The following is a 346799-nucleotide window of genomic DNA, read 5'->3' as shown; positions in this document are numbered from 1 at the left end:
CGCCAGTTCCACACGCTGGGTATCGGTTGCAGGCATGGCCGCCGCAGTCATGACAGGCATACTACAATCTACCGTATTATTTCGCAGACAGACCACTAGTACGACTTCGGCAGGCCCAGCGAGTGCTGGGCCACGAAGTTGAGGATCATCTCCCGGCTGACCGGCGCCACGCGTGCGATGCGCGCGGCGCCGAGCATCGCCGCGAGGCCGTACTCCCGAGTGAGGCCGGCACCGCCGTGGGTCTGGATCGCCTGGTCCAGCGAGGCGATCGCAGCCTCACCCGCGGCGTACTTGGCCATGTTCGCGGCCTCGGCGGCCCCGAAGTCGTCGCCGCTGTCGTAGAGGACGGCGGCCTTCTGCATCATGAGCTTGGCGAGTTCGAGCTCGATCCGGCGCTGCGCCAGCGGGTGCGCGATGCCCTGGTGCGCACCGATGGGCTGCTTCCAGACGGTCCGCTCGTTGGCGTAGCGCACCGCGGCGTCGAGGGCGTACCGGCCCATACCCACTGCCATCGCCGCGCCCATGATCCGTTCGGGGTTCAGTCCGGCGAACAGCTGCATGAGCGCGGCCTCCGGCTCACCGACGAGTGCGTCGGCGGGAAGTCGGACGTCGTCGAAGAACAGGGAGAACTGGTAGTCCGGCTCGAGGATGTCCATCTCCATGGGCGTCTTCGTGAAGCCCGGGGCATCGGTCGGCACGATGAACAGGGCCGGACGGAGCTTGCCGGTCTTCGCGTCCTCGGTGCGGGAGACGACGAGCACGGCGTCGGCCTGGTCGACACCGGAGATGTAGACCTTGCTGCCGGAGAGGATCCAGTCGTCACCGTCGCGGCGCGCGATCGTGGTGATGTTGTGCGAGTTGGATCCGGCGTCGGCCTCGGTGATGCCGAAGGCCATGATGCAAGAGCCGTCGGCGAGGCCGGGCAGCCATTCCTGCTTCTGAGCGTCGGTGCCGTACTTGGAGATGATGGTGCCGCAGATCGCCGGTGAAACCACGACGAGCAGCAGCCCGGCGCCCTTCGCGGAGAGCTCCTCCTGCACCAGCGCGAGTTCGTAGATGCCGGCGCCGCCGCCTCCGTACTGCTCCGGAAGGTTCACGCCGAGGAAGCCGAGCTTGGCCGCCTCCGTCCACAATTCGGTGAGCGGCTCGTGCGCGCGCGACTTGGGAAGTACGTAGTCGACGTAGTTGTAGCGCTCGGCCAGAGCCGCCACCGCAGCGCGTAGTTCCTTCTGTTCTTCGGTCTCGATGATGCTCACGGGGATGCCTTCCGGGTCGGGTGAGAGGACGCGCGGCCGTGGACGGTCGCATGAGGGAACAGGTGGGTCAGGCGCCGTAACCCAGCCGCTTGGCGGCGAGTTCGGTGAGGATCTCTGTGGTGCCACCACCGATGCCGAGGATGCGCATGTCGCGGTACTGCCGTTCGACCTCCGATTCGGCCATGTACCCGAGGCCGCCGAACAACTGAACCGCCTGGTCGGCGACCCATTCGCCGGCCTCGACCGCGGTGTTCTTCGCGAAACACACCTCGGCGATCAGGTCGGTCTCTCCCGCCACGGCGCGCTCGGTGACGTGCCGCGTGTAGACGCGCGCGACGTCGACGCGACGCGCCATCTCGGACAGGGTGCGCTGCACGGCCTGGCGGGTGATCAGCGGCCGGCCGAAGGTCTCGCGGTCGCGGCACCACGCGACGGTCAGGTCCAGGCACCGCTGCGCACCCGAATAGGCCTGGGCGGCGAGGGCGATCCGCTCGGAGACGAAACCCTGTGCGATCTGCCAGAATCCGGTGTTCTCCGCGCCGACGAGGTTGGTGACCGGTACGCGGACGTCGGCGAAGGACAACTCGGCGGTGTCCGACGCGCGCCATCCCATCTTGTCGAGCTTGCGGGAGACGGTGAAACCCGTTGTGCCCTTCTCGATCACGAGCAACGAGACTCCCCCGGCGCCGGGACCTCCGGTGCGGACGGCGGTGACCACGAAGTCGGCGCGGCATCCCGAGGTGATGTAGGTCTTCGCGCCGTTGACGACGTAGTGGTCGCCGTCGCGCACCGCGGTGGTGGTCAGATGACCGACGTCCGATCCGCCGCCCGGTTCGGTGATCGCGAGGGACCCGACGAGTTCGCCTGCGAGAGTGGGCCGTACCCACTTGTCGATCTGATCGGGATCGCCGGCCGCGATGAGGTGCGGCAGGGCGATGCCGCACGTGAACAGTGATGCGAACGCGCCGCCCGAGGCCCCCGCCTCGTGGAACGCCTCGCACACGGTGAGCGTGTCGGCGCCGTCGCCGCCGGAACCACCGACCTCCTCGGGGAATCCCGCGCCGAGCAGGCCGATCTTCGCGGCCTCGCCGTGCAGTTCGCGGGGCAGTTCGCCGGCGCGCTCCCAGTCGTCGAGGTGGGGCAGAATCTCACGCTTCACGAAACCGGTGACGGTCTCGCGGAGGGCGTGATGCTCGGGGGTGGTCCACATGCTCACGATGTCTCCGATGGTGTTTCGGCCGGAGGTCTCTCGACCGTGGGGCGGGTGGTCTCAGGTCGCGGGCGAGCCGGGCTCGCGCCCGGCGCCGGGGGCACCGGCGAAGGCCTGCGCGAGACCGAGCCATTCCTCCGCGTCCGCGCCGTCGGTGACGAGGGCGGTGTCGCCGCGGTGGATGCGCTGGGTGACGAGCAGGCAGAAGTCCAGGGCCGGGCCGGTGACCGACTGCGCGGCGTCCTCCGGACCCCATTCCCAGCTGTCCCCGTCGGGGGCGGTAAGCACGACGCGGAACGGCTCGGCCGGGGGCTTCCGGTCGCGGATGACGTACGCGAAGTCGCGCGTCCGCACCCCCAGGTGCGCGACGTTCTTCAGGCGCGCGGTGGGCGTGCGGGTGACACCGAGGGCGTCGGCGACGTCACCCCCGTGCGCCCAGGTCTCCATGAGCCGCGCGGTCGCCATCGACGCCGGCGACATCGGCGGTCCGAACCACAGGATCTTCGTACCCCGCGGGAGTTCGGCGAGCGCGTCGGCGAGTTCGCGGCGGGTGTCGCGCCAGTCGGCGAGCAACTCCGCGGGCGGCCGCCCCGCCTGTTCCTCGGCACCGACGTCGACGAATCCCAGCGGGTCGCCGAATGCCGCTTCGACCATCTTCACGAAGGCGTCCGGGTCGCGCACGGCGGTGAGCGCCGCCCGGTCGGTCCACAACAGGTGACCGATCTGGTGAGCGATGGTCCAGCCCTCCGCCGGGGTGGGCAGTGCCCAACTCTCGTCGGGCAGGGTCGCGACGAGAGCGTCGAGATCGTCGCCCTCCGCGCGGAGATCGTCGAGCACGATGTACAGATCGGACATGCGGCAAGCGTCACACGCCACAGCCCCAAAATCAAGCACGTGTGATTGTTTTTTGCGGCAGGCGTCGTTCGTGCTCGTCGGACAGACTGACGAGATGGCCGACGATTCCCGCACGCACATCGTCGGCCCTGTCGTCGCGGTCCTCACCGCGGTGCTGTCGATGCAGTTCGGGGCGGCCTTCGCCGCGACCCTGTTCGACCGGGCTGGTGCTCTCGGCACGGTGACCCTGCGCCTGCTGTTCGCCGCCGTGATCCTCTGCGCGTTCACCCGGCCCCGGCCGTGGACGTGGACACCGGAACAGTGGCGGGCGGTGGTGACACTGGGCGCGAGTCTCGCGCTGATGAACACGGCGTTCTACGGAGCGTTGACGCGACTGCCGCTCGCCGCGACCGTCACCATCGAGTTCCTCGGCCCTCTCGGGCTGGCCGCGATCCTGTCCCGACGTATGCGCGACGCCCTGTGGGTGGTGCTCGCGCTGGGCGGGGTGGTCCTGCTCGGCGTCGGCGACGGTGCCGGGCTGTCCACCGGTCCCGATCCGCTCGGAGTCGCCTTCGCGCTGGCCGCCGCATCGGGGTGGGCCTGGTACATCGTGGCGGGCTCACGTGTGGCGACGACCCTGCCCGGATCGGCGGGGCTGGCCGGGGCGACGACGATCGCGGCCGTCGTCGTCCTGCCGTTCGGCGCGGCGACGGCCGGCACCGAGCTCCTCCGGCCCGGCCTCGTGCTCGCAGGACTCGCCGTGGCGCTGCTGTCGTCGGCGATCCCGTACACCCTCGAGATCCGTGCCCTGCCCGACCTGCCGAAGAAGGTGTTCGCGATCCTCATCGCGCTCGAGCCCGCCGCCGCAGCGCTCGCCGGCGCCCTGGTGCTGGGGCAGGTCGTCGAACCTCTCGCCCTCGCGGGTATCGCACTCGTGGTGGTCGCCGGGGCCGGCGCGTTGCAGCGCTCGCGCACGTGACCCGACCGGTCAGCGGGTGCGCGTGATCAGGCGGACCAGCTCCCCTGCCGGACCAGGTAGGGAGCGCGGCGGCCTCCAGACCGCGCGGAGCACACGTTGCAGGTCGAGTCCGTCCACCGCGACCGCGACGAGCCGGCCGGAGTCCAGATACTCCTCCACCGCCAGGGTGCTCAGCACCGCCGGGCCCGTGCCCCCGAGCACACTCGTGCGGACCGCGGCTCCGCTCCCGAGTTCGAGCAGCGGTGCGGCCCGGTCGTACTCCTGCAACGCGAGGTCGAGGGTGCGGCGGGTACCGGACCCCTCCTCGCGGACGACCAGTGGTGTCGCCGCGAATTCGGCCACGGTGAGCGGGCGCCGCCGCCGTGCCCACGGATGCTGCGGCGGGACGACCACGACCAGGCGGTCGCGTGCCACCGCGACACTGTGCAGTCCCTCCGGAACCGTCGGCCCCTCGACGAACCCGACGTCGCATCCGCCCTCGGCGACGACGTCACACACCCGCATCGAGTTGTGGACCTGCAACTGGATCTGGACGTCGTCGCGGAGCGTGCGGAAGGCGCCGAGCCACCGCGGGATGAGGTGTTCGGCGACCGTCATCGACGCCGCGACCACCAGTTCGGGTTGCTGTTCGACGCGCAGTGCTGCAGCGGCGTCGAGGAGGCGTTCCGCGTCGGCCAGGACCTCCCGCGCCCAGTGCGCGACCACCGTGCCCTCCGGGGTGAGCACCGAACCCGTGCGGCCCCGCCGCACGAGGACCGCGCCGAGTTGCCGTTCGAGTCGGCGCAGCATGCGGGTCGCGTTGGGTTGGGCGAGACCGGCCGCGCGGGCCGCGGCGCCGAGCCCGCCCCGGTCGTCGACCCCGACGAGCAGTTCCAGAGCGACGAGATCCGGCCAGCTGGTCATGCACGAACGATATGCCGCACTCGCCACTCATATCCATTCGATATGAGCTCATGTCCGATCGACGGCTGGTGCGGACACCGCTGCGGCGGAAGAGTCGAGGCATGCTCACCGTCCACGCGCCCGTGTCCCGGCCCACCGTCGTCCCGGGTCTCCTCGTAGCCGCGGCGGGCGCGGTCGTCGCACTGGGAGCGGCGCACCTGATCCCCGGGACGAGCCCGTTGCTCGTCGCGATCGTCCTGGGTGTGGTCGTGGCGAATATCGGTCTGCCCGCACCGGTGGTCGGCCTTCTGGAGCCGGGCCTGGGTACGGCGTCGAAGCGTCTCCTCCGAGTGGGCGTCGCTCTTCTCGGCGTGCAGCTCGCGGTCTCCGATCTCGTCGACCTCGGGTGGGGCACAGCGGTCGTCGCGGCGACCGTCGTCGTCGCGGGTATCGGCGGGTCGCTCGCCTTCGGCCGGTGGCTCGGGGTGGGCTGGACCCAGCGCCTGCTCATCGCGTGCGGTTTCTCGATCTGCGGAGCCGCGGCCGCGGCGGCGGTCGACGGTGTGATCGATTCGCGCAAACGCGAACTCGTCACCACCGTCGCATTGGTGGTCGTCTTCGGCACCGCGATGATCCCGCTCGTTCCGCTCGCCGCCGGGATGCTCGGGCTGACTCCCGGGACCGCCGGTCTGTGGGCGGGTGCGGCGATCCACGAGGTCGCCCAGGTGGTCGCGACCGGCACCGCCCTCGAGGCCACCGCCGGTGGGGTGCTCGCCGCGGCGGTGACGGTCAAGCTCGCGCGGGTGGCACTGCTGGCCCCGGTCGTGGCGGTCGTCGGGGTCGTCGCTCGGCGGCGCGGTGAGGACCGCCGCGACGAGCGCACTCCCCCGATCGTGCCGGTCTTCCTGCTGGGTTTCCTCGCGTGCGTCGCACTGCGCTCGACCGGACTGCTCGATCCGATCGTGGTGGAGGCTGCGGGGACGGTGCAGCGCACGCTGCTGACCGTCGCGATGTTCGCCCTGGGCGCGGGGGTGCGCCGGGAAGTGCTCCGCGGCGTCGGATGGCGTCCGATCGCGCTCGCGGCAGCGGCGACCGTCTGGGTCGCGGCGATAGCCCTGATCGGCGTGTTGTCACTCAGCGGGCGGTGACGATCAGGACGGCCGACGAGATCGCGAGCACCACGACCGTGGCGGAGACCGCGATGTTGCGCCACCAGAAATAGGGCGCGCGACCCGCGACCAGACCGCGCACTCGCGCGCGGTGACCGATCCGGGAGGCGAGCAGCACCGCCAGCACGGGCACGAGGCAGATCAGGCCGATCGACGCGACCACGGCACCCGGACCCGGCACGAACCGCATGAATCCGAGCACCACCGCACCGAGCACCGAGGCGGTGCGCAGCCACGCCAGACTCGTCCGTTCGGGCTGCAGACCGACGTCGCCGTGCCGCAGATCGTCCCGGCTCACGGTGCGGCTCGTCTCACCGGGCGATCGCGACGGCGAGCACGACCCCCGAGACCCCGAGGGCCACGGCGAGCAGATAGGCCACCCACGGCACCGGGAGTGCCCGTCCGGTGCGCATCGCGTGCTCGACGCGGTGCCAGCGGATCAGCGCGAACACCATGAGCACGGCGGCGAATCCGAGCAACGCGCACGCCAGCACCGTGCGGAGCCCCTCCGACACGATGCCGCCCGCGAAGGTCTCCAGCGCGACCGCCGCGGCGATGACGCCGAGCGCGGTCCGCACCCACGCGAGGAAGGTGCGCTCGTTGGCCAGCGTGAAACGAGGGTCCGGGTCCGTACCGTCACGCAGCGCCTTCGGGCGCCAACCGTGCAGCGCCTTCGGGCGCCGGCCTCCGCTGGTCTCCACGGAGCGGACTCTATCCCCGGACCGATCAGCCCACGACGAGATCGGACCCGCGGGCCGCCACGGGACGGGTCTTCAGCGGCCGCTTCGCCGGTCCTTCGACCGGCGCGCCGTCGAGGTCGTACCGGCTGCCGTGGCACGGGCAGATGATGCGATCGTCCTCGACACCGCTGAGATTGCAGCCCTGATGGGTGCAGATCGCGATGAACGCGCGGAAGTCGCCCTCTGCGGGCTGGGTGACGACGAGCCTCTTCGATTCGAGCATGACGCCCCCGCCGACCGGCACGTCCGCGACGGCGGCGACGACCTCCGCATCGGGTCCGGGAGGCGCCGTCGTGGTCGGTGCGGGCACCGCCGATCGCGCCTCGCCGGTGTCGCCGGACGATCCGCAGGCTGTAAGGGCCGCGCCGGCCGCCACCACACCGGCGCCGCCGATGAGGGTGCGGCGCGTGAGCGCCGTGCGGTCGAGGTTGTCGCTGCTCATGCAGATGTCCGTTCGGGTCGGGATTCGGTTCTCCCGAGCCTATCGACGAACGTCCGGGCGGGCCGCGACCTGCGTCACCCGCGGCTGTGTCAACGACGCAGCGAGGCGAGCAGCGGAAGACGGCGTCGGCGACGACCGAGTTCGACGAGGCTCTCGCGATCGGTGATCTTGACGCGCGGCCGACCCTGGGCTCGTCCGGCCTGCCGCTCGGCGGCGTCGATGGTCTTCCAGCCGTCCAGGTCCACCCGATCGGGCCTGCGCTGTGCGAGCAACCGGTTCAGCGCACGACGGTCGCCGCGGGGAGCGGCGAGTGCACCGGAGTCGAAGTCGGCCAGCAGCGCGGCGACGGTCTCCTTCGCGCATCCCTTGTTGGTGCCGATGACGCCGCTCGGGCCGCGCTTGGCCCACCCGGTGACGTAGACGCCGGCGTCCACACGACCGCCGGTGTTGGGAACGACCCCGCGGACGTCGTCGAAGGGCACACCCGGTAGCGGAACGCCGCGATAGCCGATCGACCGGAGTACGAGCGTAGCGGGCAGGTCCTCGAAACGGCCGGTGGGTCGGGCGGAGAGACGACCACTGTCGTCGACGAGTTCGGTGCGTTCGATCCGCACGCCGGTCACGTGGTCGTCGCCGAGCAGTTCGCTCGGCGCGGCGAGGTACCGGAAGACGATGCGGCGGTGCCCGGGACGGACGGGCCGGCCGGCGTACTCGCTGGCGAGACGGACGCGCAGCGCGGTCGCCGCGTCCTCCTCCACGGCCCGGGCGCTCACCGGATCGAGTTCGAGGTCGGCGTCGTCGACAACGACGTCGACTCCGGTGAGGTCGCCGAGGGCGAGGAACTCCGGATTGCTGTACGCGGCCTGGGCCGGGCCGCGCCGGCCGAGCAGGACGACCTCGCGGATGTTGCTCTTCCGCAACGCCGTCAGGGCGTGGTCGGCGATGTCGGTGCGCGCGAGTTCGTCGACGTCCATGGTGAGTATCCGCGCGACGTCGAGGGCGACGTTGCCGTTGCCGACGATGACGGCGCGTTCCCCGGACAGATCGAAAGTGCGGTCGGCGTAGTCGGGGTGGCCGTTGTACCAGGCGACGAACTCGGTGGCGGCGTGGCTGCCGGGCAGGTCCTCACCGGCGACCCCGAGGCGGCGGTCGGACGACGCACCGGTCGCGTAGATCACGGCGTGGTGGTGCTCGAGCAGTTCGGCGTGGGTGATGTCGCGACCGACCTCGGTGGCAAGGTGCAGGGCGAACTCCTCGCGCCGGAACGACCATTCGAACGATTCCGTGACCGCCTTGGTCCCCGGATGATCGGGGGCGACACCGGCGCGCACGAGGCCGAAGGGAGTCGGGAGCCGGTCGAACATCTCGACCTCGACTTCGGAACGTTCGAGCAGTTCCTGGGCGGCGTAGCAGGCCGCGGGGCCGGCGCCGACGATCGCGACCCGCAGCGTTCCACGATCGCGCGGAGGCGCCGGGGTGGGCACGAGGGGCTTCCACCCCTCCGGCGCCGGGTGGTCCTCGTACCAGGCCGCGTTGATCTCGGCGAACCGCATCTGGGAGGGATCGAGCTTGTCGTCGGGCAGGATCGCCTCGACCGGGCACGCGTCGGCGCAGGCGCCGCAGTCGATGCAGGTCTTCGGATCGATGTGCAGCATCTCGGCGGTGGCGAACTCGGGCTCGTCCGGCGAGGGGTGGATGCAGTTCACGGGGCAGACTGCGACGCAGCTCGCGTCGTTGCAGCAGGTCTGGGTGATCACATAGGACATGGGAAGGGTCCTCGGCAGCCGGGCGGAGCGTCCGCGAATTTCATGTAACGATCCGTAACAGTTAATTCGACTGTAGCGGCTGTCGCCGTGGGTTCGCAAGAGAACCTGCGACCGCCCACCGAAACTGCGAGAATCGCACGATCGGACATCCGACCCGGGGGGACACATGGCCACGTCGACGCCGAGCACCGATCTGCCTCGGACGCGACCGCTCACGGAACTGCCCGAGCAGGCGAACCCCTTCTCCACCGAGCGCACCGTCCGCACCGGCGACGTCGACACCGGTAAGCGACTGCGGCTCGACGGCATCGCCCGCTATCTCCAGGACATCGGCACCGACAACCTCGCCGCCGTCGGCGCGTCCGAGACCGACCCGCTCTGGATCGTCCGGCGCACGATCGTCGACGTGCACCGCCCCGCCGAGTACGGCCGCACGCTCCGGCTGCGACGTTGGTGCGACGCCCTGTCGACGCGGTGGGCGAACGTGCGGGTCCGCTTCGACGACCCCGGCGACGCCCCGGACGGCCCGCTGATCGAGACCGCGGCGTTCTGGATCGACATCGGTCCCACCACCGGCGCCCCCACCCGGATCAGCGACGGCCTGTTCGAGCACATGGCCCGCTACGCGCACGACACACGCCTGAAGTGGACGGCGTGGCTGCCCGCTCGCGCACCCGACGAGGTCGACGACGAACGCGTCTTCCCCCTACGCGCCACCGACCTCGACCCGTTCGGGCACGTCAACAACGCCGTCTACTGGCACGGCCTCGAGGAGCTCCTGCCCCTCCGGCCGGACATCCCGGACGCGCCGTACCGGGCGGTGATCGAACACCTGCGCCCCGTCGCCGCCGGCGAGACCCTCACACTGCGGACGACCCTGCGAGAGGACGGACTGACGGTCTGGTTCACGGTCGAGGATCACACTCGCGCGGTCGCGTGGATCGGCCGGAAACCGGACGCTCTACGGTGGACCCCATGACCCGTACCCTGATCTTGCTGCGCCACGGCAAGTCCGCGTACCCGGACGACGTGGACGATCACGAGCGTCCCCTCTCCCCCCGCGGACGCCGCGAGGCCGGACTCGCCGGTCGCTGGATCCGGGCGAACCTGCCCGAAGTGGACGCCGTTCTGTGCTCCACCGCGACCCGGACGCGCAAGACACTCGCCGAAGCAGCCGTGGAGGCTCCCGTCGAGTACCGCGACAGCCTGTACCACGCCGATCCGGAATCCCTGGTCGCCGAGATCCGGAGAACGGCCGACGACGTGCACACCCTGCTCGTCATCGGGCACGAGCCGACCCTCTCCGCGACCGTCCTCGGGCTCATCACGGATCACAGCACCGACGCTGCCCATCAGGTGGCCGAGAAGTTCCCCACCTCCGCGATCGCGGTCCTCACGGTGAGCGGATCCTGGTCCGAACTGTCGCGAGGCACCGCCGAACTCGTGGACTTCCACATCCCGCGCTGACCCGCGTCCCGAGCGACCCACCCCGAGCGGAACTGCCACGGGACGCTCGCACGCACGCCGTGACGGCATCACCGTCGAGAACAAATGACGAAGGTCCCGCCCCCGAAGAGAAGAGGGCGGGACCTTCGTCGTCTACTACGGCAGCGAACTACCGGTAGTCGTTGGAGTAACCGTAGTCATCCAGCGGCACTGCAGCGCCGGTGTTCTGGCCGAAGCCGTCCGGCGAGTAGTACTGGTCGTCGTACGCCGGGATGGCGTACGCGGCCGCACGGGCCTCCTCGGTCGGCTGGACCTCGATGTTCCGGTACTTGTTGATACCGGTACCGGCGGGGATCAGCTTACCGATGATCACGTTCTCCTTGAGACCGATCAGCTTGTCCGAGCGGCAGTTGATCGCCGCGTCGGTGAGCACGCGAGTGGTCTCCTGGAAGGACGCCGCCGACAGCCACGAGTCGGTGGCCAGCGACGCCTTCGTGATGCCCATGAGGACCGGACGGCCGGCAGCCGGCTCGCCACCCTCCTGAACCACACGACGGTTCGCAGCCTCGAACTCGCTGCGCTCGACGAGCGAACCGGGCAGGAACTCCGTCGAGCCCGAGTCGATGATCGTCACGCGACGCAGCATCTGGCGCACGATGACCTCGATGTGCTTGTCGTGGATCGACACGCCCTGGCTCCGGTAGACCTCCTGGACCTCGTGGACCAGGTGGACCTGAACCTGACGCGGGCCCATCACGCGCAGCACCTCGTGCGGATCGGCAGAGCCCTCGAGGAGCTGCTGACCGACCTCCACGTGATCGCCGTCCGCGAGCACGCCCTCGGTGCCGTCGGCCTTGCGGATGACGTGCAGACGCTGACGCTTGGACAGCTTGTCGTACACGACCTCCTCGCCACCGTCGTCGGGGATGATCGTGATCTTGTAGAAACGATCGTCGTCCTCGAGACGGATGCGACCGGAGACGTCGGCGATCGGGGCCTTGCCCTTGGGGACGCGAGCCTCGAACAGCTCCTGGACGCGGGGCAGACCACCGGTGATGTCCTCACCGACGCCACCCTGGTGGAAGGTACGCATCGTCAGCTGCGTACCGGGCTCACCGATCGACTGGGCGGCGACGATACCGACGGCCTCGCCGATGTCGACGAGCTTGCCCGTCGCCATCGAACGGCCGTAGCAGGTCGCGCACACGCCGGTGCCGGTGTCGCAGGTCAGGACCGAGCGGACCTTGACCTTCTGGATACCGGCCTCGAGCAGCGCCTCGATCGCCGGGTCGCCGAGGTCGGAACCACGCTCGACGACGACGTTGCCGTTCGCGTCGACCGCGTCCGTCGCCAGCGTGCGAGCGTAGGTGCTGGTCTCGATGTGAGCGTCGCGCACGAGCTCGCCGGTCGGCTGACCGGTCGCGTCGCGTGCGAGCTCGGCGATGGTCATCTCGATGCCGCGCGGCGTGCCGCAGTCGACCTCGCGGACGATGACGTCCTGCGAGACGTCGACCAGACGACGGGTCAGGTAACCCGAGTCGGCGGTACGGAGAGCGGTGTCGGCCAGACCCTTACGCGCGCCGTGCGTGTTGATGAAGTACTCGGCGACGGTCAGGCCCTCACGGAAGGAGGACTTGATCGGGCGCGGGATGAACTCGCCCTTCGGGTTCGTCACCAGACCCTTCATGCCCGCCAGCGAACGGATCTGGGTCATGTTGCCCGCAGCACCGGACTTGACGATCGTGGGGATCGGGTTGTCGTCCGGGTAGTGCGCCTCCATGACCTGACCGACCTCTTCGGTCGCTTCCTGCCACAGCTTGACGAGCGAGTCGCGACGCTCGTCCTCCGAGAGCTTGCCTCGGTCGTACTGCCGCTGGATGGCGTCGGCCTGGGTCTCGTACCGCTCGAGGATGTCCTTCTTCTCCGGCGGAACGAGCACGTCCGCCATCGAGATGGTGACACCCGAACGCGTGGCCCAGTAGAAGCCGGCGTCCTTGAGCTTGTCGACGGTCTGCGCGACAACGATCATCGGGTACCGCTCGGCCAGGTCGTTGATGATCGCGGCCTGGCGCTTCTTCGGCATGATGTCGTTGACGAACGCGTAGTTCGTCGGCAGCAGCTCGTTGAACAGCACGCGACCGAGGGTGGTCTGCGTGGTCCACGGCTCACCGAACTTCCAACCCTCCGGGAACAGCTCGTTCTCGACGTCGCGCGGAGGACGCAGCTGGGTCAGGCGCACCTTGATCGGAGCCTGGACCGACAGCACGCCACGGTCGACGGCCATCTGGGCCTCGGCCGGCGACGAGTAGACGCCCTGCTCGGGCTCGTCGGCGGTCGCGGCCGTGTAGGCGCCGGGGGCGTCCTCGACCAGACGGGTCAGGTGGAACAGACCCGTCACCATGTCCAGACGCGGCATGGCGAGCGGGCGGCCCGATGCCGGCGACAGGATGTTGTTCGACGACAGCATCAGGATGCGGGCCTCGGCCTGCGCCTCCGCGGACAGTGGGAGGTGCACGGCCATCTGGTCGCCGTCGAAGTCGGCGTTGAAGGCCTCACACACGAGGGGGTGCAGCTGAATGGCCTTGCCCTCGACGAGCTGCGGCTCGAACGCCTGGATACCGAGGCGGTGCAGCGTGGGAGCACGGTTCAGCAGAACCGGGTGCTCGTTGATGACCTCTTCGAGGACGTCCCACACCTGCGGGCGCTGACGCTCGACCATGCGCTTGGCGGACTTGATGTTCTGCGCGTGGTTGAGGTCGACGAGACGCTTCATCACGAACGGCTTGAACAGCTCGAGCGCCATCAGCTTCGGCAGACCGCACTGGTGCAGCTTGAGCTGCGGACCGACGACGATGACCGAACGGCCCGAGTAGTCGACGCGCTTACCGAGCAGGTTCTGACGGAAGCGGCCCTGCTTGCCCTTGAGCAGATCGGACAGCGACTTGAGCGGCCGGTTACCGGGACCGGTGACCGGCCGGCCACGACGGCCGTTGTCGAACAGGGCGTCGACCGACTCCTGCAGCATCCGCTTCTCGTTGTTGACGATGATCTCGGGGGCACCGAGGTCGATCAGTCGCTTGAGGCGGTTGTTGCGGTTGATGACGCGGCGGTACAGGTCGTTGAGGTCGGAGGTCGCGAAGCGGCCACCGTCGAGCTGCACCATCGGACGCAGTTCCGGCGGGATCACCGGCACGGCGTCGAGCACCATGCCCATGGGCGAGTTGCCGGACTGCTGGAACGCCGCCACGACCTTCAGGCGCTTGAGAGCACGGAGCTTCTTCTGGCCCTTGCCGCTGCGGATGGTCTCGCGCAGCGACTCGGCCTCGGCATCGATGTCGAAGTTCTCGATGAGCTTCTGGATCGCCTCGGCACCCATGGCACCGGTGAAGTACTCGCCGTAGCGGTCCTGGAGCTCGCGGTAGATCATCTCGTCGACGATCAGGTCCTTCGGCTTCAGCTTCGTGAAGGTCGTCCAGATCTCGTCGAGGCGGTCGAGCTCGCGCTGCGCACGGTCGCGGAGCTGACGCATCTCGCGCTCGCCGCCGTCCTTGACCTTGCGGCGGACGTCGGACTTGGCGCCCTCGGCCTCGAGTTCGGCGAGGTCGGCTTCGAGCTTCTGTGCACGGGCCTCGAGGTCGGCGTCGCGCTGGTCGGCGACCGACTTCTTCTCGACCTCCATCTCGGCTTCGAGAGTGGAGAGCTCGTTGTGGCGCAGCTCGTCGTCGACCGACGTGATGACGTACGCGGCGAAGTAGATGATCTTCTCGAGATCCTTCGGCGCGAGGTCGAGCAGGTAGCCGAGGCGGCTCGGCACACCCTTGAAGTACCAGATGTGCGTCACCGGAGCGGCGAGCTCGATGTGGCCCATACGCTCACGGCGGACCTTGGCGCGGGTCACCTCGACGCCGCAGCGCTCGCAGATGATGCCCTTGAAGCGGACACGCTTGTACTTGCCGCAGTAGCACTCCCAGTCCCGGGTGGGACCGAAGATCTTCTCGCAGAACAAGCCGTCCTTCTCGGGCTTGAGCGTGCGGTAGTTGATGGTCTCGGGCTTCTTGACCTCGCCGTACGACCAGTTACGGATGTCCTCGGCGGTGGCCAGGCCGATCCGGAGTTCATCGAAGAAGTTGACGTCGAGCACGTAACTTCCTTTCCCCTGTGCGGGTTGTATTGCTGCTAGTTGTCGCTATCGCTGCCGGGGCCCGACGCGGTACGCGCCCAGTGGTGTCGGGGTGCGTACCGCGTCGGCTCGGCTCCTAGTTCGCGAGGTCGTCGACCGTGGCCGACTCGTTGCGGGAAAGGTTGATGCCCAGGTTGGCGGCCGCCCGCTCGAGGTCCTCGTCGTCGCCGTCGGCCATCGCGATGGCCGCGCCGTCGCTGGAGAGGACCTCCACGTTCAGGCACAGCGACTGGAGTTCCTTGAGGAGCACCTTGAACGACTCGGGGATACCCGGCTCGGGGATGTTCTCGCCCTTGACGATCGCCTCGTAGACCTTGACGCGACCGACCACGTCGTCGGACTTGATCGTGAGCAGCTCCTGGAGGGTGTAGGCGGCGCCGTAGGCCTGCATGGCCCAGCACTCCATCTCACCGAAGCGCTGACCACCGAACTGTGCCTTACCACCGAGCGGCTGCTGCGTGATCATCGAGTACGGACCGGTCGAACGCGCGTGAATCTTGTCGTCGACCAGGTGGTGCAGCTTGATGATGTACATGTAGCCGACCGACACCGGGTACGGGAACGGCTCGCCGGAGCGACCGTCGAACAGCGTCGCCTTGCCGTCGGGGCCGACCATGACCTCGCCGTCGCGGTTCGGCAGCGTCGAGGACAGCAGACCCGTCAGCTCCTCCTCGCGGGCACCGTCGAACACCGGCGTGGCGATGTTGGTGTCGGGCTCGGCGGCGAGCATCTCATCGGAGAGGTTCTGCGCCCACTCGGGACGGCTGCCGTCGTCGGCCACCTGGATCTGCCAGCCGGCTTTGCCGATCCAGCCCAGGTGCGTCTCGAGGACCTGGCCGATGTTCATACGACGCGGAACACCGTGGGTGTTCAGGATGATGTCGACCGGGGTGCCGTCGGGCAGGAACGGCATGTCCTCCTGCGGGAGGATCTTGCCGATGACGCCCTTGTTGCCGTGGCGGCCGGCGAGCTTGTCGCCGTCCTGGATCTTGCGCTTCTGCGCCACATACACGCGGACGAGCTCGTTGACACCCGGAGGCAGATCGTCGTCGTCCTCGCGCGAGAACACGCGAACACCGATGACCTTGCCGTTCTCGCCGTGGGGCACCTTCAGCGAGGTGTCGCGGACCTCGCGCGCCTTCTCACCGAAGATCGCGCGGAGCAGGCGCTCCTCGGGGGTCAGCTCGGTCTCGCCCTTCGGCGTGACCTTGCCGACGAGGATGTCGCCGTCGCGGACCTCGGCGCCGATGCGGACGATGCCACGCTCGTCGAGGTCGGCGAGGACCTCGTCGGAGACGTTCGGGATGTCGCGGGTGATCTCCTCGGCACCGAGCTTGGTGTCGCGAGCGTCGATCTCGTGCTCCTCGATGTGGATCGAGGTGAGCACGTCCTCCTCCACGAGGCGCTGCGACAGGATGATCGCGTCCTCGTAGTTGTGGCCTTCCCACGGCATGATCGCCACGAGCAGGTTCTTGCCGAGCGCCATCTCACCGTTCTCGGTGCAGGGGCCGTCGGCGAGGACCTGGCCGGACTCGACGCGCTGTCCTTCGTCCACGATCGGACGCTGGTTCGAGCAGGTGCCCTGGTTCGAACGGTCGAACTTGCGCAGACGGTAGGTCTTGCGGGTTCCATCGTCGGCCATGACGGTGATGAAGTCGGCGGAGACCTCTTCGATCACGCCGCTCTTCTCGGTGACGATGACGTCGCCGGCGTCGACGGCGGCACGCAGCTCCATGCCGGTACCGACGATCGGCGACTCGCTGCGCACCAGCGGCACGGCCTGACGCTGCATGTTCGCGCCCATGAGGGCACGGTTGGCGTCGTCGTGCTCGAGGAACGGGATCATGGCGGTCGCGACCGACACCATCTGGCGCGGCGAGACGTCCATGTACTCGACCTGGTCGGCGGAGACGTACTCGATCTCCGCGCCCTTCTTACGGACGAGCACACGCTCGTCCGAGAAGCGGTTGTCGGAACCGATCGGCGAGTTGGCCTGCGCGATGAGGTAGCGGTCCTCCTCGTCGGCGGTGAGGTACTCGACCTCATCGGTGACGACACCGTCGACGACCTTGCGGTAGGGCGTCTCGATGAAGCCGAACGGGTTGACCCGCGCGTACACCGACAGCGAGCCGATCAGGCCGATGTTCGGACCTTCCGGGGTCTCGATCGGGCACATGCGGCCGTAGTGGGACGGGTGGACATCGCGGACCTCGAGGCCGGCGCGCTCACGCGACAGACCGCCGGGGCCCAGCGCCGACAGGCGACGCTTGTGGGTCAGGCCCGAGAGCGGGTTGTTCTGGTCCATGAACTGCGACAGCTGGGAGGTTCCGAAGAACTCCTTGATCGCGGCCACGACCGGACGGATATTGATCAGGGTCTGCGGCGTGATCGCCTCGACGTCCTGGGTGGTCATGCGCTCACGGACCACGCGCTCCATGCGGGACAGGCCCACGCGGATCTGGTTCTGGATGAGCTCGCCGACCGTGCGCAGACGACGGTTGCCGAAGTGGTCGATGTCGTCGACCTCGACGGGAACCTCGACGCCGCCGGGGACGGTCATCTTGTTCTCGCCCGCGTGCAGGCGCACGAGGTACTCGATCGTGGCGACGATGTCTTCCTCGGTGAGGGTGGACGCCTCGATCGGCTGGCCCGTGTTCAGGCCGAGCTTCTTGTTGATCTTGTAACGGCCCACGCGCGCCAGGTCGTAGCGCTTGTCCTTGAAGAAGAGGTTCTCCAGCAGGGTCTGCGCGCTCTCCTTGGTCGGCGGCTCGCCCGGACGGAGCTTGCGGTAGATGTCGAGGAGCGCCTCGTCGGTGCCCGCCGTGTTGTCCTTCTCGAGCGTCGACATCATGATCTCGGAGAACCCGAAACGCTCGACGATCTGCTCGGTGGACCAGCCCAGCGCCTTGAGCAGCACGGTGACCGGCTGACGACGCTTGCGGTCGATACGCACGCCGACGGTGTCGCGCTTGTCGACGTCGAACTCGAGCCAGGCACCGCGGCCCGGGATGACCTTGACGCTGTGCAGGTCCTTCTCGGTGCTCTTGTCGACGTTCTTGTCGAAGTACACACCGGGCGAACGCACGAGCTGCGACACCACGACACGCTCGGTGCCGTTGATGATGAAGGTGCCCTTGTCGGTCATCATCGGGAAATCACCCATGAAGACCGTCTGGCTCTTGATCTCACCGGTGTTGTTGTTGATGAACTCGGCGGTGACGAACAGCGGAGCCGCGTACGTCATGTCCTTGTCCTTGCACTCCTCGACGGAGGCCTTGACCTCGTCGAAGCGCGGATCGGAGAAGGACAGGGACATCGAACCCGAGAAGTCCTCGATGGGCGAGAGCTCGTCGAGGATTTCTTCCAGGCCACCGACGACGTGACCGTCGCCGCGCTCGGCAGCCTTCGCGCGCCAGCGCTCCGAGCCGATCAACCATTCGAACGAATCGGTCTGTAGATCGAGGAGCCCGGGAACTTCGAGGGGTTCGCGAATCTTCGCGAACGACACCCTCGTCGGGGCTCCGGGGATTCCGGCTACTGCCTTGGTCTGGCTAGAGACTGCCAAGATGCGTCCTTCCAGCACCTCACGCGGGCCGCTCCAACCGGTGCGACCGCCGCTGTACCTGCTTCTTCATGTGGGGCGTTTTCGCTGGTCGCAACCCGAACGAGACCCCACCGACGCACCGAAACGGTCTCGCTCGAAAGAGCGAATTCCGACTCGACAATCAGAAGGTGAACAGGAGGCAGCCAGCGCAAAGAACTAACCTACACCTGAGTAGGCGAAATGTCCACAGGGGTGCCTCAAAGAAACCTGGCAAACGACCTCGAGCGGCTCACGAGGAAGCCTTCAGTCGAACAGGCGTACCGATAGAGTGACCGCTCGCGTCGCCTGCGTCAAGACTGCGCGTCCGGAACGATCCGCGCGTCGCGGCCGCGGACGCCCCCGGTGAGGGGGCGATCCGCAGCCGTCGTCACCGGTCGCGGATCTCCGAGACCAGCCATCGTCCGTCCGACTTCTCCATCCTCACCAGCAGCGGTGCGGCCGCACTTCCCTGGGCGATCCCGTCGCCGGTGGCGCTGACGTTGATGTAGGCGGCGACCTCGGCGCGGGTGTCGTCGATCATCGTCACGCCGATGTGCTCGACCATCACCTCGGTGACCGTGCGGGTGTCGATCGCGGCCTTCTTGGTGACGTCCGCGGTCGAGTCGAACTCCTCGAGCCGCTCCGGGGTCAGCAACTCCCGGATCCGGCCGAAGTCCTCGTCGATGGTGCGGTAGTCGTAGCCGTGCATGGTCTCGATCGCGACCTTCGCGGCCTCGGTGACCTCGCGTGTCTCCGCGGTGTCGACCCACGCGACGTTCGAGATCTCGGCGCCGGGGCGGAAGGCTGCGACCGCGGCGATCACCGCGAGCACCACCGCCACCGCACCGACGACGATCACCGGACGCCACCCACCGGAGGCACGCGACCTGCCGGCGTCACCGGCGGGAGGCTCGGGCGGATCAACCGGCTCGGCCGGAGACTCCGTCGGGTGCTCTGCGGGAGTTCCGTCGCCGGCCGCCGGGGCCGACTTCTCCTGCTCCTCGTCCTGCTTGTCGAGCGTCACCTCGGAGGGTCGTGACTGCTCGGCAGAAGTTTCCTCGGCAGAGTTTTGCTCTGCCCGGGTCGGGCGTTCGTCCTCTGCCCGGGTCGGGCGTTCGTCCTCTGCCCGGGTCGGGCGTTCGTCCTCTGCCCGGGTCGGGCGTTCGTCCTCTGCAGGGGTCGCCCGAGGCGGTCGGGACGTGCCGGCGACCTTCGGCCGACGGCGCGGGGGCCCACTGGGGCCGGTCTTCCGTCGCTGCGGGGGCACTACACGTTCTCCTTCGTCGACTTGCCGAACATCACGGGCCCGCCTCACCCTCGGGCGCGGGCGCCCCGTCCGGTGCGGGCTGCGCGCCGGGATCGGGAGCCGGAGCACCGGGGACCGGTCCCGACTCCATCTCGACGGAGGCGAGCGGTTCGATGGTCTCGGCCTTCCACACGTCACCGTCCTTGCGCAGCGACACGAGCACCGGGACCTTGTTGGTCACGAAGTACTCGGGAGTCTGGGTGCGCACGGCCAGGACGACGAGCGCCTTGCCCAGGTCGTCGTCGGTGTTGAGTTCGGTGAGCGTTCCGAACAGCACCTCGGCCGACATGCTGGTGCCGGTCTCCGCGACCCGGGCCCGGATGTCCTCTTCGGTCGCCGCGAGATCGTTGCGCAGGGCGTCGCCGGTGATCGACGACCGCATGTTCTCGATCGACAGGTCGACGTCGTTCGCGTCGACGCTGTTCAGGTTGACGGCCGCCTGCATGGCTCCCGAGAGCGCGGCGTCGCGCGCCTCGGCAGCCGAACGGTCCACCAGGAGCGCGCGCCCCCAGCCGTAGCCGAACCACACCGCCGCCGCGAGGGCGACGACGGCGAGCACCGAGACGACGGCGAGGGCCGCCCTGCGTGCCCCGTCCGGCCCCCGCCCGTCCGCGGACGAGTTGCCGTCGGCGGAGGGGGGCGGGGTGGGCGGAGCGTCGGAGGAAATTGGTGCACTCACTCCACAAACCTACTAACTGCTCACTTCGGGGTGACTCCGAGCAACGGCGCGAGCTGCGTCGCGATCGGATTCAGGTTGAGCTTGTCGGGGTCCTTCTTCGGCTTGAAATCCCAGGGCTGGATCGTGTTCGGATCGGCGAAGACGATGCGGTTCGCGCTGCGCACGCCGGTGACACTGCCCTGCGGCACCTCGCACGAGGCGTTCGTGTTGAACGGGAAGTCCTGCTGGGTCTCGTCGAAGTTCGGATCCTGCGCGCGCATCTGCGCGAGGATCTCCTGCGTCCCCTCGTACCCGATGGTGCACGAAGGCGGATTGTTGGTCTCGAGCACGATGCCCTGACGCACCGCGCCGTCGCCCGGAGCGACCGTACTCGCACTGCCCGCGACGGCGGGAAGGAAGGCCAGCAGCGGCTGCAGAGCGATCGACTGCGGGGCTGCCGCTTCCGCCACCGCCGCGAGGTTGGCGAGGTCGGTGGTCAGGCCCGGGCCGGAGCCCTCGATCAGCTGGGAGAGCTGGTCGCTCGCGTCGGTGCCGGTGTCGATCAGGCGCCGCAGGTCGGGGTCGCTGTCGCGGAGCTGCGCGGTCACCAGATCCAGATCCGAGCTGAACTGCTGGATCGCCGACGACTGGGCGGACTGCGTGTCGAGCACCGTGAGGCTGTCGCGGATGAGCGTAACGGTCTGCGGCAGGTATTCGGTGCCCTTCTCGCTGAGACCGGCGAGCGCGTCGACGAGCACCTGCAGGTCGTCGCCGCGGCCGTCGAAGGCCGCGCCGAGCTCGGTGACGACGGTGCGCAGCGGCTCGAGCGGAACCGAGTACACGAGGTCGTTCGTGCTCAACAGCAGGTCTTCGACCGGCGTGGGCAGATCGTCCTCGGTGCCCTCGATGACGGAGCCCTGTTCGAGATAGGGGCCCTCGTCGTTCGGCGGCTGCAGATCGACGTACTGCTCACCGATCGCCGACCGGTTCGCCACGACGGGACGCGCCGACGCCGGGATCTGCGGTCCGCCGTTGTCGAGGCGCAGTTCGACGTTGATTCCGTCGTCCGTGAGGCTGAGCGCCCCGACTCGACCGACGGGCACCCCACGGTAGGTGACCTCGGCGTTCGGGAAGATGCCACCGCCGGTGGGGAACCGCGCGTCGACGGTGTACTGGCCGAAGCCCATGAGGTTGTCGAGCCGCACGTACCGGGCACCGACGAACACGGTGCCGAGCAGGGCGATGACCACGAACAGCGCGAGCTGCACTTTCACCAGGCGCGATCTCACTGCCCACCCCCGAGTCCGAGCTGATTCAGCAAACCTTCCAGCGGCCCCGGCGGCGGGGCCTCGTCACCGTCGGTGCCGGTGCCGGTGCCGGTATCGGTGTCCGTACCGGCCTCGGTGACCCCCGGGATCTCGATGCCGTCGGGCAGCGACACCCCTTCGGGCAGGGTCACACCGGGCAGACGCGGAGTAGGAAGCACCGGCAGCAACGACACGGTGGGCCAGCCCGGGGCAGGTCCGTTCCCGTCGTAGTACGGGTTGGACGGGTCGACGAGCGGCTTCGGATTGCCGAACTTCGGCTGGCGGTAGACCGGGTCGCCCTGGCCCACACCGAGCGCGGCCAGCGCATCGCCGATCTGCAGGTCGACGAGGAGGAAGAGGTTCACCGAGTTGCCCAGCGCGACCTTCTCGACACCGTCCGGGAACGGCACCGTGGGCACGAAGGAGAGCGCCTCGACGAGATCGTCGCCCGACGCCGCGAGTGCCTGGAGGGTCGGGCGCAGCGCCAGGAGATCGGCGATCAGATCCTCCTTGGACTGATCGAGGACGTCGACACCTGCGGTGCCGAGCCGGTCGAGCTGGCCGAGCAACTGGGTCAGCTGCGGCCGCTGTTGCTCGAGCACCTCGGTCGCGACCGGCAGTTCGTCGAGCACGGCGGCGATCTTGTCGTTCTGCTCCGCGACCCGCACCGTGAGCTCGTCGAGTCCGTCGAGCGCCCGGGTGATGTCGTCGCGTTGCTGTTCGAGACCGGTGATCAGGGTCTCGGCCTGCTCGATGAGGCTGCGCGTGGTTCCCTCGCGGCCGTCGAAGGCCGTCGACAAGTCGTTGACGATCGGCGCGAGCTGGCCGACACCGCCACCGTTGAGCAGCAGCGACAGCGCGCCGAGCACCGGTTCGAGTTCGGTGGCGTGCCGGGTGCGGTCGAGCGGGATCACGTCGCCGTCGGCGAGCCGGCCCGTCGGGGGCTCGTCCTCCGGAGGCGTGAGCTGCACGAACTTCTCACCGAGCAGACTCGACTGTTCGACGCTCGCGAGCGCGTTCGCCGGCAGGTCGACGCTCGAGTCGAGCACGATGCCGACGTCGGCGGTCCACCCGAAATCGGATGCGACCGAGATCGATTCGACGCGCCCGACCGGCACACCGTCGACCTTCACGCTCGACTGCGGAACCAGGTCGAGCACGTCGTCGAACTGGATGGACAGACGGATCGGATCGCTACCCACGTCGGCGCCGCCGGGCAACGGGACGTCGGACAGACCTCCGCACCCCGTGACCGTCACCGCGACCACACACGCGGCCGCTCCGAAGACACCTGTGCGGCCCATCCTCTTCGCGCCGCTCACCGATCTCCTCCCCGGAGGTCGAGCCGAGGCGAGACCACGCCGGGCACCGTGCCCGGGGTGACCTGCCGCTGGATGTTCTCACCGCTCAGGACACCGAACGGCAGGATCAGATCCGGGGACCGCTGGTCCTCGGTGATCTGCGTGGCGACGTCGCGGCACCGGTCGATCAGCGGCTGCATCTGCCGGCCGAGCTGCTCGAAACGCTCGTCGCCGGGCACGAGATTGCCGAGATCGATGAGCTTGCACACCGCTCCCGCAGGGTCCTGCAGGTCGGGCAGCACGAGCCGCGATGCGAGCACACCTGCTTCGGCGTCGTACGAGTTGACGAGGTTGCTCACCGCGAGCGGGAGCAGCGTCAGCGAATTCACGAGTTCCTGCCGGCGGTTAGCCAGGGTCTCCGTGATCGGCACGAGTGCGTCGACGTTGTCCTTCACGGCCGCCTGGTTGTCGCGCACGAACGTCGCGACGTCGCCGAGCGTGACCGACAGCGTGTTCAGCGCCTCACCGAGGTTCTGCCGCTCCCCCGCCAGGAATCCCGACAGGTCCGAGAGCTGCGCATTGAACTGGCGCACCTGCTCGTCGTTGGCCGCGAGAGCACTGACGAACACCTGCAGGTTCTCGATCGTGCCGTAGAGGTCGTCGCGCGACTGGTCGAGCGTGCGCGCGGCGGCCGACAGGTTCTCGATGCTCTGCCCGAGGGCCTCACCGTTGCCGGCGAGGTTCTCCGCACCGACTTCGACGAAGTCGGTCAGCGCGCCCTCGCGGTTCGCGCCGTCGGGACCGAGCGCGCGGGAGAGCTCGTCGATGCTCGCGTAGAGCTCGTCGACCTCCACAGGGGTGGCGGTGCGCTCGCGGTCGATCACCGCACCGCTGCTCATCGTGTCGCCACCGGTGTAGGCAGGGGTGAGCTGTACGTAACGGTCGGCGACGACCGACGGGGTGATCTGCACGGCGCGGGCGTCGGCCGGGATGTCGACGCCGCGGTTCACCCGCAGACCGACCTTCACGAGGTCGCCCTGCGGTTCGACGGAGGTCACCTTCCCCACCTCGACGCCGAGCACCCGCACGTCGGAGCCCTCGTAGATGCCGACGGCATTGTCGAAGTAAGCGGTGATCTCGGTGGTGCCCAGTCGGGCGAACAGCCACCAGCCCGCTCCGGCCAGGGCCACTGCGACCGCCACGACGGCCGCGATCAGCGCGATGCGCCCGCGATTGCTGCGGGACTCGCCGTTCTCGGCGTGTGCCATCAGTTGACCCCTTCCAGGCGGCGACCGGGCTCGCGGTAACCGGGGATCTCCGGCAGGCCCGGCGGGGTCAGGTTCACGACGACCTGGTCGAACCACCGGCCGTTGCCGACGACGTTGGTGTAGACACGCACGAACGGCTCGTACAGCTCCATGGCCCGATCGAGGTTGTCGTTGTTTTCCTGGAGGACGTCGACGACGCCGCGCAACTGCTGCAGGGCGGGACCGATGGTCTCGCGGTTCTCCTCGACGAGCCCGGAGAGCTCGGCCGACAACCGCTTGGTGCCATCGAGCAACTGGGAGATCGCCTCCTGCCGATTGTTCAGTTCCGCGACGAGCAGCGCACCGTCGGAGAGCAACCGGTTGAACTCGGCGTTGCGGTCGGCGAGCACCTTCGAGACATTGCCGGTCGCGTCGAGGAGCTTCTTCAGCTCCTGGTCACGACTCGCGACGGTCTCGGACAGGCGGCTGATGCCGTCGAGCGAGGCCCGGATGTCGTCGGGTGTCTCCGAGAACGCCTCCGACAGGGTCTGGAAGCCGGTCGCGAGCTGCTCGGAATCGATCTCGCCGAGGGTCGTGGCCGCCGACGAGAACGCTTCGATCACGTCGTACGGCGCGACCGTCCGGTCGAGCGGGATCCGGTCGTCCGGGTCGAGCACCTCCGTACCCCGGGGCTCGAGTGCCAGATACTTCTGTCCGAGGATCGTCTTGATCTGGATGGAGGCCGCCGTGTCGTTCCCGACCCATGCGTCCTGGACCTTGAACGAGACGATCACGCGGTCGCCCTCGAGGTCGACTCCGGTGACCTTGCCGACCTTCACGCCGGCGATACGCACCTCGTTGGTGGGTTTGAGACCCGCGGCCTCGCTGAACTCGGCCTCGTAGGTCGCGCCCGCCCCGATAATGGGCAGTTCGTCGAGGAAGAAGGCGGACAGTGTCCCCAGCAGCACCACGACGATGCCCAGGGCACCGGCGGCGGCCGGACTGCGACGTTTGCTCATCGTCCCTGCAACTCCTGCATCCCCTCTTGCGAGCAACGCTTCGCCGCATTCGTGTAGATGGGTTGGTTCACGGTGGGCAGCCCCGTCGGCAGATTCAGATACGGGACCGAACCGGGACCTGCGATGATGTCGATACCGCACAGGTAGAACTGGAACCACGAACCGGAGCTGGCCACGCGCCCGAGCTTGTCGAGCTTGACCGGCAACGTCTCGAGGACGCGGTCGACCTCGTCGCGGTTCGCGTTGAGATTCGAAGTGACCTGTTCGAGCGCCGTGATCGACTGTGCGATCGACGGGCGGGTGGGCTCGAGGACGTCGGAGACCGCGTCGGTCAGCCCCGCCATCGACGCCACGGCCGAACCGACGGTCGCCCGGTCGGCCGACAACCCGCTGACGAGTGCCTGCGTGTTGACCAGCAGCGAATCGAGCTGCTCGTCGCGCTGGTCGATCGTGGCCAGGACGGTGTTGAGGTTGTCGATCACCGCACCGATCACGCGGTCCTTGTCGGCGATGGTGTTGGTCAGCGACGCGGTGCTGCGCACCAGATCGTCGATCGTTCCGGCCTCACCCTGGAAGACCTGGATGATCTGGAACGAGAGCTTGTTGACGTCGTCGGCGCTCAGCGTCTGGAACAACGGCCGGAAGCCGTCGAAGAGCGTCGTGAGGTTCACCGCCGGCTTCGTACGCTCGATCGGGATCGTATCGCCGCCCGTGATCTTCTCGCCCTGCGCGCCCTCACCCTGACCGAGCGCGATGTAACGCTGGCCGACGAGATTGCGGAACCGGATGGTCGCGGTGGCACCGGCCGGGAGCCAGTCGCGCTCCTCGAGCGAGAAGGTGACCCGCGCCTGCCGTTCGTCGAAGACCGAGATCTCCTCGACCTGCCCCACGCGGACACCCGCGATGCGGATGTCGTCGCCCTTGTTGAGTGAGGTGACGTCGGAAAAGATCGCGTGGAACTTCGTTCCTCCCCCACCGCCGACATTGGCGATGGTCGCGGCGAGGACACCGGTCGCGAGGACGGTGACCACGGCGAACACGATGAGTTTGATCAGGGGTGCTGCGAGACCTCTCACTGGAAGCTCACCTCCGTACCGCGGATCGCCGGAGCGCCGAGCCGGGTGGTCCAGGACGGGACCTCCTCGGGGTCGACACCGGTGGCCTGTCCGTAGATGACGTCGAGCGTGTCCTGTTCCAGACGCGAGCCGGCGTACGAGACGGGAGTCGCGCCGCCGTCCGAGGTGCCGATGATCTCACCGACGTCGTCGGGGACGCCGGATCCTGCCGGGGCAGGGAAGAAATCGATGGTCTCGGGGCCGGGATTACGCGACGGCACCTGGTACGAACCGTCGTTGATCGAACCGCCCGGATACTGCGGGAAGTTGCGGCCGGGCGCGGTCACGTCGTCGTAGCAGGCCGGTCCGCGATCGTCGAGCAGACGGGGTTCGTCCTGGTTCGGCAGGTAGCGGCCCTTCGGGTTCGTGAACTGGATGTTCGCGCGCACACCCGGGAACGGATCGTCGGCCGCGAGCAGATCGACGGCGGCCGGCTTCGCGTCGGCGAATCCCTCGAAGGTGCACGGGAAGGACGGCGAGTAACGGGCGAGCAGCTGCAGCGCCTCCTTCGAATCGGCGGACAGCGTGATGATCGAGTTCGAGTTCTGCTCGATGAAATCGGCCGTCTGCGACGACGCTCCCGTCGCGCTCGCAAGCAGCGTGCGGATCTGGTTCTGCTGTTCGACGACCGTGCCACCCGTCGTGCGCAGGTTGTTCAGCGCCTCGACGAGATCCGGTGCGGCCTCGGAGTAGGTCTGCGAGAAATCGGCGAGTCCGCGCAGATCCTCCTGCAGTGTGGGCAGTTCGCCGTTCACCTCGCGGAAGATCTGTTCGAGGTCGTCGACCGTCTGTCCCAGCTTCTCGCCGCGTCCGCTCAGTCCCTGGGCCAGGGCGCCGAGCGTGTTGGCGAGGTCCTGCGGCGGGACGGCCTCGAGGAGCGGGAGCAGCCCGTCGAGCACGTCGCCGAGTTCGACGGTGCGCTCGCTCGTGTCCTGCACCAGCACATCGCCGTTCGTGACGGGACGCCCCGGATCGTCGGGGATGATCAGCGAGACGTAGCGCTCACCGAAGAGGGTCTTCGGCAGCAGCTGTGCGGTGGCGTTGACCGGGATCAGTTCGGCCTTGTCGGGGTCGAGCGCAAGATGCGCGGTGACGTCGCCGCCTTCCGCGCTCGTTCCGCGGACCTCGCCGACGAGCACACCGCGTGCCTTGACGTCGGCGTTGAGCGGCAGGGCGTTGCCGATGCTGTCGGTGCGGAGGTCGACCTTCACGACCTTCGTGAACGTCTTGTTGTACATCGCGATCGTGACGTACAGGAACAGCGCCAGCACCACGAAGAAGATCAATCCCAGGGTGCGGCGACGCAAGGGCGAAGTGGTCGTGTCGCTCATCCGGCCACCCTCACCGTGGTCGTCGTGCCCCAGATCGCGAGGCTGAGGAAGAAGTCGAGGATCGCGATCGTCACGATCGCGGTACGTACCGCGCGGCCCACGGCCACCCCGACGCCGGCGGGACCGCCGCTGGCGTGGAAACCGTAGTAGCAGTGGATGAGGATGACCACGAACGCGAAGACCAGCACTTTCGCGAACGAATACAACACATCCTCCGGTGGGAGGAACAGATAGAAGTAGTGGTCGTACGAGCCGCTCGACTGGCCGTTGAACAGCGTGCTGATCGTGCGGGTCGCGAGATAGGCCGCGAGGAGACCGATGATGTACAGCGGGATCACGGCGACGAAGCCGGCGATCATCCGGGAGGTCACCAGGAACGGCAGCGACGGCACGGCCATCACCTCGAGGGCGTCGATCTCCTCGCTGATCCTCATGGCACCGAGCTGTGCCGTGAAGCCGCAGCCCACGGTCGCCGACAACGCGAGCGCCGCGACGATCGGGGCCAGTTCACGGGTGTTGACGTAGGCCGAGAGGAAGCCGGTGAGCACCGACGAGCCGAGCTGCTCGAGCGCGGCGTAACCCTGCAGACCCACGACGACGCCGGTGAAGCCGGACATCATCGCGATGACGCCGATGGTGCCACCGATCACGGCGAGTGCACCGCTGCCGAAGGTGACCTCGGCGAGCAACCGCAGGACTTCCTTGCGGTAGTGGGTGAGGGTTCGCGGGGTCCACGCGACGGCGCGCGCGTAGAAGGACATCTGGTCCCCCGCGCGGTCGAGCACGTTCAGCGGTGCGCGCACCGCTCGGCGACCCCGGAGAAGAACGAGATCTCCGCGGCCTCTGGAGACTGTCATCTGGTCAGGATCCCTTCGCAGGAACGATCTGCAGGTACACCATCGTCAGGATCAGGTTCGCGAAGAAGAGCAGCAGGAACGTGATGACGACAGTCTGGTTCACGGCCTCCCCCACGCCCTTCGGGCCTGCACCGGGGTGCAGCCCCTTGTAGGACGCGACGACGCCGGCGATCAACCCGAAGATCGCAGCCTTGAGTTCGGCGACGTAGAGGTCGGGTAGCTGCGCCAGGGCGGAGAAGGAGGCGAGGTAGGCGCCGGGGGTACCGCCCTGCAGCACCACGTTGAAGAAGTAGCCGCCGGCGATGCCGATCACGGAGACGAGACCGTTGAGCAGGAGCGCGACGAGCACCATCGCCAGTACTCGCGGGACGACGAGGCGCTGGATGGGATTGATGCCCAGCACCTCCATCGCGTCGATCTCCTCGCGGATCGTCCGCGATCCGAGGTCGGCGGTGACCGCGGAGCCGGCGGCACCGGCGATCAGCAGAGCCGTCACGATCGGACTGCCCTGCTGGATGACCGCCAGGACGCTCGCGGCACCGGTGAACGATTCGGCGCCGAGCTGCTTGATCAGCGAGCCGGTCTGCAGCGACACGACGGCGCCGAACGGGATCGCGACGAGCGCCGTCGGAAGAATCGTGACACTGGCGATGAACCACGCCTGTTCGATGAATTCCCGGAACTGGAACGGTCGGCGGAAGGTGTTCCGCACGACGTCGACGAACAGTTCGACGATGTTGCCGGCCTGGGTGAGTGCGCCGTGAACCGGCCGCACGAGCGAGCTGCCCGCCCCCATCTACTCTCCTACTTCTCCAGCCTGCGGCTGTACCACTGCTGACGCTGTACCACTGCTGCGGCTGGTGCTACTGCTGGGCCTGCTGCTCGTATCTCTCTCCGGTATAGGCGGGAATGATCTGGGTGTCGTCGTCGGCATAGCCCCGGGCTGTGTGGGGCGCGCCGTTGTGATCGAGCGACTCGAGGATGGCGCTCTGGGCGGCCGGGGGCAGGTTGTGCAGGATCGACCGCACCCGCTCCTGCCGACGCGCCACCGCCTGCCGCTCCGGCATCCCCGGAGTCGCCTGCATCTGCGGCACGATCCCCTCGACGTCGTCCACACCACCGGCATGATGACCCGCCTCGACGAGCGCCTGCTCGTGCGCCATCGTCGCCTCGTCCTTCTCCTCCGACATCCCGATCGGACCGATCATCGTGCCGTTGAGGAACTGCTTGACCACCGGCTCATCCGACGTCAGCAACACCTCACGCGGACCGAACATCACCAACTGCCGGCGGAACAACATCCCGATGTTGTCCGGCACCGTGCGCGCCAGATTGATGTTGTGCGACACGATCAGGATCGTCGCATCGATCTCCGCATTGATATCGATCAACGTCTGCGAAATATAGGTCGTGCGCACCGGATCGAGACCCGAATCCGGCTCGTCCACCAGAATGATCTCCGGATCCAACACCAACGCCCGCGCCAGACCGGCGCGCTTCCGCATCCCCCCGGAGATCTCCCCGGGCAACTTGTCCTCGGCGCCGAGCAGACCGACGAGCTCGAGCTTGCTCATCACGATCTGCCGGATCTCCGACTCGGACTTGCGGGTGTGCTCACGCAACGGGAAGGCGACATTGTCGTAGAGGTTCATCGACCCGAACAACGCACCGTCCTGGAACAGCACCCCGAACAACTTGCGGATCTCGTAGAGCTCCTTCGAGGAGCACTGCAGGATGTCGGTGCCGTCGATGACGATCGCGCCCTCCTCCGGGCGCAGCAGACCGATCAACGACTTGAGGAACACCGACTTACCGGTACCCGACGGCCCGAGCAACGCGGACACCTCACCGGCCGGCAACGTCAACGTCACGTCCTGCCAGATACGTTGCGAGCCGAAGGACTTGGTCAGTCCCTCGACGGAAACCTCGACTCCCACGATCACCTCCGCTGTCCGATACCGTCGCCCCCGTGTGGGTTGGGCCACTCTATCGCATGGATAGTGGTACCTGTGACACGCGATCCTACTCATGAGTAAGGACGTTGTACAAGGGGGTACGCGTGTCTCGACTTACGCCGTGACCTGCATGAACACGGCGTAGATGTCGATTTCTGCCGATAACGGACATATCACTCGGCATTCATGCCCGAAATGCAGAAGGGCCGTTTCCGCGAAATGAATTCGCGGAAACGGCCCTGTGCGGAACCGTTCCGGAGAGCGTCGGAACGCTCGACGGAAAGTTCGGAAACCGTCTTACTTGACCGTGACCTTGGCGCCGGCCTCTTCGAGCTTGGCCTTGGCAGCGTCGGCAGCATCCTTGGCGACCTTCTCGAGGATCGGCTTCGGAGCACCCTCGACGAGGTCCTTGGCTTCCTTCAGGCCCAGGCCGGAGACGATCTCGCGAACGACCTTGATGACCTGGATCTTCTTGTCGCCGGCACCCTCGAGGATGACGTCGAACTCGTCCTGCTCGGACTCGGCCTCGGCAGCAGCGGCCGGAGCACCGGCGGCAGCGACGGCAACCGGAGCAGCAGCGGTGACCTCGAAGGTCTCCTCGAATGCCTTGACGAACTCCGAGAGCTCGAGCAGGGTCAGTTCCTTGAACGCGTCGAGCAGCTCTTCGGTGGTGAGCTTCGCCATGGTGGCGGTCCTTCCTGATAAGTCCCATGTCGCTGATCCGCGACCGGATGGGATGGTGCGTGCCGGAGCACGCGTGGATGTATCTTTCGCGGTGATGCAGATTCGCAGTGATGCGGATCAGCGTCAGGCGGCTTCTTCGCCCGCCTTCTTCTCCTGCAGAGCGGCCGCGAGGCGGGCCACCTGCGAAGCGGGGGCGTTGAACAGGCCTGCGGCCTTTGCCAAGTTGCCCTTCATCGCGCCGGCGAGCTTGGCCAACAGCACCTCGCGGGACTCGAGGTCCGCGATCTGGTTGACCTGCTCCACGGACAGCGCAGCGCCGTCCATGTAGCCGCCCTTGATGACGAGAGCCTTGTTGTCCTTCGCGAAGTTCTTCAGAGCCTTCGCAGCATCCACCGCTTCGCCCTTGACGAACGCGATGGCGGTCGGACCGACGAACAGATCGTCGAGACCCTCGACGCCCGCCTCAGCGGCGGCACGCTTGACCAGGGTGTTCTTGGCGACGGAGTAGGTGGCACCCTCTCCGAGAGCGCGACGCAGCTCGGTCAGACTTCCCACCGACAGACCACGATATTCCGTGATCACGGCAGCGGTGGAGGTCTTGAACTGCTCGGTGATCTCCGCAACTGCGGAAACCTTCTCGGGCTTTGCCATACTTCGCCTCCTCTCAGTAACAGTCGTTTTCCCGGTGTCCCGAGTGGGACGCCCCACCGGACGACCGCCGGGACCGGAAAACGACGAACGCCCCGGCGCAGGGCACACGGGGCATACAAGGAGGAGGAACTCGAATGCACCCGGAAGGCACATCGCGGTTCGTATCTCCCCTAACCTCGTCCTCCTGCGTGGGCCGCCGGACAACTCCGGACCTTCAACCGATCCGCACGCGGATTCGGTGACCAACGGTCTTGGGTAGAACATGATCGGGGTGAAGATCGGCGCACGCCGAACTACCCCACCACTGTAGCGGACGATGTGCACGAGATGCAAAACGGCCGGCACAGCGATGCTGTACCGGCCGCTTCAGGACGCACATCCACTGCGTGCAGTGCGAATTACTCCGCGGTCTCGAGGAGGTTGCGGGTGCGCTGCGGATCCACCGGGATGCCCGGGCCGGTGGTCGTAGCGATCGTGACCTTCTTGATGTAGCGGCCCTTCGCGCTGGACGGCTTGGCGCGGAGCACCTCGTCCAGAGCAGCAGCGTAGTTCTCGACCAGCTTGGTCTCGTCGAACGAGGCCTTGCCGATCACGAAGTGCAGGTTGGCGTTCTTGTCGACGCGGAAGCTGATCTTGCCACCCTTGATGTCGGTGACGGCCTTCGCGACGTCCGGGGTGACCGTGCCCGTCTTCGGGTTCGGCATCAGACCACGGGGACCGAGGACGCGGGCGATACGACCGACCTTCGCCATCTGGTCGGGGGTCGCGATCGCGGCGTCGAAGTCCAGCCAGCCGCCCTGGATGCGCTCGATCAGATCCTCGGCGCCCACGACGTCGGCACCTGCGGCCTCGGCCTCGGCAGCCTTCTCGCCCACCGCGAAGACGATGACGCGAGCGGTCTTACCCGTGCCGTGCGGCAGGTTGACCGTGCCGCGCACCATCTGGTCCGCCTTGCGGGGATCCACACCGAGTCGCATGGCGACCTCGACGGTGGCGTCGTAGTTCTTCGAGCTGGTCTCCTTCGCGAGCTTCGCAGCTGCGAGGGGGCTGTACAGGTTGTCCGAGTCGATCTTCTCGGCCGCGGCGAGGTATGCCTTGCTGCGCTTTGCCATGTTCTTTCCTAACTTCTCACCGGCAGGTGAATGGTTCGGGCGTGGTAGCGGGCCTGGCCGGCCCTCCCACGAGTGCTATGCAAGCCCGGGGACGGAGCCCCGGAACAGCGAGGGGCTCAGCCCTCGACCGTGATGCCCATCGACCGAGCGGTGCCGGCGATGATCTTCGCGGCAGCCTCGATGTCGTTGGCGTTCAGGTCTTCCTGCTTGGTCTTGGCGATCTCGCGCACCTGATCCATGGTCACCTTGGCGACCTTGGTCTTGTGCGGCTCGCCGGAGCCCTTCTGCACGCCTGCGGCCTTGAGCAGGAGCTTCGCGGCCGGCGGAGTCTTCAGCTTGAAGTCGAACGAACGGTCCTCGTAGACCGTGATCTCGACCGGCACGACGTTGCCACGCTGCGACTCGGTCGCCGCGTTGTACGCCTTGCAGAACTCCATGATGTTGACGCCGTGCTGACCCAGCGCGGGGCCGACCGGCGGAGCCGGGTTGGCCTGGCCGGCCTGGATCTGGAGCTTGATGAGCCCGGCGATCTTCTTCTTCTTGGGGGGCATCTCTATTCCTAGTTTCGTGCTCGGTGTGGTTCTTGCGTACTGCTACTGCAAGCTTGTGCGCGCCGGATGCCGGCGCCGTCGGATCCTGGGGATCGTCAGATCTTCGACACCTGGTTGAACGACAACTCCACGGGAGTCTCACGGCCGAAGATCGACACCAGGACCTTGAGCTTCTGCTGCTCGGCGTTGACCTCACTGATGGAGGCGGGCAGCGTCGCGAACGGGCCGTCCATCACGGTGACCGACTCGCCGACCTCGAAGTCCACCTCGATGGCGGGCTTCGCAGCGGCGGCGGGAGCCTGCTCGCCTGCGGTCGAAGCACCGGCCGCCGGCTTCTTCTTCGCCTGCTGCGGGAGGAGGAACTTCACGACCTCCTTGATCGTCAGCGGCGACGGACGCGACGTGGCTCCGACGAAGCCGGTCACGCCGGGGGTGTTCCGGACGGCGCCCCACGACTCGTCGTTGAGTTCCATCCGGACGAGGATGTAGCCGGGCAGGACCTTGCGGTTGACCTGCTTGCGCTGACCGTTCTTGATCTCGGTGACCTCTTCGGTCGGCACCTCGACCTGGAAGATGTACTCGGTGAGGTCGAGGTTCTGGACGCGGGTTTCGAGGTTGGTCTTGACCTTGTTCTCGTAGCCGGCGTAGGAGTGCACGACGTACCAGTCGCCGGGCTCGCGCCGCAGTTGCTTCTCGAGGGCCTCGGCCGGGTCGACCTCGTCCTCTTCGGCGGCGGCGTCGTCGGTGCCCTCCGCTGCGTCGGAGACCTCGACATCGGTCTCGGCATCGGTGCCGGACTCGACAGCAGCGTCGGACTCGGAGACCTCGGTGTCCGCATCCGCCGACTCGGCCGTCACGTCGTCAACCAAGGCCTCGTCCGAAACGTGCTCCTCGGCCGAAGCCTCGTACGAGTCGTTCTCGGGGGTGCTCACCGGGCACTTTCCTCTCGTCGATCACATTTTTCGTCTCGCGCGGACAGGCGCTAACCGAACAACCAGCTGACGCCCTGTACGAACGCCAGATCCAATCCGAAGATGAACGCCGTCATGACGGTCACGAACGCAAGGACCACGAGCGTGTAGGTGGTCAACTGCTTGCGGTTGGGCCAGATCACCTTGCGGAGCTCGGCGATGACCTCACGGAAGAAGCGCACGAGTCGCTTGAAGATGTTCTCGGACTTCGCGGCGGGACGATCGCTCACGGCCGTGGCCGAACGCGACGTCTTCTTCATGGACACCGCACTCGTCGTGGATGCCGAGGGATCGGCTGCACCACGACGGGTGGCCCGCTTGCCGGTCGGCCGAGCAGCCGCGGAAGAACCGTCGGGGGTCGCGCCGGTAGCCGTTCCAGCGTCGCCGGGAATATTCCCTGCGGTGCCGCTGTGGCGCTGACCGCGCTCCTCGCTCACATCGTTCCTCTCGGTCGCTGGCAGTCCGGGGGCAGGGGCGACAGGACTTGAACCTGCAACCTGCGGTTTTGGAGACCGCTGCTCTGCCAATTGAGCTACGCCCCTCTGGTCGGACATCCACACTCGTACGAAGCGAGTGTCCGGAACCGACCCATCTGCGACCACATGACACGCGCGCTACCCCCGTCGGGCCGTTACGGCCTTCGTAGAGCAGCGCGCTGCTATGCGATCCCAGAAGCCTAAGTGTACTGCATTGCCCCGGGACAAACCCAATCCGCTCGGCCGTCAGGCCAAACGGACCGTTGCCGTGGCGCGACCGAAGATCTTACGACCGTCGGACTTCGCCACGATAGCGACCACTGCTGTCTTGCTCTCCGCGTCCACCGACTTGATCTTGCCGGTGAACTCGATCTCGGCGGCCTTGACGGCCTCCACATATATCGGACTGGTGAACCGAACATTGTATTCGGTCACCGCGCCGGGGTCTCCCAACCACTCCGTGACGAAGCCGGCCGCGATGCCCATCGAGAGCATGCCGTGCCCGACGACGTCGCGCAAGCCGGCCAGTTCGGCCACCTTGTCGCTCCAGTGGATCGGGTTGGGATCACCCGACACACCTGCATAGTTGACCAGATTTCCGCGCGTGAGCGTGACGACCTTCGACGGAAGCTCGTCCCCTACCGCGACATCCGCGAAGCTACGGAGTGTCACTGTGCATCACCACATCCTTGACCGCGTGCGCGATGTTGTCGTCGACCTCGCCACCGGAACGCGCGACGAGCGTCGTCCAGGAGGTGAGCACGAGATTGTCGTACTGATCCGTGATCACGTTCTTGGTGGTGATGATGTCGCTGCCGGCAGCTTGCCGGAAATCGTCGAGGTAGACGTCGCAGAACAGCCTGTCGCCGGCCTGGATCGGGCGGTGGTAGACCATCCGCTGGTCGGTCTGCATGATCTGGCTCAGGTCGTAGCCGGTGACGACCTCTTCGAACAGCTTGCGCTGCGCGATCATGCCGACGATCGAGACGAAGGTCAGCGGCGCGATCACTCCGTCATATCCCAGCCCCCGGGCTGCGTCGTCGTCGTGATGGGCCGGATGCGAATCGCGCACGGCACGGGCGTACTCGCGGATCTTCTCGCGACCGACCTCGTAGTAGTCGCCCACCCGGTAGTGGTGACCGACCATGGACTTGGCGTGCGCGGCGGCATCGAACGGGATCCCGGCCTGTTCGGTCGCGTCCACCGATTCCTGGTTCTCGAGTATGTTCGTCATACGCAAAACCTCCGCAATTCCGACGACGCCAACTGGCACGGTCGGTATTGCGGAGACCTTATGCGTCGACGTCGTTGCGACCGGCTACTTGGACTCGCGGTGCGACTGGTGCGTACCGCAGTTCGGGCAGAACTTCTTCAGCTCGAGCCGGTCGGGGTCGTTGCGACGGTTCTTCTTCGTGATGTAGTTGCGGTGCTTGCACACCTCGCAGGCCAAGGTGATCTTCGGCCGAACGTCAGTAGAGGAGGCCACGGGATGCCTTCTTTCGCGTCAATCCGATCAGTATCGATCAGGGTGGATCAATGAACTTTTGGTAGCGGTGACCGGACTTGAACCGGCGACGCAACGATTATGAGTCGTTTGCTCTACCAACTGAGCTACACCGCCTCGGTGCCGAGTGTCGCTACGAAGGCGGCACCTCAATCCAGCGAGCCCCCTGACGGAATCGAACCGTCGACCTTTTCCTTACCATGGAAACGCTCTGCCGACTGAGCTAAGGGGGCGTGGCCTCCGGAGCATCTCTGCTCGCTGCGGCCTCCAAAAGATTACACACACTCGGTCCTGGTGCAAAATCCGCTGGTAGAGGCGCATAAACGCCGCTCCTCTCCGACCTCTGCCCACCCGCACCCACCCGTGCCCACACATACGCGCGCGGCGGGCCGGCGGGAGGCATCGGGCGCGAGGCGGAACGGCACCGCGTGCCGAGCCACCCGGAACCTCGGGGAGAGCAGGACCCACACCCCGGAGCCCGCACCGAAGGGCCCCGGAATGCAGAACAGCCCCGGTTCCGAAGAACCGGGGCCGTTCCGGTGGCAGGTGTAGGATTCGAACCTACGTAGGCGTAAGCCGACGGATTTACAGTCCGCTCCCATTGGCCGCTCGGGCAACCTGCCGGGGTGCGATCGGGACCGCGTCCTCGATGCGTTTGGAAGAATACAACGCATACCCCCCCGAAACGCAAACCGAGTGGTCACAGCTCCGCGCGACCCGATAGCGTCGGGTGGACAGAACCCTTACAGACCGACCCCGAAGTGGAGTGAGACGTGGCTGATTCGTCGTTCGATGTGGTGAGCAAGGTCGACCGCCAGGAAGTGGACAACGCGCTGAACCAGGCGGCGAAGGAGATCGCCAACCGCTTCGATTTCCGGAACACCGGGGCGCACATCGAGTGGTCGGGCGACGAGGCCATCACGATCTCGGCCGAGACCGAGGACCGCGCGCTCGCCGCGCTCGAGGTCTTCAAGGAGAAGCTGATCCGCCGCGACCTGTCCCTCAAGTCCTTCGACGCCGGCGAGCCGACGCAGTCCGGCAAGGTCTACAAGATCACCGGCACGCTGGTGCAGGGCATCAGCCAGGAGAATGCCAAGAAGATCTCCAAGCTCATCCGTGACGAGGGCCCGAAGGGCGTCAAGGCGCAGATCCAGGGCGAGGAGCTGCGCGTGAGCAGCAAGAAGCGCGACGACCTGCAGGCCGTCATCTCGCTGCTCAAGAACGCCGACCTCGACATCGCCCTGCAGTTCGTCAACTACCGCTAGTACGTCGACCACTGCCGACGACGCCCTCTCCTACGACTCCGCCCGCGACCGTCGTCGCGGGCGGAGTCGTCTGGGATGTCGTCTGTGGGGTGCCGTCCGGTCAGCGGATCCCGGCCATGCGCTCGAGCCGTTCGATGCGGTCGGCCATCGGCGGGTGCGTCGAGAACAGCCGGCTCATCTTGTCGCCCGCCCGGAACGGGTTGGCGATCATCAGGTGCGACTGGGCCGCGAGTTTCGGTTCGGGTGGCAGCGGCGCGGCCTGCGTGCCGAGAGCGAGCTTGCGCAGCGCCGACGCGAGGGCCAGCGGGTCGCCGGTGAGCTCGGCACCGGACTGGTCGGCCTGGTACTCGCGCGACCTCGACACAGCGAGTTTGACGACCGACGCCGCGATGGGGCCGAGCAGGGAAACCAGCAGCAGCGCCAGTGGGTTCGCGCCACCCTCCCGGTTGCCGAAGGCCGAGGCGAAGAACGCGAAGTTCGCCAGGCCCGAGATGACGGCAGCCATCGCGCCGGCGACCGACGAGATGAGGATGTCGCGGTTGTAGACGTGGGCGAGTTCGTGGCCGAGCACCGCGCGCAGTTCCCGTTCGTTCAGGATCTCCAGGATGCCCGTCGTGCAGCACACGGCGGCGTTTCGCGGGTTACGACCCGTGGCGAACGCGTTGGGGGCGTTGGTGGGGCTGATGTAGAGCCGCGGCATGGGCTGGTGCGCCGCGGTCGCGAGTTCACGCACGATCCGGTACATCGCCGGTGCCTGCACCTCGGTGACCGGCTGGGCGTGCATCGCCCGCAGGGCGAGCTTGTCGCTGTTGAAGTACGCGTAGCCGTTCATGCCGACGGCGAGCACGATCGATATCAGCAGGATCGTCGAATTGCCGAACAACGCTCCGACGAACACGATCAGCGCGGACATTCCGATCAACAGACCGGCCGTCTTGAGACGGTTCGAGTATCCGTGCACGTCGCACCCCTTCCGCACCACGATTTCCCACTCATTCGTCCAACGAACGAGCGAACGGCGCGGTTCCCGCCCCGACCGGGGCGGGACGACACGACGGTCCGTCAGCCGACGCGGGCGACGGTGAAGTCCACGAGGCGACGCAGCGCCTCGTTCGCCGACCCCTGCGGCAGGGCATCGAGTTCGGCGTGAGCGCGGGCGGCGTAGGTCGCGAGAGTCGCCTTCGCCGCATCCATCCCCGGCGAGCGGACGAGCAGTTCGAGCGCCTCCGCGACGTGCGCTTCGTCCTCGATGGGACCGACGAGCAGTTCACGCAGACGATCCGCCTCCGGTCCGGTCTCCCGCAGCGCGTAGAGCACCGGCAGGGTGTACACACCCTCGCGGAGATCGGTTCCGGGGGTCTTGCCCGACTCCGTGGTGTCGGACGCGATGTCGATGATGTCGTCGACGATCTGGAAAGCGGTGCCGACGGCGTCGCCGAGCCGTTCGAGACGCTCTACATGTTCCGGATCAGCGCCCGAGAACGTACCGCCGAAGCGACCGCTGGCGGCGATCAGCGAACCGGTCTTCTCCCAGATCACCCGCAGGTAGTGCTCGACCGGGTCGTCGTTGGTACGCACACCGATGGTTTCGCGCATCTGACCGGTGACCAGCTCGGCGAACGTCTCCGCGATGATCTGCACGGCCGACGGACCCAGCGTCGACACCAACCGCGAGGCGTGCGCGAACAGATAGTCGCCGGCGAGGATCGCGACGCTGTTGCCCCAGCGCACGTTGGCGCTCGGGGCGCCGCGACGCATCGTCGCCTCGTCCATCACGTCGTCGTGATAGAGCGTCGCGAGGTGCACGAGCTCGACGACGGTCGCCGCCGTCACCACGGCGGGATCGGTGGGCTTCGGCCCGAGCTGCGCGGTGAGGATAGTGAACAGCGGCCGGAACCGCTTGCCACCCGCCTTAGCAAGGTGCAGTGCGGCCTCCGTCAGGAAGTCCTCACCGTCGGACAGTTCCTCGACCAGGAGTTTCTCGACGCTCGCGAGGCCGTCCCCGACTGTCGCGGCGAGGACCGGATCGCCGAGTTCCACACCGGCCACGACGGTGCTCGGCGCCGCATCGGCCGAACCAGCGGTCCGAGCCGCCCCCTCAGTGCTCACGATGACGTACCCATCCTGTTCTGTCGCCTCGACTTCACCGTAGTGAACCTAGCCGTTCGTTCCCCGATCCACCTCGTCGAGGCGGCCGATCGCGGCCTGAGAAGATGGAGCGGTGGTGGCCGAACACTCCGCGCGAGATCCGCGGCAATCCCAGTCCTGCGTTCCCGACAGTACCGATGTTCTCGTCGTCGGTGCCGGTCCAGCCGGTTCCGCCGCCGCCGCGTGGGCTGCCCGCGCCGGTCGCGAGGTGTTGCTCGTCGATGCCGCGACCTTCCCTCGCGACAAGACCTGCGGTGACGGACTGACCCCGCGTGCCGTCGCCGAACTCGACGAACTCGGCCTCGGCGACTGGCTGCGCACCCGCACCGTCAACCGCGGTCTGCGTCTCGAGGGCTTCGGTGGCCGCTTCGAACTCCCCTGGCCCGACTCGTCGTTCCCGGTCGTGGGCAGCGCCGTGCCGCGCACCGAACTCGACGCCCGGATCCGGCAGGCCGCGCTCGACTCGGGTGCCCGCGCCGTGGACGGAACGAAGGCCGTCGACGTCGAACGCGACGGCGACCGGGTCTCGGCCGTGATCTTCCGCACCGCCGACGGACCGCGGACCGTCCGCTGCCGCACGGTGATCGTCGCCGACGGGGTGCGTTCTCCCCTCGGCAAGGTGCTCGGTCGTCGCTGGCACCGCGACACCACCTACGGCGTGGCCGCGCGGGCCTACGCCACCTCCCCGCGCAGCGACGATCCGTGGATCACCTCGCACCTCGAACTGCGCGACGACGCGGGGGCCGTCCAGCCGGGCTACGGCTGGGTGTTCCCGCTCGGCACCGGCGAGGTGAACCTGGGAGTGGGGACCCTCGCGACCGCCTCGCGACCGGCGAGTGGATCGCTGCGGCATCTCATCGACCTCTACGCGCGGCAGCGCCGCACGGAATGGGAACTCGGCGAGGTGACGCGTGTGGCGTCGGCGCTGCTGCCCATGGGCGGAGCCGTGTCGGGGGTCGCGGGCAGGAACTGGGCGCTGATCGGCGACGCCGCGGCGTGCGTCAATCCGCTCAACGGCGAGGGCATCGACTACGGACTCGAAGGCGGTCGGTTGCTCGCCGGGCTGCTCGACTCCGACGACCTCACCGACCTGTGGCCGGCGACGCTGCGCTCCCACTACGGCCGGGCGTTCTCCACCGCGCGTCGCCTCGCGAGCCTGCTCACGATCCCGAAGTTCCTGCCGGCGACCGGCCCGATCGCGATGCGGTCGCGGACGATGATGTCGGTCGCGGTGCGGGTGATGGGCAATCTCGTCACCGACGAGGACGCCGACTTCGTGGCCCGGGTGTGGCGGACGAGCGGTCATCTCTCGATGCGCTGGGATCGGCAGCCGCTCTTCGCCTGAGCGCCGATGCAGCGCCGCGCGGCAATTTGCGTACCGCGCGGTGCCGATGCGCCCGGCTACTTGCGTACCGCGCGGTGCAGGGCGGTGATGCCCCCCGTGAGATTGCGCCACTTCACGTCGCTCCAGCCCGCGGCCTCGATGCGCCGGGCGAGCTGCTCTTGATCGGGCCAGGCCCGGATCGATTCGGCGAGGTAGACGTAGGCGTCGGGATTGCTGCTGACCGCCCGCGCGACCCGCGGCAGCGTCCGCATCAGGTACTCCATGTAGACGGTGCGTAGCGGTTCCCGCACGGGTGTGGAGAACTCGCACACCACGAGGCGTCCACCCGGCTTGACCACCCGGGCGATCTCGCGCAGTCCCTCGTCCGGGTCGGCGACGTTGCGCAGGCCGAAGGAGATGGTCGCGGCGTCGAAGACCGCGTCGGCGAACGGCAGTTTCATCGCGTCGCCTGCGACCATCGGGACGTTGCGGAACTCACCGGCGTGCAGCATGCCCTTGGAGAAGTCGGTGGCGACGACCCACGCGCCGGACCGTCCGAGTTCGACGGTGGAGACCCCGGTGCCGGCGGCCAGGTCGAGCACCCGCTCGCCGGGCTTCAGGTCGAGAGCCGCACGGGTCGCGCGACGCCACCCGCGGTCCTGCCCGAACGACAGGACGGTGTTGGTCAGGTCGTAGCGTGCAGCGACCCCGTCGAACATGGACGCGACCTCACGCGGGTCCTTGTCGAGCGACGCGCGTGATCCGTGAGTTGTTGCCACGGCCGAAACGTTACCCGCTCCCGTAGTGGACGCCGGCGCTCACGCGGCGCGGCGGAGCGCGTGCGCAGGAAGGCCCTGCACCCGCCGGTAATGGGCGAACAACTCGTCGCACAGCACGGGCCAGGTGCGGCCGAGCACTCCACTGCGTGCCGCACCACCGAACTCGTCCCGGACCCCAGGAGCGAGCAGCGCATCGACGGCTCGGGGCAGCAATTCGACGAAGCGGTCCACCGGCAAGCGGTAACCGTTGCGGCAGTGGGCGACGAGGTCGCGTGGTCCGCCCGCGTCCGGCACGATCGCCGGGACCCCGCTCGCCAGGGCTTCCTGCACGGCCTGGCAGAAGGTCTCGTGTTCGCCGGGATGGACGAAGACGTCGAGGCTCGCGTGGGCGCGGGCCAGTTCCTCGCCCCCCAGCTGCCCGGTGAACACGGCCGACGGCAGCTGGCGTTCGAGCCGCGACCGTTCGGGACCGTCGCCGACGACGACGAGCTGCAGCCGCGGGTCGTGGGCGAGGATCGCGAGCCGCTCGACGTGCTTCTCGGGCGCGAGGCGTCCCACGAAACCGACGATCGGACGGCCGTCCGGCGACCAGCAGGAGCGCAGGTCCTCGTCCCGCCGGGCCGGCGCGAAGCGGTCGGTGTCGACGCCCCGCGACCAGCGCCGCACGCGCGGGATGCCGTGGGCCACGAGGTCGTCCACGGCGGAGGTCGAGGGAGCGAGGGTGAGATCGCAGCCGCGGTGCAGGCGCCGAGTCCACCGCCAGGACGCACGCGCGGCGAGGCCGAGCCCGTAGCTGGAGGCGAATCCGGCCACGTCCGTCTGATAGATCGCGACCGTCGGAATGTCGAGACGTCCCGCGGCGGCGAGACCGCCGGCACCGAGCACGAACGGGGACGCGAGGTGCACCACGTCCGGCGCGAAAGTGCGCAGCACCGGAAGGAGTTCCGGGCCGGGCACGCCCACCGGGAGGGAGCTGATCCTCGGTACGCGCACCGCCGGTACGCGGTGGACGGGTGTCCCGTGATGGTCGGACGGAGCGGGTGGCCTGCCTGCGACCGTGTCGGGTGCGACGACCAACGCGTCGTGTCCGGTGCGGTCGAGGTGCTCGAGGACGCGGAGCACCGAGTTGGTGACGCCGTTGACGTTCGGGAGGAAGGATTCCGCGACGATGGCTACTCGCACGCCGACAGCGTGGCGAGCCTGCGAGTCGAGCAGGTGCGAGCTCGGTGACCGATGGACGAAGTCGCGACGAACGTTTCGTTCGTCACACCTGCAGCTGTCGATCCTTCACGTCGGGAGCGACAGCGGGTGCGGCGGTCGCCCTCCGCCGCAGCCAGATCAGCACCGGCGTGGCGATCAACCATGTGACGACGATCACCGATCCGGTCGGGATCAGGGCGACGCGGGCGTCGCGACCGGTCACACGAACGAGATCGGGATCACTCCGGGCGTAGTCGACGGCGATCCGCTGCCCGGTGGTCAGCCCCGTCGGGTACAGAACGCCGAGCTCCGGATTGTGCGTCACACCGTCAGGAGTGACGAAACTCACGGCGGACCGCACGGAGCCGGCCGAGAGCACCTCCGCGACGGCCGTGCCCGTGTCGGAGCGGATGGTGAGGTCGTTGCGGAGGGCGCCGAGGAACAGGATCACCGCGAGGGCGGAAATCGCCGCCGCGACCATCAGAACCGCGCGCCGCGCGCGCTCGGGTCCGCTCACAGCTGCGCCCGCACCGCCGCGTGCAATTCGCGCAGCCCGGCCCGATCGGTGGTGACCTCGACCACACGGATGCCCGCGGGCGGCGCCGTGTCGTTCGAGAGGGCGAGCGCGAGTCCCTGCAGATCCACCAGCTCGTGCGGGACGCGGTAGGCCGCACACAGTGCCGCGAGGTCCATACCGTGCGGGGTGCCGAAGACACGCTCGAAAACACCCGCGTACTGCGGGTCGCCCTGTTCGAGCAATTCGAAGATTCCGCCGCCGTCGTCGTTCGCGACGACGATGGTGAGGTTCTGCGGCCGCGGCTCCGACGGCCCGATGAGCAGGCCCGACGCGTCGTGCAGGAAGGTCAGGTCGCCGAGCAGCGCGACGGTCCGTCCCTGTTCGTAGGCGAGTGCGGCACCGACGGCGGTGGAGACCGTACCGTCGATCCCGGCGACACCCCGGTTGGACAGCACCTTCACGTCGGGTTTCGGGTAGCTCACGAGCGCCGCGTCGCGCACCGGGTTCGATGCCCCGAGCAGCAGCTGGTCGCAGGGCTTCAGCGAGTCCGTCACGACCGCCGCGACGTGCAGTCCGGTGGCCTTCGGATGCCCGTCGAGCTGGGCGCGCACGGCCTTGTCGGTGTGCGCCGACAGCTGGCGGCATCGTTCGAGCCACGCCTCGTCGGGTGTTCCCGACACCACGGCGCGGGTGCCTGTCGCGATGACGTTGCCCGACACGTCGGGCCAGCGCGGGCCGGTGGTCAGCGCGTACACGGTGACGGCGGGGTCGGCGAGCAGGTTCGACACCGGCCGGTGCAGCGTGGGCCGTCCGGTGATGATCGCCTGGCGCGGCTTCAGGTGCGGCAGCGCCATCGGATGCACCGGGATGCCGTGCAACGGTGCGGTGGGTTCGGCGACGGTCGGCAGCCCGGACAATTCGGGGCGGTGGGCGGAACCGTGACCGGAGACGACGATCGTGTCGGGGGTCAGGTCGATCTCGAGCGGGACGTCGAGGGTGGCGTTCACCGTGGTGGTCCAGGCATCGCCGTCGGGGCGGCCCTCGGGCACCGGGCCCTTCGCGTCGAGCTCGGGCACGAGCGGTTCGCGCAGCGGGATGTCGAAGTGGACCGGGCCGGCGTTGCCCGATCGGGTTCCGCGGGCGGCAGCGAGAACCCGGGAGACAGCCGAACGCCACTGGCTGTTCTGCTCGATGCCTTCGGCGAGGCCGAGACTGATGGTGGCGCGCACCTGGCTGCCGAACAACCCGAGCTGTTCGACGGTCTGGTTCGCACCGGATCCGAGCAGTTCGTAGGGGCGATTGGCGCTGAGCACGACCAGCGGGACGCGGGCGTAGTTCGCCTCGAGCACGGCGGGCGCGAGGTTGGCCACGGCGGTACCGGAGGTCATGACGACCGGGACGGGACGCCCCGATGCGAGGGCCAGGCCGATCGCGAGGAATCCGGCGGTGCGCTCGTCGATACGCATGTGCAGGCGCAGACGTCCTGCGCTGTCGGCGGCCTGGAGCGCGAAGGCGAGCGGCGCGTTGCGCGAGCCCGGGCACAGCACGACGTCCCGAACACCGCCCCGGGCGAGTTCGTCGACGACAGCAGTGGCCTGGGCAGTGGACGGATTCACGGAGTCCAGGGTAATTGCGCCGGAAGTGTGGCCGGGTACAGGTGCGGTCAGAATGGAGGCCGTGCGCACAGTCTTCGATCCCGCCGAGTCGAGTCCCGGCCGCTTCTACCGCCTTCTCACCGCGACAATCGTGCCGAGACCGATCGCGTGGGTGTCCACCGAGGCCGAGGACGGTGTGTTCAATCTCGCTCCCTACAGCTTCTTCACGGTGGCGAGTACGGCCCCGCCGGTCGTGCAGTTCACCTCCGTGGGCCGGAAGGACAGTCTGCGGAACATCGAGCAGACGGGCGAGTTCGTGATCAACATCGCGACCGTGCCGTTGATGGAGAAGGTCAACGCCTCGTCGGCGGCGTTCCCGCACCACATCGACGAGTTCACCGAGGTGGGGTTGCACGCCGAGCCGAGCGAGCGGGTGCGGCCCCCGCGGGTCGCGGAGGCACCCGCCTCGATCGAGTGCCGGTTGCACCGTGTGATCGAGATCGGCGACTCGTTCGTCGTGATGGGCGACGTCCTCGCCGTGACGGTCGATCCGGAGGTGCTGGCGGAGGACGGTGCCCCCGACTTCGCCGCGCTCGGCGCGGTGAGCCGGTTGGGGCGGACCGAATGGGGACTGACGCCCGCGGTGCGGAGACTGCAGCGGCCCGGCACTCCCGGGTGACGACACAGGTTAGGCTCCGCTGAACGATCGTCGGGATGCTGCACGTCGTCAGTGGTGGCATCCGAGCAACCTCGGAGGGCCGTATGGCGAAGAGCACCGGAACCGCACGGCGCAATTCCTATCTCAAGCCCGAGTCGCGGCGGATGGTGCGCGCGCAGGTACTCGCCGCCCAACGCATCAGCCCGACCTTCGTGCGAATCACCGTGGGCGGCGACGACGTCGACTCGATCGCACCGATGGGCTTCGACCACTGGTTCCGCATGTTCTTTCCCACCCCGGATCAGCAGGAACTGACCCTTCCCGGCGCGACCGACGACCGTTGGTGGCCCGAATACCAGGAACTGCCCGAGGAGCGGCGTCCGGTGTTGCGGAACTACACGTTCCGCCGTGTGCGACCTGCGGGCACCGGGCTGTTCGGTCCGACCTCAGAGATCGAGATCGATTTCGCGTCGCACGGCGATCTGGGTCCGGCTTCGGCGTGGGCGGAGCGGGCACAGCCCGGCGACGAGATCGGCATCCTCGACGAGGGCATCAGCAACCTGCCCCTCGACGAAGCACGGTCGTGGCTGCTCGTCGGCGACGAGAGCGCGGTGCCCGCCGTGGTCGGCATCCTCGACTCGATTCTTGCCCTCGACCCGCTCGCGGCCGTGGAGGTCTTCGTCGAGGTTCCGCACCCGGACGATCTCAGCGCCCAGAATCTGCCGACGGGCGAGAACGTGCGGGTGCATCCGGTGATCAGGACGGATGGCGAGGCGGTTCCGGGCAGTCTCGTCGTCGACGCGGTGCGGGAGTCGACGCCCTCGTCGGATTCGGCCCACGCGTTCGTCGCGGGCGAGTCGTCGCTCGCGACCGGCGTGCGCCGCCATCTCGTGCGCGAGTGCGGCTGGGACCGTGCGGCGGTGACCTTCATCGGCTACTGGAAGTACGGGGAGCCCGTCTACTGACGGACCCCTCGAACGACCCCCTCGAACGACGAACGTCGCGGTACCGACCGGCGAACCGGTTCGGGACCGCGACGTCCGGATGTCGCTGGTGTCGGCTCAGCCGGCGTGCTTCTGGATGAGATCACCCAGGCGCGGCAGGGCCTCGACGACGTGCTTCTTGGCCGAGGGGCGCAGCGAGTCGTAGACCTTCTTGACGCCGGACTTCGACGTGCCGGCGATGCGCTCGTCGGTCACGCCGAGGAGAGCGTCGGCGACGACCTCGCCGCGGGCGACCAGGAAGTCCGCGAACGAACCGTTGCCTGCGTACTCCACCCAGAACGGCTGGAGTTTCTCGACGAATTCGGGCAGCAGACCTTCGACGGCACCCGGCACGATGCCCGGGCCGACCTTCTTCACTGCTGCGTAGCCACCCTTGAGGGCGAGACCGGACGCACCCTTCTTGTCCGACACCTCAGCATCGATCAGGGCTTCGACGTCTGCCTTGACCGCCGGGAACTTGTCGGCGCCGAGGAGGGCATCGCCCAGAGCTGCAACCACTTTCACTGCCTCCGTAGATGTGACACTTGTGACCGTTGGGACGCGGGGAACGATATACGACGATTCCGTGCCGTCACAGTCCGCGTCCGGCGAGGTCGTCACAGTCCGCGTCCGGCGAGCACCGTACGGCACCGACGCACCCGCTCGCACCACCACTCGACTCGATCGGGATCGGCCCGCAGCGCGTCGAGCCGCTCGGGTTCGGGCTCGACCGCGACGACATCGAGCGCTCCGTCGGACATGTGCAGAGCCGGCGCGACGTCGGCTTCGAAGAAGCCACCCGTGCCCAGCCCGCAGGCGTACGGGAGGTCGGGCAGGGCGGCTGCCGCCGCGAGACCGGTGGCGATCCCCACCGCGGAGTCGAGGGCGCTCGAGACGACCACCTCGACGCCGTGCCCGGCGAGTTCGTCGGCGAGCGCGACGAGGCGTCGGACCCCACCGAGCGGCGAGACCTTCACGACGGCGACGTCCGCTCCCCCGGCCCGCACGACCCGCAGGGGATCCTCGGCGCGGCGGATGCTCTCGTCCGCCGCGATGCGCACCCCGGGCAGTCGCCGGCGCACCTCGACGAGTTCGGGGACGGTCGCGCACGGCTGCTCGGCGTATTCGAGCGGACCGTCGGCGGTGAACGCCGTGAGGGCGCGGACGGCCTCGTCCACGCTCCAGCCGCCGTTCGCGTCGATCCGGACGTGGGGCACGTGTTCGCGCACGGCCCGGACGCGAGCGACATCCTGCGCGAGATCCTGGCCCGTTTCGGCGACCTTCACCTTCGCGGTGCGCGCGCCGGGGAACCGGGTGAGCACCTCGGGGACGCGCTCCGGGCCGATGGCGGGCACGGTCGCGTTGACCGCGATCCGGGAGCGGCGCGGAGCCGGATGGCCCTGCCAGGCGGCTTCGATCGCCGACTGCAACCAGTGCGCCGCCTCGTCGTCGCCGTATTCGGGGAACGGTCCGAACTCACCCCACCCGGCGGGTCCGCGCAGCAGCAGCACCTCGCGTTCGGTGATGCCGCGGAACCGGACGCGCATGGGCAGCGAGACGACGACTGCCCCGTCGAGCAACTCGTCCGCGGACGGGAGGGGCAGCGCGGACGGGAGGGGCAGGGAGGTCACGGCTGGCCCGGCAGCAACTGGACCATCAGCGCCTCGCAGTCGGCGAGGAGGTTGCCGTCGACATCGCGCAGTTCGGCCTTGCAGAAGGCCTTGCGACCGTCCACGCGGTCCACCCAGCCGTCGACGACGAGTTCGGTCTCGATCGGAGTGATCCTGCGGTAGTCGACGTGGAGATAGGCGGTGCGGGCGATCGGGCGGCCGTTGGCGTGGATGACCATGCCGAACAGGTCGTCGAACAGCAGTGGCAGCGTGCCGCCGTGCGCGGCCCCGTTGCCTCCGAGGTGGTAGCGGCGGAAGACGCCGCGCTCACGGACACCGTCCGGTCCGTACTTCTCGATCGTCCACGGCAGCAGCAGCGCGCTGCCGCGTCCGGGCAGGTCGACGTTGAATCCGGCGGGCGAGCGGCCCTCGGGCACGGCGTGCTCGGCGAGCAGGCCGACGAGTGCCTCGGTCTGCTCGATCGCGCGGTCGACGACCTCGTCCGGCGGGTTCGTGGAGACCATCAGATCCTGCAGACGCCGGAAGGTCTCGACGAGGCGACCGTAGTTCGGCCCCGCCTTCACCGGTTCGTAGACCGGGAATCCGCCGTGGTGTTCGTAGTCGTCGCGGGGATCGGTCTGCTCGGTCATGGTTGTGCACGTTATCGGGCGGCAGCGCACGTCGCCGAGATGTCCGGCCCTTTATGGTGACGAGGTGACCTTCGATCCAGAATTGTGGCGCCCGGTACCCGGGTTCGAGAACCTCACCGACATCACCTATCACCGACACGTCACGCAGGGCACGGTCCGCGTCGCGTTCGATCGCCCCGAGGTGCGCAACGCCTTCCGTCCGCACACCGTCGACGAGCTCTACCGCGTGCTCGATCATGCGCGGACCACCTCCGACGTGGGCGTCGTGCTGCTCACGGGCAACGGCCCGAGCCCGAAGGACGGCGGGTGGGCGTTCTGTTCCGGCGGCGACCAGCGGATCCGTGGCCGCAGCGGCTACCAGTACGCGAGCGGCGAGACCGCCGACACCGTCGACAAGGCCCGCGCGGGCCGGTTGCACATCCTCGAGGTCCAGCGGCTGATCCGGTTCATGCCGAAGGTCGTCATCGCTCTGGTCAACGGCTGGGCCGCCGGTGGCGGCCACAGCCTGCACGTCACGTGCGACCTGACGCTCGCCTCCCGTGAGCACGCCCGCTTCAAGCAGACCGATGCCGACGTGGGCAGCTTCGACGGGGGCTACGGCAGCGCCTACCTCGCCAAGATGGTCGGCCAGAAGTTCGCGCGGGAGATCTTCTTCCTCGGCGACACCTATACGGCCGAGGAGATGCACCACATGGGTGCGGTGAACAAGGTCGTCGACCACGACGAGCTCGAGAACGTCGCGCTGGAGTGGGCGCAGAAGATCAACGGCAAGTCGCCACAGGCGCAGCGCATGCTCAAGTACGCCTTCAACCTGCAGGACGACGGCCTCGTCGGTCAGCAGTTGTTCGCGGGCGAGGCCACGCGTCTGGCCTACATGACCGACGAAGCGATCGAGGGTCGCGACGCTTTTCTCGAGAAGCGCGAGCCCGACTGGTCGCCCTACCCGCACTACTACTGATCCTGACGCGGCGAACCGGGCTTCGCCCCTGCTACAGCAGGTGCAAAGCCCGGTTCGCCGCGCAGGGAGGGGTCGTCCGACGGAAGGTCAGACGCAGTCGCGGCAGTAGGCCTGCTCGCCGGCGCCCGTCGCGCGACGGCTGTGGTGCTGGACGAGGAAGCAGCCCATGCAGGTGAACTCGTCCGACTGCTTCGGCAGGACCTGCACCGAGAGCTCCTCCGCCGACAGTGCCGAGAGGTCGGCGCCGGGCAGGTCGAGGGTCTCGAGGATCTCGCCCTCGTCGGTGTCGGCGGCCGCGGTGGGCTTGATGTCCAGCTCGTCCAGGGCAGTGCCACCGCCGCCCAGGATGTCGGTGGTGCGGGGAGCGTCGTAGTCGGTCGCCATGGCAGTTCTCCTCACTCGTTGTCGGCGGTGCCGCGCAGCCGCGGTAACGGCTGTGTCGGATCCGCTGTGGCAGGCCGGCGCTGTCATGGGCACCGTTGCCGTCAGTAATGTCCCATCGAAAGCTTCGTCAAACACATATGTTCAGTTACGTTCGAACCGTGTGCTCTCGGGCACACTGTGGGACATGACCGATCGCCAGAGTCCGCGAACCGCCCACACCCGCCCGGAAAGCGTCTCCGACGCCACTGTGAAAGCGACCGGCAAACTGTCCGAGGCCCTCGAGACCGTCGAGCAGGCGCGAGGCCATCTCTATGCCTTCCACCAGCTGATGGGCCGCGCCGATCTGCTCACCGGCGACGCCGAGGAGTTGTTCCGCGAGGCCGGGCACGACGAGATCGCCGAGCGGCTCGGCACCGAGATCATCGGACGCAACATCGCCGAGGGTCGCTGGACCTTCCAGCTCGTCGAGGAGTTCGACGACGGCTACTGGTCGGACTTCCGCACGTTCGAGAAGCAGGTGCGCGACGAACTCGTGGAGGGCCGGCGCCATCTGTTCGAGGCCGAGATGAAGGAATCGCGGCGCACGCACGGCCGCCGCCATCACGAGGCCTGCCCGGCCGAGGAGCAGTGACCGTGGAGATCCTCAGCAGCCGCACCATCCTCCGTCCGCGCGACCCCGAGGCCGCCCTCGAGTTCTACGGTTCGACGCTGGGACTGGCGATCGCCCGCGAGTATCCCGGCGGAACCGTCTTCTTCGCGGGGCAGTCGCTCATCGAGATCGCCGCGCACGGCCGATCCGACGACAGCGACGAAATGTTCCACGGCGCCCTGTGGCTCCAGGTGCGCGACGTCTACGACGCCGAGGCCGAACTGGCGCTGAAGGGCGTGCGCATCGTCCGGGGTGCGAAGCAGGAGCCGTGGGGACTGCGCGAGCTGTGGATCGCGGATCCCGAGGGGATCCCGATCGTCCTGGTGCAGATCCCCGAGGACCATCCCTTGCGGCGCGACCTCCGTTGACGAACGGAGGTACCCGGGCACGGCCGGAGGCAGTCGCGCGACGCCGGTGATCTTGCACACAAGCCGTGCGGTCTGCTCTGCACTCCGCTCATGGTCGGAGTCCGAAAGAACCGGTCGGGTGTGACGGCGAGACGCAGAATTCACATCCCCGTCGCTGTATATCCACCTGCCCGCTACCCCACAATCGACAGACGTGACCGCAGAGTTCGTCGTGCTCCTGGTGGTGGTCGTCACTGCCCTCGCTTTCGATTTCACCAACGGCTTCCACGACACCGGCAATGCCATGGCGACATCCATCGCCACCGGCGCCCTCAAACCCAAGACTGCGGTCACTTTGTCCGCGACTCTCAACCTCGTCGGCGCCTTCCTGTCCGTGGAAGTCGCCGCGACCGTCGCGAAGGGTGTCGTCGACCTCGACACCGTCGGCGGTACCGATCTGTTGCTCATCGTCTTCGCCGGTCTGGTCGGAGCGATCCTCTGGAACATCTCGACCTGGCTGTTCGGCCTGCCGTCCAGCTCGTCGCACGCTCTGTTCGGCGGTCTCGTCGGCGCTGCACTGGCGTCGATCGGTGTCCAGGGCGTCGTGTGGGACGGAGTCCTGGGCAAGGTCCTGATCCCCGCCGTGCTTGCGCCCGTCATCGCGGCGCTCGTGTCCACGGTGGGCATCTGGTCGATTCACCGCCTGACCCGATCCGTCTCCACCGAGCACCGCGACCGCGGCTTCCGGCTGGGACAGATCGGCACGGCGTCCCTGATGTCCCTCGCGCACGGCACCAACGACGCGCAGAAGACGATGGGCGTGATCTTCCTGGCCCTCGTCGCCCACGGCACCATCACCGCCGACACCGAGATGCCGTTCTGGGTGAAGGTCGCCTGTGCCGTCGCGATCGCACTCGGCACCTATCTCGGTGGCTGGCGCATCATCCGCACGCTGGGCAAGGGCCTCGTCGAGATCGCCCCGCCGCAGGGCCTGGCCGCCGAGTCGTCGTCGGCCGCCATCATCCTCACCTCGAGCCATTTCGGTCTGCCGCTGTCGACCACGCACGTCGCCACGGGGTCGATCCTCGGAACGGGTCTGGGCACCAAGGGCGCCGAGGTGCGCTGGTCGGTGGCGCGACGGATGGTCGTCGCGTGGGTCATCACCCTGCCGTGCGCCGCGGTCGTCGGAGCGATCTGCTGGGCGCTCGCCCACCTCATCGGCGGCATGTCCGGCGTGCTCGTCGTGTTCGCAATCCTGTGCGCCCTGGCCCTGTTCATGTGGCTGCGCTCGCGCCGGCAGCCCGTCGACGCCTCCAACGTCACCGCCGACTGGGACGACAAGCTCGCCCCGGCGCCGGGTGCCTCCGAAACGGTCAGCGGGGAAGGACGCTTGTGAACCTGTTGACGCACACCCTCGATTCCCTCTGGCAGGTCGTTCTCGTGGGCCTGCTGCTCGGCGCCGGCCTGCCCTCCCTGTTCGCCCTGGGGGTCCGCGCGCTCGACACCGGTCGGGGCAGCGACGGCATACCGAACCCCGTGGCGCGGACCGCCGCGGTGTTGTGCTTCGCCGTGGTCGCCTGCGCGATCCTGGCGGGAACCCTCCTGCTGGCGTCCGATTTCCTCGCCGGAACGTTCGGCATCGACATCTTCTGATCGGAGTGACGGGTGGCTCTCCCGCCGTTTCTCGCTTCCATCGTCGAGTGGCTCCGCGCCGGTTACCCCGAAGGGGTACCGGAACAGGACTACGTACCCCTGTTCGCACTGCTCGCGCGGCGCCTGTCCGACGAGGAGGTCGCCCAGGTCGCCGACACCTTGGTCGAGGACGGTGACCTGTCGATCAACCGCATCGACATCGCGGTCCTGATCAGCAAGATCACCAACAACATGCCGTCGCCCGACGATGTGGACCGGGTCCGCCGCCAGCTCGAGGCAGGCGGATGGGACACGACACAATACGATCTGTGACCACACTCGAGCTCCTGCCCGTCCCTGCCGGGTCCGCCGTCCGCTCCGTGCTGCCCACCCTGCAGCGCATGCTCGACGGTGACGGACCGGCGCTGCTCCCCGCCCCCGCCGGGGACGAGCGGGAGACGCTCCGACTCACCGCAGCACTGAGCCCCGGTGAACCCGTCGCGGACGGTGTGGGACTGGTGGTCGCGACCTCCGGCACGACCGGGACCCCGAAGGGTGCCATGTTGTCCGCGCAGGCGCTGCGCGCGAGCGGCGACGCCACCCACGCCCGACTGGGCGGGACGGGCTCGTGGCTCCTGGCCCTGCCCGCCCATCACATCGCGGGCATGCAGGTGCTGCTGCGCAGCCTGCTCTCCGGAACCGAACCCGTCGTCGTCGACGTGTCCGCCGGTTTCGATCCTGCGGATCTGCCGGCGGCGGTGGACGCCGTGCCGGGCCCCCGCCGGTACAGCTCGATGGTTCCCACGCAGCTGATCAAGGCCCTCGACCATCCCGACGCCACCGCGGCGCTTGCCCGCCTCGACGCGATCCTGCTCGGTGGGGCCGCGACTCCCGTGCCAATCCTCGACCGCGCCCGCGCGGCCGGCATCACCGTCGTGCGCACTTACGGCATGAGCGAGACGTGCGGCGGCTGCGTCTACGACGGCGTGCCGCTCGACGGCGTGTACGTGCGCGTCGACGGGGACTCGCGGGTGTGGCTCGGCGGCGCCACGCTCGCCTCGGGCTACCGGAACCTGCCCGACCATCCTGCCTTCGCCGAACCCGGCTGGTTCCGCACCGACGACGCGGGCATGCTCGACGACGGGGTCCTGCGCATCCTGGGACGGCTCGACGAGGCCATCTCGACCGGTGGGCTCACCGTGGTCCCCCAGGTGGTCGAGGCCGTGCTCGTCGAGCACCCGGCCGTCCGGGAGGTCGCGGTGGTGGGTCTGCCCGACGCCCGGCTCGGTCAGCGCGTCGCGGCGGTCGTCGTGCCCGTCCCCGGCGCAACGCCGACGCTCGCCGAACTCCGCGACCACGTCGAGGCCACGCTCGATCCCACTGCTGCGCCGCGTGAGCTGCAGGTCGTCGACACGCTGCCGCTGCGTGGACCGGGCAAGGTCGATCGCCGCGCCCTCGTCTCGCGCTTCTCCTGACGGGGTGCGCACGACGCGGCAGGCAGGCCCGGGTGCGAAGATCGATCCATGGCAACGGCTGGTCAATGGCTCGAAGGCGCTCGTCCGCGCACCCTCCCCAACGCGATCGCACCCGTCCTGGCGGGCACGGGCGCTGCGGCGTGGCTCGGTGAGGCCGTGTGGTGGAAGGCGCTGCTGGCACTGGTCGTCGCGCTCGGACTGATCATCGGCGTGAACTTCGCCAACGACTACTCCGACGGCATCCGCGGCACCGACGACGAGCGGGTCGGCCCGATGCGGCTCGTGGGTTCGGGGGCGGCGAGCCCCGGCGCTGTCAAGCGCGCGGCGTTCGTGTGCTTCGGCATCGCGGCCGTCGCGGGACTCGCTCTCGCCGTCACGACCGCCTGGTGGCTCGTGCTCGTCGGCGCGGTCTGCATCGCCGGGGCCTGGTACTACACCGGCGGAAAGAACCCGTACGGCTACAGCGGCTTCGGTGAGATCGGCGTCTTCGTGTTCTTCGGGCTGGTCGCGGTGCTCGGCACCCAGTTCGTTCAGGCCGGTCGCGTCGACTGGGTGGGTCTGGCCTGCGCGGTCGCCGTCGGCTCGATCTCGACGGCCGTCCTGGTGACGAACAATCTCCGCGACATCGCCACCGACGCGGAGACCGGCAAGCGGACCCTGGCGGTCAAGCTGGGCGACCCGAGGACCCGCACGCTCCACCTGGTGCTGGTCGTCGTGCCGTTCGTGATGTCGCTCGTGCTGGTCGCGGCGACGCCGTGGGCGCTCGCCGGCTTCCTCGCCGCACCGTTCGCGGTCCGCGCGCACAAACCGGTGCGGGCCGGTGCCCTCGGTCTCGCGCTGATCCCGGCGCTCAGCGATTCGGGTGTCGCGATGCTCGTGTGGGCGGTAGCCACCGCGCCCGCGCTGGCCTTCGGCTGACCATGACGCGGGCGCGGCGGACCGGGTCGCGGGCGGACGGGATCAGTCGCGGTCCGGGACGACCAGGCCGAGGACGAAGTTGACGATCGCGATGATCACGCCGCCCCACAGCGCCGCCCAGAAACCGTCGATCGTGAGGCCGTATTCGGTGAATCCGCTCAGCCACGCGGTGAGCATGAGCATCAGCGCGTTGACGACGAGCAGGAAGAGCCCGAGGGTGAGGATCACCAGCGGCAGCGACAGCAGCTTCACCAGCGGCTTCACGAGTGCGTTGACGACGGTGAAAATGGCGGCCAGCACGACGAGGGAGATGACCTTGCGGGTCGTGTCGGAGGTGCCTGCGGGATCGGTGAAGTCGATCCCGTCGACCAGCTCGACCGCGAGCCACAGACCGACCGCGTTGATGATCAACCGCAGTATCAGAGAAATCATGGTGCCACTGTGGCACACCGAACTCGGTCTCGTAACGGGCAAATCGGGCCCATCCGGGATCGCCCCTCCCCCTCAGTGGCCTCTCAGCGACGGACGGTAGCGTCGGCCGGCGTGCGTTCACGTCTTCTCCCCCTGCTTCTCGCTGTAGCCGGTCTGCTCCTCGTGGGCACGGGTTCGGTCTTCGCCTGGCTCGACCGCCCCCAGACGACGGTCGCGACCGTCGCGGAAGAGCCGAGTCCCTCTGCGGACGGCGTCGACGAGGCGCGGAGCAATCTGCAGCGGGCCGGACTGCCGCTGTCGGTGCTCGACGGCGGGGTCGGTCAGCTGACGGAGGGCAGCACCCAGCTCGACGACGGTGCCCACCAGCTCTCCGACGGTCTCCGGCAGGCCCGTGACGGCGGGGAGCAGCTCGCCGACGGTCTCGGACAACTCGACGGCGGTGTCGACATGCTCGGCGACGGTGCCCGCCAGGTGAGCGGTGGCGTCGACGAGGTGGTCGACCGGCTCTCCGGTTTCGGGGAGATGCAGGGCGACGTCACCGCGCAACTCGCAGCTGTCGCCGACACGCTCGGTGCGTCTGCAGATCCGGTCTCGCAGGGCGCGGCCGGCCGACTGCGCGGGCTCGTCGAGACCCTCGACACGCAGGGCCTCGGACCGGACACCGTCGCCCAGCTCGGGCAGTTGCGCGACGGCGCACGGCAGCTCGCCTACGAACTCACCGATCCGAACGCGCAGTTCGTCGCGGGCATGGCGCAGGCCGCCGACGGCTCGCGACAGCTCCGCGACGGCCTCGTTCTCCTCGACGACGGTGGCCGAGCCCTGACGGACGGCACCGGACAGCTGGTCGACGGTGTGGGGCCGGTGGCCGACGTCGTCGGTGGCATCGCCGACAACGTCCGGTCGGCCACCGAAGCGCTGCCGCGCACCGCGCCGGCCGCTACGGACACGCAGGCTGCGGAGGTCACGGCGACATCGGATCGTCAGTGGTGGCCGTTCGCGACGATCGCGGTCGGCACGCTGCTGCTCGTCGCGGCGACGGTCGTCCCGCTCGTCGCCGGGCGTCCGCTCGCCGTCGCCCCCGCGCAGCCGACCCGGTAACCACCCGAAGGCTCGACGACGTCAGGCAGCGGCGTCGAGGTGGCCGCTCAGGCGCTGACGGAGCTGCGCGCGCGGCACGTGCGCTTCCACGAGGGCGCCGGTCGCCGGATCGTCGCTGCGCAGCAGTCCGAGCAGGATGTGCTCGGGACGGATGACCCGTTCGCGGCGTGCGATGGCCTCCCGCAGCGCGAGTTCGAGCGACTTCTTCGCCGCCCGGTCGAACGGGATGTGACCGAGCCGGTTCGCGACGCCCCGCCGATCGGCGTTCTTCCCGTCGAGCACCCCCTTGCCGAAGGCCGCTTCGAGACGGCTCCGGACCTCGTCGAGATCGATCCCGATCGCTTCGAGCGCCGCGGCGTCCTCGTCACCGAGCGGGGCGTCGGCGGTGCGGGCGGCCCGGTCGGAGCGGAGCCCGTCGACCGTGAGACCTTCCTCCGCGAGCAGGACCCGCAGCGGTTCGTCCGCAGCGACAGCGGCCCCGATGAGCAGGTGCGACGCCTCGATCCGGGGATCGCACACCCGGATCGCCTCCTGTTGCGCTGCGACAACGGCGGATCTGGCACCGTCGGCGAATCGTTCGAACATGTCGATCACCTGCGCTTCCGATTGTGCTTCTGATGGACCGCCTGGCGGCTGACAGCGAGCTCGTCGGCGATGGCCTGCCAGGACCAACCTCGCTCACGGGCATTCGTGACCTGGACCTCCTCGAGCCGTTCCAGCAGCCGGCGCAGGGCACGCACGGCGCGCAGGCCCACTGCGGGATCGGAGCTCGCGGCGGCAGCGGCGAGGGTGGTGGCTTCACTCATGTTGTCAATGTAAGTTGACACCGAGGGCACGTCAACGACGATTGACAGAAATGGAATCTGCGCAGGTGGTGAAGGCTCTACCGGCACCAGCCGCCGGTGGTCGCGAACTTCTCCAGCACCGCGAGCGGCCCTGCGAGGTCCATCCCCTCGGCAGCGACCCACTCGTCGGAGAAATAAGTGTCGGCGTAGCGCTCGCCGCCATCGCACAGCAACGTCACGACGCTGCCCTCACGGCCCTCCGCGAGCATCTCGGCGATCAGGCCGAAGGCTCCCCAGAGGTTCGTGCCGGTCGAGCCGCCCACCCGACGTCCGAGCACGGTGCTCGCGTGCCGCATGGCGGCGATGGACGCCGCGTCGGGCACCCGCACCATTCGGTCGACGACCTCGGGCACGAAGGACGGCTCGACGCGCGGACGTCCGATCCCCTCGATACGCGAGGGCATGCCGGTCGTGTAGTCGGCCGATCCCGTCTCGAACCCGCCGAAGAACGCCGAGTTCTCCGGGTCGACGACCGCCAGCCGTGTCCGGTGACGGCGATAGCGGATGTAGCGGCCGAGGGTCGCGCTCGTGCCGCCGGTTCCGGCGCCGACGACGATCCACTCCGGCACGGGATGACGCTCGAGACGCATCTGCGAGTAGATGCTCTCGGCGATGTTGTTGTTGCCCCGCCAGTCGGTGACCCGCTCGGCGTTCGTGAACTGGTCCATGAAGCAGCCCCCGAGCTCGTCGGCGAGCCGCTGAGCCTCGGTGTAGATCTCGGGCGGGCGGTCGATGTAGTGGCACCGGCCGCCCTGCGCCTCGATGAGCGCGACCTTCGCCGGTGAGGTGCGGCGCGGTACGACGGCGACGAAGTCGAGGCCGAGGAGTCGCGCGAAGTACGCCTCACTGACCGCGGTGGACCCGGACGACGCCTCGATGATCGGGGTCCCTTCACGGATCCAGCCGTTGCACAGGGCGTAGAGGAACAACGAGCGCGCGAGACGGTGCTTGAGGCTGCCCGTGATGTGCGTCGACTCGTCCTTCAAGTACAGGTCGATGCCCCAGTCCGCGGGGAGGGGGTAGCGGAGCAGGTGGGTGTCGGCGCTGCGCTGGGCGTCGGCCTCGATGAGCCGGACCGCGTTGTCGACCCAGTCCCGGGGTGCGCTGCGGTCGACGACCGCACCGGTCGCCGTCACCGCCCGTTCTCGCCGCGCATGCGCTTCTCGAGGTCCGCGCGTTCGGTGCGCCGACGCTCATCGACCGCGGCGATGCCCACGTTGACGCGACGCCGAAGCGACGCGAAGAGCACGAGCGAGACGGGCAGGGCGATGAGCACGGCGAACAGGGCCGCGACGAGGAGGGGGATTTCCACCCCGAATGCCCGAGGAACGTAGAGAATGAGCAGAGTGAGCACGACCACGAGGGCGAGTCGGGCCACCGAGTACAACGCGACGTCCCGGATCAGAGACCCGGCCCCCGCCTGACCGTCGGCGGCCGTGGCGCCCTCACCGTGAGGGTGTGGAGTGCGCTGGGAGGGGGTATCCGAGGGTTCGTTCCGGCGTTCGTCGTTCACCACTCCAGGTTAACCGGCCGCCCGGACGACGAGCTCCGCGTCGATTTCCGTAAGTCGGACATCCGTCCGTTTTGTCTATTACTTCCGCTTTACCAACCGTAGACCGTTCGAGCAACCAGGGGTATCGGTGCCACCATGGGCTTGGACATCCCGATCGAACAACTCGATCGCGTCGAACAACACGATCACGACAACCGGGAGGACATTCGCAATGAGCGCACCCACTTTCAACGGCGCGAAGGAATCCCTGCTGACCCCGGGCCAGGTGGCGGCACTGTTCCATGTGGATCCCAAGACCGTCACCCGGTGGGCCCACGCCGGCCGATTGGGCTCGCTGCGGACCCCCGGTGGCCATCGCCGCTTCCGTGAGTCCGAGGTCCTGGCGCTTCTCCGCTCCCTCACGACCGAAGCGACACGCTGATCCGAGACAGCAGAATCCGCACCTCCGGCGTACACCTGCCGGATCCCGGCCGACCACCCGCGGAACCCACGTGCCGGACCGGGTTCCTCCCACCTAGAATGTGGACGAACCGGTCTGCGGTCGCCGCGGCCCGGAGGTGCACGGCGAGGGCACGTCCTCGTCCGGCACCACCACGGTCAGGAGGTGCAACGTGCTCTATCTGTTGGCACTCATCGGTGCGGTGACACTCGCCGTCCTGCTGTGGAAGGCGTACGGTCCCACATCTCGTCCGCCGTCCCGCGTGATGGGGCCTGACGACGATCCCGACTTCCTGTGGAAGGTCGATCGCGAGGTGCACCGCCGCCGGAGTGGCGACGGCACCGGCGAGTCCGATCAGGAGCGGGGCGACTGACCGTTCGCGTTACGCCGAGCGGTCTGTCACCGCGCGGCGAAACCGTCGGTGATATCCGCGGCGAGTCCGAGCAGGGCGCGCCGCGTACCCGACTGCAACCGGTCCAGGTCGATCTCCGCCCCTTCTTCGAGGTGGGGATCGAAGGGCAGGACGTGGACCGCGCGGCACCGCTGTTCGAAGTGTCGCACCACGAGGTCGAGGTCGACCTTGCCCGACCTCGGCCGCACCGCGTTGACGACGGCCACCGACCGCTCGACGAGTTCGCGATAGCCGTGCGCGTCGAGCCAGTCGAGCGTGGCCGACGCGCTGCGGGCGCCGTCCACCGAACCGGAACTGATGACGACCAGCGTGTCGGCGTTCTCGAGGATCGCGGTCATAGCGGAGTGCATGAGCCCGGTCCCGCAATCCGTGAGCACGATGCTGTAGAACCGCTCGAGAAGACCCAACGTCCGTTCGTAGTCGTCGGCGCTGAAGGCCTCCGAGACCGCCGGATCGGTGTCCGAGGCGAGCACCTCGAGACGATGCGTGTTCTGCGAGGTGTAGGCGCGCACGTCCGCATATGTCTCGAGCAGCGACTGATCGCGCAGCAGCGTGCGCACCGTGGCCGGCGTCTGTTCGGCCACCTTCTGACTCAACGTCCCGCGGTCCGGATTCGCATCGACCGCGACGATCCGATCGCCACGCAGCTCCGCGAAGGTCGAGCCGAGCGTGACCGTGGTGGTCGTCTTGCCCACCCCGCCCTTGAGACTCAGCAGGGCGATCCGATGGCAGCCGTGCAGCGGTGCACGCACCCGCTCGGCCGATTCCTCCTTGCGTTGCTGCCGGGAACTCTCCCCCACGTGCACGCGACCACCGGTCGCCCGGTAGACGACCCGCCGCCAGCCCTTCCGCGGCGGCGCGGCGACCGGACGTACAAGTAGCGACGAGTCCAGCGCCGTCGCGTCCAATGCGTGTCCGTCGAGCCCCGACGACCCGTTACCGGCCCCATTCACCGCGTTCTCCCCCCGTCGACTGTCACGGACGACGGCGCGACGATAGCAGCCTCAGTTGAGCCCGGCGTACGAGTGCAGGCCCGACACGACCATGTTGATGATGAACAGGTTGAACAGCACCGTGACGAAGCCGACGATGTTGATCCACGCTGCGCGGGTGTTCCGCCAGCCGGAGGTCGCACGCGCGTGCAGATAGGCGGCGTAGATGACCCACGAGATGAACGAGACCGTCTCCTTCGGGTCCCAGCCCCAGAAGCGTCCCCACGCCGCCTCGGCCCAGATTGCCCCGAGGATGATGCCGGCGCCGAACAGCGGGAAGCCGATGATCGTGGTGCGGTAGGCGAGCCGGTCGAGGGTCTGCGCGTCGGGCAGCCGCTCGGCGATCGCCGCGAACACACCGCTGCGCTCCTCGCCCTTCGGGAAGCGGATGCGCAGCAGGAACAGCACGCTCGCGACACCCGAGACGAGGAAGATGCCGCTGCCGACGCTGATGATCGTCACGTGGATCGGCAGCCAGAACGATCGGAGGGCCGGCACCACGGGAGCGGCGTCGGCATACAACACCGTCGCCGCGAGGAACATGAGGATCAGTACGGGGACCACCAGGTACACCCACATGATCCGGTAGGCCGGCTTGCGGAGGACGATCAGCCCGAAGATCACCGCGGCGGTGCACGCCATCGAGACGAACTCGTACATGTTGCCGAGCGGGAACCGCTCGGTGGCCAGCCCACGCAGGACGATCGAGGCGAGCTGCAGGCCCGCGACCACGACGACGAGCGCGCGTCCCATGTTGCCGAGACGCTGCGACACGGTGCGCTTCGGCGTCTGGTCGATCCGTCCCGGCCCGGTCGCGCGCTCGGCGGGGGCCTGCTGCCTTCCGGCGGCCACGAGTTCGCGTTCCCGCTCCGCCACGACGTCGGCCCGGTGGGTCGCGTACTCGGCGATGAGCAGCAGCAGAGCCAGCACGAGCACCGCGAACGCCGATTCGAAGGCCCAGTCGCTGTACTGCGCGAGGGTGTCGTTCTCTGTCATCAGTTCTTCTTCTCCTGTGCCGCCGGGGCGGAGGGTGCATCGTCGCCGAGAAGGCGCTCGACCAGCCGGTCGAACTCGTCTCCCCATCCGGCCTGATCGGTTCGTGCGAGACCGCCGAGCTCTACTACGGTCCGTCGTTCGCCGTCGCTCACTGTACCGTCCGGGTACGCGCGTGCCCACACTCTGCGTCGTTTGACCAGCAGCGACACGAGCAGTCCGCCCATCATGAAGATCGCCGCGACCAGCACCCACTGCTGCGCCGGGTCGTGCGAGACCTGCAGGTTGACGAAGTCGGTGGCCTTGTCGAATCGCACCTCGGTGCCGTCGGCGAGCGTCACGCTCTCCCCCGGACGCAGGTTTACACGATCCTGCTTCACGAGGCGTCCCTGATTGATCAGTTCCTTGTTGAGCGAGAACAGCGACTGCGGGTTGCCGGTGTCGAGACCGGAGTCGCCCTTGTAGATGTCGATGGCGACAGCCGGGTCCGTCAGGGCGGGGAAGATCGATGTGAGCAGCGTGCCGTGGAAGGACGCCGTCGGCGCGAACAGTCCCTCGATCGCGATCTGGTTCTTCCGGCGCTCGTCGGCGTCGGGGTACATGCCACCGGGCGGGTCGAAGCGCATGGCGCCGCTGCTGAGGAAGGTCGTCGCGTCGTCGGGCGCCCACTGCATCGTTTCGGTGCGGGTCTCGCCGTTCGGCCAGGTGACCGTGAAGGTCGGGGCGTAACCGTGACCCTGTAGGTACACGCGGTCGCTGCCGACCCGCAGCGGATGGTTGACCTTCAATTGCGCGTCGCGCCAGGTGTTCGTGACGAGGTCGTCGCCGTACTGGTACTCGATGTCGGAGGTGAACATCTCGGCCTGGCCGTTGTCGAGATAGTCGGCGACGAAGGTGTTCACCCGCACGCACATGGGGTTCAGACCGGTGCCGTCGAGCGTGCTGCCGGCGCGGAACGAGTCGAAGGAGGCGGGCGAGGTGGTGCAGAACTCCTCACCGTTCGCGACGAGGATGCGCTGCCCCTCGTAACCGAAGAGCTTGCCGGCGGCGACGGCGACGAGCAGCCCGACGAGGGAGATGTGGAAGACCAGGTTGCCGGCCTCGCGCAGATAACCCTTCTCGGCGGACAGGGTCACCTCGCCGTCAGGCCCGCGGGCACCGCCCTCGCGGCGCACGACCTTCCAACCGCGCAGCTCTTTCTGGATCCGGTCGAGGGCGTCGGCGGGGGCCTCGGCCACCATCGTCTGTGTGTGGTGCGGCAGGCGCTGCAGGTTGCGCGGCGCGGCGACCGGCGGGGTGCGCAGGGCGTGGAAGTGCTCGACGCAGCGCGGCAGGATGCAGCCGACCAGCGAGACGAACAGCAGCACGTAGACGGCGGTGAACCAGAAGCTCCCGAAGACGTCGAACAGCTCGAAGCGGTCCATGATCGGTCCGAGCGTCGGCCGGGCCGCGATGTACTCGTCGACCTTCTGGGTGTTGAGGCTGCGCTGCGGCAGGAGTGCGCCCGGGATCGCGGCGAGCGCGAGCAGGAACAGCAGGACCAGCGCGGTCCGCATCGACGTCAGGCCGCGCCAGGTGTTCCGCACGAAGGCCGTGGCACGTCCGAACGCGGCCTGTCGCGGCGGAGGCGACGGCTGCGGTGCGGGGGTCGGGGTGTGTGTCGCGGTCATACGGGCAGAGTCACTTCCGAGATGAACGAGTCACGGACCCAGGACACGAACAGGTCCCACGCACCGGTGACGAGAGCGATGCCGACGGCCATGAGCATCAGGCCACCGACGATTTGCACGGTCCGCGCGTGGGTGCGCAGCCAGCCCACCCCGCGCAGCGCCCGCGCCGAACCGAGCGCGAGCACGACGAACGGCAACCCGAGGCCGAGGCAGTAGGCGACGATCAGCGTCACCCCGCGTGCCGCGGTGGTGCCCTCGGTGCCCGCCGCGAGCGAGATGACGCCGGCGAGGGTGGGACCGAGGCACGGGGTCCACCCGAGCGCGAACACCGCGCCGAGCAGCGGGGCTCCCGCAAGGTTCGAGATGCGCCGGGGCGCCGGACGCGTGTCGCGCTGCAAGACTGGGATGAGACCGATGAAGACCAGACCCATCACGATGGTGACGACACCACCGATCCGCATGAGCAGTTCGCGGTTGACGGCGAGCGCGGAGATCGCCCCGAACACCGAGGCCGTCGCGAGGACGAACACCACGGTGAATCCGAGGACGAACAGCCCGGCGGCACCGGCCACCCGGAGGCGGCCGTCGCTGCGGACGGTCGTGGTGCGGGCACCGGCCTGCTCGGCGGTGACGGCGGGGGCCTCGGCTCCCACCACTCCGGCGAGGTAGGACAGATAGCCGGGAACGAGCGGCACGACGCACGGCGATGCGAAGGAGACGAGACCGGCGAGCAGGCACGCGCCCATCGCCAGCAGCAGCGGACCCGACAGGGCCGCGTTCTGGAAGGTCTCCCCGACACCCGACGCAAGGATCACTGTTACTGCTCCGAATCCGGTTCAGCCGCGACCCGTTCGACGACCGGTTGCAGGTCCTCGGCGAGCAGTTCGGTCAGGTAGACCGCAGCCACGCGGTGCTCACGGTCGAGGACGACCGTCGTCGGCACGACCGAGGTCGGGTAGTTGCGGCCGAGGGCGAGCAGCGACCGCATCGGCGGGTCGTAGATCGACGGGTAGCCGATCCGCTGGTCGGTGACGAAGTCCTGGGCCTTGTCGCGCTGATTGTCGCGGACGTTGATGCCGAGGAACTGCACCCCGAGATCTTTGGTGGCCTCGTAGACCTCCTCGAGATCGTCGGCTTCGCTGCGGCACGGCGCGCACCACTGGCCCCACACGTTGAGCACGACGACCTGGCCCTCGTAGTCGTCGAGGGAGATGGTCTCGCCCTCGTTCATGAGGTCCTCGCCGGTGAGCTCACCGAGGGTGCCCCGGTCGGCCGGGGGGTCGTAGAAGATGCGGGTCTGCCCGCCGGGCGAGACGAAGTCGAACGTTCCCCCGGTGGCGACGGCGTCGTCCCCGGTGGCGCAGGAGGTGAGAAGGACGGCACCGCAGATCGCGGCGACCGTCGCCCGGAACACCTTTCTCATGCGCCGTGGACGTTCGGGTCGGAGGCGCCGGCCGGCTCGGAGTAGACCAGGTCGACGAGGGTGTCACCCTCGTAGACCAGGGAGGTCAGCGAGGCGAGGCTGCACTGGCGGCGACGCGGGTCGTGCCACAGTCGCTCGCCCTCGAGGAAGCGGCGCAGCGTCCACACCGGGAGTTGGTGGCTCACGCACACCGCTTCCCGCCCCACCGCGGCCACGCGGGCCGCGTGGACGGCGGCGAGCATGCGGTGGGCGATCTGCAGGTAGGGCTCGCCCCAGGAAGGGGTGAACGGATCGCGCAGCTTCCACCAGTGGCGCGGGCGGCTGAGCGCACCGTCGCCGACCGAGACCTTCAAGCCCTCGAAGTCGTTGGCCGCCTCGATGAGGTTCTCGTCGGTGCGGATCTGCAGTCCGTGTTTCTCCGCGATCGGGGCGGCGGTCTGCTGGGCCCGTTCGAGCGGGGACGCGACCACGTGTGCGATGTCGTGGTCGGCGAGCGACGCCGCGACCGCACGTGCCTGGGCCTCACCGGTCACCGACAGCTTGAAGCCGGACAGGCGGCCGTAGAGGATTCCGGAGGGGTTGTGGACCTCTCCGTGGCGGAGCACGTGCACGATCGTGCGGGTCTCGGACGGGGCGGCGTCGGTCACGTCGATGTTCCTCGAGGGGTGTGGGAGGGGCGGATCGGGCTGGGCAGGCAGGAGAGCGGTGCTACGGCGCGGTCGCCGCGGCGGCCGCGCGCGCGGCGTGCGGCAGCGCGTCGGCGACCCGCGAGAACGCGTCGTCGTCGAGCGCGGACGAGACGAACCACGTCTCGAAGGCACTCGGGGGTGCATAGACGCCGCGCTCGAGCAGCGCGTGGAAGAAGGCCGGGAAGCGCCAGGTCTGCGCGGCCTTGGCCTGCTCGTAGTTCGTCACCGGCTCATCGGTGAAGAAGACGCTCAGCAGCGTGCCGGCATTCTGGACGCGGTGCGGCACCCCTTCGGCGGCGAGTGCCTCCCCCAGCAGACGCCCGAGGGTCTCGGAGTTGCGGTCCAGGTTGGCGTAGACCTCGGCGTCGGCGGCACGCAGGCTCGCGAGGCCGGCGGCCACGGCGACGGGATTACCGGACAGGGTGCCGGCCTGGTAGACCGGTCCGCTCGGGGCGAGATGGGCCATGACGTCGGCGCGGCCACCGAAGGCCGCGGCGGGCAGACCTCCGCTCATGACCTTGCCGAAGGTCATCAGGTCGCCGGAGACACCGTCGATGCCGTGCCAGCCGGTCGGGCTCGCGCGGAAGCCGGTCATCACCTCGTCCATGATCAGCAGCGCGCCGTGCTCACGGGTGAGCTCGCGCAGGCCCTCGTTGAAGCCGGACACCGGCGGGACGGTGCCCATGTTGCCGGCGGCGGCCTCGGTGATGACCGCGGCGATCTCACCGGGGTTCGCCTCGAAGGCGGCGCGCGCGGCGGCGAGGTCGTTGTAGGGGACGACGATGGTGTCGCCCGCCTGGGCGCCCGTGACGCCGGGCGAGGTGGGCAGACCGAAGGTGGCGAGGCCGGAACCGGCGTCGGCGAGCAGCGCGTCGACGTGACCGTGATAACAACCCGCGAACTTCACGATCTTCGACCGTCCGGTGAATCCGCGCGCGAGACGGACGGCGCTCATCGTCGCCTCGGTGCCGGAGTTGACGAGCCGGACCTGCTCGACGGGTGCGATGCGGGCGACGATCTCCTCGGCGAGTTCGACCTCACCCTCGGTGGGGGCACCGAACGACAGACCCGCCGGCGCGGTGGATCGGACGGCCTCGACGACCGCCGGATGCGCGTGCCCGAGAATCATCGGGCCCCAAGAACACACCAGGTCGACGTAGGTTTTTCCGTCGACGTCGGTGAGCAGCGGACCCGATCCCGATGCGAAGAAAGGAGGATTGCCGCCGACCGATCCGAACGCGCGGACCGGAGAGTTGACGCCCCCCGGTGTCACCTTCGATGCCCGGTGGAAGAGTGCGGCGGATCGAGTGTCGTGGGTGGACGAAGCATCGGGGGTCGCAGTCACGACTTCCAGTGTCCGTAGTTTCGCGGGATTTGCCAAAAACAGTGGTCCTCAAACCTCATGTGTTTTTTCTCCCTTACCAGGAAAAAGGGACACCGTGAGTGACTTGTCGCACCTATCGTCCGAGGCATGCCGACGACAGCCGAACACCTGCGCATCGCACTCGACGGTGCGTGGCACGAAGCACGCGAACGCGCACGCAAGGATCTCGCGCACGAGAAGTTCGCACCGCACTACACCCCCGAGACCGACAAGGCGCGCGCCATCACGCTCGAGCAGATGCGCATCCTCGCCGAACACGGCTATGCCGCGGCGGGCTTCTCCGTCGAGTCCGGCGGCACGGGCGACGCGGGCGGCGCGGTCGCATCCATCGAGATGCTCGCGATGTCCGACCTGTCGCTGATGGTCAAGGCGGGCGTGCAGTGGGGCCTGTTCGGCGGTGCCATCGAGAACCTCGGCACCGAGCGGCACCACGAGAAGTACGTCAAGCAGCTCATCGACCTCGACGTGCTCGGCTGCTTCGCGATGACCGAGACGGGCCACGGCAGCGACGTGCAGTCGCTCGAGACCACGGCGACCTATGATCCGGACACCCAGGAGTTCGTGATCCACTCCCCCACCCCGTCGTCCCGCAAGGACTACATCGGTGGCGCGGCGCAACACGCGCGGTTCGCGGCCGTCTTCGCGCAGCTCGTCACGCAGGGTGAGACGCACGGTGTGCACTGTTTCGTCGTCCCGATCCGCGACGAGGACGGCAACGACCTGCCGGGTGTGACGACCTCCGACTGCGGTTACAAGGGCGGCCTGCCGGGTGTCGACAACGGCCGCATCGTCTTCGACCAGGTGCGCATCCCCCGGGAGAACCTGCTCGACAAGTACGCGGACGTCGAACCGGACGGCACCTACGCCTCGGACATCGACAACCCGAGCCGACGGTTCTTCACGATGCTCGGCACGCTGGTCCGCGGGCGCATCACCGTCGGCGGCTCGGCGGGTGCGGCGGCGCGGGTCGCGCTGAGCATCGCCACCCGCTACGCCGAGAAGCGTCGCCAGTTCGACGCCCCCGGGCGCGACGGCGAGGTGCCGATCATGGACTATCTCGTCCACCAGCGGCGCCTGCTCCCGCTGATCGCCCGCTCGTACGCGCTCGGCTTCGCCCAGAACGAGCTGCTCACGACGATGCACCGGCTGCAGTCGACGTCGTTGCAGGAACTCGACGCGCAGGAACAGCGCGAACTCGAGGGTCGCGCGGCCGGCCTCAAGGCCGCCAACACCTGGCACGCGTCGCGGGCGATACAGGAGTGCCGCGAGGCGTGCGGTGGTGCCGGCTACATGGCCGAGAACCGGCTGACGGCGCTGCGCGCGGACGTGGACGTGTTCACGACCTTCGAGGGCGACAACCACGTCCTGACCCAGCTGGTCGCGAAGGAACTGCTCACGGCCTACGCCGACGAGGTGCAGGGCATGAGCCCGGTGGAGTGGATGCGCTTCGCCGCGACCACCATCTCCGACATCGTCAAGAAGCGCACCGCGGCGCAGCAGATCATCCAGACGATCGTCGACACCCGCCAGGACAACGAGGAGGACGGCAGCCTCTTCGACCGCGGCACCCAGGTGACGATGTTCGAGGACCGTGAGCAGTACCTGCTGTCCACTGCGGCCCGGCGCCTGCAGGCCGCGATGAAGCGTGAGGACAACCCGTTCGACGCCTTCAACTTCGTGCAGGACCACGTTCTGCACGCCGCCCGCGCGCACATCGACCGGGTCGTGCTCGAGGCGTTCGTCGCCGCGATCGAGGACTGCAAGGACGAGACCGCCCGCGACCTGCTGTCGGAGCTGTGCGATCTCTACGCGCTGACGATCATCGACGAGGACAAGGCGTGGTTCATGGAGCACCGCCTGCTGTCGGTCGAACGCGCCAAGGCCGTCACACGCGGGATCAACGAGCGGTGCCGCGGCCTGCGTCCGCACGCGTTGACGCTCGTGGACGGGTTGGGTGTGCCCGACTACCTGCTCGGCTCGGCCATGCTCGACCGTGAGGGAGCGGTCGTCCCACCTCAGGACGTCGCAGTCTGACCGGGTTCGCCGACGAGCTGCGAGCCGTGCTCGCAGCTCGTCGGCGTCCTTCGCCCACGCCCGCACGAACGTTCCTCCGATGAGCCGCAGTCCGACAGGCTTGCGGCCGCGCGGCACATCCGCCAGTTCGCCGAGGCTCCGGGCGGTCTCCCAGCGTTCCGGATCGCGCCGGTCGTCCGGTGGCGGCGGCAGCACCGCCTCGATCTCGGCGACCGGCAGTTCCTCGGTGCCCTGCCGCAGGACCGTGGAGGTGAGCTCGACGCTGACGTGCCGACGAGCAGCCACGACCATCACGTAGGAAAAGCCGGCGAGCACGATCGCGATGATCGGCAGCGCGACCCAGTGCACGACGGGGCCGGTGAACAGTTCGACGACGAGGGCCACGACGCAGACCAGCGGGCCGATGGCGACCGTGCGCCAGCGCGCTCCGGGTTCGTGGAACAGCGGCCCGGCCGGGTCGGTGCCCATCGGATCAGGGGTTGCCGGATCAGGGGTTGCCGGATCTGGGGCCGTCGGGTCGGTCAAGCGGCGAACGCGCCGGGGATCACCAGCAGCACGGTGGTCACCAGTCCGAGGAGGGCGATGAGAGCGATCAACACCATTTCGCGACGGCGCCCATAGGGCCGCGGTTCCACCTGCATGACGTCCTTTTCGCTCGACGGAAAGGGCCGTGCGGCCCACATGGTGAGCCCACCGTACTCTTCGGTCGCGCCGGACGAAACCGAGTGGTACGTCTATTCTTCCGGCAGTCGCAGGAAGAAGCGGTTGGCATCCCGCCGGTGCATCAGCACGATCGCTCCGACGGTCGCGACGGCTTGCAGAATGCCCACCACACCGAGTATCCAGCCCGCGCCGCCCTCCCCGACGCCCACACCGAAGACGGTGGGCAGGGTCGACAGCGACATGAACACCCCGAGCAGGGTCAGCAGCATCCGGGCCCAGTTCTTGGCCTTCAACAGCTGCCTGACTACCAGATAGAGCAGTCCGACGATCACCAGGCCGATGCCGGCGGTCAGCGCGACCAGCAGCGGGACCGCCGACTCGAGCTGCTCCGTGGTGACGCCCTCGATGGCCTGCTCGGCGGCCATCGTGGTCATGAGGTCGAGCAGTTCCTCGCGTCGACTCAGCAGATCGGCCAGACTTGCCGCCAAACTCACGACGGCGAGAGCGAGTACCCCGCACCACAATTGGTGGGCCGTCGTGACGTCTCCGGGAACGGGACGATTCGCCGCGGGGCCGGGCCCGACAGGAGGTGCGGGGAAGCTCATGACAGGCGACCCGCGACCTCGGCGGCCCAGTAGGTGAGGACGACGTCCGCACCGGCCCGCCGGATGCCGACCAGCGATTCGAGGATCGCCGCATCGCGATCGATCCAGCCCTTCTGCGCGGCCGCGGTGATCATCGAGTACTCCCCCGAGATCTGGTAGGCGGCCACCGGGACGGGCGAGCGGTCGGCGACCTCGCGCAGCACGTCGAGGTACGACATCGCCGGCTTGACCATCACCATGTCGGCGCCCTCGGCGAGGTCGAGGTCCACCTCGTGCAGCGACTCGCGACGGTTCGCCGGATCCTGCTGGTAGGTGCGGCGATCTCCCTCGAGGCACGAGCCGACGGCGTCGCGGAAGGGACCGTAGAACGCCGAGGCGTATTTCGCGGAGTAGGCGAGCTGACCGACCTCGGTGTGCCCGGCCTCGTCCAGCGCGGACCGGATGAAACCGATCTGGCCGTCCATCATGCCGCTCGGGCCGAGCAGGTGCGCCCCGGCCTCGGCCTGCGCGACGGCCATCTCGGCGTAACGCTCGAGGGTCGCGTCGTTGTCGACGACGCCGGTGTCGGTGAGCACACCGCAGTGGCCGTGATCGGTGAACTCGTCGAGGCAGGTGTCGGCCATGATCACCGTGGAGTCGCCGAGTTCGCTGCGCAGCGACCGCAGCGCGCGGTTGAGCACACCGCCGGGATCGCTCGCCGCGGAACCACGGGCGTCCTTGTCCTCGGGGCTGGGCACACCGAAGAGCATCAGGCCGCCGACACCGGCGGACACGGCCGCGGCCGCGGCCTTGCGCAGCGAATCGGCGGTGTGCTGGTACACCCCGGGCATCGACGCGATCTCGCGCGGCTCGTCGAGGCCGTCGGCCACGAACATCGGGAGCACGAGGTGGCGGGGTTCGAGGGAGGTTTCTGCCACGAGCCGTCGGATGGCGGGTGTGCTGCGCAGCCGGCGGGGACGGATGTCGGGAAACATGGGGAGAACACCTTCCATACGGGTCGTGCGCGGCCCCGGTAGTGGCGACTACCGGGACCGCGCACGGATCATCGGATCACCAGAGATCAGCGGCGGGCGCGGGACTTCTTCCGCGGCGGAGGCAGTGCGCCTTCCGCGCGGAGCCGGGCCGCGTGCTCGGCGAGCGCGTCGACCAGGGGCCCGATCTGCGCGGTCTCGGGCTGCACGTCCACCCGCAGGCCGAACTCGATCGCCGTCTCGGCCGTCTTCGGGCCGATACACGCGACGATCGTGCGGGCGTGCGGCTTGCCGGCGATACCCACGAGATTGCGGACCGTCGACGACGAGGTGAAGCACACCGCGTCGAAACCACCGGTCTTGATCATCTCGCGGGTCGCGGCCGGCGGCGGAGCGGCACGCACGGTGCGGTAGGCGGTGACGTCGTCGATCTCCCAGCCGCGCTCGCGCAGACCCTCGGCGAGGGTCTCGGTGGCGATGTCGGCGCGCGGCAGCAGCACCCGGTTGACCGGATCGAAGACGTCGTCGTACGGGGCGAACTCGGCGAGCAGGCCGAGGCTGGACTGTTCGCCGCTGGGCACGAGCTCGGGGATGATGCCGACCGAGCGCACCTTCGCAGCGGTGGCCTCACCGACGCACGCGATCTTGACGCCGGAGAACGCGCGCGCGTCGAGACCGAACGCCTCGAACTTCTCCCACACCGCACGCACCGCGTTGGTGGAAGTGAACACCACCCACTGGTAGCGACCGTCGACCAGGCCCTTGACCGCGCGTTCCATCTGCGCGGGACTGCGCGGCGGCTCGACCGCGATGGTCGGCACCTCCATCGGGATCGCGCCGTGCGTGACGAGCCGCTCGCTCATCTCGCCGGCCTGATCCTTGGTGCGGGGCACGAGCACGGTCCAGCCGTACAGGGCGCGCGACTCCCACCACGACATCTTGTTGCGGTGCGAGACGACCTTGCCGACGGTGACGACGAGCGGTCCGACGAGCTCGGAACCCGCGTCGTTCAGGGTCGCGAGGGTGGCCTCGACGGTGCGCTGCTGACGGGTGGTGCCGCGCACGGTGATCGCGGCGGGGGTCTGCGGCGCCAGGCCGTGTTCGACCAGCGCGCTGGCGGTCTCGGCGAGGTGGCCGGAGGTCGCATGGAGGACGAGGGGGCCGGGGGCGGCGGCGAGCGCGGCCCAGTCGACCTCTCCGCGCACGTCGACCTCGGTGTGGCACGAGCCGAGCGCCATACCGGCGTAGCTCGGCACGGACGATCCGGCGGGCAGGCCCGGCAGGACTTCGAAGACCACCTGGGTGCGGGCGACCGCGTTGACCTCGGCGATCACCGAGTCGGTGGTGAGCGGGTCGCCCGCGACGAGGCGCACCACGTCGCGACCGGCCTTCGCCTCGGCGACGAGCGTCTTGGCGACCTCGGCGGGCTCGCCGAGCGCGGGACGGACCTCGGCGACGGGCTCACCGGTCTCCGGGTCGGTGCCGTGGTCGACACCGACGAGGGCCACGACACCCTTGTCTACATCGGGGTCGGTGAAGGCGATCGTGGCGCCCGCCAGCACGTCACGCGCGCGCACGGTGAGCAGCGCAGGATCGCCCGGGCCCGATCCCACGAACAGGATGCGCCCGGGGTTGTGCTTACGGACTCGGCTCATCGGTCATTCTCCAGTGCGGTCAAATCAGCGGTATGGGCAAATCGGGTGACGGTGCCGGCTGTGTCAATCATCGGCAGGTCTCGTCTCGGGGAGGACCCCGTGCTCGACCATGAGCTCGCGCGCACCGAGGTCGAGCAGTTCGCGGGCGACACGGCGACCGAGTTCCTCGGCCTTCTCCGGCGCCCCCACCGCGCTCGCTCGCAGCACATCCGATCCGTCCATGGCGGCGGCGCATCCGCGCACCGACAGTTCCTCGATCACCCGGCCGTCGTCGTCGAGCGATTCGACGACCTCGGCGATCGCCCCCACCGGTGCGGTGCATCCGGCTTCGAGTTCGGCGAGCAGCGAGCGCTCCGCGACGACTGCGGCGCGGCTCGGCGCATGGTCGAGTCCGGCGAGCAGCTCGATCATCTCGGGATCGTCCGACCGGCACTCCACGGCGAGCGCACCCTGCGACGGCGCGGGCAGCATCTGTACCGGTTCGAGGGACTCGGTGACCCGGTCCAGGCGTCCGATCCGCGACAGTCCGGCACGCGCGATGACGATCGCGTCGAGTTCGCCGGAGTCGACCTTGCCGATGCGGGTGTCGATGTTGCCGCGCAGCGGTTCGATCTGCAGTCCCAGGCCGAGCGCAGCGAGTTGTGCCCGCCGGCGCGGCGCCGAGGTACCGACCTTGGAGCCGGGCGGCAGCTCGCCGAGGACGAGTCCGTCGCGGGCGACGAGCGCGTCGCGCGGGTCCTCCCGCTCGGGGACGGCCGCGACGACGAGGCGCGGATCCTGGAAGGTCGGCAGGTCCTTGTAGGAGTGCACGGCGACGTCGACCTCACCTGCGAGCAGCGCCTCGCGCAGCTCGGCGGTGAACACGCCGACGCCGATGCGCTGCACCGGGCCGGGCGTCACATCGCCCTTGGTGGTGATGATGACGAGCTCTGCCGGGCGACCGGCGGCAATCAGTGCGTCGCGCACGGTACCGGCCTGGGTCGTGGCGAGCACGCTGCCGCGGGTACCGATCCGCAGGGGACGATCCTGCCGAGCAACATCGTCGCGGGAAACCGATGCGGCTTCGGTGCTCATGCGGTGCCGTCCTTTCGTGAGGCCTGGAGTTCGGTGGTGACAGCGGGGTCGAGTGCGGCGGACAGATCCCCCGAGAGGGTGGGATCGGTCAGCGAGTTCAGATCCTTGGTGGGTGTCGCGACCGCCTCGACCGAGCCCGGGCGCAGCTCGAACAGCTCGCGCAGGGCCTCGGCGTACTGGTCGCCTCCCGGCGTCGACGCGAGCTGCTTGACGCGCACCGTCGGTGCGTGGAGGAGCTTGTCGACGACCCGGCGCACGGTGCGGGCGACCTCGCCGCGCTGGCCGTCGTCGAGATCGGGCAGTCGCGATTCGAGGCGCATCAGTTCGCCCTCGACCACTTCGGCGGCGCGCTGACGCAGTGCCGTCACGGTGGGGGTGACCTCGGCGAGTCGCTGCGCGGTGAGGTACTGCGACAGCTCGGCGGCGACGATCGTGCGGGCGGCCTCCGCGTCGGTCGCGGCGGCGCCGGCCGACGGGTCGCGCTGCAGCGACTCCATGTCGAAGACCTGCACACCGGGAAGACCGGCCACGGCGGTGTCGACGTCGCGCGGCAGACCGAGATCGCAGATCGCGAGGAGGCGTTCGCCGCGGCCGGGCTGCGCGAGTGCGCGGTGCGCGTCGGCGAGCGTGACGACGGCGCCCACGGCTCCGGTGCAGGTGACGGCGACGTCGGCGCGGCTCAGTGCGGTCGCGAGATCGTCGAATCCGACGACCTCGGCGTCGACACCGGCGGCCTGTGCGGTCTCGGCGAGTCGCTCGGCACGGTCGCGGGTGCGGTTGGCGACGACGATCGAGCCGACCTCGGCCCGGACGAGATGCGCGACGGCGAGACCACCCATGGCGCCGGCACCGATCACCGCGGCGGTGCGGCCCTCCAGGGCGCCTCCGAGGAAGTTCGAGGCCTTGTCGAGCGCGACCGACACGACGGATGCACCGGCGGCGTCGATGCCGGTCTCCGAGTGCACCCGCTTGCCGACGCGCAGCGCCTGCTGGGCGAGTTCGTGCAGGGTGCGGCCGACGGCCTGCTGAGCGTCGGCGGCGGCGTAGGCGGTGCGGATCTGGCCGAGGATCTGCTGCTCCCCCACGACCATCGAGTCGAGCCCGCTGGCGACGGAGAACAGGTGTTCGGCAGCGGCCTCGCTGTAGCGGACGTAGGCGTGCTTGTGCAGTTCGGTGACGGGCAGACCCGAGTGCTCGGCGAGCAGTTCGCTGACCGCGGCGAGCGCGCCGTGGAAGGCGTCGACCACCGCGTAGATCTCCACCCGGTTGCAGGTGGAGACGATCATCGCTTCGGAGATCTTGTCCGACGCCAGCATCTTGTCGGTGAGCTTGGGGCGGTCGGTGTCCGTGACCGCCACCTTCTCGAGCACCGGGACCGGTGCGCTCCTATGCGATATCCCGACGAGGAGAACACTCACGGTGCGATCACCGATCCGTTTCTGGTCGCGGCCGAGCCCATCGGACCCGCCTTTCCTGTTGTGGTACGCCGAGCAGAGCTTCGGGTGGACACCCGCGGTATGCCGGCGGGGCGTACGTCGCCGGCAGCAGGACGAACGTCAGCGGTCGCGGCCCGGGGGGTCTCCCCGTTGCGGGTGCTGTTGAAGGACAGGACCTGCATCTCGACGGACAGATCGACGCGTCGGATCTCGACGTGGTCGGGGACATCGAGTTCGACGGGAGCGAAGCTCAGGATGCTGCGCACGCCTGCGAGCACGAGCCGATCGCACACCTGCTGTGCTGCCTCGTCGGGGGTGGCGACGACACCGATGGTCGCGCCGAGTTCATGGGCTCCGTTCTCGAGATCGTCGACGTGACGCACGACGAGATCGCCCACACGTGTGCCCACCACGTCGGGATCGGAATCGAAGAGTCCGGCCATCGTGAAACCGCGGCGGTCGAAGCCCGGATACCGGGCGAGGGCGCGGCCGAGGCTGCCAACTCCGACGAGCACGACGCGATGGCCCCGGTCGAGTCCGAGAGCTGCTTCGATGCGGGACTGGAGGCGCAGGACGTCGTAGCCGACGCCCCGCACTCCGTTGGGTCCGAGGAAGGACAGATCCTTGCGCAGTTTGGCCGAACCGACCCCGGCGGCGGCCGCGAGTTCCTCACTGGAGACGATGAGAGTGCCCGCTTCGGCGAACGCACCGAGGACCCGGAGGTAGGTCGCGAGACGCGTCACAGTAGCCTGTGGGATATCGCGGACCGGAGGAGTGGGAGTGGCACCCTCGCCGGACTCGGCGGTGCCGCGAGCGTCCTCGCCCTGCGGTGGGTGCAACTGCGTCACGGTACGTGGCTCCTCGTCCGGCCGGTGGATACACACCTGGCCTCACGGTGATCCGGGAATTCGTTCACACCACGGTAACCGCTTGTGAAGCCATGCACAAAGTTGCTCGAAGCACCCCGAATGTGCTTCCCACCTGCTGTACGACGAGGATCTGCCGACTCACCGAGCGAGATTTGCGCGCAGTCGCGGCTCGTCGACCTCCCAGTAGCTGTGCTCGCGTCCGTCGAGCAGAACGACGGGCAGACGGTCCCCGAATTCGGCCCTCAGATCGGGATCGGTTGCGGCAGCGACATCCACGTCGATGCAGGTGACCTCGACGCCGAGCTCCTCCGCGAGCGCCTCGAGCTGCTCGCGCGCAGGACCGCACGCACCGCACCCGGCGCGCACGAGAAGTGTCAGGTGATGACGGCTCGCGGAGCCGCTCGTTGCCGATGACGATTGCTCACTCATGCCTCCACTGTGCGGCACGACCTGTCGAGATGAACGTCACACCCCGTCACGGGGGCGACGGCCTCCCGGTGAGGGGCGGTGTCGCGGGCTAGGCTTGGCGCGGGTCGCCCGTGCATGCGGTCGCCATATGTGCGGCGCCCGGAAGTGCAGGGGTCACACGGGGCCCGCCCGTTTCGACAGCCCCGCCCGTTACGACACCGGAGGTGCGAGTGCCAGGACGTTCGTTTCCCTACGGATGGGGCATGGGTGAGACGTGGGCGAGCATCATCCGTCCCGGACGTCGGCTTTTCTCTCGCAAATTCGGACCCAGCGAGGAAGAGGTCCGCGCCAATCTCGCAGGTGAGGCGAGCGCCGATGCCGCCCTCGCGTTGCAGGAATCCCGCGTCGAACCCGAGCCCTCCCCCGATACCGCTCCCGTCCCGCGCGATCTGACCGCGGCGGCGTTCTTCGACGTCGACAACACGATGGTGCAGGGCGCGTCGATCATCCACTTCGCCCGCGGCCTCGTCGCCCGGAACTACTTCGACAAGTCCGACCTGTTCGAGTTCGCCTGGCAGCAGGTCAAGTTCCGCCTGACGGGCAAGGAGAACATGAACGACGTCGCGTCCGGTCGCGACAAGGCGCTGTCGTTCGTGCAGGGCCGCTCCACGGAGGAACTGCGCCGGCTCGGCGAGGAGATCTACGACGACATCATCGCCGACAAGATCTGGCCGGGCACCCGCGCGCTCGCGCAGATGCACCTGGACGCGGGCCAGCAGGTGTGGCTCGTGACCGCGACGCCGGTCGAACTGGCCGACGTCATCGCCGAACGCCTCGGCCTGACCGGTGCGCTCGGCACCGTCGCCGAGTCGAAGGACGGCGTCTTCACGGGCCGTCTCGTCGGCGACATCCTGCACGGTCTCGGCAAGGCGCACGCGGTGCGGGCCCTCGCGATCCGTGAGGGTCTGAATCTCAAGCGCTGCACGGCTTATTCGGACAGTCACAACGACGTGCCGATGCTCTCGGTGGTCGGCACGGCCGTCGCGATCAATCCCGATCCGGATCTACGGCAGGTCGCTCGCACACGCGGGTGGGAGGTCCGCGACTTCCGGACGGCGCGCAAGGCCGCGAAGGTCGGGGTGCCGACGGCGCTCGGTCTCGGTGCCGCGGGTGGTGCTGTCGCGGTCCTCGTGGGTCGCCGCCGCGATCGAGCGGCCTGACAGTACAGCCGCGACCGAGCGGCTTGATTTTCGAGGTGCTCAGCCGAGGAAGACGTTCCGCCGGCGCGTGAGCAGTTTGTAGAGGGTCTGCTGGATCGTCTCGCGCACGTGGTCGGTGACCTCGAACAACACCATCGGATCCTCCGCCGAGGCCTCGTCGTACACGTCGGTGACGATGGGTGTGCCGAACTCGATGTACCACTTCGACGGCAGCGGCACGATCCCGAGCGGGCCGAGCGCCGGGAACAGCGGGGTGATCGGGAAGTAGGGCAGGCCGAGCAGGCGTGCGAGCGAGGTGAGGTCGGCGATGTTCGGGTAGATCTCCTCGGAGCCGACGATCGAGCACGGCACGATGGGCGCCTGGGTGCGCAGGGCCGCCGACACGAAACCGCCGCGGCCGAACCGCTGCAGTTTGTAACGCTCCTTGAACGGCTTGCCGAGTCCCTTGTACCCCTCGGGGAAGACCGCGACCACCTGGTCCTGCCGGAGGAGTCGTTCGGCGTCGGGATGGCACGCGAGGGTGTGGCCGGCCTTGCGCGTCACCGTCCCCACCACGGGCATACCGAAGGCGAGATCGGCGGCGAGCATCCGCAGGTGACGATCCGCGTGGTCGTGCACGGCGACGGAGGTCATCAGTGCGTCGACGGGGAGCGTGCCGGCGTGGTTGGCGACGACGAGTGCGCTGCCCTCGGCGGGGATGTTCTCGACGCCGCGGACCTCGACGCGGAACCACTTGTCGAACAGGGGTCGCAGCACCGGCAGGACGACGTTCTCGGTGAAGTGCGGGTCGAAGCCGAAGTCGTCGACTTCGTAGTCGCCGGTCATCCGGCGGCGCACGAACTCGGCGGTGGCGGTGACCTGTTGTGCGAGCGTGCCGCGCAGGTCGTCGAGGAATCGATCGGTGCGGTTCACCTGCTCGGGGGTGGGGGGTGGCCCCATCGACGGATGGGGTGTGCGTGTGACCCGTTCGCCGGGACGGCGGTTGCCGGCGTGCAACGGGATGACCTTCGCGACCTCCGTCATCGCGTCTCCCTCGTCTCTCCGAGCACGGAGAGCGCCATCGACTCGGCCTTGTCCACCCATTCGGTCTTCACGATGCGGGTGAGGGCGAGGCCCCGGGCGAAATCGTCGAGCGCTTCTCTCGTGGTCCAGCGTGGTTCGAATCCGAACTCGTTGCGCATGCGCGTGGTGTCGAGTCCGCATCCGAAATGGAAATAGTCGAGTTCTTCTTTGGTGAAGGAGTTCATCACGGAACCCATGAGTGCGTGCCCGACCGTGCGGAACAGCGCGTAGGGCATCGGCACGGTGACGCCACCGGCCCGGCGCACGGCCTGGGTCATCGTGACGATCCCCTCACCGGCGATGTTGTACGTCCCTGACGGTCCGGCGACGACCGCGTGTTCGAGCGCACCGAGTGCGTCCTCCTCGTGCAGCAATTGCAGTCGCGCGTCGCGGCCGAGCACGTTGGGGACGAGCGGGGAAGTGAGATAGCTCGACACCGAGCCGGGCAGCCGGTTCCCGACGGTGGGTGCGAACCGGAGGATGGTGGTCGCGATGTCGCTGCGCCGCCGGGCGACGCCGCGCAGATATCCCTCGACCTCTATCATGTCGCGGGCGAAGGCGCCCGTGGGCCGGCGGCGGGCGCTCATCTCCTCGGTGAACTTCGCGGGGTCCTTGGCACTCGATCCGTAGAGGACGGACGACGAGCGCAGCACGATCCTGCGCACCGAGGGTGCCTTCTGGCACACCGCGAACAGCTGCATCGCGCCGAGGACGTTCATGTCCTTCATCGCCGTGCGGCTCCCGGACTTCGGGGCCTTCGTGACGGCGGACGCGTGGACGACGGTGTCGACGTCCATGTTGCGGATGATCTTGCCGATGAGTGGGTTGCGGATGTCGGCGAGCACGAACTCGGCCCGCCCCATGCGCCGGAGCATGTCCTTCGACGGCGACTGGGTGTCGACGCCGATCACCCGCTCGATGTCGGGATTCTGGGCGAGCCTGGTGACGAGGAAACCACCCAGGAACCGACTTGCTCCGGTGACCAGCACGACTCGTGGACGTGCCACTTCGTGCCCCTGCGAAACCACTCGTGAAACCCCCTGCTGCACCACACGCGTCATCGGTCACATTCGCCCCGACGCGGTACGCCGTCCCACAATACGGCCACTTCGCCGCCATCGCACGACTCGTGGGTGAACTATTCGTGTACCGGGATGCACAGACGAACGATGCCCGCCACCATGGAAGGTGACGGGCATCGGATAGGCGCAGGGCTTACTTGCCGAGTTTACGACGCTGCACTCGGGTGCGGCGGAGCAGCTTGCGGTGCTTCTTCTTCGACATGCGCTTACGGCGCTTCTTGATCACAGATCCCATGTGGGCATCCCTCACGTTCCTTGTAGCGTTCCTGCGCACGCCGGTGACGTACGCCTGATGTATGTCGACGCTGGGCCTCGTGGCGACGAGTAACAGCGCCTCACGACACCGGCTGGCCGGTACGACGACAAGCAATCCTACCGGGGCGGCCCACCCGGCGTGAAACCGAGGTCCGTCCCGGAACGCGACTTCCCTCGCGCACCGGATCCGTTCGCCGTACCGTCGTCTCCGACGATGCGCCGATCGTCCCTGTCCGACCTCTATCCGACGTCGAAGTACGACGTCTCGAGGTAGTCGTGGACGGCCTTCGCATGCACGCGGAACGAGCGTCCCACACGCACTGCGGGTAGTTCGCCACTGTGCACCAGCCTGTACACGGTCATCTTCGACACCCGCATGAGAGCTGCCACTTCGGCAACCGTCAGGAACTGGGTACCGGCGAGAACCGACTGTCCGTCTTGAGGTTGACCCTTCGACGGCGTGTTTCCTGAAACCATTACACACCTCCGGCACGCCCGCGCCGCCGGCTTCCCCTCCGGCGGAACAGACACGCACGTGCTGATTCGAGCTTAGCGTGACGAATGGTTCCTGTGCGACGATGCAGCTGGGGAATTTCCGGCGGGCGGCTGTTCGTCGCCACGCTACGCCCTACGGTGACGTCTGTCAGAGTTCCGCAGTGACACCTGTCAGTGCCTCGGGTGGATGTCCTGTCAGGCCGTCCCGGAGAGCCCCTCGCGGGCCGCAGGCGACGGCTGATCCGATGCCGCCCCGAGTTGCGCGGAACGGCGCTTCGCAGCGTCGAGCGCCTCGTAGAAGGCCGTACGCAGGCCTCCACGCTCGAGTTCGCGGATCGCGGCCGCCGTGGTGCCACCCGGCGAGGTGACCGCGGCGCGCAGGTCGGCAGCGTTGTCCCCCGAGCGCGTGAGCATCGCGGCCGAGCCGGTCATCGTCTGCACCACCAGATCGGTGGCCACCGCCCGCGTCAGGCCGAGCGAGACACCGGCGTCGATCATCGCCTCCGCGACGAGAAAGAAATATGCGGGCCCGGATCCGGAAACCGCGGTGACCGCGTCGATCTGCGCCTCCGGGACCACCGAGACCGTTCCCACGCTCGCGAGGATCTCGCGGACCGTGTCGAGATGCTGCTGCTTGACGTACCGACCGGCGGACAGCACGCTCGCGCCCTCCCCGACGAGCATCGGGGTGTTCGGCATCACGCGCACGACGGGGAAACCGGCCGGGAGCTTGGTCTCGTAGCGGACCGTCGGGATGCCCGCGGCAAGCGACACCAGGATCTGCTCGTCGTCGTTCCCGGCGTCGACCGCCGCGAGGGCGGTGACGACGACGTCCACGTCGTTGGGCTTGACGGCCACGACCACCACGTCGGCGCCTTCCGCGGCGTCGGAGGTGCTGTCGGTGACCCGGATCGAGTAGGCCCGGGACAGTTCCTCACGCCGTTCCTCGAACTTCTCGGCGACCACGAGATCCTTGGTCGCGAAGCCGTTCTTCAGCAGACCCGAGATCAGCGCCTCGCCGATCCTGCCGCCACCGATCACTGCGATTCTCGTCATGGGGACAGACTGCCACGACCGTCCGTGCGGCCTACACCACGGTCACCGCCTGTCGGGACCTACCACGTTCGGGCCTATCAGCGCGGCATCATGGCCAGCTGACGCGATTGCACGACCACCTGGCCGGTCGAGTCGACGACGGTGTGGTCCTCCTCGAACCAGGTGCTGCCGAGCACGCTGCTCTCGGCGATGACCCGCAGCCATCCCGGAGCCGGGACCCGCCGCAGATAGGCGGTGAGTTGCACTGTCGGCGCCCAGCCGAAACGGCCGAGGTTCATCGCGACGGGAGCCGACACGTCGCCGCACATGAGCGCGAACAGCACCGAGGTGTCGACGTCGGCCTCGTCGCCCGGCGACGGCCGCGTCCACATCGACACGAGCGGTTCACCCTGCTGCCCGTCGAGGAAACGCGCGGTGGCGGAGTCGATCCGGAGGTGGGAGGTGGCGGCGAACTTCACGATCTGCCCCATGGGGTGCTCGGGGGTGACGAGCACCGACTCGGCCGGCGGGTCGGCGGGCATGGTGGTCGCGCGGTGCGGCACCGTGTGGAAGGGCTCCTCGGTATCCGGCGTGCCGAGGGTGACACTCGCCCGCACCGCCACACGCCCGGCCTGGGACAGTTCGACGTCCACAAGGGCGATCTGCTTGCCCTGCTTGCGTAGGACGGTGGTGAGTTCGACGTCGCCGGGGTCGGGCGCGGCGACGAACGAGGCACTCACGGCGAGGGGCTGGGTGAGCGGGTCGACGCCGGCGTCGAGCACCGACCTGCGCGCCGCGGACGCGCAGACCGCGAGCATGCATCCGCCGTGCACCTTGGGCCCGATGGTCCACACCGGATCGATGTGCGCCTGCCAGGCCGCCGTGCCATCCGGGTGCTCTGCCGGCACCCGGGTGACCGAGGTCAGGTCGAGGAAGGGCTGGTCGGTGAGGGTCACTGCTGCTCCTGGTCGTCGTTCGGGGCCGGATCGGCGCCGGTCGTGGGGGGTCCACCGGACCCGAACATGCGGGCGGCGAGATGCTGGTGGGCCAACCGGCGCATGGCCGTGAGGACCGGTTCGTACAGGGCGGTCCCGAGCACGGCCGCTTCCACGGTGGCTTCCCGGGAGTGCGTCGGCAGCAGTTCGAGGTCGAGTTCGGCGATGGCGCGGACGTGACGGCCGTAGGCGTCGATCCGGCGGTCGTCCATCCGCAGGCCGGCGGCTTCGAGTGCCGCGAGCGCGTGTTCGAGTTGCGCCACGGCCGCGAACCGTGGGTCGTAGATCTGGCCGAGGTGTTCGAGCAGGTGGCGGGCGCGGGGATAGCCGGGACCGGCCGAGTCCTCGACGTAGGGTGGCAGCGCGGCGATGGCGTGGCCGAGTTCGACGAAGAGGTCGTCGCGGGGATTGTCGACGAGATCCACGACGGTCTTGATCTTCGCGAGGGGCAGACCCTGCGCGGCGAGTGACCGGACCAGACCCATGCGCCTCACGTGCCGGTCGTCGTAGGTCGCCGAGGTGACGCTCGTCGCCACGCCCGGCATGAGCAGCCCCTCGCGCAGGTAGTACTTCACCGTCGGCAGCGGTATGCCGCAACGCTCGGCGAGTTCCGAGATACGCACCGATCACCTCCGCTCCTCGACACCGGATACTACAACTATCCAGTATTGGATAGTTGTAGTATCCAGTCGCGGAGTACCGGCCGAGGAGGCCCTCATGCATCCGCTCGTGACCATCGTTCTCGGGAGCACCGTGCTCACCGTCGCAGGCATCGCCTTCGGAGGCACCTTCCTGCTCCGCGTCGCCGCGGGCGGCGTACCCACCAACGACCTGCAGAAGACGTTCTTCCGTGCCGGTCACGCCCACGCTGGAGTACTCGTCACACTCGGGCTGCTCATCGCCGTTCTCACGCACGTCGTGGGCGCATCACCCGGTTGGTCGGCGGCCGGCGCCATCGCCGTGCTCGTCGCCGCGATCCTGATCCCGGCAGGCTTCTTCCTGTCGGTGCTCGGGCCCGATCCGACGCGGCCCGGCCGGATGTTCGAGGCGGTCCGGCTCGGCGCCGTCTCCCTCACCGCGGGCGTGCTGATCTCAGGCGTCGCCGTGCTCGCCACCGGAATCGCTGCCCTCTGAGGCGGGGACGCGCGCGATGTCCGTGTGCCTGGGACTCTCGGGGCCGGCGGTGATCGCGCGCGTCGCCGAGCGATCCAGGTGCGTGCGCGCGAAGGCCAGCGAACGCGCCAGCATCCCGGCGCGCTCCGCACGCGTCCGTGCGCTCTGGGTGCTGATCTCGAGCACCACGTGCCCGCCGAAGTCGCTCGCGGCGAGCCGGCGGCACACGTCCGCACACGGCTGCGTGCCCGTTCCCGGGACGAGGTGTTCGTCGAGCGAGGAGCCCCGGCCGTCGGCGAGATGGAGGTGGGCGAGCCCCTCCCCCATCCGATCCGCGAGCGCGAGGGCGTCGGCCCCCGCGGTCGCGGTGTGCGACAGGTCGAGCGTGTAGTGCGCGAAACCGGTGTCGGTGGGGTCGAGCGACGGGCTGTAGGCCGAGACCGCGCGGCCGGGACCGCGCCGACGCAGACGTTCGGCGCCGCGATCACGACCGCCGAAGACGACGTCGGCCCTCATCGGGTACATGTTCTCGACCGCGAGCACCACGTGGCTGTCGGCCTCGAGCGCCGCGACCTGGTCGGAGAATCCCTCCGCATAGCGACGCTGCCACCGGAAGGGCGGGTGGACCACGACGGTCTCCGCACCGAGGATCTCGGCGACACGCACCGAACGGTCGAGCTTGGCGGCGGGATCGGATCCCCACACGCGCTGCGAGATCAGCAGACACGGCACGTGCACGGCGAGCACCGGCACGCCGTACTCGCGGACCAGACGCTCCACCGAGGTGGGGTCCTGGCTCACCGGTTCGGCCCACACCATCAGCTCGACCCCGTCGAAACCGAGATCGGCCGCGAAGCGGAACGCCGCTTCGGTGTTCTCCGGATAGACCGAAGCGGTGGACAGCCCTACCCGGATTCCCTGCGCGGTCGGCATCGGCTCACCCGGGCAGCAGGAACAACAGCGGCCCGAAGGCCACGAATGCTCCCACCGCGAGCGCGATGAGCTGACTCGTGATGTCGTCGGTGCGCCGCAGGACACGCACCAGCGCGACCAGGCCCACGATCACCAGCAGCGCGAGCGCGAAGGCGACCCACGGCATGAGGTCCCACAACCGCTCGAAGCCCTTGAAGAGCAATCCGCCCGCGACGATCGCGGCGACGCTCTCGCCGATCAGCAACGCCCATTGCTTGAGGCCACTGCCCTGCTCCGCGTCGGTGGACTCGTCGTCCGCACTCTTCCGTGCCGAGTCGTCGGCGGCGTCGGACGTCGACTTCCCACCCTTGCCGCGGGACTTCCGCGACCGCGACGATGCCACTCCCTCCGAAGCGTCGGGCGCGGCACCCGCAGCACCGATGGTGTCGGTCGAGTCGTCGGCGTCGGCACCGGTGCCCTGCAGGTCGCTGGCGGGGCCGGACAGTAGTCGCGGTTCGGCGACGTCGGCCTTGCGCACCGACACCGCCGGGGCGCTCGCCTTCTCGGACTGCTTGTCCGCCTTCTTGTCGGCGACCGCTGCTCCTTCACCGGACTGCGAGCCGGGCGCGGCCGCTCCGAGATGCGCCCGCGCGCGACGGGGGAGCGCCTCGGGACGGATGACCTCGGTCGGCGACTCGATCTTGGGCGGCGCCGCCTTGGACGCTGCCTTCGTCGATGCGGCCGTCTTCGAGACTGCATCCGTCTTCGACACCGTGTCCGTCTTCGACACTGCATCCGCGGCTGCAGGCACCTTCGCCGCCGGGCCGGACGGCGCCTTCGCAGTGGGTGGTGTTTTCGCGGCAGGCGGCGTCTTCGTGACGGCAGGCGTGCTCGTTCCGGTCTTCACCGGCGGCGTCTTCGTCTCGACGGCAACCCGCGGGGTCACGGTGGTCTTTTCGATGTCGGACAGCGCGAAGGTCGCCGCCTTCGGCGTCTCTAGCTTCGGGGTCTCGACCTTGCGTGGCGCCGGGACGGCCTTCGGCGGGGTCTCCGCCTCGACAGCAGCCGTCGAGGACGACGAATCCGCCTGCCCGGCAGCGCTTTCCACATCGGTCGGGGTGCGCCGCTCGACCTTGCTGTCTGCGCGGGTGATCGGGATCTCGCCCGTCAGTTCGGCGACGGAGATGCCGCCGCTCGCACCTCGTCGGCGTCGTCCCCCGGCCCGTGTTCCCACCTTCTGGCCGTTACGCGCCAACAGCTCGGCCACGGAGATCTGCCCCGTGTCGTTGCTGCGATTCTCGCTCATCCGGTTGCCACCACCAGTTCGCCACCCATATCCGTATCGAGCTTCCGAAGAATCAGGCCTTCGCGCAACGCCCACGGGCAGATCTGCAGCGTCTCCACTCCGAGGGCACGCATGCTCGCCTCCGCGACGAGGGCGCCGGCGACGAGTTGCTCGGACCGGTCCGAGCTGACGCCTTCGAGTTCTGCGCGGTCGGCCGTGGTCATCCGGGAGATGAAGGCGATGAGCTGGCGCAGTCCGCTGGCCGTCAGGGTCCGTTGTACCCGCAGGCCGGCGGACGAGGGGGCCGCGCCGGTCAGGCGGGCGAGGGTCCGGAAGGTCTTGGAGGTGCCCACACACAGGTCGGGGTCGCCCGCGTTGCGTATGGCCTTCGCCGGCTCGGCGAGTTCGGCGTCGAGCCAGTCGCGCAGCGCCGAGATCCGGCGCTTGCCGGGCGGGTCCTCACGGAACCAGTCGCGGGTGAGCCGTCCCGCACCGAGCTGGAGCGAGTAGGCGATCTCGGGGTCCTCGTCGCCACCGAAGGTGAGCTCGAGCGAACCACCGCCGATGTCGAGGTCGAGGATGTTTCCGGCGCTCCAGCCGTACCAGCGGCGCACCGCGAGGAAGGTCAGCCGCGCCTCGTCCTCGCCGGAGAGCACGTCCAGCGACACCCCGGCCTCCCGGCGCACCCGCTCGAGGACGGCCTCGGAGTTGCCGGCGTCGCGCACCGCAGACGTCGCGAACGCCATGAGCTCGCCGCATCCCGAGGTGCGGGCGATGCTGGCGAATTCGGCGGCGGTCTCGACGAGCTGATCGGCGCCGTTGGAGGTGATGTCGCCGTTGTCGTCCATGTTCTCGGACAGCCGCAGCGTGGCCTTCGTCGAACTCATCGGCGTGGGGTGCCCACCACGATGGGCGTCCACCACCAACAGGTGAACGGTGTTGCTTCCGACGTCGAGTACCCCTAAGCGCACATCAATACGGTACTGGGTCTACCGTCGGGACCTGTGACAGCAGGTATGTCCCATGCCCCACACAAACTCGACCCGGCCCCGGAAGTCCCTCTCGACTTTCCTCGGGAATGGGTGGAGTTCACCGACCCCGACAACGACGAACACGTCATCGCCGCAGACATGACATGGCTGCTCTCGCGGTGGACCTGCGTGTTCGGCACTCCGGCGTGCCAGGGCATCATCGCCGAGCGACCCGACGACGGGTGCTGCTCGCACGGTGCGTTCCTGTCCGACGACGACGATCGCCAGAAGCTGGCGAAGGCAGTGAAACACCTCACGCCGGCCGATTGGCAGTTCATGGACAAGGGCCTGGGCAAGAAGGGCTACCTCGAAGAGGACGAGATCGACGACGAGCCCGCCCTGCGCACCCGCCGCTACAAGGGTGCGTGCATCTTCCTGAACCGTCCCGGATTCGAGGGCGGCCAGGGCTGTGCCCTCCACACCATGGCGTTGCGACGCGGCATCGAACCGCTCGAGATGAAGCCTGACGTGTGCTGGCAGCTCCCGATCCGCCGCACCCAGGACTGGGTCGAGCGTCCCGACGGCACCGAGATCCTGCGCACGGTCATCACCGAGTACGACCGACGCGGCTGGGGTGAGGGTGGACACGACCTCGACTGGTACTGCTCGGGCTCTCCCGACGCGCACGTCGGCGAGCGTCCGGTCTGGCAGTCGTACGCCCCCGAGCTCACCGAACTCCTCGGTGCGGCGGCCTACGACGAGCTTGCGCGCCTGTGCCGGCGACGCCAGGGACTGGGTCTGATCGCGATCCATCCCGCGACGTCGGCAGCACAGGCGGGCTCCGATGCCGGCTCCGATCAGGCCTCGAGCTTGTAACCCAGACCGCGCACCGTCACGAGGTGACGCGGCTTGGCCGGATCCTCCTCGATCTTCGAGCGCAGACGCTTGACGTGGACGTCGAGGGTCTTGGTGTCGCCGACGTAGTCGGCGCCCCACACCCGGTCGATGAGCTGTCCGCGGGTGAGCACCCGCCCGGAGTTCCGCAGGAGATATTCGAGCAGGTCGAATTCCTTGAGCGGCATGGCAACCGGCTCACCGTTGACGTACACGACGTGACGGTCGACGTCCATCCGCACGGGTCCGGCCTCGAGCAGTCCGTCGTCCGCCGCTACCTCGCTCTCGGTGTCGGCCCCGCGCCGCAGGACCGCACGGATCCGGGCGATGAGTTCACGCGCCGAGTACGGTTTGGTGACGTAGTCGTCGGCGCCGAGTTCGAGCCCGACGACCTTGTCGATCTCGCTGTCGCGAGCGGTGACCATGATGACCGGCACACCCGAGCGGGTCCGCAACTGCTTGCACACGTCGGTGCCGCTCATCCCGGGGAGCATCAGGTCGAGCAGGACGATGTCGGCGCCCTCCCGGTCGAACTCGGCGAGGGCCGAGGGGCCGTCGCCGGCGATGGTCGTCTCGAACCCCTCCTTCCGCAGCAGGAAGGCGAGCGGATCCGCCAACGATTCCTCGTCCTCGACGATCAGCACACGCGTCACGAGCTGGTCCTCCGTCTGTTTCTCGATATCCGTCCGCCCGGGAACCCGGGTGGGGTCTGCGTCACGATCCGACCACCTTCTCGGTGCGGTCGGCGGTGTGGTTCTCGTCGTCCTCGGCGGCCTCGACGTGGGCCGGGACGAGGAGGGTGAAGGTGGAGCCGGTACCGGGCTTGCTCCACAGGGTGATCTCGCCGTGATGGTTCGCAGCGACGTGCTTGACGATGGCCAGCCCGAGGCCGGTGCCTCCGGTGGCCCGCGACCGGGCCTTGTCGACGCGGAAGAAGCGCTCGAAGACCCGCTCCTGGTCCTCCTTGGCGATACCGATCCCCCGGTCGGTGACGGCCATAGCGACCTTCCCGTCGCGCAGCGACCTGCTGATGGTCACCGGTGAGCCGGCCGGGGAGTAGGCGATCGCGTTCTCGATGAGGTTGGTGAGGGCGCTGACGAGCAGCGTTCGGTCGCCGAGGATCTCGAGACCGCTCGGCCGGTCGGTGCTGATGGTGATCGAGGCGTTCTCGGCGGTCAGGCGCGTGCGGTCGAGAGCCTCGTCGACGACGTCGTCGACGTCCACGACCTCGAGATCGGGCAGTTTCTCGGCACCCTGGAGCTTCGAGAGGGCGATCAGTTCGGTCACCATGTTGCCGAGGCGCGTCGCCTCGCGTTGGACCCGTTCGCCGAAGTGGCGGACGGTCTCGGGATCGTCGACGGATTCGAGCAGCGCCTCCGCGAGCAACGCCATCGCGCCGACGGGGGTCTTCAGTTCGTGGCTGATGTTGGCCACGAAATCGCGCCGGGTGGCCTCCATGCGGACGTGCTCGGAGTCGTCGAAGGCGTAGAGCACGACGAAGCGCGGATCCTGGTCGAGCAGCAGCCGGACGGTGCAGCGCACCGCGACGGGCTCGCGGCCGAGCAATGCCTTCGCGCCCAGGTCGAGTTCGATCGGCTTCCTCTTCTCGAGCACCTGGCAGGCGGCCGCCCAGGCCCGGTCGTCGATCTGCCGGTTGCGGACGAGGCCGAGTTCCTCGGCGCGCGGGTTCGACAGGACGACGTCGTGGAACTTGTCGACCACCGCGATACCGGTCGACGCCCCGTGCACGACCCGGTCGAGCACGTCGAACATCGTGAGGTCGGGTTGGTTGCTACCGTGGGCCCGGCGCTGCACCAGCCTCCCGGCGGCGACGGTGACGATCCCGCCGAGGACCGCTGCGACCACGGCCAGCAACACGGCCTGCGTAACACTCACACTTCGAATCGTAATGACACCGGTACCCCACCGGACAGCGGGTCGACGGCATTTCCCGCACGTCACACCTCATTTTTCGGATGTTGGAGTGTTGTTCACCCTTTGTTCGCCCAGAACGGACCACTCTGCGACGGACCTGCACGAACGAACCGACCCCGTCACCGAACGGCAACGGGGTCGGATCTCGCTTCCGTGAGGCTGCTACTTGGCGCCCTGGTTCGCGACCGCCGCCGCACCGGCAGCTGCGGCCTCGGGGTCGAGATAGGTGCCACCCGGGTTCAGCGGGCGCAGGTTCTCGTCGAGGTCGTAGCGCAGCGGGATGCCCGTCGGAATGTTCAGGCCCGCGATGTCGTCGTCGGAGATCCCGTCGAGGTGCTTGACGAGCGCGCGCAACGAGTTGCCGTGCGCGGTGACGAGCACGGTCTTGCCCGCGAGCAGGTCCTGGGAGATCGTCGACTCCCAGTACGGGATCAAACGGGCGACGACGTCCTTCAGGCACTCCGTGAGGGGAACCTCGTCGACGTCGGCGTAGCGCGGGTCGGCGTCCTGGCTGTACTTCGAACCCGGCTCGATCGGCGGCGGCGGGGTGTCGTAGCTGCGACGCCACAGCATGAACTGCTCCTCGCCGAACTCCTCCTTGATCTCGGACTTGTTCTTGCCCTGGAGCGCGCCGTAGTGGCGTTCGTTGAGACGCCAGTCGCGGATGACGGGGATCCAGTGCCGGTCGGCGGCGTCGAGCGCGAAGTTGGCGGTGCTGATCGCGCGGCGCAGCAGGGAGGTGTAGGAGACGTCGGGAAGCACATTGTGCTCGGCGAGGAGGGCACCGGCCCGCTTGCCCTCGGCGATCCCCTTGTCGGTCAGATGCACGTCCACCCAGCCGGTGAACAGGTTCATCGCATTCCATTCGCTCTCGCCGTGGCGGAGCAGAACAAGTGTTCCGATAGTCATGACCCAATCCTGACATGCACGGATGGGGATTTCGCCACGGGCGCCCCCGATCGTGGGCCATATCTGACAATGTACGTTGCCAGGAACGCGGGAGTCGGCGCCGCGCACCACAGTTCGTCATCACCGACACACACGGGATTCGATGTCACACCGGGGTCCGCAGCCCGACGGACGCATGTCCCGCCGCACCGTCCTCACCGCCCTCGGCGCGCTCGGGGCCGCAGCCCTGCCGGTCACGGCGGGCGCACAGCCGAGCCGCCGCGCACGAGTTGATCGAACGCGGCTTCGAGGTCACCGTCTTCGAGCCGACCGCGCTCGGCGGCAAGGCGCGCAGCATCCCCTCCCCCGGCACCGCGGCAGGCGGCCGCCTCGATCTGCCCGGTGAACACGGCTTCCGCTTCTTCCCTGGCTTCAACCAGCACATCCCCGACACGATGCGACGGATCCCGTTCCCCGGAAACCCGAACGGCGTGTTCGACAAACCCGTTGCGGGACACGGCTCCCGGATGGCGATCCCGGCACGCCCCACTTCACCGCCCCGGCCTCCATCGCACCGCTGCGCTTCGACATCTACGACCCGCTGAGTCTGCAGGAGAGCCTGACAGCGGCCTTCTCCCTCGGCGGCTCGATCCCGCCGCACGAACTCGCGGTCTTCATACGCAAACTCGTCATGTTCCTCACCAATAGCCTCGAACGTCGCAACGGCCAGGGGAACACGAGACGTGGGCGCAGACCCTCGAGGCCGACGGCAAGTCGAAGGGGTACCTCGAGATCCTCGTCTCCGCACTGACGCGACAGCTCGTCTCCGCACTGACGCGACAGCTCGTCTCCGCACTGACGCGACAGCTCGTCGCGGCGATGCCGGCCGAACGCGCCGTCTCGCTGTGGCGCGGCGACTTCGCCCAACGGTACGGCGACGGTTCGGCGCACGACTGCCTGTCGGTGGACATCTCCGACTGGGACACCCCCGGCATCCTCTACGGCAGAACTGCCAGGCAGTGCACGCCGGAGGAGATCGCCCGCGAGGTGTGGGCGCAGATGTCGGCCTGCCTCGAGGACGGGACGGGCGCGATCGACGAGAACGACATCGCCTCGTGGTTCCTCGATCCCGGCGTGAAGTGGGGAGCCGGTGGCGTCACCAACGACACCCGCTGCTCATCAACACCGCGGGGGTCGCTCGCGAACCGGCCCGAGGCACACACCGCGATCCCGAACCTGTTCCTCGCGGGCGACTACGTCCGCAACGACATCGACCTCGCGACGATGGAGAGCGCGAACGAATCGGCGCGGGCGGCGGTGGGTGCGTTGCTCCAGACTGCGGGCTCCCCCGCCGCACCGCCGGCACTGTACAAGTTGCACGAACCGCCCGAACTGGAACCCTTGCGGCGCATCAACGCCGACCGGTACCGAGCGGGAGAACCACACATGCTCGCCTGATCGGGCAGGGTCCTCCACGGCCCGAGAGGTCGAGGCCCGGCGGTTCCGTAGCAGGGGCCGGACAGCGGCATCCCCGGGAGACACACGATCTCCCGGGGATCCACACGTCGCCGGTGCGCCCGTCAGGCGTTCAGGGCGCGCAGATCCTTCCGAAGAATCTTGCCCGCAGAGGATTTCGGCACCGTGTCGATGAACTCGACCTGGCGGACCTTCTTGTGCGGCGCGACCCGCGCGGCCACGAAGTCGATGACCTCGTCCTCGTCGATCGTCGAATCCGGCTGCCGGACGACGAAGGCCTTCGGGACCTCCTCGCCCTCGTCGTCGTGGACGCCGATCACCGCGGCGTCGGCGATCTGCGGGTGCGTGAGCAGCAGAGCCTCGAGCTCGGCCGGCGGCACCTGGTAGCCCTTGTACTTGATGAGTTCCTTGAGCCTGTCGACGATCCGGACGGCACCTTTCCCGTCGACCGTGGCGATGTCGCCGGTGTGGAGGAAGCCGTCATCGTCGAGGGTGTCGGCCGTGGCCTCGGGATTGCCGAGATAACCGAGCATGACGTTCGGCCCCTTGCACCACAGTTCGCCGGGCGCCGAAACGCCGTCGCCGGTGGGATATTCGACTTCCTCGCCGGTCGCGGGATCGACGATCTTACATTCCATGTTCGCGATCGTCGGACCCACCGAATCGAGATCGGTCTCGTTGTCCTCGAAGGGAATTGCGTGCGACACGGGCGACATCTCCGACATGCCGTATCCCTGCCGGACGTTGCAGCCCAGGCGCTTCACGACGGATCCGGCGAGTTCCTTGTCGAGCGGTGCGGCACCGGAGAAGACCGTGTGCACGCTCGACAGGTCGTACTGGTCGACGAGGGGGTGCTTGGCGAGCGCGACCGCGACCGGCGGCGCGATGAACACGTACGTGCACTTGTGTTCCGAGATGTAGGTGAGGAAGTCGACGAGGTCGAACTTCGGCATCGTCACCAGCGACGCGCGGTTGTACAGCGCGGCGTTCAGCAGCACCGTCATGCCGTAGATGTGGAAGAACGGCAGCAGTGCGAGCACGCGGTCGTCGGCGGCGATACCCATCCGCGGGGTGATCTGGCAGACGTTCGCGACGAGATTACGGTGCGTGAGCATCACGCCCTTGGGCCGGCCGGTCGTGCCCGAGGAATACGGCAGTACCGCGAGGTGGGTGGCCGGATCGAACTCGACCGCGGGAGCCGGTGACCCCTCGGTGAGCACGTCGCGCAGGGACGGATGGCCCTCGGCCCCGTCGAGCACGAAGAGCAGCTCATCGGGGATCCCGGCGGCCGCGGCGGCCTCCTTCGCCTGCGGCAGGAACGGGGACACCGTGAACAGTGCCACGGCCCCCGAGTCGTCGAGCTGCTTCGAGATCTCCCCGGCCGTGTAGAGAGCGTTGATCGTGGTCGCGGTGGCGCCGGACCTCAGGATGCCGTGGAAGACCGAGGCGAAGGCCGGCACGTTGGGTGCGAGCAGCCCGACGACCTTCCCCACACCGATGCCCCGGGCGGCCAGCGCTCCGGCGACGGCGTCGATGTGGGTCACGAGCGTGCGGTAGTCCGTCACCGTGCCGGACGCGCCGTCGATCAGCGCGGGTCGATCGAGCTCGGACTCGTCGAGCGAACCGAACAGGAAGTCGTAGACACTCGATGCCGGGATGTCCACGTCGGGAAAGGGACTGCGGAAACTCATTACTCATCCTCCGAGTATTCTGCTGGCACGCCGTGCCGACTTTCGGTCGAGTTCACACTACCGCAGCGGCTATGAAGCCCGTCACACACGCTGTGTGGGGATTGCGAGGATACCGTCCCGGCGCGATTCCCCTGCCGGAAAGCACGAACCCCGCGTGCGACGGATCGCACGCGGGGTTCGTGAAGCTGCTGGAGCTGCACTCACGATGGCGTGTGAGCTGCGCTCGCCACCCCGGAGGGCGCTGCGGTCAGAGGTACTGACCGCAGACCGGCCATGCACCGACGCCCTGTCCGGCGAGGACGTTCTCGGCGACGCGGATCTGTTCCTCGCGCGACGCGTTGTTCGCGGTTCCCGAGCCACCGTAGGCCTCCCAGGTGCTCTGCGAGAACTGCAGACCGCCGTAGTAGCCGTTACCGGTGTTGATCGCCCAGTTACCACCGCTCTCGCACTGTGCGACGGCATCCCAGTTACCGGATGCAGCATTGGCGGTACCGGCACCCAGAGCGAACGGGGTCGCAACGAGTGCAGTGGAGGCAGCGAGGGTGCCCAGGGCGCGCTTGATCGTGAACTTTGCCATGTGGATGAATCCTTTCCGGCTGCTTGCGAGGCCCCCGACGCAATGGGTCCGCCACATGTGGGCTTGACGGTCGGTGCCGGCAACACGGTGCGGTGCTGGCGCACGCCCGGTCGCTCTCTCGCTCCACCCCTCGGCAGATTGTGGATCCGACAATCCCGCGGGGGTGGAACGAGCGGCTGCGGGGCCGGTGTGTAAAGCCCGTCGGTATCGGGCCTACATCGACGGTAAGGGTTCATCACGGCGAGGTCACGGTTCGATTTTCCGGTACGGCTGTGCGAGAAACCGGACCGGCGATCGACAAAACCCCAGGTCGCTTCGTGGGAACGCGCCGTTTCCCGGACGTTTTCAGCGGATTTCGATTGTGGGAATGGTCACACCATACGGCCGTGCAGACCTCTCCAACCGGACATGTTCACGGTGAGATAACGGTGTCCGGCAGCGCCGTCACCCGTTCGCTTCGCGCCGATCCCCGGGTTCGTCGTCGTCCACATCGGGCTCGAACGGCGTGCCGGTCTCCTCCTCGATGAGGTGACGGAACGGCTCGAGATTGCGCAACGGTTCGCCCCGCGAGACCCGCCACTCCCATTCGCGCTTGATGGACGTGATGAACCCGATACCGAGGATGATGTTGAAGTCGTGGTCCGCCGCCTCGAGGACCTGGCCGAGGACCGCGTCGATCTCCTCGGGGGTCAACGCGTGCGCGGCGATGCGTCCCACCAGATAGATGTCGCCGACCTTGTCGAGCGTGTACGCCACGCCGTACAGGCGACGGTTGCGACGCAGCAGGTAGCGGTACACCGATTCGAAGTTCTCGTCCGGCTTGCGGCACACGAACGCCTCGACCCGCACACCGTGCTGTCCGACGCTGAGCAGCGTGGTCGTCGCGAGCTTCTTCTCGCCCGGAAGCTCGACGACGAAGTGCCCGCCCTCCTTGACGGAGAACTCGAGCTCGCGATCGCGCAGCGTCGATTCGATCAGTTCGATGAGCCGGTCGCTCATGCCGTGACTCCCCTCGTCCGGCGCAACTTCCACACTCCACGCTGCCGTCGCAGCGAGTGCTCGCCGGTACCGAAGGCGCGGTTGCGACGCATCCCGGCCCGTCGGTAACTGTCGAGCAGTCCTTCCGCGGTGTGTTCCCACGAGAAGGACTCCGCATGCACGGGCGCGGTCGCCGCGAATCGGGCGAGACGATCCGGATCGCCGACGAGCGAACGCAACGCCGTCGCCCAGTCGTCGATGCGGTGCCCGTCGACGAGCATGCCGGTCTCCCCGTCGCGCACGGCGACGCCGAGACCCCCGACGTTCGCGGCCAGCACGGGCGTGCCGCAAGCCTGCGCCTCGATTGCGACGAGACCGAAGGACTCCGAATAGCTCGGCACCGCAACGAGATCCGAAGCCCGGTAGACCTGGACGAGACGGTCCGGCGGCTGCGGCGGGAGGAAGGTGACCCGCGACGCGATACCCAGCGCGGACGCGAGTTCGATGAGCGCGTCGGGGCGCTCGAGACCCGTTCCCGAGGGACCTCCCACCACGAGCACCCGCAGTGGCATGCCGGGATCGTCGGCGAGTGCCCGCGCAGCGGCCTCGAGCAGCACGTCGGGGGCCTTGAGCGGCTGGATGCGGCCTACGAATGCCACGACGGTCTCGCGCGGGTCGAGTCCGAGCTCGGCGCGGGCGGCCGCGCGGTCGCCGGGCCGGTAGCGGTTCAGGTCGGCGCCCGGTGCGACGACGTCGATCTTCGCGGGATCGGCCCCGTAGATGCGTTCGAGCTGCCCCGCTTCGTCGGCGGTGTTGGCCACCAGGCGGTCGGACTCCGCGACGACCTGCTGTTCCCCGATCTGCCGGGCTGCGGGTTCGGGGGTGTCGCCCTCGGCGAGCGAGGCGTTCTTCACCGCGGCGAGCGTGTGGGCCGTGTGCACGAGCGGCACACCCCAGCGGTCGCGGGCGAGCCAGCCGACCTGCCCCGACAACCAGTAGTGCGAGTGCACCAGGTCGTAGTAGCCCTGCGGGTGCCGTGCCTCCTCGCGCAGCACGCCGGCAGCGAAAGCGCACAGCTGCGTCGGCAGGTCGTGTTTGTCGAGGCCTTCGAAGGGGCCGGCCTCGATGTTGCGGACGAGCACCCCGGGCGCGGCCTGCTGGAGGGCCGGATCGGCCGACGAGGTCGCACGGGTGAAGATCTCGACTTCGACGCCGCGACGCGCGAGCTCGACGGCGGTCTGCAGGACGTACACGTTCATACCGCCTGCGTCCCCGGTTCCGGGCTGCGCCAGCGGCGAGGTGTGGACCGAGATCACGGCCACGCGGTGCGGGCGGCTGGGCTGGGACGTCACCCCTCCATACTGCCCTGCTGCCGATCTTCGCGTGTCGCCGCCTCTGCCGTCGCGGTGCGAGCGAACTCTCCGACCTCCGACACGAACCGGTGGGGATCCTCGACGAACGGACCGTGGTCGACGCCCTCCCAGATCGAGGTCGTGGCGCGTCGCAGCAGCGACGCCGCGTGGTGCGCCGCGGAGACGTCGACGACCGAGTCGGCGTCGCCGTGCAGGAGGAGAACCGGCACGTCCAGGCCGGCGAGCAGGTCGTCGTTGCCCACCGCTCGGTCGAACAGCGCCGCACGGACCCGGGGCGGGGTGGACAGGCTCGCGCCGAACAGTGCCTGCGACACCGCACCCTTGCCCTCGAGGAGAGCGCTGTCCTCGACGGGACCGGTGAGCGCGTTGCCGAAGGAACCGAGCGCGCGCACCGCTTCCTTCGGGTCCTCGGACATCGCGGCGGGGATCGCGGCACGCATCGAGGCACCGACGCGTCCGCCCTTCTCGCCGCGCCCGATGCTCGTGATGGCACCCACGAGGACGAGGCCGGCGACGGCTTCCGCGCCGTGTTCGGCGAGATAGTCGCAGATCACCAGACCGCCGTAGGACCATCCGAGCAGCACCGCCGGGTTCGTCCCGGAGACGTTCTCGGCGGCGAGCACCGCGGCGAGGTCGCCGGCCCAGAGCTTGCGATCGGCGTATCCGGTCTCGGGAGCCTGCGAATAACCGTGTCCGCGCAGGTCGACGGCGACCACACGGAAGTCGCGGGCGAGTGCGTCGAGAACCCCGTCGCCCCAGCACCGCGACGACTGCGCCCATCCGTGGAGCAGCACCAGGACCGGTGCCGTTTCGGAGCCGAATGCGCGATACACGAGGGAGGTGCCGTCGATACCGGCCACTTCACGAACTGCCATGCGCGTCACTCTAACCGTGCCCGCACATGGATCCCGCCGGCGCAGGTGACGGCGAGGATGCCCGCGGCGACCGCCACGAGATATCCGGTGCCGGCATCGGTCCGGTCGATGACCTGCCCCACCAGCGCAGACCCCGCGGCGACACCGACCCCGAGACCCGCGACGGTCCACGTGATGCTCTCGGTGAGCCGGTCGGGCGGCACGATCTGCTGCGTCAGCGACGTCGCCACGATCATGATGGGCGAGATCGCGCATCCGGCAACGAAGTACAGCACCGTGAGCATCGGCACGGAGCCGGCGAGCAGCAACGGGCACAGCAGCACGGCGAGAGTGCCGGTGGCGACGAACAACTGGCGGGTCGGAGCACTCGATCCCACCCGGCTACCGAAGATCAGGCCGCTCATCGCCGAACCCGTCGCGAACAGTGCGAGCGCGAAGGTGGCCGAGCCCGGAGAGTTCTGTTCGGCCGTGAACGCGACGGCTGCGACATCGATCACGCCGAAGACCACACCCATCGCGACCATCACCACGACGACCGACAGGAGGACGGGCATGCGCAGGATGTTCGTCCGCGCACGGTCGTCGGTGTGCGGTTGCACGGGAGGCTCCGTGCTGCGCAGCGCAGCAAGGGCAAGGGTGCCGACGAGCAGCAGGACCGCGCCGAGCAGCGGGCCGGCCTCGGGGAAGACCGCCACGCTCAGGCCCACCGACAGGACGGGGCCGACGATGAAGCACACCTCGTCGACCACCGCTTCGAGCGCGAAGGCGGTGCGCAGTCGCGGGGTGCCGCCGTAGAGCTGTGTCCACCGCGCCCGCACCATCGCGCCGATCGTGGGCATGAGTCCCGCCGGGATCCCGCAGACGAACAGCCACACCGTGGGCACCTCGAACCGGACGCCCGAGAGCATCGCGAGGGTGGCGACCGCACTGACGGCCGCCGCCGTGGGCAGGACCCGTCGCTGGCCGTACCGGTCGACCGCGCGGGAGACGAGCGGGGTGAGCACGGCGTACGACAGCGCGAACACCGCGGACAGTGCGCCGCCGACCGCGTAGTTACCCTCGAGCTGGGAGAACATCGTGACGATGCCGATCCCGACCATCGCGATCGGCAGTCGCGCCACGAATCCCGCCAGGCAGAACGCGGCTGCACCCGGCGCTGCGAACAACTCGCGGTACGAGCCGCCCTTCTCTCCTGTCACGTACTTCTCGCGTTCTCTTCGGTCCGATCCGGTCCGGTCAACGTTATGGCCGACCGACCACGCGAGGTGAAGGTACCTCCCCCGCGTCCGCACATCGCTGCCCGATTCCGCGCGTTCCGTGACGGGAACGGCCATGCTGGGTACATCCGGAAACGGACAGGACGGATCCACGGAACGGAGCGGGCATGGCGGTGCACGAACGACACGGACGGCTCTCACCGAAGGATCTCTCTCCGAGGAGTCTGTGGACCCGCTACCGCGCGTCGGGAGCGGATCTGCCCTTCGGGAATCCGCTCGCCGCGCACGGCGTCGCGATGGAGGGTTACTTCTGGCGCTCCACCCAGCCCGGAACCGGCCGCGTCGTCATCGCTCTGTGCGGGGTAAACCGTGCAGACGACTCGGGAGGGCCCGGCTCGCACTGGGCGACGCTCGGTCTGGCCGCCCATCCCGGGGGTTTCCTGCGCACCGCCGCGCATCCGGTGGCCGCTTCCGATCCCGATCGGCTCGGCGCATCGGCCGGCGACGTCTTCTGCGGCGACAGCGAACGCGTGTGGATGGATCTCGGCGACGACGCCCGTCTCGACATCCGGTTGTCGGATCTGTGGCTCTGGCCGCGACGCCGCTTCGGCGCGTCGAGCGTGTTCCATTCCGTCCCCGGTCTCAACCAGTACTGGCATTCCTGGCTGCTCGGCGGCCGGGTGGAAGGGCACGCGATCCTCGGCGACGAGAAGTGGGATCTGACCGGCGCGCAGGTCTACGGCGAGAAGAACTGGGGCAAGGGCGGTTTCCCCGAGTCGTGGTGGTGGGGTCAGGCGCAGGGATTCGCCGACCCGCAGGCGTGTGTGGCGTTCGCAGGCGGGCAGGTGCATTCGGGTCCGCTGCACACGGAGGTCACGGCGGTCGTCGTCGCACTAGCCGACGGGCGCATCGTGCGACTGGGCAATCCCGTCACGTCCCCCGTCCGGGCGACGGTCACCGACGAGAGCTGGCACCTGCGCGGCCGCAACGCCCGCTGGAGCGTGGAGATCTCCGGAAGTTCACCCATCGGAGCGGCGCACGTCCTACCGGTCCCGCTGCCCGCGGAACGACGGAACGTCGCCGGTTCGATCGAACATCTCGGCGGTCGCATGACCGTGACGGTCCACGAACGCGGGAAACTGGTGTGGGCCGACGAATCGCACTCGGCCGCACTCGAACACGGCGGGCTCGACCGGGCCCGGGCGGAACTCGACCGGCGGGGCGCCGCTGCGGACGCGACGGACGCACCACCGAGCGTGTGAATCCGACGGGATCGCTCAGAGTTCGGTGCGCTTCATCGCCGCGATCGGATCCGAGAACAACGAGCTGAGCGAGACGACACCCGCGGCGTGGGCCTGCACCCGGTTTCCGAAGCCGGTGATGCGGATGTCCTTGCGCGGCAGGGTGGTCGACGCGGCGAACGCGCGGGCGACGTGCGGAACCGCGGCCGGGTACTCGGTGAAGGCCTGTCCGCCGAGAATCACACGGTCGGGATTGAACAGGTCGCGCAGCATTCCGACGGTGCGGCCGAGCACCGTGGCCCGCTCGACGAGCAGACCGTGGGCGGCCTCGGATCCGTTCCGCGCGAGGCGGTAGAGCGACTGGATGGTGTCGTCGCCGTCGGCGAGGATGCCCTCGGCCACCGCACGCTGCACGATCGCCCGGTCGCTCACCGTCGCTTCGAGGCAGCCCGTGCCGCCGCACGAGCACCGCGCCGACGAACCGGTGGGGAAATGCGTCACCGAGCCCGGACCACCGGCAGGAGTGTGCACCTTGCCGTCGAAAGTGATTGCCACACCGGCCGTCTCACGAACGTAGAAGTACAGGCCGGTGCCCTTGACCTCGGGGGCGTCGCGATCGGGGGTGAGGAGCAGCTCGGAGGCGGCCATCGCCTCGACGTGCGCGGCCACCGAGACCGGAAGCCCCATACCGCCACCGACGATCGCGCCGACCCGGGCGTCGACCCAACCGAGTCGCGGGTGCGTGACGACGGCGGTGTTCGAGTCCACCCGCCCGCCGAGTGCGACGCCGACCCACAACGGGGCGCGGCGGTGCCACCGCCCGACGAAGGCCTTGGCGCTCGCGGTGATCGACGCGAGCGCGGCGTCCTGGTCGCCGGTCGGCGTGGGGACCTCGACGGCGCCGATGATGCGACCACGCAGGTCGCTGGCGACGATGCCGGTGGTGACGGCACCGATGTGAATGCCGACCGTCAGGTACCGCTCGTGGTCGACCTCGACGGGAACACGCGGCCGGCCGACCGCGCCGGGTTCGGTCAGGTCGGCGCGCTCACGCAGCAGACCTGCCGAGAGCAGGGCCGACACCTGACGATTGACGGTGGCGATGCTCGCACCGGTGACCTTGGCGATCACGTCGCGCGAGACGGGGCCGCGGTTGGCGGCGACACGGAAGACCGACGCCCCGGTGCCGTCGGCGATACGCAGGTCCGGCGGAACGATCCTGACGGGGCTCGACACACGGGAGGTGCGGGGACGGACGACCGTCGCACGCGTGGATCCACGGACGGCGGAACCGGCGGCGCGACGGGGCGCGGACGACCGCGAGGGAAGGGAAACGGACGGCGAGAGAGTGGGAACCGACACGGCGCTGATCCTTGGCTGCTGATCCGGACGTGATGACCGGAGAACGGGCGGGAGACGATCGACGCACCGAGACCCCGACGTGGAGAACATGATCGGAGACGGACCCGCACAACGAGGGCGGGATCGGTGCGGAGTTACTTTCCGCAGCAGCGACAACAGAGTTCACGCGCCAGAGGCAGCCGTGATCCCAGCGCGGCGGTCACATAGGTGACCCGCGGTGCGGAGGCGCGGCCGACTGACATGTCGCTCAAACTATCGCCCGAACCGCGTCGTGTCCAATCCTCACCGATCCGGTGGGAAATCTTCCTGCACGTCCCCGCGTGCGTGCGCGGTCTCCGCCGACACCGGGGCGAGCAGCAACGCCTCCCACGCGTCGACGAGTGCGGCGAGTTCTGCCGTGGTGGGTGATTCGCCTGCACGGTGACACCGCGCCAGCGCACCGACGGTGCCGGAGTAGACCAGCCGCAGACGCTGCCCGGCGATATCGTCGGGCAACGGCCCGAGCAGGGTCCGTAGCGCGGTGTCGGACCGGCGGCCGCTCTCGGTTCCCGTCGGTCCGGTGACGCGGAAGCACTCGGCGAACCGGTCGTGGTTCGACAGCCGGTCGAGGAAGGCGACGTAGTGGTTGTTGCGGCCGAGCGTGCCGGCCAGGGGGCGGATGATCACCCACAGCAGGTCGCGGACCGAGAGGGTCTCCCGCGTCCGCAGCATCTCGGCGAGGAGCGCTTCCCGCTGGGAGTGCAGGGCGAGCAACCGGTGGGAGAAGACCGCCTCGAGCAACCCCTCCTTGGTGCCGAAGTAGTAACCGACCACCGACGAGTTGTGCTGTCCGGCGGCCTTGCGGATGTCGGCGAGGGTGACCCCGTCGTATCCACTGCGGGCGAAGAGTCGCTCGGCGGCTTCGACGAGCCGGATCCGGGTCTGTTCGCCCGAACTGTATCGACCGCGGGTGGTGGTCATACGCCGCAGGGTAGCCGCACGGAAAGGACTTCGCAGGCCGGGACGTGCGGCGGCATCCGGTGCCCGACACTACGATTGCCCCCATGAGCATCTCTCCCGATTCCCGCGTCGCCGTCGTCACCGGAGCTTCCTCCGGAATCGGCGAGGCGACCGCCCGCACGCTCGCCGCACAGGGCTTCCACGTCGTGGTGGGCGCACGCCGCCTCGACCGCCTGCAGAAGCTCGCCGACGAGATCGGCGGTACCGCGCTCGAGCTCGACGTCACCGACGAGGATTCGGTCGACGCTTTCACCACGGTGTTGCCGCGGGTCGACGTGCTGGTCAACAACGCCGGTGGCGCCAAGGGACTCGCACCGGTGGCCGAGGCCGTCGAGGACGACTGGCGCTGGATGTGGGAGACCAACGTCATCGGCACCATGCGCATCACCAAGGCGCTGATCCCCAAGCTCATCGCCTCGGGCGACGGCCTGATCGTCACCATCACCTCGGTCGCGGCCTTCGAGGCCTACGACAACGGCGCCGGCTACACCTCGGCGAAGCACGCGCAGGCCGTGCTGCACCGCACGCTACGCGGCGAACTGCTCGGACAGCCCGTCCGCCTCACCGAAGTCGCGCCGGGCGCGGTCGAGACCGAGTTCTCGCTGGTGCGCTTCGAGGGCGACAAGGATCGGGCCGACAAGGTGTACGAGGGCATCACCCCGCTCGTCGCCCAGGACATCGCCGACATCATCGGCTTCGTCGCGTCGCGGCCGTCGCATGTCAACCTCGACCAGATCATCGTCAAGCCGCGCGACCAGGCCAATGCCGGCCGGTTCCACCGCGTCACCGACTGACCCACCGCGGTGGTGGGCGCGGCGAGGCGGTCGCGCCCACCCCCGTCGGTACTGTCACGGTCACCGGGGGTGGGCGGGAGCTGGTCTTCGATCCCGCCACCGCCTTCGGGGTGTTCGACCGGGGACGACGGGCGGGCCGTCCGTCAGATCACGCAGTTCACGGTGACGGGTTCGGGATGCAGACGGACCCCGAAGGCGTCCTCGACGCCGTCGCGCACCGTCCGCGCCAGCGCCACGAGGTCCGCGGCCGATGCCGCTCCCCTGTTGGTGAGCGCCAGCGTGTGCTTCGTCGACAACCGCGCCGGTGCGTCGGCGCCGGGGAAACCCTTCACGAAACCGGCCCGCTCGATGAGCCATCCGGCCGACAGTTTGGTGCCGCCGTCCGCGGGGAACTGCGGGATGCGCACGTCCTCCCCCACCTTCGCCGCGATGGCCGCGAGCACCTGCGGCAGGCGGTCGTCGGGGACGACGGGATTCGTGAAGAACGATCCGGCGCTCCAGGTGTCATGGTCGTCGGCGTCGAGCACCATGCCCTTGCTGCGGCGCAACGCGAGCACGTGCTGGCGTACCTGCGCCGCCGGCCGGCGCTCGCCCTCCTCCGCACCCAGCGCGACAGCGAGCTCCCGGTATGCGAGGGGTGCGGACGAACCGTCGCTCCGCACGTCCAGTTCCACCTCGAGGACGACCGCTGCGTCGGTGTGCTTGAGGATGCTGGTCCGGTAGCCGAGACCGAGTGCCTCGGGGCCGGCCCACGAGTCCTGGCCGGTGGCGCGGTCGAACAGGCGGACGCGACGCAGGATCGAGCCCACCTCGACGCCGTACGCGCCGACGTTCTGCACCGGCGTCGCTCCCGTGGAGCCGGGGATGCCCGACAGGCATTCGAGGCCGCCGAGGCCGGCCTCCACGGTGGCCGCGACGACGGCGTCCCATTCGGCTCCCGCGTCCACCCGGACGTGGTCGTCGCGGAGGTCGACACCGGTGGTCGCGACACGCACCACCACGCCGTCGAAGCCGTCGTCGCCGATCACGAGGTTGGAGCCACCCGCGAGGAGCAGCAGCTGCACTTCCTGCTCGTCGAGCAGGCGCACGACCTCGATCAACGACGCGGTGGACGTGCATTCGACGAGATACCGGGCGGGGCCACCGAGCCGGAGGGTCGTGAATTCCGACAGCGACACCTGCTCGGACACCGTGGCTCCCGTTTCGACGAGCCGGGCCCTGGTACGTGGATCAAGCACCAGCAAACGGTAGCGTGCCCCGTATGGGCAGCCCTATCGACCACACTGCGAACTACTCGTCCCCGCCTGCTGCGGTCCACGCGGCGTTCGTCGATCCGCAGTACTGGCAGACCCGGCTGCGTGAGGTCGGTGGCCCGGGTGCGGCGGTCGAACGCGCCGACACCGGCGACGGCACGATCGAGCTCGACCTCCATCAGGCCATCCCGGCCGAACACCTGCCGAGCATGGTCACGAGCCTCCGCCCGGGCGATCTCGTCATCCGGCGTCACGAATCGTGGGGAGCGCTCGCCGACGGCCGCGCCGAGGGCAGGTTCTCGGCCCACGTCGACGGCATGCCCGGCGAGGTCACCGGTGGGATGACCCTCATCGCCGACGGCGCGGGCTCGTCCGTCGTCATCGAGGGCACCGTCGAGGTGAAGATCCCGTTCCTCGGTTCCAAGATCGAGGGGATGATCGTCGAGCAGCTCGTCGAGCTGTTCGACGCGGAGCGCACCTTCACCGAGCAGTGGTTGAACGGGGACCACTCGGCCTGATCGCACCCCCGCTGAGCTCTCCGTGGACGGTCGCGATTTCCGGGCAGGCCGTCCGGCGCGGTAACCTGGCCGGTCGTGGCACGGCGTATCGACTACTCCGCCCGCTTCCCTCATCCACCGGAGCGGGTGTACGAGGCTCTCGCCGACCCCGCCCACTGGGAAGCGCGGATGACCGAGATGCGCAAGTACTCGGAGAACCACGTCCGCGGGTTCACGGTCTCCGAATCGGGCATCGCGCTGGTGTTGCACCACGTCCTGCCGCGTTCCGACCTGCCGGAGATCGCCCGCACGGTGATCAAGAAGGACATGGTCATCACGCGCAAGGAGAACTACGGGCCGTTCACCGACGGCGCGACCGGCACCTACCAGGCGTCGATCCCCGGCGGTCCGGGCAGCCTCACGGGCACGATGGAGCTCTTCGGCGACGACCACGGCGCCACGCTCCGCACCATCTCCGAGGCCAAGGTGCACATCCCGTTCGTCGGCGGCAAACTCGAAGAACTCATCCTCACCAATCTCGTCGACGTGTTCCGCACCGAAGCGGCCATCACCGCCGACTGGCTCGCCGGTCGGTAGCGCGTGCGGAATCGAGGACCCGTCGGTGTCGTCACGCGCGGCACCACCGGCATCAACAGGCTGCGCCGCAGCGACCGCTGGGCGATGCACGACCCCCACATCATGAGGGCGTTGACGCACGCCACCGACCCGCTGGTGGTCGATCTGGGTTACGGCGCCATGCCGGTGACGACCCTCGAACTCGCCGCGCGCCTGCGTCGGGTCCGCAGCGATCTGCGCGTGGTCGGTCTCGAGATCGATCCGGACCGTGTGGTCCCGGGCCGCGACGGTGTCGCGTTCGCCCGGGGCGGCTTCGAGCTCGCGGGCCTGCGTCCGACCCTGGTCCGGGCCTTCAACGTGCTCCGGCAGTATCCGGAGGAAGCGGTCGAACCGGCGTGGGCGCACCTGCGTTCCGGCCTCGCTTCCGGCGGCCTGCTCATCGACGGCACGTGCGACGAGCTGGGCCGGCGCTGCGCCTGGGTGCTCCTCGACGAGCACGGTCCCCGTTCGCTGACCCTGGCGTGGAGCCCGTTCCACGTGGAGAGACCGTCCGACGTCGCCGAACGGCTGCCGAAGGCGCTGATCCACCGGAACGTCCCGGGCGAGCCGATCCACGCGCTGCTCCGCGCGGCCGACCGGGCGTGGGCGACGAGCGCTCCGCACGCGGCGTTCGGGCCGCGGATCCGATGGAAGGCGACGCTCGAGCTGCTGCGGGATCAGGGCTTCCCGGTGTCTCCGCCCCGCCGCCGTCTGCGTGACTGCGTGCTGACGGTGCCATGGGACGCGGTCGCGCCCGCCGGCGCACCCGTTGCATCCGAGCTGGTCGCGGTCTGAGACCGTCTGTCCGAGTTCGTCGTCGCTCCGGTCGGTCAGCCCGCGGCGAGGAGCGCGAGCTCGATCCGGTCGGCCACCGCGGCCGGCTGGTTCGCCACGGCGGCGTGCAGCTGGTCGGAGTCGACCCGGCCGAGCGCGATCGCGTCGCCGACGAGTTCGTCGAGCACTTCCTGGGACACGCCGCCGGCCGCGAGGTCGACCGCGGTGCGGGCGGGTGTGGTGATCCGGAAGGCCCCGACGACCTCGCAGTCCTCCTCTGCCAGCGTCCGGTGATGCAGCGCGAGCCGGTTGCTCGGCACGGTGCGCTGGTCGGGTGTGGACAGGTGCAGGAAGCGGGGCTGCAGGTGGCCCATGCCGTGCAGGTCGGCGGCGCTCTGGTGCGAGACGACCGCTTCGCCCTCGTACCAGGTGCACCATTGGGCGAATTCGTCGAACTTCGTCCGTGGGCTGTCGCTGAGGCGGAACAGTTCGGTCTCGACGCGGATCCACAGTCCCGCCTCGATGCGTTCCGCGAAGTCGTGAGCTGCTATTCCGTGACCGACGGCCTGGCGTGCGGTGAAGAACCCGGCTTGTGTGGCGGCGAGGCGCCGCAGCGAGTCGTCGGCATCGGCCCGCCCGGTTGCGTCGTAACCTGAATCCGTCCACCCTGTCATGGCGCCCAGCGTAGCCGAAGAATGTGGTACACCTCACATATTTTCCTCATCCTGTGGCCGTGTGCTCAGTCGATCCTCAGCGTCGTCCGGAAGAATCGGCGACCATGACGCAACGGAAGCGCAACCGCACCGTCACGATCGCCGTCGTTCTCGTCGCGGCGCTGATCGCAGTCCTGGTGGGCGCGGAGGTCTACGTCCGCAACCGCGCGACGGCCTGCCTCGCCCAGTCCTTCGAGAGCGAGCTCGGCACGGGAGTCGACGTCGACCTGAGCTGGAAGCCGGTGTTGCTCCAGCTGCTCGACCGGCAGGTTCCCTCGGTCGCTCTCGACAGCGACGACACCGCCTTCGGTCCGGCCCAGCAGATGCAGGTGCACGCCGAGGTCAACGACGTCGACCTGCGCGACTCCGCCGAGGGCGCCGGCACCATCGGCAGCTCGAGTGCCGACGTCTCGTGGCCCACCTCCGGGATCCTCGCGACCGTGCAGAGCCAGTCGGTCGGCGGCCTCGTCACCGATGTCATGGCCGACGAGAACGCGGGCACCTTGACGTTCACGGTCGGCGGCCAGGGTCTCGCGGAGTTCACCGCGCGACCGGTGGTGAACGGCGGTGTGGTGACGGTCGAGACGACCGACGCGACGATCCTCGGCATCGGGCTCCCGACGGCCCTCGTCGACGGCGTCGTGGAGATCCTGACCTCGGGTCTGCAGCAGTACCCGCTGGGTATGCAGGCCACCGAGGTGAACGTCACCGACAGCGGTATCGATCTCCGCCTCGAGGGTGGCCGCTTCGTGCTGCCGGAGGCCCCGCAGGGACAGCAGCAGCAACAGCAGGAGGGCAGCTGCGGCCTCCTGTCGTGAGCGAGGAGGCCGGTCCGGCAGACCGTCGAGAGCTGTCGTCAGCTCTGCAGCCCGTCCAGCACCGCGCGGCTGCCGGACAGTCCGAGTCGCGTCGCTCCGGCCTCGATCATTGCGACCGCGTCCTCGGCGGTGCGGATGCCGCCGCTCGCCTTGATGCCGAGCTTGCCGCCCACCGTCTCCGCCATGAGCGCGACCGCGTGGGTGGTGGCGCCACCCGCGGGATGGAAACCGGTGGAGGTCTTCACGAAGTTCGCCCCGGCCTTCTCCGCGGCGCGGCACACCTCGACGATCGCCTCGTCGGAGAGCACCGCGGATTCGATGATGACCTTGAGGACAGGGTCGAAACCGATCGCTTCACGCACGGTGAGGATGTCGGCGAGGACGGCGTTGTAGTCGCCGGCCACCGCTGCGCCCACGTCGATCACCATGTCGATCTCGCGTGCGCCCTCGTCGACGGCGAGTCGCGCCTCGGCGCCCTTGATGAGGGAATGGTGCTTGCCGGAAGGGAAACCGACGACCGTCGCGACCGTGACCCCCTCGGCCCGCAGGGGCAGCATCGACGGCGACACGCACACCGCGTACACGCCGAGTTCGACGGCTTCGTCGACGAGGGCCCGCACGTCCTGCGAGGACGCTTCGGGCTTGAGGAGGGTGTGGTCGATCATCGACGCGACCTGCGCGCGGGTCAACGTAGTTCCGGACATGACTGCAGCTTTCCACACGGCGAGATCCGACGGCCGTGCTCAGCAGGCTTCGCCCCGTGCCGGGTAGTCGATTCCCATGGAAATCCTGGTGATCGCGCTTCTCGTCGCAGTTGTGGCCGTCGTGGTGGTCCGGAGGAACAGCAGACGGCGATAATTCGATACCGCCGCACCGCTTCGGCCACGACAATGATCGCGTGCTGATCCGTCGAGAACTCCCCGCCGACGTCCGTGCGACCGCCGACGTGCATCGCGCCGCGTTCGCGCCGTTCGCCCCGGAAGGTCGCGAGCCGGTCGAGCCCGGTCTGGTCGCGTCGTTGCGGGCGAGCGACGCATGGCTGCCGCCGTTGTCGCTCGTGGCCGAGGACCCCTCGGGCGCGATCGTCGGCCAGGTCGTCGCCACCCGGGGTCACGTCGGCGCCACCCCTGCTCTGGGCCTCGGTCCACTCGGTGTCCGTCCCGATTTCCAGCGCTCCGGCGTGGGCGCCGCTCTCATGCACGCCGTGCTCGGTGCGGCGGATGCCCTGGACGAGTCGATCGTGCTCCTGCTCGGACATCCCGACTACTACCCCCGATTCGGTTTCGTGCCCGCCGCCGAACTCGGGATCTCCCCCGACGTCGAGGAGTGGGCGTCCCACTTCCAGGCACGGGCGCTCACGGCACACGACCCCGAGCTGCGGGGCACCTTCCGGTACGCCGAGCCGTTCTACGCCCTCGAGGAGCAGGCATGAACGACGATCCCGAGAACCCCTGGGCCGATTCCGCCGAGACCGCACGCACCTTCGACGCGGCGAGCGGGGATTTCGACGAGCTGACCCCGACGGTGTGGGGACCGGCCGGGCAGGCACTGGTCTTCCAGCTCGGCGTCGCCCCCGACGAGGCGGTGCTCGACGCGTGTTGCGGAACGGGATCGTCCGCGCTTCCCGCCGCCGCCGCCGTCGGACCCGAAGGTCTCGTCCACGGCGTCGACGTCGCCAACGAGATGCTCGAACACGGCCGCCTGACCGCGGAACGCCGCGGCCTGAAGAACATCGAATTCGTCTGTGCGGACGCCTCGCAGTGGGAGGCACCGTCGGACGTACCCGACGCCGGCTACGACGTGCTGTCGATCTCCTACGGGGTGTTCTTCCTCCCGGACATGGACCGAACCTTCTGGCGTCTGGTCTCGCTCGTGAGGCAGGGCGGACGCGCCGGCGTGACGGTCTGGCGACGCGGCGCGATGGAGGAGTTCTCGTCGATCGTGTTCGATGTCGCGTCGCGCTACTCCCCCGGGCTGCGCGAGCGCGGCGTCCTGCGCGACCGCACACCCCTGCACCGGATCGACACTCCGGACACACTCGAGGCGTGGCTCGCGGACGCCGGAACCGATTCCGTGGAGGTCCGCACCCTGTCGAATCTCCTTCCGGCGACGGAGGAGTTGTGCTGGTCGCTCGTAACGGGCACCGGTTTGCGCGCGGTGCTGACCGGGCTCGACTCCGGGCAGGTGGCGTCGGTGCGGCAGCAGATCGCCGAGGAGGTCACCGCACGCGGACTGCGCACGATCGATGCGACCACTCTCGTCGCCACGGGTACGGTTCGACGTCCTCCGGTCTCGGGCTGACGACCGGAGACAGGGTCTACCGGGAGCAGGGCCGACCGGAAGTAGGACGCCGTGTGTCACCTGAGAGAATCGGGGCATGACGCTCGCCTCATCCGCCGACGATCGACGTTACGTTCTGACCCTGGGCTGCCCGGACACCACCGGGATCGTCGCCCGCATCGCGACCTTCCTCGCGGAGGTCGGTGGTTCGATCGTCGAGGCGGCCTACCACGCCGATCAAGACACCGGTTGGTTCTTCACCCGGCAGGCCGTCCGGGCGTCGTCGATCCCGTTCGGACTCGACGAGCTGCGCGAGAAGTTCGCGAGCGTCGCCGCCGACATCGGCCCGCAGACCGAATGGACGCTCTCCGACACCGGCAAGCGCAAGCGCGTCGTGCTGCTCGTCAGCAAGGAAGGGCACTGCCTGCACGACATCCTCGGACGGGTCGCCGCAGGGGAACTCGACGCCGAGATCTGCGCGGTCATCGGCAACCATCGCGATCTCGAACCGGTCGCGCAGCGACACGGCATCACCTTCCACTACGTGTCGTTCCCGAAGGATCCCGCCGAGCGCGGACCGGCTTTCGAGCAGGTCCGCAAGCTCGTCGACGCCCACGACCCGCACGCGGTGGTCCTCGCCCGGTTCATGCAGGTGCTCCCGGAGGAACTGTGCGAGCACTGGGCCGGCCGCGCGATCAACATCCACCACAGTTTCCTGCCGTCGTTCATCGGCGCACGGCCCTACCACCAGGCCTTCACGCGCGGCGTGAAGCTCATCGGCGCGACCTGCCACTACGTCACCGCCGAACTCGACGCGGGCCCGATCATCGAGCAGGACGTCATCCGCGTCAGTCACAGCGACAGCGTCAGCGACATGGTCCGTCAGGGCCGCGACGTCGAGAAGCTGGTCCTCTCGCGCGGTCTGCGCTGGCACCTCGAGGATCGGGTGCTGGTGCACGACAGTAAGACCGTCGTCTTCCGGTAGATCCCCCGAGCCGAAACCGGTCCACCCGCGAGCGGATGGACCTGTCTTTCGTGCGTGGGTGATCGGCTCAGCCGACGTGCGTGCGAGTGATCGGCTCAGCCGACGGGCACACCGGCTCGTTCGACAAGGTGCGCGAGCTCCTCGTCGAACCGGTCGATCGCTTCGACCGAGCTCATGTGGCCGATGCCGTCGAGCACCACGAAACGTTCGAGGTTGCCCGCACGGTCGAGTTCCTCGGCGAGACGCCGGGCGTGGACAGGCGGGGTGAGACGGTCGGCGGTGCCGACCAGCACTGTCGTCGGCACGGTGAGATTGCGCAGACCCTCACGGATGTCGAGGGCACTCAGTGCCCTGCCCCAGCCGCCCCGCGTGCGCGGCGGGCAGCCGAGCACGATCTTCTCGCAGAACTGCACCTCGGCGGCGCTCGCACCGGGCGACAGGGCCACGTAGCGCAGGGCCCGCGTCGTCACCGGGGACGCCGCCAACGGGACGGTCGCACCCATGAGCCGGCTCGCGACGGGCACCGGCACCCGCGGGAAGCGTTGCGGCAGCGGCACGATCGCCGAGTCCGCGACCAGCCGGTCGGTGCCGGTGCTCGCGAGCAGCACGCCTGCGACCGTGCGGCCGACGTCCTCCGGGTACTTCTCGGCCCACGCGATGATGCTCATCCCGCCCATGCTGTGACCTGTGAGCACGGCCTTCGAACCGGGCCGGACCACAGCGTCGAGGACCGTCCGGAGATCGTCGGCGAGCACGTCTGCTCCCAGCGTCCGCGCCCCGGCCTCACTGTCGCCGTGCCCGCGCTGGTCGTAGACCACCACCCGGTAGTTCTCCGCGAAGGCGTTGATCTGCGGGGTCCAGTACGCGGCGTTGCACGTCCAGCCGTGACAGAACACCAGCACGGGAGCGTCCGCGTCGCCATAGGCGAGCACGTTCAGCCGGGCACCGTCGTCGGCGCGGACGTCGAGGATCTCGGGTTCGAGTTCCGGTTCGCGCAGCAGCTCGTGCGGGGCGACGTCCTCGGTACGGACGACCGTCCGACGACGCCGGCGGACGAGCACGGCGGTGGTCGCCGCGGCAGCGAGGACGATCGAGCCCGCGGCGATCGACGCGGTCGGGGACGGCTTTCTCACGGGTGGAATTCTCCTGTCGGTTCGGTGGAGCAGCGCGACGTCACAGGACGTGCGCGCGACGCAGAAGCAGAGTTGACGGACCGCCGATCAGTCCCACCTCGTCGAGGAACTCGACCGTGCGGCGAGTGCCCTGACGGAGCTTGTCGTGGTAGTGCCTGTTCTCCTGCGCGGCCTTCTTCGCTTCGGCGACGTCGAGTCCGGCCGCGGCGTAGACCTGGTCGTTCACGAGGCTGGTGACGACGAAGTACGCGCTCACCCCGAGGTGGATCCGGATCCATGCCCGCTCGAGACGTCCGAGCCGGGCCGAGCGCCTGCGTGTCTCCTCGCGGGCGTAGCGGATGTGCCGCGACTCCTCCACGACGTGGACGTGACTCACCGTCCGGGTGATGGGCTGCACCCGCTCGTCGCGCATGAAATCGCGCTGCATCATGTCGAGGATCTCCTCGGCGAACAGGGTGCCGCCGTAGGCGAGGGCGCCGCGCGCGACGGCCTTGAACAGCCGGCCGGTCTCGCGGATCCAACGCTTGGGCCGGTAGGAGGGGATGCCGTATCGCTGCGCCGACCGTGCGAACATGATCGAGTGCCGGCATTCGTCGGCGATCTCGGTGAGCCCGAACTGCACGTAGGGGGTTGCCGGATCGTGCCGGTAGAGATCGCGGACGAGCATCTGCATGAGGATCATCTCGAACCAGATCCCGGTGCCGGCGATGCTCGCGGCCTCGTGCTCGGTGAGGGTGATGCGCTGGTCCTCCGACATGCGTTCCCACAGGTCGGTGCCGTAGAGACTGCACCACTCCGGGGTCATGCCGTACTTGCCGTCCACGAGCGGCGCGTCCCAGTCGATCTCGAGCTCGGGATCGTAGGAGAGCCGCGCCGACGAATCGAGCAGGCGTTGCGCGGTATCCTGCCGGTGATCCGTGGAGTGTTCACCCGGCAGGCTGTCGTGCTTTCGCAGGAGCGTCATCGCCGATCACCTCGTCTCGGAAAATTATCCGTTACCCGAAGTGTCATTATCTGGATCACACTTGTCAAGCGAAAGGGAGGCCCGACCCCCTACCACCGAGGGCGCTGGACCTCCTCGACCCGCGGACGGACGTCCACGAGGTACACGCACACGGCGACGACCGCGATGATCCCGAGCAGACCCACCGCGCCGAAGACGACGAGGACGAGCAACGCGGCCACGAGGATGCCGAGCCAGACGGGCTTGGTCAGCTTGTCGACGGCCGGAAACGCCTCGGCGGGCTGACGCACGACGTGGAACAGCGCGAATCCCGCCCCGGCGATGGCGATGATCTGCAGCGCGAGGATGATCAGACCGGCAAGTGAATCGACATTGGTCACCACACCAGTCTACGAGAATCGGCCCTCGTGCGAGTTCGCACGAGGGCCGATCGATCACTGCAGGTCAGGAACCGCTGGTCTTGCGCGGAGCCGCCTTCTTGGCAGGGGTCTTCTTCGCCGGGGTCTTGGCGGCGGTCTTGGCCGGAGCCTTGGCGGCGGGCGTCTTGGCAACCGTCTTGGCCGGGGCCTTGGCGGGAGTCTTCTTGGCCGGAGCCTTGGCCGGGGTGACCTCGACCGGCTCGACCGGGGTGGCCACCGACTCGACCTTCTCCGCAGCCTTGTAAGCCGCTTCGCGGACCTCGCCGCGGGCCGACTCGACCCGTCCGGCGGTCTCGGAGCCCGTCTCTTCGGCACGCTCACCGAGCTCGACGACGCGCTCGGCGGCCTTGTCGCCGGCGTCGGACACGGCCTCGCTCACCTCGTCGCTCGTCTCGGAGATGCGGCCGGCCGCGCGACCCGCGAGCTTAGCGGCCTGCTCGCCGACCTCGCGGGTCCGGCGGGCCACCGTCCCGAGGGCTTCCTCGGTGAGGTCGGCGGCGTCGCCGAGCACGGCTTCGGCGCGACCGAGGCCGTCCTCGAGGGCCGGCTGGGAGCGCAGACGCTCGATGGTCTCCTCACCGCGCTCGGCGAGTGCGGTGTAGAGGTCGGAGGCGACCTTCAGGTACGCCTCGGCGACCTTGCGCAGCTCCTCGGTGCTGAAGCGCTCGCGCAGCTCCGCGATCTCCTCGGGCAGCTCGGCCGGGAGTTCGGCGAGACGCTCGCGGAGGGACTCGACGGTCTCGGTGAGATCGGCGGGCAGGGTCGCGAAGCGGTCGCGGGCGGTCTCGACCCGCTCGGCCACCTCGGTGCGGTTGGTCTCCGCACGTCGGCGCGCCTGGGCCACGAGGTCGGCGACGGCCTGGACGACGGCGTCGCCGGCACCGACCGCGGCGTAGAGGGAGGTACGGATGTTGGTGGGATCGGTCATGGAGTTTTCTCCTCGTCGAAGTCTGTCGGATGGTCGGGCCGGGCCTCGCCGGTGTTCTGCTGATTCTCTCGGCAGAACGAGTCGTAGATGTCGAGCAGGACCTGCTTCTGCCGCTCGGTGAGAACGGTGTCGACGAGCACCGCGTCGCGCACGGCGCTCTCCGCTCCTCGATGTTCGAGGATCCCCGCTCGCACATAGAGAACCTCGGCCGAGAGCCGCAACCCCTTGGCGATCTGGGCGAGCACTTCCGCGGACGGCTTGCGCAGGCCCCGTTCGATCTGGCTCAGGTACGGGTTGCTGACACCGGCCAGTTGCGACAACTGGCGGAGCGACACCTGTGCAGCCTCGCGCTGCGACCGAATGAAGGCACCGATGTCCTGGGCGGCGTTGTTGACCACCCGAACGGCGATATCCCCCGGTCCGGCGCTGTCGTCCGGCGTGTCCGAGCCCTCGATCGGATCTGGTTCCGTGGACACACCGACCAGTCTACGGACAAGTGCTAGCTACAGCAAGCACCTTGCTAGCACGTGACCGCCGTCACGCGAACAGCAACTCCGAGACCGTGTAGATCGTCAACCCGGCGAGTGAGCCGACCACCGTGCCGTTGATGCGAATGAACTGCAGGTCGCGACCCACGGCGAGTTCGATCTTGCGGCTGGCCTCCTCGGCGTCCCAGCGCTCGACCGTCTCGCGGATGACGGAGGTGATCTCGTCGGCGTAGTTGGACGCGACGAAACGCACCGCGTCGAGCAACCAACCGTCGATCTTGGTGCGCAGCTCGGCGTCCTCACGCACCCGGATGCCGAACGCCATGACGTTCTCCGCGATCTTCGTGCGCAGGGTGCTGTTCGGGTCGTCCACCGAGTCGAGGATCATTCGCTTGGCCGTCCGCCAGGTCGCCGCGGCGAGCCCGGTGATCTCGTCGCGGCCCATGATCTCGGCCTTGACCTTCTCCGCCTTGGCGATGGTCACGGGATCGCTTTGCAGGTCGCGGGCGTAGTCGGCGAGGAACTTGTTGACCGCGAGCCGCACCTCGTGGTCGGGATTCGACCGCACCTTCCACGTGAACTCCACGAGTTCGCGGTGGATCTTCTCGCCGAGCAGCAGGTCGACGAACTTCGGCGACCACGACGGCGAGTCGCGGCTGATCACGCGGTCGATGGTCTCCTGGCTCCCGAGCGCCCACTGGTGCGCGCGTTCGGCGAGCATGTCGACGAGCGGCAGGTGGCGGTTCTCGGCGAGGAGTTCGGTGAGGACACGCCCGATGGGCGGTCCCCATTCCGGTTCGGCGATCCGCTTGACGATGGTGTGGTCGATGATCTGCTGGATGTCGTCCTCGCGCAGGATTCCGACCACGCCGCGCAGGACCGTCGACGTCTCCTTGGCCACACGCTGGGCGTTCTCGGGTTCGGCGAGCCAGGTACCGACCCGCAGCGGGATCTGCGCCGACTCGACCTTGGCCGACACCACCTCGGGTGCGAGGAAGTTGTTGCCGACGAACGAGCTCAGGTTGGCGCCGAGCTGGTCCTTCTTCCGCTTGATGATCGCCGTGTGCGGGATGGGTATCCGTAGTGGGTGCCGGAACAGGGCGGTCACGGCGAACCAGTCGGCGAGCGCGCCGACCATGCCGGCCTCGGAAGCCGCGCGCACGTAACCCACCCATGCGCCGGCGCCGCGGGATTCCTGCCAGCGGCAGAAGAGATAGATGATCGCGGCGGCGACGAGGAAGCCGGTCGCGACCGCCTTCATACGGCGGAGTTCTCGGCGTTTGATCTCGTCGTCGGTCGTCAGGAGCTGCACCCGATCGATTGTGCCGAAAGTCGGCACTCGGCGGACGGATCGCCCTCGAGTTCTGAAGGACGGGGGGCCGGATCGTAGACTGAGCCGACGATCGAAACCGAACGGATGTGCCACACAGTGTCCAGCAGACCGCAGACGACTTCGACCACGACCTCGAGCGAGGCCGCCCCGCCCGTGAAGCAGGACGGCCGCAAACGGCGCTGGCACGAGCACAAGATCGCCCGCCGGGAAGAGCTCGTGGACGGCACCATCAACGCGATCCGCTCCCGCGGCCACGAGATCGGCATGGACGAGATCGCCGCCGAGATCGGCGTGTCGAAGACGGTGCTCTACCGCTACTTCACCGACAAGAGCGACCTGACGACCGCGACGATGCTGCGGTACGTCGAGACGGTCCTTGCTCCCCGGATCTACGCGGCGGTCGCGGAGGATCTCGACGAGTACGAGCTCACCCGGGAGGCGATCACCGCCTACGTCGAGACCGTCGCCGACGATCCCGAGGTCTATCTGTACGTGATGAGCAACAGCGCGTCGGCGGGGCGCGACGTGGTGGCCGATTCGGAGCGGATGATCGCCGAGCTCGTCGCTACCGTCCTCGGGGAACGGCTGCGGCTGCTCGAGATGGATTCGGGTGGTGCCGTGCCGTGGGCGTACGGAATCGTCGGCGGCATCCAGCTCGCGACGCACTGGTGGATCTCGAACAAGTCGATGACCGCCGAGGACCTGATCGATTATCTGACGATGATGATCTGGGGCGGCATGAACGGCATCGCCGGAGTCGCCGGATCTCCGGTGCGCTTCAAGTCGCAACCGCATCCACTCCTGCCGGAGTCGTCGACCACTCCCTGATCGACACCTTTACTGTTACTCGAAGTTGCACGTATAGTGCGGGTGTGAGCGACCACGCCGACGACCTGCACGACGAGGACGATCCCGGCTACCGCGGTCCCGCCGAGGTCACCGTGGGCAACCGCACGGTCGCCGTCGACGTCGAGATCTCCGGACGGTTCGACCCCCTGCTCGGCCGGCACGTGTGGCGCGGCCGGCTCCGCAGGCTCGCCGAGACCCTCGGAGCAGACTCCTCGCCTGCCCCCGGCACCACCGTGACGATCACGGTGCCCGACGCCCCCGAGACCGCGACCGCCCGCATCTCGGAGGTCGACCTGTGGGGCAGCCACATGGTCGACGGCATCTCGCGACCGCCCTACCCTCTGCCAACCGAGACCGACGGTGTCGATCCCGCCTGATCACGACTGCGTGTGGCACACGCCCGATGACCACTGCGTGTGGCACACGCCCGATGACCACTGCGTGTGGCACACGCCCGATGACCACTGCGTGTGGCACACGCCCGATGACGCCTGCGTGTGACACGCTGTCGGGATGACGAAGGACGACGTCTTCCGGCCCGCATCGATCGTCGAAGCCCTCCGGGCGACGCCCGAGACCCGCGTCGCCGAGATCGACACGAACGGCACCCCGGGATTCGACGGCGACAAGGCGCTCGGCGAACGTCTGTTCGCCGAACGTGGTGCCGTCCTCTCCGATCTGCAGGAGATGCTGTTCGCCGAGGGGCGGACCGGCGGCACCCGCTCGGTGCTGCTGATCCTGCAGGGCATGGACACCGCCGGGAAGGGCGGCATGGTGCGTCACGTCGTCGGCCAAATCGACCCGCAGGGCGTCGACCATAAGGCCTTCGGGGTGCCGACGGAGGAGGAGAAGCGGCACCACTTCCTGTGGCGGATCGCGAAGGCCCTCCCCCGCAACGGTCAGCTCGGCGTCTTCGACCGGTCGCACTACGAGGATGTGCTGGTCGCGCGGGTGAGATCACTGGTGCCGGAGAATGTCTGGCGCGGACGCTACGACGTGATCAACCGGTTCGAGAGCGAAGTCGTCCGGGAGGGCACGACCATCGTGAAGGTCGCGATGTTCGTCTCGTTGGACGAGCAGAAGAAGCGCCTCGCCGAGCGCCTCGAGCGCCGCGACAAGCACTGGAAGTACGACCCGAGCGATGTCTCGGAGCGCGCCCTGTGGCCGCAGTACCAGCAGGCCTATCAGGACATGCTGGATCGGACCAGCACCGACGAGGCGCCCTGGTACGTCGTACCGTGCGACCGCAAGTGGTACAGCCGCCTCGCGGTGACGGAACTGCTCATCGACGCGTTCGAACGTCTCGACCTCGATTGGCCGGAGCCGACTTTCGACATCGAAACGGAGAAGCGCCGACTCGCAGAGTCGTGATGTCACAGACTCGCTGAGTCGTGATGTCACAGACTCGCAGAGTCGTGATGTCGTGTGAGTGATGCGAGTCGGCTTTCACCGACTCGCGTCAGGTATCACCCTCAGAACAGATGCGGGGTGTCGTAGTGCCGTCTGTGGTCTCGGCGCACGGTTCCGGCCATCATGCCGAATGCCGCGCCGAGTGCGACGACAGCGCCGAGCGCCGCGACGAGCGCCCAGCCCGAGAATCCGTACCCCGCGGCGACGATCGTCAGGGCGATCATCAGGATCGAGGCGAGTGCGAGCGCATAGGCGCTCCAGGCTACGAACAGATTGAGTTTCACGACCGGCCTCCTCGGACGAGGTGTGTCCCTCTCGATGCCGACGGTACCTGCACGTGACTCGCATCACAACCGACCGGTGGATTACTTCAGCACCTCGTAGCGGAGGACGGCGAACTCGCCGCTCTGCCCGAGCTCGGTGAGGCGCATCTCCACGTGTAGCGGGAGCAACGGACGGCCGGAACCGATGGTCACCGGCGCGAAGGAGACGACGAGCTCGTCGAGCAGACTGCGCTCGGCGTACTGTCCGGCGAGATCACCGCCGCCCACCATCCACAGGTCGCGGCCGTTCGCGGCCTCGGCCATCTCGTCGTAGACCTGACGGACGTCCTTCTGCGTGAAGCGGATGTCGCCGGGTTCGTCGCCTGCCCGGGCGACGGGCAGGTCGTCGCGATGCGTGAACACCCAGCAGGGCAGGTCGTACTCCCACTTGTCCTCGCCTGCATGGTCGAGCACCCAGCGGTAGGTGGACGATCCCATGACGATGGCGCCGATACCGGCGATGAACTTCTCGTAGTCGAACGGCCCGCCGTCACCGGACTCCCGGGTGAGCAACCAGTCGAGCGAATGGTCCTCGGTGGCGAGGAAGCCGTCCAGTGTGCTTGCGGTGTAGTAGATCATCCGGGTCATGAGCTGCTCCTGTTCCAGTCGAGTGGATCTCCGTGATCGACGTCGAGCCCGACCGCCCGCATCATGTGCCGCGCGAGTTGACGGCGGTGTGCGGCGAAGGTGAGGACGTGGGCGACCACTCCCCCGAGGACGAAGCTCTCGGGAGGGTCGCACAGGGCGTCGATGAGCACGTCGCCCCAGGCGCCGCGGCGATGGATGTCGCGGATCGTCTCCACCCAGCGCGGAGCAACGTCCTCGAAACGCACTGTCAGAGAGTCGATCCCGTTGTCAGAATCCTCGGGGTGGTCAGCGCCGGCCATCGAGGCCAACCACATCTCCTTGGCACGTACCAGGTTGCCGAGCACACGTGAGACGGATTCCTCGGGACCGTCCCATTCGAGGACCACCAGTCCGGGGAACCTGATCCGGTCGCGCTCGTCGTCGTCGAGCTCGGTGGCGCGCTCGAGGAGATAGCGGGTGTCCGCGAGGTCGTGCTGCACCATCTGCGCGAGGACCTCGGCGGCCGGGTAGTCGGGCGCGGTGGACCGCCCTCCGTCCTCCTCGACCCAGAGATTGGTGGGCGGATGGAAATGTACGCCGTTGGGGGCGGGCAACCAGTGATCGACGGGCGCGGGCGCCCAGTGGTCGACGGGTGCGGGCGCCCCGGGGTCGACGGGCGCAGGCGCCCCGGGATCCCTACGGCCGGTGCCGAGCACCCGGGCGGCCTCGCTGGGCGGATATCCGTAGGCACGGACGAAGGCCCGGGCGAACCCTTCGACGCTGTCGTAGCCGGCGGCGAACGCCGCATCGGTGACCGAACTGCCGTGACGCAGTTGCCAGGCGGCACGCTCGAGCATCACCCGGCGCCGCAACGCCACCGGCGACTCGCCGGTGCCCACCGCGAAGGTGCGGCTGAAGTGCCACTGCGACGCGTAGGCGTGCTGCGCCATCCGTTCGAGGGTCGCGTTGTTCTCGTCGAGAACGGCGTCGAGCAGTTCCCGCAGTCGATCACGGCCGAAGGTCATGCGTTCAGTGTCGCGCGCAGACCCCGGCCGCCGCCCGACCGTTCTTGCTCTCTACCGGCTCACCCGGTCAGCCCGGCATGGTCTCGCCGCCGAGCGGGGCGAGTACCTCACCGCTGTAGTACGACGACATCGTCTCCGATGCGAAGAAGACGTAGGACGGGGCGATCTCGTCGGGCTGCGCGGCGCGGCCGAAAGGGGCCTGTTGCCCGAACTCGGAGACCTTCTCCGCGTCCATCGTCGCCGGGATCAACGGTGTCCACACCGGTCCGGGCGCCACGCAGTTCACGCGGATCTGCCTGTCCTGCAGTGCCTGCGCGAGCGAGTAGGTCAGGGCGATCACCGCGCCCTTGGTCGCCGAGTAGTCGATGAGCGTCTTGTTGCCGCGCAGACCGTTGACCGACGCGGTGTTGATGACGGAACCGCCCGGCGTCAGATGCGGCAGGGCCGCCTTCGTCACGTGGAAGAAGCTGTCGATGTTCACGGCGAAGGTGTGGCGCCACTGCTCCTCGCTCAACTCGGCGAAATCGTCGACGGGCTGCTGGGTGCCGGCATTGTTGACGAGGATGTCGAGGCCACCGAGTTGCTCGACCGTCTCGGCCACCACCGCCCGGCAGTGCTGCGCGTCGCCGAGGTCGCCCGCGATCACGTGGCATGTGCGGCCCTCGCGTCGCACCAGGTCGGCGGTGTGTTCGGCGTCGCGGTGTTCCTCGAGGTACGCGATCGCGACGTCGGCACCCTCCTTCGCGAAGGCGACGGCGACCGCCCGTCCGATGCCGGAGTCGCCGCCCGTGACGAGGGCCTTGCGGCCGGACAGCAACCCGCGGCCGACGTAACCGCGCATCTCGTCGGCGGGGCGCTCGGCCATCTCGTCGGTCTCACCGGGATAGTCGATGGTGTGTGGTTCTCGTCCGCGGTCCTCGCTCATGGCCGCCGGATACCCACAGGCTGCACCGATATTCACGCCCGTTTCCCCGGTCCGCACCGACCGACGGGTCGTTTCTGCACCGACCGACGGGTCATTTCTGCACCGACCGACGGGTCATTTCTGCACCGACCGACGGGTCGTTTCTGCACCGACCGACGGGTCGTTTCTGCACTGCTCCGAGAGGGTAACCCCGGCGTATGGCTCATGAGACCCGGATGTGCGACGTGCACGACGCTCCGCTTCCCACACCCCGCGGACCCATCTCCGCCGAGATCGTCGAGCGACTCGGTGGCCCGGTGGACGATGCCGTGTGGGACGTCGCGACCGACGGCGCGGATGCCTACGGCGAGGACGTCCAACTCGCTCTGGCCGTTCTCTACGAGCTCCACTACCGCGGGTTTGCGGGCGTCGACCCGGCCTGGGAATGGGCACCGGGCCCGCTCGGGGTCCGGGCGCGTCTCGAGCGCATCTTCCTCGATCGGCTGCGCGCCGACGTCCCGGCTTCCGACGATCCGCAGGGTGTCCTCGAGGACCTGTGCCGCGAGCCGGACGACTCGTGGGGTGTCTCCCACGAGCTCGCCGCGAACGGCACGTGGGAGATGATGCGCGAGTTCTTCGTGCATCGCTCGATCTACCACCTCAAGGAAGCGGACCCACACGCCCTCGCGATCCCTCGACTGTCCGGTCGCGCCAAAGCCGCGCTGGTCGCCGTCGAGTTCGACGAGTACGGCGGAGGTCGGGCCGAGCGCATGCACTCGCGGTTGTTCGCCGACCTGCTGCTCGCCGCCGGCCTGAAGGACGACTATCTGGGCTATCTCGACGTCGTTCCCGCCGTCACCCTTGCAACGGTGAACTTCATGTCGTTGTGCGGTCTGCACCGCGCATATACGCCGATGTTGGTCGGGATGTTCGCCGCGGCCGAGATCACCACCGCCCCCAGCGCCCGCCGCATGGTCGAGGCTCTCGAGCGTCTGGGCGCCGACGACGCGTGCGTCCTCTTCTACTCCGAGCACATCGAGGCCGACGCCGTCCACGAGCTCGTCCTGCGGCACGACGTGGTGGGTTACATGATCGAACAGGATCCGGCTCGGGCGCAGGACATCTCGTTCGGTGCGCAGGCCATCGAGTTCCTCGAGGGCCGGCTCGGAAGCCATCTGCTGGGCAGCTGGACCGCCGGTCGCAGCTCGCTCCTCACGTCGGCGGAGGCACCGGCCTGACACTCGGGTACGAGTCAGCGAGTGGAGCCCCGGGACAGTGCGTCCCGGGGCTCCACTCGTCGGTGCCGGGGTCCCGGCTCAGTTGATCAGGCCGGGTTCGTGTGTGGGGGTGCCACCGGACCCGCGGAGGCGGCGTCGACGGAGGTTGAGCGCGGACATCACCACGCCGACGACGATGAGCACGGCGGCAGCGATGGCTCCGACGATCACCCATCCCTCGAATCCGTCGCCCGCCGCGTAGAGGACGAGAGCGACGACAGCGATCCCCGCGAGGATGCAGGCGTATCCGACCCAGCCCGAAGCTCGGGACGCAGTGGTGGGAGCGTGAGCTCGATTCGATGGTTTCGTCATGGTGGTGGATACCGCATCCGGCCCTCCACGAAACCGGCCCTCCACGAACCCGCCCTCCACCGCCCAGCAGGGGACGACGGAGGGCGGCGGATGGTCCTGCGCAGGAGAGCGTTACGGCCGAGAGTGTTACGGCGGTATCCGCCGGCCGATGGGCCCGCGTTCGACGAGCGCGGCGAGTCGTTCGCGCGCGCTGCGCGGAGAGAGGACGGGGCTGTCGGTGCCCGTCGCGCTGCGCATGCCGCGCACCGTCTCGGACCACACCTCGGGACCGTCGTACTTCGGCGACCATCCGAGTTCCTCGCGGGCCCTTCTGCAGTCGAGCATCGGGCAGGTGTAGGCGAGGTCGATCCATCCGCCCTGCACCGGTTGCAACCGTAGGCGCCAGGTCGCTTCGGCGAGCGCCGACAGACCCCATCGCGGCACCGGAATCGTCGGGCAGTCGAACGGAGCGGCGAAGTCCCGCGCTCCCACCGGGGTCGGTGCACCCAGGTTGAACGGACCGGGCACCCGTCGCTCGAGCGCTGCGACCAGCGCGTCCGCCACATCGTCGGAGTGCACGGCGGGAATCGTGAGCGTGTGATCGATCGGGATCAACGGCAGATGGTTCGTGATGCCGGCGGGCACGAACTCGGGCAGCACGTAGCGTTCGAGGCCCGAGCCGGAGACGAGCTGCCCGATGAATCCCGGGCGGAAACGGGTGAGGACGGGCACGTTCGTGCCGGACTCGAAGTCGTCGAGGAATGTCTCCGCCGCAACCTTGTCGACGCTGTAGACACAGGTGGGCACGCCTTCGCGGGCCCACGACTCGTCGACCTCCCGACGGTAGGCGCCCTCGGAGTACACGGCGGCGGAGGACATGTGGATCACGTGCGCGACACCGGCGTCGGCGGCGGCCGTCATGACGGCGCGGGTGCCGTCCACCGCCACCCGCCGGAGATAGTCGCGACGGTGCGAGGGCTGGAATCCCCAGGCCAGGTGCACAACGGCGTCGGCCTCCGCGAAGATCGGAGTCAGGACCCGGGCGGCGTCGGGAGCCCCGAGGTCCACGGCGCACCATTTCGCCGCCGCATACGGATCGCGCGCCGGGGGAATCCGGCGCGCGATCGCGACGATATCGAGTTGTGCGGGGTGAGCGGCCAGCCTGCGCAGGAGCGCCGTGCCGACATTTCCGCTCGCTCCGGTGACGACGATGCGTCGTGGCAGACCGGTTCGGGGCGTGGGAGCCATCGGCATCGTCGTGGGAGCCATCGGCATCGTCGGTATCGTCCGGGTGTCCCGGTCAGCGGGCCGATTCCGCTGCGTCCTTCTCCGTCTGCGCATCGGCGTTCGGGAGAATACCGGCAGCGTTCTCGAGGTGGGCGCGGACGAACCACTGGAACTTCTCCAGCTGGCCGGTCTGGCCGATCAGGACGTCCTCGGTGATCGGGTCGAGCTTGCCGACCTCGTCGATCGCCTTGCGGTTGTCGGTGATGATGCCGTCGTAGACGAGGTCCAGCGCAGCGAGGTGCGCCTGCGCGGTGTCGCGGCCGACCGAGTAGTCGTCCCACGTGCGGTTCTTCTCGATGGCGCCCGGCGTGCCCTTGGGCGACGCACCGAGCGCGGCGATCCGCTCGGCGACCTCGTCCGCGTATCCGCGCACGAGCTCTACCTGCGGGTCGATCATCTCGTGGACGCCGATGAAGTTCGGACCGACGACGTTCCAGTGGATGTGCTTCAGCGTGAGGTGCAGGTCGTTGTAGGCACTCAGGCGCTCCTGGAGAATCTTCGCGGTGCGCGAGCCGTCGGCATCGCTCAGACCGGGAACCGTGTAGCTCGAGTTCGACATATTCTTCCTCCGGAATGCTCTCGGGTGTGTCGGAAGGCGAATACCCGAGGCACGGTGGAATCCAAACATCCGGGCGCACCGGACGTCCCGTGACCTGCGTCGAATGAATTTGTCCGGATCAGGCGAGTCACAAACGTTTGGAAACGGACCAACCCGGTTATTCGATCGCCGGGCACCGAGGCTTCCAGGTTTCGGTCATGACATCTGAGGTGGCGACAATGATCATTCTGGGTCTGATTCTGTTGGTGGTGGGGTTCTTCACCGGTATCTCGATCCTCACCATACTCGGAGTGATACTTCTGGTGATCGGCGTGATCCTTGCGATCTTGGGCGCGACGGGCCGGGCGATCGGCGGACGCGCGCACTGGTACTGACCCCCTGTCGATCGTCCGTGCCGGAAGGAGACGTCCGGCACGAGGCAGAACTGCGGATCCCGGGTGCTCACGGCACCCGGGATTCGTCGTTTCCGGACCCTTACGACCCCGCCCCGATACGACAGGCCGACCGGCGGCCCGGGGTCCCGGAACGACGTCCGGGCCGGCCCCTGTGCAGGGACCGGCCCGGACCGGAAGGTTAGTTCGATGCCTAGGTGTCGGTGCGCGCCGCCGCCTTCGGCGTACGGAGTGCGCGATGGCTGGTGTCGCAGAGGGGGTACAGCGCGCTGCGGTGACACCGGCACACGGCCACCACGAAACGGTCCGAGACCGTCTCGGCGCCGTCGTCCTCGACGATCCGCACCGGGCCCTCGACGAGGGTGGGACCGCCCCTCACCTGCCGCACGACCCGTGCGTCGCACTCTCCGTCGGCGGTGAGCTGCGTGATCTTCGGTGCCTTGCTCACGTTCTCAACTCCTCGTGCGGGGGCGGTCGGCGCGGACGACGACCACCTCCTCGGTCAGTGCCCCGGGCTCCGCCAGCTGCGACGAGTACAACAGATAGTCCGTGCGGTTGCGAAGGACCGGTCCGAAGGGGATACGGCTGCGGGCGACGACGGATGCCTTGAGGTCCGCCTCACGCAGCCGGGACAGTGTTGCCTCCACACCGGTGAACTCGGAGTGCACGATCAGCGCGAATCCGCCGGGCGTGAGCAGGGTGGGCAGGCTGTCGCACAACGGATCGAGCACGCAGCGTCCGTCGGCGCCGGCATCCCAGCGCGGGTCGCGGTTCTCCCCGTCGCACGGAACGTACGGCGGATTCGACAAGACGATGTCGAACGGACCGTGGCGCAACGCCTCGTCCAGGCCTCCCTGCCGGGCACGGATCGGCAGCCGGCGCGACCACGCGTTGACGCGGGCGCTGAACACGGCTCGCGGGTTGATGTCGAAGGCCGTCACCGACGAAGCACCGAGCATGGCGGCGTTCACCGCCAGAAACCCTGTCCCGGTGCAGAAGTCGAGCACCTTCGCACCCTTCGTACCGCCTGCGTACGCAAGCGCGCCTGCGAGCAGATACGAATCCTCTTGGGGGCGGTACACCCCCGGAATACGCCATACCCGCGGCGAATCCGATCCGTCCAGCGCCAGGGAAGCTGTCACGTCACACCACCTCGGTATCTCGAGTTCGACGGCATCTCCACCACCCCGGGCCGAAAACCCGGATCCGTCCGTTCGCGGGCGGATACCCGCGCGACTTCCGTGTGAAACACGCCACCGTTCCGCGTGGGAGGCCCAGCAATCACGAGAACAGCACCCGGCGAGCGGCATTTCGCACGCGTCGGGTCACCGGAGCGGTGCGTTTGCCGTCCGCGAGTGCGGCGTGGGCGGCGTTCCAGCCACCCATGCCGTGGACTCCCCCGCCCGGATGCGCACCCGAGCTGGCGAGATACACCCCTTCGACCGGGGTCCGCGGTCCACCGAAACCGGGAGTGGGCCGCAGGAACAACTGCTGGTGGACCTGCGCGGTTCCACCGTTGACGGCGCCGCCGACGAGATTTGCGTCGGCCGCTTCGAGGTCGCCGGGTCGCTGGACGTGCCGGCCGACCACGCGTGCACCGAAACCCGGTGCGTAGGCCTCGAGTTGCGCGTCGACGCGTTCGGCGAGGTGGTCGGCGGACGCGTCGTCGGTGATGCCCCGCGGCAGATGTGTGTAGGCCCAGCAGCTTTCGGTTCCCTCGGGCGACCGCGTCGTGTCGGTGGTGGTCATCTGCCCGAAGAGGAGGAAGGGCGACTCGGGGACGACCCCGGTGGACAGATCGGCCGACCACCGGATCATCGCGTCCGTATCGGCACCGACGTGCACCGTGCCGGCCCCGCTCAACGAGGGCGAACGCCACGGCACGCGGCCGTCGAGCGCGTAGTTCACCTTCACGACCGGGGTGTCCCATTCGAACTTGCGCAGGTCGTCGAGTACCCGTGACCCGACGGCGTCGGCCGGGAGGAGCCGCGTGTACAGGGCCGGGGCCGAGGTATCGGCGAGGACGGCATGTCGCACCTTCACCCGCTCGCCACCGGCGATCCGGACTGCGGAGACCTTCCCGCCCTGCACCTCCACGCCGACGACCGGCGAGTCGCACCGCAGCTGGGCACCCGCTGCGGCGCCGCACCGGACCAGCGCGTCGGTGAGCGCTCCCGCGCCGCCGACCGGCGCGGGGAATCCGACGTCCTGCGCGAGCATCGTGAGCATGTAACCCATCACGCCGCTGCCGGGCGCCTCGGGCGGTGTGTCGGCATGCATGGCATTGCCCAGGAGCAGCAGCCGCGCCGCCGAACCGCCGAACAACTCGGACGACATCCGGGTGACGGGCAGCGCGAGCATGCGCGCGTAGCGCAGCAGATCTCCCGTCTTCATGGTGCGCAGCAGGTCCACGGAACCCCGGACCGGCGGGAACGGACCGAGGAGCAGTTCGAGAAGCGCGCCGCGTACCTGCTTCCACTGGTCGAACAGCGCCAGCCACGCTTCCCCGTCACCGACGTAGCGACGCTCGAGGTCGGCCGCCGTGTCGGTCGGATCCGGAGAGACGACGATCGCGTCCTCGTCGTCGGGGCCCAGCGGGTGACCGAAGGCCTTCGGGGAACGCGCCCAGCGGAGGCCGTGCGACGCGAGATCGAGGGCTTGGAAGGCCGGTGAGGCCACACCGAGCGGATAGAACGCGCTGAACAGATCGGCGCAGTATCCCGGGTGAAGTTCTGCGCTGCGCACCGCTCCACCGGGTTCGGGTTGTTCCTCCAGTACGAGGACGTCCCATCCGGCGTCGGCGAGCACCGCGGCGGCGGTCAGACCGTTGGGTCCGGCGCCGATGACAACCGCATCGACCGTCGCGTCGCTCATTCGGTGGCGCCTTCGGCGAGCAGCACCAACCGTCTCAGGCATTCCTGGTTCCGTGGCAACACCATTTCCTCCTGTACGCGATCGGGGACGAGGGCGTACGGTCCTTCGACGACGTGTTCGGCCATCGTGATGCGGGTGCCGCCGTCGTGGGTGGGTTCGAGCGAGATCGCGATCTCGGCCTTGCCGAACAGCCAGGCACGTGCGCGCAGCACCAGTTGCCGTTCGGGCACCACCTCGCTGACCTCGGTGTGGTCGTCGAGCAGGAGAGGCCACAGACCCACCGAATGATGGATCCGGGTGTCCCGTTGCGGCCAGGCGGGGTCGACGGCCCGGATGCGCGACGCACCCACCACCCATGCCGCGTACCGCCAGCCGTCGGCGAGGATCTCCCATACACGCGCCGGTGCCACCGAAGTCTCGATCGTCGCGATCCTGGCCATGCCCGCTCCTCATCTTCTGGACGACAGCTCGCTTGCGGCAGACGCATACCCCGCTTCCGCAGGTGTCACACGACGCCGGGTGTCATCGCTGTTCGGAGGGGGTATCCGGGCGGGCATGGAAGCCGAGAACATCCCCTCCTCCAACCCGTACGCCTTCGTCTTCGCGCCGTCCCCGCTCCTCACGGTAACCCTCGAGAAGGCACCCGACGGAAGCACCGAACTGCACGTCCATCCCGGCGGGCAGGGATTCTGGATCGGCCGCATGGCGGCGACCCTGGGAATGGACGTGCACCTGTGCGGACCGTTCGGCGGCGAGTCCGGCACGATCCTCGTCGACATGATCAACCGCGAAGGCGTGACGGTGCATGCCGTGGAGACCGCATCACCCAACGGTTCCTACATCCACGACCGGCGCGAGGGCGAACGGAAGGAGATCGTGGAGATCGACCCGCCGGCACTCACCCGTCACGAGACCGACGATCTGTTCAGCGCGTCGCTGGCGTCCGCGATGTGCGCGAAGGTCGCGATGCTGGGCGGACCGCACAACGACGACGCCGTACCGAGCGAGGTGTACACGCGCCTGTGCGCCGATCTGGGAGCCCTCGGCATCCCGGTCGTCGCCGATCTGTCCGGCCCCACCCTCGGTGCGGCCCTCGAAGGCGGGGTGACCGTGCTGAAGGTGAGCCACGAGGATCTCATCGAGGACGGTCGCGCGAAGTCCGAGGATCTCGACGATCTCATCGAGGCCTTGCACCGTCTCCACGACGAAGGTGCCGCCTCGGTGGTGATCTCCCGCGCCGGCGATCCGGCGATCGCACTGGACAACGGAACCATCTGGGAGGTGGAGGCACCCTCGGTGCAGACCGTGGACCACCACGGTGCCGGAGATTCGATGACCGCCGGCATCGCGTCGGCCTACGCCGCGGGCGCGAAGTTCGAGGACGCGCTGCGTCTCGGCGCCGCAGCAGGTGCGGTCAACGTCACGCGCCGCGGTCTGGCGACGGGGCATCGTGGCGCTGTGGAGAAGATGGCCGAGAAGGTGGAGGTCCGGAAGGTGAAGGGGAAGCGTTCATGAAAGCACTGATCGTCAACGACGACGGCATCGACAGTCCCGGTCTCGCCCTGCTCGCCCGCCTCGCGGTCGAGGCGGGATTCGACGTGCAGGTCGCGGCGCCCCATGTCGAGCGCAGCGGCGCCAGTGCATCCTTGACCGCTCTCCAGGACGAAGGAAAACTCCTGCTCAGCCGTCGCCCGCTCGACGACCTGCCCGAGGTGGAATCCTATGCGGTGGAAGCATCTCCGGCGTTGATCACCTTCCTCGCCTCGTACGGCGCGTTCGGGACGGCACCGGACATCGTGTTATCCGGAATCAACCTGGGCCCCAACACCGGTCACGCGATCCTGCATTCGGGCACGGTGGGTGCAGCCCTGACCGCGGCCACCCACGGTGCCCGCGCGGTCGCATTGTCCCTCAACGGGACAGCTCCGTCGCAGTGGGAGACCGCCGAGTTGGTGACCCGTCGCGCTCTCGAGTGGGCCGTCGAACACAGCCGTCCGGGCACGGTTCTCAACGTCAACATCCCCGACATGCCCGTCCACGAGTTACGCGGACTGCGCAGTGCTCCTCTGGCAGGATTCGGTGCCGTCCAGGCCGAGATCGGGGAGGTCGAGGACGACGGCGACATCTCCCGCGCCTTGCCGGTCACCTTCCGGGCGGTCGAACTCGACGAATCCCACGACAGCGACGCCGTTCTCGTGTGCCGGGGGTGGGCGACCGCGACCGTGCTGACGATGCCTTTCGAGGTGGCGGAAGCCGATCTCGGAACCTTGGAATTCGCCCACTCGGGTAGTTCGCAGCAGTAGGTGCTGTAGAAGGTTCCGGGACTGCTCGGTCACGAGTGCCGCGACCGAGCGGTCCCGACTCCAATTGATTCGGGCCGCTGCAGTTCTCAGAGAACTACAGTTCTCAGAGCACTGCAGTTCTCAGAGCACTGCAGTTCTCAGAGCACTGCAGTTCTCAGAGCACTGCAGTGCTCAGGCGACTGCGGAATCGGAGACGTAGCGAGAGATCGGCGTGACGACGGACCGTTGCGCACGACCGGTCGTGTCCGTCACGGACTGCACGAACCGGCCGGCCTCCGCGAGCGCACGCCGGCTCTCGGGAACGCTGTCGGCGAAGATCGGGAAGGCGTGCACCTGGTGTCGCCACAGGTGCAGGTCGCAGCTGACCCCTGCCTCCCGCACGGCCCGCGCCATGGATTCTGCGTCGCTGCGCAGCAATTCGTCGTGACCGGCGTGGATCATCACCGGGGGCAGCACACTGAGGTCGTTGTCGAGCGGGCACATCAGCGGTCCGGGCTCCCCGTCGACGGTCAGACGGGTATGGGTGCCCTCGATGTAGCGTACGAGCGACTGCACGGCCGATCCGGGGAACATGGGGCAGGCCGCCTGCATGTCGTGTTCGGCGCGACGATCGGAATCGAGGTCGACGAGGGGCGACAGCGCGACGATTCCGGCGGGGCGGGGCAGATCGGATTCCGCGATGGCCAGGGCCGTCATGAACGACAGGTATCCCCCGGCGGAGTCGCCTGCGATGACGATGTCCTCTCCCCGATAACCTTTCTCGCACAACCACTCGTAACCGCGTACCGCGTCGTCCACCGCCTGTGCGATGGGAGCGTTCGGCAGCATGCGGTAGTCGACGCTGAGCACCGCGCCGTCGGCGCGATCCGACAGGCTCACGGCCAGCGAACGATGAGTGTTCAATCCGCACATCAGGAACGCGCCACCGTGCAGGTACAGCACCGCGCGCTTGGTCGATCGTCCTTCCGCGCGGATCCACTCTGCACTGCACGCGCCCAGGTCGACGTCCACGTACTGGGCTCCGGAGGGCTTGGGGAGGAGGGACGCAGCGCCGTCGACGACCGACAGTGGCCACGCGAAGTCGGGCCGGGCCATCCATGCCCCGACGACCGGCTTCGCGAGTGCGCGTACCGCGCCCCGAACGACTCGGGAGCGCACGCTTCCACCTCGGTGGGTGCGGCTGACGCCCTCACCTCCACCGAAATCGTCGATCTCAGAAGACAGCACTGGAACCTCCCGTGGGACACCCACGAAACCGGTTGATTTATTTCGCCTTACGCCACGTGGTACTGCGGTTTACCCACACCTGTCCGGCATCGAAACACCCGGTTCGGATCACGAACCGGAAACAACGATGCGAGAGGCTCCCGCAGCGCCCCGTTTACCGGTCCGGTCGGGGAGGTAACCAGCGCATATGCCTACCGAGACCACGGTGTCCCTCTGGCGGGATCGCGCCCCGCACATCGCGACGTACGACGACTGGACGGCCCGCCGGGAGCGCTACGACATCGTGGTCGTCGGCGCCGGGATCACGGGCACCGTGACGGCGCTGCTCCTCGCTGAGAGGGGACTGCGCGTTGCGGTGCTCGAAGCCCGGGACATCGGGGCGGTGACCACCGGGAACACCACCGGCAAGGTCAGCGTCCTGCAGGGCACACGCCTGTCGCAGATCGGCCGCAGACATTCCGGTACGATCCGTCAGGGATATGTCGACGGCACCCTCGCGGCACAACGATGGGTGGTCGATTTCTGCACGCGGCACGGACTCGACTTCGACCGTGCGGACGCCTATACCTACGCGCAGGATCCGTCGAACGTAAGCATGATCGACGCGGAATACCACCACTGTCGCGCCGCCGGGTTACCGGCCGAGAGGGTCGGTGAGATCCCGCTGCCCTTCGGCGTGGCCGCGGCAGTCACGATTCCCGACCAGGTGCAGGTCGATCCCATGCCCATTCTGTTCACGGCGGTCGACCGGGCGCGTGCGTGCGGCGCCGAAGTGTTCGTCGGGCGGCGCGTGAAGACCGTGGACACCGAGGACGCAGGATGCATCGTCCGCACCGACGACGGCAACATCCGTGCAGATCGCGTCGTACTTGCAACCGGCATCCCCATCCTGGACCGCGGTGCATTCTTCGCCAGGATGGAACCCGACCGCTCGTACTCCATCGCCGTCGAAGTGCCCGGTGGCCCGCCGGAAGGGATGTTCTTGTCCGCGGACAGTCCCACCCGGTCGCTCCGCACCGCCTCTGCGGCGGGAACGTCCTCGTCGGCGGATCGACTACTGCTCGTCGGCGGCAACGGACACGTCGTCGGCCGGCACGATTCGACCCGTTCCGCATACGACGACCTGCTGCGATGGAGTCAACGGACCTTCCCCGGCGCCCACGAACTGTACCGGTGGTCGGCGCAGGACTACACGAACATGGACAGCCTCCCCGAGGTCGGCCCCGTCCTGCCCGGTGCCGACCGGATCTGGGTGGCGACCGGCTTCGGCAAGTGGGGCATGACCGGCGGGGTCGCGGCGGCGCACATCATCGCGTCCCGGTTCTCGGAGTCGCCGGATCCCGAGGTCGAGGCGTGGGCGCCCGCCATGGCGGCATGGCGCACCGAACTGGTGACCGGCATTCCCACCGCAGCCAAACTCAATGCCACCGTCGCATTGCACATGGCCAAGGGCTGGTTGCAGGCCGCGACGTCCTCCGGATCAAAGCCGGAAGAAGGACAGGGACGGGTGGTACGCAGTTGCGGACGTCCCGTCGGCGTGTCCACGGTCGACGGCCGGACGCACCGCGTGAGCGCGGTCTGCCCGCACCTCGGCGGAATCCTGCGGTGGAACGACGCGGAGTCGTCGTGGGACTGCCCGCTGCACGGCTCCCGATTCACTGCCGACGGCACTCTGCTGGAGGGGCCCGCGACCGGCAACCTTTCCCCCAGGTGACGCCGAGGTGGAAAAAGGCGTGAGAGCCCGCGTTTCACACCATCCGAGCCGGGTAATTCTGACAGCAGCCGAGAAAGGACACACGAACATGAATTCCGCCGATGGGGCACGACTGTCCGGACTGACCATCGCAATTCTCGCGACGAACGGAGTCGAGGAGGTCGAGTTCGTCGAGCCGCGTAAAGCTCTCGAGGACGAGGGCGCCACGGTCCGACTCGTCTCGATCGAGCAGGGCGAGATCCAGGCAATGGAGAAGGACGTCAACGCCGCAGGGAAATACACCGTCGATCACCTCGTCTCGGAGGTCTCCCCCGGCGACTTCGACGGCCTGGTGCTTCCCGGTGGAACCACGAATCCCGATCAGCTGCGCCAGGACGACAAGGCCGTGTCGTTCGTGCGGGAGTTCGTCACCTCCGGGCGCCCGGTCGGCGTGATCTGCCACGGACCGTGGATGCTCGTCGAGGCCGACGTGGTGCGCGACCGCACCCTCACGTCGTATCCGAGCGTTCGTACCGACATCCGCAACGCCGGCGGAAACGTCGTCGATCAAGAGGTGGTCGTCGATCGCAACCTGGTCTCGAGCCGCAACCCCGGCGACCTGCCGGCATTCTGCAAGGCACTCATAGATCTCTTCGCGGCGAACCCCGCGAGCTGAATCGTTCGGGCCACGACGCAGGCCGATCCTCGTCACTTCACCGACCGCGACCACAAAGGTCCCGGTCCATCTCCGCCTGTTTTCGAAAGGACCTCGACGATGCTCGAGCAGAGCCCCGTTTCCGGCGCCACCTTCTTCCCGCCCGCAGCCCTCCACCAGGGCGTGCGATTCAGTACCGCGGAGATCAAGAAGCGTATCGACGAAATGTTCGACAACCCGGCTGCTCCCCTGCCGAGCGAAAGCTGATTTTCCGGAGAACTGCTGGTCGAAGGCCCGCAGCGGTGCACGCAATTTGCGGCCCCCTACCCGCCTTGATAACAAGAAGTAGTCGATTTCGAACATGTGGGATTGGTTCGCCGTAAGGCAGTTGCACGAAGGCGGGATTATGAACGAACCGAACTCCGACGATTTCGTCGTGGTCGCCAACCGTTTGCCGGTGGATCTCGAGACGCCGACCGACGGTGGCCCGCCGGTCTGGCGACGCAGCCCCGGTGGCCTGGTGACCGCGATGGAGACCGTCCTGAGGTCCAACAGTGGCGCCTGGGTCGGCTGGCCCGGCACTCCCGACGTGACGGTCGATCCCTTCGAGGAGGACGGGCTCTCGCTGTATCCGGTGGAGTTGTCCTCCCAGGAGGTCGAGGAGTACTACGAGGGTTTCTCGAACGACACTCTGTGGCCGCTCTACCACGACGCGCTCATCCCACCCACTTTCGATCGCCGGTGGTGGCGGACCTATCGCGCGGTCAATCAGCGATTCGCCGAGGCCGCGGCCCGTGCCGCTGCCCCCGGGGCGACGGTGTGGGTGCACGACTACCAGCTCCAGCTCGTTCCCCGGATGTTGCGTGAACTCCGGCCCGACGTCACGATCGGTTTCTTCCTCCACATCCCCTTCCCGCCTACCGAACTGTTCCTGCAGTTGCCGTGGCGGAAGGCGATCGTCGACGGTCTGCTCGGCGCCGATCTCGTCGGTTTCCATCTCCCCGGCGGGGCACAGAACTTCCTCTATCTCGCCAACCGGCTCTTCGGACTTCCGGCACCGCGCGGGACCTCGTCGGGCGGCACCATCGTTCTCGGCGACCGGCAGGTTCGTGTCGGTGCCTACCCCATCTCCATCGACTCCGCGCAGCTCCGGGAACGTTCCCGCGACACCGCCGTTCAGGAGCGTGCCGCCGAGATCCGCAGGGACCTGGGCGATCCGGAGGTCATGCTGCTCGGCGTCGACCGGCTCGACTACACCAAGGGGATCGACGTACGTCTCGAGGCCCTGCACGAGCTGTTCGCCGAAGGCACCCTCGATCCCGAGAAGGTCGTGATGGTGCAGTTGGCCACGCCGAGCCGCGAGCGTTTGACGGCGTACGCACAACTCCGCGACCAGGTGGAGCGCGAAGTGGGTCGGATCAACGGCGAGTTCGCCCGGCTCGGTTCTCCCGTCGTCCACTACCTCCATGCCTCGGTCGACCGCGACGAACTGCTCGCGATGTACACCGGTGCCGATGTCATGCTGGTCACTCCCCTGCGCGACGGCATGAACCTCGTCGCCAAGGAATACATCGCCTGCCACCCCGACGGCAGCGGTTCGTTGGTGCTCAGCGAATTCGCCGGGGCGGCAGCCGAACTCCGCCGCGCTCTTCTGGTCAACCCACACGATCTCGAAGGCGTCAAGCGCGCGATCGTGGAAGCGATAGAGGAGGACCCGGCCGAACGGAAGAAGCGCATGAAGACCATGCACGCGCACGTCATGGAGTACGACGTCGCCCGCTGGTCGCGCACCTTCCTCGAGGACCTGCGGGCCACCTCGGGTGCGCACGTCACCGCCTCCGGAAGCTAGGCGTGCGGGTCCTCTCCGACATCTGTCGGAAGAGGACCCGCACGCTCCGCACCTCGAACAGCGACAGACCCGAAGGAATGCGGACCTACCCGCTCGGCTGCGGCACCTCGCACTCGACCTGGGGATTGACGCCCGCGTAGTTGAGCGGCCCGGCCACCACCGTAACTGCCACCGTCGCGAGACTGCTGCAATTCTGGTCCGAGTCGCTGAAGTAGCCGCGCTGACCGGCCGCCACCGCACCGATGATCAACCAGATCAGGACCACGAGACTCACCAATCGCACGACCTCACCTCGATCCGTCTCATATGCCGGACCGTCCGGCCGGGTAGCAATACCCGAGGGGGAAACCGAACAAACGCACCGAGCGCCCTGATCCGGCCCTAACGGACAAAACTCTCCGAGGCCGGATCGGGCGGGGATGAATCCGGGTCCGGCGGCGCCTGGCGCTCGCAGGAAACGGGCGTCGAACTGCGGGCACTGGCCGAACGACTCGTACACGAGATCACGTCCTTGCCGGCCCTTGCCGAACAGCATCGGAGTCACTTCGACCACGTCTTCATGACCGTGCACCAGCACGCCTGACGCCCGGCTCACCCCACCTCTCGTGGGGTGACCACCGCACATCCGGATTGGGCGACCTGGCCGGGGGTACTCGGAGAGCGAGTCACGCCGGCCGTTACGCGCGTGCGCCGCCATCGCGCGTGCACCGTTCGGCCACGAGAAGGAGAGCCATGACCCAGGATGTGGAGAAACGCTTGAACGACCCCCGGACGGCCCGTAAGGCCACGATGTACGCGGGGGGCGTGATCGTCGCTGCGCTCGTGGTGATGGGCGTCGCCATCCTCTGGGGCACGAACTCCGGGCAGGACTGCAGCGACGCCGCATTCGCGGTGTGCACCGATCCCGCCCGCCAGATCCTGGTCTTCGGACCCACACTCGTGCTCCTGCTCGGCGGACTCGGCGCACTGCTGACGGCCTACCGCACGTGGAAGCGCGGCGGTCGCTGGCCGATCTGGCAGGGTGCGGGATGGGTACTGCTGGTGCTGATGGTCGTCTACGCCACCATCTCCGCCCGCGCCATCATCTGATCCGGGACCGGTCGTCCCGGCCCGGTGCGGCCGGAGCCACCGACCCACACGAACGAACAGGTGGGGCAGCAGCGTATTCCGGTTCGTACCGGCGCGCCGTGACCGGTTTATCCCCCACCACACACGGGAATACCGCTGTGGTGAAGATCGCGATGGTTGCCGGACAAGTGAATCCCCTGCTCGGTCACGGCGCGCACGCAGATGCGCCGCCGCAAGGACTTCACGTCCACCTGGCCGAACTGTCGTCCGCCCTCGCCGGGGCCGGTCACGAGGTGGTGGTCTACACACGCCGCGAGGACCGCGACGCCCCCGACCGGATTTCCGCCCCTGGTGGATACGAGGTGGTGCAGGTACCGGCAGGACCACCGTCCCCGCTGCGTCCCGACGAAACCGCCTCTGCGATGGGGGAATTCGGGAGCTTCCTGGATCGGGAGTGGCGCCAGCGGCCACCGGACATCACCCACGCCCACTACTGGCTGTCCGGACTGGCCACGCAGCTCGCCACCCGTTCGCTGGGCATCCCCACGGTTCAGACCTTCCATTCCCTCGGCACGGTCGAGCACCGGATCCGGGAGAAGACTGCGATGGACGCGTCCGCGCGCGACCGAATCCGCTTGGAGCGGCTCCTCGCCCGGGGCGCGACACGCATGATCGCGACGAGTTCCGACGAGGTGTTCGAGCTGGCGCGCATGGGACTTCCCCGCACGCGGACCACGGTGGTGCCGAGCGGCGTGGACGCCGTGCACTACAGCACCGCTGCCGCTCCCGACACCACGAGGACCCGCAAGCATCGTCTGCTCGCAGCCGGCCCTCTCGAACTGGGCTCCGGATTCGACATCGCCATCGAAGCGCTGGCGGGCATTCCCGACACCGAGTTGATCATCGCCGCGCATCCCGCTCCCCCGTACTCGTCGCGCCGAGCGGACGAGCAGGAGAAGTCCCGTCTCGTGAAGCTCGCACGCGTACGCGGTATGCAGGGACGCGTCCGGATCCGCCGCGATGTCGGGCGGGACGAGATGCCCGGTCTGCTCCTGTCCGCCGACGCCGTGGTCTCCACTCCCTGGCACGATCCGTCGGGGATGCTCGCCCTGCAGGCGATGTCGTGCGGTCGCCCGGTCATCGCAACTGCTTCCGGTGGAATGCTCGACACTGTGCTCGACGAGGCGACCGGCCTTCTCGTGCCCACCCGCTCCCCCGAGGCTGTCGCGGCCGCCGCGCGCCGCCTTCTCTCCGATGCGACGACACGCGCCACCTTCGGTATCGCCGGACGCGACCGCGTTCTCGCCCGGTACACCTGGGATCGCGTGGCGGAGGACACCCTTCGCGCCTACGAACGCTGCGTGCCGGTCCGGCGTACTGCACACCGGACCGCACGGACCGGCGTGCAGTAGCGCCCGTCGAACCTCTACAGACGCCGGAGCGATCAGCGACGGAAGTCCTGATCGTTCCGGTGTGCGCCCGCTGGGCCGGCCTCGTCGCCCGGCACGGTGTTCGGGACCTGATCCGACGAACCTGCCGTCCGCGGAACCGGATCCGCGCGGTGATCACCGCGCTCGGCGTGTTCCGCCGAACGGGGATCCAGCTCTTCCGCCCGGCGACGACGCTCGTCGAGTTCGGCTCGTGCCGCTTCGGCGGTACGACGTTCCTCCTCGGAGCGGGCGCGCAGCCGCTCCGCCTCGGCCGCCTTCGCTTCGGCGTCCGCCGCGGCGCGACGGGCCTCCGCTTCGGTGCGTTCGGCCGACGCCGCCCGCTGTTCGACTCCCGGCCTGTTCTCCTCGACGCTGCGACGCAGACGTTCGGCTTCGGCACGCCGGCGCTCGGCACGCCGGTTGCGGAGCGTCCACCCCAGCACCGCCACTACCACCAACGCGACGACCACCGCTGTCACCAGCAGAATCCAGTCGTTCGTGCTCATCTCGACCTCCTCGGGTTCACCAGCGGGTTCCCCCGGGTCGAAGTGACGAAACGGGCGCCTCGGGCCGAGCGGCGGATCGGAGATGCCCTCCGAACAGAACCGTTGCCGCCCGGGAAACCCGAACGGCAACGGTATGGAGGGGCGTGGCGGATTGCGGCCACGCCGTATGGTCGGCTCTCCCGGCCTGTTACTTCACGCGAGCGAGCGCAGCAAGCGCTGCTTCACGTGTTCTGCATGCCTTGGAAGCGATGGTCGCGTCGGCGACCCGGAGCAACCGTTCCACCGGTCGCCCACTCAGAAGTGCCCAGCGGACGTTCAGGGCACGCGCACGTTCGTCGAGATCGTCGAAGACCGACAACCCGGCCGCACCGAAGAATTCGACTGCTCCGAGATCGACGACCATACGGATCGATTCTTCGAGCTGCCGATGGGTGAACGCGTGTAGAGCGTGTGCGTTGCGGATGTCGATCTCGCCTCGCACGTCGATCCAGACGAGGTCCGGTTCGATCTTCTGCGCGCTGAATTCTGCGCCGACGACCCGTTCTGCGGGAATGTCGGACCTGATCGGCCGAGCCGACCACCCGGATGGGACGGAATCTACCTGTGCGGCAATTCGCTGAGGAACTGTCATAGCACTTCCCAACATCGAAAATTGCAGGAAGCACGACCTACGAGACAGGCACAACCGGTGACCGATCGGAACCCTCCCGAAACAGCGGTGCTTCCGTGTTCTCGGCTGTGTGCTCAACCTTCTGCCGCCACAGTAGTCCACGAACCACGGGCACTCAACACGCCGATCGTGCATTTCGGGAATGTTGCGGCCCCCTGCCCAGGTCACGGTGGATGGATTGAATTCGCGGTATCTGGGTAATCTCTCCGACGACCAGACAGACACGACCCGCTCGTACCCCCACTCCCCGTACTGGAGACATCAGGCTCATGGCAAAATCCGCGTCGATCGAATCGGCACGCGACCACAATCCCCCGGTAGTCGAACTTCGAGTAGAGGCCCATCCCGACCAGCTCGCAGTGCTCCGAGCGGTAGCCGCCGCGATCGCGCTGCAGCACGACTTCGACCTCGATACCGTTGCGGATGTGAAGCTCGCCGTCGACGAAGCGGCCACGCGGCTGATCATGGGCGCACCCGGGGACGCGATCCTGGCGTGCTCGTTCCGGGCGGCTCTCCCGCTGCTGCACATCAGCCTGTCGGCGCCCACGAACGACGCCTCCGAGATCGGGCAGCCGCGCTCCTTCGGATGGCACGTGCTCAACTCGCTGACCGAGTCCATCTCGGTGACGAGCGACGACTCGCGCGCCACGATCGACATGTCCATCGCCGAAGGCAGCGCCGATCGGTGACGCGCAACACGGGTAGGTCGAGCGACGAGTACGCCGACGTCACCGAAACGTTGAGAACACTCCTCGCACTCGAGGAGGGCGACCCCGGTCGCATCCGCATCCGCGACGCAGTGGTCGAGCGGTGCCTGCCGCTCGCCGAGCACATCGCCCGGCGCTTCGACGGCCGTGGTGAGGCCTTCGAAGATCTGCTGCAGGTCGCGCGCCTGGGCCTGGTCAACGCGGTCGACCGTTTCGACCCCGAACGCGGTTCGGATTTCGTCTCCTTCGCGGTCCCCACGATCATGGGCGAGGTGCGCCGGCACTTCCGTGACGCCGGCTGGGCGGTTCGTGTGCCGCGACGCATGAAGGAACTGCATCTGTCCCTGAGCAAGGCCACGTCCGAGCTCTCCCAGCAGCTCGGACGTGCACCCACCGCCTCCGAGCTCGCCGAGGTACTCGGCATCGATCAGGAGGAGGTGCTGCAGGGTCTCGTGGCCGGCAACGCCTACCAGACCGTGTCGGTCGACCGGTCGTCCCCGTCCGGCGACGACGGGCTCACCCTCGCCGACACGCTCGGCGACTACGACGCCGCGCTCGACGAGGTCGAGAACCACGAGGCGCTGCGTCCGCTGCTCGAGGCCCTTCCGGCCCGCGAACGCACGGTCGTGCTGCTGCGCTTCTTCGGCAACATGACGCAGACGCAGATCGCCGAGCGCGTGGGTGTCTCGCAGATGCACGTGTCGCGTCTGCTCACGAAGACCCTCGCGCAGCTCCGCGATCAGCTCGGCGACAACTTCTGACGGGTCGACGTCCCGGGCTCCCGTGCCCGGGACGTCGACGCGGTCAGAACGTCGAGGCGTCGATCACGAAGCGATAGCGCACATCACTGGCGACCACACGGTCGTATGCCTCGTTGATACGGTCCGCGGAGATCAGCTCGATCTCCGCACCGATGCCGTGCTCTGCGCAGAAGTCGAGCATCGCCTGCGTGTCGGGGATTCCGCCGACATTCGATCCGGCCATCGCACGATCGTTCATCGCGAGCGAGAACGCCCGCACCGACAGCGGCTTCTCGGGCAGGCCGAGGCCGACGAGGGTGCCGTGCAGCCGCAGCAACGACAGGTAGCGGTCGAGGTCGAGGTTGACCGAGACGGTGTTGAGGATCAGATCGAACTTCCCGCGCAACTCCTTGAAGGTCGACTCGTCCTCGGTGGACCGGTAGTCGACCGCACCGAAGCGCAGGCCGTCGTCCCGCTTCGACAGCGAGTGACCGAGCACGGTCACCTCCGCACCCATCGCTGCCGCGATCTTCACTCCGACATGCCCGAGACCGCCCATGCCGATGATCGCGACCTTGCTCCCCGGCCCGGCATTCCACCGCTTCAGCGGCGAGTACAGGGTGATTCCCGCGCACAGCAGAGGCGCTGCGGCGGCCGGGTCGAGTCCGTCGGGAATCCTCAGGACGAAGTGTTCGGTGACGACGATGTGTGTCGAGTAGCCGCCCTGGGTGACGGAGCCGTCGCGGTCGACGGAGTTGTAGGTTCCCGTCACCCGACTGGTGCAGTGCTGCTCGAATCCTGTTCGGCAGGGCTCACATTCACCACAGGAGTTCACGAAGCAACCCACGCCGACGCGGTCTCCGACGGCGTGCTTCGTGACACCGGAACCGACGGCGGCGACGGTGCCGACGATCTCGTGGCCCGGCACGATCGGGTACTTGGTTCCGCCCCACTCGTTCCGGGCGGTGTGGATGTCGGAATGGCAGATGCCGGCGAATTCGATGGCGATGAGCACGTCGAGCGGGCCGAGGGCACGTCGTTCGACGGTGGTCTTCGACAGGGGCGCGTCGGGCGCGGTGGCGGCGTATGCGGCGACGGTGGTCGTACCGGTTGTGGACGTCATTCCTCCACAACTACTCCGCCTCGCGACGACGTGCACCCGCGGGGGACTCCCGCAGGTGCACGTCGTGGAGACGGTTCGACTATCCGGCCTGGTCGGACCGGTGTGTCGCCCGGCGGCGCAGTCGTCGCGCCGCAGCGACGAGGTTGCGCAGCGACGGCTCGAGCTGCCAGTGGTGACGGGTCTTGAGACCACCGTCCGGATTGGCCCACAAGCGGTCGAGTTCCACCGATTCCGCCGCCTCGCTGAGCAACTCGTCGAGCTCGTCGATGTCCGGGATCCGGGCCGAGCGGGACTCGTAGACACCGGGACCGACACCGTGGGACAGCGCGCGGTCCTTGATCGCCTCGAGCACCCAGCGGATCGAGCGTGTCGCCACGATCGCCGTGACGTCGGCGTCGAGCCGCTCGATCGCGTCGACCACCGACACCTGACCCGAATAGGTCAGGTGCGTGTGGATCTGCGTCTCCGGCTTCGCGCCACCGGTGGCGAGACGGAAGGCGTCGACGGCCCAGTCGAGGTACTCGGAGCGCCCGTCCTGCCGCAGCGGCAACAGTTCCCGGATGGCCGGTTCGTCGACCTGGATGATCGCGATGCCCGCCCGCTCGAGATCGGCGATCTCGTCGCGGATGGCCAGCGCGAGCTGGTCGGCCGTCTCGTGGAGCGGCTGATCCTGACGCACGTAGGAACGCGCCAGCATCGTCACCGGACCGGTGAGCATGCCCTTGACCGGCTTGTCGGTCAGCGACTGCGCGAACGAGATCCACTCGACCGTCATCGGCTTCGGCCGCACGATGTCGCCGTAGAGGATCGGCGGGCGCGTGCAGCGCGAACCGTAGGCCTGCACCCAGCCGAAGTGGGTGGTGGCAAAGCCCTCCATCAGCTCGGCGAAGTACTGCACCATGTCGTTGCGTTCGTGCTCGCCGTGGGCGAGGACGTCGAGACCGATGTCCTCCTGCAGACGGATGGTGGACTCGATCTCCTCCTGGATCCGCTTGACGTACTCGCCGTACGACATCCGGCCACGACCGAGTTCCGCTCGTGCCCTGCGGATTTCCGCGGTCTGCGGGAACGACCCCAGGGTTGTCACCGGCACCGGCGGCAGATCCAGTCGCTTCTGCTGCGCGGTGCGGCGCTCCTCGTAAGGCGCGCGCACCCGATGGGCGGGTGTGACCGCGTTCAGACGTGCACGGACGGTGTGCTTCTGCTTGAAGTGCACCGACACGGGCGGCTTGCGCCACCGCTCCTCGGCTCCGGTCGTGAGCGCCTTGGCAAGGGAGACCACCTCCCCCACCTTCTGCTTCGCGAACGCGAGACGGTCGGCGACGTCGCCGGGGATGTCGTACTCGACGAGCAGGTCGTAGGGCACGTGCAGCAGCGAGGACGAGGTCGACACGACGAGATCCGGTGCGACCGCGGCGAGCGACTTCAGGTAGTCGAGGGTGCGGTGGCGGTCGACCTTCCACACGTTGCGGCCGTCGACGACACCGGCGTAGATGCGCTTGCGCTTGAGTCCGGGCACTGCGGCCAGTTCGTCCGCGCTCATGCGGCCGTTGACCAGGTCCAGGCCGATCGCCTCGATCTTCGACGCGGCCAGGATCGGCAGTGCCTCACCGAGATGCCCGTACGGGCCGGTCACGAGCAGACGCGGACGCAGCGGAGCGTGCGAGAGCGCGTCGTAGGTACGCGCGAGGGCTGCGAGCTCCTCCTCGCTGCGGTCCTCGGTGAACGACGGCTCGTCGAGCTGCACGCAGGTGGCACCGGCACGGGCGAGCTGCTCGAAGAGCTTCTCGTATTCGGGGAGCAGCGCGTCGAGCAGGTCGAGGGTGCGGAAACTCTCCTTCGTCGACGTCGGTGCGATCTTCGACAGCAGCAGCAGCGAGACCGGGCCGAGCACCACCGGCCGCAGCTCGATACCCTCGACCTTCGCACGCTCGAACTCGTCGAGTACGGCCGCCGAATTCAGCTCGAAGACGGTGTTCTCGTCGAGTTCGGGCTGGCGGTAGTGGTAGTTGCTGCCGAACCAGCGCACCAGCTCGAGCGGCGGGAAGTCCTCGCGGCCACGGCACAGCGTGAAGTACAGATCGAGCGGGTCGAGCTCATCGGCCAGTGGACGGAACCGCTCGGGCAGCGCGCCGAACAACAGCGCGTTGTCCAGGACGTGATCGTAGTAGGAGAACGTGTTGCCGGGTACCTGGGTCAGACCCGTGGCTGCGAGCTCGCGCCACGTGTTCTCCTGGAGCTCGCGAGCGACCGCGACAAGTTCGTCGCGCGTGCCCTCACCGTGCCAGTAGGCCTCGAGGGCGAACTTGAGCTCGCGGCGGGGCCCGATGCGCGGGTACCCGAGGATGCTCGATCCGTATCCGTCGGCGAGAGTTGCCATGTCGGCGTCGACCTTTCCCTCATGCACGTCGCGCCCGTGCACCGGTGACCAGTGTTCGGAACACTGTCGCCGGGCACGGGCGCCGTGTGCGGTGGTGCTACCTGGCTAGCCGGCCTTCTTGACCGTGCGACCGTTGTCGGCGTACTCGTAGAAGCCGGCGCCCGACTTCTTGCCGACGAGTCCCGCCTCGACCATGCGCTGCAGCAGCGGCGGGGCCGAGTACAGGGGCTCTTTGAACTCCTCGTACATGGAGTCGGCGATCGACTTGACGGTGTCCAGACCGACCAGGTCGGTCAGGGCGAGCGGACCCATCGGGTGGGCGCAACCCAGGACCATCGTCTTGTCGATGTCCTCCTTGGTGGCGAAGCCGGACTCGACCATCCGGATCGCCGAGAGCAGGTACGGCACCAGCAGCGCGTTGGCGATGAAACCTGCACGGTCGGAGGACCGCACGACCTGCTTGCCCAGTACGTCGGCTGCGAACGCCTCGGCGCGCTCGGCGACGGTGGGGCTGGTCTTCAGGGTGGTGACGAGCTCGACGAGCGGGAGCACCGGAACAGGGTTGAAGAAGTGCATGCCGATGACACGCTCGGGCGCACCGGTCGCGATACCGAGCTTCATGATCGGGATCGACGAGGTGTTCGAGGCGAGCACCGCGTTGGGATCGGTGACGATCTTGTCGAGCTCCGCGAGGATCTCGCTCTTGACCTTCTCGTCCTCGACGACGGCCTCCACCACGAGCTGCCGATCGGCGAAGTCACCGAGATCGGAGGTGAAGCGCAGACGCCATGCGGCCTGCTCACGCTCCCGTTCGGTGATCTTTCCGCTGCTCACGCCCCGGTCCAGCGACCGGAGGATCCGGGCACGTCCGGCAGCCGCGAGTTCGCGGGTCTGCTCGAACACCAGTACGTCGACATGAGCGCGTGCGCACACCTCGGCGATACCTGCGCCCATGATGCCGGCGCCGATCACGCCGACGCGCTGAATCTTTTCGCTGGTCACGTCAGCTCCTTCTCGTTGTGGGGGTCGTGGCCGAGGCCGGAAGTACAAGCGAGGACCCGTCGGGTGCGCGCGTTTCGAACTGCTCCGGATACGCACGCACCCCGCGGCAGGACATGGGGACCTGGATCCCGCCGCGGGGTGGTGGACCTCGGGGTGGCGCTGGTTCCTAGTGGAACTGGCCTTCCTCGGTGGAGCCCTTCAGGGCAGCCGTGGAGGTGTTGGGATCGACGGTGGTGGCGATGGTGTCGAAGTAGCCGGCACCGACCTCACGCTGGTGCTTGATGGCGGTGAAGCCGCGCTCCTTGGCCGCCTTGAACTCGCGCTCCTGCAGGTCGACGAAGGCCGTCATGCCCTCGCGGGCGTAGCCGTGCGCCAGGTCGAACATGCCGTAGTTGAGCGAGTGGAAGCCGGCGAGGGTGATGAACTGGAACTTGAAGCCCATCGCGCCGAGCTCCTTCTGGAACTTCGCGATGGTCGCGTCGTCCAGGTGAGCCTTCCAGTTGAAGGACGGCGAGCAGTTGTAGGCCAGCAGCTGGTCCGGGAACTCGCTGCGGACGCCCTCGGCGAACTTCTTGGCGACCTCGAGGTCCGGAACACCGGTCTCCATCCAGATGAGGTCGGAGTACGGAGCGTAGGCCTTCGCACGGGCGATGCAGGGCTCGATGCCGTTCTTGACGTGGTAGAAGCCCTCGGCGGTGCGCTCACCGGTGATGAACGGGCGGTCACGCTCGTCGACATCGGAGGTGATGAGGGTCGCGGCCTCGGCGTCGGTGCGGGCGATGACCACGGTCGGGACGTCCGCGACGTCGGCCGCGAGGCGAGCCGAGGTCAGGGTGCGGATGTGCTGCTGCGTGGGGATGAGCACCTTGCCACCGAGGTGACCGCACTTCTTCTCCGACGCGAGCTGGTCCTCCCAGTGGGAACCGGCGACGCCGGCCGCGATCATGGCCTTCTGCAGCTCGTAGACGTTGAGGGCGCCACCGAAGCCGGCCTCACCGTCGGCGACGATCGGAGCGAGCCAGTTGTCGACGGACGTGTCGCCCTCGACCTTGGCGATCTCGTCGGCGCGCAGCAGCGCGTTGTTGATACGGCGGACGACCTGCGGAACCGAGTTCGCCGGGTACAGCGACTGGTCCGGGTAGGTGTGGCCGGACAGGTTGGCGTCGCCGGCGACCTGCCAACCGGAGAGGTAGATGGCCTTCAGGCCGGCGCGGACCTGCTGGACCGCCTGGTTACCGGTGAGGGCGCCGAGCGAGTTGATGTAGTCCTCGTTGTTGACGAGGTCCCACAGGATCTCGGAACCGCGGCGAGCGAGGGTGGCTTCCTCGACGACGTTGCCCTGCAGCTTGGCGACCTGCTCGGCGGTGTAGTTGCGGGTGATCCCCTTCCAGCGCGGATTGGTGTCCCAATCCTTCTGGATCTCTTCTGCAGTCCTCGGGGTGCCGGTGGTCGACATCAAATCTCCACTCTCTAGATCTGCCCCGCTCGGGATGAAGCAGTACGCGTGTACGACTTCACATCCTTTGCGTGCCGTTCGGATGTACAAGAACGACAATGGCACAGTCCAAAAAGCCCGTCTACCTGTTGCTAATGCCAATCTCGGCTATTTTCGTCGCAGCCATTGCGAAGATTGCCAATCGATGGTCGGTCCAACTACCCGAATCGGGCACGGGTTTATTACCCGCGAGTAGTAACTACCTCGGCTTTTGCCGCTGCCGTCCGGCCCACACCGCCGGGACGCCTCGTCCCGCCGACTCCCCCACCTCGGGACGGATCGGACACCTGCCTGTGACTGCCTTCACAAACGGTGATCGTGGTTTGTGATCCCCATTGACCCCTGGAATCCCATCCGTAACATGTCTCGGGCCGGATCGGGGCCGGTGCATCGTAGTGCCTTCGTGTCTCAGGGCCCCGGCCGAACAGCCCCCGAACACGAGGAGTCGACATTCTCTCGAGTACGTCGCGGTCGATCGTCGAAGCGACCCTGCCGGTGGTCGGCGCCGAGATCGGCACGATCTCACGTGTCTTCTACAACCGGCTCTTCCGGGCCGTCCCGTCCCTGCGGGACACCTTCAACCGCACCAACCAGGCCAACGGGGCCCAGCAACGGGCGCTCGCCGACTCGGTCGCCGCTTTCGCATCACTGCTGGTCACCCACGCACCGACCGACATCGACCCGATCATGGAGCGGATCGCCGCCAAACATGCGTCCCTCGGTGTACAGGCCGCGCACTACGGGATCGTGCGGACCCACCTGTTCGCCGCGATCGCCGAGGTGCTCGGCGACGCCATCACACCGCAGGTCGCCGTGGCCTGGCACGAGGTGTACACGCTGATGGCGAACTCGCTCGTCGAGCAGGAGACGGAGCTGTACCGGCGGGCCGGTGTGGCCCCCGGTGACATCTGGCGTCGGGTTGTCGTCACCGAACACGAGTACGACGGCGCGCACGCGGCCACCTTCCACCTCCGCTCCGTCGACGGTCGGCCGCTGCCGGCCTTCCTTCCCGGCCAGTACATCTCGGTGCGGGTCGCGCTGCCGGACGGCTCCGAGCAGATCCGCCAGTACACCGTCTTCCCGGGCAGGACGAGCGGCGAGTGGGCCGTCACCGTCAAGCGCGTGCCGGGCGGACTCGTCTCCCCCGTGCTGTGCGACGGCCTGGGCGTCGACGATCACCTCCTCGTGTCACCGCCGTTCGGCAGCGTCGTCGTCGACAGGGGCAGCGAACCGTTGCTGCTCGCCTCGGCGGGCGTGGGCGTGACGATGACGATCGCGGCGCTGCGCGACATGCAGTCCCGGGGCGACGGCCGGAGCGTCGACGTCGTCCACGTCGACCGCACCCCCTACGAGCAACCGCACCGGACCGAACTCGCCATCCTGGTCGACTCGTTGCCGGACGCCCGGCTGCACGTGCGCTACACCGAGTACGACGAGATTCGCAGCGACGGACGAACTCCACTGTCCGGGCTGACGATTCCGGGCGATGCCCGCACCTATGTGTGCGGTCCGATCACGTTCATGCGTGCCATCCGCTCGGATCTCGTCGCGTCGGGGGTATCCCCCGGGTCGATTCACTTCGAGGCGTTCGCGCCGGGCTCGTGGTTCGGCCTCGAGGCCCCACCGGTATCTGTCGATTAACACGCTGCGAACGCTGCCTTGCGAAGGCTGCGAGGCAGTTCTACCCTGGGCGAATGGCCAAGACCTATGTAGGCGCCCGGCTGCGGCAGCTACGCACCGAGCGAGGACTCAGCCAGGCCGCGCTCGCCAAGACCCTCGAGATCTCGGCGAGTTATCTCAACCAGATCGAGCACGACGTCAGGCCGCTGACGGTGCCCGTCCTGCTCCGGATCAGCGAGGTCTTCGGGGTCGACGCCACCTTCTTCTCCTCGCAGGACGACACCCGTCTGATCGCGGAGATGCGGGAGGTCGCGCTCGACCGGGAGATGGGCATCGAGGCCGACGCCCAGGAGATCGCCGAGATGGTCGCAGCCCACCCCACTCTGGCGCGCGCGATGGTCAATCTCCACCGGCGCTTCCGCAACACCACCGCGCAGCTCGCCGTCGCGACCGAGGAGAGGTACAGCGACGGCAGCGGCAGCGGTGCGATCACCATGCCCCACGAGGAGGTCCGCGACTACTTCTACCAGCGGCAGAACTACCTGCACGATCTCGACACCGCGGCCGAGGAGCTGGCCAACCGCATCCGGTTCCACCGCGGCGACGTGGGGGGCGAGATCGCTCGCCGCATGACCACGGTCCACGATGTGCAGATCGTCAAGCGCATCGACCTCGGCGAGAACATCCTTCACCGCTACGACCCCGAGACCCGTGTCCTGGAGGTCGCGCCGCAGCTGTCCGGCGGGCAGCAGGTCTTCAAGCTGGCCATCGAACTCGCGTACCTGGAGTGTGGAGAGCTCATCGACCGCCTCGTCGCGGAGGGTTCGTTCACGAGCGATGCCTCACGCGCGCTGGCCCGGCTCGGGCTCGCCAACTACTGGGCGGCCGCACTGATCCTGCCGTACACGCAGTTCCACGAGATCGCAGAGGACTTCCGCTACGACGTCGAACGCCTGTCGGCCTTCTACGGCGTCAGCTACGAGACGATCGCGCACCGGCTGTCGACACTCCAACGTCCGAAGCTGCGGGGCGTCCCGTTCTCGTTCGTGCGCGTCGACCGCGCGGGCAACATGTCGAAGCGTCAGTCCGCCACCGGTTTCCACTTCTCCACCAGCGGTGGCACGTGCCCGTTGTGGAACGTATACGAGACCTTCGCCTATCCCGGCAAGATCATGACGCAGATCGCGCAGATGCCCGACGGTCGTCGCTATCTGTGGGTCGCGCGCACGGTCGAGCGTCGCGCCGCGCGTTACGGCCAGCCGTCGAAGACGTTCGCGATCGGTCTCGGCTGCGAACTGCGGCACGCGCATCGCCTCGTCTATGCCGACGGTCTCGACCTCGACGAGTCCAATCCCGGCACGCCGATCGGCTCGGGTTGCCGCGTGTGCGAGCGGATGAACTGCCCGCAGCGCGCCTTCCCTCCCCTGGGCAAGGAGATCGACATCAACGAGCACCGCTCGTCGGTCTCGCCGTATCTGGTGCGCTGAGCGTCGATAGGCTCGTCGCATGGCACGCACCCCCGACTCGATAGGCGCGAAGGCACTCGAGTTCCTGTCCGAGTACCACCTCGCGACGCTCACGACCCTCCGCAAGGACGGCTCGCCGCACGTCGTCGCCGTCGGGTTCACGTGGGACGGCGAGGCCGGCCTCGCCCGCGTCATCACCTTCGAGGGCTCCCAGAAGACCCTCAACGTCGAGCGCGGGGGTTACGCGGTGGTGAGCCAGGTCGACGGCGGTCGCTGGCTCACCCTCGAGGGCCCGGCCCGCGTTACGCGCGAGCCGGCCGACATCCGCGAGGGCGAGCGTCGCTACGCCGCCCGCTACCGCGAACCCCGCCCCAACCCCCGCCGCGTCGTCATCGAGATCGCAGTCGAGCGCGTGATGGGCTCGGTCCTCGACCCCATCTGACGCATCCGCTCGCTTGTTTGCCATCCGCAGCGGAAGCAGATGCGGCACATAGCTGGGACGGTAGCGGTTACCGCCACGCACGGGCGACGGCACGGTCGAAGCGAGCGAGGACGACGTCGAACCGGGACAGTTCGGGCCACGTCCACCTGACCACTTCGAAGCCGAGGTCGCGCAGGGCGTCCTCCCGTCGCTTCTCGTTCCGTAGGGCCTCGACGCCTCCCTCGTCGTACTTGCCCATCCCGTCGAACTCACCGACGACTCCTTCGTCCTCCCAGAGGAAGTCGACCCGGGCGACGAACTGCCCGTCGGGTGTTCGTATCTCCTTCTGGAGCGTCGGTGCGGGCATGCCGGCCTGATGCATCCGCATGCGACTCAGCGATTCTCCCGGACTCTCGCTGCGACCGTCGAGAAATGCAGCCACGCGTCGCGCCGCGGCGATACCCCTACGCGGCCCGGACTCGTCGAGACAACAGAGCAACGCGGAGCCGAACTCGGCATCACGAGCCGCAGCACAATCACCCGCGATCACGGCTTCGTCGAAGTCGAGTGTGCAGGCGAGATCCACGACGGTCCGGGCGAGCGAGGTGCACGCTATGCCCGCGACCTCCGACAGGTCGTGAGGACGCAGAGGGGCGACGTGCAGGTGACGGTTCGCGTTCCTCCGACCACCACCCGATCTGCCGCGGGTGACGTGGACCCGCGTGAGATCCGGCTTCCACAGGGCGAGCCCGTGCAGGACGGCGGCGGACTCGTGGCTGATCACCGTGCCGGGCGCGAGCACTGCCCCGACGGATCGCACGCGCACGCGATAGCGATCGAGTTCGTCGAGGGAGTCGTCGCGGTGGAGGTAGACGCCGGGTTCGAGTCGCTCGAGTTCACCGGCGCGTACCGCACGACGGATCTCGGAGTCGGTCATCCCGGAAGCGAGAGCGGTGGTCCGCAGGAAAGGTGTCGGTCGCATGCGGACAACCGTGCCCGATCGTCGTGGTGCAGACGCGGTGCGAACACCGGTATTCGCGTCGCCTGTGGATGATCTCGCCACCTGTGGACAAACAGTTCGCTACACCGTCAGCTATCCGCCGCAGCGATTGCCGTAGCGGATAGCGAAGGTCGTAGCTGATGCTTGTGCGCACTTTGTAACGCCCACGAAATCTGTGTCACGAGACCGTGACCGGAAGATATTCCCGCGCAACAACTCCCTTCTACTGTGTGGCCTCACGGATACAGCGCTGTATACGCCTCCCGGATACACCGGGGTCCTCTCCGGCCACACCTTCGAAGGAAGGGCTCTACATGTCTGTTGTCAGGTCCAGGCTCGCCACCCGCGCCATCGCGGCCCCCGCGGCACTCGTCGCAGTCGGACTCGTGTTGTCCGCCTGCGGAAGCCGCGCAGGTGACGAGGGCAGCACGACCGGCTCCGGTGCTGCGTCGTGCGTCGACACCTCGGGCGACACCGTCAAGGTCGGCTCGCTCAACTCCCTGTCGGGCACGATGGCGATCTCCGAGGTCACCGTCCGCGACTCGATCGCGCTGGCCGTCGAGGAGATCAACGCCGACGGCGGTGTGCTCGGCAAGAAGATCGAGATCGTCTCCGAGGACGGCGCATCCGAGCCGACGGTGTTCGCGGAGAAGGCCGAAAAGCTCATCGGATCCGACTGCGTCGCAGCGGTGTTCGGTGGCTGGACATCGTCGAGTCGCAAGGCGATGCTGCCGGTCTTCGAGGACCGCAACGCGCTGCTGTACTACCCCGTCCAGTACGAGGGCCTCGAGTCGTCATCGAACATCTTCTACACCGGCGCGACCACCAACCAGCAGATCGTGCCGGCCCTGGACTACCTGAAGGAACAGGGCGTGAAGTCGCTCTACCTCGTCGGTAGCGACTACGTCTTCCCGCAGACCGCCAACCGCATCATCAAGGCGTACGCCGAGGCCAACGACATCGAGATCAAGGGTGAGGACTACACCCCGCTCGGCTCCACCGACTTCTCCACCATCGTCAACAAGGTGCGCACCGCCGACGCCGACGCGGTGTTCAACACACTCAACGGCGACTCCAACGTCGCGTTCTTCCGCGAGTACACCAACGCCGGCCTCAACGCGAAGGACATGCCGGTCGTGTCGGTGTCCATCGCCGAAGAGGAGGTGGGCGGCATTGGCGCACAGAACATCGAGGGCCAGCTCACCGCGTGGAACTACTACCAGACCGTCGACTCCCCCGAGAACACCTCGTTCGTCGAGGCGTACAAGGCGAAGTACGGCGCGAACAAGCCGACCTCCGATCCCATGGAGGCCGCTTACACCTCGGTCTACCTGTGGAAGAACACCGTCGAGAAGGCCGAGTCCTTCGAGGTCGACGACGTCGTCGAAGCCGCCGACGGCGTGACCTTCGACGCCCCCGAGGGCACCGTCACGATCGATGGCGACAACCACCACATCACCAAGACCGCTCGCGTCGGTGAGATCCGCGGCGACGGCCTGATCTACACCGTCTGGGAGTCCGACGGCGCCATCGAGCCCGACCCGTACCTCGAGTCCTACGACTGGGCGTCGGGCCTGTCCGGTAACTGAGCACGGAAGCCGAAGAGGGAGACGACATGGATGTCCTTGTAGGACAGCTCTTCACAGGATTGAGTATCGGATCGATCCTGTTGCTGGCAGCACTGGGGCTGTCGCTGACGTTCGGCCAGATGGGCGTGATCAACATGGCCCACGGCGAATTCATCATGGCCGGCAGCTACACCGCCTTCGTCGTGCAGCAGGTGATCTCCTCGGCCGGGATGTCCCTGTTCGTCTCCCTGCTCGTCGGCTTCCTGGTGGGCGGCGTGATGGGTGTGATCCTCGAGGTCACCCTCATCCGCCGCATGTACCACCGCCCACTCGACACCCTGCTGGTGACCTTCGGTGTGGGCCTGCTGCTGCAGCAGGCCGCCCGCGACATCTTCGGCGCCCCCGCCGTCAACGTCGTCGCACCGTCCTGGCTCTCCGGTGGTGTGGAGATCTTCGGGGCGGTGGTCCCGAAGACCCGCCTGTTCATCCTCGCCCTCGCCGTGGTCTGCGTGGTCGCCCTGATCGCGTCGATGAAGTACACCCCGATGGGACGACGGATCCGGGCCGTGGTGCAGAACCGCGATCTCGCCGAGACGGTGGGCATCTCGTCGCGCCGCACCGACATCACGACCTTCTTCCTCGGCTCGGGCCTGGCCGGCCTCGCCGGTGTGGCCCTGACACTCATCGGCTCGACCAGCCCGACCATCGGCCAGTCGTACCTCATCGACGCCTTCCTCGTGGTCGTCATCGGCGGTCTCGGCCGCATCGAGGGCGCCGTGCTCGCGGCCGTCGCACTGGGCCTGCTCAATTCGTTCATCGAGTACTCCACGACCGCGTCGATCGCGAAGGTCATCGTGTTCGTGCTCATCGTGATCTTTCTGCAGGTCCGTCCGCAGGGCCTGTTCGCCGTCAAGACGAGGAGCCTGGTCTGATGCCCGCGACCTTCTCGACCCGCACCTTCACCCGACCCGGACCCGTACGCACAGCAGGGGGATTCGCGATCGCCGCGATCGTCCTGTTCGGTCTCGCCCCCGCGCTGCTCTCCGATTTCCGTCTCGGCCTGCTCGGCAAGTTCCTGTGCTTCGCGATCGTCGCCGTCGGCATCGGCCTGGCCTGGGGTCGCGGTGGCATGCTCACCCTCGGCCAGGGTGTCTTCTTCGGCCTCGGCGCCTACATCATGGCCATGCACTTGAAGATCTCCGACGCGCAGCTCCGCGGCGACACCGTCCCGGACTTCATGCAGATCGCGGGCATCCGGGAACTACCCGCCTACTGGACCCCGTTCGCCTCCCCCGCCGTCACGCTGCTGGCGATCCTGATCGTGCCGGCCCTGCTCGCCGCCCTGCTCGGCTTCGGTGTGTTCGCCCGCCGCGTCAAGGGCGCCTACTTCGCCATCCTCTCCCAGGCACTGGCCGCCGCCTTCGCGATCCTGCTCATCGGCCAGCAGTCCACCGGAGGATCCAACGGCCTCAACCGTTTCCGCACCTTCTTCGGCTACGACCTGTCCGATCCGGTCAACAAGCGGATGCTGTTCTTCATCGTCGCCGCGATCCTGCTGCTCGTCGTCGCCGCGACCCGCCAGCTCATGCAGTCCCGCTACGGCGAACTGCTCGTCGCCGTGCGCGACCAGGAGGAGCGGGTCCGCTTCCTGGGCTACGACCCCGCCCTGATCAAGGTGGCCGCCTACACCGTCGCGGCCTTCTTCGCCGGCATCGCCGGGGCGATGTTCGTGCCCATCGTCGGCATCATCTCCCCCGCCGACGTCGGCATCGTCCCGTCGATTGCGTTCCTCATCGGTGTCGCCATCGGCGGACGCACCACCCTGCTCGGCCCGGTCCTCGGCGCGGTGGGCGTGGCGTGGGCACAGACCACCCTGTCGGAGAACTTCCCGTCGGCCTGGACCTACGCGCAGGGCCTGCTGTTCATCGTCGTCGTCGGCTTCTTCCCCGCCGGCCTCGCCGGAGTCATCACCCTGCTCCGCCGGCGCCGCCGCACCACCCCGACCGAACCCACACCCCCGACCGAACCCGAGCCCGCCGACCTTCCCGAGATGGAGCCCGTGCGATGAGCAAACCCGTCTACGGCGGCAACGCCGGAATGAGCAGCGACTACCTCGAGATCCGCGACCTGCGTGTCACCTTCGACGGCTTCACCGCCGTCGACGGCGTCGACCTCACCCTCCTCCAAGGCGACCTGCGGTTCCTCATCGGCCCCAACGGCGCCGGCAAGACCACCCTCGTCGACGCCGTCACCGGCCTGGTCCCAGCGACCGGCTCGATCACCAAATCCGGCGTCGAACTGCTCGGCAAGAAGACCCACAAGATCGCGCGCCTCGGTGTCGGCCGCACCTTCCAGACCGCCTCGGTCTTCGAGGAACTGTCCGTTCTGCAGAACCTCGACATCGCCGCCGGCGCGAGCCGCTCCCCGTGGCAGTTGCTGCGCCGCCGCAACAACGTTCTGCCCGAGATCGAGGAAACACTCGAGACGATCGGCCTGACCGCCCACCGCGACACCCCCGCGGGCATCCTCGCCCACGGGCAGAAGCAGTGGCTCGAGATCGGCATGCTGCTGGTGCAGAACGCCGACGTGCTGCTCCTCGACGAACCCGTCGCCGGAATGAGCGGTGACGAACGCGAGGAGACCGGGCAGCTGCTGCGCCGCATCGGCGCGCAGCGCACGGTGGTCGTCGTCGAGCACGACATGGACTTCATGCGCGCCTTCGCCACCTCCGTCACCGTCCTCGCCCGCGGCAAGGTCATCGCCGACGGCACCGTCGACCAGGTCCAGAACGACCCGCAGGTCCAGCAGGTCTACCTCGGGACCGCCACCGCTGCTCAGGAGGCATGATGCTCGAACTCGTCGACGTCCGCGCCGGTTACGGTCGCACCGAGATCCTGCACGGCATCTCCCTGACCGTGCCGACCGGCAAGACCGTCGCGGTCATGGGCCACAACGGTGCCGGCAAGACCACACTGCTGCGCGCCGCCGTCGGCCTGCTGCCCGTCACCAAGGGAAAGATCCTCTTCGACGGTGACGACATCACCTCGCTGCGACCATCTGCCCGCGTCGCCCGCGGCCTGGCCTACGTCCCGCAGGGGCAACAGTCCTTCGGCCAGCTCACCTGCCGGGAAAACCTGCAGGTCGTCGCCGACACGCGCCGCAACGGCCGTCAGTTGGTCACCGACATGCTCGACCTGTTCCCCGCCCTCGTCCCGCTACTCGACCGCCGCGCCGGCCTGCTCTCCGGCGGTCAGCGCCAGCAACTCGCCATCGCCCGCGCGCTGATCACCGAGCCGCGCATGCTCATCCTCGACGAGCCCACCGAAGGCATCCAGCCGTCGGTGGTCACCGAGATCGAGAACACCATCGTCGAACTCGGCCGCAGCGGCGACCTCGGGGTGCTGCTCGTCGAACAGCACATCGGTTTCGCCCTCGACAACGCCCTGCACTACTACGTCCTCGAATCCGGGCGCATCACCTCGACGGGTGACGGTGGTGTCGACGCCGCCTCCACCGTCCGTGCGGCGATGGCGATCTGATGGCCGCCGACACACGGCGCGAGTGGGTCTACAAGGCCCTGCGCGATCGTCTGATGTCCGGGACCTCCTCCCCTGACGAACGACTCAGTGAAGAACGCCTCGCCGAACAGTACGAGGTGTCGCGCACGCCGGTACGCGAGGCCCTCGCGCGACTGGTCTCCGACGGGCTCGTCGAACGCCGCGACCAGGGGTTGTACCCCTACCGTCCGCGCTTCGACGACCTCGCGGACCTGTACGAACTGCGGACCACCCTGGAGCTGCGCGGGATTCGCCGCGCACTCGACGGCGAGTCGGTGCGGCACGATCCCGACGTCCTCGGTCCCGAGCTCGACCGCTGGTATGAGATCCGCGAGGATCCGCCCGAGCCCGACGCCGGCTTCGTCACGCTCGACGAGCGCTTCCACATGACGTTGCTCGCCGCCTCCGGCAACCGTGCCCTGTGCGACGCGCTGGCCTCGGTGAACGCCAAGGTGCGCCCGGTGCGGATGTTCGACTATCTGACCCCCGACCGCATCGTCACGACCGTCGACGAGCACATCGAGGTCGCCGAGCTGGTTCTCGCCGACAAGCTCGACGACGCCCACGACCTGCTGCTCGCCCACATCGACACCTCGCGATCGGTGGTCGTGCGCCGGGCCGAGGAGGCACGCGCCTTCGCGCGGATGGCCCGGGCCGTCCGAGACTGACACTTCCGGTCGTGTCACGTGACCGGACGGGTCCGGTGCGGCACACTGGCGCTCATGACACCCCGCATCCCGCCCGGACGTTTCAAGGAACTCGGCCCGATCAACTGGGTGACATGGAAGGCCCTGTCCGCCGCCGGCGGCACCTCGGACGCCCACCTGTTCAGCACCCTCGGCCGCACCGGACGGCTGTTCCGCGGGTGGTTGCACTACGCCGGCATGCTCATGCCGTTCGGCCGTCTCGGCCGGTTCGAATCGGAGATGGTCATCCTGCGCGTCGCGCATCTGCGCGAGTGCGGTTACGAATTCGACCACCACACCCGCCTGGGTCGCCGTGCCGGCATCACCGACGAGGTGCGCGAGCGTATCGTCGCCGGACCCGACGCTCCCGGCTGGCAGGCGAGGCACTGCGCTCTTCTCGCCGCCGTCGACGAACTCGTGGCGACGAAGAATCTGTCCGACGAGACGTGGGCGTCGCTCGCGCAGTTCTACGACGACCGCAGGCTCATCGAGTTCTGTCTGCTGGTCACGCAGTACGACGCCCTTGCCACAACCATCGGTGTGCTGCGGATCGAACGCGACTTCTGATCCGTCCGCACCGGCCGGCATCGGTTCGGCGCGATCCCTAACAAGGCTGTTACACAACGTCACAGCAGCGTCATTGCTGGTCCATAGCGTATACAGCCATGTCCACAAAGATGTATACAGCTGCGGCGCCCGTCTCCCCGGTGAGGGTGTCCGCCACCGATCGGGTTCGTGCCGCACTGGGCCGCATCGACGAGGTGGATCGACCCGAGGTGTGGATCACGCTGCGCAGCGCCGACGATCTTCTCGCCGACGCCGCCGAAGTGGACGCACGGGTCGCCGCCGGTGAGTCCCTTCCCTTCGCCGGTCTGGTCGTGGCGGTCAAGGACAACGTGGACGTGGCGGGAATCCCGACCACTGCGGCATGTCCCGAGTTCGCGTACGTCCCGGAGGAAACCGCTTCGGGTGTCGAGCGTCTGGTCGCCGCCGGCGCCGTCGTGCTGGGTAAGACCAACCTCGACCAGTTCGCCACCGGTCTCGTCGGCACCCGCAGCCCGTACGGGGCGGTGCGGTGCGCGTGGGATCCCGAGAAGGTCTCGGGCGGTTCGAGTTCCGGTTCGGCGGCCGCGGTGGCGCTCGGCATCGCCGACATCGGGCTGGGCACCGACACGGCCGGTTCGGGACGGGTACCCGCCGCGCTGCACGGAATCGTCGGCATCAAGGCCACTCTCGGCGTCATCCCGGCGCACGGCGTGGTCCCGGCCTGCGTCGACTACGACTGCCTCACGGTCTTCGCGACGTCGCTCGACCTCGCGGCGACCGCGGTCCGGATCATGGCCGGACCCGAACCCCGCGACCCGCGCAGCAGGACCTGGCCCGCGGATGTACGACTCGCCGCGCCGAACACTCTGCGCGTCGCGGTGCCGCGCGCCGAGGATCTCGAAGCGTTGTGTGAGGAGTACCGCGACGCCTTCGCCCGCACGGTGACCGCGGCACGCGAATCCGGCATCGAGATCGCGGAGGTGGTCATCTCACCGCTGCTCGATGCTGCCCTGCTTCTCTACGACGGTGCCGTGGTGGCCCAGCGCTACGCGGCCGTCGGCGAGTTCCTGTCGACGGCACCGGAGGGTGCCGATCCCACGGTCGCCGCGATCGTCGCCGGCGCGAAGAAGCCTGCCGCCTACGAACTCGTCGAGGATCTCGACACCCTCATCCACGTGAAGGCGTTCGCGCGTGAACTGCTCGCCGGGTTCGACGGGTTGCTGCTCCCGACGACGACGGAACACCCGACGATCGCCGCGGTGCAGGCCGATCCGATCGCCATCAATCGGCGGATGGGCACCTACACCAACTTCTGCAACCTGCTGGACATGACGGCGGTGGCGGTGCCCGGTGCGCCGACACCGGCCGGTGAGCCGTTCGGGGTCATGGTCGTGGTCCCGGCCTTCGGCGACCAGGTGGCCGTGGACGTCGCGGCCGCGCTGAACGGTGTGGACGCACCGCGTGTGGTCGAGTCCGGCGTCGAACTCGCGGTCTTCGGAGCGCACCTGCGCGGTCAGCCGCTGCACTTCCAGCTCGAGGAACTCGGGGCGCGCTTCGTCGAGGAGGTGTACACCTCCGACGCGTACCGCCTCGCCGCGTTGAACACGACGCCGCCGAAGCCGGGCCTGGTGCGTCACGCACCGGGCGAGGGCGCCGCCATCGTCGGTGAACTGTTCCGGTTGTCGGAGGCCGGACTGGGTCGGTTCCTCGCCGCGCTGCCCGCCCCGATGACGTTGACGAGTGTCGAACTGGCGGACGGACGGTGGGTCGTCGGCTTCGGCTGCACGCAGGACGCAGCCGCCGACGCGGTGGACATCACCGAGTTCGGCGGCTGGAAGGCATACCGGGCGTCCTGACCCCGGCTCCGGAGTGCAGTTCTCATCGGCGAATTCGCGCATCGTCGACGACAACTGCACACCGGACGACGTGATCAGCGGGGTGGCGGATCGACCTTCACGCCGCCGCCCTCGTGTTCTGGTCCGGCGTCGGGATGGTCGGCGGGCAGACGGTCGCGGAACCGTGCGGCCTCGCTGGGAACGGGACCGCCGGTGGGGTCCTGCGAACGACGATACGGTCCGGGCTTCGGACGGGGCTTGCCGCCCGGGAAGGCGAGCCGGGCGATGGTGCGGTGCACCATGAACCACTGCTTGCCCAATCGCCCCGAGTTGTAGGGCAGTTCGTAACGCTCGCAGATGTCCTTGACCTTCGGCGCGACCTCCGCGTAACGGGTGCTCGGCATGTCGGGGAACAGGTGATGCTCCACCTGGTAGCCGAGATTGCCGCTGAGGATGTGGAACAGCGGGGTGCCTTCGATGTTCGCGGCGCCGACGAGTTGCCGCACGTACCACCCTCCACGCGACTCGTTCTCGACCTCCTTCTTCGAGAAGGTATAGGTCTGGTCCGGGAAGTGCCCGCAGAAGATGATCGCGTGCGCCCACACGTTGCGGATGATGTTGGCCGTGATGTCGGCGAGAACCGTCGCGAGGAAGGTCTTCTCGACACCGGGCAGATACCGGTCGGCGAGATGGGCTGCGGTACGAAACTTTCCGGACCGGCCCTTGCCCATCGGTCCCTTGCTCATCGACCGCAGTCGCCGGCCCAGACGCGAGGTCTTCGGCTGGGGCAACCGGCCCTGCAGCGCGACCTGCGCGAGACCGAACAGCGCGGCGCTCACCAGCGGCCAGCCGACGTAGTCCTTGACGAACTGCGCGCGGGCCTTGCCGAAGATGCCCTTCAGCTCCTCGATCACCTGACCGGTCGACTTCTCGCCGGCCCACAACGCCTCGAGGTCGAGGTCGTGCAGCGCCACACCCCATTCGAAGAGCACGGTGAGCAGCGCGTTGTAGAGAGGTTGCGCCAGGTAGACGGGGTGCCACTTCTGGTGCGGGTCGATCCGCATGATCTCGTAGCCGAGATCCTTGTCGAGGCCGCGGATGTTCGTGAACGTGTGGTGGATGTAGTTGTGCGAGTGCTTCCACGCCTCCGCGGTGGAGGCGGTGTCCCAGTCCCACACCGACGAGTGGATGTCCGGATCGTTCATCCAGTCCCACTGGCCGTGCATGACGTTGTGGCCGATCTCCATGTTCTCGAGGATCTTCGCCACTCCGAGACAGGCTGTCCCGGCCACCCAGGCGGGCTTGTACGACGACGCGAAGAGCAGTAACCGCCCCGCGACGACCAACTGCCGTTGCGTGGCGATGACGTTCTTGATGTACTGCCGGTCCTTGTCGCCGAGACTCGAGTACACCTCGTCGTGGATGGCGTCGAACTCCTCGGCGATCTGCTCGAGATCGTCGTCGCTCAGATGCGCGAGCGGACTCTGTGGTTCCCGTGTCCCGGTGTCGGTCCTGTCGATGCTTCTCGTCACGACGCCCCCTGCTTCGAAGCCGGTTGCTTCACAGTTCTATTTCGATGTCACCCTCCGCGGTGTGGATACAGGTACGCACCGCAGCCCCGGTGGGCTCGCTCACCTCGTCGGTCCGCAGGTCCCGGAGTTGCCCGGATTTCAGCGTTCCGACGCACGTGTGGCAGATGCCGATACGGCAGCCGTATGGCAACTTCAGGCCGGCGTTCTCGCCTGCGACCAGGATGGGTTCGCAGCAACCATCTCCGAACCGGGTGCACGTGTGGGCGAGCGCCGCGTTCCGCCATGGCGCAACACTACGCGGGCGCGCACACCTCACGTGCACATTCGTCGCCGATGTGGGATCGGTGACAGCTCAGCGCAGGATCGTCAGCTGCACCACGGAATCGGCGTTCGCGACGAGGCGGTGCACGATGCCGGCGTCGACGTGGACGGCGGTACCCGGTACGAGCGACACGGTCTCGTCGGCGGTGCTGAACGAGATGTCGCCGGTGACGGCCTGCACGAGGATCGGAGCGCCGGCCTTGTGGTCGTCCATCGTCTGCCCGGCGACGAAGGACAGACGTACCACGGTGGCACCGGTGACCGCCGCGAGCTTCTCGATGCGTGGCCCGCTCCCCTCACCCGCGTTGAGCTCCGCGAGCCCCTCGATACGGGTGAGCTTGCCCTCGACCTGCTGTGTACTCATCACGCTTCCTTCTTCGTGGCGACGATCTCGATCGCGACCAGATGCTTCTTGTACTTCGTGAACGTCGACCGCATCTGGAGCACCCGGCTGCGGGCGTCGGAGTCGCGAAGGACGTTGCGAACGAACTTCAGGGTGCCGGGCAGGCCCTCGTCGGCGAGGATGCGCTTGGGTTCGAGCAGCGCCATGGGAGCGAAGCCGATCTTCTCGACCTCGAATCCGTTCTCCTCGAACAGGGTCCGCCATTCCGCCGCGGTGAGCGGGCGGGCGTTGACCTTGATCGAGCGCGCGAGCGACGTGCGGATCTCGGTCTTGACCTCGTCATCGACCTCGTCGGGTTCGATCGCGAGTTCGTGGATGGCGTACCGGCCGCCCACACGGAGCACCCGGCGGGCCTCCTGCACGATCTCCGCCTTGTGCCTGTCGGTCTGCATGGTCAGCATCGCCTCGCCGACCACGACGTCGGCGACCTCGTCGTCGAGTCCGGTCTTCGACGCCTCGCCGCTGACCACACTGCCTCCGCCGGCGATGGCCTTGCGCGTCAGTTCGGCTGCCGTCTCGTCGGATTCGATTCCGGTGTAGCTGCCGGGCGAGTACGCGAGGATCTCCTGCGCCGTCCGGCCGAGGCCGGGCGCGAACTCGACGACGTCCGCGCCACGCAACCTCGCGTCGGCGAGCACGCGTGCCGTCAGTTCCTTACCGCCGGGCCGCAGCACACGCTTGCCCAGGCGGGCGAGCAGCCAGTGTCCCGGCAGGTGGGCGGTGTCCCTACCCGCAAGGGGGAGAGCGTCTTCCGATGCGTGCTTGTCCGCCATGTTCTGCACTCCTTCTCGCGAGGGCAAGGGTGGCTACGGTTCCGAGGCTCTCCGGACCGGTCGTAACGTGGACGGTGCGTCGGTTGTCGCCTCCATGGCGCCGACTATAGAGGATTTTCCTCCTTTTAATAAGGTGACCCTCACCTGAGAGTCATCGCGGGCGCGACGGGAGAGCGGACTTGGCACGGCGGGTGAAGCAACGCGAGCGGATTCTCGGCCTGTTGCGGGAGTCCTCGGGCCCGGTCGACGCCCATCATCTCGCCGCCACGCTCGACCTGCACGTCACGACCGTCCGCTTCCATCTCGCGGGCCTCGGGGAGGAAGGTCTCGTCCGCACCCGGCAACTTCCGATCGAGCGGGTCGGGCGCCCGCGCCTCGGCTACGTCGCGGTGAAGGAACCGTCCTACACCGATCTCGTCGCGCTGCTCGCCGCGCGGATCGGGGGCACCCCCACCGAGCGCGAGGACAGGGCGTTCGAGGTGGGCTCGGACTGGGCGGGCATGCTCGCCCTCGCCCTCGCCCTCGCACCCGCGCCGACCGTCGACGCCGGCACGCTCGTCATCGACGCCCTGCAGCAGTTGGGTTTCGAGACGCAGAGCGCGACGAATGCCTTCGGCACCCACAGCCTCACGTTGTGCACGTGCCCGCTCGCGGAGATCGCCCGCACGAATCCCGAAGTGGTGCGCGGCATCCAACGCGGATTGATCCAGCGTGTCCTCGACGACCACGCCGACCTGCTGCGCAGCCGCTACGCCGTCGACGTCCGGCCCGACCCGCAGGACGGTAACTGTCTCGTGCAGCTGGTGCTGCGCCCGGAGAAGGGCGGAACGACGTCAGCCCGCGACGACGGTCGAGTCGTCACGGGCTGAGCCGGTACATCCGAGCGGGGATCCGCCCACACGGAAGAAGGGTGAACGCGGGGCCTCGGGTCGGCCCCGCATCCTCAGAAGTTGATCATGTGTCCGGCGAGACCGTGGATGGCCTCCTGCAGCGCCTCGCTCAGAGTCGGGTGCGTGTGGACGTTGCGCGCGAGCTCGTTGACCGTGAGGTCCCACTTCTGGGCCAGGGTCAGCTCGGGCAGCAGCTCCGAGACGTCGGGGCCGATGAGGTGGCCGCCGATGAGCTCACCGTGGGTCTTGTCGGCGATGAGCTTGACGAAGCCGTTGGGATCACCCAGACCGTGCGCCTTGCCGTTGGCGGTGAACGGGAAGGTCGCGACCTTCACGTCGTAGCCCTCGGCCTTCGCCTGCTCCTCGGTGAGACCGAAGGAGGCGACCTGCGGCTGGCAGAAGGTCGCACGCGGCATCATGCGGTAGTCGCCGAGCTCGAGGGTCTCGGCACCGCCGATGGTCTCGGCCGCGACCACGGCCTGCGCCTCCGCGACGTGCGCGAGCTGAAGCTTCGCGGTGACGTCGCCGATGGCGTAGATACCCTTGACGTTGGTGCGCATGCGCTCGTCGATCGCGATGGCACCGCGGTCGGTGAGCTCGACGCCGGTGTTCTCGAGGCCGTAGCCCTCGACGCGCGGCGCGAAGCCGACCGACTGCAGCACCTTGTCGACCGTGACGGTCTCGACGTTGCCGGACTTGTTGTCCTTGATCTCGACGGTCACCTTCGAACCGTCGTCCGAGATCTTCTGCACCGCGGCACCGGTCTTGATGGTGATGCCGAGCTTCTTGTACGCCTTGGCGATCTCCTTGGAGACGTCGGCGTCCTCGTTGGGCAGTGCGCGGTCGAGGAACTCGACGATGGTGACGTCGACCCCGTAGTTCTTCAGGACGTAGCCGAACTCCATGCCGATGGCACCGGCACCGACGATGACGATGGACTCGGGGAGGTCGCGGGTGAGGATCTGCTCCTCGTAGGTGACGACGTTGTCGCTGAGCTCGGTGCCCGGCAGCAGCTTGGTGACGGAGCCGGTGGCGATGATGACGTTGTCGAAGGTCACCTGTTCGGTGCCGCCCTTGGTGAGGGTCACCTCGATGGTCTTGGCGTCGACGAACGAGCCCTTACCGTCGTATTCGGTGATCTTGTTCTTCTTCATGAGGAAGTGCACGCCCTTGGTGCGCCCGTCCGCGACCTTGCGGCTGCGGTCGTAGGCGGCACCGAAGTCGAAGGACACGTCTCCCGAGATGCCGAAGGTCTTGGCCTCTTTGTTGAAGAGATGTGCCAGCTCGGCGTTGCGGAGAAGTGCCTTCGAGGGGATGCAGCCGACGTTCAGGCAGACACCACCCCAGTACTTCTGCTCGATGATGGCGGTGCTCAGTCCCAGCTGTGCCGCGCGGATAGCAGCGACGTACCCACCGGGACCGGCTCCGAGGACAACGACGTCATAGTGTGAGGTCACGGATATACAGGGTAGTCCCGCCCGATTCCGGTGTCTGCCGATGGTCCGGTTACCGGCCGGTAGCTACAGGATCCGGTGATCGGCCGTGTATCGGCGCACGGCGAGCGGGACCGTCACGGCGAGCAGCACGACGCACCAGCCGAACGCCGACCACACCGGATGGTGCAGCGGCCACGCCGCATCCGCGGGTACCGGCGCGGACGCCGAGAGCAGCTCGCGCAGCGCACCTACGACGGCACTGACGAGATTCACTCGGCGATCTGTCGGACGACCACCGGCATCGTGTCGGTGGGCACGAAGATGTTCGAGAACATGATCGTGCCGAAGATCATGGGTGCGCACTGCTGCAGGACCTGTTCGTCCCGGATCGAGACGCCGAGCCACACACCTACCCACGAGAATGCGAACCGGAACAACAGCAGCACCACCGCGGCGAGGGCGATCTCCCCGGCGCCCGCTTCGATCCGCCAGCCGACGAGATATCCGATGCTGACCATCGGCGCCAGCGTGACCGCACACGTCAGGGTCTCGGCGAAGGCGAGTACGGCGGGCGCGGCCACCGGGGAGGTGGGCAGGGTCCGGAAGCGATCCGACAGTCCGCTGCGCATGTCGGCGTTCGCGGTGGCGGCGGTGGTCGCGAGGCCCATGGCCGCCACGAGGACGAGCACACCCGGCATCAGGTATGCGCGGTAGGCGGCGCCCTCGCCACCGGACAGGGCGCCGGCGAAGACGAATCCGAAGAGCAGCATCATGCCCAGCGGTGCGGCGAGGGTGACGAACAGCAGGGCCGGCGAGTGCCGGTAGGTCAGCAGGACGCGATGCAGCAACGTCCGGGTGCCGGTGAGGGCAGAACTGCCGTGGCCGGACTCGTGGATGGTGGTCATGCGGACTCCTCGATTCGCTCGCGTCCGGTCAAGGTCAGGAATGCCTCGTCGAGACCGACGCGGCGACGGCCGATGTCGTCGACGGGGACACCCGCGTCGTCGAGGGCGCGCAGCACGGGCAGCAGCGGCACCGAGTGGGCGTCGGTCGTGAAGGACAGCCGGACCGAGCCGTTCTCGACCGGCACCTGGATGCCGTTGTGGCGCAGGCCGAATGCGCCGATGACGGCGACGGCCTCGTCGATGTGGGCAGCACCGGGGAGGACGAGGTCGAGTCCGGAGCCGACCGCCTCCTTGATCTCGGCGGGAGTGCCGGTCGCGATCGTCCGGCCCGCGTCGAGGATGGTGATGTCGTCGGCGAGCCGGTCGGCCTCGTCGAGATACTGCGTGGTGAGCAGGACCGCGGTGCCCTCGGCGACCAGTTCGCCGACCATCCCGTAGATCTCGTTGCGGCTGCTCGGGTCGAGACCGGTTGTCGGTTCGTCGAGGAAGAGCACGTCGGGTCGCACGAGCATCCCGGCGAGCAGATCCAGCCGCCGGCGCATGCCGCCGGAGTAGGTGCTCGCCTGCCGGTTCGCAGCATCGGCGAGGCCGAAGCGGTCGAGCAGTTCGACCGTGCGGGTGTGGGCGGCGCGGCCGGCCAGACCGTGCAGGCGAGCGACGATCATCAGGTTCTCGACACCGGTCAGTCGTAGATCCACCGCGTGGTACTGGCCGACGAAGCCGATGCAGCGCTTCACGCGGGTCGCGTCGTGCACCACATCGAAGCCGCGTACGCGGGCACGTCCGGCCGTGGGCCGCAGCAGGGTGGCGAGCATCCGGACGATGGTGGTCTTCCCCGATCCGTTCGGACCGAGGAGCGCATGGACGCGCCCCGGCGGGACGCGCAGGTGGACGTCGTCGACGACGATGCGATCGCCGAACGCCCGGGTGAGGCCTTCCGCCTCGAGTGCCATCTCGGTCACGATCCACCTCTCGATTGGGAACACCGTTCGCAGTTCGAGGGTACGCATCTGCGAACATCGTTCGCAACCCGTTCGAGGGGGCATGCTGTCCTGCATGACGGTCTCCGACTCGATCTGGCTGCGGTCCGACACCGGGCGCCCCGGCCCGCGACCGGCCTACACGCTCGACCAGCTCGCAGACGCGTGCGTGCGGATCGCCGACGAGGACGGCATCCGCGCCCTGTCCATGCGCAGGCTCGCCGACGCCCTCGGCACCGCCCCCGCGTCGCTCTACCGCTACGTCTCCGGCAAGACCGATCTCGTGGACCTCATGGTCGACCGGGCCGGAGCCGAATACCGCTTCGCTCCGCTGACCGGTGACGTGCGCGCCGACGTACTCGACGTCGCCGAACAGTCCCGCGCAATCCACCGCCGGCATCCCTGGCTGAGCCAGGTCACGGCATCGACGCTCGGCCCGAACTCGATGCGGTATCTCGACCACCTCGTCGGCGCCCTCGCCCCCGCCGGACTCGACCCGACCGCGACGATGACCGGAGTCGCCCTCCTGTCGGGGTGGGTCACCAACTTCGCCGCGCAGGAGGCCGCCGGGATGTCTGCAGGGGCGGCCGGCGGCGGAGCCGCGCACATCGCCGCGATGCTCGAGCACGGCGACTACCCGCATCTCACCGCCCTGATGACCGGCGCGTCCGCCGGAGGATCCGCAGGTGATGTCGCAGATGCGGACAGCCGCAGCGGTGCGGACGACGGATCCGATGCGAACGACCGTGCGTTCCGCGCCGGCATCGACGCGCTCCTGTTCGGCATCGCGCCGACCCGCTGACATCGCCTGCCGGCTCCCTGCAAGCGCCGGAGTGATGATCACGGACCGAGCGCGCGGAGACATTCTTGGCGACCACTTGGTGCGCGACGATCTCCGGCGCCCGCTCGGCACCAAGCCGGTTCCAAGTCCGGCCGCGCACGCTACCGACATGACTTCCGCATCCCTCACCCCGCGCCTCACCACCGACGACGACCTGCTCGGAATGCGGCTCGCGCACCGCGTGATCCTCCGCGACGTCACCCGGCTCCGCGAACTGGCGGACCGGATGCTCGCAGATCCGTCGAGCTTCGACAGGGCCCGCTACGCGGCGACCGCCGACTATGTCGGACTGTTCGTCGCGAGTCTCTACCACCATCACAACGTGGAGGACCTCGCACTCTGGCCGCTGATCACCGCGTCGGCCGGACCCCACGTCGACTTCACCGAACTCACCGACGACCACGACGAACTCGACCCGCTCCTCGACGAACTCGGCGAATTCACCCGCGGGCTCCCCGACCCCGCGGCAGTGGCCGGCTTCGCACGCACCCTCCGCACGCTGAGTGAGCACCTCCACGAGCACATCGCGGACGAGGAACGAACGGTCTTCCCGCTCATCACCGGGCACGTCTCCGCCGACGCGTGGCAGCGGTTCGAGAAGGACGCCCAGCGCGGTGGCCGGGCCGACTTCGACCTCACCCGCTTCTTCGCCGTGATGCCCGAGGACGAGACCGAGCGGGTCCGCCGCGAACTGCCCCTTCCGGTGCGACTGATGGTCGCGGTCTTCTCCCGTCGGCAACGACGCCGCGAGCGTGCGGTGTTCGGCTGACCCTGCTGTTCGGCTGACCCTGCTGTTCGGCTGACCCTGCTGTTCGGCTGACCCTGCTGTTCGGCTAACCCAGGATCCCGCGGTCGTAGGCGACTGCGACCGCGGCCGCCCTGTCCTTCACCTCGAGCTTCGCGAAGACGTGGGTCAGGTGGGTCTTCACGGTCGCCTCGCTGATGAACAGCTCCTGGGCGATGGCCCGGTTCGAGGTGCCCTTCGCGACGAGCGCCAGCACCTCACGCTCCCGGGCGCTGAGCGCCTGCGGGGCGGTGGGTGTCCGCATGTGGTTCATCAACCGCGACGCGACCACCGGCGACAAGACGGTCCGTCCCTCTGCCGCGGCCCGCACCCCGGCGAACAGGTCGTCCCGCAGAGCGTCCTTGAGCAGGTAGCCGGTCGCGCCGGCCTCGATCGCAGGCACGGTGTCGGCGTCCGTGTCGTAGGTCGTCAGCACCAGGACGCGACTGCGCGCACCTCGCGCGACGAGTTCGGTGATCGCCTGCACTCCCCCGCCTCCCGGCATCCGCAGGTCCATGAGCACCACGTCGGGGTCGAGTTCGAGCGTGAGGGTCACGGCCTCCGGACCGGAGGCAGCCTCTCCGACCACGTCGAATTCCGGGGATGCGGCGAACATTCCGCGCAGGCCGTCCCGCACGACGGGGTGGTCGTCGACGATCAGCACGGTGATCTCGTCCGCGTCGGTCACGACATCCTCCCGGCCCTGATCAGCGGCACCCGCACCGAGACCGCGGTCCCCACACCCGGTTCGGACTCGACGTCCACGACGCCGGCGATCCGGTCGGCACGGGACTGCATGCCCCGCAACCCGAATCCGTCGCCCGGTGTCGCGCACGGATCGAAACCGCATCCGTCGTCCCGGATGTCCACACTCACTTCGTCGTCCATATAGGACACCGTGACACCGGCACGGTGTGCGGAGGAATGCTTGGCGACGTTCGCGAGGGCCTCCTGGGTGATGCGGAACAACGTCACGCCGATGTCGTTGTGCAACGGTTCGGTGGTGCCCGTGACCGTGAGATCGACCCGGATCCCGTGTTCGGCCGACCATCTCTCCACCTCGTGGGCCAGCGCGTCGTCGAGCGTGCGGTGCTCGAGTGCCTCGGGAGCGAGATTGCGCACCGAGCGGCGGGCATCGCCGAGGCTGCGTCGCGCAAGGTCCGTGGCCCTCTCGACGTGGCGCCGCGCCGCCTCCGGATCGGCGGTGTCCTGTGCCGCCTGCAACTGCGTGACGATCCCGGCCAGGCCCTGGGCGAGGGTGTCGTGGATCTCCGCGGCGAGCCGGCGGCGCTCGTCGTCGATCCCCGCTTCCCGGGCATGCACCAGCAGCTGCGCGTGCAGGGCCTGGTTCTCGGACAGCGCGTTCTCGAGTCGGACGTTGGTGCGTTCGAGTTCGGTGATCGCAGCGAGCCGTTCGAGACTTCGCTGCTCGTCGCGTTCGGCGAGCCTCATCATCAGCATGGAAATCGAGGCGTTGAGCACGACGAGGAGCCCGAATGCGATCCACATCGTCGTGTCGTCCGGCGGCAGACCACCCGCCTGCGAACCCGCCACCGTCACGGCGGTGACGATCAGCCCGAACCGGCTCCAGCGGTCCGGCAGCATCGCGTGGGCATCGAAGTAGCCGGAGGCCGCATAGATCGCGAAGAACGGGTTGAGCCAGCTCAGGACGAACGCCAGGGCGGACCGGAGCAGGTAGTAGACCGCGTCGCCCTCCGGCATCGACCGGCGGCGGCGACCGCGCCACAGTTCCAGACCCACCGCCACCGCGGTGAGCACCGCTGCCGTGTACCGCTCGGCGGGACTCATCAACAACGTCGCGGTGCCGACGGACAGGACGGTGCCGGTCGCGAGCATCCCCACCGGCGCCCATCTGTAGGTCCGAAGCCACGGATCGTCGGTGGTCGTCGGTGCCGTCATGGCTTCCAGGATGACGGTCGACGCCGTCACTGCCAACGGAACCACCGGATCGCCACGCCGGTCAGGACGACGGTCCAACCCACCACGACCGCGATGCCACCGAGATTCGGCAGGCCGCCCGCGGCGGTCTCGTCGAGCAGTTGCGCTGCGGCACCGAAGGGTGTCAGCTCCACGATCCGTCGCAGCAGCTCGGGCATCGCCTGCACCGGAAGCCATACGCCCGCACTGAACATCAACGGGAAGAACACGATCGTGCCCAGCGTCTGAGCGATCCGCACGGACGGTGCCACCGCAGCCAGTGTCCCTCCCGCGCTCAGTGCCGCAGCGAGAGTGACGAGTACCGCGAGTGCGTATCCCCACGGCTGGGCGGGGAAGGCGACTCCGAAGGCCGCCCGACCGACGATCAGTGCGAGGAAGACCGACGCCAGGACCGCGATCGCGTGCACCACGATCTGTGCGGTCAGCAGGTGCGACGGACTCGCCGGGGTCACGGCGAGCCTGCGGAGGATTCCCCGTTCTCGGTACGACGACAACACCGCGGGCATCGTCTGGACACCGGCCACGATCATCGCGAGGAGGATCGCCACGGGGACGTACAGATCGATCACCCGCAGACCACCGAGGTCCGGATCCGGTTCCCGGAAACCGGGAATCAGGCCGAGGATCACGAGCAACAGCGTGGGGAAGACGAGGATCCAGAAGAGCGCCCCGGGTTCCCGCGTGAACAGTCGTGCCTCGGTACGCAGAACGGCGGTCGATGCGGACATCGCCGGGGTGCTCGTCGTCGACGTCTCGACGAGCCTGGTGCGGACGGTCGGGTCGGTCATGACGTGCTCCTGGTGTCGGTGAGATCGAGGTAGGCGTCGTCGAGGGTCGCTTCGGCGATGCGGAGGCGTTCGGCCGTGACGCCGAGGCGTGCCAACAGGCCGAGTACCGCGTGGATCGACTCCTCACTGCCTTCGACGGCCACCCGTTCCCGGGCGGTGTGCACGGAGACGACGCCGGGCTGGGCTTCGAGGAGCGCGGGGTCGAGCGGACCGGACGGGTGGAACGAGACCACGATCGCTGCGGACGACTGCCCGATCAGCTGGGCCGGCGTCCCCAGCGCACGGATGCGCCCGGAATCGAAGACCGCGACACGGTCGCAGAGGCGTTGTGCCTCTTCCATGAAATGTGTGACGAGCAGGACGGTGACGCCGGAATCACGCACCTCCTCGATCAGTTCCCAGGTGTCACGGCGCCCACGCGGGTCGAGTCCGGTGGTGAGTTCGTCGAGGACGACGACGCGCGGTGAACCGATGAGTGCCAGTGCGATGAACAACCGCTGTTTCTGGCCCCCGGACAGTTTCGTGAACCGGGTGTCGAGCATGCGGCCGAGCCCGAGGCGTTCGGCGAGCACATCGCCGTCCGCGGGTCGGGCGTAGAAGGCCGCGTACAACCGGAGGGCCTCGCGCACGGTCAATTTCGGCTGCAGCTCACCCTGCTGCAACTGCGTGCCGAGCAGTTCGGTGACGGCCCGGTGGTCGCGGACCGGGTCGAGGCCGGCGACGCGGACGGTGCCCTCATCGGGTTTTCGCAGACCCGAGATGTGTTCGACGGAGGTCGTCTTCCCGGCCCCGTTCGGACCGAGGACCCCGAAGATCTCACCTTCGTGGATCTCGAAGCTCACGCCGTCCACGACGGCGCGACCTCCGTACGACTTGTGCAGATTGTTCACTTCGACGATCGGCATGCATCGAGCGTCGCGCGGAGCACGGGTCCCGCACATCGTCCGTCCGTCTCGATCGGATGTCCCCCGATCGGATGATGGTGAGGGTCATCCGGTTCGGGCATGATGTCGCCGTGCGTGTTCCCCGTCGAGATCAACCCGCGCGGCGCGAGGCCGCTCGGGTGTTCGAACCGGGAGAACCCACATGGAATACAACGCAATGATCGAAATCGACGCCGACCTCGATCTCCTGACCGACGACGAGACCGTCGACCTCATCGAACCGATCGTCCCGCACCACGGGGCGGTGGGCCGCAGCGACAACGGTCGCGCCCAGCTCATCATCACCGTCGACGCCGTCGACGCGATCCACGCCCTGCGGTTCGTGCGCGACCTGATGCAGGACTCGTACTCGTCCTACCGCGTGAACGCGGTGGATGTATTGCCCACCAGCGCGTTCGACGCGATCTACGGTTTCGGCGACTACTTCGCCTGATACGGGAGCGCGGTGGGGGTCCGCGCTGCGCGGACCCTCACTTGCGGCGCCCGAACCTGCGCATGCCGAGCAGGTAGCGCGGGATCGACCGGAACGGGACCCGCACCGGCCAGTCGTCGGGACGGAAGTACGCCTCGGTGCCGCCGTCGACCACCACGACGCTGCCCGTCATGAAGTCCGCCGCCGGGGACAGCATGAATTCGACCCACTGCGCGATCTCGTCGGGCTTCCCGAAGCCCCCGAGCGGAACGGGGAAGCTCTCCACCACCTTCCCGAGGGGGCTCTCGAGTTGCGCGTCGAGCAGCGGGGTGGAGATCGCTCCGGGCGCGAGGATGTTGAGGCGGATGCCGGCACCCGCCCACTCGGGGGTGACCGCGGCGCGTCGCGCCCATCGGGTCACGGCGATCTTCGACGCCGCATAGGTGAACGGCGGGCCCGCCTGCGAGATGCGGGTGGTGCGCACGACGCCCTTGTCCATGTCGCCGGCGAGGAAGGCCTTCACCGCCGAGTTCGGCACGCCGGGAGTCGTGGTCGTCGAATTGGATCCGAACACCACGACCTTGCTGTTCGCGGAGGCGGCCAGAGCTGCTCGCCATCCGACGAGCAGGTCGATCACGCCGCGCACGTTGACCTGCGCGATGATCTCCTCCTTGCCGGGGGTGGGGCCCAGGCCGGCGGCGAGCACGGCACCGTCGAGACGGCTGCCCGCCAGCTCGAGCGTGGCCCGGACGGCGTGGGAACGACCCTCCGGAGTGGATAGGTCCGCCGTGACCTCGGTGTCCTTCAGGTCGATGCCGATCACTGTGTGCCCGGCGGCCCGCAGCCGCTCCGCGCTCGCCCGGCCCATTCCCGAGGCGGCACCCGTCACCGCATAAGCCGCCATGTGCCCCTCCATCGTTGGATTCGGGGCACGTTACAGCGAGGCGACCGCCTCGTGCAGCAGGGCGACGTACCGAGCGAGACCTGCCGCGTCGAGGACATCCGGGGAGGTCGTCACCGACAGGGTCACGGTGTCGCCGATCCCGTGCACGCCGTGGGTGAGCGCCTGCACGGGCGACAGGCCCGGGAAGCCCGAGGTGAACCGCACCCGCCCGCCACCGAGTTCCAGGTCGGCCGGACCTCGGTAGACGCTCGACACGACGGTGTTGCCCGTGACGGTGGGTGGGACGACGGACAGGTCGAGTCGGTCGGTACCGAACCGCAGCAACGGTGCGGGGACGTGGTCGTCGGTGCGGACCCGGATCGCCATGGCGGGGTGCCGCGCACGGATCCGTTGCAACGCCAGGTCGGCGGCGATCGCCGCGGCACGTTCGTGCGGTTCGCGGAGCGCGCAGTGCAGGTCGACGCCGACGTTGCGGTAGCTGTTGCGGGCCGTGCCCGGCGCCACCGCGACCGGCACCTCGGCGGACAGTTCGTCGACGCCGAGGAACTGCGACAGGGCGGCGCCGATGGCCGTGAGCGCGCCGATGGTGACCGTGCCGACGCTGCGCAGGGCGGCGGAGTCGAACACGAGTGTGCGGACCATCCGCCGCGGCCCAGGTGCGGTGTTCACAGCGACCAGCGGCCTCCCCGGGGTGGGTGGCGGCACCGAGGGGTCGGCGAGCTGTCGCGCCGCATCCACCGACCGCCGCCCGTCGGCGATCACCCGTGGAATCGAGAACGGCAGCCGCAGGACGGCACGCGTAAGCATCCCGGCGGGCGAGAGGGCGCGCGGCGGTGTCGTGGGTGTCGCGGTGCCCGCCAGCAGATCGCGGGCGAGCGCGGAGGTGCGCACCCCGTCTGCGAAGGCGTGCGACATCTGCAGGACGACCACGAGGGCGGGACCGTTCCCGCGCGGAGCACCCGTGACATGTGGGAAGACGTGCAGTCGCCACGGCGAGACGGTGACGTCGACGCGGGTCGCGACGAGCCCGGACAGCGCGACGAGCATCTGTTCGTAGCTGCCGGATTCGTGGACGACGAACCGGTCTTCTGCTGGGGTGTGCGCTGCCCAGTAGGGATAGTCGAGACCCGCGGGTACCTCGACCATCCGTACCTGCAGCTCCCCCATCACCGCCGCCCGCGACCGCAGTTCGTCGAGCACGTCGGCGACCGGAGTCGAGGGGGCGTCGAAACAGTAGAGGGCGAACAGGTCGCCCGGGATGCGGTCGCCGAGCCATTCCCGGCGCGCGTCCGACGGATGCATCTGCACGAGGTCACAGTCTGCCTGCCGCCGGAGGCACGTGCGGGGCGGGTATGAATGGATCATGAGCGACGACACGACCGATCCGTACCTATGGCTCGAGGACGTCACCGGCGAGGAACAACTCGACTGGGTGCGTGCCCGGAACGACCGAACGGTCGAGGAGTACACCCGCACCGAGAGCTTCACCGACCTCGAATCCCGCATCCGCGAGATCCTCGACACCGACGCCCGCATCCCCTATGCGCGTCGGCGGGGCGAGTACCTCTACAACTTCTGGCGGGACGCCGAGCACGTACGCGGCCTGTGGCGTCGCACGACGATGGAGCAGTACCTGCGCGACGAACCCGAATGGGACGTCCTCGTCGACCTCGACGCCGTCGCCGAGGAGGAGGGCGAGAACTGGGTGTGGTCGGGTGCCCAGGTGCTGCGGCCCGATCAGACCCGCGCGCTCATCAGCCTGTCGCGCGGTGGTGCCGACGCGAGCGTGATCCGCGAGTTCGACCTCGTCGAGCGTCGATTCGTCTCGGGCCCGGACAGTTTCGAACTGCCCGAGGCGAAAACGGACATCGGGTGGATCGACGCCGACACCGTCTATGTGGGAAGCGATTTCGGCGACGGATCGCTCACGGACTCGGGTTATCCGCGACTCGCGAAGAAGTGGCGGCGCGGCACTCCGATCGAGGAGGCCGAGACGGTCTTCGAAGGTGAGCGCACCGATGTCGCCGTCTCCGCCTGGTACGACAACACTCCCGGATACGAGCGCAGCTTCGTCGACCGCGCGATCGACTTCTACCGGGCGCAGCGTTTCGAACTCACCGCGGACGGCGAGCTCGTCGAACTGGATGTTCCCGACGACGCGCGGGTGAGCGTGTACCGCGACCACCTGCTCGTGCGCACCCGCTCCGAATGGCTCGGCCATCCCGCCGGCACGCTGCTCGCCGCGAACTATCCGGCCTTCCTCGCCGGCTCGCGTGAGGTGACAGTGCTGTTCGCCCCGGACGAGCACACCTCGCTCGAGCAGTACGCGTGGACACAGAATCACCTGCTCGTCGTCACACTGCGCGACGTGCAGACCCGCGTGCGGGTGCTCACACCGGGTGAGGACGGTTGGTCGGACGAGGAACTGCCCGACGTCCCCGATGCCACGTCGACTTCGATCATCGACGTCGATCCGCTCAACAGCGACGACTTCTTCCTCAACTCCAGCGGTTTCACGATCCCTGCGACCCTGCTGTCGGGGACGGTCGGCGGCCCGGTGGAGGCGATCAAGCAGGCCCCGGCGTTCTTCGACGCCGAGGGCATCACCGTCGAGCAGTTCTTCGCGACGTCCGACGACGGCACGCAGGTGCCCTACTTCGTGGTCGGCAGCAACACCGGAACCCCGTCGCCCACACTGTTGTACGGGTACGGCGGGTTCGAGAACTCGATTGTGCCGGCCTACAGCGGCGGCGTCGGGCGGGCGTGGCTCGAGAAGGGCTACACCTACGTCATCGCGAACATCCGCGGTGGCGGCGAGTACGGACCCAGCTGGCACACGCAGGCCCTGAAGGAAAACCGGCACAAGGTCTTCGAGGACTTCGCCGCGGTCGCGAAGGATCTCGTCGCGCGCGGGATCACGACGGCCGAGCAGCTCGGCACCCAGGGCGGCAGCAACGGCGGTCTGCTCATGGGCGTGATGCTCACCCGCTATCCCGAACTGTTCGGGGCGATCGTGTGCCAGGTGCCGCTGCTCGACATGAAGCGCTACCACCTGCTGCTCGCCGGTGCGTCGTGGATGGCCGAGTACGGCGACCCCGACAACCCCGCGGAGTGGGAGTTCCTGTCGAAGTACTCGCCGTACCAGAACACCGACCCGGATGCCGACTACCCGCCGATCCTCGTCACCACGTCGACGCGCGACGACCGGGTGCATCCCGGCCATGCGCGGAAGATGGTGGCGCGGCTCGAAGAGCAGGGTCACGAGGTCCGGTACTACGAGAACATCGAGGGCGGCCACGGCGGCGCTGCCGACAACGCCCAGGCGGCGTTCAAGTCGGCGCTGACGTTCACCTTCCTGGCGGACAAGCTCGCGAACCGGTGAACTTCGGGGAGGCTGTGTGCGTTCTCGTCGAGAAAGACGCACACAACCTCCCTCATCTCGCCGGTCCGGTGGACTCGCGGACGACGAGCTGCGTCGGGAGCACGAGTTCGTCGGCCACCGCGACCCGCTCGTAGGCCTGCCGGGCGAGCATCTCGATGGCGCGCGCCCCGGCGTCCTCGGTGCGTTCGGCGAGCGTGGTGAGCGACGGCCGGCACAGGTCGGAGCCGAAGATGTTGTCGAATCCGACCACGCTCACGTGCTCCGGGACGGACACCCCGCGATCCCGCATCCGGCGCAGCACCCCGATGGCGAGCATGTCGTTGTGGCACACCACCGCGGTGGCACCGGCCGCCACGGCGGCGTCGGCCGCGGCGGCACCGCCACCGAGCGTCGGCGAGTAGGGGCCGAAGCGACGCACCGCGATGCCGTGAGCCTGCGCCGCGGCCTGCAGACCGGCCCAGCGCCGCGCTCCCGACCATGACTCGGGCGGACCGCCGAGGAACAGCAACGAGCGGTGCCCGAGCGACGCGAGGTGGTCGACGATCTGCCGCGTGCCCGTCTCGTAATCGGCGACAACGCAGGAGATTCCGCGGATCGCCCGGTTCACCATGGTCACGGCGTCGAATTCGGCGACGCGCCGCAGCTCGTCGTCCGGCATACGGGCGGCCGCCAGGACGAAACCGTCGACGGCCGGCCCCAGCCGCCGGATGATGTGCGCTTCGGTGGTCGCGCTCTCCTGGGTGTCGGCGAGGACGAGGGTCCGGCCGGAGGCGACGGCGGCGCGTTCGGCCCCCTTGATCACGCCCGAGAAGAAGGGGTTCGTGATGTCGGGGACCAGCAGCGCCAGGGTGTTGGTGCGTCCCGATTCGAGGGCGCGGGCCGCGGGGTTGGGTGCGTAGCCGAGCCGGTCGGCGACCTCGAGGATGTGGTCGCGAGTGGCGGCGTTGACGCGACCGGGCTTGGTGAACGTGCGCGAGACCGTCGACGCTGCGACCCCTGCCTCGCGGGCCACATCGGTGATGGTGGCGCGTTTCCGTGAACGCGGAGAGGCCGACATACGGACAGTATGGCAAAGAAATGGCAAACGATTGTCGTGGGCTGCGCCACACCCATAACGTCCGTGTATCCGATACTGAAGACCCACCCCCCGAGGCATCCGATGACTGAAAACACCACGGTGCAGCGCACGCCCCGCAAGGCGGCCCTCGCCGCGTGGAGCGGCAGCGCACTGGAGTACTACGACCTGGCGATCTACGGTACCGCCGCTGCGCTCGTCTTCCCGAAGATCTTCTTCCCCGAGGGCAACCAGGCGGTCGCGACCGTCGCGTCGCTCGCGACCTTCGGCGTCGCCTACGTCGCACGCCCCTTCGGCTCCGTCCTGATGGGCCACATCGGTGACCGCTTCGGCCGCAAGCTGATTCTCGTCGGCACGCTGCTACTGATGGGTGTCTCGACCTTCCTCATCGGCTGCCTGCCGACCTACGGACAGGTCGGCATGATCGCGCCGATCCTGCTGGTCGTGCTGCGGCTGCTCCAGGGGCTGTCCGCCGCGGGTGAGCAGGCCGGCGCGAACTCGATGTCGTTCGAACACGCCCCCGACGACAGACGCGGTTTCTTCACCAGCTGGACACTGAGCGGCACGCAGGGCGGCCAGGTGCTCGCACCTCTGATGTTCCTGCCCGTGATCGCGCTGCTGTCCGAGGAGCAGTTGCAGTCGTGGGGCTGGCGCGTGCCCTTCTGGATCAGCGCCGTGATCGTGCTGGTCGGTTTCCTCATCCGGCGCAGCCTCGACGAGACCCCCGAGTTCCACGCCGAGAAGGCGCACGACGAGGCCCCCAAGGCACCACTGGCCGTGCTCTTCCGCCACCACTGGACCGGCGTCCTGCGCGTCTTCTTCGCGGCCTTCATCGCCATGGTCAACACGGCCTTCCAGGTGTTCGCCCTCAACTTCGCCACAGCCGACGAGTACGGCATCGGCATCAGCGACACCACGATGCTGTGGCTGGCGATCGTCGCCAACATCATCGCCGTGGGCACCATCCCCATGTGGGCCCTGCTGTCCGACCGCATCGGTCGCAAGCCGGTCTTCGTCTCCGGCCTGATCGGCAGCGCCGTGATGGTGACGGCCTTCCTGTGGTCGATCTCGCGGGGCGACGTGCCGCTCGTGCTCATCACCGGAATCCTGCTCGCCGGCGTGGTCTACAGCATGCCGAACGCGGTGTGGCCCGCCACCTACGCCGAGTACTTTCCCACCAGCGTCCGCCTGTCGGGCATGGCGATCGGCACCCAGTTCGGCTTCGCGCTCGCCGGTTTCACCCCGGCCATTGCCGGCTCGCTCATGGACGGCAACGCCGACAACTGGTACCGCGTGGCCCTGTTCTGCGTCGGCGCCGTCGCCATCTCGCTGATCGCGGTGGCCACCGGACCGTCCGGAACCCACAAGATCCCCACCCGTGAGATCGGCCTGCTCCCTCACGATCGGAACACCGCGCCGGTCCCCGCCGGAGCGGCATCGTGAGTGCTCGTCCGACGATCGCCGTTCTCAACGGGCCCAATCTCAACCTGCTCGGCACGCGCGAACCTCATCTCTACGGCACCGCGACGCTGGCGGACATCGAGAAGTCGTGCCGCCGCACCGCCGACGACCTGGGCTTCGACATCGACTTCCGGCAGAGCAACCACGAGGGCGCACTCATCGACGCCGTCCACGAACTCCGCGAATCGGCAGCCGGTTTCGTCGTCAACGCCGCGTCCTACACGCACACCTCGGTCGCACTGCACGACGCGCTCGTGACCGTCGCGGCACCGATCGTGGAAGTGCATTTGACCAACGTCCACGCCCGCGAGGAGTTCCGGCACCGTTCGTTCGTCGCTCCCGGCGCGAAGGCCGTGATCGCCGGATGCGGCCCCGACGGATACGAGTTCGCCGTCCGTCACCTGGCCGCACTCGCACTCGATACCGAGAAGAAGGAAAGCGCCCGATGACCACCGCAGCGCCCGCACGTACGTCCTTCCTGCTGGGCCTGTTCGGCGCCGGGATCGGCGGTTCGCTCACCCCGGCCATGCAGGAACGGGAGGGCTTCGCCTCGGGACTGAACCTGACCTACCGCCTCGTCGACGCCGAGCGCCTCGGCTACGGCGCCGAGAACCTGGCCGAGATGCTCGACTGGGCACAACGTTTCGGCTTCGACGGGCTCAACATCACGCACCCCTTCAAACAGGTCGTCATCCCCCTGCTCGACGAGTTGTCCGACGACGCCCACGATCTCGGCGCGGTCAACACCGTGGTGTTCCGGAACGGTCGCGCGCTCGGCCGCAACACCGACTGGTCCGGCTGGGGACGCGCGTTCCGCCGCCGGTTACCCGAGGCCGTCTCCGACCGCGCCGTGCTGGTCGGGGCCGGCGGTGCCGGTTCGGCCGTCGGATACGCGCTGCTCGAACAGGGTTCCGCGCACGTGTCCATCGTCGACGTCGACGTCGAGAAGGCGCAGGCCTGCGCGACCCGCCTGGCCAAGCGGTTCGGCGACGACCGGGTCCGCGCGACCACCGATCTCGCCGGTGCTCTGGCCTCGGCACAGGGTCTGGTCAACGCGACCCCCACGGGCATGACCGGCCACCCCGGGCTGCCCGTCCCCGCCGAGCTCGTCCGCGAGGACCTGTGGGTCTCCGACGTCGTGTACTTCCCGCTCGAGACCGAACTGATCCACCTCGCCCGCTCCCGCGGATGCCGCGTGGTGCCCGGTGGCGGCATGGCCGTCTTCCAGGCCGTGGGTGCCTTCGAGTACTTCACGGGCGTCGAACCCGACGCCGAACGAATGGTCCGACACTTCGAGGAGCTGACCAGCTGATGCGCCGCGGAATCGCCACCGTCTCGCTCTCCGGTGTTCTCGCCGACAAACTCGACGCGATCGCCACTGCAGGATTCGACGGGATCGAGATCTTCGACAACGACCTGATCGCGTCGCCGCTGTCACCCGCCGAGGTGGCCCGGCGCTGCGCCGATCTCGGTCTGTCGATCGACCTGTTCCAGCCGATCCGCGACATCGAGGGCGTCGACCCACGGCGGTTCCCCGACGTCCTGCACCGTGTCCGCCGCAAGCTCGAGGTGATGAACGAGCTCGGCGCAACGACCTTCCTGGCGTGCTCGAACGCGCTGCCGACCGCGATCGACGATCCGGAACTGTCCGCCGAACAGCTGCGCGCCGTCGGCGATCTCGCCGCCTCGCACGGGGTCACCTTCGCCTACGAGGCCCTCGCCTGGGGACGCCACGTCAACCGGGTCGGGCAGGCGTGGAATCTCGTCGAACGCGCCGACCACCCGGCCGTGACGCTGGCCGTGGACACCTTCCACATGCTCGCACGCGGCGACGACGGACGCGCCCTGGCCGGCATCCCCGGCGAACGCATCGGCTTCCTGCAGGTCGCCGACGCCCCGGTGCTCGACATGAACGTCCTCGAATGGAGCCGCCACTTCCGGTGCTTCCCGGGGCAGGGCATGCTCGACGTCTCGGGGGTGGTCGCGGCCGTGCTCGACGCCGGTTACGACGGTCCGCTCTCGCTCGAGGTCTTCAGCGACGTGGTGCGCGAAGCGGATCCGCATGTGACCGCGCGCGACGCGATGCGGTCGCTGCTGTTCCTCGAGGACCGGCTCGGTGCGCGGGTCACCGGGCCCGCACGCGAGAAGGTGACGGTCGCACCGCCGCTTCCGGCGCACACCGACGCGGCGTTCGTCGAACTCGCCGACCCCGACCGCACCGACTACCCGGCGCTGCTCACCGGACTCGGATTCCATGTCGCCGGCCGGCACCGCAGCAAGCCCGTCGTGTGGTGGCGCAACGGCGGCGCGAACGTCGTCCTGAACGAGGAGCCCGCGCCGGGCCCCGCCGCGACCGCGCTGGGTCTCGTCGCCCCCGACGTCGCCGCGGTGGCCGAACGCGCCGCCAACCTGCTGTGGCCCGCGGTCGACCGCACCCGAGGGGAGGGTGAAGCAGGCCTGCCGGGCATCACCTCGCCCTCCGGTCTGCACGTCTTCGTCAGTGCCGAGCCGGGGCAGACCGACGACTGGCACAACGACTTCGTGTCCGACGACGCGGCAGCCACTCCCCCGGCCGACGAGGGATGGCTCGGTCTCGACCATGTCGACGTGACGGTCGCGGCGGACGACCTGAACCAGGAGCTGTCGTTCTTCCGCACCCTGTTCGGACTGCGGCCGGAAGACCCCGAGGAGTACATCCAGCCGCAGGGCCGCCTGCGCATCCGCGCACTGCGCGCGGAGAAGGGTGACCTGCGGGTCGCGCTGAACGTCTCCGAGACCGGTGCTGCGCCCCAGCTGCACGGTGTGACCCAGCTGGCCTTCGCCACGGCCGACGTCGTCGACTCGGTACGCCACGCACGTGCGCGCGGCGTGGAGTTCCTCCGGCCGCCCGCGAACTACTACGCGGATCTCGACGCGCGGTTCGTGCTCGACCCCGACCTGCTCGCCGTCCTGCAGGACAACGGCCTGCTCTACGACCGCAACGACGACGGCGGCGAATTCCTGCACGCCTACACGCTCCCGGTGCAGGGCAATTTCCAGGTCGAACTCCTCGAACGGCGCGGCGGCTACACCGGATACGGCTCCCCCAACGCGCACGTCCGGCTCGCCGCTGCTGCCCGCGCGGGATCAGCGGTCGCGTAGCCAGGCCACGATCTTCGCTACGGTGTCGTTGTTGTCGCGGATCCATCCGTTGTGGCCCAGTGCCCGCGGGTTGTGCCACCGGGCGACGTCGGCGGAGGGCAGCTTCTCGAGCAGGTGCTGCGCCGACGCGACCGGGGTGAGGTCGTCGTCTTCGATCGTGATCGACAGGACGGGCAGCGTGAGACGCCCGACCCGTTCCTCGTAGTCGATGTTCGCACCGGCCGGTTCGAACCGGCCGGTGCGGGCCAGTCGCGCCCAGTCGGAGATCAGCACGCGCGACTGCCGGCCGAAACCGGCGACGTCGATGCGATCGCCGGGCCAGAAACCGGCCACCGCGGCGGTCAGCGACATCGCCGTCGACCCGAGCCACAGTCCCGGTCCGCGGATGCCCACGTGCTGGCGGTAGTAAGGCGTGCCCGAGGTGACGAGGATCAGTCCGCCGAGCCGGCCGCGGATGCGCGCGGCGTAGAGCACCCCGAGTTGGCCGCCCATGGAGTGGCCGAGAAGGTACGGCGTCGAGTCGGGAAAGCGCTCCCGCACCACCTCGAAGACAGCGGGGAAGTGCGTCGCGACGATCTCGTGGTAGCCGTAGGTGCTGTCGGGTCCGGGCCTCGGACGGCTGTCGCCCTGGCCGGCCAGTTCACAGATCGCCGCGTCGAATCCGTGCTCGGTGATCGCCTGCGCGAACGGCTCGTAGTAACCGGCCGGGATGCCGAGCCCCGGCACGATCACCACGACGGCGCGGGAGGCGTCGCGGCGTGTCTCGTGCTCGTGGTCGGGTCCCGCGAAGAGGCGCACCGGGGCCGTGGTGCCCCCGGGAAGCTGGATCGGTACGGTCTCCACCGGCCCAGACTAGGCCGATCCGGACGCGGCGGGTGCCGGTTTCCCCAGTGTCCCTGCCACCCCGAGTCCGGAATTCAGGGTCGGGATGGGGGTCGTGCCCGGATGTGCTCGGGCCGGGTCGCGGCGGACGATCGAAATGTCCGGTCCAGCACCCTTTCGGAGGAACCCATGCGTACTCTTGTCACCCGCTCCCGTCTCGCGACCGCCGCCGTCCTGTCGCTCGGCACCGCCGCAGTACTGCTCGGAACAGGAACTGCCACAGCACAACCCGCGCCCGGTGTGGTCGGCTCGAGCGAGCAGGCCGCGGTCGCCGTGCTCGCCGCGGAGGGTGTGCCGTACTCGATCGTCAACCGGTCCGGTTCCGCCGGCGGCGACTGCACCGTGACCGCTCAGCGCGACCGGGGATACCGGACCGAGGTCGAGTACGAATACGACAGTGACGACAACGAGTTCGATCGTGTCGAACGTCAGGTGTGGCGCGGGGTCGGCCTGACGGTCGTGTGCCGCTGACGCCTCCCTGCGGTCAGTCCAGACCGAAACCTCGCTCCCGCAGAGCTTCCCGCATCTGTTCCCTGCTCCCGAGCGCGCCGGGCGACGCGAAGCGCCCGAGTACACGTTCGACCCAGCTCTCCGCCAGACCCTGATCGCGGTAGAAGCCGGAGATCTCCTCCTCATAGGCGGCGAGGCCGGCATCCCGTTCCTCGGTCGAGTACTGCTCGCGATGCAGCACCACGTCCTGACCCAACCGCGGCTTGACCTCCGACTCCACCTCGGGATCGGGACGGCCCACCACCAGCCCGACCACAGCGAACCTGTGGTCGGGCAGAGCCAGTTCTGCGGCCACGTCACGCGGATGGTTGCGGATGGCCCCGATGTAGACGGTGCCGAGGCCGAGCGATTCCGCGGCGAGCACCGCATTCTGTGCGGCGAGCGCGGCATCGACCACCCCGAGCAGCGCGGACTCCACGTAGTCGACGTTGACGAGATCCTTGCCGTGCTGCTCGGCGACCCGCGCCGCCCGGGCGAGGTCGGCCACCCACACGAGCAGCAGTGGAGCGTCACGCACCGCCGGCTGGTCGCCGGCGAAAGTCGCGATCCGGGCGAGCCGGTCGCGGTCGGTGACGGCCACGACGCTCCACAACTGCAGGTTGCTCGAGCTCGCGGCGGACGAAGCCGCGGCCACGATCGCGCACAGATCATCCTCGGAGACCGCTTCGGGAAGGAACTTTCGCACGGAGCGATGCGCCAGTTGGAGAGCGATGACGTCGTTCCACGCGCCGGAGCCACCGCGTCCGGCCACCTGCTCGGCGGCCCGGGTGCCGTACCTGCGGCGCAGTGCGGCGAGCTGTTCGTCCAGGACGACGTCGGTCATCACGGGAGATCTCCTTCTGATCGGCAGTACCGACGGTCGAGTCTGCCTCCTCGCGCCCCGGTCGCCGAGCATTGCCCTCAGCGTGATTTCTGCGTTGTTCGGGCCGGCTCGTCCGACCGACCCCGAGACGAAGATCAGGGTGAAGATCCGGGCCGTTCCCGGATGTGCCGAGGCCGTTACGGCGACAGGATGAATACATGAACTTCGAGAACCAGGCTCCCCGTCCCTTCACCCGCTCCTCGTCCCAGCGCATGCTCGGTGGTGTGTGCGCCGGACTGGCCGAGTACTTCAACGTCGACCTCAACCTCGTGCGTGCAGGCGCAGTCCTCGCCGCCTTCGTCACGGGCGGCACCGCCATGTTGCTCTACCTCGCCCTGTGGATGCTGATCCCCGAGAACTGATCCGGGTCACGGGGTCGGCCGAGACGACGACACCCCCGGCGGAGATCCGCCGGGGGTGTCGTATTCCGCTGCGAGGCAGCGGCACAGCTGTTCAGCTCAGCAGGAACTACTGGCCGAGGCCGAGAACGGCACTGCCGGTCTCGAGCAGGGTGCCGAGCAGTTCGGTGCCGCCGAGCAGTTCGAGGGCAGAGCCGATGAGTTCGATGACGTCCATGTGAATCTCCTTCGTCCGATCACATACCGGACGGGTCTCGTCCGATTGCTTTCCGCCTACCCGGAATTCCGATCGGAATTCCGTCGGGCTCGCATCAATTCTCAACACACTCGACGTGTATGCGCGACCCGAGAGTGCGCAAATCGGGATGTGATGACATTCACACTCGCAGAGAAGCTGGGACGAGCCCGCATATGACCAGCTCACAGTGTCAAGGAAAGAAAACGGAACGTCCGTACCCATTTATTTCTGTTTGACTTCGATATTTCCGTTCGGCCCGATTCATCCCGTTCACCGACCAATTACGGCGAATCGACCGATCTATCGGTTGAATAACGACCGAAAGAAGATGCCCGATTCGACCGGGATCGAATCGGGCATTTCCGGTGGATTGTGCGGGACCTCTACAGTCCGACCGCCTGCGACAGAAGCGGCCACGAGTTGCGCAGATCGTCCTCCCAGTAGTCCCAGGAGTGCGTACCCGCCGGACGCAGGTCGATCCGGGCGGGGATGTCCAACTCCTCGAGTCGCTGGGCCATCCGCTGGGTGCAGTGGTGGACCGCCGCCTCGATGCTGCCGCCGACGACCACCTGCCCGACGAGCCCGATCGGGTCGTTGTTCACCGACCGCGATCCGAGCCGCTCGTACTGCCCGGGCAGACCCGAACCCGACGAGATGTACAGGTCGATACCGCGGAGCTTCTCGGCCTGGAGGTAGGGATCGTTCTCGATCCAGGCCGGATCACCGACCGGGCCCCACATGTTCTCGGGGTCGCCACCCTTGACGCGTACGACGGCCTGCACGTAGGACTGCCCCAGCGGCGTGCTCGTCTCGGCGCATCCGCTGTACGCCCCGACCGCCTCGTACAGCTCGGGGGCCGTCGTGGCGAGGCCGAGCACCGACGTCCCCGACATCGACACTCCCGCAATGGCGTTGCGTCCCGATGTCCCGAACTCCGTGTCGATGACCGGCGGGAGTTCGTGCGTCAGGAAGGTCGTCCACATGTTGCGGCCGAGTGCGGGATCGTCGTTGCGCCAATCGGTGTAGTAGCTGTAGCCGCCGAGAAGCGGCGTGACGACGTTGATGTTCTTGTCCGAGAAGAAGTCCTCGACGTCGGTCTGCTTCTCCCAGGTGGCGATCCCCTGCCCGCCTCCCGAGCCGTTGATCAGGTAGAGGGTGGGACGCGGTTCGCTCGAGTCGGCGGGCGTCCGGATCCGGAGGGGGATCACCTTGTCCATCGACGGTGAGTAGACGTTCGCGATGACGGTGCGGTCGCTCTCGTGCTCGACAGAGGTCAGCTCTCCCACCGGTCGCTGGTCGTCGGCTTCTACCGACTGCGCGAGAGCGCCTCCGGGAGCCGCGAGGACCATCGACGTTCCCATCGCCACCGTGAGCAGTACCCGCCGTAACCAGGACGACCGCATATCCTCTTCCCCTCGTCGATCCGTCTGGCTGCGCACCGCGGACCGGTTGCGGATCGGCACGAACCTCCGGAACCGGATGAAGTGACACTTTCGTGACATTCATCGTCCGCGGAGCCCCTTTCGTAACGAATATGTGATCGTTCCGTACCGGAGGCCGGAATCGTCGGGGAACAGCACGAGGCCCGACCCCACCGGAGTGGGATCGGGCCTCGTGTGGCTCAGGGGCGGATCAGAAGTCCTCTCCGCCCGCAGGGGCGGATCAGAAGTCCATGCCGCCCATGCCGCCGGTCGGGTCGCCCACGGGAGCGGCGGCCTTCTCCGGCTTGTCGGCGACGACGGCCTCGGTCGTCAGGAACAGAGCCGCGATCGACGCAGCGTTCTGCAGCGCCGAGCGGGTGACCTTGACCGGGTCGTTGATGCCCGCTTCGAGCAGGTCCTCGTAGTCGCCGGTCGCAGCGTTGAGGCCGTGGCCGGCCTCGAGGTTGCGGACCTTCTCGGCGACGACGCCGGGCTCGAGGCCGGCGTTGAAGGCGATCTGCTTCAGCGGCGCCTCGAGAGCGACCTTGACGATGTTGGCACCCGTAGCCTCGTCGCCCTCGAGCTTGAGGTCGTCGAGAACCGGAGCGGCCTGCAGCAGGGCCACGCCACCACCGGCGACGATGCCCTCCTCGACGGCAGCCTTCGCGTTGCGGACGGCGTCCTCGATGCGGTGCTTGCGCTCCTTGAGCTCGACCTCGGTCGCGGCACCGGCCTTGATGACGGCGACGCCGCCGGCCAGCTTCGCGAGGCGCTCCTGCAGCTTCTCACGGTCGTAGTCCGAATCCGACGCCTCGATCTCGGCGCGGATCTGGTTGACGCGACCGGCGATGGCGTCGGGATCGCCCGCGCCCTCGACGATGGTGGTCTCGTCCTTGGTGACGACGACCTTGCGGGCCTGGCCGAGCACCTCGATGCCGGCGGTCTCGAGGGAGAGGCCGACCTCTTCGCTGACGACCTCGCCACCGGTGAGGATGGCGATGTCGGCGAGCTGGGCCTTGCGACGGTCACCGAAGCCCGGAGCCTTGACGGCGACCGACTTGAAGGTGCCGCGGATCTTGTTGAGGACCAGGGTGGACAGAGCCTCGCCCTCGACGTCCTCGGCGATGATCAGCAGCGGCTTGCCCGACTGGATGACCTTCTCGAGCAGCGGCAGCAGGTCCTTGACCGTGGAGATCTTGGAGCTGACGAGCAGGATGTAGGGATCCTCGAGCACGGCCTCCTGACGCTCTGCGTCGGTGGCGAAGTAGAGGGAGATGTAGCCCTTGTCGAAGCGCATGCCCTCGGTCAGCTCGAGCTGGAGGCCGAAGGTGTTGGACTCCTCGACGGTGATGACGCCTTCCTTGCCCACCTTGTCGATGGCCTCGGCGATGAGCTCACCGATCGCGGGGTCGCCGGCGGAGATGCCTGCGGTGGCGGCGATCTGCTCCTTGGTCTCGACCTCCTTGGCGGTGTCGAGCAGCTTGGCGGTGACGGCCTCGACGGCCTTCTCGATGCCGCGCTTCAGGCCGAGGGGGTTGGCGCCCGCAGCAACGTTGCGCAGACCCTCGCGGACGAGCGCCTGGGCGAGCACGGTAGCGGTGGTGGTGCCGTCACCCGCGACGTCGTCGGTCTTCTTGGCAACTTCCTTGACCAGCTCGGCGCCGATCTTCTCGTACGGATCCTCGAGCTCGATCTCCTTGGCGATGGACACACCATCGTTGGTGATCGTGGGGGCGCCCCACTTCTTCTCGAGAACGACGTTGCGACCCTTGGGGCCCAACGTCACCTTGACTGCGTCGGCGAGGCTGTTGAGGCCCCGCTCGAGGCCGCGACGGGCCTCTTCGTCGAACGCGATGATCTTGGCCATTGCGAAGTGATCCTCCGGGTATGGGGGTGACACCGGAGCGATCGCTCGTCGGATCGCTCCATGTACGCCTTCGGCCGGAAGCAGTGCCCGCGACGGACGACCAGGGGTGTCGAAAACCCGGTCTCACCCTACCGACCTGGCACTCACGTGTTGCGAGTGCTAAGTGCATTTTTAGCACTCGGGGGTGGCGAGTGCAAGACTACCGGCACCTGCCACCCCCGTCACGAAATCCGCGAAAGACCGACTACACGGTCGTCCGGATCATCGGTGCCGCGCTCGCTCAACGCGGCGTCGAACCGACCCCCACGGCGCACCACTGTCCCGTCGCGGTGTTGACCGCGAACGACTGGGCTCCGACGCACGTGACGCCGGTGGTGTCGGCCGTGGCGCCCGACCCGTAGCCGGCCACCGACAGGGTCGTCGCCGGACCCTGAGCCCACGAGTGGCTCAGTCCGCCGCCGAGCGCGTAGGCGAACGACCGGCCGCCGTCACGGGCTGCACTGAGCGCCGTGCCGAAGCCCGTCGCGTGGGCTTCGGCGGCGCCGGCCGACTCGGCGACCGACACCGCGGTGCCGCTGTCGGCGGCATACGCGCGAGCGAAGGCGTCCTCGGCGGTGGCGCCGCAGCTGGCGGTATCGGACACCAGGATGTCGTTGGCAGAAGGAGGCGACACACAGGTCACCGGCGCCGCTGCGGCGGTACCCCCACCGAACAGCGCGGCCGAGGCCACACCGACGGCGACGAGTACACCGGCCCGGAACGAACGGCGCGCGGTGAGAACGGATCGGAAGGAACGAATGGACAAGAACGGGCTCCTCTGCACTGGAGTGCCTCTTCGCGAAAGGCTGCGTCTGCGCGAACTGGGGAACGAGCGCCCCGCGCGAACGGGGGGCCGGCGCCCCGGCGGTAGGGTACCGATCACATGCGTCTCACGCGAGACCGCCTGTCACAGACTGTCGAGGAGCCCCGGGAGAGCGGCGACGGAGTCGATGACGTGGTCGGGACGATCGACCGCCAGGTCCAGGACGGATTGCCGAAACTTTCCGGTACGCACCAGGATTCCCGTCATACCGAGGCGTTGCCCCGGGACGACCTCGCCCGCGATGTCGTCGCCGACGACCACCATCCGATCCGGTTCGACACCCATCCGCTCCGACGCGACGAGGAAGCCGCGCAGCGACGGCTTGCCCACCGCCACCACCGACCGGCCGGTGAGCTCCTCGAGTCCGGCCAGGTAGACCCCGGTGTCGATGCGCAACTCGTCGGCGGCCTGCCACGCGAGCGCTCGGTGCATCGCGACCACCGGAACGTCCTCGAGCATCAGTTCGGCGACGCGACTCATCGCCCGGTGCGTGAAGGCATCCCCCGCGCCACCGAGGATCACCACTTCCGGATCGTCCTCGTCCAGCACGAGACCGTCGAGATCCGCGGCGATGTCGCCCTCGTTGAGGACCCAGCAGCGCAGACCCGGATAGGTCTGCCGGACGTGGTCGACGGTGAGGGACACCGCGGTGACGATCTCGTCCGGCGACACCTCCATCCCGAGATCGGTGAGCCGCTGCGCGATCTCGGCGCACGTCCGGGAGGTGGTGTTGGTGAGGAAGGCGCGGCGGACGCCGTCGGCACGCAGTCGTGCCAGGACATCCGCCGCGCCCGGGACGGGCTGCCACTCGGTGACGAGCACGCCCTCGATATCGAACAACACCCCGTCTACACGCGTCATGCATCGAGCCTATCCGCGTGCGTGCCTACGGCGACAGGCTCGGCTCACACGCTTCCGGCGAGACGCTCGGCGAGCAGGCGGGTGAACCGCGCCGGATCCTCCACCTCGCCACCCTCGGCGATCAGCGCCATGCCGTGGAGCAGCTCGGCGACGTCGGCGAGCGAGGCGTCGTCCGGACGCTGTTCCCGGGCCGTGCGCAGACCCGACACGAGCGGGTGATCGGGGTTGAGTTCCAGGATCCGCTTGACCCGCGGCACCGGCTGACCGGACGCCTTGTACATCCGCTCGAGGGCGGGCGACATGCTGAAGGTGTCGCCGACGATGCACGCCGGGGAGGACGTCAGGCGCGACGAGAGCCGCACGTCCTTGACCTGCTCGTCGAGGGTCTCCTTCATCCACGACAGCAGGTCGCCGAACTCCTTCTCCTTCTCCTCGCGTTCGGCTTCGGCGGCCTTCTTCTCGTCCTCGGTACCGAGGTCGACGTCGCCCTTGGCGATCGACTGGAAGCGCTTGCCCTCGAATTCCGGAACGGAGGTCACCCACATCTCGTCGACGGGGTCGGTCAGGAGCAGCACCTCGATGCCCTTGTCGCGGAACGCCTCCATGTGCGGGGAGCTCTCGAGCAGCTGCCGCGACTCGCCGGTGAGGTAGTAGATCGCGTCCTGGCCGTCCTTCATGCGCTCGACGTAGCCGGCGAGCGTGGTCTGCTCCTCCTCGCTCGCCGTCGAGTCGAACGACGAGATCGCCAGCAGTGTGTCGCGGTTGTCGGTGTCGGAGATCAAACCTTCCTTGACGACCCGGCCGAACTCGCGCCAGAACTTCGTGTACTTCTCGGGTTCCTTCGCAGCCATGTCCTTGACGGTCGCGAGGACCTTCTTCGTCAGACGGCGGCGGATGGCCCGGATCTGCCGGTCCTGCTGCAGGATCTCACGAGAGACGTTGAGCGACAGGTCCTGCGCGTCGACCACACCCTTGACGAAACGCAGGTACTCGGGGACGAGATCCTCGCAGTCGTCCATGATGAACACGCGCTTGACGTACAGCTGCACGCCGGTGCGCCGTTCGCGGGCGAACAGGTCGAAGGGCGCGTGCTCCGGGATGAACAGCAGCGCCTGGTACTCGAAGGTGCCCTCGGCCTTGAGCGGGATGACCTCGAGCGGCTCGTCCCAGGCATGGGCGATGTGCTTGTAGAAGTCCGTGTACTCCTCCTCGGAGACCTCGTCCTTCGAGCGCGCCCACAACGCCTTCTGCGAGTTGAGGGTCTTGGTCTCGAAGGTCACCTCGTCGGTGCCGTCCTCCGACTTCGTGGTGCGCGAGACCTCCATGCGGATCGGCCACGCGATGAAATCCGAGTACTTCTTGACGATCTCCTCGAGCTTCCACTGCGAGGTGTAGTCGAACAGGTGGTCCTCGGCATCCTCGGGCTTGAGATGCAGGACCACCGAGGTGCCCTGGGGCGCGTCGTCGACCTCGGCGATCGTGTAGGTGGATTCGCCGCTGGACTCCCAGCGCGTACCGGTCTTCTCCCCGGCCTTGCGGGTGACGAGCGTGACCTTGTCGGCGACCATGAACGACGAGTAGAAGCCGATACCGAACTGGCCGATCAACTCCTCGGAAGCGGCGGCGTCCTTGGCCTCGCGCAGCTTCTGCCGGAGTTCGCCCGTGCCGGACTTCGCGAGGGTGCCGATGAGATCGACGACCTCGTCGCGGTTCATGCCGATGCCGTTGTCGCGCACGGTCAGGGTGCGCGCATCCTTGTCCACCTCGAGCTCGACGTGCAGGTCGGAGGTGTCGACGTCGAGATCCTTGTTTCGGAAAGACTCCAGCCGGAGCTTGTCCAGGGCGTCCGACGCGTTGGAGATCAACTCGCGCAGGAAGGTGTCCTTGTTCGAGTAGATCGAGTGGATCATCAGATCCAGCAACTGCCGCGTCTCGGCCTGGAATTCACGCTGTTCGACGTTCGTACTCATTCCGGGTTCCCTTTCCACAAGCAGAACTTCCCCGGAAATAGTAAGCCGTCCGCGAGTCCGGCCCGTTCGCGCTTCCGGGTCCATGATGGAGGTGCAGGCTTCGTCCATCACAGGAGGTTGCGATGACGGTTCGTCGGACAGTGGTCGTCGGTGCGGGCATCGTGGGTCTGTCCACCGCGTGGTTTCTGCAGGATCGAGGCATCGAGGTCACGGTGCTCGATCGAGTCGGCGTGGCGGGTGACGCCTCGTGGGGCAACGCCGGGTGGCTCGCGCCGGCACTGACCCTGCCGCTACCCGAGCCGGGGGTGCTGCGTTACGGCTTGCGCTCGATGTTCCGGCCGTCGTCGCCCGTCTACGTGCCGCCCACGACGGATGTGCGGTTGCTGCGCTTCCTCGCCGACTTCGCCCGGCACTGCACGAGACGGCAGTGGACGTCGTCGATGAAGGTCTTCGCGCGCGCCAACCGCCTCGCCCTCGATGCCTACGACGATCTCGCCCGCGGGTCGGGCGACACGATCGTCACCGAACCGACGCGGGTCGCCGATCCGTTCCTCGCGGCGTTCACCTCGGACGACGACCGTCGGCTGCTGGTCGAGGAGTTCGAGCACGCGCGTGCCGCCGGCAGCGAGATCGACTTCGACCTGCTCGACACCGACACGCTGCATTCGCTCGAACCGCTGCTCGGGGACTCGGTGCGGGTGGGTCTCCGGATCCGGGGGCAGCGGTTCATCGATCCGCCGCGGTTCGTCGCCTCGCTGGCGCACGCGGTCCGCGCCCGGGGTGCGGAGATCGTCACCGACGTCGACGTCGAGGAGGTGCGCGACACCGGTCGCGGGGTGGATGTCGTCGTGGCCGGTGGGCACTCGCGGTCGGCGGATGCGGTGGTACTCGCGAACGGAGCGTGGCTCGGGTCGCTCGCCCGGCCGTTCGGCGTGCGCACGCAGGTCCAGGCCGGTCGCGGCTACAGCTTCAGCGTGCGGCCGCCGAGCCTGCCGAAGAACCCGGTCTACTTCCCGGCCCAGCGGGTGGCGTGCACACCCCTCCAGGACCGTTTCCGGGTCGCGGGAATGATGGAGTTCCGCAGTCCCGACGCCCCGCTCGACCCGCGACGCATCCGGGCGATCGTCGACGCGACCCGTCCGCTGTTGCGTGAGGTCGACTGGGAGGGGCGCAGCGAGGAGTGGGTGGGCTCACGGCCGTGCACGGCGGACGGGCTCCCGTTGATCGGCCGCACCCGTTCGGATCGGGTGTACGTCGCCGGCGGGCACGGGATGTGGGGTGTGGCGCTCGGTCCCCTCACCGGACGGCTGCTCGCCGGGTCGATGACCGGCGAGCCGGATCCGTTGCTCAGGTCGTTCGATCCGCTGCGCTGACCGGTCCGGGTTCGAGACGGTCGCGCACGCGGTCGAACCATTCGAGGACGGCCCGTTCGTAGAGGATGCCGAAGTCGAGGGTCGCCGCGGCGTGCGGCGGGAGGATGTCGGCCGCCGCCTGCTGTTCGTAGGCGGCGAGCTGCTCCTCGTGTCTGCGGCGATGCTCGGCGAGCATCGAGGCGAGGCGCTCGGGCGAGAGGTGATCGCCGAAGGCGACGGTCAGCAGCAGCGGATGGCGGATGTTCTCATCGCCCGGTTCGCGGTCGATCCATTCGGCGAAGGCCGTGCGTCCGGCCTCGGTCAGCAGGTAGGGCTTGCGGTCGCGCGGGCCCTTCTCCCCTGCCTCGATCAGTCCCTGCCGTTCCATCGCGGCCAGTTCCCGGTAGACCTGGCTCGTCGTCAGCGACCAGAACTTGCCGATGCGCGCCTGTGCGGTGGACACCACCGGCCCCGGTATCGCGACATCGCCGCTGCGCGTCTCCGATGCCGAGCGCGAAACGATCGTGGAGGAGCTCGGGCGCCATCTCACCGCCGGACGGTTGACGATCGGCGAGTTCGACGAGCGTGTGGCCCGGGTCTACCGCGCCGTGACGCAGGACGACGCCGGCGCCGTTCTCGCCGACCTGCCGTCGACACTCGTTCCCACCCCGTCCCCGCCGGCCGGCAAACCGTTCCCACGTCTGCGCCTGCCGCTCCACCAGCGCATCGAATGGGGAGCATGGGCCACCGTGGGATCGATCAATCTCGTGGTGTGGGCACTGGTCTCGCTCGGAACGGCCTCGTCGATCTACTTCTGGCCGATCTGGGTCGTCGTTCCGTGGGGCATCGTGCTGGCGGTGCGCACCGCGCTCGGGGTCGAGGGCGGGCCCGGCCGCCGCAGTGTGCCCGGTGGCGCGAGAACAATGGTCCGGCGGGTCCGACCTGTCTGCAATAGTCGGGACCAGCCGTGCCCATCCCGGGCATCCCGCACGCCGGAGACGGAGCTGCCGATGTTTCTTCTCGACGACAGGCTGGTCTTCGGCGCCGGAGATCTCACCCGCGCCGCCTCGTGCGAGTTCGCAGTGCTCCGCAACCTCGACTCGACGCTCGGTCGGCTCCCGCGCCCCGACACCGAACCCGACGCAATGCTCGACCGTGTCGCCGCACTCGGCGGCCGCCACGAGCAGCGCGTCCTCGACCGCTTCCGCGCGCAGGTGGGTGCGGAGAAGGTCGTCGAGATCGCCCGGCCCGAGTACACCGCGCAGGCGCTCACCGAGGCGGCGCAGGCCACCCTCGACGCCGTCCGGGCCGGCGCGCCCGTCGTCTATCAGGGCGCTTTCTTCGACACCGGTTCCTCCGACACTGCCCCAGATCCGCTCGGCATGATCGGCTTCTCCGACTTCCTCGTCCTCGAGGACGACGGCTACGCCGTCTACGACAGCAAACTCTCCCGGCACGCGAAGGTCGAGGCCCTGCTCCAGCTCGCCGCTTACGCGGACGCACTCGCGCGCACCGGGACGACGGTGTCCTCGCACGCGCATCTCGTCCTCGGCGACGGCTCGATCGCCTCCTACCCGCTCGCGGAGATCATGCCGGTCTATCGGCACCGACGCGCCTGCCTCGAAACCCTTCTCACGTCGCACCGCGCTGCCCCCGGGCCGGTGCGGTGGGGAGCGGGTGGGCACACCGCCTGCGGTCGCTGCGACGACTGCACCCCGGAACTCGAACGTCACCGCGACCTGCTGCTGGTCGCGGGGATGCGCAGTACCCAGCGGCTGCGGCTGATCGAGGCGGGCGTGTCGACCATCGACGACCTCGCCGCATGCGCGGCACCCGTCGACGGGATGGCGCGCCGCACCTTCGACGCCCTGCGCGCCCAGGCACGGGCGCAGCTCGAGGAGGAGAGGCGGGACAGTCCCTATGCGGAGGTCTACGACGCCACCCCGCTCGGCATCCTGCCCGCGCCCGACGAGGGCGACATCTTCTTCGACTTCGAAGGCGACCCACTGTGGTCCGAGGGCGGCAGTTCCGAGTGGGGACTCGAGTACCTGTTCGGCGTCGTGGAGGGACCGGCCGACGCACCGATCTTCCGGCCCTTCTGGGCACACGACCGCGAGCAGGAGCGGCAGGCACTGCTGGACTTCCTCGACTACGTCACCGACCGCCGGCGTCGCCACCCGAGGATGCACGTCTACCACTACGCCCCGTACGAGAAGACGGCGTTGCTGCGGCTGGCCGGGCGCTACGGCGTCGGCGAGGAGATCGTCGACGACCTGCTGCGCGAAGGTGTGCTCGTCGACCTGTACCCCGTGGTGCGCAACTCGATCCGGGTGGGTGCCCGGACGTACGGACTGAAGAAACTCGAACCGCTCTACACCGAGGAGAGCGAGGCACGCGACGGCGATGTCGCCGACGCGGGCGCCTCGATCGTCGCGTACGCCGACTACTGCGCACTGCGCGACGCCGGGCACCTCGAGGAGGCGGAACGCGAACTCGCGTCGATCGCCTCCTACAACGAGGCCGACTGCATCTCCACCCTGCGTCTGCGCGACTGGCTGCTCACCCACGCCCGCGACCACGGCATCTCCCCCACCGAGACGACCCACGACGAGGCCGCTCCCGACGCGCAGGCGCACCCCGTCGAGACGAAACTCCTCGAATACGTCGGCGGTGCACTGGCGGGCGACCGCACCCCAGAACAGCAGGCGGCCGCACTCGTCGCCGCGGCCATGGGCTACCACCGGCGCGAGCGGAAACCTTTCTGGTGGGGACACTTCGATCGTCTGGCGACGGCTCCCGACGAGTGGGCGGACGCCCGCGACACGCTGGTCGCGGCGACGTGCACACTCGAGACCGACTGGCACAAGGCCACGCCCCGCCGGCGACTGCTCCGGCGTCGGCTGCGCCTCGCGGGCGAGTTCGAGCCGGGCAGCACATTGCGCGCCGGGCAGGACGTCTTCCTGTTGTACGACGCTCCGGGACCGGACGGACTGCCCGACGGCGGCACCGGGACGCGCGCGTGGTCGCGCGGCGCGGTCGTCGAACGCACCACGGGGACGGACCATCCCGACGTGCTCGTCGTGGACGAGTCGCTACGGACGGACGAGGAGTACTCCGTGCTACCGGTGGCCGTCACTCCCGGCGCGCCGATCTCGTCGAAGAACATCGAAGCGGCGATCGCCTCCGCCGCCGAGGCGATGTGCAGCGAGTTGCCGGCTCTGCCGTCGACCGCGGCGGTGGACGTACTGCGCCGCATCCCTCCCCGCCTGCGCTCCGGTGCCGTGCTGCCGCCGCTCGGCGACGACGCGGTCGGCACGATCGTCACGACCGTTCTCAACCTGGAGAATTCGTACCTGGCGGTGCAGGGCCCACCCGGCACCGGCAAGACGTACACCGGGGCCCGGGTGGTGGCGGCGCTCGTGAACGAGCACGGCCGGCGCGTCGGCGTGGTCGCGCAGTCGCATTCGGTGGTCGAGAACATGCTGGCCGGGATCGTCGCCGCGGGAGTGTCGCCGGAACGGGTCGCCAAGGCGAAATGCCAGAGCCCCGATCCGACGTGGACCGCCTTCCCTGACGCGAAGTCCCTTGCGGCGCATATCGGTACATCCGCCACCGGCTATGTGGTGGGCGGAACGGCCTGGGACTTCACGAATCCGAACTGCATCGAGCCCGGCAGCCTCGACCTGCTGGTGGTCGACGAGGCCGGTCAGTTCTGTCTCGCCAACACCATCGCCGTGGCCACGGCGGCGTCGAATCTGCTGCTGCTCGGCGATCCCCGCCAACTGCCGCAGGTCTCGCAGGGCACCCACCCCGAGCCGGTCGACGAGTCCGCCCTCGGATGGCTCGCCGAAGGGCACGGTGCGTTGCCCACCGATCGCGGCTACTTCCTTCCGGTGACCTGGCGGATGCACCCGAATCTGTGCGCGCGGGTGTCCGAGCTGTCCTACGAGGGACGACTGCAGTCGAAGTCCGAGATCACCACGCGCCGCGCGCTCGACGGCGTCCCGCCCGGCGTCCGGCTCGTGGAGGTCGCGCACGAGGGCAATGCGACCTGCTCGCCCGAGGAGAGCGCCGAGATCGTGCGCGCCATCGCGGCCGTGCTCGGCTCGGCGTGGACGGACGACGCCGGCTCCCCGCCGCGACCTCTCGGCGAGGAGGACGTCCTGGTGGTCGCACCGTACAACGCTCAGGTCACCCGCCTACGGCAGGATCTCGCCGCCGCGGGTCTGCACCGGGTCCAGGTGGGCACCGTCGACAAGTTCCAGGGCCGCCAGGCGGCGATGGTGTTCGTGTCGATGACGGCCTCCGCCGTCGAGGACGTGCCGCGGGGCATGTCGTTCCTGTTGTCCCGCAACCGGTCGAACGTGGCCCTCTCACGCGGCAAGTGGTCGGCGGTGGTCGTCCGGTCCGGCGCCCTGACCGATCACCTCCCGTCGACACCGGACGGCCTGATCGAACTCGGGGCGTTCATGCGGCTGACCGGAGCCGACCCGACCGGGGCGTGACCGCACTCACATCGTCCGTTAGGATCGACGACGATCCTGTTACCTCCGGTAGCAGATACACGGGACCCGGTCCCCCGGAGAAGACCCGGTCCCCCGAGCACAGGAGTACACGTGTCGAAGACCCTCGAGGCCACGATCGAGATCACCGCCTCCCCCGAGCAGGTGTGGCGCGTGGTGTCCGATCTGAAGCGGATGGGCGAGTGGAGCCCGCAGTGCCGTCGGATGATCGTGCGCGGTGGGCCGGTGTCGGCCGGCACCACCACGATCAACATCAACAAGAAGGGGCTGCTGGTGTGGCCCACGACGTCGAAGGTGATCGACTTCGAACCCGGCCGTCGCCTGAGCTTCCGGATCAACGAGAACCGCTCCATCTGGTCGTTCACCCTCGAACCCACCGCCACCGGCACGCGGGTCACCCAGCGGCGCGAGGCGCCCACCGGGACCAGCAAGGTCTCGCAGACCCTGGTCAAGTATGTTCTCGGCGGCACCGAGGCGTTCGACGACGAACTGACGATGGGGATGAACGCGACTCTCGCCCGCCTCAAGAACGAGATCGAGGCGGCCGCGCGGGTCTGACCTTCCCTCCTCGGCTCACGTACGCTGGAGTGCCTGTGGACCGACAGGACCCGCCCGCGAGACGGGCGGGTTCCCTGCGGTCCCGGACCACCGATCGCCAGCGATAAGAGGAGCCCGTGGCCCGTAAGCCGACGCCCGCCGGAACACCCCCCACTAGCGGGGTAGCCCACATGGTCGACCTGGTCAGGCATGTCGTACCGCCCATGCATCCGGGCGGCATCCCCTTCGTCGCAGCTCCGCTGGCCGTGGCGACCCTCGGCCGCCGCAAGCCCTGGCTGCGCCGCGCCGGTCTCGCATCGGCACTGGCGTGCGCCACCTTCTTCCGGCACCCGCACCGCGTGCCGCCGAACCGCGCCGGAGTGGTCGTCGCTCCCGCCGACGGTGAGATCGCTCTCGTCGACCATGCCGTGCCGCCCGCCGAACTCGGGCTCGGCAGCGAGGAGCGCCCCCGGGTCAGCATCTTCCTGTCCGTCCTCGACGTGCACGTGCAACGCAGCCCCGTCGGCGGCACCGTCCGCTCGGTGGTCCACACCCCGGGCAAGTTCCTCTCCGCCGATCTCGCCGACGCGAGCGAGGTCAACGAGCGCACCAGCATGCTGATCGAGACGCGCGACGGCGCCGAGGTCGCCGTCGTCCAGATCGCCGGGCTGCTGGCACGGCGCATCGTCAACGACGCGCAGATCGGCGACACCCTGCCGATCGGCGACACCTACGGCCTGATCCGCTTCGGATCCCGGGTCGACACCTACCTGCCGGTCGGGAGCACCCTGCTGGTCGAACGCGGGCAGCGCACCATCGGTGCCGAGACCGTCCTCGCTCAGCTGCCCACGGTGTCGTGAGTCCGCACACGCAGGGTTCGCGTGCGGTCGCGACCGGGCGGTCCCGCAATCGGCCCAACGTCGTCCGCCTGCTGCCGAGCGTCATCACGGTCCTGGCGTTCTCCGCCGGACTGTCGGCGGTGAAGTTCGCGCTCGACGGACAACTCGGCACCGCGCTCGGCATGATCGGCGCCGCGGCCGTCCTCGACTCGCTCGACGGTCGCATCGCCCGCATGCTCGACGCGACCAGCAAGATCGGCGCCGAACTCGACTCGCTGTCGGACGCCGTCGCGTTCGGTGTCGCCCCGGCGCTCGTGCTCTACGTGACGTTGCTCGACGGCAGCCCCTTCGGCTGGATCGTCGCCCTGCTCTACGCAGTGAGCCTCGTGCTGCGACTCGCGCGCTTCAACACCCTGCTCGAGGACGACAGCGTCCCCGCCTACGCACGCGAGTACTTCGTCGGCGTGCCCGCACCGGCGGCCGCCCTCATCGCGCTCGCACCCGTCGCCGCCCACATCCAGTGGGGCGACGGCTGGTGGACCGCCTACGGGCTGGTCGCGGTGTGGATCCTCGGGACGGCCGGGCTCGCGATCAGCCGCATCCCGACCTTCGCGATGAAGTCGGCGTCCGTGCCCGCGCGACTCGCCGTGGCGCTGCTCGTGCTGGTCGCGATGGCGGCGGCCGCGCTGGTCACCTATCCGTTCATCCTCATGCTCGTGCTGGTCGCGGTCTACCTCGCGCACATCCCCTTCGCGGTGCGATCGCGGCGCTGGGTCGCGGCCCGGCCCGAGACCTGGGACATCAAGCCCTCGGAGCGACGCGCACTGCGTGCCCGCAACCGCGCGCAGCGTCCGCGTCGTGTCGCCGCCCGGCGTGTCGCCACGTCGGCGAGATCTCAGGCGCGACTCGGGCTGCGCCGTCCGCGAGGACGATGACATGCACGACCCGCGAGGACGCTAGTGACGTTCTAGGCTCGGCGGGGTGACGACCCCACAACTCTCACTCACCGTCCGGCTCAACACCTCCGCCGCCGACTCGCGGCGCGGTGTCGTGCGTCTGCACCCCGAGGCGCTGGCCGCGCTGGGCCTGCGGGAATGGGACGCGATCGCGCTGGTGGGAGCGCGTCGCACGGCGGTCGTGGCGGGTCTCGCCCCGGCCGGCACCCCGACCGGCACGATCCTGCTCGATGACGTGGTGCTGTCGAACACAGGCCTGAAGGAGGACGCGACGGTCGTCGTCGCGCCCGTGACGGTCTACGGCGCGCGCACGGTGACGGTCACCGGGTCCACCCTCGCGCGGCAGTCGATCCCGGAGACCACCCTGCGTCAGGCGCTGCTCGGGAAGGTCCTCACCGTCGGCGACGCGGTGTCGCTGCTCCCCCGCGATCTCGGACCGGGCACGAGCAACGCCGAGACGACGCGGGCACTGTCGCGGACGTTCGCGATCGCGTGGACCACCGAACTGCTCACCGTCTCCTCGGTCGATCCGGCCGGACCGGTGAGCGTGCAGCCGAACACCGCCGTCGTGTGGGGCGGTGACCCGGGTGCCCTGCCGTCCTCCGTGCCGTCCGCTTCCGGATTCGTCTCGTCGGGGTTCGTCGCCTCCTCCCCCGCGACCGACCGTCCCGAATCGGCCCCCGCCACGCCTCCGCCACCGCCGGTCGAGGATCTCGTGGGTGTGCAGGTCCAGGTCGCGAAGCTCTCCGAGTGGCTCACCCTCTCGCTCGACGAACCCGAACTGCTGCGCACCCTCGGCGCGTCGCCGCATCTCGGGGTGCTCGTCACCGGTCCCGCCGGGGTCGGTAAGGCGACCTTCGTGCGCTCGGTGGTCGCCGACCGGCGTCTGGTCGAGGTCGACGGGCCGGGCGTGGGTGCACTCGCCGCCGACGAGCGGCTGCGCCGGATCTCCGCGGCGGCCGAAGCGGTGCGCGGTGGGGGCGTCCTGCTGCTCACCGACGTCGATGCCGTGCTCCCCGCCGACACCGAACCCGTCGCGACATTGATCCTCGACGAGCTGCGGCGGGTGGTCGACACCGAGGGCGCGGTGCTGATCGCGACCACCGCGCATCCCGACGACGTCGACTCCCGGCTGCGTGCCCCGGAGATCTGCGACCGCGAACTGTCCCTGCCGCTGCCCGACGGCGCGACCCGCCGCGCCCTGCTCGACGTGCTGCTGCGCTCGGTGCCGTCCACCGGTCTCGACCTCGCCGCCGTCGCGGGTCGCACCCCCGGTTTCGTCGTCGCCGACCTCGCGGCGCTGTGTCGCGAGGCGGCACTGCGCGCGGCGTCGCGGGCGAACCGCGACGACGACGAACCCTCGCTCGTCCAGGACGACCTGCTCGGCGCGCTCGAGGTGATCCGTCCGCTGTCGCGATCGGGTTCCGAGGAGCTGGCGATCGGCAGCGTGAGCCTCGACGACGTCGGCGACATGGTCGAGACGAAGCAGGCCCTGACCGAAGCCGTCCTGTGGCCGCTGCAGCATCCCGATTCGTTCGAGCGTCTCGGTGTCGATCCGCCGCGCGGTGTGCTGCTGTACGGCCCGCCCGGTTGCGGCAAGACCTATCTCGTCCGCGCTCTCGCCGGCACGGGACGTCTGAGCGTCCTCGCCGTCAAGGGCGCCGAACTGATGGACAAGTGGGTCGGTGCGTCGGAGAAGGCGGTGCGCGAGTTGTTCGAGCGTGCCCGCAACTCGGCACCGGCGTTGGTGTTCCTCGACGAGATCGATGCTCTCGCACCGCGCCGCGGGCAGAGCTCCGATTCCGGGGTGTCCGACCGGGTCGTCGCGTCGCTGCTCACCGAACTCGACGGTGTCGAGCCGCTGCGCGACGTCGTGGTGGTGGGAGCGACCAACCGGCCCGACCTCATCGACCCGGCTCTGCTGCGTCCCGGCCGGCTCGAACGTCTCGTGTTCGTGCCGCCGCCGGACGCCGAGGCCCGGGCCGCGATCCTGAAGACCGCGGGCCGATCGGTACCGCTCGACGACGACGTCGACCTCGACGACCTGGCCGCCGGACTCGACGGCTACTCGGCCGCGGACTGCTCGGCGCTGCTGCGCGAGGCCGCGCTCGCGGCGATGCGGCGCAACGTCGACGCCGCCGTGGTCACCGCCGAGGACGTCGCGGTGGCCCGGGAGAAGGTGCGCCCCTCGCTCAATCCCGTGCAGGTCGCTCATCTGCAGGCCTACGCGGAGGGCCGTTGAGATGGCCGTGACCACCGCGGTCCGCGTCGCCGGACTGGCAGCCGTCCTCGCGGCCTTCCTCGCCGCCGGGGTCGCGATCCTCGTCCCGGCCGCGGGCGAATCGGTCCTCCCTGAGGGTGCGCGCAGCGAATGGGCACCCGTGGTCACCGCCGCGCTCGCCGTTCTCTCGGCGGCCGGGCTGCAGCGGACCGGCTCCCGACGTACCGCCTGGATGCTGGCCGCCGCCTCGATCGTGGTCCTCGGGTCGATCCGCTATCTCGTTCCCGCCGGCATCTCGGCCGACAGCCTGACGGTCGTCGGATGGGTGATCGCCGCGATCACCGGTGTGCTGCTCGGAGCGGCGACCGCGGGCTCGTGGGGTTCGGCGACCGGTCAGTGGGCCCTGCTCGCCGGTGGGTGGGCGGCCTTCCTCACCGCCGCGGCCGTCGGTTCCGAGGTCCCCGTGGAGGCCATGCGCTGGACGGTTCCCCAGTGGGCGCTGGCCTTCGCACTCGTGGCAACGGTCGCCGCCGCGCTGACGGTGCCTGCCGGGATGCGCGTGCAGCGGGCCGATCCGCGGTTGCTCGCGATCATGGTGACCGCCGCGGTGGTGCTCTCGGTGGGCTACCGACTGCTGGGTGAATTCGTGGGTTCCCGCGCGAGCGACACGGGTGTGCTCCTGTGGCTGGTCGCCGGTGGGGCGCTCGCGGTGGCGGTCGTCGGTGCCGAGATCGTCGCGCGCCTCGTCCCGCCCGGAGACGACCGGTTCGTCCTCGCGGTCACCGGGGCCGTGGCCGCGGCGTACCCCGTCCTCGTCGAGTTGTGGTCGGGTATGCAGTCGGCGACCGTGCCGTGGTGGGTGCTGCTCGTCGCGGTGGCCGCCGTGGTCGCCGGGGTGCGGCTCTCCCCCTCCATGCCGTACGCGCTTCCCGGGCTGATGCTCGCCGCGTCGATCTCGGCGGCGACGGTGTGGTGGCCGGCGGAGATCGGCGAGGGAATCCCTCTTGCGGTGCGGGTGGCGCTCGTCGCGCTGGGCACCGGTCTCGCACTCGGGGCATCGTTGCCGGGCTCGGCGTCCGTCGCGGCTCTCGGCCTGGCGCTGCCGGTGCCGGCGACGGCCGTCGTCGGGGCGGTGTGGATGCTTCCGGCGGATGCGCAGTGGTCGGCGCTCGCACTGTTTACCGCGGCCGTGATCTGTGCGTGGCAGGTGCGCTAGCGCTCTCACCTCCCCGATTCGCAAGCGTGCGAAGACAACCGTTAGGATGTGCACGATCCGTTTTGCCCGATGACGGCGAGCGGCGTGCATGTCGGGGCGATCCCCGTTTCGGCGGTGTGCCGTCCGCTGTGACGACAGCGAGTCCCACGGCCCGCAGTCAGTTTCACCCCGCCGACAGGCCCGACCCCGACGGAGTGCCTTTTGATCGCCATACTCGTTGCCCATGCGGTCGCTGCCCTTCTGGCGCCGCTTCTGGTCCGAGTCATGGGGAGAAATGCATTCCTGCCGCTCGCGGTGGTGCCCCTCGCGAGTCTCGGCTGGGTCGTCACCAACTGGGGAACCGATCAGAAACTGCAGATCGCGTGGGCCTCGACGCTGTCGATGAATTTCGATCTGCGCTTCGACACGCTCGCGGCGATCATGTGCGTGCTCGTTTTGGGCATCGGCTCGTTGATCCTGCTCTACTGCTCGCGCTATTTCGAGGACGACGAGCCCCGCCTGGGCTTGTTCGCCGCCGAGATGGTCGCCTTCGCCGGCGCCATGTTCGGTCTGGTGGTCAGCGACAACATGTTGCTGCTCTACACCTTCTGGGAACTGACGACCGTCCTGTCGTTCCTGCTCGTCGGGCATTACGCCGAACGCGCTTCGAGTCGCCGTGCCGCCACCCAGGCCCTGCTCGTCACCACGGCCGGTGGTCTGGCGATGCTGGTCGGCATCATCATCCTCGGCGAGACGGTCGGCAGCTACAACCTGTCCGACGTCGTCGCGGCGGCACCTCACGGATGGCTCGCCGGCGTCGCCGTGGTGCTCGTGCTCGTCGGCGCACTGTCGAAGTCCGCCGTGGTCCCGCTGCACTTCTGGCTGCCCGGCGCGATGGCCGCCCCCACCCCGGTGTCCGGATATCTTCACGCCGCGGCGATGGTCAAAGCCGGCATCTACCTCGTGGCCCGGCTCGCACCCGGCTTCGCGGACAGCGCCGCGTGGCGGCCGATCGTCATCGGTCTCGGTCTCGCGTCGATGATCCTCGCCGGCTGGCGAGCGTTCCGCGCCTTCGACCTCAAGCTCATCCTGGCCTTCGGCACCGTCAGCCAGCTCGGCTTTCTCACTGCGCTGGTGGGTACGGGCAGCCGGGAAGCGGCCCTGGCGGGCCTGGCGATGGTGATCGCCCACGCCCTGTTCAAGGCATGCCTGTTCATGGTGGTCGGCATCATCGACCACTCCACCGGCACCCGCGACATCCGCAAACTCGCGCATCTCGGCTCTGCCGCCCCCTACCTGATGGTGATCGCGATACTTGCGGCGGCGAGCATGGCCGGTCTGCCGCCGTTCACCGGTTTCGTCGCGAAGGAAGCCGCGCTCGAGTCGTCGCTGGTGGCCGAGGTGCTCCCCGAATGGGCGCGGATCGCCATGACTGCGGGCATCGTGGTGGGCTCGATCCTCACCCTCGCCTACAGCATCCGGTTCATCTGGGGCGCCTTCGGTCGTAAGCAGCTCAAACGTCCGAGCCCCGCGGTGCAGAACCTGCACGCGCCCGGCCCGCTGCTGCTCACCGCCCCGAGCGTCCTCGCGTTCGCCGGTCTCGCCGCGGGCTTCGCGAGCTCGTGGATCGACCATCTGATCACCCCCTACGCCGACGAGCTGCCCACCGAACTCGACAAGCCCTACCACCTGGCGTTGTGGCACGGATTCTCCTTGCCGCTGGGTCTGACCGGCGTGGTGATCGTGGGCGGCACGGTCCTGTTCCTCGCGCACCGCACCATCGCGCGTCTGCGCTTCGAGCACCCGCCGCTCGGAAATGCCGACCGGATGTACGACGCGACCCTCCAGGGCATGGACACCCTGTCCCTGCGCCTGACCGCCTTCCTGCAGCGCGGTTCGCTCCCTCTGACCCAGGCGACCATCCTCATCACCCTGGTGGCGCTCCCGACGGTGCTGATGTTCTTCTTCGGGCTGAGCACGATGCCGTCGACGCGCGCGTGGGACTCGATCTGGCAGCTCGGGGTGGGGTTGATCATGATGGCCGCCGCGATCACCGCGACGGCCCTGCGCAACCGTCTCGGCGCAGTGTTGGTCGTGGGCGTGACCGGTTACGGGCTCGGGGTGCTGTTCGCCCTCCAGGGAGCTCCCGACCTCGCGCTCACCCAGTTCCTCGTCGAGACCGTCACCCTCGTGATGTTCGTGCTGGTCCTGCGCAAGCTGCCCGCCGAGACCGACCCGGCCGCGGTGATGGGCAGCAAGTTCGCCCGCGCGATGCTCGGCATCGCCGTGGGCGCGGTGGTCGCCGGGATCGGCGCCTACGCCGTCGCGGCACGCACTACCGATCCGATCTCGCTGCTGCTGCCCGACGCCGCCTACTACGGCGGTGACGGCAAGAACATCGTCAACGTCCTGCTCGTCGACATCCGCGCCTGGGACACGCTGGGCGAGATCTCGGTGCTGCTGGTCGCCGCGACCGGCGTGGCCAGCCTGGTCTTCCGCACCCGCCGCTTCGGCACCGCCCCGCGTGTGGCGGACGCACCCGCGGCGCAGCTCGACGCGGTCTCCGCCAGCAACGAGACGACCTGGCTGCTCGGCGGCGATCTCATCGATCCGCGCTACCGATCGCTGGTCCTCGAGGTCACCACGCGACTGGTCTTCCCCACCATGATGATCCTGTCGGTGTACTTCTTCTTCTCCGGGCACAACGCGCCCGGTGGCGGTTTCGCGGGCGGTCTCGTCGCCGGTCTCGCGCTGGTGTTGAGGTACCTGGCCGGCGGACGCTACGAGCTCGGAGAGGCGGTTCCCATCGACGCCGGCAAGATCCTCGGCATCGGACTCACCTTCGCCGCGGGCACCGCACTGGTGTCGATGTTCCTCGGCGCCCCGGCGCTGTCGTCGGCGACCCTCGAGCTCACGCTGCCTCTGCTCGGCGACATCAAGCTCGTGACCGCACTGTTCTTCGACCTCGGTGTGTACCTCATCGTCGTCGGACTGGTCCTGGACGTGCTGCGCAGCCTAGGTGCTCGCCTCGACGCCGAGACCGTGGGTGAGCGCCGATGACCGCGAACATCACGCTCCTCGCCGTCGTCGGTGTGCTCGTCGCGGCCGGTGTGTACCTGCTGCTCGAACGCAGCATCATCAAGATGCTGCTGGGCCTGCTGCTGGCCGGCAACGGAATCAACCTGCTGCTGCTCACCCTCGGCGGCCCCGCAGGTCATGCACCCATCGTCGGTGTGGAGAGCGACGTCGAGCCGGACATGGCCGATCCCCTCGCGCAGGCGATGATCCTCACCGCGATCGTCATCACGATAGGTGTGGCGGCGTTCGTGCTGGCACTGACCTACCGCTCCTACACCTACCGCGCACGGGACGAGATCGAGAACGACCCCGAGGACACCCTCGTGTCGCAGCGGCGCAGTCTCGCCGATCTACCGTCGCGAGACCGCTCCGACGACCCGCTCACCGGTATCCCGAGCAAGAGCGGCGACGCCTTCGACGCCGCGGGCAACCCGATCCCGCTCGATCAGCTCAAGAACATCGAGGACATCGAGGCGTACGAGGATCTGCACGACGGCGACTTCGACGACCCCACCGACTCGGCCTACACGCAGAACCAGGGGGGGACGGACGAGTCCGGCTCTGCCGAAGATTCGGGCGGGGCCGGCTCTATCGAGGATGCCGAGGACGCCGACGAGGACGTCCGCGCGGACGATCCCGACCCCGAGGCCCCCGACCCTGCCGAGGACGAGCGGACCGGAGACGACGAGAAGAACGGGAAGGAGGATCGCCGATGAACCCGAGCGTCGCGAACCTCGTTCCCCTCCCCGTCCTCATCCCCTTGCTCGCCGCAGCCGCAACCCTGATCGTCGGCCGCCGTCCGCGCGTCCAACGGTGGATCACCGTCTTCGCGCTGGTCGCCTCGCTCGTCGTGTGCGTGGCGCTGCTGTACTACGCCGACGCCGACGGCATCGCGGTACTGCAGATCGGTGGGTGGGAGGCGCCGATCGGCATCTCGCTGGTCGTCGACCGATTGTCGGCGTTGATGCTGGTCGTCTCGGCGATCGTGCTGCTGTCGGTGATGCTGTACGCAGTCGGCCAGGGTATCCACGACGGCAACGAGCAGCAGCCCGTCTCGATCTTCCTGCCGACCTATCTCGCACTCACCGCGGGTGTCAACATCGCCTTCCTCGCGGGCGACCTGTTCAACCTCTTCGTCGGCTTCGAGGTGCTCCTCGCCGCCTCGTTCGTCCTGCTGACCCTGGGTGCGAGCGCCGACCGCGTCCGCGCGGGCGTCTCGTACGTCATGGTCTCGATGGTCTCCTCGCTGGTCTTCCTCGTGGGCATCGCCTTCGCCTACGCAGCCACGGGCACTTTGAACCTCGCCCAGATGGCACTGCGGATGGACGAGATCTCACCGGGCACCCGGGCCGCGATCTTCGGTGTATTGCTCGTGGCTTTCGGTATCAAGGCCGCGGTCTTCCCGCTGTCGTCGTGGCTGCCCGACTCCTACCCCACCGCGCCCGCACCGGTCACGGCCGTCTTCGCCGGCCTGCTGACCAAGGTCGGTGTGTACGCGATCATCCGGGCGCACACCCTGCTGTTCCCGGGCGGCGAACTCGACGACGTCCTGCTCGTCGCGGGTCTGCTCACGATGATCGTCGGCATCCTCGGCGCGATCGCGCAGAACGACATCAAGCGTCTGCTGTCGTTCACGCTCGTCAGCCATATCGGCTACATGATTTTCGGTGTCGCTCTGTCGTCGCAGACCGGTCTCGCGGGCGCCGTCTACTACGTCGGCCACCACATCCTCGTGCAGACCACCCTGTTCCTCGTGGTGGGTCTCATCGAACGCCAGGCCGGGTCGGCGTCGCTGCGACGCCTCGGCAGCCTCGCGCTCATGTCTCCGCTGCTGGCGGTCCTGTTCCTCATCCCGGCGCTCAACCTGGGCGGTATCCCGCCGTTCTCCGGGTTCATCGGCAAGGTCGCCCTGCTGCAGGCCGGCGCGGAGGACGGTTCGGTCCTGGCCTGGGTCCTCGTCGGCGGTGGTGTCGTGACCAGCCTCCTGACGCTGTACGTCGTCGCGCGTATCTGGACGAAGGCGTTCTGGCGGGCACGCGCCGACGCTCCCGAGGGCGATCTCGCGGACATCGGCCCCTCGGCGCTGATCGACGAATCCGCCACCGACATCTCCTTCGAGGAACGCCCGGACGTCGGCCGGATGCCGGCCGCGATGCTCGTCCCCACGGTCTGGCTCGTCGCGATCGGTGTGTCGTTGACGGTCTTCGCCGGTCCCCTGCTCGACATCAGCAACCGTGCCGCGGAGAACCTGCGCGACCGCACGGTGTACATCGAGGCCGTGCTGGGGGGTGAGCAGGAATGATGAAACGCGCCAACGTCCTGCGCATGTTCGTCGTGGGATGGACGACGCTGGTCTGGGTCCTGCTGTGGGGCACCTTCAGCATCGCCAACATCCTCGGCGGTGTGGTCGTCTCGCTCGTCGTCATGTTCGTGCTGCCGCTGCCGCGTGTACCCGTCGAGGGTCGCGTGCACGTCTGGTCCGCGATGCGGCTCGGCGTGGTGATCTTCGGCGAGACCATCCGCTCGACGATCAACGTGGCATGGCTCGCGATCCGGCCGTCCCCGCCGCCGGTCACCGGCGTGCTGCGCTGCCGGCTCACCATCAAGTCCGACCTGGTGCTGACACTGTGGACGGACATCATGAACAACATCCCGGGCACCATGGTGCTCGAGATCGACCAGGTGCGGCGGATCATGTACGTGCACGTCCTCGACGTGGGTACCGACAAGGCCGTGGCCGACTTCTACCGTTCCGCCCGCCTCATCGAGCGTCTTCTCATCCGGACGTTCGAACGCGAGTCGGAATGGCAGGCCAGCCCCTGGCGCAGCGGAACGGAGGAACTGACGTGACCGTGACACTGGCGATCGCGGGGGCACTGCTGTTCGTCTCCGCAATCCTGATCACCTACCGCGTGATCGCGGGCCCCAACTCCCTCGACCGGCTCGTCGGCGTCGACGCCCTGCTCGCGCTCGGCATCTGCGGCATCGCGATCTGGGCGGTGTACACACGCGACACGTCGGTGCTGCCCGCCACCGTGGCCCTCGCCCTGGTCGGCTTCATCGGGTCGGTGTCCGTGGCTCGATTCCGGGTGCGTGACGAAGGATGACGACGATCATCGACACCTTCGCCCACCTCCTGATCCTCATCGGGGCGGTCATCTCGTTGACCGCTGCGATCGGCGTGGTGCGTTTCCGCGACACCCTGTCGCGCATGCATCCGGCCACCAAGCCGCAAGTGGTGGGTCTGTTGTTCGTGCTGGGTGGCGCGATGATCATCCTGCGCAGTTCCGTCGACATCTGGATGATGGCGCTGGCGGGCATGTTCATGGTCCTCACGGCACCGGTGATCGCGCACCGCGTCGGTCGCGTCGCCTACCGGGAGCAGCTCGGTCGCGACGGCCTGCTCGACGAGGACGCTCCCGGCGGTGCGTGACAGGTGACGAGGAGCTGACGGCCGGGACGTCCTCGGACGATCACTCCTTCAGTTCCTGCACGAGCGAGTCCACCACCGCGACGAGATCGCCGTCCGTCCGTTCCGCGAGCCGGCGCTGACGCTGATAGGACGCTCCCCGCACCGGGATGTCCGCAACTCGCGCGAGTTCGTCGGCGCATCCGAGCCGTACCGCGGTGGGCATGATCTGCTCGAGCAGATCGTTCAGGTCGTCGGTGACGAGCCGTTCGGTACACACCGGGTCGAGGATGACCTCGGCATCGAGTCCGTACCGCGCCGCACGCCACTTGTTCTCCTTGACGTGCCACGGTTGCAGCACAGGAAGTTCCTCACCGCGCTCGAGACGTTCGTCGAAGTAGACGACGAGTGAATGCACGAACGCGACGAGGGCGGCCAGTTCGGCGCGGTTGGTGATGCCGTCGAAGACCCGGACCTCGAGGGTGCCCCATTTCGGCGCGGGCCTGATGTCCCAGTGCATGCCTCCGGGATGGCTGATGACACCGGACTCGAGCTGGTCGGCGATGAATTTCGCGTACTGCGGCCAGTCGGCGAAGTGATAGGGCAGGCCGGCAGTCGGCAGCTGCTGGAACATCAGCGCACGGTTGCTCGCGTAGCCGGTGTCGTAGCCCGCCCAGATCGGCGACGAGGCCGACAACGCGAGCATGTGGGGATATTTCACGAGCATGGCGTTGAGGATCGGGATGATCTTCTCCGCGGAGGAGACTCCCACGTGGACGTGCACTCCCCAGATGAGCATCTGCCGTCCCCACCAGCGGGTGCGGTTGATCATCTCCTCGTAGTCCGGGGAGGGTGTGACGGTCTGGTCGGTCCACTGCGCGAACGGATGGGTGCCGGCACACATCAGGTCCACTCCGAGCGGATCGGCGGCGCGGCGCAGCAACGACAGCGACTCGGACAGATCGTCGACGGCCTCGGCGACGGTGTCGTGTACACCGGTGACGAGTTCGACGGTGTTGCGCAGGAACTCTTTGGTCAGCCGCGGGGTCTCCCCGGCGATCTCCTCCACCCTGTCGAAGACGACCGCCGCGCTGTTCGAGAGATCGCGGGTGGTCTTGTCCACCAGAGCGATCTCCCATTCCACGCCGATCGTGGGACGAGGTGATCCCGGAAACGCGACTGCCACGTCTCGATCCAACCACAGGGCCCCGCCGACGGATGTCCGTCGCGGGGCCCTGTGTCAGGAATTACCCGGGTACCGAGCTTCAGGGGATTCGAACCCTGCTCACCCGATGACGCCGCAGGCGAGGCGGGCGCCGAGGTTGTCCTGGTGCACGACCACAGAGGCGCCGTCCTCACCTTCGAGGTCCTCGAGGCCGAAGGCCGAGGTGGTGACGGTGGCGGTGGCGGTGCCGTCCTCGTGGACGACGAGCGAGACCAGGTCGCCGCTCTCCGGGACGGAGGTGTTGCCACCGGCCTGCAGGTGGGCACCGGCCGACAGGAAGGCGCCGGGCTCGCCGCCGTTCGGCGCGGTGGACTGGGGCTCGCAACGGCCGAACTCGTGGATGTGGACACCGTGGTAGCCGGGCTCGAGACCCTCGACCTCGATGGTCACCTCGACGTCGCCGCCGTTCTCGGCGAACGACACGGTGCCGGCCGACTCGCCGTCGACCGTGGTGAGCTCCGCGGTGAGCGCAGCAGCGGAGGCGGAGCCACCGGCGTGCGACTCGCTCCCACCCTCGGTGCCGTGGTCGTCGCCGTGGGCCTCGGAAGCGGGCGCGGCGGATCCCGTCCACACCGGCGGAGTCGTCCCCGGCTCGGTGCTCGCCTCCTCGCTGTTCGAGCACGCAGTCAGGCCCACCGCGGCGATCGCGACGATCGGGGCCAGAGCACGCCAGGACATGCGACGGGTGGAACTGGAGACCATCAAACCGCTCCTTCGAAGTGCCGAAAAGTCACCCGATCATAACCGGGCGTCTCCGGCGACCACCCGGTGGCGGACCGACACGGTTCCGGCGCTAACGCGAAGTGACGATGACGATCACTCCGGGGGCGGCGTCGCGGATGCCCTCGAAGCGCGGTTGCGCGGTGACACCGAGCGACTCGGCGACGGCTGTCGCGGTCTGCTGCTCTCCGGGAGACGACCCGTAGAACACCGAGGTCTGCTGGAGCAAGCCCTCGCTGTAGTTGCCCGTTTCACTGATGGTGTACCCCTCGTCCTCGAGGTAGGCCGCGGTCTGCGCGGCGAGGCCCGCGACCTCCGAGTTGTTGAACACGCGCACCGGTGCCGTCGCGGAGGCCGAGGTGTCGGACGCGAACGCGGTTCCGCTCCCCACGGGCATGGAAGGAGCCGAAGACACGGCCGTGGTGGTGGTCGCACCGTCCCCGGCGTCGGACGTGCCCCCGTTCGCGGCAGCGGGCGCGGGCGCGGTGGGCACCGCGGCCGAGCGCGTGGACGGTGCGGCCGGCGCAGCAGCGGTCGTCGTCGTGGGTGCCGCCGCGGGAGCGGGTTCGTCGTCGGAATCACCGAGCGAGGCGAAACCGAGACCGGCGAACAGGATGCCCAAGGAGATCAGGACCATCGCGAACGCACGCAGAGGCGGTCCCGAGGGTGCGGGCGCGCGGCTGGGGATCTCGGGGGTTCTGCTCACGACCTCGACCATAGTTGCCCGAGCACACGCAGCGCTGCCGACCGGCCGCGCGTGTCGATATCGCATTATCCGGCCCGACGGCCGCCCGTCTAACGGGTGTCGAAACCGAGCCGGCGGGCCGCGCGGGCCTTCTGACGGCTCGCACGCAACCGCCGCAGCCGCTTGACCAGCATCGGATCGGCGGCGAGCGCCTCGGGACGATCCACCAGAGCATTGAGCACCTGGTAGTAGCGAGTGGCGGAGAGACCGAAGAGTTCCTTGATGGCGTCCTCCTTGGCACCGGCGTACTTCCACCACTGCCGTTCGAACGCCAGGATGTCGAGATCGCGACGGCTCAGGCCGTTCGCCTCGTCGCCGGTGGGTTCCTGCGCGGATGCGCCGTCGCCCTGCTGGGACACGAGATCGGACCGGTCGTTGCCGTGCGCTGCTGCGCCGTCCATTTCCCTCCTCGACTGACTGGATCACACCGTGACGAAGAGTCCTTGCGTCTCGGCGGAAGTCATTCAATCACGGGGTGGGGACACATACCGGTTCGAGAACGCCGCGAGTCGATCCCATTATCCTGTGTCACCATGGCCATTCTTCCCATCGTCATCGTCGGCGACCCCGTCCTGCACAACCCGACCCGGCCGGTGACCGAGTCACCCGCCGAACTCGCTCAGCTGATCGCCGACATGTTCGAGACGATGGACGCGGCCAACGGCGTCGGCCTCGCCGCCAACCAGGTCGGTGTGGACAAGCGACTGTTCGTCTACGACTGCCCCGACCGCGACGAGTCCGGCAAGGTCGCGCGCCGGCGTGGCGTCGTCGTCAACCCGATCCTCGAGACCTCGGAGATCCCCGAGACGATGCCCGACCCCGAGGACGATCTCGAGGGCTGCCTGTCCGTGCCGGGCGAGAACTTCCCCACCGGTCGCGCCGACTGGGCGAAGGTCACCGGTACCGACGAGAACGGTGAGCCCGTCGAGATCGAGGGCCACGGATTCTTCGCTCGCATGCTGCAGCACGAGGTCGGGCACCTCGACGGCTTCCTGTACGTCGACGTTCTGATCGGGCGCAACGCCCGCGCCGCGAAGAAGACCATCAAGCGCGCCGGATGGGGCGTCCCGGGCCTGACCTGGCTCCCGGGTTCGGTGGAGGACCCGTTCGGCCACGAGGAGGACGACTGACGAGGCGACCGGCGAACCGTCGATGACGACCGACCGTCCGGCCCCGTCCGTACCCCTCGGTACCCGGGTGGTGCTGCGGTACCGCCTGCCCGCCGGCTACAGCCACCCGATGACCGATGTCATCGGTGAACTCGTCTCCGTCGAACCGGTGGTCGCGGTGCGCACCGCCGACGGTCGTGTCGTCCAGGTGTCCCCCACCTCGGTCGTCGCGCTCAAGCCGATCGCGGCGCGGCCGATCCGCGTCTCGGAGATCCGCGCGCTCGAGCACGCCGCCGCCGCGGGGTGGCCCGGTCTCGAATCGGCCTGGGTGGACGGCTGGCTCGTGCGCGCCGGACACGGTTTCACCCGGCGCGCCAATTCGGCAACGCCGCTGGGTGAACGCGGCTCCGTGGCGGACCCCGCCGATCCGGCGGTGCGCGCCCGGCTCCGTGAATGGTTCGCGGCACGCGGATTGCCGCTGCGGCTGCTGGTGCCCGATCGACTCGCCCGCATCCCCGAGGGGTGGCCGACCTCGGAGCCGGTGCTCGTGATGGGCGCCGACCTCGCGAACATCCCCTTGCCGCCGGAGCCCACCCCGATCACGATCACCGAGCGGCCGGACGCCGACTGGATGTCGCTCCACCGCGCCGACGCCGACCCGCTGCTCGCGCAGGACGTGCTCGGCTCGGTGGCCGCGGGGATCCTCGGGTTCGGCCGCATCGGTGCACCCGGGCAGCCGCCCCTGGCGATCTGCCGCGCGGCGATCACCGATGCGCCGGACGGACGCCGCTGGGTGGGTCTGTCGACCGTCGAGGTCGCTCCCGAACACCGGCGTCGCGGACTCGGCACACTCGTGTGCGGTGCCCTGCTGCGCTGGGCACGCGAGCACGGCACGACCCACGCATATCTGCAGGTCGAGGAGTCGAACACCGCGGCGCGCGCCCTGTATCGCGAACTCGGCTTCGTCGACCACCACCGCTACCGATACGCCTCCGAACCCGTCGGATAGGTCGCCTACAGTGGGCGTGTGCGCCTTGCTACCTGGAATGTGAACTCCGTCCGTGCCCGTACCGACCGCATCCTCGACTGGTTGCAGCGAACCGACACGGATGTGCTCGCGATGCAGGAAACCAAGTGCAAGGACGAGCAGTTCCCGTACGAACGCTTCGAGGAACTCGGCTACCGCGTCGCGCACGTCGGACTGAGCCAGTGGAACGGTGTGGCCATCGCGTCGCGCGTGGGCCTCGACGACGTGCAGATCGGCTTCGAGGACCAGCCCGGTTTCTCCAAGGACCCGGAGGTCGATCCGGCGCTCGAGGCGCGGGCGATCGGGGCGACGTGCGCGGGTGTGCGCGTGTGGAGCCTGTACGTCCCCAACGGCCGCGACCTCAACGACCCGCATTACACCTACAAGCTCGACTGGCTCGCCAAGCTGCGCGCCGACGCGCACGCCTGGGCCACCGCAGCGCCCGGGCAGCCCATCGCGCTGGTCGGCGACTGGAACGTCGCCCCCACCGACGACGACGTGTGGGATCCGGCCTTCTTCGAGGGCAAGACGCACACTTCGCAGCCCGAGCGCGACGCCTTCCACGCGTTCGCCGACGTCGGCTACACCGACGTCGTCCGTCCGTACGCGCCCGGCCCCGGGGTCTACACCTACTGGGACTACACCCAGCTGCGCTTCCCCAAGAAGCAGGGCATGCGGATCGACTTCGTCCTCGGATCACCGGCCTTCGCGGCACGGGTGACGGGCGCCGAGATCGACCGCAACGAACGCAAGGGCAAGGGCGCGAGCGACCACGCACCGGTCGTCGTCGACCTCGACCTCTGAGCAGGTCCCGCGTCGGGTGGACCGCCCGCACAGGCATCAGGCCTTGCGGGCAGGCACCTTGCGCTGCGGCTGCTTGCGCCGGGTCTCTTTGCGGTGGGGGTCCGTGCGCGGCAGCTCGAGAGCCACGACGACGTCGCGGTAGTTCTCGTGCGACGACACGAATCGCTGCACATAGGTGCACACCGGCCGCACCCGCCAGCCTCGGCTGCGAGCGAGATCGAGCGAACCACCGACGAGGACGGCCGCGAGACCCCGATGACCGAAATCCTCGACGATCACGGTGTGCATGAAGTCGACGACCGGCGGGTTCGGCGCCGGAACGCGTTCGAAGTCGTAGTACGCCAGGATGCCGACGAGATCGCCGTTGAGGCGCAGTTCGAACCGGTTCTGGTCGGCGTTGTCCGACACGGCGAGGTCCGGCGAACTCGTGTTCATGAGCGCCTCCAATAGGGGTGTTGCGTGATCGAACTGTGACCTGTGCCACTATAGAGCAACGAGGCGACCACCGGCAGCAACGCTGTCGTGTTTCGCAAAGTGCACCCGCCTCAGCGCCTCCCGGCCGTGTTCGAACACACCCTCGGTAGGGTGTCCGCGTGGACCTTCTGCCCCTGTCGCCTCGAGGCGAGACCCCGGTTCGAGCCCTCACCATCGCCGGCACCGACTCCGGAGGCGGAGCCGGCATCCAGGCCGATTCCCGCACGATGGCGATGTGCGGTGTGCACGCATGCGTCGCGGTGGCCGCCGTCACCGTCCAGAACTCCGTCGGCGTCCGCGGGTTCCACGAGATCCCCGCCGAGACCGTGGCCGACCAGGTGCGGTGCGTGGTCGAGGACATCGGGGTGTCCGCAGCGAAGACGGGCATGCTCGCCTCCACGCAGATCATCGAGGCCGTCGCACAGGTGTGCTCCGAGGTGGGCATCGGCCACGACATGGAGGTACCGCTCGTCGTCGACCCGGTCTGCGCATCGATGCACGGCGACCCGCTGCTGCACTCCGACGCGCTCGACGCGATCCGCGGGGTGCTCATCCCCCTCGCCACCGTCGTCACCCCGAATCTCGACGAGGTACGGCTGATCACGAGCATCGAGGTCGTCGACGACGCGTCGGCCCGGCGCGCCGCCGAAGCGCTCCATGCGCTCGGCGCCCAGTGGGTGATCGTCAAGGGCGGTCATCTGCGCAGCTCGGAGAAGAGCACCGACCTGCTGTTCGACGGCGACCGTTTCCTCGAGTTCAGCACGCCGCGCATCGAGACCGGCAACGACCACGGCGGCGGCGACACGCTCGCAGCCGCGATCGCGTCCGCCCTCGCGCATGGCCGGTCGGTGCCCGAGGCAGTCGAGTTCGCGAAGGAATGGATCACGAAGTGCCTCGAGTGGTCCTACGACCTCGGTCACGGCCACGGCCCGGTCAACCCGTTGTGGAGACTGCACGAGCGCTGATCGCGCCCGTCTTCACTCGGTGAACTCGGCGCGCACCTCGGCCCGCTGGTCCCCTGCGGGCACCCCGTCGGGTCCGTCGATCGAATTCGCGTAGACAGCCGTGCCGTAGGCGACGGCGGCGGCCGCCGCGGCGAACGCGTCGCGGTCGATGCCGGCCAGGGTGTCCTCGGGGGTGTGGTAGTTCGGGTCGAAGGGCTGGTCGGCGGTGCCACCCCACAGGTCGGCCTGTTCGGGGGTCTTGACGTCGTCGGCGCCGGTGAACACCCCGCCCGCGGGGATGCCGAAGGCGACGAACGGACCGTAATCGGAACGGCCGTCGAAATCCGTTCCGCCGACCTCGATTCCGCGTTCGTCGAAGAACTGCGCGAAGGTCCGTTCGATTCCCGCCGAGCCCTCCGGTCCGGGTCCTTCACCGACGGCGTCGGAGTCGTCGCCGTCGAACACCAGATATCCGGCGTTGGGCGAGCCGAGCATGTCGAAGTTCAGGTACAGGGCGATGTCGAGTCGTTCCTCGTCGGACAGCGACTCGACGTACCTCGTGGAGCCGACCAGTCCGACCTCCTCGGCGCCCCAGAACGCGAACCGCACGGCGTTGGTCACGCCCGGCTCGCTGCCGAGTTGCAGCGCGGTCTCGAGGACGGCGGCGACGCCGGTTCCGTTGTCGTTGATCCCCGGTCCTTCGGGGACGCTGTCGAGGTGCGCGCCGACGACGACCACGTCGTCGGTCGAGCCGGTGCGCGTCTGCGCGATCACGTTGCGCGACTTCCGGTCCTCGGTGCGGGTCTGGAGTGTCACCGTCACGGTGGTCGCGGCGGACAGGCGCTCGGCGTCGGCCCCGGCCACGCCTCCGACCGGGATGCGGGGGGTCGATTCCGCCCCGAGACCGGCGGCGGCGAGCGGGCCGTCCTCGTTGTTGGCGACGAGCAGCGCGGCCGCTCCCCGTTCGGCGGCGACCTGCTCCTTGACGGCGAAGGTGCACACGCCGCGATCGACGATCACCACCGCGCCGGTCGCGTCGATGCCGTCGTAGTCGGTGGCCTCGCAGCCGGGGGTGTCGTCGGGGGCGATGCGCACGACGCGCGCGGTGAGCCCCTCCGGTCCCGTCGACGGCGACATGCCGAGTGCGCTCACGCCCATCGGCTCCCCGTCGACGGTGAGCTGCTCGTTCTCGACGGCGAACAGGGTCGTGTCGAACTCCGGTGTCTGCACGTCGAATCCGGCGTCGCGCAGGGCTCCGGCGACGTAGTCGACGCTCGCGTCGTAGCCGGGGGTTCCGAGCGAACGGTTTCCGTCGTTCTCGCCGGCGATCCGTTCGAGTTCCGTCAGGTGCGTCATGACGGCATCGAGTTGCACGGCGTCGGCGAGCGCCGTCGGGTCGACGGGCGGCGCCTCCACCTCCGCCTCCGAGCATCCCGCCGTCAGCAGTACACCGGCGGCGATCAGGGCCGCTCCCCGCATGCCGTATCTCGTCTGCGCCCACGCCATCGACCGAGCGTACACAAAAGCACTGCGCCGCACGGGGAAAGCGTGCGGCGCAGTGTGCGGAGGCAGAGCCTGCGGCGTGTCGAGGTAGTACCTCAGGCGTGTCGAGACAGTACCTCAGGCGTCGCGGCGGTTGACCACCACGAGTGAGGCCGCGAACACCAGGAACGAGAAGGCCGCGAAGTACAGGAGCGATCCCCATGGACCCCAGTGGAATTCGATTCCCTGCCCGATACCCAGGAAGTTGTTCGCGTTCGCGAACGGCAGGAACGGCTGGATCTCGCGGCCCACCGAACCGAACAGCGCGAACAACGACTCGAGCAGCAGCGGCCACAGCATCAGCAGCGCGATCGTGCCGGCCGACTGCCGCAGCAGCGTGCCCACACCGACCGCGAGGAAGACGCACAGGAACGCGTAGATCGCGGTGCCGTAGACCGCGCGCCACGCCGTGTCGCCGCTGAGGACGAGCTCGCGACCTGCGTCGGGCCCGGCCAGTGCCTTCGCGAGGTAGAAGGCACCGAACGAGACCGCGAGTGTCAGCACCGCGCCCAGCACACCGATGAGCAGGGCCTTCATCGTCAGGAGCAGGGTGCGGTTCGGGGTGGCCTGGAAGGTCGTGCGGATGACCCCGAAACGGTATTCGCTGGTGACCGACAGTGCCGCGAGGATCATGAGCACCAGCACACCGAAGCCGGTGACGCCGCTGACCGCGACGTCCACGGTCGGATAGAACCGTCCCAGTTCGTCGTCCATCCCGGCCGACGCGCGGGAGACCGACCCGAGGATCGCGGCCAGACCCAGACCGAGGGCGACGATGACGAGGGTGCACCACAGCGGTGACTGCACCGACGTGAGCTTGATCCGTTCGGCCCGCAGGGTGTCGAGCGCCGTACTCATCACAGTCCACCCTTCATGACGTCGTCGACTCCGGATCCGTGGTATTCGACCTCGCCACCGGTGAGTTTCATGAACGCTTCCTCGAGCGACGCGTTGCGGCCCGCGAGTTCGTGCAGCACGATCGACCGGGTCGCAGCGAGTTCGCCGATCTCCGCCGCCGGAGCGCCCGAGACGTGCAGGGCACCGTCGTTCTCCCGCACAGTGTGCCCGCGTTCGGTGAGCGCGGTGCGCAGCTCGTCGAGTTGCGGGCTGCGCACGACGACGAACGAGTCGGACGCGCGGTCGACGAACGCCTTCACCGAGGTGTCGGCGATGAGCCGTCCACGGCCGATGACGATGAGATGTTCGGCGGTCTGCGCCATCTCCGAGAGCAGGTGGCTGGACACGAGCACCGTGCGGCCTTCCGTGGCGAGCGCCTGCATGAACCTCCGGATCCACACGATGCCCTCGGGGTCGAGGCCGTTGACCGGTTCGTCGAACAGCAGCACGCGCGGGTTGCCGAGCAGTGCGGCGGCGAGACCGAGTCGCTGCGACATGCCGAGCGAGAAGCCGCCGGCGCGCTTGCCCGCGACCTCCGTCAGTCCCACCTGGCGCAGAACCTCGTCGACACGCGAGGCAGGCAGACCGTTCGACGCGGCCAGCCAGGCGAGATGCGACCGCGCCGACCGGTTGGGATGCACCCACTTCGCGTCGAGCAACGCCCCGACGGTGGTGAGCGGCCGTGTCAGCTCGCTGTACGGCTTCCCTTCGATCAGTGCGGTTCCCGAGGTCGGCCGGTCCAGCCCCAGGATCATGCGCATCGTGGTGGACTTCCCCGCGCCGTTGGGGCCGAGGAAGCCGGTGACGATGCCGGGACGGACCGTGAACGTCAGGTCGTCGACCGCGGTCGTGGACCCGAAGGTCTTGGTCAAGCCGGTCACTTCGATCATGCGCACCACCCTACGTGCGGCTCCGGCGAGCGCATCCGATCACACTCCCCGGAGCCGCACGCGGTGCGTCAGGGGACGAAGACCTCGGTGGTGACCGGGATGCTCGGTCGCTCGGTACGCATCGTCAGGGCGACGCGGCCGGGCCCGGGGAACACGTGCATGAACAACGGCCGGGTGCTCGTGTGGAAGGCCGGCACGAAGCGGGTCTCCGTACCGCGGGCACCGGTGTCGAGGTTGTGCCAGTCGAAAGCGACGGTGACGTCGCAGTTCAGGATGCTCGGCGTCCACTCGCCGAGAAGCGAGTAGCCCTGCGTGATCCGCAGTTCGATCCCGTGGGTGGCACCCGGCGCCGAGGAGTACTCGTAGAGCGGGCCGTCGAAGGCGGTTCCACCGGCGCGCACGATGCCGGCGCAGATGCCGTCGCCCAATGTCAGCACGGGTGGCGTGGACAACTCCGTCGTCGCGCACGACCTCGGTCCGGTGTTCGACCAGCCCATCTGACACGGTTCCTGGGCGCCCGCGACACCCGGCGCCGCGACGGCGACGACAGTGCCCATGAGCCCGGCAGCGGCGGCAGCGAGAATTCTGTGTGCAACTGTCATGCCCGGGGATCGTACAGACCGATCGGTAACCCGTCGCGCGACAATCGGAAAACCCCTGAACACCAAGGTGCTCAGGGGTTTCCCGCACCGGTCACGGCTCCATCGGCGAAGACGCCTGGGCCCAGAAGCGTTTCGGGATCCGGCCGGCGTGCCGGGCACGGAATCCCGCTTCGACGGCGCGACGCATCGCCGACGCCATCAGCGCCGGATCCTTCGCGCGGGTGACGGCGGTCGCGAGCAGCACGGCGTCGCAACCGAGTTCCATCGCGAGCGCCGCGTCGGAGGCGGTTCCGATTCCCGCGTCGAGGATCACCGGCACACCCGCAGCCTCGACGATCATCTCGATGTGGTGCGGGTTCGAGATACCGAGGCCGGTCCCGATCGGCGAGCCGAGCGGCATCACCGCGGCACAACCGACGTCCTCGAGGCGCCGCGCGAGGACGGGATCGTCGGTCGTGTACGGCAGGACGACGAAGCCGTCGTCGACGAGTTGTTCGGCCGCGGAGACGAGTTCGATGGCGTCGGGCAGCAGCGTCCGTTCGTCGGCGATGACCTCGAGTTTCACCCAGTCGGTCTCCAGCGCTTCCCGCCCGAGCTGCGCGGTCAGCACGGCTTCCTTCGCGCCGCGGCACCCGGCAGTGTTCGGCAGCGGTTCGATGCCGAGGCGGCGCAGCAGGTCGAGGACACCGGTTCCGGAGGCCGCGTCGACGCGGCGCATCGCGACGGTGGTCAGTTCGGTGCCCGACGCGACGAGGGCCTCCTCGAGCACGGCCAGGTTCGCCGCGCCACCGGTGCCGGTGATCAGCCGCGACCCGAAGGTGCGGCCGGCGATGGTCAGCTGCGGCAGGTCGGCGCCGCGATCGTGTGTGTCAGCCACCCTGGACCGCCGTGAGGATCTCGATGCTCGCTCCGCGTGTGACCGGCTCCGACCAGCGGCCGCGCGGGCACACGACACCGTCGACGGCGACCGCGATGCCCTTCTCGGGCAGACCGAGCTCGTTCAGCAGTTGTGACACGGTCGGGGCCGCGTCGTAGTACTTGTCCTCACCGTTGACGGTGATGCCCACGGATACGTTCGTCATCACACACTCGCTTCCGTAATTCGTCCAGGACAGGCGTACTGCGCGTCGGCCAGCGACCGCCCACCGAGTTCGGCGAGCACCGCGTCGACGGTGAGCGGCGTGAGCAGCACACCGTTGCGGCCGTGGCCGGTCGCGGCGACGACACGATCGGAGAGCCGGCCGATCAGCGGCAGGTTGTCGGGGGTCATCGGGCGCAGGCCCGCGCTCGCCTCGAACAGTTCGTACTCGCCGAGCGCAGGAAAGATCTTCTCGGCGTCGGCGATCAGATCGCGCACCCCGGCCACCGTGACCTGTGTGTCGGACGCCTCGTACTGTGTGGCGCCCACGACGAGGCCGTCGTGGCGGGGCACCAGATAGGCGGGGCGTCCGTGGACACTCGCGCGCACGGTGCGCTGCGGCGGCGGAGTCGCGCCCGGCCGCACCCGCAGGCGCAGGATCTCGCCCTTGACCGGACGGACCGGAAGGCCCGGCCACAGTCGCGCCGACGCCGAGCCGGCGGCGAGCACCACCTGATCGTCGGGAAGGTCGGCGAGATCGTGGACGGCGGCGTCGGAGAAACGCACCCCGGCCGCGGTGGCCGCGACGCGCAGGGCGTCGACGAGCGTACGGTTGTCGACCGACGACTCGGTGGGCGCGAGCAGTCCGAGACGCACCTTCGGGCCGAGCGACGGTTCGAACTCCCGGATCTCCGCACGGGAGAGCAGACGCATCTCGTGCCCTCGCTCCCCGACCCATTCGGCGACGGTCCGCAAGTCGGCCGCGTCCGCCGCGTCGAGCGCGACGGTCAGCGACTCCTCGGCGGTGAACACGTCGACGCCGGTCTCCGCGCGCAGTGCATCCGCGAATCCGGGCCAGCGGTCGAGCGAGGCCGCACCCAGGGACAGCACGTGGTCCTCACCGGGCCAGCCCTCGGACAGCGGGGCCAGCATCCCGCCGGCCACCCACGAGGCGCCACTGCCGGGATTCGGGTCGTGCACGGTCACGCTGTGCCCCGAGCGGGCCGCGCGCCATGCGATCGACAGCCCGATCACTCCGCCACCCACGACGGCCACAGTTGCCATTGGTCCACCTCACTCCCTGCGCCGGCATGATCCGGGTCAGGTCATAACGGTCGGGGCCGGCAGGCCCCCTCTCAGCCCCGCGAACCTCGGGACTCCCGTGTCGTCACTTTCTGCTTAGAGGCTACCGTCTTGGTCGTGACCACCTATCGCGGCAACCATCCCGACCCGCGCGGCCGCCTCGCGACCGCCCGGTTGTATCTGTGCACCGACGCTCGCCGGGACACCGGCGACCTCGCACGGTTCGTCGAGGAGGCCCTCGCCGGTGGGGTCGACATCGTCCAGTTGCGCGACAAGGACTCGGCCGGCGAGAAGAAGTTCGGACGCCTCGAGGCACGCGAGGAACTCGCCGCCCTCGAGATCATCGGCGAGGCGTGTGCACGCCACGGTGCGCTCCTGGCCGTGAACGACCGCGCCGACGTCGCGCTCGCGTCGGGCGCCGACATCCTGCATCTCGGTCAGGGCGACCTGCCGGTGCGGCACGCGCGGCAGATCCTCGGCGACGAGATCGTCATCGGCCGCTCGACGTCGAGCCGCGCGCAGGCTGCGCTCGCCGACATCGAGGAGGGCGTCGACTACTTCGCATCCGGGCCGGTGTGGGACACACCGACCAAGCCGGGACGGACCGCAGCGGGGCTGGAGGTGACGCGCGAGGTCACGCAGTCGCAGCCGGCACGGCCGTGGTTCGCGATCGGCGGCATCGATCTCGAGCGACTCCCCGAGGTGCTCGACGCCGGTGCCACGCGGGTCGCGGTGGTCCGGGCGATCACGAAGGCATCCGATCCGCGGGCAGCCGCGGCGGCGCTGAAGGCCGCACTCCCGACCTGAGGCGTTACAGCCAGCCCAGCACGGCCGAGGGCGACATCGCGATCGTGCCCTCGGGCAACCGTGCGCGCAGACCGCGATCCGCGGTGACCACGACCGTCACACCGGGGTCGACCACGGCCGTGGCGGTGGCGAGCCGTGCCAGCTCGTCGTCGCCGCTGCCGTCCGCGCTGTGCACCGGGATCCGGACGTCGTCGATCGTCGCGTCGCGGGCACGCCCTTCGAGGACCGCTTCGACGCGGGGGACCCAGCCGAACGTCCCGTCGGGAATTTCGACGGTGCGGGGCAGGACCGCGGCGAGGTCGGCGAGCAGGGCGCTCGTCGCGCCGGGGCGGTCGCGCCACCATCCGGTGGGGCCGCTCGCTCCGAGCACGTTCGCGGTGTCGAGCAGCATGCGTACCGGTGAGGTGCGCAGCGACGGCCACGCCTCGGCGAAGCCGCTGTGCAGCGGCATCGCCTCGACCTCCGGTTCGGGCACCCAGCGCAGTTCGGTGCTCTCCTGGTTGAGACTGGTCACGAGAGTTTCGGTGGCGTCGGCGACGACGGTGGTGTAGGTCCATCCGCCCGCGAGGCCGGAGGTGACGCGTTCGGCGCGTACCGTCACGGCCGCGAGATCGATGCCGGCCTCCTCGTGGGCCTCCCGCACGGCGGCGTCGACGGTGCTCTCGTGCGAGTCGCGCGCTCCACCGGGAAGTGCCCACGTCCCGCCCTGGTGCGACCATGCCGCCCGATGCTGCAGGAGAACCGCGGGGCGACCGTCCGCGAGCGGAGCGCGCAGCAGCAGACCTGCGGCGCCGTGCCGTCCCCAGCGCTTCTCGCCGTCCGGTCCGACCGCCCAGCCGTCACCGTCTCCACGCATTGCGTCCGCCTCTCCGACCCGCCCTCGCCCGGACCTGTGCCCGGTACCGGATCCCCGCCGTCCGTGGACGGCAACAATACCGCCGGGCTGCTTATATGCTCCCCTCAGACCGCTCGACACGAGGAAGGGAGTGCCCGGTGGACGTACGGATCACCCCTCCCTTCGCTCCTGTCGAGAGGCACATCCGCGACGACGCCGATACGGACACTCCGGACGCCCGGTTCGACGACGCTCGTGCCCTGCTCCGGTCCACGCCGGTCCGGTTGGTGGTCCTCGGGGTGGTGCTCACCGTGCTGCTCGTCGCCTCGGCAGCGGTCTCCGCAACGATGGTGTCCGGCAGGCAGGCCACCCACGATCGTCTCCTCGCGTCCATCGAGCCGCTCGCCAGCGCGGCCCAGAATCTCTACAGCGCGCTGTCGGTGGCCGACGCCGCCGCCGTGACGGGCTTCATCTCGGGCGGACTCGAACCGGAGGCGGTGCGCAGTCGCTACATCCGGGCGACCAACGAGGCCGCGGAATACCTCGTCATCGCGGCGACCGGCCTGACCGATGCCGACCGCGAGACCGCGCACAACCTGACGGAGATCGGGCGGCTGCTGCCCGTCTACACGGGTCTCATCGAGACGGCTCGCACCAACAACCGCACCGGGCATCCGGTCGGCGCCGCATATCTCGGCGAGGCCTCGCACCTGATGCAGACCGAACTGCTCCCCGCCGCGCAGGAACTGCACACGCGCGGCGTCGCCGCGGTCGAGGACACCCAGCGCGACGCGGTGCGACCGCCCTGGCTCGCGATCGGATTGCTCCTCGTCACGGTCGCTGCCCTGTGCGTGGCGCACGCCGTCGTGAGCCGCCGCAGTCGTCGCACCCTCAATCCCGGAATCCTCGTCGCGATCGGCGCGACCGGCGCGCTGCTGTGCTGGTTGCTCGTCGCGGGCCTGGCCTCGTCGAGTGCCACCGAACGCGCCATCGAGCGCGGTGCGGCACCGCTCGCCGATCTCACCGAGGGCCGGATCCTCGCCCAGCAGTCGCGTACCGCCGAGACCCTGCTGATCGCCCGGCGCGACACGACCGGCGCGTACGACGACACCTTCGAGACCAACATGGCGCGGCTCGGCGACATCCTCGACGAGTACGGTCGCGATTCCGCCCTCGAGGCGGGCGCCGAGGCAGTGGAGACCGCCCGGTCGGCGCACGACGCATGGATCAACTCGCATGCACGCATGGTCGACGCCCTCGTCCGCGGCGACTACGCAGCGGCCTCGGTCCTCGCGGTCGGTGCAGGTCCCGGCGAGTCCACCGCCCGGTTCGTCGCTCTCGATGCGGCCCTGACGGAAGGAATCGACGACACCCGCACCGAACTGCGCGACAACGAGTTCCGCGCCTCCCGCACCCTCGCCGGCCTCGCACCGATGTCGGTGGTGCTGCTGACGGTGGCGCTGGTCGGCGTGTGGGTCGGTCTCCGGCCCCGGTTGAAGGAGTACCAGTGAGAGAGCGCGTTCTCGTCGCGGGCCTGTGCGTCGTCGCCGCACTCGCCGGCGGGTGCGCGACCGACCCCCCACCGCGCGCCCCCGGCCTCCAAGGGACGACGACCTCTCTCCCGCTTCCCGAGAACGCGCGGATGCTCGAGTCGTCGGTGGCCACACCGCCCGCCCCCGACTGCGGCGATCCCACCGCCTCGCTTCCCCCGGATCCGAACGCCACCGGACCTGCGATCGATCGGATCCGCACGCGCGGCCGGCTGATCGTCGGCCTCGACACCGGCAGCAACCTCATGAGCTACCGCGACACCGCGACCGGGCGCATCACCGGTTTCGACGTCGACATCGCACGTGAGCTCGCCCGCGACCTCCTGGGCGATCCCGACCTCGTCGACTACCGCATCCTGTCGTCGGCCGAGCGCGAGAAGGCGCTGCAGGACTCCACCGTCGACATCGTCGCGAAGACCATGAGCATCACGTGCGCCCGACGCGAGAAGGTCGACTTCTCCACCGAGTACTTCCGAGCCCAGCAGCGCGTGCTCGTCGTCCGGGGATCCGGCATCCGCTCCGCCGCCGATCTCGCCGGCCGGCGCGTGTGCATCGTCGAGGGCACCACCTCGCTGCTCCGGATGCGAGAAGTGCAGCCGTCGGCGTCGATCCTCACCGTGCCGTCGTGGGCCGACTGCCTCGTCGTCCTCCAGCAACAGCAGGTCGACGCCGTGAGCACCGACGACACGATCCTCGCCGGACTCGCCTCACAGGACCCCTATCTCGAACTCGTCGGCCCCTCCCTGGGATCGGAGCCGTACGGAATCGGAATCCGGCTGGGCAGCGACGAGCTCGTACGCTTCGTCAACGCCACCCTCGAACGGATCCGCTCCGACGGGACGTGGACGGCGCTGTACGAGAAGTACCTGCGGGTGCTCGGTCCCACTCCGTCACCCCCGACACCGAACTACCGGAAGTGACGGCCATGTCCGACGAACCCGAACCGGCCGATACCCCGTCGGCCGATTCCGGCCCCGCCACCGAACGCGGCCCCGGCCCCGTCCCCGCCACGCGGCCCGACTCCACCCAGCGCTCGTCGATCTGGTCCGGCTCGTCCTCCCAGCGTTCGTCCTCCCAACGTTCGTCGAACCGCCGCATCCGGCCGCGCGGAACCCAGCGTCGCCGCATCGCCGGCCTCGTCGACGTGCCGGTCCCCACCACGAAGGATCCGGTCGACGCCGTCCTCCGCGATCCTCACGTCTCCGAAGGCAAGAGGTTCTGCGCGAAGTGCGGACAATCGGTGGGACGCAGCACCCCGTCGGGGCCGGGTCCCACAGAAGGTGATTGCCCCCAGTGCGGAACACATTTCCAGTTCACTCCGGCCCTGCACCGCGGGGACCTCGTCGCCGGGCAGTACGAGGTGCAGGGTTGTCTCGCCCACGGCGGACTGGGATGGATCTACCTCGCGATCGACCGCAACGTGAGCGACCGCTGGGTAGTGCTGAAGGGCCTGCTGCAGGGCGGCGACGCCGAGGCCCAGGCGGTCGCGGTGGCCGAACGCCAGTTCCTGGCCGAGGTCAGCCATCCGAGCATCGTGCAGATCTACAACTTCGTCGAGCACCCCTCACCCGACGGCACCCCGATGGGATACATCGTCATGGAGTACCTGGGTGGTCACACCCTGCGTACCGTGCTCGACAACTATCCCCCACCGAACCGCATCCCCGTCGAGCAGGCCATCGCATACATGCTCGAAGTGCTACCGGCACTGCAGTATCTGCACGACATCGGACTGGTCTACAACGACCTCAAGCCCGAGAACATCATGGTCACCGACGAGCAGATCGAACTCATCGACCTCGGCGCCGTCTCCGCGATCGAGGGATACGGCTATCTGTACGGGACGCCGGGATATCAAGCACCCGAGATCGTCCGGACCGGGCCGACGGTCGCGAGCGACATCTACACGGTCGGACGCACACTCGCGGTGCTCACCCTCGACATGCCCTCGGACAAAGGCCGTTACCGCGACGGTCTGCCCACCCCCGAGCAGGCTCCCCTGCTCGACGAGTTCGACTCCTTCCACCGCCTGCTCCTGCGGGCCACGAACCCCGATCCGCAGCAGCGCTTCTCGTCCGCCGACGAATTGCACGGACAGCTCACCGGTGTGCTGCGCGAGATCCTGTCGAAGAAACTCGGCACCGAACACCCCGGACTGTCCCGGCTGTTCAGCCCGCCCCGCACGACCTTCGGCACCGACGAGGCACTCGTCCCCACCGACGTGTACGCCGACGGGATCGAGCGCGACCCCAAACTGCGGGGCCAGGATGTCGCGGCGGCACTGCCCGTCCCCCTGCTCGACCCCAACGATCCGAGTGCCGCGCTCCTCGCCGCCGCGGTGCACAGCGAACCGCAGCAGACCCTCGACTCGCTCCGGCACGCGCGCGAGAACGGGGTCGGGCGGGTCGTCGGAGCATCCGACGTGTCGTTCTCCAAGGAGATCACCCTCGCCGAGGTCCGCGCCCATCTCGATCTCGGGCAGGTCGACAGCGCGGTGGAGATCCTCACCCGCCTCGAGCGCGAGTTCGGCGACGACTGGCGCATGGACTGGTACGCCGGCATCGCCGAACTGCTGCAGGACGACTACGAGGCAGCGTTCACCCGGTTCGACAAGGCGCTGCACGCGCTTCCGGGTGAGATCGCCCCGAAGATCGCACTCGGGGCCACCGCCGAACTGACGCTGCAGCATTGGGAGAGCGACGACCCCGACGCGTGGCGACGCTTCTGCGAGCAGTCCTACCGGGTCGTGTGGCGCACCGATCACGCCGTCGTCAGCGCGGCCTTCGGGTTGGCACGCCAGCTCACCGCCCGCGACGAGATCCGCGCCGCCGTGGACGTGCTCGACGAGGTCCCCACGACCTCCCGGCACCACAGTGCCGCGACCATGACCGCCGCGCTGATCCTGTTACGAGGCGGTCGCGTCGAGGAGATCTCCGAGGCGGATCTGCGCGAGGCCGCGCACCGGATCGCGTCGCTGCCTCCCGACGAGGGTCGCGCCCTGCAGATGCGCGCACTGGTCCTCGGGACAGCGCTCGAATGGGTGCGCAGTGGACGGGCATCGAGTCGCGAGTACGACCGCATCCTCGACGTACCGTTCACCGAGAAGGGACTCCGCCTGGGCACCGAGGCGGCGCTGCGGCAATTGGCGCGCAACGCCCCTTCCCGCACACACCGCTACACCCTCGTCGACCTCGCGAACGCGATCCGGCCGCGCAGTTCGACCTGATCAGAAGTCAGCGCCGGGCGAACTGCACGGCCGCGCGGGCGATGGCGAGTTCCTCGTTCGTGGGGATCACGAGAACCTCCACCTGCGACGAGTCGGCCGAGATCCGGCGTTCCCCGTCGTCGTCGGCAGTGTTGCGCGCATCGTCGACGACGATGCCGAGCCGGTCGAGGCCGGAGAGGCTGTCGCGCCGGACGTCGACGTTGTTCTCCCCCACCCCACCGGTGAACACGATCGCGTCGACGCCGCCGAGCTCGAAGGTGTAGGCGCCCACGTACTTCCGGATGCGATGCACGTAGACTTCGTACGCGAGTCGCGCGTCCTCGTCGCCCTCGCCGACGAGCTTCAGCAGAGCCCGGAAGTCGTTGACACCCGACAGCCCCTTCAGGCCCGAATGCCGGTTGAGCAGGTCGTCGATGGCGTCGACCTTCAACCCGGCCGCCCGGTTGAGGTGCATGACGACACCCGGATCGATGTCGCCGCTGCGCGTGCCCATGACGAGACCCTCGAGCGGGGTCAGTCCCATCGAGGTGTCGATCGGGCTCCCACCTGCGACCGCCGACGCCGACGCACCGTTACCCAGATGGAGCACAACCAGATTCAGGTCCGCGATGTCGCGTCCGAGGAACTCCGCGGCACGCCCCGACACGTATTCGTGTGAAGTACCGTGGAATCCGTACCGCCGGATGTCGTGCTTGTGGGCGATGTCGCGGTCGATCGCATAGGTCGCCGCGTGCGGCGGAAGACCGTGGAAGAAGGCGGTGTCGAAGACACCCACATGGGGGATGTCGGGCAGTTCCTCCCGCGCGACCTCCATTCCCACGACGTTCGCCGGATTGTGGAGGGGCGCAAGGATCGACAATTCGTCGACGGCGCGGACCACGTCGTCGTCGATCAGGGTCGGTTCGTAGAAGACCTTGCCGCCGTGCACGAGTCGGTGTCCGACGGCGACGATGCCCACCTCGTGCAGCGGACGGCCCAGCCCTTCGAGCATCTCCAGTACCGCACGCAGTCCGGTCCGGTGGTCGGCGATGGCGTCGTTGCGTTCGTCCGCCCCCGCCGTGTGGTGGAAGACGATCCGGCCCTCCGGTTCCCCGATCCGCTCGATCAGTCCGTGCGCCAGCGACTTTCCGCTCTCCGGTTCGATCAGCTGGAACTTGATCGACGACGATCCGGAGTTGAGGACCAGGACGGTGCCTGCGGTGACCGGGTTCGGGCTGCTCACGCGTCTTCCTCCTGCGCCTGGATCGCGGTGATGGCGATGGTGTTGACGATGTCCTGGATCAAGGCGCCCCGCGAGAGGTCGTTGACCGGCTTGTTCAGGCCTTGCAGGACGGGTCCGACGGCGACGGCACCGGCGCTGCGCTGCACGGCCTTGTAGGTGTTGTTGCCGGTGTTCAGGTCCGGGAAGATGAACACCGTGGCGCGTCCGGCGACGTCGGAGTCGGGCAGCTTCGCGCTCGCGACCGTCGGTTCGATCGCCGCGTCGTACTGGATCGGACCTTCCACCGGCAGGTCGGGTCGCCGCTCCCGCACCAACGTCGTGGCCGCGCGGACCTTGTCGACGTCGGCACCCGAACCGGATTCGCCGGTGGAGTACGACAGCATCGCGACCCTCGGGTCGATGCCGAACCGGGCGGCGGTCGCGGCGGACGAAATCGCGATGTCGGCGAGCTGGTCGGCGGTCGGGTCGGGGACGACGGCGCAGTCGCCGTACGCGAGGACACGGTCGGCGAGGCACATCAGGAAGATGCTCGACACCGTGGAGACGCCCGGTTCGGTCTTGATGATCTCGAGGGCGGGGCGGATCGTGTGGGCGGTGGTGTGGGCCGCGCCCGAAACCATGCCGTCGGCCAGTCCCAGGTGCACCATCATCGTGCCGAAATATGAGATGTCGCGCATGATCTCGCGTGCACGTTCGACGGTCATGCCCTTGTGGGCACGCAGCCGCGCGTACTCCTCCGCGAACCGGTCGGCGTGCTCGGAAGTGCGCGGGTCGAGGATCTGCGCCTGCGACAGGTCCACCCCGAGTTCCGACGCCCGCTGGCGGACGGCTGCCTCGTCGCCGAGGATCGTCAGCTTCGCGATGCCACGCTGGAGCACGCGTCCGGCGGCTCGAAGGATGCGGTCGTCCTCGCCCTCGGGCAACACGATGTGCCGCTGCTGGGCCCGCGCGCGGTCGATGAGCTGGTATTCGAACATCTGCGGGGTGGTCACGGACGGTCGCGGCAGTCGCAACCGGTCGAGCAGAGAACGGGAATCGACGTGTCGTTCCATGAGCGCGAGTGCCGTGTCGATCTTGCGCTGTGCGCCGAGGGCCATGCGGCCTCGGGTGCGGTCGGCAGCCGAGGCGGTGTCGAAGGTGCCGAGTTCGGTGGTGAGTATCGGCAGCGACGGCTTCAAGGCCGTGACGAGCTGCGCGATCATCGGGTGCGGCAGCAGGCCCCCGTTCATGATGATGCCGGCGAGCGTCGGGAATCCTTCGGCGGCATTGGCATTGACCAGCGCGAGGATGACGTCGGAGCGGTCGGCGGGAGCGATGACGACGACGCCGTCGGTGAGCCGCTCGAGAATCCGTTCGGCGGTCATGCCACCGACCATGATCCGCAGCGCTTCCCGCTGCAGCAGGTCGGGGTCACCGCTGTAGAGCTCGCCTCCGATCGCGGTCTGCAGCTCGGCCATCGTCGGCGCGACCAGTGCGGGCACCTCCGGGAGCGTCCACACCGGTTCGGTGCGGTCGCCGAGAGCCCGGGCGATCTCGTCGAGTGCATGGGGGTCGCAGCGGTTCACTACCACCGCGCCGAGATGCGCGTGCTGTCCCGCGAGCTCGTTCGCACACACACCGGCGAGCTGGGCGATCTCCGAGGGCGTGCGGCGGGAGCCGCGCAGGACGAGCAGTACCGGGGCGTCGAGGTTCGCCGCGATGCGGGCGTTGTACGACAGTTCGCTGGGGTTGGCGATCTCGGTGTAGTCGCTGCCGACGATGACGACGGCGTCGCAGCGGTCCGCCACCGCGTGGTACTTGCCGACGATGTCGCTGAGCGCGGCGTCCGGGTCGTCGTGGACGTCGTCGTACGTGACGCCGATGCAGTCCTCGTAGGCGAGGTCGACGGTGGTGTGTTCGAGCAACAGTTCGAGGATGTAGTCGATGTCGCTGTCGGAGCGCGCGATGGGACGGAAGACACCGACGCGGGCGGTGGACGCGCACAGCGTCTGCAGCACGCCCAGGGCGACCGTCGACTTCCCGGTGTCCCCTTCCGGAGCTGCGATGTAGATGCTCGAGACGGACCCTGCAGCAGCACTCATGGATTCCACCCTAACTGCAAACTTTGCTCCGTCCCGCGTACCCGCGCACACGCCCGGCCGGCGGTGTCCGGCCGGGCATGGGAGTCGCGGGATGTCAGGACTGGGTCTGCAGCACGCGCGGGGTGTCGGGCTGCTCGGTGCCGCTCCTACTCAGCGGAGAAGCGGCACCTTGCGGGTCGGACGTCAGGTGAGTGCGCGCAGGCGCGGGGCGAGGTCGCGCTCGAACAACTCCAGGAACCGCTTCTGATCATGACCCGGCGCATGGAACACCAGATGATTCAACCCCGCATCGACATACGCCCTGACCTGCTCGACCGCCTCGTCCGGATCCGACGCCACGATCCACCGCTTGGCGACCTGCTCGATCGGCAACGCATCCGCCGCCGCCTCCATCTCCATCGGATCATCGATCGAATGCTTCTGCTCCGGCGTGAGCGACAACGGCGCCCAGAACCGGGTGTTCTCCAACGCCTTGTCCGGATCGGTGTCGTACGAGATCTTGATCTCGATCATCTTGTCGATCCCCGCCACATCCCGCTCCGCCTTCTCCGCCCCCTCGGCGACGGCCGGCAACAGCTTGTCGGTGTAGAGCTCCATGCCCTTGCCGGAGGTGCAGATGAACCCGTCCCCCGCGCGTCCGGCATAGCGAGCCACGACCGGACCGCCGGCGGCGACGTAGACCGGGATGCCGCCTTCGGGCACGTCGTAGATCGACGCGCCCTTGGTGGTGTAGTACTCGCCCTCGAAATCGACCCGGTCTCCGCGCCACAACTCGCGCATCAACCGCACCGATTCACGCAGCCGGGCGAAGCGTTCCTTGAACTCCGGCCACTGGCCGGCGTAGCCGGTGGCGATCTCGTTGAGTGCTTCACCGGTGCCGACCCCGAGGAAGATCCGTCCCGGATACAGACACCCCATCGTCGCGAAGGCCTGCGCGATCACCGCCGGGTTGTACCGGAACGTCGGCGTGAGCACACTCGTGCCCAGCTGCAACCTTTCGGTGCGCTCCCCCACAGCGGTCATCCACGCCAACGAGAACGGCGCATGCCCACCGTTGTGCCGCCACGGCTGGAAATGATCCGACACCGTCGCCGAATCCATCCCGTGCGCCTCGGCCAACACACCCAACTCCACCAGCTCGCGCGGCCCGAACTGCTCTGCCGACGCCTTGTATCCCAACTTCAAACCCTGAGCCACAGATTCCTCCGACCGTTCGCGTTCCGATGTCCCCGAGTATGCCCACCGGACGCTCGTCGTCGGTCGAGACCGACGTTGTGTTCGAAATTCACCGAAGAATCGCACACAACACCGGTCTCGACAGGTCACCCGAGGGCACCGGCGCGGTGCAACGCGCGTCGCACCCTTTCGACGAGGACTCGAGGTCGCCGATACAGCAGGTCGGCGCCGACACGCACCACGGTCCAACCGAGCTCCGACAGCAACGCATAGCGGTCGATGTCGATGGTCCGCTGTACTCGATCGGTCCAGTGCTGCGCACCGTCGTACTCGACGAGGACCCTCCACTGCTTCCAGCCCATGTCCGCGCGTGCCACGAACCGCCCACCGTCGTAGATCTCGATCTGCGTCTCCGGCACGGGCAGACCGGATCGGACGATCAGCAGCCGCGTGTGCGTCTCCGGTGGTGACGCGGCACCTCCGTCGACGAGCTCGAGAACCTTCCGTACGGACGCGAGGTGCCGAGCGCCCTTGTTCCGAGCGGCCACCGCTTCGATCTCGTGGACCTTCGTTCCGGTCGCATTGCAGAGCGCGTCCACCATTTCGACGCACCGATCGAGGTCCGCACCGCGCGCGAGGTCGAAGGCCGTTCGGGCCGGTATCGTCACCGTCATTCCGTCGACGACGCAGGATTCGATGTCGTCGACGCTGCGAACGATGATGCCCGGCGTCGAGTGCAGTTTTCCGGGTCGCACCATCTCCGCCGGCAACGACGCGTCGAGCCAACGGGTCCCGTGCACGGCGGCTGCGGATGGTCCGGCCAGTACCCCGGCGCCTCCGGTCCACAACCAGGCGGCCTTCGCGCGTAGCAGCGCGGTCGCTTCGACTCCCGGAGCGACGTACACATTGCGATGAAGCTTCACGAAGTGGTGCCGAAGTTGATACCGCGTCACCGATCCGGCCGCCAGTGCATCGGTGCCGGCGAACGGTTCGTGGAAGTCGACCATGAGCGCGAGCGTGCCCGGTCTCCTGCGTTCCCGGTACCCCGAATCCGCCGTCTGTGGAGAACTTTCGACGTTATCCCCAGACGCGCCGAATCGAGACCGGTGTTGTTGTCGATTTCTCGCGAGTTATCGACAACAACACCGGTCTCGACCAACGATCACGCGGCGCGGACCCGCGCCAATCCCCATTCGCGGGCCAGGAGTTCATAGGAACGCAGGCGGTCCTCGTGGCCGTGGGTGACCGAGGTGACGACGAGTTCGTCGGCGTCCGTTACTCGGCGGAGGGTGTCGAGACGCTCCGCCACCGTGCTCGGCGCCCCCACGAACTGGGTGACGATGCGGTCGTCGACGAGGGCTCGCTCCTCGTCGGTCAGCGGCGGGGTGGTCTCTGGGTCCGGGTACGGGATCGCGCCGTGGCCCGAGCGGATGCTGTGCGTCCAATGCCCGTAGGTCGGCGCCAACTCGCGTGTGGTGGCGTCGTCGTCGGCGACCACCGCGTCGGCCGAGACCACCACGTAGGGCTTCCTCAGGATCGGCGACGGACGGAACGCCGACCGGTACGCCTCGACCGCTTCGACTGTCGTGCCCGGGTGGACGTGCTCACGGCGACGTCCTGTGGGCGGGAGCCATCGGAATGGGCCTTTCGAAGTACCGCTATGATGACACCGGTGCGAAGTACCGCCGTGACACCGCTGCGAAGTACCGCGGCACAGGTCGATGTGCAGGCGGCACCACGAGGCGCGCTCGGTCCAGCGGGTCATGCTCGTTCCTCCATCGATCCCGGCGGTAGCACCCGCACCCGCGTACGGGGGGTTGCTGCGACGTCGTAGAGCCAGGTCTCTCGGTCGCTCTGGATGGTCGCGGCTCAAGCTACGGAGTGCGGCACGCCGCGGAAAGGCTTTCTCTCACCGTGGCGGAAATCCGTTCCTCGTCGAGACCGATGTCGATGTCGACGTGGTGCCCCGACATCGACAACAAGGTCGGTTTCGGCACGCCGTAGACTCGCCTCGGTGACCCCGCTCGAACTCTTCCTCGTCGCATTGGCCGGGCTCGGCGCCGGAGCGATCAACTCCCTCGTCGGATCCGGCACTCTCATCACCTTCCCGACGCTCGTCGCGTTCGGTGTGCCCCCGGTGACCGCGACGATGTCCAACGCGATCGGCCTGGTCGCTGGAGGTGTGTCAGGCACCTGGGGGTATCGGCGCGAGCTGCGCGGGCAATGGGAGCGGCTGCGATGGCAGATCCCGGCGTCGTTCTGCGGGGCACTGGTAGGAGCGTGGCTCCTGCTCCACCTGCCTGAGACCGTCTTCGAGACGGTCGTACCCATCCTGCTCCTCCTGGCCCTTATCCTCGTCGTGTTCCAGCCGAAGATCCAGGCGTGGGTGGCCCGCAGAACCGGCGGCGACGCCGACGGCCACCTCGGACCGGTGCGGATGACACTGCTCGTCGTCGGCACTTTCGCCGTCGGCATCTACGGCGGCTATTTCACGGCGGCGCAGGGCATTCTGCTCATGGGTTTGTTCGGAGCGTTGCTGCACGACCACATCCAGCGACAGAACGCGGTGAAGAATCTGCTGTCGCTGGTGGTGAACGTCGTGGCAGCGTGCGCGTACATCCTGGTGGCGTTCGACCGGATCGACTGGACCGTGGCCGCACTGATCGCGGTGGGTTCTTTGATCGGTGGCTATCTCGGCTCGCACTACGGCCGACGCCTGTCGCCGGTCGCGCTGCGGGCGGTGATCGTCGTGGTGGGGCTGATCGGTCTTTACCGACTGCTCGCCTGACGCACCACTTTCCGGAATTCACCTCTGCCGGGGTTGTCCGCAGCGTTACGAGCAGAACAGGTATCAATCCGATTTCAGAGAAATGGGAATCCCCGCCACCACGAGAGTTGCCGACTCACTGGCCTCCGCGACCCGCGCATTGAGCCGGCCGAGCATGTCGCGGAACAATCGGCCCGAAGAGGTCGCGGGCACCACTCCGCTACCGACCTCGTTGCTCACGGCGACCACCGGCACCGCACACTTCCGCCACGCCGCGATCAACTCGTCCACATCGGAGTGGACAGGGTCGAGGTCGCCACCATCCCAGACACCGTGGATGTCGAGCCGTGCCGTCAACCACGTTCCGAGACAATCGATCAGCAGCGGTTCCGTAGCGGTGCACAGCACCTCGGCGACATCGACCGTCTCCACCGTCGACCATGAACCGGGACGTCTTTCCCGGTGCAGTGCAACACGTTCCGCCCACTCCGCGTCACCCTCTCGTGTCCCGCCGGTGGCGACGTAGGTGACGGACGGGCAGGACGCGAGTAGTTCCTCGGCGTGCCGCGACTTGCCCGACCGCACTCCCCCGAGAACCAGCGTCCGATGCGGCACGACCGGAGTCCCTTCACCCACGTGGACCACCTCACCATCACGACCGGGACGAGCATCCACCTGCTGCAGACGATTCCGCAGTTCGTCGATGGGCGGATTGTGGTGGCCCAGATGCACTGCGACCACCTCGGTGTTCTCGGTGACGGCACCGACACCGCGCAGACCATCCACCATCGCGCCGAACTCGGGCAGGCCGAGGTGACCCTCGGACAGTTCGGAACGGTCGCCGAAGGTTTCCTCGAGGAATACCGCGTCGAACCGGGCGTCGCGCACGGCCTCGAACCACTCGGCGAGCCACATCCCGGTGTCGCACGCCCACAGCAACCGCGACCCGCCCGGGCCCGACAGGTCGTACAGCACCGCGTCGCCGGCGCGGAAGACCTTGTGCCGTGCGGGAAGAACGCGCACCGAGTAGTCGCCGACGGTGAGCGAGTCCCCCGGCTCGACCGGAACGAAACGCACCGGCGCGTCGGGAGCCACCCAGGGTCTACAGGTGTCGAGCGCGTCGGCGGGACCTATCACATCGAGTTCGACGCCGGCGGCCACCCACGACCGGAACAACAATGCCTGCGGGCCCAGATGATCTGCATGGGCGTGGGTCAGGAGGATATGCCGCACCTGCGCCAGCGACCTGCCGTGCCGCACGGCCGCGCGGGGCGCCTCAGGACCGCAGTCGAGCATCAGCACATCGTCGACGAGTGCCGCGGTCTGCCCGCGGATCTCGCCGCGACGCGCGGCATCCGCGCAGGATGCACACGTGCAGAACGGGTTCGGCCACCCGTCCGCCGCGCCGGTTCCCAGGAGCACGACCTCCATCAGCGGTCCTTCGTGCTGTCGCGGAGCGGGAGGACGGCGCGACCCGCCGGGCGGTCGAGGATCTCGACGCGGGCGCCGTAGACCTGCGCGATGCGTTCGGCGGTGAGGACGTCGTCGGGCGCTCCGTCGGCGACGACGTGCCCGCGATCGAGCAGTACGAGCCGTTCCCCGTATTGGGCGGCGGAGGTCAGGTCGTGCATCGCGGCGATGACGGTGAGGTCGCCTTCGGTGCGCATCGAATCGACGAGTTCGAGTACCTGCTGCTGGTGTCCGATGTCGAGTGCGCTGGTGGGTTCGTCGAGGAGCAGCACCCGCGGTTGCTGGGCGAGAGCGCGTGCGAGCACGACGCGCTGCAGCTCACCGCCGGACAGTTCGGTCGCGAGTCGCGGTGCGAACGCTTCGAGCTCGAGCCGTTCTACGATCCGGTCCACCACCTCGCGGTCGTGCGCGGTCTCGGATCCGAAGCGCGGGATGTGCGGGGTGCGGCCGAGATGGATCAGTTCCCTGACGGTGACACCTTCCGGCACCACGGGGCGTTGCGGCATCAGCGCGACCGCGCGTGCCATGCCCCGACGTCCGGCGCGCCCCGGCACGATGTCGGCGACCTGCAGGTGACCGGTGGCCGGCACGAGACCGGCGAGGACGTGCAGCAGGGTGGTCTTGCCCGACCCGTTGGGCCCGACCAGCGATAGCCAGGAGCCGGCGGTGACGTTCAGGTCGATCCCGTGCAGCACCTCGACGCCACCGCGTTCGGCGCTGAGCTGCCGGCACGACACCGTCATGGTCGGGGTGGTGAGAACATCGCTCTTCATCGGACACCTCGGCTCCGTCTGAGCACGACGAGGAAGAAGGGCGCCCCGATCGCCGCGGTGACGACACCGATCGGCAGTTCGGCGGGCGACATGACGGTGCGGGCCAGGACGTCCGCGAGGACGAGGAAGGACGCACCCACCAGCAGCGACAGCGGCAGCAGGAGACGGTGGCCGGGTCCGGCGAGCAGCCGGACCGCGTGGGGGACGACGATGCCGACGAACCCGATGAGACCGCTCGCCGAGACGACGGCCGCGGTTCCGAGGGTCGCGACGCAGACGAGCAGCACCCGCACGCGCGCCGGGTTGATCCCGAGGCTCGCGGCTTCGACGTCGCCGACCGCCATGACATCGAGTGTGCGCCGATGCAGCGCGATGATCGCGACGGTGACCACGACGTACGGCAGGACCACGACGACGTCGGACCAACCGTCGGTGGACAGGCGGCCGAGCATCCACGAGTACACCTGCCGCAGGGTGTCGTCGTGCAGCTGCATGAAGAACGTCTGGATCGCGTTGGCGAAGGCCGCGACGGCGACACCGGCGAGGATGATGACGACTTCCGAGCGGCTGCCGCCGACGGTGCGGCCGAGCGAATACGTCGCGCCGACGGCGAGCAGGCCCCCGGCGAAGGCCGCGATCGGGACACCGGCGAACCCGGCCGCGCCGCCCACGACGATGGCGAGGGTGGCACCGAGACCGGCGCCGCTGGAGACCCCGAGCAGATAGGGATCGGCGAGCGGATTGCGGAAGACCCCTTGGTAGGCCGCACCGGCGATGGCCAGCATCGCACCGACCAGCACCCCGAGCACGACGCGCGGCATCCGGATGTTCCACAGGATCGCCTGCTGACGCGTGCTCAACCCGGAGTCGACGTCGACGAGCGGCAGGCGGTCGGCGATGTCGAGCAGCACCCCGCCCGGGGTGAGACCGGCGGGCCCGACGAGGATCCCGACCAGCATCGCGGCGAACAGGGCGAGCACGGCGCCGGTCAGCACGAGCACGTTGCGCGGCAGTACCCGCGCACCACCGGGTGGCAGTGCGCGGGTGTTGCCTCGCGACACGGAGATCAAGGCGTGGGCTGGGCCGCGGGGATGGTGCCGACGATCCGGGCGACCTCACGCATCAGGTCCACGACGCGCGGCCCCCAGCGACTGGCGATGTCCTCGTCGAGGACGTAGACCTGGCCGTCCCGGACAGCGGTGAGCTCGCCCCATCCGGCACGTTCCGCGACGACCTCGGGCGTGACGCCGCAGCACTGGCCGTCGGCCAGGAAGATCACGTCGGGGTTCTGTTCGAGGACGTACTCGGCGGACAGCTGCGGGTAGCCGTCGCCGCCGGTCGCGATCGAGGTCAGCCCCAGCATCGAGTAGATCTCGCCGATGTAGGTGTCGTCGGTGACGGTGTAGAAGGTGTTGTCGAGCTCGTGGTAGTAGGTCAGCGGGGTCTCCCGTTCGGGGAGGCCGGCGAGAATCTCGTCGATGTCCGTCTTCATCTGCGCCACGAGTTCGGCGGCGTCGCCGACATGTCCGGTGACGGCTCCCAGCTGCTCGATCTGGGCGTAGGTGTCGTCCAGGTTCTCGGCCGCGGGAAGGATCAGCGTCTCGACACCGGCCTGTTCGAGTCCCGCAACGAGATCGGCGGTATCGGCGTTGGCGACGACCAGGTCGGGTTCGTAACCGAGGATCGCCTCGACGTTGGGGGTGTACCCCGACAGATCGGTGACGGGCGCGTCGGCCGGATAATCGGATCGGTCGTCGACCGCGACCACCTGGTCGCCGGCACCGACGGCGTAGAGCATCTCCGTGCTGGTGGGGCTCAGCGACACGATGGCCTGCGGGACGTCCGCGGAGGTGGTGTCGGTGTCACCGGACGGTGACGAATCGTCGCTGCTCGAGCACCCTGCGGCGAGGAGCGCGAAAGCGGTCAGTCCGGCGGCGAGCAGCCGTCGGTGGTTGTCGAGTGGCACAGCCATCCTCCGTTGTTCGGAGGACGAAAACAGCACGGCTGCAACAGGCGGTTGCGGCACGCCACCGTCCTTCGTCCGAGGACCAGTACGTACGGACCCTCCGCGCCGGCCGACCTGGCTCACCCCGTATCGGGACTTACAGTTGCGGGACAGCGCCGGAATCTCACCGGCTTCACCGAAAACGCAGCGGGTGCCCTACCGGATCGGCAGGACACCCGCAGCGTAGCTCACGGCGTCCCAGGTCAGGACAGCGCCTGCTGGAGATCCTCGAGCAGATCCTCGGGATCCTCGAGGCCCACGGACAGTCGCACCACGCCGTCGGACAAGCCGATCGCGGCCCGGCCCTCCGGTCCCATCGCCCGGTGGGTGGTGGTCGCCGGGTGGGTGATGAGCGACTTGGAGTCGCCGAGATTGTTCGAGATGTCGACGATGCGCAGCTTGTTCAGCAGCTCGAAGGCACGCTTCTTGCCCTCGCCCTCGGGGGCGTCGAGCTCCAACGTGATGATCGTGCCACCGCCACTCATCTGCGACTTCGCGAGTTCGTACTGCGGGTGCGACTCGAGATACGGGTACTTGACCCAGCGCACCGCATCCTGCGATTCGAGGAACTGCGCGATGCGCAGCGCCGAATCGACCGAGGCGCGCAACCGCACCGGCATGGTCTCGAGACCCTTGAGCAGCGTCCACGCGTTGAACGGGCTCAGCGACGGCCCGGTGTGGCGGATGAGCTTCTGCACCGGCCCGTCGATGTAGTCGGCGGGTCCGAGGATCGCTCCGCCGAGCACGCGGCCCTGACCGTCGATGTGTTTGGTGCCGGAGTAGACGACGATGTCGGCACCGAGATCGAGGCTGCGCTGCAGCAGCGGGGTGGCGAAGACGTTGTCCAGCACCACCTTCGCGCCCGCCGCATGCGCCATCTCGGAGACGCGACGCACGTCGACGAGGGTCTGCATGGGGTTCGAGGGGGTCTCGAAGAAGACCGCGGTGGTGGGCACCGACAGTGCCTTCTCCCACTGGTCGAGATCCTCGCCGTCGACGAACACCGTCTCCACGCCCCAGCGGGGCAGAATCTCGTTGCACACGACGAAGCACGAACCGAAGAGGCTGCGTGCCGCGACGAGACGGTCGCCCTTGCCGAGCAACGCGGCGAGCGCGGTGAACACCGCGGACATGCCGGACGCGGTGGCGTACGCCCCCTCGGCACCGTCGAGCAGGCGCAGGCGCTCCTCGAACATCTTCACCGTGGGGTTGCCGTAGCGGGAGTAGACGAAGTGGTCGACGTCGCCGGTGAAAGCGGCCTCGGCGGCCTCGGCCGACTCGTAGACGAACCCGGAGTTGAGGTAAAGGGCCTCGGAGGTCTCCTCGAAACCGGATCGGAGGGTGCCGCCGCGCACGCCGAGCGTGGCGGGGCGAGCGGTGGCGGGCAGCGCCTTGTCGAACGCGCCGCCCTGGGGGATGGAACTCACGACTGCCTCCACGGCAGGCCCGCGGCCCGCCAGCCCTCGGCACCGCGATGGCTTTCGCCGTCGAGAGCGCCTTCGAATCCTTCGAGAACGTTGTAGGCGGGGGTCAGGCCCGCAGCGGTGGCGGCCGTGGCCGCTCCGATGGAGCGCTGCCCCGAGCGACACAGGAAGATCACCGGTCCGCTGCCGATACCCGCCGCCCTCAGATCCTCGACGAAGTTCGGGTTGGGGGCGCCGTCGGGGTAACGAACCCACTCGACGAACACGGTCCGGCGACCGAGCGACGAGGTCTCGGGGACCCCGACGTATTTCCACTCGGCTTCGGTACGCACATCGACGAGCACGGCATCCGGATCACCTTGCAGCAGGTCCCATGCCTGCTGCGGCGTTATATCACCTGCGTAGCTCACCGGAACATATTTTCACAGGTCGGACTGTGACGTACACGCGGGCACCGCTTCGTATACGCACGGCGACACGTCAGAACCGGCAGATCCGCCACACGTCGTCGATGCGGACGACCTGCCACGTCTCGGTCTGCGTCTCCCCGTCGAGGCCGGTCCGGACGTCGACGGTGGCCCGATCGCCGTCCACGGCGATGTTCTGCGTGGCCTGCAGCTCCACGCGTCCCTCGACGTCCGCGAGCGGTGCTTCCTCGGCGGGCAGATCGCTGCACCGCAGCCGGTCGAGGATCGGTCCGTCGTTCTCGTTGTGCGCGGAGACGTAGTCGGTGACGGCGCGGCGCACCATCTCGTCCTCGGTGAGGTCGTCGCCCGCCGGGGAGAAGAGCTGGGCGCCGAAGACGACGAGGACGAGCACCACCAGGACCGCGAGGGCTCCGAGGAAAGGCCCTATGCTGCTACTGGTGGGACCGTCGGGATCCGGGCCGGGATCGGGTTCGGGTTCGGGGGCTCCGCGCTTGGCCATGCGCCCGATCCTAGTGGGCGCGAGGTCGCGGCCCGTCACGACCGCATTTGCCCTGAAAACCCTCTCGAGGTAGGAATTGTCGCATGGCCACCACGCAGCTCGTTCGACGCCTCGCCGTCGACCTGTGTCGTATGGGTGCCCACATGTGTTGTCGCTGAAGCGATTCGCTCGACGGCTCGATTCGTCCTCCTTCGCCGTCATCCCCGCGCGACCTGCGCCGAGCCCACTGAGGGCAGCCTTAATTTAAGCTGGATATGTCCGTCCGCACACCGAAGAGGTAGTTGATCCCCTGATGACCGATCAGACTCGTCCCCTTCGCGTCGCGATCGTCGGTGCCGGCCCTGCCGGTATCTACGCCGCCGACGCACTAATGAAGTCCGACACTGCGCAGGATCCCGGGGTCAGCATCGACCTGTTCGAGCGCATGCCGGCGCCGTTCGGTCTGATCCGCTACGGTGTCGCGCCCGACCACCCGCGCATCAAGGGCATCATCACCGCCCTGCACAAGGTGCTCGACAAGCCGCAGATCCGCCTGCTCGGCAATCTCGACTACGGCAGCGACTTCAACCTCGACGACCTGCAGCGTTTCTACGATGCGGTGATCTTCTCGACCGGCGCGAACGCGGACCGCGCGCTGAACATCCCCGGCATCGATCTCGACGGCAGCTACGGCGCCGCCGACTTCGTGTCCTGGTACGACGGTCACCCCGACGTGCCGCGCACCTGGCCGCTCGAGGCGGAGAAGGTCGCCGTCCTCGGTGTCGGCAACGTCGCGCTCGACGTCGCCCGCGTGCTCGCCAAGACCGGCGACGAGCTGCTGCCGACGGAGATTCCGCCGAACGTCTACGAGGGTCTGAAGAACAACAAGGCCGTCGAGGTGCACGTCTTCGGTCGCCGTGGTCCGGCGCAGGCCAAGTTCACGCCGCTCGAGCTGCGCGAACTCGACCACTCCCCGACCATCGAGGTCATCGTCGACCCCGAGGACATCGACTACGACGAGGGCTCCGAGCAGGCGCGGCGTAACTCCAAGCAGGTCGACATGGTCGCCAACACTCTGCAGGACTGGGCGATCCGCGATGTGGGCAACCGCCCGCACAAGCTGTTCCTGCACTTCTTCGAGTCCCCGCACGAGATCCTAGGTGAGGACGGCAAGGTCGTCGGTCTGCGCACCGAGCGCACCGAGCTCGACGGCACCGGCAACGTGCGCGGCACCGGCAAGTTCAACGACTGGGAGGTCCAGGCCGTCTACCGCGCGGTCGGCTACCTGTCGCAGAACATCGCCAAGCTGCCCTTCGACGAGCAGGCCGGCACCGTGCCGAACGAGGCCGGACGTGTGCTCGCCGACGAGAACGCCGAGGGTCCCGACCGGTTCATGCCGCACACCTACGTCACCGGCTGGATCAAGCGCGGCCCCGTCGGCCTGATCGGCCACACCAAGGGCGACGCGAACGAGACCGTCGCGAACCTGCTCGAGGACCGGGCCGCCGGCCGGCTGAACACCCCCGAGGATCCGTCCGAGGACGCGATCGTGAAGTTCCTCGAGGACAAGCAGCTGCCGTACACCACCTGGCAGGGCTGGTACCGCCTCGACGCGCACGAGCGCAGCCTCGGTGAGGCCGAGGGCCGCGAGCGCGTGAAGGTCGTCGAGCGCGAGGACATGTTCCGCGCGAGCGAGCCGCACAAGGCGTGACAGCAGCCTGAACTGCACGAACGAGGAGGGACCCATCCGCGCGGATGGGTCCCTCCTCGCTTTCGGGTCTGCTCGGCTTTCCGGGTGCGCTCAGGTGAACAGGACGGCGCCCAGCCACACCGACGCCGCGACGAGTCCGCCGAACAGTTCGACGAGGATCGACAACGCGACCGCCTTGGTCGCCGCGACCGTCGAGACCCACGCGTCGCGGTGGGTGCGATGCCGCTGCACCTCCGACAGGTACATGCCGAGCAGGAAGCCCAGGAACAGCCCGACGACGGGGACGACGAAGAACCCGACGATGCCGAGCAGACCGGCGAGGATCAACGAGCGGTTCGGCACCCCGGCCTGCTGCAGTCGCTTGCCGGGCCAGGTGTACTTCACGATGCCGGTGACCAGCAGCGCCACCGCCGCGACGCCCAGCACGATCCATGCGGTGGTGCCTCCCGTGAGGAACGCCCATACGGCGATCGCGCCGAAGATCAGCAGGACGCCGGGCAGGACCGGCAGCACGATCCCGAGCAGGCCGACGAGGATCGCCAGCCCGACGAGCAGTTCGCCGCCGGCACTCACGGCGCCACCGGGCGGGTCGAGCGGGCGGAAGACAGCGGAGTACCGGGACGCGGTGGCAGCATGGTGGGACTATATGTGCCACCGGTCCACGCCCCCGGGAGGACGCGATGAGCAGTACCAGGCCTCACAGCAGCCCGAAGAGTGCATCGGACGCCGCAGCCGCCGCGGTGCGCGGCGACGTCCGGTACTTCACGACGCCCGGTGTCGATCCCGCCGAGGCGGTGGAGTGGCAGCGCCGCGACGCGCGGATCGTCCACCACGGCACCGGTCGTGTCGTCTTCGAGCAAACCGATGTGGAGTTTCCTGCCTTCTGGTCGCAGAACGCCACCGACATCGTCACGCAGAAGTACTTCCGCGGGCAGCTCGGACACCCGGATCGTGAGCACTCGTTGCGCGACGTGATCGCGCGCATCGTCGACACGATCACGGCGTGGGGGCACACCGACGGTCATCTCGACGATCCGGAGGCGTTCGCCGCCGAGCTGACCTATCTGCTGATCCACCAGCGGGCCTCGTTCAACAGTCCCGTCTGGTTCAACATCGGGGTGCCGAACACTCCGCAGCAGGCCAGCGCGTGTTTCATTCTGTCGGTCGACGACAGCATCGACTCGATCCTCGAGTGGTACCGGCAGGAAGCGGTGATCTTCAAGGGCGGGTCGGGCGCCGGGGTGAACCTCTCCCGGATCCGCTCGTCGGCCGAACCGCTGACCGGTGGCGGAAGCGCATCGGGGCCGGTCAGCTTCATGCGCGGCGCCGACGCCTCCGCCGGCACCATCAAGTCCGGCGGCAAGACCCGGCGGGCCGCGAAGATGGTGATCCTCGACGTCGACCATCCCGACATCGAGGAGTTCGTCGACTGCAAGGCGATCGAGGAACGCAAGGCGCGGGTGCTCGCCGAGGCCGGTTTCGACATGGGTCTCGACGGCACCGACATCCATTCGGTGCAGTACCAGAACGCGAACAACTCGGTGCGCGTGACCGACGAGTTCATGCACGCGGTGGTGGCCGACGCCGAGTGGCCGCTGCGTACCGTGACGACCGGCGAGACGGTCCGGACTGTCCGCGCGCGAGAGTTGTTGCAGCGCATCGCCGCCGCCACCTGGGAGTGCGCCGACCCGGGCATCCAGTACGACACGACGATCAATGCCTGGCACACCGCCTCCGCGACCGGCCGGATCAACGCGTCGAATCCCTGCTCGGAGTATATGCATCTCGACGATTCGGCCTGCAACCTCGCGAGCCTGAATCTGCTGACCTTCCTGCGCGAGGACGGCACCTTCGACGTCGACGGTTTCCGTCACTCCGTGGCGGTGATGCTCACCGCGCAGGAAATCCTCGTCGGCCGCGCCGACTACCCCACCGAGCGGATCGGTGAGACGTCGCGGCGGTTCCGGCAGCTCGGGCTCGGTTACGCCAACCTCGGTGCGCTGCTCATGGCTTCGGGCCTGCCCTACGACAGCGAGGCCGGACGCGCGACGGCTGCGGCGATCACCGCCCTGATGACCGGTCACGCCTACGCCGTGTCGGCGGACATGGCGAGGCGCCTCGGACCGTTCGACGGTTTCGACGAGAACCGCGCGCCGATGCTCGACGTGCTGGGCAAGCATCGTGGCGCACTCGATGACATCGACGCCGATCTCGCACCGGCCGACGTGCTCGATGCGGCACGACAGGCGTGGGACCGCGCCGTGGCCGACGGCTCTGCCCACGGTGTGCGCAACAGCCAGGTCAGCGTGCTCGCACCGACCGGCACGATCGGGCTCGCGATGGATTGCGACACCACCGGGATCGAACCGGATCTGGCGTTGGTGAAGACCAAGAAGCTCGTCGGCGGCGGTAGCCTCACGATCGTCAATCGCAGTGTGCCGCGCGCACTGTCGCGTCTGGGTTACAGCCCGTCGGAGGTCGCCGATATCGTGGCGCACCTCGATCTGCATCACGATCTCGCCGGTGCGCCGCACGTGCGCGACGAGCACGCACCGGTGTTCGCGACGTCCATGGGCGACAACGTCATCTCGCCGCGCGGCCACGTCGCGATGATGGCCGCGGTGCAGCCCTTCCTGTCGGGTGCGATCTCCAAGACGGTGAACCTGCCCGAGTCCGCGACCGTCGACGACATCGCCGACATGTATGTCGACGCGTGGCGCCTGGGCGTGAAGGCCCTTGCGATCTACCGTGACAACTGCAAACTGGGACAACCGTTGTCGACGGCGTCGCGCCCTGCTGTCGCAGAAGCGGCTCCGTCCACGGCGCCTCGCCGCGAGCGGCTCCCGCGCACCCGCACTTCTCGGACGTTCGAGTTCCGGGTGGCGGACTGCAAGGGCTTCGTCACGATCGGTGAGTACGACGACGGGCGTCCCGGCGAGATGTTCCTGCGCGTGTCCAAACAAGGCTCGACGCTCGCCGGCATCATGGACGCCTTCTCGATGTCGGTCAGTTACGGTCTGCAGTACGGGGTCCCGTTGCGCACCTTCGTCCGGGCCTTCACGAGTACGCGTTTCGAGCCGGCCGGGATCACCGACGATCCGGATCTGCGGATCGCCACGTCGATCCTCGACTACATCTTCCGGCGACTGGCGATCGACTATCTCGAACCCGACGAGCGCGCCGAACTGGGCATCCTCACCGGCGCCGAGCGTTCGGTGCCCGACACCCCCACGCTCACGCCGTACACGAGCACGCCGCCGGTGCGTGAGCCCGATCCGCCGGCGACCGCGCCGCGGGGCACGCACAGCACGAGCAGCGCGAGCACGTCCTCCCCGGGTGGTCTCGCTGCTCCGTCACCGTCGAATCCGGACGCGCCGTACTGCATGCAGTGCGGAGTGAAGATGCAACGGGCCGGGTCGTGCCACGCCTGCCCGTCCTGTGGGAACACCAGCGGCTGCAGTTGAGGTGATGCGTCCATACTGGCGGGATGGTCCTGGGAGTCGACACCGAACTGACACTGACGGCCGCGGGTGCGATCTTCCTTCTTGCGCTCGCTCTCGGCGTGTGGAAGTACCGGCAGATGGCGACGTCCGACGACCACCTCGCGCACCCGTACGTCGACATCGCCCACCGATCGGCCCTGATGTATTCCTTCGCGACGCTGCTGGTCGCGGTGTTCGTCGAGCTCAGCGCGTGGCCCACCGCAGTGAACCTCGCCGCGGCCGCGGTGATCGTGGTGTTCTTCGTCGGCGCGATCGCGAGCTATGTCGTGCACGGTGCGCTGCGCGACACCACGAATCAGTTCGCGCATCCGGTGCGCGGGACGGGTCTGGCGATGGCCGCGCTGATCGTCGGTGAGATGGGTGGCTTCGCGGTGCTGTTCGCCGGCTTCCTGTGGGGTGCCTTCGCAAGCTGAGGCCGCGTCAGGTGCGGTGTTCGAGCAACGACAGGACGTTGCCGTGCGGGTCGCGGAACCATGCGACCCGCATACCGTCGGGTGCGGTCCACGCGTCGTGGTCGTCCTGATCCATGCCGTTGTACCGGATGAACTCCACGCCGTGCTCGCGCAGTTGTTCGACGGTGCCGTCCAGATCGGATACCCGCCAGCCCAGCACGGTGTAGCCGGTCTCCTCGCGCGACTGCACGAGGGTCACCCGGACCGGTGCGCCGCCGCCTCCGTCGAGGACGAGCGCGAAGGGGTCGCGGGAGAGCTTCCGGAAGCGCAGGGTGTCGACGTAGAACATCTCCGAGACGTCGAGGTCGGTGCTCGGGACGAAGCTCACGAGTTGGCCGGTGATCGTCATACGTCCACTGTGCTCCGGAGCGCCCGAGTGCGACAGCGGATTCGGCGGATTCACGCCCCCACCTCGGCGATCCGGCGACTAGGCTCTCGATCATGAGTACTTCGGAGATCGCTACGGTCCTGGCCTGGCACGACGCTGTGAACAGCAACGACATCGACACGCTCGTGCAGTTGTCGAGCGACGACATCGTGCTCCCCACCCCCGACGACGATCCCGACCAAGGACTCGACGAACTGCGCGAGTGGGCGACGACGGCAGGGGTCACGCTGCAACCGGGCCGCCTGTTCGTCCACCACGGAATCGTGGTGGTCGAGGAGACGGTGACCTGGGCGTCCGATCCGGGTCCTCGCGACGAGGCGATCGCCTTCCGGGTGGTCGACGACCAGGTGGTCACCGTCGTCCGCCACACCGATCTCGGCGAGGCCTTCGAGGCGACCGGACTGAGCGAGGCCGACCTCTACGAGGAGTGATCCACTCCCGACGACCGGAACCCCAGCAACCGGAGCCATATTCTGAACGTTCGCTAAGGTACTCTCCGTTGCGACAGTCCCTACACATCGGAGCGAGGTTCGTCGAGTGTCCGCTGAAGCTGTTGAGAAGAAGGGTCCGCTCGCGGGTGTCCGCGTCGTCGAGTTCAAGGGTCTCGGTCCCGGCCCGCACGCCGCGACCCTGCTCGCCGATCTCGGCGCCGATGTCGTCATCGTGCAGCGCCCCGGCGAGATCCCGCCGGAGGGACAGCGCGATCCGATTCAGCGCAACCGTCGCATCGTCGAGGCCAACCTCAAGGATTCCGCCGACATCGAGAAGGTCCTGACCCTGCTCGAGCGCGCCGACGTCCTCATCGAAGGCTTCCGTCCCGGCGTCACCGAACGACTCGGCCTCGGACCGGACGTGGTCCTCGAGCGCAACCCGCGCATCGTCTACGGCCGCATGACCGGCTGGGGCCAGGAGGGCCCGCTCGCCAACGCCGCCGGCCACGACATCAACTACATCTCCCTCACCGGCGTCCTGCACGCCATCGGCCGCCAGGGCGAGCGTCCGGTGCCGCCGCTGAACATGGTCGGCGACTTCGGTGGCGGTTCGATGTTCCTCGTCTTCGGCATCCTGTCCGCCCTCGTCGAGCGTCAGACCTCCGGCAAGGGCCAGGTCGTGGACGCGGCGATGGTCGACGGCGCCCTCGCTCTCTCGCACATGATGTGGGCGTTCCGCGGTCGCGGCGCGTGGTCGGACGAGCGCGGCGTCAACATGCTCGATACCGGCGCCCCGTTCTACGAGGTCTACGAGACCAAGGACGGCAAGTACATGGCCGTCGGTTCCATCGAGCCGCAGTTCTACGCGCTGCTGCTGCAGGGCCTCGAGCTCGATCCGGCCGACCTGCCGCACCAGCTCGACACTTCCCGCTGGGCGGAGATGAAGAAGATCTTCACCGACAAGTTCCTGTCGAAGACCCGCGACGAGTGGACCGAGATCTTCCTCGGTACCGATGCCTGCGTCTCCCCGGTCCTCACCTGGGCCGAGGCGGAGAAGAACGAGCATCTCGTCGCACGCGGGTCGCTGATCGAGATCGACGGCGTCGTGCAGCACGCACCGGCGCCGCGCTTCTCCCGCACCCCCGCCGGCGAGCCGGTCGGTCCGGCGGCCGAGGCCACCGACATCGACACCCTCTGGGTCTGATCCGGCAGCCCGAGCCCGCCGACGCTCCGACGATCGTCCTGGCGCACAGGATCAGACGACGAGCCGCGCCTCGTCGGGTGTGCGCCCGGAGGCGACCTGCTCGTAGGCGGCGGCCATCGCCTCGACGGCGTCGTCGAGGACCTCGACATCCTGCGTGTACGGCAGGCGCACGAAATGTTCGAACGCACCCTGCACACCGAAGCGCGGACCGGCGGAGAGCAGCACACCGTGGGACGGCGCGGCGGCAGCCAGCGAGGTCGACACCGGCTCGGGCATCCGCGCCCACAACGACATCCCGCCCTGGCCCGGCGTGTACTCCCAGTCGGGCAACCGCCGGTCCAAAGCTGCGCACAGCGCACGGCGTCGTTCCCTCAACGCGGCGCGGCGACGTTCGAGCAGTTCGTCGACTTCGGAGAGCAGATGCGCGGCCGCGAGCTGTTCCATGACAGGCGTACCCAGGTCGACCGCGGTCCGTGCCCCGGCCAGCCGGACGATCGTGTCGCGGTCGGCGCGGATCCATCCCACCCGCAGGCCACCCCACAGCGACTTCGCCGTCGAACCCACCGTCACCACCGACGCGCCGGCAGGCATGGCTGCGACGGGAGGCGGCGGCGGGGCGTCGAGCCAGAGATCGACCATCGACTCGTCGACGACGAGCGTGGTCCGCGTGTCGCGCATGATGCGGGCCAGTTCGGCGCGGCCGTCCTCGTCGAGGCACAGGCCAGTGGGGTTGTGGAAGTCGGGGACGAGGAAGGCGGTGCGCGCCGCGGTCTGCCGGACGGCACTGGCGACACCGTCGAGATCCCAGCCGCCGTGCGGGCCGTTCTCCGGGCGCACCGGAACCGGCACCGGGCGCGCGCCGTAGCGGCGGATCGCTTCGAGCGCATTGGGATAGGTGGGGTGGTCGACGACCACCCGGTCGCCGGGGTCGTCGAGCACACCGAGCAGCAGGCGCATCGCGTGCTGCGCCCCGGAGGTGACCATGATCTGGTCGGGCGAGGTGGGCAGTCCACGCTCGCGGTAGCGGCGGGCGATGACCTCGCGCAGCACCGACACCCCTATCGGTTCCATGCCGTGCGAGTCCAGATAGGTCGACATCGACCGCAGCGCCGCGGCATACGCCGCTTCGATCTCCGCTGCCGGCGCGGGCAGCGAGGCGTTGCTCAGATCGATCGCCGGGCCGATCGGCATCCGGGACCCGGTGTTCTCCGCGCCCCGGCGAGCGGGCACGGCGACCGTGCTGCGGGCACCCTGCCGACTGCGCAGATAGCCTTCTTCCCGCAGCGCCGCATAGGCGGACGCGACGGTGGTGCGGCTCACCGACAGCGCCGCGGCGAGTTCCCGCTCGCTGGGCAGGGCGACCCCGAGCGGGACGCGGCCGTCGTGCACGAGCAGGCGGATGCTGTCCGCGAGCGCCCGGTAGGCGGGTCTGGGATCGGGGCGAGCGGAGCGACGGGAATGCGACTGCCCCGAATCCTGCCAGTTCCCGAGGTCGCGGACGAGCGACACGGCTCCGATCGCTCGAGTGATCACCGATCCAGTATGCCCCGCATCGCGCGGGCGGGATCAGGCCGGTGGATCGAGCACCTGACGGAACAGCACCGTCCCTCGCGAGTCGAGCAACTCCACCCGCATCTGCTTCGTCGCGCCGTCGATGAACACCTCCCCGAAGTGCTGATATCCGTCCATCGGCGAGGTGTTCGCCGCCGGGGGCGCGTGCACGAAGACGGCCTCGGGACCGAACGTCCCGTCCAGCTCGTTGGGTCCGAAAGCACCGGCGTTGAGCGGTCCCGAGACGAACTCCCAGAACTCGTCGAAGTCGGTGAACGAGGCGCGGTCCGGCGAATAGTGATGCGCGGCCGTGTAGTGCACGTCGGCGGTCAACCACACGGTGCCGGTGATCCTGCGCGCCTCGACCGCCGACAGGACCCGCGCGATCTCCGATTCCCGGCCCGAGGGAGCGCCGTTGTCCCCGTTCGCGATTCCTTCGAAGGCCGTATCGCCGTCGGGTACGACCAGGCCGATCGGCAGGTCGGCGGCGATGATCTTCCAGGTGGCGGTCGAACGGGTGAGTTCGTCGATGAGCCACTGCGTCTGCGCGCTGCCGAGCACCTGCCCCGCCGCGCCGACGTTGGTGCCGTTGGCGTCCTTGTAGGTCCGCATGTCGAGTACGAAGACGTCGAGCAGCGGTCCGTACCGCACGACCCGGTGGATGCGTCCGTCGACGGCCTCCGCCGGATCGAGCGGGAGCCACTCGTGGAAGGCACGAAAAGCTCGTTCCGCCAGGACGTCCACGTTCTTCTCGGTGTACTGCTCGAGATCCAGGATCTCACCCGCGTACCAGTTGTTGACGGTCTCGTGGTCGTCCCACTGCACGATCTGCGCGACGGAGGAGTTGAACCGCCGATAGTTCTCGTCCATCAGGTTGTAGGCGTACTGGCCGCGGTACTCGTCGAGGGTCTGCGCCACAGCACTCTTGGCCTCGGTGACGATGTTGCGCCAGATCCGGCCGTCCGGCAGCTCGACGGTCTCCTTCAGCGGATTGTCGGCGTACACGACGTCGCCGGAATGCACGAACAGGTGCGGGTCGCGACGGGCCATCGTGTCGAAGATCGTCATCCCACCGATGTCGGGGTTGATACCGAAGCCCTGACCGGCGGTGTCGCCGGACCACTGCAGCCTGATGTCGCCGGGTGCGGTCGGGGCGGTGCGGAACAGACCCGTCACCGGCTCGGACGTGGCGCCGTCCTCGCCTTCGAGGACGACACGGTAGTGCACCTGCTCGCCGGCCGGCAGTCCCGTCAGCCGCAGTCGGCCGGTTCCGTCCGTCTCGGGCGTCAGCAGACCACCCACGTGTCGGACGGGATCGGTGAAGGATTCGGTGGCCGCCGTCTCCACGACGAGCCGCGCCGGTCGATCCGAGCGCGCCCACACGAGCGCCCCGTCGGCCCGCACGTCGCCGGTGGCCACACCGTGGGTGAGGATCGGCCGCTCACGGACGAGGCTCGGCGTTGCAACGGAACTTCCCGACGAGCACGCCACCGCCGGAGCCGCGAGGGCTCCGAGCGCGACGGTGCGCAGCAGGGTTCGACGGGACACGTACATGGTTCTCCCCGGGGTCCGACGGACTGTGCGGGACGAGCGTGCACAGTCCGTGCGAACCGTCGGTGAACATGCAGTGAGGGATCGGCGCCCGTCCGACGACGAATCGGCGCGGGCCGGGAGCTACCCCGTCAGCGGATGACGTCGCGCCGGACGATCGTCTCGTCGCGGCCCGGCCCCACACCGATGCAGGAGATGTAGGCGCCGGAGAGCTCCTCGAGACGCAGCACGTAGTTCTGCGCGTTCTTCGGCAGCTCCTCGAAGGTGCGGGCGTGGGTGATGTCCTCCCACCAGCCCGGCATCTCCTCGTAGATCGGCTTGGCGTGGTGCACGTCGGTCTGCGTCATCGGCATCTCGTCGATACGCACACCGTCGACCTCGTAGCCGACGCAGATCGGCACGGTGTCGAGACCCGACAGCACGTCGAGCTTGGTGAGGAAGTAGTCGGTGATGCCGTTGACGCGGGTCGCGTAGCGGGCGATGACGGCGTCGAACCATCCCGTGCGGCGGGCGCGACCGGTGGTGACACCGACCTCTCCACCCTGCTTGGCGAGGTAGGCGCCGTGGTCGTCGAACAGCTCGGTCGGGAACGGACCCGAGCCGACGCGGGTGGTGTAGGCCTTGAGGATGCCCAGCACCGTCGAGATCTTCGCCGGGCCGATACCCGAACCGACAGCGGCGCCGCCGGCAGTGGGGTTGGACGACGTCACGTACGGATAGGTGCCGTGGTCGACATCGAGCAGCGTGCCCTGCGAACCCTCGAGGAGGATCGTGTCGCCGCGCTCGAGCGCCTTGTTCAGTTCGAGGCGCGTATCGGTGATGCGGTGCTTGAAACCCTCGGCCTGGGTGAGGACCTCGTCGACCACCTGCTGCGGGTCGAGCGCCTTGCGGTTGTAGATCTTGACGAGCACCTGGTTCTTGAATTCCAGTGCGGCCTCGACCTTCTGGGTGAGGATCTTCTCGTCGAGCACGTCGGCGACCCGCACGCCCACGCGGGCGATCTTGTCCTGGTAGCAGGGGCCGATACCGCGTCCGGTGGTGCCGATCTTCTTCTTGCCGAGGAAGCGTTCGGTGACCTTGTCGATGGCCACGTGGTACGGCATGATCAGGTGCGCATCGGCCGAGAGCAGCAGACGGGACGTGTCGACGTCGCGCTTCTCGAGGCCTTCGAGCTCGGTGAGCAGCACACCCGGATCCACCACGACACCGTTGCCGATGACGTTGTTGACGCCGGGCGTCAGGATGCCCGACGGGATCAGGTGCAGGGCGAACTTGTCGCCGTTGGGCAGCACGACCGTGTGACCGGCGTTGTTGCCGCCCTGGTAGCGCACGACCCACTGCAGACGTCCGCCGAGTAGATCGGTAGCTTTGCCCTTGCCCTCGTCGCCCCACTGGGCTCCGATCAGGACGATTGCCGGCATGTCGCGCTCTCCTCAGGCAGGTGTCTACGTGCGGGCGGTCTCGCCTGCAGGGTCCTGCCCAACCGGGCAGCAGCCGGGACCACAGTGTAGTCCACCCTCCGACGAGCGCGAATGACGGGACTGCAGAAGCGCCGGAGCTGCGGCGCGCGGTGGCGGGTCGCCGCCGCCCTCCCATTACAGTGGACGCAGCCGAGAGCCCGACGAACCCGACCCCTCGAGGAGACCCGTTGACCCCGGTAGTGCTCAGATGCGGTGACGTGCCATTGCCGTTGGCGCTGACCCCCGTGACCGCACTGTCTGCGCCTGCCCTCCCCGAGAAGGACGACTTCGAGGACGTCTTCGCGCATCTCGAGTCAGTAGAGGACCCTCGTCTGATCGTCGTAGGCAACGACGCGGCGTTCGCCGCGACCGTCACCCGGCTGATGCGCACCGAACGCCTCGACCTGGAGGTCGCGTACGTCCCGGAGACACGAACCCCGGCCACGGAGGCGTACGGGTTGCGGACGGGGTCGAAGGCCGCCACCGTCGCCCTGCAGGGGGTCGCGAAGCCGTTGCCGCTCATCCGCGACGACGCCGGTATCGCCCTCGTCGGCCGTGCGCTGCTGTACGGTGAGAACGGCGATGCGCTCGTCGGGGAGGCCTACGTCGATGACACCCGCCTGTTCTCCGGCACGGTGCCCGGCATCCGCGTCGAACCCACACCCGCGATGCCCGGTCTGCGGGCCGCGATCGACCGGCCGCGCTGGTTCGGCGGCTACAAGTGGCTGACGGGCCGGGCCATGCAGTTGGGTTCCCCTGCCGCAGTCGTCACCCGCGACGGGGTCGCGAACCCCCGGGCTCTCAAGCGGTCGACCTTCTACCGGCACGACAAGAAGTGGAAGCTCGTCCGCTGAAACCCATCTTCAGCCGACGTTGACCCCTGTCGGCTCAGCCGACGTTGACCCCTGTCGGCTCAGCCGACGTTGACCCCTGTCGGCTCAGCCGACGTTGACCCCTGTCGGCTCAGCCGACGTTGACGCCGTAGTCCCGTGCGATGCCCGCCAGACCGGAGGCGTAGCCCTGGCCGATGGCGCGGAACTTCCACTCGCCACCGTGGCGGTACAGCTCACCGAAGACCATCGCGGTCTCGGTGGACGCATCCTCGGTGAGGTCGTAGCGGGCGAGTTCCCGGCCGTCGGCGCGGTCGACGACGCGGATGAACGCGTTGCGCACCTGACCGAACGACTGGCCCCGCGCGTCGGCGTCGTGGATCGACACCGGGAAGACGATCGACTTGACCTCCGCGGGAACGGCGACGAGGTCGACGTTCACGCTCTCGTCGTCGCCCTCGCCCTCACCGGTGAGGTTGTCGCCGGTGTGCTCGACGGAGCCGTCCGGCGAACGCAGGTTGTTGTAGAAGACGAAATGCTGGTCGGACAGGACCTTGCCGTTCTCGCTCGTCAGCAGTGCACTGGCGTCGAGATCGAAGTCCGCGCCGGTCGTCGCGCGCACGTCCCAGCCGAGACCCACCGTCACCGCCGTCAGGTTCGGAGCCTCCTTCGACAGCGAAACGTTGCCGCCCTTGGCCAAGCTCACACCCATACCGAATCCTCTCGCTCGATGATCGTTGCCTACCGCCACCCTAGTGAAGACCGGACGAGTCGGGCAGGACGTGTGAAGGCCGTCCCGCGGGGGTAGCCGCAGGGCACCGGACGATGGCCGGGGACGGCGTTCCCGGCCTTTCGGTGTGTACGGCGAATGTCGCGCGAGGGAGAAGAGGGTCGGTTGTGGTGATTCGAGTCGCGTCGGTGCCTGCGTCGCACGTCTACGTCCGGCACCTCGCCTGCCCGGAGGGCGACGACGTGATCCGGTTGACGGATCCGGTTCCCGCCGACGGCCGCAAGGTTCCCGGGGGCTGGTGGCCGCCGTTGATGCTCGAACCGGGCTGGGTGAGCGACCACCACGAGGAATTCGACGTCTTCCACATCCATTTCGGATTCGACGCGATCGGCGCGGAGCAGCTGCAGGACGTCGTCGCCGAACTCGCCGAGCGCGACAAGCCTCTCGTGTACACGGTGCACGACCTGCGGAACCCGCACCATCCCACCCCCGGTGAGCACCACAAGCAACTCGACGTGCTGATTCCGGCCGCGGACGAACTGATCACCCTCACGCCGGGCGCCGCCGAGCGGATCCGTCTGCGCTGGGGCCGGGAGGCGACGGTCGTGCCGCATCCGCACGTCGTCGAACAGCACTGGCTCGAGCGACCGCGTCGCGACGAAAGTCCGTTCGTCGTGGGAGTCCACGCGAAGAGCCTGCGCGCGAACATGGATCTGTTCCCGGTGCTCGACACGCTGGCCGAGACCGTGCGCTCGCTACCCGATGCGGTGTTGCAGATCAACGTGCACGACGAGATCTTCGATCCCGACAATGCGTACTGGTACAACCCGGAAGCCGGTTCCCGCATCCTGCAGTACGGCGAGCAACCCCAGGTGGACGTGCGGGTGCATCCGTACTTCTCCGACGACGAACTGTGGCAGTACCTCTCGGATCTGTCGGTGTCGGTACTGCCCTACCGTTTCGGAACCCATTCGGGTTGGCTCGAGGCGTGTTTCGACCTCGGCACCGCTGTGATCGCGCCGAGTTGCGGCTTCTACGGCGAGCAGCGTCGGTGCGGGGTGTACACCTACGACGAGGACACCTTCGAAGCCGACTCGCTCGATCGTTGCGTGCGAGAACTGTACGAGAGCAGGGATCTTCCGCGAGCCGACTGGTCGCAACGTATGGACGAACGTCGCGCGCTGGCCCGCGCCCATCGCGATATCTACCTGCGCGCGATGAGCAGCCGGAGCAGATCATGACGCCGTTGCGCATCGCACTCGTCGCGTCGAACAGATATCCGATCCGCCAGCCCTTCGCCGGCGGACTCGAAGCGCACGTGTGGCATCTCGCCCACGCGCTCGGCAAGGACGGCCACGAGGTGACGCTCTTCGCCGCACCGGGATCCGATCCGGAACTTCCGGCCTCGTTCCTCGAGGTGCCGTCCTTCGAGGTCAGCGAACTCGCACGCAGCGACGTGTCGATGCCCCCGGCGAACGGCTTCCTCGGCGACCACCACGCCTACCTGTCGCTGATGCTCGATCTCGCCGGACCGTCCGCCGATGCCTTCGACGTCGTGCACAACCACAGCCTGCACTACCTGCCGATAGCGATGGCCCGCATGTTGCACACCCCGCTGCTCTGCACGCTGCACACGCCGCCGACGCCGTGGCTCGAATCGGCGATGGCGACTCCGGGTGGGTGCCCGGGCACGTTCGTCGCGGTCAGCCGGCACACCGCGACGGCCTGGGAACACGTCACGCCCGGTCCGGTGGCGGTCGTGCCCAACGGTGTCGATCTCGGAGCGTGGCCGGTCGGTTCGGGAGGTGAGGATCTGATCTGGTTCGGCCGCCTCGTGCCGGAGAAGGGCGCGCATCTCGCGATCGAGGCCGCGCGCCGGGTCGGTTACCGGCTGCGGATCGCGGGCCCGATCAGCAACCGGGGGTACTTCGCGGAACACGTCGAACCGTTCCTCGGTCCCGACGTGATCTATCTCGGTCATCTTTCCCAGCCGGATCTCGCTGCCGCGGTGGGACGTTCGGCAGCAGCACTCATCACCCCGCAATGGGACGAACCGTACGGGCTCGTCGTCGCCGAGTCCCTGGCATGCGGGACACCCGTGGTGGCCTTCGCGCGCGGCGGCATCCCGGAGGTCGTCGACGAGAGCAGCGGATGCCTGGTCGCGCCGGACGACATCAACGGCCTGGCCGAGGCGGTACCCCGCGCTGTCGGTCTGTCCCGTGCCTCCGCCCGAGCCCGCGCAGAGGAGCGTTGTTCGGAACGCACGATGGTCGATGCCTACGTCTCGCTGTATCGGGAACTCGCGGGAGCGGCATGATCGGCTACTACATCCATCACCACGGGCACGGACACCGCACCCGCGCGAGCAGCATCTGCGCGGATCTGCGGACGCCGGTGACGGCATTGTCGTCGGCGCCGCTCGGCACTGCCGCCGACGTCTTCGACGACGTCGTGCTGCTCCCCCGCGACGACCTCGCCGTCGACACCGCGCAGGACACGACGGCCCACGACGTCCTCCACTGGGTTCCCACCCACGACGACGGTCTCCGCGAACGCATGCACGCGCTGGGGTCGTGGATCGCCGCGACCCGCCCGAGCCTGCTGGTAGTGGATGTGTCGGTGGAGGTGACGCTCCTCGCCCGCTTGTACGGGATCCCCGTCGTGGTGCTCGCGATGCCGGGCGAGCGCACCGATACCGCCCACACGCTGGCCTACCGCGTCGCCGACCATCTCATCGCACCGTGGTCGCAGGACGTCTACGATCCGCACTGGCTGCGCTCGTACACCACCTCGTACGTCGGCGGGATCAGCCGTTTCGACGGACGCCCGTCTCCCACCCGCACAGCCGGTGAGAAGCCGAGGGTCCTCGTCATGAGCGGCAGCGGCGGATCGTCGATCACCGTCGACGATCTGCACCGGTTCTCGTCACGCTACCCCCAGTACGTGTGGGAGGGTCTCAGTGTCGCGGGCGGCCCGTGGGTCGACGATCCGTGGCCCGTCCTCACCGGCGCCGACGTCGTGATCGGGCATGCGGGCCAGAACACCGTCGCCGACATCGCGGCCGCCGCGCGACCTGCGGTCGTGATCGCCGAACCCCGTCCGTTCGACGAACAGCGTTCCACCGCAACGGCTTTGGAGAAGTCCGGACTGGCGGTGGGTCTCGACGGGTGGCCCGACCCGGACCGCTGGCCCGAACTGATCGAGCGAGCACGCGGCCTCGACCCCGTCGAATGGAAACGCTGGCAGGTCGACGGTGCCGCGGCGCGCGCGGCGGCGATCCTGGACGACCTAGCGGAGCGATCGTGACCGTCTCGGTCGTCACGGTCGCCGCAGGTCGCGGCACGCATCTGCGACGCCAACTCGACGGCCTCGCACGCAGCACCCGGACACCCGACGAGCACATCGTTGTCGCGATGGGTGACCCGGAGGTCACGGAGGTCGTCGCCACGGCCGGCTCGTCGGCGCGAGTGGTGGAGATGGACGTCGACTCCGCGAAACTGCCGGTCGGAGAGGCACGGAATCTGGGCGCGCGGACGGCGTCGTCGGATCTGCTCGTCTTCCTCGACGTCGACTGCATTCCGGCTCCCGACCTGATCGAACGGTACGCCGAGGCGGCCGGCCGGCACCCGGCTGCGCTGCTCAACGGTCCGGTCACCTATCTGTCCGAACCGGGCGCCGACGGCTACGACCTCGACCGGCTGGGCGACGCGATCGATCCGCATCCGGCCCGTCCGTTCCCCTCCTCGGGTGAGATCGTGCTGGACGATAGGCACGAATTGTTCTGGTCGCTGTCGTTCGCGTCCCGGTCGCTCGTGTGGGACCGGATCGGCGGGTTCTGCACCGCATACAGCGGATACGGCGGCGAGGACACCGATTTCGGACAGAAGGCCGCCCGTGCCGGAGTCCCGATGGCCTGGGTCGGCGGCGCCCATGCCTTCCACCAGTACCACCCGGTGTCGAGCCCGCCGGTCGAGCATCTCGACGACATCCTCACCAATGCCGCGCTGTTCCACCAGCGTTGGGGGTGGTGGCCGATGCGGGGGTGGCTCGACGAGTTCGAGCGGACGGGACTCGTCTCCTTCGACCCCGACGCGCAGCGGTGGACGAAGGTGCGGACGACCGGCCCGTGAAGACTTTTCGTTCCGTGTGCTAATTTCGGCACCGTCATTGCGACGACGCACGAGGAAGTCGGTGTGATTCCGGCGCGGTCCCGCCACTGTGACCGGTAGAGCGATCTCCGGGAGCCAGATACTCACGTCGCCGTACCTCCTTGCCCGGGGCGGACTTCCCCGAGAGAGGGTGTAATCGCCGTGCGTGTACGCGCAGCCTTCCCGAAGCTCCTTGTCGCGTTGACCTCCTCGAGCCTTCTGCTCGCCGGATGTTCGACGGCGGGTTCCGACACCGAGAACGACGCCTCGGACGAGTGCATCACCGACTTCGATGCCTCGGTCGACTACTTTCCCGACAAGTCCGAGATAGTCGACGCCGATTTCGAAGCCGTGGTCGCGCAGGCGGCCGACGCCCCGACCTGGCTCGTGGGTGGCGGCGTCGGCGGGTTCACCGCGGGGCTGGCCGGACTCGGCCGCGCCGGTGTGGTGATCGCCGCGGCGCTCGGGGCCACCGTGTTCCCCCTCAACGCCGTCACGGCCATCGTGGGGGCGCCCGTGGTCATCGCCGTCCTGATTCGTTCACGGCGTGGAACACTGGGAGCGGCACTGTGACCTCCACCGGCGTGGAACTACGCGATCTGACCATCGGCCACGCCCGTCGTCGTGCCTTCCGTGGCAGGACGGTCACGGAGATCGCTTCGAAGGTGAACGTTGCTCGACGGGGTGAACTCGTCGACGTGCTCGGACGCCTGGCGCGCGAGCAGAATCTGGCGGTCGTCATGTCCACCCACGAACTCGAACTCGCACTACGGGTGTCCGACCGGATGTGGCTGCTCGAAGCAGACCGCACACTGACATGCGACACTCCCGCTGCTCTCGCCGAATCCGGCCGTATCGGAGCGGCGTTCGATCGCGGACGCATGCGGTTCGATCCTCGTAGGATGGTGTTCGACCTGGAAGCGGAGGACAGCCGTGTCTGATGCGATCGGGGTTCTCGAGCGAATCGCCGTATGGAGCCCGTACTTCCGCGTGAGTACCGGACCTGCCGACGACAGATGGTGTCCCACCGCAGATCTGGCCGACCCCGCGACCCGCGACGCTCTGGTGGCCGATACTGCCGCGCGGATGGACACCGACGAACCGCGCGTGGCGGCATCGACCCTCTTCTTCGGATACGTCGCACGCGTGTGGTCGGTGGCGATCGGTTCCGTCGTCGACTCCGGACGATGCATCCGGCTCGATCCCGAGCAACTCCTGTGGCGGAACGACGCCGGACTGCACCTGCACATCACCGAACCCGGATTCGGCGACGACATCGTGACGGAAGTCCTCGACCGGCAGATCGAACCTCTCGTCCATGCGTGGCGCGACGTGGTCGCGGCCGGCCTGTTGTGGGGCAACGCGGCATCCGCTCTGATCGGTGCCGGTCGGGTGATCGGTTCCGATGCACAGCCTCTCGTCGATGACCTTCTGTCCGATCCGCGTCTGGCGGACACTGTGGACCCGGCGACCGGCCGTCGCCGTAGTTGCTGTCTTTACTACCGCACACCCACCGGCGGGGTCTGCGGCGACTGCGTCTTCCCCACCCCGCCGGACGACCGCTCGAAGGAGATGCCGTGACCGTCGTGTTCGATCCCGAGAACTATTGGAACGACATGTGGTTCGGTCTGCTCATCGAAGGCTCGGCACTGGAGGTCGCGGCCCCGAACGCACCGAAGAAGATCGGGATGTACGACGGGTACGTCACCGTCGACTTCGGTCGGTGGCACTTCCATCTCTGCATCGGCGAACACACCGCGAGTGGGCCGGAACTCGGCCGGATCCGCCGCTGCGGTCGCGCCGAGTTGTACCGCAGGATCGGCAGGGACGACACCGTCACCTCCTGGGGTCTGCGCATGTTCAACGGCCGGGACGAGCAGATGCTCACGATCATGCTGCCCACCCCGTTTCTCATCAACACCCAGCGACTGACGGAGGAACCGGTCTGGGAGCACCTCGAGGCGTGGGACCGCATCCGCGGAATTTCTGGGGCTGGAACCCGATCCACGCGATCGCACAGGTAGGGGCTTCCGGCACACATGAGTGTGAAGCCGGGCGCCGACCGAGGTCCGGCGCGGAGCGGTCCGTCCGCGAAGGCAGAACGCGCCCGGTCACCGGGCGGCCTCGATGTCGACCGACCGGTGGGGCAGGACCAGCGGTGTGCCTGCGACGGGATCGGTGATCACGGTGGCCTCCACACCGAAGACGTCGCGCACCATCTCGGAAGTGATGACTTCGCTGGGCGGTCCGGCGGTCACCAGCGTCCCCGCTCGCATCGCCACAAGGTGATGGGCATAGCGACTGGCCATGTTGAGATCGTGCAACACCAGGACGATGGTGCGTCCGAGCCGGTGGTTGAGGGAAGCGAGCAGATCGAGCACCTCGATTTGATGGGCCAGGTCGAGGAAGGTCGTGGGCTCGTCGAGCAGCATGATGTCGGGATCCTGGGCCAACGCCAGCGCGATCCACACGCGTTGGCGTTGGCCACCGGACAGTTCTTCGATCGGGCTCTCGGCCAGCTGGTCGACGCCGGTCGCCGCCAGTGCGGCAGCCACCGCCCGCTCGTCTTCGGCACTCCACTGTCGGAACCACCGTTGATGGGGATGCCGGCCCCGGCCGACGAGATCGGCGACGGTGATGCCGTCCGGGGCAAGGGGCTGCTGCGGCAGCAGACCGAGGGCGCGGGCCAGTGTGCGCGCCGGCATCTCGGTGAGCTCGGTACCGTCCAGAAGGACTCGGCCGTGCTGCGGCGACAACAGGCGGGCCAGGCCCCGCAACAGCGTCGACTTGCCGCACCCGTTGGGTCCGACGATCGCCGTGATACGGCCGGCAGGCAGGCTCGTGCTCACCTGGTCGACGATCAGCGAGGATCCGTAGCCCAGGCTGAGCTGCTCGGTCGTCAACGAGACCGACCGGATCGCGTGTGCTGGCTGTGGTGTCATCCGGCGGCTCCGATGCGGTGGGCGCGGGCGAGGAGATAGAGCAGGACCGGCGCTCCGAGGATCGCCGTGAGGACTCCGACGGGCATCTCCGACGGCGCGAAAATCGAACGGCCCGCCAGATCGGCGCCGACCACCAGAAGGGCGCCGACGGCGGCAGAGGGCGCAAGGCCGATCTGCCGCTCGGCGAGGATGCGGCGAGTGATCTGCGGCGCCACCAGCGCGATGAAACCGATGGGTCCGGCAGCTGCGGTCGCCATCGCGGCGAGGACCACTGCAATCAGCAGCAACAACACCTTGCGGCCTTGACCGGCTCCGGTCAGGGTGCGGGTGAGATCGTCGCCGAGCTCGAGCAGCCGCAGGTGCCGCGACTCCACGATCAGGACCGGGACCGTCGCCGCCAGCGCGATGACAATGATGGTCACGTGCAGCCCGCTCCGATTGGCCAGGCTGCCGGTCAGCCAGGCAGCGGCACTCATGGTTCGGTGGATGTCGGAACGGGTGAGCAGATAGGAGATAGCGGAGGAAAGCATCGCCGCGACACCGATCCCGACCAGCACCAGCCGGAAGCCGTGCAGACCGCGCCGGTAAGCGATGAGCACGATCATCAGCGCAGCGAGGACCGCGCCGGCCAGCGCACCGAACACGAGCTGCAGACCGCTGCCCCCCACGACAAGCAGCACGGTCAATGCGCCCATCGCCGCCCCGGAATTGATGCCGATGATGTCGGGGCTGACGAGCGGATTGGCGGCGATGCGCTGCAATATGGCCCCCGAGAGCGCAAAAGCCGCGCCGACACCGAGCCCGGTCAGTGCCCGGGGCAGGCGGTCGCCCAGCACGACCTCGCGCTCGATGAGGGTGCCTCCGCCTCCCACGATGGTGACGGCGTCGGAAACCGAGATCGGGTACACCCCGAGGACCAAGGAAGCCGTGGCGACCGCAACGGCGGCCACGCCGGCGAGGACGGTGAGCAGCACCGAGGAGCGGCTGATCCGAAAGGAGACCGGGGTACCTCGCGGGGCCACCAGGAGCGTGTCGCGGGTTGGACCGCGGCGCACCGGCGAACTCATGTGCCGACCACCTTGCGGTTGCGGACCAGGTAGAGGAAGAACGGGGCGCCGACCAGGCCGGTGATGATCCCGACCTGCAGCTGTTCGGGTTGGACCAGGAGTCGTCCGAGGATGTCGGCGATCAGCAGCAGCATGGGCGCGAGCACGATGGTCCAGGCGAGCACCCAGCGGTAGTCCGAGCCCGTGATCATCCGTGCGATGTGGGGTACCACGAGCCCGATGAACCCGACCGGACCTGCGATAGCGGTGGCGCCACCCGCAAGCAGAACCACAGCGAGAGCCCCCGCGATGCGGTCGACCCACACACGGGCACCGAGGCTGCGGGCGAGATCCTCACCCAGAGCCAGAGCATTCAACGCGCGGGTCAGGCCAACAGCCAGGACGACACCGACGGCGATGAACGGCGCTACCGCGGCCAAAGCGTCACTGTCCGAACGGGTCAACGATCCCACGACCCAATAGCGGAAGTCCTCCATCGTGGAGGCGTCCTGGAGGGTGATCATCGTGGTGACCGCGCCCAGGAGCGCGGTCAACGCCGACCCGGCCAGAGCGAGCTTCACCGGCGTGGCACCACCCGGACCGAGCGAGCCGAGCATGTAGACGAAGACGGCGGCCACCGCAGCTCCTGCGAAGGCGAACCACACGTAACCGGCAGCGCTCGTGATGCCGAGACCGACCATCGCCGAAACCACCGCCAGCGCCGCGCCGGCGTTGATGCCCAACAGTCCGGGTCCCGCCAGGGGGTTGCGGGTCAGACCTTGCATCACCACGCCGGCGAGGCCGAGCGCCATCCCGGCCAGCAATCCGGTCACGGTCCGCGGGATGCGGATATATCGCACCGCACGCTCGACGTCACTGTCCGCCGAACCTGTAACGGCCCCGACCACGTCGGAGAAGCCGACCGGCAGGGTGCCGAGCAGGACCGAGCCGAGGGTCACGGCCACCAGAACAATCGTGGCCACCGCGAGCCCGAGTAGGCGAGTACGGTTGCCGCTCAGCAGGCCGGAACGCACGACAGGCGCGCCGGCAGCCGGGGCCGGACCGTCCGCAGACCGCTCCGGGGTCGTTGCCGCCGTCGTCACCGCCTACCTCACTCGCCCCCGTCTTGTCCGGTCTCGTCCTGGATGGCCAGGTCGGGGTGCAGCAGCGAAGCCAGCAGCTCGATTGCATGGGCGATGCGGACTCCGGCGGCGCGGTCAGCGAACAGGAAGGGATGCACGGCACCGTTCTGCACCGCCGACAGGCCCGCGAGCGCCGGGTTCTGCACGATCGTCTGCGCCTCCTCGGCGCCGTCCTGGCGGGTATAGGAGGCGTCGCAGCAGGTGCTGGTCAAGATGACATCGGGGTCGCGACGGATCAGCTCTTCGAGGTCGATCGCGACGTGGCGTCGCTCGACGAGGTCGGCGAAGGCGTTCACGCCCCCGGCCTGCGCGATGATCCGGGTACCGAAGTCGATGCCACCGGCGACGCGGATGCCACCGCCCTCATCGAGTAGGACGATCGCGACGCTCGGGCGGTCCGCCCCGGCCAGCACCTGGTCGACCGCCGCGATGCGCTGCTGTTGATCGGCAATGACCTCCTCGGCGCGCTCCTCGACGTCGAACAGGGCCCCGAGGTCGCGCAGGTCGTCATAGATCGTCTCGACGCTCACGGTGGCGGGGTCGATCGCCTCGTCCGACAGTCCGTCCGCGCTGGGGCACAGCGGGCTGAGGATCCAGCTCTGTATGCCGAGCCGGGTCAGACTCGCCCGCGTGCCGAAGCTCTCGTCGCCGGCGCCGTCCTCGGTGAACACGTTGTTGTACCCCGACAGGATGAAGTCGGGACCGGTGGCCAGAAGCGCCTCACGACTGGGGAGCTTCTCGACGTACGGCACCTGCTCCTGGGCATCTGCGTACTCGGGCAACACCTGAGCATCGAGGAAGGCGGTCTCGATCAGGCGGTCGCTGATGCCCAGCGCATGCGCAATCTCGATGGCCGGCTGGTAGGCGGCATACACGCGTTCCGGTGGCGCTTCCACGGTGACGTCGATCCCGCAGTTCTCGACGGTCATGGAGTCGGCCGACGCGGCGTTCTCCTCGTCTGCGCCACATGCGCTCGCGCGGATCAGCGTCAGACATGCGGCGGCGACGCTCAGCGTCCGACGGTTCAGCGGAGTCATGCGACGGCCGTCCTTTCGATGCGCTGGGGGAATCGGCACTCGGGCCGGATCAAGGCATGGAAGGTGCGGGTCGCAGCGACCTGATCACTGATTCCCGGTGCGTGGGCGATCGCGATGGCGCGCCCTTCGACAGGATCCGGACGCCGAAGAGGTACAGCGGAGACAGAATGGGAGAGAGATGGGTGCACGGCTTCGCGCAGCCTTTCTCGGGGTAGGCCGCCCCGATGCTGAAAGGTACGAATGGGGTGAGTATCTGGCTCGCAGACGCTTGTCGAAGCGCCGCTCACAGTGGCGGTACCGCGCCGGATTCACACCGGCTTCCTCGGATCCCATCGTGATGGACGAACTGAGGCTAGCAGGAGCCGACCATGCCCGAATTCCCGGCTCGGCCGACGTAGGAGCCGGGGGCGGTGCAGGTCGGTGATGGCGCAACGCCACTCGAACGGCGTAGCGGTTGTGTCCTGTTCGACGCCGGTACCACCGCTGTGCGGGAGACCGACGTCATCGCCCGGCCCTGTCCCGGCACCGGAGAAGAGACCCGAGGGGAATCAACGCTATCCTCGCGGCGTGGACTCACGGATGCCGGTGCTTGCGCAGGTGCGCGGTGCTGCCGTGGGGTCGGTGTCGGGGGCGGTGAGTATCGCCGCCCATGGTGTGGCCGGTGGCGGGATGCCGCCGAGCCAGTCGGCGGTGGTGTTGCTGCTGGCGGCGTGCGCCGGCGTCGGTGCCGCGGTCGCCGCCGTCACCGTGCGCGATCGGAACTGGGTGTTTCTCCTCGCGGCACTGACTGCCGGACAGGTGGTCGGGCACACCACCCTCTCGGTGGTCGACGACCACGCGCACGGGCTGGAACTGTCGCCCGCGATGATCGCCGCCCACCTTGCCGCTGTTGCGGTCTCCGCCGCTGCGGTGCGCGCCGTCGAAGGTGCGTGCCTGCACGTGTTGGGGGCGTTCACCCGCGTGATGCTGGTGCTCGTTTCTGTCCCGCCTGCGCAGACCGTGGTCTGGTCGGCGACCCCGCTCTATCGGGCGACGCTGTCGTTGTGGTTGCTGGCCGGCGCCGCCGCCGGTACCCGCGGACCGCCGACCGCGGCGTAGTCGGCCTCCCTACCCGATCCGCCTGCTGCGCCGTCCCCGGCGCGGGAGAGCACGCGATCGCCGACGGGTGTCCGACATTCTTCTTCCGCCGTCCTGCCTTCGCCCCGTGCTGGGATGCCGAGTGTATGGCGTGCGTGCCCTCAGCGGCATCGACCGGATTCGATCTGCCAAGTCCCCTCGATGCCCGCCTTTCCTGACGGTCGCCTCACCGACCGCATCTCCAGCGGTGCCCGTGCTCCTGCACGGACACCGCCGAAAAACGCGCACACGGTGAGCACCTCACGACAGCCGAATCGAGACACACTCATGTCCGTTCCCGAACTCGACCGCGGCACCACCGCCGCGGACAATTCCGCCGCCGAGCCCGCCCGGGCTGCGGCGCAGGATTCTTCCCCGCCGCGCAGCATGCGACCGCTGATCATGCGGCTGCACTTCTACGCCGGGATCCTGGTGGCCCCGTTCCTGCTGATCGCGACGATCAGCGGGGGCCTCTACGCGATCGCCCCGACCCTCGAACAGGTGCTCTACCGCGACCTGCTGCACGTCGATTCCACCGGTCCGGCACTGCCGGTCGCCGAGCAGGTCCGCGCCGCCCAGCAGCTACGCCCGGACCTGACCGTCTCAGCGGTACGCCCCGCATCCGAGGTCGGTGAGACCACCCGGGTGCTGTTCACCGATCCGTCCCTCGGTGAATCCGAGCGCACTGCCGTGTTCATCGATCCCGCGACCGCCTCGTCGACCGGTCAGTCGGTGGTCTACGGCAGTAGCAGCGCGCTGCCGGTACGCACCTGGATTTCCCAGCTGCACCGGCACCTGCATCTGGGTGAGCCCGGCCGGATCTACAGCGAACTGGCCGCCTCCTGGTTGTGGGTCATCGCTCTGGGCGGGGTGTACCTGTGGGTGCAGCGCTACCGCACCCAGCGCACCCGCACCCGGCAGTCGGCGCGACTGCTGACCTTCGACCGCGGCGCGCGGGGCCGCAACCGCACCCTCGGCTGGCACGGCACCACCGGCCTGTGGATCGCGGTCGGCTCGATCTTCCTGTCGGCCACCGGGTTGACCTGGTCCACATATGCCGGGGCGAATGTGGGCGAGTTGCGTACCGCGTTGAGCTGGACCACCCCGACGCTCGATACCACCCTCGGCGTCTCGGACACCGCGCCTGCAGCCGGTGGACACGACGGCCACGACGGCCATACTGCCGCTGTTGCCGATACGGGCGCACTCGATCGCAACATCGGCGCTCTGGACCGCGTCCTTGCCGCCGCTGCCGAGCATCGAGTGACCGAACACGTCGAGATGAGCATCCCGGCCGACGGCCACACTGCCGTCACCGTCACCGAAACCCGCCAGCCCTGGCAGTTCGTCACCGACGCGGTCGCGATCGACCCGGCCACCGGGGCGGTGACCGCCACCAACACGTTCGCGGACTGGCCGCTGGCCGCCCAGCTCACCACCTGGGGCATCGCCCTGCACATGGGCATCTTGTTCGGGCTGCTCAACCAGCTGGTATTGCTCGCTCTCGCGGTCGCGTTGGGCACGGTCATCGTGCGCGGCTACCAGCTGTGGTGGCAGCGTCGCCCCACCCGCGGATCGCGCCGGGTGGCGCGCCCACCGCTGCGTGGGACGTGGCGACGCCTGCACCCGGTCACCGTCGTCGCGGTGGTCGCTGCTGCGGTGACCGTCGGGTGGTTCGCTCCGCTGCTGGGACTGAGCCTGCTCGCATTCCTGCTCGTCGACGTCGCGGTCGGTCTGCTGCGGCGCCGGCGTTCGCCCGAGCACTCCCCCGAGGGGACCTCCGCGACCGGCTGAGTCTCGCTGTCTCCGGCCCGGCGGCTCGGATCCTGCCACCGGATCCGAGCCGACCGGGCAATCCTCACACTCCCGAGTTCGTATACAGAGGAACGCATTCCGGACTTGGTAGAGCGTCGTCCAGCCCACGGACGCCGAGGAAGGAGGCGATCCTTGTATAGTCGGCGCTGCGATCGGTTCGCCGCATGTCGTCGTGAGGAGCCCCGAAGACCTCATGTGCGCGCCGAAGCACCCGATGCCGACAGGTATCGGGTGTGAGAGGGAACCCGGTGGGAATCCGGGACTGTCCCGCAGCGGTATGCAGGAACGACCGCCGTCACCAAGCACTGGACCACCAGGTCTGGGAAGCGACGGCCACTAGGTCCATCCCGACGGAATCGGGAATGGGTGCCTGCGAGTCCGAAGACCTGCCGATCGTGTCGGGCACGCCGTGCCCGACGGTATGCCGCCTCGTGGAATGGGCGCGCGCCGATCGGCAACACCTCGACCACAGGTCGAGAACACGGGGCTCGTATCGGGATGCGCGTTCATCGGGCGGTAGACCACCCAGCGACGAACACCGGAGAAAACCTGATGTCTGCTCCGACAGCATCCTCATTCACCGCCACCGTGCTCGGCCCCGCACGCATCGGACCGAACCGCGAACTGAAGAAGGCCACCGAAGCCTACTGGGCCGGGCGCCTCGACCGCAGTGGCCTGGAATCGGTTGCCGCACAACTGCGCGCCGACACGTGGTCACGTCAACACACAGCCGGGCTGGACTCGATCCCGGTCGGAACGTTCTCGTTCTACGACCACGTCCTCGACACAGCAGTCATGCTCGGGGCGTTGCCTGCCCGGGTCGCGGATATCGCCGACGACCTCGACCGCTATTTCGCCGCAGCACGCGGCACCGACGATATCGCCCCACTCGAGATGACCAAGTGGTTCGACACCAACTACCACTACCTCGTCCCCGAGATCGGACCCGACACCGTCTTCGAACTCGATGCCACAAAGATTCTGGGTGAGATCGTGGAGGCACGCGAGCTCAGTGTGCCCGCTCGCCCCGTCGTCCTGGGTCCACTGACCTTCCTGCTGCTGTCGAAGCCCGTCGACGGGCAAGGACCGCTGCTCGGCCGCGTCGACGAGCTCGTTCCCCTCTATCTGGACCTGTTGGCGCAGCTCGCCGACACCGGGGTCGACTGGGTACAGCTCGACGAACCGGCGTTGGTCCGCGACCTCGACTCACCTGCCCTCGATGCGATCGGACGGGTGTACAACGCCCTGGTGCAGGCACCGAAGCGGCCGTCGATTCTCGTCGCGTCGTACTTCGGCAGCCTCGGGCCGGCGCTCGAGCGGCTCGCACGCACCGGAGTCGAAGGTCTCGCCGTCGACCTGGTAGCCGGTAGCACCACCGGAATCGCAGGCCTGCCCGAGCTCGCCGACAAGCTCATCGTCGCCGGCGTCGTCGACGGCCGCAACGTCTGGCGCACCGACCTCGAACAGGCCTTGTCGACGCTGGCCACCCTGCTCGGTTCCGCCGCCGCCGTTGCGGTGTCGTCGTCGTGCTCACTGTTGCACGTGCCGTACACGATCGATGCCGAACCGGATCTCGACGCATCGCTGCGCACGTGGTTGGCCTTCGGCAGCGAGAAGGTCTCGGAGATCGTCACTCTCGCGACCGCTCTGCGTACGGGATGCGACGCCGTCACCGACGAACTCGCCGCTGCCCGTACCGCCGCGCAGATGCGGGCCTCGGATCCACGTCTACGCAACGATCGGGTGCGAGGTGTCCTTGCCTCGATCTGCACCGACCGCACCCGCACCCCTGCCGATCGACGGCGTGAGATCCAGCGTCGCCATCTCGATCTGCCACTGTTGCCGACGACCACGATCGGCTCGTTCCCACAGACGGCCCGCATCCGCGTGGCCCGTGCAGCGTTGCGCACGGGTGAGATCGACCACGGCGAGTACGTGCGTCGGATGCGCGACGAGATCGCCGACGTGGTTGCGCTGCAGGAGAAGCTGGGACTCGATGTGCTGGTGCACGGCGAGCCCGAACGCAACGACATGGTGCAGTACTTCGCCGAGCAGCTCGACGGGTTCTTCGCCACCACCAACGGTTGGGTGCAGTCCTACGGCACGCGGTGTGTGCGGCCGCCGATCCTCTACGGTGACGTCGCACGCCGTGCACCGATGACCGTCGAGTGGATCGTCCACGCCCAGTCTCTCACGGACAAGCCGGTCAAAGGCATGCTCACGGGCCTTGTCACGATCCTGGCGTGGTCGTTCGTCCGCGACGATCAACCGCTCGCCGAGACCGCCGACCAGATCGCGCTCGCGATCCGCGACGAGACGGTGGACCTGCAGGCCGCCGGGGTGCGCATCATCCAGGTCGACGAGCCTGCGCTTCGTGAACTCCTGCCGCTGCGCGCGTCGGAACAACCCGACTACCTGAAGTGGGCGGTCGGTGCGTTCCGGTTGGCGACATCCGGTGTCGCCGACTCCACGCAGATCCGCACCCACCTGTGCTATTCGGAGTTCGGAGAGGTGATCGAGGCGATCGTCGAACTCGACGCCGACGTCACGTCCATCGAAGCGGCCCGCTCGCGCATGGAGGTCCTCGACGATCTCGACGCCGCGGGATTCGACCTCGGCGTGGGCCCCGGCGTGTACGACATCCATTCGCCGCGGGTCCCGAGCGAGGACGAGATCACAGCACTGTTGCGCAAGGCTCTGCAGGCGGTGCCAGCCGAGCGACTGTGGGTCAACCCGGACTGCGGGCTCAAGACCCGCGGCACGACGGAGGTCACGGCCTCACTGGCGAATCTCGTCACCGCTGCCGCCACCGTGCGTGCCGAGCTGAACCGATAACTACCGCACTACGAAGAAGGTCGTCGACAATGTCCACCCATATTCGCACCACCCGTGCGGGAAGTCTCCCGCGCACCACGGCCGTCGTCGAAGCCAACCGAGCACGACGAGAAGCGGCAGACGGCTTTCGCCTCGATACCTCCGAGGAGTTCGCACAGTTGCTCGGCAACGAGGTGACCGCGCTGGTTCGGCGCCAGGTCGACCTCGGCATCTGCACTCCCGGCGACGGCGAGTACGGCAAGACCCTGTCCTCGACCGTCGATTACGGTGCCTGGTGGTCGTACTCGTTCCAGCGCCTGTCCGTTCTCCAGTTGACCGACGGAGGACCGTTCGGCAGTACACCGATCCGGTCGACACCCGGCAACGTGCGTCTGACCACCTTCCCCGACCGGCGCGACTGGACGCTGTTCGCTGAGGCCTACGGCGATCCCGACAGCGGGGTGTCGATCGGGAAGGAGGCACCCCTCTTCCCTACTGCGACCGGACCGGTCACCTATATCGGCCACGACGCCATCGCGTCGGACATCGCGAATCTGAAGTCCGCGCTGGCGGCCGCAGGGGTCGAGAACGGTTTCATGACTTCCTTGTCACCGGGTAGCGCCTCGCGGATCGGCAACGAGCACTACGCAACCGAGGAAGAATTCATCTGGGCATGCGCGGATGCCATGCGCGAGGAGTACAAAGCGATCATCGACGCCGGTCTGATCCTGCAGATCGACGACCCGTCCGTCGCCGAGAACTGGGACCAGATCAACCCCGAGCCGACCGTCGAGGACTACCTGGCTTTCACCCGCATCCGGGTGGAAGCGCTGAACTACGCCCTGCGGGGTCTGCCCCAGGACCGGATCCGCTTCCATCTGTGCTGGGGCAGTTGGCATGGCCCGCACACCACCGATCTCGAGTTCGAGTACCTCGTCGAAACCATGCTCGACATCGACGCCGGGTCGTACTCGTTCGAGGCCGCCAACGTCCGTCACGAACACGAGTGGCGGGTGTGGGAGGACGTGAAGCTTCCCGACGGGAAGCAGATCGTGCCCGGCGTCATCAGCCACGCGACGAACGTCGTCGAACATCCCGAACTCGTGGCCGACCGCATCGAACGTTTCGCGAATCTCGCAAGACCCGGCGTCGGTCCCGGAACGGCGCAACCGGGCGTCCTCCACCCATCGACACCGGATGAGGCACCATGTCCGAATGGCATCCCGCCGAAGAACCCTCGTCGTCGTATCCGCCGTGCTCGTGGTGCTGGTCGTCGTCGCCGTCGCGATCTTCCAGCTTTCGAACTCCCGCACCTTCCAGCTGTTCGGGGCGCTCGTCCATAGGGTGGAGACACCCGAGAAGGTGGTCTCGCTGACCCTCGACGACGGCCCGAGCGTCCTCACCCCGCAGGTCCTGCAGACCCTCGAGGACGCCGACGTCCCCGCCACCTTCTACGTCACCGGCTCGGAACTCGAACAACGACCGGAGCTGGGCCGGGCCATCGTCGAGGCCGGGCACGAACTCGGTAATCACACCGCGACGCACCGCAGGATGATGCTCGTCGGCAGCGGCACGGTGGCCGAGGAGATCGAGCGCACCGACGCCGCGATCCGCAAGACCGGGTTCGACGGGGAGATCACCTTTCGCCCGCCCTACGGCAAGAAGCTCGTCGCGCTCCCCCGCTATCTCGACCAGCACGACCGGACCACCGTGATGTGGGACGTCGAACCGGATTCCGATGCGTCCGACACCGAGACGATCGTGCAGACCGCACTCGACGAGACCCGTCCCGGCTCGATCATCCTGCTGCACGTCATGTACCCCTCCCGGACAGCGTCGCTGGAGGCGATTCCCGGGATCGTCGACGGCCTGCGCGCCGAGGGCTACCGGTTCGTGACGGTGTCGGAATTGCTCGACATGCAGACCTCGTGAACTCCGGGGCGCGAAATGGTCATCGATGCGCGCTGTTACGCGCTCCGATGACCATTTCGCGCTCTGATTCTCAGGTGAACGGGACTCCGCCGGTGACGGCGATGGTCTCCCCGGTGATGTAGCTCGACTCCTGGGAGGCGAGGAAGACATAGGCCGGAGCGAGTTCGGCGGGCTGGCCGGGGTAGGCGATCTCCGGTTGCTCCTCGAGCGGCGGAACGGGGTGCTGCTCTCCCGGGTGCTGCATGCGGTACTGGTCCTGGTCCGGCATTCTCGCCCTCCCTCGATCGGGTTCGTAAGGGGCGATACCCGGTGCACCATGGCGCCACACCGGCACCGCTCCGGACGCATGTGTCGGAGCATAATCGCAGGTGGACGACATGAGCGAGGTCACATCGGTGTGCGGCGCATAATGGCCACCCATGTGTCGGAACGGAGAGGTCGAGGCATGAGCGCGGACGGTACGAGCGCGGACCTGTCGGCCTATCGGAACGACTTCGCCCGGATCGAGATGAAGGTCGCCGGGGAGTTCGACGCCGGTCGCCGCGGACGGGTCCTGGCGATCTGCGTCGTCGTCCTGACGGTGTGCATGGTGCTTCCGCAGACGTCGTCGGCGTGGTCGTGGACGGTCTTCGGTAGTTGGTTCGGCGACACCGCACCCGTGGCGGTGCCGCTGCGGATCTTCGCGGCCCTGGCCCTCGTGTTCGGGGTGGTGATCTCGACGCTGGCGTTGTGGCTGCGACGATGGAAGCTGGCGTCGCTCGCGATGCTCGGCTCGGGGCTGTCGTCGTTCTTCGGGCTGTTGGCGTACTGGTCGCAGGCGGGAATGATCACGAACGCTCCGCATCACCCGACCGTGGCGTTGGTCGCCGAATGGCTGGTGATGATCGTGATGACCTCGCAGTGGTTGCCGATCGTGCTGAGCCGGTCGCCGACGGACGTCCCGCCCCGGCCGCATCCGCTGCGGACCGGTGGCCGGTAGGTCAGCGCTCGACGAGCGAGCCCATCTTCTTCGCCAGGAACTCGATGCTGCGACGCGGCATGAGCCTGGCGAGCAGGTCGAGCATCGTCGCGTCCTTGCCGATGCACACCCGGAAGGTGCCCTTCTCGATCGCGTCGACGATCCTGCGGGCTGCCTCGGCGGACGAGGTGATCTTGACGGAGGCGTCAGTGCTGCGTCCCGGGATGGCGGCACCGGAGTTCTCGGCGATGCCGGTGCGGACGGCGCCTGGGAACACCAGCGTCACCGCGACCTTCGTCATGCGCAGTTCGGCGTACAGACCTTCGGTGAGCAGTTTGACCGCCGCCTTGCTCGCGCCGTAGACGGACTGGCCCGGCACGGGCACGAAGGCTCCCATGCTCGAGACATTGAGCAGGCTCGCTTCGGGCCGGGTGAGCAGTGCGGGCAGGAACGCCTTGCACATGTGCACGACACCCCAGTAGTTGACGTCGAGGACCTTGTTCATCTCGTCGTATGGCAGCTCCGCGAACGGGACGAACTTCTGGATGATGCCGGCGACGTTGGCGACGCCGTCGACCCGTCCGTGCGCAGTGGTCACCTCGGTCACCAGCGCTTCGACGGCAGCGCGGTCGGAGACGTCGACCGTGTGGGTGGTGAGACGGTCGACATAGGCGTCCGCCAGAGCACGGGTGCCGTCGAGAGCCTCGGTGCGGAAGTCGATCGCCGCGACCCGCGCGCCACGCACGAGGAGTTCGAGGACGACATCGCGTCCGATCCCGTTGCCTCCACCGGTGACGACGAAAACCCTGTCACGGATCTGCATGCTGCCTCCTTGTGTCGTTGGGTCCAGTCAATCCGGTCCGGAGCACCGACGCCACCCCGAAGTGTGCGCGTGCACGTCTGCGGGTATCCGTCCGGACACGAGTCGGCCCAGCGTACGGAGGTAGAAGTGACGACGTCGAAGAAGGACGACGAGGTGCGCAAGGACCCACCGGGGCCGGTCGATCACGGTCGCAACGGCGGCATGGCAACGCGGGAGAACGCTCCCGAGGTGGTCGAGCGCTCGGACGACGACGAGAAGTGATCTCGATCAGGACGATGTGAACCGCCACGAGGCCACCGATCGGGCCGATATGTTGGGCATATGCAGTTCGCCGGACCGGCCGAACAGTACAACCGTTTCATGGGCCGTTACGCAGCGACGCTCGCGCCCGCCTTGGCGGACGCGAGCGAGGTGAGGGCCGGGCATCGGGTCTGCGACGTGGGCTGCGGGCCGGGTGGGCTGACCCGTGAACTGGTCGGCCGGGTCGGCGCAGCGAACGTCGCGGCGATCGACCCGGCTCCCCAGTTCGCAGCGGCGTGCCGGCAGATAGCACCGGAGATCGACGTTCGCGTCGGGGTGGCCGAGAATCTGCCGTGGCCGGACGGAACGTTCGACGTCACCCTGGCGTCGCTGGTCCTCGGATTCATGAACGATCCCGAAGTGGGCGTGCGCGAGATGGTGCGGGTGACCCGCCCGGGCGGCACCGTCGCCGCATGCATGTGGGACACCACGGCCGGCGGGATGACGATGCTCCGCATCTTCTGGGCCGCGGTGGGAACGGTCGAGCCCGGGTCTCCGGGTGAGACGAGGTTGGCCGGTACCACCGAGGGCGACATCGCCGAGCGGTTCCGCCGTGCCGGTCTGGACGACGTGATCGGTGGCGCCCTGTCCGCACGCGTGGACTACGCCGATTTCTCCGACTTCTGGGAGCCCTTCACGTTCGGCGTAGGACCGGCCGGGCGGCACCTGGTGTCGATGCCCGAAAGGCACCGCGCTGCAGTACGTGACGCCTGTCGTGATGCTCTTCCGTCGGGACCGTTCTCGCTCGACGCCCGCGCCTGGTACGCGCGGGGAACGGTTCCGGGCGACCCGAACTCATCCTCGTCGGAGTAGATAGGTGTCCATCACCCAGCCTCGGACCCCCTTGGCCCGGGCACGAGCCTCCCGGATCGCCGGGAGCACCTCGGCGAGCGGGCCGGCGACGAGTTCTTCGTCGTCGGTCCCCAGATTCGCACCCCACCAGATGTTCCAGGCCCCGTCGAGGTCCGCGCAGGCGAGGCCGCCGTCGAGCATCACCACGATGTTCGACGCACCCGCTGCGACGTCCTGCACCAGCCTGCGACCGGTCGTGACGGTGATCGGCCCGCCGATGGTGTTGAGCACGAGACGATGTCGGGCCGCGAGCAGTTGCACGCTGCTGACCCCGGGGACGATGTCGTAGTCGAACCGCACCCTCCCGCGTTCGAGGATGCGTTCGACGACACGGATCGTGCTGTCGTACAGGCTCGGATCGCCCCAGACCAGGAAGCCGACGGTCTCGTCGTCTCCGATCCGGTCGAGCAGAACGGTCTCGTAGGCCTCGGCGCGGGCGGCGTGCCAGTCGCGTACCTCGTCGCCGTAGTGCGCCGGGTTACGGTCCCGGGGCGGGTCGGGCACCACGATCACCCGATGCGCACCGGAGGTGTGGCGGCGCAGGACCTCCTCGCGGACCGCCACGAGATCGTCCACGCCCCGCTTCTTGTCGGGTACGAGGAAGACGTCGACGCTCTCGAGGGCGTGCACCGCCGCGACCGTGAGATCGTCCGATCCGCCGGGGCCGATCCCGATGAGCCGAACTCTCACCCCCGGTCCTCGAGATCGCCCTCGACGTCGAGATAGGCCTGCTGCAGCCTGTTCACCGTCTCCGGATCGGGCTCGGACCACAACCCACGATCGGCCGCCTCTGTGAGTCGTTCGACGATGCCGCGCAACGCCCACGGATTCGCTTCGCGGAGGAACTGCTGGTTCGCGGGGTCGAGCGCGTAGTTCTGGGCAAGCGACTCGTACATCCAGTCCTCGACGACACCTGCGGTGGCGTCGTAGCCGAACAGGTAGTCGACGGTGGCGGCGAGTTCGAAGGCGCCCTTGTAGCCGTGCCGCCGCATCGCACCGATCCACCGCGGGTTGACGACCCGGGCGCGGAACACCCGTGCAGTCTCCTCCGCCAGTGATCGGGTGCGCACCGCATCGGGGGTGGTGGAGTCGCCGATGTACGCCTTCGGGTCGGTGCCCGTCAGCGCTCGCACCGTTGCGACCATGCCGCCGTGGTACTGGAAGTAGTCGTCCGAATCGGCGATGTCGTGTTCGCGAGTGTCGGTGTTCTTCGCCGCCACCGCGATCCGCCGGTAGTTCGCACGCATGTCGTCGGCGGCCGGAACACCGTGCAACCCACGCCCGTAGGCGAAGCCACCCCACGCGGTGTAGACCTCGGCGAGATCGGCGTCGGTGCGCCAGTTCCCGGAGTCGATGAGCTGCAGGATGCCGGCACCGTACGAGCCGGGCTTCGATCCGAAGATGCGCCGCACCGCACGGTCGGCGTCGCCGTGTTCGGCTTCGTCCCGCCGAGCATGGGCTCGCACGAAGTTCTGCTCGTCGGGTTCGTCGAGGGCGGCGACCATGCGGATCGCGTCGTCGAGCATCCCGATGACGTGCGGGAACGCATCGCGGAAGAAACCCGAGATGCGGACCGTGACGTCGATGCGGGGCCGGCCGAGTTCCTCGAGCGGGAGCACGGTCAGTTCGCGAACCCGACGCGACTCGGCGTCCCATTCCGGACGCACGCCGATGAGCGCGAGCACCTCGGCGATGTCGTCGCCGGCGGTGCGCATCGCCGAGGTCCCCCACACCGACAGACCGACCGACTGCGGGTACTCGCCCGTGTCGGCGAGATATCGCTCGATCAGGTTGTCCGCCAACGCGACACCGGTGTCGTATGCGAGGCGGCTCGGGACGGCCTTCGGGTCGACGGTGTAGAAGTTGCGCCCGGTCGGCAGCACGTTGACCAGTCCACGCAAGGGTGAACCGGACGGGCCGGCCGGGACGTACCCGCCGTCGAGCGCGTGGAGCACGGCGTCGAGCTCGGCAGTCGTGCCCGCGAGCCGGGGAACCACTTCGTCGGCAGCGAAGGTGAGCACCCGCGCGACCTCGGAATCGATATGGCCGAGAACGGATTCGACAACGCGCGCGGCCGACCCGGTGTTCCAGTCGTCGTCCTCCATGGCCTGCACGAGCGCCCGTGCGATGTTCTCGATTCCGTCGACCTCGGTCAGCGGGGCGTCGGGCTTCAGTCCCAGCGCGGTGCGCAATCCAGGGACGGCGTTACTCTTGCCACCCCATATCTGGGCGGCACGCAGGATCGACAGCACCAGATTCACCCGTGCCTCCCCGACCGGTGCGGCACCGAGAACGTGCAGGCCGTCGCGGATCTGCGCGTCCTTGACCTCGCACAACCATCCATCGACGTGCAGCAGGAAGTCGTCGAACTCGGCGTCGTGCGGGCGGTCGTCGAGCCCGAGATCGTGATCGAGTTTCGCCGCCTGGATCAACGTCCAGATCTGCGCGCGGATCGCGGGCAGTTTCGCCGGGTCCATCGCGGCGATGTTGGAGTACTCGTCGAGCAGTTGCTCCAAACGAGCGATGTCGCCGTACGATTCGGCGCGCGCCATCGGCGGGATCAGGTGATCGACGATGATCGCATGGGCACGGCGCTTGGCCTGCGCACCTTCACCCGGATCGTTGACGAGGAACGGATAGATCAGCGGCAGATTGCCGATGGCCGCGTCGGTCGCGCACGCCGCGGACAGGCCCGCGTTCTTTCCGGGCAGCCATTCCATCGAACCGTGTTTGCCCAGGTGAACCACGGCATCGGCACCGAAGCCGTGTTCGATCCACTTGTACGCGGCGAGGTAATGGTGCGACGGCGCCATGTCGGGATCGTGGTAGATTGCCACCGGATTCTCGCCGAATCCCCGGGGCGGCTGGATCATCAGCACCACGTTGCCGGCCTGCAGGGTCGCCAGCACGATCGCCTTGTCGCCACCGCTGCCGTCGACGAACAGCGACCCGGGCGCCGGGCCCCACGCCTCGCTCATCGCGTCGGTGAGCTCGGCAGGCAGGTCCTTCGTCCATGCCAGATAGTCGGATGTGCTCACCCGCACCGGGTTTCCGGCGACCTGATCGGCGGTGAGCCACTCCTCGTCCTGACCGCCCGCATCGATCAGGGCGTGGATGAGGGTGTTACCGGCTTCGGTGTCGTCCTCGACGTCCATGCCGGGGAAGCCGTCGCCGAGGTCGTATCCGGCATCGCGCAGGGCGCGCAGCATGTGGATCGCCGACACCGGGGTGTCGAGACCGACGGCGTTGCCGACGCGAGAATGCTTGGTGGGGTAGGCGGACAGCATGATGGCTATCCGGCGCTGCGGCGGCGGTACGTGTCGCAGTCGTGCGTGCGCGACCGCGATACCGGCCACACGGCGGCATCGTTCCGGGTCGGTGACGTAGCGGGGCAGTCCGTCGGCGTCGAGTTCCTTGAACGAGAACGGCACCGTGATGATGCGGCCGTCGAATTCGGGCACTGCGATCTGGGTGGCCGAATCCAGCGGTGAAACACCGTCGTCGGACTCCGCCCAGGCATCGCGGCTCCAGGTCAGGCAGAGCGCCTGCAGGATCGGGATGTCGAGCGCAGCGAGCGCCCCGACGTCCCACGCCTCGTCCTCACCTCCCGCGCTCACGGTGGCGGGCTTCGTTCCGCCGGCCGCGAGCACCGTCACGACGAGCGCATCCAGGGTGCCGAGTTCGGCGAGCAGATCCTCGGACGCTCCCCGCAACGAGGCGCAGTGGATCACGACGCCGCGGGCCCTGCCGGTCGCGTCGATCGCGTCGGCGAGATCGTGCGCGAACTGCACGTTTCCGCTGGTGTGGTGGGCGCGGTAGAACAACACGCCCACGCGGGGCAACTCTTCGCCCGCCGGCCTCGCAGGCCGGTCGAGCACGCCCCATTCGGGCAGTTCGGCGGGCGGTTCGAAGCCTTCACCGCCGAGCAGCACGGTGTCGGTCAGGAAGGCGTGCAACTGGTCGAGATTGGTAGGTCCGCCGTGCGCGAGATAGCGATGTGCCTCGGCCGCAACGCCGATCGGAACCGTCGAATACTCCATGAGTTCGGCGTCGGGTGTTTGTTCACCGCCCAGGACGACGACCGGCACCCCGGTGGCCAGCACGGTGTCGAGTCCGTCCCGCCAGCTGCGTGCGGAACCCAGTATCCGCACGACGACCAGGCCGGAACCGTCGAGCAGCGCGGGAAGTTCGGTGGGCACGTCGAGGCGCGACGGGTTGCCGAGCACCCAGTCGGCACCGCTCGACCGTGCCGACAGCAGGTCGGTGTCGGACGTCGACAACAAAGTCAGGCGCGTCACGACGCAACCCGAAAACACAGGCGTACAGCCATGTTCAGTCTCCAAAACCCTCGTGGACCTCACGTGCCGTGGCCGGTCTCCTGGCTGACGGGTCACCGCTGCTGCGCCGACCTTCCCGGATGAGATCCAGTGGCCTCCACACCGGCGGACCGGTACGGACGAGGGCGAGCAACTATCCGCTCACAGTGGCGAGGGCCGCGCCGGTTTCCCACCGGCTTCCCGAGCACCACGGCAAGCCGAGAGTAGCGCACCCGGCCGGAAAGGTGTGCAACCATGTGCGTCTGTGGATGCTCTGCCACCCCCTTTCCGTCCCGATCGGTGCCCCGGAATCCTTCGCCCACATGTCGCGGCGGACGGCGCACTGGTGCGGCTGCGCGTGCCCGGAGGGCAGGTGCCCGACAGGGCGCTCCGAGCACTGTCGGACACGTCGATCACCTACGCCGACGGCGACGTCCACCTGACGTCGCGAGGGAACCTGCAGCTCAGAGGTATCGACCTCGACGAGTGCGGTGCCGTCCCCACGGGACTGGCCGACGCCGTCACGGCGGCCGGGCTGCTGCCCTCGGCGAGCCACGAACGGGTGCGGAACATCGTCGCGTCGCCGCTGTCGGGACTCGTGGGTGGACTCACCGACGTCCGACCTCTCGTCCGCGATCTCGACGCCGGACTGTGCGCCGATCCGGTCCTCGCCGATCTGCCCGGCCGGTTCCTGTTCGGCCTCGACGACGGCCGCGGCGACGTGGTGACGCTGCGGTGCGATCTCACCGCGGTCGCGCTCGGCGGCGGGACGGCACGGATCGTCGTGGGTGGACTCGACGGGCCGACGGTGCGGCTCACTAAGGTTCCCGAGATGCTCCTGCGCCAGGCCCGCCGGTTCGTCGAGATTCGCGAGTCGGTGTGGCACGTGCGTCAACTCCCGCGTACGGGAGCGGAACTCGGTGGCACCGATCCCGCTCCGCAGCCACCGGCCTTCACGATGCCGTACGGCGTGCTCGGCGATGCGGTGTCGGTGCTGGTCCCCCTGGGAATCCTCACCCCCGCCATGGTTGCTGCGCTGCCCGATCGAGGTGTGGTCGTCACGCCCTGGCGCGGCCTGATACTCCCGTCCGGGTCGGATCTCCTCGCGCTTCGCGAGACCGGCTTCGAGACGGCCCCGGATTCGGCGTGGCAGCGGGTGACAGCGTGCACGGGAGCGCCCGGGTGTAGCCTCGCCGAAGGTGACACCCGAGCGCTGGCTCGCCGGATCGTCGCCGGAAATACCACCGATTCCCGAATTCACGTCGCCGGATGCGAGCGCGTCTGCGGCGCACCACACTCGCCTCACCGCGTCGTTCTTGCCAGGAGCACCCCGTGACCCTTCGACCTCCCCCGCGTCGGTACGACTACGTCACCGACGGCACCGCGATCTACGTCCGGTCGTTCGCGACGATCCGCAGCGAGTCGGATCTGTCCGCGATTCCTGCGAGTGCGGAGAAGGTCGCGGTCCGGATGATCCATGCAAGCGGACAGACCGATCTGGCACGGGACCTCGTCATCCATCCCGATCTTGTTCCGGCCGCGCGCACTGCACTGAACTCAGGTGCTCCGATCCTCACGGATGCGAACATGGTGGCCTCCGGGGTCACCCGCACGCGCCTGCCTGCCGACAACGACGTGATGTGTCTGCTCGCCGACCCGCGTGTCCCCGAACTCGCCGAACGTTGGGGCACGACCCGCTCCGCGGCGGCGGTGTCACTGTGGGCCGACCGCCTCGAGGGGGCTGTCGTTGCGATCGGCAATGCCCCGACCGCCCTGTTCCACCTGCTCGAGATGCTCGACGACGGCGCCCCGCGACCGGCGGCTATCGTCGGTGTTCCCGTCGGCTTCATCGGCGCCGCGGAGTCGAAGGAGGCGCTGCTCGACCATCGGCTGCAGATACCCCATCTGGTGGTCCGGGGACGCCGCGGCGGGTCGGCGATGGCGTCGTCCGCGATCAACGCACTTGCGCAGGAGAAGGAATGAGCGAGATGGTGTCCGGCAGGTTCTACGGCGTGGGTCTCGGCCCCGGCGATCCCGAACTCATCACACGCAAGGCCGCGCGGCTGATCGCCGAGGCCGACGTCCTCGCCTACTACTCCGGCACGCACGGCCGATCCATCGCCCGGTCGATCGCCGCCGACCTGATCCCGGACGGCGTGATCGAGGAACTGCTGGTGTACCCGGTGACGACGGGCACCACCGAGCACCCGGGTGGTTACGACGGTGCGATCGCCGATTTCTATGACGAGTCCGCCGCCCGGTTGGCCGTCCACCTCGACGCGGGACGCACCGTCGTCGTGCTCTGCGAGGGCGACCCTCTGTTCTACGGCTCGTACATGTACCTGCACGATCGGCTCGCTCCGCGATACCCGACGGAAGTGGTGCCGGGCGTGACCTCGGTGTCCGCCGCCTCTGCCGCGGCCGCCGAGCCGATGGTGCGCCGCACCGACGTCCTCACCATCCTGCCCGGCACACTCCCCGCCCCGGAGCTCGCACGACGGCTCGCCGACACCGACGGTGCGGCAATCATGAAGCTGGGCAGGACGTTTCCCGCTGTGCGCGAGGCTCTCGCCCAATCCGGTCGCCTCGACGACGCCGTCTATGTCGAACGCGCGTCGATGGATCGGCAACGCATCCTGCCGGTCGCCGAGGTCGACGCCGACGCGGTGCCGTACTTCTCGGTGATTCTCACCGCCGGTGACCGCTCCCCGAGGAATCGGGCGGTCGCCGACCGCTCGCGGCCGTCCGTCTCGGCCGAGACGACACATCCGGAGGCGAACGAACTGCTCGTCGTCGGGTTGGGACCGGCCGACGAGAAGTGGCTGACACCCGAAGCGGCGGACGCGCTCACACAGGTCGATCACGTCGTCGGCTACGGACCGTACGTCGACCGCGTTCCGGTTCGCACCGGGCTGCACCGGCATTCGAGTGGCAACACCGTGGAGGTGGACCGCGCGCGATTCGCGCTCGATCTCGCCCTGTCCGGCGAGAAGGTCGCCGTGGTCTCCGGTGGTGACGCCGGAGTGTTCGGCATGGCGTCGGCGGTTTTCGAGGCCGCGCAGGACGAGAAGTACGCGTCCGTACCCATTCGCGTCCTGCCGGGTGTCTCCGCGGTGCAGGCCGTGGCAGCGCGGGCCGGCGCCCCGATCGGTGGTGACTTCGCGGTGATGAGCCTGTCGCATCGACTCAAGCCGTGGGACGTGATCGAGAAGCGGCTGGCAGCGGTGTCCGAGGCCGATCTCGTCCTGGGCATCTACAACCCGGCGTCGCGGTCTCGGACGACGCAGGTCGCAGACGCGAAAACGGTACTGCTGAAGCATCGTCCGGCCGACACCGTCGTCGTGATCGGGCGCGATGTGGGACGGTCCGGCGAGTCGCTCGAGGTCACGACGCTCGAGAAGCTCGATCCGGCGAGCATCGACATGAAGTGCCTGCTCATCGTCGGCGCTGCGGGCACCTTCGTGATGCCTTCGGGTGCGGTGTGGACGAAACGGTCGGTCGACGGTCGCCATTCGGGATCCTCGACAACCGTTTGACTGCGGTGTTCACCCGCGGGTTGTCAACAGGTTCGCGCGGTGAACCGGGGTTCGCCACTGTTGCAACCGGGGCGAACCCCGGTTCGGCGCGCGAGGATGGAGCTATCCGAGACCGGCGCGCTCGCGGGAAGGGTCGTAGAGGTGTGAACAGGCCACATCCGGCCGTTCACGCACGCCGAGAGCGTGTCCGACGACGATCACCGCAGTGTGCTTCAGTCCCGTCGCCTCGACACCGTCGGCGATGTCGGCGAGGGTGCCGCGCAGCACGACCTGGTTCGGTCGCGACGCGAACGCGACCACCGCGACGGGGCAATCGGCGCCGTATTCGGCAGTGAGTTCTTCGGCAAGGACGCGGATGCGGGTGATCGCCAGGTGCAGGACGAGACTCGCCCGGATTCCTGCGACCCGCGCCAGAGCCTCGCTGTCGGGCATCGCCGTCGATCGGGCCTGCGTGCGGGTCAGCACGACCGTCTGCACGAGTTCGGGGACCGTCAGCTCGGTACCGAGTGCCGCCGCGGCCGCGGCGTAGGCGGGCACACCGGGTGTGACGTCCCACGGCACGCCCGCGGCGTCGAGCCGTCGCGTCTGCTCAGTGAGCGCCGAGTACAGCGACGGGTCGCCGGAGCACAGCCGCACGGCGTCGAGCCCGCGCCGGTGCGCGTCGACGAGATGCGCGGTGATCTCGTCGAGGTCCAGGTGTTGCGTGTCGACCAGTTCGGCGTCGTCACGGCAGTGCGAGAGCGTGTCGGCATCGAGATAGGTACCGGCGTACAGCACGACCGGGACCTCGCTCAGCAGATTCACCGCTCGCAGTGTGAGCAGGTCGGCCGCTCCGGGTCCGGATCCTACGAAATGGACGGTCATCGTTCGCCTTTCACTGCGCTCCATTGCACGACCGGTCGCTGCGCACGCCAGCCGGTGAATGTTCCTATGGGATCTGCGTGTTCGACGGACAGACGGGTGAGTTCACCGCCGTGCGTCTTCCACCACTGCACCAGGACGGCCTCGGTCTCCAGCGTCACCGCGTGCGCGACGAGCCGACCGCCGGGAGGCAATGCGTCCCAACACGTGTCGAGCACACCCTCGCGACTTCCTCCTCCGCCGACGAAGATCGCGTCGGGCACCGGGAGTCCGACGAGCGCGGCAGGTGCAGCACCTCGGACGATGCGCACGATCGACGGCACACCCAACGCGGCGGCATTGCGTTCGATCGCGCCGGCGCGCCGTTCGTCCTTCTCGATCGCGAGAGTACGACAGCGCGGATCGGTTCGCGCCCATTCGATTCCGACGGACCCGGCTCCCGCACCGACGTCCCACAGCAACTCGCCCGGTCGCGGTGCGAGTGCGCACACCGCCGCGAGGCGTACGGTCCGCTTGCTGAGCTGCCCGTCGTGCTCGAACAGGGAGTCGTCGAGACCGGGCAGCACCGACAACCCGGCGGGGCCGTCGACCTCGACGCACATCAGACTCAGAGACCGGACGCCCGTATCGGTCAGATGGGCCGCCTTCGCATCGATCCGGGACTCGTCCGCAGCACCGAGATGCGACAACACCGCGACCCGTGAGTTCCCGAAACCGGCGGCCTCCAGGAGCGTCGCAACATCCGCGACACGTGCACCGTCGACGAGGACGACGAGTTTGCGTCCGCGCGTCAGAACTCTGCGCAGAGCATCGATCTCGCGACCCACGACGGTGATCGTCTCGCACTCCTCCGCGGACCAGCCCATGCGTGCACGGGCAAGTGCCACCGACGAGATCGCCGGGATCACCTCCACGGCGTCGCCTCCGAGGCGTCGGATCAGCGTGGTGCCGATCCCGGAGACCAGCGGATCACCGGATGCGAGCGCGACGACGTCCTTGCCGGCGTGCCGGTCGAGGAGGTCGTCGAGCCCGGACAGGAGCGGCGACGGCCACTCCTCGCGCACCGCTGTGCCGGCGGGAACCAGGTCGAGGTGGCGCCGGCCGCCGAGCAGGACCTCGGCCGCGAGAATCCGCTCCCGGACGGTGGACGGCACACCGGACCATCCGTCCGCCCCGATTCCGACAACGGTGATGCCTGTCGTCTGTCGTATCGGTCCCATGGCGGTGAACCATAGCCCACGCGCCATGGCCTAGACTCGGCCGTGGCAAGGCAATCGAAGGTGCCCCTCACGGGGATAATCGGGAAGCCGGTGAGAATCCGGCACAGGCCCGCTGCGGTGACCCGGGAGTCGTCGATCACGCGCATCCGCGCAGCCACTGGACCGTCCGGTCCGGGAAGGCGATCGCACGGCGTCCGACCGGGAAGTCCGAATACCGGCCTTCGAACAGCTTGCCGCGAAAAACATCCCAGCGGGAGCCTGTGGAGGTCGAAGTGCACGTGTATCCGTTCGGTGCGGTGGTCGGTTCCGACGACCTCGCGCTGGCCCTGACCCTGTGTGCGGTGTCGCCGACGATCGGCGGTGTGCTGGTGCGTGGCGAGAAGGGCACCGCGAAATCGACGACGGTGCGTGCCCACGCCGCACTGTTGCCCCCGGTCACCGTCGTGGACGGGTGCCGGTTCTCGTGCGATCCGGACGCCCCCGATCCGTCCTGCCCGGACGGCCCCCATCCGCCCGGTGCGGCCTCGCATGTCCGGCCGGTCCGGCTGGTGGAACTACCCGTCGGCGCGGCGGAGGATCGCGTCACCGGAGCGTTGCATCTCGGCAAGGCACTGGCCGACCGCACGGCCGAATACGAACCCGGTCTTCTGGCACTGGCCCATCGCGGCGTGCTGTACGTCGACGAGGTCAACCTCCTGCACGACCACCTGGTCGACCTGCTGCTCGACGCCGCGGCGATGGGCCGCTCGACCGTCGAACGCGACGGGGTCTCCGTCGAGCACGCCTCCCGATTCGTACTGGTCGGAACGATGAATCCCGAGGAGGGTGAGCTTCGCCCGCAGTTGCTCGACCGCTTCGGACTCGCCGTGGACGTGACCGCGCCCCGCGACCCGCACATGCGCGCCGAGATCGTGCGGCGGCGGATGGCCTTCGACGCCGACCCGGCCGGGTTCACCGCGCGATGGGCGGCTCGGGACGCAGAGTGGTCGCGGCGAGTCGCCTCCGCCCGCGAACTCGTCCCGCAGGTCGCACTGAGCGACGACGCATTGGTCTCGATCGCCGAGGTGTGCGCGGCGTTCGACGTGGACGGCATGCGCGCCGACCTGGTCACCGCCCGCACGGCGATCGCACACGCGGCCTGGCACGACCGGCTCGAGGTGACACGCGAGGACATCGCGGCAGCGGCCCGACTCGCCCTGCCACACCGTCGGCGCCGCAACCCCTTCGACGCCCCCACCAGCAGCGACGATCTGCTCGACGAACTTCTCGGTGGAGACGATCCGGATCCTGGCCCCGACGACGATCCCGGTGGTGGCGAGAGCGCACCCGACGACTCGGCGGCGGAGACGTCCTCCGGTTCGGGTGATCGGTCGTCCACCAGCCTGGCGTCGGCGACGGATCCTTTTCGCGCCAGGGTGTTCTCCGTCGATCGGGTCGGGCGCGGGGCGGCCGGTCGCCGGTCGCGGGCGGTCACCACAATCGGCCGTACCGTGGGTAGTCGCCGCGGCGACACCGGCCCGGTTCATCTGCCCGCCACGATCCGCGCGTCCGCCTTCACCGATCGGGGTCTGCAGGTGCGCCGCAAGATCATCGAAGGCCGCGAGACCAATCTCGTCCTGCTCTGCGTCGACGCATCCGGGTCGATGGCAGCACGCAACCGGATGGTGCAGGTCAAGACCGCTGTCCTGTCGCTGCTGCTCGACGCCTACCGCCGTCGCGACACCGTCGGACTCGTGACCTTCCGCGGCACCGGCGCGACCGTCGCACTCCCGCCGACGAATTCGGTGGACGTGGCTGCCGCACGGCTGCGAGAACTTCCCGCGGGTGGGCGGACCCCGCTGGCGGAGGGGTTGATCGAAGCGGCCACCACCCTTCGGCGTCATTCCCTGCGGGATCCGCGTCGACGCGCCCTGCTCGTCGTGGTCACCGACGGTCGCGCCACCGCCGGACCGGACGCTGTGCAGCGCTCGCTCGACGCCGCGGACGTCATCGCTGCACAGGGAATCTCCTCCGTGGTGGTCGATTCCGAGACGGGCCGATTCCGGATGGGTCTCGCGGCCCGTCTCGCCGAACGCCTCGGCGCCGAGTATGTGCCGGTCGGTGAGGTCGATGCCGACGCTTTGACCGGAATCGTCCGGGAGAGGGCCGCCTGATGCCGAAGGGACAACCCACCGTCGTCCCCGCCGACGGTCTCACCACCCGGCAGCGCCGCAACCGGCCGCTGTTGATGATCAACACCGGCGACGGAAAAGGAAAGTCCACAGCCGCATTCGGCCTCGCACTGCGTGGCTGGAACCAGGGCTGGTCGGTCGCCGTCTTCCAGTTCGTCAAGTCCGCCAAGTGGCGACTCGGCGAGCAGACCGCCTTCGAAACCCTCGCCGATCTGCACGCCGAGCGCGGCACCGGGGGGCCGATCGAGTGGCACAAGATGGGTTCCGGCTGGTCGTGGTCGCGCAAGGAAGGCACCGAGGAGGACCATGCCGCCGATGCGCTCGCCGGGTGGCGTGAGATCCAGCGACGTCTCACCGCGGAGCAGCACGGCCTGTACGTACTGGACGAGTTCACCTATCCGATCGCCTGGGGCTGGGTCGACATCGACGAGGTCGTCGATACGCTGACCTCACGGCCGGGACACCAGCACGTCATGATCACGGGGCGGCGTGCGCACCCGAAACTCGTCGAGGTCGCCGACCTGGTGACGGAGATGACGAAGGTCAAACATCCGATGGATGCGGGACAGAAGGGCCAGCGAGGAATCGAGTGGTGAGGGTTCCACGCGTCGTCGTCGCCGCACCGGCATCCGGGCACGGGAAGACCACCGTCGCCACGGGCCTCATGGCGGCACTGCGTCGCGCCGGCCACATCGTGTCGGGGCACAAGATCGGTCCCGACTACATCGATCCCGGCTACCACTCGCTCGCCACCGGCCGACCGGGCCGCAACCTCGACCCGCACCTCGTCGGCGAGGACCTCGTCGCTCCTCTCTTCCTGCACGGCGCCGCCGGTGCGGACATCGCCGTGATCGAAGGGGTCATGGGGTTGTACGACGGGATGATCGGCACCGACGGGTACGCGTCTACCGCCCACACCGCGGCCCTGCTGTCCGCACCGGTGGTCCTCGTCGTCGACGTCTCGCACGCCTCCCGGTCGATCGCGGCGATCGTGCACGGCATGGCGTCCTACGACCGCGGCACGCGGATCGCCGGCGTGATCCTGAACAAGACCGGATCGCAGCGACATTCGGACGAGGTGATCCGCGCACTCGAACCGACCGGTATCCCGGTGCTCGGTGTGCTCGGTCGCGACGACGGCGTCACCGTCCCCTCGCGCCATCTCGGCCTGGTGCCCGCCGAGGAGCGCGACGAGGCGACCGCGCAGGTGGATCGTCTCGCCGCGCGGATCGCCGAGCGCATCGATCTCACCGAGATCCTCGGTATCGCCTCGGCAGCGCCCGCTCTGTCGGCGACGCCGTGGTCACCGGGCACGCCCACCGAGGACGGACCGGTGATCGCCGTCGCCGGAGGCCGCGCTTTCACCTTCCGCTACACCGAGACCGAGGAACTGCTGCGCGCACACGGATGCCGATCGGTGACCTTCGATCCCCTGCGCGACGAACGACTGCCCACCGGCACCGCGGGCATCTACCTCGGCGGCGGGTTCCCCGAGGTACATGCCGCCGACCTCGCCGCAAACCTCCCCCTGCGCGCGCATCTGCGTGCGGCGATCGCGGCGGGAGTTCCGACCGTCGCCGAGTGCGCCGGTCTGCTCTATCTGGGGCGCGAGGTCGACGGGCACGAGATGGTCGGCGCCTTCGACACGGTGGCACGGATGACCCCGCGCCTGACCCTCGGTTACCGCACCGCGATCGCACCGCAGGACACCCTGCTCGCCCCCGCCGGCACCCGCGTCACCGGTCACGAGTTCCACCGCACCGTGATCGATTCCGGCTCGTCTCCCGCGTGGCTGCTCGACGGCCGGCCGGACGGCATCGCCACCGCGAGCGTGCACGCGTCGTACCTGCACACGCACTGGGCCGGACATCCCGATCTCGCGCGACGTTTCGCAGACGCCGCACGGTCGGCGGATCCCGCCCCCGAACCCACCTCGGCACCTGCGCGTCGTCGAACACCCGAACCCGACCTGCACCATCACGGCGACCGCGACGCGACCGAGGGGCTGGTCGACCTCGCCGTCAACGTCTCGCGCCGCCCGCGACCGGCATGGCTCGACGACGCCCTGCGTGCATCGCTGGACGATCTCGCCCGGTATCCCGACCCGAGCGATGCACGCACCGCCCTCGCCGATCGTCACGGCCGCAGCGTCGACGAGGTCCTCCCGACCGCCGGAGGTGCCGAGGCGTTCACATTGATCGCTCGGGCACGGGCGTGGCGGAAGCCGGTGGTGGTGCACCCGCAGTTCACCGAACCGGAGGCCGCACTGTTGGCCGCCGGACATCGTGTCACGCGGGTCGTGTTGCGCTGCGATGACGGGTTCGTCCTCGATCCGGGTGCGGTCCCGGAGGATGCCGACCTGGTCATCGTCGGCAATCCGACGAATCCCACCTCGGTCCTGCACCCGGCCGACACGCTCCTGGCACTGACCCGACCGGGACGGGTGGTCGTGGTCGACGAGGCGTTCATGGACGCCGTTCCCGGCGAAACCGAATCGTTGACGGGACAGCTCGTTCCGGGACTCGTGGTGCTGAGGTCGCTCACCAAGACGTGGGCGATCCCGGGTCTGCGCGCCGGATACGTGGTCGGCGACGCCGCAGTGCTCGCGGATTTCGCCGCGCAGCAACCACCCTGGTCGGTGTCCACTCCCGCAGGGGCCGCGATGATCGCGTGCGCATCCGGTGACGCAGTACGCGAGACCGAGGTGATCGCACAGGAGATCGCCGGCGACAGGAAGGTTCTCGTCGACGCCCTCACCGGACTCGGAATCCACGTGGTCTCCCCCGCGACAGCCCCGTTCGTGCTGGCGGAAACGCCAGAGGGAACGCGGGAGAGATTGCGGGAGAAGGGCTTCGCGCTGCGTCGCGGCGACACCTTCCCCGGCCTCGGTGACGACTGGGTACGGATCGCGGTGCGCGACGCGGCGACCACGGCAACGCTCGTCGAGGCGTGGAGAACGATCCTGTGAAGCACAGGGCACTCGGACTGGCGCTCGGCTACGCCGCCGACCAACTCGTCGGCGACCCGCAGCGGTGGCATCCCGTGAGCGGCTTCGGGAAGTTGGCGCGCGCCGCCGAGGGCCGGCTGTATGCCGACCACCGCGTTGCCGGGGTGGTGTTCACCTCGCTGCTGGTCGGCTCTGCCGGAGCGCTGGGATACGTCGCCGACCACGCGACCCGCGGTCGTCCGGTGCCGGCGGTGGCGGTCACGGCGCTGACCACCTGGACCGTGCTCGGCGGCCGCTCCCTCGGATTCGAGGCCCGGACGATCGACGCCCAACTCCGCGACGGCGATCTCGCCGCGGCGCGGCAACAGGTGACCCACCTGGTGGGCCGCGACCCGTCTCGGCTCGACGAGAACGGGATCGCGCGCGCCACGATCGAGTCGGTCGCCGAGAACACCTCCGACGCCGTCGTCGCCCCGCTGTGGTGGGGTGCGGTCCTCGGTCCGGCCGGCCTGCTCGGGTACCGCGCCGCGAACACCCTGGACGCGCGCGTCGGTCACCGCACGCCGCGGCTCGAACGGTTCGGCTGGGCCTCGGCCCGGTTCGACGACCTGCTCAATCTCGTCCCCGCTCGCCTCACCGCCCTGCTGGCTGTCGCACTCGGTGACGACGGCCGGGGCGCGGTCCGGGCGTGGCGCCGGGACGCCCGTCGGCATCCGAGTCCGAATGCCGGTCCGGTCGAAGCGGTGTTCGCCGGTGCTCTCGGGATCCGGCTCGGCGGCTCGAACGTCTATCACGGTGTGGTCGAGGATCGCGGCACGCTCGGCGACGGACCCGCGCCGGCCCCGGAAGATATCGGCCGTACCGCGCGACTCGCCTCCAAGGTCGGACTCGGAGCCGTGGCGACCGCCATCGCGGTCGCCCTCGTCCGTCGATAGCCTCCCCGATACTACCCAGCCACGACGGGAATTCCGGCCGAGGGTGAAATTCCGGGGTGAATTCGTGTTCGTTCTGCCCGAAACGTAACTCCGGTTGCTGTACGCGACGAACATGGCGCACTGCGCCACGCCGAGTCGGTCGCGTCAACTCCGACAACACGTCGGCGTCCACGGCCGACAACCTGTCACGGAATGTCCCGCAGGTCCTCGATGCGGTGGTCGAACTCCCCCTCGGTGTCGTCGACCGAGTCCTCGACGCGGCCGTTCTCGAGCGGCCGGTACACGAAGACGGTGTTCAGTCCGACTTCGCGGGCGGCCCGCAGATCGTAGGGATGCGACGCGACCATCGCGGCCCGGAAGGGATCGACGCCCAGATACCGGCAGGTGCGCTCGTACAGGAAACGTTCGGGTTTGAAGGCGCCGAACAGTTCGGCCGTGAGGATGGCATCGGCCTCGAGCTGCTGGTCGCGGAAGAGCGCGATCATCGTGGCCATGTCCGTATTGGACAGTGTCGCCACCACTGCCTGCGAACGGAGTTCGTTCAGCCCGGGCCGCACGTCCGGCCATGCCTCGAGGCGTTGCCAGGCCCGCGCCGTCTCGACGCGTACGTCCTTGGGAAGGTCGATCCCGAACTGCTCGCACACGTCGCCGAGTCCGTCGACGTAGGAGTCCTGCACGCGATACCACTTCTCCACCGACTGGTCGAGACGGAGGATGCGTTCGTAGTAGTCGCTCCTCCAGGCCCGCACCAGGTCGCCCACGGTCGCCGGATCGGCGTCGGGTCCGAGCGCATGGGCCACCGCCCGGGTGACCGGGCTGTAGAAGTCCATCAGCGTGCCCTGCACGTCGAAGATGTACGCGTCATATCGGCTCACGCCTTGGAGCATGCCCGATCGCGCCTGCCCGAAACTGCTTTTCCGAACCCGCACGCCGATGTGACCCGCGTCGCATACTGGGACCGAAGCGTCGCCGCGCTCCGGGGGTGCACCATGGACGACCTGGCGGAACTCCGTCACGATCTCGATCGCATCGAACACCGCGTCGCCGGTGAGGTGGTCGTCGGCCGCTCGCGGGTCCGGATCCTGGCCGGGTGCGTCGCGCTGCTGGTCATGGGTCTGCTGCTTCCCCAGGCCACTTCAGTGACGTCCCTGACGACCCTTCTGCGCTGGGACTCCGAGGCCGCAACCCTTCCCCTCCGTGTCTTCGACGTCTTCGTGGTGGTGTTCGGCATCCTCGTACCGCTCGTCGCATTGCTCCGCCGCCGGTGGGGTGCCGCAATGCTCGCGATGCTCGGTTCGGGGGCGGCGTCGATGGTCGGACTGTTCGCCGTCTGGTCGCAGGCCGGGATGGTCGCCCACACCCCTCACGCACCGCACGTCGGCCTGTATCTGTGCTGGGGCGCGGTGATGGCATCCACCGCGGTGTGGTTACCCGTCGTGCTCTCCACCGCTCCCCTGCGCAGCGCCCCTCCGGTCACCTCCGGAGTTCTGACTCCCCGGAACGGTCGCTGACCGCACCGTTCGCCGCTCGACAGTGGTGCACGACACGCTTGCGGTGCAACACCGTAATCAGTGCAACGCGCACAGGTTGATCGGTGCGACACGCACCGGGTCGCGTCCCGAGGAGGACATCATGCGACATTCACACATCCACGGATTCGGACGACCGGGCGGCTGGCAACAGGCAGACGTCCCCGACGCGAGCGATGCCGCCGAGTGGTTCGCCGGCAGGCTCCCCGACGACTGGTTCACCGGACCGCCCGACATCGAGATCGACAGAGAAGAGATCTTCGTCGTCGGCCCCCTCGGGGTACCCGACGGCACGAGCGACACCGAGATCGACGGACGCATCGCTCGATTCCGCGAGACCACGCGCGCCGACCGGACGCGCATCGCCGACGAGGCCGAGGCCCGCTACGGCCGCAAGGTGGCCTGGGGCGTGACGGTCGGCGACCGGACCGACCTGTTCACCCACCTCGCCGTCCCGGTCATGACGCGACTGCGCCAACCCGAACGGAAGGTGCTCGACACCCTCGTCGACGCCGGTGTCGCGCGGTCCCGTTCGGACGCACTGAAGTGGACCGTCAGGCTCGTGGGGCAGCACTCGGAGCAGTGGCTCCGGGAACTGCGCGAAGCGATGGAGAAGGTCGACGATCTGCGTTCCGAAGGTCCGCAGGTCTGACCTCCGCCACCCGGAGGACCCATTCCCGCGCTACCGTCACGGTCTCCACCGTGGCGACACCGCGGGGTGTGGGCGGGCGGCGTATGACGATCACGCGCACGCCCAGTTCATCGGCGGCGTCGAGTTTGCCTCGGGTGAGCGAACCACCCGAATCCTTCGTGACGAGAGTATCGATCCCGTTGTCGAGCAGCAGCTTCCGTTCGTCACTCGCCGTGTAGGGGCCGCGTCCGAGCAGCACCGACCAGCTCGGTGGCAGTTCGGTCGTCAGTGGATCGACGACGCGGACGAGCACGTCGTGCGTGGCGAGCGGTCCGACGAAGCGGTCGAGTGTCTGCCGTCCGGTGCTGAGGAAGATCCTCCGGCCGGTCGCGGCGACGTGCGCGGCGCCGTCGTGGTCGTCGCCCCACGTCCACCGGCCGTGCGCGTCGTGCCAGCCCGGTCGTTGCAGGCGCACCAGTGGCACGTTCGCGGCGGCGCATGCCGCGGCGGCGTTCGCGCTGATGCCCGCGGCGAACGGATGGGTGGCGTCGACGACGGCTCGGATACCGCGCTCGGTCAGGTACCGGACGAGACCGTCCGCTCCGCCGAACCCTCCGATGCGCACCGGACCGACGGGCAGGCGTGGATTGCGGACCCGGCCTGCCAGGGAGGATTCGAACGCGATGTCCGCGTCGTCCAATGCCGCGGCGAGGGAACGGGCTTCCCCCGTCCCACCGAGGATGAGGACCGTCACCGCAAGGTTCCCCTCAGCACGGGCAGGGTTCGCTCGTCGGAGAGCATGGTGAGCAGAGCGTCCATGTCGAGATGCTCGTCGACGAGGTCCGCGAGCGCCTCGATGCGGACCTCGCGTGCGGCCGGGAAACTCACTTCCCCGGTGCGGATCTCGCGGCCCACCACCGCAGCGACCTCGCGTAACCACGCCCAGCGCAACGCGTCCCCTTCGAGGGCGCCGTGCCACATGGTGCCGAACACCGAACCCTCCCGGGTGCCACCGAGGAATTCGGTGCCACCGTCGACGGTGACGCGTCCGTGATGGATCTCGTATCCGGAGGCAGCCGCATCCAACGCTGACCCCCTCGGCAATCGGAGGACCTTCTCGTGTCCGAACTCGGTTCGGGCCGGGAGCAACCCGAGACCCGCCGCGCTTGCGCCGGGAACACCCTCGACGCCGTGCGGGTCGTCGATGCGCGTGCCGAGCATCTGGAAGCCGCCGCAGATACCGAGGACCGGTCCACCTCGGCGGACGTGGTCGACGATCGCGGTGTCGAGTCCTCGCGAGCGCAGCCACGCGAGATCCGCGAGGGTCGCGCGTGTTCCGGGCACGATCACGACGTCGGCGCCGGCGAGCGCTCGCGGGTCGTCGACGAAGCGGACCCGCACGTCCGGTTCGAGGCACAACGCGTCGACATCGGTGAAGTTGCTGACCCGCGGCAGCATCACGACGGCGATGCTCAGTGCGCCGTCACCATCGTGTGCGGGACGGGAGGTGAGGGCGAGTGAATCCTCCGAGTCGAGCCACAGGTCGCGTTGCCATGGCAGCACGCCGAGCACCGGGCGGCCGGTGAGCCGTTCGAGCGAGTCGAGTCCGGGCTTCAGGAGCGAGACGTCGCCGCGGAACTTGTTGATCACGAAGCCGCGGATCAACTGCTGATCCGCGGCGTCGAGCAGGGCCAGCGTCCCGTACATCGAGGCGAACACACCACCGCGGTCGATGTCGCCGACCACGACGGTCGGCATCGAACCATGTTGCGCCAGACCCATGTTCACATAGTCGTGGTCGCGCAGATTGATCTCGGCCGCGCTCCCGGCACCTTCGCACACCACCACGTCGAATCTACGCCGGAGGTCGTCGAAGGCACCGAATGCCGCGTCGGCGAGATGCTTTCGTCCACCGGCGAACTCACCCGCCTCCAGCGCTCCGGCCGGCCGCCCGAGAACCACGACGTGGCTGCGCCGGTCGTCGCCGGGCTTGAGCAGCACCGGGTTCATCGCGGCCTCGGGGATCGCACGGGCAGCCACTGCCTGGATCCACTGGGCGCGCCCGATCTCCGCGCCCTCGCTCGTCACCATCGAGTTGTTCGACATGTTCTGCGCCTTGAACGGCGCGACCTTCAGGCCGCGCCGCGCCAAGGATCGGCAGATCCCGGTGACGACCACGGATTTTCCTGCATCCGAGGTCGTTCCGGCGACGAGCAGACCCGAACCCATGCCGTCAGGCCGGGATCGTCACGCGACGGGACGCGCGTTCGGTGAGGTACGCGAAGACCACACCGAGCACCGCCCACAGGGTGAGCTGCACGGTGAACGACGCGACCCGGAACTCCCACAGCAGCGTCGCGGGGAAGCCCTCCCCCACCTCGTCGATTTTCGGCAAGGCGAGATATCCGAGACCCACCACGACGAGGAAGGCCACCGCCGGGCCTGCGATGCGGACGGTGTGCAGATCCTGGGCGGCCAGCGCCTTCGCCACCGCGACGGCCACTGCGATCGCGACGAGTCCGAGAACGACCGAGGCGAGCCACAGCAGGGTGCGTTGATCGATCGTGTCGGGATCACCGACGGCCGGCGGATTCGCCGGATACTTCACGAACGGGACGGCCTCGACGGCGAGCCACGCTCCGGCCGCCCCGAACAATCCGAGCTTCCAGCCCGGCATGTCGGTGAGGCGACGCGCGAAGTGCAGCACCGACGCGTAGAGGGCGCCGAACGCGAGACCGGCGAGAGTCGTCGCGAGGAACAGTCCGGCCTTCTGCCCGGTACGGTCGACGAGCGCATCCTCGCCGTGACTGTGACCGTGGGATTCCCCGGTGGTCGCAGCGTGGTCGTGATCATGCGAATGCGCTTCGCCGGCAGCTTCTTCGAGCGCGATCGCGGATTCGATGTGGGGTTCGCCGACGACGAAGGCGACACCGCCGGCGAGCAGACCCGCGACGAGTCCGGCGAGCAGACCCCGCAGCAGCAGGTGGAGGTAGGTTCCGGGCATCGTGGTCCCCGTTCTCAATGGCACGGAAGACCGAGGAGGTGCCGGCCGTCGTGCATCAGTTCGTGCATGAACATGCCGGTGCGCGAGATCGCGCCCTGATCGAATCCGACCAGGTAGAGAACGAGAAAAGCCGCGACGATCACTGCGGCGAGAGCGACTGCGAGTGCGGCGGAGCCGAGCGACTCGTCGGGGGTATGGACAACAGCCATGACAATCCTCCTGGGATTTCGCGCCCCATTCGATTCCGTCATGTGCCGCGGGAGTTTTCTGGCTTCCGGAGATTTCGACATCTCCGGTTACAGTGGCGCGACCGCTCCGGCTTTCCACCGGATTGCCTACACCTCGGCACATCTTTACCGACGCACCTTCGCACCGGGCGTTGTGCGATGTCAAGCGGAGAGGACGTACCTGCCGTGACCCGATTGTTCGTCGTCGCACACGCTTCCACGCGCGCGACGGAACAGGCCCGATTTCCGTGCGACGAACCGATCTCCGATCGGGGCCGCCGCGAACTCGGACGCCTCGCGGTGCCGGTCGTCGACCGGTGGGTATGTGCACCCGAGCGACGCGCGGTCGACACGGTCCACGCCTTCGGTGTCCCCGCCGAGATCGACTCCGCGCTGCGCGAGCTCGACTACGGCAGGTGGTGCGGGTCGGCGATGGGCGATGTGCCCGAGGGCGAGCTGGCGATGTGGCTGACCGAGCCGGCGGCCGCACCGCACGGCGGCGAGTCCGTCGAGGACCTCATCCGCCGGGTCGGCACCTGGCTGGCGGCACAGGGCGACGGCTACGAACGGGTCGGGGTGGTGACACACCCGGCGGTCGTGCGAGCGGCGACGGTGTGCGCTCTCGACGCTCCGGCGGCGTCGTTCCGGAGGGTCGACGTGGGACCGCTGGACGTCGTCCGGCTCTACGGCGGGCCGGGTCGGTGGACTTTGCGGCCGAACCGATTCGCGCGGTGAGCTACCAGGTGACGTCCTTCTCGCACTGCTTGCCGTCGACTGTCGACTCCACCTGGACGGTGGCGTGCTCGAGCCCGTGCGACGACAGCGCGGTGCGCGCCGAGTCGAGGATCCACTGCGGGTCGTGGTCGCTGACGAGATGCACGGTCGCGACGTCCATGCCGGTGGTCAGCGTCCACACGTGCAGGTCGTGCACGCCGCACACGCCGGGCAGCGCGAGCAGGTCGGTGCGCAGCAGGTCGACGTCGAGATGCGCCGGCGAGGTCTGAGTGAGGATGCGCAGCGACTCGACGGCCAGTCGCAGGGCGCGCGGCACGACCCACAGGGAGATGAGCACACCGACGACGACGTCGGCCAGGCTCCAGCCGAAGATCATGACGAGTGCGCCCGCGATGAGGACGCCGACGGATCCGACGGCGTCGGCGAGCACCTCCATGTAGGCGCCGCGCACCGCGATGCTGTCCTTCGCGTCGGCCCGCAGCATGAGCATCACGACGATGTTGGCAGCCAGTCCCGCGAGGGCGGTGACGATCATGGGCAGGCCGGGAAGTTCGGGGGCGTCGCCGATGCGGTCGATCGCCTCGTAGAACACCCAGCCGGCGACGCCGAGCAGCAGCACCGCGTTGACCATCGCGGTGAGGACTTCGGCGCGATGCCAGCCGAAGGTGCGCGAGGCCGCGCTGCTCCCGCGTCGGGCGAGGATGAGGGCGACCATGCCCATGGACACCCCGACGACGTCGGTGAGCATGTGGCCCGCGTCGGCGAGCAGGGCGAGAGAACCGATCAGGAGACCGACGAACGCCTCCAGTACGAAGAACGCTCCGAGGATGCCCAGCGCGAAGGCCATGCGCCGGATGACGGCGCGCGTGGGACCGGCGCCCTGACCGTGACCGTGGCCGACGCCGTGTGAGTGCCCGTGACCCGAACCCATCGAACTCCCTCTCCGAACCTCGGGCCATCGTATGCACGAATGCGCATATGTTTCAACGGCTACGTGCCCGGCGGGCTCGGAGGGCTTACTCGTCCGGGTCGTAGGCCGGATGTTCGACGGTGGATGGAAGGGTCGCGATCGCGGTGATCCGCTTGAGTCCGGCGATCTGCAGCAGGTCGACGATCAGTGACCTCATCTGCGCGAACACCACCGTGGCCGACACTCCTGCCCCGGCGATGAGTTCGGGATCCATCTTCTTGGCGATGCTGCGCAGCACACGTGCAGCCTCGGCCTGGTCGGGCTGCTCCCCCGGCTCCGCGAGAACCATCTCGCGGAGCACGTCCACCGCATCGGCCACCTCGGCGAACCGCTGCACGAGCCGCGGATCAAGGATCTCGTCGTCGCGGACGAGGGTCAGCGACCGGCGCGCGAGCACGCGAATGTTGCGCATCGCGTGATCGATCGGGTCGGCGGCAGCCGTCAGGACCGCGAGACGCTTGCGGCTGTTCCAGTACAGCGGCGAGATCCGGCTGATCTCCCGACCGCCCTTGAGGTTGGTGCGCATCGAGTCGATCGCGGGCTGGGTGGCCCGCGCCTGCTTGAGGGCGTCCTCGATCGGTTTCGGGTTGTTCTCGACGAGCCCGGTCTCGACCTTCCTCAGGACCTCGCTCGCCGTGGCGAGGATCTCGGCGGCGTTGCGCCGGGCACGCCGCACCGGATGGGTGGGGATCATCGCGACGACCGCGATGCCCGTGAGACCCCCGACCAGGGCGTCGACCATCCGATCGGGCCCACCGGTGCCACCGGGTGGCAGCAGCGTCGCCACGAGCACCGCGGAGTTCCCGGCCTGCATCGCGAAGATCGGGCCGCTGTTCAACGCGACCGCCGTACTCATCGCGATGGTCACGACGAGCGCGATCTGCCACGGTCCGCTGCCGATCAGCGAGACGAGCAGGTCGCCCACGCCGATCCCGACGGTCACACCGCAGACGAGTTCGACGGAACGCCGCAACCGGGCGCCGAGACCGAGCCCGAGGGAGACGACTGCCGCGATGGGGGCGAAGAAGGGCTGTTGGTGCCCGACCAGATCCTTCGCGACCCACCACGCCAGGCCCGCCGCCAGCGCGCACTGCACGATCGGCAGCGCCGATGTGCGCAGCCGTTCGAACGAGTCGGTCAGGCGTTTACGAGCTCCCTGACGGGTGGGTCGACGCCGGGTCGCCGCGGACAGTCTGTTCAACACAGACATGTACGGGCGTCTATTCGACGCCGAGTTCTTCCGCTGCCCGCGGGTCGCAGTCCTCGAGCAGGTCCAGGCAGCGGGCGTGCTCGTCCGACTCACCGATGGTTCGGGCTGCCCGGGCCAGGACGGCGACGCAACGCAGGAAACCGCGGTTGGGTTCGTGGCTGTAGGGCACGGGACCGAAACCCTTCCAGCCGTTGCGGCGCAGCTGGTCGAGACCGCGGTGATATCCGGTGCGTGCGTAGGCGTATGCCTGGATCGTCTCGCCACTGTCGAGTGCGGCCTCGGCGAGGTACGCCCAGGCGATCGAGGCGGTGGGATGGTCGGCTGCGACCTTCGCCGGGTCCTCGTTGTTCAGTAGGGCCGACTCCGCGTCGTCGTCGCCGGGGAGAAGGGTGGGCTGCGGTCCGAGAAGATCACCGAAAGACGTCATGGGGTCATTGTGCCCTTCCGTGGCGAAGGCTCGATAGAGTCCCCGGGTAACCGCAGGCCGTCGAGCGAGGTGCAGCACGTTGTCGGACCCGAAGAACGAAGAGTCACCCGAGCAGACTTCGACGACCCCTTCTGTCGAGACACCGGACGAGAGTGCGGAAAACGAACCCCCTGTCGAGCCGGCGGCGACCGACGAAGCAGCCGCAGAAGAAGCGGTATCCGAGGATGCAGTGCCCCAGGATGCAGTGCCCCAGGATGCAGTGCCCGAGGATGCAGTGGGCGCGGGAACCGAGAAGGCCGACGAGCCGGCGGAGCAGGTCTCCGAGAAACCTGAGGAGCCGACCACCGATGCGGCGTCCTCGGGTGAGGACGCGAGCAGCGATGAGCCGGAACAGGCTGCAGACGAGAGCGTCACCACGGACGAGACCGTGGCGCTTCCCGTCGTCGAACCCGAGACCGTCGAGTCCCGCCCGACCCCCGAATCCGAGCCCGCGCCCGATGTCACCTCCGCCGATGCGCCCACGGTGCAGATCCCGGTCCGCAGCCACGTGCCGAAGGCGCCGCCGCAGCGCATCGCTCCGCGCCGTGAGGAACCGACGGTTCAGCCCGAGCCCGTCCGCGTCGCCGTCCAGCCCACGCCCACGCGCATCCCGCCGGCCCGCGACAAGAGCCGCGGTCGTCGGCTGATCGCTGTCGGAGCAGCGGCCGTGCTGGTGGTCGTGGCGATCGTCGCGGCCGGCGTGATCGTGTTCCTGAAGGACCGCGCCGACAACTCCCCCGAGAGCCGAATCCGCGCGGGCATCGACACATTCGTCGGAGCACTCGAATCGGGCGACCTGGAGACTCTGCGGGAGTCGACCTGCGGAGCGCTCTCCGACTTCTACGAGACGGTCGATCCGGAGAACTTCCGCGACATCCACCGGCTCGCCGTCGAACAGGGCGAGATCCCGGTGGTGACGAGCGTCGATCGCATCCAGATCACCGAGGGCACCGCCATCGCGCAGGTCACCGCGCACACGGTGAACGATCCCGACGATGTCACCGACCGCACCTTCGACCTCACGCTCGACGGTGAGCAGTGGAAGGTCTGCAGCGAATAACGGGACGACAGCGACCACGAGTGTGCAGAAGTCGTCGTTCGCCCTCGGCGTGTCGCGAGGATTTCTGCACACCGTAGGGACGACGAAGGGCGCCGACGAGAACGTCGGCGCCCTCCTGGTATCGGTGGGGCCTTACTTGGCCGAGACCGAGCGTCCCGCCGACTTGAGGTCGTTGCAGGCCTCGATGACACGCTGCGTCATGGACGCCTCGGCCTTCTTGAGGTAGCTGCGCGGGTCGTAGGCCTTCTTGTTGCCGACCTCGCCGTCGATCTTGAGCACACCGTCGTAGTTGGTGAACATGTGTCCCGCGATCGGGCGGGTGAACGCGTACTGCGTGTCGGTGTCGACGTTCATCTTCACGACGCCGTAGCTCAGCGCCTCGTCGATCTCCGACTTCAGCGAGCCCGAACCGCCGTGGAAGACGAGGTCGAACGGCTTCGACCCCTCGGGCAGACCCAGCTTCTTCGACGCGGCGGCCTGGCCCTCGGCGAGGACGGACGGCTTGAGCTTGACGTTGCCCGGCTTGTAGACGCCGTGGACGTTGCCGAAGGTAGCGGCGAGCAGGTACTGGCCCTTGTCGGCGCCGAGCGCGTCGACGGTCTTCTCGAAGTCCTCGACCGTGGTGTAGAGCTTGTCGTTGATGGCGTTCTCGACGCCGTCCTCTTCACCGCCGACGACGCCGATCTCGATCTCGAGGATGATCTTCGCGGCCTTGGCGGCAGCGAGGAGTTCCTGCGCGATCTCGAGGTTCTCGTCGATCGGGATGGCCGAGCCGTCCCACATGTGCGACTGGAACAGCGGGTTCTGTCCGTTGTTCACGCGCTCCTGCGAGATCGCGATGAGCGGGCGGACGAAGCCGTCGAGCTTGTCCTTCGGGCAGTGGTCGGTGTGCAGAGCGATCGTCACGTCGTACTTCTCGGCGACGACGTGGGCGAACTCGGCGAGTGCCACGGCGCCGGTGACCATGTCCTTCACACCCAGGCCCGAGCCGAACTCGGCGCCACCGGTCGAGAACTGGATGATGCCGTCGCTGCCGGCGTCCGCAAAGCCCTTGATGGCGGCGTTGATCGTTTCGGACGATGTGCAGTTGATCGCCGGGAACGCGAAGGAGTGCTCCTTCGCGCGGGCGATCATCTCGGCGTAGACCTCGGGAGTCGCGATAGGCACAGCGGCTGTCCTCCAGATGAGAGTCGATCGGCACCCCACCGGGATGTGGTGGGTGCCCGGTTGTCCTTGCAGTATGTCAAGTGACACGTCCGTTCGATACTCGGGCCGTCCGGGGTGGGTGTCGGGATTCGGGGGGAGGTGGACGCCGCCGGTACCCTGGATCGCGTGACTGTGTTCGAAGCCTCGGAGTCCGTGACCAATCTGGCCCTGCTACCGGGGTTTCTGGATCCTGTCAATCTACTCAATTCGTTCGGTACCTGGATGCTCATCGGGTTGCTGCTCGTGGTGTTCATCGAATCCGGTCTGCTGTTCCCGCTGCTGCCCGGCGACTCGCTGCTGTTCACCGCCGGCCTGATCGCGGCGGCCAAGTCGGCGGAGGTCGAACCGTTCGCCCCGTTGTGGGTGCTGATGGTGACGATCCCCATCGCGGCGGTCCTCGGCGACCAGGTCGGCTATCTCATCGGCGCGAAGGGCGGGACCAGGCTGTTCAAGCCGGACTCGAAGCTCTTCAAGCAGGCCTACATCGACGAAGCGCACCGCTTCTTCCTGCGCCACGGACCCGCGATGATCTTCCTGGCACGTTTCGTGCCGATCGTGCGCACCTACGCCCCGCTGGTCGCGGGCGCCGCGAAGATGCCCTACCGAGTGTTCATCACCTACAACATCATCGGCGGCATCGTGTGGGGGGCCGGCGTGACGCTGCTCGGCTACCTGCTGGGACAGATCAGCTTCATCGCCGACAACATCGACATCATCTTCCTGGGCATCGTGTTCATCTCGGTGGTCCCGATCATCACGGAGGTCGGCAAGCGCGTGCTCAACTCGCGTCGTGCGGCCAAGAACGGTGAGGCGCCGGCCGCCGAGGCCGCAACGATGCCGATCAACCGCATCGAGTCCACGTAGGAAACGACCCTCACACCGCGGAAGGTGGATTCCGCCCGTCGAACGAACGGGTCGGGATCCACCTTCTTCCGTTTCAGGACCGCGAGGCCGCGACGGCGTAGGCAGCTTCCATGAGCATCCACCCGCCGAGCTGCACCGACAGATCGCGTTCGGCGACGGCCGACTCGCGGACGGTGCCGCCCGCGAACCGCGCGACCGAGGTGCCCAGGCCGGGTAGCCGCGCCTGCCGCGACCAGTCGCGGCCGAAGACCGGCAGCTCCTCGACCTGCAGCCGGTTCTCCCAGGCGGCCTCCGCCGACGCCAGCACGATCCGTGCCGCGACGTTGCGGGCGCGGATGTCGTCGCGGTCGGCGACGGGCAGTGTCGTGGCGACCATCGCGAGGTAGCGGGCCAGGATCCCGTTGAACAGTCCCCCGTCGCCGCCTCCCCCGCCGGTGACGACGCTGCGCTCGGTGAGGTGATCGTCGACCGCGGCGACGAGCGCGTGGACCCTGCGGCGATGCCTGGAGTCGTCGAGTTGCAGGGCGAGCTCGGTCTCGAGGCCGAGCGTCACCCCCTGGCAGTAGCTGTAGATCGCGCGTTCGTGCACGCCATCACGGATGCCGTCCAGGACGAGACCCGTCTCGGGGTCGAGCAGCACGTCGTGGATCCAGTCGGCCATCTCCTCGGCGCGGTAGACCTTGCCGGTGCGGGCGAGCAGCAGCGCCGCCGGACCGTTCGCGGGGGCGTTGAAGAAGGTGTCCCGCCGGCGCCACGGGATGCCGCCGCCGCTCTCGGGTTGCCAGGCGTCGACGAGCTCGTCGACGAGGGTCGCGATCGCGCCGCGGTGGTCGACGTAGAGATGCCGTTCGGCCCGTTCGAGCGACAGGCCGAGCCACGCCATGTCGTCGTAGTAGTTGTTGGTCCAGCCGGTGAGGTTGCGGATGCGGTGGGTGCGTGCGAGCCGCACGACACGGCGCCGGCGGCGCGGGGTGGCGTCGCGCTCGGCGGCGTCGACGGCGGCGTCGATCAGGTGCGCCTGCCACCAGTAGTGCCAGGAGAGGAACAGTCGCTCACGTCGGACGGCGGGCCATCCGACCACCCCGAGCGCGGTGCCGGGCAGTGCCCAGAGACGACGGATGTGCCGCGACACGATCGCACCCTCCGCGGCGTCGGCCCGCTCCGACCACCGGGCGGCCTCGACTCCGTCCGAACGCTGTCCTGCTGCGGTGTTCATCACCCTCCACACTGCCCGACCGGCGGCCGCCCCGACGACAGTCCGCGCGACTTTCATCCCGGATTGCGGGGCAGGTGTTACCAGGCGTCCGAGAAATCGGCGTGCTGCCGGATCCACGCGTGCATTGCGATCCCCGCGGCGACACCCGCGTTGATGGACCGCGTGGAGCCGAACTGGGCGATGGAGACCGTCATCGAGGCGACGTTGCGGGCCGCTTCGGTGACGCCGGGACCCTCCTGCCCGAACAGCAGCAGGCAGCGGCGCGGCAGGGTCGCCGTCTCCAACCGGACCGAGCCGGGGGTGTTGTCCACCGCGACGATCTCGAGGTCCTGTTCGGCCGCCCACGCGACGAGCGCGTCGACATCCGAGTGGTGGAGCAGGTGCTGGTAGCGGTCGGTGACCATCGCGCCGCGCCGATTCCATCGGCGTCGCCCGACGATGTGCACGGTGCCCACGGCGAACGCGTTGGCGGTGCGAACGACCGTCCCGATGTTCGCGTCGTGGGCGAAGTTCTCGATGGCGACGTGCAGCGGGTGCCGGCGACGGTCGATGTCCGCGACGATCGCCTCGCGGGTCCAGTAGCGGTAGGCGTCGACGACGTTGCGCCGGTCGCCGTGGGCGAGCAGCTCGGGGTCGTAGCGCGGGTCGGTGGGCGGCTCGGTGCCGAACTCCTCGATCCACGGTCCGACGCCGTGCGGGTGCTCACCCCATTCGGTGGGGCCCGCCACGTCCTCGACGGCCGGTTCGGAATGCGTGTCGGTCACCGTCAGAACGTCTCGTTCGAACCTGCTGCGACGCGGAAACCGTGGCCGGTGGCGTCGTTGGTGCAGGTCACGTCGGCTGCGGTGGTGGCGCACGTGTAGCCGAGCTGCGACAACGACGATCCCGGCGGCAGGACGGGGCTCGCCCCGTCGGGCGAGAGGTAGACCGGTCCGCCCGAGCACACGAACTCGCCTTCTCCGGAGTCCTGTACGCGGATGCCGAGTCCCCAGTTGACCATGCAGTCCTCGGGGCGCGGCGGGATCGGATCGGTCGGTCCTTCGCAGCCCGCCTCGGTGCGGGTGGGCAGCCGGACGATGCCGCATTCGAAGGTGCCGTCGGGGCTGCTGAAGTAGTACGACTCGTTGCGCTGGTACTCGACCTGCGCGAGCGGAGCCGGTTCCTCCGGGGAGGTCTCCGGCTCGGGAGCCGGTTCGGTCGTCGACGGGGTCGCCTCCTCGGGGGTGCTCGCAGCGACCGTCGTGGAGGGGGTCGTCGAGGCAGCCGCGGAGGTCGTCGTCGACGTCGCTCCGGAGTCGGCCTCCGGCCCGTCCGGGGAGCCTCCGCATCCTACGACGAACAGTGCCACACCCGCGACGACTGCGACCGGCCACATCCGAATTCTCACGCAACACCCTTCCCGACGACGTGCGGGTGTCACTCTATCGAGCGGCGTCAGTGGCCGGTCAGGCGCCGGTTCACCAGGCGATTCATCCATCCGGGCGACACCTGGGCGAGCGTGGCGAGCACGGTCGCCTGCCGGCCCACGGGCCGATGCACCCGTCCCGAGCGCCGCGTGGGACGAGTCGCGTCGAACACCGCGCGGGCGACGTCGTCGGCGCCGAGGTTCACGCCCAGGGAGCGTCGCGAGCCGATGTCCATCCCGTCGACCATGTTCGTGTCGACGAACAGCGGCCACAACGCCTGCACCTTGATGTCATGGCGGGCCCACTCGAGTTCGAGTGCTTCGGTCAGGCCGCGCACCGCGAACTTGGTGGCGCTGTAGGTGGCGAGCTCGGGCTGTCCGTAGAGCGCCGACGCCGAGCACATGTTCACGATGTGCGCGCCGGGGGTGTCGCGGAGATACGGGAAGGCCGCGTGGCAGCCGAGGACGACACCGGTGACGTTGACGTCGACGAGCTGCCGGTGCCGGCTCGCCGGGGTGTCCTCGAACGGCCCGGACGACAGCAGCCCGGCGTTGTTGACGAGGACGTCGAGCCGGCCGTCGGTGCAGAACTCCTCGAGTACGCGGGTCCACGCGGAGGTGTCGGTGACGTCGAGGGCACCGGTGGCGATCTGCCCCGCGGTGACCGAGGCGCCCTCCTCGGCGAGGCTCGCGAGCCCCGCGGTGTCGATGTCGAAGGCGCCGACGCGGTAACCGTGACGGGCGAAGAACAGAGCTGTGGAGCGGCCGATACCGGCGGCGGCTCCGGTGATCACCACGCTGGGAGCAGACATGGCATCACCCTAGTCACGGGCGGGAGCCGACGGCGCACAGCAGGGATAGGCTGGGATCGGAGGAGCTGTGAATCGTCGTATCGTTGCCACCGTCGCGTTCGTCACCGTGGGATATGTCGTCGTTCTCGCGTTGTGGATGCACCTGTTCCTGCCGATCTCCGAACCCGGCACCGAGGGCTTCCAGGTGGTCTTCCTCGTCTGCCTGTACGGCACCGTGCTCGGTCTGTCGATGGCGCTCGCGGGTCGCCGCTCGAAGGTCATGCGCCGTATCGAACGCGAAGGGTACGAGGGATGGGCGACCATCCGTTCCGCGACCCCGCTCGATCTGACCTCGACCGGTCAGCTGACCCGGCTCGATCTCGAGCTCACGGTGCCCGGCTCGGAGTCCTATCGCGGCACGGTCGTCTACGAGGTCGACCGTCGCAACCTGCAGCGCTACGCGCCCGGGGAGGTCGTGAGCATCTGGGTGGACCCGCTCGACCGCGACCGGATCGCCCTCTATCCCTGACTGTTCCGGCTCGTGAGAGCAAGGAGCCCTTCCACGAGCAACAGCTGGGCCACGGTGTAGGTGGCGAGCACGAACCCTTCCGCTGCCGCGCGCATCTTCTCGTCCTTCAGGAGGGTGCGGCGCACCACGATCGATCCGTCGGACAGCGTGAAGATCAGGCCGCCGAGACCGAGCCGACTACGCCTGTCGGCACCCGGCACGGCCAGCCCTGCGCGCACTCGCGCACCGGGTGCGAGGGCGGGGTCTCCGGCAAGGATCGCAGTGGTGGCGAGCAGGGCGCCGTATCCGGTCAGCGGCGCGGCCACCGAGCGGTTGCGGACGGCGAGCAGACCGGCCGCACCGGCCAGGGCACCGGCACGCTGCACCGCGACCGGCTTCGACACCCGCGCACCGCGCCGGACGAGGATGCTCGAGTAGGCGGTCTGCATGACACCGAAACAGGCTGCACCGCTCAGGATCCGGCGGTCCTCGTCGGAGCGGATCATGGCGATGTCACCGAGGGTGGCGGCTGCGAGACCTGCGACAAGCAGGGCGGTGTCGGCGCGATCGGTGTCGCGGGAGCGGCGCAGCACCCGCACGGCGAGCGCGGGTGCGATGAGCGGTTTGGCGATCTGCTGCAACTTCTCGTTCCCCGACACTCCCCCGACGACGGTGGCGGCCGACGCCGCCGCGAACACCGCGTGCTCGACGCCCCACCTCTTGCGACTGAACCAACCCATGCGCGCACAGTACCCGGCTGCATCGATCGTCCCGCAAGCTTCAGCAGCGGCGCGCACCGCCGGACGCCGTGGCGCGCAGGAAGGTCGGCGCCGGCAGGTCGCGCTGCACAGCGGCGTCGGCGACGGCCTTCCGCACCGAGTCCACGCGGTCGTCCTCGCACAGCGCGATCGCCGACCCGCCGAAACCGCCGCCCACCATCCGGGCGCCGAGTGCACCGGCAGCGACGGCCGCGTCGACTGCGGTGTCGAGTTCGAGGCAGCTGACCTCGAAATCGTCGCGCAACGAGCGGTGCGACGCATCGAGCAATGGTCCGAGATCCCGGATCCGCCCTGCCCGCAGCAACGCCGCAGCCTTCTGAACGCGGGCGATCTCGTCGATCACGTGCCGGGCGCGGCGACGTAGGACGGGATCGTCGATCAGGTCCGCCGACGAGGCGTCGCGCAAGCTCTCCACGCCGAGGAACCGGGTGGTGTCTTCGACCTCACGGCGACGCTGTCCGTACTGTCCGTCGGCGAGCTCGTGCCCGGTCCCGGTGTCGACGACCAGCACGGTCAGCCCGCGGGCTTCCGCGTCGAACGGGATGTGTTCGCTGCTGCCATCGGCGAAGTCGAGGAGCAGCGCGTGGCCCGGACGTGCGTGGAGGGCGATCCGCTGGTCGAGCCCACCGGTGGGGGCACCGGCGTAATCGTTCTCCGCGCGCACACACGCCGCGGCGAGTCGATCACGGCCGTCGTCGCCGAGGGGCAGCCCGCACAGGTCGGCGAGCGCCACCGCGACCGACGTCTCGAGCGCCGCGGACGACGAGAGTCCCGCTCCGACGGGCACGTCCGACGCGACCGCGATGTCCGCACCGGTCAATCCCGGCGGGTCGAGCGTCCAGATCACGCCGGCGACGTAGGCGGCCCAGCCGTCGACGTGCCGGTCGCGCAGATCCAGGTCGACGCCGTCGAAACCGGAACTGCGCACGCGCAGTACATGATCGGAGCGCCGACGCACCGCGACGACGGTGATCTGCGGGATCGCCATCGGCAGACACAGACCCCCGGCGTAGTCGACGTGCTCGCCGATGAGATTGACGCGCCCGGGGGCGCACCAGCAGCCCTCGGGTTCGGTGCCGAACTCGGTCGCGAACAGTGCGCGGGCGGTCTCTGCGAGCGTCATGGCGCCACCTCACGCAGGCGTTCGGCGATCCGTTCGGGGGTGGTGTCGCTGATCCACGCGCCCATCGCGGATTCGGACCCTGCGAGATATTTCAGCTTGTCCGGGGCCCGCCGCAACGAGAAGATCTGGCAGAACAGCCGCATGTCCCCGCGAGGTGCACCGACCGGCGCCTGGTGCCAGGCAGCGATGTAGGGGGCGCGGTCGACGCCGGGGAAGAACCGGTCGACGCGGCCGAGAAGGTCGCGCTGGACGGCGGCGAGTTCGTCGCGTTCGTGTTCGTCGAGGGCGGCGAGATCCGGGATGTCGCGGTGCGGGACGAGGTGCACCTCGACGGGCCAGCGTGCCGCGGCGGGGACATAGGCCGACCACGCGTCGCCGGAGACCACCAGTCGGGTGCCCGCGCGTCGTTCGGCGTCGAGGATGGCGCCCTGCAGCGACCTGCCGGTCCGCTGCCGATACTCACGGGCGCGGTCGAGCAGGGCGCGTGAGCGCGGTGGGACGAACGGGTAGGCGTAGATCTGCCCGTGTGGATGTTGCAGTGTCACACCGATTTCCACGCCGCGATTCTCGAAGCAGAAGACCTGCTCGACATCCGGTTGCTTCGACAGCGCGGCGGTGCGGGCGGCGAGCGCATCGATGACGGTGCGCGCCCGCGGCACGGAGAGGTCGGCGAATCGGGCGTCGTGGTCGGGGGTGAACGCGACGACCTCGCAGCGGCCGGTCGCCGGTCGCCGCGGCCACAGACCTTCGTCGTCGACGAGATCCTCACCGGCCGACGGCGCCCCGAGCGACGGAAAACGGTTCTCGAACACGACGACGTCGTAGTCGTCGGCCGGGATCTCGGTACACACGTCCGCCCTGCTCGGGCACAGCGGGCAGTCGACGGCCGACGGCAGGAAGGTACGGTCCATGCGGTGGGCCGCGAAGGTGACCCACTCCCCCGTCAGCGGGTCGCCGCGCATCTCGGAGGTCGCCGCGACCGGCGGCAGGTCGCGGCGGTCGCGGAGGTCGCGGGTCGCGGCACCGGAGACGAACGGCTCGGTGTCGTCGAAATAGATCAGTTCCCGGCCGTCCGCGAGATGCGTGACGGTCTGCCGGACCCGCGCCCCCACGCGGCTACTTGTCGTCCAGACCCAGGTCGGCGAGGCCGAGCAGGGAACGGTACTCGACGCCCTCGGCGGCGATGACCTCGTCGGCGCCGGTCGCGCGGTCGACGACGGTCGCGACACCCACGACGATCGCGCCGGCATCGCGCAGCGCCTTGACGGCGGTGAGCGGCGAGTTGCCGGTGGTGGTGGTGTCCTCGACGACGAGCACGCGCTTGCCGGTGACGTCCGGTCCCTCGATCTGCCGCTGCATGCCGTGGGCCTTGGCGGCCTTGCGGACGACGAAGGCGTCGATGGGCCGGCCGGGGGCGTGCATGACGGCGAGGGCGACGGGGTCGGCACCCATGGTCAGGCCTCCGACGGCGTCGAAGTCCCAGTCGGAGACGAGTTCGCGCAGGAGCGTGCCGATGAGCGGGCCGGCCTTGTGGTGCAAGGTCGCGCGGCGCAGGTCGACGTAATAGTCGGCTTCCTTACCGGACGACAGGGTCACGCGGCCGTGTACCACCGCCAGCTCGCGTACCAGTGCTGCCAGTTCGTCGCGGTCACTCATTGCGTCCTCACCCGTCGTTCGGCGGCGCGACGCCGGTGCGGTCGCGCTCGTGTCGGGGAACGAGCCTAGTCGCTGCGGGTCGCAGGTCAGGCAGCGACGGTGTCGGAGGTCGCCTCGGACTCCGACCGGACGTCGTTCTCGACAACCTCCGCATCGACGGTCTCGTGCCTGCGGGCCGGCTCGGATGCGGCGACGGGCGCGGGCGCCTCGAACAGCACGACAGGTCCGACGGCCGCGAGCTTCGCGAACAGCGAGGTGGGGAATCCGCCGACCGCGGTGTTCAGTGCGCCACCGAGGTCGTTGTGTACGCGGACGGCTCCGGCGATGCGCTGCTCGCGGGTCTGCAGTTCCCGGGCGACCCGGATGAACAGCCAGTGGTTGACCCCTCCGAGTCCACCGATCAGCTCGTGGAGCGTCGCCGACAGCGCGTTCTCCGCACCGGCGCGTTCGGTGAGACCCAGGCGCTGGTCGCGCACACCGATGGCGAGCGAGCGGGCGCCGACGACGGGCCGGATGCGCTCACGTTCTACACCGGCGCCGGCCGACGCCGCGATGAGCGCGGGCACGAGATCGTAGCGGTCGTCGAGTTCGTGGAGGAGCAGGCGCAGGCTCTCCCGGTGGCGTTGCTGCAACGTCCGAAGACGGCGCACGCCTGCACGCAACCACAGCACCACCGCAACCACGACAGCAACACAGAGCACCACAGCCACAGACGTCACGCGCAGAAATGTACCGAGCGCACGAATCGCGTCGAAGACTGCACCCGGCGTGTCCTGCGCGGTGTATCCGTACCGTGATCTGGCAACGCCCGCCGTCAGTTCGTCCGTGGCGATCGGGTGCTGTCGCGGCCGCAGCCGATCAGGTCCGGCCGCGACCGTTGCCGAAGGTGTTGGTCAGCTTCCGCACGAGGTTCTGCGGCACCAGTCGTCCCGCCGTGGCGAGCACCTTGTACTGCAGCCCCGGAATGCTGCGGACCTTGCCCTTGTCGAGGTCGGCGAGCGAAGTGCGCACCACCTCGTCGACGTCGAGCCACATCAGGTTCGGGGTGGACGACATGTCGATCCCGGCACGCTGATGGAACTCGGTGCGCACGAAGCCGGGGCACAGTGCCTGCACCCGCACGCCCGTGCCGGCGAGGCCACCGGCCAGCCCTTCGGTGAACGACACGACATAGGCCTTGCTGCCGGAGTAGGTGGAACCGCGACCGGGCAGCAGACCGGCCACGCTCGCGACGTTGACGATGTCGCCCCTGCCCGCCCCGATCATCGACGGGAGCGCGGCGCGGGTGAACGCGACGACCGAGGTGACGTTGACGTCGAGCTGCGCCTGCAGCAGGCCCGGATCGGCGGTCCAGAACTCGCCGGTCGTGCCGAAGCCGGCGTTGTTGACGAGCATCTCGACACCGCGACCGAGGCGTTCGACGACGAGATCGCGACCGTCGACGGCCGCCAGATCGGCGACGATGATCTCCGATGCCGCATCGAACTTCTGCTTCAGCTCGGCGGCGAGTTCGTCGAGGGCGGGACGGGTGCGGGCGACGAGCACGAGGTCGTAACCGCGACTCGCGAGGGTGCGGGCGAAACCCGCACCGATTCCCGAGGTGGGTCCGGTCACGAGCGCGACGGGGCGGACGGAAGTCATGGCCGCCACACTAACGACACGCGACGCGCGCGACCACCTCCCGAGGATCTACCTCAGTGACAATTCTCGGCGTTCCGCCGCAGTGACAATTCTCGGCGTTCCGCCGCAGTGACAATCCTCGGCGTTCCGCCGCAGTGACAATCCTCGGCGTTCCGCCGCAGTGACAATCCTCGGCGTTCCGCCGCAGTGACAATCCTCGGCGTTCCGCCTCAGTGACGGGCGGAGGGCCGGCCCGGATCCTGCGAACCCCGGTCCAGTTCCTCGGGTTCCACGACGGGCGGCAGCACGTGGAGGATGCCCGACAAACGCGCGACGGTCTCGATGGCCGAGTCCCATTCGCGTCCGGAGCTGCCGACGGGGATCGAGCCGAGCGTCCACTCGCCTTCGCTCCACAGCATCTGTACGTGGTCGGGGATGGACTCGGTGAACGCGACCATCCGCTGGTCGCACACGCGTCGCGCGATCTCGAGGTCGGTGGCGAAGACGATGCGCGGGCCGATCGAACCGAGCAGGTTCATGTCGGGGTCCTTCGGCGGCGGCGTCGACTTGAGCCGCAGATCGATGTCGACGTCGGAGCCGACCTTGCGCCGGACCGCGATGATCGTCGCGGTCTCCTCGATGTCGAACAGGACGAACTCCTCGCCGCGGCGAACCCCACGGACGATGTCGATCGCGCCGAGATATTCCTGCTTGGCGAGCGCCGCGCGGTGCCAGGTGGACGGCAGGTGGTCCTCGGCGGAGGTGTACTTGTAGCCCTGCGCTTTGGCCCAGATCTCCCGGATACGACCCGACTGTTCTCGCCGCGTCCGGTCGACGTAGAGCAGCGCGACCGCACCCAGCAGTGCGACCGCGGCCAGAGAGAACCACATGGCAGTCATCGTCGAGTCAGCCTAGCGGGTCAGCGGCCCGAACCACCGAAGGATGGGAGGGACGCGCTGACGACGGTCTCGGCGGTCATCCGTCCCTGCTCGACGGCACTGCCGGTCGCCACGGCGGTCGCTCCGACCTCGAGGCTGTCGGCGGTGTCGCCGGTCAGGGTGATGATCTCGGTGTCGGGGGTGAGGACGACGGTGACCGCCGAACCACCGATGACGCCGAGGGTGATGCTGCCGCCGTCGTTAGCGGTGATCGTGCCCACGACCGCGCCCGCGTCGCCCATGACCTCGCCGAGTCCGCCGGGGATCCGGTCGAGCGGCAGTCCCGGTGTGGTCGGTTCGGGTGCCGGCGGGAGAGTCGCCGTCGGCGGGGGCGCGACGGTGGCCGGGGCGCGATCCGACGCGACCCGCGAGGTGGAGTCGTCGGGCCGGCTGAGCAGGAACCCGATGGTGCCGCCGAGCGCGATGAGGACCACCGCGGCGAGCGTGATCAGTCCCCAGCGCGGGCCGCGCGGCTTCCCGGCATCCGTGCCGGGCGCCGGACCCGTGGGTGGCTGCCCGGGGATTCCGTGCCCCCGCGTTCCCGGTCCCGGGTTCATCGCCGTCTGCGGGTTACCGGGGTCGTATCCGGGGAGCACCTGTGTGGGCTGATAGCCGTGCGGGGGCGGGTAGCCCGGCTGAGGCGGATACGGCTGTTGCGACGGAGAACCCTGTTGCGACGGAGGACCCTGCGGGGAGGGATAGGCCTGGGTGGGCTGGTACTCGCTCCCCTGCGCGCCCCACTGCTCGTAGCGGGTGTACGCGACCGTCGGATTGGTGACCGGCCGCCCGTACGCCTCGGTCGCGTCGTCGGTGTGCAGCACGCGGGTCGCGTCGGGGTCCGTCCCGTTCGATGACTCGTCGAGCGCGTAGGCCCGTTCCTGCGGGGTGCGCGGATCCTGGGGATTCTTCATAGCGCCTTCCAGAGTAGGCGCGCGCGGCCCCGGCGGCTCCTGCCACCGAGGCCGCGCACGGGCGCCGTCAGGCGCTGATCACGAGGTGGTCGCCGTCCTCGCTGACGCCCACGTGGACGGTGTCTCCGTCCTTGATCTCACCGGCGAGCAGCTTCTTGGCGAGCTGGTCGCCGACCGCCTGCTGTATCAGGCGGCGCAACGGACGTGCACCGTACTGCGGGTCGTAGCCGCGCACCGCCAGCCAGAACCGCGCGGTGTTCGAGACGTCCAGTGTCAGTCGCCGCGCCGACATGCGGTCGGCGAACTGGTCGAGCTGGATGTCGACGATCTTCTCGAGCTGCTCCTCCGAGAGCGGGTCGAAGATCACGACGTCGTCGAGCCGGTTGATGAACTCCGGCTTGAACGCCGCCCGCACCGCCGCCATGATGTGCTCCCGATCGCCACCCGCACCGAGGTTCGATGTGAGGATCAGGATGGTGTTGCGGAAGTCGACCGTGCGGCCCTGGCCGTCGGTGAGACGACCGTCGTCGAGCACCTGCAGCAGCGTGTCGAAGACGTCCGGGTGTGCCTTCTCGACCTCGTCGAACAGCACCACCGTGTAGGGGCGACGCCGCACGGCCTCGGTCAGCTGACCGCCGGCCTCATAGCCGACGTAGCCCGGAGGCGCACCGACGAGGCGTGCCACCGAGTGCTTCTCGCTGTACTCGGACATGTCGATCCGCACCATGGCACGTTCGTCGTCGAACAGGAAGTCGGCGAGCGCCTTCGCCAGCTCCGTCTTGCCGACACCGGTCGGGCCGAGGAACAGGAAGGACCCCGTCGGACGGTTCGGGTCGGCGACACCGGCACGTGCACGACGCACCGCGTCGGAGACGGCCTGCACCGCGGCGTCCTGGCCGACGACCCGCTTGCGCAGTTCGTCCTCCATCCGCAGCAACTTGGAGGTCTCGCCCTCGAGCATGCGGCCGGCGGGGATGCCGGTCCATGCCGCGACGACGTCGGCGACGTCGTCCGGGCCGACCTCCTCCTTGAGCATCAGGTCGCCACCGGCGGTGGTACCCGACGCGGCGGCTGCCGCCTCGAGCTTCTTCTCCAGCTCGGGGATGCGGCCGTAGCGCAGCTCGGCGGCCTTGCCGAGGTCGCCGTCGCGTTCGGCGCGTTCTTCCTCACCGCGCAGGGATTCGAGCTGTTCCTTGATCTCCCGCACGGAGTCGATCGCGGTCTTCTCGTTCTGCCAGCGCGTGGTGAGCTGGTTGAGCTTCTCCCGCTCGTCGGCGAGTTCGGCGCGCAGCTTCTCGAGGCGCTCCTTCGAGGCCTCGTCGCTCTCCTTCTGCAACGCCATCTCCTCGATCTCGAGGCGACGGACGACGCGTTCGACGGTGTCGATCTCCTCGGGACGCGAGTCGATCTCCATCCGCAGGCGCGAGGCTGCCTCGTCGACGAGGTCGATCGCCTTGTCGGGTAGGAAGCGCGAGGTGATGTACCGGTCGGACAGCGTCGCCGCCGCGACGAGCGCGGAGTCGGTGATGCGCACGCCGTGGTGCACCTCGTAGCGCTCCTTGAGGCCGCGCAGGATGCCGACGGTGTCCTCGACACTCGGCTCCCCCACCAGGACCTGCTGGAAACGACGTTCGAGGGCCGCGTCCTTCTCGATGTACTTGCGGTACTCGTCGAGGGTCGTGGCACCGACCAGCCGCAGCTCACCGCGGGCGAGCATCGGCTTGATCATGTTGCCGGCGTCCATCGCCGACTCGCCGGTCGCGCCGGCGCCGACGATGGTGTGGAGCTCGTCGATGAAGGTGATGATCTGCCCGGCCGATTCCTTGATCTCGTCGAGCACGGCCTTGAGGCGTTCCTCGAACTCGCCGCGGTACTTCGCGCCCGCGACCATCGAGCCGAGGTCGAGCGAGATGACGGTCTTGCCGCGCAGCGACTCGGGCACGTCCCCGGCGACGATGCGCTGGGCGAGGCCCTCGACGATGGCGGTCTTACCGACGCCTGGCTCACCGATGAGGACCGGGTTGTTCTTGGTCCTGCGGGAGAGCACCTGGACGACACGGCGGATCTCGTTGTCGCGACCGATGACCGGGTCGAGCTTGCCTTCACGCGCCCGCGCCGTCAGATCGGTGGAGTACTTCTCCAGGGCCTGATAGCTGGCCTCGGGATCGGCGGAGGTCACGCGGCGGTTGCCGCGGACGGTCGTGAAGGCGTCGCGCAGGGCGGCCGGCGTTGCGCCGTGCCCGGCGAGGAGCTTCGCGACATCGGAGTCGCCACCGGCGAGGCCGACGAGGACGTGCTCGGTGGAGACGAATTCGTCGGTGAGTTCGGTGGCGAGTTTCTGTGCCGCGGTCATGGCCGCGATCGCCTCACGCCCGAGCTGCGGTGTGGTGGTCGCCCCGCTGGTCTGCGGAAGACGACGGACGAGGTCCTCGGCTTCCCTGCGCACCGCGGCCGGGTCGACGCCCACCGCTTCGAGCAGCGGGCCGGCGATGCCGTCGGTCTGGTCGAGCAGTGCCACGAGCAGGTGTGCCGGACGGATCTCCGGGTTGCCCGCAGCGGACGCCGACTGAAGTGCAGCGGTGAGTGCGGCCTGGGTCTTGGTCGTCGGATTGAACGAGTCCACTGCGCGCCCCTTTCTTTCTCGGTGCACCCCACGCGCAGGCGAGTGCCCCATGTCGATTCTGCAGCCGATTCCCTGCCTCGGGCAGGTCTCGGTGATGTCGAATTCTTCAACGGATCATAAGTTGAGTTTGTTCCACTCAACTTTCCTGAGTGTAGTGATTCTGCTCACAAACCGCTCGCAGGTTGTGACGGACCCGGCGGTCAGTGGCCGGGCGCCCTGCAACCGACTACAGTGGCGGCGTTCGCGCAGCACGGATACAGGGAGGATGGCGTGGAGGCTTTCGCCATCGCCCGGGTTCAGCTCAGCTTCGCGTCGATCATCGCCACCCCCACCGGAGCCGAACGGTTCGCGACGGCGTTCTACAACGCCATGTGGAGCGAGTCCACCGGCATCCGCTCACTGTTCCCCGCCGGCATGGAGTCGATGCGACAGCGGTTCGCGACCGCGGTCGGCTGGGTCGTCGCCCGCCTCCACGAACCGGGCACCGTCGACAGGTTCCTCGCCCAGCTCGCGCGCGACCACCGTAAGTACGGGGTCGAGCCGCTGCACTACCGCGTCGCGGGCAACGCACTGCTCGCCGCGGTCCGCGAATGCACTCCCCTGATCCTGTGGACGGCCGCGCTCGAACGCACCTGGGCCGAGGTCGTCGACCGAGTCGTCGAGACGATGGCGACCGCCGCGGCCACCGACGACCTGCCTGCCTCGTGGGGGGCCACCGTCGTCAGCCACGAACGCGTGCTCCCCGATCTGGCCATCATCCGGCTCGAGGCCGACAGCTCGATCCCCTACTACGCGGGCCAGTACATGAGCGTGCAGATCCCGCAGCGCCCGCACATGTGGCGGTACCTGTCGGCAGCGATCCCGCCGAATCCGTACGGGCAGATCGAATTCCACGTTCGACGGGTCTCCACCGGATGGGTGAGCCCCGCGCTCGTCGGCGAGACCGCGGTCGGCGACCGGTGGACGATCGGCCCACCGCTCGGTGGCCTGCACGTCGACCGCGAGAGCGGCCGGGACGTGCTGATGATCGCGTCCGGCACCGGTCTCGCACCCATGCGCGCCCAGATCATGGAGATGGCGATGCGCGGCGACAACCCGCGCGTCCACCTGTTCTACGGGGGCAAGTATCCGTGCGACCTGTACGACCTCGAGACCCTGTGGCAGATCGCCACGACCAACCCGTGGCTGACCATGGTGCCGGTGCTCGAGGAGAAGGAGAACCCTTGGTGGCACCCGGTTCCCGCGAAGGAACCGCCCACCGGCCTCAACCGGCCGATGTACGGCAAGCTCGGTAAGGTCGCCGGGCAGTTCGGCACGTGGGCCGACCGTCAGATCCAGATCGCCGGGTCGCCGTCGATGATCCGCACGACGCTGTACGCGCTGTCGGCGGCAGGCACCCCGCGTCAGAACATCAGCTTCGACCCGCTCTGATCTGCTTGCGCAGCTTCCGTGCTGCGAGAACGTTCCGCGTCAGCGAGATCGGGTTCGGTGGCACCCATCCCGCCTGCTTTGCCATTCCGAGGTCGTCGCGCACGGCCCAATGCTCGACGATCTTGCCGTCGGCCACCCGCATCCAATGGGCCTGACGCACCGTGAAACTCTTTCCCGTCGGCGCGAACACCTGATCGACGCGGCCCTGCTCGTCGTAGGTGGCGAAGGGTCCTTCGTGTCGCGCCGACATGACGGTGTCGAGGACGACGAGATCGTCCTGCTCCACGACGTTCTTCACCTCGAACTTCAGATCTGCGAAGGCGTCACGCAACCACAGTGCAGTCGCGAAGAAACCGTCGGGTCCATGGACTCTGGTGGGAGGCGGTTCACTCTTTGCTTCGCGATTGACCGCGTCCGCGGACAGCACCTCGCCGAAAACGCTGCGATCACCGTCGGCCATCATCATCAGAGCCCGCACGGCGAGAGATTTCTTCTCCTCGGATCCGAGTTCCGGGGTGGACGCCGGAGTGGAATGTTCGATCTTCACGGCACTTCTCCCGCCTGTGAAACGAGACGATCGACCCCCGGTTCGAGTATGAACCGGCCGGTCCAGAAGTCAACGCCGCAGGAGAAGGGAACGGTGGTTACATCCGCTGCGCCGCGACCGACCGCGCGAACTCCGGATGCGCCTGCGAGATGACGAGTTCCGAACCGTCCTCGGCCACGGACATTCCCAGAGAGGCCCGCTTCGGCTCGAGCACCCGCAAGGCGACGTAGATCGGGAGGAACGACAGACCGAAGACACCGAGCAGCGCCAGACCGTAGATCTCAGGAGCGCCCTGCACGAGCGCGAACACCAGCGCGAGAAAGATGACGCCGAGGACCGTGCAGGTCGCGGCGGCGGCGATCTGCCAGCGCGTGCGGACGGCGACGCAGCGAGCACACACGGGCCAGTCCACCGCGGCGACCTGCACCGTGTAGGCGGCCTCGAGCGCCGAACCGAACCGGTTCGATCCCTGGCGGGGCTCCGATGCGTCGGCCGCAACCGTCACCCGGACACGTCCGGTCTCGGGCTCTCCGTGGCGCGGGCAGATCGGGGGGATGGGATCGATCGGTCGCATCGAACCGTCTCCGAGCGTGCTCGTCACTCCCGAGCCCGGATATTCGACTGCCAACCGCACCTCGACCCGCTGGACGTCCCCGTTCACCATGCGAGGGAGTATGTCAGGCCGCACTCCCCGGTGAAAGCCGAGGATCTATCGGCCGCGTCGCCTCTCCGTCTCGGCCACGAAGTTCGGGTGGGCGTACGCGACAACGAGGGCCGACCCGTCGATCGGAGCCTCGAAACCCCACCAGCCCTGACGCATCTGTCTGACGAAGATCGCCGGGGTCGGAACGAGGAAGGTTCCGAACACGAGCAGCGACCACAGGGCCATGTACTCGCGGGCCCAGCCGAGGGCCGCCATCTGCACCGCGACGAGCAGGCAGACCAGTCCGCCCAGCATGCACAGCCACATCGCCCACCGTGTCAGCCGATCGATCCGGACGCACCGCGCACACATCGGTACATCGAACGCGATCACGTGTGGCTTGTGCTGCGCACGTGCACGCCACGTACTGGCCTTCGCCGCAGCTTCGGTACCGATGATGCGGATCTGCGTGCGACTGTGCCGGATCTTGCGATAGGTGGTGACCCAGGTGTGCACGCGCTCGACCTCCGGCACCCCGTGCACAGGACACAAGGGTGGAAGCTCATCCTTCACCGTCAGCTGGACGGGTTGGCCCCCAGTCGTGTCGGTATCGCATCGTCACGGTCCTGTGTCTCGAAATGCACATGCGCAAGACCATTTTTCGTGTTCCCCCCGGTTGTCACGTCGTGCACTGTAGCGGGCGTCGCAAACGCCGTTGCGATGGCCTACACTCTCGTCCGATCACGACTGGGGGATGTCTTGACACGATCGAACCTGTATGTGGACCCGGACGACCTGCGCGCCGCAACATATGATCTGCGCGATCTGGCCGACCAGGCGGATGGTGCACGCCGTTACGCCGTTACGCCGATCGCTGGCTGACGCCTCCTGAGACCGGGGGACTGATCTACTTCGATGTCGTCGAACGGGTGCACACGGCCCGTGCCCGGCTGACGGCTCTCTACGACGAGCTGGGTGTGGCGATCGACCGAGCGGCGACGGCGATGACCGAATCCGCACGGACATACGAGGACACCGAACTGGGCACTTCGGCACAGTTCGAGCGCACCGGTCCGGACATCGGCTGGTGAGCGCTCGTCCGGACGATGCGCTCGTCGAAACCACCGCGTCCGATCCCATACCGGACCTGCTCGAACGCACCCTGGGGATGTACTACCTCTCCCCGAGCTTCTACGTCGCCGAACCCTGCAAGTTCGTGGTGGGCACGGATCCGTGGGTGTACGCGGCCCAGCACTGCGGTGGCGACTGGGAGTCGGTGCTGCGCACGAGCGATGGCGTGAACAGGCTGGCCACCTTCCACCGTGCGTACGCGACGGCCGTAGACGACGTCCACGGCACGGTTGCCCCGTGGGACGGATCGGCGGGCGGGGCCGCCGGTCGTTATCTCACCGATCTGCAGAACGCCCTCGACGAACAAGCCCGGGCCGTTCACGGGATCTCTGAGCAATTGGAGAAGATCGCCGTGTCGATGTACGAACTGAACCAAGCATTCGCCGAAATCCTCTCGGTCATAACCGATGCAGCCATCAGGGTTCTGATCAGGATCGCGGCGACGAGTATCGCCGCCGCAACCGGTGTCGGAGTTCTGGGCTCGGCGGCCATTGCAGCGTCCTCCGTAGTGGACCTGGTGATCATCAGCGACCAGTGGAGGACGGCGATCGACGTCCACACCACAGTGTGGACGTCCATCCAGGGCCTCATCGGTGTGCTCACCGGAAATCTCGCGAAGATCGAGAACATCGAGATCCCCGGCCTCCCCGCAGTCTAGGCACCACGGTGCCGCACAGGAATCGAGAAGACATGGACGAATCCGAGATCGTCGTCGACGTCGCGCGCGGCGATACCACCCTGTCCCGCGAGATCGTCACGTCATTGCGGTCGATCGCCGATGCCACGGGCGACCCGGCCTTCGCGAAGCTCGTCGAGCAGGTGACGTCGGGTGAGCTGGGGGTGCGGGAACTCGCCGGTACAGAAGTGTTCTCGTCGATGCTCGACCGTCTGGTCGCCCCGGTCTTCGAGTCGCTGAAGGAGACGACCTTCGAGGACCTCGTCGAGGAGCGTCCCGACCCTCAAATGCAACGCGGATCACACTCCTCGCGATGATCCATCATCAGCCACACACAGAGGAACGGACATGAGCAGGATTCACGTGTGGCTCGCGATGATCGTCGTCATCGCGGGGATCGGGCTGACGGGCCCGACCGCGTCGGCCGCAACGCCCTATTGCGGCATCCACTGGGGTTCGCTGGACAAGGTGAACCCGACGATGGTCGCCTCACCGTTCACCGCCGTGCGGGCAGGACGGCACGAGTGCTTCGACCGGATCGTCGTCGATCTCGCCGGGCCGGCCGCGGGTTACCGCGTCGGCTACGTCCCCGCCGTCCACGAGGACGGATCGGGGTTCGAGGTCCCGCTGCGCGGAGGCGCCTACCTCCAGGTGGTCGTCCTCGCGCCCGCCTACTACGTACCGGCGAACCGGCGCGAGGTCGTCGACGTGAGCGGATACCGCACCCTGCAACAGGTGGCGTGGGCCAACAGTTTCGAAGGCCAGACCACCCTCGGTGTCGGGCTACGGGCCCGGCTGCCGTTCCGGGTGTTCACCCTCGACGGTCCCGGTAGCGGTTCACGGGTGGTGCTGGACGTCGCGCACCAGTGGTGAGGCAGGACAGCGGCATTCCGAATCCACGAGTCCTGGTGACAAACAGCCGGCCCCGGCAACCACGGCCGGTTGCCGGGACCGACCGCCACGCGAACGAGGTCAGCGATAGGACGCCCGCAGCGCCTTCTTGTCGAGCTTGCCCAGCGGCGTCAACGGCAGGGCGTCGAGGAAGTCGACCGATTTGGGGGCGTGCACCGAACCCTTTGCGGCACGCACCTTCTCGATCAGTTCCTCGACCGGCACCGACTGACCGTCGCGCAGCACGACACACGCCTTGACGGCCTCGCCCCACTTGGTATCCGGCACACCGACGACGGCCACGGACGCGACCGCCGGGTGCGACGAGATGACGTCCTCGATCTCGCGGGGGAAGACGTTGAAGCCGCCGGTGACGATCATGTCCTTCTTGCGGTCGACGATCGTCATGAAGCCGTTCTTGTCGGCGCGCGCGACGTCGCCGGTGTGCAGCCATCCGCCGCGCAGCGCCTCGGCGGTCTCCTCCGGCTTGTTCAGATAGCCCTTCATCACGAGCGGGCCGCGCACACAGATCTCGCCGAGTTCGCCCTGCGGCACCTCGTTCAGGTCGTCGTCGAGCAGGCGGACGTCGAGCCACGGCACGGGGCGGCCGCACGACGCGAGGCGGCTCGGATCGTCGGGGAGGTGTTCTTCCTTGCGCAGCACCGAGATGGTCATGCCGCATTCGGACTGGCCGTAGAACTGGAAGAAGACCGGGCCGAGCCGCTCGATCCCTTCGCGCAGGCGGGACGGCGACATCGCCGACGCACCGTAGAACAGGGTCTCGATGCTCGACAGGTCGCGGCTGTCGAAATCGGGATGGTCGAGCAGCATGTAGATCATCGTCGGCACGAGCATGGTCGCGTTGATGCGATGCTTCTCGATCGCTTCGAGCACGAGCGCAGGATCGAAGTGCGGTAGCACGTAGAGGCATCCGCCGCGCAGGAGCGTGGGGACGAAGAACGCCGCACCGGCGTGCGAGAGCGGGGTGCACACGAGGAAGCGCGGCTGCTCGGGCCACTGCCACTCGGCCATCTGGATCTGGTTCAGGGCCGCGCCCGAACGGAACGAGCCCATCACGCCCTTCGGCTTCCCGGTGGTGCCGCCGGTGTAGACGATGGAGGAGGTGTCCTCGATGTCGACGGGCGCGGACACGAGGCGCTGCTCGGTGAACTCCTCGGACAGGGCGAGAATGTCGGCGCCCACCGAGGACGGGCCGAGGGAGAACAGGTTCTTCAGGGTCGGCACCTGCTCGCGCAGCTCCGCTGCGCGTTCCTCGAAGTGGCGGGGATCGAAGATCAGGGTCTCGATCTCGGCGTCGGTCGAGATGTACAGGTGGTCGGAGAGCGAGCCCATCGGGTTCAAAGCCGTGGTGCGGCAGCCGGCGACCATCGTGGAGCCCATCGAGATGAGCACCTCGGGCCGGTTCTTGGACAGCATCGCGACCGCCGATCCCTGGCCGACCCCGACGGACGCGAGCGCCTGCTGGAACCGGCTGATGGCGGCGCGCATCTCGGCTCCGGTGAGGACGACGTCACCGAGGTGCAGGGCGGGCCGGTCGGCGCTGCGGTCGAGCGCGGTGATGAGGAGATCGGGCGTGAATGCGGGGCGGTAGAGGTCGGCGTACTCCTCGGGCATGGTCGTCCTTCCGGTGTGCTGTGACGGTCCGTTGTGTGACGTCACCGGTTGGCGTTCTCCGCTGTGGTGACCATCACCTGCCGTTCGTCACGATAACCGCCCGAGACCAAAACTGAAACACGTTCCACTCTGCCTTTTCGGCGACTTCTCGCCTAGAGTCTTGGGCACGTCACAGCACACCACCGGGGGATCACGCATGCAGTCGGCCACGCCGTCACCGAGCGAGACCGAAACGGCAGTCACCGCAACCGTCGTCGAACATCATCGGCTCCGGCACGACCTCGCCGTCGTGCGTCTCGAATGCGACGACGCGATCGTCGATTTCCGCCCCGGGCAGTACGTCGACGTGGCCGTGCCGCAGCGTCCCACGCTGCCGCGTCGCCTCTCCCCCGCGCTGCCACCGTCGCTGGACGGCAAGCTCGAGTTCCACGTGCGCACGGTCCCGGGTGGCTGGGTGAGCGGCGCGATCGTCGCCGACACCCAACCGGGCGACGTGTGGCAGATCGGCGCCGCCCGCGGCGGCGACCTCCACATCGACGACACCGGCCGCATCGTCATCATGGTGGCCGGCGGCACGGGCCTCGCGCCGCTGCGGTCGCTGATCCTCGACACGGCGCGTCACCCGGATCCGCCCCGCACCTTCCTGTTCACGGGCGCCCGCGACCCGCGCGACCTGTACGCCGCCGACATGCTCATGCTCCTGTCCGAGGCGCTGCCGTGGCTGACGGTGGTGCCGGTCGTGGAGACCCTCGAGATCCCCGACATCCCCGACCCCTGGTTCGATCGCATCGGCCCGCGCATCGACGAGTTCGGACCCGACCCCGACGAACTGCTCGAGGGCAGCGTCGACGAGGTCGTCACGTCCTACGGTGCGTTCGGCGACCACCAGGTGCTCGTGTGTGGCCCGGCGGCCATGGTGCGCACCACCGCTCAGCGGCTGATCGAGACCGGCACCCCGGTCGAGAACATCCGCTACGACCCGTACTGAGTGCGCCCGACGTCCGGCCGGCTCTTCAGCGATCGGCTGCGACGGTCACCCAGGCACGAGCGACGACGGATCCGGAAGGATCCGTGCCGATGAGCGCGACGTCCTCGACGTCCTCGTGATCGGTGCGGTAACGCTGCAACACGGTCACCGACCAGGTCGGTGATCCGGGACCCGCGGAATGTCCGTATAACCGCATCCGGAGTCGCCGCACATCGGCGAGGTCGAACCGTTCGACAACCGAATGCAGCAGTTCGTCGGCGAGCGGGACGGACGCACCGTGCTCACCGACCGGACGCGCCGATCCGGACACGTAGACCTCGGCGACCAACCGCCCGATCTCATCGACGTATCCGAGTGTCCGGTCGAGCCGACCGGACGCCTCGTCGCGGTTGTCGCGGGACCGGCAGGCCAGCGCCTCGGTGGTGGGTGGCGCGAAGAACACGATGTCCACTTCGTCCACCGGGCCGTCTTCGAGACGGGGCCCGGCTCCCCAGAGGGACAGCACGGTCGGGAGGGAACGGACGTCCCCGTTCGTGATCGTCACATGCCCTCCCTACCTTTCGGATCGTCCACTCAGGCGACCGGTGCGTCCGACGATGCTGCGTCGCGTGCCGCGATGTACCCGAAGACCAGGCCCTGCCCGATGGTGGCACCGGCACCGGGATAGCGGTGGCCGAACGCGTTGGCCGCGGTGTTGCCGATGGCGTAGAGACCGGCGATGGGGCTGCCGTCCTCGCGGAGGACCCGCGCCCGCTCGTCGGCGCGCACGCCACCGCACGTGCCGAGATCGCTCAGCGTCATCTTCACCGCGTAGAGCGGGCCGTGCGTGAGGGGTCGCAGGTTCGGGTTCGGCTGGACGGTCGGGTCACCGTAGTAGCGGTCGTAGGCACTGCCGCCACGTCCGAACTCGGAATCCGTTCCCGCCGCGGCGTCCTCGTTGAACCTTCCGAACGTCGCGGCGAAGGTGTCCACCGGCACACCCATCGACGCCGCGAGTTCCGCAGCGGTGGTGCCGCGGTGGGCGATGCCCGCCTCGTACCAGGCCTCCGGGAGCGGCCGGCGCGGGAACACCCCGGCCGCGAACACGTAGCTGTTGCGGTACTTCTGGTCGAAGACGATCCACATCGACTCGATCGGATCGCCGGCACGCTCGCGTTCGAGCACCAGCTGTCCGAACGACATGTAGTCGGACGACTCGTTCGTGAACCGGCGTCCCGTCTGGTCGACGATGAACGAGCCGGGCAGCGAACGCTCGGCGAGCATGACCATCGGCGGCTTGCCCGGACGGGTCGGCGCGACGGCGGGGAACCACCATGCCTGATCCATGAGGGCGAGATCGGCACCGACCTCCTGGGCCGCCTTGATCGCGTCGCCGGTGTTGGTCTCCGCCCCGAGGCTCTCGTGGTCGAGCAGACGCTCGGACTGGAACTTGCGCCGCATCTCCATGTCGTGGTCGAACCCACCCGCGGCAAGCACCACCCCGCGACGAGCGGTCACCGTCACCTCACGTCCGTTCTGCGCTACGACGGCACCGGTGACACGATCCCCGTCGGTGAGCAGACGCACCAGCGACGTCTCGGTCCACACCGGCACACCGGCCTTCAGCACACCCGCGAACAGGCCGGCGGCGATCGCTTGCCCACCGGCGACGTATTCACGCTTGACGGCGAGACCGGCGACCCCCTGTGCGAGCCGCTTGAAGATACGCGGAAAACCCTTGTGCGGCACGCGCAACATGAGGTTCATCCACTTGTAGTCGGCACCGGTGGTAGGCATCGGCAGGCTCGCCTCCATGAGGCCGGGACGCAGTCGACCCCGCTCCTCACCGAGGACCGACAGGTCCATGGGCAGGCACTCGCAGCTGCGGCCGACCGCCGAACCACCCGCCAGTTCGGGGTGATAGTCGGAGTAGCCCTCAGCCCAGAACAGCTTCATGGGGGTGGTGCGCTGGAGCATCTCGACGGTGGCGACACCGTTGTCGACGAAGGCCTCGCCCCGTTCGACCGGCGCCGTGCCGTCGACGACCGTCCGCACGTAGGTGTGGCCGCGCTCGACGGTGTCGCCGCTTCCCGCCGCGGTGAGTACCGGATTGGCCGGCACCCAGAACGCACCGCCGGAACGGGCGGTCGATCCGCCGACGTAGGCCGACTTCTCCACGAGGAGGGCGGACAGTCCTGCCTCGTGCCCGGTGAGTGCGGCGGCCATGCCGGTACCGGACCCGATCACGAGCAGGTCGACGGTGGTGTCCTGGGCGGGTGCCACGGGCGGTACGGATGTCGGCGCCATCGACAGTCTCCTTCTCGTCGTTGTCTGCGGGACGCTAGGACAGTTGCTCAGGACGCGAAGCCGCTCGTCCCGGTCACCGGGAGATCCGGCCCGTCGACCAGGGCGCGCACCATCTTCCACACCTCCTGCCGCGCCGGCTCGCTGAGCGACAACGCGGGGAAGGTCAGGAATCCGTGGAACAGGCCGTCGAATCTGCGGTGCTGCACGGACACCCCGGCCGCGGCGAGACGGTCGGCGTAGTCGTCGCCGGACGAACACGGCGGATCGAGTTCGGCGGTGGCGACGACCGCCGAGGGCAGCCCGGCGAGCGACTCGGCGCGGGTGGGGATCGCGACGGTCACGGCGAGGTTTCCACCGGCACTGTCGCCGGCAAGCACGATGCGCGCCGGGTCTCCCCCGTACGACGCGACGGTCGCGGCCGTCCATTCGAGCGCGGGGTACAGGTCGTCGTGCGCGGCCGGGGCAGGGTGTTCGGGGGCGAGGCGGTAATCGACGGACACGACGACGGCCCCGACAGCCTCCGCCATCGACCGGCAGAACTCGTCGTGACTGTCGAGATCGCAGAAGACGAACCCTCCACCGTGCGCGAACACGACGAGATCGTGTACCTCACTGGTCGTGTATCGGCGAGCGGGACCGGACGTGCTCCGCGAGCCCGTCCGAGCGCACACTCCTGACGGACCGATCGACGAAGGAGAGCGTATGACCGACGGATCGAACCGCATGCCGGCAGTACGCATCGGGATCACCAGCCCGGTCGTCACCCGGGTCCCCGGGGCCTCCGGCGACTGGGAGGCCGGCGCGGGCATCGAGGAACTGTCGCAGATCGCGGTCACCGCGGATCGGTCGGGATTCCACCACCTCACCTGCAGTGAACACGTCGCCGTACCGGCGCCCGTGGCCGCGACGCGCGGTGGGACGTACTGGGATCCGCTGGCGACCCTCGGCTTCCTGGCAGCGCGCACCGACCGGATCCGACTGGTCACCCAGGTTCTCGTCCTCGGCTACCACCATCCTCTGGAGATCGCGAAGCGCTACGGCACGCTCGACACGGTCAGCGGTGGACGCCTGACCCTCGGTCTCGGCGTCGGTTCGCTCGAGGAGGAGTTCGCGTTGCTCGAAGCCCCCTTCACTGATCGCGGCGCACGCGCCGACGATGCTCTCGCCGCCCTGCGCGCATCTCTATCGACACGCGAACCCTCCTATCACGGAGAGTATTTCGAGTACTCGGGGGTGGTGGTCGATCCCTGCGCCGTGCAGCCGCGAGTTCCGTTATGGATCGGCGGCCGCACCCCGCGTTCGCTGCGACGCGCGTGCGAGTTCGGGGACGGCTGGGTACCTTTCGGGCTCCCCTTCGACGACGTGAAAACGATGCTCGCGAAGAGGCAGCCGCCGCCCGGCTTCGAGGTCGTGCTGTCGGTGACGCGGCTCGACCCGCTCGGTGACCCCGACGCGACGCGCAGACGACTCGGCCGCGCGATCGCAGCGGGCGCGACGATCGTCGGTGCCGGTGTGGACGCCGGATCCGCCGACCATTACTGCGACCAGCTCGTCGCCCTCGCCGACCTGTTCGGCAGGGAATTCGGCGATCTCGGGGTGGGGTGAGGTCGGCATCTCCCGCTGGCCGGGAGAACGGCGATGCGGTGCGCCAGCGGGTCGCTAGCCAGCGTCGACGCGACACCTTTCGTCCCGCACCACACAGGAGCGACCGTGACCGTTTCCGACACCGACGCCCGCACTCAGCGCATCCGCACCACAGTGCACGCCTATCTCGATGCTGTGGCCGCAGGCGTGGCCGCCGACATCGCCGCCCTCTACGCCGACGACGCCACCCTCGAGGATCCTGCCGGAAGCGAGCCTCGCGTGGGCCGGGCAGCGATCGCCGAGTTCTACAAGGGTGTCGAGGCCACCGAGAACACCACCGAGTTGCTCACGCTCCGGATCGCCGGGTCGACCGCGGCCTTCCACTTCCGTGTGGTCACGAAGGCGGGCGAGCAGACCTACGAGATCGAGCCCATCGACGTCATGACGTTCGACGACGAGGGACGCATCACCAGCATGCGGGCGGTCTGGGCTCCCAGCGACATGCGTGTTCGCTGACCGGTCGGCGGGACAGGGTTCGCACACTGTGTCGTCGGTGACGGACACTGGAACGAACGCCGATCGATTGGAGTTTCGATGACAGCGGAACACGCGGTACTGGATCCCCGACGGATCCGCGACGTGATGGGCAACTTCTGCACGGGTGTCACGGTGATCACCGCGCTCGACGGCGACGAACCGCTGGGATTCGCCTGTCAGTCGTTCGTGTCGGTCTCGCTGGACCCGCCGCTCATCTCGTTCTGTCCCGCCCGCACGTCGACGACCTGGCCGAAGATCCGGGAGGTCGGCAACCTGGCCGTCAACGTCCTGTCCGAGAGCCAGCGCACCCTGTGCGGTGCGTTCGCGGTGAGCGGCGGCAACAAGTTCCGCGGGGTGCGCTGGGAGCCGGGCGACAACGGCGCTCCGGCGATCGAGGGAGCCCTGGCGCGGGTCGAGGCAACCGTGGAGACCGAGTACGAGGCCGGCGACCACACGATCGTGCTGGCACGGGTCACGGGGCTGACGTCGCTGCACTCCCGCGGTCCGCTCCTGTTCTTCCAGGGCACCTACGGCGGTTTCGAACGGCGGTGACGCCGAACGACAGGTGAGGGAATAGACGGTCACCGGTCGAGGTTGCTCCGAAGGTGTGCCCGGCGGCCGATACCGGGCCCCGACGCGAAGGATTACCGGTGACCGTTCCCCTCTCCATCCTCGACCTCGCACACATCGGCAAGGGCGAGACCGCCCGTGAGAGCTTCGACGCCAGCGTGAAGATGGCCCAGCTCGCCGAGCAGTGGGGTTACCGGCGCATCTGGTACGCCGAACACCACAACATGCCGACGATCGCCTCGTCGGCGACGAGCGTGCTCATCGCGCACGTCGCCGCGCACACCTCGTCGATCCGTCTCGGCGCCGGCGGCATCATGCTGCCGAACCACTCGCCGCTGACCATCGCCGAACAGTTCGGAACTCTCGCCACGCTGCATCCCGGCCGCATCGACCTCGGTCTCGGCCGCGCCCCCGGCAGCGACCAGAAGACCATGCGGGCGCTGCGCCGCGACCCGACGTCGGCCGACAGTTTTCCGCAGGACGTCCTCGAACTGCAGGCCTACCTGAAGGGTGAGTCGCGGATCCCTGGAGTCGACGCGATCCCCGGTAAGGGCACCGATGTGCCGCTGTACATCCTGGGCTCGTCGCTGTTCGGCGCGAAACTCGCTGCTCTGCTCGGTCTTCCGTACGCCTTCGCGTCGCACTTCGCGCCGCAGGCCCTCGAGGACGCGGTGCGGCTGTACCGCCGCGAGTTCCAGCCCTCCCCCGACCACTCGGAGCCGTACGTCATCGCGGGTGTCGGTGTGATCGCCGCCGATACCGCCGAGGAGGCGCAGTCGCTGTTCGAGGCGACCAAGCGGGCGCGGGTCGTCCAGATGGTCGGACGCGGGCGCACGTTCAGCGAGGAGGAGATCGACATGCTGCTCGACTCCCCCGCCGGCATGCAGGTGCTCGAGATGCTTCGGTACACCGCCGTGGGTACGCCGCAGGAGGTGCGCGACTACCTCGACCGGTTCACCGAGCGCGCGCAGGCCGACGAGCTGATCGTCGTGTCGTCGGCTCCCGGACGCGACGCGTGGCTGCGTTCGCTGGAGCTTGTTGCGCAGGTCAGCGACCTCGTCCCGGCCTGATCGCCGAAGAGCGACGGATCGGGCTACCGACGGGTACACTTCAGCGGCCGGCCAGGCACGGCTGAGAACCACGAGTCGTCAACCGCCAGGAGCACGATGAAGTACCGTACCCGCGCTGTCGCAGCGGCAGTTCTGACCGCTGCAGCGGCGATCACCGCACCCGCCACTGCGGCCGCCGATTCCCTGCCCACCGACGGGCCCACCATCACGCTGACGATCCGCAACGACACCGATGCGCCGATGGTGCTCACGTCGACCGAGAACCCTTACGGAACATGGGTGGACGAGCCGGCCACCGTGGTGCCGGCCCGCTCCACCGAGACGGTCTCGGCGAGCAGCGCCGACCGGCGCGGGTTCGGCATCCAGATCGACTACACGATGCCCGGCGACGCGACCGTGGCGCTCATGGCCAACAATTACGGCACGGGCGTCGCGAACGGCGACGGCACCCACATCGGCGGTGCCAACCGGCACGGCTTCGAGGTCGCGACCACTGTGGAGGACGGATATCCGTTCATGACAGCGGACTTCGCCGTCACCCGACCCTGAGACGACGGACCGGGCCCGGAGGATACCTGCGTATCCTCCGGGCCCGGTTCGTATGTGCGTCGGCGTCCCGCCTCTGTGGGTCAGCGTCCCGCAGCGTCCATCACGGACAGGTGCGCGAACAGTGCGCTCGCGCCGATCGGATTGCCGCCGCCGGGGTAGACGGTGCCGCTCGGTGCGGCCATCGTGTTGCCCGCCGCGTACAGGCCGAGGATCGGAGCACCCTCGCTGTCGAGCACCCGCCCGACGGTGTCGGTCCGCAGACCGCCCTTGGTGCCGAGGTCGGAGATGCCGAACTGTGCTGCGTGGAAGGGGCCCTGTTCGATCGGGACCAGCGCGGACCCACCGCCGGTGAAGGCGAGATCGTAGGGTTCGTCCCCGCGGCCGAAGTCCTCGTCGACTCCCTTCGCGGCCAGGTCGTTCCACCGCGCGACGGTCGCCTTCAGGGATTCGGCTGGCACACCGATCTGCTCGGCGAGTTCCTCGAGGGTGTCGGCGGTCTTCCACAGTCCCGCGTCGACGTACTTCTCGGTTTCGACGAGCGGCACATTCGTCGCCCCGACCGGTGGGACCTCACCGTTCCGGTCGTCGTAGATCATCCAGAACGGCAACGTCATCTCGCCGCGCTCCATGCGGGCGATGACGTCGCGGCCCAGACGGTCGTAGGGTGCGTACTCGTTGGTGAACCGCGCACCGTCCTGGTCGACGAAGATGCCGCCCGTGAAGCACAGCGCGAACGCCGAACGTCCGTCCGGGTGGGTCAGTGCCGGCGACCACCAGGCCTGATCCATCAGGTCGACGTCGGCGCCGACGGCGATGCCCGCCTCGTGGGCCTTGCCGAGATTCGACCACGGGCCCATCGAGTCCCGCGCGGCGCCGGGCACCCCGTACTTGCTGCGCATCTCGTCGTTCCGATCGAAGCCACCGGCGGCGAGGACGACACCCTTGCGCGCGCGGATCGCCCGTCGCTCGCCGTCGTTCCCGACGACCGCGCCCACGACCACACCGTCCTCGACGATCAGTTCTTCGAGCGGGGTGTTCCGGTACAGCTCCACGTTCGGGTACTTGCGCAGGGCGATGAGGAATCGTCCGACGAGCGCGCGACCTCCGATGAGCATGTCGGGCAGGGGTTCGCCGTTGCGTTCGCGGCCGAGCGGGCCGCGGATCGACTCGTTGAGCTCGGGATCGGCGGCGATGGGCAGCGGCGACGGGACGATGTGACGTCCCTGGGCACGGGCCTTGGGCGCCTTGCCGAAGTAGTCGGGCCACGGGTAGACCATGAATTCGAGATCGTCGTCGGACTCGAGGTAGTCGATCAGCGGGGCGCCGCCGCGGACATACGCCTCCTGCAGTTCGCGCGGGGTGCGGTCGCCGACGATCGCGTGGTAGTAGGTCAGCGCGTCCTCGAGGGTGTCGTCGTCACCGGCACGCTGCAGGACCGCGTTGGTGGGGAACCAGACGCCGCCGCCCCCGGAGTACGCCGTGGTGCCGCCGAAGTACTCGGATGCCTCGACGAGGATCACCGACAGTCCTTCGCGCGCAGCGGTGTACGCACCGCAGCACCCTCCGGCTCCCGACCCCACCACGAGGACGTCGCATTCTTCCGCCCACTCCGCCATGACTGTTGCCTTCCGTCGACCGTTCGTGTGGAACACGCCACACTAGGCAGACGTCGAGGCTCCACAGGGCGATCGTCTCGCTGGGCGGGAGATTTTCGTTCTCGACCGATCCGGCGGATCAGTCGCGCTCGACCGCGGTGCGGTCAGTCGCGCCTGTTGCGCGGCTTCCACACGACGAGGGCGTTGCTGCGCGGAATGGGCACCAGATCGCCGCGTGTCGAACGCAACTGGGCGACCTCGGCGTTGAGTTCGGCGACGCGCTGCTGCAGTGCCTCGACCTGGTTGGTCAGCTCTATGATCCGTTTGATCCCGGCGAGGTTGACACCTTCGTCCTGGGAGAGGCGCTGCACTTCGCGCAGCAGTTCGACGTCGCGCGGCGAGTACCGGCGGCCGCCGCCGCTGGTGCGGTGCGGGGTGACGAGTCCGAGCCGGTCGTAGTTACGCAGCGTCTGCGCATGCATCCCGGCGAGTTCTGCTGCCACCGAGATGACGTAGACGCGCGCATCGGGATCCGGTGACAGATTCCGTGGCATTCTCGTCTCGCTCATCACGCACCTGCCCATCCCTCTCGAGGATCGAAACCGCTTGCCTCTTCTGCACGAAGATAGTTGTGCAGCGCTTCCGTCGCCTTCTCGTCGAGATTCTGCGGGATCGCGACCTTCACCGTGACGAGAAGGTCACCGGCGCCGCCCCCGCGCTTGGGGACGCCGCGTCCGCGGACCCGCAGGACCCGGCCGTCGGCCGTTCCCGGCGGAATCTTCAGCCCGACGCGGCCGTCGAGGGTCGGCACCGAGACGGTGCCGCCGAGGACGAGTTCGCCGTAGCTGACGGGCAGCACGAGGGTCAGATCGTCGCCCTCACGCCCGAACACGCGGTCGGGACGGACGTGCACCGTCACGAACAGGTCGCCGGACGGGGCGCCGCGCAGACCGGCCTCGCCCTGACCGGCGAGGCGGATGCGCGAACCGTCCTTGATGCCTGCGGGAACCCGCACGGTGATGGTGCGGGTGCGGTTCTGCACGCCGGTACCGCGGCAGTCGCTGCAGGGGTTGTCGATGATCGATCCGCTGCCCCGGCAGTCGTCGCACGGTTCCGAGAATCCGAAGGCGCCCTGGTTACGGGAGACCACACCACTTCCGTTGCAGTTCGGACAGACCCGCGGACTCGTTCCCGGCTGGGCACCGCTGCCGTGGCAGGTGGTGCACGGCGCCGGGCTGGTCATCCGCAGGGGAACCGTGACGCCCTGGACGGCATCGCGGAAGTCGAGCGTCGTCTCGGTCTCGACATCGGATCCGCGGCGTGGACGTGAACGGCCGGCGGTGGAAGCAGTGCCGCCACCGGCGCGGTTGAACAGGCCACCGAAGAGGTCGCCGAGCCCACCGTCGCCGCCACCGCCGAACAGGTCGCCGATGTCGAAGGTCGCTCCGGTACCACCGGAGAATCCGCCGGCCCCGGGACGGAAGCCACCCGGCATGCCGCCGGAGGCGAACAGGCGCCGGGTCTCGTCGTATTCCTTGCGCTTGGCGGGATCCGACAGGACGGCGTTGGCCTCGCTGACGGCCTTGAAGCGTTCCTCGGCCTTGGCGTCACCGGGGTTGGCGTCGGGATGCAGGCCCCGCGCCAGTTTCCGGTAGGCCTTCTTGATCTCGTCCTGCGTTGCGTCGGGGGAGACGCCCAGGTCCTTGTAGAAATCCTTCTCGATCCACTCCCGCTGGCTCACCGGGCGTCTCCTCCTCTCGCGTATTCTTGTTCTTACTCTGTGCCCGGCTCCGCCGACCGCGCGTCACCCGGCGTGTCCGCCGGATCGCCGTCGGTGACCGTCACCATCGCGTGCCGCAGGATGCGGTCGCCGAAGCGGTAACCCTTGCGGAGCACCGTCCCGAGCACTGGGTGGTGACCGTCGCCTTCCATCTGGACGGCCTCGTGCAACTCGGGATCGAAGGCGTCGCCTTCCTCACCGAACGCGACGAGTCCGACACTGTCGAACACACCGGTCAGCTTGCCGGACAGTGCCTTCAGCGGACCCGTCTCCAAGTCGCCGTGGGCGCGCGCCCGGTCGAGGTCGTCGAGGACGTCGAGGAACTTCACCGCGACGGAGGCCTTGGCCTCCTCCGCGATCGCCGTGCGCTGCGCCTCGGCGCGGCGACGGTAGTTCGCGTACTCCGCGCTCACGCGTTGCAGGTCGGCGGTGCGCTCGGCGAGTTCCTTCGCCTCCTGCGACTGTCCTTCGGTCCGCTCGGCCTTCTCGGCGTCGCCCTCCGCAGGAACCGACTCGATCACCTCGCCCTCCTCGGCTCGCGGCTCCTCGGCGGGGTCGCGCACCTCGAAGGTCTCAGGGTCGATCCGTCGCTTGTCGGTGACGGTCACCGGTTCCTGCTCGGGCTTGTCGGCACTCACTTCTTCTCCGAATCGTTCGGCTCGTCGACGACCTCGGCGTCGACGACGTCGTCGGCACCTGCGGCCGCGCCGTCACCGGCAGCGGCACCCTCGGCGCCCTGCGCCTCGTAGATGGCCTGGCCGAGGGCCTGCGACTCGGTCGCGAGCTTCTCGACGGCGGCCTTGACCGCGTTGATGTCGGAGCCGGCGAGGGCGTCGTTGGCTTCCTTGATCGCAGCCTCGACCTTCTCCTTGACGTCGGCCGGGACCTTGTCCTCGTTCTCCTTGATGAACTTCTCGGTCTGGTGCACGAGCGACTCGGCCTGGTTGCGGACCTCGGCCTCCTCGCGACGCTTGCGGTCCTCCTCGGCGTGCGCCTCGGCGTCCTTGACCATCCGGTCGATCTCCTCCTGGGACAGGCCGGAGCCTTCCTGGATCTTGATCGTGTTCTCCTTGCCGGTGCCCTTGTCGCGGGCGGTGACGTGGACGATGCCGTTGGCGTCGATGTCGAAGGTCACCTCGATCTGCGGGACGCCACGCGGAGCCGGCGCGATGCCGCCGAGCTCGAACGAGCCGAGCAGCTTGTTGTGCGCCGCGATCTCACGCTCGCCCTGGAAGACCTGGATCTGCACCGACGGCTGGTTGTCGTCGGCGGTGGTGAAGGTCTCCGACCGCTTGGTGGGGATCGTGGTGTTGCGCTCGATGAGCTTGGTCATCACGCCGCCCTTGGTCTCGATACCCAGCGACAGCGGGGTGACGTCGAGCAGCAGCACGTCCTTGACCTCGCCCTTGAGGACGCCGGCCTGCAGGGCTGCACCCACGGCGACGACCTCGTCGGGGTTCACGCCCTTGTTGGGCTCGCGGCCACCGGTGAGCTCGCGCACCAGGTCGGTGACGGCGGGCATACGGGTCGAGCCGCCGACCAGCACGACGTGGTCGATGTCGCCGACGGAAATGCCGGCGTCCTTGACGACCTGCTGGAAGGGAGCGCGGGTGCGCTCGAGGAGGTCGCCGGTGATCTTCTGGAACTCCGAGCGGGTGAGCTGCTCGTCGAGGAACAGCGGGTTCTTGTCCGCGTCGACGGTGATGTACGGCAGGTTGATCGAGGTCGACTGCGAGGACGACAGCTCGATCTTGGCCTTCTCGGCAGCCTCACGCAGACGCTGCATGGCCATCTTGTCCTTGGTCAGGTCGACGCCGTGCTGTGCCTTGAACTTGTCGACGAGCCAGTTGACGATGCGCTCGTCCCAGTCGTCGCCACCGAGGTGGTTGTCGCCGGAGGTCGCGCGGACCTCGACGACGCCGTCGCCGATCTCGAGGAGGGAGACGTCGAAGGTGCCGCCACCGAGGTCGAAGACCAGGATGGTCTGCTCCTTCTCGCCCTTGTCGAGACCGTAGGCGAGGGCAGCCGCGGTGGGCTCGTTGACGATGCGCAGGACGTTGAGACCGGCGATGGTGCCGGCTTCCTTCGTGGCCTGACGCTGGGCGTCGTTGAAGTACGCCGGGACGGTGATGACCGCGTCGGTGATGTCCTCACCGAGGTAGGCCTCCGCGTCGCGCTTGAGCTTCATCAGCGTGCGGGCGCTGATCTCCTGCGGCGTGTACTTCTTGCCGTCGATGGCCACGGTCCAGTCCGTGCCGATGTGGCGCTTGACCGAACGGATGGTGCGGTCGACGTTGGTGACCGCCTGGTTCTTGGCGGGCTGACCCACCAGAACCTCACCGTTCTTCGCGAATGCGACGACGGACGGGGTGGTGCGGGACCCCTCGGCGTTGGCGACCACAACGGGCTCGCCGCCTTCCAGAACGGAAACGACCGAGTTGGTGGTTCCGAGGTCGATGCCGACCGCACGAGCCATAATTTTCCTCCAATGTTCCTGCCGCGACGCGTGCGCGCCGCGAAAACGTTCCATGCCCGACCTGAGCCCGTTCGGCTCAGGTGAGCGCGGTCGACTCAAGCCTGCACCCGAGCAGTCCACGCCGTCAAGTGAAGTTGAGTCTTATGCGCTCAAGTTGTCTGACTCATCCAACGGCAGGTCGTGGACTTTTGTTCCGAGGGTGGCGCACATCACTTCGATCGGTCGCATCTGCTCGATTCGAGGACCGATACCCGATGTCGACAAGGCGCCACTGTCCGCACCGGTGCGCAAGGACGGGTTGTCCACAGGGACCCCGTCGATCCACAGGTGGTCGGGTCGAGGGCTTCGATGCTCCGGGTCCGTCGTCGCCGTACACGACCCTCACTGCATGGACGAACCGAACTTCCTTCTGCGCTCCGACCTGCTGGCCGGCGGGACGACCTCGGACGAGATCCGTCAGGCTGTCCGTGTGGGACGACTGCGGAACGTCACGCGCGGTGTGTACGTCGACGGTGGCGCGGACCTCGACCCGCTCACCCTGCACCATGCGCGCGTACTGGCGCGACAAGGACGGATCACCCCGGACGCCGTCGTCAGCCATGTCTCCGCTGCGGTGCTGCACGGCCTTCCTCTCTGGGACGTCGACCTCTCCCCGGTGCACATCAGCCGCGAACGGCCGTCGAGCGGACGCCGCACCCCGACCCTCCATGTACACAGGTGCACCTATCAACCCGACGAGGTCTGCGTCGTCGCGGGTCTGCGCACCACGACCGTCGCGCGGACGGTTGTCGACCTGGCACGAACACTGTCGGTGGACTCGGCAGTCATCGCCGGCGACGCGGCGCTGCGGGCGCATCCCCATATCGCGCCCCTGCTCCTCGATGCGCTGGCATCGTCCGGCATGCGGCACGGGATCGCCGCTGCCCGGCGGACCGTTGCTTTCCTCGACGGTCGCAGCGAAAGTCCCGGCGAGTCGCTCAGCCGACTACGGATCCGGTCGGCGGGGTTACCGGCGCCGAAGCTGCAGCACGAGCTGCGGACCCCTTCCGGAGCATTCGTCGCTCGTCCCGACTTCCTCTGGGAGGACGAAGGCGTGGTCGGGGAATTCGACGGAAGGAGCAAGTACGGCTCGGACGAGCCCGGCGCGACGGCCGAGACCGTCCATCGCGAGAAGCTGCGGGAGGATGCGATCCGGGCTCTGGGCTTCGAGGTCGTGCGATGGACGTGGGCGGATCTGTTCCGCTTCGAGGCCGTCCACGCCCGCCTGGTTCGCGCCGCCGGCAGAGCCCGTCGACGTTGATTGCACGATTCGGGGACGGATGCTCGATGACGACATCGAGCATCCGTCCCTGTGCTTACGTAGATCGCGCCTCGTTCGCCTTCGTGATGAACTCGATGTGTTCGCGACTCGGCCCGCAGAACTCCTGCTCGATCTGCTGCGCGTTGTCCTCGTGCATGCGGTAGAGGCTGTCGCGTAGGCCCTCGTCGCCGCCGTGGAACTGCTCGAGCAGATCCATCCATTGCCGTGCCATCTCCTGGGCCTCCGAACAGGCCGGATCCATCCCCGAACTCAGCGCAGCGTCGACACGCGGGATGAGTTCCTGCCACGACGTCTCTGCCGCCGTGATGACGTCGTCGCCCAGCATCGCGCGTCGTTCCGCGAGGTCTGCGATCTGTCCCTTGTCGAAATACCTTTCGAAGATGTCGTCCACTTCGATCACTCCTCGGATCACGTGAAGGAAGTCGGCGACCGATGCATCCGGCGACGTTCGGACCGTGCGGGAGAGCATCTCGACCTGCGCACGCAGCGTGCGGGTCGCCGCGAGCTGATCGTCCAGGTAGGCACGGTGCGCGTCGAGGATCTCCGACAGCGAGGTGTCGCCGTCGGTGACCGTGGCGATCGCGTCCAGTGACAGCCCGAGCTGACGCAGCGCCAGCACCTGGTACAGCCTCTCGACGTCCGACTCCTCGTACAGCCGATGGCCCGACGCCGTCCGACCCGACGGCCGCACGAGGCCTATGTCGTCGTAGTGATGCAGGGTCCGCACGGTCAGGCCTGTCTCCGCTGCGAGACGCCCCACCTTCCAGTGCTGTCCGGAACGTGTCTGCTGCCCGGAACCAGTCGCCGGCATCGTCCACCCACTTCCACCGGCACTCCGTGCGCCGGCACGATCGACGCTATGACCTCACGTTACGTGAGGTGCAAGCCGAATCGTTCGGCTACAGCTCACATCTGTCGGCCGGCTCCCGCGACCAGCCCTTCCGCACTGCGCGCTGCCACCGCTGCGGCTTTCGCAGTGAACGGATCGAGCAGCGGATGTTCGGCGCGGGATCGCCAGTGCCGCACCGCATCGACGGCCGCAGCGCGGATCTCGGCAGGTGACGCGTCGTCGGCGAGACCGAGGCGCCGGGTGGCGCCGATCCCGGATCCACCGACCACGCGCTGCAGCGCCTGGACCTCCTCGTCGGGCAGTGACACCGACGACGACCGCAGTCTGCCCAGCAGGCGGAGTTCGGCGAAGCCGTGGTCGTCGGCCAGTTCGCGTCGCACGGCTCCCAGCAGCTCATGGTCGCCGCACGCGTGCAACACCCGCTCGAGCGCCAGCAGCGCCGAATGGGTCTTGAGCTGATCGGCACGCTGACCGAACTGCACGTCGATGACCTGACGCAGCTCGTCGAGCCCGCTGCGCGCGACGAGTTCGGCGGCGAGGGACGGTGAATCGCGCGCGCCGAGCTGCACGAGCAGCACTGCGGTGCGGATGCCGAACAGACCGAACCGGTCGACGAGACGTGCCCGCATCCCGGGGTCGACGGGCAGGTCGACGTCCGGTCGCGCGAAGCGGTCGGCCGACAGCATCGCGACCTGCAGTTGTTCCACCGGCACCTGTGCGAGCGCCTCGAAGGCCGCGAACTCGTTCTGCCGCAGGGTCCGTGCGGCGAGGGCGAGCAACCCGGCGACCGGCACGACCGCCTGGCACAGTCCGGTGCGTTCGAGTTCGTCGGTGAACCTCGCCGCGACCTGCTTCGCCGACATCATCGCGTCGGCACGACCCGCACCGACCTCGTCGGCGCGCGACACCACCCCGACGATGCCGAGCGGTCCCGATCCCCCGCCGACGTGCCGGCCGATCCGTTCGAGGAACTCGACGTCGGCGGCTCCGAGCGAACGCATCAGGTAGACGACGGCGTCGGCACCGGAGGCCGATTCCTCCGGGGTGAGCAGCGCCAGGGTCCGCGCCGACACGTCCTGCGACAACGACGACGTGCCCGGGGTGTCGATGATGGTGGTCTGCGCCAGCGCGCTGGCCGGCCATTCGACGTCGATGAAGTCGACGCGGTCGGCGGTGAGTTCGCCGAGGTCGAAGGTCAAACGGCCGTCGGGACGCTGCACGGGCACCGGCATGCGGCGGTTCCGGTCGTACCAGGCGTTCACCGTCGGCACGGGTCCGTTGCGGTACCAGGTGACGACGCGCGTGCACTCCGTCGCGTCGGTGGGCGCGATGTCCTGTCCTACAAGCGCATTGAGTAGGGTCGACTTGCCGGCCTTGAGCGATCCGGCGAGCGCGATCCGCAACGGCTGATCGAGTCGCGCGGCGCAGTGGTCGAGCCGGTCCGCGACGGCCGGGTTCCCGCCGTACGACGCGCGTGCCCGGTCGAGCAGGTCGCGGGCGCGCGAGAGAGTCGGGGTCACGCCGACACTTCCGCGAGTTCCGCGGCGCGCTCGCGCAATCGGCCCAGTTCCGCGACCTGCGTGTCGAGTTCACCGATCCGACGGCGGCGTTCCTGTTCCTGCACGGTCGCGGCCTGGCGGGCCGCTTCGAGCGACTCGTCGAGCGAACGTAGTGTCTGCTCTGCGATCTCGGTGAAGTGATCGCGCAACTGACGCTGGATGAGCCGGAGCCGGTCCTTCGATTCCTTGCCGACCTGAAAGCTCACGTCGTCGGTGAAGGCGCGGATCGCGCTCTTCGCGTCGACGCGGCGCTTGGCGAGCCGCACCTGCTTGTCGTCGCGATACGCCTTGGTACCCAGGACGACTCCGGCTCCCACCGAGATCGGGTTCACGAGCGCCATCCCCATCAGGGTGGTGACGAGACCGAACATCAGCACGCCACCGTAAGAACCCTTCATGCCGACGAGTACCTTCTGACCGAGACCGATCCGGCCCGATTCGAGATCGGACAGGTTCTCGACGGGCTCGAGCAGTCTCGACAGGTCGCCGAGATGCAACGACGGCAAGGAGTCGTCGTCGAGTGCGAAGTGCTCGGCGACCTTGCCTGCGAGCGCCTCGGCGCGTTCGTGCGCCCACACGAAGTTGTCACCGACGGATTCGGCGACCTGTTCGGCGAGCCACTGCCCCAGCCGCGGCCATTCCTTGCCCGGATCACAGTCGTCCACGGACGCTTCGGCGTCGCGGGTCACCGTGCGCAGCCGGTCGCGCAGGTCGTGGTCGATGTCGGCCGCGAGATCGGCGATGCCGTCCGACAACGTGATCTGCCACCGCGCCGCCCGCGTCCGCAATGCCTCGGTCGCGGCGCGTGCCCGGTGCAAGTCCTCGATCGCGGCGTTCCCGGAGTCGGGGTCGCGCAGGGCGGCGAGTTCGCTCTCGCATCCGAGCGCGAGATGGTCGACGACGGTCTTCACGTCGTGCGCCACCGACAGTCGCGCCGAGTCGGCGTTGCGCGCGACCACCTGTTCGCGCAGGAAGTCGTAGATCGCGTCGAAGCCGGATTCCTGCTGCAGCGAGGCGTCTTCGGTGCGCAGGGCGTACTCGCGCAGCAGGGACGAGACGGGCAGCAGCGGCAGGTCGATCCCCGCTCGCTGCAGGTGTTCGCGGTCGGCGTCGACGATCGCGCGCCAGTGCGGATACACGTCCGTCTTGGTGACGAGCACCGCGGACGCCGGGCACAACGTCTGCACCTGTCGCAGGAACGACATCTCCGGTGCGGTGAACTCCTGACTCGCATCCGAGACGACGAAGACCGCATCCGCGGTGGCCAGGAGCGTCAATGTGGCTGCTGTGTGCGGATTTCCGTGGCCTCCCACACCCGGGGTGTCGACGAACACGAGTCCGTCGGCGAGCAGCGGACTCGGCACACTCACCTCGAGCCGGTCGACGTCCCGGCCGGCACTGCGCGGCGCGACCTGCTGCAGGTCGTCGAAGGGCACGGCGATGCGCGGCGCCGAACCGGTCGGGACGAGTTCGGCGGACGGCTCCTGCCCGTGCTGCACGAGCGTGGGGACCGCGGTGGTCTCGTCGTCGCCGACGGAACACACCTCGAGGCCGAGCAGAGCGTTCACGAACCGGCTTTTGCCCTGGTTCAGACCCCCGACGACGACCACCCGCAGTCGCGGGTCGGAGACCTTCGTACGGGCGGCCGTCAACCGGTCGGTGAGATCGTTGCGCCTGGCGCTGCGAGATCGCGCGATCGCGGAGTCGATCAGGTCGAGGAGCGCTCGGCGTCTCGAAGGATCGGATGGATGCTGCGTATCCGGTGAATGCTG

Annotated in this window: 345 protein-coding genes, 4 tRNA genes, 6 pseudogenes and 9 riboswitches (1 of these 364 only partly in view); of the genes and pseudogenes, 139 read left to right on the top strand and 216 right to left on the bottom strand. The window is 68.5% G+C overall.

The window, feature by feature from the left end; all coding sequences use genetic code 11:
* Positions 1-95 precede the first annotated feature (95 nt).
* From ACQR3U_RS06605 to ACQR3U_RS06595, 3 genes are all read right to left on the bottom strand, one after another.
* Positions 96-1256: an acyl-CoA dehydrogenase family protein gene (locus ACQR3U_RS06605; RefSeq protein WP_230810004.1), complete on the bottom strand. Its 1161-nt coding sequence runs from the start codon at positions 1254-1256 to the stop codon at positions 96-98.
* A gap of 67 nt (positions 1257-1323) precedes the next feature.
* Entirely contained in the window at positions 1324-2472 is a 1149-nt protein-coding gene (locus ACQR3U_RS06600) for an acyl-CoA dehydrogenase family protein (protein WP_230810003.1), read from the bottom strand.
* 54 nt (positions 2473-2526) lie between these two features.
* Positions 2527-3321: a TIGR03084 family metal-binding protein gene (locus ACQR3U_RS06595; protein WP_230810002.1), complete on the bottom strand. Its 795-nt coding sequence runs from the start codon at positions 3319-3321 to the stop codon at positions 2527-2529.
* A 94-nt stretch (positions 3322-3415) separates the two neighbouring features.
* Between ACQR3U_RS06595 and ACQR3U_RS06590 the strand changes: the two genes are divergently transcribed.
* Positions 3416-4279 (top strand): EamA family transporter, encoded by an 864-nt coding sequence (locus ACQR3U_RS06590; protein WP_230810001.1) that lies wholly within the window; start codon positions 3416-3418, stop codon positions 4277-4279.
* A gap of 9 nt (positions 4280-4288) precedes the next feature.
* Here the strand turns inward: ACQR3U_RS06590 and ACQR3U_RS06585 are convergent, their stop codons facing one another.
* Positions 4289-5182, bottom strand: coding sequence for a LysR family transcriptional regulator (locus tag ACQR3U_RS06585; protein WP_230810000.1), 894 nt, complete (start codon positions 5180-5182; stop codon positions 4289-4291).
* 101 nt (positions 5183-5283) lie between these two features.
* Between ACQR3U_RS06585 and ACQR3U_RS06580 the strand changes: the two genes are divergently transcribed.
* Positions 5284-6309 carry a YeiH family protein gene (locus tag ACQR3U_RS06580; protein ID WP_006552268.1) on the top strand — a complete coding sequence of 342 codons (1026 nt, stop codon included), beginning with the start codon at positions 5284-5286 and terminating at the stop codon, positions 6307-6309.
* Here ACQR3U_RS06580 and ACQR3U_RS06575 read toward each other — a convergent pair.
* The 4 genes from ACQR3U_RS06575 to ACQR3U_RS06560 all read right to left on the bottom strand — a co-directional run bounded on the left by ACQR3U_RS06575 (position 6296) and on the right by ACQR3U_RS06560 (position 9278).
* Positions 6296-6628, bottom strand: a complete 333-nt coding sequence (locus ACQR3U_RS06575) for a DUF202 domain-containing protein (RefSeq protein WP_230809999.1) — start codon at positions 6626-6628, stop codon at positions 6296-6298. The two genes, ACQR3U_RS06580 and ACQR3U_RS06575, sit on opposite strands and share 14 nt — an antisense overlap.
* A gap of 13 nt (positions 6629-6641) precedes the next feature.
* Positions 6642-7031 (bottom strand): YidH family protein, encoded by a 390-nt coding sequence (locus tag ACQR3U_RS06570; RefSeq protein ID WP_230809998.1) that lies wholly within the window; start codon positions 7029-7031, stop codon positions 6642-6644.
* A gap of 25 nt (positions 7032-7056) precedes the next feature.
* A complete protein-coding gene (locus tag ACQR3U_RS06565) occupies positions 7057-7512 on the bottom strand; it encodes a Rieske (2Fe-2S) protein (RefSeq protein ID WP_006552271.1) in 456 nt (151 codons plus the stop codon).
* 89 nt (positions 7513-7601) lie between these two features.
* Entirely contained in the window at positions 7602-9278 is a 1677-nt protein-coding gene (locus ACQR3U_RS06560; RefSeq protein ID WP_230809997.1) for an FAD-dependent oxidoreductase, read from the bottom strand.
* Between the two features lie 166 nt (positions 9279-9444).
* Between ACQR3U_RS06560 and ACQR3U_RS06555 the strand changes: the two genes are divergently transcribed.
* Both ACQR3U_RS06555 and ACQR3U_RS06550 read left to right on the top strand, forming a co-directional pair.
* Entirely contained in the window at positions 9445-10257 is an 813-nt protein-coding gene (locus tag ACQR3U_RS06555) for an acyl-[acyl-carrier-protein] thioesterase (RefSeq protein WP_024101674.1), read from the top strand.
* A complete protein-coding gene (locus tag ACQR3U_RS06550; RefSeq protein WP_006552274.1) occupies positions 10254-10745 on the top strand; it encodes a SixA phosphatase family protein in 492 nt (163 codons plus the stop codon). Before ACQR3U_RS06555 ends, ACQR3U_RS06550 begins: the two co-directional genes overlap by 4 nt.
* Before the next feature lie 148 nt (positions 10746-10893).
* On the opposite strand, the gene ACQR3U_RS06545 is transcribed toward ACQR3U_RS06550, so the two are convergent.
* From ACQR3U_RS06545 to ACQR3U_RS06420, 26 genes are all read right to left on the bottom strand, one after another.
* On the bottom strand, positions 10894-14865 hold the full coding sequence (locus ACQR3U_RS06545; RefSeq protein WP_006552275.1) for a DNA-directed RNA polymerase subunit beta': 3972 nt from the start codon (positions 14863-14865) through the stop codon (positions 10894-10896).
* A 115-nt stretch (positions 14866-14980) separates the two neighbouring features.
* Positions 14981-18487, bottom strand: a complete 3507-nt coding sequence (locus tag ACQR3U_RS06540) for a DNA-directed RNA polymerase subunit beta (RefSeq protein WP_006552276.1) — start codon at positions 18485-18487, stop codon at positions 14981-14983.
* A gap of 388 nt (positions 18488-18875) precedes the next feature.
* Positions 18876-19511, bottom strand: a complete 636-nt coding sequence (locus tag ACQR3U_RS06535; protein ID WP_230809996.1) for a hypothetical protein — start codon at positions 19509-19511, stop codon at positions 18876-18878.
* A 274-nt stretch (positions 19512-19785) separates the two neighbouring features.
* Positions 19786-20352 (bottom strand): hypothetical protein, encoded by a 567-nt coding sequence (locus ACQR3U_RS06530; protein ID WP_230810021.1) that lies wholly within the window; start codon positions 20350-20352, stop codon positions 19786-19788.
* A gap of 140 nt (positions 20353-20492) precedes the next feature.
* Entirely contained in the window at positions 20493-21740 is a 1248-nt protein-coding gene (locus ACQR3U_RS06525; RefSeq protein WP_230809995.1) for an MCE family protein, read from the bottom strand.
* Positions 21737-23062, bottom strand: coding sequence for an MCE family protein (locus ACQR3U_RS06520; protein ID WP_230810020.1), 1326 nt, complete (start codon positions 23060-23062; stop codon positions 21737-21739). The genes ACQR3U_RS06525 and ACQR3U_RS06520 overlap by 4 nt, the downstream gene beginning before the upstream one ends.
* A gap of 14 nt (positions 23063-23076) precedes the next feature.
* Positions 23077-24327, bottom strand: coding sequence for an MCE family protein (locus ACQR3U_RS06515; RefSeq protein WP_006552281.1), 1251 nt, complete (start codon positions 24325-24327; stop codon positions 23077-23079).
* Complete coding sequence (locus ACQR3U_RS06510; protein WP_230809994.1) at positions 24327-25325, bottom strand: MCE family protein; 999 nt, start codon at positions 25323-25325, stop codon at positions 24327-24329. The genes ACQR3U_RS06515 and ACQR3U_RS06510 overlap by 1 nt, the downstream gene beginning before the upstream one ends.
* Entirely contained in the window at positions 25322-26401 is a 1080-nt protein-coding gene (locus ACQR3U_RS06505; protein WP_024101683.1) for an MCE family protein, read from the bottom strand. Before ACQR3U_RS06505 ends, ACQR3U_RS06510 begins: the two co-directional genes overlap by 4 nt.
* A complete protein-coding gene (locus ACQR3U_RS06500; protein ID WP_006552284.1) occupies positions 26398-27771 on the bottom strand; it encodes an MCE family protein in 1374 nt (457 codons plus the stop codon). Before ACQR3U_RS06500 ends, ACQR3U_RS06505 begins: the two co-directional genes overlap by 4 nt.
* Positions 27768-28628, bottom strand: coding sequence for an MlaE family ABC transporter permease (locus ACQR3U_RS06495; protein WP_024101684.1), 861 nt, complete (start codon positions 28626-28628; stop codon positions 27768-27770). Before ACQR3U_RS06495 ends, ACQR3U_RS06500 begins: the two co-directional genes overlap by 4 nt.
* Before the next feature lie 4 nt (positions 28629-28632).
* Positions 28633-29424 carry an MlaE family ABC transporter permease gene (locus tag ACQR3U_RS06490; protein ID WP_006552286.1) on the bottom strand — a complete coding sequence of 264 codons (792 nt, stop codon included), beginning with the start codon at positions 29422-29424 and terminating at the stop codon, positions 28633-28635.
* A 67-nt stretch (positions 29425-29491) separates the two neighbouring features.
* On the bottom strand, positions 29492-30568 hold the full coding sequence (locus ACQR3U_RS06485) for an ABC transporter ATP-binding protein (protein WP_094981031.1): 1077 nt from the start codon (positions 30566-30568) through the stop codon (positions 29492-29494).
* A 312-nt stretch (positions 30569-30880) separates the two neighbouring features.
* Positions 30881-31267 carry a 50S ribosomal protein L7/L12 gene (gene rplL / locus ACQR3U_RS06480; protein WP_003937621.1) on the bottom strand — a complete coding sequence of 129 codons (387 nt, stop codon included), beginning with the start codon at positions 31265-31267 and terminating at the stop codon, positions 30881-30883.
* Between the two features lie 123 nt (positions 31268-31390).
* The gene (rplJ, locus tag ACQR3U_RS06475) at positions 31391-31918 is read right to left on the bottom strand and encodes a 50S ribosomal protein L10 (RefSeq protein WP_006552288.1); all 528 of its coding nucleotides are present in this window, start codon (positions 31916-31918) and stop codon (positions 31391-31393) included.
* Positions 31919-32316: 398 nt separating this feature from the next.
* The gene (rplA, locus tag ACQR3U_RS06470; protein WP_006552289.1) at positions 32317-33030 is read right to left on the bottom strand and encodes a 50S ribosomal protein L1; all 714 of its coding nucleotides are present in this window, start codon (positions 33028-33030) and stop codon (positions 32317-32319) included.
* Between the two features lie 116 nt (positions 33031-33146).
* On the bottom strand, positions 33147-33581 hold the full coding sequence (rplK, locus tag ACQR3U_RS06465) for a 50S ribosomal protein L11 (protein WP_006552290.1): 435 nt from the start codon (positions 33579-33581) through the stop codon (positions 33147-33149).
* Positions 33582-33676: 95 nt separating this feature from the next.
* The gene (gene nusG / locus ACQR3U_RS06460) at positions 33677-34513 is read right to left on the bottom strand and encodes a transcription termination/antitermination protein NusG (protein ID WP_006552291.1); all 837 of its coding nucleotides are present in this window, start codon (positions 34511-34513) and stop codon (positions 33677-33679) included.
* Positions 34514-34563: 50 nt separating this feature from the next.
* Positions 34564-34989 carry a preprotein translocase subunit SecE gene (secE, locus tag ACQR3U_RS06455; RefSeq protein ID WP_024101687.1) on the bottom strand — a complete coding sequence of 142 codons (426 nt, stop codon included), beginning with the start codon at positions 34987-34989 and terminating at the stop codon, positions 34564-34566.
* 32 nt (positions 34990-35021) lie between these two features.
* Positions 35022-35094, bottom strand: a tRNA-Trp gene (locus ACQR3U_RS06450).
* 180 nt (positions 35095-35274) lie between these two features.
* On the bottom strand, positions 35275-35700 hold the full coding sequence (gene hadB / locus ACQR3U_RS06445) for a (3R)-hydroxyacyl-ACP dehydratase subunit HadB (RefSeq protein ID WP_230809993.1): 426 nt from the start codon (positions 35698-35700) through the stop codon (positions 35275-35277).
* Positions 35687-36262, bottom strand: a complete 576-nt coding sequence (hadA, locus tag ACQR3U_RS06440; protein ID WP_006552294.1) for a (3R)-hydroxyacyl-ACP dehydratase subunit HadA — start codon at positions 36260-36262, stop codon at positions 35687-35689. The genes hadB and hadA overlap by 14 nt, the downstream gene beginning before the upstream one ends.
* Positions 36263-36346: 84 nt before the next feature.
* Positions 36347-36514, bottom strand: coding sequence for a 50S ribosomal protein L33 (rpmG, locus tag ACQR3U_RS06435; protein ID WP_003941903.1), 168 nt, complete (start codon positions 36512-36514; stop codon positions 36347-36349).
* Positions 36515-36573: 59 nt separating this feature from the next.
* Positions 36574-36649: transfer RNA gene (locus tag ACQR3U_RS06430), tRNA-Met, on the bottom strand.
* A 43-nt stretch (positions 36650-36692) separates the two neighbouring features.
* Positions 36693-36765 (bottom strand) — tRNA-Thr (locus ACQR3U_RS06425).
* 307 nt (positions 36766-37072) lie between these two features.
* Positions 37073-37155: transfer RNA gene (locus ACQR3U_RS06420), tRNA-Tyr, on the bottom strand.
* Between the two features lie 150 nt (positions 37156-37305).
* On the opposite strand from ACQR3U_RS06420, the gene ACQR3U_RS06415 reads away from it, so the two are divergent.
* Positions 37306-37797 carry a YajQ family cyclic di-GMP-binding protein gene (locus ACQR3U_RS06415; RefSeq protein WP_006552295.1) on the top strand — a complete coding sequence of 164 codons (492 nt, stop codon included), beginning with the start codon at positions 37306-37308 and terminating at the stop codon, positions 37795-37797.
* A gap of 100 nt (positions 37798-37897) precedes the next feature.
* Here the strand turns inward: ACQR3U_RS06415 and htpX are convergent, their stop codons facing one another.
* Both htpX and ACQR3U_RS06405 read right to left on the bottom strand, forming a co-directional pair.
* Complete coding sequence (gene htpX, locus ACQR3U_RS06410; RefSeq protein WP_024101689.1) at positions 37898-38758, bottom strand: zinc metalloprotease HtpX; 861 nt, start codon at positions 38756-38758, stop codon at positions 37898-37900.
* A gap of 101 nt (positions 38759-38859) precedes the next feature.
* Positions 38860-39906: a polyprenyl synthetase family protein gene (locus tag ACQR3U_RS06405; protein WP_006552298.1), complete on the bottom strand. Its 1047-nt coding sequence runs from the start codon at positions 39904-39906 to the stop codon at positions 38860-38862.
* A 112-nt stretch (positions 39907-40018) separates the two neighbouring features.
* Between ACQR3U_RS06405 and ACQR3U_RS06400 the strand changes: the two genes are divergently transcribed.
* Entirely contained in the window at positions 40019-41290 is a 1272-nt protein-coding gene (locus tag ACQR3U_RS06400; protein ID WP_050993579.1) for a geranylgeranyl reductase family protein, read from the top strand.
* A gap of 56 nt (positions 41291-41346) precedes the next feature.
* Here ACQR3U_RS06400 and ACQR3U_RS06395 read toward each other — a convergent pair whose 3' ends face one another.
* The 4 genes from ACQR3U_RS06395 to menD form a co-directional block, all read right to left on the bottom strand.
* Positions 41347-42048: a demethylmenaquinone methyltransferase gene (locus ACQR3U_RS06395; RefSeq protein WP_071935515.1), complete on the bottom strand. Its 702-nt coding sequence runs from the start codon at positions 42046-42048 to the stop codon at positions 41347-41349.
* Between the two features lie 39 nt (positions 42049-42087).
* On the bottom strand, positions 42088-43230 hold the full coding sequence (locus ACQR3U_RS06390; RefSeq protein ID WP_230809992.1) for a glycosyltransferase family 4 protein: 1143 nt from the start codon (positions 43228-43230) through the stop codon (positions 42088-42090).
* 82 nt (positions 43231-43312) lie between these two features.
* Positions 43313-43765, bottom strand: coding sequence for a DUF3592 domain-containing protein (locus tag ACQR3U_RS06385; protein WP_230809991.1), 453 nt, complete (start codon positions 43763-43765; stop codon positions 43313-43315).
* Entirely contained in the window at positions 43762-45381 is a 1620-nt protein-coding gene (gene menD, locus ACQR3U_RS06380; protein ID WP_006552303.1) for a 2-succinyl-5-enolpyruvyl-6-hydroxy-3-cyclohexene-1-carboxylic-acid synthase, read from the bottom strand. The genes ACQR3U_RS06385 and menD overlap by 4 nt, the downstream gene beginning before the upstream one ends.
* A 52-nt stretch (positions 45382-45433) precedes the next feature.
* Here menD and ACQR3U_RS06375 point away from each other — a divergent pair, with 52 nt between their 5' ends.
* Positions 45434-46039: a flavin reductase family protein gene (locus tag ACQR3U_RS06375; protein ID WP_039585385.1), complete on the top strand. Its 606-nt coding sequence runs from the start codon at positions 45434-45436 to the stop codon at positions 46037-46039.
* Positions 46040-46122: 83 nt separating this feature from the next.
* Positions 46123-46983, top strand: a complete 861-nt coding sequence (locus tag ACQR3U_RS06370; protein WP_230809990.1) for a siderophore-interacting protein — start codon at positions 46123-46125, stop codon at positions 46981-46983.
* A gap of 96 nt (positions 46984-47079) precedes the next feature.
* Here ACQR3U_RS06370 and ACQR3U_RS06365 read toward each other — a convergent pair whose 3' ends face one another.
* From ACQR3U_RS06365 to ACQR3U_RS06355, 3 genes are all read right to left on the bottom strand, one after another.
* Positions 47080-47520, bottom strand: a complete 441-nt coding sequence (locus ACQR3U_RS06365; protein WP_006552306.1) for a DUF6918 family protein — start codon at positions 47518-47520, stop codon at positions 47080-47082.
* Positions 47521-47618: 98 nt separating this feature from the next.
* The gene (locus ACQR3U_RS06360; RefSeq protein WP_257235786.1) at positions 47619-48623 is read right to left on the bottom strand and encodes an o-succinylbenzoate synthase; all 1005 of its coding nucleotides are present in this window, start codon (positions 48621-48623) and stop codon (positions 47619-47621) included.
* 5 nt (positions 48624-48628) lie between these two features.
* Positions 48629-49261, bottom strand: coding sequence for a PaaI family thioesterase (locus ACQR3U_RS06355; protein WP_006552307.1), 633 nt, complete (start codon positions 49259-49261; stop codon positions 48629-48631).
* Positions 49262-49325: 64 nt separating this feature from the next.
* Between ACQR3U_RS06355 and ACQR3U_RS06350 the strand changes: the two genes are divergently transcribed.
* A complete protein-coding gene (locus ACQR3U_RS06350) occupies positions 49326-50219 on the top strand; it encodes a 1,4-dihydroxy-2-naphthoyl-CoA synthase (RefSeq protein WP_024101698.1) in 894 nt (297 codons plus the stop codon).
* 87 nt (positions 50220-50306) lie between these two features.
* Here the strand turns inward: ACQR3U_RS06350 and ACQR3U_RS06345 are convergent, their stop codons facing one another.
* Positions 50307-50603 (bottom strand): DUF4193 domain-containing protein, encoded by a 297-nt coding sequence (locus ACQR3U_RS06345; RefSeq protein WP_006552309.1) that lies wholly within the window; start codon positions 50601-50603, stop codon positions 50307-50309.
* 184 nt (positions 50604-50787) lie between these two features.
* On the opposite strand from ACQR3U_RS06345, the gene ACQR3U_RS06340 reads away from it, so the two are divergent.
* From ACQR3U_RS06340 to ACQR3U_RS06310, 7 genes are all read left to right on the top strand, one after another.
* A complete protein-coding gene (locus ACQR3U_RS06340; RefSeq protein ID WP_024101700.1) occupies positions 50788-51234 on the top strand; it encodes a hypothetical protein in 447 nt (148 codons plus the stop codon).
* A gap of 2 nt (positions 51235-51236) precedes the next feature.
* On the top strand, positions 51237-51620 hold the full coding sequence (locus ACQR3U_RS06335; RefSeq protein ID WP_024101701.1) for a VOC family protein: 384 nt from the start codon (positions 51237-51239) through the stop codon (positions 51618-51620).
* A 193-nt stretch (positions 51621-51813) separates the two neighbouring features.
* Positions 51814-52995, top strand: coding sequence for an inorganic phosphate transporter (locus ACQR3U_RS06330; protein ID WP_230809989.1), 1182 nt, complete (start codon positions 51814-51816; stop codon positions 52993-52995).
* On the top strand, positions 52992-53252 hold the full coding sequence (locus ACQR3U_RS06325) for a hypothetical protein (protein WP_230809988.1): 261 nt from the start codon (positions 52992-52994) through the stop codon (positions 53250-53252). Before ACQR3U_RS06330 ends, ACQR3U_RS06325 begins: the two co-directional genes overlap by 4 nt.
* A gap of 12 nt (positions 53253-53264) precedes the next feature.
* Positions 53265-53564 (top strand): DUF3349 domain-containing protein, encoded by a 300-nt coding sequence (locus tag ACQR3U_RS06320; protein WP_006552314.1) that lies wholly within the window; start codon positions 53265-53267, stop codon positions 53562-53564.
* Positions 53561-54706 (top strand): o-succinylbenzoate--CoA ligase, encoded by a 1146-nt coding sequence (menE, locus tag ACQR3U_RS06315; RefSeq protein WP_230809987.1) that lies wholly within the window; start codon positions 53561-53563, stop codon positions 54704-54706. Before ACQR3U_RS06320 ends, menE begins: the two co-directional genes overlap by 4 nt.
* A 48-nt stretch (positions 54707-54754) precedes the next feature.
* Entirely contained in the window at positions 54755-55624 is an 870-nt protein-coding gene (locus tag ACQR3U_RS06310) for a 1,4-dihydroxy-2-naphthoate polyprenyltransferase (RefSeq protein ID WP_006552316.1), read from the top strand.
* A gap of 42 nt (positions 55625-55666) precedes the next feature.
* Here the strand turns inward: ACQR3U_RS06310 and ACQR3U_RS06305 are convergent, their stop codons facing one another.
* The gene (locus ACQR3U_RS06305; protein WP_033096110.1) at positions 55667-56056 is read right to left on the bottom strand and encodes a phage holin family protein; all 390 of its coding nucleotides are present in this window, start codon (positions 56054-56056) and stop codon (positions 55667-55669) included.
* Between the two features lie 111 nt (positions 56057-56167).
* Between ACQR3U_RS06305 and ACQR3U_RS06300 the strand changes: the two genes are divergently transcribed.
* Complete coding sequence (locus ACQR3U_RS06300; protein ID WP_230809986.1) at positions 56168-57154, top strand: hypothetical protein; 987 nt, start codon at positions 56168-56170, stop codon at positions 57152-57154.
* A gap of 21 nt (positions 57155-57175) precedes the next feature.
* Here the strand turns inward: ACQR3U_RS06300 and ACQR3U_RS06295 are convergent, their stop codons facing one another.
* The 4 genes from ACQR3U_RS06295 to ACQR3U_RS06280 all read right to left on the bottom strand — a co-directional run bounded on the left by ACQR3U_RS06295 (position 57176) and on the right by ACQR3U_RS06280 (position 59515).
* On the bottom strand, positions 57176-57739 hold the full coding sequence (locus tag ACQR3U_RS06295; RefSeq protein WP_033096353.1) for a Clp protease N-terminal domain-containing protein: 564 nt from the start codon (positions 57737-57739) through the stop codon (positions 57176-57178).
* 5 nt (positions 57740-57744) lie between these two features.
* Positions 57745-57960: a helix-turn-helix domain-containing protein gene (locus ACQR3U_RS06290; RefSeq protein ID WP_230809985.1), complete on the bottom strand. Its 216-nt coding sequence runs from the start codon at positions 57958-57960 to the stop codon at positions 57745-57747.
* Positions 57961-58037: 77 nt separating this feature from the next.
* Positions 58038-59135 (bottom strand): PLP-dependent cysteine synthase family protein, encoded by a 1098-nt coding sequence (locus tag ACQR3U_RS06285; protein ID WP_006552321.1) that lies wholly within the window; start codon positions 59133-59135, stop codon positions 58038-58040.
* The gene (locus ACQR3U_RS06280) at positions 59132-59515 is read right to left on the bottom strand and encodes a DUF4229 domain-containing protein (RefSeq protein ID WP_006552322.1); all 384 of its coding nucleotides are present in this window, start codon (positions 59513-59515) and stop codon (positions 59132-59134) included. The genes ACQR3U_RS06285 and ACQR3U_RS06280 overlap by 4 nt, the downstream gene beginning before the upstream one ends.
* A 208-nt stretch (positions 59516-59723) precedes the next feature.
* Between ACQR3U_RS06280 and ACQR3U_RS06275 the strand changes: the two genes are divergently transcribed.
* Positions 59724-59933 carry a BldC family transcriptional regulator gene (locus tag ACQR3U_RS06275; RefSeq protein ID WP_006552323.1) on the top strand — a complete coding sequence of 70 codons (210 nt, stop codon included), beginning with the start codon at positions 59724-59726 and terminating at the stop codon, positions 59931-59933.
* Between the two features lie 190 nt (positions 59934-60123).
* Positions 60124-60324: a hypothetical protein gene (locus ACQR3U_RS06270; RefSeq protein WP_024101710.1), complete on the top strand. Its 201-nt coding sequence runs from the start codon at positions 60124-60126 to the stop codon at positions 60322-60324.
* Between the two features lie 26 nt (positions 60325-60350).
* Here the strand turns inward: ACQR3U_RS06270 and ACQR3U_RS06265 are convergent, their stop codons facing one another.
* The 7 genes from ACQR3U_RS06265 to hemL all read right to left on the bottom strand — a co-directional run bounded on the left by ACQR3U_RS06265 (position 60351) and on the right by hemL (position 67475).
* The gene (locus ACQR3U_RS06265; RefSeq protein ID WP_121208893.1) at positions 60351-61316 is read right to left on the bottom strand and encodes a MinD/ParA family ATP-binding protein; all 966 of its coding nucleotides are present in this window, start codon (positions 61314-61316) and stop codon (positions 60351-60353) included.
* A gap of 51 nt (positions 61317-61367) precedes the next feature.
* Positions 61368-62351 (bottom strand): c-type cytochrome biogenesis protein CcsB, encoded by a 984-nt coding sequence (gene ccsB / locus ACQR3U_RS06260; protein WP_006552326.1) that lies wholly within the window; start codon positions 62349-62351, stop codon positions 61368-61370.
* Positions 62351-64018, bottom strand: a complete 1668-nt coding sequence (gene resB, locus ACQR3U_RS06255; RefSeq protein WP_006552328.1) for a cytochrome c biogenesis protein ResB — start codon at positions 64016-64018, stop codon at positions 62351-62353. The genes ccsB and resB overlap by 1 nt, the downstream gene beginning before the upstream one ends.
* Positions 64015-64833 carry a cytochrome c biogenesis CcdA family protein gene (locus ACQR3U_RS06250; protein ID WP_006552329.1) on the bottom strand — a complete coding sequence of 273 codons (819 nt, stop codon included), beginning with the start codon at positions 64831-64833 and terminating at the stop codon, positions 64015-64017. Before ACQR3U_RS06250 ends, resB begins: the two co-directional genes overlap by 4 nt.
* Before the next feature lie 2 nt (positions 64834-64835).
* Positions 64836-65441: a TlpA disulfide reductase family protein gene (locus tag ACQR3U_RS06245; RefSeq protein WP_006552330.1), complete on the bottom strand. Its 606-nt coding sequence runs from the start codon at positions 65439-65441 to the stop codon at positions 64836-64838.
* Positions 65438-66088 (bottom strand): histidine phosphatase family protein, encoded by a 651-nt coding sequence (locus ACQR3U_RS06240; protein WP_006552331.1) that lies wholly within the window; start codon positions 66086-66088, stop codon positions 65438-65440. Before ACQR3U_RS06240 ends, ACQR3U_RS06245 begins: the two co-directional genes overlap by 4 nt.
* 61 nt (positions 66089-66149) lie before the next feature.
* Positions 66150-67475, bottom strand: coding sequence for a glutamate-1-semialdehyde 2,1-aminomutase (gene hemL / locus ACQR3U_RS06235; RefSeq protein WP_230809984.1), 1326 nt, complete (start codon positions 67473-67475; stop codon positions 66150-66152).
* 126 nt (positions 67476-67601) lie between these two features.
* Here hemL and ACQR3U_RS06230 point away from each other — a divergent pair, with 126 nt between their 5' ends.
* On the top strand, positions 67602-69548 hold the full coding sequence (locus tag ACQR3U_RS06230; RefSeq protein ID WP_230809983.1) for an acyl-CoA dehydrogenase: 1947 nt from the start codon (positions 67602-67604) through the stop codon (positions 69546-69548).
* On the opposite strand, the pseudogene ACQR3U_RS06225 reads toward ACQR3U_RS06230, so the two are convergent.
* The 8 genes and pseudogenes from ACQR3U_RS06225 to ACQR3U_RS06190 all read right to left on the bottom strand — a co-directional run bounded on the left by ACQR3U_RS06225 (position 69530) and on the right by ACQR3U_RS06190 (position 77250).
* Positions 69530-70016 (bottom strand): annotated as a pseudogene (locus ACQR3U_RS06225) (hypothetical protein). The gene ACQR3U_RS06230 and the pseudogene ACQR3U_RS06225 sit on opposite strands and share 19 nt — an antisense overlap.
* Positions 70017-70282: 266 nt before the next feature.
* Positions 70283-70705 (bottom strand): hypothetical protein, encoded by a 423-nt coding sequence (locus ACQR3U_RS06220; RefSeq protein ID WP_228044622.1) that lies wholly within the window; start codon positions 70703-70705, stop codon positions 70283-70285.
* Between the two features lie 107 nt (positions 70706-70812).
* Positions 70813-71790 carry a porphobilinogen synthase gene (gene hemB, locus ACQR3U_RS06215; protein ID WP_230809982.1) on the bottom strand — a complete coding sequence of 326 codons (978 nt, stop codon included), beginning with the start codon at positions 71788-71790 and terminating at the stop codon, positions 70813-70815.
* Between the two features lie 86 nt (positions 71791-71876).
* Positions 71877-73442 carry a uroporphyrinogen-III synthase gene (locus ACQR3U_RS06210; RefSeq protein ID WP_033096113.1) on the bottom strand — a complete coding sequence of 522 codons (1566 nt, stop codon included), beginning with the start codon at positions 73440-73442 and terminating at the stop codon, positions 71877-71879.
* 63 nt (positions 73443-73505) lie between these two features.
* Entirely contained in the window at positions 73506-74516 is a 1011-nt protein-coding gene (gene hemC, locus ACQR3U_RS06205; protein ID WP_006552338.1) for a hydroxymethylbilane synthase, read from the bottom strand.
* Complete coding sequence (locus tag ACQR3U_RS06200; protein WP_230809981.1) at positions 74513-75934, bottom strand: glutamyl-tRNA reductase; 1422 nt, start codon at positions 75932-75934, stop codon at positions 74513-74515. Before ACQR3U_RS06200 ends, hemC begins: the two co-directional genes overlap by 4 nt.
* Positions 75931-76800 (bottom strand): redox-sensing transcriptional repressor Rex, encoded by an 870-nt coding sequence (locus tag ACQR3U_RS06195; RefSeq protein WP_019291201.1) that lies wholly within the window; start codon positions 76798-76800, stop codon positions 75931-75933. The genes ACQR3U_RS06200 and ACQR3U_RS06195 overlap by 4 nt, the downstream gene beginning before the upstream one ends.
* A gap of 159 nt (positions 76801-76959) precedes the next feature.
* Positions 76960-77250 carry a glutaredoxin family protein gene (locus tag ACQR3U_RS06190; RefSeq protein WP_230809980.1) on the bottom strand — a complete coding sequence of 97 codons (291 nt, stop codon included), beginning with the start codon at positions 77248-77250 and terminating at the stop codon, positions 76960-76962.
* 242 nt (positions 77251-77492) lie between these two features.
* On the opposite strand from ACQR3U_RS06190, the gene ACQR3U_RS06185 reads away from it, so the two are divergent.
* On the top strand, positions 77493-78449 hold the full coding sequence (locus ACQR3U_RS06185; RefSeq protein ID WP_230809979.1) for an HAD family hydrolase: 957 nt from the start codon (positions 77493-77495) through the stop codon (positions 78447-78449).
* A gap of 39 nt (positions 78450-78488) precedes the next feature.
* On the opposite strand, the gene ACQR3U_RS06180 is transcribed toward ACQR3U_RS06185, so the two are convergent.
* The 7 genes from ACQR3U_RS06180 to ACQR3U_RS06150 all read right to left on the bottom strand — a co-directional run bounded on the left by ACQR3U_RS06180 (position 78489) and on the right by ACQR3U_RS06150 (position 83996).
* Positions 78489-79472 carry a lysophospholipid acyltransferase family protein gene (locus ACQR3U_RS06180; RefSeq protein ID WP_006552343.1) on the bottom strand — a complete coding sequence of 328 codons (984 nt, stop codon included), beginning with the start codon at positions 79470-79472 and terminating at the stop codon, positions 78489-78491.
* Complete coding sequence (locus ACQR3U_RS06175; protein ID WP_121208889.1) at positions 79469-80500, bottom strand: NAD-dependent epimerase/dehydratase family protein; 1032 nt, start codon at positions 80498-80500, stop codon at positions 79469-79471. Before ACQR3U_RS06175 ends, ACQR3U_RS06180 begins: the two co-directional genes overlap by 4 nt.
* A gap of 226 nt (positions 80501-80726) precedes the next feature.
* The gene (locus ACQR3U_RS06170) at positions 80727-80828 is read right to left on the bottom strand and encodes a 30S ribosomal protein bS22 (RefSeq protein WP_003402602.1); all 102 of its coding nucleotides are present in this window, start codon (positions 80826-80828) and stop codon (positions 80727-80729) included.
* A 260-nt stretch (positions 80829-81088) separates the two neighbouring features.
* Positions 81089-81325: a helix-turn-helix domain-containing protein gene (locus ACQR3U_RS06165; RefSeq protein ID WP_006552345.1), complete on the bottom strand. Its 237-nt coding sequence runs from the start codon at positions 81323-81325 to the stop codon at positions 81089-81091.
* A 213-nt stretch (positions 81326-81538) separates the two neighbouring features.
* Positions 81539-82399, bottom strand: coding sequence for a pyrroline-5-carboxylate reductase (gene proC, locus ACQR3U_RS06160; RefSeq protein ID WP_024101725.1), 861 nt, complete (start codon positions 82397-82399; stop codon positions 81539-81541).
* Positions 82400-82476: 77 nt separating this feature from the next.
* Positions 82477-83334, bottom strand: a complete 858-nt coding sequence (locus ACQR3U_RS06155) for a thioesterase family protein (protein WP_230809978.1) — start codon at positions 83332-83334, stop codon at positions 82477-82479.
* Positions 83331-83996 carry a MerR family transcriptional regulator gene (locus ACQR3U_RS06150; RefSeq protein ID WP_230809977.1) on the bottom strand — a complete coding sequence of 222 codons (666 nt, stop codon included), beginning with the start codon at positions 83994-83996 and terminating at the stop codon, positions 83331-83333. Before ACQR3U_RS06150 ends, ACQR3U_RS06155 begins: the two co-directional genes overlap by 4 nt.
* 94 nt (positions 83997-84090) lie before the next feature.
* On the opposite strand from ACQR3U_RS06150, the gene ACQR3U_RS06145 reads away from it, so the two are divergent.
* A complete protein-coding gene (locus ACQR3U_RS06145) occupies positions 84091-84507 on the top strand; it encodes a hypothetical protein (protein WP_230809976.1) in 417 nt (138 codons plus the stop codon).
* Here ACQR3U_RS06145 and ACQR3U_RS06140 read toward each other — a convergent pair.
* From ACQR3U_RS06140 to ACQR3U_RS06130, 3 genes are read right to left on the bottom strand one after another with little or no spacing between them, the layout of a single operon-like run.
* A complete protein-coding gene (locus ACQR3U_RS06140; protein ID WP_019291195.1) occupies positions 84466-85419 on the bottom strand; it encodes a sugar phosphate isomerase/epimerase family protein in 954 nt (317 codons plus the stop codon). The two genes, ACQR3U_RS06145 and ACQR3U_RS06140, sit on opposite strands and share 42 nt — an antisense overlap.
* A 4-nt stretch (positions 85420-85423) precedes the next feature.
* Positions 85424-86704, bottom strand: a complete 1281-nt coding sequence (locus ACQR3U_RS06135) for a hypothetical protein (protein WP_230809975.1) — start codon at positions 86702-86704, stop codon at positions 85424-85426.
* A complete protein-coding gene (locus tag ACQR3U_RS06130) occupies positions 86701-87654 on the bottom strand; it encodes a Ppx/GppA phosphatase family protein (protein ID WP_082920950.1) in 954 nt (317 codons plus the stop codon). The genes ACQR3U_RS06135 and ACQR3U_RS06130 overlap by 4 nt, the downstream gene beginning before the upstream one ends.
* Before the next feature lie 45 nt (positions 87655-87699).
* On the opposite strand from ACQR3U_RS06130, the gene ACQR3U_RS06125 reads away from it, so the two are divergent.
* On the top strand, positions 87700-88530 hold the full coding sequence (locus ACQR3U_RS06125) for a hypothetical protein (RefSeq protein WP_024101732.1): 831 nt from the start codon (positions 87700-87702) through the stop codon (positions 88528-88530).
* Here the strand turns inward: ACQR3U_RS06125 and ACQR3U_RS06120 are convergent.
* From ACQR3U_RS06120 to ACQR3U_RS06105, 4 genes are all read right to left on the bottom strand, one after another.
* Entirely contained in the window at positions 88512-89201 is a 690-nt protein-coding gene (locus tag ACQR3U_RS06120; RefSeq protein ID WP_230809974.1) for a response regulator transcription factor, read from the bottom strand. The genes ACQR3U_RS06125 and ACQR3U_RS06120 overlap by 19 nt on opposite strands.
* Before the next feature lie 61 nt (positions 89202-89262).
* Positions 89263-90444, bottom strand: a complete 1182-nt coding sequence (locus ACQR3U_RS06115; RefSeq protein WP_230809973.1) for a sensor histidine kinase — start codon at positions 90442-90444, stop codon at positions 89263-89265.
* A 201-nt stretch (positions 90445-90645) separates the two neighbouring features.
* On the bottom strand, positions 90646-91392 hold the full coding sequence (locus tag ACQR3U_RS06110; RefSeq protein ID WP_230809972.1) for a phosphoglyceromutase: 747 nt from the start codon (positions 91390-91392) through the stop codon (positions 90646-90648).
* Positions 91393-91625: 233 nt separating this feature from the next.
* On the bottom strand, positions 91626-91889 hold the full coding sequence (locus ACQR3U_RS06105) for a hypothetical protein (RefSeq protein WP_230809971.1): 264 nt from the start codon (positions 91887-91889) through the stop codon (positions 91626-91628).
* A gap of 361 nt (positions 91890-92250) precedes the next feature.
* Here ACQR3U_RS06105 and ACQR3U_RS06100 point away from each other — a divergent pair, with 361 nt between their 5' ends.
* Positions 92251-92829, top strand: a complete 579-nt coding sequence (locus ACQR3U_RS06100; RefSeq protein WP_230809970.1) for an FAD-dependent oxidoreductase — start codon at positions 92251-92253, stop codon at positions 92827-92829.
* A 122-nt stretch (positions 92830-92951) separates the two neighbouring features.
* Here ACQR3U_RS06100 and ACQR3U_RS06095 read toward each other — a convergent pair whose 3' ends face one another.
* From ACQR3U_RS06095 to ACQR3U_RS06070, 6 genes are all read right to left on the bottom strand, one after another.
* Entirely contained in the window at positions 92952-94538 is a 1587-nt protein-coding gene (locus ACQR3U_RS06095; RefSeq protein WP_230809969.1) for an AMP-binding protein, read from the bottom strand.
* A gap of 247 nt (positions 94539-94785) precedes the next feature.
* Positions 94786-95115: a transglycosylase family protein gene (locus ACQR3U_RS06090; RefSeq protein ID WP_006552360.1), complete on the bottom strand. Its 330-nt coding sequence runs from the start codon at positions 95113-95115 to the stop codon at positions 94786-94788.
* Positions 95116-95559: 444 nt separating this feature from the next.
* Positions 95560-96114 carry a YbjN domain-containing protein gene (locus ACQR3U_RS06085; RefSeq protein ID WP_230809968.1) on the bottom strand — a complete coding sequence of 185 codons (555 nt, stop codon included), beginning with the start codon at positions 96112-96114 and terminating at the stop codon, positions 95560-95562.
* Positions 96111-97445 (bottom strand): D-inositol-3-phosphate glycosyltransferase, encoded by a 1335-nt coding sequence (gene mshA / locus ACQR3U_RS06080; RefSeq protein ID WP_230809967.1) that lies wholly within the window; start codon positions 97443-97445, stop codon positions 96111-96113. The genes ACQR3U_RS06085 and mshA overlap by 4 nt, the downstream gene beginning before the upstream one ends.
* Positions 97442-98341, bottom strand: a complete 900-nt coding sequence (locus ACQR3U_RS06075) for an alpha/beta fold hydrolase (protein ID WP_230809966.1) — start codon at positions 98339-98341, stop codon at positions 97442-97444. The genes mshA and ACQR3U_RS06075 overlap by 4 nt, the downstream gene beginning before the upstream one ends.
* Before the next feature lie 5 nt (positions 98342-98346).
* A complete protein-coding gene (locus ACQR3U_RS06070; protein ID WP_230809965.1) occupies positions 98347-99675 on the bottom strand; it encodes an MFS transporter in 1329 nt (442 codons plus the stop codon).
* Between the two features lie 50 nt (positions 99676-99725).
* On the opposite strand from ACQR3U_RS06070, the gene ACQR3U_RS06065 reads away from it, so the two are divergent.
* On the top strand, positions 99726-100820 hold the full coding sequence (locus tag ACQR3U_RS06065) for a tocopherol cyclase family protein (protein ID WP_230809964.1): 1095 nt from the start codon (positions 99726-99728) through the stop codon (positions 100818-100820).
* A gap of 15 nt (positions 100821-100835) precedes the next feature.
* Here ACQR3U_RS06065 and ACQR3U_RS06060 read toward each other — a convergent pair whose 3' ends face one another.
* Positions 100836-102161: an ROK family transcriptional regulator gene (locus ACQR3U_RS06060; RefSeq protein ID WP_372477533.1), complete on the bottom strand. Its 1326-nt coding sequence runs from the start codon at positions 102159-102161 to the stop codon at positions 100836-100838.
* 282 nt (positions 102162-102443) lie between these two features.
* A complete protein-coding gene (locus tag ACQR3U_RS06055; protein ID WP_071935541.1) occupies positions 102444-103121 on the bottom strand; it encodes a TetR/AcrR family transcriptional regulator in 678 nt (225 codons plus the stop codon).
* 83 nt (positions 103122-103204) lie between these two features.
* Here ACQR3U_RS06055 and ACQR3U_RS06050 point away from each other — a divergent pair, with 83 nt between their 5' ends.
* On the top strand, positions 103205-103954 hold the full coding sequence (locus ACQR3U_RS06050; RefSeq protein ID WP_006552368.1) for an SDR family NAD(P)-dependent oxidoreductase: 750 nt from the start codon (positions 103205-103207) through the stop codon (positions 103952-103954).
* 143 nt (positions 103955-104097) lie between these two features.
* Here the strand turns inward: ACQR3U_RS06050 and ACQR3U_RS06045 are convergent, their stop codons facing one another.
* Entirely contained in the window at positions 104098-105192 is a 1095-nt protein-coding gene (locus ACQR3U_RS06045; protein WP_080678485.1) for a UDP-N-acetylmuramate dehydrogenase, read from the bottom strand.
* 23 nt (positions 105193-105215) lie between these two features.
* On the opposite strand from ACQR3U_RS06045, the gene ACQR3U_RS06040 reads away from it, so the two are divergent.
* The 3 genes from ACQR3U_RS06040 (at position 105216) to ACQR3U_RS06030 (ending at position 107114) form a co-directional block, all read left to right on the top strand.
* Positions 105216-105725 carry a DUF2505 domain-containing protein gene (locus tag ACQR3U_RS06040; RefSeq protein WP_006552370.1) on the top strand — a complete coding sequence of 170 codons (510 nt, stop codon included), beginning with the start codon at positions 105216-105218 and terminating at the stop codon, positions 105723-105725.
* A 75-nt stretch (positions 105726-105800) separates the two neighbouring features.
* Positions 105801-106301: a DUF2505 domain-containing protein gene (locus ACQR3U_RS06035; protein WP_230809963.1), complete on the top strand. Its 501-nt coding sequence runs from the start codon at positions 105801-105803 to the stop codon at positions 106299-106301.
* Positions 106302-106304: 3 nt separating this feature from the next.
* The gene (locus ACQR3U_RS06030) at positions 106305-107114 is read left to right on the top strand and encodes a class I SAM-dependent methyltransferase (RefSeq protein WP_138844086.1); all 810 of its coding nucleotides are present in this window, start codon (positions 106305-106307) and stop codon (positions 107112-107114) included.
* Between the two features lie 35 nt (positions 107115-107149).
* Here the strand turns inward: ACQR3U_RS06030 and ACQR3U_RS06025 are convergent, their stop codons facing one another.
* Positions 107150-107767, bottom strand: a complete 618-nt coding sequence (locus tag ACQR3U_RS06025; protein WP_006552373.1) for a type IV toxin-antitoxin system AbiEi family antitoxin domain-containing protein — start codon at positions 107765-107767, stop codon at positions 107150-107152.
* A gap of 104 nt (positions 107768-107871) precedes the next feature.
* Between ACQR3U_RS06025 and ACQR3U_RS06020 the strand changes: the two genes are divergently transcribed.
* The gene (locus ACQR3U_RS06020) at positions 107872-108624 is read left to right on the top strand and encodes an LmeA family phospholipid-binding protein (protein WP_230809962.1); all 753 of its coding nucleotides are present in this window, start codon (positions 107872-107874) and stop codon (positions 108622-108624) included.
* A gap of 38 nt (positions 108625-108662) precedes the next feature.
* On the opposite strand, the gene deoC is transcribed toward ACQR3U_RS06020, so the two are convergent.
* A complete protein-coding gene (deoC, locus tag ACQR3U_RS06015) occupies positions 108663-109328 on the bottom strand; it encodes a deoxyribose-phosphate aldolase (protein WP_019291175.1) in 666 nt (221 codons plus the stop codon).
* Positions 109329-109522: 194 nt separating this feature from the next.
* On the opposite strand from deoC, the gene ACQR3U_RS06010 reads away from it, so the two are divergent.
* The 3 genes from ACQR3U_RS06010 to purU all read left to right on the top strand — a co-directional run bounded on the left by ACQR3U_RS06010 (position 109523) and on the right by purU (position 111889).
* Positions 109523-110056, top strand: a complete 534-nt coding sequence (locus tag ACQR3U_RS06010) for a GNAT family N-acetyltransferase (protein ID WP_230809961.1) — start codon at positions 109523-109525, stop codon at positions 110054-110056.
* Entirely contained in the window at positions 110053-110925 is an 873-nt protein-coding gene (locus ACQR3U_RS06005) for a class I SAM-dependent methyltransferase (protein WP_230809960.1), read from the top strand. Before ACQR3U_RS06010 ends, ACQR3U_RS06005 begins: the two co-directional genes overlap by 4 nt.
* A 76-nt stretch (positions 110926-111001) precedes the next feature.
* Positions 111002-111889, top strand: coding sequence for a formyltetrahydrofolate deformylase (gene purU, locus ACQR3U_RS06000; protein WP_006552379.1), 888 nt, complete (start codon positions 111002-111004; stop codon positions 111887-111889).
* Between the two features lie 95 nt (positions 111890-111984).
* Here the strand turns inward: purU and ACQR3U_RS05995 are convergent, their stop codons facing one another.
* The 6 genes from ACQR3U_RS05995 to ACQR3U_RS05970 form a co-directional block, all read right to left on the bottom strand.
* Positions 111985-113022 carry an alpha/beta fold hydrolase gene (locus tag ACQR3U_RS05995; RefSeq protein ID WP_372477532.1) on the bottom strand — a complete coding sequence of 346 codons (1038 nt, stop codon included), beginning with the start codon at positions 113020-113022 and terminating at the stop codon, positions 111985-111987.
* A 40-nt stretch (positions 113023-113062) separates the two neighbouring features.
* Positions 113063-113986: an AurF N-oxygenase family protein gene (locus tag ACQR3U_RS05990; RefSeq protein ID WP_230809959.1), complete on the bottom strand. Its 924-nt coding sequence runs from the start codon at positions 113984-113986 to the stop codon at positions 113063-113065.
* Between the two features lie 89 nt (positions 113987-114075).
* Positions 114076-114366 (bottom strand): DUF2516 family protein, encoded by a 291-nt coding sequence (locus ACQR3U_RS05985; protein WP_024101750.1) that lies wholly within the window; start codon positions 114364-114366, stop codon positions 114076-114078.
* Positions 114367-114430: 64 nt separating this feature from the next.
* Complete coding sequence (locus ACQR3U_RS05980; protein ID WP_230809958.1) at positions 114431-115333, bottom strand: apolipoprotein A1/A4/E family protein; 903 nt, start codon at positions 115331-115333, stop codon at positions 114431-114433.
* Positions 115330-115809, bottom strand: a complete 480-nt coding sequence (locus ACQR3U_RS05975; RefSeq protein ID WP_269572330.1) for a helix-turn-helix domain-containing protein — start codon at positions 115807-115809, stop codon at positions 115330-115332. The genes ACQR3U_RS05980 and ACQR3U_RS05975 overlap by 4 nt, the downstream gene beginning before the upstream one ends.
* Before the next feature lie 61 nt (positions 115810-115870).
* Entirely contained in the window at positions 115871-117082 is a 1212-nt protein-coding gene (locus ACQR3U_RS05970; RefSeq protein WP_269065393.1) for a DUF445 domain-containing protein, read from the bottom strand.
* Positions 117083-117238: 156 nt separating this feature from the next.
* On the opposite strand from ACQR3U_RS05970, the gene ACQR3U_RS05965 reads away from it, so the two are divergent.
* The 3 genes from ACQR3U_RS05965 (at position 117239) to ACQR3U_RS05955 (ending at position 119374) form a co-directional block, all read left to right on the top strand.
* Positions 117239-117982: a TetR/AcrR family transcriptional regulator gene (locus tag ACQR3U_RS05965; protein ID WP_024101752.1), complete on the top strand. Its 744-nt coding sequence runs from the start codon at positions 117239-117241 to the stop codon at positions 117980-117982.
* Between the two features lie 44 nt (positions 117983-118026).
* Positions 118027-118380, top strand: a complete 354-nt coding sequence (locus ACQR3U_RS05960; protein WP_006552388.1) for a DUF4873 domain-containing protein — start codon at positions 118027-118029, stop codon at positions 118378-118380.
* A 136-nt stretch (positions 118381-118516) separates the two neighbouring features.
* Positions 118517-119374, top strand: coding sequence for a polyphosphate kinase 2 family protein (locus ACQR3U_RS05955; protein WP_230809957.1), 858 nt, complete (start codon positions 118517-118519; stop codon positions 119372-119374).
* Between the two features lie 101 nt (positions 119375-119475).
* On the opposite strand, the gene ACQR3U_RS05950 is transcribed toward ACQR3U_RS05955, so the two are convergent.
* The 4 genes from ACQR3U_RS05950 to ACQR3U_RS05935 form a co-directional block, all read right to left on the bottom strand.
* Positions 119476-119697, bottom strand: a complete 222-nt coding sequence (locus ACQR3U_RS05950; RefSeq protein ID WP_006552390.1) for a hypothetical protein — start codon at positions 119695-119697, stop codon at positions 119476-119478.
* 81 nt (positions 119698-119778) lie between these two features.
* Positions 119779-120324: a dihydrofolate reductase family protein gene (locus ACQR3U_RS05945; protein ID WP_230809956.1), complete on the bottom strand. Its 546-nt coding sequence runs from the start codon at positions 120322-120324 to the stop codon at positions 119779-119781.
* Positions 120321-121328, bottom strand: coding sequence for a helix-turn-helix transcriptional regulator (locus tag ACQR3U_RS05940; protein WP_230809955.1), 1008 nt, complete (start codon positions 121326-121328; stop codon positions 120321-120323). Before ACQR3U_RS05940 ends, ACQR3U_RS05945 begins: the two co-directional genes overlap by 4 nt.
* A 67-nt stretch (positions 121329-121395) precedes the next feature.
* A complete protein-coding gene (locus tag ACQR3U_RS05935; protein WP_230809954.1) occupies positions 121396-122253 on the bottom strand; it encodes an SDR family oxidoreductase in 858 nt (285 codons plus the stop codon).
* Positions 122254-122450: 197 nt separating this feature from the next.
* On the opposite strand from ACQR3U_RS05935, the gene ACQR3U_RS05930 reads away from it, so the two are divergent.
* Positions 122451-123470: an iron-containing redox enzyme family protein gene (locus ACQR3U_RS05930; RefSeq protein ID WP_006552394.1), complete on the top strand. Its 1020-nt coding sequence runs from the start codon at positions 122451-122453 to the stop codon at positions 123468-123470.
* A 78-nt stretch (positions 123471-123548) separates the two neighbouring features.
* On the opposite strand, the gene ACQR3U_RS05925 is transcribed toward ACQR3U_RS05930, so the two are convergent.
* From ACQR3U_RS05925 to ACQR3U_RS05915, 3 genes are all read right to left on the bottom strand, one after another.
* Positions 123549-123821: a hypothetical protein gene (locus ACQR3U_RS05925; protein ID WP_230809953.1), complete on the bottom strand. Its 273-nt coding sequence runs from the start codon at positions 123819-123821 to the stop codon at positions 123549-123551.
* Between the two features lie 126 nt (positions 123822-123947).
* Entirely contained in the window at positions 123948-125054 is a 1107-nt protein-coding gene (locus ACQR3U_RS05920; protein WP_230810014.1) for an NAD-dependent epimerase/dehydratase family protein, read from the bottom strand.
* A 46-nt stretch (positions 125055-125100) separates the two neighbouring features.
* Positions 125101-125646, bottom strand: coding sequence for a Dps family protein (locus ACQR3U_RS05915; RefSeq protein ID WP_006552397.1), 546 nt, complete (start codon positions 125644-125646; stop codon positions 125101-125103).
* Between the two features lie 218 nt (positions 125647-125864).
* Here ACQR3U_RS05915 and ACQR3U_RS05910 point away from each other — a divergent pair, with 218 nt between their 5' ends.
* Positions 125865-126020, top strand: coding sequence for a DUF6131 family protein (locus tag ACQR3U_RS05910; protein WP_230809952.1), 156 nt, complete (start codon positions 125865-125867; stop codon positions 126018-126020).
* 211 nt (positions 126021-126231) lie between these two features.
* On the opposite strand, the gene ACQR3U_RS05905 is transcribed toward ACQR3U_RS05910, so the two are convergent.
* The 4 genes from ACQR3U_RS05905 to ACQR3U_RS05890 all read right to left on the bottom strand — a co-directional run bounded on the left by ACQR3U_RS05905 (position 126232) and on the right by ACQR3U_RS05890 (position 129352).
* Positions 126232-126486, bottom strand: coding sequence for a CDGSH iron-sulfur domain-containing protein (locus ACQR3U_RS05905; protein WP_230809951.1), 255 nt, complete (start codon positions 126484-126486; stop codon positions 126232-126234).
* A gap of 4 nt (positions 126487-126490) precedes the next feature.
* Complete coding sequence (locus ACQR3U_RS05900) at positions 126491-127120, bottom strand: HemK2/MTQ2 family protein methyltransferase (protein WP_230810013.1); 630 nt, start codon at positions 127118-127120, stop codon at positions 126491-126493.
* A 199-nt stretch (positions 127121-127319) separates the two neighbouring features.
* Entirely contained in the window at positions 127320-128912 is a 1593-nt protein-coding gene (locus ACQR3U_RS05895) for a phytoene desaturase family protein (RefSeq protein WP_230809950.1), read from the bottom strand.
* Positions 128909-129352, bottom strand: a complete 444-nt coding sequence (locus tag ACQR3U_RS05890; protein ID WP_006553563.1) for an SRPBCC family protein — start codon at positions 129350-129352, stop codon at positions 128909-128911. The genes ACQR3U_RS05895 and ACQR3U_RS05890 overlap by 4 nt, the downstream gene beginning before the upstream one ends.
* A gap of 115 nt (positions 129353-129467) precedes the next feature.
* Here ACQR3U_RS05890 and ACQR3U_RS05885 point away from each other — a divergent pair, with 115 nt between their 5' ends.
* Together ACQR3U_RS05885 and surE are read left to right on the top strand one after the other, a co-directional pair.
* Positions 129468-130427 (top strand): 1-phosphofructokinase family hexose kinase, encoded by a 960-nt coding sequence (locus ACQR3U_RS05885; RefSeq protein WP_006553564.1) that lies wholly within the window; start codon positions 129468-129470, stop codon positions 130425-130427.
* Positions 130424-131215 (top strand): 5'/3'-nucleotidase SurE, encoded by a 792-nt coding sequence (gene surE / locus ACQR3U_RS05880; RefSeq protein ID WP_006553565.1) that lies wholly within the window; start codon positions 130424-130426, stop codon positions 131213-131215. The genes ACQR3U_RS05885 and surE overlap by 4 nt, the downstream gene beginning before the upstream one ends.
* Before the next feature lie 171 nt (positions 131216-131386).
* Here surE and ACQR3U_RS05875 read toward each other — a convergent pair whose 3' ends face one another.
* Positions 131387-132373, bottom strand: a complete 987-nt coding sequence (locus ACQR3U_RS05875) for an alpha/beta hydrolase (RefSeq protein ID WP_230809949.1) — start codon at positions 132371-132373, stop codon at positions 131387-131389.
* 256 nt (positions 132374-132629) lie between these two features.
* Here ACQR3U_RS05875 and ACQR3U_RS05870 point away from each other — a divergent pair, with 256 nt between their 5' ends.
* The 4 genes from ACQR3U_RS05870 to ACQR3U_RS05855 all read left to right on the top strand — a co-directional run bounded on the left by ACQR3U_RS05870 (position 132630) and on the right by ACQR3U_RS05855 (position 136639).
* Positions 132630-134156, top strand: coding sequence for an FAD-dependent oxidoreductase (locus ACQR3U_RS05870; RefSeq protein ID WP_033096136.1), 1527 nt, complete (start codon positions 132630-132632; stop codon positions 134154-134156).
* Between the two features lie 88 nt (positions 134157-134244).
* Positions 134245-134811: a type 1 glutamine amidotransferase domain-containing protein gene (locus ACQR3U_RS05865; protein WP_006553568.1), complete on the top strand. Its 567-nt coding sequence runs from the start codon at positions 134245-134247 to the stop codon at positions 134809-134811.
* A 99-nt stretch (positions 134812-134910) separates the two neighbouring features.
* Complete coding sequence (locus ACQR3U_RS05860) at positions 134911-135057, top strand: hypothetical protein (RefSeq protein WP_019291152.1); 147 nt, start codon at positions 134911-134913, stop codon at positions 135055-135057.
* A 139-nt stretch (positions 135058-135196) separates the two neighbouring features.
* Entirely contained in the window at positions 135197-136639 is a 1443-nt protein-coding gene (locus ACQR3U_RS05855) for an alpha,alpha-trehalose-phosphate synthase (UDP-forming) (protein ID WP_006553569.1), read from the top strand.
* Positions 136640-136724: 85 nt separating this feature from the next.
* On the opposite strand, the gene ACQR3U_RS05850 is transcribed toward ACQR3U_RS05855, so the two are convergent.
* Positions 136725-136922, bottom strand: coding sequence for a hypothetical protein (locus ACQR3U_RS05850; protein WP_019291151.1), 198 nt, complete (start codon positions 136920-136922; stop codon positions 136725-136727).
* Positions 136923-137371: 449 nt separating this feature from the next.
* Between ACQR3U_RS05850 and ACQR3U_RS05845 the strand changes: the two genes are divergently transcribed.
* Together ACQR3U_RS05845 and ACQR3U_RS05840 are read left to right on the top strand one after the other, a co-directional pair.
* Positions 137372-137728 (top strand): hypothetical protein, encoded by a 357-nt coding sequence (locus ACQR3U_RS05845; protein WP_230809948.1) that lies wholly within the window; start codon positions 137372-137374, stop codon positions 137726-137728.
* A 137-nt stretch (positions 137729-137865) separates the two neighbouring features.
* Positions 137866-139119 carry a glycosyltransferase gene (locus ACQR3U_RS05840; RefSeq protein WP_230809947.1) on the top strand — a complete coding sequence of 418 codons (1254 nt, stop codon included), beginning with the start codon at positions 137866-137868 and terminating at the stop codon, positions 139117-139119.
* 32 nt (positions 139120-139151) lie between these two features.
* Here ACQR3U_RS05840 and ACQR3U_RS05835 read toward each other — a convergent pair whose 3' ends face one another.
* Positions 139152-139643 (bottom strand): hypothetical protein, encoded by a 492-nt coding sequence (locus ACQR3U_RS05835; protein WP_230809946.1) that lies wholly within the window; start codon positions 139641-139643, stop codon positions 139152-139154.
* Positions 139644-139830: 187 nt separating this feature from the next.
* Positions 139831-140274, bottom strand: a complete 444-nt coding sequence (locus tag ACQR3U_RS05830; protein ID WP_006553574.1) for an STAS domain-containing protein — start codon at positions 140272-140274, stop codon at positions 139831-139833.
* A gap of 308 nt (positions 140275-140582) precedes the next feature.
* On the opposite strand from ACQR3U_RS05830, the gene ACQR3U_RS05825 reads away from it, so the two are divergent.
* Both ACQR3U_RS05825 and ACQR3U_RS05820 read left to right on the top strand, forming a co-directional pair.
* On the top strand, positions 140583-141002 hold the full coding sequence (locus ACQR3U_RS05825) for an ATP-binding protein (protein WP_230809945.1): 420 nt from the start codon (positions 140583-140585) through the stop codon (positions 141000-141002).
* On the top strand, positions 140999-141781 hold the full coding sequence (locus ACQR3U_RS05820) for a SigB/SigF/SigG family RNA polymerase sigma factor (protein ID WP_006553576.1): 783 nt from the start codon (positions 140999-141001) through the stop codon (positions 141779-141781). The genes ACQR3U_RS05825 and ACQR3U_RS05820 overlap by 4 nt, the downstream gene beginning before the upstream one ends.
* Before the next feature lie 43 nt (positions 141782-141824).
* Here ACQR3U_RS05820 and ACQR3U_RS05815 read toward each other — a convergent pair whose 3' ends face one another.
* From ACQR3U_RS05815 to aceA, 4 genes are all read right to left on the bottom strand, one after another.
* On the bottom strand, positions 141825-142883 hold the full coding sequence (locus ACQR3U_RS05815; protein ID WP_039585432.1) for an NAD(P)-dependent alcohol dehydrogenase: 1059 nt from the start codon (positions 142881-142883) through the stop codon (positions 141825-141827).
* 79 nt (positions 142884-142962) lie between these two features.
* Entirely contained in the window at positions 142963-145263 is a 2301-nt protein-coding gene (gene metE, locus ACQR3U_RS05810; RefSeq protein WP_230809944.1) for a 5-methyltetrahydropteroyltriglutamate--homocysteine S-methyltransferase, read from the bottom strand.
* Positions 145264-145368: 105 nt separating this feature from the next.
* On the bottom strand, positions 145369-146265 hold the full coding sequence (locus ACQR3U_RS05805; protein WP_019291147.1) for a 3-hydroxybutyryl-CoA dehydrogenase: 897 nt from the start codon (positions 146263-146265) through the stop codon (positions 145369-145371).
* A 166-nt stretch (positions 146266-146431) separates the two neighbouring features.
* Positions 146432-147721, bottom strand: a complete 1290-nt coding sequence (gene aceA / locus ACQR3U_RS05800; protein WP_006553580.1) for an isocitrate lyase — start codon at positions 147719-147721, stop codon at positions 146432-146434.
* 534 nt (positions 147722-148255) lie between these two features.
* On the opposite strand from aceA, the gene ACQR3U_RS05795 reads away from it, so the two are divergent.
* Genes ACQR3U_RS05795 through ACQR3U_RS05785 form a run of 3 tightly spaced genes read left to right on the top strand, consistent with a single transcriptional unit; the run spans position 148256 to position 151288 of the window.
* Entirely contained in the window at positions 148256-149401 is a 1146-nt protein-coding gene (locus ACQR3U_RS05795; RefSeq protein WP_230809943.1) for a globin domain-containing protein, read from the top strand.
* 53 nt (positions 149402-149454) lie between these two features.
* The gene (ramB, locus tag ACQR3U_RS05790) at positions 149455-150867 is read left to right on the top strand and encodes an acetate metabolism transcriptional regulator RamB (RefSeq protein ID WP_006553582.1); all 1413 of its coding nucleotides are present in this window, start codon (positions 149455-149457) and stop codon (positions 150865-150867) included.
* A gap of 19 nt (positions 150868-150886) precedes the next feature.
* Entirely contained in the window at positions 150887-151288 is a 402-nt protein-coding gene (locus ACQR3U_RS05785; protein ID WP_230809942.1) for a PPOX class F420-dependent oxidoreductase, read from the top strand.
* A 67-nt stretch (positions 151289-151355) separates the two neighbouring features.
* Here the strand turns inward: ACQR3U_RS05785 and ACQR3U_RS05780 are convergent, their stop codons facing one another.
* On the bottom strand, positions 151356-152249 hold the full coding sequence (locus ACQR3U_RS05780; protein ID WP_230809941.1) for a type IV toxin-antitoxin system AbiEi family antitoxin domain-containing protein: 894 nt from the start codon (positions 152247-152249) through the stop codon (positions 151356-151358).
* Between the two features lie 332 nt (positions 152250-152581).
* On the opposite strand from ACQR3U_RS05780, the gene urtA reads away from it, so the two are divergent.
* From urtA to atzF, 8 genes are all read left to right on the top strand, one after another.
* Positions 152582-153856: an urea ABC transporter substrate-binding protein gene (gene urtA / locus ACQR3U_RS05775; RefSeq protein ID WP_230809940.1), complete on the top strand. Its 1275-nt coding sequence runs from the start codon at positions 152582-152584 to the stop codon at positions 153854-153856.
* Between the two features lie 26 nt (positions 153857-153882).
* Complete coding sequence (gene urtB, locus ACQR3U_RS05770) at positions 153883-154767, top strand: urea ABC transporter permease subunit UrtB (protein ID WP_006553586.1); 885 nt, start codon at positions 153883-153885, stop codon at positions 154765-154767.
* A complete protein-coding gene (urtC, locus tag ACQR3U_RS05765; RefSeq protein WP_230809939.1) occupies positions 154767-155903 on the top strand; it encodes an urea ABC transporter permease subunit UrtC in 1137 nt (378 codons plus the stop codon). Before urtB ends, urtC begins: the two co-directional genes overlap by 1 nt.
* Positions 155900-156682 carry an urea ABC transporter ATP-binding protein UrtD gene (gene urtD / locus ACQR3U_RS05760; protein WP_024101775.1) on the top strand — a complete coding sequence of 261 codons (783 nt, stop codon included), beginning with the start codon at positions 155900-155902 and terminating at the stop codon, positions 156680-156682. The genes urtC and urtD overlap by 4 nt, the downstream gene beginning before the upstream one ends.
* The gene (urtE, locus tag ACQR3U_RS05755; protein WP_064852239.1) at positions 156682-157374 is read left to right on the top strand and encodes an urea ABC transporter ATP-binding subunit UrtE; all 693 of its coding nucleotides are present in this window, start codon (positions 156682-156684) and stop codon (positions 157372-157374) included. The genes urtD and urtE overlap by 1 nt, the downstream gene beginning before the upstream one ends.
* On the top strand, positions 157374-158060 hold the full coding sequence (locus ACQR3U_RS05750) for a GntR family transcriptional regulator (RefSeq protein ID WP_230809938.1): 687 nt from the start codon (positions 157374-157376) through the stop codon (positions 158058-158060). The genes urtE and ACQR3U_RS05750 overlap by 1 nt, the downstream gene beginning before the upstream one ends.
* A gap of 54 nt (positions 158061-158114) precedes the next feature.
* On the top strand, positions 158115-158645 hold the full coding sequence (locus ACQR3U_RS05745; RefSeq protein WP_024101778.1) for a carboxymuconolactone decarboxylase family protein: 531 nt from the start codon (positions 158115-158117) through the stop codon (positions 158643-158645).
* Positions 158646-158755: 110 nt separating this feature from the next.
* Positions 158756-160480, top strand: coding sequence for an allophanate hydrolase (gene atzF, locus ACQR3U_RS05740; protein ID WP_050993574.1), 1725 nt, complete (start codon positions 158756-158758; stop codon positions 160478-160480).
* Between the two features lie 74 nt (positions 160481-160554).
* Here atzF and ACQR3U_RS05735 read toward each other — a convergent pair whose 3' ends face one another.
* From ACQR3U_RS05735 to ACQR3U_RS05720, 4 genes and pseudogenes are all read right to left on the bottom strand, one after another.
* Positions 160555-161991 (bottom strand): fatty acid desaturase family protein, encoded by a 1437-nt coding sequence (locus tag ACQR3U_RS05735; RefSeq protein ID WP_033096151.1) that lies wholly within the window; start codon positions 161989-161991, stop codon positions 160555-160557.
* 28 nt (positions 161992-162019) lie between these two features.
* Positions 162020-162217: pseudogene (locus tag ACQR3U_RS05730) on the bottom strand (2Fe-2S iron-sulfur cluster-binding protein); the annotation flags it as partial.
* Between the two features lie 126 nt (positions 162218-162343).
* Complete coding sequence (locus ACQR3U_RS05725) at positions 162344-162676, bottom strand: hypothetical protein (protein ID WP_006553595.1); 333 nt, start codon at positions 162674-162676, stop codon at positions 162344-162346.
* Entirely contained in the window at positions 162676-163488 is an 813-nt protein-coding gene (locus tag ACQR3U_RS05720) for a class I SAM-dependent methyltransferase (RefSeq protein WP_230809937.1), read from the bottom strand. The genes ACQR3U_RS05725 and ACQR3U_RS05720 overlap by 1 nt, the downstream gene beginning before the upstream one ends.
* Before the next feature lie 179 nt (positions 163489-163667).
* Between ACQR3U_RS05720 and ACQR3U_RS05715 the strand changes: the two genes are divergently transcribed.
* Positions 163668-164357 (top strand): helix-turn-helix transcriptional regulator, encoded by a 690-nt coding sequence (locus ACQR3U_RS05715; protein WP_230809936.1) that lies wholly within the window; start codon positions 163668-163670, stop codon positions 164355-164357.
* Positions 164358-164431: 74 nt separating this feature from the next.
* Here ACQR3U_RS05715 and lpdA read toward each other — a convergent pair whose 3' ends face one another.
* The 4 genes from lpdA to ACQR3U_RS05695 all read right to left on the bottom strand — a co-directional run bounded on the left by lpdA (position 164432) and on the right by ACQR3U_RS05695 (position 167672).
* Complete coding sequence (gene lpdA / locus ACQR3U_RS05710; RefSeq protein ID WP_006553599.1) at positions 164432-165835, bottom strand: dihydrolipoyl dehydrogenase; 1404 nt, start codon at positions 165833-165835, stop codon at positions 164432-164434.
* A gap of 63 nt (positions 165836-165898) precedes the next feature.
* Complete coding sequence (locus ACQR3U_RS05705) at positions 165899-166087, bottom strand: hypothetical protein (RefSeq protein WP_230809935.1); 189 nt, start codon at positions 166085-166087, stop codon at positions 165899-165901.
* Positions 166084-166719, bottom strand: a complete 636-nt coding sequence (locus tag ACQR3U_RS05700; RefSeq protein ID WP_230809934.1) for an ABC transporter permease — start codon at positions 166717-166719, stop codon at positions 166084-166086. Before ACQR3U_RS05700 ends, ACQR3U_RS05705 begins: the two co-directional genes overlap by 4 nt.
* On the bottom strand, positions 166716-167672 hold the full coding sequence (locus ACQR3U_RS05695) for an ABC transporter ATP-binding protein (RefSeq protein WP_230810012.1): 957 nt from the start codon (positions 167670-167672) through the stop codon (positions 166716-166718). Before ACQR3U_RS05695 ends, ACQR3U_RS05700 begins: the two co-directional genes overlap by 4 nt.
* Positions 167673-167775: 103 nt before the next feature.
* Between ACQR3U_RS05695 and ACQR3U_RS05690 the strand changes: the two genes are divergently transcribed.
* A complete protein-coding gene (locus ACQR3U_RS05690) occupies positions 167776-168501 on the top strand; it encodes a TetR/AcrR family transcriptional regulator (RefSeq protein ID WP_230809933.1) in 726 nt (241 codons plus the stop codon).
* Positions 168502-168649: 148 nt separating this feature from the next.
* On the top strand, positions 168650-169309 hold the full coding sequence (locus ACQR3U_RS05685; RefSeq protein WP_230809932.1) for a hemerythrin domain-containing protein: 660 nt from the start codon (positions 168650-168652) through the stop codon (positions 169307-169309).
* A 64-nt stretch (positions 169310-169373) separates the two neighbouring features.
* Here ACQR3U_RS05685 and ACQR3U_RS05680 read toward each other — a convergent pair whose 3' ends face one another.
* Genes ACQR3U_RS05680 through ACQR3U_RS05665 form a run of 4 tightly spaced genes read right to left on the bottom strand, consistent with a single transcriptional unit; the run spans position 169374 to position 172976 of the window.
* Complete coding sequence (locus tag ACQR3U_RS05680) at positions 169374-170012, bottom strand: response regulator (RefSeq protein ID WP_006553604.1); 639 nt, start codon at positions 170010-170012, stop codon at positions 169374-169376.
* Positions 170009-171244, bottom strand: a complete 1236-nt coding sequence (locus ACQR3U_RS05675) for a sensor histidine kinase (RefSeq protein ID WP_230809931.1) — start codon at positions 171242-171244, stop codon at positions 170009-170011. Before ACQR3U_RS05675 ends, ACQR3U_RS05680 begins: the two co-directional genes overlap by 4 nt.
* Positions 171245-171270: 26 nt before the next feature.
* Entirely contained in the window at positions 171271-172071 is an 801-nt protein-coding gene (locus ACQR3U_RS05670; RefSeq protein ID WP_024101788.1) for an ABC transporter permease, read from the bottom strand.
* Positions 172068-172976 (bottom strand): ABC transporter ATP-binding protein, encoded by a 909-nt coding sequence (locus tag ACQR3U_RS05665; protein ID WP_230809930.1) that lies wholly within the window; start codon positions 172974-172976, stop codon positions 172068-172070. The genes ACQR3U_RS05670 and ACQR3U_RS05665 overlap by 4 nt, the downstream gene beginning before the upstream one ends.
* A gap of 181 nt (positions 172977-173157) precedes the next feature.
* Here ACQR3U_RS05665 and ACQR3U_RS05660 point away from each other — a divergent pair, with 181 nt between their 5' ends.
* Positions 173158-173448 carry a hypothetical protein gene (locus tag ACQR3U_RS05660; protein ID WP_019291132.1) on the top strand — a complete coding sequence of 97 codons (291 nt, stop codon included), beginning with the start codon at positions 173158-173160 and terminating at the stop codon, positions 173446-173448.
* A 37-nt stretch (positions 173449-173485) separates the two neighbouring features.
* Here ACQR3U_RS05660 and ACQR3U_RS05655 read toward each other — a convergent pair whose 3' ends face one another.
* Positions 173486-174331 carry an SDR family oxidoreductase gene (locus ACQR3U_RS05655; protein WP_006553609.1) on the bottom strand — a complete coding sequence of 282 codons (846 nt, stop codon included), beginning with the start codon at positions 174329-174331 and terminating at the stop codon, positions 173486-173488.
* Between the two features lie 30 nt (positions 174332-174361).
* On the bottom strand, positions 174362-175696 hold the full coding sequence (locus ACQR3U_RS05650; RefSeq protein WP_230809929.1) for a wax ester/triacylglycerol synthase domain-containing protein: 1335 nt from the start codon (positions 175694-175696) through the stop codon (positions 174362-174364).
* Here ACQR3U_RS05650 and ACQR3U_RS05645 point away from each other — a divergent pair.
* Positions 175695-177713, top strand: a complete 2019-nt coding sequence (locus ACQR3U_RS05645) for a prolyl oligopeptidase family serine peptidase (protein ID WP_230809928.1) — start codon at positions 175695-175697, stop codon at positions 177711-177713. The two genes, ACQR3U_RS05650 and ACQR3U_RS05645, sit on opposite strands and share 2 nt — an antisense overlap.
* Positions 177714-177765: 52 nt before the next feature.
* Here ACQR3U_RS05645 and ACQR3U_RS05640 read toward each other — a convergent pair whose 3' ends face one another.
* Entirely contained in the window at positions 177766-178770 is a 1005-nt protein-coding gene (locus tag ACQR3U_RS05640) for a LacI family DNA-binding transcriptional regulator (protein ID WP_230809927.1), read from the bottom strand.
* A gap of 102 nt (positions 178771-178872) precedes the next feature.
* Here ACQR3U_RS05640 and ACQR3U_RS05635 point away from each other — a divergent pair, with 102 nt between their 5' ends.
* From ACQR3U_RS05635 to ACQR3U_RS05620, 4 genes are read left to right on the top strand one after another with little or no spacing between them, the layout of a single operon-like run.
* The gene (locus ACQR3U_RS05635) at positions 178873-180231 is read left to right on the top strand and encodes an MFS transporter (protein WP_064852224.1); all 1359 of its coding nucleotides are present in this window, start codon (positions 178873-178875) and stop codon (positions 180229-180231) included.
* Positions 180228-180698, top strand: coding sequence for a type II 3-dehydroquinate dehydratase (gene aroQ / locus ACQR3U_RS05630; protein ID WP_230809926.1), 471 nt, complete (start codon positions 180228-180230; stop codon positions 180696-180698). Before ACQR3U_RS05635 ends, aroQ begins: the two co-directional genes overlap by 4 nt.
* Complete coding sequence (locus tag ACQR3U_RS05625; protein WP_230809925.1) at positions 180695-181561, top strand: shikimate dehydrogenase; 867 nt, start codon at positions 180695-180697, stop codon at positions 181559-181561. Before aroQ ends, ACQR3U_RS05625 begins: the two co-directional genes overlap by 4 nt.
* Positions 181561-183390: a sugar phosphate isomerase/epimerase and 4-hydroxyphenylpyruvate domain-containing protein gene (locus ACQR3U_RS05620; protein WP_230809924.1), complete on the top strand. Its 1830-nt coding sequence runs from the start codon at positions 181561-181563 to the stop codon at positions 183388-183390. Before ACQR3U_RS05625 ends, ACQR3U_RS05620 begins: the two co-directional genes overlap by 1 nt.
* On the opposite strand, the gene ACQR3U_RS05615 is transcribed toward ACQR3U_RS05620, so the two are convergent.
* On the bottom strand, positions 183376-184233 hold the full coding sequence (locus ACQR3U_RS05615) for an alpha/beta hydrolase family protein (RefSeq protein WP_230809923.1): 858 nt from the start codon (positions 184231-184233) through the stop codon (positions 183376-183378). The genes ACQR3U_RS05620 and ACQR3U_RS05615 overlap by 15 nt on opposite strands.
* A gap of 168 nt (positions 184234-184401) precedes the next feature.
* Here ACQR3U_RS05615 and ACQR3U_RS05610 point away from each other — a divergent pair, with 168 nt between their 5' ends.
* Positions 184402-184743 carry a hypothetical protein gene (locus ACQR3U_RS05610; protein ID WP_006553618.1) on the top strand — a complete coding sequence of 114 codons (342 nt, stop codon included), beginning with the start codon at positions 184402-184404 and terminating at the stop codon, positions 184741-184743.
* Positions 184744-184756: 13 nt separating this feature from the next.
* Here the strand turns inward: ACQR3U_RS05610 and ACQR3U_RS05605 are convergent, their stop codons facing one another.
* Entirely contained in the window at positions 184757-185605 is an 849-nt protein-coding gene (locus tag ACQR3U_RS05605) for an NADPH-dependent oxidoreductase (RefSeq protein WP_230809922.1), read from the bottom strand.
* 197 nt (positions 185606-185802) lie between these two features.
* On the opposite strand from ACQR3U_RS05605, the gene ACQR3U_RS05600 reads away from it, so the two are divergent.
* Positions 185803-186006 carry a PspC domain-containing protein gene (locus tag ACQR3U_RS05600; protein ID WP_230809921.1) on the top strand — a complete coding sequence of 68 codons (204 nt, stop codon included), beginning with the start codon at positions 185803-185805 and terminating at the stop codon, positions 186004-186006.
* Between the two features lie 618 nt (positions 186007-186624).
* Here the strand turns inward: ACQR3U_RS05600 and ACQR3U_RS05595 are convergent.
* From ACQR3U_RS05595 to htpG, 5 genes are all read right to left on the bottom strand, one after another.
* Positions 186625-187644: an alpha/beta hydrolase gene (locus ACQR3U_RS05595; RefSeq protein ID WP_006553622.1), complete on the bottom strand. Its 1020-nt coding sequence runs from the start codon at positions 187642-187644 to the stop codon at positions 186625-186627.
* Positions 187645-187903: 259 nt separating this feature from the next.
* On the bottom strand, positions 187904-189529 hold the full coding sequence (gene groL / locus ACQR3U_RS05590) for a chaperonin GroEL (protein WP_006553623.1): 1626 nt from the start codon (positions 189527-189529) through the stop codon (positions 187904-187906).
* Between the two features lie 280 nt (positions 189530-189809).
* On the bottom strand, positions 189810-190334 hold the full coding sequence (locus ACQR3U_RS05585) for a DUF6764 family protein (protein ID WP_016691625.1): 525 nt from the start codon (positions 190332-190334) through the stop codon (positions 189810-189812).
* 141 nt (positions 190335-190475) lie between these two features.
* A complete protein-coding gene (locus ACQR3U_RS05580) occupies positions 190476-191252 on the bottom strand; it encodes an HAD-IIA family hydrolase (protein WP_024101800.1) in 777 nt (258 codons plus the stop codon).
* 44 nt (positions 191253-191296) lie between these two features.
* A complete protein-coding gene (gene htpG / locus ACQR3U_RS05575) occupies positions 191297-193222 on the bottom strand; it encodes a molecular chaperone HtpG (RefSeq protein ID WP_033096166.1) in 1926 nt (641 codons plus the stop codon).
* 122 nt (positions 193223-193344) lie between these two features.
* Between htpG and ACQR3U_RS05570 the strand changes: the two genes are divergently transcribed.
* A complete protein-coding gene (locus ACQR3U_RS05570; protein WP_230809920.1) occupies positions 193345-194595 on the top strand; it encodes an NAD(P)/FAD-dependent oxidoreductase in 1251 nt (416 codons plus the stop codon).
* On the opposite strand, the pseudogene ACQR3U_RS05565 reads toward ACQR3U_RS05570, so the two are convergent.
* Positions 194570-195040, bottom strand: a pseudogene (locus tag ACQR3U_RS05565) (PadR family transcriptional regulator); the annotation flags it as partial. The gene ACQR3U_RS05570 and the pseudogene ACQR3U_RS05565 sit on opposite strands and share 26 nt — an antisense overlap.
* On the opposite strand from ACQR3U_RS05565, the gene ACQR3U_RS05560 reads away from it, so the two are divergent.
* The 12 genes and pseudogenes from ACQR3U_RS05560 (at position 195030) to mnhG (ending at position 211356) form a co-directional block, all read left to right on the top strand.
* A complete protein-coding gene (locus tag ACQR3U_RS05560) occupies positions 195030-199079 on the top strand; it encodes a TM0106 family RecB-like putative nuclease (protein ID WP_269601322.1) in 4050 nt (1349 codons plus the stop codon). The pseudogene ACQR3U_RS05565 and the gene ACQR3U_RS05560 overlap by 11 nt on opposite strands.
* A gap of 111 nt (positions 199080-199190) precedes the next feature.
* Positions 199191-199655, top strand: coding sequence for an SRPBCC family protein (locus tag ACQR3U_RS05555; RefSeq protein WP_006553630.1), 465 nt, complete (start codon positions 199191-199193; stop codon positions 199653-199655).
* Between the two features lie 116 nt (positions 199656-199771).
* Positions 199772-200494, top strand: a complete 723-nt coding sequence (locus ACQR3U_RS05550; RefSeq protein WP_024101805.1) for a phosphatidylserine decarboxylase — start codon at positions 199772-199774, stop codon at positions 200492-200494.
* Positions 200491-201408 (top strand): CDP-alcohol phosphatidyltransferase family protein, encoded by a 918-nt coding sequence (locus ACQR3U_RS05545; protein ID WP_230809918.1) that lies wholly within the window; start codon positions 200491-200493, stop codon positions 201406-201408. The genes ACQR3U_RS05550 and ACQR3U_RS05545 overlap by 4 nt, the downstream gene beginning before the upstream one ends.
* A gap of 46 nt (positions 201409-201454) precedes the next feature.
* On the top strand, positions 201455-203671 hold the full coding sequence (locus tag ACQR3U_RS05540; RefSeq protein WP_230809917.1) for an AAA family ATPase: 2217 nt from the start codon (positions 201455-201457) through the stop codon (positions 203669-203671).
* A 1-nt stretch (position 203672) separates the two neighbouring features.
* Positions 203673-204866 carry a hypothetical protein gene (locus ACQR3U_RS05535; RefSeq protein WP_230809916.1) on the top strand — a complete coding sequence of 398 codons (1194 nt, stop codon included), beginning with the start codon at positions 203673-203675 and terminating at the stop codon, positions 204864-204866.
* Positions 204867-205067: 201 nt separating this feature from the next.
* Positions 205068-207905, top strand: a complete 2838-nt coding sequence (locus ACQR3U_RS05530) for a Na+/H+ antiporter subunit A (RefSeq protein ID WP_039958406.1) — start codon at positions 205068-205070, stop codon at positions 207903-207905.
* Positions 207902-208444: pseudogene (locus ACQR3U_RS05525) on the top strand (Na(+)/H(+) antiporter subunit C); the annotation flags it as partial. The gene ACQR3U_RS05530 and the pseudogene ACQR3U_RS05525, both read left to right, overlap by 4 nt.
* 191 nt (positions 208445-208635) lie before the next feature.
* Positions 208636-210225, top strand: coding sequence for a Na+/H+ antiporter subunit D (locus ACQR3U_RS05520; protein WP_006553638.1), 1590 nt, complete (start codon positions 208636-208638; stop codon positions 210223-210225).
* Positions 210225-210773 (top strand): Na+/H+ antiporter subunit E, encoded by a 549-nt coding sequence (locus ACQR3U_RS05515; RefSeq protein WP_033096175.1) that lies wholly within the window; start codon positions 210225-210227, stop codon positions 210771-210773. Before ACQR3U_RS05520 ends, ACQR3U_RS05515 begins: the two co-directional genes overlap by 1 nt.
* Positions 210770-211030, top strand: a complete 261-nt coding sequence (locus ACQR3U_RS05510) for a monovalent cation/H+ antiporter complex subunit F (RefSeq protein ID WP_006553640.1) — start codon at positions 210770-210772, stop codon at positions 211028-211030. The genes ACQR3U_RS05515 and ACQR3U_RS05510 overlap by 4 nt, the downstream gene beginning before the upstream one ends.
* The gene (mnhG, locus tag ACQR3U_RS05505; RefSeq protein WP_006553641.1) at positions 211027-211356 is read left to right on the top strand and encodes a monovalent cation/H(+) antiporter subunit G; all 330 of its coding nucleotides are present in this window, start codon (positions 211027-211029) and stop codon (positions 211354-211356) included. Before ACQR3U_RS05510 ends, mnhG begins: the two co-directional genes overlap by 4 nt.
* Before the next feature lie 40 nt (positions 211357-211396).
* On the opposite strand, the gene ACQR3U_RS05500 is transcribed toward mnhG, so the two are convergent.
* The 4 genes from ACQR3U_RS05500 to ACQR3U_RS05485 form a co-directional block, all read right to left on the bottom strand.
* On the bottom strand, positions 211397-212518 hold the full coding sequence (locus tag ACQR3U_RS05500) for a glutamate--cysteine ligase (protein ID WP_039585476.1): 1122 nt from the start codon (positions 212516-212518) through the stop codon (positions 211397-211399).
* A 99-nt stretch (positions 212519-212617) separates the two neighbouring features.
* On the bottom strand, positions 212618-213259 hold the full coding sequence (locus ACQR3U_RS05495) for a superoxide dismutase family protein (protein ID WP_019291110.1): 642 nt from the start codon (positions 213257-213259) through the stop codon (positions 212618-212620).
* A 91-nt stretch (positions 213260-213350) separates the two neighbouring features.
* Entirely contained in the window at positions 213351-213995 is a 645-nt protein-coding gene (locus tag ACQR3U_RS05490) for a LytR C-terminal domain-containing protein (RefSeq protein WP_006553644.1), read from the bottom strand.
* 77 nt (positions 213996-214072) lie between these two features.
* On the bottom strand, positions 214073-214423 hold the full coding sequence (locus tag ACQR3U_RS05485) for a DUF3263 domain-containing protein (protein WP_006553645.1): 351 nt from the start codon (positions 214421-214423) through the stop codon (positions 214073-214075).
* A gap of 132 nt (positions 214424-214555) precedes the next feature.
* Here ACQR3U_RS05485 and ACQR3U_RS05480 point away from each other — a divergent pair, with 132 nt between their 5' ends.
* The 3 genes from ACQR3U_RS05480 to ACQR3U_RS05470 are packed head-to-tail and all read left to right on the top strand — an operon-like array spanning position 214556 to position 216962.
* Positions 214556-215152, top strand: coding sequence for a peptide deformylase (locus tag ACQR3U_RS05480; RefSeq protein WP_006553646.1), 597 nt, complete (start codon positions 214556-214558; stop codon positions 215150-215152).
* Positions 215153-215174: 22 nt separating this feature from the next.
* Positions 215175-216140, top strand: coding sequence for an N-acetylglutamate synthase, CG3035 family (locus ACQR3U_RS05475; RefSeq protein ID WP_006553647.1), 966 nt, complete (start codon positions 215175-215177; stop codon positions 216138-216140).
* Between the two features lie 18 nt (positions 216141-216158).
* On the top strand, positions 216159-216962 hold the full coding sequence (locus ACQR3U_RS05470; RefSeq protein ID WP_006553648.1) for an exodeoxyribonuclease III: 804 nt from the start codon (positions 216159-216161) through the stop codon (positions 216960-216962).
* A 36-nt stretch (positions 216963-216998) separates the two neighbouring features.
* Here the strand turns inward: ACQR3U_RS05470 and ACQR3U_RS05465 are convergent, their stop codons facing one another.
* On the bottom strand, positions 216999-217397 hold the full coding sequence (locus ACQR3U_RS05465; protein WP_019291107.1) for a GNAT family N-acetyltransferase: 399 nt from the start codon (positions 217395-217397) through the stop codon (positions 216999-217001).
* A 158-nt stretch (positions 217398-217555) separates the two neighbouring features.
* Between ACQR3U_RS05465 and thiD the strand changes: the two genes are divergently transcribed.
* Positions 217556-218401, top strand: coding sequence for a bifunctional hydroxymethylpyrimidine kinase/phosphomethylpyrimidine kinase (gene thiD, locus ACQR3U_RS05460; protein ID WP_230809915.1), 846 nt, complete (start codon positions 217556-217558; stop codon positions 218399-218401).
* Between the two features lie 12 nt (positions 218402-218413).
* Here the strand turns inward: thiD and ACQR3U_RS05455 are convergent, their stop codons facing one another.
* The 7 genes from ACQR3U_RS05455 to thiO all read right to left on the bottom strand — a co-directional run bounded on the left by ACQR3U_RS05455 (position 218414) and on the right by thiO (position 224454).
* The gene (locus ACQR3U_RS05455; protein WP_230809914.1) at positions 218414-219886 is read right to left on the bottom strand and encodes a M20/M25/M40 family metallo-hydrolase; all 1473 of its coding nucleotides are present in this window, start codon (positions 219884-219886) and stop codon (positions 218414-218416) included.
* Positions 219887-220000: 114 nt separating this feature from the next.
* A complete protein-coding gene (locus ACQR3U_RS05450; RefSeq protein ID WP_006553652.1) occupies positions 220001-220780 on the bottom strand; it encodes an ABC transporter permease in 780 nt (259 codons plus the stop codon).
* On the bottom strand, positions 220780-221709 hold the full coding sequence (locus ACQR3U_RS05445; RefSeq protein WP_039585666.1) for an ATP-binding cassette domain-containing protein: 930 nt from the start codon (positions 221707-221709) through the stop codon (positions 220780-220782). The genes ACQR3U_RS05450 and ACQR3U_RS05445 overlap by 1 nt, the downstream gene beginning before the upstream one ends.
* Before the next feature lie 68 nt (positions 221710-221777).
* Complete coding sequence (locus ACQR3U_RS05440; protein ID WP_230809913.1) at positions 221778-222311, bottom strand: hypothetical protein; 534 nt, start codon at positions 222309-222311, stop codon at positions 221778-221780.
* A gap of 91 nt (positions 222312-222402) precedes the next feature.
* Positions 222403-223188 (bottom strand): thiazole synthase, encoded by a 786-nt coding sequence (locus ACQR3U_RS05435; protein ID WP_033096180.1) that lies wholly within the window; start codon positions 223186-223188, stop codon positions 222403-222405.
* Entirely contained in the window at positions 223181-223393 is a 213-nt protein-coding gene (thiS, locus tag ACQR3U_RS05430; RefSeq protein WP_006553656.1) for a sulfur carrier protein ThiS, read from the bottom strand. Before thiS ends, ACQR3U_RS05435 begins: the two co-directional genes overlap by 8 nt.
* Positions 223393-224454, bottom strand: a complete 1062-nt coding sequence (gene thiO, locus ACQR3U_RS05425) for a glycine oxidase ThiO (RefSeq protein WP_230809912.1) — start codon at positions 224452-224454, stop codon at positions 223393-223395. Before thiO ends, thiS begins: the two co-directional genes overlap by 1 nt.
* Positions 224451-224563: riboswitch (TPP riboswitch) on the bottom strand. It overlaps the preceding gene by 4 nt.
* Positions 224564-224589: 26 nt before the next feature.
* Here thiO and thiE point away from each other — a divergent pair.
* Positions 224590-225279, top strand: a complete 690-nt coding sequence (gene thiE / locus ACQR3U_RS05420) for a thiamine phosphate synthase (RefSeq protein WP_230809911.1) — start codon at positions 224590-224592, stop codon at positions 225277-225279.
* 4 nt (positions 225280-225283) lie between these two features.
* Here the strand turns inward: thiE and ACQR3U_RS05415 are convergent, their stop codons facing one another.
* On the bottom strand, positions 225284-226135 hold the full coding sequence (locus tag ACQR3U_RS05415) for an NUDIX hydrolase (RefSeq protein WP_217579533.1): 852 nt from the start codon (positions 226133-226135) through the stop codon (positions 225284-225286).
* Between the two features lie 137 nt (positions 226136-226272).
* Between ACQR3U_RS05415 and ACQR3U_RS05410 the strand changes: the two genes are divergently transcribed.
* The 3 genes from ACQR3U_RS05410 to ACQR3U_RS05400 are packed head-to-tail and all read left to right on the top strand — an operon-like array spanning position 226273 to position 230890.
* The gene (locus ACQR3U_RS05410; RefSeq protein WP_230809910.1) at positions 226273-227625 is read left to right on the top strand and encodes a hypothetical protein; all 1353 of its coding nucleotides are present in this window, start codon (positions 226273-226275) and stop codon (positions 227623-227625) included.
* Complete coding sequence (locus tag ACQR3U_RS05405) at positions 227622-228584, top strand: glutamate ABC transporter substrate-binding protein (protein WP_019291099.1); 963 nt, start codon at positions 227622-227624, stop codon at positions 228582-228584. The genes ACQR3U_RS05410 and ACQR3U_RS05405 overlap by 4 nt, the downstream gene beginning before the upstream one ends.
* Positions 228585-228589: 5 nt before the next feature.
* A complete protein-coding gene (locus ACQR3U_RS05400; protein WP_230809909.1) occupies positions 228590-230890 on the top strand; it encodes a serine/threonine-protein kinase in 2301 nt (766 codons plus the stop codon).
* A gap of 7 nt (positions 230891-230897) precedes the next feature.
* Here the strand turns inward: ACQR3U_RS05400 and ACQR3U_RS05395 are convergent, their stop codons facing one another.
* The 5 genes and pseudogenes from ACQR3U_RS05395 to ACQR3U_RS05375 all read right to left on the bottom strand — a co-directional run.
* Positions 230898-232112 (bottom strand): acetate/propionate family kinase, encoded by a 1215-nt coding sequence (locus tag ACQR3U_RS05395; RefSeq protein ID WP_006553664.1) that lies wholly within the window; start codon positions 232110-232112, stop codon positions 230898-230900.
* A complete protein-coding gene (gene pta, locus ACQR3U_RS05390; protein WP_006553665.1) occupies positions 232109-234193 on the bottom strand; it encodes a phosphate acetyltransferase in 2085 nt (694 codons plus the stop codon). The genes ACQR3U_RS05395 and pta overlap by 4 nt, the downstream gene beginning before the upstream one ends.
* Positions 234194-234376: 183 nt before the next feature.
* Positions 234377-235390: a glucose-6-phosphate dehydrogenase (coenzyme-F420) gene (gene fgd, locus ACQR3U_RS05385; protein WP_094980111.1), complete on the bottom strand. Its 1014-nt coding sequence runs from the start codon at positions 235388-235390 to the stop codon at positions 234377-234379.
* A gap of 125 nt (positions 235391-235515) precedes the next feature.
* Positions 235516-236376 carry a DUF559 domain-containing protein gene (locus ACQR3U_RS05380; protein ID WP_006552921.1) on the bottom strand — a complete coding sequence of 287 codons (861 nt, stop codon included), beginning with the start codon at positions 236374-236376 and terminating at the stop codon, positions 235516-235518.
* A gap of 155 nt (positions 236377-236531) precedes the next feature.
* Positions 236532-236972: pseudogene (locus ACQR3U_RS05375) on the bottom strand (LLM class flavin-dependent oxidoreductase); the annotation flags it as partial.
* A gap of 169 nt (positions 236973-237141) precedes the next feature.
* Positions 237142-237234: riboswitch (SAM riboswitch) on the bottom strand.
* A gap of 149 nt (positions 237235-237383) precedes the next feature.
* Here ACQR3U_RS05375 and ACQR3U_RS05370 point away from each other — a divergent pair.
* Positions 237384-238157 (top strand): sulfite exporter TauE/SafE family protein, encoded by a 774-nt coding sequence (locus tag ACQR3U_RS05370; RefSeq protein ID WP_217579529.1) that lies wholly within the window; start codon positions 237384-237386, stop codon positions 238155-238157.
* Positions 238158-238220: 63 nt separating this feature from the next.
* Here the strand turns inward: ACQR3U_RS05370 and ACQR3U_RS05365 are convergent, their stop codons facing one another.
* The 7 genes from ACQR3U_RS05365 to ACQR3U_RS05335 form a co-directional block, all read right to left on the bottom strand.
* Positions 238221-239567: a bifunctional adenosylcobinamide kinase/adenosylcobinamide-phosphate guanylyltransferase gene (locus ACQR3U_RS05365; RefSeq protein ID WP_230809908.1), complete on the bottom strand. Its 1347-nt coding sequence runs from the start codon at positions 239565-239567 to the stop codon at positions 238221-238223.
* The gene (locus ACQR3U_RS05360) at positions 239567-240379 is read right to left on the bottom strand and encodes an ABC transporter ATP-binding protein (protein WP_372477530.1); all 813 of its coding nucleotides are present in this window, start codon (positions 240377-240379) and stop codon (positions 239567-239569) included. The genes ACQR3U_RS05365 and ACQR3U_RS05360 overlap by 1 nt, the downstream gene beginning before the upstream one ends.
* Positions 240376-241338: a FecCD family ABC transporter permease gene (locus tag ACQR3U_RS05355; RefSeq protein WP_230810010.1), complete on the bottom strand. Its 963-nt coding sequence runs from the start codon at positions 241336-241338 to the stop codon at positions 240376-240378. Before ACQR3U_RS05355 ends, ACQR3U_RS05360 begins: the two co-directional genes overlap by 4 nt.
* Positions 241339-241445: 107 nt before the next feature.
* Positions 241446-242351 carry an ABC transporter substrate-binding protein gene (locus ACQR3U_RS05350; protein ID WP_230809907.1) on the bottom strand — a complete coding sequence of 302 codons (906 nt, stop codon included), beginning with the start codon at positions 242349-242351 and terminating at the stop codon, positions 241446-241448.
* Between the two features lie 84 nt (positions 242352-242435).
* A riboswitch (cobalamin riboswitch) is annotated at positions 242436-242563 on the bottom strand.
* Between the two features lie 24 nt (positions 242564-242587).
* On the bottom strand, positions 242588-243811 hold the full coding sequence (locus tag ACQR3U_RS05345; protein WP_230809906.1) for an O-succinylhomoserine sulfhydrylase: 1224 nt from the start codon (positions 243809-243811) through the stop codon (positions 242588-242590).
* On the bottom strand, positions 243808-244218 hold the full coding sequence (locus ACQR3U_RS05340) for a rhodanese-like domain-containing protein (RefSeq protein ID WP_006552929.1): 411 nt from the start codon (positions 244216-244218) through the stop codon (positions 243808-243810). The genes ACQR3U_RS05345 and ACQR3U_RS05340 overlap by 4 nt, the downstream gene beginning before the upstream one ends.
* A 70-nt stretch (positions 244219-244288) precedes the next feature.
* Positions 244289-244735: a membrane protein gene (locus ACQR3U_RS05335; protein ID WP_006552930.1), complete on the bottom strand. Its 447-nt coding sequence runs from the start codon at positions 244733-244735 to the stop codon at positions 244289-244291.
* 292 nt (positions 244736-245027) lie between these two features.
* Between ACQR3U_RS05335 and ACQR3U_RS05330 the strand changes: the two genes are divergently transcribed.
* The gene (locus ACQR3U_RS05330; RefSeq protein WP_033096189.1) at positions 245028-246425 is read left to right on the top strand and encodes an FAD-dependent oxidoreductase; all 1398 of its coding nucleotides are present in this window, start codon (positions 245028-245030) and stop codon (positions 246423-246425) included.
* A 90-nt stretch (positions 246426-246515) separates the two neighbouring features.
* Here the strand turns inward: ACQR3U_RS05330 and ACQR3U_RS05325 are convergent, their stop codons facing one another.
* Entirely contained in the window at positions 246516-246998 is a 483-nt protein-coding gene (locus tag ACQR3U_RS05325) for a DUF456 domain-containing protein (protein WP_006552932.1), read from the bottom strand.
* 107 nt (positions 246999-247105) lie between these two features.
* Here ACQR3U_RS05325 and ACQR3U_RS05320 point away from each other — a divergent pair, with 107 nt between their 5' ends.
* Together ACQR3U_RS05320 and ACQR3U_RS05315 are read left to right on the top strand one after the other, a co-directional pair.
* Positions 247106-249889, top strand: coding sequence for a vitamin B12-dependent ribonucleotide reductase (locus tag ACQR3U_RS05320; protein WP_230809905.1), 2784 nt, complete (start codon positions 247106-247108; stop codon positions 249887-249889).
* A gap of 23 nt (positions 249890-249912) precedes the next feature.
* On the top strand, positions 249913-250341 hold the full coding sequence (locus ACQR3U_RS05315; protein ID WP_230809904.1) for a hypothetical protein: 429 nt from the start codon (positions 249913-249915) through the stop codon (positions 250339-250341).
* Between the two features lie 7 nt (positions 250342-250348).
* On the opposite strand, the gene ACQR3U_RS05310 is transcribed toward ACQR3U_RS05315, so the two are convergent.
* Positions 250349-250729 (bottom strand): VOC family protein, encoded by a 381-nt coding sequence (locus ACQR3U_RS05310; RefSeq protein WP_033096371.1) that lies wholly within the window; start codon positions 250727-250729, stop codon positions 250349-250351.
* 92 nt (positions 250730-250821) lie between these two features.
* Here ACQR3U_RS05310 and ACQR3U_RS05305 point away from each other — a divergent pair, with 92 nt between their 5' ends.
* Together ACQR3U_RS05305 and ACQR3U_RS05300 are read left to right on the top strand one after the other, a co-directional pair.
* Positions 250822-251199 carry a nuclear transport factor 2 family protein gene (locus ACQR3U_RS05305; RefSeq protein WP_024101846.1) on the top strand — a complete coding sequence of 126 codons (378 nt, stop codon included), beginning with the start codon at positions 250822-250824 and terminating at the stop codon, positions 251197-251199.
* Positions 251200-251305: 106 nt separating this feature from the next.
* The gene (locus tag ACQR3U_RS05300; protein WP_230809903.1) at positions 251306-252403 is read left to right on the top strand and encodes a CaiB/BaiF CoA transferase family protein; all 1098 of its coding nucleotides are present in this window, start codon (positions 251306-251308) and stop codon (positions 252401-252403) included.
* 51 nt (positions 252404-252454) lie between these two features.
* Here the strand turns inward: ACQR3U_RS05300 and ACQR3U_RS05295 are convergent, their stop codons facing one another.
* The 3 genes from ACQR3U_RS05295 to ACQR3U_RS05285 form a co-directional block, all read right to left on the bottom strand.
* Positions 252455-253936: a PLP-dependent aminotransferase family protein gene (locus tag ACQR3U_RS05295; RefSeq protein ID WP_024101847.1), complete on the bottom strand. Its 1482-nt coding sequence runs from the start codon at positions 253934-253936 to the stop codon at positions 252455-252457.
* 33 nt (positions 253937-253969) lie between these two features.
* Entirely contained in the window at positions 253970-255508 is a 1539-nt protein-coding gene (locus tag ACQR3U_RS05290; RefSeq protein ID WP_006552939.1) for an alkaline phosphatase D family protein, read from the bottom strand.
* 128 nt (positions 255509-255636) lie between these two features.
* On the bottom strand, positions 255637-256926 hold the full coding sequence (locus tag ACQR3U_RS05285; protein ID WP_006552940.1) for an adenylosuccinate synthase: 1290 nt from the start codon (positions 256924-256926) through the stop codon (positions 255637-255639).
* A 239-nt stretch (positions 256927-257165) separates the two neighbouring features.
* Between ACQR3U_RS05285 and ACQR3U_RS05280 the strand changes: the two genes are divergently transcribed.
* Entirely contained in the window at positions 257166-257819 is a 654-nt protein-coding gene (locus ACQR3U_RS05280; protein ID WP_230810009.1) for a hypothetical protein, read from the top strand.
* Positions 257820-257928: 109 nt separating this feature from the next.
* On the opposite strand, the gene ACQR3U_RS05275 is transcribed toward ACQR3U_RS05280, so the two are convergent.
* On the bottom strand, positions 257929-258507 hold the full coding sequence (locus tag ACQR3U_RS05275; RefSeq protein ID WP_006552942.1) for a TerD family protein: 579 nt from the start codon (positions 258505-258507) through the stop codon (positions 257929-257931).
* Positions 258508-258695: 188 nt separating this feature from the next.
* Here ACQR3U_RS05275 and ACQR3U_RS05270 point away from each other — a divergent pair, with 188 nt between their 5' ends.
* From ACQR3U_RS05270 to ACQR3U_RS05235, 8 genes are all read left to right on the top strand, one after another.
* Entirely contained in the window at positions 258696-259766 is a 1071-nt protein-coding gene (locus ACQR3U_RS05270) for a glycosyltransferase family 1 protein (protein WP_230810008.1), read from the top strand.
* Positions 259763-260842, top strand: coding sequence for a glycosyltransferase (locus tag ACQR3U_RS05265; protein WP_006552944.1), 1080 nt, complete (start codon positions 259763-259765; stop codon positions 260840-260842). The genes ACQR3U_RS05270 and ACQR3U_RS05265 overlap by 4 nt, the downstream gene beginning before the upstream one ends.
* Positions 260839-261831, top strand: coding sequence for a glycosyltransferase (locus ACQR3U_RS05260; protein WP_230809901.1), 993 nt, complete (start codon positions 260839-260841; stop codon positions 261829-261831). The genes ACQR3U_RS05265 and ACQR3U_RS05260 overlap by 4 nt, the downstream gene beginning before the upstream one ends.
* Positions 261828-262655 (top strand): glycosyltransferase family 2 protein, encoded by an 828-nt coding sequence (locus ACQR3U_RS05255; RefSeq protein WP_064256564.1) that lies wholly within the window; start codon positions 261828-261830, stop codon positions 262653-262655. The genes ACQR3U_RS05260 and ACQR3U_RS05255 overlap by 4 nt, the downstream gene beginning before the upstream one ends.
* Before the next feature lie 18 nt (positions 262656-262673).
* Positions 262674-262795, top strand: a riboswitch (cobalamin riboswitch).
* 40 nt (positions 262796-262835) lie between these two features.
* Entirely contained in the window at positions 262836-263246 is a 411-nt protein-coding gene (locus ACQR3U_RS05250) for a hypothetical protein (protein ID WP_230809900.1), read from the top strand.
* Positions 263243-263614, top strand: coding sequence for a hypothetical protein (locus tag ACQR3U_RS05245; RefSeq protein WP_198162526.1), 372 nt, complete (start codon positions 263243-263245; stop codon positions 263612-263614). The genes ACQR3U_RS05250 and ACQR3U_RS05245 overlap by 4 nt, the downstream gene beginning before the upstream one ends.
* Complete coding sequence (locus ACQR3U_RS05240; protein ID WP_247849474.1) at positions 263607-264254, top strand: (2Fe-2S)-binding protein; 648 nt, start codon at positions 263607-263609, stop codon at positions 264252-264254. Before ACQR3U_RS05245 ends, ACQR3U_RS05240 begins: the two co-directional genes overlap by 8 nt.
* Positions 264251-264697 (top strand): DUF7676 family protein, encoded by a 447-nt coding sequence (locus ACQR3U_RS05235; protein ID WP_230809898.1) that lies wholly within the window; start codon positions 264251-264253, stop codon positions 264695-264697. Before ACQR3U_RS05240 ends, ACQR3U_RS05235 begins: the two co-directional genes overlap by 4 nt.
* 87 nt (positions 264698-264784) lie before the next feature.
* Here ACQR3U_RS05235 and ACQR3U_RS05230 read toward each other — a convergent pair whose 3' ends face one another.
* From ACQR3U_RS05230 to ACQR3U_RS05215, 4 genes are all read right to left on the bottom strand, one after another.
* Positions 264785-265615, bottom strand: a complete 831-nt coding sequence (locus tag ACQR3U_RS05230) for an ABC transporter ATP-binding protein (RefSeq protein WP_019291075.1) — start codon at positions 265613-265615, stop codon at positions 264785-264787.
* Positions 265612-266682 (bottom strand): FecCD family ABC transporter permease, encoded by a 1071-nt coding sequence (locus ACQR3U_RS05225; protein WP_230809897.1) that lies wholly within the window; start codon positions 266680-266682, stop codon positions 265612-265614. Before ACQR3U_RS05225 ends, ACQR3U_RS05230 begins: the two co-directional genes overlap by 4 nt.
* Positions 266679-267626: a FecCD family ABC transporter permease gene (locus tag ACQR3U_RS05220; RefSeq protein ID WP_230809896.1), complete on the bottom strand. Its 948-nt coding sequence runs from the start codon at positions 267624-267626 to the stop codon at positions 266679-266681. The genes ACQR3U_RS05225 and ACQR3U_RS05220 overlap by 4 nt, the downstream gene beginning before the upstream one ends.
* Positions 267627-267772: 146 nt before the next feature.
* Positions 267773-268840, bottom strand: coding sequence for an ABC transporter substrate-binding protein (locus ACQR3U_RS05215; protein WP_230809895.1), 1068 nt, complete (start codon positions 268838-268840; stop codon positions 267773-267775).
* A gap of 227 nt (positions 268841-269067) precedes the next feature.
* Positions 269068-269195: riboswitch (cobalamin riboswitch) on the bottom strand.
* Between the two features lie 224 nt (positions 269196-269419).
* Here ACQR3U_RS05215 and ACQR3U_RS05210 point away from each other — a divergent pair.
* From ACQR3U_RS05210 to ACQR3U_RS05190, 5 genes are all read left to right on the top strand, one after another.
* On the top strand, positions 269420-269938 hold the full coding sequence (locus tag ACQR3U_RS05210) for a hypothetical protein (RefSeq protein ID WP_006552955.1): 519 nt from the start codon (positions 269420-269422) through the stop codon (positions 269936-269938).
* A gap of 306 nt (positions 269939-270244) precedes the next feature.
* On the top strand, positions 270245-271750 hold the full coding sequence (locus tag ACQR3U_RS05205; protein WP_230809894.1) for a PepSY-associated TM helix domain-containing protein: 1506 nt from the start codon (positions 270245-270247) through the stop codon (positions 271748-271750).
* Between the two features lie 211 nt (positions 271751-271961).
* Positions 271962-272179: riboswitch (cobalamin riboswitch) on the top strand.
* A 144-nt stretch (positions 272180-272323) separates the two neighbouring features.
* Entirely contained in the window at positions 272324-274606 is a 2283-nt protein-coding gene (gene metE / locus ACQR3U_RS05200; RefSeq protein WP_230809893.1) for a 5-methyltetrahydropteroyltriglutamate--homocysteine S-methyltransferase, read from the top strand.
* Positions 274607-274635: 29 nt separating this feature from the next.
* The gene (locus tag ACQR3U_RS05195; protein WP_230809892.1) at positions 274636-275928 is read left to right on the top strand and encodes a cobalamin-independent methionine synthase II family protein; all 1293 of its coding nucleotides are present in this window, start codon (positions 274636-274638) and stop codon (positions 275926-275928) included.
* Positions 275840-276517 carry a polysaccharide deacetylase family protein gene (locus ACQR3U_RS05190; RefSeq protein WP_230809891.1) on the top strand — a complete coding sequence of 226 codons (678 nt, stop codon included), beginning with the start codon at positions 275840-275842 and terminating at the stop codon, positions 276515-276517. Before ACQR3U_RS05195 ends, ACQR3U_RS05190 begins: the two co-directional genes overlap by 89 nt.
* Before the next feature lie 70 nt (positions 276518-276587).
* Here ACQR3U_RS05190 and ACQR3U_RS05185 read toward each other — a convergent pair.
* Positions 276588-276698: pseudogene (locus ACQR3U_RS05185) on the bottom strand (SDR family oxidoreductase); the annotation flags it as partial.
* Between the two features lie 264 nt (positions 276699-276962).
* On the opposite strand from ACQR3U_RS05185, the gene ACQR3U_RS05180 reads away from it, so the two are divergent.
* Entirely contained in the window at positions 276963-277496 is a 534-nt protein-coding gene (locus tag ACQR3U_RS05180; protein ID WP_230809890.1) for an Rv2732c family membrane protein, read from the top strand.
* Between the two features lies 1 nt (position 277497).
* Here ACQR3U_RS05180 and ACQR3U_RS05175 read toward each other — a convergent pair whose 3' ends face one another.
* Positions 277498-278298 (bottom strand): SDR family NAD(P)-dependent oxidoreductase, encoded by an 801-nt coding sequence (locus ACQR3U_RS05175; protein ID WP_006552962.1) that lies wholly within the window; start codon positions 278296-278298, stop codon positions 277498-277500.
* A gap of 126 nt (positions 278299-278424) precedes the next feature.
* Here ACQR3U_RS05175 and ACQR3U_RS05170 point away from each other — a divergent pair, with 126 nt between their 5' ends.
* Together ACQR3U_RS05170 and ACQR3U_RS05165 are read left to right on the top strand one after the other, a co-directional pair.
* Positions 278425-278559 (top strand): hypothetical protein, encoded by a 135-nt coding sequence (locus ACQR3U_RS05170; protein ID WP_006552963.1) that lies wholly within the window; start codon positions 278425-278427, stop codon positions 278557-278559.
* Positions 278560-278619: 60 nt separating this feature from the next.
* Positions 278620-279411, top strand: a complete 792-nt coding sequence (locus ACQR3U_RS05165) for a class I SAM-dependent methyltransferase (protein WP_039585524.1) — start codon at positions 278620-278622, stop codon at positions 279409-279411.
* Here the strand turns inward: ACQR3U_RS05165 and cobF are convergent.
* On the bottom strand, positions 279394-280140 hold the full coding sequence (gene cobF, locus ACQR3U_RS05160) for a precorrin-6A synthase (deacetylating) (RefSeq protein ID WP_230809889.1): 747 nt from the start codon (positions 280138-280140) through the stop codon (positions 279394-279396). The two genes, ACQR3U_RS05165 and cobF, sit on opposite strands and share 18 nt — an antisense overlap.
* Complete coding sequence (gene cobN / locus ACQR3U_RS05155; RefSeq protein ID WP_230809888.1) at positions 280137-283748, bottom strand: cobaltochelatase subunit CobN; 3612 nt, start codon at positions 283746-283748, stop codon at positions 280137-280139. Before cobN ends, cobF begins: the two co-directional genes overlap by 4 nt.
* 53 nt (positions 283749-283801) lie before the next feature.
* Positions 283802-283994, bottom strand: a riboswitch (cobalamin riboswitch).
* 19 nt (positions 283995-284013) lie between these two features.
* Between cobN and ACQR3U_RS05150 the strand changes: the two genes are divergently transcribed.
* The 3 genes from ACQR3U_RS05150 to ACQR3U_RS05140 are packed head-to-tail and all read left to right on the top strand — an operon-like array spanning position 284014 to position 287302.
* Positions 284014-285102 (top strand): cobalamin biosynthesis protein CobG, encoded by a 1089-nt coding sequence (locus tag ACQR3U_RS05150; protein WP_308251501.1) that lies wholly within the window; start codon positions 284014-284016, stop codon positions 285100-285102.
* The gene (locus ACQR3U_RS05145; protein WP_230809886.1) at positions 285099-285749 is read left to right on the top strand and encodes a precorrin-8X methylmutase; all 651 of its coding nucleotides are present in this window, start codon (positions 285099-285101) and stop codon (positions 285747-285749) included. Before ACQR3U_RS05150 ends, ACQR3U_RS05145 begins: the two co-directional genes overlap by 4 nt.
* Positions 285746-287302 (top strand): precorrin-2 C(20)-methyltransferase, encoded by a 1557-nt coding sequence (locus tag ACQR3U_RS05140; protein WP_230809885.1) that lies wholly within the window; start codon positions 285746-285748, stop codon positions 287300-287302. The genes ACQR3U_RS05145 and ACQR3U_RS05140 overlap by 4 nt, the downstream gene beginning before the upstream one ends.
* A gap of 102 nt (positions 287303-287404) precedes the next feature.
* On the opposite strand, the gene ACQR3U_RS05135 is transcribed toward ACQR3U_RS05140, so the two are convergent.
* Positions 287405-288166, bottom strand: coding sequence for a cobalt-precorrin-4/precorrin-4 C(11)-methyltransferase (locus ACQR3U_RS05135; protein ID WP_230809884.1), 762 nt, complete (start codon positions 288164-288166; stop codon positions 287405-287407).
* Complete coding sequence (locus ACQR3U_RS05130; protein WP_006552971.1) at positions 288163-289383, bottom strand: bifunctional cobalt-precorrin-7 (C(5))-methyltransferase/cobalt-precorrin-6B (C(15))-methyltransferase; 1221 nt, start codon at positions 289381-289383, stop codon at positions 288163-288165. Before ACQR3U_RS05130 ends, ACQR3U_RS05135 begins: the two co-directional genes overlap by 4 nt.
* 41 nt (positions 289384-289424) lie before the next feature.
* A riboswitch (cobalamin riboswitch) is annotated at positions 289425-289620 on the top strand.
* Positions 289621-289643: 23 nt separating this feature from the next.
* On the opposite strand from ACQR3U_RS05130, the gene ACQR3U_RS05125 reads away from it, so the two are divergent.
* Genes ACQR3U_RS05125 through ACQR3U_RS05110 form a run of 4 tightly spaced genes read left to right on the top strand, consistent with a single transcriptional unit; the run spans position 289644 to position 295436 of the window.
* Positions 289644-291536, top strand: a complete 1893-nt coding sequence (locus tag ACQR3U_RS05125; RefSeq protein ID WP_231781709.1) for a VWA domain-containing protein — start codon at positions 289644-289646, stop codon at positions 291534-291536.
* Positions 291536-292150 (top strand): cob(I)yrinic acid a,c-diamide adenosyltransferase, encoded by a 615-nt coding sequence (cobO, locus tag ACQR3U_RS05120; RefSeq protein WP_024101878.1) that lies wholly within the window; start codon positions 291536-291538, stop codon positions 292148-292150. The genes ACQR3U_RS05125 and cobO overlap by 1 nt, the downstream gene beginning before the upstream one ends.
* Complete coding sequence (locus ACQR3U_RS05115) at positions 292147-294522, top strand: cobyrinate a,c-diamide synthase (RefSeq protein WP_230809882.1); 2376 nt, start codon at positions 292147-292149, stop codon at positions 294520-294522. The genes cobO and ACQR3U_RS05115 overlap by 4 nt, the downstream gene beginning before the upstream one ends.
* Positions 294519-295436 (top strand): cobalamin biosynthesis protein, encoded by a 918-nt coding sequence (locus ACQR3U_RS05110; protein ID WP_230809881.1) that lies wholly within the window; start codon positions 294519-294521, stop codon positions 295434-295436. The genes ACQR3U_RS05115 and ACQR3U_RS05110 overlap by 4 nt, the downstream gene beginning before the upstream one ends.
* Positions 295437-295621: 185 nt before the next feature.
* Here ACQR3U_RS05110 and ACQR3U_RS05105 read toward each other — a convergent pair whose 3' ends face one another.
* The gene (locus ACQR3U_RS05105; protein ID WP_269065339.1) at positions 295622-296323 is read right to left on the bottom strand and encodes a haloacid dehalogenase type II; all 702 of its coding nucleotides are present in this window, start codon (positions 296321-296323) and stop codon (positions 295622-295624) included.
* A 102-nt stretch (positions 296324-296425) separates the two neighbouring features.
* On the opposite strand from ACQR3U_RS05105, the gene ACQR3U_RS05100 reads away from it, so the two are divergent.
* Together ACQR3U_RS05100 and ACQR3U_RS05095 are read left to right on the top strand one after the other, a co-directional pair.
* Positions 296426-296947: an Rv2732c family membrane protein gene (locus ACQR3U_RS05100; protein ID WP_230809879.1), complete on the top strand. Its 522-nt coding sequence runs from the start codon at positions 296426-296428 to the stop codon at positions 296945-296947.
* A gap of 121 nt (positions 296948-297068) precedes the next feature.
* Complete coding sequence (locus tag ACQR3U_RS05095) at positions 297069-297617, top strand: hypothetical protein (protein WP_230809878.1); 549 nt, start codon at positions 297069-297071, stop codon at positions 297615-297617.
* Here ACQR3U_RS05095 and ACQR3U_RS05090 read toward each other — a convergent pair.
* The 4 genes from ACQR3U_RS05090 to ACQR3U_RS05075 are packed head-to-tail and all read right to left on the bottom strand — an operon-like array spanning position 297520 to position 300809.
* A complete protein-coding gene (locus ACQR3U_RS05090; protein ID WP_230809877.1) occupies positions 297520-298350 on the bottom strand; it encodes a cobalt-precorrin-6A reductase in 831 nt (276 codons plus the stop codon). The two genes, ACQR3U_RS05095 and ACQR3U_RS05090, sit on opposite strands and share 98 nt — an antisense overlap.
* A complete protein-coding gene (locus ACQR3U_RS05085; protein WP_006552980.1) occupies positions 298347-299825 on the bottom strand; it encodes a cobyric acid synthase in 1479 nt (492 codons plus the stop codon). Before ACQR3U_RS05085 ends, ACQR3U_RS05090 begins: the two co-directional genes overlap by 4 nt.
* Positions 299826-299829: 4 nt before the next feature.
* Positions 299830-300600, bottom strand: a complete 771-nt coding sequence (locus ACQR3U_RS05080) for a CbtA family protein (protein ID WP_019291054.1) — start codon at positions 300598-300600, stop codon at positions 299830-299832.
* 14 nt (positions 300601-300614) lie between these two features.
* Complete coding sequence (locus ACQR3U_RS05075) at positions 300615-300809, bottom strand: CbtB domain-containing protein (RefSeq protein ID WP_006552982.1); 195 nt, start codon at positions 300807-300809, stop codon at positions 300615-300617.
* Between the two features lie 32 nt (positions 300810-300841).
* A riboswitch (cobalamin riboswitch) is annotated at positions 300842-300984 on the bottom strand.
* 29 nt (positions 300985-301013) lie between these two features.
* Between ACQR3U_RS05075 and ACQR3U_RS05070 the strand changes: the two genes are divergently transcribed.
* On the top strand, positions 301014-301562 hold the full coding sequence (locus tag ACQR3U_RS05070; RefSeq protein WP_230809876.1) for a histidine phosphatase family protein: 549 nt from the start codon (positions 301014-301016) through the stop codon (positions 301560-301562).
* 1 nt (position 301563) lies between these two features.
* Here ACQR3U_RS05070 and ACQR3U_RS05065 read toward each other — a convergent pair whose 3' ends face one another.
* From ACQR3U_RS05065 to ACQR3U_RS05055, 3 genes are all read right to left on the bottom strand, one after another.
* Positions 301564-302493, bottom strand: coding sequence for a cation diffusion facilitator family transporter (locus ACQR3U_RS05065; protein WP_019291053.1), 930 nt, complete (start codon positions 302491-302493; stop codon positions 301564-301566).
* Between the two features lie 85 nt (positions 302494-302578).
* Positions 302579-303742, bottom strand: a complete 1164-nt coding sequence (locus ACQR3U_RS05060; protein WP_230809875.1) for an FUSC family protein — start codon at positions 303740-303742, stop codon at positions 302579-302581.
* A 10-nt stretch (positions 303743-303752) separates the two neighbouring features.
* Positions 303753-304169: a DUF3151 domain-containing protein gene (locus ACQR3U_RS05055; protein WP_006552986.1), complete on the bottom strand. Its 417-nt coding sequence runs from the start codon at positions 304167-304169 to the stop codon at positions 303753-303755.
* Between the two features lie 259 nt (positions 304170-304428).
* Here ACQR3U_RS05055 and ACQR3U_RS05050 point away from each other — a divergent pair, with 259 nt between their 5' ends.
* Entirely contained in the window at positions 304429-305268 is an 840-nt protein-coding gene (locus ACQR3U_RS05050) for a hypothetical protein (RefSeq protein WP_230809874.1), read from the top strand.
* Between the two features lie 132 nt (positions 305269-305400).
* Here ACQR3U_RS05050 and fbaA read toward each other — a convergent pair whose 3' ends face one another.
* Complete coding sequence (gene fbaA / locus ACQR3U_RS05045; RefSeq protein WP_006552988.1) at positions 305401-306435, bottom strand: class II fructose-bisphosphate aldolase; 1035 nt, start codon at positions 306433-306435, stop codon at positions 305401-305403.
* 165 nt (positions 306436-306600) lie between these two features.
* Between fbaA and ACQR3U_RS05040 the strand changes: the two genes are divergently transcribed.
* The gene (locus ACQR3U_RS05040; protein ID WP_283568561.1) at positions 306601-307338 is read left to right on the top strand and encodes a VTT domain-containing protein; all 738 of its coding nucleotides are present in this window, start codon (positions 306601-306603) and stop codon (positions 307336-307338) included.
* A 73-nt stretch (positions 307339-307411) separates the two neighbouring features.
* Here ACQR3U_RS05040 and ACQR3U_RS05035 read toward each other — a convergent pair whose 3' ends face one another.
* The 4 genes from ACQR3U_RS05035 to ACQR3U_RS05020 form a co-directional block, all read right to left on the bottom strand.
* Positions 307412-308554: a glycoside hydrolase family 76 protein gene (locus ACQR3U_RS05035; RefSeq protein ID WP_230809872.1), complete on the bottom strand. Its 1143-nt coding sequence runs from the start codon at positions 308552-308554 to the stop codon at positions 307412-307414.
* 77 nt (positions 308555-308631) lie between these two features.
* Positions 308632-309318 carry a TrmH family RNA methyltransferase gene (locus ACQR3U_RS05030; protein ID WP_019291047.1) on the bottom strand — a complete coding sequence of 229 codons (687 nt, stop codon included), beginning with the start codon at positions 309316-309318 and terminating at the stop codon, positions 308632-308634.
* A 2-nt stretch (positions 309319-309320) separates the two neighbouring features.
* Positions 309321-309929 (bottom strand): hypothetical protein, encoded by a 609-nt coding sequence (locus tag ACQR3U_RS05025; RefSeq protein WP_230810007.1) that lies wholly within the window; start codon positions 309927-309929, stop codon positions 309321-309323.
* A 59-nt stretch (positions 309930-309988) separates the two neighbouring features.
* The gene (locus tag ACQR3U_RS05020; RefSeq protein WP_033096219.1) at positions 309989-310771 is read right to left on the bottom strand and encodes an SDR family oxidoreductase; all 783 of its coding nucleotides are present in this window, start codon (positions 310769-310771) and stop codon (positions 309989-309991) included.
* A gap of 67 nt (positions 310772-310838) precedes the next feature.
* Here ACQR3U_RS05020 and ACQR3U_RS05015 point away from each other — a divergent pair, with 67 nt between their 5' ends.
* Positions 310839-311279 carry a hypothetical protein gene (locus tag ACQR3U_RS05015; protein WP_230809871.1) on the top strand — a complete coding sequence of 147 codons (441 nt, stop codon included), beginning with the start codon at positions 310839-310841 and terminating at the stop codon, positions 311277-311279.
* Here ACQR3U_RS05015 and ACQR3U_RS05010 read toward each other — a convergent pair.
* The 9 genes from ACQR3U_RS05010 to clpB form a co-directional block, all read right to left on the bottom strand.
* Positions 311270-311998, bottom strand: coding sequence for a lysoplasmalogenase family protein (locus tag ACQR3U_RS05010; RefSeq protein ID WP_019291043.1), 729 nt, complete (start codon positions 311996-311998; stop codon positions 311270-311272). The two genes, ACQR3U_RS05015 and ACQR3U_RS05010, sit on opposite strands and share 10 nt — an antisense overlap.
* Before the next feature lie 40 nt (positions 311999-312038).
* Positions 312039-313160: a galactokinase gene (gene galK, locus ACQR3U_RS05005; RefSeq protein WP_230809870.1), complete on the bottom strand. Its 1122-nt coding sequence runs from the start codon at positions 313158-313160 to the stop codon at positions 312039-312041.
* Entirely contained in the window at positions 313157-314272 is a 1116-nt protein-coding gene (galT, locus tag ACQR3U_RS05000; protein ID WP_006552998.1) for a galactose-1-phosphate uridylyltransferase, read from the bottom strand. Before galT ends, galK begins: the two co-directional genes overlap by 4 nt.
* Before the next feature lie 4 nt (positions 314273-314276).
* Positions 314277-314816 carry an orotate phosphoribosyltransferase gene (pyrE, locus tag ACQR3U_RS04995; protein WP_006552999.1) on the bottom strand — a complete coding sequence of 180 codons (540 nt, stop codon included), beginning with the start codon at positions 314814-314816 and terminating at the stop codon, positions 314277-314279.
* Positions 314817-314902: 86 nt separating this feature from the next.
* Positions 314903-315490, bottom strand: a complete 588-nt coding sequence (locus ACQR3U_RS04990) for a LemA family protein (protein ID WP_308251503.1) — start codon at positions 315488-315490, stop codon at positions 314903-314905.
* A gap of 184 nt (positions 315491-315674) precedes the next feature.
* On the bottom strand, positions 315675-316457 hold the full coding sequence (locus ACQR3U_RS04985) for an SDR family NAD(P)-dependent oxidoreductase (protein ID WP_230809868.1): 783 nt from the start codon (positions 316455-316457) through the stop codon (positions 315675-315677).
* Positions 316458-316666: 209 nt separating this feature from the next.
* Complete coding sequence (locus ACQR3U_RS04980) at positions 316667-317326, bottom strand: hypothetical protein (protein WP_006553002.1); 660 nt, start codon at positions 317324-317326, stop codon at positions 316667-316669.
* Positions 317327-317355: 29 nt separating this feature from the next.
* Complete coding sequence (locus ACQR3U_RS04975) at positions 317356-318285, bottom strand: hypothetical protein (RefSeq protein ID WP_230809867.1); 930 nt, start codon at positions 318283-318285, stop codon at positions 317356-317358.
* A 67-nt stretch (positions 318286-318352) separates the two neighbouring features.
* Complete coding sequence (clpB, locus tag ACQR3U_RS04970; protein WP_230809866.1) at positions 318353-320908, bottom strand: ATP-dependent chaperone ClpB; 2556 nt, start codon at positions 320906-320908, stop codon at positions 318353-318355.
* A gap of 270 nt (positions 320909-321178) precedes the next feature.
* Here clpB and ACQR3U_RS04965 point away from each other — a divergent pair, with 270 nt between their 5' ends.
* Positions 321179-322339 carry an FAD-binding oxidoreductase gene (locus ACQR3U_RS04965; RefSeq protein ID WP_230809865.1) on the top strand — a complete coding sequence of 387 codons (1161 nt, stop codon included), beginning with the start codon at positions 321179-321181 and terminating at the stop codon, positions 322337-322339.
* Here the strand turns inward: ACQR3U_RS04965 and ACQR3U_RS04960 are convergent.
* The 3 genes from ACQR3U_RS04960 to ACQR3U_RS04950 all read right to left on the bottom strand — a co-directional run bounded on the left by ACQR3U_RS04960 (position 322320) and on the right by ACQR3U_RS04950 (position 324063).
* The gene (locus tag ACQR3U_RS04960; protein WP_033096225.1) at positions 322320-322886 is read right to left on the bottom strand and encodes an ester cyclase; all 567 of its coding nucleotides are present in this window, start codon (positions 322884-322886) and stop codon (positions 322320-322322) included. The genes ACQR3U_RS04965 and ACQR3U_RS04960 overlap by 20 nt on opposite strands.
* A 97-nt stretch (positions 322887-322983) precedes the next feature.
* Entirely contained in the window at positions 322984-323550 is a 567-nt protein-coding gene (locus ACQR3U_RS04955; RefSeq protein WP_230809864.1) for a hypothetical protein, read from the bottom strand.
* Between the two features lie 45 nt (positions 323551-323595).
* Positions 323596-324063 (bottom strand): hypothetical protein, encoded by a 468-nt coding sequence (locus ACQR3U_RS04950; RefSeq protein ID WP_230809863.1) that lies wholly within the window; start codon positions 324061-324063, stop codon positions 323596-323598.
* Positions 324064-324458: 395 nt separating this feature from the next.
* Here ACQR3U_RS04950 and ACQR3U_RS04945 point away from each other — a divergent pair, with 395 nt between their 5' ends.
* From ACQR3U_RS04945 to ACQR3U_RS04930, 4 genes are read left to right on the top strand one after another with little or no spacing between them, the layout of a single operon-like run.
* Entirely contained in the window at positions 324459-324620 is a 162-nt protein-coding gene (locus ACQR3U_RS04945) for a hypothetical protein (protein WP_230809862.1), read from the top strand.
* Positions 324617-325318, top strand: a complete 702-nt coding sequence (locus ACQR3U_RS04940) for a hypothetical protein (RefSeq protein WP_230809861.1) — start codon at positions 324617-324619, stop codon at positions 325316-325318. The genes ACQR3U_RS04945 and ACQR3U_RS04940 overlap by 4 nt, the downstream gene beginning before the upstream one ends.
* Before the next feature lie 32 nt (positions 325319-325350).
* Positions 325351-325653, top strand: a complete 303-nt coding sequence (locus ACQR3U_RS04935) for a hypothetical protein (protein ID WP_230809860.1) — start codon at positions 325351-325353, stop codon at positions 325651-325653.
* Between the two features lie 31 nt (positions 325654-325684).
* Positions 325685-326209, top strand: a complete 525-nt coding sequence (locus ACQR3U_RS04930; RefSeq protein ID WP_230809859.1) for an AMIN-like domain-containing (lipo)protein — start codon at positions 325685-325687, stop codon at positions 326207-326209.
* Positions 326210-326308: 99 nt separating this feature from the next.
* Here ACQR3U_RS04930 and ACQR3U_RS04925 read toward each other — a convergent pair whose 3' ends face one another.
* Complete coding sequence (locus tag ACQR3U_RS04925; protein ID WP_230809858.1) at positions 326309-327862, bottom strand: AMP-binding protein; 1554 nt, start codon at positions 327860-327862, stop codon at positions 326309-326311.
* A 196-nt stretch (positions 327863-328058) separates the two neighbouring features.
* Between ACQR3U_RS04925 and ACQR3U_RS04920 the strand changes: the two genes are divergently transcribed.
* Positions 328059-328850 (top strand): FAD-binding oxidoreductase, encoded by a 792-nt coding sequence (locus ACQR3U_RS04920; protein ID WP_230809857.1) that lies wholly within the window; start codon positions 328059-328061, stop codon positions 328848-328850.
* A 25-nt stretch (positions 328851-328875) separates the two neighbouring features.
* Here the strand turns inward: ACQR3U_RS04920 and ACQR3U_RS04915 are convergent, their stop codons facing one another.
* From ACQR3U_RS04915 to ACQR3U_RS04905, 3 genes are read right to left on the bottom strand one after another with little or no spacing between them, the layout of a single operon-like run.
* A complete protein-coding gene (locus tag ACQR3U_RS04915) occupies positions 328876-329394 on the bottom strand; it encodes a hypothetical protein (protein ID WP_230809856.1) in 519 nt (172 codons plus the stop codon).
* 29 nt (positions 329395-329423) lie between these two features.
* A complete protein-coding gene (locus ACQR3U_RS04910; RefSeq protein ID WP_230809855.1) occupies positions 329424-331136 on the bottom strand; it encodes a 3-ketosteroid-delta-1-dehydrogenase in 1713 nt (570 codons plus the stop codon).
* Positions 331137-331183: 47 nt separating this feature from the next.
* A complete protein-coding gene (locus tag ACQR3U_RS04905) occupies positions 331184-331876 on the bottom strand; it encodes an alpha/beta hydrolase (RefSeq protein WP_372477527.1) in 693 nt (230 codons plus the stop codon).
* On the opposite strand from ACQR3U_RS04905, the gene ACQR3U_RS04900 reads away from it, so the two are divergent.
* The 5 genes from ACQR3U_RS04900 (at position 331839) to ACQR3U_RS04880 (ending at position 335446) form a co-directional block, all read left to right on the top strand.
* Positions 331839-332741 carry an LLM class F420-dependent oxidoreductase gene (locus ACQR3U_RS04900; protein ID WP_230809853.1) on the top strand — a complete coding sequence of 301 codons (903 nt, stop codon included), beginning with the start codon at positions 331839-331841 and terminating at the stop codon, positions 332739-332741. The genes ACQR3U_RS04905 and ACQR3U_RS04900 overlap by 38 nt on opposite strands.
* A gap of 105 nt (positions 332742-332846) precedes the next feature.
* The gene (locus ACQR3U_RS04895; RefSeq protein WP_024101913.1) at positions 332847-333236 is read left to right on the top strand and encodes a nuclear transport factor 2 family protein; all 390 of its coding nucleotides are present in this window, start codon (positions 332847-332849) and stop codon (positions 333234-333236) included.
* A 78-nt stretch (positions 333237-333314) separates the two neighbouring features.
* On the top strand, positions 333315-333809 hold the full coding sequence (locus ACQR3U_RS04890; RefSeq protein WP_230809852.1) for a flavin reductase family protein: 495 nt from the start codon (positions 333315-333317) through the stop codon (positions 333807-333809).
* A gap of 98 nt (positions 333810-333907) precedes the next feature.
* Complete coding sequence (locus ACQR3U_RS04885; protein ID WP_019291024.1) at positions 333908-334897, top strand: LLM class flavin-dependent oxidoreductase; 990 nt, start codon at positions 333908-333910, stop codon at positions 334895-334897.
* A 96-nt stretch (positions 334898-334993) separates the two neighbouring features.
* The gene (locus ACQR3U_RS04880) at positions 334994-335446 is read left to right on the top strand and encodes a hypothetical protein (RefSeq protein ID WP_024101916.1); all 453 of its coding nucleotides are present in this window, start codon (positions 334994-334996) and stop codon (positions 335444-335446) included.
* An 80-nt stretch (positions 335447-335526) separates the two neighbouring features.
* Here ACQR3U_RS04880 and ACQR3U_RS04875 read toward each other — a convergent pair whose 3' ends face one another.
* The 5 genes from ACQR3U_RS04875 to dnaK all read right to left on the bottom strand — a co-directional run bounded on the left by ACQR3U_RS04875 (position 335527) and on the right by dnaK (position 341297).
* Positions 335527-337062: an FAD-binding protein gene (locus ACQR3U_RS04875; RefSeq protein ID WP_230809851.1), complete on the bottom strand. Its 1536-nt coding sequence runs from the start codon at positions 337060-337062 to the stop codon at positions 335527-335529.
* A gap of 143 nt (positions 337063-337205) precedes the next feature.
* A complete protein-coding gene (locus ACQR3U_RS04870) occupies positions 337206-337610 on the bottom strand; it encodes a heat shock protein transcriptional repressor HspR (RefSeq protein ID WP_024101918.1) in 405 nt (134 codons plus the stop codon).
* Positions 337610-338782 (bottom strand): molecular chaperone DnaJ, encoded by a 1173-nt coding sequence (gene dnaJ / locus ACQR3U_RS04865; RefSeq protein ID WP_230809850.1) that lies wholly within the window; start codon positions 338780-338782, stop codon positions 337610-337612. Before dnaJ ends, ACQR3U_RS04870 begins: the two co-directional genes overlap by 1 nt.
* A 32-nt stretch (positions 338783-338814) precedes the next feature.
* On the bottom strand, positions 338815-339459 hold the full coding sequence (gene grpE / locus ACQR3U_RS04860) for a nucleotide exchange factor GrpE (RefSeq protein ID WP_230809849.1): 645 nt from the start codon (positions 339457-339459) through the stop codon (positions 338815-338817).
* A complete protein-coding gene (gene dnaK, locus ACQR3U_RS04855) occupies positions 339456-341297 on the bottom strand; it encodes a molecular chaperone DnaK (RefSeq protein ID WP_230809848.1) in 1842 nt (613 codons plus the stop codon). The genes grpE and dnaK overlap by 4 nt, the downstream gene beginning before the upstream one ends.
* Positions 341298-341685: 388 nt before the next feature.
* Between dnaK and ACQR3U_RS04850 the strand changes: the two genes are divergently transcribed.
* Positions 341686-342597, top strand: a complete 912-nt coding sequence (locus ACQR3U_RS04850; protein ID WP_006553029.1) for a hypothetical protein — start codon at positions 341686-341688, stop codon at positions 342595-342597.
* 55 nt (positions 342598-342652) lie between these two features.
* Here ACQR3U_RS04850 and ACQR3U_RS04845 read toward each other — a convergent pair whose 3' ends face one another.
* The 3 genes from ACQR3U_RS04845 to ACQR3U_RS04835 form a co-directional block, all read right to left on the bottom strand.
* Entirely contained in the window at positions 342653-343429 is a 777-nt protein-coding gene (locus ACQR3U_RS04845) for a MerR family transcriptional regulator (protein WP_006553030.1), read from the bottom strand.
* Positions 343430-343524: 95 nt separating this feature from the next.
* The gene (locus ACQR3U_RS04840) at positions 343525-344988 is read right to left on the bottom strand and encodes a dynamin family protein (protein ID WP_230809847.1); all 1464 of its coding nucleotides are present in this window, start codon (positions 344986-344988) and stop codon (positions 343525-343527) included.
* Positions 344985-346799: the 3' portion of a dynamin family protein gene (locus ACQR3U_RS04835; RefSeq protein WP_230809846.1), read on the bottom strand. The gene runs 3 nt beyond the window's last position; 1815 of the gene's 1818 nt are visible here — the last part of the coding sequence; its start codon lies off the right edge, out of view; it ends in the stop codon at positions 344985-344987. Before ACQR3U_RS04835 ends, ACQR3U_RS04840 begins: the two co-directional genes overlap by 4 nt.

Origin of the sequence: Rhodococcus sp. IEGM1339, from assembly GCF_050321925.1 — a bacterium.
GTDB lineage: Bacteria > Actinomycetota > Actinomycetes > Mycobacteriales > Mycobacteriaceae > Rhodococcus > Rhodococcus pyridinivorans.
The sequence above is the reverse complement of the archived record's forward strand: the minus strand, read 5'-3'. Positions and strand labels throughout refer to the sequence as shown.

Coding starts and splice junctions, on each gene's coding strand:
- ACQR3U_RS05965 (WP_024101752.1), top strand. CDS start 117,239: ATGTGCCACACAGTGTCCAGCAGACCGCAGACGACTTCGACCACGACC.
- ACQR3U_RS05815 (WP_039585432.1), bottom strand. CDS start 142,883: ATGACGTCCACAACCGGTACGACCACCGTCGCCGCATACGCCGCCACC.
- ACQR3U_RS05165 (WP_039585524.1), top strand. CDS start 278,620: ATGCAGTTCGCCGGACCGGCCGAACAGTACAACCGTTTCATGGGCCGT.
- metE (WP_230809944.1), bottom strand. CDS start 145,263: ATGGCAACTCTCGCCGACGGATACGGATCGAGCATCCTCGGGTACCCG.
- ACQR3U_RS06580 (WP_006552268.1), top strand. CDS start 5,284: ATGCTCACCGTCCACGCGCCCGTGTCCCGGCCCACCGTCGTCCCGGGT.
- ACQR3U_RS05835 (WP_230809946.1), bottom strand. CDS start 139,643: ATGAGCACGAACGACTGGATTCTGCTGGTGACAGCGGTGGTCGTCGCG.
- ACQR3U_RS05215 (WP_230809895.1), bottom strand. CDS start 268,840: ATGACTCCGCTGAACCGTCGGACGCTGAGCGTCGCCGCCGCATGTCTG.
- ACQR3U_RS05570 (WP_230809920.1), top strand. CDS start 193,345: ATGACGGTTCGTCGGACAGTGGTCGTCGGTGCGGGCATCGTGGGTCTG.
- ACQR3U_RS05825 (WP_230809945.1), top strand. CDS start 140,583: ATGGCAAAATCCGCGTCGATCGAATCGGCACGCGACCACAATCCCCCG.
- ACQR3U_RS06020 (WP_230809962.1), top strand. CDS start 107,872: ATGACGCAACGGAAGCGCAACCGCACCGTCACGATCGCCGTCGTTCTC.
- ACQR3U_RS06095 (WP_230809969.1), bottom strand. CDS start 94,538: ATGAGTTTCCGCAGTCCCTTTCCCGACGTGGACATCCCGGCATCGAGT.
- ACQR3U_RS06305 (WP_033096110.1), bottom strand. CDS start 56,056: ATGATTTCTCTGATACTGCGGTTGATCATCAACGCGGTCGGTCTGTGG.
- ACQR3U_RS05210 (WP_006552955.1), top strand. CDS start 269,420: ATGCCGGTGCTTGCGCAGGTGCGCGGTGCTGCCGTGGGGTCGGTGTCG.
- ACQR3U_RS05605 (WP_230809922.1), bottom strand. CDS start 185,605: ATGACCGACGTCGTCCTGGACGAACAGCTCGCCGCACTGCGCCGCAGG.
- thiO (WP_230809912.1), bottom strand. CDS start 224,454: ATGGCAACTGTGGCCGTCGTGGGTGGCGGAGTGATCGGGCTGTCGATC.
- ACQR3U_RS05465 (WP_019291107.1), bottom strand. CDS start 217,397: ATGAACACGAGTTCGCCGGACCTCGCCGTGTCGGACAACGCCGACCAG.
- ACQR3U_RS06375 (WP_039585385.1), top strand. CDS start 45,434: ATGGAGGCCGTGCGCACAGTCTTCGATCCCGCCGAGTCGAGTCCCGGC.
- purU (WP_006552379.1), top strand. CDS start 111,002: ATGACGCTCGCCTCATCCGCCGACGATCGACGTTACGTTCTGACCCTG.
- groL (WP_006553623.1), bottom strand. CDS start 189,529: ATGGCCAAGATCATCGCGTTCGACGAAGAGGCCCGTCGCGGCCTCGAG.
- ACQR3U_RS06145 (WP_230809976.1), top strand. CDS start 84,091: ATGCATCCGCTCGTGACCATCGTTCTCGGGAGCACCGTGCTCACCGTC.
- ACQR3U_RS05925 (WP_230809953.1), bottom strand. CDS start 123,821: ATGACGAAACCATCGAATCGAGCTCACGCTCCCACCACTGCGTCCCGA.
- ACQR3U_RS05725 (WP_006553595.1), bottom strand. CDS start 162,676: ATGAGTACACAGCAGGTCGAGGGCAAGCTCACCCGTATCGAGGGGCTC.
- ACQR3U_RS05275 (WP_006552942.1), bottom strand. CDS start 258,507: ATGGGTGTGAGCTTGGCCAAGGGCGGCAACGTTTCGCTGTCGAAGGAG.
- ACQR3U_RS05260 (WP_230809901.1), top strand. CDS start 260,839: ATGATCGGCTACTACATCCATCACCACGGGCACGGACACCGCACCCGC.
- ACQR3U_RS04900 (WP_230809853.1), top strand. CDS start 331,839: ATGACCGACGGATCGAACCGCATGCCGGCAGTACGCATCGGGATCACC.
- ACQR3U_RS05105 (WP_269065339.1), bottom strand. CDS start 296,323: ATGCTCCAAGGCGTGAGCCGATATGACGCGTACATCTTCGACGTGCAG.
- ACQR3U_RS06345 (WP_006552309.1), bottom strand. CDS start 50,603: ATGGCGACCGACTACGACGCTCCCCGCACCACCGACATCCTGGGCGGC.
- ACQR3U_RS05655 (WP_006553609.1), bottom strand. CDS start 174,331: ATGGCGGCTTATGCGGTGACGGGTGCCGCCTCGGGAATGGGCCGGGCG.
- ramB (WP_006553582.1), top strand. CDS start 149,455: ATGGCCAAGACCTATGTAGGCGCCCGGCTGCGGCAGCTACGCACCGAG.
- pyrE (WP_006552999.1), bottom strand. CDS start 314,816: ATGAGTGACCGCGACGAACTGGCAGCACTGGTACGCGAGCTGGCGGTG.
- ACQR3U_RS06595 (WP_230810002.1), bottom strand. CDS start 3,321: ATGTCCGATCTGTACATCGTGCTCGACGATCTCCGCGCGGAGGGCGAC.
- rplA (WP_006552289.1), bottom strand. CDS start 33,030: ATGGCAAAGCGCAGCAAGGCATACCTCGCCGCGGCCGAGAAGATCGAC.
- ACQR3U_RS06565 (WP_006552271.1), bottom strand. CDS start 7,512: ATGAGCAGCGACAACCTCGACCGCACGGCGCTCACGCGCCGCACCCTC.
- ACQR3U_RS04850 (WP_006553029.1), top strand. CDS start 341,686: ATGGACGAACCGAACTTCCTTCTGCGCTCCGACCTGCTGGCCGGCGGG.
- ACQR3U_RS05920 (WP_230810014.1), bottom strand. CDS start 125,054: ATGCCGATGGCTCCCACGCCCCGAACCGGTCTGCCACGACGCATCGTC.
- ACQR3U_RS05670 (WP_024101788.1), bottom strand. CDS start 172,071: ATGACCGACCCGACCGTCCGCACCAGGCTCGTCGAGACGTCGACGACG.
- ACQR3U_RS04870 (WP_024101918.1), bottom strand. CDS start 337,610: ATGAGCGAGACGAGAATGCCACGGAATCTGTCACCGGATCCCGATGCG.
- ACQR3U_RS05885 (WP_006553564.1), top strand. CDS start 129,468: ATGGAAGCCGAGAACATCCCCTCCTCCAACCCGTACGCCTTCGTCTTC.
- ACQR3U_RS06125 (WP_024101732.1), top strand. CDS start 87,700: ATGTCCCATGCCCCACACAAACTCGACCCGGCCCCGGAAGTCCCTCTC.
- ACQR3U_RS04875 (WP_230809851.1), bottom strand. CDS start 337,062: ATGGCGGAGTGGGCGGAAGAATGCGACGTCCTCGTGGTGGGGTCGGGA.
- ACQR3U_RS04845 (WP_006553030.1), bottom strand. CDS start 343,429: ATGCCGGCGACTGGTTCCGGGCAGCAGACACGTTCCGGACAGCACTGG.
- urtC (WP_230809939.1), top strand. CDS start 154,767: ATGCCCGCGACCTTCTCGACCCGCACCTTCACCCGACCCGGACCCGTA.
- ACQR3U_RS05520 (WP_006553638.1), top strand. CDS start 208,636: ATGAACCCGAGCGTCGCGAACCTCGTTCCCCTCCCCGTCCTCATCCCC.
- ACQR3U_RS05330 (WP_033096189.1), top strand. CDS start 245,028: ATGACCGATCAGACTCGTCCCCTTCGCGTCGCGATCGTCGGTGCCGGC.
- ACQR3U_RS05380 (WP_006552921.1), bottom strand. CDS start 236,376: ATGGTCGACTTCCACGAACCGTTCGCCGGCACCGATGCACTGGCGGCC.
- ACQR3U_RS06500 (WP_006552284.1), bottom strand. CDS start 27,771: ATGAGCGACACGACCACTTCGCCCTTGCGTCGCCGCACCCTGGGATTG.
- ACQR3U_RS05265 (WP_006552944.1), top strand. CDS start 259,763: ATGACGCCGTTGCGCATCGCACTCGTCGCGTCGAACAGATATCCGATC.
- hemB (WP_230809982.1), bottom strand. CDS start 71,790: ATGTTTCCCGACATCCGTCCCCGCCGGCTGCGCAGCACACCCGCCATC.
- ACQR3U_RS05020 (WP_033096219.1), bottom strand. CDS start 310,771: ATGTCTGCTCCCAGCGTGGTGATCACCGGAGCCGCCGCCGGTATCGGC.
- ACQR3U_RS06355 (WP_006552307.1), bottom strand. CDS start 49,261: ATGACCGAGCAGACCGATCCCCGCGACGACTACGAACACCACGGCGGA.
- ACQR3U_RS05205 (WP_230809894.1), top strand. CDS start 270,245: ATGTCCGTTCCCGAACTCGACCGCGGCACCACCGCCGCGGACAATTCC.
- ACQR3U_RS05535 (WP_230809916.1), top strand. CDS start 203,673: ATGGCCGTGACCACCGCGGTCCGCGTCGCCGGACTGGCAGCCGTCCTC.
- htpG (WP_033096166.1), bottom strand. CDS start 193,222: ATGAGTACGAACGTCGAACAGCGTGAATTCCAGGCCGAGACGCGGCAG.
- ACQR3U_RS06185 (WP_230809979.1), top strand. CDS start 77,493: ATGGGTGAGACGTGGGCGAGCATCATCCGTCCCGGACGTCGGCTTTTC.
- ACQR3U_RS05055 (WP_006552986.1), bottom strand. CDS start 304,169: ATGACGTCTTTCGGTGATCTTCTCGGACCGCAGCCCACCCTTCTCCCC.
- ACQR3U_RS05010 (WP_019291043.1), bottom strand. CDS start 311,998: ATGGGTTGGTTCAGTCGCAAGAGGTGGGGCGTCGAGCACGCGGTGTTC.
- ACQR3U_RS05625 (WP_230809925.1), top strand. CDS start 180,695: ATGACCACCGCAGCGCCCGCACGTACGTCCTTCCTGCTGGGCCTGTTC.
- ACQR3U_RS05915 (WP_006552397.1), bottom strand. CDS start 125,646: ATGTCGAACTCGAGCTACACGGTTCCCGGTCTGAGCGATGCCGACGGC.
- ACQR3U_RS05075 (WP_006552982.1), bottom strand. CDS start 300,809: ATGGCTGTTGTCCATACCCCCGACGAGTCGCTCGGCTCCGCCGCACTC.
- ACQR3U_RS05640 (WP_230809927.1), bottom strand. CDS start 178,770: ATGTCGGCCTCTCCGCGTTCACGGAAACGCGCCACCATCACCGATGTG.
- ACQR3U_RS06555 (WP_024101674.1), top strand. CDS start 9,445: ATGGCCACGTCGACGCCGAGCACCGATCTGCCTCGGACGCGACCGCTC.
- dnaK (WP_230809848.1), bottom strand. CDS start 341,297: ATGGCTCGTGCGGTCGGCATCGACCTCGGAACCACCAACTCGGTCGTT.
- proC (WP_024101725.1), bottom strand. CDS start 82,399: ATGACGAGAATCGCAGTGATCGGTGGCGGCAGGATCGGCGAGGCGCTG.
- ACQR3U_RS06310 (WP_006552316.1), top strand. CDS start 54,755: ATGGCAACGGCTGGTCAATGGCTCGAAGGCGCTCGTCCGCGCACCCTC.
- urtA (WP_230809940.1), top strand. CDS start 152,582: ATGTCTGTTGTCAGGTCCAGGCTCGCCACCCGCGCCATCGCGGCCCCC.
- ACQR3U_RS05305 (WP_024101846.1), top strand. CDS start 250,822: ATGAGTACTTCGGAGATCGCTACGGTCCTGGCCTGGCACGACGCTGTG.
- urtD (WP_024101775.1), top strand. CDS start 155,900: ATGAGCAAACCCGTCTACGGCGGCAACGCCGGAATGAGCAGCGACTAC.
- hadA (WP_006552294.1), bottom strand. CDS start 36,262: ATGACGAACATACTCGAGAACCAGGAATCGGTGGACGCGACCGAACAG.
- ACQR3U_RS05930 (WP_006552394.1), top strand. CDS start 122,451: ATGGCTCATGAGACCCGGATGTGCGACGTGCACGACGCTCCGCTTCCC.
- ACQR3U_RS06070 (WP_230809965.1), bottom strand. CDS start 99,675: ATGGCCGTTCCCGTCACGGAACGCGCGGAATCGGGCAGCGATGTGCGG.
- ACQR3U_RS05065 (WP_019291053.1), bottom strand. CDS start 302,493: ATGGGTTCGGGTCACGGGCACTCACACGGCGTCGGCCACGGTCACGGT.
- ACQR3U_RS05315 (WP_230809904.1), top strand. CDS start 249,913: ATGGTCCTGGGAGTCGACACCGAACTGACACTGACGGCCGCGGGTGCG.
- ACQR3U_RS05355 (WP_230810010.1), bottom strand. CDS start 241,338: ATGCTGGTCGGGATCCTCGTCGGGCCCGCCGGTCTCACCCCGGGCGGG.
- thiS (WP_006553656.1), bottom strand. CDS start 223,393: ATGACGAACGTATCCGTGGGCATCACCGTCAACGGTGAGGACAAGTAC.
- ACQR3U_RS05750 (WP_230809938.1), top strand. CDS start 157,374: ATGGCCGCCGACACACGGCGCGAGTGGGTCTACAAGGCCCTGCGCGAT.
- ACQR3U_RS05845 (WP_230809948.1), top strand. CDS start 137,372: ATGACCCAGGATGTGGAGAAACGCTTGAACGACCCCCGGACGGCCCGT.
- surE (WP_006553565.1), top strand. CDS start 130,424: ATGAAAGCACTGATCGTCAACGACGACGGCATCGACAGTCCCGGTCTC.
- ACQR3U_RS05350 (WP_230809907.1), bottom strand. CDS start 242,351: ATGGCTGTGCCACTCGACAACCACCGACGGCTGCTCGCCGCCGGACTG.
- ACQR3U_RS06245 (WP_006552330.1), bottom strand. CDS start 65,441: ATGAGAAAGGTGTTCCGGGCGACGGTCGCCGCGATCTGCGGTGCCGTC.
- ACQR3U_RS05675 (WP_230809931.1), bottom strand. CDS start 171,244: ATGACGGCACCGACGACCACCGACGATCCGTGGCTTCGGACCTACAGA.
- ACQR3U_RS05480 (WP_006553646.1), top strand. CDS start 214,556: ATGGCCATTCTTCCCATCGTCATCGTCGGCGACCCCGTCCTGCACAAC.
- rplJ (WP_006552288.1), bottom strand. CDS start 31,918: ATGGCAAAGCCCGAGAAGGTTTCCGCAGTTGCGGAGATCACCGAGCAG.
- ACQR3U_RS04955 (WP_230809864.1), bottom strand. CDS start 323,550: ATGGTGAACGGGGACGTCCAGCGGGTCGAGGTGCGGTTGGCAGTCGAA.
- ACQR3U_RS05645 (WP_230809928.1), top strand. CDS start 175,695: ATGAGCGACGACACGACCGATCCGTACCTATGGCTCGAGGACGTCACC.
- ACQR3U_RS06170 (WP_003402602.1), bottom strand. CDS start 80,828: ATGGGATCTGTGATCAAGAAGCGCCGTAAGCGCATGTCGAAGAAGAAG.
- ACQR3U_RS05130 (WP_006552971.1), bottom strand. CDS start 289,383: ATGGGACCGATACGACAGACGACAGGCATCACCGTTGTCGGAATCGGG.
- ACQR3U_RS04890 (WP_230809852.1), top strand. CDS start 333,315: ATGACAGCGGAACACGCGGTACTGGATCCCCGACGGATCCGCGACGTG.
- ACQR3U_RS05175 (WP_006552962.1), bottom strand. CDS start 278,298: ATGCAGATCCGTGACAGGGTTTTCGTCGTCACCGGTGGAGGCAACGGG.
- ACQR3U_RS05910 (WP_230809952.1), top strand. CDS start 125,865: ATGATCATTCTGGGTCTGATTCTGTTGGTGGTGGGGTTCTTCACCGGT.
- ACQR3U_RS05080 (WP_019291054.1), bottom strand. CDS start 300,600: ATGCCCGGAACCTACCTCCACCTGCTGCTGCGGGGTCTGCTCGCCGGA.
- hemC (WP_006552338.1), bottom strand. CDS start 74,516: ATGAGCACCGAAGCCGCATCGGTTTCCCGCGACGATGTTGCTCGGCAG.
- ACQR3U_RS04985 (WP_230809868.1), bottom strand. CDS start 316,457: ATGACTTCCGTCCGCCCCGTCGCGCTCGTGACCGGACCCACCTCGGGA.
- ACQR3U_RS05100 (WP_230809879.1), top strand. CDS start 296,426: ATGGACGACCTGGCGGAACTCCGTCACGATCTCGATCGCATCGAACAC.
- ACQR3U_RS05610 (WP_006553618.1), top strand. CDS start 184,402: ATGCGTACTCTTGTCACCCGCTCCCGTCTCGCGACCGCCGCCGTCCTG.
- ACQR3U_RS05690 (WP_230809933.1), top strand. CDS start 167,776: ATGACGGTCTCCGACTCGATCTGGCTGCGGTCCGACACCGGGCGCCCC.
- ACQR3U_RS06560 (WP_230809997.1), bottom strand. CDS start 9,278: ATGTCCTATGTGATCACCCAGACCTGCTGCAACGACGCGAGCTGCGTC.
- ACQR3U_RS05495 (WP_019291110.1), bottom strand. CDS start 213,259: ATGGTCTCCAGTTCCACCCGTCGCATGTCCTGGCGTGCTCTGGCCCCG.
- ACQR3U_RS06025 (WP_006552373.1), bottom strand. CDS start 107,767: ATGACAGGGTGGACGGATTCAGGTTACGACGCAACCGGGCGGGCCGAT.
- ACQR3U_RS05940 (WP_230809955.1), bottom strand. CDS start 121,328: ATGACCTTCGGCCGTGATCGACTGCGGGAACTGCTCGACGCCGTTCTC.
- ccsB (WP_006552326.1), bottom strand. CDS start 62,351: ATGACAGAGAACGACACCCTCGCGCAGTACAGCGACTGGGCCTTCGAA.
- ACQR3U_RS05365 (WP_230809908.1), bottom strand. CDS start 239,567: ATGGAGGTCGTGCTCCTGGGAACCGGCGCGGCGGACGGGTGGCCGAAC.
- ACQR3U_RS05890 (WP_006553563.1), bottom strand. CDS start 129,352: ATGGCCAGGATCGCGACGATCGAGACTTCGGTGGCACCGGCGCGTGTA.
- ACQR3U_RS05785 (WP_230809942.1), top strand. CDS start 150,887: ATGGCACGCACCCCCGACTCGATAGGCGCGAAGGCACTCGAGTTCCTG.
- ACQR3U_RS04920 (WP_230809857.1), top strand. CDS start 328,059: ATGCAGTCGGCCACGCCGTCACCGAGCGAGACCGAAACGGCAGTCACC.
- ACQR3U_RS06135 (WP_230809975.1), bottom strand. CDS start 86,704: ATGAGCGAGAATCGCAGCAACGACACGGGGCAGATCTCCGTGGCCGAG.
- deoC (WP_019291175.1), bottom strand. CDS start 109,328: ATGTCCGGAACTACGTTGACCCGCGCGCAGGTCGCGTCGATGATCGAC.
- ACQR3U_RS05860 (WP_019291152.1), top strand. CDS start 134,911: ATGCTCGAGCAGAGCCCCGTTTCCGGCGCCACCTTCTTCCCGCCCGCA.
- ACQR3U_RS05490 (WP_006553644.1), bottom strand. CDS start 213,995: ATGGTCGAGGTCGTGAGCAGAACCCCCGAGATCCCCAGCCGCGCGCCC.
- ACQR3U_RS06065 (WP_230809964.1), top strand. CDS start 99,726: ATGGCGGTGCACGAACGACACGGACGGCTCTCACCGAAGGATCTCTCT.
- ACQR3U_RS05580 (WP_024101800.1), bottom strand. CDS start 191,252: ATGACGCGTGTAGACGGGGTGTTGTTCGATATCGAGGGCGTGCTCGTC.
- ACQR3U_RS05285 (WP_006552940.1), bottom strand. CDS start 256,926: ATGCCGGCAATCGTCCTGATCGGAGCCCAGTGGGGCGACGAGGGCAAG.
- rplK (WP_006552290.1), bottom strand. CDS start 33,581: ATGCCCCCCAAGAAGAAGAAGATCGCCGGGCTCATCAAGCTCCAGATC.
- ACQR3U_RS06295 (WP_033096353.1), bottom strand. CDS start 57,739: ATGTTCGAACGATTCGCCGACGGTGCCAGATCCGCCGTTGTCGCAGCG.
- ACQR3U_RS05290 (WP_006552939.1), bottom strand. CDS start 255,508: ATGTACGTGTCCCGTCGAACCCTGCTGCGCACCGTCGCGCTCGGAGCC.
- ACQR3U_RS06495 (WP_024101684.1), bottom strand. CDS start 28,628: ATGACAGTCTCCAGAGGCCGCGGAGATCTCGTTCTTCTCCGGGGTCGC.
- ACQR3U_RS06090 (WP_006552360.1), bottom strand. CDS start 95,115: ATGGCAAAGTTCACGATCAAGCGCGCCCTGGGCACCCTCGCTGCCTCC.
- ACQR3U_RS06550 (WP_006552274.1), top strand. CDS start 10,254: ATGACCCGTACCCTGATCTTGCTGCGCCACGGCAAGTCCGCGTACCCG.
- ACQR3U_RS06110 (WP_230809972.1), bottom strand. CDS start 91,392: ATGACTATCGGAACACTTGTTCTGCTCCGCCACGGCGAGAGCGAATGG.
- ACQR3U_RS05695 (WP_230810012.1), bottom strand. CDS start 167,672: ATGGCACTCGAGGCGGAAGGCCTCACCCGGGCGTTCGGCGATCGCATC.
- atzF (WP_050993574.1), top strand. CDS start 158,756: ATGTATACAGCTGCGGCGCCCGTCTCCCCGGTGAGGGTGTCCGCCACC.
- ACQR3U_RS05620 (WP_230809924.1), top strand. CDS start 181,561: ATGCGCCGCGGAATCGCCACCGTCTCGCTCTCCGGTGTTCTCGCCGAC.
- ACQR3U_RS05450 (WP_006553652.1), bottom strand. CDS start 220,780: ATGAGTACGGCGCTCGACACCCTGCGGGCCGAACGGATCAAGCTCACG.
- ACQR3U_RS05595 (WP_006553622.1), bottom strand. CDS start 187,644: ATGCGGTCGTCCTGGTTACGGCGGGTACTGCTCACGGTGGCGATGGGA.
- ACQR3U_RS05310 (WP_033096371.1), bottom strand. CDS start 250,729: ATGACGATCACCGGCCAACTCGTGAGCTTCGTCCCGAGCACCGACCTC.
- cobO (WP_024101878.1), top strand. CDS start 291,536: ATGCCGAAGGGACAACCCACCGTCGTCCCCGCCGACGGTCTCACCACC.
- ACQR3U_RS06515 (WP_006552281.1), bottom strand. CDS start 24,327: ATGGCACACGCCGAGAACGGCGAGTCCCGCAGCAATCGCGGGCGCATC.
- ACQR3U_RS05135 (WP_230809884.1), bottom strand. CDS start 288,166: ATGACCGTCCATTTCGTAGGATCCGGACCCGGAGCGGCCGACCTGCTC.
- ACQR3U_RS05515 (WP_033096175.1), top strand. CDS start 210,225: ATGAAACGCGCCAACGTCCTGCGCATGTTCGTCGTGGGATGGACGACG.
- ACQR3U_RS05415 (WP_217579533.1), bottom strand. CDS start 226,135: ATGCGTGGAGACGGTGACGGCTGGGCGGTCGGACCGGACGGCGAGAAG.
- ACQR3U_RS06005 (WP_230809960.1), top strand. CDS start 110,053: ATGAACGACGATCCCGAGAACCCCTGGGCCGATTCCGCCGAGACCGCA.
- resB (WP_006552328.1), bottom strand. CDS start 64,018: ATGACCGCGACACACACCCCGACCCCCGCACCGCAGCCGTCGCCTCCG.
- ACQR3U_RS06210 (WP_033096113.1), bottom strand. CDS start 73,442: ATGAGCCGAGTCCGTAAGCACAACCCCGGGCGCATCCTGTTCGTGGGA.
- ACQR3U_RS06100 (WP_230809970.1), top strand. CDS start 92,251: ATGCCGGCCGAACGCGCCGTCTCGCTGTGGCGCGGCGACTTCGCCCAA.
- ACQR3U_RS06370 (WP_230809990.1), top strand. CDS start 46,123: ATGGCGAAGAGCACCGGAACCGCACGGCGCAATTCCTATCTCAAGCCC.
- ACQR3U_RS06590 (WP_230810001.1), top strand. CDS start 3,416: ATGGCCGACGATTCCCGCACGCACATCGTCGGCCCTGTCGTCGCGGTC.
- ACQR3U_RS05945 (WP_230809956.1), bottom strand. CDS start 120,324: ATGACCCGGATGATCTACTACACCGCAAGCACACTGGACGGCTTCCTC.
- metE (WP_230809893.1), top strand. CDS start 272,324: ATGTCTGCTCCGACAGCATCCTCATTCACCGCCACCGTGCTCGGCCCC.
- ACQR3U_RS06585 (WP_230810000.1), bottom strand. CDS start 5,182: ATGACCAGCTGGCCGGATCTCGTCGCTCTGGAACTGCTCGTCGGGGTC.
- ACQR3U_RS05035 (WP_230809872.1), bottom strand. CDS start 308,554: ATGAACACCGCAGCAGGACAGCGTTCGGACGGAGTCGAGGCCGCCCGG.
- ACQR3U_RS04910 (WP_230809855.1), bottom strand. CDS start 331,136: ATGGCGCCGACATCCGTACCGCCCGTGGCACCCGCCCAGGACACCACC.
- ACQR3U_RS05475 (WP_006553647.1), top strand. CDS start 215,175: ATGACGACCGACCGTCCGGCCCCGTCCGTACCCCTCGGTACCCGGGTG.
- ACQR3U_RS06340 (WP_024101700.1), top strand. CDS start 50,788: ATGACCGATCGCCAGAGTCCGCGAACCGCCCACACCCGCCCGGAAAGC.
- ACQR3U_RS06490 (WP_006552286.1), bottom strand. CDS start 29,424: ATGGGGGCGGGCAGCTCGCTCGTGCGGCCGGTTCACGGCGCACTCACC.
- ACQR3U_RS05635 (WP_064852224.1), top strand. CDS start 178,873: ATGACTGAAAACACCACGGTGCAGCGCACGCCCCGCAAGGCGGCCCTC.
- ACQR3U_RS05990 (WP_230809959.1), bottom strand. CDS start 113,986: ATGACGCTCCTGCGAAAGCACGACAGCCTGCCGGGTGAACACTCCACG.
- ACQR3U_RS05335 (WP_006552930.1), bottom strand. CDS start 244,735: ATGGCCAAGCGCGGAGCCCCCGAACCCGAACCCGATCCCGGCCCGGAT.
- ACQR3U_RS06140 (WP_019291195.1), bottom strand. CDS start 85,419: ATGCCGACCGCGCAGGGAATCCGGGTAGGGCTGTCCACCGCTTCGGTC.
- ACQR3U_RS05955 (WP_230809957.1), top strand. CDS start 118,517: ATGACGAAGGACGACGTCTTCCGGCCCGCATCGATCGTCGAAGCCCTC.
- pta (WP_006553665.1), bottom strand. CDS start 234,193: ATGAGTGCTGCTGCAGGGTCCGTCTCGAGCATCTACATCGCAGCTCCG.
- ACQR3U_RS06180 (WP_006552343.1), bottom strand. CDS start 79,472: ATGACGGAGGTCGCGAAGGTCATCCCGTTGCACGCCGGCAACCGCCGT.
- ACQR3U_RS05660 (WP_019291132.1), top strand. CDS start 173,158: ATGGAATACAACGCAATGATCGAAATCGACGCCGACCTCGATCTCCTG.
- ACQR3U_RS06510 (WP_230809994.1), bottom strand. CDS start 25,325: ATGAGCAAACGTCGCAGTCCGGCCGCCGCCGGTGCCCTGGGCATCGTC.
- ACQR3U_RS06290 (WP_230809985.1), bottom strand. CDS start 57,960: ATGAGTGAAGCCACCACCCTCGCCGCTGCCGCCGCGAGCTCCGATCCC.
- ACQR3U_RS05320 (WP_230809905.1), top strand. CDS start 247,106: ATGAGCAGTACCAGGCCTCACAGCAGCCCGAAGAGTGCATCGGACGCC.
- ACQR3U_RS06040 (WP_006552370.1), top strand. CDS start 105,216: ATGGGCAGCCCTATCGACCACACTGCGAACTACTCGTCCCCGCCTGCT.
- ACQR3U_RS05600 (WP_230809921.1), top strand. CDS start 185,803: ATGAACTTCGAGAACCAGGCTCCCCGTCCCTTCACCCGCTCCTCGTCC.
- ACQR3U_RS05855 (WP_006553569.1), top strand. CDS start 135,197: ATGAACGAACCGAACTCCGACGATTTCGTCGTGGTCGCCAACCGTTTG.
- ACQR3U_RS05095 (WP_230809878.1), top strand. CDS start 297,069: ATGCGACATTCACACATCCACGGATTCGGACGACCGGGCGGCTGGCAA.
- urtB (WP_006553586.1), top strand. CDS start 153,883: ATGGATGTCCTTGTAGGACAGCTCTTCACAGGATTGAGTATCGGATCG.
- aceA (WP_006553580.1), bottom strand. CDS start 147,721: ATGTCGACCACCGGCACCCCGAGGACTGCAGAAGAGATCCAGAAGGAT.
- ACQR3U_RS05140 (WP_230809885.1), top strand. CDS start 285,746: ATGAGCGAGATGGTGTCCGGCAGGTTCTACGGCGTGGGTCTCGGCCCC.
- ACQR3U_RS04935 (WP_230809860.1), top strand. CDS start 325,351: ATGGACGAATCCGAGATCGTCGTCGACGTCGCGCGCGGCGATACCACC.
- ACQR3U_RS05025 (WP_230810007.1), bottom strand. CDS start 309,929: ATGTGGCCGGTCGCAGTCGTCGCGGGTGTGGCACTGTTCGTCGTAGGA.
- ACQR3U_RS05440 (WP_230809913.1), bottom strand. CDS start 222,311: ATGACAGTTGCACACAGAATTCTCGCTGCCGCCGCTGCCGGGCTCATG.
- ACQR3U_RS05895 (WP_230809950.1), bottom strand. CDS start 128,912: ATGAGCGACGCGACGGTCGATGCGGTTGTCATCGGCGCCGGACCCAAC.
- ACQR3U_RS06085 (WP_230809968.1), bottom strand. CDS start 96,114: ATGAGCGACCGGCTCATCGAACTGATCGAATCGACGCTGCGCGATCGC.
- ACQR3U_RS05485 (WP_006553645.1), bottom strand. CDS start 214,423: ATGGACGGCGCAGCAGCGCACGGCAACGACCGGTCCGATCTCGTGTCC.
- ACQR3U_RS05060 (WP_230809875.1), bottom strand. CDS start 303,742: ATGTCTGTGTTGAACAGACTGTCCGCGGCGACCCGGCGTCGACCCACC.
- ACQR3U_RS04880 (WP_024101916.1), top strand. CDS start 334,994: ATGAAGTACCGTACCCGCGCTGTCGCAGCGGCAGTTCTGACCGCTGCA.
- ACQR3U_RS05400 (WP_230809909.1), top strand. CDS start 228,590: ATGTCCGACGAACCCGAACCGGCCGATACCCCGTCGGCCGATTCCGGC.
- ACQR3U_RS05870 (WP_033096136.1), top strand. CDS start 132,630: ATGCCTACCGAGACCACGGTGTCCCTCTGGCGGGATCGCGCCCCGCAC.
- ACQR3U_RS05360 (WP_372477530.1), bottom strand. CDS start 240,379: ATGAAGAGCGATGTTCTCACCACCCCGACCATGACGGTGTCGTGCCGG.
- ACQR3U_RS05865 (WP_006553568.1), top strand. CDS start 134,245: ATGAATTCCGCCGATGGGGCACGACTGTCCGGACTGACCATCGCAATT.
- ACQR3U_RS05230 (WP_019291075.1), bottom strand. CDS start 265,615: ATGACACCACAGCCAGCACACGCGATCCGGTCGGTCTCGTTGACGACC.
- ACQR3U_RS05700 (WP_230809934.1), bottom strand. CDS start 166,719: ATGACCACCATCCACGAGTCCGGCCACGGCAGTTCTGCCCTCACCGGC.
- ACQR3U_RS06520 (WP_230810020.1), bottom strand. CDS start 23,062: ATGGGCCGCACAGGTGTCTTCGGAGCGGCCGCGTGTGTGGTCGCGGTG.
- ACQR3U_RS05830 (WP_006553574.1), bottom strand. CDS start 140,274: ATGACAGTTCCTCAGCGAATTGCCGCACAGGTAGATTCCGTCCCATCC.
- ACQR3U_RS06055 (WP_071935541.1), bottom strand. CDS start 103,121: ATGACCACCACCCGCGGTCGATACAGTTCGGGCGAACAGACCCGGATC.
- ACQR3U_RS05980 (WP_230809958.1), bottom strand. CDS start 115,333: ATGACCGATCCCACCAACATCCGTACCTCCCTCTACGCCGCGGTCGGT.
- ACQR3U_RS05225 (WP_230809897.1), bottom strand. CDS start 266,682: ATGAGTTCGCCGGTGCGCCGCGGTCCAACCCGCGACACGCTCCTGGTG.
- ACQR3U_RS05085 (WP_006552980.1), bottom strand. CDS start 299,825: ATGGGTTCGGGTCTGCTCGTCGCCGGAACGACCTCGGATGCAGGAAAA.
- ACQR3U_RS06230 (WP_230809983.1), top strand. CDS start 67,602: ATGCCGACGACAGCCGAACACCTGCGCATCGCACTCGACGGTGCGTGG.
- ACQR3U_RS06050 (WP_006552368.1), top strand. CDS start 103,205: ATGAGCATCTCTCCCGATTCCCGCGTCGCCGTCGTCACCGGAGCTTCC.
- ACQR3U_RS05685 (WP_230809932.1), top strand. CDS start 168,650: ATGACTTCCGCATCCCTCACCCCGCGCCTCACCACCGACGACGACCTG.
- ACQR3U_RS05745 (WP_024101778.1), top strand. CDS start 158,115: ATGACACCCCGCATCCCGCCCGGACGTTTCAAGGAACTCGGCCCGATC.
- ACQR3U_RS04905 (WP_372477527.1), bottom strand. CDS start 331,876: ATGCGTACTGCCGGCATGCGGTTCGATCCGTCGGTCATACGCTCTCCT.
- rplL (WP_003937621.1), bottom strand. CDS start 31,267: ATGGCGAAGCTCACCACCGAAGAGCTGCTCGACGCGTTCAAGGAACTG.
- ACQR3U_RS06275 (WP_006552323.1), top strand. CDS start 59,724: ATGAGCGCACCCACTTTCAACGGCGCGAAGGAATCCCTGCTGACCCCG.
- ACQR3U_RS05195 (WP_230809892.1), top strand. CDS start 274,636: ATGTCCACCCATATTCGCACCACCCGTGCGGGAAGTCTCCCGCGCACC.
- ACQR3U_RS05445 (WP_039585666.1), bottom strand. CDS start 221,709: ATGATCGAAGTGACCGGCTTGACCAAGACCTTCGGGTCCACGACCGCG.
- mnhG (WP_006553641.1), top strand. CDS start 211,027: ATGACGACGATCATCGACACCTTCGCCCACCTCCTGATCCTCATCGGG.
- ACQR3U_RS06190 (WP_230809980.1), bottom strand. CDS start 77,250: ATGAGTGAGCAATCGTCATCGGCAACGAGCGGCTCCGCGAGCCGTCAT.
- ACQR3U_RS05720 (WP_230809937.1), bottom strand. CDS start 163,488: ATGGCGGACAAGCACGCATCGGAAGACGCTCTCCCCCTTGCGGGTAGG.
- ACQR3U_RS04975 (WP_230809867.1), bottom strand. CDS start 318,285: ATGAAGAATCCCCAGGATCCGCGCACCCCGCAGGAACGGGCCTACGCG.
- ACQR3U_RS06165 (WP_006552345.1), bottom strand. CDS start 81,325: ATGGTTTCAGGAAACACGCCGTCGAAGGGTCAACCTCAAGACGGACAG.
- ACQR3U_RS05935 (WP_230809954.1), bottom strand. CDS start 122,253: ATGAGCGAGGACCGCGGACGAGAACCACACACCATCGACTATCCCGGT.
- ACQR3U_RS05455 (WP_230809914.1), bottom strand. CDS start 219,886: ATGGCGTGGGCGCAGACGAGATACGGCATGCGGGGAGCGGCCCTGATC.
- ACQR3U_RS06075 (WP_230809966.1), bottom strand. CDS start 98,341: ATGGCAGTTCGTGAAGTGGCCGGTATCGACGGCACCTCCCTCGTGTAT.
- ACQR3U_RS05180 (WP_230809890.1), top strand. CDS start 276,963: ATGAGCGCGGACGGTACGAGCGCGGACCTGTCGGCCTATCGGAACGAC.
- ACQR3U_RS05650 (WP_230809929.1), bottom strand. CDS start 175,696: ATGATCCATTCATACCCGCCCCGCACGTGCCTCCGGCGGCAGGCAGAC.
- ACQR3U_RS04930 (WP_230809859.1), top strand. CDS start 325,685: ATGAGCAGGATTCACGTGTGGCTCGCGATGATCGTCGTCATCGCGGGG.
- ACQR3U_RS05970 (WP_269065393.1), bottom strand. CDS start 117,082: ATGAAGGCGGTCGCGACCGGCTTCCTCGTCGCCGCCGCGATCATCTAT.
- galK (WP_230809870.1), bottom strand. CDS start 313,160: ATGACGCTCGCAGAGACCGCCCGCGCACTGTTCGCGACCGAGTTCGGC.
- ACQR3U_RS04980 (WP_006553002.1), bottom strand. CDS start 317,326: ATGTGGTTCTCTCTGGCCGCGGTCGCACTGCTGGGTGCGGTCGCGCTG.
- ACQR3U_RS05780 (WP_230809941.1), bottom strand. CDS start 152,249: ATGCGACCGACACCTTTCCTGCGGACCACCGCTCTCGCTTCCGGGATG.
- urtE (WP_064852239.1), top strand. CDS start 156,682: ATGCTCGAACTCGTCGACGTCCGCGCCGGTTACGGTCGCACCGAGATC.
- ACQR3U_RS04925 (WP_230809858.1), bottom strand. CDS start 327,862: ATGCCCGAGGAGTACGCCGACCTCTACCGCCCCGCATTCACGCCCGAT.
- ACQR3U_RS05665 (WP_230809930.1), bottom strand. CDS start 172,976: ATGCCGATCGTCGAAGTGAACAATCTGCACAAGTCGTACGGAGGTCGC.